452 protein-coding genes, 6 tRNA genes, 8 pseudogenes and 2 riboswitches (2 of these 468 cut by a window edge) are annotated in these 449176 nt (G+C 73.8%); of the genes and pseudogenes, 261 read left to right on the forward strand and 205 right to left on the reverse strand.

What is annotated here, in order from left to right:
* The 4 genes from rbfA to H6H00_RS16585 all read left to right on the forward strand — a co-directional run.
* Positions 1-44, forward strand: partial view of a 30S ribosome-binding factor RbfA gene (gene rbfA, locus H6H00_RS16570; protein WP_185716667.1) — the final stretch only. It extends 415 nt beyond the left edge of the window; 44 of the gene's 459 nt are visible here — the last part of the coding sequence; its start codon lies off the left edge, out of view; it ends in the stop codon at positions 42-44.
* A gap of 94 nt (positions 45-138) precedes the next feature.
* The gene (locus H6H00_RS16575) at positions 139-1137 is read left to right on the forward strand and encodes a DHH family phosphoesterase (protein WP_185716668.1); all 999 of its coding nucleotides are present in this window, start codon (positions 139-141) and stop codon (positions 1135-1137) included.
* A gap of 16 nt (positions 1138-1153) precedes the next feature.
* Positions 1154-1747, forward strand: a complete 594-nt coding sequence (locus H6H00_RS16580; RefSeq protein ID WP_379539695.1) for a class I SAM-dependent methyltransferase — start codon at positions 1154-1156, stop codon at positions 1745-1747.
* Positions 1744-3054 (forward strand): MATE family efflux transporter, encoded by a 1311-nt coding sequence (locus tag H6H00_RS16585; protein WP_304632879.1) that lies wholly within the window; start codon positions 1744-1746, stop codon positions 3052-3054. The genes H6H00_RS16580 and H6H00_RS16585 overlap by 4 nt, the downstream gene beginning before the upstream one ends.
* Positions 3055-3073: 19 nt before the next feature.
* Here H6H00_RS16585 and H6H00_RS16590 read toward each other — a convergent pair whose 3' ends face one another.
* The 4 genes from H6H00_RS16590 to H6H00_RS16605 are packed head-to-tail and all read right to left on the reverse strand — an operon-like array spanning position 3074 to position 8005.
* A complete protein-coding gene (locus H6H00_RS16590) occupies positions 3074-4822 on the reverse strand; it encodes an ABC transporter ATP-binding protein (protein WP_185716670.1) in 1749 nt (582 codons plus the stop codon).
* Complete coding sequence (locus tag H6H00_RS16595; protein ID WP_185716671.1) at positions 4819-6462, reverse strand: ABC transporter ATP-binding protein; 1644 nt, start codon at positions 6460-6462, stop codon at positions 4819-4821. Before H6H00_RS16595 ends, H6H00_RS16590 begins: the two co-directional genes overlap by 4 nt.
* 32 nt (positions 6463-6494) lie before the next feature.
* Positions 6495-6734 (reverse strand): ketohydroxyglutarate aldolase, encoded by a 240-nt coding sequence (locus H6H00_RS16600; RefSeq protein ID WP_185716672.1) that lies wholly within the window; start codon positions 6732-6734, stop codon positions 6495-6497.
* A 23-nt stretch (positions 6735-6757) separates the two neighbouring features.
* Positions 6758-8005, reverse strand: a complete 1248-nt coding sequence (locus H6H00_RS16605; protein WP_185716673.1) for a S8 family serine peptidase — start codon at positions 8003-8005, stop codon at positions 6758-6760.
* Between the two features lie 63 nt (positions 8006-8068).
* Between H6H00_RS16605 and truB the strand changes: the two genes are divergently transcribed.
* The 8 genes from truB to dapB all read left to right on the forward strand — a co-directional run bounded on the left by truB (position 8069) and on the right by dapB (position 15943).
* Positions 8069-8953 carry a tRNA pseudouridine(55) synthase TruB gene (gene truB, locus H6H00_RS16610; protein WP_185716674.1) on the forward strand — a complete coding sequence of 295 codons (885 nt, stop codon included), beginning with the start codon at positions 8069-8071 and terminating at the stop codon, positions 8951-8953.
* Between the two features lie 87 nt (positions 8954-9040).
* Entirely contained in the window at positions 9041-9964 is a 924-nt protein-coding gene (locus H6H00_RS16615; RefSeq protein WP_185716675.1) for a bifunctional riboflavin kinase/FAD synthetase, read from the forward strand.
* A gap of 50 nt (positions 9965-10014) precedes the next feature.
* Positions 10015-10533 (forward strand): XRE family transcriptional regulator, encoded by a 519-nt coding sequence (locus tag H6H00_RS16620; protein ID WP_185716676.1) that lies wholly within the window; start codon positions 10015-10017, stop codon positions 10531-10533.
* Between the two features lie 135 nt (positions 10534-10668).
* Positions 10669-10938: a 30S ribosomal protein S15 gene (rpsO, locus tag H6H00_RS16625; protein ID WP_172159733.1), complete on the forward strand. Its 270-nt coding sequence runs from the start codon at positions 10669-10671 to the stop codon at positions 10936-10938.
* Between the two features lie 186 nt (positions 10939-11124).
* Positions 11125-13362 carry a polyribonucleotide nucleotidyltransferase gene (locus H6H00_RS16630; protein WP_185716677.1) on the forward strand — a complete coding sequence of 746 codons (2238 nt, stop codon included), beginning with the start codon at positions 11125-11127 and terminating at the stop codon, positions 13360-13362.
* 44 nt (positions 13363-13406) lie between these two features.
* Positions 13407-14681 carry a M16 family metallopeptidase gene (locus H6H00_RS16635; RefSeq protein WP_344736025.1) on the forward strand — a complete coding sequence of 425 codons (1275 nt, stop codon included), beginning with the start codon at positions 13407-13409 and terminating at the stop codon, positions 14679-14681.
* Between the two features lie 39 nt (positions 14682-14720).
* A complete protein-coding gene (locus H6H00_RS16640) occupies positions 14721-15200 on the forward strand; it encodes a DUF456 domain-containing protein (RefSeq protein ID WP_221775559.1) in 480 nt (159 codons plus the stop codon).
* 5 nt (positions 15201-15205) lie between these two features.
* Positions 15206-15943 (forward strand): 4-hydroxy-tetrahydrodipicolinate reductase, encoded by a 738-nt coding sequence (dapB, locus tag H6H00_RS16645; RefSeq protein WP_185716678.1) that lies wholly within the window; start codon positions 15206-15208, stop codon positions 15941-15943.
* 82 nt (positions 15944-16025) lie between these two features.
* On the opposite strand, the gene H6H00_RS16650 is transcribed toward dapB, so the two are convergent.
* Positions 16026-16565: a GNAT family N-acetyltransferase gene (locus H6H00_RS16650; protein WP_185716679.1), complete on the reverse strand. Its 540-nt coding sequence runs from the start codon at positions 16563-16565 to the stop codon at positions 16026-16028.
* 69 nt (positions 16566-16634) lie between these two features.
* Here H6H00_RS16650 and H6H00_RS16655 point away from each other — a divergent pair, with 69 nt between their 5' ends.
* Positions 16635-17555: an EamA family transporter gene (locus H6H00_RS16655; RefSeq protein WP_185716680.1), complete on the forward strand. Its 921-nt coding sequence runs from the start codon at positions 16635-16637 to the stop codon at positions 17553-17555.
* A 47-nt stretch (positions 17556-17602) separates the two neighbouring features.
* Positions 17603-18829, forward strand: a complete 1227-nt coding sequence (locus tag H6H00_RS16660) for a winged helix-turn-helix domain-containing protein (RefSeq protein ID WP_185716681.1) — start codon at positions 17603-17605, stop codon at positions 18827-18829.
* A gap of 47 nt (positions 18830-18876) precedes the next feature.
* Here the strand turns inward: H6H00_RS16660 and H6H00_RS16665 are convergent, their stop codons facing one another.
* Together H6H00_RS16665 and H6H00_RS16670 are read right to left on the reverse strand one after the other, a co-directional pair.
* Complete coding sequence (locus H6H00_RS16665) at positions 18877-19827, reverse strand: DUF4097 family beta strand repeat-containing protein (RefSeq protein WP_185716682.1); 951 nt, start codon at positions 19825-19827, stop codon at positions 18877-18879.
* Entirely contained in the window at positions 19824-20330 is a 507-nt protein-coding gene (locus tag H6H00_RS16670; RefSeq protein WP_185716683.1) for a toxin-antitoxin system HicB family antitoxin, read from the reverse strand. The genes H6H00_RS16665 and H6H00_RS16670 overlap by 4 nt, the downstream gene beginning before the upstream one ends.
* 87 nt (positions 20331-20417) lie before the next feature.
* Here H6H00_RS16670 and thyX point away from each other — a divergent pair, with 87 nt between their 5' ends.
* The 6 genes from thyX to H6H00_RS16700 all read left to right on the forward strand — a co-directional run bounded on the left by thyX (position 20418) and on the right by H6H00_RS16700 (position 26973).
* Positions 20418-21170: an FAD-dependent thymidylate synthase gene (thyX, locus tag H6H00_RS16675; protein WP_185716684.1), complete on the forward strand. Its 753-nt coding sequence runs from the start codon at positions 20418-20420 to the stop codon at positions 21168-21170.
* 29 nt (positions 21171-21199) lie between these two features.
* Positions 21200-22153, forward strand: a complete 954-nt coding sequence (locus tag H6H00_RS16680; protein WP_185716685.1) for an endonuclease/exonuclease/phosphatase family protein — start codon at positions 21200-21202, stop codon at positions 22151-22153.
* Between the two features lie 9 nt (positions 22154-22162).
* Complete coding sequence (locus H6H00_RS16685) at positions 22163-22789, forward strand: TIGR03085 family metal-binding protein (protein ID WP_185716686.1); 627 nt, start codon at positions 22163-22165, stop codon at positions 22787-22789.
* 48 nt (positions 22790-22837) lie between these two features.
* A complete protein-coding gene (gene dapA, locus H6H00_RS16690) occupies positions 22838-23836 on the forward strand; it encodes a 4-hydroxy-tetrahydrodipicolinate synthase (protein ID WP_185716687.1) in 999 nt (332 codons plus the stop codon).
* A gap of 138 nt (positions 23837-23974) precedes the next feature.
* Positions 23975-25657 carry a ribonuclease J gene (locus H6H00_RS16695; protein WP_304633110.1) on the forward strand — a complete coding sequence of 561 codons (1683 nt, stop codon included), beginning with the start codon at positions 23975-23977 and terminating at the stop codon, positions 25655-25657.
* The gene (locus tag H6H00_RS16700; RefSeq protein WP_185716689.1) at positions 25657-26973 is read left to right on the forward strand and encodes an NAD(P)/FAD-dependent oxidoreductase; all 1317 of its coding nucleotides are present in this window, start codon (positions 25657-25659) and stop codon (positions 26971-26973) included. The genes H6H00_RS16695 and H6H00_RS16700 overlap by 1 nt, the downstream gene beginning before the upstream one ends.
* Positions 26974-27145: 172 nt before the next feature.
* Here H6H00_RS16700 and lat read toward each other — a convergent pair whose 3' ends face one another.
* Positions 27146-28450 carry an L-lysine 6-transaminase gene (gene lat, locus H6H00_RS16705; RefSeq protein ID WP_185716690.1) on the reverse strand — a complete coding sequence of 435 codons (1305 nt, stop codon included), beginning with the start codon at positions 28448-28450 and terminating at the stop codon, positions 27146-27148.
* A gap of 81 nt (positions 28451-28531) precedes the next feature.
* Between lat and H6H00_RS16710 the strand changes: the two genes are divergently transcribed.
* From H6H00_RS16710 to H6H00_RS16730, 5 genes are all read left to right on the forward strand, one after another.
* Complete coding sequence (locus tag H6H00_RS16710; RefSeq protein ID WP_185716691.1) at positions 28532-28972, forward strand: Lrp/AsnC family transcriptional regulator; 441 nt, start codon at positions 28532-28534, stop codon at positions 28970-28972.
* A 426-nt stretch (positions 28973-29398) separates the two neighbouring features.
* Positions 29399-31234 (forward strand): selenium-binding family protein, encoded by a 1836-nt coding sequence (locus H6H00_RS16715; protein WP_255425223.1) that lies wholly within the window; start codon positions 29399-29401, stop codon positions 31232-31234.
* 65 nt (positions 31235-31299) lie between these two features.
* Positions 31300-33030 carry a hypothetical protein gene (locus tag H6H00_RS16720; protein ID WP_185716692.1) on the forward strand — a complete coding sequence of 577 codons (1731 nt, stop codon included), beginning with the start codon at positions 31300-31302 and terminating at the stop codon, positions 33028-33030.
* A gap of 73 nt (positions 33031-33103) precedes the next feature.
* Entirely contained in the window at positions 33104-35626 is a 2523-nt protein-coding gene (locus tag H6H00_RS16725; protein ID WP_185716693.1) for a DNA translocase FtsK, read from the forward strand.
* A gap of 125 nt (positions 35627-35751) precedes the next feature.
* Positions 35752-36564 (forward strand): YceI family protein, encoded by an 813-nt coding sequence (locus tag H6H00_RS16730; RefSeq protein ID WP_185716694.1) that lies wholly within the window; start codon positions 35752-35754, stop codon positions 36562-36564.
* On the opposite strand, the gene H6H00_RS16735 is transcribed toward H6H00_RS16730, so the two are convergent.
* Genes H6H00_RS16735 through H6H00_RS16745 form a run of 3 tightly spaced genes read right to left on the reverse strand, consistent with a single transcriptional unit; the run spans position 36565 to position 38309 of the window.
* Positions 36565-36975, reverse strand: coding sequence for a VOC family protein (locus H6H00_RS16735; RefSeq protein WP_185716695.1), 411 nt, complete (start codon positions 36973-36975; stop codon positions 36565-36567).
* Entirely contained in the window at positions 36972-37802 is an 831-nt protein-coding gene (locus H6H00_RS16740) for a helix-turn-helix domain-containing protein (protein WP_185716696.1), read from the reverse strand. The genes H6H00_RS16735 and H6H00_RS16740 overlap by 4 nt, the downstream gene beginning before the upstream one ends.
* A gap of 9 nt (positions 37803-37811) precedes the next feature.
* Entirely contained in the window at positions 37812-38309 is a 498-nt protein-coding gene (locus tag H6H00_RS16745; protein ID WP_185716697.1) for an amino-acid N-acetyltransferase, read from the reverse strand.
* Between the two features lie 45 nt (positions 38310-38354).
* On the opposite strand from H6H00_RS16745, the gene rimO reads away from it, so the two are divergent.
* From rimO to H6H00_RS16765, 4 genes are all read left to right on the forward strand, one after another.
* Positions 38355-39779 carry a 30S ribosomal protein S12 methylthiotransferase RimO gene (rimO, locus tag H6H00_RS16750; RefSeq protein ID WP_221775560.1) on the forward strand — a complete coding sequence of 475 codons (1425 nt, stop codon included), beginning with the start codon at positions 38355-38357 and terminating at the stop codon, positions 39777-39779.
* Positions 39776-40369 carry a CDP-diacylglycerol--glycerol-3-phosphate 3-phosphatidyltransferase gene (pgsA, locus tag H6H00_RS16755; protein ID WP_185716698.1) on the forward strand — a complete coding sequence of 198 codons (594 nt, stop codon included), beginning with the start codon at positions 39776-39778 and terminating at the stop codon, positions 40367-40369. Before rimO ends, pgsA begins: the two co-directional genes overlap by 4 nt.
* Before the next feature lie 142 nt (positions 40370-40511).
* The gene (locus tag H6H00_RS16760; protein WP_185716699.1) at positions 40512-40904 is read left to right on the forward strand and encodes a helix-turn-helix domain-containing protein; all 393 of its coding nucleotides are present in this window, start codon (positions 40512-40514) and stop codon (positions 40902-40904) included.
* Positions 40905-41084: 180 nt separating this feature from the next.
* Complete coding sequence (locus H6H00_RS16765) at positions 41085-41891, forward strand: PspA/IM30 family protein (RefSeq protein ID WP_185716700.1); 807 nt, start codon at positions 41085-41087, stop codon at positions 41889-41891.
* Positions 41892-42042: 151 nt separating this feature from the next.
* Here the strand turns inward: H6H00_RS16765 and H6H00_RS16770 are convergent, their stop codons facing one another.
* Entirely contained in the window at positions 42043-42870 is an 828-nt protein-coding gene (locus H6H00_RS16770) for a DNA-formamidopyrimidine glycosylase family protein (protein WP_185716701.1), read from the reverse strand.
* Positions 42871-43008: 138 nt separating this feature from the next.
* Between H6H00_RS16770 and H6H00_RS16775 the strand changes: the two genes are divergently transcribed.
* From H6H00_RS16775 to H6H00_RS16790, 4 genes are read left to right on the forward strand one after another with little or no spacing between them, the layout of a single operon-like run.
* Positions 43009-43923 carry an ABC transporter ATP-binding protein gene (locus H6H00_RS16775; RefSeq protein WP_185716702.1) on the forward strand — a complete coding sequence of 305 codons (915 nt, stop codon included), beginning with the start codon at positions 43009-43011 and terminating at the stop codon, positions 43921-43923.
* Positions 43920-44645, forward strand: coding sequence for an ABC transporter permease (locus tag H6H00_RS16780; protein WP_185716703.1), 726 nt, complete (start codon positions 43920-43922; stop codon positions 44643-44645). The genes H6H00_RS16775 and H6H00_RS16780 overlap by 4 nt, the downstream gene beginning before the upstream one ends.
* Positions 44636-45946: a sensor histidine kinase gene (locus H6H00_RS16785; protein WP_185716704.1), complete on the forward strand. Its 1311-nt coding sequence runs from the start codon at positions 44636-44638 to the stop codon at positions 45944-45946. The genes H6H00_RS16780 and H6H00_RS16785 overlap by 10 nt, the downstream gene beginning before the upstream one ends.
* Positions 45943-46578 (forward strand): response regulator, encoded by a 636-nt coding sequence (locus H6H00_RS16790; protein WP_185716705.1) that lies wholly within the window; start codon positions 45943-45945, stop codon positions 46576-46578. The genes H6H00_RS16785 and H6H00_RS16790 overlap by 4 nt, the downstream gene beginning before the upstream one ends.
* An 8-nt stretch (positions 46579-46586) precedes the next feature.
* Here the strand turns inward: H6H00_RS16790 and H6H00_RS16795 are convergent, their stop codons facing one another.
* Positions 46587-47384 carry a GNAT family N-acetyltransferase gene (locus H6H00_RS16795; protein WP_185716706.1) on the reverse strand — a complete coding sequence of 266 codons (798 nt, stop codon included), beginning with the start codon at positions 47382-47384 and terminating at the stop codon, positions 46587-46589.
* On the opposite strand from H6H00_RS16795, the gene H6H00_RS16800 reads away from it, so the two are divergent.
* Together H6H00_RS16800 and yidC are read left to right on the forward strand one after the other, a co-directional pair.
* The gene (locus H6H00_RS16800; RefSeq protein WP_185716707.1) at positions 47383-47700 is read left to right on the forward strand and encodes a DUF6412 domain-containing protein; all 318 of its coding nucleotides are present in this window, start codon (positions 47383-47385) and stop codon (positions 47698-47700) included. The two genes, H6H00_RS16795 and H6H00_RS16800, sit on opposite strands and share 2 nt — an antisense overlap.
* A 53-nt stretch (positions 47701-47753) precedes the next feature.
* Positions 47754-48674, forward strand: a complete 921-nt coding sequence (gene yidC / locus H6H00_RS16805) for a membrane protein insertase YidC (RefSeq protein ID WP_185716708.1) — start codon at positions 47754-47756, stop codon at positions 48672-48674.
* Here yidC and H6H00_RS16810 read toward each other — a convergent pair whose 3' ends face one another.
* Together H6H00_RS16810 and H6H00_RS16815 are read right to left on the reverse strand one after the other, a co-directional pair.
* Positions 48675-49820, reverse strand: coding sequence for an SAM-dependent methyltransferase (locus H6H00_RS16810; protein WP_185716709.1), 1146 nt, complete (start codon positions 49818-49820; stop codon positions 48675-48677).
* Between the two features lie 11 nt (positions 49821-49831).
* Complete coding sequence (locus H6H00_RS16815) at positions 49832-51721, reverse strand: flavin-containing monooxygenase (RefSeq protein WP_185716710.1); 1890 nt, start codon at positions 51719-51721, stop codon at positions 49832-49834.
* Between the two features lie 111 nt (positions 51722-51832).
* Between H6H00_RS16815 and H6H00_RS16820 the strand changes: the two genes are divergently transcribed.
* The 3 genes from H6H00_RS16820 to H6H00_RS16830 all read left to right on the forward strand — a co-directional run bounded on the left by H6H00_RS16820 (position 51833) and on the right by H6H00_RS16830 (position 54664).
* A complete protein-coding gene (locus H6H00_RS16820) occupies positions 51833-52474 on the forward strand; it encodes a nitroreductase family protein (protein WP_185716711.1) in 642 nt (213 codons plus the stop codon).
* Positions 52471-53982 carry a class I adenylate-forming enzyme family protein gene (locus tag H6H00_RS16825; protein WP_185716712.1) on the forward strand — a complete coding sequence of 504 codons (1512 nt, stop codon included), beginning with the start codon at positions 52471-52473 and terminating at the stop codon, positions 53980-53982. The genes H6H00_RS16820 and H6H00_RS16825 overlap by 4 nt, the downstream gene beginning before the upstream one ends.
* Before the next feature lie 70 nt (positions 53983-54052).
* Positions 54053-54664: a TetR/AcrR family transcriptional regulator gene (locus tag H6H00_RS16830; RefSeq protein WP_255425224.1), complete on the forward strand. Its 612-nt coding sequence runs from the start codon at positions 54053-54055 to the stop codon at positions 54662-54664.
* Here H6H00_RS16830 and yidD read toward each other — a convergent pair.
* The 3 genes from yidD to H6H00_RS16845 form a co-directional block, all read right to left on the reverse strand.
* Positions 54658-55293 (reverse strand): membrane protein insertion efficiency factor YidD, encoded by a 636-nt coding sequence (gene yidD, locus H6H00_RS31885; protein ID WP_221775561.1) that lies wholly within the window; start codon positions 55291-55293, stop codon positions 54658-54660. The genes H6H00_RS16830 and yidD overlap by 7 nt on opposite strands.
* An 87-nt stretch (positions 55294-55380) precedes the next feature.
* Positions 55381-60015 (reverse strand): ATP-dependent helicase, encoded by a 4635-nt coding sequence (locus H6H00_RS16840; protein ID WP_185716713.1) that lies wholly within the window; start codon positions 60013-60015, stop codon positions 55381-55383.
* Positions 59978-60916 (reverse strand): DMT family transporter, encoded by a 939-nt coding sequence (locus H6H00_RS16845; protein ID WP_185716714.1) that lies wholly within the window; start codon positions 60914-60916, stop codon positions 59978-59980. Before H6H00_RS16845 ends, H6H00_RS16840 begins: the two co-directional genes overlap by 38 nt.
* A gap of 61 nt (positions 60917-60977) precedes the next feature.
* Here H6H00_RS16845 and H6H00_RS16850 point away from each other — a divergent pair, with 61 nt between their 5' ends.
* Positions 60978-61523, forward strand: a complete 546-nt coding sequence (locus H6H00_RS16850) for a TetR/AcrR family transcriptional regulator (RefSeq protein WP_185716715.1) — start codon at positions 60978-60980, stop codon at positions 61521-61523.
* A 55-nt stretch (positions 61524-61578) separates the two neighbouring features.
* Positions 61579-62082, forward strand: a complete 504-nt coding sequence (locus tag H6H00_RS16855) for a hemerythrin domain-containing protein (protein WP_185716716.1) — start codon at positions 61579-61581, stop codon at positions 62080-62082.
* On the opposite strand, the gene H6H00_RS32340 is transcribed toward H6H00_RS16855, so the two are convergent.
* Positions 62079-62201, reverse strand: coding sequence for a hypothetical protein (locus H6H00_RS32340; RefSeq protein WP_255425225.1), 123 nt, complete (start codon positions 62199-62201; stop codon positions 62079-62081). The two genes, H6H00_RS16855 and H6H00_RS32340, sit on opposite strands and share 4 nt — an antisense overlap.
* Before the next feature lie 10 nt (positions 62202-62211).
* A complete protein-coding gene (locus H6H00_RS16860; RefSeq protein WP_185716717.1) occupies positions 62212-63480 on the reverse strand; it encodes a CoA transferase in 1269 nt (422 codons plus the stop codon).
* A gap of 18 nt (positions 63481-63498) precedes the next feature.
* Here H6H00_RS16860 and H6H00_RS16865 point away from each other — a divergent pair, with 18 nt between their 5' ends.
* The 3 genes from H6H00_RS16865 to H6H00_RS32850 all read left to right on the forward strand — a co-directional run bounded on the left by H6H00_RS16865 (position 63499) and on the right by H6H00_RS32850 (position 66207).
* Positions 63499-63693, forward strand: coding sequence for a DUF3046 domain-containing protein (locus H6H00_RS16865; RefSeq protein WP_185716718.1), 195 nt, complete (start codon positions 63499-63501; stop codon positions 63691-63693).
* A gap of 181 nt (positions 63694-63874) precedes the next feature.
* Positions 63875-64927, forward strand: coding sequence for a recombinase RecA (gene recA / locus H6H00_RS16870; RefSeq protein WP_425566819.1), 1053 nt, complete (start codon positions 63875-63877; stop codon positions 64925-64927).
* Positions 64928-64929: 2 nt separating this feature from the next.
* Positions 64930-66207, forward strand: coding sequence for a RecX family transcriptional regulator (locus H6H00_RS32850; RefSeq protein WP_344736006.1), 1278 nt, complete (start codon positions 64930-64932; stop codon positions 66205-66207).
* Between the two features lie 10 nt (positions 66208-66217).
* Here the strand turns inward: H6H00_RS32850 and H6H00_RS16880 are convergent, their stop codons facing one another.
* Together H6H00_RS16880 and H6H00_RS16885 are read right to left on the reverse strand one after the other, a co-directional pair.
* A complete protein-coding gene (locus H6H00_RS16880) occupies positions 66218-66943 on the reverse strand; it encodes a mycothiol-dependent nitroreductase Rv2466c family protein (protein ID WP_185716719.1) in 726 nt (241 codons plus the stop codon).
* A gap of 8 nt (positions 66944-66951) precedes the next feature.
* Positions 66952-67893, reverse strand: coding sequence for a LysR family transcriptional regulator (locus tag H6H00_RS16885; RefSeq protein WP_185716720.1), 942 nt, complete (start codon positions 67891-67893; stop codon positions 66952-66954).
* 258 nt (positions 67894-68151) lie between these two features.
* Between H6H00_RS16885 and H6H00_RS16890 the strand changes: the two genes are divergently transcribed.
* From H6H00_RS16890 to H6H00_RS16920, 7 genes are all read left to right on the forward strand, one after another.
* Entirely contained in the window at positions 68152-68868 is a 717-nt protein-coding gene (locus H6H00_RS16890; protein WP_185716721.1) for a succinate dehydrogenase cytochrome b subunit, read from the forward strand.
* A gap of 2 nt (positions 68869-68870) precedes the next feature.
* On the forward strand, positions 68871-70814 hold the full coding sequence (locus tag H6H00_RS16895) for a fumarate reductase/succinate dehydrogenase flavoprotein subunit (protein ID WP_379539698.1): 1944 nt from the start codon (positions 68871-68873) through the stop codon (positions 70812-70814).
* Positions 70811-71566 (forward strand): succinate dehydrogenase/fumarate reductase iron-sulfur subunit, encoded by a 756-nt coding sequence (locus H6H00_RS16900; protein ID WP_185716722.1) that lies wholly within the window; start codon positions 70811-70813, stop codon positions 71564-71566. The genes H6H00_RS16895 and H6H00_RS16900 overlap by 4 nt, the downstream gene beginning before the upstream one ends.
* A gap of 186 nt (positions 71567-71752) precedes the next feature.
* Positions 71753-72538 (forward strand): succinate dehydrogenase subunit SdhC, encoded by a 786-nt coding sequence (gene sdhC / locus H6H00_RS16905; protein ID WP_185716723.1) that lies wholly within the window; start codon positions 71753-71755, stop codon positions 72536-72538.
* Positions 72539-72544: 6 nt separating this feature from the next.
* Complete coding sequence (locus H6H00_RS16910; protein WP_185716724.1) at positions 72545-74470, forward strand: fumarate reductase/succinate dehydrogenase flavoprotein subunit; 1926 nt, start codon at positions 72545-72547, stop codon at positions 74468-74470.
* Positions 74467-75222 carry a succinate dehydrogenase/fumarate reductase iron-sulfur subunit gene (locus H6H00_RS16915; protein ID WP_185716725.1) on the forward strand — a complete coding sequence of 252 codons (756 nt, stop codon included), beginning with the start codon at positions 74467-74469 and terminating at the stop codon, positions 75220-75222. Before H6H00_RS16910 ends, H6H00_RS16915 begins: the two co-directional genes overlap by 4 nt.
* A gap of 88 nt (positions 75223-75310) precedes the next feature.
* Positions 75311-76186, forward strand: coding sequence for a 2-dehydropantoate 2-reductase (locus H6H00_RS16920; RefSeq protein WP_185716726.1), 876 nt, complete (start codon positions 75311-75313; stop codon positions 76184-76186).
* Here H6H00_RS16920 and H6H00_RS16925 read toward each other — a convergent pair.
* Entirely contained in the window at positions 76183-76461 is a 279-nt protein-coding gene (locus H6H00_RS16925; protein WP_185716727.1) for a PspA/IM30 family protein, read from the reverse strand. The genes H6H00_RS16920 and H6H00_RS16925 overlap by 4 nt on opposite strands.
* Before the next feature lie 165 nt (positions 76462-76626).
* Here H6H00_RS16925 and H6H00_RS16930 point away from each other — a divergent pair, with 165 nt between their 5' ends.
* From H6H00_RS16930 to H6H00_RS16960, 7 genes are read left to right on the forward strand one after another with little or no spacing between them, the layout of a single operon-like run.
* On the forward strand, positions 76627-77370 hold the full coding sequence (locus tag H6H00_RS16930) for a hypothetical protein (RefSeq protein ID WP_185716728.1): 744 nt from the start codon (positions 76627-76629) through the stop codon (positions 77368-77370).
* A gap of 1 nt (position 77371) precedes the next feature.
* Positions 77372-77866 carry a hypothetical protein gene (locus H6H00_RS16935; RefSeq protein ID WP_185716729.1) on the forward strand — a complete coding sequence of 165 codons (495 nt, stop codon included), beginning with the start codon at positions 77372-77374 and terminating at the stop codon, positions 77864-77866.
* On the forward strand, positions 77863-78573 hold the full coding sequence (locus H6H00_RS16940; RefSeq protein ID WP_185716730.1) for a hypothetical protein: 711 nt from the start codon (positions 77863-77865) through the stop codon (positions 78571-78573). The genes H6H00_RS16935 and H6H00_RS16940 overlap by 4 nt, the downstream gene beginning before the upstream one ends.
* A 9-nt stretch (positions 78574-78582) precedes the next feature.
* Entirely contained in the window at positions 78583-78729 is a 147-nt protein-coding gene (locus H6H00_RS16945) for a hypothetical protein (protein WP_185716731.1), read from the forward strand.
* A gap of 54 nt (positions 78730-78783) precedes the next feature.
* Complete coding sequence (locus H6H00_RS16950; RefSeq protein ID WP_185716732.1) at positions 78784-79296, forward strand: hypothetical protein; 513 nt, start codon at positions 78784-78786, stop codon at positions 79294-79296.
* Positions 79293-79607 carry a hypothetical protein gene (locus H6H00_RS16955; RefSeq protein WP_185716733.1) on the forward strand — a complete coding sequence of 105 codons (315 nt, stop codon included), beginning with the start codon at positions 79293-79295 and terminating at the stop codon, positions 79605-79607. Before H6H00_RS16950 ends, H6H00_RS16955 begins: the two co-directional genes overlap by 4 nt.
* A gap of 10 nt (positions 79608-79617) precedes the next feature.
* On the forward strand, positions 79618-81561 hold the full coding sequence (locus H6H00_RS16960) for a S9 family peptidase (protein ID WP_185716734.1): 1944 nt from the start codon (positions 79618-79620) through the stop codon (positions 81559-81561).
* On the opposite strand, the gene H6H00_RS16965 is transcribed toward H6H00_RS16960, so the two are convergent.
* The 4 genes from H6H00_RS16965 to H6H00_RS16980 form a co-directional block, all read right to left on the reverse strand.
* Complete coding sequence (locus H6H00_RS16965) at positions 81558-82424, reverse strand: amino acid ABC transporter permease (RefSeq protein WP_185716735.1); 867 nt, start codon at positions 82422-82424, stop codon at positions 81558-81560. The two genes, H6H00_RS16960 and H6H00_RS16965, sit on opposite strands and share 4 nt — an antisense overlap.
* Before the next feature lie 70 nt (positions 82425-82494).
* The gene (locus H6H00_RS16970) at positions 82495-83145 is read right to left on the reverse strand and encodes an amino acid ABC transporter permease (RefSeq protein WP_185716736.1); all 651 of its coding nucleotides are present in this window, start codon (positions 83143-83145) and stop codon (positions 82495-82497) included.
* Between the two features lie 113 nt (positions 83146-83258).
* On the reverse strand, positions 83259-84146 hold the full coding sequence (locus tag H6H00_RS16975) for a glutamate ABC transporter substrate-binding protein (RefSeq protein ID WP_185716737.1): 888 nt from the start codon (positions 84144-84146) through the stop codon (positions 83259-83261).
* Between the two features lie 30 nt (positions 84147-84176).
* The gene (locus tag H6H00_RS16980; protein ID WP_185722507.1) at positions 84177-84905 is read right to left on the reverse strand and encodes an amino acid ABC transporter ATP-binding protein; all 729 of its coding nucleotides are present in this window, start codon (positions 84903-84905) and stop codon (positions 84177-84179) included.
* A gap of 128 nt (positions 84906-85033) precedes the next feature.
* Between H6H00_RS16980 and H6H00_RS16985 the strand changes: the two genes are divergently transcribed.
* Both H6H00_RS16985 and H6H00_RS16990 read left to right on the forward strand, forming a co-directional pair.
* Entirely contained in the window at positions 85034-85711 is a 678-nt protein-coding gene (locus H6H00_RS16985; protein ID WP_185716738.1) for a response regulator transcription factor, read from the forward strand.
* 3 nt (positions 85712-85714) lie between these two features.
* Positions 85715-87091, forward strand: a complete 1377-nt coding sequence (locus tag H6H00_RS16990) for a sensor histidine kinase (RefSeq protein ID WP_185716739.1) — start codon at positions 85715-85717, stop codon at positions 87089-87091.
* Positions 87092-87094: 3 nt separating this feature from the next.
* On the opposite strand, the gene H6H00_RS16995 is transcribed toward H6H00_RS16990, so the two are convergent.
* Positions 87095-87532, reverse strand: a complete 438-nt coding sequence (locus H6H00_RS16995) for an ABA4-like family protein (RefSeq protein ID WP_185716740.1) — start codon at positions 87530-87532, stop codon at positions 87095-87097.
* Positions 87529-88395, reverse strand: coding sequence for a hypothetical protein (locus H6H00_RS17000; RefSeq protein WP_185716741.1), 867 nt, complete (start codon positions 88393-88395; stop codon positions 87529-87531). The genes H6H00_RS16995 and H6H00_RS17000 overlap by 4 nt, the downstream gene beginning before the upstream one ends.
* 80 nt (positions 88396-88475) lie before the next feature.
* On the opposite strand from H6H00_RS17000, the gene H6H00_RS17005 reads away from it, so the two are divergent.
* Positions 88476-89189, forward strand: a complete 714-nt coding sequence (locus tag H6H00_RS17005; protein WP_185716742.1) for a TetR/AcrR family transcriptional regulator — start codon at positions 88476-88478, stop codon at positions 89187-89189.
* Here the strand turns inward: H6H00_RS17005 and H6H00_RS17010 are convergent.
* Positions 89168-90130, reverse strand: a complete 963-nt coding sequence (locus H6H00_RS17010) for a TAXI family TRAP transporter solute-binding subunit (RefSeq protein ID WP_185716743.1) — start codon at positions 90128-90130, stop codon at positions 89168-89170. The genes H6H00_RS17005 and H6H00_RS17010 overlap by 22 nt on opposite strands.
* A gap of 31 nt (positions 90131-90161) precedes the next feature.
* On the opposite strand from H6H00_RS17010, the gene miaB reads away from it, so the two are divergent.
* Both miaB and H6H00_RS17020 read left to right on the forward strand, forming a co-directional pair.
* Positions 90162-91619 carry a tRNA (N6-isopentenyl adenosine(37)-C2)-methylthiotransferase MiaB gene (gene miaB, locus H6H00_RS17015; protein WP_379539701.1) on the forward strand — a complete coding sequence of 486 codons (1458 nt, stop codon included), beginning with the start codon at positions 90162-90164 and terminating at the stop codon, positions 91617-91619.
* A complete protein-coding gene (locus H6H00_RS17020; RefSeq protein ID WP_255425226.1) occupies positions 91616-92092 on the forward strand; it encodes an Rv2732c family membrane protein in 477 nt (158 codons plus the stop codon). The genes miaB and H6H00_RS17020 overlap by 4 nt, the downstream gene beginning before the upstream one ends.
* A 77-nt stretch (positions 92093-92169) precedes the next feature.
* On the opposite strand, the gene H6H00_RS17025 is transcribed toward H6H00_RS17020, so the two are convergent.
* Positions 92170-93054: a DUF559 domain-containing protein gene (locus H6H00_RS17025; protein WP_185716745.1), complete on the reverse strand. Its 885-nt coding sequence runs from the start codon at positions 93052-93054 to the stop codon at positions 92170-92172.
* A 124-nt stretch (positions 93055-93178) separates the two neighbouring features.
* Entirely contained in the window at positions 93179-94822 is a 1644-nt protein-coding gene (locus tag H6H00_RS17030) for a DUF349 domain-containing protein (protein WP_255425227.1), read from the reverse strand.
* A 210-nt stretch (positions 94823-95032) separates the two neighbouring features.
* Here H6H00_RS17030 and H6H00_RS17035 point away from each other — a divergent pair, with 210 nt between their 5' ends.
* The 6 genes from H6H00_RS17035 (at position 95033) to H6H00_RS17060 (ending at position 100843) form a co-directional block, all read left to right on the forward strand.
* On the forward strand, positions 95033-95722 hold the full coding sequence (locus H6H00_RS17035; protein ID WP_185722510.1) for a class III extradiol ring-cleavage dioxygenase family protein: 690 nt from the start codon (positions 95033-95035) through the stop codon (positions 95720-95722).
* The gene (miaA, locus tag H6H00_RS17040; protein WP_185716746.1) at positions 95710-96591 is read left to right on the forward strand and encodes a tRNA (adenosine(37)-N6)-dimethylallyltransferase MiaA; all 882 of its coding nucleotides are present in this window, start codon (positions 95710-95712) and stop codon (positions 96589-96591) included. The genes H6H00_RS17035 and miaA overlap by 13 nt, the downstream gene beginning before the upstream one ends.
* Position 96592: 1 nt before the next feature.
* Complete coding sequence (gene dapF / locus H6H00_RS17045; RefSeq protein ID WP_185716747.1) at positions 96593-97411, forward strand: diaminopimelate epimerase; 819 nt, start codon at positions 96593-96595, stop codon at positions 97409-97411.
* Between the two features lie 33 nt (positions 97412-97444).
* The gene (gene hflX, locus H6H00_RS17050; protein ID WP_185716748.1) at positions 97445-98863 is read left to right on the forward strand and encodes a GTPase HflX; all 1419 of its coding nucleotides are present in this window, start codon (positions 97445-97447) and stop codon (positions 98861-98863) included.
* A 14-nt stretch (positions 98864-98877) separates the two neighbouring features.
* Complete coding sequence (locus tag H6H00_RS17055; protein ID WP_185716749.1) at positions 98878-99855, forward strand: SdiA-regulated/phytase-like domain-containing protein; 978 nt, start codon at positions 98878-98880, stop codon at positions 99853-99855.
* A 130-nt stretch (positions 99856-99985) separates the two neighbouring features.
* Positions 99986-100843, forward strand: a complete 858-nt coding sequence (locus H6H00_RS17060) for a universal stress protein (RefSeq protein WP_185716750.1) — start codon at positions 99986-99988, stop codon at positions 100841-100843.
* Here the strand turns inward: H6H00_RS17060 and lexA are convergent.
* A complete protein-coding gene (lexA, locus tag H6H00_RS17065) occupies positions 100821-101558 on the reverse strand; it encodes a transcriptional repressor LexA (protein ID WP_185716751.1) in 738 nt (245 codons plus the stop codon). The genes H6H00_RS17060 and lexA overlap by 23 nt on opposite strands.
* Before the next feature lie 254 nt (positions 101559-101812).
* Between lexA and H6H00_RS17070 the strand changes: the two genes are divergently transcribed.
* The 3 genes from H6H00_RS17070 to H6H00_RS17080 all read left to right on the forward strand — a co-directional run bounded on the left by H6H00_RS17070 (position 101813) and on the right by H6H00_RS17080 (position 105949).
* Positions 101813-102304 (forward strand): hypothetical protein, encoded by a 492-nt coding sequence (locus H6H00_RS17070; RefSeq protein WP_185716752.1) that lies wholly within the window; start codon positions 101813-101815, stop codon positions 102302-102304.
* A gap of 160 nt (positions 102305-102464) precedes the next feature.
* On the forward strand, positions 102465-102944 hold the full coding sequence (nrdR, locus tag H6H00_RS17075; protein WP_185716753.1) for a transcriptional regulator NrdR: 480 nt from the start codon (positions 102465-102467) through the stop codon (positions 102942-102944).
* Between the two features lie 176 nt (positions 102945-103120).
* Complete coding sequence (locus H6H00_RS17080) at positions 103121-105949, forward strand: vitamin B12-dependent ribonucleotide reductase (RefSeq protein WP_185716754.1); 2829 nt, start codon at positions 103121-103123, stop codon at positions 105947-105949.
* Between the two features lie 55 nt (positions 105950-106004).
* Here H6H00_RS17080 and H6H00_RS17085 read toward each other — a convergent pair whose 3' ends face one another.
* The gene (locus H6H00_RS17085; RefSeq protein WP_185716755.1) at positions 106005-106799 is read right to left on the reverse strand and encodes a transglutaminase-like domain-containing protein; all 795 of its coding nucleotides are present in this window, start codon (positions 106797-106799) and stop codon (positions 106005-106007) included.
* A gap of 55 nt (positions 106800-106854) precedes the next feature.
* Positions 106855-107058 carry a helix-turn-helix domain-containing protein gene (locus H6H00_RS17090; protein ID WP_185716756.1) on the reverse strand — a complete coding sequence of 68 codons (204 nt, stop codon included), beginning with the start codon at positions 107056-107058 and terminating at the stop codon, positions 106855-106857.
* Positions 107059-107263: 205 nt separating this feature from the next.
* Here H6H00_RS17090 and H6H00_RS17095 point away from each other — a divergent pair, with 205 nt between their 5' ends.
* From H6H00_RS17095 to H6H00_RS17110, 4 genes are all read left to right on the forward strand, one after another.
* Positions 107264-108295 carry an MBL fold metallo-hydrolase gene (locus H6H00_RS17095; RefSeq protein WP_185716757.1) on the forward strand — a complete coding sequence of 344 codons (1032 nt, stop codon included), beginning with the start codon at positions 107264-107266 and terminating at the stop codon, positions 108293-108295.
* Positions 108296-108360: 65 nt separating this feature from the next.
* Positions 108361-109212: a hypothetical protein gene (locus H6H00_RS17100; protein WP_185716758.1), complete on the forward strand. Its 852-nt coding sequence runs from the start codon at positions 108361-108363 to the stop codon at positions 109210-109212.
* Positions 109213-109408: 196 nt separating this feature from the next.
* Positions 109409-109897 carry a DUF3145 domain-containing protein gene (locus H6H00_RS17105; protein ID WP_185716759.1) on the forward strand — a complete coding sequence of 163 codons (489 nt, stop codon included), beginning with the start codon at positions 109409-109411 and terminating at the stop codon, positions 109895-109897.
* A 47-nt stretch (positions 109898-109944) separates the two neighbouring features.
* The gene (locus tag H6H00_RS17110; protein ID WP_185716760.1) at positions 109945-110493 is read left to right on the forward strand and encodes a hypothetical protein; all 549 of its coding nucleotides are present in this window, start codon (positions 109945-109947) and stop codon (positions 110491-110493) included.
* A gap of 21 nt (positions 110494-110514) precedes the next feature.
* Here H6H00_RS17110 and H6H00_RS17115 read toward each other — a convergent pair whose 3' ends face one another.
* From H6H00_RS17115 to H6H00_RS17140, 6 genes are all read right to left on the reverse strand, one after another.
* A complete protein-coding gene (locus H6H00_RS17115; protein WP_185716761.1) occupies positions 110515-111765 on the reverse strand; it encodes a beta-ketoacyl-[acyl-carrier-protein] synthase family protein in 1251 nt (416 codons plus the stop codon).
* The gene (locus H6H00_RS17120; RefSeq protein WP_185716762.1) at positions 111762-112004 is read right to left on the reverse strand and encodes an acyl carrier protein; all 243 of its coding nucleotides are present in this window, start codon (positions 112002-112004) and stop codon (positions 111762-111764) included. The genes H6H00_RS17115 and H6H00_RS17120 overlap by 4 nt, the downstream gene beginning before the upstream one ends.
* A 45-nt stretch (positions 112005-112049) precedes the next feature.
* Positions 112050-113054 carry a beta-ketoacyl-ACP synthase III gene (locus H6H00_RS17125; protein ID WP_185716763.1) on the reverse strand — a complete coding sequence of 335 codons (1005 nt, stop codon included), beginning with the start codon at positions 113052-113054 and terminating at the stop codon, positions 112050-112052.
* On the reverse strand, positions 113051-113959 hold the full coding sequence (locus tag H6H00_RS17130; RefSeq protein WP_185716764.1) for an ACP S-malonyltransferase: 909 nt from the start codon (positions 113957-113959) through the stop codon (positions 113051-113053). The genes H6H00_RS17125 and H6H00_RS17130 overlap by 4 nt, the downstream gene beginning before the upstream one ends.
* 102 nt (positions 113960-114061) lie before the next feature.
* Positions 114062-115276 (reverse strand): PucR family transcriptional regulator, encoded by a 1215-nt coding sequence (locus H6H00_RS17135; RefSeq protein ID WP_255425228.1) that lies wholly within the window; start codon positions 115274-115276, stop codon positions 114062-114064.
* A 30-nt stretch (positions 115277-115306) separates the two neighbouring features.
* A complete protein-coding gene (locus tag H6H00_RS17140) occupies positions 115307-116842 on the reverse strand; it encodes an AMP-binding protein (protein ID WP_185716765.1) in 1536 nt (511 codons plus the stop codon).
* A 146-nt stretch (positions 116843-116988) separates the two neighbouring features.
* On the opposite strand from H6H00_RS17140, the gene H6H00_RS17145 reads away from it, so the two are divergent.
* A complete protein-coding gene (locus H6H00_RS17145; protein ID WP_185716766.1) occupies positions 116989-117732 on the forward strand; it encodes a pirin family protein in 744 nt (247 codons plus the stop codon).
* A gap of 67 nt (positions 117733-117799) precedes the next feature.
* On the opposite strand, the gene H6H00_RS17150 is transcribed toward H6H00_RS17145, so the two are convergent.
* Together H6H00_RS17150 and aceE are read right to left on the reverse strand one after the other, a co-directional pair.
* Positions 117800-118006, reverse strand: coding sequence for a cold-shock protein (locus H6H00_RS17150; protein ID WP_141278221.1), 207 nt, complete (start codon positions 118004-118006; stop codon positions 117800-117802).
* Positions 118007-118236: 230 nt separating this feature from the next.
* A complete protein-coding gene (gene aceE, locus H6H00_RS17155) occupies positions 118237-121086 on the reverse strand; it encodes a pyruvate dehydrogenase (acetyl-transferring), homodimeric type (RefSeq protein ID WP_185716767.1) in 2850 nt (949 codons plus the stop codon).
* 118 nt (positions 121087-121204) lie between these two features.
* Between aceE and H6H00_RS17160 the strand changes: the two genes are divergently transcribed.
* The 3 genes from H6H00_RS17160 to H6H00_RS17170 all read left to right on the forward strand — a co-directional run bounded on the left by H6H00_RS17160 (position 121205) and on the right by H6H00_RS17170 (position 122272).
* A complete protein-coding gene (locus tag H6H00_RS17160) occupies positions 121205-121639 on the forward strand; it encodes a DUF3052 domain-containing protein (protein WP_185716768.1) in 435 nt (144 codons plus the stop codon).
* A gap of 69 nt (positions 121640-121708) precedes the next feature.
* Positions 121709-122167 (forward strand): peroxiredoxin, encoded by a 459-nt coding sequence (locus H6H00_RS17165; protein ID WP_185716769.1) that lies wholly within the window; start codon positions 121709-121711, stop codon positions 122165-122167.
* A 33-nt stretch (positions 122168-122200) separates the two neighbouring features.
* Positions 122201-122272 (forward strand) — tRNA-Val (locus H6H00_RS17170).
* Between the two features lie 35 nt (positions 122273-122307).
* Here the strand turns inward: H6H00_RS17170 and H6H00_RS17175 are convergent.
* Both H6H00_RS17175 and H6H00_RS17180 read right to left on the reverse strand, forming a co-directional pair.
* Positions 122308-122676, reverse strand: a complete 369-nt coding sequence (locus tag H6H00_RS17175; protein ID WP_185716770.1) for a DUF5615 family PIN-like protein — start codon at positions 122674-122676, stop codon at positions 122308-122310.
* Positions 122673-122903 carry a DUF433 domain-containing protein gene (locus tag H6H00_RS17180; protein ID WP_185716771.1) on the reverse strand — a complete coding sequence of 77 codons (231 nt, stop codon included), beginning with the start codon at positions 122901-122903 and terminating at the stop codon, positions 122673-122675. The genes H6H00_RS17175 and H6H00_RS17180 overlap by 4 nt, the downstream gene beginning before the upstream one ends.
* A gap of 146 nt (positions 122904-123049) precedes the next feature.
* Here H6H00_RS17180 and H6H00_RS17185 point away from each other — a divergent pair.
* The 3 genes and pseudogenes from H6H00_RS17185 (at position 123050) to H6H00_RS32860 (ending at position 124803) form a co-directional block, all read left to right on the forward strand.
* Positions 123050-123121: transfer RNA gene (locus H6H00_RS17185), tRNA-Ser, on the forward strand.
* Between the two features lie 328 nt (positions 123122-123449).
* Positions 123450-123758 (forward strand): annotated as a pseudogene (locus H6H00_RS32855) (protein kinase domain-containing protein); the annotation flags it as partial.
* 94 nt (positions 123759-123852) lie between these two features.
* Positions 123853-124803 (forward strand): serine/threonine-protein kinase, encoded by a 951-nt coding sequence (locus H6H00_RS32860; protein WP_369408070.1) that lies wholly within the window; start codon positions 123853-123855, stop codon positions 124801-124803.
* A 281-nt stretch (positions 124804-125084) separates the two neighbouring features.
* Here H6H00_RS32860 and H6H00_RS17200 read toward each other — a convergent pair whose 3' ends face one another.
* From H6H00_RS17200 to H6H00_RS17210, 3 genes are all read right to left on the reverse strand, one after another.
* Entirely contained in the window at positions 125085-125420 is a 336-nt protein-coding gene (locus H6H00_RS17200; RefSeq protein ID WP_185716773.1) for a DUF6958 family protein, read from the reverse strand.
* A gap of 81 nt (positions 125421-125501) precedes the next feature.
* A complete protein-coding gene (locus H6H00_RS17205) occupies positions 125502-125939 on the reverse strand; it encodes an SRPBCC family protein (protein ID WP_185716774.1) in 438 nt (145 codons plus the stop codon).
* Positions 125940-126061: 122 nt separating this feature from the next.
* Complete coding sequence (locus H6H00_RS17210; RefSeq protein ID WP_185716775.1) at positions 126062-126493, reverse strand: hypothetical protein; 432 nt, start codon at positions 126491-126493, stop codon at positions 126062-126064.
* A 153-nt stretch (positions 126494-126646) separates the two neighbouring features.
* Between H6H00_RS17210 and H6H00_RS17215 the strand changes: the two genes are divergently transcribed.
* The 3 genes from H6H00_RS17215 to H6H00_RS17225 all read left to right on the forward strand — a co-directional run bounded on the left by H6H00_RS17215 (position 126647) and on the right by H6H00_RS17225 (position 128918).
* Positions 126647-127081: an MmpS family transport accessory protein gene (locus H6H00_RS17215; protein ID WP_185716776.1), complete on the forward strand. Its 435-nt coding sequence runs from the start codon at positions 126647-126649 to the stop codon at positions 127079-127081.
* Between the two features lie 656 nt (positions 127082-127737).
* Positions 127738-128583, forward strand: coding sequence for an MmpS family transport accessory protein (locus H6H00_RS32345; protein WP_185716777.1), 846 nt, complete (start codon positions 127738-127740; stop codon positions 128581-128583).
* Positions 128580-128918, forward strand: a complete 339-nt coding sequence (locus tag H6H00_RS17225; protein ID WP_255425842.1) for an FCD domain-containing protein — start codon at positions 128580-128582, stop codon at positions 128916-128918. The genes H6H00_RS32345 and H6H00_RS17225 overlap by 4 nt, the downstream gene beginning before the upstream one ends.
* Positions 128919-128950: 32 nt before the next feature.
* Here the strand turns inward: H6H00_RS17225 and H6H00_RS17230 are convergent, their stop codons facing one another.
* Positions 128951-129607, reverse strand: coding sequence for a class I SAM-dependent methyltransferase (locus H6H00_RS17230; RefSeq protein WP_185716779.1), 657 nt, complete (start codon positions 129605-129607; stop codon positions 128951-128953).
* 206 nt (positions 129608-129813) lie between these two features.
* Between H6H00_RS17230 and H6H00_RS17235 the strand changes: the two genes are divergently transcribed.
* The 3 genes from H6H00_RS17235 to H6H00_RS32350 all read left to right on the forward strand — a co-directional run bounded on the left by H6H00_RS17235 (position 129814) and on the right by H6H00_RS32350 (position 131429).
* On the forward strand, positions 129814-130275 hold the full coding sequence (locus H6H00_RS17235) for a VOC family protein (RefSeq protein WP_185716780.1): 462 nt from the start codon (positions 129814-129816) through the stop codon (positions 130273-130275).
* Positions 130276-130398: 123 nt separating this feature from the next.
* Positions 130399-130704 (forward strand): WhiB family transcriptional regulator, encoded by a 306-nt coding sequence (locus tag H6H00_RS17240; protein ID WP_185716781.1) that lies wholly within the window; start codon positions 130399-130401, stop codon positions 130702-130704.
* The gene (locus tag H6H00_RS32350; protein WP_344735978.1) at positions 130701-131429 is read left to right on the forward strand and encodes a GAF and ANTAR domain-containing protein; all 729 of its coding nucleotides are present in this window, start codon (positions 130701-130703) and stop codon (positions 131427-131429) included. The genes H6H00_RS17240 and H6H00_RS32350 overlap by 4 nt, the downstream gene beginning before the upstream one ends.
* Before the next feature lie 128 nt (positions 131430-131557).
* Here the strand turns inward: H6H00_RS32350 and H6H00_RS17245 are convergent.
* From H6H00_RS17245 to H6H00_RS17255, 3 genes and pseudogenes are all read right to left on the reverse strand, one after another.
* Positions 131558-132457 (reverse strand): annotated as a pseudogene (locus H6H00_RS17245) (LLM class flavin-dependent oxidoreductase); the annotation flags it as partial.
* Complete coding sequence (locus H6H00_RS17250) at positions 132450-133676, reverse strand: PucR family transcriptional regulator (RefSeq protein WP_185716783.1); 1227 nt, start codon at positions 133674-133676, stop codon at positions 132450-132452. The pseudogene H6H00_RS17245 and the gene H6H00_RS17250, both read right to left, overlap by 8 nt.
* Before the next feature lie 19 nt (positions 133677-133695).
* Positions 133696-135108, reverse strand: a complete 1413-nt coding sequence (locus H6H00_RS17255; RefSeq protein WP_185716784.1) for a fatty acid desaturase — start codon at positions 135106-135108, stop codon at positions 133696-133698.
* Positions 135109-135489: 381 nt separating this feature from the next.
* Here H6H00_RS17255 and H6H00_RS17260 point away from each other — a divergent pair, with 381 nt between their 5' ends.
* A complete protein-coding gene (locus H6H00_RS17260; protein ID WP_185716785.1) occupies positions 135490-136743 on the forward strand; it encodes a cytochrome P450 in 1254 nt (417 codons plus the stop codon).
* A gap of 2 nt (positions 136744-136745) precedes the next feature.
* Positions 136746-138254 carry a hypothetical protein gene (locus H6H00_RS17265; protein ID WP_185716786.1) on the forward strand — a complete coding sequence of 503 codons (1509 nt, stop codon included), beginning with the start codon at positions 136746-136748 and terminating at the stop codon, positions 138252-138254.
* 1 nt (position 138255) lies between these two features.
* On the opposite strand, the gene H6H00_RS17270 is transcribed toward H6H00_RS17265, so the two are convergent.
* A complete protein-coding gene (locus H6H00_RS17270; RefSeq protein WP_185716787.1) occupies positions 138256-139791 on the reverse strand; it encodes a putative bifunctional diguanylate cyclase/phosphodiesterase in 1536 nt (511 codons plus the stop codon).
* Complete coding sequence (locus H6H00_RS17275; protein ID WP_185722512.1) at positions 139775-140158, reverse strand: DUF7793 family protein; 384 nt, start codon at positions 140156-140158, stop codon at positions 139775-139777. Before H6H00_RS17275 ends, H6H00_RS17270 begins: the two co-directional genes overlap by 17 nt.
* Before the next feature lie 225 nt (positions 140159-140383).
* On the opposite strand from H6H00_RS17275, the gene H6H00_RS17280 reads away from it, so the two are divergent.
* Positions 140384-144400, forward strand: a complete 4017-nt coding sequence (locus H6H00_RS17280; RefSeq protein ID WP_221775565.1) for a bifunctional nitrate reductase/sulfite reductase flavoprotein subunit alpha — start codon at positions 140384-140386, stop codon at positions 144398-144400.
* A gap of 10 nt (positions 144401-144410) precedes the next feature.
* Here the strand turns inward: H6H00_RS17280 and H6H00_RS17285 are convergent, their stop codons facing one another.
* The gene (locus H6H00_RS17285; RefSeq protein WP_185716788.1) at positions 144411-145010 is read right to left on the reverse strand and encodes a thioredoxin-like domain-containing protein; all 600 of its coding nucleotides are present in this window, start codon (positions 145008-145010) and stop codon (positions 144411-144413) included.
* Between the two features lie 52 nt (positions 145011-145062).
* Positions 145063-145788 (reverse strand): GAF and ANTAR domain-containing protein, encoded by a 726-nt coding sequence (locus H6H00_RS17290; protein WP_185716789.1) that lies wholly within the window; start codon positions 145786-145788, stop codon positions 145063-145065.
* Between the two features lie 190 nt (positions 145789-145978).
* On the opposite strand from H6H00_RS17290, the gene H6H00_RS17295 reads away from it, so the two are divergent.
* The 5 genes from H6H00_RS17295 to H6H00_RS17315 are packed head-to-tail and all read left to right on the forward strand — an operon-like array spanning position 145979 to position 149464.
* Entirely contained in the window at positions 145979-146674 is a 696-nt protein-coding gene (locus H6H00_RS17295) for a HemK2/MTQ2 family protein methyltransferase (protein WP_185716790.1), read from the forward strand.
* Positions 146664-146882, forward strand: a complete 219-nt coding sequence (locus H6H00_RS17300) for a CDGSH iron-sulfur domain-containing protein (RefSeq protein WP_185716791.1) — start codon at positions 146664-146666, stop codon at positions 146880-146882. The genes H6H00_RS17295 and H6H00_RS17300 overlap by 11 nt, the downstream gene beginning before the upstream one ends.
* Positions 146882-147904, forward strand: coding sequence for an iron-containing redox enzyme family protein (locus H6H00_RS17305; protein WP_185716792.1), 1023 nt, complete (start codon positions 146882-146884; stop codon positions 147902-147904). Before H6H00_RS17300 ends, H6H00_RS17305 begins: the two co-directional genes overlap by 1 nt.
* A 17-nt stretch (positions 147905-147921) precedes the next feature.
* The gene (locus H6H00_RS17310; RefSeq protein WP_185716793.1) at positions 147922-149118 is read left to right on the forward strand and encodes an FAD-dependent monooxygenase; all 1197 of its coding nucleotides are present in this window, start codon (positions 147922-147924) and stop codon (positions 149116-149118) included.
* A 10-nt stretch (positions 149119-149128) separates the two neighbouring features.
* Positions 149129-149464: a YnfA family protein gene (locus tag H6H00_RS17315; RefSeq protein ID WP_185716794.1), complete on the forward strand. Its 336-nt coding sequence runs from the start codon at positions 149129-149131 to the stop codon at positions 149462-149464.
* 3 nt (positions 149465-149467) lie between these two features.
* Here H6H00_RS17315 and H6H00_RS17320 read toward each other — a convergent pair whose 3' ends face one another.
* Entirely contained in the window at positions 149468-149875 is a 408-nt protein-coding gene (locus tag H6H00_RS17320) for an ATP-binding protein (RefSeq protein ID WP_185716795.1), read from the reverse strand.
* A gap of 106 nt (positions 149876-149981) precedes the next feature.
* On the opposite strand from H6H00_RS17320, the gene H6H00_RS17325 reads away from it, so the two are divergent.
* Positions 149982-150350 (forward strand): STAS domain-containing protein, encoded by a 369-nt coding sequence (locus H6H00_RS17325; RefSeq protein WP_185716796.1) that lies wholly within the window; start codon positions 149982-149984, stop codon positions 150348-150350.
* Between the two features lie 4 nt (positions 150351-150354).
* Here H6H00_RS17325 and H6H00_RS17330 read toward each other — a convergent pair whose 3' ends face one another.
* From H6H00_RS17330 to H6H00_RS17345, 4 genes are read right to left on the reverse strand one after another with little or no spacing between them, the layout of a single operon-like run.
* Positions 150355-150657, reverse strand: coding sequence for a DUF6457 domain-containing protein (locus tag H6H00_RS17330; protein ID WP_185716797.1), 303 nt, complete (start codon positions 150655-150657; stop codon positions 150355-150357).
* Complete coding sequence (locus tag H6H00_RS17335; RefSeq protein WP_185716798.1) at positions 150650-151087, reverse strand: SRPBCC family protein; 438 nt, start codon at positions 151085-151087, stop codon at positions 150650-150652. Before H6H00_RS17335 ends, H6H00_RS17330 begins: the two co-directional genes overlap by 8 nt.
* Positions 151087-151593 carry an SRPBCC family protein gene (locus tag H6H00_RS17340; RefSeq protein WP_185716799.1) on the reverse strand — a complete coding sequence of 169 codons (507 nt, stop codon included), beginning with the start codon at positions 151591-151593 and terminating at the stop codon, positions 151087-151089. The genes H6H00_RS17335 and H6H00_RS17340 overlap by 1 nt, the downstream gene beginning before the upstream one ends.
* Positions 151594-151638: 45 nt before the next feature.
* On the reverse strand, positions 151639-151908 hold the full coding sequence (locus tag H6H00_RS17345) for a hypothetical protein (RefSeq protein WP_185716800.1): 270 nt from the start codon (positions 151906-151908) through the stop codon (positions 151639-151641).
* Positions 151909-151966: 58 nt separating this feature from the next.
* Between H6H00_RS17345 and H6H00_RS17350 the strand changes: the two genes are divergently transcribed.
* Positions 151967-152257, forward strand: coding sequence for a hypothetical protein (locus tag H6H00_RS17350; RefSeq protein ID WP_185716801.1), 291 nt, complete (start codon positions 151967-151969; stop codon positions 152255-152257).
* On the opposite strand, the gene H6H00_RS17355 is transcribed toward H6H00_RS17350, so the two are convergent.
* Positions 152254-153150: a ribonuclease Z gene (locus H6H00_RS17355; protein WP_185716802.1), complete on the reverse strand. Its 897-nt coding sequence runs from the start codon at positions 153148-153150 to the stop codon at positions 152254-152256. The two genes, H6H00_RS17350 and H6H00_RS17355, sit on opposite strands and share 4 nt — an antisense overlap.
* A gap of 10 nt (positions 153151-153160) precedes the next feature.
* The gene (locus H6H00_RS17360) at positions 153161-153757 is read right to left on the reverse strand and encodes a superoxide dismutase (RefSeq protein WP_185716803.1); all 597 of its coding nucleotides are present in this window, start codon (positions 153755-153757) and stop codon (positions 153161-153163) included.
* A gap of 87 nt (positions 153758-153844) precedes the next feature.
* Here H6H00_RS17360 and H6H00_RS17365 point away from each other — a divergent pair, with 87 nt between their 5' ends.
* The 7 genes from H6H00_RS17365 to H6H00_RS17395 all read left to right on the forward strand — a co-directional run bounded on the left by H6H00_RS17365 (position 153845) and on the right by H6H00_RS17395 (position 160651).
* Entirely contained in the window at positions 153845-154444 is a 600-nt protein-coding gene (locus H6H00_RS17365) for an HAD family hydrolase (RefSeq protein WP_185716804.1), read from the forward strand.
* Positions 154445-154495: 51 nt separating this feature from the next.
* Complete coding sequence (locus H6H00_RS17370) at positions 154496-154981, forward strand: SRPBCC family protein (RefSeq protein ID WP_185716805.1); 486 nt, start codon at positions 154496-154498, stop codon at positions 154979-154981.
* A gap of 55 nt (positions 154982-155036) precedes the next feature.
* Positions 155037-155999 (forward strand): Lrp/AsnC family transcriptional regulator, encoded by a 963-nt coding sequence (locus H6H00_RS17375; RefSeq protein ID WP_185716806.1) that lies wholly within the window; start codon positions 155037-155039, stop codon positions 155997-155999.
* Positions 156000-156689: 690 nt separating this feature from the next.
* A complete protein-coding gene (locus tag H6H00_RS17380; RefSeq protein ID WP_185716807.1) occupies positions 156690-157961 on the forward strand; it encodes an HNH endonuclease signature motif containing protein in 1272 nt (423 codons plus the stop codon).
* 806 nt (positions 157962-158767) lie between these two features.
* Entirely contained in the window at positions 158768-159070 is a 303-nt protein-coding gene (locus H6H00_RS17385) for a hypothetical protein (protein ID WP_185716808.1), read from the forward strand.
* A 49-nt stretch (positions 159071-159119) separates the two neighbouring features.
* Entirely contained in the window at positions 159120-159614 is a 495-nt protein-coding gene (locus H6H00_RS17390) for an SRPBCC family protein (protein ID WP_185716809.1), read from the forward strand.
* Positions 159611-160651, forward strand: coding sequence for an LLM class flavin-dependent oxidoreductase (locus H6H00_RS17395; RefSeq protein ID WP_185716810.1), 1041 nt, complete (start codon positions 159611-159613; stop codon positions 160649-160651). Before H6H00_RS17390 ends, H6H00_RS17395 begins: the two co-directional genes overlap by 4 nt.
* A 7-nt stretch (positions 160652-160658) precedes the next feature.
* Here the strand turns inward: H6H00_RS17395 and H6H00_RS17400 are convergent, their stop codons facing one another.
* The gene (locus H6H00_RS17400) at positions 160659-161510 is read right to left on the reverse strand and encodes a DUF1990 family protein (protein WP_255425231.1); all 852 of its coding nucleotides are present in this window, start codon (positions 161508-161510) and stop codon (positions 160659-160661) included.
* 4 nt (positions 161511-161514) lie between these two features.
* Between H6H00_RS17400 and H6H00_RS17405 the strand changes: the two genes are divergently transcribed.
* Complete coding sequence (locus tag H6H00_RS17405) at positions 161515-162129, forward strand: DUF1990 family protein (RefSeq protein WP_185716812.1); 615 nt, start codon at positions 161515-161517, stop codon at positions 162127-162129.
* A gap of 14 nt (positions 162130-162143) precedes the next feature.
* Positions 162144-163070 (forward strand): SDR family NAD(P)-dependent oxidoreductase, encoded by a 927-nt coding sequence (locus H6H00_RS17410; RefSeq protein ID WP_185716813.1) that lies wholly within the window; start codon positions 162144-162146, stop codon positions 163068-163070.
* Here H6H00_RS17410 and H6H00_RS17415 read toward each other — a convergent pair.
* Both H6H00_RS17415 and H6H00_RS17420 read right to left on the reverse strand, forming a co-directional pair.
* Positions 163060-164247 (reverse strand): cytochrome P450, encoded by a 1188-nt coding sequence (locus tag H6H00_RS17415; RefSeq protein WP_185716814.1) that lies wholly within the window; start codon positions 164245-164247, stop codon positions 163060-163062. The genes H6H00_RS17410 and H6H00_RS17415 overlap by 11 nt on opposite strands.
* Positions 164248-164309: 62 nt before the next feature.
* Entirely contained in the window at positions 164310-164846 is a 537-nt protein-coding gene (locus tag H6H00_RS17420) for a TetR/AcrR family transcriptional regulator (RefSeq protein WP_185716815.1), read from the reverse strand.
* A gap of 92 nt (positions 164847-164938) precedes the next feature.
* Here H6H00_RS17420 and H6H00_RS17425 point away from each other — a divergent pair, with 92 nt between their 5' ends.
* Together H6H00_RS17425 and H6H00_RS17430 are read left to right on the forward strand one after the other, a co-directional pair.
* Positions 164939-165469, forward strand: a complete 531-nt coding sequence (locus tag H6H00_RS17425) for a DUF5709 domain-containing protein (RefSeq protein WP_185716816.1) — start codon at positions 164939-164941, stop codon at positions 165467-165469.
* Between the two features lie 108 nt (positions 165470-165577).
* Complete coding sequence (locus tag H6H00_RS17430; RefSeq protein ID WP_185716817.1) at positions 165578-165964, forward strand: DUF5313 family protein; 387 nt, start codon at positions 165578-165580, stop codon at positions 165962-165964.
* A gap of 9 nt (positions 165965-165973) precedes the next feature.
* On the opposite strand, the gene H6H00_RS17435 is transcribed toward H6H00_RS17430, so the two are convergent.
* Positions 165974-166387: an SsgA family sporulation/cell division regulator gene (locus tag H6H00_RS17435; RefSeq protein WP_185716818.1), complete on the reverse strand. Its 414-nt coding sequence runs from the start codon at positions 166385-166387 to the stop codon at positions 165974-165976.
* Between the two features lie 135 nt (positions 166388-166522).
* A complete protein-coding gene (locus tag H6H00_RS17440) occupies positions 166523-166939 on the reverse strand; it encodes a hypothetical protein (protein ID WP_185716819.1) in 417 nt (138 codons plus the stop codon).
* Positions 166940-167070: 131 nt separating this feature from the next.
* Here H6H00_RS17440 and H6H00_RS17445 point away from each other — a divergent pair, with 131 nt between their 5' ends.
* Positions 167071-168759 (forward strand): AMP-binding protein, encoded by a 1689-nt coding sequence (locus H6H00_RS17445; protein WP_185716820.1) that lies wholly within the window; start codon positions 167071-167073, stop codon positions 168757-168759.
* A 132-nt stretch (positions 168760-168891) separates the two neighbouring features.
* Positions 168892-169110, forward strand: a complete 219-nt coding sequence (locus H6H00_RS17450) for a hypothetical protein (protein WP_185716821.1) — start codon at positions 168892-168894, stop codon at positions 169108-169110.
* Here H6H00_RS17450 and H6H00_RS17455 read toward each other — a convergent pair.
* Entirely contained in the window at positions 169089-169727 is a 639-nt protein-coding gene (locus H6H00_RS17455; protein ID WP_185716822.1) for a flavin reductase family protein, read from the reverse strand. The genes H6H00_RS17450 and H6H00_RS17455 overlap by 22 nt on opposite strands.
* Positions 169728-169784: 57 nt before the next feature.
* On the opposite strand from H6H00_RS17455, the gene H6H00_RS17460 reads away from it, so the two are divergent.
* Positions 169785-170798 carry a cobalamin biosynthesis protein gene (locus H6H00_RS17460; protein WP_185716823.1) on the forward strand — a complete coding sequence of 338 codons (1014 nt, stop codon included), beginning with the start codon at positions 169785-169787 and terminating at the stop codon, positions 170796-170798.
* Here the strand turns inward: H6H00_RS17460 and H6H00_RS17465 are convergent.
* On the reverse strand, positions 170692-171492 hold the full coding sequence (locus tag H6H00_RS17465; RefSeq protein ID WP_185716824.1) for an SURF1 family cytochrome oxidase biogenesis protein: 801 nt from the start codon (positions 171490-171492) through the stop codon (positions 170692-170694). The genes H6H00_RS17460 and H6H00_RS17465 overlap by 107 nt on opposite strands.
* An 18-nt stretch (positions 171493-171510) precedes the next feature.
* Here H6H00_RS17465 and H6H00_RS17470 point away from each other — a divergent pair, with 18 nt between their 5' ends.
* The 12 genes from H6H00_RS17470 to cobA all read left to right on the forward strand — a co-directional run bounded on the left by H6H00_RS17470 (position 171511) and on the right by cobA (position 185971).
* Positions 171511-173019 carry a cobyric acid synthase gene (locus H6H00_RS17470; RefSeq protein ID WP_185716825.1) on the forward strand — a complete coding sequence of 503 codons (1509 nt, stop codon included), beginning with the start codon at positions 171511-171513 and terminating at the stop codon, positions 173017-173019.
* Positions 173016-175115, forward strand: coding sequence for a putative cobaltochelatase (locus tag H6H00_RS17475; protein ID WP_185716826.1), 2100 nt, complete (start codon positions 173016-173018; stop codon positions 175113-175115). Before H6H00_RS17470 ends, H6H00_RS17475 begins: the two co-directional genes overlap by 4 nt.
* 80 nt (positions 175116-175195) lie before the next feature.
* Positions 175196-175810 (forward strand): cob(I)yrinic acid a,c-diamide adenosyltransferase, encoded by a 615-nt coding sequence (gene cobO / locus H6H00_RS17480; protein WP_185716827.1) that lies wholly within the window; start codon positions 175196-175198, stop codon positions 175808-175810.
* Positions 175810-176781, forward strand: coding sequence for an aldo/keto reductase (locus H6H00_RS17485; protein ID WP_185716828.1), 972 nt, complete (start codon positions 175810-175812; stop codon positions 176779-176781). The genes cobO and H6H00_RS17485 overlap by 1 nt, the downstream gene beginning before the upstream one ends.
* Positions 176782-176809: 28 nt before the next feature.
* Positions 176810-178213, forward strand: a complete 1404-nt coding sequence (locus tag H6H00_RS17490) for a cobyrinic acid a,c-diamide synthase CobB (protein WP_185716829.1) — start codon at positions 176810-176812, stop codon at positions 178211-178213.
* Positions 178214-178266: 53 nt separating this feature from the next.
* Positions 178267-179253 (forward strand): patatin-like phospholipase family protein, encoded by a 987-nt coding sequence (locus H6H00_RS17495; RefSeq protein ID WP_185716830.1) that lies wholly within the window; start codon positions 178267-178269, stop codon positions 179251-179253.
* Between the two features lie 72 nt (positions 179254-179325).
* Entirely contained in the window at positions 179326-180141 is an 816-nt protein-coding gene (gene cobM, locus H6H00_RS17500) for a precorrin-4 C(11)-methyltransferase (protein WP_185716831.1), read from the forward strand.
* A gap of 112 nt (positions 180142-180253) precedes the next feature.
* Positions 180254-181411: a precorrin-6y C5,15-methyltransferase (decarboxylating) subunit CbiE gene (gene cbiE / locus H6H00_RS17505; protein ID WP_185716832.1), complete on the forward strand. Its 1158-nt coding sequence runs from the start codon at positions 180254-180256 to the stop codon at positions 181409-181411.
* Positions 181408-183069, forward strand: coding sequence for a precorrin-3B C(17)-methyltransferase (gene cobJ / locus H6H00_RS17510; protein WP_185716833.1), 1662 nt, complete (start codon positions 181408-181410; stop codon positions 183067-183069). Before cbiE ends, cobJ begins: the two co-directional genes overlap by 4 nt.
* Before the next feature lie 71 nt (positions 183070-183140).
* Positions 183141-183209, forward strand: a riboswitch (cobalamin riboswitch).
* A gap of 55 nt (positions 183210-183264) precedes the next feature.
* Entirely contained in the window at positions 183265-183837 is a 573-nt protein-coding gene (locus H6H00_RS17515; protein WP_185716834.1) for a precorrin-8X methylmutase, read from the forward strand.
* Positions 183834-184745: a sirohydrochlorin chelatase gene (locus tag H6H00_RS17520; protein ID WP_185716835.1), complete on the forward strand. Its 912-nt coding sequence runs from the start codon at positions 183834-183836 to the stop codon at positions 184743-184745. Before H6H00_RS17515 ends, H6H00_RS17520 begins: the two co-directional genes overlap by 4 nt.
* Before the next feature lie 5 nt (positions 184746-184750).
* Positions 184751-185971: a uroporphyrinogen-III C-methyltransferase gene (cobA, locus tag H6H00_RS17525; protein ID WP_379539706.1), complete on the forward strand. Its 1221-nt coding sequence runs from the start codon at positions 184751-184753 to the stop codon at positions 185969-185971.
* Here the strand turns inward: cobA and H6H00_RS17530 are convergent.
* Genes H6H00_RS17530 through H6H00_RS17545 form a run of 3 tightly spaced genes read right to left on the reverse strand, consistent with a single transcriptional unit; the run spans position 185949 to position 189672 of the window.
* Positions 185949-187664: a serine/threonine-protein kinase gene (locus H6H00_RS17530; RefSeq protein ID WP_185716836.1), complete on the reverse strand. Its 1716-nt coding sequence runs from the start codon at positions 187662-187664 to the stop codon at positions 185949-185951. The two genes, cobA and H6H00_RS17530, sit on opposite strands and share 23 nt — an antisense overlap.
* A gap of 50 nt (positions 187665-187714) precedes the next feature.
* Complete coding sequence (locus tag H6H00_RS32355; RefSeq protein ID WP_255425232.1) at positions 187715-189061, reverse strand: hypothetical protein; 1347 nt, start codon at positions 189059-189061, stop codon at positions 187715-187717.
* Positions 189058-189672, reverse strand: coding sequence for a hypothetical protein (locus tag H6H00_RS17545; RefSeq protein WP_185716839.1), 615 nt, complete (start codon positions 189670-189672; stop codon positions 189058-189060). The genes H6H00_RS32355 and H6H00_RS17545 overlap by 4 nt, the downstream gene beginning before the upstream one ends.
* A gap of 127 nt (positions 189673-189799) precedes the next feature.
* Positions 189800-189972: riboswitch (cobalamin riboswitch) on the forward strand.
* A gap of 34 nt (positions 189973-190006) precedes the next feature.
* Between H6H00_RS17545 and cobN the strand changes: the two genes are divergently transcribed.
* From cobN to cobT, 3 genes are read left to right on the forward strand one after another with little or no spacing between them, the layout of a single operon-like run.
* Positions 190007-193729, forward strand: a complete 3723-nt coding sequence (gene cobN, locus H6H00_RS17550; protein ID WP_185716840.1) for a cobaltochelatase subunit CobN — start codon at positions 190007-190009, stop codon at positions 193727-193729.
* Positions 193726-194460 (forward strand): precorrin-2 C(20)-methyltransferase, encoded by a 735-nt coding sequence (gene cobI, locus H6H00_RS31900; RefSeq protein ID WP_221775567.1) that lies wholly within the window; start codon positions 193726-193728, stop codon positions 194458-194460. The genes cobN and cobI overlap by 4 nt, the downstream gene beginning before the upstream one ends.
* Positions 194457-195512, forward strand: coding sequence for a nicotinate-nucleotide--dimethylbenzimidazole phosphoribosyltransferase (cobT, locus tag H6H00_RS31905; protein WP_221775568.1), 1056 nt, complete (start codon positions 194457-194459; stop codon positions 195510-195512). The genes cobI and cobT overlap by 4 nt, the downstream gene beginning before the upstream one ends.
* A gap of 760 nt (positions 195513-196272) precedes the next feature.
* On the opposite strand, the gene H6H00_RS17560 is transcribed toward cobT, so the two are convergent.
* The 3 genes from H6H00_RS17560 to H6H00_RS17570 form a co-directional block, all read right to left on the reverse strand.
* Positions 196273-197583, reverse strand: a complete 1311-nt coding sequence (locus H6H00_RS17560; protein ID WP_185716841.1) for a DNA polymerase IV — start codon at positions 197581-197583, stop codon at positions 196273-196275.
* Positions 197580-198239 (reverse strand): 4'-phosphopantetheinyl transferase family protein, encoded by a 660-nt coding sequence (locus H6H00_RS17565; RefSeq protein ID WP_255425233.1) that lies wholly within the window; start codon positions 198237-198239, stop codon positions 197580-197582. Before H6H00_RS17565 ends, H6H00_RS17560 begins: the two co-directional genes overlap by 4 nt.
* A gap of 62 nt (positions 198240-198301) precedes the next feature.
* On the reverse strand, positions 198302-198457 hold the full coding sequence (locus H6H00_RS17570; protein WP_185716842.1) for a hypothetical protein: 156 nt from the start codon (positions 198455-198457) through the stop codon (positions 198302-198304).
* A 193-nt stretch (positions 198458-198650) separates the two neighbouring features.
* On the opposite strand from H6H00_RS17570, the gene H6H00_RS17575 reads away from it, so the two are divergent.
* From H6H00_RS17575 to H6H00_RS17585, 3 genes are all read left to right on the forward strand, one after another.
* On the forward strand, positions 198651-199745 hold the full coding sequence (locus H6H00_RS17575) for an NAD(P)/FAD-dependent oxidoreductase (protein WP_185716843.1): 1095 nt from the start codon (positions 198651-198653) through the stop codon (positions 199743-199745).
* Between the two features lie 25 nt (positions 199746-199770).
* Complete coding sequence (locus tag H6H00_RS17580; protein WP_221775569.1) at positions 199771-200982, forward strand: cytochrome P450 family protein; 1212 nt, start codon at positions 199771-199773, stop codon at positions 200980-200982.
* 179 nt (positions 200983-201161) lie between these two features.
* The gene (locus H6H00_RS17585; protein WP_255425234.1) at positions 201162-202277 is read left to right on the forward strand and encodes a lyase family protein; all 1116 of its coding nucleotides are present in this window, start codon (positions 201162-201164) and stop codon (positions 202275-202277) included.
* Here the strand turns inward: H6H00_RS17585 and lipA are convergent, their stop codons facing one another.
* Both lipA and H6H00_RS17595 read right to left on the reverse strand, forming a co-directional pair.
* Complete coding sequence (gene lipA / locus H6H00_RS17590; protein ID WP_185716845.1) at positions 202278-203282, reverse strand: lipoyl synthase; 1005 nt, start codon at positions 203280-203282, stop codon at positions 202278-202280.
* 10 nt (positions 203283-203292) lie between these two features.
* Complete coding sequence (locus H6H00_RS17595; protein WP_185716846.1) at positions 203293-204210, reverse strand: oxidoreductase; 918 nt, start codon at positions 204208-204210, stop codon at positions 203293-203295.
* A 17-nt stretch (positions 204211-204227) separates the two neighbouring features.
* Here H6H00_RS17595 and H6H00_RS17600 point away from each other — a divergent pair, with 17 nt between their 5' ends.
* Both H6H00_RS17600 and H6H00_RS17605 read left to right on the forward strand, forming a co-directional pair.
* Entirely contained in the window at positions 204228-205160 is a 933-nt protein-coding gene (locus H6H00_RS17600; protein ID WP_185716847.1) for an LLM class F420-dependent oxidoreductase, read from the forward strand.
* Positions 205161-205355, forward strand: coding sequence for a hypothetical protein (locus tag H6H00_RS17605; RefSeq protein ID WP_185716848.1), 195 nt, complete (start codon positions 205161-205163; stop codon positions 205353-205355).
* On the opposite strand, the gene H6H00_RS17610 is transcribed toward H6H00_RS17605, so the two are convergent.
* The 8 genes from H6H00_RS17610 to lpdA form a co-directional block, all read right to left on the reverse strand.
* On the reverse strand, positions 205352-205813 hold the full coding sequence (locus H6H00_RS17610) for an ArsR/SmtB family transcription factor (protein WP_185716849.1): 462 nt from the start codon (positions 205811-205813) through the stop codon (positions 205352-205354). The two genes, H6H00_RS17605 and H6H00_RS17610, sit on opposite strands and share 4 nt — an antisense overlap.
* Positions 205814-205826: 13 nt before the next feature.
* Positions 205827-206933: a serine hydrolase gene (locus H6H00_RS17615; RefSeq protein ID WP_185716850.1), complete on the reverse strand. Its 1107-nt coding sequence runs from the start codon at positions 206931-206933 to the stop codon at positions 205827-205829.
* A 39-nt stretch (positions 206934-206972) separates the two neighbouring features.
* Entirely contained in the window at positions 206973-207713 is a 741-nt protein-coding gene (gene lipB / locus H6H00_RS17620) for a lipoyl(octanoyl) transferase LipB (RefSeq protein WP_185716851.1), read from the reverse strand.
* A gap of 29 nt (positions 207714-207742) precedes the next feature.
* Positions 207743-208699, reverse strand: a complete 957-nt coding sequence (locus tag H6H00_RS17625; protein ID WP_185716852.1) for an ABC transporter substrate-binding protein — start codon at positions 208697-208699, stop codon at positions 207743-207745.
* Between the two features lie 77 nt (positions 208700-208776).
* Positions 208777-210000, reverse strand: coding sequence for an NAD(P)/FAD-dependent oxidoreductase (locus tag H6H00_RS17630; protein ID WP_185716853.1), 1224 nt, complete (start codon positions 209998-210000; stop codon positions 208777-208779).
* Entirely contained in the window at positions 209997-210887 is an 891-nt protein-coding gene (locus H6H00_RS17635) for a TIGR01777 family oxidoreductase (protein ID WP_185716854.1), read from the reverse strand. Before H6H00_RS17635 ends, H6H00_RS17630 begins: the two co-directional genes overlap by 4 nt.
* Before the next feature lie 68 nt (positions 210888-210955).
* Positions 210956-212794 (reverse strand): 2-oxoglutarate dehydrogenase, E2 component, dihydrolipoamide succinyltransferase, encoded by a 1839-nt coding sequence (sucB, locus tag H6H00_RS17640; protein WP_185716855.1) that lies wholly within the window; start codon positions 212792-212794, stop codon positions 210956-210958.
* 42 nt (positions 212795-212836) lie between these two features.
* A complete protein-coding gene (lpdA, locus tag H6H00_RS17645) occupies positions 212837-214219 on the reverse strand; it encodes a dihydrolipoyl dehydrogenase (protein WP_185716856.1) in 1383 nt (460 codons plus the stop codon).
* Positions 214220-214367: 148 nt separating this feature from the next.
* Here lpdA and H6H00_RS17650 point away from each other — a divergent pair, with 148 nt between their 5' ends.
* Positions 214368-214709 carry an oxidoreductase gene (locus H6H00_RS17650; RefSeq protein WP_185716857.1) on the forward strand — a complete coding sequence of 114 codons (342 nt, stop codon included), beginning with the start codon at positions 214368-214370 and terminating at the stop codon, positions 214707-214709.
* A 6-nt stretch (positions 214710-214715) separates the two neighbouring features.
* Here the strand turns inward: H6H00_RS17650 and H6H00_RS17655 are convergent, their stop codons facing one another.
* Positions 214716-216191: a leucyl aminopeptidase gene (locus H6H00_RS17655; protein WP_185716858.1), complete on the reverse strand. Its 1476-nt coding sequence runs from the start codon at positions 216189-216191 to the stop codon at positions 214716-214718.
* Between the two features lie 100 nt (positions 216192-216291).
* Between H6H00_RS17655 and H6H00_RS17660 the strand changes: the two genes are divergently transcribed.
* From H6H00_RS17660 to H6H00_RS17670, 3 genes are read left to right on the forward strand one after another with little or no spacing between them, the layout of a single operon-like run.
* Positions 216292-217551: an APC family permease gene (locus H6H00_RS17660; RefSeq protein WP_221775570.1), complete on the forward strand. Its 1260-nt coding sequence runs from the start codon at positions 216292-216294 to the stop codon at positions 217549-217551.
* A 10-nt stretch (positions 217552-217561) separates the two neighbouring features.
* Positions 217562-218626, forward strand: a complete 1065-nt coding sequence (gene gcvT, locus H6H00_RS17665; RefSeq protein WP_185716859.1) for a glycine cleavage system aminomethyltransferase GcvT — start codon at positions 217562-217564, stop codon at positions 218624-218626.
* 20 nt (positions 218627-218646) lie between these two features.
* Positions 218647-219744 carry a branched-chain amino acid aminotransferase gene (locus H6H00_RS17670; RefSeq protein WP_185716860.1) on the forward strand — a complete coding sequence of 366 codons (1098 nt, stop codon included), beginning with the start codon at positions 218647-218649 and terminating at the stop codon, positions 219742-219744.
* Between the two features lie 51 nt (positions 219745-219795).
* Here H6H00_RS17670 and H6H00_RS17675 read toward each other — a convergent pair whose 3' ends face one another.
* From H6H00_RS17675 to H6H00_RS17685, 3 genes are all read right to left on the reverse strand, one after another.
* Complete coding sequence (locus tag H6H00_RS17675; protein ID WP_185716861.1) at positions 219796-220575, reverse strand: adenosylcobinamide-GDP ribazoletransferase; 780 nt, start codon at positions 220573-220575, stop codon at positions 219796-219798.
* Positions 220572-221585, reverse strand: a complete 1014-nt coding sequence (locus tag H6H00_RS17680; protein WP_185716862.1) for a nicotinate-nucleotide--dimethylbenzimidazole phosphoribosyltransferase — start codon at positions 221583-221585, stop codon at positions 220572-220574. Before H6H00_RS17680 ends, H6H00_RS17675 begins: the two co-directional genes overlap by 4 nt.
* Positions 221586-221682: 97 nt before the next feature.
* Positions 221683-222204 (reverse strand): bifunctional adenosylcobinamide kinase/adenosylcobinamide-phosphate guanylyltransferase, encoded by a 522-nt coding sequence (locus H6H00_RS17685; RefSeq protein ID WP_344735947.1) that lies wholly within the window; start codon positions 222202-222204, stop codon positions 221683-221685.
* A 17-nt stretch (positions 222205-222221) separates the two neighbouring features.
* On the opposite strand from H6H00_RS17685, the gene H6H00_RS17690 reads away from it, so the two are divergent.
* Positions 222222-222422 carry a hypothetical protein gene (locus H6H00_RS17690; RefSeq protein WP_185716864.1) on the forward strand — a complete coding sequence of 67 codons (201 nt, stop codon included), beginning with the start codon at positions 222222-222224 and terminating at the stop codon, positions 222420-222422.
* A gap of 10 nt (positions 222423-222432) precedes the next feature.
* Here H6H00_RS17690 and H6H00_RS17695 read toward each other — a convergent pair whose 3' ends face one another.
* Entirely contained in the window at positions 222433-223056 is a 624-nt protein-coding gene (locus H6H00_RS17695; RefSeq protein WP_185716865.1) for a DUF3043 domain-containing protein, read from the reverse strand.
* Between the two features lie 33 nt (positions 223057-223089).
* On the opposite strand from H6H00_RS17695, the gene H6H00_RS17700 reads away from it, so the two are divergent.
* The 4 genes from H6H00_RS17700 (at position 223090) to zwf (ending at position 227245) form a co-directional block, all read left to right on the forward strand.
* The gene (locus tag H6H00_RS17700; RefSeq protein WP_185716866.1) at positions 223090-224190 is read left to right on the forward strand and encodes a glycerate kinase family protein; all 1101 of its coding nucleotides are present in this window, start codon (positions 223090-223092) and stop codon (positions 224188-224190) included.
* Between the two features lie 79 nt (positions 224191-224269).
* Positions 224270-224644, forward strand: a complete 375-nt coding sequence (locus H6H00_RS17705) for a HesB/IscA family protein (protein WP_185716867.1) — start codon at positions 224270-224272, stop codon at positions 224642-224644.
* A 119-nt stretch (positions 224645-224763) separates the two neighbouring features.
* Positions 224764-225690: a carbohydrate kinase family protein gene (locus tag H6H00_RS17710; protein WP_221775978.1), complete on the forward strand. Its 927-nt coding sequence runs from the start codon at positions 224764-224766 to the stop codon at positions 225688-225690.
* 52 nt (positions 225691-225742) lie between these two features.
* Positions 225743-227245: a glucose-6-phosphate dehydrogenase gene (zwf, locus tag H6H00_RS17715; protein WP_185716869.1), complete on the forward strand. Its 1503-nt coding sequence runs from the start codon at positions 225743-225745 to the stop codon at positions 227243-227245.
* A gap of 3 nt (positions 227246-227248) precedes the next feature.
* Here zwf and H6H00_RS17720 read toward each other — a convergent pair whose 3' ends face one another.
* Positions 227249-227791: a dihydrofolate reductase family protein gene (locus H6H00_RS17720; protein WP_185716870.1), complete on the reverse strand. Its 543-nt coding sequence runs from the start codon at positions 227789-227791 to the stop codon at positions 227249-227251.
* A gap of 66 nt (positions 227792-227857) precedes the next feature.
* A complete protein-coding gene (gene asnB, locus H6H00_RS17725; RefSeq protein ID WP_185716871.1) occupies positions 227858-229771 on the reverse strand; it encodes an asparagine synthase (glutamine-hydrolyzing) in 1914 nt (637 codons plus the stop codon).
* Between the two features lie 137 nt (positions 229772-229908).
* On the opposite strand from asnB, the gene ctaC reads away from it, so the two are divergent.
* Both ctaC and H6H00_RS17735 read left to right on the forward strand, forming a co-directional pair.
* Entirely contained in the window at positions 229909-230865 is a 957-nt protein-coding gene (gene ctaC / locus H6H00_RS17730; protein WP_255425235.1) for an aa3-type cytochrome oxidase subunit II, read from the forward strand.
* Positions 230866-230874: 9 nt separating this feature from the next.
* On the forward strand, positions 230875-231273 hold the full coding sequence (locus H6H00_RS17735) for a cytochrome c oxidase subunit 4 (protein WP_185716873.1): 399 nt from the start codon (positions 230875-230877) through the stop codon (positions 231271-231273).
* Here H6H00_RS17735 and H6H00_RS17740 read toward each other — a convergent pair.
* From H6H00_RS17740 to H6H00_RS17760, 5 genes and pseudogenes are all read right to left on the reverse strand, one after another.
* Positions 231270-232385 (reverse strand): GNAT family N-acetyltransferase, encoded by a 1116-nt coding sequence (locus H6H00_RS17740; RefSeq protein ID WP_185716874.1) that lies wholly within the window; start codon positions 232383-232385, stop codon positions 231270-231272. The two genes, H6H00_RS17735 and H6H00_RS17740, sit on opposite strands and share 4 nt — an antisense overlap.
* 18 nt (positions 232386-232403) lie before the next feature.
* The gene (locus H6H00_RS17745; RefSeq protein ID WP_185716875.1) at positions 232404-233561 is read right to left on the reverse strand and encodes an acyl-CoA dehydrogenase family protein; all 1158 of its coding nucleotides are present in this window, start codon (positions 233559-233561) and stop codon (positions 232404-232406) included.
* A gap of 48 nt (positions 233562-233609) precedes the next feature.
* Positions 233610-234775 (reverse strand): annotated as a pseudogene (locus tag H6H00_RS17750) (CaiB/BaiF CoA transferase family protein).
* Positions 234772-235416 (reverse strand): O-methyltransferase, encoded by a 645-nt coding sequence (locus tag H6H00_RS17755; RefSeq protein ID WP_185716876.1) that lies wholly within the window; start codon positions 235414-235416, stop codon positions 234772-234774. The pseudogene H6H00_RS17750 and the gene H6H00_RS17755 overlap by 4 nt, the downstream one beginning before the upstream one ends.
* A gap of 11 nt (positions 235417-235427) precedes the next feature.
* A complete protein-coding gene (locus H6H00_RS17760) occupies positions 235428-235907 on the reverse strand; it encodes a hypothetical protein (RefSeq protein ID WP_185716877.1) in 480 nt (159 codons plus the stop codon).
* Positions 235908-235999: 92 nt separating this feature from the next.
* On the opposite strand from H6H00_RS17760, the gene H6H00_RS17765 reads away from it, so the two are divergent.
* Positions 236000-236605 (forward strand): DUF1707 SHOCT-like domain-containing protein, encoded by a 606-nt coding sequence (locus H6H00_RS17765; RefSeq protein ID WP_185716878.1) that lies wholly within the window; start codon positions 236000-236002, stop codon positions 236603-236605.
* 10 nt (positions 236606-236615) lie between these two features.
* Positions 236616-237401, forward strand: coding sequence for an enoyl-CoA hydratase/isomerase family protein (locus H6H00_RS17770; protein WP_185716879.1), 786 nt, complete (start codon positions 236616-236618; stop codon positions 237399-237401).
* An 18-nt stretch (positions 237402-237419) separates the two neighbouring features.
* On the opposite strand, the gene H6H00_RS31910 is transcribed toward H6H00_RS17770, so the two are convergent.
* Positions 237420-237803, reverse strand: a complete 384-nt coding sequence (locus H6H00_RS31910) for a PASTA domain-containing protein (RefSeq protein ID WP_221775571.1) — start codon at positions 237801-237803, stop codon at positions 237420-237422.
* A gap of 559 nt (positions 237804-238362) precedes the next feature.
* Between H6H00_RS31910 and H6H00_RS33010 the strand changes: the two are divergent.
* Positions 238363-238701 (forward strand): annotated as a pseudogene (locus tag H6H00_RS33010) (C40 family peptidase); the annotation flags it as partial.
* Positions 238702-239656: 955 nt separating this feature from the next.
* On the opposite strand, the gene H6H00_RS17785 reads toward H6H00_RS33010, so the two are convergent.
* Positions 239657-241435, reverse strand: a complete 1779-nt coding sequence (locus tag H6H00_RS17785) for an NHL domain-containing thioredoxin family protein (RefSeq protein WP_185716880.1) — start codon at positions 241433-241435, stop codon at positions 239657-239659.
* A gap of 66 nt (positions 241436-241501) precedes the next feature.
* Here H6H00_RS17785 and H6H00_RS17790 point away from each other — a divergent pair, with 66 nt between their 5' ends.
* Positions 241502-242296 (forward strand): Fpg/Nei family DNA glycosylase, encoded by a 795-nt coding sequence (locus H6H00_RS17790; protein WP_185716881.1) that lies wholly within the window; start codon positions 241502-241504, stop codon positions 242294-242296.
* Here H6H00_RS17790 and H6H00_RS17795 read toward each other — a convergent pair.
* Positions 242293-242775 (reverse strand): cupin domain-containing protein, encoded by a 483-nt coding sequence (locus H6H00_RS17795; protein ID WP_185716882.1) that lies wholly within the window; start codon positions 242773-242775, stop codon positions 242293-242295. The genes H6H00_RS17790 and H6H00_RS17795 overlap by 4 nt on opposite strands.
* A gap of 88 nt (positions 242776-242863) precedes the next feature.
* Here H6H00_RS17795 and H6H00_RS17800 point away from each other — a divergent pair, with 88 nt between their 5' ends.
* On the forward strand, positions 242864-243979 hold the full coding sequence (locus H6H00_RS17800) for a helix-turn-helix transcriptional regulator (RefSeq protein WP_221775573.1): 1116 nt from the start codon (positions 242864-242866) through the stop codon (positions 243977-243979).
* Here H6H00_RS17800 and H6H00_RS17805 read toward each other — a convergent pair.
* Positions 243966-244586, reverse strand: coding sequence for a pyridoxamine 5'-phosphate oxidase family protein (locus H6H00_RS17805; RefSeq protein ID WP_185716884.1), 621 nt, complete (start codon positions 244584-244586; stop codon positions 243966-243968). The genes H6H00_RS17800 and H6H00_RS17805 overlap by 14 nt on opposite strands.
* A 46-nt stretch (positions 244587-244632) precedes the next feature.
* On the opposite strand from H6H00_RS17805, the gene H6H00_RS17810 reads away from it, so the two are divergent.
* Positions 244633-245154 carry a TetR/AcrR family transcriptional regulator gene (locus H6H00_RS17810; protein ID WP_185716885.1) on the forward strand — a complete coding sequence of 174 codons (522 nt, stop codon included), beginning with the start codon at positions 244633-244635 and terminating at the stop codon, positions 245152-245154.
* Here H6H00_RS17810 and H6H00_RS17815 read toward each other — a convergent pair.
* Genes H6H00_RS17815 through H6H00_RS17825 form a run of 3 tightly spaced genes read right to left on the reverse strand, consistent with a single transcriptional unit; the run spans position 245144 to position 248263 of the window.
* A complete protein-coding gene (locus H6H00_RS17815) occupies positions 245144-245824 on the reverse strand; it encodes a phosphatase PAP2 family protein (RefSeq protein WP_185716886.1) in 681 nt (226 codons plus the stop codon). The genes H6H00_RS17810 and H6H00_RS17815 overlap by 11 nt on opposite strands.
* Entirely contained in the window at positions 245821-247458 is a 1638-nt protein-coding gene (pgi, locus tag H6H00_RS17820) for a glucose-6-phosphate isomerase (protein ID WP_185716887.1), read from the reverse strand. Before pgi ends, H6H00_RS17815 begins: the two co-directional genes overlap by 4 nt.
* A gap of 37 nt (positions 247459-247495) precedes the next feature.
* On the reverse strand, positions 247496-248263 hold the full coding sequence (locus H6H00_RS17825; protein WP_185716888.1) for an ROK family protein: 768 nt from the start codon (positions 248261-248263) through the stop codon (positions 247496-247498).
* A 73-nt stretch (positions 248264-248336) separates the two neighbouring features.
* Between H6H00_RS17825 and H6H00_RS17830 the strand changes: the two genes are divergently transcribed.
* Positions 248337-248726 (forward strand): hypothetical protein, encoded by a 390-nt coding sequence (locus H6H00_RS17830; protein ID WP_185716889.1) that lies wholly within the window; start codon positions 248337-248339, stop codon positions 248724-248726.
* Here the strand turns inward: H6H00_RS17830 and H6H00_RS17835 are convergent.
* Positions 248723-249934 (reverse strand): threonine synthase, encoded by a 1212-nt coding sequence (locus H6H00_RS17835; protein WP_185716890.1) that lies wholly within the window; start codon positions 249932-249934, stop codon positions 248723-248725. The two genes, H6H00_RS17830 and H6H00_RS17835, sit on opposite strands and share 4 nt — an antisense overlap.
* 336 nt (positions 249935-250270) lie before the next feature.
* Between H6H00_RS17835 and H6H00_RS17840 the strand changes: the two genes are divergently transcribed.
* The 3 genes from H6H00_RS17840 (at position 250271) to H6H00_RS17850 (ending at position 252235) form a co-directional block, all read left to right on the forward strand.
* Positions 250271-250918, forward strand: coding sequence for a DoxX family protein (locus tag H6H00_RS17840; protein ID WP_185716891.1), 648 nt, complete (start codon positions 250271-250273; stop codon positions 250916-250918).
* A 73-nt stretch (positions 250919-250991) separates the two neighbouring features.
* A complete protein-coding gene (locus tag H6H00_RS17845) occupies positions 250992-251834 on the forward strand; it encodes a HipA family kinase (RefSeq protein ID WP_255425236.1) in 843 nt (280 codons plus the stop codon).
* Entirely contained in the window at positions 251831-252235 is a 405-nt protein-coding gene (locus H6H00_RS17850) for a DUF3037 domain-containing protein (RefSeq protein WP_185716892.1), read from the forward strand. Before H6H00_RS17845 ends, H6H00_RS17850 begins: the two co-directional genes overlap by 4 nt.
* Positions 252236-252312: 77 nt before the next feature.
* On the opposite strand, the gene H6H00_RS17855 is transcribed toward H6H00_RS17850, so the two are convergent.
* On the reverse strand, positions 252313-252795 hold the full coding sequence (locus tag H6H00_RS17855) for an SRPBCC family protein (protein WP_185716893.1): 483 nt from the start codon (positions 252793-252795) through the stop codon (positions 252313-252315).
* A gap of 94 nt (positions 252796-252889) precedes the next feature.
* On the opposite strand from H6H00_RS17855, the gene H6H00_RS17860 reads away from it, so the two are divergent.
* Positions 252890-253921: a phosphotransferase family protein gene (locus H6H00_RS17860; RefSeq protein ID WP_185716894.1), complete on the forward strand. Its 1032-nt coding sequence runs from the start codon at positions 252890-252892 to the stop codon at positions 253919-253921.
* Between the two features lie 7 nt (positions 253922-253928).
* On the opposite strand, the gene H6H00_RS17865 is transcribed toward H6H00_RS17860, so the two are convergent.
* A complete protein-coding gene (locus H6H00_RS17865) occupies positions 253929-254300 on the reverse strand; it encodes a cupin domain-containing protein (protein WP_185716895.1) in 372 nt (123 codons plus the stop codon).
* A gap of 59 nt (positions 254301-254359) precedes the next feature.
* Between H6H00_RS17865 and H6H00_RS17870 the strand changes: the two genes are divergently transcribed.
* A complete protein-coding gene (locus tag H6H00_RS17870; protein WP_255425237.1) occupies positions 254360-254809 on the forward strand; it encodes a MarR family winged helix-turn-helix transcriptional regulator in 450 nt (149 codons plus the stop codon).
* Positions 254810-254819: 10 nt separating this feature from the next.
* Here H6H00_RS17870 and H6H00_RS17875 read toward each other — a convergent pair whose 3' ends face one another.
* Both H6H00_RS17875 and H6H00_RS17880 read right to left on the reverse strand, forming a co-directional pair.
* Positions 254820-255194: a PPOX class F420-dependent oxidoreductase gene (locus H6H00_RS17875; protein WP_185716896.1), complete on the reverse strand. Its 375-nt coding sequence runs from the start codon at positions 255192-255194 to the stop codon at positions 254820-254822.
* Positions 255191-256495: a cytochrome P450 gene (locus tag H6H00_RS17880; RefSeq protein ID WP_185716897.1), complete on the reverse strand. Its 1305-nt coding sequence runs from the start codon at positions 256493-256495 to the stop codon at positions 255191-255193. Before H6H00_RS17880 ends, H6H00_RS17875 begins: the two co-directional genes overlap by 4 nt.
* 92 nt (positions 256496-256587) lie before the next feature.
* Between H6H00_RS17880 and H6H00_RS17885 the strand changes: the two genes are divergently transcribed.
* A complete protein-coding gene (locus H6H00_RS17885; RefSeq protein WP_185716898.1) occupies positions 256588-257481 on the forward strand; it encodes a metallophosphoesterase family protein in 894 nt (297 codons plus the stop codon).
* 184 nt (positions 257482-257665) lie between these two features.
* On the opposite strand, the gene H6H00_RS17890 is transcribed toward H6H00_RS17885, so the two are convergent.
* Entirely contained in the window at positions 257666-257914 is a 249-nt protein-coding gene (locus tag H6H00_RS17890) for a type B 50S ribosomal protein L31 (protein ID WP_185716899.1), read from the reverse strand.
* Positions 257915-257966: 52 nt separating this feature from the next.
* Here H6H00_RS17890 and H6H00_RS17895 point away from each other — a divergent pair, with 52 nt between their 5' ends.
* Genes H6H00_RS17895 through bluB form a run of 4 tightly spaced genes read left to right on the forward strand, consistent with a single transcriptional unit; the run spans position 257967 to position 259854 of the window.
* On the forward strand, positions 257967-258350 hold the full coding sequence (locus tag H6H00_RS17895) for a hypothetical protein (RefSeq protein WP_185716900.1): 384 nt from the start codon (positions 257967-257969) through the stop codon (positions 258348-258350).
* 42 nt (positions 258351-258392) lie between these two features.
* Entirely contained in the window at positions 258393-259154 is a 762-nt protein-coding gene (locus H6H00_RS17900) for a GntR family transcriptional regulator (protein WP_185716901.1), read from the forward strand.
* A 9-nt stretch (positions 259155-259163) separates the two neighbouring features.
* Positions 259164-259292 carry a hypothetical protein gene (locus H6H00_RS32365; RefSeq protein WP_255425238.1) on the forward strand — a complete coding sequence of 43 codons (129 nt, stop codon included), beginning with the start codon at positions 259164-259166 and terminating at the stop codon, positions 259290-259292.
* Positions 259282-259854: a 5,6-dimethylbenzimidazole synthase gene (bluB, locus tag H6H00_RS17905; protein ID WP_185716902.1), complete on the forward strand. Its 573-nt coding sequence runs from the start codon at positions 259282-259284 to the stop codon at positions 259852-259854. The genes H6H00_RS32365 and bluB overlap by 11 nt, the downstream gene beginning before the upstream one ends.
* 139 nt (positions 259855-259993) lie before the next feature.
* On the opposite strand, the gene H6H00_RS17910 is transcribed toward bluB, so the two are convergent.
* Complete coding sequence (locus tag H6H00_RS17910; protein ID WP_221775575.1) at positions 259994-260491, reverse strand: MarR family winged helix-turn-helix transcriptional regulator; 498 nt, start codon at positions 260489-260491, stop codon at positions 259994-259996.
* A gap of 18 nt (positions 260492-260509) precedes the next feature.
* Between H6H00_RS17910 and H6H00_RS17915 the strand changes: the two genes are divergently transcribed.
* Together H6H00_RS17915 and H6H00_RS17920 are read left to right on the forward strand one after the other, a co-directional pair.
* Entirely contained in the window at positions 260510-261913 is a 1404-nt protein-coding gene (locus H6H00_RS17915; RefSeq protein WP_344735924.1) for an MFS transporter, read from the forward strand.
* 231 nt (positions 261914-262144) lie between these two features.
* Entirely contained in the window at positions 262145-263188 is a 1044-nt protein-coding gene (locus H6H00_RS17920) for an alcohol dehydrogenase catalytic domain-containing protein (RefSeq protein ID WP_185716905.1), read from the forward strand.
* A gap of 21 nt (positions 263189-263209) precedes the next feature.
* Here the strand turns inward: H6H00_RS17920 and H6H00_RS17925 are convergent, their stop codons facing one another.
* The 3 genes from H6H00_RS17925 to H6H00_RS17935 all read right to left on the reverse strand — a co-directional run bounded on the left by H6H00_RS17925 (position 263210) and on the right by H6H00_RS17935 (position 267359).
* The gene (locus tag H6H00_RS17925; RefSeq protein ID WP_185716906.1) at positions 263210-265069 is read right to left on the reverse strand and encodes an AAA-type ATPase lid domain-containing protein; all 1860 of its coding nucleotides are present in this window, start codon (positions 265067-265069) and stop codon (positions 263210-263212) included.
* Positions 265070-265192: 123 nt separating this feature from the next.
* Positions 265193-265678, reverse strand: coding sequence for a peroxiredoxin (locus H6H00_RS17930; RefSeq protein ID WP_185716907.1), 486 nt, complete (start codon positions 265676-265678; stop codon positions 265193-265195).
* Between the two features lie 370 nt (positions 265679-266048).
* Positions 266049-267359 (reverse strand): HNH endonuclease, encoded by a 1311-nt coding sequence (locus H6H00_RS17935; RefSeq protein WP_185716908.1) that lies wholly within the window; start codon positions 267357-267359, stop codon positions 266049-266051.
* A gap of 615 nt (positions 267360-267974) precedes the next feature.
* On the opposite strand from H6H00_RS17935, the gene H6H00_RS17940 reads away from it, so the two are divergent.
* From H6H00_RS17940 to H6H00_RS17955, 4 genes are all read left to right on the forward strand, one after another.
* Positions 267975-268757, forward strand: coding sequence for a cobalt-precorrin-6A reductase (locus H6H00_RS17940; RefSeq protein ID WP_255425239.1), 783 nt, complete (start codon positions 267975-267977; stop codon positions 268755-268757).
* Positions 268706-269467: a precorrin-6A synthase (deacetylating) gene (gene cobF / locus H6H00_RS17945; protein ID WP_185716910.1), complete on the forward strand. Its 762-nt coding sequence runs from the start codon at positions 268706-268708 to the stop codon at positions 269465-269467. The genes H6H00_RS17940 and cobF overlap by 52 nt, the downstream gene beginning before the upstream one ends.
* Positions 269468-269506: 39 nt before the next feature.
* Complete coding sequence (locus H6H00_RS17950) at positions 269507-270415, forward strand: cation diffusion facilitator family transporter (protein ID WP_185716911.1); 909 nt, start codon at positions 269507-269509, stop codon at positions 270413-270415.
* A gap of 68 nt (positions 270416-270483) precedes the next feature.
* Positions 270484-271065 carry a hypothetical protein gene (locus H6H00_RS17955; protein WP_185716912.1) on the forward strand — a complete coding sequence of 194 codons (582 nt, stop codon included), beginning with the start codon at positions 270484-270486 and terminating at the stop codon, positions 271063-271065.
* A 4-nt stretch (positions 271066-271069) separates the two neighbouring features.
* Here the strand turns inward: H6H00_RS17955 and H6H00_RS17960 are convergent, their stop codons facing one another.
* The 4 genes from H6H00_RS17960 to H6H00_RS17975 form a co-directional block, all read right to left on the reverse strand.
* The gene (locus tag H6H00_RS17960) at positions 271070-271267 is read right to left on the reverse strand and encodes a DUF1059 domain-containing protein (RefSeq protein ID WP_185716913.1); all 198 of its coding nucleotides are present in this window, start codon (positions 271265-271267) and stop codon (positions 271070-271072) included.
* 93 nt (positions 271268-271360) lie between these two features.
* Entirely contained in the window at positions 271361-271981 is a 621-nt protein-coding gene (locus H6H00_RS17965) for a GNAT family N-acetyltransferase (RefSeq protein ID WP_185716914.1), read from the reverse strand.
* Positions 271968-272639, reverse strand: a complete 672-nt coding sequence (locus tag H6H00_RS17970; RefSeq protein ID WP_185716915.1) for a response regulator transcription factor — start codon at positions 272637-272639, stop codon at positions 271968-271970. Before H6H00_RS17970 ends, H6H00_RS17965 begins: the two co-directional genes overlap by 14 nt.
* A complete protein-coding gene (locus tag H6H00_RS17975; RefSeq protein ID WP_185716916.1) occupies positions 272630-274663 on the reverse strand; it encodes a sensor histidine kinase in 2034 nt (677 codons plus the stop codon). The genes H6H00_RS17970 and H6H00_RS17975 overlap by 10 nt, the downstream gene beginning before the upstream one ends.
* Before the next feature lie 107 nt (positions 274664-274770).
* Between H6H00_RS17975 and H6H00_RS17980 the strand changes: the two genes are divergently transcribed.
* Together H6H00_RS17980 and H6H00_RS17985 are read left to right on the forward strand one after the other, a co-directional pair.
* The gene (locus H6H00_RS17980; protein ID WP_185716917.1) at positions 274771-275445 is read left to right on the forward strand and encodes a hypothetical protein; all 675 of its coding nucleotides are present in this window, start codon (positions 274771-274773) and stop codon (positions 275443-275445) included.
* On the forward strand, positions 275442-276317 hold the full coding sequence (locus tag H6H00_RS17985; RefSeq protein ID WP_185716918.1) for an SDR family oxidoreductase: 876 nt from the start codon (positions 275442-275444) through the stop codon (positions 276315-276317). Before H6H00_RS17980 ends, H6H00_RS17985 begins: the two co-directional genes overlap by 4 nt.
* Before the next feature lie 14 nt (positions 276318-276331).
* On the opposite strand, the gene H6H00_RS17990 is transcribed toward H6H00_RS17985, so the two are convergent.
* Entirely contained in the window at positions 276332-276610 is a 279-nt protein-coding gene (locus tag H6H00_RS17990; protein ID WP_185716919.1) for a GlsB/YeaQ/YmgE family stress response membrane protein, read from the reverse strand.
* 233 nt (positions 276611-276843) lie between these two features.
* Positions 276844-277026, reverse strand: a complete 183-nt coding sequence (locus H6H00_RS17995; protein ID WP_185716920.1) for a hypothetical protein — start codon at positions 277024-277026, stop codon at positions 276844-276846.
* A 9-nt stretch (positions 277027-277035) separates the two neighbouring features.
* Between H6H00_RS17995 and H6H00_RS18000 the strand changes: the two genes are divergently transcribed.
* Positions 277036-278538 carry a serine/threonine-protein kinase gene (locus H6H00_RS18000; protein WP_185716921.1) on the forward strand — a complete coding sequence of 501 codons (1503 nt, stop codon included), beginning with the start codon at positions 277036-277038 and terminating at the stop codon, positions 278536-278538.
* Between the two features lie 61 nt (positions 278539-278599).
* Here the strand turns inward: H6H00_RS18000 and H6H00_RS18005 are convergent, their stop codons facing one another.
* A complete protein-coding gene (locus H6H00_RS18005; RefSeq protein ID WP_185716922.1) occupies positions 278600-279304 on the reverse strand; it encodes a hypothetical protein in 705 nt (234 codons plus the stop codon).
* A 172-nt stretch (positions 279305-279476) separates the two neighbouring features.
* Between H6H00_RS18005 and H6H00_RS18010 the strand changes: the two genes are divergently transcribed.
* Positions 279477-280151, forward strand: a complete 675-nt coding sequence (locus H6H00_RS18010) for a response regulator transcription factor (RefSeq protein WP_185716923.1) — start codon at positions 279477-279479, stop codon at positions 280149-280151.
* Entirely contained in the window at positions 280148-282079 is a 1932-nt protein-coding gene (locus H6H00_RS18015; RefSeq protein ID WP_185716924.1) for a sensor histidine kinase, read from the forward strand. The genes H6H00_RS18010 and H6H00_RS18015 overlap by 4 nt, the downstream gene beginning before the upstream one ends.
* 469 nt (positions 282080-282548) lie before the next feature.
* On the opposite strand, the gene H6H00_RS18020 is transcribed toward H6H00_RS18015, so the two are convergent.
* The 8 genes from H6H00_RS18020 to H6H00_RS18055 form a co-directional block, all read right to left on the reverse strand.
* Positions 282549-283319, reverse strand: a complete 771-nt coding sequence (locus H6H00_RS18020) for an enoyl-CoA hydratase/isomerase family protein (protein WP_221775577.1) — start codon at positions 283317-283319, stop codon at positions 282549-282551.
* Complete coding sequence (locus H6H00_RS18025; protein WP_255425240.1) at positions 283316-284965, reverse strand: AMP-binding protein; 1650 nt, start codon at positions 284963-284965, stop codon at positions 283316-283318. Before H6H00_RS18025 ends, H6H00_RS18020 begins: the two co-directional genes overlap by 4 nt.
* Positions 284966-284991: 26 nt before the next feature.
* Positions 284992-286155 (reverse strand): ABC transporter substrate-binding protein, encoded by a 1164-nt coding sequence (locus H6H00_RS18030; RefSeq protein WP_185716926.1) that lies wholly within the window; start codon positions 286153-286155, stop codon positions 284992-284994.
* 26 nt (positions 286156-286181) lie between these two features.
* Positions 286182-286922 (reverse strand): ABC transporter ATP-binding protein, encoded by a 741-nt coding sequence (locus H6H00_RS18035; RefSeq protein WP_255425241.1) that lies wholly within the window; start codon positions 286920-286922, stop codon positions 286182-286184.
* A complete protein-coding gene (locus tag H6H00_RS18040) occupies positions 286909-287685 on the reverse strand; it encodes an ABC transporter ATP-binding protein (protein ID WP_185716927.1) in 777 nt (258 codons plus the stop codon). The genes H6H00_RS18035 and H6H00_RS18040 overlap by 14 nt, the downstream gene beginning before the upstream one ends.
* Positions 287682-288560 (reverse strand): branched-chain amino acid ABC transporter permease, encoded by an 879-nt coding sequence (locus tag H6H00_RS18045; RefSeq protein WP_185716928.1) that lies wholly within the window; start codon positions 288558-288560, stop codon positions 287682-287684. Before H6H00_RS18045 ends, H6H00_RS18040 begins: the two co-directional genes overlap by 4 nt.
* Complete coding sequence (locus H6H00_RS18050; RefSeq protein WP_185716929.1) at positions 288557-289450, reverse strand: branched-chain amino acid ABC transporter permease; 894 nt, start codon at positions 289448-289450, stop codon at positions 288557-288559. Before H6H00_RS18050 ends, H6H00_RS18045 begins: the two co-directional genes overlap by 4 nt.
* Positions 289451-289684: 234 nt before the next feature.
* A complete protein-coding gene (locus H6H00_RS18055) occupies positions 289685-290320 on the reverse strand; it encodes a TetR/AcrR family transcriptional regulator (RefSeq protein WP_185716930.1) in 636 nt (211 codons plus the stop codon).
* Positions 290321-290543: 223 nt separating this feature from the next.
* Here H6H00_RS18055 and H6H00_RS18060 point away from each other — a divergent pair.
* The 12 genes and pseudogenes from H6H00_RS18060 (at position 290544) to H6H00_RS18115 (ending at position 303319) form a co-directional block, all read left to right on the forward strand.
* Positions 290544-291541 (forward strand): annotated as a pseudogene (locus tag H6H00_RS18060) (TIGR03617 family F420-dependent LLM class oxidoreductase).
* Positions 291542-291699: 158 nt separating this feature from the next.
* Positions 291700-293493: an acyclic terpene utilization AtuA family protein gene (locus H6H00_RS18065; RefSeq protein ID WP_185716931.1), complete on the forward strand. Its 1794-nt coding sequence runs from the start codon at positions 291700-291702 to the stop codon at positions 293491-293493.
* The gene (locus H6H00_RS18070) at positions 293490-294968 is read left to right on the forward strand and encodes an acetyl-CoA carboxylase biotin carboxylase subunit (RefSeq protein ID WP_185716932.1); all 1479 of its coding nucleotides are present in this window, start codon (positions 293490-293492) and stop codon (positions 294966-294968) included. Before H6H00_RS18065 ends, H6H00_RS18070 begins: the two co-directional genes overlap by 4 nt.
* Complete coding sequence (locus H6H00_RS18075) at positions 294965-295486, forward strand: acyl-CoA carboxylase biotin carboxyl carrier protein subunit (protein WP_185716933.1); 522 nt, start codon at positions 294965-294967, stop codon at positions 295484-295486. The genes H6H00_RS18070 and H6H00_RS18075 overlap by 4 nt, the downstream gene beginning before the upstream one ends.
* Positions 295483-297081, forward strand: a complete 1599-nt coding sequence (locus tag H6H00_RS18080; RefSeq protein WP_185716934.1) for an acyl-CoA carboxylase subunit beta — start codon at positions 295483-295485, stop codon at positions 297079-297081. The genes H6H00_RS18075 and H6H00_RS18080 overlap by 4 nt, the downstream gene beginning before the upstream one ends.
* Positions 297082-297104: 23 nt before the next feature.
* Positions 297105-297878, forward strand: a complete 774-nt coding sequence (locus tag H6H00_RS18085) for an enoyl-CoA hydratase/isomerase family protein (RefSeq protein WP_185716935.1) — start codon at positions 297105-297107, stop codon at positions 297876-297878.
* Positions 297879-297880: 2 nt separating this feature from the next.
* On the forward strand, positions 297881-299485 hold the full coding sequence (locus H6H00_RS18090) for a class I adenylate-forming enzyme family protein (protein WP_185716936.1): 1605 nt from the start codon (positions 297881-297883) through the stop codon (positions 299483-299485).
* Positions 299482-300528 carry an NAD(P)H-dependent flavin oxidoreductase gene (locus tag H6H00_RS18095; protein ID WP_185716937.1) on the forward strand — a complete coding sequence of 349 codons (1047 nt, stop codon included), beginning with the start codon at positions 299482-299484 and terminating at the stop codon, positions 300526-300528. Before H6H00_RS18090 ends, H6H00_RS18095 begins: the two co-directional genes overlap by 4 nt.
* Positions 300525-301280, forward strand: coding sequence for an SDR family NAD(P)-dependent oxidoreductase (locus tag H6H00_RS18100; RefSeq protein ID WP_255425242.1), 756 nt, complete (start codon positions 300525-300527; stop codon positions 301278-301280). Before H6H00_RS18095 ends, H6H00_RS18100 begins: the two co-directional genes overlap by 4 nt.
* Before the next feature lie 46 nt (positions 301281-301326).
* Positions 301327-302220, forward strand: coding sequence for an MBL fold metallo-hydrolase (locus H6H00_RS18105; protein ID WP_185716938.1), 894 nt, complete (start codon positions 301327-301329; stop codon positions 302218-302220).
* Entirely contained in the window at positions 302213-302983 is a 771-nt protein-coding gene (locus H6H00_RS18110; protein ID WP_185716939.1) for an SDR family NAD(P)-dependent oxidoreductase, read from the forward strand. Before H6H00_RS18105 ends, H6H00_RS18110 begins: the two co-directional genes overlap by 8 nt.
* Before the next feature lie 108 nt (positions 302984-303091).
* On the forward strand, positions 303092-303319 hold the full coding sequence (locus H6H00_RS18115) for a hypothetical protein (protein WP_185716940.1): 228 nt from the start codon (positions 303092-303094) through the stop codon (positions 303317-303319).
* Between the two features lie 213 nt (positions 303320-303532).
* Here the strand turns inward: H6H00_RS18115 and H6H00_RS18120 are convergent.
* From H6H00_RS18120 to H6H00_RS18135, 4 genes are all read right to left on the reverse strand, one after another.
* Positions 303533-303607, reverse strand: a tRNA-Val gene (locus tag H6H00_RS18120).
* Between the two features lies 1 nt (position 303608).
* Positions 303609-303680 (reverse strand) — tRNA-Cys (locus tag H6H00_RS18125).
* Between the two features lie 57 nt (positions 303681-303737).
* Positions 303738-303809: transfer RNA gene (locus tag H6H00_RS18130), tRNA-Gly, on the reverse strand.
* A gap of 102 nt (positions 303810-303911) precedes the next feature.
* Positions 303912-304343, reverse strand: a complete 432-nt coding sequence (locus H6H00_RS18135; RefSeq protein WP_185716941.1) for an SsgA family sporulation/cell division regulator — start codon at positions 304341-304343, stop codon at positions 303912-303914.
* 215 nt (positions 304344-304558) lie between these two features.
* Here H6H00_RS18135 and H6H00_RS18140 point away from each other — a divergent pair, with 215 nt between their 5' ends.
* From H6H00_RS18140 to H6H00_RS18170, 7 genes are all read left to right on the forward strand, one after another.
* Positions 304559-305230, forward strand: coding sequence for an RNA polymerase sigma factor (locus H6H00_RS18140; RefSeq protein WP_255425243.1), 672 nt, complete (start codon positions 304559-304561; stop codon positions 305228-305230).
* 20 nt (positions 305231-305250) lie between these two features.
* The gene (locus H6H00_RS18145; RefSeq protein WP_185716942.1) at positions 305251-306099 is read left to right on the forward strand and encodes an anti-sigma factor; all 849 of its coding nucleotides are present in this window, start codon (positions 305251-305253) and stop codon (positions 306097-306099) included.
* Positions 306096-306506 carry a TIGR02611 family protein gene (locus H6H00_RS18150; protein ID WP_185716943.1) on the forward strand — a complete coding sequence of 137 codons (411 nt, stop codon included), beginning with the start codon at positions 306096-306098 and terminating at the stop codon, positions 306504-306506. Before H6H00_RS18145 ends, H6H00_RS18150 begins: the two co-directional genes overlap by 4 nt.
* Positions 306507-306528: 22 nt before the next feature.
* Positions 306529-306600 (forward strand) — tRNA-Val (locus tag H6H00_RS18155).
* A gap of 268 nt (positions 306601-306868) precedes the next feature.
* Positions 306869-307141: a WhiB family transcriptional regulator gene (locus tag H6H00_RS18160; RefSeq protein WP_185716944.1), complete on the forward strand. Its 273-nt coding sequence runs from the start codon at positions 306869-306871 to the stop codon at positions 307139-307141.
* Positions 307142-307235: 94 nt separating this feature from the next.
* Positions 307236-307760: a hypothetical protein gene (locus H6H00_RS18165; RefSeq protein ID WP_185716945.1), complete on the forward strand. Its 525-nt coding sequence runs from the start codon at positions 307236-307238 to the stop codon at positions 307758-307760.
* Positions 307761-307767: 7 nt separating this feature from the next.
* Positions 307768-308211, forward strand: coding sequence for a hypothetical protein (locus tag H6H00_RS18170; protein ID WP_185716946.1), 444 nt, complete (start codon positions 307768-307770; stop codon positions 308209-308211).
* A 90-nt stretch (positions 308212-308301) separates the two neighbouring features.
* On the opposite strand, the gene H6H00_RS18175 is transcribed toward H6H00_RS18170, so the two are convergent.
* Positions 308302-308922 carry a transposase gene (locus H6H00_RS18175; RefSeq protein ID WP_255425244.1) on the reverse strand — a complete coding sequence of 207 codons (621 nt, stop codon included), beginning with the start codon at positions 308920-308922 and terminating at the stop codon, positions 308302-308304.
* Between H6H00_RS18175 and istA the strand changes: the two genes are divergently transcribed.
* On the forward strand, positions 308881-310137 hold the full coding sequence (istA, locus tag H6H00_RS18180; RefSeq protein ID WP_221775579.1) for an IS21 family transposase: 1257 nt from the start codon (positions 308881-308883) through the stop codon (positions 310135-310137). The two genes, H6H00_RS18175 and istA, sit on opposite strands and share 42 nt — an antisense overlap.
* Positions 310137-310939, forward strand: a pseudogene (istB, locus tag H6H00_RS18185) (IS21-like element helper ATPase IstB). The gene istA and the pseudogene istB overlap by 1 nt, the downstream one beginning before the upstream one ends.
* 45 nt (positions 310940-310984) lie before the next feature.
* Here the strand turns inward: istB and H6H00_RS18190 are convergent.
* The 3 genes from H6H00_RS18190 to H6H00_RS18200 form a co-directional block, all read right to left on the reverse strand.
* Positions 310985-311608: an IS630 family transposase gene (locus H6H00_RS18190; RefSeq protein ID WP_344735896.1), complete on the reverse strand. Its 624-nt coding sequence runs from the start codon at positions 311606-311608 to the stop codon at positions 310985-310987.
* A gap of 288 nt (positions 311609-311896) precedes the next feature.
* Entirely contained in the window at positions 311897-313123 is a 1227-nt protein-coding gene (locus H6H00_RS18195) for a tyrosine-type recombinase/integrase (protein WP_185716948.1), read from the reverse strand.
* Complete coding sequence (locus H6H00_RS18200; RefSeq protein ID WP_221775580.1) at positions 313120-313320, reverse strand: helix-turn-helix domain-containing protein; 201 nt, start codon at positions 313318-313320, stop codon at positions 313120-313122. The genes H6H00_RS18195 and H6H00_RS18200 overlap by 4 nt, the downstream gene beginning before the upstream one ends.
* A gap of 1354 nt (positions 313321-314674) precedes the next feature.
* On the opposite strand from H6H00_RS18200, the gene H6H00_RS18205 reads away from it, so the two are divergent.
* From H6H00_RS18205 to H6H00_RS18215, 3 genes are read left to right on the forward strand one after another with little or no spacing between them, the layout of a single operon-like run.
* Entirely contained in the window at positions 314675-316147 is a 1473-nt protein-coding gene (locus tag H6H00_RS18205; protein WP_185716949.1) for a relaxase/mobilization nuclease domain-containing protein, read from the forward strand.
* Positions 316144-316791, forward strand: a complete 648-nt coding sequence (locus H6H00_RS18210; protein ID WP_185716950.1) for a hypothetical protein — start codon at positions 316144-316146, stop codon at positions 316789-316791. Before H6H00_RS18205 ends, H6H00_RS18210 begins: the two co-directional genes overlap by 4 nt.
* Positions 316788-317681: a hypothetical protein gene (locus tag H6H00_RS18215; RefSeq protein ID WP_185716951.1), complete on the forward strand. Its 894-nt coding sequence runs from the start codon at positions 316788-316790 to the stop codon at positions 317679-317681. Before H6H00_RS18210 ends, H6H00_RS18215 begins: the two co-directional genes overlap by 4 nt.
* On the opposite strand, the gene H6H00_RS18220 is transcribed toward H6H00_RS18215, so the two are convergent.
* From H6H00_RS18220 to H6H00_RS18280, 13 genes are all read right to left on the reverse strand, one after another.
* Positions 317671-318294, reverse strand: coding sequence for a prepilin peptidase (locus H6H00_RS18220; RefSeq protein ID WP_185716952.1), 624 nt, complete (start codon positions 318292-318294; stop codon positions 317671-317673). The genes H6H00_RS18215 and H6H00_RS18220 overlap by 11 nt on opposite strands.
* Before the next feature lie 11 nt (positions 318295-318305).
* Positions 318306-321434, reverse strand: a complete 3129-nt coding sequence (locus tag H6H00_RS18225; protein WP_185716953.1) for a LysM peptidoglycan-binding domain-containing protein — start codon at positions 321432-321434, stop codon at positions 318306-318308.
* Positions 321435-321439: 5 nt separating this feature from the next.
* Positions 321440-321874 carry a TadG family pilus assembly protein gene (locus H6H00_RS18230; RefSeq protein WP_185716954.1) on the reverse strand — a complete coding sequence of 145 codons (435 nt, stop codon included), beginning with the start codon at positions 321872-321874 and terminating at the stop codon, positions 321440-321442.
* Positions 321871-322302 (reverse strand): TadE/TadG family type IV pilus assembly protein, encoded by a 432-nt coding sequence (locus tag H6H00_RS18235; RefSeq protein WP_185716955.1) that lies wholly within the window; start codon positions 322300-322302, stop codon positions 321871-321873. The genes H6H00_RS18230 and H6H00_RS18235 overlap by 4 nt, the downstream gene beginning before the upstream one ends.
* The gene (locus H6H00_RS18240; protein WP_185716956.1) at positions 322299-322694 is read right to left on the reverse strand and encodes a TadE family protein; all 396 of its coding nucleotides are present in this window, start codon (positions 322692-322694) and stop codon (positions 322299-322301) included. Before H6H00_RS18240 ends, H6H00_RS18235 begins: the two co-directional genes overlap by 4 nt.
* 12 nt (positions 322695-322706) lie before the next feature.
* Positions 322707-322913 (reverse strand): hypothetical protein, encoded by a 207-nt coding sequence (locus tag H6H00_RS18245; protein WP_185716957.1) that lies wholly within the window; start codon positions 322911-322913, stop codon positions 322707-322709.
* A gap of 25 nt (positions 322914-322938) precedes the next feature.
* Complete coding sequence (locus H6H00_RS18250) at positions 322939-323838, reverse strand: hypothetical protein (protein ID WP_185716958.1); 900 nt, start codon at positions 323836-323838, stop codon at positions 322939-322941.
* On the reverse strand, positions 323835-324734 hold the full coding sequence (locus H6H00_RS18255; RefSeq protein ID WP_185716959.1) for a type II secretion system F family protein: 900 nt from the start codon (positions 324732-324734) through the stop codon (positions 323835-323837). The genes H6H00_RS18250 and H6H00_RS18255 overlap by 4 nt, the downstream gene beginning before the upstream one ends.
* Positions 324725-326077 carry a TadA family conjugal transfer-associated ATPase gene (locus tag H6H00_RS18260; RefSeq protein ID WP_185716960.1) on the reverse strand — a complete coding sequence of 451 codons (1353 nt, stop codon included), beginning with the start codon at positions 326075-326077 and terminating at the stop codon, positions 324725-324727. Before H6H00_RS18260 ends, H6H00_RS18255 begins: the two co-directional genes overlap by 10 nt.
* Positions 326078-326112: 35 nt before the next feature.
* Complete coding sequence (locus H6H00_RS18265; RefSeq protein WP_185716961.1) at positions 326113-326913, reverse strand: CpaE/TadZ family protein; 801 nt, start codon at positions 326911-326913, stop codon at positions 326113-326115.
* Positions 326914-326916: 3 nt separating this feature from the next.
* Positions 326917-327564: a hypothetical protein gene (locus tag H6H00_RS18270; RefSeq protein ID WP_185716962.1), complete on the reverse strand. Its 648-nt coding sequence runs from the start codon at positions 327562-327564 to the stop codon at positions 326917-326919.
* Positions 327561-328373: a hypothetical protein gene (locus H6H00_RS18275; protein ID WP_185716963.1), complete on the reverse strand. Its 813-nt coding sequence runs from the start codon at positions 328371-328373 to the stop codon at positions 327561-327563. Before H6H00_RS18275 ends, H6H00_RS18270 begins: the two co-directional genes overlap by 4 nt.
* A 92-nt stretch (positions 328374-328465) precedes the next feature.
* On the reverse strand, positions 328466-329068 hold the full coding sequence (locus tag H6H00_RS18280) for a hypothetical protein (RefSeq protein WP_185716964.1): 603 nt from the start codon (positions 329066-329068) through the stop codon (positions 328466-328468).
* Between the two features lie 270 nt (positions 329069-329338).
* On the opposite strand from H6H00_RS18280, the gene H6H00_RS18285 reads away from it, so the two are divergent.
* Positions 329339-329893 (forward strand): hypothetical protein, encoded by a 555-nt coding sequence (locus tag H6H00_RS18285; protein ID WP_185716965.1) that lies wholly within the window; start codon positions 329339-329341, stop codon positions 329891-329893.
* Between the two features lie 7 nt (positions 329894-329900).
* Here the strand turns inward: H6H00_RS18285 and H6H00_RS18290 are convergent, their stop codons facing one another.
* Genes H6H00_RS18290 through H6H00_RS18325 form a run of 8 tightly spaced genes read right to left on the reverse strand, consistent with a single transcriptional unit; the run spans position 329901 to position 338533 of the window.
* Positions 329901-331040 (reverse strand): VldE C-terminal domain-containing protein, encoded by a 1140-nt coding sequence (locus H6H00_RS18290; protein WP_185716966.1) that lies wholly within the window; start codon positions 331038-331040, stop codon positions 329901-329903.
* A gap of 4 nt (positions 331041-331044) precedes the next feature.
* Positions 331045-331563 carry a DUF4913 domain-containing protein gene (locus H6H00_RS18295; RefSeq protein WP_221775581.1) on the reverse strand — a complete coding sequence of 173 codons (519 nt, stop codon included), beginning with the start codon at positions 331561-331563 and terminating at the stop codon, positions 331045-331047.
* On the reverse strand, positions 331560-333413 hold the full coding sequence (locus H6H00_RS18300; protein ID WP_185716967.1) for a type IV secretory system conjugative DNA transfer family protein: 1854 nt from the start codon (positions 333411-333413) through the stop codon (positions 331560-331562). The genes H6H00_RS18295 and H6H00_RS18300 overlap by 4 nt, the downstream gene beginning before the upstream one ends.
* A complete protein-coding gene (locus tag H6H00_RS18305) occupies positions 333410-334885 on the reverse strand; it encodes a putative type IV secretion/conjugal transfer ATPase (RefSeq protein ID WP_185716968.1) in 1476 nt (491 codons plus the stop codon). The genes H6H00_RS18300 and H6H00_RS18305 overlap by 4 nt, the downstream gene beginning before the upstream one ends.
* A 29-nt stretch (positions 334886-334914) precedes the next feature.
* Positions 334915-336405, reverse strand: a complete 1491-nt coding sequence (locus tag H6H00_RS18310) for an SCO6880 family protein (protein ID WP_185716969.1) — start codon at positions 336403-336405, stop codon at positions 334915-334917.
* Entirely contained in the window at positions 336402-337574 is a 1173-nt protein-coding gene (locus H6H00_RS18315; RefSeq protein ID WP_185716970.1) for a TrbL/VirB6 family protein, read from the reverse strand. The genes H6H00_RS18310 and H6H00_RS18315 overlap by 4 nt, the downstream gene beginning before the upstream one ends.
* Entirely contained in the window at positions 337571-338224 is a 654-nt protein-coding gene (locus H6H00_RS18320; protein WP_185716971.1) for a DUF8175 domain-containg protein, read from the reverse strand. The genes H6H00_RS18315 and H6H00_RS18320 overlap by 4 nt, the downstream gene beginning before the upstream one ends.
* Before the next feature lie 12 nt (positions 338225-338236).
* Positions 338237-338533: a hypothetical protein gene (locus H6H00_RS18325; protein ID WP_185716972.1), complete on the reverse strand. Its 297-nt coding sequence runs from the start codon at positions 338531-338533 to the stop codon at positions 338237-338239.
* 212 nt (positions 338534-338745) lie between these two features.
* Between H6H00_RS18325 and H6H00_RS18330 the strand changes: the two genes are divergently transcribed.
* Positions 338746-339102, forward strand: coding sequence for a hypothetical protein (locus H6H00_RS18330; protein ID WP_185716973.1), 357 nt, complete (start codon positions 338746-338748; stop codon positions 339100-339102).
* A gap of 755 nt (positions 339103-339857) precedes the next feature.
* Here H6H00_RS18330 and H6H00_RS18335 read toward each other — a convergent pair.
* Both H6H00_RS18335 and H6H00_RS18340 read right to left on the reverse strand, forming a co-directional pair.
* Entirely contained in the window at positions 339858-340481 is a 624-nt protein-coding gene (locus tag H6H00_RS18335; protein WP_185716974.1) for a TetR/AcrR family transcriptional regulator, read from the reverse strand.
* Between the two features lie 138 nt (positions 340482-340619).
* Entirely contained in the window at positions 340620-341615 is a 996-nt protein-coding gene (locus H6H00_RS18340) for an ABC transporter ATP-binding protein (RefSeq protein ID WP_185716975.1), read from the reverse strand.
* A gap of 124 nt (positions 341616-341739) precedes the next feature.
* On the opposite strand from H6H00_RS18340, the gene H6H00_RS18345 reads away from it, so the two are divergent.
* From H6H00_RS18345 to H6H00_RS18360, 4 genes are all read left to right on the forward strand, one after another.
* A complete protein-coding gene (locus tag H6H00_RS18345) occupies positions 341740-342192 on the forward strand; it encodes a universal stress protein (protein WP_185716976.1) in 453 nt (150 codons plus the stop codon).
* Between the two features lie 138 nt (positions 342193-342330).
* Positions 342331-343830, forward strand: coding sequence for an aldehyde dehydrogenase family protein (locus tag H6H00_RS18350; RefSeq protein ID WP_185716977.1), 1500 nt, complete (start codon positions 342331-342333; stop codon positions 343828-343830).
* A 52-nt stretch (positions 343831-343882) separates the two neighbouring features.
* Complete coding sequence (locus H6H00_RS18355; RefSeq protein WP_185716978.1) at positions 343883-344293, forward strand: SCP2 sterol-binding domain-containing protein; 411 nt, start codon at positions 343883-343885, stop codon at positions 344291-344293.
* A gap of 34 nt (positions 344294-344327) precedes the next feature.
* Positions 344328-345959: a long-chain fatty acid--CoA ligase gene (locus tag H6H00_RS18360; RefSeq protein ID WP_185716979.1), complete on the forward strand. Its 1632-nt coding sequence runs from the start codon at positions 344328-344330 to the stop codon at positions 345957-345959.
* A gap of 93 nt (positions 345960-346052) precedes the next feature.
* Here the strand turns inward: H6H00_RS18360 and H6H00_RS18365 are convergent, their stop codons facing one another.
* Positions 346053-346466, reverse strand: a complete 414-nt coding sequence (locus tag H6H00_RS18365) for a hypothetical protein (RefSeq protein ID WP_185716980.1) — start codon at positions 346464-346466, stop codon at positions 346053-346055.
* 125 nt (positions 346467-346591) lie between these two features.
* Here H6H00_RS18365 and H6H00_RS18370 point away from each other — a divergent pair, with 125 nt between their 5' ends.
* From H6H00_RS18370 to H6H00_RS18435, 14 genes are all read left to right on the forward strand, one after another.
* Positions 346592-347758: a sensor histidine kinase gene (locus tag H6H00_RS18370; RefSeq protein WP_185716981.1), complete on the forward strand. Its 1167-nt coding sequence runs from the start codon at positions 346592-346594 to the stop codon at positions 347756-347758.
* A 219-nt stretch (positions 347759-347977) separates the two neighbouring features.
* Positions 347978-348829 carry an MlaE family ABC transporter permease gene (locus H6H00_RS18375; protein WP_255425245.1) on the forward strand — a complete coding sequence of 284 codons (852 nt, stop codon included), beginning with the start codon at positions 347978-347980 and terminating at the stop codon, positions 348827-348829.
* A gap of 13 nt (positions 348830-348842) precedes the next feature.
* Positions 348843-349706 (forward strand): ABC transporter permease, encoded by an 864-nt coding sequence (locus H6H00_RS18380; RefSeq protein ID WP_221775582.1) that lies wholly within the window; start codon positions 348843-348845, stop codon positions 349704-349706.
* 44 nt (positions 349707-349750) lie between these two features.
* Positions 349751-350587 carry an ABC transporter ATP-binding protein gene (locus H6H00_RS18385; protein WP_185716982.1) on the forward strand — a complete coding sequence of 279 codons (837 nt, stop codon included), beginning with the start codon at positions 349751-349753 and terminating at the stop codon, positions 350585-350587.
* A gap of 1 nt (position 350588) precedes the next feature.
* Positions 350589-351821 carry an MlaD family protein gene (locus H6H00_RS18390; protein WP_255425247.1) on the forward strand — a complete coding sequence of 411 codons (1233 nt, stop codon included), beginning with the start codon at positions 350589-350591 and terminating at the stop codon, positions 351819-351821.
* A 71-nt stretch (positions 351822-351892) separates the two neighbouring features.
* Positions 351893-353188, forward strand: coding sequence for an MlaD family protein (locus H6H00_RS18395; protein ID WP_255425248.1), 1296 nt, complete (start codon positions 351893-351895; stop codon positions 353186-353188).
* On the forward strand, positions 353185-354483 hold the full coding sequence (locus H6H00_RS18400) for an MlaD family protein (RefSeq protein WP_185716984.1): 1299 nt from the start codon (positions 353185-353187) through the stop codon (positions 354481-354483). Before H6H00_RS18395 ends, H6H00_RS18400 begins: the two co-directional genes overlap by 4 nt.
* On the forward strand, positions 354483-355796 hold the full coding sequence (locus H6H00_RS18405) for an MlaD family protein (protein ID WP_185716985.1): 1314 nt from the start codon (positions 354483-354485) through the stop codon (positions 355794-355796). Before H6H00_RS18400 ends, H6H00_RS18405 begins: the two co-directional genes overlap by 1 nt.
* Entirely contained in the window at positions 355793-357055 is a 1263-nt protein-coding gene (locus H6H00_RS18410; protein ID WP_185716986.1) for an MlaD family protein, read from the forward strand. Before H6H00_RS18405 ends, H6H00_RS18410 begins: the two co-directional genes overlap by 4 nt.
* A 9-nt stretch (positions 357056-357064) precedes the next feature.
* Positions 357065-358375 (forward strand): MlaD family protein, encoded by a 1311-nt coding sequence (locus H6H00_RS18415; protein ID WP_185722531.1) that lies wholly within the window; start codon positions 357065-357067, stop codon positions 358373-358375.
* A 174-nt stretch (positions 358376-358549) separates the two neighbouring features.
* Positions 358550-360814, forward strand: a complete 2265-nt coding sequence (locus tag H6H00_RS18420) for an MMPL family transporter (protein ID WP_255425249.1) — start codon at positions 358550-358552, stop codon at positions 360812-360814.
* Positions 360814-362265 (forward strand): peptidylprolyl isomerase, encoded by a 1452-nt coding sequence (locus H6H00_RS18425; RefSeq protein WP_255425250.1) that lies wholly within the window; start codon positions 360814-360816, stop codon positions 362263-362265. The genes H6H00_RS18420 and H6H00_RS18425 overlap by 1 nt, the downstream gene beginning before the upstream one ends.
* The gene (locus H6H00_RS18430) at positions 362262-362483 is read left to right on the forward strand and encodes a hypothetical protein (protein WP_185716988.1); all 222 of its coding nucleotides are present in this window, start codon (positions 362262-362264) and stop codon (positions 362481-362483) included. Before H6H00_RS18425 ends, H6H00_RS18430 begins: the two co-directional genes overlap by 4 nt.
* Positions 362484-362562: 79 nt before the next feature.
* Entirely contained in the window at positions 362563-363276 is a 714-nt protein-coding gene (locus H6H00_RS18435; RefSeq protein WP_185716989.1) for a response regulator transcription factor, read from the forward strand.
* A 21-nt stretch (positions 363277-363297) separates the two neighbouring features.
* Here H6H00_RS18435 and H6H00_RS18440 read toward each other — a convergent pair whose 3' ends face one another.
* Positions 363298-364557, reverse strand: a complete 1260-nt coding sequence (locus H6H00_RS18440; RefSeq protein WP_185716990.1) for a sensor histidine kinase — start codon at positions 364555-364557, stop codon at positions 363298-363300.
* Positions 364547-365002, reverse strand: a complete 456-nt coding sequence (locus H6H00_RS18445) for a hypothetical protein (protein ID WP_185716991.1) — start codon at positions 365000-365002, stop codon at positions 364547-364549. The genes H6H00_RS18440 and H6H00_RS18445 overlap by 11 nt, the downstream gene beginning before the upstream one ends.
* Positions 365003-365155: 153 nt before the next feature.
* On the opposite strand from H6H00_RS18445, the gene H6H00_RS18450 reads away from it, so the two are divergent.
* From H6H00_RS18450 to H6H00_RS18465, 4 genes are all read left to right on the forward strand, one after another.
* Positions 365156-366262, forward strand: coding sequence for an NDMA-dependent alcohol dehydrogenase (locus H6H00_RS18450; RefSeq protein WP_185716992.1), 1107 nt, complete (start codon positions 365156-365158; stop codon positions 366260-366262).
* A gap of 43 nt (positions 366263-366305) precedes the next feature.
* Positions 366306-367298, forward strand: a complete 993-nt coding sequence (locus tag H6H00_RS18455) for a R2-like ligand-binding oxidase (protein WP_185716993.1) — start codon at positions 366306-366308, stop codon at positions 367296-367298.
* Positions 367299-367366: 68 nt separating this feature from the next.
* Entirely contained in the window at positions 367367-367684 is a 318-nt protein-coding gene (gene fdxA, locus H6H00_RS18460; protein ID WP_185716994.1) for a ferredoxin, read from the forward strand.
* A 22-nt stretch (positions 367685-367706) separates the two neighbouring features.
* A complete protein-coding gene (locus H6H00_RS18465; RefSeq protein WP_185716995.1) occupies positions 367707-368699 on the forward strand; it encodes an NAD(P)/FAD-dependent oxidoreductase in 993 nt (330 codons plus the stop codon).
* A gap of 142 nt (positions 368700-368841) precedes the next feature.
* Here H6H00_RS18465 and H6H00_RS18470 read toward each other — a convergent pair whose 3' ends face one another.
* Positions 368842-369450, reverse strand: a complete 609-nt coding sequence (locus H6H00_RS18470) for a TetR/AcrR family transcriptional regulator (RefSeq protein ID WP_185716996.1) — start codon at positions 369448-369450, stop codon at positions 368842-368844.
* Between the two features lie 97 nt (positions 369451-369547).
* Between H6H00_RS18470 and H6H00_RS18475 the strand changes: the two genes are divergently transcribed.
* The 6 genes from H6H00_RS18475 (at position 369548) to H6H00_RS18500 (ending at position 376884) form a co-directional block, all read left to right on the forward strand.
* The gene (locus H6H00_RS18475) at positions 369548-370996 is read left to right on the forward strand and encodes a cytochrome P450 (protein WP_185722533.1); all 1449 of its coding nucleotides are present in this window, start codon (positions 369548-369550) and stop codon (positions 370994-370996) included.
* Complete coding sequence (locus H6H00_RS18480) at positions 370993-372237, forward strand: cytochrome P450 (RefSeq protein ID WP_221775583.1); 1245 nt, start codon at positions 370993-370995, stop codon at positions 372235-372237. Before H6H00_RS18475 ends, H6H00_RS18480 begins: the two co-directional genes overlap by 4 nt.
* Before the next feature lie 28 nt (positions 372238-372265).
* Complete coding sequence (locus H6H00_RS18485; protein ID WP_185716997.1) at positions 372266-373411, forward strand: acyl-CoA dehydrogenase family protein; 1146 nt, start codon at positions 372266-372268, stop codon at positions 373409-373411.
* A 71-nt stretch (positions 373412-373482) separates the two neighbouring features.
* Entirely contained in the window at positions 373483-374289 is an 807-nt protein-coding gene (locus H6H00_RS18490) for a PH domain-containing protein (RefSeq protein WP_185716998.1), read from the forward strand.
* A 241-nt stretch (positions 374290-374530) separates the two neighbouring features.
* Positions 374531-376090, forward strand: a complete 1560-nt coding sequence (locus tag H6H00_RS18495; RefSeq protein WP_185716999.1) for a class I adenylate-forming enzyme family protein — start codon at positions 374531-374533, stop codon at positions 376088-376090.
* 155 nt (positions 376091-376245) lie between these two features.
* Positions 376246-376884: a TetR/AcrR family transcriptional regulator gene (locus H6H00_RS18500; protein ID WP_221775584.1), complete on the forward strand. Its 639-nt coding sequence runs from the start codon at positions 376246-376248 to the stop codon at positions 376882-376884.
* Positions 376885-376918: 34 nt separating this feature from the next.
* Here the strand turns inward: H6H00_RS18500 and H6H00_RS18505 are convergent, their stop codons facing one another.
* Positions 376919-377521, reverse strand: coding sequence for a TetR/AcrR family transcriptional regulator (locus tag H6H00_RS18505; protein ID WP_185717001.1), 603 nt, complete (start codon positions 377519-377521; stop codon positions 376919-376921).
* Between the two features lie 67 nt (positions 377522-377588).
* On the opposite strand from H6H00_RS18505, the gene H6H00_RS18510 reads away from it, so the two are divergent.
* Both H6H00_RS18510 and H6H00_RS18515 read left to right on the forward strand, forming a co-directional pair.
* Positions 377589-378155: a PaaI family thioesterase gene (locus H6H00_RS18510; protein WP_185717002.1), complete on the forward strand. Its 567-nt coding sequence runs from the start codon at positions 377589-377591 to the stop codon at positions 378153-378155.
* Positions 378155-379195 (forward strand): BtrH N-terminal domain-containing protein, encoded by a 1041-nt coding sequence (locus H6H00_RS18515; protein ID WP_185717003.1) that lies wholly within the window; start codon positions 378155-378157, stop codon positions 379193-379195. Before H6H00_RS18510 ends, H6H00_RS18515 begins: the two co-directional genes overlap by 1 nt.
* 87 nt (positions 379196-379282) lie before the next feature.
* On the opposite strand, the gene H6H00_RS32870 is transcribed toward H6H00_RS18515, so the two are convergent.
* The gene (locus H6H00_RS32870) at positions 379283-379732 is read right to left on the reverse strand and encodes a transposase (RefSeq protein WP_185717004.1); all 450 of its coding nucleotides are present in this window, start codon (positions 379730-379732) and stop codon (positions 379283-379285) included.
* A gap of 551 nt (positions 379733-380283) precedes the next feature.
* Between H6H00_RS32870 and H6H00_RS18525 the strand changes: the two genes are divergently transcribed.
* Genes H6H00_RS18525 through H6H00_RS18535 form a run of 3 tightly spaced genes read left to right on the forward strand, consistent with a single transcriptional unit; the run spans position 380284 to position 383406 of the window.
* Positions 380284-382626: a molybdopterin cofactor-binding domain-containing protein gene (locus H6H00_RS18525; RefSeq protein WP_185717005.1), complete on the forward strand. Its 2343-nt coding sequence runs from the start codon at positions 380284-380286 to the stop codon at positions 382624-382626.
* 10 nt (positions 382627-382636) lie between these two features.
* The gene (locus tag H6H00_RS18530) at positions 382637-383113 is read left to right on the forward strand and encodes a (2Fe-2S)-binding protein (RefSeq protein WP_185717006.1); all 477 of its coding nucleotides are present in this window, start codon (positions 382637-382639) and stop codon (positions 383111-383113) included.
* An 11-nt stretch (positions 383114-383124) separates the two neighbouring features.
* Positions 383125-383406 carry a hypothetical protein gene (locus H6H00_RS18535; RefSeq protein ID WP_185717007.1) on the forward strand — a complete coding sequence of 94 codons (282 nt, stop codon included), beginning with the start codon at positions 383125-383127 and terminating at the stop codon, positions 383404-383406.
* 95 nt (positions 383407-383501) lie between these two features.
* Here H6H00_RS18535 and H6H00_RS18540 read toward each other — a convergent pair whose 3' ends face one another.
* Complete coding sequence (locus tag H6H00_RS18540) at positions 383502-383966, reverse strand: MarR family winged helix-turn-helix transcriptional regulator (protein ID WP_185717008.1); 465 nt, start codon at positions 383964-383966, stop codon at positions 383502-383504.
* Between the two features lie 77 nt (positions 383967-384043).
* Here H6H00_RS18540 and H6H00_RS18545 point away from each other — a divergent pair, with 77 nt between their 5' ends.
* Complete coding sequence (locus H6H00_RS18545; RefSeq protein ID WP_185717009.1) at positions 384044-388084, forward strand: efflux RND transporter permease subunit; 4041 nt, start codon at positions 384044-384046, stop codon at positions 388082-388084.
* Positions 388085-388413: 329 nt separating this feature from the next.
* Here the strand turns inward: H6H00_RS18545 and H6H00_RS18550 are convergent, their stop codons facing one another.
* From H6H00_RS18550 to H6H00_RS18560, 4 genes are read right to left on the reverse strand one after another with little or no spacing between them, the layout of a single operon-like run.
* Positions 388414-388575, reverse strand: coding sequence for a hypothetical protein (locus H6H00_RS18550; RefSeq protein ID WP_185717010.1), 162 nt, complete (start codon positions 388573-388575; stop codon positions 388414-388416).
* Positions 388576-388986, reverse strand: coding sequence for a MerR family transcriptional regulator (locus H6H00_RS31920; RefSeq protein WP_221775585.1), 411 nt, complete (start codon positions 388984-388986; stop codon positions 388576-388578).
* Positions 388970-389152 (reverse strand): MerR family transcriptional regulator, encoded by a 183-nt coding sequence (locus H6H00_RS32875; protein ID WP_221775586.1) that lies wholly within the window; start codon positions 389150-389152, stop codon positions 388970-388972. The genes H6H00_RS31920 and H6H00_RS32875 overlap by 17 nt, the downstream gene beginning before the upstream one ends.
* Positions 389149-389592 carry a DUF6114 domain-containing protein gene (locus tag H6H00_RS18560; protein WP_255425251.1) on the reverse strand — a complete coding sequence of 148 codons (444 nt, stop codon included), beginning with the start codon at positions 389590-389592 and terminating at the stop codon, positions 389149-389151. The genes H6H00_RS32875 and H6H00_RS18560 overlap by 4 nt, the downstream gene beginning before the upstream one ends.
* Before the next feature lie 164 nt (positions 389593-389756).
* Between H6H00_RS18560 and H6H00_RS32880 the strand changes: the two are divergent.
* Positions 389757-390548 (forward strand): annotated as a pseudogene (locus tag H6H00_RS32880) (BtrH N-terminal domain-containing protein); the annotation flags it as partial.
* A 111-nt stretch (positions 390549-390659) separates the two neighbouring features.
* Here H6H00_RS32880 and H6H00_RS33015 read toward each other — a convergent pair.
* From H6H00_RS33015 to H6H00_RS18595, 6 genes and pseudogenes are all read right to left on the reverse strand, one after another.
* Positions 390660-391994: pseudogene (locus H6H00_RS33015) on the reverse strand (transposase); the annotation flags it as partial.
* 84 nt (positions 391995-392078) lie between these two features.
* A complete protein-coding gene (locus tag H6H00_RS18575) occupies positions 392079-393134 on the reverse strand; it encodes a 2Fe-2S iron-sulfur cluster-binding protein (RefSeq protein WP_185717014.1) in 1056 nt (351 codons plus the stop codon).
* Positions 393135-393242: 108 nt separating this feature from the next.
* The gene (locus H6H00_RS18580) at positions 393243-394382 is read right to left on the reverse strand and encodes an alkane 1-monooxygenase (protein WP_185717015.1); all 1140 of its coding nucleotides are present in this window, start codon (positions 394380-394382) and stop codon (positions 393243-393245) included.
* Between the two features lie 131 nt (positions 394383-394513).
* Entirely contained in the window at positions 394514-394795 is a 282-nt protein-coding gene (locus H6H00_RS18585; protein ID WP_185717016.1) for a hypothetical protein, read from the reverse strand.
* Positions 394792-395082, reverse strand: coding sequence for a hypothetical protein (locus tag H6H00_RS18590; RefSeq protein WP_185717017.1), 291 nt, complete (start codon positions 395080-395082; stop codon positions 394792-394794). The genes H6H00_RS18585 and H6H00_RS18590 overlap by 4 nt, the downstream gene beginning before the upstream one ends.
* Complete coding sequence (locus H6H00_RS18595) at positions 395082-395804, reverse strand: Phenylacetic acid catabolic protein (protein ID WP_221775587.1); 723 nt, start codon at positions 395802-395804, stop codon at positions 395082-395084. Before H6H00_RS18595 ends, H6H00_RS18590 begins: the two co-directional genes overlap by 1 nt.
* 221 nt (positions 395805-396025) lie before the next feature.
* On the opposite strand from H6H00_RS18595, the gene H6H00_RS18600 reads away from it, so the two are divergent.
* Genes H6H00_RS18600 through H6H00_RS18620 form a run of 5 tightly spaced genes read left to right on the forward strand, consistent with a single transcriptional unit; the run spans position 396026 to position 399138 of the window.
* Positions 396026-396373, forward strand: a complete 348-nt coding sequence (locus tag H6H00_RS18600) for an FAS1-like dehydratase domain-containing protein (protein ID WP_221775588.1) — start codon at positions 396026-396028, stop codon at positions 396371-396373.
* Positions 396370-396723 (forward strand): MaoC/PaaZ C-terminal domain-containing protein, encoded by a 354-nt coding sequence (locus H6H00_RS18605; protein WP_185717019.1) that lies wholly within the window; start codon positions 396370-396372, stop codon positions 396721-396723. Before H6H00_RS18600 ends, H6H00_RS18605 begins: the two co-directional genes overlap by 4 nt.
* Positions 396723-397514: an enoyl-CoA hydratase/isomerase family protein gene (locus tag H6H00_RS18610; protein ID WP_185717020.1), complete on the forward strand. Its 792-nt coding sequence runs from the start codon at positions 396723-396725 to the stop codon at positions 397512-397514. The genes H6H00_RS18605 and H6H00_RS18610 overlap by 1 nt, the downstream gene beginning before the upstream one ends.
* An 8-nt stretch (positions 397515-397522) precedes the next feature.
* Positions 397523-398896 carry a phenylacetate--CoA ligase family protein gene (locus tag H6H00_RS18615; RefSeq protein ID WP_185717021.1) on the forward strand — a complete coding sequence of 458 codons (1374 nt, stop codon included), beginning with the start codon at positions 397523-397525 and terminating at the stop codon, positions 398894-398896.
* Positions 398893-399138 (forward strand): hypothetical protein, encoded by a 246-nt coding sequence (locus tag H6H00_RS18620; RefSeq protein WP_185717022.1) that lies wholly within the window; start codon positions 398893-398895, stop codon positions 399136-399138. Before H6H00_RS18615 ends, H6H00_RS18620 begins: the two co-directional genes overlap by 4 nt.
* Positions 399139-399164: 26 nt before the next feature.
* Here H6H00_RS18620 and H6H00_RS18625 read toward each other — a convergent pair whose 3' ends face one another.
* Positions 399165-399881: a FadR/GntR family transcriptional regulator gene (locus tag H6H00_RS18625; protein ID WP_185717023.1), complete on the reverse strand. Its 717-nt coding sequence runs from the start codon at positions 399879-399881 to the stop codon at positions 399165-399167.
* 151 nt (positions 399882-400032) lie between these two features.
* On the opposite strand from H6H00_RS18625, the gene H6H00_RS18630 reads away from it, so the two are divergent.
* The 7 genes from H6H00_RS18630 to H6H00_RS32375 all read left to right on the forward strand — a co-directional run bounded on the left by H6H00_RS18630 (position 400033) and on the right by H6H00_RS32375 (position 405794).
* Positions 400033-401085 (forward strand): amidohydrolase family protein, encoded by a 1053-nt coding sequence (locus H6H00_RS18630; RefSeq protein ID WP_185717024.1) that lies wholly within the window; start codon positions 400033-400035, stop codon positions 401083-401085.
* A complete protein-coding gene (locus tag H6H00_RS18635; protein ID WP_185717025.1) occupies positions 401058-402131 on the forward strand; it encodes a DODA-type extradiol aromatic ring-opening family dioxygenase in 1074 nt (357 codons plus the stop codon). The genes H6H00_RS18630 and H6H00_RS18635 overlap by 28 nt, the downstream gene beginning before the upstream one ends.
* A complete protein-coding gene (locus tag H6H00_RS18640) occupies positions 402128-402985 on the forward strand; it encodes an alpha/beta fold hydrolase (RefSeq protein ID WP_185717026.1) in 858 nt (285 codons plus the stop codon). Before H6H00_RS18635 ends, H6H00_RS18640 begins: the two co-directional genes overlap by 4 nt.
* On the forward strand, positions 402982-404265 hold the full coding sequence (locus tag H6H00_RS18645; protein ID WP_255425253.1) for an aromatic ring-hydroxylating oxygenase subunit alpha: 1284 nt from the start codon (positions 402982-402984) through the stop codon (positions 404263-404265). Before H6H00_RS18640 ends, H6H00_RS18645 begins: the two co-directional genes overlap by 4 nt.
* On the forward strand, positions 404262-404780 hold the full coding sequence (locus H6H00_RS18650; protein ID WP_185717027.1) for an aromatic-ring-hydroxylating dioxygenase subunit beta: 519 nt from the start codon (positions 404262-404264) through the stop codon (positions 404778-404780). The genes H6H00_RS18645 and H6H00_RS18650 overlap by 4 nt, the downstream gene beginning before the upstream one ends.
* Positions 404777-405553 (forward strand): SDR family NAD(P)-dependent oxidoreductase, encoded by a 777-nt coding sequence (locus H6H00_RS18655; RefSeq protein ID WP_185717028.1) that lies wholly within the window; start codon positions 404777-404779, stop codon positions 405551-405553. Before H6H00_RS18650 ends, H6H00_RS18655 begins: the two co-directional genes overlap by 4 nt.
* Before the next feature lie 118 nt (positions 405554-405671).
* Complete coding sequence (locus H6H00_RS32375; protein ID WP_255425254.1) at positions 405672-405794, forward strand: hypothetical protein; 123 nt, start codon at positions 405672-405674, stop codon at positions 405792-405794.
* Between the two features lie 18 nt (positions 405795-405812).
* Here H6H00_RS32375 and H6H00_RS18660 read toward each other — a convergent pair whose 3' ends face one another.
* From H6H00_RS18660 to H6H00_RS18670, 3 genes are read right to left on the reverse strand one after another with little or no spacing between them, the layout of a single operon-like run.
* Positions 405813-406790 (reverse strand): dihydrodipicolinate synthase family protein, encoded by a 978-nt coding sequence (locus H6H00_RS18660; protein WP_185717029.1) that lies wholly within the window; start codon positions 406788-406790, stop codon positions 405813-405815.
* 13 nt (positions 406791-406803) lie between these two features.
* Entirely contained in the window at positions 406804-407346 is a 543-nt protein-coding gene (locus H6H00_RS18665) for a 3-phenylpropionate/cinnamic acid dioxygenase subunit beta (protein ID WP_185717030.1), read from the reverse strand.
* Positions 407347-407356: 10 nt separating this feature from the next.
* Complete coding sequence (locus H6H00_RS18670; RefSeq protein ID WP_221775589.1) at positions 407357-408628, reverse strand: aromatic ring-hydroxylating oxygenase subunit alpha; 1272 nt, start codon at positions 408626-408628, stop codon at positions 407357-407359.
* A gap of 63 nt (positions 408629-408691) precedes the next feature.
* Here H6H00_RS18670 and H6H00_RS18675 point away from each other — a divergent pair, with 63 nt between their 5' ends.
* The 3 genes from H6H00_RS18675 to H6H00_RS18685 all read left to right on the forward strand — a co-directional run bounded on the left by H6H00_RS18675 (position 408692) and on the right by H6H00_RS18685 (position 411321).
* Positions 408692-409459: a DODA-type extradiol aromatic ring-opening family dioxygenase gene (locus tag H6H00_RS18675; RefSeq protein WP_185717031.1), complete on the forward strand. Its 768-nt coding sequence runs from the start codon at positions 408692-408694 to the stop codon at positions 409457-409459.
* 442 nt (positions 409460-409901) lie between these two features.
* Positions 409902-411113 carry a cytochrome P450 gene (locus H6H00_RS18680; protein WP_255425255.1) on the forward strand — a complete coding sequence of 404 codons (1212 nt, stop codon included), beginning with the start codon at positions 409902-409904 and terminating at the stop codon, positions 411111-411113.
* A gap of 13 nt (positions 411114-411126) precedes the next feature.
* On the forward strand, positions 411127-411321 hold the full coding sequence (locus H6H00_RS18685; RefSeq protein ID WP_185717033.1) for a ferredoxin: 195 nt from the start codon (positions 411127-411129) through the stop codon (positions 411319-411321).
* Positions 411322-411815: 494 nt separating this feature from the next.
* On the opposite strand, the gene H6H00_RS18690 is transcribed toward H6H00_RS18685, so the two are convergent.
* Together H6H00_RS18690 and hpaB are read right to left on the reverse strand one after the other, a co-directional pair.
* On the reverse strand, positions 411816-412349 hold the full coding sequence (locus H6H00_RS18690; protein ID WP_185717034.1) for a flavin reductase family protein: 534 nt from the start codon (positions 412347-412349) through the stop codon (positions 411816-411818).
* On the reverse strand, positions 412346-413812 hold the full coding sequence (hpaB, locus tag H6H00_RS18695; RefSeq protein WP_185717035.1) for a 4-hydroxyphenylacetate 3-monooxygenase, oxygenase component: 1467 nt from the start codon (positions 413810-413812) through the stop codon (positions 412346-412348). Before hpaB ends, H6H00_RS18690 begins: the two co-directional genes overlap by 4 nt.
* A gap of 164 nt (positions 413813-413976) precedes the next feature.
* Between hpaB and H6H00_RS18700 the strand changes: the two genes are divergently transcribed.
* Complete coding sequence (locus H6H00_RS18700) at positions 413977-415245, forward strand: LLM class flavin-dependent oxidoreductase (protein WP_185717036.1); 1269 nt, start codon at positions 413977-413979, stop codon at positions 415243-415245.
* A gap of 62 nt (positions 415246-415307) precedes the next feature.
* Here the strand turns inward: H6H00_RS18700 and H6H00_RS18705 are convergent, their stop codons facing one another.
* On the reverse strand, positions 415308-416063 hold the full coding sequence (locus H6H00_RS18705; protein ID WP_185717037.1) for a GntR family transcriptional regulator: 756 nt from the start codon (positions 416061-416063) through the stop codon (positions 415308-415310).
* Between the two features lie 135 nt (positions 416064-416198).
* Here H6H00_RS18705 and H6H00_RS18710 point away from each other — a divergent pair, with 135 nt between their 5' ends.
* Complete coding sequence (locus H6H00_RS18710) at positions 416199-417143, forward strand: 3-carboxyethylcatechol 2,3-dioxygenase (protein ID WP_185717038.1); 945 nt, start codon at positions 416199-416201, stop codon at positions 417141-417143.
* Positions 417144-417242: 99 nt separating this feature from the next.
* Complete coding sequence (locus H6H00_RS18715; protein WP_185717039.1) at positions 417243-418103, forward strand: alpha/beta fold hydrolase; 861 nt, start codon at positions 417243-417245, stop codon at positions 418101-418103.
* A gap of 5 nt (positions 418104-418108) precedes the next feature.
* Here H6H00_RS18715 and H6H00_RS18720 read toward each other — a convergent pair whose 3' ends face one another.
* From H6H00_RS18720 to H6H00_RS18815, 20 genes are all read right to left on the reverse strand, one after another.
* Positions 418109-418519 (reverse strand): Zn-ribbon domain-containing OB-fold protein, encoded by a 411-nt coding sequence (locus tag H6H00_RS18720; protein WP_185717040.1) that lies wholly within the window; start codon positions 418517-418519, stop codon positions 418109-418111.
* Positions 418519-419697 carry a thiolase family protein gene (locus tag H6H00_RS18725; protein ID WP_185717041.1) on the reverse strand — a complete coding sequence of 393 codons (1179 nt, stop codon included), beginning with the start codon at positions 419695-419697 and terminating at the stop codon, positions 418519-418521. Before H6H00_RS18725 ends, H6H00_RS18720 begins: the two co-directional genes overlap by 1 nt.
* A gap of 44 nt (positions 419698-419741) precedes the next feature.
* Complete coding sequence (locus tag H6H00_RS18730) at positions 419742-420239, reverse strand: aromatic-ring-hydroxylating dioxygenase subunit beta (RefSeq protein WP_185717042.1); 498 nt, start codon at positions 420237-420239, stop codon at positions 419742-419744.
* Positions 420236-421894, reverse strand: coding sequence for a class I adenylate-forming enzyme family protein (locus H6H00_RS18735; protein ID WP_185717043.1), 1659 nt, complete (start codon positions 421892-421894; stop codon positions 420236-420238). Before H6H00_RS18735 ends, H6H00_RS18730 begins: the two co-directional genes overlap by 4 nt.
* On the reverse strand, positions 421891-422121 hold the full coding sequence (locus H6H00_RS18740) for a hypothetical protein (protein WP_185717044.1): 231 nt from the start codon (positions 422119-422121) through the stop codon (positions 421891-421893). The genes H6H00_RS18735 and H6H00_RS18740 overlap by 4 nt, the downstream gene beginning before the upstream one ends.
* Positions 422118-423413, reverse strand: a complete 1296-nt coding sequence (locus H6H00_RS18745) for an aromatic ring-hydroxylating oxygenase subunit alpha (RefSeq protein ID WP_255425256.1) — start codon at positions 423411-423413, stop codon at positions 422118-422120. The genes H6H00_RS18740 and H6H00_RS18745 overlap by 4 nt, the downstream gene beginning before the upstream one ends.
* The gene (locus H6H00_RS18750; protein ID WP_185717045.1) at positions 423410-424324 is read right to left on the reverse strand and encodes a catechol 2,3-dioxygenase; all 915 of its coding nucleotides are present in this window, start codon (positions 424322-424324) and stop codon (positions 423410-423412) included. Before H6H00_RS18750 ends, H6H00_RS18745 begins: the two co-directional genes overlap by 4 nt.
* A 37-nt stretch (positions 424325-424361) precedes the next feature.
* Complete coding sequence (locus H6H00_RS18755; RefSeq protein WP_185717046.1) at positions 424362-424712, reverse strand: 2Fe-2S iron-sulfur cluster-binding protein; 351 nt, start codon at positions 424710-424712, stop codon at positions 424362-424364.
* Between the two features lie 98 nt (positions 424713-424810).
* Positions 424811-425584 carry an enoyl-CoA hydratase/isomerase family protein gene (locus H6H00_RS18760; protein ID WP_185717047.1) on the reverse strand — a complete coding sequence of 258 codons (774 nt, stop codon included), beginning with the start codon at positions 425582-425584 and terminating at the stop codon, positions 424811-424813.
* On the reverse strand, positions 425581-427962 hold the full coding sequence (locus H6H00_RS18765) for an acyl-CoA dehydrogenase family protein (protein ID WP_185717048.1): 2382 nt from the start codon (positions 427960-427962) through the stop codon (positions 425581-425583). Before H6H00_RS18765 ends, H6H00_RS18760 begins: the two co-directional genes overlap by 4 nt.
* Complete coding sequence (locus H6H00_RS18770; RefSeq protein ID WP_185717049.1) at positions 427953-428360, reverse strand: HTD2 family dehydratase; 408 nt, start codon at positions 428358-428360, stop codon at positions 427953-427955. The genes H6H00_RS18765 and H6H00_RS18770 overlap by 10 nt, the downstream gene beginning before the upstream one ends.
* A complete protein-coding gene (locus tag H6H00_RS18775) occupies positions 428357-428851 on the reverse strand; it encodes an FAS1-like dehydratase domain-containing protein (RefSeq protein ID WP_185717050.1) in 495 nt (164 codons plus the stop codon). The genes H6H00_RS18770 and H6H00_RS18775 overlap by 4 nt, the downstream gene beginning before the upstream one ends.
* Entirely contained in the window at positions 428848-429282 is a 435-nt protein-coding gene (locus tag H6H00_RS18780; RefSeq protein ID WP_185717051.1) for a Zn-ribbon domain-containing OB-fold protein, read from the reverse strand. Before H6H00_RS18780 ends, H6H00_RS18775 begins: the two co-directional genes overlap by 4 nt.
* Positions 429279-430421 carry a thiolase C-terminal domain-containing protein gene (locus H6H00_RS18785; protein ID WP_185717052.1) on the reverse strand — a complete coding sequence of 381 codons (1143 nt, stop codon included), beginning with the start codon at positions 430419-430421 and terminating at the stop codon, positions 429279-429281. The genes H6H00_RS18780 and H6H00_RS18785 overlap by 4 nt, the downstream gene beginning before the upstream one ends.
* Positions 430418-431422, reverse strand: coding sequence for an NAD(P)H-dependent flavin oxidoreductase (locus H6H00_RS18790; protein WP_185717053.1), 1005 nt, complete (start codon positions 431420-431422; stop codon positions 430418-430420). The genes H6H00_RS18785 and H6H00_RS18790 overlap by 4 nt, the downstream gene beginning before the upstream one ends.
* 5 nt (positions 431423-431427) lie before the next feature.
* A complete protein-coding gene (locus tag H6H00_RS18795; RefSeq protein WP_185717054.1) occupies positions 431428-433554 on the reverse strand; it encodes an acetate--CoA ligase family protein in 2127 nt (708 codons plus the stop codon).
* Positions 433551-434495 (reverse strand): HpcH/HpaI aldolase/citrate lyase family protein, encoded by a 945-nt coding sequence (locus H6H00_RS18800; protein WP_185717055.1) that lies wholly within the window; start codon positions 434493-434495, stop codon positions 433551-433553. Before H6H00_RS18800 ends, H6H00_RS18795 begins: the two co-directional genes overlap by 4 nt.
* 1 nt (position 434496) lies before the next feature.
* A complete protein-coding gene (locus tag H6H00_RS18805; protein ID WP_255425257.1) occupies positions 434497-435693 on the reverse strand; it encodes a CaiB/BaiF CoA transferase family protein in 1197 nt (398 codons plus the stop codon).
* Positions 435690-437039: an LLM class flavin-dependent oxidoreductase gene (locus H6H00_RS18810; protein ID WP_255425258.1), complete on the reverse strand. Its 1350-nt coding sequence runs from the start codon at positions 437037-437039 to the stop codon at positions 435690-435692. The genes H6H00_RS18805 and H6H00_RS18810 overlap by 4 nt, the downstream gene beginning before the upstream one ends.
* Before the next feature lie 105 nt (positions 437040-437144).
* Entirely contained in the window at positions 437145-437780 is a 636-nt protein-coding gene (locus tag H6H00_RS18815) for a TetR/AcrR family transcriptional regulator (protein ID WP_185717056.1), read from the reverse strand.
* Positions 437781-437914: 134 nt separating this feature from the next.
* On the opposite strand from H6H00_RS18815, the gene H6H00_RS18820 reads away from it, so the two are divergent.
* From H6H00_RS18820 to H6H00_RS18870, 11 genes are all read left to right on the forward strand, one after another.
* Entirely contained in the window at positions 437915-438634 is a 720-nt protein-coding gene (locus tag H6H00_RS18820) for an enoyl-CoA hydratase-related protein (RefSeq protein ID WP_379539936.1), read from the forward strand.
* Positions 438635-438648: 14 nt separating this feature from the next.
* Positions 438649-439449 (forward strand): TIGR03084 family metal-binding protein, encoded by an 801-nt coding sequence (locus H6H00_RS18825; RefSeq protein ID WP_221775590.1) that lies wholly within the window; start codon positions 438649-438651, stop codon positions 439447-439449.
* Positions 439446-441170, forward strand: a complete 1725-nt coding sequence (locus H6H00_RS18830) for an acyclic terpene utilization AtuA family protein (protein WP_185717059.1) — start codon at positions 439446-439448, stop codon at positions 441168-441170. The genes H6H00_RS18825 and H6H00_RS18830 overlap by 4 nt, the downstream gene beginning before the upstream one ends.
* Before the next feature lie 61 nt (positions 441171-441231).
* Entirely contained in the window at positions 441232-442062 is an 831-nt protein-coding gene (locus H6H00_RS18835) for an SDR family NAD(P)-dependent oxidoreductase (protein WP_185717060.1), read from the forward strand.
* A 121-nt stretch (positions 442063-442183) separates the two neighbouring features.
* Positions 442184-443095 (forward strand): alpha/beta hydrolase, encoded by a 912-nt coding sequence (locus H6H00_RS18840; RefSeq protein WP_185717061.1) that lies wholly within the window; start codon positions 442184-442186, stop codon positions 443093-443095.
* Positions 443096-443202: 107 nt separating this feature from the next.
* Positions 443203-444003, forward strand: coding sequence for an ABC transporter ATP-binding protein (locus tag H6H00_RS18845; RefSeq protein WP_185717062.1), 801 nt, complete (start codon positions 443203-443205; stop codon positions 444001-444003).
* A complete protein-coding gene (locus tag H6H00_RS18850) occupies positions 444000-444791 on the forward strand; it encodes an ABC transporter ATP-binding protein (protein ID WP_185717063.1) in 792 nt (263 codons plus the stop codon). The genes H6H00_RS18845 and H6H00_RS18850 overlap by 4 nt, the downstream gene beginning before the upstream one ends.
* Positions 444788-446635, forward strand: a complete 1848-nt coding sequence (locus H6H00_RS18855) for an AMP-dependent synthetase/ligase (RefSeq protein WP_255425259.1) — start codon at positions 444788-444790, stop codon at positions 446633-446635. The genes H6H00_RS18850 and H6H00_RS18855 overlap by 4 nt, the downstream gene beginning before the upstream one ends.
* Entirely contained in the window at positions 446632-447528 is an 897-nt protein-coding gene (locus H6H00_RS18860; protein WP_185717064.1) for a branched-chain amino acid ABC transporter permease, read from the forward strand. The genes H6H00_RS18855 and H6H00_RS18860 overlap by 4 nt, the downstream gene beginning before the upstream one ends.
* On the forward strand, positions 447528-448727 hold the full coding sequence (locus H6H00_RS18865) for a branched-chain amino acid ABC transporter permease (protein WP_185717065.1): 1200 nt from the start codon (positions 447528-447530) through the stop codon (positions 448725-448727). The genes H6H00_RS18860 and H6H00_RS18865 overlap by 1 nt, the downstream gene beginning before the upstream one ends.
* 28 nt (positions 448728-448755) lie before the next feature.
* Positions 448756-449176: the 5' portion of an ABC transporter substrate-binding protein gene (locus H6H00_RS18870; protein ID WP_185717066.1), read on the forward strand. Its footprint extends 863 nt past the window's final position; only the first 421 of its 1284 coding nucleotides appear in the window; the start codon lies at positions 448756-448758; its stop codon lies off the right edge, out of view.

Below are 449176 nucleotides of genomic sequence, written 5' to 3' on the forward strand. Positions count from 1 at the left end.
ACCGCGTCCCGCGGGAGCGTGACGAGGACGACGACGAGGACTGAGCACCACCACCCGTACGGGTGGCACGATGGGGTCGACTCGGGGGAGAACGGCTACTCTCCGTCAGAGCCTCGTCCCCATCAGGAAGGACCGCACGTGGTCGCCGACCCCGTCCGGGTGGCCGCTGCGCTGCTCACCGACGCCAGGGACGTCACGCTGCTCGCGCACGTCCAACCCGACGCCGACTCCCTGGGCAGCGCCCTCGCCCTCGGGATCGCGCTGCGGCGGCGCGGCGCCGACGTCCGGGTCTCGTTCGCGACGCCCGAGGCGGTCCCGGAGACCCTGCGCCCGCTCGACGTGCTCGGGCTCGTCGTGGCGCCGTCGGAGCTCCCGGCGCGGCCCGCGCTGCTGGTGGCCTGCGACGCGGCGGAGCCCTCGCGGCTGGGCAGCCTGCGCGGCCTGCTCGACACCGCCGGCACCACGGTGATGCTCGACCACCACGCGTCCAACCCCGGGTTCGGCGACGTGCAGATCCTCGACCCGTCCGTCGAGGCCACGGTCGTGCTCGCCCACCGGGTCCTCGGGGCCATGGGCGCCGCGCTCGACGCCGACGTCGCCCGCTGCCTCTACGCGGGCCTGGTCACCGACACCCGCGGGTTCCGCACCGCGGGCGCTGCCGCGCACCGGATGGCGGCCGAGCTGATCGACGCGGGCGTCGACGCCGAGTCGCTGGTCCGGCCGATCATGGACACCCACCCGTACGCGTGGCTGGCCGTGCTCGGGTCGGCGCTGGACCGCTGCGTGCTGGACCCGGCGGCCGCGGGCGGGCGGGGGCTGGCGTACACGACCGTCCGGGCCGCCGACGTCGCGCGCTTCCGGGTGGAGGAGGTCGACGGGGTCGTCGACGTCGTCCGCACGGCGGCGGAGGCCGAGGTCGCCGCGGTGCTCAAGCAGGTGGGGGAGCGGCGCTGGTCGGTGTCGCTGCGCTCCCACGGCTCCGTCGACGTCGCGTCGGCGGCCGGGCGGATCGGCGGCGGCGGGCACCGCGCCGCGGCCGGGGTCACGCTGGACGGCTCCGAGGAGGACGTCCTGCGCGCGCTGCGCACCGCGCTGGAGCCCGCCCTCCCGATCACCGGCGTGCCGATCGCGGGCTGACGGCTACGGTGCTGGCGTGAGTTCCGACGCCCGCCGCGCCTTCCTGTCCGCCGCCCTGCGCCGCCCCGGCACCATGGGGGCGGTCGCACCGAGCTCCGCGCGCCTCGCGGAGGTGCTGTCCTCGGTGGTGCCGCGCACCGGGGAGCCGGTCGTCGTCGAGCTGGGCCCGGGCACCGGCGCGGTGAGCGCCGTCATCGCCGAACGGCTCCCGGCCGGGGGCCGGCACCTCGCCGTGGAGCTCGACCCCGACATGGTCGCCTACCTGCGCCGCACCCGTCCGGGCCTCGAGGTCGTGCCCGGCGACGCGCGCGAGCTCGGCGCGCTGCTGGCCGAGCACGGCGTCGGCCGCGTCGACGCGGTCGTGTGCGGCCTGCCGTGGGCCCTGTTCGACGACGGCGTGCAGGCCGACGTCCTGCGCGAGGTCGGCCGGGCGATCGGCGACACCGGCGCCTTCACGACGTTCGCCTACCTGCAGGGCATGGCGATGCCCGCGGCGCAGCGGTTCCGCGCGCGGCTGCGCGGGGCGTTCGAGGAGGTGCTCGTGAGCGCGACGGTGTGGCGCAACGTGCCGCCCGCGTTCGTCTACGTGTGCCGGCGTCCCGTCGGGTGAGCGACGACCGGGTCCCGCTGCGGGAGGTCCTGCGCCTGGCCGCCCCCGCCCTGCCGGTCCTGGCCGCCGAGCCGCTGTACCTGCTCGTCGACACCGCGGTCGTCGGACGGCTGGGGGTGGTGCCGCTGGCCGGGCTGGCGATCGCCGGGGTGCTGTTCGCGCAGGTCACGAGCCAGCTGAACTTCCTGTCCTACGGCACCACCGCCCGCGCGGCGCGCCTGCACGGGGCCGGGCGGCGGACCGAGGCCGTCGCGGAGGGCGGGCAGGCGACGTGGCTCGCGCTGGCCGTCGGGCTGGTGCTGCTCGTCGTGGGGCAGCTGGTCGCGGTCCCCGTGGCGACCGCGTTCGCCGGGGACGGGGAGATCGCCGACGCCGCCGTGTCGTGGCTGCGGGTCGCGCTGTTCGGGGCCCCGCTGATCCTCGTGACGCTGGCCGGCAACGGCTGGATGCGCGGGGTGCAGGACACCGTCCGCCCGCTGCGCTACGTGCTCGCGGGCAACGGCCTGTCCGCGGTGCTGTGCCCGGTGCTCGTGCACGGCGTCGGCTGGGGGCTGCCGGGGTCGGCGGCCGCGAACGTCACCGGGCAGGCGCTCGGCGCCGGGCTGTTCCTGCTCGCCCTGCGCCGGGAGCGGGGCTTCCGCCGGCCCGACCTCGCGACGATGCGCGCCCAGCTCGTGCTCGGGCGCGACCTCATCGCCCGCAGCCTCGCGTTCCAGGCCTGCTTCCTCTCCGCCGCGGCGGTGGCCGCGCGGTTCGGGGCGGCGTCGGTCGCGGCGCACCAGATCGTGCTGCAGCTGTGGTTCTTCATGGCGCTGGTGCTCGACGCGGTCGCGATCGCGGCGCAGGCGCTGGTGGGGGCGGCGCTGGGGTCCGGGGCCGTCGCCAGGGCCCGGGCGCTCGCCGGCCAGGTCACCCGCTACGGCCTGGTGCTCGGCGTCGGGTTCGGGGTGCTGTTCGCGGCGCTGATCGGGGTGCTGCCGCCGGTGTTCACCGGCGACGCGACGGTGCTCGCGCTCGTGCCCGTCGCCTGGTGGTTCTTCGTGGCGATGCAGCCGGTCGCGGGCGTCGTCTTCGCGCTGGACGGCGTGCTGCTCGGCGCGGGGGACGCGGCGTTCCTGCGCACCTCCACCCTCGCGGCCGCGGTGCTGGGGTTCCTGCCGCTGATCTGGGCGTCGCTGGTGTTCGGCTGGGGCCTGGCCGGGATCTGGACGGGCCTGTCGCTGTTCATGCTGGTGCGGCTGGTGGCGGTCGGGCTGCGGACCCGGTCCGGGCGGTGGGCGGTGTCGGGGGCGGTGCGCCCGTCGTGACCGCCGGACGGGTGCGGGATCAGCGGGGTGCGGACCAGGCCTTCCACAGCGCCGCGTAGGGGCCACCGGCGGCCACCAGCTCGGCGTGCGGGCCGGTCTCGACGATCCGGCCCTTGTCCAGCACGACGACGCGGTCGGCTGCCGCGGCCTGGGTGAGCCGGTGCGCGATGACCACGGCGGTGCGCCCGGCCAGCGCGGCGTCGGCGGCCACCTCCAGCACGCGCGCCCCGGCGCTGCCGGCCTCCGCGGTGGCCTCGTCCAGCACCGCGACGGCCGGATCGGCCAGCACCAGCCGGGCCAGCGCGAGCTGCTGCGCCACGGTGGCGCCCAGCTCGGTGCCGCCGTCGCCGACGACCTCGTCGAGGTCCAGTGCGGCGCCGACGGTGCCGAGCACCGCGACCAGCTCGGCGTCGGTGGCCCCGGGGCGGGCCAGGCGCAGGTTGTCGGCCACCGTGCCGGCGAAGACGTGCACCTCCTGCGTGACGACGGCGACGTGGCGCCGCGGGTGCTCCAGCGCGTCGAGCGGCACGCCCCCGATCTCGACGGTGCCCGCCTGCGGGACCTGGGCCCCGGCCAGCACCGCGCCCAGCGTCGTCTTGCCCGCGCCGCTGGGCCCCACCACGGCGACCCGCTCCCCGGGCGCGATCTCCAGGTCGATCCCGTGCAGCACCTCGGGCCCGCCGTCGTAGGAGTGCCGGACGCCGGTCAGCCGCACCGAGCCGTCCCGCGGCCGCCGCGGGCTCGCCGGTGCGGGCGGCACCGGCATGTCGGTGACGCCGACGAGCCGGGCCAGGGCCGCCCCGGCCGACTGCGCCTCGTCGAGGAGGTAGAGCAGCTCGCCGATCGGGTCGAACAGGCGCAGGAAGTACAGCACCGCCGCGGTGGCCGCGCCGACGGTGACGGCGTCGGCGCGCACCAGCCAGAACCCGACGACGAGCAGCGACAGCACGCCCGTCAGCTCCGCGCCGTTGAGCACGAACCCGAACTTGGACTGCGCCCGCATCGCGCGCAGCGACGCCGTCACGGCCGCGGCGGAGTCGCCCGCGATCCGGGTGAGCAGCGGGACGCGCAGCCGGTGCGCGCGCACCGTCGCCGCCCCGCCCACGCCGGCCAGCAACGACTGCGTCCGCCGCCCCTCCGCGGCCCGCTCCGCGGCGTAGAGCGGCCCGGAGACGCGGACGTACCAGCGCGTGACGAGGATCCAGATCGGCAGCGGGACCAGCCCGGCCAGTGCGAGGCGCCAGTCGAGCAGCGCGAGCCCGACGAGCGTCAGCCCGACGTCGAGCGCGGCGATGACCAGCAGCGGGATCGCCAGCCGGACGCCCTCGGAGATGACGGAGATGTCGCCGCTCACGCGCTGCAGCAGGTCGCCGGACCCGGCGCGCTCGACGTCGGCGATGCGGACCCGCAGCGCGCGGTGCACCACGCGCTCCCGCAGCCCGGCCAGCACCAGCTCGCCGAGCCGGGCCACCAGCACGGTGCCGCCGGCCGACAGCAGGGCGCGCGCGACCAGCGCGGCGAGGATGCCGAGGGCGAACAGGTCGACCGAGCCGGTCGCCCCGCCCCCGATCACCGCGTCGACGATCGCGCCGAGCAGGGCGGGCACGGCCAGGATCGCGACCGCCGCCGCGACGAGGGTGAGCACGGTCCCGGCGATCAGCAGCCGGTGCGGGCGGATCAGCGCGGCGACCGAGCGCCGGGTGCGGGCCGCGGTCGCGATGGGGAGCAGTGCGGTGGTCCCGGGGACGGGGGTGCCGGGAGCGGTCACGACAGCACCGCCGCCCGGTAGCGCGGGTCCCCGGTCAGCTCCGCGTGGGTGCCTGCGGCGACCACCGCGCCGTCCTCGACGAGCAGCACGCGGCGGCAGCGGGCCAGCAGCGCGGGGCTGGAGGTGAGCAGCAGCGTGGTGCGCCCGGCCCGCAGCCGCGCGAGTCCGTCGGCGATGCGGTGCTCGGTGGCGGCGTCGACGGCGGTGGTCGGGTCGTGCAGCACCAGCACCGGCGCGTGCGCGGCGAGCGCCCTGGCCAGCACGAGCCGCTGGCGCTGCCCGCCGGAGAGGGTGCGGCCGCGTTCGGTGAGCTCGGCGTCGAGGCCGCCGGGGAGGGCGTCGAGGACCTCGTCGGCGCCGGCCGCGGCGAGCACGGCCGGGTCGGTGCCGGTGTTGGCGCCGACCGTGCCCTCGAACAGCGTGGCGTCGTGGCGGTCGACGAGCACCGCGCGGCGGGCCTCGTCGAGGTCGACGTCGGCGAGGTCGACGCCGTCCAGGGTGACGGGCCCGTCCAGCCCGGCCCCGCCGCCCGGGTCGCGGTCGCGGGCCAGCACGTCGAGCAGGGCCGCGGCGTCGGCAGCGGACAGGGTGACGACGCCGACGTGCTCGCCCGCGGCGACGTCGACGCCGCCCACGCGGAGGGCGCCGGCGGGGTCGGCGGGCAGGACGGCGGTCCCGGCGCGCACGGCGGGCGGGGACCCGAGCAGCGCGGCGACCCGGTGGGCGGACCCGCGCGCCCCGGCGAGCAGGGGCCCCACCTCGGTGAGCCGCTCCAGCGGCCCGATCAGGAACTGGGCGAGCCCGACGGCGGCCACCAGCTCGCCGACGCTGATCGTGCCGTCGAGGGCGAGCCGCCCGCCCAGCCACGCGACGACGACGAGGAACAGCCCGGTGATCACCCCGGTCGCCGCGGTGTAGCCGCCCTCGAAGCGCACCGCGGCGAGCCGGGCGCCCAGCGCGGTGCGGCTCGCGCGGCGGTAGGTCTCGCCCGCGGCCTCCTCCGCGCCGATGCCCTTGATCACCCGCAGCCCGGTGACGAGGTCGGTGGCCACCCCGGTCGCCGTGGCCAGCGTCTCCTGCTCGGCCTCCGCCCGTCCGACGAGCGGCCCGGCCAGCAGGCGGGACGCGACCAGCACCAGCGGTACCCCGGCCAGCACGACGAGCCCCAGCAGGAGCGAGGCGCTGACGAGCACGACCGCGCCACCGACGAGCGCGGCGAGGGCGGCGACCGCGGTGACGACCGCCGCGCTGACCAGCCCGGCCCGGTCGGCGTCGGACCCGGCCAGGCTGACCTGCTCGCCGGAGCGCCCCGGCGCGCCGCCGGCCGGGTCCAGCACGCGCCGGGTGACGTCGAGCCGGATCTCGTGCGCGCCCTGCTTCTCGGCGCGGACCGTCAGCCAGTACCCGCCGTACGCGCTGGTGGCGAGCACGAGGAACACCCCGACCACCGCGGTGGACCAGCGCAGCAGGGCCGAGACGTCGCCCGTGGACACCGCGAGGTCGATCACGATCCCGACGACGACCGGCACGGCCGCCTCGGACAGCTGGTGGCCGGCGACCAGCACCGAGGCGGCGACCAGGTCGCGGCGCTGCCCGCGGGCGGCGCCGCGGAGGACGGAGCCGGCGCTGGAGGGAGGCACGGGCTGAGGCTAGCCTGCCCAATCGTCGTCGCCTACTGGATAGGGGACCCCGGGGGCGGCAGGCGGAACGTGCGCTGCGGCTCCACCGCCGCCACGCCGAGCACGGCCCCGAGCGCGGTGCGCAGGTCGCCGGTGTCGATCGAGCCGGTGATCACCCCGATCGGGGCGAGCACCTGCTGGACGTGCATCCCGGCCGCGCGGCAGCGGTCGGCGACCTCCTCGATCCGGGCCACGTGCTCGTCGTCGACCGACACGCTGACCTGCTCGCTCACGGCGCTCTCCTCCGGTGGACGGCTCAGGCGGGCGGGGGTGCCTGCACCAGGCCGGCGCCCACGTCGTCGGACGGCAGCGGCAGCCGGGACGCGCCGCGGACCAACGCCCCCCAGAGTGCCTCACCGCGGGCCCCGGTGCGCTGGGCCCACAGCGCCGCGATGCCGGCGACGTGCGGCGTCGCCATGCTGGTGCCGGAGATCGTCGAGTAGCGCTCGGGCATCGGCCACGCCGAGTAGACGTCGACGCCGGGTGCGGCCAGGTCGACCTGCCCGCCGTCGACGCCCGAGCTGCGCGCCGAGAACGGGGCGACGGCCAGCGTGTTGTCGACCGCCCCGACCGCCATGATCGACGGGCTGTTGGCCGGGACGCCGACGAAACCGGGGTCGCCGTTCTCCCGGTCGGCGTTGTTGCCCGCGGCCGCGATGACGAGCGTGCCGGCGGCCAGTGCGCGCCGCCCGACGGCCTCGTAGACCGACGAGACCTCGTCGACGTCGGCCCCGAGCGACATCGAGATGATCTGGGCGCCGTTCTCGACCGCCCAGTTCATCCCGGCGAGGATCTCCGCGTCGGTGCCGGAGCCCGCGTCGCCGAGCACCTTGCCGGCGAGGATGCGGGCCTCGTGCGCCACGCCGTAGCGGGGGCCGGTCTCCGGGGTCAGCGCGCCGCAGGAGGTGCCGATGCAGTGCGTGCCGTGGCCGTTGGCGTCCTGCGCGGTCTCGCCCTCGACGAACGACTGCGCGAGGACGTCGCGGCCGACGAAGTCGGGGTGCTCCAGGTCGAGGCCGGTGTCGAGCACCGCGACCGTGATGCCCGCCCCGGACTCCGCGACGGTCGCGGCGTTCGTGACCTGCAGGCCCCAGGTCAGCTCGGCGGTGTCCTCCGCGACGGGCTCGGCCGCCTCCTCCACGGGGACGTCGACGGCCTGCGCGTGCAGGAACGCCGCGGCGTCGGCGAAGCCCCGCAGGTACTCCTCCGACAGCGAGCCGCGCACGTGGTAGACCCGCTCGGGCTCCGCCGCCACGATCCGCCGGTCGGCGATCATCGTGGTGACGGCGTCGGTGTCGGTGGCGTCGACGGGGACGATCGCGACGCCGAGCGCGGGGAACAGCAGCGGACCCCCGCCCGCCCCGGCCGTGGTGGACCCGGTCATCTCGGCCAGCGCGGAGCGCGCGGCGTCGGGATCGGCGTGCAGGTCGTCGGCGAGGACGAGGACCAGGCGCCCGGTCAGCTGGTCGGGCCACGTCGTGGCGCCGTCGGTGAGCAACTGCATGCCCGTGACCCTTCCGCACCCGGGCGCCGCTGTCAGTCCGGGACCTGTGCAGAATCGCCGCGTGTGACCCCTCCTCCGCCCTCCGGCCTGGTCGTCGTCGACAAGCCCGGCGGTCTGACCTCGCACGACGTCGTCGGCCGGCTGCGCCGGATCCTGCGCACCCGCAAGGTCGGGCACGCCGGCACGCTCGACCCCATGGCCACCGGCGTCCTGGTCTGCGGGATCGGGCGCGGCACCAAGCTGCTCGGCCACCTCGCGCTCGACACCAAGGCCTACACCGCGACGATCCGCCTCGGCGCGGCCACGGCCACCGACGACGCCGAGGGCGAGACGCTGTCCACCGCCGACGCCTCCGGCGTCACCGACGCGGCGGTCGCGGCCGGGATCGCCGCCCTGACCGGCGACATCTCCCAGGTGCCCAGCTCGGTCAGCGCGATCAAGGTCGACGGGCAGCGGGCGTACGCGCGGGTGCGGGCGGGGGAGGAGGTCGTGCTGGCGGCGCGCCCGGTGACGGTGTCGGCGTTCACCCTGCTCGCGCGCCGCGGCGACGACCTCGACGTGGCCGTCGAGTGCACGTCGGGCACCTACGTCCGGGCGCTGGCCCGCGACCTCGGCGCCGGGCTGGGCGTCGGCGGCCACCTCACCGCGCTGCGCCGCACGCGCGTCGGCCCGTTCGACCTCGGCCACGCCCGGACCCTGGAGCAGCTCGACGCCGACCCGACCCTGTCGCTCCCGCTCGACGACGCCGTCGCCGTCGCCTTCCCGCGCCGCGACCTGGCGGCGGCCGACGCCGAGGACGTGCGGCACGGCCGGCCGCTGCCGCCCTCCGGGCTGGCGGGGGTGCACGGCGTGTTCGCCCCGGACGGCCGGGTGCTGGCGCTGATGGCCGACCGCGGGGACGCGGCCCGGTCGGTGGTGGTGCTGGCCCCGGCGAACGAGGGCCCGTAGCGGCGGGGCGGGCCGCGTGGTCGACGGGACCGCGTGATCGACGGGGGCGGCGGGCGGGGTCGCGGCGCGGTCCGTAGGCTCCGGGACGTGGAGCGCTGGCGTGGGCTGGACGCCGTACCGACCGGCTGGGGCCGCAGCGTCGTCACCGTCGGGGTGTTCGACGGCATGCACCGCGGCCACCAGCAGCTCGTGGCGCGCGCGGTGGAGCGGGGGAGCGAGCGGGGCCTGCCCGCGGTGCTCGTGACGTTCGACCCGCACCCCGCCGAGCTGGTCCGCCCGGGCAGCCACCCGGCGAGCCTCACCACGCTGCGCCGCCGCGCCGAGCTGGCCGAGGAGCTGGGCATGGACGCGTTCTGCGTCCTCCCGTTCACCCCGGAGCTCGCCCGCACCGAACCGGCCGCGTTCGCCCACCACGTGCTGGTGGAGCGGCTGCACGCGGCCGTCGTCGTGGTCGGGCAGAACTTCCGGTTCGGCCACCACGCCGCGGGCGACGTCGCGCTGCTCACCGAGCTGGGGCAGCGCTTCGGGTTCGCCGTCGAGGGCCTCGACCTCACCGGCGACGACGGCGTCACCTTCTCCTCCACCTACGTGCGCGCCTGCATCGACGCGGGCGACGTCGAGGCCGCCGCGGCCGCGCTCGGCCGACCGCACCGCGTCGAGGGCGTGGTGGTCCACGGTGCGCGCCGGGGACGTGACCTGGGCTTCCCCACCGCGAACGTCTCCAGCGCCCCGCACACCGCGCTGCCCGCCGACGGCGTCTACGCCGGGCGGTTCGCGATCGGCGACCGCCTGCTGCCCACCGCGATCTCGGTCGGCACGAACCCCACCTTCTCCGGGCGGGTCAAGACGCTCGAGGCCTACGTGCTCGACGTCGACGAGGACTTCTACGGCCACGAGGTCGCCGTCGACATCACCCACCGGCTGCGCGGCCAGGAGACTTACACCGACGTCGACGCGCTGATCGCGCAGATGCACCGCGACGTGGCGCGCACCCGGGAACTGGTCGGCTGAGTTTCCCCGTTCGCCCACGGGGAGCGGGGCCCGGGTGCCAGCATCGGGCCATGAGCGCAGCCGAGGAGTTCGCCGACAACCGCGCGCGCCAGGCCGAGCTCTACGGCGCCCCGCTGGGCGACCGCGTCCGCGGGCTGCTCGCCGTGCTCGGCGTCTCCCAGGCCCGGCTGGCCCGCACGCTCGGGATCAGCCCGGCGATGCTGAGCCAGCTCGCGAGCGGGCGGCGGGTCAAGATCGGCAGCCCGGCCGTGCTGGCCCGGCTGCAGCTGCTCGACCACCGGTGCGCGGCGCTGCAGCCCCCGCTGGCGCCGCGGGCGGTGGAGACCCTGCTGGCCGACGTGACGCGGGCGCAGCTGCGGTGGTCGCCGGTCACCGGGCCCGCCGACGACGCGGCGCCCCCGCCCCGCCCGCCCGCGGCGGCGCCGCGGTGCCCGGGACCGGCGTCGGCCGCCGACGCCCTGCGCCGCCTCGCCGCCCCCGCCCGGCTCGCCGCCGCCGCGGCCGCGCTCGGGCCGGGGTTCCCCGAGCTGGCCGAGGTGCTGCGCCAGGCGGCGGGACGACCGGGCTGACCAGGGGTGCCCGGTTCCCGGCTGGTAACGTGGCGCGTTGGGTCCGGCTGCAGTCCGTGGCGGCCGTGACCGTCTTCCGCGCACATCACCACCGGTGCCCGGGCCGCACGGCACAGCAACGAAAGAGGACAGACCGTGGCACTCGACGCCGCACAGAAGAAGACCGTGCTCGACCAGTACGCCACCCACGAGGGTGACACCGGATCCCCCGAGGCGCAGATCGCCCTGCTGACCAAGCGGATCGTCGACCTCACCGAGCACCTCAAGATGCACAAGCACGACCACCACTCCCGTCGCGGGCTGCTGCTGCTCGTCGGCCGCCGCCGCCGGCTCATCAAGTACCTCCGCGAGGTCGACGTCGCGCGCTACCGGTCGCTCATCGAGCGCCTCGGCATCCGCCGCTGACCCCCCGGGCCGGGCCGCCCCGCGCGGCCCGGCCCGTTCAACTCCATCCCGCCACACCACCCCGGCCACGATCCGCCGGTCCTCGGTAGTGGCCCCCGGGGCAGGTGTCCCGAGGGCTTCGATCGAAGGCCGGCCAGACGAGGGATCGACGGGGCAGTGGCATCCCATCTCAGAGGAGATGCACCCTTGACCGACCCCATCGACGACTCCGTCCACGAGACGACCGCCGTCATCGACAACGGGAGCTTCGGCACCCGCACCGTCCGGTTCGAGACCGGGCGCCTCGCGCGCCAGGCCGCCGGCTCCGTCGTCGCCTACCTCGACGACGAGACCATGCTGCTCTCCGCCACCACGGCGTCGAAGCACCCCAAGGAGCACTTCGACTTCTTCCCCCTCACGGTGGACGTCGAGGAGCGCATGTACGCGATCGGCAAGATCCCCGGCTCGTTCTTCCGCCGCGAGGGTCGCCCCGGCACCGACGCGATCCTGACCTGCCGCCTGATCGACCGCCCGCTGCGCCCGTCGTTCGTCGACGGCCTGCGCAACGAGATCCAGATCGTCGTCACGGTGATGAGCCTGGACCCGCAGGACCCCTACGACGCGCTGGCGATCAACGCCGCGTCGGCGTCCACGCAGCTGTCCGGCCTGCCGTTCTCCGGCCCGATCGGCGCCGTCCGCATCGCGCTGATCGACGGCCAGTGGATCGCGTTCCCGCAGTACGAGGACCTGCAGCGCGCCGTGTTCGACATGGTCGTCGCGGGCCGCATCGTCGGTGACGACGTCGCGATCATGATGGTCGAGGCCGAGGCCACCGTCGAGACCAACACCCTGGTCGCCGGCGGTGCTCAGGCGCCGACCGAGGAGGTCGTCGCGGCCGGGCTGGAGGCGGCGAAGCCGTTCATCCGCACCCTGTGCGTGGCCCAGCAGCAGCTCGCCGACGTGGCAGCCAAGCCCACGCGCGAGTTCCCGACGTTCCCGGCCTACCAGCCCGACGTCTTCGACGCCGTCGAGGCGCAGGGCGGGGCCGACCTGGCCGCCGCGCTCACCATCGCGGGCAAGCAGGAGCGGGAGTCGAAGCTCGACGAGGTCAAGCTCGCCGTGCTCACCGCGCTGGAGACCAAGTTCGAGGGTCGCGAGAAGGAGCTCGGCGCGGCGTTCCGCTCGCTGAACAAGAAGCTCGTGCGCCAGCGCATCCTGCGCGACCAGGTCCGCATCGACGGCCGCGGCATCACCGACATCCGGCCGCTCTCGGCCGAGGTCGAGGTCATCCCGCGCGCCCACGGCTCGGCGCTGTTCGAGCGCGGCGAGACCCAGATCATGGGCGTCACCACGCTGAACATGCTGCGCATGGAGCAGCAGATCGACTCCCTCGGGCCGGAGACGCACAAGCGCTACCTGCACCACTACAACTTCCCGCCCTACTCGACCGGTGAGACCGGCCGCGTCGGGTCGCCGAAGCGCCGCGAGATCGGCCACGGCGCGCTGGCCGAGCGGGCCCTGCTGCCCGTGCTGCCCACGCGCGAGGAGTTCCCGTACGCGATCCGCCAGGTCTCCGAGGCGCTGGGCTCCAACGGCTCCACCTCGATGGGCTCGGTCTGCGCGTCGACGATGTCGCTGTACAACGCCGGCGTGCCGCTCAAGGCGCCGGTCGCGGGCATCGCGATGGGCCTGGTCACCGACACCGTCGACGGCGAGACCCGCTACGTCGCCCTCACCGACATCCTCGGTGCGGAGGACGCGTTCGGCGACATGGACTTCAAGGTCGCCGGCACGCCGGAGTTCGTCACGGCGCTGCAGCTCGACACGAAGCTCGACGGCATCCCGTCGGCCGTCCTCACCGCGGCGCTGAGCCAGGCCAAGGACGCCCGCATGACGATCCTCGAGGTCATCGGCGAGGCGATCGACCGGCCCGACGAGATGAGCCGGTTCGCGCCGCGCGTCATCGCGATCAAGATCCCGGTCGACAAGATCGGCGAGCTGATCGGCCCGAAGGGCAAGATGATCAACTCGATCACCGAGCAGACCGGTGCCGACATCTCGATCGACGACGACGGCACCGTCTACGTCGGCGCGTCCGACGGCGAGTCGGCGGACGCCGCGATCGGCATGGTCAACGCCATCGCCAACCCGCAGCTGCCGAAGATCGGCGAGCGCTTCCTGGGCACGGTCGTCAAGACCGCCGCCTTCGGCGCGTTCGTCTCGCTGGTGCCCGGCAAGGACGGCCTCGTCCACATCTCGAAGCTGGGCAACGGCAAGCGGATCAACAAGGTCGAGGACGTCGTGAACGTCGGCGACAAGATCCGCGTCGAGGTCTCCGACATCGACAACCGCGGCAAGATCAGCCTGCTGCCGGTCGTCGAGGACGCCGCCCCCGCGGGCGACGTCACGGTTCCCGCGGAGCCCGCCGAGGTCGCGTCCTCTTGACGGAGCTCTTGACGCCGGGGACGCACAGCGTCCCCGGCGTTTCCGTGTCCCACCTCGACGGCGGCCTGCGGGTCGTCTCCGAGCGGGTGCCGGGCGTCCGCTCGGTGTCGATCGGGGTCTGGATCGGCGTCGGCTCGCGCGACGAGTCGCCGACCCAGGCCGGGGCGGCGCACTACCTCGAGCACCTGCTGTTCAAGGGCACCTCGACGCGGACGGCCGCGCAGATCGCCGAGGACGTCGACGCCGTCGGCGGTGAGCTCAACGCGTTCACCGCGAAGGAGCACACCTGCTACTACGCGCAGGTCCTCGACACCGACCTGCCGCTCGCGGTCGACGTGCTCGCCGGGGTCGTCACCGACGCCGTCATGGCGCCGGCCGACGTGGAGATCGAGCGCAGCGTCGTGCTCGAGGAGATCGCGATCCGCGACGACGACCCGGAGGACCTGCTCGGCGAGCTGTTCGACGAGTCGCTGTTCGGCGCGCACCCGCTCGGGCGGCCGGTGATCGGGTCCGAGGAGTCGATCACCGGGATGGCCCGGGAGACCCTGCACGCGTTCTGGCGCGGGGAGTACACGACGCCGCGGATGGTCGTCGCGGCCGCGGGCAACCTCGACCACGGCGCGCTCGTCGCGCTCGTCGAGGAGGCGTTCGCCGCGGCCGTCGGGCGGGCGGGGTCGGCCGCGCCGGTGCCGCCGCGCGCGTCGGGCGTCGCCGTGCTGGCCCCCGGCCCGCGGCTGGTGCTGCGCGGCGAGGACACCGAGCAGGCCCACCTGATGCTCGGCGTCCCCGGGATCCCGCGGCACGACCCCCGGCGCAGCGCGCTGGGCGTGCTCAACACCGCGCTCGGCGGCGGGCCCAGCTCGCGGCTGTTCCAGCAGGTCCGGGAGCAGCGCGGGCTGGCGTACTCGGTGTACTCGGGCCTGTCGACCTACACCGACGCCGGCATCCTGTCGGTCTACGCCGGCTGCGCCCCCGACCGGCTCGACGAGGTGGCCACGGTGGTCCGCGACGTCCTCGCCGACGTCGCCGCGCACGGGCTCACCCCGGCCGAGGTGGTCCGGGCGCAGGGCAACCTGCGCGGCGGGCTGGTGCTCGGGCTGGAGGACACGCCGTCGCGGATGAACCGGCTCGGGCGCGCCGAGCTCGACCACGGCCGCCAGCGCAGCATCGCCGAGAGCCTCGACCGGATCGCGGCCGTCACCGTCGACGAGGTCACGGCGGTGGCCGCGGACCTGCTGTCGGTGCCGCTGACGGCCGGGGTGGTCGGCCCCTACGACGACGAGACCGACCTGCCCGACGCGCTGCGCTCACTCGCCTGACCCCCCGGCCTCGGGGCCGGGCCGTGGGATGCTTCCCCCGTGGACCCCGAGACCCTGATCGCGGGCGTGCTGATCGTCGTCGGCATCGCCGGGATCGTGCTGCCGGTGCTGCCCGGGCTGATCCTGGTGCTCGCCGGGATCGCGGTGTGGGCGGTGCCGCGGGGCGACGTCGTCGGCTGGACGGTGCTCGGCCTCGCCGTCGCGATCGTGGTGGCGGGCAGCGTCGCGAAGTACCTGCTCCCCGGACGGCGCCTGCGCGACTCCGGGGTGCCCGGGCGCACGATCGTCGCGGGCGGGGTGCTGGGGGTCGTCGGGTTCTTCGTGATCCCGGTCGTCGGGCTGTTCGTCGGGTTCGTGCTGGGCGTCTACCTGGCCGAGCGGGCGCGGCTGCGCGAGCACGCGCAGGCGTGGCCGTCGACGCGGGGCGCGCTCGCCGCCGTCGGCTGGAGCATCGTCATCGAGCTGCTGACCGGCCTGCTGGCCACCGGGGTGTGGATCGGCGGCCTCGTCCTAGGCTGACCCGCATGACGATCAGGGTGGGTGTCCTCGGCGCGCGCGGGCGGATGGGTGCCGAGGTGTGCCGCGCGGTGACCGCGGCCGACGGGCTGGAGCTGGTGGCGGAGGTCGACGAGGGCGACCCGCTGACGCTGCTCACCGACCACGGCGCGCAGGTGGCCGTCGACTTCACCCACCCCGGCGCGGCGCTCGACAACGTCGCCTTCTGCGTGGCGCACGACATCGCCGCCGTCGTCGGGACGAGCGGGTTCGGCGCCGAGAAGCTCGAGGCCGTCCGCGGCCTGCTCGCCGACCGCGCCGGGCACGTCCTCGTCGCCCCGAACTTCGGGGTCGGCGCGGTGCTGATGATGCGGTTCGCCGAGCAGGCGGCGCGGTTCTTCGAGTCCGTGGAGATCATCGAGCTGCACCACGAGCGCAAGGTCGACGCCCCGTCGGGCACGGCCGTGAGCACCGCGTCGCGGATCGCGCAGGCCCGCGCGGGCCTCGGCCCCGTGCCCGACGCGACCACCAGCGAGGTCGACGGGGCGCGCGGCGCCGTCGTCGACGGGGTGCACGTGCACTCGGTGCGGATGCCCGGGCTCGTCGCCCACCAGGAGGTGATCCTCGGCATGGCGGGGGAGACGCTGACGCTGCGGCACGACTCGATCGACCGCGCCGGGTTCATGCCCGGCGTCGTGCTGGCCGTCCGCGGGGTGCGCGACCACCCGGGGCTGACCGTCGGGCTGGAGAGCCTGCTCGGCCTCTAGACCGGTCCGACGACGCAGACCCCGTGGTCACCGCGCAGGGCGCCGACGGTCTGCGCGGTGACCGCGGGTCTGCGCGGTGGGGCTAGGCGAGCTTGAGGTCGAGCGAGCCCGTCAGTCGGATCTCGCGCAGCGTCCCGGCGCCGGTGTCGAGGGCCCGCACCCCGCCGTCGGGCTCCCAGCCGGCGCGGGCGTAGAACCGGCGCGACGCCTCGTCGGGCTCGGGGACCCAGGCCAGCCCGTACAGGGCCCCCGCGCCGCGCAGGTGCTCCGCGGCCGTGGCGAGCAGCCGCCCGGCGTGCCCCCGGCGCCCCCAGCGCGGCTCGACGAGCAGCGCGCCGATCTCGCCCCACGCCTGGTCGGGGGAGGCGGCGCCCTCGGGCGGCATCGCGACCGCGGCCGCCAGGAAGCCGACGGTCCAGTCGCCCTCCGTCGCGACCAGCACGTGCCCCGCGTCGGCCCCGACGGCGGCGGTCCAGGCGGCGCGGGCACCCGGGCCGCGCAGCTGGGCCAGCGCCTCGGCGGGCACGAAGGCGGCGTACGCGGCCTCCCAGGTGTCGCCCTGGATGCGCACGATCTCGGGGACGTCGGCGGGCGTGGCGGCACGGACCGCGGCGATGGCCATGCCGCATGGATACCCCACCCGCCCGATCCGGCAGGACAAGGGGTCGTTCGCCATGGCAACGTCACGCCCGTGCAGAACCGCCGTGTCGCCTGGGCCGCCCTCGGGGTGGTCTACGTCCTGTGGGGATCGACCTACCTCGCCAACCGCCTGATCATCACCGACGTGCCGCCGCTGTTCTCCGGCGGCGTGCGCTTCCTCGTCGGCGGCGGTCTCCTTGCGCTGGTCGTGGCGCTGGTGGCGGGACCGTCGGCGCTGCGGATGACGCGGCCGCAGCTGGCGACCACTGCGCTGTCCGGCGTCCTGCTCCCGGCGTGGGGCAACGGGATCGTCACGCTCGGGCAGCAGCAGGTGTCCTCCGGGCTCGCGGCCCTGCTCATCGCCGCCGTGCCGCTCTACATCGTCGTGCTGCGGGCGGTCACCGGCGACCGGCCGCGGGCGGCGACGATCGGCGGCGTGGCGGTCGGGGTCGCCGGGCTCGCGCTGCTGGTGCTGACCGGCTCGACGGGGACGGGCGGCACGGTCGGCAGCGCCTGGTGGGGGCCGTGGCTGATCCTGCTGGCCGGGCTGGGCTGGGCCACGGGCACGTTCGCGACGACGCGGCTGCCGGTGCCGCCCAACCCGTTCGCGCTGGCCGCGGTGCAGATGCTCGTCGGCGGGGCGGTGCTGCTGGCCGTCAGCCTGGGCAAGGGCGACCGGCTCGACGTCGCCGCGGTCTCGCCCGTCGCGTGGTGGGCGTGGGCGTACATGGCGGTCGTCGTCTCGCTGGGGGCGTTCAGCGCGTACGCCTACGCGCTGGCGTCGCTGCCGGTGTCGACGGTCGCGACCTACGCCTACGTCAACCCGGTCATCGCCGTGGTGCTCGGGGCGCTGGTGGTGGGGGAGCGCTACTCCGTGCTGCAGCTGGTCGGCGGGGGGATCGTGGTGCTGTCGGTGGGGCTGGTGATCGCCTCGGAGCGGTCGGCGGCGCGGCACGTGGCCCAGCCCGCCTGAGACCGGCCGTCCGGATTCCGTCGGGGTCCGGTGGCACGATCCCGGGCATGACGACGGAGACGATCGGGGCGCCGGCCGCCCGCCGGGCGGCGCTGGCCGCGCAGGGGTTCACCGACCCGGTCCCGACCGGCCCCGTCACCCGCCGCCACCTGCAGCGGGTGCTCGACCGGATCCGGCTGCTCCAGCTCGACTCGGTCAACGTGGCGGTGCGGGCGCACTACATGCCGGTGTTCAGCCGCCTCGGCCCGTACGCGCGGGGCCTGCTCGACGACGCCGCGTGGTCGCACTCGGCGCGGCGGCCCCGGCTGCTCGTCGAGTACTGGGCCCACGAGGCCAGCCTGCTCCCCGTCGCCGACTGGCCGCTGCTGCAGTCCGGGGCCAAGCGCAGCGGCTGGTGGCGGCACTACGGCGCGCTGGTGGAGGGCAACCCCGGCCTGGTCGACGACGTGCTGGCCGCGGTGAAGGAGCTGGGTCCGGTCGGGGCGGGGGAGCTGGAGGCGGCGCTGGGCGGGCGGTCGAGCCCGCGCCCGCCGGGGGCCACCTGGTGGGAGCGCTCGGACGTCAAGCGGATCTGCGAGTACCTGTTCGGCACCGGCGCGCTCACCACCGGCACCCGCCGGCACTTCCAGCGCCTCTACGACCTGCCCGAGCGCGTCCTGCCGCCCGAGGTGCTCGCGGCGGGCCCGGCCGACCCGGAGCAGTCGGCCCGCACGCTGGTGCTGCGCTCGGCGTCGGCGCTCGGGGTGGCCACCGAGCCCGAGCTGCGCGACTACTACCGCCTCGGGCCCACCACCAGCCGGCGGGCGGTGGCGGAGCTGGTCGACTCCGGCGCGCTGGCGCCGGTCCGGGTGCGCGGCTGGCCGAAGCAGGCCTACCGGCTGCCGGGCGCGCGGGTGCCGCGGCAGGTCACCGGCCGGGCCCTGCTCTGCCCGTTCGACCCCCTGATCTGGGAGCGCGACCGCACCGAGCGCGTCTTCGGCTTCCGCTACCGCATCGAGATCTACGTGCCCGAGGCGAAGCGCGAGTACGGCTACTACGTGTTCCCGTTCCTGCTCGACGGCGAGCTCGTGGCCCGGGTCGACCTCAAGGCCGACCGCGCCGCCGGGGTGCTCCGGGTGCCCGGCGCGTTCGCCGAGCCCGGCGCCGAGCGGCCCCGGGTGGTGGCCGAGCTGGCCGGGGCCCTGCGCGAGATGGCGGAGTGGCTCGAGCTCGACGCCGTGGTGGTGGGGGAGCGCGGCGACCTGGCGGGCCCCCTGGCCGCGGCCCTGCGCTGAGGCCGCGCTCCCGCCCCGGGTGACGGGCCGGGGCGGGAGCGGCGGGGTCAGGCGGCGACGGTGGCCCGGGTGACCAGGACGTCGCCGCTGCCGGTGCGGCCCTTCACCGACAGCGCACCGGCGTCGGCCGGGGCGACCGCGGCTACGTCGAGCTCGCTGACCGCCCGGCCCGAGCCCGACGACAGGTCGAGCCGGGCGTGGACGCCGCCGTGCACGCCGACCCGGAGGTCGCCGGAGCCGGTGGTGAGGTCGAGGCTGCCCGCGCGGGCGTCGCGCACGGCGACGGTGCCCGATCCGGTGCGCACGGCGAGGTCGGCGGCCACCTCCAGCACGTCGACGTCGCCGCTGCTCGCGCGCACCTCCGTGGTGCCGCGCACGGCGGCGATCCGCACGCCGCCCGAGCCGGTGCGGACGCGCCCACGCCCGGCCACCGCCCCCACCTCGACGTCGCCGGAGCCGGTCGTGACGTCGGCGTCGCCGTCGACGGGGCCGAGCTCGACCCGGCCCGACCCGGTGCGCACGGCGGCCCACCCCGCGGTGCCGCCGACCGTGACGTCACCGGACCCGGTGCGGGCCGCGAGCCGGGAGCCCGCTGGCGCGGTCACCGTGACCGCGAGCGGCACGACGCGCAGCGGCAGCTCCTGCGACGAGCGCACGACGAGCAGCCGCCCGCTCTCCGACCAGGTGATCTCCGCGGCGCGCACGGCGTCGGCGACGAGCTGGTCGGGGTCGATGCCGAACCCGGCGCCGCCGCTGCCCAGCCAGCTCATCAGCCCGCCGATGCCCTGGGCCACGGCGCCGCCCGCGTTCGGGTCGTGGCGGACCTCCACGCGCACCTCGTCGCCGGGCGCGAGGTCGACGCGGATGCGGCCGACGTCGATGGTCAGCTCCAGCTCCGCGGGCCGGTCGCACGGCCAGGACTGCTGGCGCACCGTCGGCCCGGTGGCGGGACCCTCCTCCGGGAAGTGGTCCTTGGTGAAGTCCACGAAGTCGCTCATCCCTGCACCCATCCCTGGATCCGGTGGCCGTCGCGGCCCGGGCGGGCCCCGCCGCCCTGGTTGCCGTGCAGCGCGCCCTGCACGGCCTGCGCCACCCAGGAGTTGAGCGACACCCCCTGCGAGGACGCGGCCTGCTCGGCCTGGTTCTTGATCTGCTCGACCAGCCGCAGCGTGATGCGGCTGATGTCGCCGGCGTCGGCGCCGCCGAAGCCCCCGCCCCCGAAGCCCCGGGGCCGCGGCTCGGGCTCGGGCGCCGGGTGCGTGTCGGGCGAGACGACGACGCGGACGTCGCGGCCGTCGAGCCGGACGTCGACGGTGCGGTCGCCGAGCGCCGCGGTGACCTCCGCGGCCAGGTCGGAGAGGGCGTTCATCATCGCGAGCCGCGCCGCGGGCTCGATCGCGGCGCCGAGCACGGCGGCGGTGCGCTGTGTCTGCTCGTCGCCCGCCGCGGCGGCGGACGCGAGGTCCTCGCGGAGCCGGGTGACGTACTGGCTGATGTCCATGACACCACCATGACGTCACTTCTGACGCCAGTCAAGGAATCGGTGATGTCATCGGAGGGGGTCGGGGGTCCCGGTTACGCTGCCGCCATGCCCGAGACCGTGCCGCTCACCGTCCAGCTGGTGGCCAAGACGGAGTTCACGGCCCCTCCGGACGTGCCGTGGAGCACCGACGCCGACGGGGGCCAGGCGCTCGCCGAGTTCGCCGGACGCGCCTGCTACCAGTCCTGGGGCAAGCCGAACCCGAGGACGGCCACGAACGCGGGCTACCTGGAGCACATCCTCGAGGTCGGGCACCTGTCGGTGCTCGAGCACGGGTCGGTGAGCTTCTACCTCACGGGCGTCTCGCGCAGCCTCACCCACGAGCTGATCCGGCACCGGCACTTCTCCTACAGCCAGCTCTCCCAGCGCTACGTCCCCGAGCGCGACGCGTCGATGGTCGAGCCCGAGGTCATCGCGGCCGACCCGGAGCTGCACCGGCTCTTCGCCGACGCCACCGCCGCGTCGGTGCGGGCCTACGAGGAGCTGCTGGAGGGACTGGAGAAGCGCTTCGCCGACGTCCCCAACGCCACGCTGCGCCGCAAGCAGGCCCGGCAGGCGGCGCGGGCGATCCTGCCCAACGCCACCGAGACGAAGATCGTGGTCACCGGCAACTACCGCGCCTGGCGGCACTTCATCGCGATGCGCGCCACCGAGCACGCCGACGTCGAGATCCGGGCCCTGGCCATCGAGTGCCTGCGCCAGCTGCACCGCGAGGTGCCCAACGTCTTCCGCGACTTCGAGATCGCCGCGCTCGACGACGGCACCGAGATCGCCTCCAGCCCCTTCGTGGCGGAAGGCTGAGCGGGCACCCGGCGGAACCGGTCGCGACGGTGGTCGGGCAGCGGGAGCGCACCCCCGCGGTGGGGGGCGTCGCCGTCACGGTGCTGGTCGCGGCCCTGCCCTGGGCGTGGTTCGCCCTGCGCGACGCGGGACCGGCGGCCGACGTCGTCGCCATCGCGATGCCGCTGCTGGCCGCCGCGGTCGTCGCGGTGGCCGCGGTGGCGGCGCTGGTGCCCGGCTCGCGCGTGCGGCGCCTGCGGGCCGCGCTGTTCGGGCTCTCGGCGCTGCTGGTCGCGGTCGTGGCGGTGGTGGGGCCGTGGGTGCCCGCCCCGACGGGCGCGGTCGCGGGGCGCGGCGTCAGCGTGCTGGGCGGCAACGTCGACTACCAGGACACCCCGACGCCCGCGATGATCGACCTCGGCGCCGACGTGGTGGTCGCGGCCGAGCTGGCCCCCGACACGGAGGACGACCTCGGCGAGGAGTACCCGCACACCGCCGTCGGCGGGCCGGCGCAGTCGCCGCTGGGGGTGTTCAGCCGGTACCCGGTCCGGGTCCTGGAGGACGCGGGGCCCGAGCTGCCGGGCCTGCGGGTCCTGGTCGAGGGACCCGACGGGCCGTTCGTCCTCTACGCGCTGCACATCCCGCGGCCGTGGTTCGGCAGCAGCGCGGAGGACTACGAGGTGTCGGTGTCGGAGCACTACGCGCTCGCCGCGGCCGTCGCCGGGCGCGTGCGGACCGAGACGCTGCCGGTCGTCCTCGTCGGCGACCTCAACAGCACCGACCGCGGTCGCGACTACCGGGCGCTCACCGGCGAGGTCGGGCTCTCCGACGCCGTGCTGGAGGGCTGGGGCGGGCCCACCTCGGTGGGCAAGTGGCTGCCGCTGCTCGGCCGGATCGACCACCTGCTGGTGAGCCCGGCCTGGTGCGGCGACGACGGGCGGCGCGTGGAGCTGCCCGGGTCCTCGCACCGCGGGGTCACGGCGACGGTCGGGCCGTGTGCGTAGGGTCGGGGCATGAGCCTGGCCACCGACGAGCGTGCGGCGATCTGCGACGAGTTCGAGCGGGTGGGCCCGGACCGGCCCACCCTGTGCGGTGACTGGGACACCCGCGACCTGCTGGCCCACCTCCTCGTGCGCGAGCGCAAGCCGTGGGCGGCCCCGGGCATCCTCATCGCGGCGCTCGCCCCGGTCGTCGAGCGCGCGATGGGGTCCTACGCCGACACGCCGTGGGAGCAGATGGTCGGCGAGCTGCGCGACGGCGCGCCGCTGTGGTCGCCCTACCGCGTCGGCGCCGTCGACGACCTGGCGAACGGCGGGGAGTACTTCGTCCACCACGAGGACGTGCGGCGCGGGGTGCCCGGCTGGGAGCCGCGCCCGGCCGACCCGACGCGCGACGCCCAGCTCTGGGCGCTGCTGCTGAAGATGGGCCGGATCCTGCACCGCGCGAGCCCGGTCGGCCTGGTCGTGCGGCGGGTGGGCGGGGAGCAGTACGTGCTCCGCACCGGTCCCGGCCTCGTCACGATCGTCGGCGAGCCGGCCGAGCTCGTGCTGCACGCGTTCGGCCGCGACGCCGTGCGCGTCGAGCTGGAGGGCTCGCCCGCCGACGTCGCCGCACTGGCCGGGGCCCCGCGCGGGCTCTGAGCGGCCTGCGCGGCGGGTTCGGTCGGGGCGGGGCGGTACCGTCGACCCATGACCTCCGACTCCGCGCGCACGCCGGGCCGCCCGTTCGGCCGGGTGCTCACGGCCATGGTCACGCCGTTCGACGCCGAGGGGCGCCTGGATCTCGACACCGCGCAGGAGCTGGCCACCCGCCTGGTCGACCTGGGCAACGACGGCCTGGTGATCAACGGCACGACCGGGGAGGGCCCCACCACCAGCGACGAGGAGAAGTCGCAGCTGGTGCGCGCCGTCGTCGAGGCGGTGGGTGAGCGCGCCACCGTCGTCGCCGGGGCGGGCACCTACGACACCGCGCACAGCATCCACCTCGCGCGGGCCGCGGAGGCGGCGGGCGCGCACGGGCTGCTGCTGGTCACGCCGTACTACTCGCGGCCGCCGCAGTCGGGGCTGGTGCTGCACTTCAGCGCGATCGCCGACGCCACCGGGCTGCCGGTCATGCTCTACGACATCCCGCCGCGCAGCGTCATCCCGATCGACCTGGAGACGCTGCAGCGCCTCGCCCAGCACCCGCGGATCGTCGCGGTGAAGGACGCCCGCAACGACCTGCGCGTCGGCACCGAGATCATCGCCACCACCACGCTGGCCTACTACTCCGGCGACGACCCGGTGAACCTGCCGTGGCTCTCCGTCGGCGCGGTGGGGATGGTGTCGGTCACCGGGCACGTCGTGGCCGACCGCCTGCGTGCCATGCTCGACGCGTACGAGGCCGGGCAGACCGAGCGGGCCCGCCAGCTCAACGCCTCGATGCTGCCGGTGCTGCGCGCGATGGGGCGCGTGGGCGGCGCGGTGTTCGCGAAGACGGCGATGCGCCTGCGCGGTCTCGACGTCGGCGACCCGCGGCTGCCCCTGCCGCCCGCCACCGAGGCCGAGGTGGCGGCGATCGTGTCCGACCTCGACGCCGCGGGTGTCGCGCTCGACCCGGAGGCCCGTGCGGGCCGCCGGTCCGGTGGCCACGGCGCGCTCGGCGCGCGGGCCGCCGCCGACCTCGGGGCCGAGGTCGCCTACCGCTGATGCACCACCCCTTCACTTCCTGATCTGAGGAGTTCCTTGAGCCGTCCTTCTGCACGGTCCGACCGCAACCGGTCCGACCGTCGGTCCCGCCCGCCCCGGCGGGACCAGCCCCGTCCCCCCGCGGTCGTCGAAGCCGTCCTGCCCGGCCTGCCCACGCAGCCGCCGGGCCCGCTGCCCGAGGGCGCGCTGCGCGTGCTCACCCTGGGCGGCATCGGTGAGATCGGCCGCAACATGACCGTCTTCGAGTACGACGGCCGCCTGCTCGTCGTCGACGCCGGGGTGCTGTTCCCCGACGCCGACGCCCCCGGCGTCGACCTGATCCTGCCCGACTTCCGCCCCATCCTCGACCGCCTCGGCGACATCGACGCCCTGGTGCTCACCCACGGCCACGAGGACCACATCGGCGCGGTGCCGTTCCTCCTGCGCCAGCGCCCCGACCTGCTGATCGTCGGCTCGCCGTTCACGCTCGCGCTGGTGGCGGCCAAGTGCAAGGAGCACCGCCTCACCCCGCACATGCTGGTGGTCAACGAGGGCGACCGGCTGACGCACGGCACGTTCGAGTGCGAGTACTTCGCCGTCAGCCACTCCATCCCGCAGTGCCTCGCGGTCGCGATCCGCACGCCCGCGGGCGTGATCCTGCACACCGGCGACATCAAGCTCGACCAGCGCCCGCTCGACGGCAGGCTCACCGACCTGCCCGGGTTCTCCCGCCTGGGCGACGAGGGCGTCGACCTGTTCCTGTGCGACTCCACCAACGCCGACACGCCGGGGGTCTCGCCGTCGGAGGCGTCGCTGGGCCCGAACCTGACGGCCGCGATCGGCAAGGCGCAGGGGCGGGCGTTCGTCGCCTGCTTCGCCAGCAACGTCTACCGGGTGCAGCAGATCGTCGACGGCGCGGTGGCCCACGGCAGGCGGATCTGCCTGCTCGGCCGCTCCATGCTGCGCAACATGGAGATCGCCACCGATCTCGGCCTGCTCACCGTGCCCGAGGGCACGATGGTGGCGATCGACGACGTCGACGACATCCCCGACGAGCAGATGCTGGTGGTGTGCACCGGCTCGCAGGGCGAGCCGATGGCGGCGCTGTCGCGGATCGCCCGCGGGGAGCACCGCACGTTCCAGATGCGGTCCACCGACACGGTGATCCTGTCCAGCTCGCTCATCCCGGGCAACGAGCACGCCGTGTTCGGCGTGGTCAACCGCCTGCGCCGGGCCGGCATCCAGGTGATCGACAACCGCAACTCCAACGTGCACGTCTCCGGCCACGCCTACGCCGGTGAGCTGCTGTTCCTCTACAACGCGGTGCGGCCGAGCAACGTCATGCCGGTGCACGGCGAATGGCGTCACCTGCGGGCCAACGCGGAGCTCGCGGAGCAGACCGGCGTCGCGCACGACGCGATCGCGGTCACCGAGAACGGGATCACCGTCGACCTGGTCGACGGCCGCGCGGTGATCTCCGGGCGGGTCGAGGTGGGCCGCGCCTACGTCGACGGGGTCGCCACCGGCGACATCGAGCAGCCCACGCTGGCCGACCGGCTCGTCCTCGGCGAGGGCGGATTCATCTCCATCACCGTCGCCATCGACGCCACGACCGGGCGCGCCGTCGCCCCGCCGACGCTGTCCGGGCGCGGGTTCTCCGAGGACCCGAAGGCGCTGGTGGCCGTGCTGCCGATCGTCGAGCAGGAGCTGGCGCGCACCCAGAGCGAGGGGATCGTCGACACGCACCGGGTCGCCCAGCAGGTGCGCCGGGTCGTCGGGAAGTGGGTGGGGGAGACCTACCGCCGCCGCCCGATGATCGTCCCCACGGTCATCGCCGTCTGATGAACCTGTGGTTCGAGCAGGTCGTCGGCGACGGCGACCCGCTCGTGCCGCGTCCGTCCCTCGACGGCGACACCGAGGCCGACGTCTGCGTGGTCGGCGCGGGCTACACCGGGCTGTGGACGGCGCACGCGCTGCTGCGCGCCGACCCCGCGCTGCGGGTGGTCGTCGTGGAGCGGGAGATCGCCGGGTTCGGCGCGAGCGGGCGCAACGGCGGCTGGTGCTCGGCGCTGTTCCCCGCCGGTCCCGCGGCCCTGGACCGGCGGCACGGCCCCGGTGCGGGCGTGGCGATGGGCGCGGCGATGCGGGCCACCGTCGACGCCGTCGGGGCCGCCGTCGCCGAGGAGGGCATCGCGTGCGACTGGGTGAAGGGCGGCACGGTCACCCTCGCCCGCACCGCCGCGCAGGTCACCCGGGCCCGCCGCGACGACGGCTGGATCGGGCCCGCCGAGGCGTCCGCGCTGGTCGGGGCCTCGGGCGTGCTCGGGGCCACGGTCACGCCCGACTGCGCCAGCGTGCAGCCCGCCCGGCTCGTCCGCGGTCTCGCGCGGGCCGTGGAGCGCCGGGGCGGGCGGATCGTCGAGGGCACGACGGCGCTGTCGGTCGGGCCGCGGGGCGTCGTCACCGACCGGGGCGTGGTGCGGGCCGGGGCCGTCGTGCGCGCGGCCGAGGCGTGGAACGCGGGCCTCGCGCCGCGCTCGGTCGCGCCGGTGTACTCGCTGATCGTGGCGACCCGGCCGCTGCCGGCGTCGTTCTGGGACGTCGCGGGGCTCGCCGGCGGGCAGACGTTCACCGACCACCGCCACCTCATCGTCTACGGGCAGCGCACCGCCGACGACCGGCTCGTGTTCGGCGGCCGCGGCGCCCCCTACCACTGGCGCTCGCGCATCCGCCCGGAGTTCGACACCGACGACCGGGTCTTCGCCGGGCTGCGCACCGCGGCCCGCGACCTGTTCCCGGCGCTGACCGCCGACGACTTCACCCACGCCTGGGGCGGCCCGCTGGGCATCCCGCGCGACTGGCACGCGGGCGTCGGGTACGCGGACGGGCTGGGCTGGGCCGGCGGCTACGTCGGCGACGGCGTCGGCACCTCGCACCTGGCGGGGCGCACCCTCGCCGCCCTGATCCTCGGCCGCGACGACCCGGTCACCCGCCTGCCGTGGGTCGGCCACCGGTCGCGGCGCTGGGAGCCCGAACCGCTGCGCTGGCTGCTGGTCAACGCGGGGCTGCGCCTCATGACGCTGGCCGACTCCGAGGAGCGCCTGACCCGCCGCCCGAGCGTCGTCGCCGCCGCGCTGTCCCGCGCACTGGGCCGCTGACCAAGGCGCGCCCGGCCGGGTCCACCGCGGGCGCCAGCCCCCTCCCGGTGCAGTGGGGTGGCTCTACTCCGACCAGGTTGGAGTGAAGCCACCCCACTGCACCGCGGCGCGGGGGTGGTGCGGCGCGGGGGTGGTGCGGCGCGGGGTGGTGCGGCGCGGCGTGGTGCGGCGGTCAGGCTGCCGCCGCGGCACCGGCCGTCGCCGCGACGGCCCGGCCCAGTGCCGCCACCGCGAGGTCCAGCTCCTCGACGGTGATCGTCAGGGCCGGGCGGAACCGCACCGACCGCTCGCCGCTGCCCAGCATCAGCACCCGCTCGGTGCGCCGCAGGTGCGCCAGCACGGCGTCGCGGGCGGCGGTCGTCGGCAGGTCGGCGGCGCAGAACAGCCCCCGGCCGCGGACCGACGACAGGCCCGGGACGGCGGCGAGCGCGCCGAGCAGGTGCGAGCCGAGCTCCCCGGCCCGGGCGATCAGCCCGTCGGCCTCGATGACCTCCAGGTAGCGCCGCGACCGCACCATGTCGGTGAGGTTCCCGCCCCACGTCGAGTTGATCCGGCCCGACACCGCGAACACGTTGTCGGGCACCTCGTCGACCCGCCCGCCGGCCATCACGCCGCAGACCTGCAGCTTCTTGCCGAACGCGACGACGTCCGGGGCGACGCCGAGCTGCTGGTAGGCCCACGCGGTGCCGGTCGTCCCGCCGCCGGTCTGCACCTCGTCGAGGACGAACAGGGCATCGTGCTCCACGCACAGCGCCTGCATCGCCCGGAGGAACTCCGGGCGCAGGTGGTTGTCGCCGCCCTCGCCCTGGATCGGCTCCGCGACGAAGCAGGCGATGTCGTGCGGGTGCGCCGCGAACGCCGCGCGGGCCTGCTCCAGCGCGCGCGCCTCGGCGATGCGGACGTCGCCGGGCAGGTGGGTGGCGGGCACGTCGACGCGGGGCCAGTCGAACGTCGGGAACAGCGCGGTCTTCACGGGGTCGGTGTTGGTGAGCGACATCGTGTAGCCGCTGCGCCCGTGGAAGGCGCGCGTCAGGTGCAGCACGCGCGTGCCGAGGTGCGCGGGCCGGCCGTGCGCCGCGTTGTGCCGGCGCTTCCAGTCGAAGGCGGTCTTGAGCGCGTTCTCCACCGCCGCCGCCCCGCCCTCGACGAGGAACAGGTGCGGCAGCGCGGGGTCCCCGACGACCCGGGCGAAGGTCTCGACGAACCGGGCCATCGCGACGGTGTAGACGTCGGAGTTCGACGGCTTGTTGACCGCCGCCTCCGTCAGCTCGGCGAGGAACGCGGGATCGTCGACGAGCGCGGGGTGGTTGAGGCCCAGCGGCGCGGAGGCGAAGAAGCTGAACACGTCGAGGTGGCGGGTGCCGTCGCGGGCGTCGACGATCCACGACCCCCGCGACGCGCGGGTGTCGAGGACCAGGTCGAACCCGTCGACGAGCAGGTGGCGACGCAGGGTCTCGTGGACGTCGTCGGGAGTCATGCGTCCAGTGTCTCGACGCGGCCCCGGCGGGGCACGACACCGACCGTCGGCATGCGCGGGCGAAGTGCCACGATGTGGGCCGTGCCACCGACGGATCGTCAGCCCGACGACCTGGACCGCCGCCTGCTCTCCCTGCTGGAGGCCGACGCGCGGGCGACGATGGCCGACCTCGGGCGGGCGGTCGGGCTGTCCCGCACCGCCGTGCTGGCCCGGGTCCAGCGCCTCGAGCGCGACGGCGTGCTGCGCGGCTACCACGCCGACGTAGCCCTGCCCGGCGCGGCGACCGCGCACCGCGCCCGCGTCGGCATCGTGGTCCGCACGACCGACGTCGCCGGGTACGCCGCCCGGCTCGCCGCGCTGCCCGGGTTCGCGGAGATCGAGACGGTGACGGGGGAGTACGACCTCATCGTGCTGGTCACCGTGCCGACGGCCGGGCAGCTCGACGCGCTGCTGGACCGGGTGCAGGGGTGGCGCGAGACGGTCCGGACAACCACCTGGATGGTGCTGACGCGGTACCGCTGACCGGGAACCGCAGGTCCGGACGGGGGGCACTGTCCGGACGTTTCTCAGACGGCTCTCAGCAAACGATCAGTTTCGTCTCAGCTCGAATCCCCCGAACGGCCCAGTCGGTTGACCGGGTGTGCTGATCATCGACCTCGAGGTCTTCTGGGTGACGCGTCGCCAGAACGCCTTCGACGGGCTGTGTCCGGGACAGCCCGCCCGTCGCTGACCCCGTCGACAGCACCCGATCCCGGAGTCCCGTTGCCCGTGCTCGAACCGTTCTGGACCGGCCGTCGTGCCGGCGACTTCGACGAGTGGTGTCGCCCGGCCGCGTGCTGAGGCAGGCGCCGAGCCGCTCCCGTGCCGGGCACGGGGGCGCTCGCCTGCGCGCGCGGCCGTGCCGGTCCCCGAACGCTCCCCGAACCATCCGCTCCCCAGGAGATCCGCTTGTCACCCCTGCACACCCGGCGACGGCGCCTCACCGCCGTCGCCGTCGCGCTCCCGCTGCTCGCGGGAGGCACGGCACTGGCCGGCCAGGCCACCGCCGAGTCCCCGGTCCACACCATCACCTCCGAGGTCCACGACAGCGTCGGCACGCTGTTCACCGCGACCAACCACCTCGTCGACATCCCGGGCGTCGTCCCGGTCGGCGAGGAGGGCCACGTCGGCAAGGAGTACATCGTCGTCTGGGCCGGTGACGAGAACGTCGCCGACACCTCGGGCCAGGACATCGCCGACACCCCGCTGGCCGTCGGCGCGGTCAAGGAGCTCTCCGAGCTGCCCACCGACCTCCCCGGCCAGGACTTCCTCGCCGTCATCGACGCCGACGCGGACTCGGCCACCTACGGCCAGGTCGTCAACACCGTGACGCTCGGCCCGCTGCCGGAGAACGAGCCGCACCACATGCAGTACATCCACACGGCGGGCGACAGCATCTACGCCGGTGGCCTGTTCTCCGACATCACCTACGTGTTCGACACCGACAAGCTGCCGCTGCTGGAGCTCTCGGGCGTGAGCAACCCCGTCGACACCCCCTGCGGCTCGGTCCCCGACGCCTACTGGGTGCTCGAGGACGGCACCGCCTACGGCACGTACATGGGCGGCCCGGACGTCCCCGGCCCCTGCCAGTACACCAACGGCGAGATCCGGGTCGGCAACGGCTTCGCGGGCAGCCCCGGCTCGGTCGTGCGCCTGGACCGCGAGGGCCGGACGCTGGCGGAGGTCCCGGCGGCGCTGCCGACGGCGGAGTTCCCCGAGGACTGCCACAACCTGCCGGTGCTGCCCACGGCCACCTGCGCGAACCCGCACGGCATCCAGGTCCGCGAGGACCTGGACACCATGGTCACCAGTGACTACTGCGAGCCGCGCAACATCATCCTGGACCCGGTGAAGGCGCCGGACCACAAGCTGTGCCGCCCGACCGTCCGCACCTGGGACATCACCGACCGCAACAACCCGGTGGTCCGCAACGTCACCAAGCTGCCCGACGGCCCCCGTCGTGAGACCAACCCGGCTCACGAGGAGAACCAGGCCATCATGGAGACGACGGTGACGAACCTGCCCGAGAACAAGGGCGCGTTCGCCGAGTCGATGTGCGGCGGCGCGATCTTCTACGCCCCCGACATCACCGCGCCGGAGCCGGCGTGGCGCGAGGTCTTCGACAACACCACCGCGGCGCTGTCGGTCGACCCCGACGTCATCGAGGGCGGCGGCTGCGACGGCGGCGGCTGGGTGCAGACCTCGCTCGACGACAAGTACCTCTACCACGCCGTGATCGGCCGTGGCCCGGGTGCGCAGTTCCCCGAGGACCAGGGCACCACCAAGATGATCTACACCCTGGACATCCAGGCGCTGGTCGCCGCGGGTGACTCGGTCGAGTGCACCATCGACACCATCCTCGAGGTCGCCGAGGGCGGCGAGGAGGCCGACTGCCCGGCCCTCGTCGACGTGCTCGAGGTGACCGACACGACGTCCGGCGGCCCGCACTGGGGCGCACTGGACAACTACGTGGCCAACGGCGACGGCACCTACAGCGAGACCACGGACGTCGACCGGATCGCGTACTCGAACTACTTCGTGGCGCGCACCGGCATCGACGGCAACCACCGGGTCTGCATCGCCGACGTCGAGGACGGCGTCATGACGGTCGACGAGGACTTCCGCGACGAGGCCCGCGGCGGCACCTGCGTCGACTTCAACCGGCTGCGCTGGCCGCACGGCGAGACCGGCAACGCCAAGCCGCACTCGATGATCTTCGCGGTGGCCGGTGGCGACGTCCGCTGACGGCCGCGTCACCACCCGGGGGGGCGGGCCCGACGTCCGGGCCCGCCCTCCGGGGCGCCGCTGCCGTGCTCGCGGTCCTCGGCGCTCCGTGGATCACCGGGGCGGCCTCGCCGCACCACGCCGACGGCGGTGCGGCGGTCTCCTTCCTGACCGCGCCGCTGGCCGCCACCCTCGGGGTGACCGGCCTGCTCGCCGCGGCCCTGGTGGCCGGGATCGCGCTGCTGCGCGGCCCGGCCGCGCCCACCCGGCGGGTGGCGATCGCCGCCGAGGCCGGGGCGGGCTACGCCGTCGCCGTGCTCGCACTGGGCTGGCTCGGCGGCGGGGTCGGCGCGCTGACCGCGGTGCCGCGCACGGCCGCGGTCGTCGCGGTCGCGGTGCTGCTCAGCCGCTCGTCCCGGCTCGTGACGGTGGGGGCGGGCGCCCTGCTGGCGGCGCTCGCCGCCGTCGAGACCGGGCTCGCGGTCGGCCCGGTCGCGGCGGTGTCCGTCCTGGCCGCCGTGCTCGGGCTCGGGGTGGTGGCGACCGTGGCCGGGGCCGCCGACCGGCGGGCCGAGCTGCGCCGCCGCACCCCGACCGCGGTGCTCGCCGCGGCCGTCGCGGTGGTGTCGGCGCTGGTCGGGGCCGCGCTGTCGGGTTCCCGGCTCGACGCCGCGACGCTCCGCTCGGTCAACGGGCTGGTCCTCGCGACGGGCCTGGTGCTCGTCGCCGTCGCGGCGGTGGGCTGGGTGCTCGCCCGCTCCGCGGGCGGTCGCCGGGTGCTGCCCGCGGCCGTCGGCGCGGGTGCGGCCGCGGTCGTCGTCCTGACGACGCTGGTCGCGCTGCCCGCGATCGCGCTCCCCGAGCGGGGCGCGCCGCTGCTGCGCACGGTCGCCCTCGGCGACCTCGCGGTCCCGGTCGCGGTGGTGCCGCAGCGCCCGGGCCCCAACCTCGTCTACGTCGGGGCGGTCGGGGCCACCGTCGACGGTGTCGCCACGCGCACGCGGAGCGGCTCGCCCGGCTCGTGGGCGGTCGTCGACCTCCCCGCGGGTGCCGACGAGCTGGTCGTCGGCGTCGGGTCCGACCGGGCGGCGCTGCGGCTGCAGCCGGGCACCGATCCCGCCCCGGCCGCGCTCGTCGCCGGGCTGACCGGCCCGGACGGGCCGGAGTGCCTCAGCGCGGTGCTCGGGGCCGTCGTCGGCGGTTCCGCGGGCGCCGGGGGCGTGCTCCCCGACGCCTGCCCGGACGCCGCGCTCACCGACGCCGACGCCACCGTGCTCCGCGCCACGGTGCGGTTCCTGGCCCAGCGGCAGGCCCCCGTCCTGCACGTGATCGACGACGGCTCGCCCCGGTCCACGGCGGCGGCCGCGGTCGCGGCGGCGGCGGCGGCCGAGCACGGCCTCCCGCTGACCGACGCGATCGACACCGGCGGCGCCGTCCTGGTCGTCGCCGGCTGGGAGACCGCGGGCGTGCGGCTGACCGACGAGGCGCTGGGCCTGTCGACCGTGCACGGCACCTACACCGCCCCGTGGCTCGCCACCGGGCCGGTGCTGGGCCGCCAGACCGGTGCGGTCACCGCGCTGACCTTCGACCCGCGGGCCGAGCAGGCCCAGCGCTACGTCGCCGCCCTGCGCGGCCGCGGCGTGACCGCGCTCGCCTCGCCGGCGGGCATCGCGGCCTGGGGGGCGACGGCGGAGAGCGGGCCGCGGATCTTCACCGCGGTGCAGGTCTCGGTCATGCCGGGGGACCACCGGCACGCCACCGACACGTGGCTGCCCGGCGGCACGTTCACGGCGGTGACGCCCCCGCTCCCGGTGTGACCCGGGCGGGGGTGAGCGGGCGCGGGGTGCGTCGGTCACCGGATCATGGGGCCCGGGCCGATACCGTGGACCCATGGCAGGACGGACGACGACCGGCAGCACGGCGCGAGCGTCGTCCCCCCGCAAGCCCGCGGCGCGCAAGCCGTCCGGTCGCCGCCCGGCGGCCCGCAAGCCGCCGCCGCGCCGCGACCTGCTCGACAAGGGCATCGACGCGACCGGCCGGGGCATGGCCCGCCTGGGCCGTGCCACCGGCCGGGCCGTCGGGCGCACCCGCGAGATCGACCCGGCCCACCGCCGCGACGGGCTCGGCGTCGTCCTGCTCGTGCTCGCCGTCGTCACCGCGGCGGGCGTGTGGTTCGGGGCGGGCGGTCCGGTCGGGCAGTGGCTCTCCGGCGCGATCGGCTCGGTCATCGGCCGCGGCTCGTCCCTGCTCCCGGTGATCCTGCTCGTCGCCGGCATCGTGCTGGTGGCCACCGAGCCGCAGCCCGACTCGCGCCCGCGCGTCGCCGTCGGGTCGCTGCTGCTGGCCCTGGGCGGGCTCGGCCTCGTGCACCTGGTGTCCGGCTCGCCCGTCGAGCCCGAGACCTGGGCGTCGGGGGGCGGGGCCGTCGGCTACCTCGCCGCCACCCCGCTGGCCACCGGTCTCACGGCCTGGGTCGCCGCCCCCGTGCTGGTGCTGCTCACCGGCTACGCCTTCCTCGTCCTCACCGCCACCCCCGTCCGCGCGGTGCCCGACCGCGTCCGGCGCCTGCTCGGGCGGGCCGTCGAGCCCGACGCCGACGAGGACGCCGACGCCGGGTCCGGGGAGATCGTCCCCGACCCCGTCATCGAGGCCGAGACCGCGCCGCTGCGCCGCCCGTCGCGCCGCCGCCAGGCCAAGGTCGCCGACGTCGTGCGCGACGAGCTGGGCGAGGACCCCGTCGTCATCGACGCGGAGGTCGTGCCCCCGCCCGACGAGCCGCCGATGGACGAGCCGCCGCCCCCGACGACCCGCCGCCGCCCGCCGGCCGCGATCGTCGCCACCCCGCCCGTCGTCGACGAGCCGGACGGCCCGGTGGGGGAGCAGCTGCGCCTGACCGTCCCCGACCGGGAGGGCGAGCCGCCCTACGTCCTGCCGCCCGCCGACATCCTGCCGACCGGCCCGGTCCCCAAGACCCGCAGCAGCGCCAACGACGCGATGATCGAGCGGATCACCGGCGTGCTGGAGCAGTTCTCCATCGACGCGCAGGTCACCGGCTTCACCCGCGGCCCGACCGTCACCCGCTACGAGATCGAGCTCGGACCGGCCGTCAAGGTCGAGAAGATCACCCAGCTCACCAAGAACATCTCCTACGCCGTCGCCACCGACAACGTGCGGATCCTGGCCCCGATCCCGGGCAAGTCCGCCGTCGGCATCGAGGTGCCCAACACCGACCGCGAGATGGTGCGCCTGGGCGACGTCCTGCGCTCGGGCACCGCACGCGCCGAGCAGCACCCGCTCGTCGTCGGGCTGGGCAAGGACATCGAGGGCCACTTCCTCACCGCGAACCTGGCGAAGATGCCGCACCTGCTCGTCGCGGGGTCGACGGGCTCCGGTAAGTCGAGCTTCGTCAACTCGATGCTCGTCTCGCTGCTGAGCCGGGCCACCCCGGACGAGGTCCGGATGATCCTCATCGACCCCAAGATGGTGGAGCTCACACCCTACGAGGGCATCCCGCACCTGATCACGCCCATCATCACCCAGCCGAAGAAGGCGGCCGCCGCGCTGGCCTGGCTGGTGGAGGAGATGGAGCAGCGCTACCAGGACATGCAGGTCAACAAGGTCCGCCACGTCGACGAGTTCAACCGCAAGGTGCGCTCGGGCGACATCACCGCGCCGCTGGGCAGCGAGCGCGTCTACCGGCCCTACCCCTACATCCTGTGCATCGTCGACGAGCTGGCCGACCTCATGATGACCGCGCCGCGCGACGTCGAGGACGCGGTCGTGCGGATCACCCAGAAGGCGCGCGCCGCCGGCATCCACCTGGTGCTGGCCACGCAGCGACCCTCGGTCGACGTCGTCACCGGCCTGATCAAGACGAACGTGCCGTCGCGGCTGGCGTTCGCCACGTCGTCGCTGACGGACTCGCGGGTCATCCTCGACCAGCCCGGCGCCGAGAAGCTGATCGGCATGGGCGACGCGCTGTACCTGCCCATGGGCATGAGCAAGCCCGTCCGCATGCAGGGCGCGTTCGTCGACGACGACGAGATCTCCGCGGTCGTCGCGTTCACCAAGGACCAGGCCGAGCCGACCTACACCGAGGGCGTCACCGCGCAGAAGGCCGGGGAGGCCAAGGAGGTCGACCCGGAGATCGGCGACGACCTGGACATCCTTATCCAGGCCACCGAGCTGATCGTCACCTCGCAGTTCGGGTCGACGTCGATGCTGCAGCGCAAGCTGCGCGTCGGGTTCGCGAAGGCGGGGCGGCTGATGGACCTGCTGGAGACCCGCGGGGTCGTCGGGCCGTCGGAGGGGTCGAAGGCCCGTGACGTCCTGATCAAGCCCGACGAGCTCGACGGCGTGCTGTGGTTGATGCGCGGTGGCGGCGGCGAGGAACCCGGTGAGCCGGACGAGTGACGGGGCGCCCAGCCCTTCTCACGGAGAGTGACGAACGTCGCTGATCTGTTATGTTGGGCGCCATGTTCTGGAGTAAGCGTCGACGGGGTGGACGCACGCAGCAGAGTGGTGCACGACAGGCGATCATGCCCATCCCGCTGACCGGGGGTCTGCTCTCCGGGGAGGTCCGCGACAACGAGGGCAAGCCGCTCGCGGGCGCCGAGATCTCGGTGTTCGACCGCTCCAGCAAGCGCGTCGCGCACTCCGACACCGACGCCTACGGGTTCTTCGCCCACGCCGTGCAGCCCGGCGACTACCGCATCCGCGCGGAGGCCGGCGGGTACCAGAGCCTGCACGAGCGGGCGAACGTCGAGTGGGGCACGCACAACGCGGTCGGGCAGCTCACGCTGCTGCCCGACGAGACGCTGACGACCCCGGTCCCGGGCATCTACGAGATCGACCCCGACCACTCCGCGGTCCGCTTCGTCGCCCGGCACATCGCGATGTCGCGGGTCTACGGGCAGTTCCAGAAGTTCTCCGGCCAGGTCCGCATCGCCGAGAACTTCGAGGACTCGCACGTCGAGGTCCTCGTCGACGCCGCGAGCGTGTTCACCAACGTCGAGGCCCGCGACACGCACCTGCGCTCGGCCGACTTCCTCGACGTCGAGAACTTCCCGAAGCTGCACTTCACCAGCCACCGCTTCGCCCGGGCGGGCGGCAACCGCTGGCTGATCGACGGCGAGCTGACGCTGCACGGCATGACCAGCGACGTCCAGCTCGACACCACCTACCTGGGCATGCAGGAGTGGAACGGGCTGCGCGCCGGCTGCCTGGCCACCACGCAGCTGCACCGCGAGCACTTCACCGTCAACTGGCAGCAGATGCTCGCCCGCGGGGTGCCGGTCGTCGGGTCGACGATCGAGATCACCCTCGACGTGCAGGGGATCCTGCAGCAGTAGCTACTCGTACCAGGTGCCGAAGCTCCACACGTTGCCCTCGGGGTCGCGGACGACGAACTGGCGGCTGCCGTAGTCGGTGTCCTCGATCGGACGCAGCACGGTCGCCCCGGCGGCGACGGCGCGGTCGTGCAGGGCGTCCGGGGCGGTCACCACGACGTGCACCGACGCGCCGCCGGGCGGCTGCCCGCACGGGTCGTCGGGCCGGTGGGTCCCGACCATCACGCCACCGTCGCCCCAGGTGAGCTCGGCGTGCTCGATGCCGCCGTCGTCGCCGCGGTGCACGGCCCGCTCGGTGAACCCGAACGCGTCGACGAGGAAGCGCAGCTCGGCGTCGGCGTCGCGGCAGACGAAGGTGGGCCAGACGGTGGGTACGGAGGCGGAGGTCGCGGAGGTGGGGGGTACGGAGGTCATGCCCCCGATCGTGGCCCACCGTCGCCGGGACGTCGTGGAGGAATCGGACGTTCCCCGAGCCACGACGTCGCGGTCTGCCCGGCGAGGTCGCGGAAGTCGCGGGACAGGTGCGCCTGGTCGACGTAGCCGCAGTCGGCGGCCACCGTCGCCAGCGGGTCACGGGTGAAGCGCAGCCGGTCGCCCGCCCGCTCGAACCGGATGACCCGCGCGGCGGCCTTCGGCGCCAGGCCGGTCTCGCGGCGCAGCTGGTCGGCGAGGTGGCGGCGGCTCCAGCCGACCTCGCGGGCCAGGTCGGCGATCCGCAGGGTGCCGCCGGTCTCCTGCAGGCGGTCCCAGGCGTGGCCGACCTCGGGGCGCACCCCGGCGGCGGCGTCGGCGTCGGCGAGCTCACCCAGCGCGCGGTCGAGGTGGGTGAACCGCTCCGCCCACGTGCCGGCGTCGGCCAGGCGCTCCAGCAGCGAGCCCGTGCGGCGGCCGAGCAGGGCGGCGAGGTCGACGGTGTCGCCGGCCAGCTCCCCGGCCGGCACCCCGAACAGGGCGCGCGTGCCGCGCCAGGTCAGCCGCAGCTGCAGGCCGGTCTGGGCCGCGCCGGAGGCGATCCGCGCCGGGCCGTCGTGCAGCCCCGCGACCAGCGCGTCGAACGACCCGGGCGGCCGGGCGGGATCGGCGTTGGCGAGGATCTCGACCTCGCCGTCGAGGCAGAGGATGAACGTCAGGTGCGCCGAGGGCACGCCCTGGTGCACGCCGGGCGGGCCGGCGTCGACGCGGTAGCCGGTGTACGCACCGACCCAGCGCCGCAGCCCCGGAGCGGGGTGCGCCCAGATCACCTCCGCAGGCTACAGCCGCAGCAGCATCCGGACGTTGCCCAGCGTGTTCGGCTTGACGTGCGCGAGATCGAGGAACTCGGCGACGCCGGCGTCGTAGGAGCGCAGCATCGCGGCGAACACGTCGGGCTCCACCGGCGTGCCGTCGATCTCGGCGAACCCGTGCCGGGAGAAGAACTGCTTCTCGAAGGTCAGCACGAACAGCCGCTGCAGCCCCAGCTCGCGCGCGCCCTCGATCAGGGCCCGCACCAGCGCGTGCCCGACGCCGCGGCCCAGCACCCGCGGGTGCACCGCCACCGTGCGGATCTCGCCGAGGTCCTCCCACAGCACGTGCAGCGCGCCGCAGCCGACGACCTGGCCGTCGACCTCGGCGACGAGGAACTCCGGCACCGACTCGTAGAGGGTGACGATCTCCTTCGCGAGCAGCACGCGGCCCGCGTACTCGTCGACCAGGTCCTTGATCGTGCCGACGTCGGACGTGCGCGCCCGCCTCACGTGAACGGCCGTCATGACGGGTGAGCGTAGGCGGCGCGGGCGCCGCCGTAGGCTGGGGGAGTGTCCGCCCCGCGTCGTGCCGCCCTGCTCACCCTGGGCTGTGCCCGCAACGAGGTCGACTCGGAGGAGATCGCCGGCCGGCTGACCGACAGCGGGTGGGAACTCGTCGACGCCGACGACGGCGCCGACGTGATCCTGGTCAACACCTGCGGGTTCGTCGAGCAGGCGAAGAAGGACTCCATCGACACGCTGCTGGCCGCCTCCGACGCCGCCGACGGCGCCAAGGTCGTGGCCGTCGGGTGCCTGGCCGAGCGCTACGGCAAGGAGCTGGCCGACCAGCTCCCCGAGGCCGACGCCGTGCTCGGCTTCGACGCCTACCCCGACCTGGCCGACCGCCTCGGCGACCTCCTCGGCGGGCACGCCCCCGAGCCGCACGTGCCGGTCGACCGGCGCACCCTGCTGCCGATCTCGCCGGTGGAGCGGCCCGCGGCCGCCACGCAGGTCGAGGTGCCCGGCCACGCCTGGATCCCGCGGGCCCGGCTGACCACCGGCCCGGTCGCGAACCTCAAGCTGGCCTCGGGCTGCGACCGCCGCTGCACGTTCTGCGCGATCCCGTCGTTCCGCGGCTCGTTCGTGTCCCGGCCGCCGGACGACGTCGTCGCCGAGGCGGCGTGGCTGGGGATGGAGGGCGTGCGCGAGCTGTACCTCGTCAGCGAGAACTCGACCTCCTACGGCAAGGACCTGCCCGGCGGCACGCGCGCGCTGGTCCGGCTGCTGCCGCGGCTGACGCAGGTCCCCGGGATCGACCGGGTCCGCGTCAGCTACCTGCAGCCCGCGGAGATGCGGCCCGACCTCATCGAGGTGATCGCCTCGACGCCGGGAGTGGCGCCGTACTTCGACCTGTCCTTCCAGCACGCCGCGCCCACGCTGCTGCGCCGCATGCGCCGCTTCGGCTCGCGCGCCGACTTCCTCGACCTGATCGCCCGGATCCGCGCGATCGCGCCGGAGGCGGGGATCCGCAGCAACTTCATCGTCGGCTTCCCCGGGGAGACCGACGCGGAGTTCGCCGAGCTGGAGGCGTTCCTGTCGGAGGCCCGGCTCGACGCGATCGGCATCTTCGGCTACTCCGACGAGGACGGCACCGAGGCGGTCTCGCTCGACGGCAAGGTCCCCGCCGAGGTGATCGCCGAGCGCGTCTCGCGGATCTCCTCGCTGGCCGACGAGCTGATCGACCAGCGCGCCGAGGACCGGGTCGGCACCGAGGTCGAGGTGCTCGTCGAGGTCGCCGAGGACGAGGACTTCGAGTGCACCGGCCGCGCCGCGCACCAGGCGCCCGACGTCGACGGGGAGTGCGTGTTCGAGCGGGGCTCGGGGCTCGCGGTGGGCGACCTGGTGCGGGCGGTCGTCGTCGGCACCGAGGGGGCCGACCTGGTCGTGTCGGCGCGCTCGCACGTCCCCCGCAGCACCCTGGGGAGCCGGGGGTGAGCTCCCGGCCGACGGGTCCGCCGCCGGTGCTCAACATCGCCAACGTCCTCACCGGCATCCGGCTCCTGCTCGTCCCGGTCTTCCTGGCCGCCCTGCTCACCGCCGACGGCCTGAGCGTCACCTGGCGGCTCACCGCGTTCGGCGTGTTCGCGGTCGCCTCCATCACCGACAGCCTCGACGGCGACATCGCCCGGCGCCGCGGCCTGGTCACCACGTTCGGCACGATCGCCGACCCGATCGCCGACAAGGCGCTCACCGGCTCGGCCCTGATCGGGCTGTCGGTGCTCGGGATCGTCCCCTGGTGGGTCACCGTCGTCATCATGGGCCGGGAGCTGGGCGTCACGCTGCTGCGGCTGCTGGTGCTGCGGCACGGCGTCATCCCGGCCAGCCGCGGCGGCAAGGCCAAGACCGCCCTGCAGACGCTCGCGATCGGGCTCTACCTGCTGCCGCTGACCGAGCTGCTCGGGGCGTCCACGACGGTCGACGTCGTGCGCTGGGCGGTGCTCGCGGGCGCCGTCGTGCTCACCGTCGTCACCGGCCTGGACTACGTCCTGCGCGCCGCGCGGCTGCGGTCGGCGTCCACCACCTGAGACGCGCACCCGGGCGCGTGTTCGCCGTGGGCGGACGCGACCCGGCCGGTCGGTCCGGGGCGCATCCGCGACGAACTCGGTACGGTTGACCCACGGCCGGGCCCCGGCCGCCCGTGGTCGTCGATCGGAGGATGCCGTGCTGATGCGAGAGGCGATCGGTGGCAGCCTCCGCCGGGCCCGGACGGACCGGCGGCGCACGCTGCGCGAGGTCTCCCGGCGCGCGCGGGTCAGCCTGGGGTACCTGTCCGAGGTCGAGCGCGGGCGCAAGGAACCCTCCAGCGAGCTCCTCGCCGCGATCTGCGAGGCACTCGACCTCTCGCTGTCCGACCTCCTGGGCGACGCCGCCGAGGTGCTCGCCGCCGCCGCGTTCGAGGTCGTCGGCCGCACGTCCCGGCCTGTCGGGCTGCGCCACACCGACCTGCGCATCGCCGGGGTCGACGAGCCGACCGCCCCCGCCGGGATGCCGCTGGCCCCCGTCGCGCCCGTCGCCGCGCCGATCACGCGCCCGCAGCCCGTCGCGCGCGCCGCCGCCTGACACCCCGGGCACGGTTAGTCTGGATCTCGGGGAACGCCCCGACGCCGGAGTCGGGATCTTCCCCGATATCGTCGGCGTCCGGTGGAAGCCGGGCGGTGTGCAGTGCCACGATGGGGCGCAGGAGCGCACCGGCGGCCGGATCGGACAGCGCGTACACGGCACCCGGAGGTAGCGGAAGAGATGGCCAACCCGTTCGTGAAGTCCTGGAAGTACCTCATGGCGCTGTTCTCGTCGAAGGTCGACGAGTACGCCGACCCGAAGGTCCAGATCCAGCAGGCCATCGAGGACGCCCAGCGCCAGCACCAGGCCCTGTCGCAGCAGGCGGCGGCCGTCATCGGCAACCAGCGCCAGCTGGAGATGAAGCTCAACCGCCAGCTCGGCGACATCGAGAAGCTGCAGGCCTCGGCCCGCCAGGCGCTCGTGCTCGCCGACCAGGCACGGGCCTCCGGTGACGAGGTCAAGGCCGGGCAGTACGAGCAGTCGGCGCAGGCGTTCGCCACGCAGCTCGTCACCGCGGAGCAGTCCGTGGAGGACATGAAGACGCTGCACGACCAGTCGATCCAGGCCGCGGGCCAGGCGAAGCAGGCCGTCGAGCGCAACGCGATGATGCTGCAGCAGAAGATCGCCGAGCGCACGAAGCTGCTCAGCCAGCTCGAGCAGGCGAAGATGCAGGAGCAGGCCGCGGCCTCGCTGCGGCAGATGAGCGAGCTCGCCGCCCCGGGCAACACCCCCTCGCTGGAGGAGGTCCGGGAGAAGATCGAGCGCCGCTACGCCAACGCGCTGGGTGCGGGCGAGCTGGCCCAGAACTCGGTGCAGGGCCGGATGATGGAGGTCCAGGCGTCCACGGCCGACATGGCCGGGGCGAGCCGACTGGAGCAGATCCGGGCGTCGCTGCACGGCACGCCGGTGGCCGGTGAGGTCACCGCGGCCCCGACCCCCGCCGCCACCCCCCAGCTCGACAAGCAGCAGCAGCCCGGCACCGCCTGACCCGGTCTCCCGACGGCGCCCCTCCCCGACCCGGGGAGGGGCGCCGTCGCCGTGTGTCGGTGCCCGCCCCCGCGAGTTTGCCGCCGCCGCCCGGCGAGTTTGCCGCCGCCGCCCGGCGAGTTTGCCGCCGCCGCCCGGCGGGTGGGCGGGGTCAGCGGCGGCGGGGCGGGCGGCGGGTGGGCGTCGGGGACGGGCCGGGCTGGCAGGTCGGGCACCAGTAGGCGATGCGGGCGTAGACGCTCTCGCCCTGCTCGGCCACCAGGATCCGGGTGCCGCAGCGCCTACACCGCTGCCCGCCGCGCTCGAACACCCAGTGCTGCGCGCGGCCCAGCTCCCCGGTCGTGGACTGCTCGGGGCGGTCGGCGTTGCGCAGCAGCAGCTCGCGCGACAGCGCGATGACCGCGGCCGGATCGTCGACGTCGCGGGTGAGCGTCCACGGGGAGATCCCGCGCAGGAAGCAGACCTCGGTCTTGTAGAGGTTCCCCACCCCGGCCATGACGCGCTGCTCCAGCAGCACCGAGCCGACCTCCGACGCGCCCCGGGCGGTGAACCGGCGCAGGGCCTCGGCGGCGTGGGCGTCGGACCACTCGGGGTCGAGCAGGTCGGGCCCCAGGTGCCCGACCAGCCGCGACTCGTCCGCGGTCGGGAGCAGCTCCATGTCGTGCAGGGCGAACCCGACGGCCACGCGCTCCGCGGTGGCCAGCACCGCGCGGGCCTCGTGCGCCGGCCGCTGCCAGGACATGCCGGGGCGGTAGAGGTGCCACGAGCCGTCCATCCGGAAGTGGCTGTGCAGGCTGCGCCCGTCGTCGAAGCGCGTGAACAGGTGCTTGCCCACCGACGCGACGCCGGTGACGGTGCGCCCGGCCAGGTCGTGCTCCACCAGCCGCGGGTGCCGCAGCTCCCCGCGCAGCAGCGTGCCGCCGGTGAGCGCGGCCCGCAGGCGCTTCCCGGCGAGGTAGACGGTGTCGCCCTCGGGCATCCCCCGAACCTATCCGCACCGACCCGCCGCCGCCCGCCCGGAACGGTCCCCGCGGCCGCGGCGCGTCCACCGATCGGTGGATGGGGTCCGGCTCCGTGGTCGATCCGCGCGGGCTGGGCGCGGTCGACGCTGGGCGGCATGGCCGTCATCGAGGTGCAGGGGCTGCACAAGCGCTACCGCGACCACGTCGCCGTGCACGACGTGTCCTTCTCCGTCGAGGAGGGGGAGATCTTCGGGGTGCTCGGGCCCAACGGGGCGGGGAAGACGACCGCGGTCGAGTGCGTCGCCGGGCTGCGCGTCCCGGACGGGGGGTCCGTGTCGGTGCTGGGGCTCGATCCGCAGCGCGACCGCGCCGCGCTGCACGAGGTCATCGGAGTCCAGCTCCAGGCCGGGGAGCTGCCCGACCGGCTGCGGGTGCGGGAGGCCGTGGAGCTGTTCGCGTCGTTCTACCCGGCGCCGGCCGACCCGGACGACCTCATCGACCGCTGGGGCCTGGCCGACGAGCGGCGCACCGCCTACGCGCACCTGTCCGGCGGCCAGAAGCAGCGGCTCTCGATCGTGCTCGCACTGGTCGGGAACCCGCGCGTCGCGATCCTCGACGAGCTGACGACCGGGCTCGACCCGCAGGCCCGCCGCGACACCTGGGCGGCGATCGAGCAGATCCGCGACGCCGGCGTGACGGTCGTGCTCGTCACCCACTTCATGGAGGAGGCCCGGCAGCTCTGCGACCGCCTCGCCGTGATCGACGCCGGCCGCGTGGTGGCGCTCGACACCCCGGCCGGGCTCGTGGCCGCCCTGCCCGGCGGGCAGCGGGTGCGGTTCCGCCCCTCCGCCCCCGTCGACGACGCGCTGCTCCTCGACCTGCCCGAGGTCCACGGCCTCACCCGCCGCGGCGACCGCGTCGAGGTGACGGGCGGCGGCGACCTCCTCGCCGCGGTGACCTCCACGCTGGCCGCCCACCGGATCGTCGCGGGCGACCTGCGTCTCGACCAGCCCGGCCTGGACGACGCGTTCGTCGCCCTGACCGGTGCGTCCCGGGAGGAACCGGCATGACCACCCTCGTCCGCACCGAGCTGCGGCTCTTCGCCCGCGACCCCATGAACGCCCTGTTCGGGATCCTGCTGCCGTCGGTGCTCCTGCTCGGGCTCGGCGCGGTCCCGGCGCTGCGGGAGCCGGCCGACGTCTTCGGCGGGCTGCGGTTCACCGAGTACTTCGCGCCGTCGCTGCTGGCCGTGAGCATCGCCGTGCTGGGCGTGCAGGGCTTCCCGGTCGCGCTCGCGACGTACCGGGAGAAGGGGATCCTGCGCCGCCTCGCCGTCACCCCGGTGCGCCCGGTGACGGTGCTCGTGGCCCAGCTGCTGATCAACACGGCCGCCGCGCTGCTGGGCGCGCTGCTGATCGTGGCGGTCGCCGTCGCGGTGCTCGACGTGCCCGCCCCGCGCCATCCGGTCGCGTTCGCGGTGGCGCTGCTGGTCGGCACCGCGGCCGTGTTCTCCCTCGGCCTCGTCGTGGCCGCGTTCGCCCCGCGGGCCCGGACCGCCACCACGATCGGCACCGTGCTGTTCATGCTCACCCAGTTCTTCGCCGGGGTGTACCTGCCGAAGTTCCTGCTGCCCGACGCCGTCGTGGCGATCGGGGAGTTCGTGCCGCCGGGGACCGCGACCCTGGCCGCGGCGTGGACGGGCGACGGCCCCGACCCGCTCCGGACGGCCGTGCTCGCGCTGATCGCGGTGGTGGCCACCGCCACGGCCGCTAGGTTCTTCCGGTGGGAGTGACACCGGAGCCGGAGGTCGACCTCGGTTCCCGCGTCGAGTGGGCGATCGACCGGTACGGACCGCTCGCCGGCCTGGGGATCGGCACCGCGATCACGCTGGCGACACCGGGGATGACCGGGGGCGGCGCCGGGCTGCTGGTCCCGGTCGTGGTCCTCGTGCTGGTGACCGCGGCCTGGACGCACGTGCTGGCCTTCCGCCCGACCGGCCCCGTCGACGAGCGCGGGCGGCGGCCCGTGCGGGCGTCGGACCCCCGCGTCGGCCCCGTCTACGTCGTGGTGCTCCTCGGGCTGACGGCCGCGCTGGTGCAGCTGTCGCCCTGGTTCGCGTTCCTCGCGCTGGCGGGGTACGCCCACTCCTTCGAGTACCTGCCCGGCCGCTGGCGCTACGTCGGGATCACCGCGATGGCGGTGCTGCACGCGTACTCGACGATCGGCGGCCGCTTCACCGACCTCGGTGACCCGTTCGTCGTCCTCGCCTGGGTGCTGATCACGGCGCTGATCGCGACGGTCGCGATCACCTTCACCGTGATGGGGGCGCGGACCGCCGAGCTGTCGCTGCGCCGGGCCCGCACCATCGAGGAGCTCAACGAGACCAACCGCCGCCTCGCGGAGACCCTCGACGAGAACGCGGAGCTGCACGCCCGCCTGCTCGCCCGGGCCCGCGAGGCCGGGATCTCCGACGAGCGGGCGCGGATGGCCCGGGAGATCCACGACACGATCGCCCAGGGCCTGACCGGTGTCGTCACGCAGCTGGAGGCGGCGGGCGGGGCCCGCGGCGAGACCCACGACCGGCACCTCGCGACCGCCGCCGCGCTGGCCAGGGAGAGCCTGACCGAGGCCCGCCGCTCGGTCGCCGCCCTCGCCCCCGGCCGCCTCGCCGACGCGCAGCTGCCCGACGCCGTCGCCGACACGGCGAAGGCGTGGGCGGAGACCGCGGGCGTCGACGTGCGGGTGGAGGTCACCGGGGAGCCGCGCCCGCTGCTGCCGGAGATCGAGGTCGCGCTGTTCCGCGTCGCGCAGGAGGCGCTGGCGAACGTGGGGCGGCACGCCGGGGCGACGCGGGCGGGCCTGACGCTGTCCTACATGGACGACGTGGTGGTGCTCGACGTCGTCGACGACGGCTGCGGCTTCGATCCCGCGACCGTCACCGGACCCGCCGGCGGGTCGGGGTTCGGGATGGGTGCGATGGAGCAGCGGGTGCGGCGGGTCTCGGGCACGCTGGAGATCGAGAGCGCACCGGGGGAGGGCACCGCGGTGAGCGCGAGCGTGCCGGCGATCCCGGTGCAGGAGGAGGACGCGTGATCCGGGTGCTGATCGTCGACGACCACCCCGTCGTCCGCGACGGGCTGCGCGGCGTGATCGACGGCGAGGCCGACATGACCGTGGTCGGGGAGGCCGGGCACGGGGCGGAGGCGCTGGCGCGGGTGGAGTCGGGCACGGGCGTCGACGTCGTGCTCATGGACCTGCGGATGCCGGTCATGGGCGGCGTCGAGGCGATCCGGGAGCTGCGCCGCGCGGCCCCCGACACCCGCGTCCTCGTGCTCACCACGTTCGACTCCGACCGCGACGTCCTGCCCGCCGTCGAGGCCGGGGCCACCGGCTACCTGCTCAAGGACACCCCGCGCGACGAGCTGCTGCGCGCCGTCCGCGCCGCCCACCGGGGCGAGGCGGTGATCTCGCCCGCGGTCGCCGGGCGGCTGATGGGGCAGGTCCGCGCCCCGGTCCCCGACGCCCTGAGCGCGCGCGAGCTGCAGGTGCTGGGGTTCGTCGCGGCCGGGTCGACGAACCGCGAGACGGCGCGGGCGCTGTTCATCAGCGAGGCGACGGTGAAGACCCACCTGCTGCACGTCTACGCGAAGCTCGAGGTGCGCGACCGCGCGTCCGCGGTGGCCGCGGCCTACCGGCGCGGGCTGCTGCCGACCGACCCGCGCTGACGAGCCGCTCAGTCCGGCACCGGCACCCCGACGGCCCACAGCACGCCCTCGCCCGCGGCGACGAACCCGAGCCGGGCGGCGACGGCGCGGCTCGCCCGGTTCGCCGGCGACGTCGTCCAGCTCGGGACGCGCCCGCGGGCCCGGACGTCGTGCACGAGCGCGGCGGCGCACGCCGTGGACAGGCCTTCGCCGCGGTGCGCCGGGTCGGTGACGACGCCGACGTCCTCGTAGCGCGCCCCGACGAAGAACGGGACGGCGACCGACACCACCCGCCCGTCGCGCACCACCGCCCGTGCGACGCCCGCCGCGGCGAGCCGGGCCGCCCCGCCCCAGGTCTCGTGGATCCACGCGCCGTCCGGGTGGAGCGCGGCGAGCGCCCCGGCGTCGGCCGGGCCGAGCAGCCGGGCGTCGGAGCGGGGGACGGGCACGTCGGGCGGCAGCTCGGCGAACAAGCGGCGCCACGCGGCGGATCCGCCGAGCAGCGGCGTCCACTCCGGCGCGGCGTCGACGAGGCCGGTGACGCCGCGCAGGTCGTCGGGGGTGAGGGCGTCGGGATCACCGGCGAGCGCGTGGTTGCCGCCGGGCAGCTCGACGTGCACCGCCCGCAGGCCCGGCCACCGGTCCACCCGGATCCGGCCGACGCCGGTCGCCGCGGCGTGCGCGTGGACCAGCGGCCCGGGACGCTCGGGCACGAGGAGGCTGCGGGCGTCGAACACGGTGAGCACGCGCTCACGCTCCCGGTCCGGGGGCGCGGCGGCCACCGGTTTCCGGCCGGTCACCGGCCCGGCCGGTACGGTGGGCCGCATGCGGGGTCCCTGGGCACGGGTGAGCGGGTTCGTCCTGCTCGTCTCCGCGCTGTTCGGGGCCGTGCTCGTCGACGCAGGCCTGCTCGACGCGGGCCCCGCCGAGACCGGTTCGCTGCTGATCGGGGCCGTCGGCGCGCTGCTGCTCGTCTGGGGCGTCGCCCAGACCGGACCCTCCGCCGACGTCCCCGGGCCCGCCACCGCCGCCCGCGACCGCCGCCGCGCGACCGCCCGCCGCGCCGCGCCCCGCCAGCACGACCCGGACGCCGCCGGGCACACCCGCTCCCGAGCCCCGTCGGAGACGTCACCGGCGGTGTAGCGACGCTCCCGCCGGACACGTGTCCCTCGTCCCGGCTGCCTCCGGAGTGTCCCGTGCTCGACCCGATCTACTACACCGTGTCCGCCGTCATGTGGGTGTGGCACCAGCTGTTCGCTTTCCTGCTCGGCCCGACCAGCGGCCTGGGCTGGGCGCTGTCGGTGGTGTTCCTCGTGCTCACGCTGCGCGCCGTCATGATCAGGCCGTTCCTCGCCTCGGTGCGGTCCGGCCGGGCGATGCGCGCGCTCGCCCCGCAGGTCGCGCTGCTCAAGGAGCGCCACGGCGACGACCGCGCCGCACTCGCCCGCGCCACCCAGGAGCTCCAGCGCGAGCACGGGGTGAGCGTGGTCGGCGGCTGCCTGCCCGCGCTGCTGCAGATCCCCGTGTTCATCGGCCTGCTGCACGTCCTGCACGGGTTCAACCGGCCCGGGCTGACGTTCGAGCAGAACTCGGCGATCGCCAACTACGTCTTCCCCCCCGACGACGTGCGCTCGTTCCTGCAGGCCCGGCTGTTCGGCGCGCCGCTGTCGTCGTACCTGTCCATGCCGCAGGACCTGCTCGACTCCTTCGGCGCGCACGTCGACCGCTGGGAGGTCGCGGCCGTCACCCTGCCGCTCATGGTGGTCGCGGCCGTCGCCACGCACTTCACCGCGCGCCACTCGCTCGCCCAGCAGACGAACCCGACCGGGCCCGCCGCGTCGGTGATGCGCGCGACGCCGTGGATCTTCCCGCTCGGGGCGCTGGTCGGCGGGCTGTTCTTCCCGTTCCCGGTGGCGATCCTGCTCTACTGGCTGACCAACAACGTGTGGACGCTGGTGCAGCAGCGGATCGTGTTCAGCCGGCTCGGGCCGGTCGTGCCGCTGCCGCAGGCGGTGCCGGTCCCCGCGGCCGCCGCCCCGGCCCGCATCCCCGGGTCCAAGCCGGTCAAGCCGCGCCGGCACTCCTCGGGCCACCGGCCGAGCCGCAAGCGCCGCTGATCACCAGCGCCGCAGCACGTGCAGCAGGAACTCCTCGTCGACGTGCTCGACGAGGGTCTCGAACCGGGGGTCCTCCAGCAGCACGCGGTGGGCCGCCGCCCCGTCGCGGGGGGCCTCCGCCGGCCAGCCGTCCCAGTGCACCAGCACGACGTCGCCGCCCAGCTCGACGGCCTCGGCGAGCCGGTCCACGACGGCGGCGAGGTCGTCGTCGGCGAGGTAGTAGAGGACCTCCGACAGCACGGCGAGGTCGATCCCGTCCGGGAGCGCGGCCGGGTCGGGCAGGGTGATCCGGGCGACCTCGACGTGGTCGGGCACCGCCGCGGTGGTCTGCGCGACGGCGGAGTCGGTGAAGTCCGACGCCGTGATCCGGTCGCAGCGCGCCGCCAGGTCGCCGGTCAGCGCGCCGGTGCCGCAGGCCGGCTCGGCCGCGTGCCGGTAGCGCTCCGCGGGCAGGCAGGCGAGCACCAGCGCGCGCTTGCGGCGCTCGTACCAGGCCGTGCGGGTCTCCCAGGGGTCGCCGACGCCGCGGGCGTACAGCTCGTCGAAGCGTGCGCGGGGCGCCCCGGACGAGCGCGGGTACCGGAACACGACCTCCGTGCCCGCCTCCCGGACCGCCGCCGCGCCGAGGCGGGCCCTGGCCCGGCGCTTGGCCGCGCGCGCGTCGGCGTCGAGGGGGTGGGTGTAGGCGTGCTCCCACGGCACCCCCGGGTCGTCGGTGGCCATCCGCTCCCAGGTGCCCGCCGGGTAGCCGAAGCCGAACGCGGTCACGGGCGCGGCGGCGGCCGCGGCCCGGCCGGTGGCGGCGTGGCCGGGGTGCGGGTCGCCGGTCCACGGGGCCAGGACGGTGTCGGCGTCGCGCAGCAGCGGGACCAGGGCCGCGGTGAGTCCGTCGGCGGGCGGGTCGATGCGGTGCACCGGCGCCCCGTCCAGGCCGATCGTCGCCAGTGCGTCGTCGAGCGGGTCGGGCCCCGCCCCGGTCGCGACGACGACCGCCACCTGCCCGCCCGCGTCCAGCACGGCGCGCAGCAGCCCGCCGACGGCGAGGATCCCGTCGTCCGGTCCGCTGGCGACGACGACCACGCGGCCCAGTGCGGCCGGGTCGATGGGCGGGGGAGCCGGGCGCCGGTCCGTCGGGGGGGACGTCACGGGAGAGCAAGCTACCCGGCGGGCTCGGTCACGAAGTCGTCCCAGTCCACCGCGCGCGTCATCGTCCAGTAGTCGACGATCCGCCACGGCAGCGTCGTGACCACCCGGCCCGCGGGGTTGCGGTACCAGTTCCGCATGCCGGGGTGGGTCCAGATCATCTGATCGTGGGCGGCGTCCTGGCGGGCGGCGTAGTCGGCGTGGGCCTCCGGCCGCACCTCGACGGCGCCGATGCCGTTCGCGGCCATCGTGCCCAGCGCGTCGAGGATGAACCGCATCTGGCACTCGACGACGGTGAACTGGCTGCCGCCGTGCCCCAGCGCCGTGCCGGGGCCGTTGGTGAGGAACAGGTTGGGGAACCCCGCCACGGCGACGCCGAGGTAGGCGTCGGGGTCGTCGTCGCCCCACAGGTCGCGGATCGAGACGCCGCCGCGCCCCCGCACCTCGAACGGCAGCTGCAGGTGGGCCTCGAAGCCGGTGCACAGGACGACGACGTCGGCGTCGTGCTCGGTGCCGTCGGCCGCCCGGACCCCGCCCGGGGTGAACGCGGTGACGGGCTCGGTGACCAGCTCGACGTCGTCGCGGCGCAGCGCGGCGAACCAGCCGTTGTCGAGCAGCATCCGCTTGCCGAACGGCGGGTAGTCGGGCAGGGCCTTGGCGACGAGGTCGTCGCGGCCGGCCAGCTCCGTCTCCAGGTACCGGGTGAAGAAGCGCCGGTGGGCGTCGTTCGCGGCGCTGACCGAGCGCTCCGGGTGCTCCCACCGCGGGTCGACCTGCAGCGCCGGGTGCACGCGGTCGTTGACGTTCCAGGCCAGGCGCGTGCGGTACCAGCGCCGGTAGAACGGCACGTGCTCGATCAGCAGCCGCTTCGCGGCGTCGACCTCGGCGAAGTAGACGTCATTGGGCGCGGCCCACTGCGGCGAGCGCTGGAACACCGTGACGTGCCCGGCCCGCTCCGCGATCGCCGGCACGATCTGCATCGCGCTCGCGCCGGTGCCGACGACCGCGACGCGCCTCCCGGTGACGTCGAGGTCCTCGGGCCAGCGCGCGGAGTGCACGACCGGGCCGTCGAAGGTGCCGGGGAGGTCGGGGACCTTCGGGCGGTTGAGCACGCCGATCGCGGTGATCACGGCGTCGGCGGTGATCGTCTCGCCGTCGGCCGTGGTGACCGTCCAGCGCTGGTCGCCGTAGACCGCCGAGCGCACCTCGGTGCCGAACCGGATGACCCGGCGCAGGTCGTAGCGGTCGGCGATCTCGCGCAGGTAGCCGAGCACCTCGTCGCGCTTGCCGAAGTGGGTCGTCCACTGCCGCGGCGCGAACGAGTAGGAGTACAGGTGGCTGGGGGTGTCGACCCCGGCGCCGGGGTAGCGGTTCTCCAGCCAGGTGCCGCCGACGTCGTCGTTCTTCTCCAGCACCACGTGGTCGATCCCGGCCTCGCGCAGCCGGATCGCGGCGAGCATCCCCGACACCCCGGCCCCGATGACGACCACGCGGAACGGGCGGGCCGCGACCGGGACGGGCGAGGGCGGGCGGAACCCCATGTCGAGCGCGGCCATCGGCTCGTACTCGGCCGGGACCTCCTCGCCGACGGCCAGGGCCATCAGCGCGAGCAGGGCGTCGCCGGTGGGGGCGGGCACGGCGGGCGGGCGGCCGTCGGACCAGGCCAGCACCGCGTCGACGGCCGCCGCGCACAGCTCGCGCCGCACGTCGTCGGGGAACCCGCCGTCGTCGTGGTCGTCCATGCCGCGGCTGCGGGTGGGCCGGTACGGGTCGGCGAGCCAGCGCGGGTCGCCGGTGAGCTGGTGGAGCACGGCGACGAGCGAGGGGAGGTTGGCGTGCTCCATCGCCGCGGCCAGCTCGTCCCGTCCCGGGGCGTGGCCGGGGGTCGGTTCCGTGAGCTCCATGGTCCAGCAGCCTAACGACGGTTAGGCAGTTGCGACAGCCAGCCTCTTGACTCCGTGCGTCGTCAGCTCGATCCTGCGGTGGTTGCGACTAACCATCGACAGGAGCCGGCAATGGAGCTGACCGAAGTCATGCGGACGACCGGGACCTGCCGGTACTTCCGACCCGATCCCGTGCCCGACGAGGTGCTGCACCGCGCGTTCGACGCCGCGCGCTTCGGCCCGCAGGGCGGCAACCGCCAGCCGGTCCGCTGGGTCGTCGTGCGCGAGGCGGCCACCAAGCAGGCCCTCGCCGACCTCTACCTCCCGCTGTGGAAGGCCTACTTCGACGGCATCGCCAGCGGCGAGGTCAACGTCGGGGCACTGCCCAAGACCGTGCTGGACGCCGACCACTTCGCCGAGAACCTCGCGACCGTGCCCGCGATCGTCGTCGCGTGCGCCGAGCTCGACGGCCTGCACCCGACCGACACCGGGCTCGACCGGCTCTCCGTCGTCGGCGGCGGCTCGATCTACCCGACGGTGCAGAACCTGTGCCTCGCGCTGCGCAACGAGGGCGTCGGCACCGCGTTCACGACGCTGCTGTGCATCACCGAGCCCGCCGTGCGGGAGCTGCTGTCGATCCCGGAGGGCTTCATCACCGCGGGACACATCGCGATCGGCTACCCCGAGCGGCCGTTCCCGACGAAGCTGACGCGGATGCCGGTCGAGGAGATCGTCTACGCGGAGTCGTTCGCCCGACCCCTGTTCTCCTCGTGACGCTCGCCCCGCAGCACCGCACCGCGATCGGCCGGGCCACGCTGGGCGACCAGCTCCGCCGCCACGCCCGCACCCGCGGCGACAAGGTGGCCGTCGTCGCGTACTCCCCGGAGCGGACCGAGACGACCTACGCCCAGCTCGACGACCGCGCCAACCGCTTCGCCCGGCTGCTGCTCGCGGCGTCGGTGGGGCGGGGCGACGTCGTCGCGGTGATGGCCCGCAACGGCGTCGACGTCATCGCGCTCTACTACGGCGCGCTCAAGATCGGCGCCGCGCTCACCGTCGTCAACGTGATGTTCGGGGAGCGGGAGATCGCGCGGCAGCTCACGAGCGCACGGCCCAAGGCGGTGTTCGCCGGGGCGGAGTTCACGCCGCTGCTGCCCGACGCCACCGTCCTCGGCGCCGAGCTCGACGCCGCGCTCGCCCGGCTGGAGCCGGGCGAGCCGGAGGCCGAGGTCGACGAGCACGACGTCGCGATGATCGTCTACACCAGCGGGACCGAGGCCGCGCCCAAGGGCGTGCTCATCCCGCACCGCAACTACCTGATCTCCACCGCGCCCGCCTGGAGCTGGGGCCTGCAGACCGGGCCCGAGGACACGTGGCTGTTCGTCATGCCGTTCTCGACGATCGCCGGGCTCGGCTCGATGACGACGCTGACGCTGATGGGTGCCACGCTCGTGCTGCCCGCCACCGTCGACCCGGTGTCGAGCCTGGAGATCGTCGAGCGCGAGCGGATCACCGTGATCGCCCAGACGCCCACCTTCTACCTGGCCCTGGCCGCCGTCGACGGGTTCGGGCCCGCCGCGGTCGGCAGCGTCCGCCGCGCGATGACCTACGGCGGGCAGATCGCCCCGGCCGCCGTCGCGGCGTGGTCGCAGGCCGCGCCGGACGTGCGGTGGGGCACCTACTGGGGGCAGTCGGAGCTCTCGCAGCTCGGCACGGTCGGCTGGTTCGCGACGATCGACGACATCCCCGGCGACGGCGACCCGTCCTGGATCGGGAAGCCGGTCTCGCACCTGGAGGTCCGGGTCGTCGACGCCGAGGGGAACGACGCGGAGATCGGCGAGCTGATCTGCCGCTCGCCGTCGGTGATGCTGGGCTACCACGACGACCCGGAGCGGACCGAGGCCGCGCTCGCGTCGGGCTGGCTGCACACCGGCGACATCGTCCGGATCGACGCCGAGGGCAACCTGTTCTTCCACGACCGGCTCACCGACATGATCAAGTCGGGCGGGATGAACGTCTCGTCGCAGGAGGTCGAGCGCGAGCTGCACGCCCATCCCGACGTGCTGCGCGCGGCGGTCGTCGGGCTGCCGGACCCGTACTGGTCCGAGGCCGTCACCGCCTTCGTCGTGCCGAAGCCGGGCACCGAGCCCGACCCGGCCGCCCTCATCGCGTTCTGCCGCGAGCGGCTGGCCGCGTTCAAGGCGCCGAAGGCGGTGCACCTGGTTGCGGAGCTGCCCGTCGACGTGCAGGGCAAGGTGCTCAAGCGGGAGCTGCGGCGGTGACGGCGCGGGAGCGGGCGGCCGCTCGGCCGCGGTGGGCGGGACCCGGCTCCCCGGCCGCGGCCGGGCCCGCGTGACCACCTCCCGGGCGCCGGAGGACCGGCGGGCGGCGCGGCGGGCGGAGATCGTCACCGCCGCCGCCCGGATCTTCGCCGACCAGGGCTACGCCGCGGTCGGGATGCGCGACGTCGCCGAGGCGGTCGGGATCCGCGGCGCCAGCCTCTACCACCACTTCGCGTCCAAGGAGGAGATCCTCTACGCGGTCTGCCTCAGCGTCACCGAGGAGCCGAACGCCCTCAACCTGCCCCTGCTCGACGCCCCCGGCACCCTCTCGCACCGCCTCGCCTCGCTCGTCCGCGGCCACCTGCGGCACCTGCACCGGCGCCGCGTCGAGCACCTCGTCGGGCTGCACGAGATGGCCGCGCTGAGCCCCGAGCACCGGGCGGTGATCGACGACCACCGCCGCTGGTACCAGCGGCGGGTCCGCGACTGCGTCGCCGCCGGGATGGCGGCGGGGGAGTTCGGCGTGCCCGACGCCCGGCTGGCCGCGTTCGCGATCTGCGACATGCTCAACGGCTTCTCCCACTGGTTCCACGCCGACCGCGAGCTCGCCCTCGACGACGTCGTCGAGGGCTACGTCGAGCTCGTCGTCGGCCGGTTGCTGGGGTCGCCGGACTTCTACTGACCCCTACCGGCCGCACTCCCCGACGCGCCGCACTCCCGGATGCGCCGCGCCGCCAGCACCAGCCCGCGGCGCACGCCCCGCTCCTCGACGGCGGTCAGCGCGTAGGCGCTGCAGCTCGGCGTCGACGGGCAGCGCGGGGTGAAGCGGGTGAGCCGGCGCCGGTAGAACCGGATCAGGCCGCGGACCGGTGCACCGCCGCCGACGTCGGGCAGGACCGCTGCGGCCAGCAGGAGCAGGGTGGACAGGCGGGTCAGCGCGAGCAGCGACAGGTTGCAGTCGCACCCGTCGCACCCGCCCCCGCCGGAGCGGCCCCCGCCCCCGCCGCCGCACCCCCAGCCGGGGTCGGACCCGCCGCCGGAGCGGCCGGACACCCCGGATCCGCCTCCGGACCCACCGGGTCCGCCTCCCCAGCCGTCCGATCCGCCACCGCGGCCGGAGCGACCGCCCCCGCCGCGGCCGATCGGCACGTCGATACCGGACCCGGCGTCCACGATGTCGGCGGCTCCCTCGACCGCGTCGGAGGCGTCCTCCCGGTCCTCCTGCCGCCGCTGCGCCTTACGACGCCGCTCCTCCTCCCGCTGTCGCCGTCGCCGTTCCTCGGGGGTCTCCTCGTCGGGCCCGGGCCCCATGCCGCCTCCTCGCCGCGTCTCCTGGGCGGGAGTGTGCCGCACGTCGACCGGGACGGGTCCCGGCTCCCCGCGGGCCGGCAGGGGTGGTCAGGCCCGCAGGCGCAGTCCCTTGGGCGTGACCCGGAACCCGGCCTCGGTGAGCACGTCGGCCAGCTCCGAGCCCAGCGACCCGACGCCGTCGGCCTTCTCCACCGCGAGCGAGCCGAGCCAGCCCTCGTGCACCGCCCCGGCCAGGGCCTGCGCGGCGGCCGACAGCTCGGCGTGCTCGGTGGTGAACGACAGCAGCGACTTCCCGCCCCGCTCGACGTACAGCGCGGGTGCCCCCTCCACGAGCACCACCAGTGCCCCCGCCTTGCGACCGGGGCGGTGCTTCGTCTCCCCGAGCGTGTCGGGCCAGGGCAGCGCCGCGCCGTAGGGCTGGGCCGGGTCGGCCGCGGCGAGCACCACGCGGGACAGACCGCCGTCCTCGCTGCCGGACCCGTCGGGCCGCGACATCGCCCGCAGCCGGTCGATCGCCCCGGGCACCGCGAACTGCGCCGCCCCGAGCCCCTCCACGACGTAGCCGCGCCGGGCCCGCCCGGAGTCCTCCATCGCGCGCAGCACCCGGTAGACCGCCGCGAACCCGCCGACCACCCGCTCGGTGCCCAGCGCCCCCCGGGTGAGTACGCCGTGCCGCTCCAGGAACGCCTCCGCCCGGGCGTGCGCGCGGCGGGTGGCGTCGGGTTCCCGCTCGACGCCGAGCGCCCACCGCCCGCCCACCGACGGCGGCCCGCCGCGGCTCGGCATGGTGGGCCGCCCGGCCCGCAGCTGTGCGTACCGGCCGCGCGACGCCGTGCGTCGGGTGCGGTGCGCCCCGCCCTTGCCGCCGGAGAGCCGGGCCCGCAGCGGGCCGAGGGTGTCGTTGGTGAGCAGACCGGCCCAGACGAGGTCCCAGATGGCCGCGACCACGGCGTCGTCGCCCGGGCTCGGCTCCCCGTCGTCGACGAGCGCGCGCCCGGCCCGCTCGGCCAGCTCCCGGAAGAACAGCGCGCCCCCGCCGTCGAGGGCGCCGAGCAGGGCCCGGTGCAGCGGGGCGTCGGCGACGTCGGTCTCCGGTTCGGGCAGCAGCAGGTCGGCGACGTCGGCGGGCGCGATCGCGAGCCAGCCGTCGCTCCCGGCGAGCGGTCCGCACCCGGTCCAGGTGACCTCGCCGGCCGCCGTGAGCTCGTCGAGCAGGGCCGGGGTGTAGCCGGGCAGCCGCGCGGGCAGGATCAGCGACTCCAGCGCGCTCGCCGGCAGCGGGGCCCCGGCCAGCTGCTCCACCACCCCGAGGACGTCCTCCGCGCCCGGGGCGCGGCGCATCCGGCCGCGGCGGCCGTCCTCCGCTCCCGTGCGCACGCCCTGCCACGCGGGCAGGAACCGCCCCAGCGCCCGCTGCTCCACCGGCTCGACCTCGGCGCGCAGCCGCGCGAGCGACCCGCGCCGCAGCCGCCGCAGCACCTCGGCGTCGCAGTACTCGATGCCCTCCGCGCCGGGCCGCAGCTCCCCGCGGACCACCCGGCCCGAGCCGACCAGCCGGTCGAGCACCCCGGCCACGACGGCGACGCCCAGCCCGAAGCGCGCCGCGCAGTCGGGGGCGGCGAACGGGCCGTGGGTGCGGGCGTAGCGGAGCACGAGGTCGCCCAGCGGGTCGGCGACCGGCTCGGTGAACGCCTCCGGCACCCCGACGGGCAGGGCGGCGCCGAGCGCGTCGCGCACGCGCCCGGCGTCCTCGATGGCGAGCCAGCGCTCCTCGCCGCCCATCCGCACCCGGATCGCGCGGCGCGCGGACTCGAGCCCCTGCAGCCACTCGACCGCGACCCCGCGGGCCGCGGCCTCCGCGGTGGTGAGGTCGCCGAGGAACCGCAGCAGGTCGGCCGCGCCCTCCGCGTCGCGGGCGTGGCGGTCCTCCACGAGGCGCTGCAACGAGGCCTCGACCTCGGCCAGCACCTCGGGGTCGAGCAGCTCCCGGATCGCCTCGGAGCCCAGCAGCTCCGCGAGCAGCGTGGAGTCGAGCGACAGCGCGGCGGCGCGGCGCTCGGCCAGCGGGGCGTCGGCCTCGTAGAGGAACATCCCGACGTAGCCGAACAGCAGGCTCCGGGCGAACGGCGACGGTGCCGGCGTGGCCACCTCGACGACGTGCACCTTCCGCGACTGCACGTCGGCCATCAGCGAGCGCAGCCCCGGCAGGTCGTAGACGTCCTGCACGCACTCCCGCATCGCCTCGAGCGTGACCGGGAACTGCTCGTAGCGCCCCGCCACCGCGAGGAGCTGGGCCGACTTCTGCCGCTGCTGCCACAGCGGCGCCCGCCGCTTGGGGTCGCGGCGGGGGAGCAGCAGCGACCGCGCCGCGCACTCCCGGAACCGCGACGCGTAGAGCGAGGACCCGCCCAGCTCCGCGACGACGATCTGCTCCACCTCCGCGGGGTCGAGCAGCACGTCCTCGGCGGTGGGCACGACCTCGGTGCCGGCGTCGTCGACGGCGTCGGGCAGGCGCAGCACGATCCCGTCGTCGCCGGCGGAGGCCTGGCACTCGACGCCGCGCCGCTCGCGCATCCGCGCGGTGATCGCGAGCGCCCAGGGGCCGTTGACCTGGCGGCCGAACGGCGAGTGCACGACGAGCCGCCAGTCGCCCAGCTCGTCGCGGAAGCGCTCGACGAGGATCGTGCGATCGCTCGGGACGTGCCGCGTGGCGTCGCGCTGCTCGTGCAGGTAGGCGAGCAGGTTGTCGATCGCCCAGGTGTCGAGGCCGGCCGCCGTGGCCCGTTCCCGCGCGTCGGCGTCGGGCAGGGCCGACATCTCCCGCACGAACGCCCCCACCGCGCGGCCGAGCTCCAGCGGGCGGCCGATCGACTCGCCCTTCCAGAACGGCATCCGCGCCGGGACCCCCGGGGCCGGGGTGACGATCACCCGGTCGTGCGTGATGTCCTCCACCCGCCAGCTCGACGTGCCGAGCAGGAACGTGTCGCCCACCCGGGACTCGTAGACCATCTCCTCGTCGAGCTCGCCGACCCGCGACCCGGCTCCGTCGGCCCCGCCGGGCGTCATCACGGTGAACAGCCCGCGGTCGGGGATCGTGCCGCCCGAGGTGACGGCGAGCCGCTGCGCACCCGGCCGCCCCTGCAGCGTGTCGGTGACGCGGTCCCAGGTGATCCGGGCGCGCAGCTCGCCGAACTCCTCCGAGGGGTAGCGGCCGGCCAGCATGTCGAGCACCGAGTGCAGGGCGGAGTCGGGCAGTGCGGCGAACGGGGCGGCGCGGCGGACGACCCGGCTGAGGTCGTCGAGCGCCCACGGCTCCAGCGCCACCATCGCGACGATCTGCTGCGCCAGGACGTCGAGCGGGTTGCGCGGGTAGCGCATCGACTCGATCTGCCCGGAGCTCATCCGCTCGGCGACGACCGCGCACGAGACCAGGTCGCCCCGGAACTTGGGGAAGACCACGCCGGTGGAGATCGCCCCCACCTGGTGCCCCGCCCGCCCGACGCGCTGCAGCCCCGACGCCACGCTCGGCGGCGCCTCCACCTGCACCACGAGGTCGACCGCGCCCATGTCGATGCCCAGCTCCAGGCTCGACGTGGCCACCACGCACGGCAGCAGCCCGGCCTTGAGCTCCTCCTCCACGAGCGTGCGCTGCTCGCGCGACATCGACCCGTGGTGCGCCTTCGCCACCGTCGGGGAAGCCCCGGCGCCGATCCCGGACTGCCCGACGGCCTCGGCGGGGAACGCGGCGTCCGGGCGGTCGAGATCGACCGCCTCCTCGACCTCCTCGGCCGCGAGCTCGTTGAGCCGCGACGTCAGCCGCTCGGCCAGTCGCCGGGAGTTGGAGAACACGATCGTGGACCGGTGGGCCCGCACCAGCTCCAGCAGCCGCCGCTCCACGGCGGGCCAGATCGACGGCTTCTGCGCCGTGCCCGCCGCCGACCCGATGACCTCCTCGTCGGAGCTGCCAGGCGCGGGCCGCTCGTCGAGCGCGGCCAGGTCGGGCACCGGGACCTCGACCGTCACCTGGATGGTCTTCGGGATCGCCGGCTGCACGATCTCCACCGGCCGCGCGCCCGCGAGGAACGTGGACACCTCGTCGATCGGGCGCACGGTGGCGGAGAGCCCGATGCGCTGCGCCGGCTGCGGCAGCAGCTCGTCGAGCCGCTCCAGCGACAGCGCCAGGTGCGCGCCGCGCTTGGTGCCGGCCACCGCGTGCACCTCGTCGAGGATCACGGTCTCCACGCCCTTGAGCGACTCCCGCGCCGCCGAGGTGAGGATGAGGAACAGCGACTCCGGCGTGGTGACCAGCACGTCGGGCGGGGTGCGCATGAAGGAGCGCCGCTCGTCGGCCGGGGTGTCGCCCGTGCGCATGCCGACCGTGACGTCGGGGACCGCGTGCCCCAGCCGCTGCGCGGCCTGCCGGATGCCGGTCAGCGGCGAGCGCAGGTTGCGCTGCACGTCGACCGCCAGCGCCTTGAGCGGCGAGACGTAGAGCACCCGGCACCGGTGCTTCGGCTCGTCGGGCACCGGCGAGGACGCCAACCGGTCGAGCGCCCAGAGGAACGCCGCCAGCGTCTTGCCCGAGCCCGTGGGGGCGACGACGAGCGCGTGCCGCCCGGCCTGCGCGGCGCTCCACGCCCCCTCCTGGGCCGCGGTGGGCGCGGCGAAGGCCCCCGTGAACCAGTCACGGGTGGCGGGGGAGAACCCGGCGAGCGCGGTCATGGGCACCATCATGCGCCGGGGGTCCGACAGTTTCCTGCGGACGCCCGAGCAGCACCAGCCCGACGCCGACCGCGCACGCCGCCGCGCCCGGCCACGCCAGCACCCCCGGGACCTCCCCGAACATCAGGAACGCCCACGCCGCCGTGACCGGCGGGGTGAGGTAGAGCAGCGTGCTCACGCGCAGGGCCCCGCTGCGGCGCAGCACGACCAGGTAGGACCCGTACCCGCCGAACGACGACAGGAGCACCACCCACGCGACGGCCCACCAGAACGCGGGGTCAGCGGGCGGCACGAGGTCCCCGGTGCCCGCGGCGGCCGTGACGAACAGCGCGGCCGCGACCGCCGTCTGCATCGTCAGCGACTGCAGCGGCGTCTCCGGGGCGCGCATCCGGCGCTGCAGCACCGTGCCCGCGGTGAGCGCGAGCATCCCGCCCACGGGCAGCAGGTACGCCCACCCCGGCGCGGTGCCGCCGCCCACGTCCCCCGCCACGACCCAGACGACTCCGACCAGCCCGATCGCCAGCCCCGCGCGCTGGCGCCCCGTCGTCCGCTCGCCCAGCAGCGGGCCGCCGACGACCGCGACGAGCAGCGGCTGCACCGCCGCGATCAGCGCCGCGGTCCCGGCCGGCACCCCGAGCCCGACCCCGGTCACGATCCCGCCGAGGTAGAGGACCTGCACCAGCACCCCCAGCCCGGCCTGCCGCCGCCACGCGCCGGGCGGGGTCGGGCGGCGCAGCGCCGCGGCCACCAGCCCCAGCAGCAGCGCCCCGACCACGTACCGCCAGGCCAGCAGCGTCACCGCGGGTGCGGTCCGGGTGCCCAGCTCGGCCCCGACGAAGCCCGAGCTCCACAGCACCACCAGTGCGGCCGCCGCGAGGCCGTCGACCCTTCTTCCTGTCATGGGTTCGACGTAACCACACCGGTCGGTATACTCGCAGTGTCCCCGACGGAAGGACCGCACCGTGCCCGACCCGCTCGACCCCGGACCCCCGCTCACCGCCGCGGGGGAGCGCCTCGTCGTCGCCGCGTCGGAGCTGTTCTACCGGCACGGGATCCGCGCCGTCGGCGTCGACCTCATCGCCGAGCGCGCCGGCACGACGAAGAAGACGCTCTACGACCGCTTCGGCTCGAAGGACGCCCTCGTCGCGCTGTACCTGCGCCGCCGCGCCCGCACCTGGCAGGCGTTCCTGGCCGAGCGCACCCGGGGCGACGGCTCCGTGCTCGCCGTGTTCGACGCGCTCGACGCCTGGCTCGTCTCCCAGGACCGCGGCTGCGCCTTCGTCAACGCCTACGCCGAGATCGGCGGCACCGACCATCCCGGGGTCGCCGTCGTCCGGGCGGAGAAGGAGTGGATGCGGGAGCTGTTCGCCGGACTGGTCGGCGACGCCGGACTCGGTGCGCAGCTGCACCTGCTCTACGAGGGCGCGGCCGTCATGGTCACCGCGGGCGGGCGGCCCGACGCCGTGGCGCGCGCCCGGGACGCCGCCCGGGCGCTGCTCGGGGTTTGACCGCCGCGCCGACCGGGAACAAGGCCGCGACCGAACCCGACAGGAGCCCACCACCATGCCCGACGTCATCCGCCTCATCCTCGACGACCACGAGTCCTTCCGCGCCCGCTTCGCCGAGCTGGAGAAGCTGCACGACGACGCCACCGCGGCCGCCGCGATCTGGGCGCCGCTGGCCGCCGAGCTCGAGGTGCACGCCACGGCCGAGGAGCAGTTCTTCTACCCGCAGCTCCTCAAGCGCGTCGAGGACATGGAGGACGAGACCGAGGACGCCGTCGGCGACCACGACGACATCCGCAAGGGCATCCGGCGCGCCGCGGCCGCCGAGCTCGGCAGCGACGAGTGGTGGGCCGGGATCAAGGACGCGCAGGAGGCCAACGACCACCACCTGGCCGAGGAGGAGCGCGACGACCTCGCGCCGTTCCTGGAGAAGGCCACGCTCGAGGTCCGCCACCAGGTCGGGGAGAAGTTCGCGGCGTTCAAGCGCGAGCACGCCCACGGGGCGGGGCTCGACTACTCCGACACCGGCGCGGAGGAGTACATGGAGGAGCACACCTCCTAGCGCCTGCGGTTCTGCCACCACCAGCGCAGCAGCAGCGTCAGCGACGTCAGCAGCATCATCAGCACGACGAGCTGTCCGAGCGGCGACGAGAAGCCGGTGGGATCGCCCGAATAGTCCACATCGACGAGGCTACCGCCAGCGCGGTTCGGCCGTCCCGAACGACGGGGCGGGCCCGGACCAGCGCAGCGGCTCGCCGTCGACGGAGCCGGGGGGCGCGGCGAGCGTGAGGTCCCCGACGTCCTGCAGGTGGGGGGCCGGGTCGACGTCGGCGACGTCGGCGACGGCCGACCGCGGTAGGTCCTGCAGCCACGCGGCCGTGCCGGCGAGCGAGAGCCGTACGTGCCGCGTGCCGCCCTCGCGCCGCTGCGCCGCCAGGGCGAGCAGCGTCGCGGCGGCGCCGAGGTAGCCGGTGGCGTGGTCGAGGACCTGGGCGGGCAGGGCGCCCGGGGCCTCGGCCGAGCCCTCCTCGACGGCGATCCCGCACGCCGCCTGCACCAGCGAGTCGAACCCGCGGCGCCCGCCCCACGGACCCTGCTCGCCCCACGCGGACAGCGTGACGACGACGAGCCCGGGATGGCGCTGCGCGAGGGCCTGCGGGGAGAGCCCGAAGGCGTCGAGCGCACCGGGGCGGTAGCCGGTGACCACCACGTCCGCCCCGGCCAGCAGCTCCTCGCGGCGCGCGGCGTCGTGCAGGTCGAGCAGGGCGGAGCGCTTGCCGGGCAGCGTGTCGGCGGCCTGCAGCGGGATCTCGGGGCGGTCCGGGTGGTCCAGGCGCAGGACGTCGGCGCCGTGCAGGGCCAGGGTGCGGGTGGCGACGGGGCCGGCGATGACGCGCGTCAGGTCGAGCACCCGCGGCCTGCGGGCGGGCCGGGGCGCGGCGTCGCCGACGACGTGCCGCTTGACCAGCGGCGGAGGTGCTCCGGTCTCCGCCCGCCACCGCTGCGCCGTGCGCACCGCGGCACCCACCCCGCCCGCCGCGTGCAGCGCGGTCTCGAGCTCGACGCCCGCGCGCTCGGCGATCGCCGCGGGAGCCCGCTCCTCGGTGGTGCCGAGCACCCGCAGCGCCGCCGCCCGGTGCCACGGGTAGTTCGCGTGCAGCCGCAGCCACCCGTCGGCGGTGCGGTGGAACGCGGAGAGCGGATCGAACACCGACCCCGCCGACCGCCCGCCGCGGAGCACGTACCGCTCGCTGCGCAGCGCGATCGCCAGTGCCCGCGTGTCGAGGGCGACGGGCCGGTCGGTGGCGGCCAGCAGGGACGCCCCGACGGCCGCGGTCCCGGCGGCGGTGACGGCGAACGTCGAGCGCAGCGGGGCGGGCGGGCCGGTCACGGTGAGCCGGTCGAGGTCCTCGCGCGCTCCGCCGAGCGCCGCCCAGACCCGGTGGAGCGGGGTCGTCACGGCGCTAACCTAGTGCGCGTGCGCCTGACCCAGTTCCGTGAGCTGATGGAGGGCGAGTTCGGGGCCGTGCGTGCGGCGTCGCTCGCCCACGACCACGTGTTCGCCGAGCTCGGCGACCGCACGGTGGAGCAGGCGCTGGAGTTCGGCTACGACGCTCGTGAGGTGTGGCGGGCGGTCTGCGCCGCCTACGACGTGCCGCCCGCGCGGCAGTAGGGCCGCCGCCCGGCGCGGGATCCTAGCCGCCCGGCGTGTCAGCGTCGCTATCGAACAGGTGTTCGCTAGTGTGTTGTCCACATGGCGTGGTGGCCGTCCACAGTTCCGGACCTCGCCCGCAGATCGTCGGTGGTCGGCCCTACGGTCGATATCGACACCTCAGATGTTCGACACGACCACGATGTGGAGCCCGGCGATGATCGCACCCGACCGCGAGAAGGCGCTCGAACTCGCCCTCGCCCAGATCGAGAAGAACCACGGCAAGGGCTCGGTGATGCGCCTGGGCGACGACACCCGTCCGCCGGTGGGCATCATCCCCACGGGGTCGATCGCGCTCGACGTCGCGCTCGGCGTGGGCGGCCTGCCCCGCGGCCGCGTCGTGGAGATCTACGGGCCGGAGTCCAGCGGAAAGACCACGGTCGCGCTGCACGCGGTGGCCAACGCCCAGGCCGCGGGCGGCATCGCGGCCTTCATCGACGCCGAGCACGCGCTCGACCCGGAGTACGCGAAGGCGCTGGGAGTCGACACCGACAACCTGCTCGTCTCCCAGCCCGACACGGGGGAGCAGGCGCTCGAGATCGCCGACATGCTCATCCGGTCCGGCGCGCTCGACCTCATCGTCGTCGACTCGGTGGCCGCGCTCGTGCCCCGCGCCGAGATCGAGGGCGAGATGGGCGACAGCCACGTCGGCCTGCAGGCCCGGCTGATGAGCCAGGCGCTGCGCAAGATCACCGGTGCGCTGAGCAACTCCGGCACCACGATGATCTTCATCAACCAGCTGCGCGAGAAGATCGGCGTCATGTTCGGCTCGCCGGAGACCACCACCGGTGGCAAGGCGCTCAAGTTCTACGCCTCGGTCCGGCTCGACATCCGCCGCATCGAGACGCTCAAGGACGGCTCCGACATGGTCGGCAACCGCACCCGCGTCAAGGTCGTGAAGAACAAGGTGGCCCCGCCGTTCAAGCAGGCGGAGTTCGACATCCTCTACGGCGTCGGGATCAGTCGGGAGGGTTCGCTGGTCGACGTCGGCGTCGAGCAGGGCCTCGTCCGCAAGTCCGGTGCCTGGTACACCTACGAGGGCGACCAGCTCGGGCAGGGCAAGGAGAACGCCCGCAAGTTCCTGCGCGAGAACCCCGATGTCGCCAACGAGATCGAGAAGCGCATCAAGGAGAAGCTCGGCATCGGTGCCGTGGTCGACGCCGACGTGCCCGTCCCCGCCCCCGTCGACTTCTGATCGTGGGCGGTCGGGTCGCCCGGTTCGACGCCGACGGGGACGACCCCGGTCGGTCCGACGGGCCCGGCGCGGAGTCCGCGCCGGCGTCCCAGGCCCGGCTGGACGCGGTCGGCGCCGCCGAGGAGCCGGCCGCCGCGGTCGCCACCTTCGCCGGTCTCGCGTCCGCCCCCGGCGGCAGCCCGACCGCTGCCGACCCGACCGGCGCCGATCCGGCGGCTGATCCGACCGCCGCCGACCCGGCGGGAACCGGCCCGGCACGGGCCGGCCCGGCCGGGGCCGGTCAGCACGGCAGCGGTCCGGGCACGGACGGCGCCGGGAGCGGCCCGGACGACCGGGCCCCGGACGCCGTGCCCGAGGACGCCGTGCCCGAGGACGCCGGGCTCGAGGGCACCGGGGTCGAGGGCACCGGGCGTCCGCGACCCGGTGCGGCGGCGGTGGCACGTCTCGGGGACGCGCTCGACGCCCCACCCGCCGCGCGGGTGGCCGGACTGCAGGTGCCCGAGGTCGCACCGTCCGCCGCGCCCCGCACGGCACGGTTCGGGGAGGGCGGCCGCAGCGGCTCCCCGTCCCGCCGCGGAGCACGCGGCGGCGCGGCGCGGGCGCGTCGGGAGGCCCCGGGAACCTCGGGTTCGGCGGCCCGACGGGCGCGGCGCGACCGGGCGGACGCCGCGGAGACCATCGACCCCGGGGTCCCGCCGACCGACGACGGGCCGAGCGGGGCGGCGGCGGCCGAGACGCCGCGGCGCGGCTGGGGTCCCAAGCAGATCGACCCCGACGCCGATCCGCTGGTCGCGGCCCGCGAGATCTGCCTGCGGCTGCTCACCGACCGCGCCCGCACCCGGCACGAGCTGGCGCAGGCGCTGAGGCAGCGCGGCGTTCCCGACGAGGCCGCCGAGTCGGTGCTGAGCCGCTTCGACGAGGTCGGCCTCATCGACGACGCCGCGTTCGCCGGGCAGTACGTCCGGTCCCGGCACACCTACCGCGGCCTGTCCCGGCGGGCGATCGCGATGGAGCTGCGGCGCAAGGGCGTCGACGACGAGGTGGCGGGGGAGGCGTTGGAGGAGGTCGACCCCGAGTCCGAGGAGCAGCGGGCCCGCGAGCTGGTCGACCGCAAGCTGCGCACCGTCCCCGCCGACACCCCGGAGCAGCGCACGAAGGCGGCCAACCGGCTGGTCGGGATGCTCGCCCGCAGGGGCTACGGCGGCGGCATCGCCTACCGGGTGGTGCGGGAGGCCCTCGCGGCCCACGGGGCGGAGATCGACGAGCTCGGCGAGGGCTGACCCGCGCCGGTCAGCGCTTCTGCCGGCGGCTCCCGCCGTGCCAGTCCTGCTGCACCCCGACCTCGTCGTCGGCCACACCGAGCGCCCGGAGCCGGGGCAGCTCGCGCAGGCTGCGCTTGAGCTCGGCGAACCCGGGGAAGCGGGCCAGGGCGATGACGTGGTCCCACAGCTCGGCCGCCTCGTCGGGGGCGGGCAGGCGGCTGATCACCGGGCCGAAGAACGCCACGCCGTCCGGCGGCTCGAACTGCAGGATCGGGGTGCCGACGTCCTTGCCGGTCAGGGAGAGGGCCTCGTCGGTCTCGGCCTGGATCTGCGCGTCCCAGGACGGGTCGTCGAGGGCGTCCGCGAGACCGGCGGGCAGCCCGGTGCCGGCCAGGACGGGGGCGACGAACTCCGCCGTGCCCCGGTGGCCGTGGAAGGCGGCCTCGTCCGGCACCGGGTCCCGGTCGAAGATGGCCGCGCCCAGTGCGGCGTAGAGCCGGTCGACGGCATCGGGGCCGTGCTCCGCGCGGGTGGCGGCGGCCATCCGCAGCAGGCGCAGCCCCGCGGTGTGGCCCGCCTCGTACTCGGGCGGGAAGTGGGCGTCGTAGTCGATGTGGGCGTTGAGCAGCCGCAGCGAGATGAACCGCCACTCGACGGAGTAGTCGCGGGCGGCCTGGACCTGCCGCACCCACTTGCTGGTCATCCACGCGAAGGGGCAGACGGGGTCGAAGTAGAAGTGCACGTCGGCGGCCATGGGGAGAGCTAATCAGGACGGCGCAGCACCTGCACGTCCCCGGGCAGGCCGTCGCCGGCGGAGAGCTCGGTGAGGAACGACAGCAGCGTGTCCCGGAACGCCGTCATCGCGTGCGTGGGGTCGAGGTCGGCGCGGCGGGCCAGCGCCACGGTGCGGTAGAGCGGGGGCGTGAGCACGGTCCGCCGCAGTCGCGGCCGGCCGGCGAACACCAGGTCCGGCACCACCGCGACCCCCGTCCCGGCCTCGACGAGCCGCAGGACCGCGTCCATCTCCCCGCCCTCCACGGCGAACCGCGGCGTCTCACCGGCGTCGGCGTAGGCCCGGAGCACCGACTCGCGCACGTCGTAGCCCTGCCGCGGGACGATCAGCGGGCGGCGGGCCAGCTCGTGGACGGTCAGCGACCCGCGCGGGGACGGCGCGCGCTCCGAGGCGGGGGAGGCCACCGACAGCCGCTCCCGCAGGACCGGGGTGGTGTGCAGGGCGGTGTCGACGCCGGAGCTCGGGACGATCACCAGCGCCACGTCGAGCTCGCCGCGCACGAGCGAGCGCACCAGCGGCTGCGACCCGCTCTCGACCAGCTCCAGCCGCACGTCGGGGTACTGCTCGTGGAAGACGCGCAGCACGTCGGCGAGCACGCCGATGCACAGCGACGGGGTGGCGCCGACCCGCACCCGCCCGCGCTGCAGCCCGATCAGCTCCGCGACGCCGGTGCGGGCCCGGTCGGCGTCGGCCAGCATGCGCCGGGCCAGCGGCAGCACGACCTCGCCCGCGGGGGTGAGGGCGATGCCCTCCCGCCCCCCGCGCTGCACCAGCGGCGCCCCCAGCTCGGTCTCGAGGACCCGCAGCTGCCGCGACAGCGTCGGCTGCGCGACCCCCACCGCGTCGGCGGCCCGGGTGAAGCTGCGCGAGTCGGCCAGTGCCACGAGGTAGGCGAGCTGCGTCAACGTCACGCTCCATAGCCTACGAGCATCGAGCGATCACTGCCGATACCCACACGCGCCCACTGTCCCGGCCCCGCACCGCACCGGGGTGGCTTCACTGCAACCCGGCTGCAGTGGAGCCACCCCACTGCGAGTGAAGCGGGGCACGTGAGGCGACCCTCAGTCACGCCCTGAGCTGCGCCGATGCGTCAGGTATAGCGACAGGGCACCGATCATGGCCGACCGATGCATTGGACGACCCCCACGCCCGGTGGTCACGCTGACGCCATGGTCTCCCTGGCTCAGCGCGCGAACGGTGGTGCGCCGACCCGACGTGCTCCGCGGCCGTCGTCCGTGCAGCTCAAGTACGTGATGGCCGTCTCCGGCGCGGTCATGTTCCTCTACCTCGTCGCGCACATGATCGGCAACCTGAAGATCTTCCTCGGGGCCGAGTCGCTGGACCTCTACGCGGAGTGGCTGCGCGTCGTCGGCGAGCCCGCGCTGCCGGAGCAGACCGTCCTGTGGATCGTGCGGATCGTGCTGCTGGCCGCCGTCGTCGGCCACATCGTCGCGGCGACGATGCTCGCCCGCCGCGCGTCGCGGGCCCGCCCGGTGAAGTACGCGCACAAGAGCCGGGTGGCGGGGTCCTACGCCACCCGCACGATGCGGTGGGGCGGCGTGATCGTCGCGCTGTTCATCGTCTACCACATCCTCGACCTGACGACGGGCACGCTGAACCCCAACGGCGTCTACGGCGACGTCTACGCCAACCTCGTGGCCGACTTCGCGCCGCAGCGCTGGTACGTCACCGCGTTCTACGTCCTGTCGATCCTCGCCCTGACCCTGCACCTGCGCCACGGGCTGTGGAGCGCGCTGCAGTCGCTGGGCCGCACCCGCGGCGGCAACCTCGTCGCGCTCAAGACGACGGCGAACGTCGTCGCGATCGCGCTGGCCGTCGGCTTCCTCGCCGTCCCGCTGTCGATCACCTTCGGATTGGTGTCCTGAGCATGAGCATGTACAGCGACTTCACGATCGGTGAGCCGATCGTCGACACCGCGGCCCCCGACGGGCCCATCGAGACCCGCTGGGAGCGCCGCCGGTTCGGCGTGAAGCTGGTCAACCCGGCCAACAAGCGCAAGATGAAGATCATCGTGGTGGGCACGGGCCTGGCCGGCGGTTCGGCCGCGGCGACGCTGGCCGAGGCCGGCTACCAGGTGTCGAGCTTCTGCTACCAGGACAGCCCGCGCCGCGCGCACTCGATCGCCGCGCAGGGCGGGATCAACGCCGCGAAGAACTACCGCAACGACGGCGACTCGGTGCAGCGGCTGTTCTACGACACCGTCAAGGGCGGCGACTTCCGCGCCCGCGAGTCCAACGTGCACCGCCTCGCCGAGGTCAGCGTGCAGATCATCGACCAGTGCGTGGCGCAGGGCGTGCCGTTCGCCCGCGAGTACGGCGGCCTGCTCGACAACCGCTCCTTCGGCGGCGTGCAGGTCTCCCGCACCTTCTACGCCAAGGGCCAGACGGGTCAGCAGCTCCTGCTGGGCGCCTACCAGGCCCTGGAGCGCCAGATCGACGCCGGTCGCGTCGAGATGCACACCCGCCACGAGATGCTCGAGCTCGTCGTCGTCGACGGCCGGGCCCGCGGGATCATCGTCCGGGACATGGTGACCGGCGAGATCGAGACCCACCTCGCCGACGCCGTGGTGCTGGCCAGCGGCGGCTACGGCAACGTCTTCTACCTGTCGACCAACGCCAAGGGCTGCAACGTCACCGCGACCTGGCGCGCGCACCGCAAGGGCGCGCTGTTCGCGAACCCGTGCTTCACCCAGATCCACCCGACGTGCATCCCGGTCTCCGGCGACCACCAGTCGAAGCTGACGCTGATGAGCGAGTCGCTGCGCAACGACGGCCGCATCTGGGTGCCGAAGGAGATGGGCGACACCCGCCCGCCGAAGGACATCCCCGAGGACGAGCGCGACTACTTCCTCGAGCGGCAGTACCCGGCGTTCGGCAACCTGGTGCCGCGCGACATCGCCAGCCGCGCGGCCAAGACGGTGTGCGACGCCAAGCGCGGCGTCGGCCCGTCGGGGCTGGGCGTCTACCTGGACTTCTCCGAGATCATCGAGCGGACCGGGCAGGCCGCGGTGGCCGCGAAGTACGGCAACCTCTTCGACATCTACGAGCGCATCACCGGGGAGAACCCCTACGAGGTCCCGATGCGGATCTACCCGGCGGTGCACTACACGATGGGCGGGCTGTGGGTCGACTACGACCTGCAGAGCACGATCCCCGGCATGTTCGTCGTCGGCGAGGCGAACTTCTCCGACCACGGCGCCAACCGGCTCGGCGCGTCCGCGCTGATGCAGGGCCTGGCCGACGGCTACTTCGTCCTGCCGAACACGATCGGCGACTACCTGGCCAAGAGCCACCTGGAGCCGGTCGCCGACGACGCCCCCGAGGTGGTCGAGGCACGCACGCAGGTCACCGACCGGATCGAGAAGCTCCTGTCGATCGACGGCGTGCGCACCGTCGACTCCTTCCACCGCGAGCTGGGCCACATCATGTGGGACTACTGCGGCATGGAGCGCACCGACGAGGGCCTGCGCAAGGCGCTCGACCTGATCAAGGACCTCCGTCGCGAGTTCTGGCAGTCGGTCAAGGTCCCCGGCTCGGCGGCCACGCTGAACCAGTCGCTGGAGAAGGCCGGCCGGGTGGCCGACTTCCTCGAGCTCGGCGAGCTGATGTGCCTCGACGCGCTGCACCGCACGGAGTCCTGCGGCGGCCACTTCCGCGCCGAGAGCCAGGTCGACGGCGAGGCCGAGCGCGACGACGAGAACTTCTCCTACGCCGCGGCGTGGGAGTTCACCGGTGTCGGCGAACCCCCGGTCCTGCACAAGGAGGACCTGGTCTTCGACTACGTCACCCCGAGCCAGCGGAGTTACAAGTGAAGCTCACCCTGAAGGTCTGGCGCCAGGACGCCCCCGAGGCCCCCGGGAAGATGGTGGGCTACCAGGTCGACGACGCCGACGAGGACATGTCGTTCCTGGAGCTCCTCGACGTCCTCAACGAGAAGCTGATCCTCTCGGGCGACGAGCCGGTGGCGTTCGACCACGACTGCCGCGAGGGCATCTGCGGCTCGTGCGCGATGGTGATCAACGGCGAGCCGCACGGCCCGCAGAAGGCCACCACCGCCTGCCAGCTGCACCTGCGGCACTTCCGCGACGGCGAGACGATCTTCGTGGAGCCGTGGCGGGCGGCGGCGTTCCCCGTGGTCAAGGACCTCGTCACCGACCGCAGCGCGTTCGACCGCGTCATCCAGGCCGGCGGGTTCATCAGCGCGCCGACGGGATCGGCCCCCGACGCCCACGCCACGCCCGTGCCCAAGCCCAACTCCGAGCGCGCGTTCACCGCGGCGGCCTGCATCGGCTGCGGTGCGTGCGTGGCGGCGTGCCCGAACGGGTCGGCGTCGCTGTTCCTCGGCGCGAAGATCACCCACCTCGGGGAGCTGCCGCAGGGCCAGCCCGAGCGCGACGACCGCGTCGTGCGGATGGTCGAGCAGCACGACGCCGAGGGCTTCGGCGGCTGCACCAACACCGGCGCGTGCACCGTGTCGTGCCCGAAGGAGATCCCGCTCGACGTCATCTCCCAGCTCAACCGCGACTACCTGAACGCCACGACGGGGAGCCGCCGCTCGGCCTGACCCGCCGCCGCCGACACCGGCCCGACCCCCACGGGGGCCGGGCCGCCCGTCGTGTCCCGGTGCGCCGCGCCGGATGTGACTCCCGTCTCGACCACGGGTTTTGTTCCCGACCCGTCACTGAAGTGGTGAGCGTTACGTCGTAGGCTCCGCGAAGTTTCGACCGCGGAAGACGAGGACCCCAACGACGTGTCATCCACCACAGACGCGGCAGGAGGCCGGGCGCAGATCTCGGCCAGGACGCTGCGCACCGACCGCTGGTGGCTCCCGCCACTGCTCAACTTCGCCGGGCTCGCGGCCTGGGTCGTCTACGCGACCGTCCGCGCTTTCCAGCAGGACAACTACTGGGTCGGGGAGTACGAGTACCTGACCCCGTTCTACTCGCCGTGCTTCTCGGTGGGCTGCGTCCCGGAGGCGTCGCACTTCGGGCAGTTCCTGCCGGACGTCTGGTGGCTGCCGTACGCGTCGCTGACGCTGCCGTTCCTGCTGCTGTTCCGGCTCACCTGCTACTACTACCGCAAGGCGTACTACCGCGCCTTCTGGCTGTCGCCGCCCGCGTGCGCCGTGGCCGAGCCGCACAAGAAGTACACCGGCGAGACGCGCTTCCCGCTACTCGGGCAGAACCTGCACCGCTACTTCTTCTACGCCGCCGCGATCATCTCGCTGATCAACACCTACGACGCGATCCTGTCGTTCCGCACCGGCATCGGCCTGGGCAACATCATCCTGCTGCTCAACGTGATCGCGCTGTGGGCGTACACGATCTCGTGCCACTCCTGCCGCAGCATCGTCGGCGGCCGGATCAACAACTTCTCCAAGCACCCCGCGCGCTACAAGAGCTGGGTGTTCGTCTCGAAGCTCAACGCCAAGCACATGCAGCTCGCCTGGCTCACCCTGGCGACGCTGGCCATCACGGACTTCTACGTCATGGCCCTCGCGGCCGGCTGGATCTCCGACCTGCGGATCGTGGGGTGATCTGACATGAGCGAGAACATCGAGAAGCACGACTACGACGTCATCGTCATCGGGGCCGGTGGCGCCGGGCTGCGCGCGGCCATCGAGGCCCGCGCCCAGGGCAAGCGGACCGCGATCATCTCGAAGTCGCTGTTCGGCAAGGCCCACACGGTGATGGCCGAGGGCGGCTGCGCGGCCGCCATGGGCAACGTCAACAGCAACGACAACTGGATGGTCCACTACCGCGACACCATGCGCGGCGGGAAGTTCCTCAACAACTGGCGGATGGCCGAGCTGCACGCCAAGGAGGCGCCCGACCGCGTCTGGGAGCTGGAGACCTACGGTGCGCTGTTCGACCGCACCAAGGACGGCAAGATCAGCCAGCGCAACTTCGGCGGGCACACCTACCCGCGGCTCGCGCACGTCGGCGACCGCACCGGCCTGGAGCTGATCCGCACCCTGCAGCAGAAGATCGTGTCGCTGCAGCAGGAGGACTACAAGGAGACCGGCGACTACGAGTCGAACATCCGCGTCTTCCACGAGTGCACGATCACGGAGCTGTTCAAGGCCGACGGGAAGATCGCGGGCGCGTTCGCCTACTACCGGTCGACGGGGCAGTTCGTCCGCTTCGACGCCCCGGCCGTCGTGCTGGCCACGGGCGGCGTCGGCAAGAGCTACCAGGTCACGTCGAACTCCTGGGAGTACACCGGCGACGGGCACGCGCTGGCCCTGCGCGCGGGCGCCACGCTGATCAACATGGAGTTCCTGCAGTTCCACCCGACGGGCATGGTCTGGCCGCCCTCGGTGAAGGGGATCCTGGTCACGGAGTCGGTGCGCGGCGACGGCGGCATCCTCAAGAACTCCGACGGCAAGCGGTTCATGTTCGACTACATCCCGGACGTGTTCAAGGACCAGTACGCGACGACGCCCGAGGAGGGCGACCGCTGGTACGACGACCCGGACAACAACCGGCGCCCCCCGGAGCTGCTGCCCCGCGACGAGGTCGCGCGCGCGATCAACTCCGAGGTCAAGGCCGGTCGCGGCACCCCGCACGGCGGCGTGTACCTCGACATCGCCTCGCGGCGGTCGAAGGAGGAGATCCTCAAGCGCCTCCCGTCGATGTACCACCAGTTCAAGGAGCTGGCCGACGTCGACATCACCGCGGAGCCGATGGAGGTCGGGCCGACCTGCCACTACGTCATGGGCGGTGTCGAGGTCGACCCCGACACCGGCATGTCCGTCGTGCCCGGCCTGTTCGCCGCGGGGGAGTGCTCCGGCGGCATGCACGGCTCCAACCGGCTCGGCGGCAACTCGCTGTCGGACCTGCTGGTCTTCGGCCGCCGCGCCGGCGCCGGGGCGAGCGAGTACGTCGACGGGCTGGGCGGGACGCGTCCCGCGGTGCTCACCGACGACGTCGCCGAGGCCGAGCAGCGGGCGCTCCTGCCGTTCTCCAGCGCCACGGAGGGCGGGGAGAACCCGTTCGTCGTGCACCAGGAGCTGCAGAAGACGATGAACGACCTGGTCGGCATCATCCGCAAGGCCGACGAGATGGAGCTGGCGCTCAAGGCGCTGGAGGACATCGCGACGCGCACGCGGACCGTCAGCGTGGAGGGGGCACGGGTGTTCAACCCGGGCTGGCACCTCGCGCTGGACCTGCGCAACATGCTGCTCGTGTCGCTGTGCGTCGCGAAGGCGGCGCTGGAGCGCCAGGAGAGCCGCGGCGGGCACACCCGCGACGACTACCCGGTGATGGACTCCGACTGGCGCCACGTCCTGCTGCAGCTGTCCGCGCTCGGCGAGGACAACGTCGAGCTGGTCCGCAAGGAGCAGGTCCCGATGCGGCCCGAGCTGTTCGACCTGTTCGAGCTCGACGAGCTGAAGAAGTACTACACCGGCGAGGAGCTGGGCGGCCACCGCGCTGATTCGGCGGCCGACAAGGGGGAGAAGGCATGACCCACGACCAGCACTTCCGCGTCTGGCGCGGCGACGAGGAGAAGGGCGAGCTCGTCGACTACCCGGTGGAGGTGAACGAGGGCGAGGTCGTCCTCGACATCATCCACCGCCTCCAGGCCACCCAGGCCCAGGACATGGCCGTGCGCTGGAACTGCAAGGCCGGCAAGTGCGGCTCGTGCAGCGTCGAGATCAACGGCCGCCCGCGGCTGGCGTGCATGACGCGGATGTCGACCTTCGCCGAGGACGAGGTCATCACCGTCACGCCGCTGCGGACGTTCCCGGTGATCCGCGACCTCGTCACCGACGTGTCGTTCAACTACACCAAGGCGCGCGAGATCCCGTCCTTCGCGCCGCCCGAAGGTGTCGAGCCCGGTGACTACCGGATGGCGCAGGTCGACGTCGAGCGGAGCCAGGAGTTCCGCAAGTGCATCGAGTGCTACCTGTGCCAGAACACCTGCCACGTGGTCCGCGACCACGAGGAGAACAAGGAGAACTTCGCCGGCCCGCGCTACCTCATGCGGATCGCGGAGCTCGACATGCACCCCCTCGACTCCGCCGACCGGCAGAAGGCGGCGCAGGAGGAGCACGGCCTCGGGTACTGCAACATCACCAAGTGCTGCACCGAGGTCTGCCCCGAGCACATCAAGATCACCGACAACGCGCTGATCCCGCTCAAGGAGCGCGTCGTCGACCGCAAGTACGACCCGCTGGTGTGGCTGGGCAGCAAGATCTTCAAGCGGGGCGAGTCGTAGGCCACCCGCCCCCGGGTCGTCGCACGGCCACCGTCGCGCAGTCCGACTGCGGGACGGTGGCCGTGCGGCGATCAGGGGAGGGGTGCCGGTGCGCGTAGCCGTCGTGGGGGCCGGGGCGGTCGGGTGCACGCTGGCCGTCGCCCTCGTCGAGGCGGGGCTCGACGTCGTGCTGTGCGCCCGCTCGCCGCTGGACGCCGTCACCCTCACCGACGACGACCGCGGCACCCGCACCCACCGGGTCCCCGTCGCCGTCGATCCCGCCGCCGCACGACGGGCCGACCACGTCGTGCTGGCCACGAAGATCCACCAGACGGCGTCGGTCGCGCCCTGGCTCGTCGCGCTGACCGGACCGGACTCGGTCGTCGTCGCCGCGCAGAACGGCGTCGACCACGCCGACCGCGTGCCCGGGGAGCTGCGGGACCGGGTCGCGCCCGCGCTGGTCTACGTCAACGCCGAGCGCACCGGGCCCGGGCGGGTGCGCGCCCGGCGCACCGAGCGCGAGCTGGTGCTCGCCGACGACCCGTGCGGCCGGCGCGCCGCGGAGCTGTTCGCGCTGACGTGGCTGCGCGTGGAGACCGAGCCCGACTTCCGCACCGCGGCCTGGCGCAAGCTGCTCACCAACGTGGCGGCCAACCCGATCACCGCGCTGACGATGCGCCGCGTCGAGGTGCTGCGCGAGCCCGCCGTCGCGGAGCTGGCGCTGGCCGCGCTGCGCGAGACCGCGGCGGTGGGACGGGCGGAGGGGGCGGACCTCCCCGACGGCGCGGCCGAGGAGACGCTGCGCTGGCTGCAGGGCCTGCCCGCCGGGTCGACGAGCTCGATGCTGCAGGACCGCGTCGCCGGACGCCGGCTGGAGGCCGACGGGCTCACCGGCGCGGTGGTCGGGCTGGCCGGGCGACACGGCATCGACGTGCCCGCGAGCCGGGCCCTGCTCGCCCTCACCGCCGCGGTGGCGACCGGCTAGCCCATCGAGCGGCGGATCTCGTCGAGCCTCGCCTTCGCCGCCCGCTCACGCTCGGTGAACCGTTCGTCGACGCTGCGGCCCTCCGGTGTCGCGTCGGCCAGCTCGGTCGCTCCCTGTGACGCCGCGTGCCGACCCTCGATCCGGTCACGGACGTAGTCGAAGCTCGGAACGCCGTGTTCGTCGTAATCGGGACGCGGGGCCGTGACCGGTGGAATCTCCTCGGCCGGGACGTTCTCGGCGTCGATCGGCTCCGGATGCGGGGTCGGTTCGGTCATCTCGGACCTTTCGCGGCGGCGGTGCGGGCCCCGGCCACGCTACCCCGGTGACCACCCGAACGGCGCAGCTCATGAACCCGGGCGGCCGCGTCACGTCGCCGGTCCCCCCTCGTTGGACGGGGTGGGAGCCACCCGGTTCCCGTGACGCACCTGGAGGACGCGATCGTGGCTTCGACCACCCGGGCGGTCTCACTGGTCGCCCCCTCCGGCGCCCCGGTGGACCTCGAGGTCCCGGACGCGTTCGGCGAGTTCCGGTGGTTCGGCACCACCCGCTTCTCCGGCCCGCACCTGTCCCGGCAGTTCTTCCTGGCCCCGCTCGGCCAGCACCGCGCGATCCCGACGCACGTGCTGCCCGGGGCGACGGAGCGCGTGCAGCCGATGCGCGGCTACGACGCCGTGGTCTACGAGGCGCGCGACCGCTCCGAGTCCGCGCTCGTCCTCGCGGGCCCGCACCACGAGGCCACCACCTGGTTCGGCGGCCCGGCCCCGGACCTGATGGGCGTCAGCACGATGCTCACGTCCTTCCGCTACGAGGACGGCCCGCGCGGCGCGGCGCTGACGGCGGCGTCGCCGCTGCTGGTGTCGCAGCCCGACGTCGCCCTGATCGGGCACAGCGAGGCGGCGACGCTGATCGTCCGCCGCTCCGTCGACGTGCTGCCGAGCCTGCCGGAGTGGTCGGGCCTCGCGCTGCCGGGCGGCGAGCTGTGGCGGGCCGGACGGCTGCTGGACGACCGGGCCGCCGCGCTGGCCCCCGACAGCCCGCACCGGTGGCGGTTCATCCTCGCCGGCGACAGCCTCGCGATGGACCTCGTGCTGCTCGGCCCGGAGTCCGGACGCGCGGCCACCTCGATGAGCGAGGACCAGGTCGTCGACGCGCTGGGCACCCTGACCGGACGGTGGACGGCCTGACATGACCCTGCCCCTCGCCGTCGCGCTGCTGGCCCTGCTCGTCGCGCTGTTCGCCCTGGTCGCGCTCGTCGCCGTCTACGCGCGGGTGCGCGCACTGGAGTCCGGCCGGGCCGCCGAGCTGTCCGGCTACGCCCCCGTCGTCGGCCGCCCGGCACCCGCGGCGGTCCGGCCCCGGCCGGGGGAGAGCGGAGCCCTCGTCGCGGTGGTCGACGCCGACTGCTCCCAGTGCCACGAGGTCCACGCCCTGCTCGGGGAGGTCAGCCGGCCGGGCCTGCGGTTCGCCGCGGTGGCCGACCGGGCCGGGTTCGGGGAGAGCCTCGCCGAGCTCGTCGTCGACCACGACGTCCGCGCCGAGCTGTTCGAGGGCTACTCGCCGACCGTGCTCGCCCTCGACGCCCGTGGCGTCGTGACCCACCGCCGCTTCGTCTACGCCGACACCGACGTCCGCGGCCTGCTGCTCGACCTGATCGCGGAACACGAGGTGACCCGGGCATGACACGGCTCGACGAGATCCCCACGGCGGCGCAGCCGCCCGCGGGCGCGACGCCCAGCGCGGTCGTCGCCCGGATCCGGGCGGTGCGCCCCGGGCGCCGCACGGTGCTGCGCGGGCTGATCATCGCCGCGGCCGCCGCCGCGCTGGTGCCGCTGGACTGGTACCTGGTCCGGCGCGAGGCCGCCGCGGCCCAGCCGAGCACCGAGGGCGACGACAGGTCCGAGCACCTGGGCTGCAAGCCGGAGAGCTACCGCGAGGAGGCCGACAACTGGCCCTCCACCGGCACCGCCCTGTGCTACGGCGGCTGGCGCCGCGGCGGGTTCCCCTGCTCCGACGGCTACCACCGCGAGGGCAGCTACAAGGACGGGCCCGACGCCTTCGAGTCGACGCGGGTCACCCAGAGCTGCCACGGCCGCAACGCCTGGCGCTGGAACGGCCACCGCTGCTCCGACGCCACCACCTCGGTCGTGTACGCCGACGGCACCGAGTACCGCGGGATCACGATCGCCGCCTGCCCCGTGCCGGCCGGGTCGCCCGCGAACACCCCGGAGCCGCAGGCCCCGGAGGAGCCGACGAGCGGCTCCGGCTCCGGGTCCGGGTCCGGCTCCGACGACGAGGACGGCGGTCGCAGCGAGCCCGGCGGTGGCGACGGCCGCCGCGGGGGCGGCCTGCTGGGCGGTCTCGGCGCGCGCTCGCTCGCCGGGCGCTGACCCGCGGCGATGCCCGTCCGCGCCGCCCTGCACCCCGCGACGACCGCGGTGCTGCTGCTCGGGCTGGCGCTGCTCGGCGCGTGGCTCCCCGCGGTGTTCCTGCTGGCCGCGGTGGCCGGCGCCGGGGCCGGCTTCGCCAACTCCGGCAGCACTTGAAGCCACAACTCGGCGTTCCTGCTGAGCGCGTCGGTCTGGCGCGGTTCCCCGGTCGTGCGGTACTTCGGTGCCGGCCTGCTCCTCGGTGCGGTGCTCGTGGCGTTCGTCGCGGGCGTCGTCGGCGCGATCCCGCAGGCGCTCGTGCCCGCCCCCGTGCGCTGGGGCCTGCTCGGCGTCGCCGCGCTCGCGGTGCTGCTGCGCGAGTGCGGGCTGCTGTCGTTCCGGGTGCCGGAGAACGCGCGGCTGGTGCCCGAGGACGTGCAGCACCTGCGCGAGTGGGGGGCGCTGCAGTTCGGGTTCGAGATGGGCACCGGGATGCGGACCTACTCGCCGTCGGCGCTGCCGCACCTGGTGCTGCTCGCGGTCGTGCTCGTCGTCCCGTTCCCGGCAGCGTTCGCCGTCGCGGGCGGGTTCGCGCTGGGGCGCCTCGCGATGCCGCTGCTGTCCAACGCCTGGAGCTCCGACGGCGGCTGGACCGAGGTGTGGACGGGTGCGGAGCGCTGGGTGCGCCCGCTGCTGGCCCTGACGGTGGTGGGCGCGCTGGCGGCGGTCATGCTGGCGGGGTGAGAACGGTCTCGGTCGTCGCCGTCTACGACGTGTCCTGCCCGAGCTGCTCGGAGATCGCCCGCGAGCTGCCCGAGCTGCTGCGCGTCCCCGTCACGGTGCGCACCTGTCGCGATCCGGACCTTCCCGCGTCGGTCCCGGCCGCGGTGCGCCGCTGCGCCACGCCCGCGCTGGGGACCGTCCGCCGCGACGGGACCGTGCGCTGGTGGACGGGCCTGACCGGCGCGGTGGGCGTGCTGCCCGTCGTGCGACCGGGGGCGGCGCGGGAGGCGGTGGCGCTGCTGTGGAGCGCTTTCCGCACGGCGAGACACTAGCGTTGGGGCCGTGACGACCGCTCCGTTCGGATCCTGGCCCACCCCGATCACCTCCGAGCTCGTCGTCGCCGCGGCCGTCTCGCTCGCCGAGGTCCGTGTCGACGGGGCCGAGGTGTACTGGTCGGAGGCCCGGCCCGCCGACGGCGGCCGCACCCAGCTGGTCCGCCGGGCCGCCGACGGCTCCGTCGGGGACCTGCTGCCCGCCGGGTCGAACGCCCGCACCGGGGTGCACGAGTACGGCGGCGGCGCCTGGTGGGTGCAGGACGGCGTCATCTGGTTCACCGAGTGGGCCGACCAGCGCCTGTACCGGCTGGCGGACGGCACCGCCGAGCCCCTGACCCCGGTCCCCGCGGTCGAGCGCGGCGACCGCTACGCCGACGGCGACGTCCACGGCGACGTGATCGTCTGCGTCCGGGAGCGGCACGGGGACGGTGAGCCCCGCAACGAGGTCGTCCGCCTCACCGCGCACGTGCCGACCGATGAGCCGGAGGTGCTGGTCACCGGGCCCGACTTCGTCGCCGCGCCCCGGCTGAGCCCCGACGGCACCACGCTGGCCTGGTTGCAGTGGAACCACCCGTCGATGCCGTGGGACGCCGTCGAGCTCGTCGTCCGCGATCTCGCGACGGGGGAGGAGACCGTGGTCGCGGGCGGGCCGTGGGAGTCGGTGGCGGAGCCGTCCTGGCAGCCGGACGGCTCGCTGTGGTTCGTCTCCGACCGCACCGACTGGTGGAACCTCTACCGCTGGCTGCCCGGCTCCGACATCGAGCCGATCGTGCGGATCGACGCCGAGGTCGGGGTGCCGCAGTGGCGCCTGGCCGGCTCGCGCTACGCCGTGCTCGCCGACGGCGCGGTGGTCTTCGCCCGCCGCCGCGCCGGCTCCGACGCCCTCGCCGTGCGCGGCACCGGCGGCCTGATCGCCGACCTCGACCTGCCGTTCTGCGAGGTCGGCGCCGTGCGCTCGGCGGGCGGCTCGGCCGTCGTCGTCGCCGGGACGCCGACCGCCGAGCCGGGCGTCCACCGCGTCACGCCGCCCGGCCCCGACTCCGACACCGTCGTCGTCACCCTGTGCGCCCCCCGCGACCTGGGTCTCGACCCGGCCGGCGTCGCGGTCGCCGAGCACCTGAGCTTCCCGTCCGTCGACGCCGGGGGCGAGCCGCGCACCGCGCACGCCCTCTACTACGCCCCGGCCAGCGCCACCCACACCGGCCCCGAGGGCGACGCGCCGCCGCTGCTCGTCGTCATCCACGGCGGCCCGACGGCCGCGGCGTCGTCCTCGTTCTCGGTGGCCACCCAGTACTGGACGAGCCGCGGGTTCGCCGTCGTCAGCGTCGACCACGGCGGCTCCACCGGCTACGGCCGCGCCTACCGCGAGGAGCTGCTCGGGCAGTGGGGCGTGATCGACGTCGCCGACTGCCTGGCCGTGGCCCGCCGCCTGGCCGACACCGGCCGCGCCGACCCCGCCCGCCTGCTCATCCGCGGCGGCTCGGCAGGCGGGTTCACCGTGCTCTCCGCGCTGGCCCGCCCCGGGTCGCCGTTCGCGGCGGGCGCCGACCACTTCGGCGTCGCCGACCTCGAGGCGCTGGCCCGCGACACCCACAAGTTCGAGAGCCGCTACCTCGACCGGCTCGTCGGCCCGTACCCGCAGGACCGCGAGACCTACGTCGAGCGCTCCCCGATCCACCAGCTCGCGCAGTTCTCCGCCCCGCTGATCGTGCTGCAGGGGGCGGAGGACGCGATCGTGCCGCCCGCGCAGTCGGAGATGATCGTCGACGCGCTGCGCTCCACGGGCGTCCCCGTCGCCTACCTGCTCTTCGACGGCGAGCAGCACGGCTTCCGGCGCGCGGAGAACATCCGCCGGGCGCTGGACGCCGAGCTGAGCTTCTACGCGCAGATCCTCGGCTTCGAGCTGCCCGCGGCCGAGGGCATCGAGCCGGTGGCGATCGAGAACCTCTAGACCAGCGCCCCCTCCTGGGCCGAGGGTGCGGGCGCGGCACCGGTGGGCGTCGTCGTGCTGCGCGACAGGCGCTTCTCCACGTAGGTGGCCAGCCGGCTCAGTGCGTAGTTGATGACGATGAAGATGATCGCGACGACGAAGAACATCTGCAGCGGGTTCTTGGTCGTCTGGACGATGATCTGCGCCGTCCGCAGCAGCTCCGGGTAGAGGATGATGAAGCCCAGTGCGGTGTCCTTGAGCACCACGACGAGCTGGCTGATCAGCGCCGGGAGCATCACCCGGAACGCCTGGGGGAGCTGGATCAGCCGCAGGCTCTGGCCCCGGGTCATCCCCACCGCCGCGGCGGCCTCCGCCTGGCCGCGGGGCAGCGACGCCACGCCCGCCCGGACGATCTCGGCGATGATCACCGAGTTGTACAGGGTGAGGCCGATGACGAGGTAGGCGAGGATCGGCAGGTCGATCCCGAGCGCCGGCAGGGCGCGCGCCGCGAAGAAGATCGTCACGACGACCGGCAGGCCGCGCAGCAGCTCGACCACGCCGACGACCAGCCAGCGGTACCACGGGGCGCTGACCAGCCTGGTCACGGCCAGCAGGGTGCCGACCACCAGCGAGAACACGACCGCCAGCGCCGCCGCGGCGAGCGTGGCCTGCAGGCCCAGCCCGATGCGCTGCCAGACCAGCGGGAACTCCTCGGTCGTGGGGTCGAGCAGGGGGCCCCACTTTTCCGCGGTGAACTGCTCCTGCTCGGCCAGCCGCAGGACCACCACCACGAGGACCGCCAGCACGACGGCGCCCGCGATCAGGCTGCCGATCAGGATCCGGCGCCGCGACCGCGGCCCCGGGATGTCGTAGAGGACGCTCATCGCACTCCCTCGCTTCGCGAGCTCGGCGCTTCGCGCAGGCGCTGTACCGGTGATTCGCTCGCAGGCTCGCTCATCGCGCGATCGCCACCTTCCGCTCGGCCAGGCCCAGCAGCAGGCCCGCCGGGATGGTCAGGACGAGGTAGCCCAGTGCGACCCCGATCAGCACCGGGATCACGGCGAGCCCGCCGGCCCCGGTGAGCTGCACCCCGACGGAGTACAGGTCGCCGCCGACCCCCACGGCGCCGACGATCGCGGAGTTCTTGATCATCGCGATGAGGACGTTGCCGAGCGGCGGCACCACGGTGCGGACGGCCTGGGGCAGGACGACGACGGTCAGCGTCTGGCCGAAGGTCATGCCCACCGACCGGGCGGCCTCGGCCTGGCCGGGGGCCACCGAGTTGATGCCGCTGCGGATGGCCTCGCAGACGAACGCCGAGGTGTAGAGCGCGAGGCCGGTGACCCCGAACCAGAAGAACGACCCGTTGACCCCGATCTCGGGCAGCCCGAACGCGATCGTGAACAGCACGACGCTGAGCGGGGTGTTGCGCAGCACGGTGACCCAGGCGCTGCCCACCCACTGCAGGGGCGGGGCGGGGGAGACCCGGAACCCGGCCATGATCGTGCCGAGGACGAGTGCCCCGAGCCCGGAGAGCAGGGAGATCTGCAGGGTGGTCAGCACCCCCGTCCCGTACAGCCCGAGGTTGTCGGTGACGGCGTTCACGCCGGTCCTCCTGGTTCGAGTGGGACTGTCGGAGCACGTCGGGGACGTCGACCCGGTGCTACGGGTCGACGTCCCCGACGACGTCGCTCAGATGATCGGACGCTCGGCCGCGATCAGCTGCAGGCGGCGAGCTCGGGCAGCTCGGGAGCGGGCTCCCCGGAGATCTCGCCGGCGGTGGAGTCCCACGCCGCGGCGTAGCTGCCGTCGGCGGCGGCGGCCTGCAGGGTGGAGTTGATGAACTCGCAGAACGCGACGTCGCCCTTGGTGATGCCGATGCCGTAGGGCTCGGCGGTGAAGGACTCGCCGACCAGCTTGAACGCGCCGTCGCTGTCGGCGACGAAGCCGGTCAGGATGACGTTGTCGGTGGTGACGACGTCGACCTGGTTCGTGCGCAGGGCGTCGGCGCACTTGCTGTAGACGTCGAACGTCGTCAGCTGGGCCGGGTCGATGAACTCGGCGATGTTCTTCTCGGGGGTGGACCCGGCGACGGTGCAGACCCGGGCACCGGAGGCGCGCAGCGACTCCTTGTCGGTGACCGCGGTGTAGTCGCTGCGGATCATCAGGGTCTGGCCGGCCTCGTAGTACGGGCCCGCGAAGCTGATGCGCTCCTTGCGGGCGTCGTTGATCGTGTACGTGGCGGCGACGATGTCGACGCGGTCGGTCTCGAGCACCTCCTCGCGCAGCGCGGACGGCGCCTCGGTGTAGGTGATGCCGTCCGGGCCGATGCCCAGGCCGGCCGCGATGATCTTCGCGATCTCGACGTCGAAGCCGGTCGGGGTGCCGTCCAGGCCCTGCAGCCCGAAGCCCGGCTGGTCGAACTTGGTGCCGACGCGCAGGGCGCCCGCCTCGGCCAGCCGCGCCATCGTCGTGCCCGCCTCGAAGGTGGGGGCGTCGGCGACCGGCGGGCCGGAGCTCTCGGCGGGGGCGCCGCCGCAGGCGGTCGCCGTGAGGACGACGGCCGCGACGGTGGCCGCGACCTTCGAGAGGGTGGAGAGGCGCATGGTGGGGCGGGTCCTTCCGTCGGGGCGGAGCTAGTGGGACAGGATCTTGCCGAGGAAGTCCTTGGCACGGTCCGAGGTGGGCTGGGAGAAGAACGTCTCCGGTGCGGCGTCCTCGACGATCTCGCCGTCGGACATGAACACGACGCGGTGCGCGGCGCGGCGGGCGAAGCCCATCTCGTGGGTGACCACGAGCATGGTCATGCCCTCCTTGGCCAGCGTCGTCATGACGTCGAGGACCTCGTTGACCATCTCCGGGTCGAGCGCGGAGGTGGGCTCGTCGAACAGCATGACCTTGGGCTTCATCGCCAGTGCGCGGGCGATCGCCGCGCGCTGCTGCTGGCCGCCGGAGAGCTGGGCGGGGTACTTGTCCTTCTGGTTCGCGATCCCGACGCGCTCCAGGAGCGCGAGGCCGTTCTTCTCGGCCTCGGCCTTGTTCGTCCGGCGCACCTTCAGCGGTGCGAGCGTGACGTTCTCCAGGATCGTCTTGTGCGCGAACAGGTTGAAGCTCTGGAACACCATGCCGACGTCGGCGCGCAGCCCGGCCAGCGCCTTGCCCTCGGCGGGGAGGTCGGTGCCGTCGACCTGGATGGTGCCCGAGTCGATCGGCTCCAGCCGGTTGATCGTGCGGCAGAGCGTCGACTTGCCGGAGCCGGACGGTCCGAGGACCACCACGACCTGTCCCGGCTCCACGTCGAGGTTGATGTCGCGCAGGACGTGGAGGTCGCCGAAGTGCTTGTCGACGGACGCCATGCGGATCATGGGGGTATCACTCACGGGTGCCTCCGAGCATGGCGGGACGCTAGGGCGAATCGGACACCACAGTCCAGCATCTTGAGGCACCCATAGGGTTTCGCTGCGATAACGAGATCTCGGGGAGACTGGGGCGCGTGCACATCCTGCTGGTGGAGGACGACGACCGGATCGCGGCGGCGCTGCGCCCGGCGCTGCACCGCCACGGCATGACCACGACCCGCCTCTCGCACGGCCGCGGGGCGGTCGACGCGCTCGCCGGCGTCGACGTCGTGCTGCTCGACCTGGGCCTGCCCGACGTCGACGGCGTGGACGTCTGCCGCGCGATCCGGGCCGCCAGCGAGGTGCCGGTGATCGTGGTGTCGGCGCGCGGGGAGGTCGACGACCGCATCCTCGGCCTGCACTCCGGTGCCGACGACTACCTCGTCAAGCCCTACGACATCGGCGAGCTCGTGGCGCGGGTGCACGCGGTGTACCGGCGGCGGCGGGTGGAGTCGGCGACGGAGGGCGTGGCCGACGTCGTCGAGGTCGACGGGGTGCGCGTCGACCTCACCCGGCACACGGTCGCCGTCGGGGACCGGCCGGTGACGCTCACCCGCAAGGAGTTCCAGGTGCTCGCGCTGCTGGCGAGCTCGGGCGGGGCGGTGTGCACGCGGAACCGGATCGTGGCCGAGGTGTGGGGCCGGACCTGGGCGGGGGCCAACCGCACGCTCGACGTGCACGTAGCGACGCTGCGCACCAAGCTCGGGCGGCCGGAGCTGGTGCAGACCGTCCGCGGGGTCGGGTACCGCCTCGGGCTCCCCGGGGCGGAGTGAGCGGTGGGGGCGCGGCTGCTGGTGATCATGGTCCTCGTGGTGGGGCTGCTCGCCGCGGGCCTCGGGGTGCCGCTGGCGCTGGCCAGCGCCGCGGCGTCGCAGCAGGACCTGTTCACCAACCGGCTGATCGACACCATCTACTACGCCTCGTCGGCCGAGCGCCCGCTCACCGAGGCCGACACCTCCCAGCTCGAGGCCGCGCTGCGCCGCTACGACGAGATCTACGGCGACGCCGTGCTCGTCCTCGACACCTCCGGCGACGCGGTGGTGGCCTCGCGCACCCCCGCCCCGGTCCTCGACGAGAACGGCCGCGAACGGGTCACCCTCGCGCTGGCCCGCCAGCCGTCGAAGCCGTACCCGCTGATCCTGCCGTGGGACGACCGCCCGCTGGTGCTCGCCGAGCCGGTGCTCGCCGACACCGAGGTCCGCGGGGTCGTCGTCACGATCTCCTCCACGGCGGCGGTGCGGGCCGACGAGCTGCGGACGTGGTCGCTGGTCGCGGTGGCCGCGCTGGTGGCGCTCGCGCTCGGCGTGCTCGTCGCGCTGCCGGTGGTGCGCTGGATCCTGCGCCCGGTGCGGCGCCTCGACGAGGGCACCGGGCGCGTCGCCGCAGCCGTGCTCGCCGGGGCGCGACCCGACCCGGTGTCGGACAACTCCGGCCCGCCCGAGCTGCGCCGCCTCTCCGCGTCGTTCGACCGCATGGCCGAGCAGGTGACGCAGGCCTACTCCGCGCAGCGCGCGTTCGTCGCCGACGCGAGCCACCAGCTCCGCAACCCGCTCACCGCGCTGAGCCTGCGGCTGTCCAACCTGCACGGCCGCGTCGACGCCGACGCGGCCGAGGACCACGTCGCCGCGCTCGAGGAGGCCGAGCGCCTGTCCACCCTGCTCGACGGCCTGCTGGCCCTCGCGCGCGCCGAGCGCACGGTCCCGCTGGTCCCGCTCGCGGTCGACGACGGCGTCGACGACCGGCTGGAGGCCTGGCGCCCGCTCGCCGAGCACAGCGGCCTCGAGCTCGTGCGCGACGGGCCGCGCGGGCTGCGGGCGACCGGGCCGGCGGGGGCCGTCGAGACGGTGCTCGACGCGGTGCTCGACAACGCCGTCAAGTTCACCCCGGCGGGCGGCACGGTGACGGTGCGGACGGCGGTGCGCGGCGACCACGTCGAGATCGCGGTGCGCGACACCGGCCCGGGGCTCGCCCCCGACGAGCTCGACCGCGCCACCGACCGCTTCTGGCGCAGCCCCGGCCAGATCAACACCGAGGGATCGGGGCTGGGGCTGGCGATCGCGGCCCGGACCGTCGAGCTCGGGGGAGGGCAGCTGCTGCTGGAGCTGCCGTCGGGGGGCGGGCTGCGGGTGGTGGCGCGGTTGCCGCGGGCCTGAGGTTCAGGCCGGCACCGCCGGCCGCGCCGGCGCCAGTGCCCGCACGGCCAGGTACGCGAGCAGCCCGAGCGGGGCGAGCAGGATCGTCAGCAGCAGCACCGGCGCCATGACGAGCGGGTGGACGCCGCGCTCGCGGGCGTCGAGGTGGCACCAGCGGCCGACGAACAGGTCGAACGCGATGAAGTGCGCCCAGCCCGCCGCCGCGCCGACAGGCGTCCCGAGGAGGGCGGCGACGCCCGCGAGCCGCGGGTCCGCGACGGCGGGCAGCACCGTGCCGAGCTCGGGCAGCACCGCCAGGGCGTAGACGAGCGCGGCCGGCACGACGATCAGCGGCGAGGCGACGATCCGCTGCGTCCACGACCAGGTCGGGGCCAGGATCATCAGTGCCCAGAACGGCAGCGCGAGCGGGAAGGCCAGCGCGAACAGCGTCCCCGCGCTCACGCCGGCACCCGCGCCCGGCCGGCGACCAGCGCCCCGGCGGCGCCCAGCACGACCACGGCGAGCGCGCCCAGGGTGAGCGCGTCCGGGGCGAGCAGCGGCTGCCCGCGCAGCGCCTGCCAGGTCAGCAGCAGCACCACCGCGCCGTAGGCGACCGCGGCGACGGTGACGATCCGCGTGCGCGCCGCCTCGGAGTACCGCCCGGTCGCCGCGAGCGCCGCGGCGAGCAGTGGCAGCGCCTGCAGGGCGTGCATGCCGACGAAGTGCCCGATGCGCAGGTCGCCGCCCGTCGTGCTCCAGCCGACGAGCAACAGCCCCGGGCCGCCGTCGGGGACGCCGACCGCGTGCGACCCGATCGCCGACATGACGAACCCGACCCCCATGCCGAGCAGCCCGACGACCAGCCCCAGCCGGATCGCCGTACCGGCCGCGCGGTCGCGCCCCGGCTCGCGCAGGAACCGCAATGCGATGGCGGCGGTCGCCAGCCAGAGCACCACGATCGTCACGCCCATGAGGGCGAACAGCAGGGAGTCGCCGAGGGTGTCGTCGTTGAAGTGGCTGCGCACGCCGCGCGCGGCCTGGCCGACGATGATCAGGATCTCGATCGCCCCGGCCGTCGTGATCGCCCAGCCGGCCCGCCGCAGCGCGGGCTCGCGGAGCTGGCCGAGCATCCAGGCCAGCGTGAAGGAGTACGCGGCGAGCGAGATGCTGAACTTCAGCGGTTTGAACCACAGCGGCGCGCCGAGCAGCGTGCGCTGGTCGAGCACCGCGGCGAGCAGCAGGACGGCGGTGAGCGCGGTCATGGCGATCGCGAACCCGTACAGGCCGCGGTGGCCGCGCCGGGCGTCGGAGAGGACGGCGGTCATGAGCTTCCCCTGACACTGTTAGTCTCGGTGAACGGCGTCAGTGTGCGATGCCCGACTAACACTGTCAAGGAGTTCTGAAGGTGTCAGCTGTACGGGACCGGCGGCGGGCCGAGACGGTCCGCGAGATCAAGGAGGCGGCGGTCGCGCAGCTGGCGGAGGTCGGGCCGGGCGCGCTGTCGCTGCGGGCCGTCGCGCGGGCCGTCGGGATGACCGTGCAGTCGCTCTACCACTACTTCGACAGCCGCGACGCCCTGCTCACCGCCCTGATGGACGACGCGCACCACGCGCTCGCCGATGCGGTGCAGGCCGCGGCCGACTCCTCCCGCGGCGCCCCGCCCGCCGCCCGCCGCTGGGCGGCCACGTCGGCGTTCCGGGAGTGGGCGCTCACCCACGGCGCCCAGTTCCTGCTGCTCTACGGCACGCCGGTGCCGGGCTTCGCCCCGGTCCCCGACAGCGGGACCGGCGAGGCCGCGCTGCGGCTCGCGGCGCCCTTCGTCGACGTGGTGTTCGACGGCTGGACCCCGGCCGAGCTCGCGGCGGTCCCGCTCGCACCGGGTGCGGAGGCGATCGACGGCGCCGCGCCGCCGCAGATCCCGCTGCCGGCGGGCGCGCTGGCCTACTTCCTGGAGCTGCGGGCCCGGATGCACGGGCTCGTGGTGCTGGAGCTGGTCGGGCACCTGCACCCGCTGCAGGAGGTCGCCGGTGCGCTGTACGCCGGGGCGATGCACCACATGACGGCCGAGATCGACGAGCGGCGGGCGCTCGCGGCCGGTCAGCCCCGCTCGGACCGGTAGAACTGCTCCGCCCCGGGGTGCAGCAGCACCGGCTCGGTGCCGATCGCGGCGCGCGGGTCGATCGTCAGCGCCGCCGGCCCGGCCTGCGCGAGCTGCTCCTGCTCGGCGAAGAGCACCTCGACGAGTGACCGGGCGAGGTCGTCGGGCATCGCGGCGGCGACGAGCAGCAGGTTGCGCACCAGCATGGTCGTGACCGGCGTCGTGATCCCGGGGTAGCCCCGCGCGGGGACGGTGCCCGGGGCGTAGACCGGGAACCGCCTGCGGACGGCGTCGAGCACGCCGTCCTCGGTGAGGTCCAGCAGCCGGATCGGCACGACCGCGGCCAGCTGCTCGACGGCGGGGGTCGGCAGCCCGCCGGACCAGAAGAACGCGTCGACGGAGCCCTCGGCCATCGCGTCGACGGAGTCGTCGAGGCCGAGCTGCACGCCCTGCACGTCGGAGGCCCCGAGCCCGGCGGCGTCGAGCAGGCGCCGGGCCACCACCGACACCCCCGAGTCGGCCGCCCCGACCGACACCCGCGCGCCCCGCAGCCCGGAGACCGTCGTGATCGGCGAGTCCGCGGGCACCACGACGTGCAGCACGTCGTCGTAGATCCGGGCCAGTGCGCGCGGGGCGGCCGGGTCGTCCGCGGCGATCCCGACCAGCCGTTCCGCGGCCGCGTCGACCTGGCTGAACACGACCTCCGCCGCGCCGTCGGCGAGCAGCGCCACGTTCTCCAGCGAGCCCGCGGTGGTGAGCACGACCGGGGTCCGGACCAGCCCGAGCTCGGCGCGCCACGAGCGGGCCAGCGCGCTCCCGAGGCGGTAGTACACGCCGCGGGCCGAGCCGGTGGCCAGCCGCAGCCGGGTCTGCGCGAACGGGGCGGCGCAGCCCGGCAGGGCACCCACCGCGCCCGCCGCGGCGAGCGCGGCCAGCACGGTGCGTCGTGAGACCGCCGCCATGGACGCATCCTGCCAGGCCTACCCTGTGACGGTGAGTCGCAGCTACACGGTCCGCACCTACGGGTGCCAGATGAACGTCCACGACTCCGAGCGCATGGCCGGGCTGCTCGAGGAGGCGGGGTACACCCGATCCGCCACCGACGACAGCGCCGACGTGGTCGTGTTCAACACCTGCGCGGTCCGCGAGAACGCCGACAACCGCCTCTACGGCAACCTCAGCCACCTCGCGCCGGTCAAGCGCGAGCGCCCGGGCATGCAGATCGCCGTCGGCGGGTGCCTGGCCCAGAAGGACCGCGCCGAGATCGTCCGCCGTGCGCCGTGGGTCGACGTCGTGTTCGGCACCCACAACGTGCACGCGCTGCCCGTCCTGCTGGAGCGTGCGCGGCACAACGCGGCCGCGCAGGTGGAGATCGCCGAGTCGCTGGAGGTCTTCCCGTCGACGCTGCCGGCGCGGCGCGAGTCGACCTACGCCGGCTGGGTGTCGATCTCGGTGGGCTGCAACAACACCTGCACGTTCTGCATCGTCCCGGCACTGCGCGGCACGGAGAAGGACCGGCGCCCCGGCGACGTCCTCGCCGAGGTGCAGGCGCTGGTCGCCGACGGCGTGCTCGAGGTGACGCTGCTCGGCCAGAACGTCAACGCCTACGGGGTGGAGTTCGGCGACCGGCAGGCCTTCGCGAAGCTGCTGCGCGCGTGCGGGTCGATCGACGGGCTGGAGCGCGTCCGCTTCACCTCCCCGCACCCGCGCGACTTCACCTCCGACGTCATCGCCGCGATGGCCGAGACGCCGAACGTGTGCCCGCAGCTGCACATGCCGCTGCAGTCCGGGTCCGACCGGATGCTCAGGGCGATGCGCCGCTCGTACCGCTCGTCGCGTTACCTGTCGATCATCGACGAGGTGCGCGCCTCGCTCCCGGACGCCGCGATCACCACCGACATCATCGTCGGCTTCCCCGGCGAGACCGAGGAGGACTTCCAGGCCACGCTCGACGTCGTCGCGGCCGCCCGGTTCGCCTCGGCGTTCACCTTCCAGTACTCCCAGCGCCCGGGCACGCCCGCAGCCGACCTGCCCGACCAGCTGCCCAAGGCCGTCGTCCAGGAGCGGTACATGCGGCTCGTCGCGCTGCAGGAGGAGATCTCCTGGGCGGCCAACCGCGCGCTGGAGGGCCGGGTCGTCGAGGTGCTCGTCGCGGCGGGGGAGGGCAAGAAGGACAGCGCCACCCACCGGCTGTCGGGTCGCGCGCGGGACGGGCGTCTGGTGCACTTCTCCCCGGGGGACGCCCACGTCCGCCCGGGTGACGTCGTGGAGGTCGAGATCTCCTACGGAGCGCCGCACCACCTCGTCTCGGACGCAGCCCTGCGCTCGCACCGGCGGACGCGGGCCGGCGACGCGTCCGTCGCCCCCGGGCGCGGCACCGGGTTGGGTCTGCCCGGGTTCGGCGCACCCGCGCCGCTGCCCGTCACGAGCGGATGCGGAGCGACCTCATGACCGACCAGGAGCGCATGACCGACCGGGATCGCGCGCTCGACGCGGAGATGCGGGGCATCGCCCGCACGATCGAGCGGCGCACCGACCCGGGCGGCACCGCGGTCACGGTGTCGGTCGCGGTGCTCGTCCTGCTGGCCTCGCTGGCCCTGCCGTGGACGGGCCCGGTGCTGGGCTGGCAGGTGCTCGCCGGACTCGCCCCCGACCTCGGGGTGCTGCCGCGCCTGTTCACCTTCACCTCCGTCGGGATCGGCGTCGTCGGCTCGGCCCTGGCCCTGTCGACGCGCTGGTGGGCCCTGGCCTGGGTGTGCGCGGTCGGCAGCGGGATCTCCGTCGTCACCGGGGTGTGGGCGGTGTGGTCGCGGCAGACCGTGGTGCTCGACGGCGGCACCGGCCCGCACGTCGGCCTGATCCTCGCGGTGGTCACGATGGTGGTGCTGGCGGCGTCCTGGTCGAGCATCGCCCTGCGCCGCTGACGCCCGCTGCTCCGCCCATGATCACCGTCTCGGCGCGTTCGCGGCCATCCTCGGCCGGAGATGCACCCAACTGGTGATCATGGACGCGCGGCCGCGGCGAGGGCGGCCCGGATCTCGCCCAGGACGTAGTCCGGGCGGTGCGTCAGGTCGTGCCAGGTGAAGCGGAGCAGGTCCCACCGCGCACGGACCAGCGCGTTGCCCTTGTGGCGGTCGGCCCGGAACCGGTCGACGTCCATGTGCCACGCCCACCCGTCCACCTCGACGGCGACCTGTGCGTCCGGGAACGCGACGTCGATGGTCCACGGCCCGAACGGCCGACCGCGTTCCCAGCCGGTCAGGCCGGCCGCCCGTAGGATCGCGATCAGCAGCCGTTCGGCGGCCGAGTCGGCTCGGTTGGCCGCGGCGGTGAGCAGGACACCGATCCGGGCGGCCCCGTCGGCGCCCATGTTCCGGCAGTACGCGCGGTACACGGTCGGGAACGTCACGTGCCTCTGCAGTGCACGGTCCAGGAACACCGATCCCTCCGGCACGGCGATCGCCGTCTCCAGTGCGGTCAGCGGACCGGCGGTGAAGCGCATGTACCCGATCCCGACGACGTCGGTGGGGCTCAGATCGCGCCGCCGGACCCGGACGCCGGGGTAGGGCCGCAGCCCCGACCGGCGCGGCACCGTCACCTCGGTGACCTGCGGTGGGCGGTCGAGCATGCCCGTCCACCATGCGGCCGCCGGACCGGACACGGCGCCGCGGTCGCCGGCCCACAGGGCGGCCGCACCGATCTCCGTGCGCGGCGTGATCGGGTGACCGGCGGCGAGGAAGACCCGCGGGGCGGGTCGCTGCCATCCCTCGGCCGCAACCCGTCGCCGCAGCGTGCGGCCGGGAAGACCGTGCACCGCAGCCTGTGCGGCCGTGATCAGCCCGTACTGCCGCTCCAGCAGACCGAGTACCCCGGGATTCGCCACCATGCGCAGCACGATGACGGGCCGGCACCCCTCGCCGTGGGCGTTTCGGGGAAGTCTCCCGGCCATGATCGCCAGTTCGGCGCGTTCCCGGCCGGATGTGGCCGGAAACGCGCCGGGACGGTGATCGTCAGCGGGTCTGGACGGCCTGCTCGGCCGTGGTGAGCCACTCCCGCCACTGGTCGGCCTGGCTGCGGGCCTGCTCGGCGCGGCGGGCGTCGCCGGCCGCCTCGGCCTTCTCCGCCTGGGCCTCGAACTGCGCGACGCGGTCGCGGAACTGCGCGACCCGGGCCTCGGCCTCGGGGTCGGTCCGCCGCCACTGGCGGTCGCCCGCCTCCCGCACCCTGTCCTCGACGGCCTTGAGCCGGGCCTCGAGCGGGCGGATGTCGTCACGCGGGACCTTGCCGATCTCCTCCCAGCGCTCCTGGACCAGGCGCAGGGCGTTGCGGGCGGCGGCCGGGTCCGAGGTGTCGATCTTCTCGGCCTCGGTGAGCAGCGCCTTCTTCGCCTCCGCGTTGGCGGCGAACTCGGCGTCGCGCTCGTCGAAGGTGGCGGAGCGGCGGGCGAAGAACGCGTCCTGGGCGGAGCGGAAGCGCTGCCACAGGGCGTCGTCGGTGTCCTTCTGGGCCCGCCCGGCGGCCTTCCACTCCGTCATCAGGTCGCGGAAGCGGGCGGCGGTGGGGCCCCAGTCGTCGGAACCGGAGAGCTTCTCCGCCTCGACGACCAGCTCCTCCTTGGCCGCCCGGGCGGCGCTGCGCTGACGGTCGAGGTCGGCGAAGTGCGAGCCGCGGCGGCGGTTGAACGCCTCGCGGGCCTTGGAGAAGCGCTTCCACAGCTGCTCGTCGGTCTTGCGGTCGATGCCGCGGATGGTGCGCCACTCGTCGAGGATCACGGTGAAGCGGTCGCCCGCCTGCTTCCACTGCGTGGCCTCGGCGGCGAGCACCTCGGCCTCGGCCGCGAGCTCCTCCTTGCGGGCGACGGACGCGGCGCGCTGGGCGTCGCGGGCGGAGCGGGCCGCGCTGACGCCCTGCTCGGCCAGCGCCACCACCTCGTCGAGGCGGGCGGCGAGCCCCGGCACGTCACCGACGACGGACGCCTCCTCCAGCCCGCCGCGCAGGCCACGGGCCGCGGTGAGGGTCTGCTTCGGGTCCCCACCGCCGGCCGTCAGACGGGCGGCGAGCAGCTCGACCTCGGTGAGCAGGTCGTCGAAGCGGCGGGCGAAGTGCGCCAGGCCCTCGGCGGGGGCACCGGCCTGCCACGACCCGACGACGCGCTCACCGTCGTCGGTGCGCAGGTAGATGGTGCCCTCGTCGTCGACGCGGCCCCAGCGGGACGGGTCGGCGCTCGCGGCGGTGACCGGCGACGGCTGGGCGACGGGGGCGGCGGCCGCGACCGGCTCCGCCTGCTCCGCGACGGCGGCGGGCCGGGCGGCCGGGCGGGCCGCGGCGGGCGGCGGGCCGGGACGCGGCGCCGGCCGGGGCGGCCCGGGCCGGGGGGCGGGCGCGGACGGGGCCGGCGCGACCGGGGGACTCGGCACGGCGGCTGCGGAGCCGACCTCGACGGGGGCGGCGGCCTCCGCGGCGGGGGCGGCGTCGGTCGCGGGGGCGGCGTCCGGGGGGGCGGCGTCCGGGGTGGCGGCGGGCGGCGGGCCGGGGACGACGGGGGCCGGGTCGGTCCCGGTGTCGGCGGGGGACCCCCCGTGCGGATCGGCCGCGCCCTCCCGGACCGGGGTCGTCCCGGTGGTCTGGTCCTCCGTCGTGCGCTGCTCCGACACCGTGTCCTCCTGTAGTCCGGCCCACCGCGAGCGGCGGGCGCCCCGCCGTGGCGGGGCCGTGCACAGCGGCCGGGACCGGTCGTGTGACCGGCGGCCGTCCGGCGATTCAAACAGCTCAGCGGGCGCACGGGAACCGCCCGGCCGGGCGGCGCCGCCAGCGGCCGTTCCCGGTCGACGAGGAGCCGGGCCTACGCTCGGCCCGTGCCGTCCATGGTCGTCGTGCTGCCGCAACCACCGCTGCTCGTGCCGGAGCTCGCGGGCGGCGCCGCCGCGGAGACCGCCGACCTGCGCGCCGCCTGCCGCGCCGCGGCCGCCCGGCTCGGCGCCGCGACCTCGTCGTGGGTCGCGGTCGGCTCCGACGCGGGCGGGCGGCGCACCGTCGGCCCGGACACCCGGGGCTCGTTCGTCGGGTTCGGCGCCGACGTCGTGGTGGCGCTGGACCCCGCATCGACCGCCCCGGTCGACCCCGACCTCCCGCTCCCGCTGCTGGTCGCCGGCTGGGCCGCGGCCGGGACCGGGGCACGGGTCCGCGGCGAGCTGGTCGCCCCCGACGCCCCGCCCGCGGAGTGCGCGGCGCTGGGCGCCGAGCTGGCGACGGAGCCGGTGGGGCTGCTCGTCGTCGGCGACGGCTCGGCCAAGCACACGCTGAAGGCCCCCGGCCACCTCGACGAGCGCTCCGGCCCCTTCGACGACGCCGTCGCCGCCGCCCTGCGCGACGCCGACCCCGCGGCCCTCGCGGCGCTGGACCCCGCACTCGGCGACGACCTGTGGGCGGCCGGGCGCGCCCCGTGGCAGGTGCTGGCCGCCGCCGCGGCCGGGCAGCGCTGGACGGGGGAGCTGCTCTGGTCCGGCGCCCCGTACGGCGTCGGGTACCACGTGGCGGTCTGGTGCCGCGCCTGATCGTCGTGGCCGGGCCGACCGCGACCGGCAAGTCCGCGCTGGGGCTGGCACTGGCGCAGCACCTGGGCGGCGAGATCGTCAACGCCGACGCGATGGCGCTCTACCGCGGCCTCGACATCGGCACCGCGAAGCCGACCCCCGCCGAGCGCGCGGCCGTGCCCCACCACCTCCTCGACGTCCTCGACGTCACCGAGACCGCGTCGGTCGCCGCCTACCAGCGCGACGCCCGCACGGTGATCGAGGCGCTGCTCGCGGCGGGCCGCACCCCGGTGCTGGTGGGCGGGTCGGGGCTCTACGTGCAGTCGGTCGTCGACGAGCTGGAGTTCCCCGGCACCGACCCCGCCCTGCGCGCGGAGCTGGAGACCGAGCTGGCCGCGCACGGCCCGGCCGCCCTGCACGCCCGTCTCGCCGCCGTCGACCCGGCCGCGGCCGACGTCGTGCTCCCCGGCAACGGGCGCCGGATCGTGCGGGCGCTGGAGGTCGTCGCGCTCACCGGGAAGCCGTTCCCGGCGCGGCTGCCCGACTCCGCCGTCCCGCGCTACGACGCGGTGCTGCTCGGCATCGACCGCCCCACCGACGAGCTCGACGTCCGCGTGGCCCGCCGGGTCGCCCGCATGTTCGCCGCCGGGATCGTCGAGGAGACCCGGTCGCTGGAGGGCCTGCGCGACGGGCTCACCGCGTCGCGCGCGCTGGGCTACCAGCAGATCCTCGCCGGCGGGGAGATGACGACCGCGGCCGCCGACACCGTCCGCGCGACGCGCCGGTTCGTCCGCCGCCAGCGCTCGTGGTTCCGGCGCGACCGGCGGGTGCGGTGGCTCGACGGCGCCGCACCCGATCTCCTCGGGCGCGCACTGGCGCTATCGTCGTGACGTGCAGTTCAGCAAGGGTCACGGCACCGAGAACGACTTCGTGGTGCTCCCCGACCCCGACGGTGCCCTCGACCTGACACCCGCCCGTGTCGCCGCGCTGTGCGACCGGCGTCGCGGCCTGGGGGCCGACGGCGTGCTCCGCGTCGTCCGCTGGGCCGCGCTCGGTGACGGGCCCCCGCCCGAGCCGGGCGTCGAGTGGTTCATGGACTACCGCAACGCCGACGGCAGCCTGGCCGAGATGTGCGGCAACGGCGTCCGCGTCTACGCCCGCTACCTCGCCCACCGCGGCTGGCTCGCCGACGGCGCCGACCTGGCGCTGGGCACCCGCGGTGGCGTCCGCACCGTGCGCCTCGACGGCGCCGAGGTGTCGGTCGACATGGGGCGGGCGGCCGTCGGGGAGGCCAGCACCGCGAGCGTCGACGGGGTGGCGTTCGCGGGCGTCGCGGTCGACGTCGGCAACCCGCACCTGGCCTGCGTCACCGACGTCGCGATCGACCAGCTCGACCTCACCCGCCCGCCCGGCCACGACCCGTCGCTGTTCCCGCACGGGGTGAACGTCGAGTTCGTGACGCCGATCGAGGACGACGAGGTCGCGATGCGGGTGCACGAGCGCGGCGTCGGGGAGACCCGATCCTGCGGCACCGGAACGGTCGCCGCCGTGGTGGCCGCGCTGCGCCACGCCGGGCGCGACACCGGCACCGTCGGCGTCTCGACGCCCGGCGGCCGGCTGCGCGTCACCGTCACCGACTCCACGACGGTCCTGCACGGGCCCGCAGTGCTGGTCGCGCACGGTGACCTCGACGGGGAATCCCTCGGCTAGAACCGGCGTTGTCGTGGGAGCATGACTCACACGATGACTGAACCCGTCCTGTCCCGCCCCGGCACGACCGGCGACTACGAGCTCGAGGAACGCTCCTCGCTCCGCCGCGTCGTCGGGTTGTCCACCGAGCTCACCGACATCACCGAGGTCGAGTACCGCAAGCTCCGCCTGGAGCGCGTGGTGCTCGTCGGGGTGTGGACGGAGGGCACCTCCGAGCAGGCCCGCGGCTCCATGGAGGAGCTCGCCCGCCTCGCCGAGACCGCAGGCTCCCAGGTGATGGACGCGCTGATCCAGCGGCGCCCGAAGCCCGACCCGGCCACCTACATCGGCTCCGGCAAGGTCGAGGAGCTGCAGCAGGTCGTGCAGTCCACCGGCGCCGACACCGTCATCTGCGACGGCGAGCTCTCGCCCGGTCAGCTGCGGCAGCTGGAGGACAAGCTCAAGGTCAAGGTGGTCGACCGCACCGCGCTGATCCTCGACATCTTCGCCCAGCACGCCCGCAGCCGGGACGGCAAGGCGCAGGTCGAGCTGGCCCAGCTGTCCTACCTGCTCCCGCGCCTGCGCGGCTGGGGCGAGGCGCTGTCGCGGCAGGTCGGTGGCCGCGCCGCGGGCGGCGTCGGCATCGGCGGCCGCGGCCCCGGTGAGACGAAGATCGAGCTCGACCGCCGGCGCATCCGCGACCGCATGTCCAAGCTGCGCCGCGAGATCGGGGCGATGAAGCAGATCCGCGAGACCCAGCGCGGGTCGCGCCGGCGCAACGAGATCCCGGGCGTCGCGATCGTCGGCTACACCAACGCCGGCAAGTCGAGCCTGCTCAACGCGCTCACCGGCGCGGGCGTGCTCGTCGAGGACGCGCTGTTCGCCACCCTCGATCCGACGACCCGGCGGACGTCCACCGGCGACGGCCGCACCTACACCCTCACCGACACCGTCGGCTTCGTGCGGCACCTGCCGCACCAGCTGGTCGAGGCGTTCCGGTCCACGCTGGAGGAGACGGCGGGGGCCGACCTGCTCGTGCACGTCGTCGACGCCTCCGACGCGCTGCCCGAGGACCAGATCAAGGCGGTCCGCCAGGTGCTGGTCGAGATCGGGGAGGAGCAGCAGGGGCGGATGCCCCACGAGCTGCTCGTCGTCAACAAGACCGACGCGGCGGGCGACCTGCAGCTCGCCCGGCTGCGCCACCTGCTGCCCGACGCGGTGTTCGTCTCCGCGAAGCGCGGCGACGGCATCGACAAGCTCCAGGCCCGCATCGCGGAGCTGCTGCCGCGGCCCGAGGTCGACGTGGAGCTGCTGATGCCCTACGTCGAGGGGTCGCTGGTGGCGCGCGTGCACGCCGAGGGCGAGGTGCTGGCGGAGGAGCACACGCCCGAGGGCACGCGGATGCACGCGCGGGTCGGCGCCGAGCTCGCCACCGCCGTGCTGCCGTACGTGCTGGTGGAGGGCTCGAGCTGATCCGGCTGCTCCTGGTGGCGGCCCTCGCGGTCGCCGCCCCGCCCGCGCCCGAGGTCCGCTGCACGGTCACCGACGACCGGCTCGCGGAGCTGTCGGGGATGGTCGTCGCCGACGGCGGGGTGTGGGCGGTGTCCGACGGCGGCCGCAGCGTGCAGGTGCACCGCATCGACCCCGGGGGACCGGGTGAGAGCTGCGAGATCGCCGACACCCGCACCGCCGACGTCGACCCGTTCGACGCCGAGGACCTCGCGCTCGGGCCCGACGGCGAGTTCTGGGTGGCCGACACCGGCGACAACGACCGTTCCCGGGAGACCGTCGCCGCCATCGTGCTGCCCGTGCGCGGGGAGGCGCGGCTGCACCGCTTCACCTACCCCGACGGCCCGCACGACGCCGAGGCGATGCTCGTCGACGCCGCCGGGATCCCGTACGTGATCACCAAGGACGTCGGGACGCCCGCCGGGGTGTACCGGCCGGCGGAGGCGCCGCAGGGCCGCGGGCCGTTCCCGCTGGAGCGGGTGGCGCAGCTGTCGCTGCCGGTCTCCGACACGCAGGGCGGGCCGATCGGGGGAGTCGGGTCGCGCACCGTCACCGGCGCCGCGATGTCGGCCGACGGGCGGGTCGTCGCGCTGCGCACCTACACCGACGCCTGGCTGTTCCCCGTCGTCGACGGCGACGTCGCGGCGGCCCTGCAGGGCGAGCCGGCCCGCGTGCCGCTGGCCGGCGAGCCGCAGGGGGAGGCGGTCGCGTTCGAGGCCGACGGCACGCTGCTGTCGGCCTCGGAGACCCGCGGCGGGGTGCCGGGGGAGCTGCGCGCGGTGCCCGGGGCCGCCGCGCTGGCCGCGCAGCCGTTCACCCCGCCCGCCGGCACCCCCGCGCAGCCCGCGGCCGAGCCGGCACCCGAGTGGCTGCCCGCCCTGATCGGCGGCGGGGTGACCGTCGGACTGCTGGTGCTGCTCGCCGCGGCGCTGTCCTGGCGGGCGCGGCGCCGCTGAGCCGGTGGCGACGCCGGTACCCGCGTGCGCGCCGCACGTCCCGGTCCTCGGCGATCGCGGGCGACGTTTCCCCGGCGTAACCGGCGCGGCCCCCCGCGCGGTTACGGTGATCACGGTCGAAGGAGGCGCGGTGCCGATCGTCACCGGTTACGAGGACACGCCGGGCGGGCACGACGCGCTCGTCCTGGGTGCGCAGCTGACCCGGCTCACCGGGCTGAGCGCCGTGGTGGCCACGGTCTACCCCGTCGACGCGCGCGGGCTCGCCGTCGTCGCGCGCGACCCGCGCTGGCGGGAGAAGGCGCGCCGCGTCGCCGCGGGCCGGTTCTCGCGGGCGCGCGAGCTCATCGGCGACGGCTGGGGCGCCGACGAGCCGGAGTTCGTGGCGCTCACGCCCGGCTCGGTGGCCGACGTGCTCGCCGACCACGCCGACGACGTGGGGGCCGCCGTCCTCGTGGTGGGCTCGACCGGGCACGGGCTGCTGGGCCGCCTCGCCCCCGGCCGCACGGTGCAGCGGCTCCTGCCGCTGGCGCGCTGCCCGGTGGCGATCGCGCCGCGCGGCTACCGGCACCTCGGCACCGGGACCATGACCACGGTGACCGTGGCCTACGACGGCAGCGCCGAGGCCGACCGGGCCGTGGCGGTGGCCGTGCACCTCGCGGGCCGGACCGGGGCCGCGGTGCGGGTCGTCACCGTCGCCGAGGACGCCGACGGCGTGCCGGCGGCGCAGGCGCTCGCCCACAAGGGAATCGCGTCGCTGCCGGTCGAGGTCGACGCCATCAGCGACGTCGTGGTCGGCCCGGTGGCGGCCACCCTGGCCGCCCTGCCGGACCGCACGGACCTGCTCGTGGTGGGCTCGCGCGGCTACCGCTTCATGCAGCGGCTGCTGCTGGGCGGGGTGGCGGGGGTGCTCGTGCGCACCGCCCGCTACCCCGTGATCGTGGTGCCCGCCGCGGCGGGCGACGCCGTCAGAGGCGCCGCAGGACCGTGACCACCCGGCCGAGCACGGTGGCGTCGTCGCCGGGGATCGGGTCGTAGGCCGCGTTGGCCGGCATCAGCCACACGTGCCCGTCGCGCCGGGTGAACGTCTTGACCGTGGCCTCGCCGTCGATCATCGCCGCGACGATCTCCCCGTTCTCGGCGACCGGCTGCTGGCGCACGACCACCCAGTCGCCGTCGGTGATGGCCGCCTCGACCATCGAGTCGCCCCGCACCTTGAGCAGGAACAGGGTGCCCTCGCCGACGATCTCGCGCGGCAGCGGGAACACGCTCTCCACCGCCTGCTCGGCGAGGATCGGCCCACCGGCGGCGATCGTGCCCAGCAGCGGGACGAACGCGGGGGTGGGCCGCTCGACGACGCCGGAGTCCGACGGCGCCGCGTCGGGCTGCTCGTCGGGCGGGCGGACGTCGACCGCGCGGGTGCGGTTGGGGTCGCGCCGCAGGTAGCCCTTGCGCTCGAGCGTGCGCAGCTGGTGGTGCACCGACGAGGTGGAGGTGAGCCCGACGGCGTCGCCGATCTCGCGGACGCTCGGCGGGTAGCCGTGGCGCTCCACCCAGTCGCGGATGACCTCCAGCACCTTGCGCTGCCGGGGAGTGAGACCGACGGGGGCGCTCGCGGGGTCGGGGAACGTGCTCACCTGGGCGGTCGGCCCGGGGCGCACCCCCTCGTCGTCGCCACCCGTCGGGCCGGGCTCGTCCCGTGCCATGTGCTCGCGCCTCCTCGTCGGTACTGCTCGTTCGGTGCCGTGCGGTCCGTGCGGACCGGACACGTGTCGTGGGCCCGACCGTAGCCCCGATTCCGGTTCTCGCCAAACACATGTTCGAACGACACGCCCCGTTCTCTCGATTCTGTCGGTGGTCGGTGGTACACATCGCTCGACGATCGTTCGAACATGCGTTCCCGTTCGAACGGTGCGAGCAGTTCGAACGGTCAGCGGGTCCGAGCGAAGGGTGGAGTCCGGTGCACGATCAGATCGAGGACGGAATGCGGTTCGGCGGCACGGCCCTGCGCCGGACGGTGCCGGACCGGGCGCAGGTGCCGGACCGGGCGCAGGTGCCGGACCGGGGGCGGGCGCACCCCGCCCGGGTGCTGCCGCGGCGCGGGCGGGCCCCCGGGCCGCGGCCGGTGCGGCCCGTGCAGCCGCCGCGTGCGGTGCGGCCGGTGCAGCCGCCCCGTCCGGACGGCGACCGGGCGGGGGAGCGGGGGCAGCGCGGCGGGCGCGTCCTGCTGCGCTCGGTCCCGGTGCTGCCCCCGCGGGTGCTGCGCCGCCGCCGGGTGGCCGCCGCCATCGGCACGGCCCTGCTCACCGCCGCGGTCGTCGTGCTGCTGGGGCTGCTCGCCGACGTGGCCGCCGCGGCCCGGCACTCCGCCGCCGCGCCGGAGGTGACGAGCACCTCGCTCACACCGGTGGTGGCATCGCCCGTGCAGGTGGCGGGCGTGCTCGGGGGCTGACGCTTCGCGCCCGGCCCGCCGCCGGCCCGCGCCCGCGTGCCCGTTCGGACGACGCGGCGCCACCGATAGGGCCTCCCGGCTTTCAGTGCCCCTACATGTTGTGGTTACATGGGTGTCGTTAGCCCAGGGATGGGGTTCCGTTCGTCGGAGGGGGTTGTCCGTGCGCTGCCCGTTCTGCCGTCACTCCGACTGCCGGGTCATCGATTCCCGCGAGGTCGACGACGGGGTCGCCACCCGCCGCCGGCGCTCCTGCGCCTCCTGCGGGCGCCGGTTCACCACCGTCGAGGAGGCGGTGCTGGCCGTCGTCAAGCGCAGCGGGGTCACGGAGCCCTTCAGCCGCGACAAGGTCGTCAGCGGGGTCCGTCGGGCCTGCCAGGGCCGGCCCGTCGACGAGGACGCGCTGGCGCAGCTGGCGCACCGCGTCGAGGAGGCCGTCCGCGCGGGCGGCACCGCCGAGATCCCCAGCCACGAGGTCGGCCTCGCGATCCTCGGGCCGCTCCGCGAGCTCGACGAGGTGGCCTACCTCCGGTTCGCGAGCGTCTACCGCTCCTTCTCCTCCATCGAGGACTTCGAGAAGGAGATCGCCGACCTGCGCGACACGCCGGCGCGCGACACACCCGCCCGCGCCGCGCCCAGCTGACCCGTCCCACCGATCGTCGGCCCGACCCGGCCGCCCGACGCACCGCCGCGCCGGCACCGCACTCCGCGCCGTTGAACCGGACGTCGCGCACTCCCGTCATCACCGCCAACACTCGTACGCGGCGCGCACCGCAGGACCGATCCCGGTCCGTCGTGCGCGCAGGAGAGGGAACACCCATGACCGAGACCGTCGGCACCACGTCCGGACGCGGGAAGAAGGCACCCCGGGCCTCCCGGCCCGCTGGCCTCACGATCGAGCGGATCCACACCACCGCCGGCGTGCACCCCTACGACGAGGTCACCTGGGAGCGCCGCGACGTCGTCATGACCAACTGGCGCGACGGCACGATCAACTTCGAGCAGCGCGGTGTCGAGTTCCCCAGCAGCTGGTCGGTCAACGCCACCAACATCGTCACCAGCAAGTACTTCCGCGGGGCCGTCGGGGCGGTGGAGCGCGAGTCGAGCCTGCGCCAGCTCATCGACCGCGTGGTCGGGGTGTACCACCGCTCCGGCCTGGAGAACGGCTACTTCGCCACCGACGACGACGCCGAGGTGTTCGCCCACGAGCTCACCTGGATGCTGCTGCACCAGGTGTTCAGCTTCAACTCCCCGGTCTGGTTCAACGTCGGCACGACCTCGCCGCAGCAGGTCAGCGCGTGCTTCATCCTCGCCGTCGACGACACGATGGAGTCGATCCTCAACTGGTACCGCGAGGAGGGCCTGATCTTCAAGGGCGGCTCCGGCGCGGGCCTGAACCTCTCGCGCATCCGCAGCTCGAAGGAGCTGCTGTCCTCGGGCGGCACCGCCTCCGGGCCGGTCTCGTTCATGCGGGGCGCCGACGCCAGCGCGGGCACCATCAAGTCCGGCGGGGCCACCCGGCGCGCGGCGAAGATGGTCGTCCTCGACGTCGACCACCCCGACATCGAGGAGTTCGTCGAGACCAAGGCCAAGGAGGAGGCCAAGGTCCGCGTGCTGCGCGACGCCGGCTTCGACATGGACCTCGGCGGGGCCGACATCACCTCGGTGCAGTACCAGAACGCCAACAACTCCGTCCGGGTCACCGACGAGTTCATGCGCGCCGTCGAGGCGGGCACCGATTTCGGGCTCCGCGCGCGGATGACCGGCGAGGTCATCGAATCCGTCGACGCGAAGAAGCTGTTCCGCGGAATCGCCGAGGCCGCGTGGGCCTGCGCCGATCCCGGAATCCAGTACGACGGCACCATCAACGACTGGCACACCACCCCGGAATCGGGCCGGATCTCCGCGTCCAACCCGTGTTCGGAGTACATGCACCTCGACAACTCGAGCTGCAACCTCGCGTCGCTGAACCTGCTCACGTTCCTCGGTGACGACGGCCAGTTCGACGCCGCCCGCTTCCAGAAGTCGGTCGAGCTCATCATCACCGCGATGGACATCTCCATCTGCTTCGCCGACTTCCCGACCGACCCGATCGGCGAGACCACCCGCGCCTTCCGCCAGCTCGGCATCGGCTACGCCAACCTCGGTGCGCTGCTGATGGCCACCGGCCACGCCTACGACTCCGAGGGCGGCCGGTCGCTGGCCGCGGCCATCACCTCGCTGATGACCGGCGCGTCCTACAAGCGCTCCGCCGAGCTCGCCGGTGTCGTCGGCCCCTACGAGGGCTACGCCCGCAACGCGAGCGCCCACCAGCGCGTCATGCGCAAGCACGCCGCCGCCAACGACGACGTCCGCACGTTCCCGGCGAGCTCCGGCATCCACAAGCTGGCCACCATCGCCTGGAAGGACTGCCTGGCCACCGGCGAGCGCAACGGCTGGCGCAACGCCCAGGCCTCGGTGCTCGCCCCCACCGGCACCATCGGCCTGATGATGGACTGCGACACCACCGGCATCGAGCCGGACCTCGCGCTGGTCAAGTTCAAGAAGCTGGTCGGCGGCGGGTCGATGCAGATCGTCAACCAGACCGTGCCGCGCGCGCTCACCAAGCTCGGCTACCAGCCGGAGCAGGCCGAGGCCATCGTCGAGTACGTCGGCGAGCACGGCCACGTCGTCAACGCCCCCGGCCTGCACCCCGAGCACTACGAGGTGTTCGACTGCGCGATGGGCGAGCGGGTCATCGCCGCGATGGGCCACGTCCGGATGATGGCCGCGGTGCAGCCGTTCCTCTCCGGCGCGATCTCCAAGACGGTCAACATGCCGGAGACGGCCACGGTCGAGGACGTCGAGCGGGTCTACCTGGAGGGCTGGAAGCTCGGCCTCAAGGCGCTCGCGATCTACCGCGACAACTGCAAGGTCGGCCAGCCGCTGTCGGCGGGCAAGTCGGCCAAGAGCTCGGGCGGGGGGGAGAAGGAGACCGTCACCGTCGTCGAGCAGCGGCCGATACGGCGCCGCCTGCCCAAGAAGCGCCCCAGCGAGACCGTCTCGTTCACCGTCGGCGGCGCGGAGGGCTACCTCACCGCCGGGTCCTACCCCGACGACGGCCTCGGCGAGATCTTCGTCAAGCTCGGCAAGCAGGGCTCCACGCTGTCGGGCGTGATGGACGCGTTCTCGATGTCGATCTCGGTGGGCCTGCAGTACGGGATCCCGCTGGAGTTCTACGTCTCGAAGTTCTCCAACCTGCGCTTCGAGCCGGCGGGCATGACCGACGACCCGGACGTCCGCATCGCCACCAGCGTGCTCGACTACCTGTTCCGCCGCCTCGCGCTCGACCACCTGCCCTACGAGAAGCGCGCGCAGCTCGGCATCTTCTCCGCCGACGAGCGCACCGCGCAGGTGGCCGACCAGTACGGCGAGACCGTCGACGTCGAGGGCCTGCGCCAGGGCGTGGAGACCGAGCACACCGGCCCCGTGACCCCGGCCGGCGCCTCGAAGGCCCCGGTCGAGGTGGGCAGCTCCACCGAGCTGCTGGAGCTGCGGATGGGCAAGGCCGCCGACGCGCCGCTGTGCATGACCTGCGGCACGAAGATGCGCCCCGCCGGTTCCTGCTACCTGTGCGAGGGCTGCGGCAGCACCAGCGGCTGCAGCTGACCCCCCCGCTCCGGAGCCGTGGTGCCGCTGGAGGGCACCACGGCTCCGCCGGGCGTCAGGTGAGGGTGACCACCGCGGACCCGTCGTCGTTGGGCAGCTCGTCGACGACGGCCAGCACGTTCACCGACAGCAGGTTCGCGATGCCGTGGTGCACCGACAGGAACGCGGTGTCGGAGGCGTCGCGGCCGGTCCCGATCCGCAGCATCGACGGCCGCGGGGCCAGCCCGGTGGCGTCGACGACCCGCCAGGAGCCGTCGACCCACGCCTCGACGACCGCGTGGAAGTCCATCGGGTCCAGCCCCGGCGCGTAGACGGCGACCAGCCGCGCGGGCACGTCACGCGCGCGCAGCAGGGCCACGACCAGGTGCGCGTAGTCGCGGCAGACGCCCTCGCCGAGCAGGAGCGTGTCGATCGCGTCGTCGGTGGGCTTGCTCGACCCGCTGAGGTAGAACAGGCGCCCCCACACGAAGTCGCGGACGGCGGAGACGAGCTCGCCGGTGTCGTCGATGCCGTCGAACTCGCCGCCCGCGATCGAGAGCAGCCGGTCCGACGGGCAGTAGCGGCTGGGCCGGCGGTAGGCGAGCAGGTCGAGCTCGGTGGTCTCCGGCGCGGGCAGCGGCCCCTCGACGGTGGCCGCGTACTCCAGCACCGTGCGCCCCACCTGCGCGTCGACGACGTGCAGGCGGCCGTCGTGCGGGGCCGCGACCTCGCGCCACGGCACCGCCTCGCCGTCGCGGGTGATCGACAGCTTCTCGTCGGCCGACGCGGACGCGACGGCCACCTGGAAGGCGAGGAGAGCGGGCTCGGTGACGTCCAGCTCGAGGAACGCGGTTACCTGACGACGGTGCACGCGGCGATCGTCGCAGCCGTCGATGACAGCCGCGTGTCCGCACCGCCGTCGGGGGTCAGCCCGCCTCGTACCGGGCTTCGCGGATCAGCTCCTCCACCGCGCTGCGCTGCACGCGGAACGACCTCCCGAACCGCACCGCCGGGAGCTCCCCGCTGTGCACGAGGCGGTACACCGTCATCTTCGAGACCCGCATCCGGTCCGCCACCTCGGCCACGGTGAGGAACGGTGCGCCGATCATCTCCGGCACTTCTGCAGCCATCCTGCCCACGCCTCTCGTCCCGCCCCGGGGGGCGCTGTTCACCGTGGGTGGGACAGTACGGGAGCAGGCCTCACCCTCCGGGGTACTCCGACCGGCACGAACAGGTGAGGATCACGCCCGTTCCGTCCGGTTCGCCACGCGGGGTGGCAGCGCCAGGGTGGTACTCGGCCCGGACGGGTGCGTGTGCAGCGCATAGGGTCGGGCGGTGATCCTCGACGACGACCCCGACGGCGACTGGACCAGCGGCGGCCCCTACCGCTGCGCCCCCGACGTCTACCGCATCCCGCTGCCCCTGCCGCAGGACGGCCTGCGGGCGGTGAACGTCTACGCGATCCCCGACGGCGACGGCTGGACGCTGATCGACTCGGGCTGGGCGCTGGCCGAGTCGCGCGAGCTGCTGACCGCGGCACTGGGCCGGCTCGGGGCCGGGCTCGGCGACGTCCGCCGGTTCCTCGTCACCCACATCCACCGCGACCACTACACGCAGGCCATCGCGCTGCGCCAGGAGTTCGGGGCGCACGTCGCGCTCGGGCGGGGGGAGGAGAGCGGGCTCGCGGAGATCCACAGGTCCGGTCGCGACCCGTTCGAGGCCCACCGGTCGCGGCTGCTGCGCGCCGGGGCCGACGCGCTGGCGGCCACGATCGAGGCGACCCGGCCGGAGCCGGGCGACCTGTCGGTCTGGGAGCCGCCGGACGAGTGGATCGAGGACGGCGCCGAGATCGCGGTGGGGGACACGCAGGTCCTTACCGCCGTCGAGACGCCCGGGCACACCCGCGGCCACCTCGTCTTCGCCGACGACGCCGCCGGGCTGCTGTTCGCCGGCGACCACGTCCTGCCGCGCATCACCCCGTCGATCGGCTTCGAGCCGAACCCGACGCCGAGCCCGCTGGCCGACTTCCTGACCTCCCTGCAGCTCATCCGCTCCCGCAAGGACGCCTCGCTGCTGCCGGCGCACGGGCCGATCGGGATGCGCGTGCACGAGCGGGTCGACGCCCTGCTCGAGCACCACGGCGACCGGCTCGACGCCACCCTCGCCGCGGTGCGCGAGGGCCGGTCGACCGCGCAGTCCGTCGCGGAGGCGCTGCCCTGGACGCGGCACCGCAGGCGCCTGCCCGAGATGGACACCTTCAACGCGATGCTCGCCGTCCTGGAGACCCAGGCGCACCTCGACGTGCTCGCCGAACGGGGTGCTGTGACGATCACGTTGCAGTCCGGAGTCGCTCACTACACATCGTGATAACGATTCACTCCGTGTAGGCGTCAGGACGGGTCGTTGCGCCGACCGGTCGTACGCTCCGCGTCGTGTCCGTACCCGGAACGGGGCGTCTGAGCCTCGCGCTCGTGGCCTTCGCCGTCGGCGTGTCCGGCGTCGTGCTGGCCACCGAGGGGGTCACGTTCGGGGGCCCGGCGCCGACCGTCGCGCTCGCGCCCGTCGTGTCGACCGGGTGCGCGGCCGCCGGGCCCTACGTCGTGCCGGAGCGGGGGAGCGTCGGGCTGCCGCCGTCGCTGCGGCTGTGCGCGGGCGGCCCGCTCACGGTGACGACGCCCGGGACGGTGCTCGACGGCATGGACCTGCGCGGCGGGGTCGTCGTCGACGCCGCGGACGTGGTGGTCCGCCGCAGCCGGATCACCGGCGACGGCACGCAGCCCTACGGGATCGTGACGACCGCGGCGGGCTCGGTGCGCATCGAGGACACGACGCTCACCGGCCGGTTCACCGAGGCCGCCGTCGGCGGGGACCGGTGGACGGCCGAGCGGATCGAGATCGTCGGCGTCGCCGGGGACGGGGCGCACGCCGGGCGGGGGAGCCGGCTGCGCGCGAGCGTGCTGTCGCGCTTCGCGCCCGGCCAGGGCGTCGACGGGCTGACGGTGACGGGGTCCGACGTCGTCGTGGAGCACTCCACCGTCCGGATGGGCGACGGGCACGGCAGCGCGGTCCGGATCGCCCCCGACGGCGCCGGGGGACCGGTCGTCGTGCGCTCCAACGTGCTCGGCGGCGGCGGGTACACCGTGCACCAGGACGGCGGCCCCGGCGACGACGTGCACGTCGTCGACAACCGCTTCGCGCGCGACGCGGCACGGGCCCCGCTGCGGCTCCCGGCGAGCGCCGAGGCGGCCGGCAACACCTACGTCGACGGGGTCCCCGTCCGCTGAGCGACGGACCGGCGGCGCACTGCGCGGCGACACGCCCGGCTGTCCTGCAGTGGTGGCGGCGGCGGCCCGGAACGGGCAGACTCGCGCCCAACATCACCGAGCCCGGGCCAGGTACCCGGACAAACGAGACGCAGCAGGCGCGCCACGACGCGAGGACGTAGGGGAAGACGATCCTCGTCGACGTTGGAGGTCTGCAGTGAATGCACGCGGCGTGGTCTTCGTCCACTCGTCGCCGACTGCGGTCTGCCCGCACGTCGAGTGGGCGATCTCTGGCGTGCTCGCGACCAAGGTGTCGCTGCACTGGACACCCCAGCCGGCGGTGCACGGTCAGCTCCGTGCCGAGTGCACCTGGAGCGGCCCCGCCGGCAGCGGCGGCGCGATCGCCGGTGCCCTGCGGGCCTGGTCGATGCTCCGCTTCGAGGTGACCGAGGAGCCCACCCCCGGCGTCGACGGCGAGCGGTTCTGCCACGTCCCCAACCTCGGCCTGTGGAGCGGGCGGACGAGCGCCAACGGCGACATCGTCGTGGCGGAGGACCAGCTGCGGACCCTGCTCGCGAGCTCCACGAACGGCCAGATCCCCTCGCGGCTGCACGACCTGCTCGGCTCGGCGTGGGACGAGGCGCTGGAGCCCTTCCGGCTCGCCGGCGACGGCGCCCCGGTCACCTGGCTGCACCAGGTCGGCTAGGGGTTCCCGCGTCGGGGCCGTCGCGGCCGCTGCGGCAGGATGGCCGCGTGCGGATCAGGGGCGGGACGGTGGTGGGGGCGCTGCTCGGCGTCCTGTTCGTCGCCGGGCTCCTGGTCGCGTGGTCCGGGGCCGGGCAGGCCGTGTCGGCGGTGCCGCCGCTGCGCGCCGCACCCGCCGTGCCGCCGTCCGGCGTGGGCTCGGCGGAGGTGCTGCTCTCGGCCGACGCGCTGGCGCACCCGGCGCACGAGCTGGTCCGCGCCCAGCTCCAGCGCCACTACGACGCGATCAACGCCAAGGACTACGCGGAGTGGGTCGCCACCGTCGTGCCCGAGCGCAGCGAGGCGCTGCCGGAGGAGGCCTGGCGGGAGGCCTACGACTCCTCGCAGGACGGCACGATCCGGATCGACCGCATCGACGACCTGGAGGGCGCCCGCGTACTGGTCCGCGTCCGGTTCGTCAGCATCCAGGACGTCGAGGACGCCCCGCCGGACGTCCCGGCGCGCCGGATCTGCTGGCGCAGTTCGCTGCCGATGAGCGGCGAACCGCCGCTCATCGAGCAGACCGGGGCGGGCAGCTCGATCGCCAGCCCCTGCTGAGCGGGTGCCCCCGCGCAGCCGCTACCGCACGAACGTGAGCGCCACGTTGTGCCCGCCGAAGCCGAACGAGTCGTTGACCGCGGCGGTGATGTCGAGCTTGCGGGGCTCGCCCGCCACCACGTCCAGCTCCACACCCGGGTCGAGGTCGTCGAGGTTGAGGGTGCCGGGGACGATCCCCTCCTTGATCGAGAGCAGCGTGACGATGCCCTCGACCGCGCCCGCCGCACCGACCAGGTGACCCAGGGCCGACTTCGGCGCGGTGAGCACCGGGTGGTCGCCCAGCGCCTTGCGCACCGCGCGGGTCTCGCCCACGTCGCCGGCCACCGTGGAGGTGGCGTGGCAGTTGACGTGCGTGACGTCGGCCGCGGACACGCCGGCCTTCTCGATCGACCTCGTGATCGCGCGCGCCTGTCCCGTGCCCTCGGGATCCGGGCCGGTGATGTGGTGGGCGTCGGAGGTGATGCCGAAGCCGGCCAGCTTCCCGTGCACCGTGGCGCCGCGGGCCGCCGCGAACTCGGCGCGCTCCAGGACCATGATGCCCGCGCCCTCGCCGAGCACGAAGCCGTCGCGGTGCGTGTCGAACGGGCGCGACGCCCGCGTGGGGTCGTCGTTGCGCTGGCTCAGCGTGCGGGCCTGCACGAACCCGGCGACGGTGATGCCGGTGATGCAGGCCTCCGCGCCACCGGCGACCACGACGTCGACCTCGCCCGCCTGCAGCAGGCGCATGGCCCAGGCCATCGCCTCCGCACCGGACGCGCACGCCGAGACCGGCGCGTGCACCCCGCCCTTCGCGCCGAGCTCCAGGCCGACCCAGGCCGCGGGCCCGTTCGGCATGAGCATCGGCACGGTGAGGGGGGAGACCTTGCGCAGGCCCGGGCCCTCCAGGAGGTCGTCCTGGTCGAGCAGGGTGACCGCGCCGCCGATGCCGGTGCCGATGACGACGGCGAGCCGCTCGGGCTCGACCTCCGGTGCCCCGGCGTGCGCCCACGCCTCCTTCGCCGCGACCAGCGCGACCTGCTCGCACCGGTCGAGCCGGCGCAGCTGCACGCGCGGGATGACCTCGGAGGGCTCGACGGCCAGCGGCGCGGCGATCTTCACCGGCAGGTCGTGACGGGTGACCCACTCGTGCTCGTCGTCGTCGATGCGCCGCACGCCGGACTTCCCCGCGAGCAGCGCCTCCCAGGTGGAGGTGACGTCGCCACCGAGGGGGGTCGTCGCACCGAGACCGGTGACGACGACCTCCACGGGGGACGACGAGGAGGTGCTCGTCACTGGTTCTTCGCGATGTAGTCCACCGCGTCACCGACCGTCTTCAGCTCGGCCAGCTGGTCGTCCGGGATCTTGACGCCGAACTTGTCCTCGGCCTGGACGGCGATCTCGACCATCGACAGCGAGTCGATGTCGAGGTCGTCCACGAAGGACTTGTCGGCGGAGACCTCGGAGGTGTCGATGCCGGCGACCTCCTCGACGATCTCGGCGAGGCCGGCGAGGATCTCGGTGCTGTCTGCCACGTGAACTCCTTCTGGGGGTGGTGGGAAAACTGGGGCCCTGATGGCTCAGGGGAACCGGACGACCTGGCCGGCGAAGGACAGGCCCGCGCCGAAGCCTACGAGCAGCACGGTGTCGCCGGAGCGGACCCGCCCGTCGGCGCGCATGTGGTCCAGGGCGAGCGGGACGGACGCGGACGAGGTGTTGCCCGAGTGCACGATGTCGTCGGCCACCCGCATGTCCTCGCGGGCGCCCTGCTTGCGCAGCTTCTTGGCCACGGCCTCGACGATCCGCAGGTTGGCCTGGTGCGGCACGAACACGTCGATGTCGGCGGGGGTGAGCCCGGCCAGCTCGATCGCGCGCAGCGCGACGGGGGCGACCTGCGTGGTGGCCCAGCGGAACACCGCCTGGCCCTCCTGGTGCAGCGCACCGCCCGCGCGGGAGCCGTGGCCGTCGAGGATGCGGATGGCCTGGTTCATCTCCCCGGCGCTGCCCCACGCGACGGGCCCGACGCCCACCGCGGCGGCGTCGGCGGCCGCGCCGATCACCGCCGCGCCCGCGCCGTCGGCGAAGATGATCGCCGTGGAGCGGTCGGTCCAGTCCAGCCAGTCCGACAGCTTCTCCGCGCCGATGATCAGCACGTTGCGCGCGGTGCCGCCGCGGACCATGTCGGCGGCCATGCCGAGGCCGTAGCAGAACCCGGCGCAGGCCGCGTTGAGGTCGAAGGCGGCGGGGGCGCGGATGCCGATGCGCTCGGCGGTCTGGGCCGCGGCGTTGGGGATGAAGTTGGGCATCGTGCAGGTGGCGACCAGCACGCCGTCGATCTCCGACGGGTCGAGGCCGGAGTCCTTCACCGCGCGCGCCCCGGCGTCGGAGGCCATGTCGACCAGCGAGACGCCCTCGGCGGCGACGCGGCGGGACCGGATGCCGACGCGCTCGCGGATCCACTGGTCGTTGGTGTCGATGCGCTGCGCGAGCTCGTCGTTGGTGATGACGACCTCGGGCTGGTGGCTGCCCAGGCCCAGCAGGCGGGCGCCGGCGACCGGCTCGGCGAGGCGCAGTACCGGTGTCATCGATCGGCTCCGATCAGCTCGTGCGCCGCGTCGAGGTCCCCGGGGGTCTTGAGCGCGAGCGTGGTGGTGCCCTTCAGCGCGCGCTTCACGAGTCCGGTCAGCGCCCCCGCCGGCGGCAGCTCGGCCGTGGCGGTGACGCCGAGCTCGCGCAGCGCGTCCATGCAGGCGTCCCACCGTACGGGGCGGGTGACCTGGTCCACCAGGCGGCGCAGCGCCTCGGCGCCGTCGCCGACCACGGCCCCGTCCGCATTGGACAGCAGGGGGCGGGTCGGGTCGCTCGTCGCGAGGCCCGCGGCGTGGGTGCGCAGGGCCTCCTGGGCCGGGGCCATGAAGCGGGTGTGGAACGCGCCGGCGACCGGGAGGGCCTTCACCCTGGCCCGCTCGGGCGGGTCCTCGGCGAGCGCGGACAGCGCGGCCAGCGGGCCCGCGGCCACGACCTGGCCCGCGCCGTTGATGTTGGCGGGGTCCAGCCCCAGCTCGGCCAGGCGGGCGAGCACGGCGTCGGGGTCGCCGCCGAGGACGGCGCTCATGCCGGTCGGCTCCAGCGCGCACGCCGCGGCCATCTCCCGGCCGCGCACCGCGGCGAGGGCGACGGCGGCGTCGGGGGTGATGACCCCGGCGATCGCGAGCGCGGCCAGCTCGCCGACCGAGTGGCCGGCGACGGGTGTGTCGGGCGGCAGGTCGAGGCGGGCGGCGGCGAGCAGTGCGGCCGCGACGACCAGCGGCTGCGTCACCGCGGTGTCCTTGATCTCGTCGGCCTCGGCGACGGTGCCCAGGCGCACCAGGTCGAGCCCGGCGACGTCGGACCACGCGGCCAGCTGCTTCTCGGCGTCGGGGTCGGCCAGCCAGGGGGAGAGCATGCCGGGGGTCTGGGATCCCTGTCCGGGAGCGAGCAGTGCGATCACAGCACGGACCCAACACGTCGCGGGCCCGCCGCGGGCATGCCGCCGGGCACGAACTCTGCGGCGCCGTTGTGTGGGGAACCCACAAACCCGCGCCAGCCGACCTCACCGGAGTCCATCGCCGACCTGCCGTTCGTTGTAGGGATTCCGCAGCTCATCGGCGTCCAACCTGGCCGCAACGAGCGCCGTCCGCAACACCTGTGCGTCGCGCGGTTCCGTCGGGACGCGGCCGGTGAGTTCGCTCACCCGGCGCAGCCGGTACCGGACGGTGTTGGGATGGACGAACAGCGCGCGGGCGCACGACTCGAGCGCCCCGCCGCCGTCCAGGTACGCCGTCAGGGTGTCCAGCAGCGCGCCGCCCGCGGCGTGCAGCGGAGCGAGGAGGGCGGCCAGGGCGCGGTGGGCCGCGGCGTCGCCGCACAGCGCCCGCTCGGGCAGCAGGTCGTCGGCGTCGACCGGGCGCGGGGCGTCGGGGCGCCCGGGGGCGGCGCGCAGGCCGGCGAGGGCCTCCCGGGCGCTGGTGTGCGCGGACCGCAGGTCGGGCACCGGCGGGCCGAGGACGACCGGGCCCGGGCCGAAGTCGTCGACGAGGCGTCCCAGCCCCCGCACGCCCGGTCCGCGCGACGGGCCGGAGGGCTCGGAGAGCAGCACGATCAGCCGCTGCCCCTGCACCCCGACGAGCACAGAGCGACCGGACCGGTGGGCGTGGCGGCGCAGCTCCCCGAGCGCCTCCTCGGGGGCCTCGACCGGCGTCGATCCGACGACGACGAGCACTGCGGCCGCCGGGTCGAAGCCGAGCGCGGCGGCGCGGGAGACCATCGCGTCGTCGGCCTCCCCGCGCACGACGGCGTCGACGACGAGGGCCTCCAGCCGGGCGTCCCACGCGCCGCGGGTCTCGGCCGCGTTCGCGTAGACCGTGGCCGCCGCGATCGCGATCTCCCGGCCGAACCGCAGTACCCCCTCGACGAGCACGCGGCGCTCGTCGTCGTCGGCGGCGAGCGGGGGCAGGTGCTGCTCGAACACGTCGGTCGCCACCCGCACCAGCTCCACGGTCTGGCGCAGCGACAGCCGCCGGGCCAGGTCGCGGGGCGCGATCCGGAACGCCTCCGCGGTGAGCCGGATGCTCTCGCCGGGGCGGGTCAGCCAGGCCGCGAAGTTGCCGACCCCGGTCTGGGTGACGAGCAGGACGCCCGCCCGCTGCTCGGCGGGCAGGCGCTCGAACCAGTCGAGCCGCTGGTGCATCGCGGCCAGGCAGTCGGCGGCCAGCTCGCCCGAGGCGCGCTCCAGGCGGCGCACGGTCGCGGCGGACACCGGGCTCACCGGGGCACGCTACCTCCCGGCCCGCCCCGCTCAGTTCACCTGGCGCTCGCGGCCGTCCCAGTAGGCCGCGCGCAGCTTGAACTTCTGCACCTTGCCCGTGGCGGTGCGGTCCAGCTCGTCGCGGAACTCCACCGAGGTCGGGGCCTTGTAGCGGGCCAGCCGGGACTTGCAGTGCTCGATCAGCTCGGCCTCGGTCGCCGCCGCACCGGGCGCGAGCACCACCAGCGCCTTGATCGTCTCGCCCCACTTCTCGTCGGGGACGCCGATGACCGCGACCTCCGCGACGGCGGGGTGGTGCGCGAGGGTGTCCTCGACCTCGATGGAGGAGACGTTCTCCCCGCCGGTGATGATCACGTCCTTGCGCCGGTCGCTGATCGCGAGGTAGCCGTCGTCGTCGATCCGGCCGCCGTCACCGGTGTGGAACCACCCGTCGCGCAGCGTCTCGGCGGTCTCCTCCGGCTTGCCGTGGTAGCGCTTGAGCACCACGTTGGACCGCGCGAGCACCTCGCCGTCCGGGGCGAGGCCGATCGTGACGCCCAGCGCCGGGGCGCCCGCCCGGCCCAGCTTCGCGGCCCGCTGCTGCGGGTCGAGGTCGTCCCACTCGGCCCGTCGACGGTTGACGGTCAGCAGCGGCGAGGTCTCGGTCAGGCCGTAGATCTGCAGGAACTCCCAGCCGAGCTCGGTCTCGACGCGGGCGATGGTGGCCGTCGGCGGCGGGGCGCCCGCGACGACGATCCGCACCCGCCCGCGGCCGGGGATCTCGCCGTCCCAGTCGGCGGCGGCGGTCAGCACCGCGTTCACCACGGCCGGTGCGGCGCACAGGATCGTGACGCCGTGCTCGTCGACCCGGCGCAGGATCTCCGCGCCGTCGACCTGGCGGAGCACGACGTGCCGGGCGCCGACGCCGCTCATCGCGAACGGCATGCCCCAGCCGTTGGCGTGGAACATCGGCAGGGTGTGCAGGTAGACGTCGCGGTCGCCGGCGCCCACGTGCATCGCGAACGTCACCGCGTTCACCCAGATGTTGCGGTGGGTCAGCTCGACGCCCTTGGGCCGCGCGGTCGTGCCGCTGGTGTAGTTGAGGGTGGCCGTCGCCTCCTCGTCGGGCTCCCACGGTGCGGGGTCGGCGCCGAACGCGAGCATCTCGCGGTCGCCGTCCTCGCCCAGGACGATCGTGCGGGCGCACGGGACGTCCCCGAGGCGCTCGGCCACCTCGGGGTCGAGCAGCAGGACGCTCGCCCCGGAGTCCTCGACGATGTAGGAGATCTCCTCGGTGGAGAGCCGGAAGTTGACCGGCACCAGCACCCGGCCGTGCCCGGCGACCCCGAAGAAGGAGGTGAGCAGGCGGGCGCTGTTGTGCGACACGATCGCGACCCGCTCGCCGAAGCCGACGCCCATCCCGTCGAGGGCGGCGGCCTGCGCGCGGGCCAGCTCGCCGATGCGGGCATAGGTCAGGTCGGTCCACGGCGCGGCGGGCTGCACCGGCTCGTCGACGAATCCGATCCGGTCGCCGTAGACGGTGACGGCGCGGTCGAGGAAGTGCCGGATCTCGAACGGCACGTGCATGGGGGATCCTCCTGGGAATGTCCCGGCGGGGGACCGGGTGTCGACGACCGTGGTCGACTCCCCGGTGCGGCGCAAGGGGTCTCCCCGGACCAGGGAATGCCCGACGGGTCCAGGTCGTTGACACGGCAACTACTCAGGAGGTCGACATGTCGCTCACCCCGTCCGTGGACGTCCGCCGCTCCGGCGACCGGTTCGCCACCCGGATCGACTGGCTGGACTCGAAGCACAGCTTCTCCTTCGGCCCGCACTACGACCCGGACAACACCCACTTCGGCGTGCTGATGGTGAGCAACGACGACGTGGTGCGCGCGGGGAGCGGCTTCGACACGCACCCGCACCGCGACATGGAGATCGTCACCTGGGTCCTCGACGGGTCGCTGGTGCACCAGGACTCCACGGGCCACAACGGGCTGATCCACCCCGGGCTGGCGCAGCGGATGAGCGCGGGCACGGGGATCCTGCACTCGGAGAAGAACGACGCGGCCGGCGCCACGCAGGACGTGCACTTCGTCCAGATGTGGGTGGTGCCCGACGAGTCCGGGGTGGCCCCCGGCTACGAGCAGCTCGACATCACCCCGGAGCTGGACGGGGGCGGCCTCGTCGTCGTGGCCTCGGGCATGCCGGAGCACGCGGCCGACCGGGCGATCACGATCAGCCAGAAGCACGCGGCGCTCTACGCGGCGCGACCCCCGGCGGGATCGGTCGTCACCCTCCCCACGTCACCGCTGGCCCACCTGTTCGTGGCGCGCGGAGCGGTGGAGCTGGAGGGCGTCGGTGTCCTGCACACGGGCGACACGGCCCGGATCACCGCGTCGGACGGCCGGCGGCTGACGGCCGGGCCCGACGGGGCCGAGGTGCTCGTGTGGGAGATGCACGCGACCCTCGGCTGACGCCGGGGTCGTCACGCCGGACGGAGCGAACCGTCCGGCGTGACGCCGTGCGGGATGTGGTGTCTGCTCAGGCGAGCGGCTCGACCTTGGTGGCCTGCGGCCCCTTCTGGCCCTGCTCGATGTCGAACGACACGCGCTGGCCCTCGTCGAGGCTCTTGTAGCCGTTGGTCTGGATTGCCGAGTAGTGCACGAACACGTCCGCGCCACCACCGTCAGGAGCGAGGAAGCCGTAGCCCTTCTCGCTGTTGAACCACTTGACGGTGCCCTCTGCCATTCTTGCTCTCCTCGTACCTTCAGCCGGGGCACTCGCCCCCGGCGTCGCGCCGCCAGGAGGCTGTGAGTCCGCCACCCGGTCGGGACCCCGTTCGCGATCACGCGAGGTCGGCGTCGGGCGGAGCGTATCGCGAGAATCGCTCCCTGCCGAGACCCAATGACCAGTGCGTTCGAGCGGATCTCGGCCCGAGGGGCGGGGCGGGCGGCGCTGCGCCCGCCCCGCGTGCTAGGTCAGGCCACGCCGCTGTCGCTGGTCTGCGGCCCGGCGGCCTGGGGGTCGTCGATCCGGTACTTCGCCGCCGCCTCGGCCGCGGTGGCCCCGTCGAAGGAGCCCTCCGCGGCGAGTGACTGCAGCGCCGCGACCACGATCGACTCCGCGTCGACGTTGAAGTGGCGCCGCACGGCCGGGCGGGTGTCGGACAGGCCGAACCCGTCGGTGCCCAGCGTCGTGAACCGGGCCGGGACCCACTGGCGGATGAGGTCGGGGACCGCCCGCATCCAGTCCGAGACCGCCACCACGGGCGCGTCGCCGGGCAGGGCCTCGCTGACGAACGCGGTGCGGCGCTCGCCGTCGCCGTGCAGCAGGTTGTGCTGCTCGGTCTCGACGCCGTCGCGGCGCAGCTCGCCCCACGACGTCACCGAGTACACCTCGGCCCCGACGCCCCACTGCTCGGCGAGCATGTCGCGCGCCTGCAGCGCCCACGGCACCGCGACCCCGGACGCGAGCAGCCGGACCTGCGGCCCGTCCTCCCGGTTCGTCGTCGCGATGCGGTGGATGCCGCGCAGCAGACCGTCGACGTCGAGGTCGGCGGGCTCGGCCGGCTGCACGTACGGCTCGTTGTAGACCGTCAGGTAGTAGATGACGTTCTCGCCGCCCAGGGTGTCCGGGTCGTCGGTGGCGCCCTCGCCGTACATGCGCCGCAGGCCGTCCTTGACGATGTGCGCGACCTCGTAGGAGAACGCGGGGTCGTAGGCCAGCACGGCCGGGTTCGTCGCCGCGAGCAGCAGCGAGTGCCCGTCGTTGTGCTGCAGGCCCTCGCCGGTGAGCGTGGTGCGCCCGGCGGTGGCCCCGACCAGGAACCCGCGGGCCATCTGGTCGGCGGCGGCCCAGATCGAGTCGCCGGTGCGCTGGAAGCCGAACATCGAGTAGAAGACGTACACCGGGATCATCGGCTGCCCGTGCGTGGCGTACGACGTGCCGACCGCGGTGAACGAGCCCACCGAGCCCGCCTCGTTGATGCCCTCGTGCAGCAGCTGGCCCTGCTCGGACTCGCGGTAGGCGAGCATGAGCTCCGCGTCGACCGAGGTGTACTGCTGGCCGTTCGGGTTGTAGATCTTCTGCGTCGGGAACATGGAGTCCATCCCGAACGTGCGCGCCTCGTCGGGGATGATCGGCACGAAGCGGCCGCCGATGTCCTTGTCCTTGATCAGCTCGCGCAGCAGCCGGACGAACGCCATCGTCGTGGCGACCTCCTGCTTGCCCGACCCCTTCCGGACGAAGTCGTAGACCTTGTCCCCGGGCAGGACGAGCGGCTTCGCGGTGACGCGGCGGCTCGGCAGCGGTCCGCCGAGGTGGCGGCGACGCTCCCGCATGTACTGCAGCGCCTCGTCGTCCTCGCCGGGGTGGTAGTACGGCGGCAGGTACGGGTCGGCCTCGAGCTGCTTGTCGGTGATCGGGATCCGCTGGGAGTCGCGGAACTCCTTGAGGTCGGCGAGGCTCAGCTTCTTCATCTGGTGCGTGGCGTTGCGGCCGGCGAAGTGCGAGCCCAGGCCGTAGCCCTTGATCGTCTTCGCCAGGATGACGGTGGGCTGGCCGTGGTGCTCCAGTGCCGCCGCGTAGGCCGCGTGCACCTTGCGGTAGTCGTGCCCGCCGCGCTTGAGGTTCCACACCTGGGCGTCGGACATCGGCTCGACCAGCGCCTTCGTCCGCGGGTCGCGGCCGAAGAAGTGGTCGCGGACGTACGCGCCGTCGTTGGCCTTGTAGGTCTGGAAGTCGCCGTCGGGCGTGGTGTTCATCAGGTTGATCAGCGCGCCGTCGCGGTCGGCGTGCAGCAGGGCGTCCCACTCCCGGCCCCACACGACCTTGATGACGTTCCAGCCGGCGCCGCGGAAGAACGACTCCAGCTCCTGGATGATCTTGCCGTTGCCGCGGACCGGGCCGTCGAGGCGCTGCAGGTTGCAGTTGACGACGAACGTGAGGTTGTCGAGACCCTCCGTCGCCGCGATCTGCAGCTGGCCGCGCGACTCGGGCTCGTCCATCTCGCCGTCGCCGAGGAACGCCCACACGTGCTGGTCGGTGGTGTCGGTGAACCCGCGGTCGCCCAGGTAGCGGTTGTACCGGGCCTGCATGATCGCGTTCATCGGGCCCAGGCCCATCGAGACCGTGGGGAACTCCCAGAAGTCCGGCATGAGGCGCGGGTGCGGGTAGGACGGGAGGCCGTGGCCGGGCCCGCCGTGGCTGAGCTCCTGGCGGAAGCCGTCGAGCCGGTCCTCGGTGAGCCGCCCCTCCAGGTACGCGCGCGCGTAGACGCCGGGGGAGGCGTGGCCCTGGATGTAGACCTGGTCGCCCCCGCCCGGGTGGTCCTTGCCGCGGAAGAAGTGGTTGAAGCCGACCTCGTACAGCGTCGCCGAGGACGCGTAGGACGAGATGTGCCCCCCGACCCCGATCCCCGGGCGCTGCGCGCGGTGCACCGTCATGGCGGCGTTCCAGCGGATCCAGCGGCGGAACTGGCGCTCCGCCTCCTCGTCGCCGGGGAACCACGGCTCACGGTCGGTGGGGATGGTGTTGACGTAGTCGGTGCTGGTCAGCGACGGCACGCCGACGTGCCGCTCGCGGGCCCGCTGGAGCATCCGCAACATCAGGTAACGCGCGCGCTGCTGCCCGGCCGCGTCGAGCACCGCGTCGAAGGAGTCCAGCCACTCGGCGGTCTCCTCCGGGTCGATGTCGGGCAGGTGGGCGGCGAGGCCGTCGCGAATGATGTTGACGCGCGGTGCTCCACCGGTGGTCTGGCCGGTCAAGGGATCTCCCTGCGTGGCTCTGCTGGATGGGTCTCGGGCTGTGGGGTCTCGGACTCGGTGCATCTCGGGGTCATCCCCTATCGTGCCCTCCGACGTAGGATCTCGTAACGAGTGGTTGCGGGTCGACGAGTCAGGTGTCCGGATATCGCATCCGGATCCAGAGGAAGAGGGGTACACAGGCGTGGTCGCCGCGGAAGATGCCGGACGCCAGTCCGACATCGCGGGAAAGCTCGGCGTGGAGCCGGGCATGGTCGTCCAGGAGATCGGGTGGGACACCGACGTCGACGAGGCGGTGCGCGACGCCGTCGAGGAGAGAGCCGGTGACGACCTGCTCGACGAGGACGCCGTCGACGTCGTCGACCTCGTCCTGATGTGGTGGCGGGAAGGGGACGGGGACCTCGTCGACGCGCTCGTCGACGCCGGCGGGCCGCTCGCGGAGAGCGGCGTGATCTGGGTGCTCACCCCCCGGACCGGCCGCCCCGGGCACGTCGAGCCGAGCGAGATCGCCGAGGCCGCCCCCACGGCGGGCCTGTCGCAGACGTCCAACGTCAGCGTGGGCGACACGTGGGCCGGCGCCCGGCTGGTCGCGCCGAAGGCGGCCAAGTCCCGCCGCTGAGCCCGCCGCCCCCCGCCGCACCGTCGTCGCGTCCGCCACGGCGGATCTCAGACCTGGAGAGGCACGCACATGGCGCCCGAGGTGGGAACCGAAGCACCCGACTTCACCCTGAAGGACCAGAACAAGCAGGAGTTCACGCTCTCGTCGTTCCGCGGCGCGAAGAACGTCCTGGTCGTGTTCTACCCGTTCGCGTTCTCCGGCGTCTGCACGGGTGAGCTCACCGCGGTCCGGGAGGACCTGGCGTCCTTCCAGAACGACGACGTGCAGATCCTCGCGGTCTCCGTCGACCACTCGTTCGCGCTCAAGGCGTGGGCCGACGCGGAGGGCTACGAGTTCCCCCTGCTCGCCGACTTCTGGCCGCACGGCGAGGTGGCGCGGGCCTACGGGGTGTTCAACGATTCCGCGGGCTTCGCCCTGCGCGGTACCTTCCTCGTCGACAAGACCGGTGTGGTGCGGTTCGCCGAGGTCAACGGTCCCGGCGAGGCGCGTGACCAGGACGCGTGGCGCAAGGCCCTCGCGGCCGTGTAGGACCCGCGCCGGGGCCCCGGGTCCCGGTACGGCGGGCGCGTAGCTCAGCGGAAGAGCTCTCGGTTTACACCCGAGCGGTCGCAGGTTCGAACCCTGCCGCGCCCACTGGTTGACCTGCGGTTTGGGCCTTCGCGAGATGCTCAACCGATGGGTAGCGGGCGAACTCGCAGGGAGTCGTCTCCGATGACGATGATGGATCCGCTGCGCAGTTCGTCGTCGACCTGGGGCAGGTTGGCCAGGAGCAGTGCCGCGAGCTGGTCGACTCTGCGCCCTGCCACGCGCCGGACCAGGACCACGGACGGCCCGGTCGCGTGTGACGCGGCAAGCAGGGTGCCGAAATCGGTGTCGGCGCTGACGAGTACGCGGCTGTCGTCGAGTGCGGCGCGCATGACGTCCGGGTCACTCGCGGCGTGCAGGCCCAGTGACCGGAGATGGACGACGTCCCAACCGCCCGGTGTGAGGAGGCCGACGAGCCGCGGCGAGAGATTGTTGTCGAGCAGCAGTCTCACGCCGGGGTGCGGAGCGGCAGCCGGCGCTCGCGGACTGTCTCCGCGGCGTAGTGGAGGGCTTCGGCGACGTCGGCGGGGGACAGGTCGGGCAGGTCGGTGCAGATCTCCTCGACGGTCATCCCGTCGGCGATCATGGAGACGACGGTGGCGACCGGGATGCGGAGTCCGCGGATGGTGGGGGCTCCGCCCATGAGGTCGGGGTCCACGGTGATCCGGTCGAACGGCATGGAGCCATGCTACGGCGGGAGGAGCCGTGTGAGGCGGCCTCCGGCCGCGAGGAGTACGCGTGACACGGTTCGTGACACGAAACGACGGTGTCCGGTGGGATCCGTGGGTTCTCCGGGGCTGATCGTGTTGCTGTAGGTGCTGGTCGGGGCGGTGGTGTACGTCGTCGGCTCGCTTTACACCCGAGCGGTCGCAGGTTCGAACCCTGCCGCGCCCACCACTGTGACCAGCACGTTCGCCCATCGAGTTGATCTTTGCGGTCGGCGGGACCCGAGGTGCCCGGTCATCCCGCCGGGGTCCGCAGGCCGTCGCCCAGGCCGAGGCGGCGCGGGTGCGTCTGGTCGACCAGCTCGACGAAACGGCGGGATCCGCGGGCGAACGCGACGGTGGACCCGCTGCTCGACCGCTGGAAGCTCTCGACGTCGGCTGATCCCGGCGCGTGACCGGGCCGGTCGACCCGGCGCGGACGGCGAGGGGATCTCGTGTCGCCGTCGTTACCCGGGGGTGGCGTGAGGTGGGCACGAACGGGGAATGCGGTGTGGGTGACGATGACGAGCCCTCCGGGTGCGGACCGGGCGGACGGTCTCCTGGGTGGGCGCTATGCGCTGGGTGAGGTCCTCGGGGTCGGGTCGTCGGCGGTGGTCCGTCGTGCCGAGGACGTGCGCACGGGGCGGTTCGTCGCGGTCAAGCTGTTCTCGGTCGGGGGCTCGCCGGTGGAGCACCGCAGGCGTCGCCGCGAGGTCGAGGCCCTGACGCGGTTGCGGCACCCGGGTCTGGTCCGCCTGCTCGACGGTGATCCCACCGGTGCGTGCCCGTTCGTCGTCACCGAGTTGGTCGAGGGGCCGACGCTCGCGCAGGCGCTGGTCGAGGGGGCGTGGGGGGCGGAGCGGGTCCGGCGGGTGGGGGGCGGTGGTGGCGGCGGCTCTCGCGGTGGTGCACGTGGGCGGGTTCGTGCATCGGGACGTCAAGCCGGCGAACATCCTGCTCGATGGCGTGGGTCGGCCCTGGTTGGCCGATTTCGGCGTCGCTTGGGCGGTGGACGGGGCGACGGCGACGACGGCGGGTGCGGTGGTCGGGACGGCGGCGTACATGTCGCCCGAGCAGGTGGCCGGTCTGGAGGTGGGTCCGGCTACTGATGTCTACGCGTTGGGGCTGGTGTTGATCGAGGCGTTGACGGGTCGACGGGAGTATCCGGGATCGGCGGTGGAGTCGGCTGTGGCTCGTCTGAGCCGGTCGCCCCGGGTCCCGGGCGGGTTGCCGGTGGTGCTGGCGTCGGCCATCGGGGCGATGACCCGGACCGATCCGGCGCAGCGCCCCGGAGCGGCCGAGGTGGCGACGCTGCTGTCGGACACGGCGGTCTCGACGGTCGGGCTGCGGGCGCCTGCTCTCCGGGCCGGGAACTCCCGCTCGCGACGTGGCCTGCTCGCCGCGGCGACCTGCGTACTCGGGCCGCTGCTGATCCTCGGCGCGGCCGGGTCGAACGGGGTCACCACGGTACCGACCCCGCCGGCCGCCGGGTCGGCGGCGCCCGCTGAGGCGGCCGTGCCGCCGACCGGGCCCGCGGCGCCGAGCGGAACCGGGGTGGGCCGGCAGGATGCGGCCGCGCCGATCACCGCCCCGTCGGCCTCGGGAGCCGGGCCGAGTGGGATCGCCGTCGCCCCGGCCGCTCCCGGCACCGTCGCTCCTGCGGAGCCGTCCCTCGATCCGGTCTCCGTCGACGCCCCGACCGGCCGCTCGGTCGACGACGCCGATGGCCCCCGTGCCGCGGCCGGAGCGGACGAGGGGGACGACCGGTCCGCCGAGGAGGTGGCCCCACGCGGGAACGGTGGTGGTGTCGGCGGCGGCCGCGGAAGGGACCGCGAGGTCGGACCGCCCGCACACGCGGGGAACAACGGGAGATGACCGGTACGTCGACCGCGAGACGGACGGAGCCGCACTCCCCGCGCCGGCACGACGAGCCGACCGTCACCGGGCCGTGCGGCGGACTCCGCCGCGCGGTCCGGTGACGAGCCCCAGCGCCGTGATACGCCCGTTCCCGCGGCCTGGGCGTCGTCCGAAACGGGGAGGGACCGGCCTGCGGACGCGGGCATCTCGGCGGGGGAGCCGCCGTCAGGGATGCAGGGAGGACCTTGGTCCATCCGTCGTCGCGCTCGTCGACGTGGCCGTACCTTCCGGTGCCTCGCTCACGGCGGGGCTCCGGGGGCGTCGTCGGTGTCGTGGTGGAGGTGTCTGGGAATGCCTTGCGGACTGCTGCGGGGGATGCGGTCGATCTCGCAGCGGGCTTCGAGGTCGACCTTGGTGAAGGTGCAGTGGTTGCGGGTCCGGCCGCCCGGGAACAGGGGGTGGGTGGCGTACCGCTGCCGGGCGGCGTCGACGACGTCGCGCAGTGCGATCGTGCCGTCCTCGCCCGCGTACTCGTCGATCATGTGGAGGATGTGGGTGCGCATCAGTGCGTACTGCTGTTCGTCCATGGTCCAGCCGTCGAGGCCGTCGGGACGGGTCGCGCTGAAGATCTGCACGCGTCCTCGTTCGCGGGCGAGGGCGTCGGCGTGCCAGGCCCGTTCGGGGACGGGGCCGCTGTGCGGGTCGCGCTCCACCGGTCAGCCCGTCTGCGCGGGCTCGTTCTCGACGTGTGCCTCCAGCAGTTCGAGGTCCTCGACGCGCAGACGGCGGACGCGGCGTCCGAGCAGGAGCTCGGCGAACTGGCGGGCGCCGGGTGGGAGCGGGTCGGTGGCGCGGAAGTCCAGGTGGACCCGGGTGCGGGTGTCGTCGAGGGCCTCGAGGCGGAAGTCGATCTCGGGGGCCGTCTCCCGTCCGCGCGGGCCCTTGTTCCGCAGCCGGTACTCGATCCGGTCCGGTTCGATGCGGGTGAGGCGTTGGCGGCCCTGCTCGACCCCGGCGGAGTCGCGGAACACGATCGCTGAGCCGACCGAGCGTCCGTCACCGTCCACGGCGCAGCTGTAGCCGGTGGCCTTCGGCCAGGCCGACCAGGTCATCAGCTGGTGCTCGTCGGCGATCGCGGCCCGCACCTGCGCCACGGACCGCTGAGCAGGCGCGCCGACGCACCGTGCCCGGTAACCCGACGCCGGTGACGTCGACGAGGAGCTGCTCGATGGCCGTGCCGTCGTCGGCGGTGGCCCGGTCCCGGCCGGCAGCGACGTCACCGGACGGGGACTCCGGCCGTGCCGTCGTCGACGCGGCCGGGCAGCGGTCGGGGCCGCCGACACCTCCCGACGACATCGGGCGGCTCGGCGGGGCGAACGACGTGCGGGGAATGGCTAGGGTGGTCGGCGGGGTCGGGAGGGGTGTTGCAGTGTCCGGTGATCTCGATCGGCTGCGTGAGGCTGCGGCTCGTGGTGATCGTGATGCGGAGGACCAGCTGGTCGAGCTGGCAGCGGAACGTGCCGACCTGGACGAGCTGCGCCGACTCGCCGACTCCGGCAGCAGCGACGCGGTCGACGTACTGGTCGAGCTGGCGGGGGAGCGGGGGGACGTGGTCGAACTGGGCCGTCTCGCGGATGCAGGGAGCAGCGACGCTCGGGACGTCCTCCTCGAGCTGGCGGGAGAGGACTCCGCCGAGTAGGCGCGGCACGCCGGCCGGGCCGCTCGTCCCGTCCGGTCGAGCTCCCGGGGCGGGTCGTGCACCCGCGCGGCGGAACATCCTTGGTCGTGGGGATCGTCGCTGGCATCATGTGCGGGCCGCGGGTCGGGGAGCGGCGCTCCGTCCCACCTGCCGAGGAGTCCGATGCACCCCGTCCGCCTTGCTGCCGCCGTCCTCGCCACCGTCCTCGTGGCGTCGGCTGCCGCCTGTGTGAACCGACTGCCTCCGACGGCCGGCTCACCGACCGCGCCGCCGACCACCTCGACCGCAGCGTCCGCCGGGCCGGCGACTCCGTCGCCCCCCTCGGCGACGGAGGCCGACGCGTCCGTCACCTACGAGGCGACCGGCAGCGGCACGGCGATCACCGTCGACTACTCGCCCGACGCCGACGGCGCGTCGGATCGCATCGAGAGCGTGCCGCTGCCCTTCACGAAGGAGGTTCCGGTCGTCGGGAGCCCGACCCTGTTCGAGATCGTGATCGTCGGCGGCGACAACGTCGGCTGCCGGATCGTCCTCGACGGGCAGGTGGTCGCGCAGGAACCGGCGGGCGGTTCGGCGCACTGCATCTACCAGCCCTGACCGATCTCCCGGCCACGACCACGATCCGCGGCGACGACAGGACGACGTCGCGTCCACGCCCGCGAGCCGCCCCCGGATGCCGCGCCGGGTCCGTGCTCCATCGGGCGGCATCCCGTCACCGGGGTCCGGCCCGGTCGTTGAACGGCAGGACAACGGATGGGGGCGTCGTGCCAGGACCGACATGGGACCGGAAGGCGGGTCGCTGGGTGCTCGGCGACGAGCCGGCGCCGGAGCGGGGTGCCGCGGCCCGACCGCCCGCGGCCCGACCGTCCGACGCCCGGCCTGCCGAGGCACGGCCCTCCGGGGTCCCGGTCCGCCGGCCCGCCGCCGTGCCGCCGCCGGGCGCCACCGGCCGCCACGGTGCCGCGCGGCCGGCGGACGGGGGGACCGACCAGGGACCGCGGCGCGGGCCCCGGCGGGCGCCGGAGCCCGCCGGAGCGGACGCGACCGCGGCGCGCCCGGGGAGCCGCCGTCCGGCCGACGCGGCCCCGCCCGTCGGCGGCCGCGGTCCGCACGGCGAGCGTCGTGCCGGCGACGGCGCAGCACCCGCCCGCCCCGCACCCGCCCGGCCCGCCCCCCGACGGCCGCGCGCCCGACGGCCGCGCGCCCGAGGGCCGTGCCCCCCGCGCGCCGCGCCGTCGACCGGCCCGAACCCGGTGACCGGCCCGAACGCGGCGACCGGCCCCCGGCCGCACCCGGCGACGGCTCGGCCGGACGGCGGGCCCGGGTCGCCGGACCCGACCGGCGCGAGGCCCCCGGCCCGGCCGGACGGCCGCCGGGACACGGCCGACCGGCCCGACCGGCCCGAGGCTCCGGCCCGGCCGGGCGGTCGGCGCCTGCCGGACGCCCCGCGACGCGCCCGCGGCCACGCCGACCCCGAGGGGTCCGCCCCGGACCGCGGGACGGCCCGGGCCCTCGCGGCCGCCGGGTCCGCGCCCGGCGCGGCTCCCGGTACCGACGGTCCCGACGACACCGCCGGGGACCGCCCGGCCCGCGATCCCGGACGCCGCCGGACGGCGCGGGGCACGGTCCCCGCGGCCCCGTGGTGGAGGCGGCGCTGGGTCATCGGCGCCGCCGCGGCCGTCGTCGTCGCCGTGCCGATCGCCCTGGTCGTCGTCGGTGGCGCGGACGACGTGCCCGAGCCCGCGCAGACCGGGGGCACGGTCGCGTTCGGGACGCCGGACGCCGCCAGCCTGTCGGGGGTCTCGCCGACCGCCGACCCCGCCGCCGCAGCGCAGCCCGCCGCCGCCGAGGTCACGCTGGAGGTGACCGGATCCGGGTCGGTGGGTGCGCTCACCTACAGCCGGGGGACGTCGGTCGCCCAGCTCTCCGGCGCGGAGCTGCCCTGGGAGAAGACCTTCCCGGCGGGCGACGGGCCCGCCGAGTACTCGGTCGCCGCCGCCGGCGCCTCGGGCGAGATCTCCTGCCGGATCGTCGCCGACGGCGTCGTCCTCGCGGAGCAGACCGACGGCTCGGCCGTCTTCTGCGGCGCCCGCGGCTGACCGGGAGCGGACCCGCCGGCCGCCCGGGACGCGAGTTCCATCGCCTCACGACCGAGGGTGCGCCGATGCTGGACGGCGCCATCTGCGCACTCGGCGACCGCTCCGAGCGCTTCCTGCGGATGGCCCAGTTCAGCACGCCGATGGCGTCCTCGCGCTGGGACGCCGACCACGGGACGCTGGTCGAGGCGTTCCGGTCCGGCGACCACGACCTCGCGGTGCGCACCATCGCCCAGCACCTGGCCCGCACCGCCTTCACGGCACTGGCCGACATCGCGCCGTGCGAGGACGCCACGGCCACGCGCGCCGCGCTCCGGCTCCTCGTGGCCGACGGCTGAGGCTGCTCACCGCCCCCGGTCCGACCGCTCCGTCAGCGCAGCCTGCGGGCCCGCAGGACGACGTCCTCGGCGTGGTGGGCCCCGGCGCCGCCCTCCGGGGCGACGCGGGGGCGCTGCTCGTCGACCTCGATCTCCCAGTCGTCGTCGAGCAGGGCGGCGACCATCGAGGGCCAGACGTAGTCGGCCGGGTCGAACTCGCCCGTGTCGGCCCCGTGGGTCTCGATCCCCGCGTGGTGCACGACCAGCAGGACGCCGCCGGGGGCCACGGCGGCGAGCAGCGCGCGCTCGGCCGCGCCGTCGGGGGTGCGGAGCAGGGCCGGGTACTGCGCCGAGACCAGGTCGAACGACGCCGGAGGCAGGTCCGCCTCGGCGAGCCCGGCGTGCACCCACTCGACGGTGACCCCGGCGTCGCGCGCGTGCCCGGCCGCCCGCTCCAGCGCCACCCCGGAGACCTCCAGCGCCGTGACGTCCCAGCCGGCGCGCGCGAGCCAGACGGCGTCGGCGCCCTCGCCGCAGCCGACGTCGAGGACCCGGCCGACCGCGAGCCCCGCGAGCTCGGCGACGAGCGCCCCGTTGGGCCGCCCGCTCCACAGCTGCTCCCGGTCGGCGTAGCGGCGGTCCCACTCCGACCGGACGGCGGGGTCCCCGCGGTAGGCGTCGAGGGGCGGGGGAGCGGCCGCGTCGGTCATCGGTCCACCCTCGACCGTCGCGGCCCGGCGCGCAACGCCCGTTGCCGTTCCGGCAAGCCGTCCGCTGCGCCCGCGCCGGATCGACGACGGCCTCGGGTTCACCGTGCCCACTGAGCTCGGGGGCGTGCGGCTGGTGCCGCAGGTGGCGCGGACCGTCGGCGGGTGACCGGCCCGGTCCTGTCGGGGGTGCTCGCTACGGTCGGCCGATGAGCAGGGACATCCAGATCACCTTCGACGCCCGCGACCCGCGCGCGCTGTCGACCTTCTGGCGGGACGCGCTGGGCTACGTGCATCCCGCCCCACCCGGTGTCGAGCTGCCCGAGGGGGCCGACGCGCTGGCCGCGTGGGACGAGTTCCTCGAACGGGTCGGCGTACCGGAGGAGCGGCGCAACTCCAGCTCGGCCGTCGAGGACCCGGACGGGCGCGGGCCGCGGCTGTTCTTCCAGCAGGTCCCGGAGGACAAGGTCGCGAAGAACCGCCTGCACCTCGACGTCCGCGCGGCGCCCGGGCTGCAGGGCGACGAGCGGATGGCGGCCCTGGAGGCCGAGTGCGCGCGGCTCGTCGCGCTCGGGGCGGCCCGGGTGCGGCGCGACGAGCCCGCGCCGCCCCTGAGCGCCGGGTTCATCGTGATGACCGACCCCGAGGGCAACGAGTTCTGCCTGGACTGAACCCGCGGCGCAGGACCGACACCCGAGGCGCGGTGTCGGCCGTCCCGCGCGGCAGGGGGTACCGTCGATGCTGTTGCCCCGGACCCCCGGCGACGGCCCCCGTCGTCGAGTGGAGAGGCCGACATGGCCGACGTCCGCAGGCTCCCCGCACCGGTCACCGAGGTGTGGGACTGGCAGATGCGCGGCTCCTGCCGCGGCATGGACAGCGAGCTGTTCTTCCATCCCGACCGCGAGCGCGGTCCCGCACGGGCCGCCCGAGAGCGGCAGGCCAAGTGGGTGTGCCGGGGGTGCCCCGTCCTCGACCTGTGCCGCGAGCACGCGCTGGCGGTGCAGGAGCCCTACGGGGTGTGGGGCGGGCTGACCGCCGCCGAGCGCGACGAGCAGATCCGCGGCGACGTCGACCGGTCCGCCCTCGGCCGGCGTGGGTGACGCCGGGGGCGGCGACGCGCGCGCTGCTGGCCATCGACCGGTGCGGGACCGACGCGGCGCTCGCGGAGCGCATCTGCCGTGCGTGCATGGCCGGCCTCGACGTCGACGGTGCGGTCCTGTCCCTGCTGACCACGACCGGGTCCCGGACGACGCTGTGGGCCTCCGACGCCACGGCGGAGCTGATCGAGGAGCTGCAGTTCACGCTGAACGAGGGCGCGTGCATGGAGGCGGCGGCCACCGGCCGTCCGGTGCTGGTCCCGGACCTGCACCACGGCACCGAGACCGCGCGCTGGCCGGTGTTCGCCGCCGCGGTGGCCGAGCAGACGATGGTGAGCGCGCTGTTCGCGCTGCCGCTGCAGTGGGGCGCCGTCAACCTCGGCGTCCTGGACCTCTACCGGATCGACCCGGGCGGCCTCGACGCCGCGCAGTACCGTGACGCGCTCGGCGCCGCCGACCTGGCGGCGCTGATGATGCTCGGGCAGCGCACCGATCCCGGAACCTCCGGCGGGGCCGACCCGGCCGGGGGCGGCTGGCTGACCGAGGCCTCGGACCACCGGGCGGAGGTCCATCAGGCCACCGGGATGGTGCTCGCTCAGCTCGGGGTCGGCTCCGTGGAGGCTCTGGCGCGGATGCGCGCCCACGCGTTCGTCGAGCAGCGGCTGCTCGTCGACGTCGCCCGCGACGTCGTGGCGCGACGGCGGCGGTTCACCGAGGAGATGAGGTAGCACCGGTCACGGCCGACGGGCCCGTCCCGTGGACCAGGTGGTCGAGGGCCGGCAGGGCGTGCTCGACGGTCGCGGCGGCGGCAGCGGCGCTGCGCCGCGACGGTTCCGCGGCGTCGGAGCCGGGGTGACCAGCCCAGCGCCGGGCCGAGCCGGGTGGCCATGTCGGTGAGGATCTGCACGTGGTCGGCGTGCTCGAAGCCGAAGGGCAGCGCGAAGACCACCTCGTCGACGGCGCGGAAGCCGGCGTGGGCGATCAGCGTCTCGGCGATCTGGGCGGAGGAGCCCAGCACGTCGGGGGCGAAGAGCATGTTCGCCGGGCCCCGCGGCCGGGCCGTGCGCGGGGTGCGGGCCTCGACGTAGGCGGCGTACCTCGCCCGCTGCTCGGCCGTGGCGGTGTCGGTGGGGATGACGACCAGTCCCTGCGAGACCCGCGCCCGGTCCCCGGCGGGGTGCGCGGCGCGGAACGTCGCGATCTGGGCGGCCTGCAGCGCGGCGAAGTCGGTGTCGTCCGGGGTGGGGGCCTTGAGCACGCTGCTGGTCAGCAGCGACAGGCCCTGCTCGCCCGCCCACCGCGCCGAGCCGGGGCTCGCGGCGCCGAACCAGATCCGGTCGGCCGGCCCGGGGGAGTGCGGCTGCACGCGGTCGGAGAACTCCTCGATGCCCACCGTGCCGGAGAACGGGCTGGCGACCTCGCCGCGGATCAGCGCGACCAGCCGCGTCACGCGCTCGTAGGTGAGGTCCTCGGCGAGGCGCAGCGGGTTCTCCCGGCCCAGCGGCGTGACGGCGGTGCCCAGCTCGATGCGGCTCGTGCGCCGGGTCGCCGCGGCCATCACCGCGACGGGGGAGGAGATGCCGTACTGCAGGTGGCGGTGGCGCAGCCAGGCCCCGTCGAAGCCGAGCCGTTCGCCGAGCTCGATGACCTCGAGCGTGCTCTCGTGGCCGGCGCGGGGGTCGGCCCCGTCGAACGAGCCGACGGTGAGGAAGCCGAGCGTGCGCAGGGGGAGCGGCACGCCCACCGGCCTAGGCATCCGGGGCCGGGCGGAGCACCGTGGAACCGAGCACCCGGCACGCGAGCAGGGCCACCTCCACGTCGATCCGGCCCTCGGTCAGCGGGCGGCCGCGCACCTGCTCGGCGCGGCGGACGCGGTACTGGATCGTGTTGCGGTGCACGTGCAGCTCCGCGGCCGCGGCGGCGAGGCTGCCGCCGGTCGACAGGTAGACCCACAGGGTCTCGCGCAGCCGGGCGGCGGGCTCGTCGTCGTCGGCCAGGCCGCCCAGCGCGGCCCGCACCCAGGGCGCCGCGGAGGTGGGGTCGAGGGCGAGCAGCGCCAGCGGGCCGAGCAGCTCCGGGGTGGTGAGCCGCGGGCCGCGGCCCGCGGCGGCGGCGGCGACCTGCTGGCCCTGCCGCGCCTGCCGGTGCGAGCTGCGGAAACCCGCCGGGCCGGGGGCCGGGTCGCCGAGCGCGGCGAAGGTGCCGGGGGCGCCGAGCAGCACCTCGGTCACCGCGTCGGCCCGGATCGCCGACGCCGGGAACCACCCCCACAGCGTCGACGCGTCGGGGGCCACCACCAGCGGCGGCCGGACGCAGCCCAGCGCCGCGGCGATCCCCGGCACCAGGCGCTCGAGGCGGGGGTCGTCGACCTCCGGCCCGCACCACAGCACGGCGGCGACGTGGCCGGGCGCGAGGTCGTAGCCGGGGGCGGTGTCGGTGTCGGCCGGCCGGGAGGCGAGCAGGGCGGTGACCGTCGCGAGCCGGGCGGTGTTGCGCTGCCGGACCCAGCCGTCGCGCTCGGTCTGGTAGGCGGCGACGACCTCCTCGGACACCGCGTCGACGATGCTGAAGGTGACCGACGCCAGGTCCCGCGCCGCCGCCGCGACCTCGCGGGCCTCGGCGCTCGTCGCCGCGATGAGGTCGATGAGCTCGCGCTGGAACGCGGCCTGGCCCAGCCGGTAGGCGCGCAGCATCACCGAGATCGGGATGTTGCGCTGGGCCAGGTGCCGCGCGAGGTCGAGCCCGACGTCCGGGGCGCGGACCCCGGACACCGGCGCCCCCGAGCCCAGCACCTGCAGCCCCGCCCGGATCGTGTCCTGCACCGTGCCCGCCAGCACCGCGCGCAGGCGGGGGTCCCCGGCCAGCTCCGGCAGCGCGGCCGCGATCTCCTCGAGCACCCCCGCCACCAGCGCGGTGGAGTCGGCCAGCAGCCGCTGCGCCAGGTGGCCGAGGGTGTCCGACGCCGAGGGGGGCACGGGGCGGAATGTACGGCGGTCACGCGTCCGGGCGCGCCAGCGGCACGAAGTCGACCTTGTCGCGGACCCCGCAGTCGGGGCAGGTCCAGTCGTCGGGCACGTCCGCCCAGGACGTCCCGGCCGCGAGGCCCTCCGGCTCGTTGCCCTGCGCCACGACGTAGGTGTGGCCGCAGCCGGGGCAGCGGGCCGCCGCGACGTCGTCGCCGACGACGGGGGCCGCGGTGTCCGGGCCCGCGTCGACGGTGTCCGCGCCGGGCACCGGGTAGCGGGCCAGCAGCTCCGCCTCCCGCCCCGGCTGGAGGTTGGCGCGCCGCAGGTCCCCGTCGTAGTGCGCGACGACCAGCGGGTCCATCACCCGGCGGAACAGCGGCGGGACCACCGCGAGCGCCATCATCCCCGTGTAGCCGGTGGGCAGGACCGGGCTCTCCGGGAAGTCGCGCAGCGTCTGGAAGCGCCGGGTCGGGTTGGCGTGGTGGTCGCTGTGCCGCTGCAGGTGGTAGAGCAGCACGTTGGTGGCGATGTTGTTGGAGTTCCACGAGTGCGCCGGGGTGACGCGCTCGAAGCGGCGGCGGTCCGGCGCCCCGACCTGCTGCCGCAGCATCCCGTAGTGCTCCATGTAGTTGACCAGCTCCAGCAGCGTGAAGCCGAACACGGCCTGGATCACCAGGTACGGCAGGATCCCGGTCCCGAACGCGAGGACCAGCGCGCCCCACAGCACGACCGACATCAGCCAGGCGTTGAGCACGTCGTTGCGCAGCCGGTACGGGTGCTGGTCGCGGCGGGCGAACCGCTTGCGCTCCACCCGCCACGCGCTGCGCAGCGAGCCGACGACGGTGCGCGGCCAGAACGCGTAGAAGCTCTCACCCATCCGGCTCGACGCGGGGTCGTCCGGGGTCGCGACGCGGACGTGGTGCCCGCGGTTGTGCTCGACGTAGAAGTGGCCGTAGAAGCACTGCGCGAGCGCGATCCGGGCCAGCCAGCGCTCGACGGACTCCTTCTTGTGCCCGAGCTCGTGCGCGGTGTTGATGCCGATGCCGGCCACGGCGCCGAGGGTGAGCGCGAGCCCGACGTCGCCCGCCACACCCGCGTCGCGGGTCGCGATGAACCACATCCCCAGCACCAGCCCGACGTACTGCAGCGGCAGGAACGCGTAGGTGATCCAGCGGTAGTAGCGGTCCTCCTCCAGCGCCTGCATCACCTCCTCGGGCGGGTTGGAGTGGTCGCGCCCGGCCACCAGGTCGATCAGCGGCACGACCACGAGCACGACGAACGGGCCGAGCCACAGCGCGGCCGCCAGCCCCGTCCCCGCGTACAGGGCCATCGCCAGGAAGGGCAGCAGCGGGACGACCAGGCCGAGCGTCCAGAGGTGGCGCTTGTGGTCGCGCCAGGTGTCCTGGCCGTCGACCGGCCGTTCCAGTGCGTAGGTCCTCATGGCGGTCCTCCCCGGTGAGCCGTGCCGTCCCGCCGGGACGCTACGAGCGCAGCGCCCCCGCCCCATCGGGCTGCGGGACGAACCGCGGGCGCCGGTTTGGTCTCCAGCACGAACCCGGCGACGACGTCCACGGCGCCCGGTGCGGTGGACGTGATCGTCCGCGGACGCGGCGTCGATCGGCGGATAGCGCCCGCCCGTTCCGCCACCCGCGTGTCCCTGCTCCGCCGCGCGGCAGCGCCGTTCGTGCGAGGGCGTCCGTCGTCCGGGTTGCCCGGTGCGTCCGTCCGGGGGCTTCGACGTCGACCATCTGCATTCTGCGTAGTCGGTTGACTACAGTGAGATATCGAGTGAGTGACGCGAGCCCCTCGATGATCAGCAGGAGTGACCACGTCCATGCCGTCCCAGATCATTCCCGGCAGCCGTTTCGACCTCCTCCAGCCCGACCTCTACCTCGACCCGCACGCGCTGCTGCACACGATGCGCGAGCAGGAACCGGTGTACTTCGTCCCGGAGCTCGACTCCTGGATCCTCACCCGCTACGACGACGTCGGGGCCGCGCTGCGCGACCCCCGCTTCCACGCCGTGGAGGAGCACAAGAAGGTCGAGGCGCTGGCCGCGGACGCCCAGCGCGAGCTGGCCCCGCTGCGCCGGATCTTCACCGCGTGGGGCGGGCGCGACGACCCCGCGGCGCACGAGGTGTTCCTGCGGGCGGTGAAGAAGTACTTCACCCCGCGCCGCGTGCTCGACCAGCTGCCGGTGATCGAACGGGTGATGGACGAGCTGCTCGGCGCCGCACTGGCCCGGGGGCCGGTGGTCGACCTGGTGAACGACGTCGCGCACCCGCTGGCGATGTCGGTGGTGTGCGAGCTGCTCGGCATCCCGCGCGGCGACGTCGACACGGACCTGATGCTGCGGGCCTCCCAGTCGATCTCCGAGCTGCTCGAGCTGGGGGAGCCCGACCAGCTGGTCCGGTCGCAGGCCGGGATGCTGGAGATGGGCGAGTTCCTGGCCCCGCACGTCGACACCGCGCGCCGCGGCGCGGGGTCCGGGCTGCTCGACGTCATGGCCGGGCCGGGCACGACCCTGAGCTACAGCGACGCCGAGGTCGTCTCGCAGGGGATCATGTTCACCGTCGTCGGCTACCACACCACGGCGAACCTGCTGGCCAACGGCATCCAGCTGCTGTTCGACCACCCCGGGGAGCGGGCCCGGCTGCAGGCCGACCTGTCCCGGATCCCCGCGGCGTTCGACGAGATGATGCGGTTCCACGGGCCGGTCTCGACGATCCGCCGCATGGTCCTGGAGGACGTGCCGCTGCGCGGGCGGGTGATCCACCGCGGCGACACCGTGATGCTCGCGCTGCTCGCCGCCAACCGCGACCCCGCGGTGTTCGCCGACCCGGACGTGTTCGACATCGGCCGCCCGAACGCGCACCGCCACGTCGGGTTCACCGTGGGGCCCTACAGCTGCATGGGCCAGGCGCTGGCCCGGCTGGAGGGCGAGGTGTTCTTCCGGACGGTGCTCACCCGCTGCCCGGACCTGGCCCCGGCCGACCCGGCCCCGGACTGGACCGTGTTCCGGCCGCTCGGCCGGGAGCTGCGCACCCTGCGCGTGCACCCCGGCGGACGGGCGTAGCGGTGGAGCGGGTACTCGCCGCCATCGCCGAACGCCGCGCCGGGATCGACGCCCATCCGCTCTACCGCTGGATGGGCGGTGACGAGGCCCCGCTCGAGGAGCGGTTCGTCTTCGCGCCGCTGTTCGCCAACTTCATCCTCGGCTTCCGGGACATGAACCGCTGGTTCATGCGCTACCCGCGGCCGCGCGACGCCTACGAGGAGGCCATCAACCGGCACACCGAGGAGGACGAGACCCACTCCGCGCTGTTCCTGGAGGACTGGGCCGAGCTCGGCCTCGACGAGCACCTGGGCTGGGGCGTCGAGGACACCGTCGCCTGGTACTACGCGGCGCCGGAGACCGAGGTGTTCCGGCGCTACGCGATGCGGATCCAGCAGATGTGCGTCGAGACGACCGACCCGCTGGTCCGCTACGGGTTCCTGGAAGCCATCGAGACCTGCGGGCACGTGTTCTTCGGGCACACCGCTCCGCTGGCCGCGGAGCTCGCGGCCCGCACCGGCACCGCGCTGCGCTACTTCGGGCCCTACCACCTGGACCGGGAGACCGGCGGCCTGATCGACGCCGAGGACCTGTTCGAGTCGGCCGTGCTGACCGACGCGCAGTGCGCGGAGTCGCTGCGGCTGGTGCACGAGGTCTTCGACATGTTCACCGACAAGAACGACCACCTGCTCGCCTACGCCCGGCGGGTCACCACGAGCCGCACCGTGCCGAGCCCGGCGGCGGACCTCCGCCGCCGGGCCACCACGGTGGCGGCTCCCGCCCCGGCTCCCGCCCCGGCTCCCGCCCCGGACCCCGTCCCGTCCGAGGGGCACCGCCCCGTCGCCGACCGGCTCGCCGAGCGGATGGCCGAGCTGCGCGACCACCCGTTCCCGGCCTGGATCTCCGGCGGCGGCGGGTCCGCCGCCGACCGGCTGACGGCGTTCCTGCCCCTGTGGATCCCGGACATCATGGGCTACGCCGACCTGATGACCTACGCGCTCACCTACCCGGACGCGGCGACGGCGCCGCAGCGGGCGCTCAACCGCCGGGTGCGCCTGCTCGCCTCGCACCACCGCCTGTTCGCCCGCGACGCCGCGGCCCTGGACCTCGACGGCCGGCTGGCGCTGACCGCGGGGGAGACGCTGCGCCTGCTCGGGTACGCCCCGCGCACCGACCTGCAGCGCCGCAGCGCGGCCGCGTTCGTCACGGCCGCCTACCGGCACCGGAGCCCGGTGGTGCGGCACTGGCTGGTGGAGGCGCTGCAGGGCAGCGGGGAGGCGTTCTTCCACCACGGCGGCCTGCTCGCCGGGGAGCTGGAGGCCCGCGACGGGATCCGGCTCGACTACCTCGCCGACCGCCACCGCCTCGCCCACCCGCGGCTCCCGCCCGACCCGGAGGCCGACGCGGTCGTGTTCACCCGGCTCCCGGTGACGGCGGCGGAGCGCGACGGCGCGATCCGGGTCGTCGACACCGTCTTCGACCGGCTGCGCGAGCAGTTCGACCAGTCGCTGCGCCTGGTCGGGGCGGCCTGACTCAGGTCTCCGACAGCGCGGCCGAGAACCCGAGCAGGGGCGTCATCTCCGGGCCGGGCAGCGCCGGGCCCCACAGGAAGCCCTGGCCGAAGCGGCAGCCGAGGGCGCGCAGCTGCTCGGCCTGCTCGACGGTCTCGATCCCCTCGGCGACGGCCTCCAGCCCGAAGGCGTCGACGATCGCCAGTATCGCCGCGGCGACCCGGTGCTGCTGCGGGTCGGAGTCGAGCCCGGTGATCAGGGAGCGGTCGATCTTGACGATGTCGAGGAACATCCGGCGCAGGTAGCCGACCGAGGAGTAGCCGGTCCCGAAGTCGTCGATGGCGACGCCGACCCCGGCGACCCGCAGCTGGTCGAGCGCCGCGATGGTCTCGGCGTCCTCGCCCATCAGCTGGGACTCGGTGACCTCCAGCGTCAGGTCCGTGGCCGGGACCCCGTGCTCGGCGAGGCACCGCAGGACCCCGTCGGCGAACAGCGGCGTGCGCAGCTCCGCGGGCGAGACGTTGACGTGCAGCGAGAACCCGGCCGCCCGCGGCGACGTGGCCCGCCACCGCGCGAGCTGCCGCACCGAGGTCCGCAGCACCCAGCGGTCCAGCGCCGTGATCAGGCCGGTGTCCTCGGCGACGCCGATGAAGTGGGCGGGGGCGAGCAGCCCGCGCTGCGGGTGCTCCCAGCGGACCAGCGCCTCGACCCCGGTCGTGTAGCCCGAGACCAGGTCGACGATGGGCTGGTAGTGCACGACGAGCTGCCCGTCCGCGATCGCGTGGCGCAGGTCCTCGGCCATGCGCACCCGCGACAGCGCCGCCGCGTGCATCCCGGGCTCGAAGATCTGGACCGAGCCCCTGGCGCCGTTCTTCGCCGCGTACATCGCGGTGTCGGCGTCGCGCAGCAGGGTGTCGGCGTCCTGGCCGCGCACCGCGAAGCACACGCCGATGCTCGCGCTCACCCAGCACGAGCGCTCCCCGGCCTGGACGGGCGCCTGCAGCGACGCCCGGATCCGCTCGGCCATCGACAGGACCTGCTCGGGGGTGGCGTCCAGGACGACGAGGGCGAACTCGTCGCCGCCGAGGCGGGCGACGGTGTCGGCGTCGCGGACGACCTGCCGCAGCCGGTGGCCGATCTCGATGAGCAGCAGGTCGCCGACGCTGTGGCCGAAGCTGTCGTTGACCGCCTTGAACCCGTCGAGGTCCAGCAGCAGCACGGCGGGCGGGGCGGCGCCGCGGTCGGCGCGGGCCATCGCCCGGCCGATCCGGTCGCCGAGCAGCGTCCGGTTCGCGAGCCCGGTCAGCGGGTCGTAGAGCGCGAGCCGCTCCAGCTGCTGCTGGGCCTGCTCCAGCTGCAGGGTCCGCTCTGTGACGCGGGCCTCGAGGTCGCGGTTGAGCGCCTGCAGCTCCTCGGCCAGCATGTTGACCCCGACGATCACCGCGTCGATCTCGTCCGAGGCGGGGGACGGCGTCATCCGGGCCCCCCGGTCGCCCGCCGCCAGCTCGAGGACCAGCTCCACCAGCTGGTCGAGCCGGCCGTCAGGCGGGGTCGCCATCGTGCAGCCACGCCACCGCGGCCGTCTCGGAGGTGAAGAACCGGGTCGGCACGGGCACCGAGCTCACGCCCATGGCGAAGTTGGCGAGGACGCGGTCGACCGGGGATCGCCCGAGCAGCGCGATCCGCGACGCCGAGCACCGCCGCCGGAAGGTCATCCGCGCGTCCCGCGACAGCGTCGCGGTGCCCCGCATGTCCACGAGCAGCGGCCGCTCGCGGTCGGCGTTGGTCATGTCGACGAGCCCCATCGCCTGCTGCGCGAGCCGTCCGGTGATCTGCAGGCCCTCGGCCCAGCTGAGCCGGACGATGCCCGACGGGTCGACCCGCACCGTCATCACGTGACCCGGATCCGCGGTGCCGCTCACCATCTCGGTCACGGTGCGGACCCCCCTCGGGTGTCGTACGGGTGCGCGGACGGGCGTCGCGACTCCCTCTGGCCATCGGGCCTGACCCCGAGGACGTTATCCGGCCGACGACGGCATCACCTGTTCGAGCCGTGCTCACGGCCGGTCCGGGCCGCCGTGAGGACCTCCTCACCGGGCGGCGCCGGCGTTCGTCACGTGCCGGCAACACGCGCTTCCTACGGTGCACCGGTGACCGACCCGGAACCGGACAGCGTCAGATCGGTCTGCTCCTACTGCGGCGTCGGGTGCGGGATGGTGCTGCAGATCGGCCGCGACGCCGCCGGGGTGCGGCGCGTCGAGCGGGTCACCGGCGACCGGGAGCACCCCGCCAACCGCGGCCGGCTGTGCACCAAGGGCGCCACCCTCGCCGAGACGGTCGACGTGCCCGGACGGCTGCGCACCGCGCTCGTCCGCCCCGCCCGCGGCGCGGAGCCCGAGCCCACCCCCGTCGACGACGCGATCGCCACCACCGCGCGGCGGCTGCGCGCGGTCCTCGACGAGCACGGCCCCGACGCGCTGGCCCTCTACGTCTCGGGCCAGATGACGCTGGAGGCCCAGTACCTGGCCACCAAGCTGGCCAAGGGGTTCTGGCGGACCACCTGGATCGAGTCGAACTCGCGGCTGTGCATGGCCAGCGCGGGCGCCGGCTACGCGCAGTCGCTCGGCTCCGACGGCCCGCCCGGCTCCTACGACGACCTCGACCACGCCGACGTCTTCCTCGTCACCGGCGCCAACATGGCCGACTGCCACCCGGTCCTGTTCCTGCGCCTGATGGACCGGGTCCGGGCGGGCGCGAAGCTGATCGTCGTCGACCCGCGGCGCACGGCGACCGCCGCCAAGGCCGACCTGTTCCTGCAGATCCGGCCGGGCACCGACCTCGCCCTGCTCAACGGCCTGCTGCACCTGATCGTCGAGAACGGGCACGTCGACGCCGGGTTCGTCGCCTCCTGCACCGACGGGTGGGAGGCGATGGGGGAGCTCCTCGCCGACTACCCGCCGTCGACGGTCGCGCGGATCACCGGCCTCGCCGAGGACGACCTGCGCACCGCGGCCCGCTGGATCGGCGAGGCCGGCGAGTGGATGAGCTGCTGGACGATGGGGCTCAACCAGAGCACCCACGGCGTGTGGAACACCAACGCGCTGTGCAACCTGCACCTGGCGACCGGGGCGATCTGCCGCCCGGGGTCGGGCCCGTTCTCGCTGACCGGGCAGCCGAACGCCATGGGCGGGCGCGAGATGGGCTACATGGGGCCGGGGCTGCCGGGGCAGCGCTCGGTGCGCGTGGACGCCGACCGCGCGTTCGTCGAGGACGCCTGGTCGCTGCCGCCCGGCACGCTGCGCGGCGACGTCGGCACCGGCACCGTCGACATGTTCGGGCGCATGGCGGCCGGGGAGATCCGGGCCTGCTGGGTGATCTGCACGAACCCGGTCGCGTCGGTCGCGAACCGGGGCTCCGTGGTCGCCGGGCTGCAGGCCGCGGAGTTCGTCGTCACGCAGGACGCCTACGCCGACACCGAGACCAACGCCCACGCCGACGTCGTGCTGCCCGCGGCGACGTGGGCCGAGGTCGACGGCGTGATGGTCAACTCGGAGCGGTCGCTCACCCTGCTGCGCCGGGCCGTCGACGCGCCGGGGGAGGCGCTGCCGGACTGGGCGCTGATCGCCCGGGTGGCCTGCGCGATGGGCTACGCCGACGCGTTCACCTACGCCGACGCCGAGGAGGTGTTCGAGGAGATCCGCCGCTTCGCGAACCCGGCCACCGGCTACGACGTCAGCGGCGTCACCCACGAGCGGCTGCGGGCCTCCCCGGTCCAGTGGCCCGCGGGTCCCGGGTCGGCCGACCGGAACCCGATCCGCTACCTCGGCACGGGACCGCGCCCGCGGTTCGCCACCCCGTCCGGCCGGGCCGCGTTCCTGCCCCGCCCGCACCTACCGCCCGCCGAGCTCCCCGACGACGACTTCCCGTTCGTGCTCAACACCGGCCGCGTGCAGCACCAGTGGCACACCCGGACCAGGACCGGCCGGGTCGCCGCGCTGAACCGGCTGGACCCCGGCCCGTTCGTCGAGATCCACCCCGACGACGCCCGCGGGCTCGGCGTCGCGGACGGCGACGCGGTGGCGCTGGAGTCGCGGCGCGGGCGCGCGGTGCTGCCCGCGGTGGTCACCGACCGGGTGCGGCCGGGCGGCTGCTTCGCCCCGTTCCACTGGAACGACCTGTTCGGCGCGGACCTGGCCGTCAACGCCGTCACGAACGACGCGGTCGACCCGGTGTCGCTGCAGCCGGAGTTCAAGGCGTGCGCGGTGTCGCTGGTGCGGGTCGGACCGGCACCCGCCCGGCCCGACACCGCCGCCGGCCCGACGGCCGACCTGGTGGCCGCGCTGGGGCTGGCCGACGAGCGGGCGCCGGAGCTCACCGCGTCCGAGCGCCGGTACCTGGCGGGGTTCCTCGCCGGGGTGGGCCCCGCGCCCGCCTCCGTCCCGGTGCTGCCGCGCGGCGCCCCCCTCGGCCCCGGCACGGCGCTGTGGGTCGACGGGCTGCTCGCCGGGACGTTCTCCCGCGCCCCCGCCCCCGCCCCGGCCCCCGCCCCGGACACCGACGCCGGGCGTCCGCTGCTGGTGCTGTGGGCGTCGCAGACGGGCCACGCGGAGGGGGTCGCGGCGGTCGTCGCGGACCGGCTGACCGCGGCCGGGCTCGCGCCGCGGGTGCGGAGCATGGGCGGGTGCGGCCCCGACGACGTGCCCGCGCACGCCGACCTGCTGATCGTCAGCTCCACGTTCGGCGACGGCGACGCCCCCGACGTCGGCGCGGCGTTCTGGGCGGCGCTCGCCGATCCCGCCCGTGCCCCGTTCGACGACGTCCGGTTCGCCGTGCTGGCCCTCGGCGACTCCGGCTACAGCGACTTCTGCGGCCACGGCCGCCGCCTCGACACCCGCCTGGGCGAGCTCGGCGGCACCCGGCTGCTGCCGCGCGTCGACTGCGAGCCCGACGACGACCCGGCCGCGTCGTGGCCCGATCGGGTCCACGCCGCGCTCACCGGCGGGGCCTGCGCCCCGGCCACCGACGCGGCCCCGCCCGTCGCCCCCGCCCGTCGCCGGACCCCCGCCGCCGAGCCGTCCCGGCTCACCGGCAACCGCCTGCTCAGCCTGCCCGGCTCGGCGAAGGAGGTCCGCCGCTTCGGCATCGACATCGGCGACGCGCCCTACGAGGTCGGCGACGCGCTGAGCGTGCGCCCCGCCAACCACCCCGAGCTCGTGGCGGAGTGGCTCGCGCTGACCGGCCTGCCCGCCGACGCCCCCGTCGACCTCGGCGGGGAGGTGGGGGAGACGCCGTTCGGCGAGGCGCTGCGCCGCCACCTCGACATCACCCGGATCACCACCGGCCTGCTCGGCTTCGTCGCCGACCGCGCCGCCGACCGCGAGCTCAAGGACCTCACCCGGCAGGGCAACCGCGTCGAGCTCGCGAAGTGGAGCTGGGACCGGCACGCCGCCGACGTCGTCGCCGAGTACCCGGTGCGGGCCGGCGCGCAGGAGTGGGCCGACGTCCTCGGGCGGCTCGCCCCGCGGCTGTACTCGATCTCCTCGAGCCCGCTGTCGAGCCCGCGCGAGGTCGGCCTGACGGTCTCGGTGGTGCGCTTCGCCAGCCGCCGCGGCGCGGCGCGGCGCGGGGTGTGCTCGACGTTCCTCGCCGACACCCCCGGCGAGCACGCGGTCCCGGCGTCGGTCCGGCCGTCACCGGGGTTCCGGCCGCCGGCCGACCCGTCGACGCCGATGGTCATGGTGGGTCCCGGGACCGGCGTCGCGCCGTTCGTCGGCTTCCTGGAGGAGCGCCGCGCCCGCGGCCACACCGGGCGGAACTGGCTGTTCTTCGGCGAGCAGCGCCGGGCCACCGACTTCTACTACCGCGACGAGATCGAGGGCCACCGCGCCGACGGCAGCCTGCACCGGCTCGACCTCGCGTTCTCCCGCGACCAGCGTGCGAAGGTCTACGTGCAGGACCGCATGCGCGAGCACGGCGCCCGGCTGTGGAGCTGGCTGCAGGACGGCGCCCACCTCTACGTCTGCGGCGACGCGTCGCGGATGGCGAAGGACGTCGACCGGGCGCTGCGCGACGTCGTGGCCGCCCACGGCGGGCTCGACGAGGAGCGCGCCGGCGCCTACGTCGAGCAGCTGGCCGCGGAGCGGCGCTACGTGCGCGACGTCTACTGACCGCAGGTCGTCAGGGGGCGCAGCCGGTGGCGGTGCCGGGCGCGGTGGCGGGGTTGGCGGCCAGTGCCCGGATGAACTGCTCGAAGCGCGGGTCGTCGGGGGAGTCCAGGGCCAGGCGGTGGTTCCAGGCCTGCAGCGAGATCGGGGCGTCGAGCCCGGGGTAGGGCGACATCAGCAGGTCGTCGCCGTCGGTCACCCGGTTCGCGGCGAGCGCCTGCACCGTCCCCGGCGCGGTGCGGGCGGGGTCGTAGGTGATCCACACCGCGCCGCGCTCCATGGCCCCGAGCGCCTCGGCGTCGGGGATCGGGTCGGGATGAGCGACGCCGTCGCAGGCCGCGGCCGTCGGCCCGACCGCGCCGCTCACCGGCGGATCGCCCGGGCCCGGCCCGATCACGATCCCGGGGATCCCGGTGGACGGGTCGGGCTGCTCCGCGGACGGGGTGAACGACGCCAGCTCGCGCTCGGCGTCGGACGGGATCAGGGTGCCCACCGCGACCGACCCGAACGACACCGCGGCCAGCACCAGGATCAGCGGCCCGCCGTAGCGCGACCACCCGCTCGCGGGCGGGTCGTCCTCCGGGGAACGGGGCGGATCGCTCGGTCGGGACACCGGACCAGGTTCCCACGCCCCCGGTCCCGGCCGGCCGGGGTGACCCGGTCGGTCAGGCCGGGCCGGGCAGCACGCCGGTGGCGACCAGCTGCTCGGCCACCACGACGAGCTTGCGGTTCACCGACTGGGACGCCGCCGAGAGCCGGGCGAAGGCCGCCTCAGCGGTGATCCGGTGCCGCTCCATGAGGATCCCCTTGGCCTGGCCGATGACGTCGCGGCGGTCCAGCGCCGCCCGCAGCTGCGCCGTGCGCTGGCTCTCCGCCATCGCGAGCACCGCCTGCGTCGCGAGGACCCGCGCCACCAGCTCCGCGCGCTGGTCGAACGCGCCCGCGGAGGTGGCGTAGAGGCTCAGGGCCCCGAGGCAGCGGTCGTCGATCTGCAGGGGCAGGCACAGCATGCTCTCCACGCCCAGGCCGCGGGCGCCGCCGCGGAACTCGGGCCAGCGGTGGTCGGCCGCCATGTCCTCGATGTGCACGACCACCTGCTTGCGCGCCGCCGTCAGGCACGGGCCGTGGCCGAGGTGCCGCTGCAGCTCGTCGAGCTCCAGGGGGATCGACCCGGCCGTCGCCATCGGGGTGAGGTGCCGGTCGGTGTCGGCGACGATGATGCCGGCGCAGGTCGTTCCGGGGACCGTCGCCACGGCGACGTCGGTGATCGCGCCGAGGGTGCTCGACACGTCGGCGTGCTCCACGCGCAGACCTCGGGCGATGTGGTCCGCGACCGACCAGATCTCGTCCTGGTCCTGCGGGGGAGCAAGCATGTCCGGGGATGTGCTCATGGGACTCCTCGTCGCGGCTGACGGTGTGGGGTACCCGCTCGCGGACCCCCTCATGCGCGGCCTGCGGAGGGGGTCGACCTGTCCTATGGTCGACGCCGGGCCGCTGCCTCAGTGGGCCCTCCGGTGCAGACAGGCGCCTCCCGCACGTCCTCAGTGGAGCCGTCATGTCCCGATCACGAGTGTGTCCCCGATGACCGACCAGCTGCCGCGGCTGCGCCGGCGCCCCGACGTCCTGCTGTTCCGCCCGCCCGGCGTGTACCGCGCGCAGAGCGACTCGGCGGTGCTGGCCGAGGCGATCCGGCGCGGCGGCTACGCGCTGGGCCGCCACGTCCTCGACGTCGGCACCGGCTCCGGCGCGCTCGCGCTGGCCTCGGCCCGGGCCGGCGCCGCGTCGGTCACCGCCGTCGACCTGTCGCTGCGGTCGGTCCTGGCGACGTGGGTGAACTGCCACCTGCACGGGGCGCGGGTCTCGGTGCGCCGCGGCGACCTGTTCGCCCCGGTGTCCGGGCGGCGGTTCGACCTGATCGTCGCGAACCCGCCGTACGTGCCCGCGGAGACCGACGTGCTGCCCCGGCATACGCGGGCGCGGTGCTGGGACGGCGGCGTCGACGGCCGGATCGTCGTGGACCGGATCTGCGCGGGTGCGGGGGAGCGGCTCACCCGCGGCGGGGTGCTGCTGATGGTGCACTCCGCGGTGTGCGGCGCGGAGGCGACGATCGACCGGCTCACCGACGCCGGGATGAGCGCGTCGGTGGTCATGCGGGCGTCGATCCCGTACGGCCCGGTGATGCGGGAGCGCGCCGCGATGATGGAGCGCCGCGGCCTGACCGGGCCGGGCGAGGACGTGGAGGAGCTGGTCGTGGTGGAGGGTCGTCGTGCCGGGTGAGCCCGGGGAGGTCACCCGGCGCGAGGTCGTCCTGACCGAGGAGGGCCCGGTGCTCGTCGCCGGCCCGGTCGAGGTCGTCCTGCCGGACGGCAGGCGGGTCACCTCCGACCGGCCCGTCACCGCGCTGTGCCTGTGCCGCCGCAGCCGCCGCTACCCGATCTGCGACACCAGCCACCGCACCCGCACCCGCACGAGAGAGGACGCCTGATGCTCAGCGCGACCGCACCCCCGGCCGTCACCTCCCCGCCGCTGCCCGCCCCCCGCGGCCCGGTCTCCGCCGCCGTGCTCGACGCGCTGCGCGGCGGGCCGGCCCCCGCGGTCGACGTCACCGGCGCCGACCCCTACGGCGACGACGTCCAGCTCGCCCTGCACTGCTGCTACGAGCTGCACTACCGCGGCTTCGACGGCGTCGACGACGACCTGGAGTGGGACCCCGCGCTGCTCGCCCTGCGCGGTGACCTGGAGCGGCTGTTCCTCGGTGCGCTGCGGGCCGACCTCGAGCCCGGCGACGACGTGGCGGCCGAGGTCGACGCGCTGCTCGTGGAGCCGGTGGGCCCCGACGTCGTCGGCGTCTCGCACCACCTGCGTCGCGACGGCGAGCTGTGGCAGCTGCGCGAGTACGTGGCGCACCGCTCGGTCTACCACCTCAAGGAGGCCGACCCGCAGGCCTGGGTCATCCCGCGGCTGTCCGGCCCGGCGAAGGCCGCGCTGGTCACCGTCGAGCACGACGAGTACGGCGGCGGCGACCCCGACCGCATGCACGCCCGCCTGTTCGCCGACATGATGCGCGAGGTCGGCCTGGACGACGCCTACGGCCACTACGTCGACGCGGTGCCCGCCGAGACCCTCGCCGAGGTCAACCTCATGTCGATGTGCGGGCTGCGGCGCAGCCTGCGCGGCGCGCTTGTCGGGCAGTTCGCCGCGGTCGAGCTGACCTCGTCCCCCGGCTCCGAGCGGCTGGTCCGGGCCATGCGCCGGCTCGGCTGCGGCCCGGCGGCGATCGCGTTCTACGACGAGCACGTCGAGGCCGACGCGGTGCACGAGCAGATCATCCGGCGCGGGGTGCTGGGCCCGATGCTCGCCGCGGAGCCGGCACTGGCCGCCGACGTCGTGTTCGGCATCCGGGCCTTCCTGCTCCTGGGCGACCGGCTCTCCGCCCGCCTGCTCGACGCGTGGTCGCGCGGGGAGTCGAGCCTGCGGCGCCCGCTAGACGAGCGCCCCGCCGGGTAGGCGACGAGGATCGGGGGATGGCCACCCCCACCGTCCTGGTCTCCGGGGCGAGCATCGCCGGGCCGACCGTCGCGTACTGGCTGCACCGGCACGGCTGGGCGACCACCGTCGTCGAGCGGTTCGACGGGCTGCGCGAGGGCGGGCAGAACATCGACGTCCGGGGCGCGGCCCGCGAGGTCCTGCGCCGGATGGGCCTGGAGGACGCCGTCCGCGGCGCGGGCACCGGCGAGCTCGGTCTGGAGTTCGTCGACGGGGCGGGGCGGACGCTGGCGGCGTTCCCGGCGGGGGAGTCCGACACCGGCGGGGCCACCGCCGAGCTGGAGATCCTGCGCGGCGAGCTGTCCCGGCTGGTGCACGAGCGCACCACCGCCGACACCGAGTACCTGTTCGGCGACCGGATCGTCGCCCTCGACGAGCGGCCCGACGGCGTCACCGTCATCTTCGCGCACGGCCCGGCCCGAACCTTCGACGTCGTGGTGGTCGCCGAGGGGCTGACGTCGCGGACCCGGGCCATGGTGATGCCCGACGCCGGGATCGACGACCTCGGTCTCTACACCGCGTACCTGACGATCCCGCGCACCGCCGACGACACGCGCTGGTGGCGCTGGTACACCGCCCCCGGCGGCCGCACCGTCAACCTGCGGCCCGACAACCTCGGCACCACGCGGGCGTCGGTGAGCTTCCTGTCCGACGTCCGCGGGCTGGAGGACCTCGACCGCGCCGACCAGGTCCGGCTGCTGCGCCGCCACTTCGCCGACGCGGGTTGGGAGACCCCGCGCGTGCTCGCCGCGCTCGGGGACACCGCGTTCTACTTCGACACCGTCGGGCAGATGCGGCTGCCGACGTGGAACCGCGGGCGCGTCGTCCTCGTCGGCGACGCCGCGTACTGCGCGTCGCCGGTCAGCGGCATGAGCACCAGCCTCGCGCTCGTCGGCGCCTACGTGCTGGCCGGTGAGCTGGGCGCCGCCGGGGGCGACCACCGCGCGGCCTTCGCCCGCTACGAGTCGACCATGCGGCCCTACGTCGCACAGGCGCAGGACCTGCCGCCCGGCACCCCGCGGCTCGCGCACCCCCGCACCCGTGCCGGGGTCGCGGCCCTGCGCACGGCGGTCCGGGTGGCCGGCAGCCCCGTCGGGAAGCGGGTCGCCGGGCTCGCGGGCGGCCTGTTCTCCCCGCCCGCCGACCGGATCGCCCTGCCCGCCTACGCGGGCTAGCCTTCCGCGCGTGCTGATCGCCCGGTCCGTCGGCCTGTTCGTGGTCGCCGCCCTGTTCGAGATCGGCGGGGCCTGGCTGGTCTGGCAGGGCGTGCGCGAGCACCGGGGGTGGGTCTGGATCGGCGCCGGGGTGATCGCGCTCGGCGCCTACGGGTTCGTCGCCACCCTGCAGCCCGACGCCCAGTTCGGCCGGATACTGGCCGCCTACGGGGGCGTGTTCGTGGCCGGGTCGCTGCTGTGGGGAGTGGTCGCCGACGGCTACCGGCCCGACCGCTACGACGTCGTCGGCGCGCTGGTCTGCCTGGCCGGGGTCGCGGTGATCATGTACGCGCCCCGGGCGGGCTGAGGCTCACCCGCCGGGACGCCAGCAGCGGAGCAGGACGGTGGTGCCGTCGTCGTCGTGGTGCAGCGTCACCGTGTCGGTGAGCGCCCGCATCATCGCGATGCCGCGGCCGCGGAACCGCGGGTCGGCGGGCGGGTCGCGCCAGCGGCCGCGGTCGGTGACGGTGACCTCGACGCAGACCCGGTCGTCGTCGTCGACCTCACGGGCGAGCAGGACGATCGCGTCGGGTGCGGTGGTGGGCTCGGCGTAGGCGTGGTCGATGCAGTTCGCGACGGCCTCGCTCGCGGCGAAGACGAGGTCCTGGGCCACGTCCTCGGGCCACGGGAGCGGGGCCAGCCAGGCGCCCAGCGCGGCACGGGCGGCGGCGGCGGAGGTGGGCTCGGCGGGCAGCAGCTGCCGCAACGGTTCGCCCATGGGGAGCCAGTGCCCGTTCGCGGCCGCGCCTGAACATCGACCGTCGCGCGCGGTCGGGGAACGGGCCCTAGAGTGCGGAGTCGCGGAACGACGGTGGAGGACTCACGTGGCTCAGAACGGCGGTCCGGCCTCGACGGTCGCCGTGCGCGTCGTGGAGCACGCGGCCGGGGTGCGCGGGATCGTCGTGACCGGCGAGCTCGACGCGGCGGAGGCCGCCGACGTCGAGGCCGCAGCGGTCGGACTGCTCACCGGCGGCACCAGCGCGGTCGTGGTCGACCTGGGCGGCGTGCGGTACTTCGGTTCACGCGGCCTCACCGCCCTGCTGCGCGTGCAGCAGGCGGCGGTGCGGTCGGGGGTGGGGCTGCGCGTGGTCACCGGGGAGGGGAACCGCCCGGTGATCCGGCCGCTGACGATCACCGGGCTCGACCGCGAGCTCGCCGTGTACCCGACGCTCGCGGCCGCCCTCGGCCCCTAGCGGATCAGGCCCGCCGGGACTGGTCGTTCGGGGCCTCGGCCCGGTCGGTGTCGGCGTCGTAGCTGCGCGCCAGCGCGGTGAGCTTCTCGGTGAAGTCGTGCGCGGCGACCGCCGGGTCGGCGGCGCGACCGGCGGCCAGGCCGAGCAGGAACACGGTGGACGCTGCTGCGGAGCCGTCGACGTTGTCGCGGACGAGCGCGTCGAGCTCGGCGGCCGCGTCGAGGCCCTGCACGCCCTCGGCCGCGTCCTCCAGGCCGAGTTCGGTGCGGGCCGCGGTGAGCCATTCGGCGGTGCGGGTGTCAGACACGGGGTGCTCCCAGTTCGCGTTGGATTCCGTCGACGGTCTGGTTGCCGAGCTTCTCGAACTCGAGCTGCATCAGCGGACTGCCGAGCTTGGCGACGCCGTGCAGGACCACGGTGGCGTCGTAGGTGATCTCGGACCCCTCCGGCGCCGGACGCACGGTGATGACGTCGGTCGCGGTGGCGGTCTTGTTCTCCCCGACCAGCTCGAGGCCCTCGCCGTCGAGCCGGGTCAGGCGGTAGTCGAGCTCGGTGGTGGACCCGAGGATCTTCGAGGTGTTGTGCCAGGTGGCACCCACCTGCACCGGGCCGGCGTCGGTGCGGACGCAGGTCTGCGTGCCCGGGTCCCACGCCTCGGCGTGCGCGAAGTCGGCGAGGTACTCGATCGCCTTCGCGGGCTCGGTGGTGACGGTGAAGGTGCGGACGACGTGGACCATCAGGCGGTTCCGCCGATGTCGGTCGAGGGGGCCTTCGGGGTGACCGACTGCGGGGCCGCGTCGACGTCCCCGCGCCAGCTGCCGCCGGTGCCGCCCGCCTCGATGAACTCCTTGAAGTTCTCCATGTCGCCCTTGACGCGGCGCTGCACGATGCCCAGCGCGTCGCCGACCTTCTCGACGACGCCCTCGGGCTCGTGGTCGAGCTGCAGCGTGACGCGGGTGGTCGCGTCGTCGAGGCGGTGGAAGGTGACCACACCGGCCTGGTGCGTGCCGTTCTCGGTCGTCCACGCGATGCGCTCGTCGGGGTGCTGCTCGGTGATCTCGGCGTCGAACTCGCGCTCGACCCCGGCGATCCGCGTGACCCAGTGGGTCCGGGTGTCGGTGAGCTGGTCGATGCGCTCGACGCCGTCCATGAAGCGCGGGAACGACTCGAACTGGGTCCACTGGTCGTAGGCGGTGCGGACCGGGACCGCAGCGTCGATGCTGTGCGTGACGTTGGTGCTCATGACACCCGGATGCCCGGGCCGCAATCGCGTCAAACGCTGCTCAACTCACACACGTCGGAGGGGTTCGACGTAGCTCCCGTCGACGAACAGCTCCGACTCCTGGGAGAGCCCGCCCAGGTCCGGGCTGACCTTGAGCCGCAGCGAGTGGTCACCGACCGGGAACGTCTCCTCGGCCGTGAAGGTCCACTTCCGGTCCTCCTCGATGACCTTCCCGTCGAGCGTCACGGTCCACTTCCCCATGAGCGTGACGTCGAGGTTGAGCTCGTGCGGCGTGCCGTCGAGCTCGAAGCGCCAGCTGTTGTTCGCATCACCCATGCCCACGGATCCTGGCCGAGGATCCCCGTTCCCGCACGGCGGGCCCTACGGTGGCCGCATGGCCGGGACGGGATGGGTGCGACCGTGGGTGCAGCTGGTCGAGATCTCGTGGTCGGCGCCGGTGGTGATCGCGTACCGGACCGTCGGGATGGTGGCCGGCGGGTGGCCGCCGAGCCCGGGGGCGCGCCGCGAGTACCGGCGGATGGTGCAGGAGAAGGTCGAGGGCTTCGCCCAGGCCGCCGTGGTGGCCGTGACGACCCCGCCCAGGGACACCGCGCGGCTCGTGGGTGACGTCCTCGCGCCCGTCCACCGGCGGGTGGTGGCCAACCGCCGCCGCCTCGCCCGCTAGCGGCGCGGCGGGACCGGCACGCGCTGCAGGTCCCGCGCCACGACGATCTCCCCGCCGAACGCCGCCGCGGCCTCCTCGCCGAACCGGTCGGGGTCGGGGTAGCGCTGGGAGAAGTGGGTGAGCACCAGCGTGCCGACCCCGGCGCGGGCGGCGACGGCCCCGGCCTGGCCCGCGGTGAGGTGGCCGTAGGCGTGGGCCAGGTCGGCGTCGGCGTCGAGGAAGGTCGACTCGATCACCAGCAGGTCGACGCCTGCGGCGAGCGCGTGCACGCCGTCGCAGAGCCGGGTGTCCATGACGAACGCCGCCTTCTGGCCGGGCCGCGGCTCGCTCACCTGGTCGAGGGTGACGCCGTGCATCGACCCCGTGCGCTGCAGCTCCCGGACCGCGGGCCCGCGGATGCCGGCGGCGGCGAGGCGGTCGGGCAGCATGCGGCGCCCGTCGGGCTCGACGACGCGGTAGCCGTAGGACTCGATCCCGTGGTCGAGCCGGCGCACCTCGACGTGCGGGTCGTCGGCGACCGGCCCGTCGGCGGTGATCGGGTGCTCGTGCAGGTCGAGGACGTCGTGGAACGGGGTGGCGTGGCGCAGGCGGTCGAACCACTCCTGGCCGGACGCCGGGTAGTGGGCGTGCACGGGGCGCGCGACGCGGTCGAGCGAGAGGCGCTGGACCACCCCGGGCAGGCCCAGGCAGTGGTCGCCGTGGAAGTGCGTCAGGCAGATGCGGGTGATCGCGGAGGCGGCGACCCCGGCCAGCAGCATCTGCCGCTGGGTGCCCTCGCCCGGGTCGAACAGCAGGCCGTGGGCGTCCCAGCGCAGGAGGTAGCCGTTGTGGTTGCGGTGCCGTGTCGGCGCCTGGCTCGCGGTGCCCAGCACCACGAGCTCCCGCGCCGACACGGCGGTCACACTAGCGCGCTGCGGCGAACCGCTCCGCGGCGTCGGCCCAGTTCACGACGTTCCACCAGGCCTTCACGTAGTCCGGCTTCACGTTCTTGTACTGCAGGTAGAACGCGTGCTCCCACATGTCGAGCATGACGATCGGCACGACGCCGACCGGCACGTTCGCCTGCTGGTCCCACAGCTGCAGGATGTGCAGGCGCTGCCCGAGCGGGTCGTAGGCCAGCACGCCCCAGCCCGACCCCTGGATGGTGGTCGAGGCGGCGGTGAACTGGGCCTGGAAGGCGTCGAACGAGCCGAAGGTCTCGTCGATCGCGGCGGCCAGCTCGCCGGTGGGCTTCCCGCCGCCGTCGGGGGAGAGGTTCTTCCAGAACAGCGAGTGGTTGACGTGCCCGCCGAGGTTGAACGCGAGGGCCTTCTCCAGGCCCACGATCGCGCCGAACTCGCCGCTCTCGCGGGCGGCGGCCAGCTTCTCGAGGGTGTCGTTGAGGCCGTTGACGTAGGTCTGGTGGTGCTTGGAGTGGTGCAGCTCCATGATCTCGCCCGCGATGTGGGGATCCAGCGCGCCGTAGTCGTAGGGGAGGTCGGGAAGCGTGTACTCGGCCACGGGGTAGCTCCTTCGATCGTTTCTCTGGTGCCGCCATCTTGCAGTAGCCACCCGATCTCCGCCGGGTGCACCGGCTAGCGTGCGAGAGTGATCACCGCGGTGGTGTGGGACATGGACGGCACGCTGCTCGACTCGATCGACGCCATCGCCGCGGCCTTCGCGGCCGCGGCCGGGCGCGGGCCGATCCCGCCCGCCGAGGTGGAGCGGCTGTTCCGGCTGCCGACGCCGGAGGCGATCCTCGCCGACCTGACCGGGCGCCCGACCGGCGTCGACGCCTTCTACCGCGCGCTCGCCGCCGAGGCCGCGCACGTCCGGCCGTACCCGGGGATCCGCGTGGCGCTCACCGCGCTCACCGTGCCGACGGGGGTGTTCACCGGGTCGAACGCGGTCGCCACCGACATCCTGCTGCGCGCGACCGGCCTGCGGGACCTGTTCGGCACCGTCGTCGCCGGCGACGACGTCGACCGGCGCAAACCCGACCCCGCCGGGCTGGAGCTGGCGTGCCGGCGGCTCGGCGTGCCCGCCGGATCGGCGCTGTACGTGGGCGACTCGGCGACCGACCTGGAGACCGCGCGGCGCGCCGGGGCGTCGCCGGTCGCGGCGGCGTGGGGGCACAACCACCGGCCCGGCGACGGCGACGCTGTCGTCTGCGCCCGTCCCGGCGACGTCCTCGCGCTGCTGGCGTGACGACCGCCGCCCCCGGTCGCGCCGCGCGCGTCCGGTGCGCACACTTCCCGGATGAGCCGCTTCTCCGCGACCACCGAGTCGGAGGCCGTCGTGGCCGCCGAGCGATCCCGGATCTGGGCGGTCCTGACCGATCCCGTCCTGCTGCCGCAGCTGACGCCGCTGCTGAAGAAGATCGAGACCGACGGCGACCACTGGCGGTGGCACCTCGTCGGGCTCTCGGTGCTGGGCGTCGGGATCAGCCCGGTGTTCACCGAGGAGATGACCTTCGACGCCGGTGACGGCGACGGCCACCGCATCGACTACACCCACGCCCCGCCGCCCGGATCGCGCGAGAGCACCGGGGCCGAGGGCTGGTACGTCCTCACCGACGAGCCCGGCGGGACGCGGCTCGCGATCAGCCTCGGCCTGAGCGTCGAGCTGCCGCTCCCGCGGCTGGCGGCCCCGGCCGTCACCGCGGTGATGAAGGAGACGATGCAGCGGATGGGGGATCGGTTCTCGGCCAACCTGCTCCGTCATCTCGGGGTCCCGGCCCGGTAGGTTGACGGGGACGTGTACGGACTCCGACACGCAGGTGTCGGAAGCGAGGTGCGCGGTGGCCGGGCCCCTCGCCGTGCTCGACCGGCGCATCGTCGGGGCGCTGCAGGTCGACGGCCGCGCGCCGTGGGAGCGGATCGCCGCCGCGCTCGGTGAGCCGGAGGGCACCGTCGCCCGGCACGGGCTGGCCCTGCTGGCCGACGGCGGCGTGCAGGTCATCGGGGTGCCCGCCCCGGAGGCGGGCACGGTCGTGCACCTGCGCTGCGGCCCGGGCCAGGAGCGGGTGGCGGCGCTGGCCCTCGCGCGGCGCCGCGACACCCGCTGGGCCCACCTGCTGGCCGGACCGGCCGGCGGGGTCGCCGAGATCGGCTGCCCGCCCGAGCGACTGGCCCGGCTCGTCGGGGACGAACTGCCCCGGCTGCCCGGTCTCGTCGACGCCACGGCGGACACGGTGCTGCGCTACGTCCGCACCGAGGACGAGTGGCGCCCCGGCCTGCTCGCGCCCGAGGAGTGCGAGGCCCTCACCGAGCACCTGCCCCCGCCGGGCGACGCGCCGTTCGGGGAGACCAAGGAGCTCGGCCCCACCGACCGCATGCTCCTCACCGCCCTGCAGTTCGACGCCCGTCGCGGCGACGACGAGCTCGCCGAGGTCACCGGGCTCTCCCGCAGCGCGGTGCCCCGGCGGGTCGACCGCCTGCGCCGCGACGGCCGGCTCCGGATCCGCGTCGTCGTCGACCCCGCCCGGCTCGGTTTCGGCCTGCGCGCGGTGGTGCGGGCGTCGGCGGCGCCGCGGGACGTGGCCGCCGTCGCGGCCGGGCTGCGGCGGGAGCCGTGGGTGCTGCGGGCGTGCCGGACGACCGGCGACCGGCCGCTGCTCGCCGAGGTCGCGGTGCCCGGGGTCGACGCGCTGCACGACCTCACCACAGACGCCCCGTGGCTCGACCGCGTCACGGCCCTGGACACGGCGGTGGTGGTGGGGACGGTGAAGGACGGCGGCCTCTTCGCCCCGCCCCCCGACTGACCCCCACCCCCCGCCCCGCGAGTTTGCGGCCGCCCCCGGCGAGTTTGCGGCCGCCCCCGGCGAGTTTGCGGATGGAGCGCGGCGAGTTTGCCGCTGCCGCCGGGCGAGTTGGCGGCTGTCGCTTAGCGAGTTCGCCGATCATCCTCGGTGGGTTGGCCACTCGTGCTCGGCGTGTTCATCGCTGTTGCCAGGCGACCCGTGCCTGTCGCTGGACGAGGCTGCCGTTCCTGGCGTTGGCCGCTGCTACGTGGCGCGTCGGTCGCTGTCGTCCGGCGCGTTCACGGCTGGCGTTCGATGAGTGGTGGGTCGGGTGCGGGTCGATCCTCATCTGTGCGTTTCCCGTTGCCGGCTGCCGGTCCGGCGTGGTCCGGTCTACTGCGGGCCAGGACGCCAGCCGGCCTCGCACGGGTCGATCCGGGCGGTGGGGTTGCGGTTCGGGACCACGGGGCGTCTCTCCCGACCCGGCCGAGCGTCCGGGAGCGGGTCGGGCACGTCGGTCGGGGACGGCCGCCCGCCCCACCACGTCATCCGGTACTTCACCCCAGACGACCCACGCCCGACCGACACCAGCGCACTACGCCGAAGAAGGCCGGACAGCCCACCATCCGAAGCGCCCAGTCATGCGCCGAACGGTCCCTGGGCTGCGACAATTCCCTTCGACTCGAACGTGTGTTCTAGTAGAATCAGGCCATGGCCGGCGACACCCTCCGAGACGCGCACCAGCACCTCGCTGCCGCACTCGACGACCTCGACGCCGCCACCACCCACGCCTCCGAGAACGACCTCATCTCCCTGCTGACCCTCTGCGAGGGCCTCACCCGGCGGGTCGAGGCGATCTCCAGTGCCGCTGTGGCCGTTCTCGACGACCGGGGCACGTTCCTGTCCCGTGGCTATCCGAACACCGCTGCTGCGGTGTCAGACCTACTGTCCTGGGACCACCGCCACGCCCGGTCCTTCACCGCCGCCGCCACCGACGTCCACGCCCGCACCACCCTCAGCGGGGAACAGCTCCCCGCGCGGATGCCCGCCACCGCCGCCGCGTTCGACGCAGGAGTGATCGGGTGGCGGCACGTCGAGGTGATCCACCGTGTGCTGGGCACCCGGGCTGCCGAACGGCTCACCACATCAGCGTGGACCGGCGCAGAGGCACAGCTCGCCGACTACGCCCAGCAGGCCAAGCCCGGACAACTGCTCAGCTTCGGCACCCTGCTGATCGACCGGTTGGATCAGGACGGGCCCGAACCCGACGACGCCCCGCCCCCGGTGAACGAGCTGCGCCTGGTCCGGCACCGCGGCGGCGCCGGTGGGTCGATCAAGGGCCGGTTCGAAGACCCCATGCTCTACGACGCCATCGCCGCCGTGATCGACGCGAAGGCCAGGCCGTTGACCGCCGACGACGACCGGACCGCCCCGCAACGGCAGGCCGAAGCGCTGGCCGACGTGTGCGGGTACGTCCTCGACCACGGCGACGACCTCCCCGAGACCGGCGGCCGCCGCCCCCACCTCACCGTGATCATCCGGTTGGAGGACCTGGAACAGCGAGCCCGGGGCGCCATGCTGGAGTTCGGCGGCACCATCACCCCCGCCACCCTCCGGACGCTGGCCTGCGACGCCGGAGTCGTCCCCATCGTCATGAACGGCGACAGCCAACCCCTCGACGTGGGACGCGAGAAGCGCACCATCCCCGACGGGCTCCGCAAAGCCATCACCGTCAGAGACCGCGGCTGCGCGCACCCCGGATGCGACCGACCACCCTCCTGGTGCGACGTCCACCACGTCGACCACTGGGGACGAGAAGGACCCACGGAGCTCAACAACCTGGTCATGCTGTGCAAAGCCCACCACCGCCAGATCCACCACTCGGACTGGACCGTCCGGATCCGCGACGGGCTACCGGAGTTCCTCCCACCCCGATGGATCGACCCCACCCAGAAGCCCCGCCGGAAGATCCTCGTCCTCTGATCGTCTGCTCGGCGAGCGCCCGTGCGCCCCTCCGTCCTGGCCGCGTCGTGCGGTGAGGCGCGGCTGTCTGCGGCGGTGCCGCCGATGGGAGCCTCGGACCACGGGCTGCGGCGAGGTCGGCCTTCCGGCACCGACCGCTCACCGGCGGGCGCCGTCACCTCGCTGCGCATCTGTCCCTGACGGACCGGTGGATCGTGGCCGCCGTCGGCGCGACCGATCAGGTGCCGGAACTGCGGCGGCGTGCCGAGTCGGCCGACTGCTGAGTCCGGCGCGGTGGCGTCTCTGAGATCGCCCCGGCTACGTCCGAACGAGCGGGTCGCCTCGCCGACGGCAGTGGAGCCGCCTGTCGGGCAGCAGTCCGCCGGGGCGGCGGCCACGGGGCGGCCGTCCGCCGAGGGGCGACCACCAGGCTCCGACCACCAGCCGCCGACCACCAGGCGGCGACCACCAGGCGGCGACCACCAGGCGGCGACCACCAGGCGGCGGTCACCGGGGCACGGCCATCGGAGCGCCGGTCAGGGTGCGCGGTCGCCGGGGCGCGGTCGCCGGGCCGCGACTGCCGGGCCGCGACTGCCGGGCCGCGACTGCCGGGCCGCGACTGCCGGGCCGCGACTGCCGGGTCCCGGCCTCCGGGCATCGGCCACCAGGAGGTGGCCACGGGTGCCCGCAACCGGGGCGGCGCGATCCCATCCGCGGGCTGTGGCCACCGCGCGATGGGAGCAGGGGGAGGCAGGGCCGGACCGCCCACGACGGTGCGAACCGACCAGCGGTGGGCATCGGCGGCGCGACAGGGCACGATCGGCGACATGTACGTGAACCTCGCGGCCGACGGCGCGGTCGTCGCCGACGCCGACGACTGCACCCGCCTGCACCTCGCCACCGCCCTGGACGGGGCGGCGCTGCGGGCCGCCCTGCGCGACACCGGCACCGGGCAGGTCGCGCCGGACGGGGCGGTGTGGCTCGACGTCGCCGTGCTCCGCTCCCGGGCACAGCTCGTCGCCATGGCGGAGGACTGGCCGCAGCGCTGGGACGGCATGATCGGCTACGCCGAGAAGGCCGGCTGGCTCTCGGTCGACGGGCGGACGGTGCAGGTGCACGTCGAGCGCTGATGGCCTAGGTTCCTCCGCGATACCCAACTCAGCTCACAGGGGAGAGCGGATGAGGTACGCGGACGGGCCGGTCGTGGAGGGCAGCGTGCACGTCGCCGCCCCGCCGGAGCGGGTGTGGGAGCTGGTCAGCGACATCCACCTGATCGCGTCCCTGAGCGGCGAGGTGCGGTCCGTCGAGTGGCTCGACGGGGACGGCGCCGCCACCGTCGGCCGGGCGTTCCGCGGAACCAGCTTCCACCGCGCCGTCGGCGAGTGGTCGACGACGTCGCGGATCGTGTCCTGCGAGGAGCCACGGGCGTTCGGCTGGGACGTCGAGGACCCGCAGAACCCGTCGGCGAGCTGGCGCTTCGAGCTCACCCCGCGCGACGGCGGCACCGACCTGCGCCAGTGGGCCCGGCTCGGACCGGGGCCGTCCTTCCTCTGCGTCGCCATCGAGCGGATGCCGGAGAAGGAGGAGCGCATCGTCGCCGGACGGCTGCGCGAGTGGCAGGCCGGGATCGAGGCGAACCTGGCGGCGATCAAGGAGCGGGCCGAGAACCCGTGAGGACGGCGACGACGATCGAGGCGTCCGGGGGCGACTGGCGCGAGACCGTCGACTTCGTGGTGGAGGCCGAGCGGATCGGCCTGGACGTGTGCTGGGTCGCCGAGGCGTGGGGCTCCGACGCGCCCTCGGCGCTGGGCTACCTCGCCGCGCGCACCTCGCGGATCGGCCTGGGGTCCGGCGTCATGCAGGTCGGCACGCGCAGCCCGGTGCTGCTCGCGCAGACCGCTCTGACGCTGGCCGACATGTCCGGCGGCCGGTTCGCCCTCGGCCTCGGCAGCTCCGGGCCGCAGGTGATCGAGGGGCTGCACGGCGTGCCGTTCGCCCATCCGCTGGGCCGCACCCGCGAGACCGTCGAGGTGATCCGGTCGGTGTTCGCGGGGGAGCGGGTGGCCCACGACGGGCGGCACGTCCGGATCCCGCTGCCCGACGGCGACGGGCGGCCGATGCGCACCTCGACGACGCCGAACCCGGACATCCCGGTCTACCTCGCCACGCTCTCGCCGCGGATGCTGGCGCTGACCGGGGAGGTCGCCGACGGCTGGCTGGGCACGAGCTTCGTGCCCGAGGGCGCCGCGGCCTACCTCGACCCGCTCCGGGCCGGGGCGGCGACGGCCGGGCGGAGCCTGGCCGACCTCGACGTGTGCCAGGGCGCCGAGGTCGCGTTCGCCGCCGACGAGGACGAGCTGGCGACGATGGTGGCCGCCCGGAAGCCGGGCCTCGCGTTCAGCCTGGGCGGGATGGGCACGGCGTCGTCGAACTTCTACTTCGACGCCTACCGCCGCCAGGGGTGGGGGGAGCGCGCCGACCGCGTCCGCGCGCTGTGGCTGGCCGGTGACCGGACGGCCGCGGCCGACGCCGTCGACGACGACATGGTGCTCGGCACGACCCTCCTCGGCACCGACGACGGGGTGCGCGAGCGGCTCGCGGCCTGGCGCGACGCGGGTGTCACGACCGTCCGGCTGTACCCGGCCGGCGACTCCCTCGACGCGCGGCTGGAGACCCTCGGCCGGGCGGTCGACCTGGTGAAGGCGCTCTGACGGGGGCTCAGCGGCCGGGATGCACCACGTGGATCTCGGCCCAGCCCGCGCGGTCCGGCGGGGCGCCGGTCGGGACGCGGACCAGGCCGTCGGCGTCCGGGCCGGGCTCGCCGGGCGGGTGCGGGAGGCGGTCCTTCAGCCGCTCCAGCGCCGCGCGGTAGAACCGCAGCTGGGTGTGCCGGCCGAAGAACCCGAACCCGACGCGGAACAGCGGGTTGCGGATCTGCGACTGCCGCGAGTACGCGTCGATGCGGAACTCGACGCGCCCCGTCGTCAGGTCCTTGGCGATCTCGTAGGTCAGCCGTCCCTGCTCCAGGTGCCCGTCCAGGGTCTGGTACGCCCAGCCCACGACGCGCTCGGGGCCGTCCGGGCCCTCGCGCAGCTCGTCGAGCTCGGCGGTGATCCGCACGCCCATGTGGAACCGGAACATCGCGAAGCGGCCCTGCAGCAGCATGTCGCGGCCCACGACGTCGGCCGGGTACCGGTACACCGCGCGCAGCAGCGACGGGTCGGTGAACTCGTAGCCGTTGACCAGCGCGTCGGCCGCGGCGACCAGCCCGTCGGGCTCCGGCTCGCCGGGTGCCTCGTGACCGAGCTCGACCGTCCACCGGTCCTGGTGCCAGCCGTCGGTGACGTGCGGGGGAGCGAGCGCCTCGTCGTAGTTGACGGACCGGCCGCCCAGGTCGTCGACGATCGCGGCCAGGTCGGGGGCGTTCAGCGCGGGGCTCCGGTAAGGATCACGGCGAACGGGTACCCGTCCGATCGTGCCTCTACTCCGCCTCGACCACCTGGTCCGCTGGCCGCTCGGGATCCTGCGCGTGCTCGCGTACCGCGTCCCCGGCGTCGGGACCCCGCTCACCCGCATGGAGAGCCCCGGTGACGCCGGCGACCTGCCCTCGGCCGTGCCGCCCGGGCTGCGCCACGACGTCCAGTACGTCGCCGACGGGGTGGGGTCGCTGCTGCACCGGCGCTACTCCGTCGTGGTCGACGGCGCCGACCGCGGCCCGGAGGTGGTGATGGCCGAGCTGTCCCGCGACCCCAACTGCGCCGTCCCGGACGCCGCGGTGTTCCAGCGCAGCAGCGGCCGCGACGGCCCCCTGTGCGTCGGCGACGAGTTCCTCATCCGGATGCCGGCCCCCTGGGACGGGCCGGTCCGCGTGATCGACGTGACGCCGCTGTCGTTCCGGTTCGCCACCCTGGACGACCACCTCGAGGCGGGGCAGATCGAGTTCCGCTGCGGGACCCGCCCCGACGGCGCCCTGACGTTCGAGATCGAGTCCTGGGCCCGGCCCGGGGACGCCCTCGCCCACATCCTCTACAACCGGTTGCCGCTGGCGAAGGAGATCCAGCTGACGGTGTGGGCCCGCACCTGCTCCGCGGTGGCCGAGATCGTCGGCGGCACGGTGCGCGGCGGCGTGTCGGTGGTCACCCGGGTGGTCGACGGACCGACGCTCGACGCGCTCCCCGCGGGGGTCTAGGGGAGGCTGGCCGCGTGCTCGCCTCCGTGCTCGACACCGTCCTGGACCGCACCGTCGCCCCCGGCTACTCCCGGCTCGGCTACCTGGCCCGCTCGGCGGGCTGGTCGGGCCCGCAGGCCGACCCGCAGCCCGGGGTGCTGGCCGGGAAGGTCGCGCTGGTGACCGGCGGCGGTGGCGGGCTGGGGCTGGCGACCGTTGCCGGGCTCGCGCGCCTCGGCGCCACCGTGCACCTGGTCGTCCGCGACGAGGGCCGGGGTGCGGCGGCGCGCGCCCGGGTGCAGGGCGCGGTGCCCGCCGCGGACCTGCGCGTCACCCGCTGCGACGTCTCCGACCTCGACGACGTCCGCCGCGCGGCCGCCGGGCTCGCCGAGGCGGGGCCGGACGTGCTCGTGCACAACGCCGGGGTGCTCCCACCGCGGCGGACCGAGACCCCGCAGGGCCACGAGCTGTGCCTGGCCACGCACGTCCTCGGCCCGCACCTGCTCACCCGCCTGCTCTCCGACGCCCTCGCCGGGCGGGCCGGGCGGGTCCTGTGGATCTCCTCGGGCGGGATGTACGCCCAGAAGCTGACGTTCGACGAGCCCGTCCCGTACAACGGCACCACCGCCTACGCGCGCACGAAGCGGATGCAGGTCGTGCTGTCCGGGCTGTGGGCGGCCCGGGGGCTCGACTCGCACGCCGTGCACCCGGGCTGGGCCGACACGCCCGGGCTCGCCAGCTCGCTGCCCGGCTTCGGTCGGCTGATCGGGCCGCTGCTGCGCACCGCCGAGCAGGGCGCCGACACCGCCGTCTGGCTCGCGGCGGCGCGGTCGTCGGACGTCGGCACCGGGCGGTTCTGGCACGACCGGCGCCCGCGCCCGGAGCACTACGTGCCCTGGACGCGGGAGACCCCCGCCGAGCGCGACGCCCTGTGGTCCCGCGTGGAGGCGCTCACCAGCTGAGCAGCAGCTCCTTCGGCCCGCGGACGAGCGCGCCGGTGCGCCACGGCACGTCGGCGGGATCGACGGCGAGGTGCAGGTCCGGGAACGCGGTCAGCAGCGAGCCGACGGCCTCCTGCAGCTCCATCCGCGCCAGCTGCGCGCCCAGGCAGTGGTGCAGCCCGTGCCCGAACGCGACGTGGCGGTTCTCCGCGCGGTCCAGGATCAGCTGGTCGGGGCGCTCGAACGCCTCCGGGTCGCGGTTGGCCGCGGCCACCGACACGACCACCGCGTCCCCCGCGGCGACCCGGCCCCCGGCGAGCTCGACGTCCTCGGTCGCGATGCGCGGGAACCCCGCGGACGCCCCGAGCGGCAGGAAGCGCAGCAGCTCCTCCACCCCGCGTGCGACGGCCTCGGGCCCGCCGCGCAGCGACTCGCCCCGGTCCGGCCGCGTGAGCAGGGCGAACACCATGTTGCCGATCATGTTCATGGTCGTCTCGTGCCCGGCGACGAGGATGCCGACGCCGAGCCCGACCAGCTCGCGCTCGCTCAGCGCGTCCCCCTCGTCGCGGGCGTCGACCAGCGCGCCGAGCAGGTCGTCGGTCGGCTCCGCGCGGCGCTGCGCGACGAGCCCGGCCATGTAGGCGAGCAATGCGTCGCGGGCCGTCCCGCGCTCCTGCGGGGTCATCGCGGTCGTCGAGAGCGCGGCGTCGGCGCCGGCGCGGAAGACGTCGCGGTCTCGCACCGGCACCCCGAGCAGCTCGCAGATGATCGTGACGGGCAGCGGGACCGACAGGTGCGCGACGAGGTCGGCGGGCGGCCCCCCGGCGCGCATGCCGTCGAGCAGCTCGGCGGTGAGCGCGGCGGCCCGCGGGCGCAGGTCCTCGACGCGGCGCACGGTGAACGCCCTGGCCACGAGCTTGCGCAGGCGCGTGTGCTCGGGCGCGTCCATGTTGAGGATCGACGCCGACTCGTGGTCGATCTCCGGCCGCACGCGCGGCACGTCGGCGCCGACGGTCGCCGCGCGGCTGAACCGCGGGTCGGCCAGCACGGTGCGCACGTCGTCGAGGCGGGTGGCCAGCCAGGCCTCGCCGCCGTAGGGCAGCGCGACGCGGGCGAGGGGCTCCTCGCGGCGCAGCTCGGCGTAGCGCGGATCGAAGGTCAGCCCGTCGGGCTCGGCGAACGGGTAGGTCGTGGTCATCTCGCACCCCCGGATGTGAGCGGTCGCTTACTTGCCGACGCTAACTATCGGAGGGGCGACGGTCAACCGCGGAGCAGCGCGCGGGCCCCCCGCAGGACGTGCGCGACGACGACCCCGTCGACGGTCCCGATCTCGGGCCGGGCCTGACCGAGCCCGAGCAGCCAGGAGAGCAGCAGGGTCGCGCGCAGGTCGGCGTCGACCGGGTCGTCGGTCTCGGCGAGCGCGGCGAACGCCGACCGGTACGCGGCCCCCAGCTCGGCGCGGACGGCCTCGCCCGCCCGGCCCCCCGAGGACAGGACGGCGAAGAACATCGCGGAGCCGGCGGCGTCGTCGAACATCGTGGTGAGCATCCGCTCCAGCAGCGTCTCCGGCGGTCCCTCGGACAGCGGGGCGAGCGCCTGCTCGCTCACCGCCTCGGCGAACAGCGCCTCCTTGTTGCCGAAGTAGCGGAACAGCAGCGCCTGGTTCACCCCGGCCCGGTCGGCGACCCCGCGCACGGTGGTGCCGTCGTAGCCGCGCTCGGCGAACAGCGCACGCGCGGCGGCCAGCAGGGCGGCGCGGGTGGCGGCGGAGTCGCGGGGGCGCGGGGCGGTCGTCATCGGCCGGCCTCCTGTCGTCCGCGGCGTCGGGACCGGATCAGACCACACCGCGGTCCGCGTGTGGCGCGCGGTTCCCCGGGGTACGCCCGACCATGCCCGACTTCGACGACCAGTCCGCCGCGCCCGACCTCGGCGCCGCCGTGCAGCTCGACAACGCCGAGACCCTCGACGGCGCCGCGGGTGGCCCGGACGCCCTCGACGCGGGCTACATCCCGCCGGACCGCCCCTACGCCCTCGACGAGGACGCCCACGAGACCCTCGACGAGCGCCTCGCCGCGGAGGAGCCCGAGCAGGCCCCGGCCACCGACGCCGACCGCTCCGGTCGGCTGACCGCCACCGACGGCGACGACGGGGAGGCCACCGACGTCGGCGTCGACGGCGGTGCGGCGTCCGCGGAGGAGGCGGCCGTGCACGACGTCGACGGCGACACCCGCGTCGACGGCGAGCCGTCCGTCGCCGACGACCCCTCGCTCGTCGACCCCGAGGTGGACGCCGAGATCGCGGAGGCCGACGCCGACCGGCGCGGGGCCCGCGACGCCGCGGCCGCGATCGACAACACCGTGGGCGGGTCCGCCGCCGCGGCGTCGGGCCGGACGGACGCGGGACCGCTCACCGGGCTGTGAGCTGCGGGACTGTGAGCTGCGGGATGTGACGAGCTGCGGGATGTGACGTGCCGGACTGTGACGCGACCGTCGCACGCAGCAGCGGTGTGGGGGAGGACCATGGGCACCATGACGTTGCACCGGCCCGGCCTGCTGTGGTGGCTCTGGTACGCCCTGGGCGGCGGGCTGCCCGCGCGCTACCGCGACTGGGTGCTGCACGACGTCTCGACGGGGACGTGGGCGCTGCGGCAGATGCTGCGCTCGGTGGTGCAGCTGGTGCCCTTCGGCGTCCTGCTGGTGCTGCTGGTGCCCGGGGAGCTGTGGGTCCGGCTGGTCGCCGTCCTCGGCGGGTCACTGGTGGGGCTGATGTACGCGGCCTCGTTCGTCCACCTGACGACCGAGCACCGGTCGGTCAAGGCGGGCTGGGCGCCCGGCCAGGCCGAGGCGGAGCGGGAACGGCGCACGGCGCCCTCGCGGGACGCGGCGGCCCGGCGCTACGCCGAGCGGTACCGCTGACGGCGCTGGCTACTCGGCGCCCGCGGTGAGCTTGGCGATCTCCACGTCCAGGTCCATCCGGCCGCCCTCGTCACCGAACGCGACCAGCTCGGCCGAGGCGTCGACGAAGTGCCGGAGCAGGTCGCGGTCGACCTCCAGGACGGCCCGGCCGTCGGTGGAGCGGATCTCGATCTCGACGATGTCGTAGCCCTGCACGGTCTGCGGGCTCATGCGGATGTCGCCCTCGCCGACGGCGGAGTCGAGTCCCTCGAGGACCAGGTCGCGCCCGACCAGCCACTCGACCCAGCGGTCCGACCTGGTCCGGACGGCGAGCGTGACGGCGAACGGGTCCGCGGCGTCGTAGCTCCAGCGCGTCACGACCGGCGCGGGCTGGCCGTGGAGGACGGTGAACATGTCCTGCGAGACCGTGGTGTTGGCGTCCATGGTGGCCCCCTGAGGTCCGGATGCCCGCCGCTGCTGCGACGGTGTCATGGAGGAGATCGCCGCCCGGGGCGCCGGCGCTTCACTTCCGGCCGCTGTTCACCCGAACAAGTGAGGCGCTCGCCGTGCGTGACCCCGTCAGGCGGGGGAGTCGGCGGTGACGACCCAGATGCCGCCGGTCCCGGTCCGGCCGGGCTGCGCGACGGTCAGGACGTGCCGGACGTTCCCCGGGCCGGTGATCTCCACGGAGTCGCCGGTCGCCGTCGCCGTCACGGTGTCCCAGCCGTAGGCCGCGGCGGCGTAGGACCGGGCGAGCTCGGCGGGGTCGAGCAGCCACGGCTGCGCCCCGTCGTCGGCGGCCTGCTGCAGCCCCGCGGACTCCGCGGCGCTGCGACCGGGCCACGGCAGCTCGACGGCGGCGTCGGTCCCGGCGGCCGCGTCGGCGGAGGACGCGGCGGGCGGGGCGGGCGCGGGGGCGGCGGGTGCGGGGGAGCCGCAGCCGGCCAGCAGGGCGCAGGCGGCCACCGACACGCCCAGGATGCTGCGGAGGGTCACGGCCGCGACCGTAGCCCGGCGCCGGGCCCGTCGGGCGGCGTCGCCGCGGCACGTCCGGGTGGGTCTGCCGGTGCCTTCTCTGGATCACTAGTGTTCGCCGCAGCAGAGCAGCTACTTCGCGAGGTGAACAGATGACCGGCTCGGCAGAGGCCTTCTACGCGGCGCGCACGTTCCTGCAGGAACACCGCACCGACTACGACACGGCCTACCGCGACTTCGCCTGGCCCGAGATCGACGAGTTCAACTTCGCGCTCGACCACATCGACGCCGTCGCCGCCGACCCGCAGCGCGGGGCGCAGCGGGCGCTGTGGATCGTCGAGGGCGACGGCTCGGAGGCGCACTGGACCTTCGCCGAGCTCGCGGAGCGCTCGAACCGGGTCGCCAACTGGCTGCGCGGCCACGGCGTCGCGCGCGGGGACCGGATCATCCTCATGCTCGGCAACCAGGTCGAGCTGTGGGAGACGATGCTCGCCGCGATGAAGCTGGGCGCGGTCGTCATCCCGGCGACGACGCTGCTCACCGCATCCGACCTGCGCGACCGCCTCGACCGCGGGGCCGCGCGGCACGTCGTCGTGGGCGGCGCCGACGCGGCCAAGTTCGACGACGTCGAGGGCGACTACACGAAGATCGCCGTGCGCGACGCGCCGCAGGGCTGGCTCGACTACGCCGACACCGCGTCCGCGGACGCCGAGTTCACCCCGGACGGGATCACGAAGGGCAGCGACACGCTGCTGCTCTACTTCACCTCCGGCACCACCGCGAAGCCCAAGCTCGTCGAGCACACGCACGCCAGCTACCCCGTGGGCCACCTGTCGACGATGTACTGGATCGGGCTGGAGCCCGGCGACGTCCACCTCAACATCTCCTCGCCGGGCTGGGCCAAGCACGCGTGGAGCAACGTCTTCGCGCCGTGGATCGCCGAGTCCTGCGTGCTCGTCATGAACTACGCGAAGTTCGACGCGGCGTCGGTGCTGGCCGTGCTCGACCGCTGCGGCGTCGACAGCTTCTGCGCCCCGCCCACGGTGTGGCGCATGCTCATCCAGGCCGACCTGTCCGGCCTGCAGAACCCGCCGCAGAAGGTCGTCGGCGCGGGCGAGCCGCTCAACCCCGAGGTCATCGAGCAGATCGAGAAGGCCTGGGGCGTGCGGATCCGCGACGGGTTCGGGCAGACGGAGTCGACCGTGCAGATCGGCAACCCGCCCGGCCAGACCGTCAAGCCCGGGTCGATGGGCCGCCCGATCCCCGGCTACCCGATCGTCCTGGTCGACCCGGCCACCGGCGAGGCCGGTGTCGAGGAGGGCGAGATCTGCATCGACCTCGCGCAGCGCCCGCTCGGGCTGATGGTCGGCTACGCCGGTGACCCGGAGCGCAACGCCGAGGCGATGGCGAACGGGTACTACCACACCGGCGACGTCGGGTCCCGCGACGCCGACGGCTACATCACCTACGTCGGACGCGCCGACGACGTGTTCAAGGCGTCGGACTACCGCATCTCGCCGTTCGAGCTGGAGAGCGTGCTCATCGAGCACCCCGCGGTGGCGGAGGCGGCGATCGTGCCGTCGCCCGACTCCGTCCGCCTCGCCGTCCCGAAGGCCTACGTGGTGCTCGCGGCGGGCTACGAGCCCACCGAGGAGACCGCGCGCGACATCCTGCAGTTCGCCCGCGAGCACCTCGCGCCGTACAAGCGGATCCGGCGCCTGGAGTTCTTCGACCTGCCCAAGACGATCTCCGGGAAGATCCGGCGCGTGGAGCTGCGCGGGCGCGAGGGGGAGCTGCACGCGCAGGACGGCGCGACCCCGCCCGGAGAGTTCACCCTCTAGTACGGCGGCTCGTCGCGCGTCAGCGCATCGGGCACGACAAGATGGCGGACGAGCCTTCGGTGAACCGGATCCCCGGTCACCGTCGAAGGCTCGTCGCCGTCGCTGCCGGATGCCTGTGGGGGGTTCGTGGACATGATCGGGAAGTCCGGCCTGGCCGGGGAGATGTCCGCGATGCCGCAGGTCTGGCGCAGGCTGCTGGCCGCGCACGTGCCCGACCGGCTCGGGCGCTGCACGTCGTGCCGGCACTCGAGCGGGTCGGGGGAGAAGTGGCCGTGCAACCTGCACCGCGTCGCCGCGGAGGCCGAGCGCCTCTACGACCTGCGGCTCGGTCAGGCGGTCGGCGGGGAGTAGTGCCCCGGCCAGCGCTCGAACGGGATCCGGGTGATCTCCTTGAGCTCCCCGATCGTCGACCACTCGTCGCGGCCGAGGCGGGCCAGCGGCTGCAGCCCGGCGATCGTGGGCAGCCCGCCGTCGTGCGGGTCGCCGTCGAAGACGTCGGTGCTGATCGAGGCGTGCACGACGCGGCCGATCACGACGGTCGAGTCGCCGAGGGTCAGCGCCTGCTCGAGGCGGCACTCCAGCGCCACGGGTGACTCGGCGACCCGCGGCGGCGCCACCTTCTCGCTCGGCGCGGCCGTCAGGCCGACCTCGGCGAACTCGCTGACGCCCGAGGGGAAGTCGGTGCCGGTCGCGTTGACCTGCTCGAACAGCGGGTCGGTCGCCAGGCAGACGACGAACTCGCCGGTCTCGCGGGCGTTGGTCAGCGAGTCCTTCACCCCGACGCTGGTGAACTGCACCATCGGCGGATCGACGCAGGACACGGTGAAGAACGAGTGCGGGGCCAGGTTGTCGACGCCGTCGGCCGACCGGGTGCTGACCCAGGCGATCGGGCGGGGCACCACCACGGACGTCAGCAGGCGGTAGAAGGGGCCGGCGCCCAGCTCGGTCGGGTCCAGGTCGGTGCGCATGACGCGATCATCCCCCGGGCGCCGCGCCGCCGCCCGGCCCGCCGTAGGTTCGCGGACGTGAGATCGCGCGCAACGGGGCTGCTGCTGGGCGCCCTCGCCGACGCCGTGCTCGGCGACCCGCGACGCGGTCACCCCGTCGCCGCCTTCGGCGCGGTCGCCGCCGCCCTGGAACGGCGGGTGCACGCCGATCGCCGCCTGGCCGGGGCCGGGTACACCGCGGTGCTGGTGGGGGGAGCGGTGGGTCTGGGGATCGCCGCGGAGGCGGCCGGGCGCGGCCGTCCGGTGCTCGGGGCGGGGCTCACCGCGCTGGCGACCTGGACGGTGCTCGGCGGGTCGTCGCTGGCCGGCCACGGGGCGGCGCTGGCGGGGGAGCTGGACGCGGGCGACCTCACGGCGGCGCGGCGGCGGGTGCCGTCGCTGTGCGGGCGCGACCCGGAGTCGCTCGACGCCGCCGGGATGGCCAGGGCCGGGGTGGAGTCCCTGGCGGAGAACACCTCCGACGCCGTGGTGGCCCCGCTGTTCTGGGGGGCGGTCGCCGGGGTGCCGGGGCTGCTCGGCTACCGCGCGGTGAACACCCTGGACGCGATGGTCGGGTACCGGTCGTCGCGGTACCGGCGGTTCGGGTGGGCCTCGGCGCGGCTCGACGACGTCGCCAACCTCGTCCCGGCGCGGGTGTGCGCGGCGCTGTTCGCGGTGCTGGCCCCGGCGGTCGGGGGCTCGCCGTCGGTCGCGCTGGCCGCGTGGCGCCGCGACGCGGGCGGGCACCCGTCCCCGAACGCCGGCCCGGTGGAGGCGGCCGCGGCCGGGGCGCTGGGCGTCGGGCTCGGGGGGCGGACGGTGTACGCGCACGGGGTGGAGGAGCGGCCCCGCCTGGGCTCCGGGCCGCCCCCGGCCCCGGCCGACCTGCACCGCGCCGCCCGGCTGTCCCGGCTGGTGGGGGCCGCGGCGGCGGTGCTGGCGGCACTCAGCGGGGCAGGGGCGCCTCGTCGTCGGCGTCGTCGCCGGCCAGGGCGCGGCGCAGGGCGGTGCGGTCGGGCTTCCCGCGGCGCTGCAGCAGCTCGAGGCGGATGAAGTAGCCCAGGGCCAGCAGGGCGATCACGCCGAAGGTGATCCACTGCAGGGCGTAGGACAGGTTCGTGAACGGCGCGCCGCCGCTGGTCGGCAGGACCGGCAGGGGGTCGAGCACCCCGGGCTGGTCGGGAGCGAGCTGCAGCCAGCCGGGTTCGAGCGCGAGCCCGGTGGCGGTGGCGAGCAGGCGGGAGTCGGCCACGTAGAGCTGCGCGAACCCGGCCTCGTCCAGCACGCGGCCCTGCGGGTCGGTCTGGTCGACGCGCAGCCGGGCGGTGAGCGTGACCTCGCCCGCCGGGGGTGCGGGGACGTCCGGGGTGACCGAGCCGCTGGAGGTCTCGACGGTGCCGCGGTCGACCGTGAGCAGCCGCCCGTCGGACGTGCGGAACGGCGTCAGCACCTCGACGGCCGGGCGCCCGTCGACGACGCGCAGGCGCACGAGGCCCTGCGCCTCGGGGAGGTAGGTGCCCGTGACCTCGACCTGTCGCCACTCGACGTCGGGGGTGACACCGTCGGAGGTCAGCTCGGCGAGCGGGACCGGCGCGGTCGCGGTCGCGGTGTCGATGGCCTGCTGCTGCGCCTCGCGCTGCGCCTCGCGGCCAAACTGCCACGGCGCGAGGAACGTGTAGCAGGCGACGACGAAGGCGAGCACCGTGGCGATGAGCGCCAGCCAGCCCGGACGCAGGAGGAACCGCACGCCCTTACGGTAGTCGTCGTGCGCGGAGGACTGCTGGTGGCCGGGACGACCTCGGATGCGGGCAAGAGCGCGCTGGTCGCGGGGATCTGCCGGATGCTGGCGCGCCGCGGGGTGCGGGTGGCGCCGTTCAAGGCCCAGAACATGAGCAACAACTCCGTCGTGACGCCCGACGGCGGCGAGATCGGCCGGGCGCAGGCGATGCAGGCGCACGCGTGCGGGCTGGCCCCGAGCACCGCGTTCAACCCGGTCCTGCTCAAGCCGGGCAGCGACTCGTCGTCGCAGGTGGTGGTGCTGGGTCGCGTGGACGGCACGGTGAGCGCGCGGTCGTACTACGAGCGGAAGTCGGCGCTGCTGGAGGTGGTCGTCGACACCCTGGCCGACCTGCGGACGCAGTACGACGTGGTGGTCTGCGAGGGCGCCGGCTCGCCCGCGGAGATCAACCTGCGCCGCTCCGACATCGCCAACATGGGGCTCGCGCAGGCCGCCGACCTGCCGGTCGTCGTCGTCGGCGACATCGACCGCGGCGGCGTGCTCGCCCACCTGTTCGGCACCCTCGCCGTCCTCGACGCCGCCGACCAGGCCCGCATCGCCGGATTCGTGATCAACAAGTTCCGCGGCGACCCCGGGCTGCTCGCCCCCGGCCTCGACCAGCTCCGCGCGCTCACCGGGCGTCCGACGTTCGGGGTCGTGCCGTGGGCCGACGGGCTCTGGCTCGACGCCGAGGACTCGCTGTCGGTCGTCTCCGACGGCGTGCTCGGCCGCCCCGCGCCGCCGCACGGGGCGGCGTGGCTGCGCGTCGCGGTCGTCCGGTTCCCGCGGATCTCCAACGCGACCGACGCCGAGGCGCTGGCCTGCGAGCCGGGCGTCGCCGTCCGGTACGTCACGGAGGCCTCGCGCCTGGCCGACGCCGACCTCGTCGTGCTGCCCGGCTCGAAGGCGACGGTGTCCGACCTGGCCTGGCTGCGGCGGACGGGCCTCGCCGACGCCGTGCTCGCCCACGCCCGCGCGGGGCGTCCGGTCCTGGGGGTCTGCGGCGGCTACCAGATGCTCGGACGGCGGATCGCCGACCCGCACGGGGTCGAGTCCGGCGACGCCGAGGGGCTGGGGCTGCTCGACCTGGAGATCGAGTTCGACGTCGACAAGCACCTCGACAACCCCGTGGGCACGGCCTGGGGCGAGCCGGTGCGGGGGTACGAGATCCACCACGGGCGCGTGGTGCGCTCCGGCGATCCCGGCCTGATCGACTCGTCGGAGGGCTCAGACGCGGGCGCCGTGTGGGGCACCCACTGGCACGGCCTGCTGGAGAACGACGGGTTCCGGCGGCGGCTGCTGGAGCGGGTCGGGCGGGCGGGGTTCGTCGCGGCCCCCGACACCTGCTTCGCCGACGAGCGCGAGCGCCAGCTCGACCTGCTCGGCGACCTCGTCGAGCAGCACCTCGACATCGGCTCACTTGAACATGTGATCAGTCACGGTGCGGCGCGGGACCTGCCGGTCGTGACCTCCGGTCTGGCAGTGTCCCCGTCGTGAGCACTCCCGGTTTCCCGTTCTCCGCCGTCGTCGGGCACGACGACCTCCGCCTCGCGCTGCTGCTCAACGCGGTGCACCCGGGCGTCGGCGGGGTGCTCGTGCGCGGGGAGAAGGGCACCGCGAAGTCGACGGCCGTGCGCGCGCTGGCCGCGCTGCTGCCCGCGCTCGACGTCGTGCCGGGCTGCCGCTTCGGCTGCGACCCCGCCGCGCCCGACCCGGGCTGCCCGGACGGCCCGCACGCCGCGACGGTCGGCGAGACGCGGCCGGCCCGGCTCGTCGAGCTGCCGGTGGGGGCCACCGACGACCGCCTCGTCGGATCGCTGGACCTGGAGCGCGCGCTGTCCGAGGGCGTCCGGGCCTACCAGCCGGGGCTGCTGGCCGACGCGCACCGCGGCGTGCTCTACGTCGACGAGGTCAACCTCCTGCACGACCACCTCGTCGACCTCCTGCTCGACGCCGCCGCGATGGGCCGCGCGCACGTCGAGCGCGACGGGGTGTCGGTGTCGCACGCGGCGCGGTTCCTGCTGGTCGGGACGATGAACCCGGAGGAGGGCGAGCTGCGCCCGCAGCTGCTCGACCGGTTCGGGCTGGCCGTCGAGGTGCGGGCGGCGCGAGACGTCGCCACGCGCGTCGAGGTGGTGCGGCGGCGGATCGCGTTCGACGACGACCCGGCCGGCTTCTCCGCGGCGTGGCGGGCCGCCGACGCCGAGGTCGCCGCACGGATCGTGGCGGCGCGGGCGCGGGTGGGCGCGGTGGCGCTGCCCGACGCCGAGCTGCGCCGGATCGCGTCGGTGTGCGCGGCGTTCGACGTCGACGGGATGCGCGCCGACCTGGTCATCGCCCGGGCCGCGGTCGCCCACGCGGCGTGGCGCGGCGCCGACGCGGTGGCGGAGGAGGACGTGCGCGTCGCCGCCCGGCTGGCCCTGCCGCACCGGCGCCGCCGCGACCCGTTCGACGAGCCCGGGATGGACGAGGGCGCCCTCGACGACGCGCTGCGCGACGCGGCGGAGCAGGAGGGCCCCGATCCCGACGGTGACGGCCCGGACGGTGACGGCCCCGGCGGGGACGGCCCCTCGGGAGGACCCGACGACGCAGGCCCCGGCGGCCCGGACGGCGGCGGAGACCACGCCCCGGACCGGGCGGACGGGGCTGCCGACCCGGCCGGGTCACCCGCGCCGGACGAGCCGCAGCCCCAGGAGGAGACCCAGGACGAGCCGCAGGCCGCGCCCGCGGGCCGGGCGGACGGGCCGTCCGGACGGGAGGGGACGCCGGCCCCGGCCCCCACCGACACGTTCCGGGCGCGCCGCCTCGAGGTCCCCGGCCTCGGCGAGGGCGCCCCGGGCCGCCGCTCCCGGGCCCGCACCGACGCCGGACGGGTCGTCCGCGCCGTCGCCACCACCCCGCGCCGGGCCGCCGACGTGCACCTGCCCGCCTCGATCACCGCGGCCGCCCCGCACCAGCGCTCCCGCGGCCGCACCGGCCCGGCCCTCGTGCTGCGCCACGGCGACCTGCACAGCGGCGAGCGCGAGGGACGGGAGGGCAACCTCGTGCTGTTCGCCGTCGACGCCTCGGGGTCGATGGCCGCGCGGGCGCGGATGTCGGCGGTGTCGGGTGCGGTGCTGTCGCTGCTGCGCGACGCCTACCAGCGCCGCGACAAGGTCGGGCTGGTCACCTTCCGCGCGGACGGGGCCGAGCTCGTGCTGCCGCCGACGTCGAGCGTCCCGGCGGCGCAGGCCCGCATGGCGTCGATGCGCACGGGCGGGCGCACCCCGCTGGCCGACGGCCTGCTGCGCGCCCGCGAGGTCCTGCGCGTCGAACGGCTGCGCGACCCCCGCCGCCGCGCGCTGCTCGTGCTGCTCACCGACGGTCGGGCGACGGTCGGGCGGTCCGGCGAGCCGGTGTCGGACGCCTGCCGGGCCGCCGCGCTGCTCGCCGCCGACGGGGTCGCGACCGTCGTCGTCGACTGCGAGTCCGGGCCGGTCCGGCTCGGACTGGCGGCGCGGATCGCCGCGGCGGCGGGCGGGGAGATCGTGAGCATCGGGGCGCTGTCGGCCGACGGCGTCACCGGGGTCGTCCGCGCCGCGCGGGCGGCCTGACAGGGCCGAACGGCCTCGTGCGCGGATACGGTTGCCCTGGCGAGCCCTTCCGCGCACGGGCCCGACGAAGGAGGGCGGCCATGCCGCAGGGACAGGTCGAGACCGTGCCCGACGACGGGCTCACGACGCGCCAGCGCCGCAACCGGCCGCTCGTCGTCGTCCACACGGGGACGATGAAGGGCAAGTCGACGGCCGCGTTCGGGCTGGCGCTGCGCGGGTGGGCGCAGGGCTGGTCGATCGGGGTGTTCCAGTTCGTGAAGTCGGCGAAGTGGAAGGTCGGCGAGGAGGCCGCGTTCCGGGCGCTCGGCCGCGTGCACGCCGAGACCGGCGAGGGCGGGCCCGTCGAGTGGCACAAGATGGGCGAGGGCTGGTCCTGGGCGCGCAAGCCCGGCACCGAGTCCGACCACGCCGCCGAGGCGCTGGAGGGGTGGCGCGAGATCCGGCGCCGGATCGAGGCGCAGGCGCACGACGTGTACGTCCTCGACGAGTTCACCTACCCGATGAAGTGGGGATGGGTCGACGTCGCCGAGGTCGTCGAGGTGCTGAACGCGCGCGAGGGCCGCCAGCACGTGATCATCACCGGACGGGACGCCGCGCCGGAGCTGATCGCCGCGGCCGACCTCGTCATGGAGACGTCCAAGATCAAGCATCCGATGGACGCCGGCCAGAAGGGCCAGCGGGGAATCGAGTGGTGATGGAACAGGTCAGGTTGGGTGGCACCGGTCTGCGGGTCTCGCGGATCTGCCTGGGGATGATGAGCTACGGCACGCCGGACTGGCGGGACTGGGTGCTCGACCTCGACGCCTCACGCCCGCTCGTGCGCGCCGCCGTCGACGCGGGGATCACGTTCTTCGACACCGCCGACATGTACTCGCTCGGGGCGAGCGAGGAGGTGACCGGCACGCTGCTGCGCGAGTTCTTCGCCCGCCGTGACGACTACGTGCTCGCCACCAAGGTCTTCAACCCGATGAGCGACGGGCCCAACGACCGCGGCCTGTCGCGCAAGCACGTCCTGGCCAGCATCGACGCGTCGCTGACGCGGCTGGGCACCGACCACGTCGACCTCTACCAGATCCACCGCTGGGACCCGGAGACGCCGATCGAGGAGACGATGGAGGCGCTGCACGACGTCGTGCGCGCGGGGAAGGCCCGCTACATCGGGGCGTCGAGCATGTACGCCTGGCAGTTCGCCAAGGCGCAGCACACCGCCGACCTCGCCGGCGGGACGCGGTTCGTCTCCATGCAGGACCACTACAACCTCCTCTACCGCGAGGAGGAGCGGGAGATGCACCCGCAGTGCCTCGACCAGGGCGTCGGGGTCATCCCGTGGAGCCCGCTGGCCCGCGGGCGCCTGACCCGGCTGCCCGAGCAGCACACCACCGTCCGCGCCGGGAGCGACCCGATCGCCGACCGGATGTACGGCGAGGCCGACGACACGGTGGTGCGCGCCGTCGCCGAGGTCGCGACGGCCCGCGGCCTGCCGATGGCGCAGGTGGCGCTGGCCTGGATGCTGCACAAGGAGGCGGTCACCGCGCCGATCATCGGGGCGACGAAGCCGGGCCACATCGAGGACGCGGTCGCGGCGGTCGACGTGCAGCTCTCCGAGGAGGAGATCGCGGCGCTGGAGGCCCCGTACGTGCCGCACCCGGTGCTGGGGCACACGTGAGCGTCGGGGCGTTCCGCTCCCGGCGACCGTGACGGCCCGGGCGCTGGTCGTCGGGGCGCCGTCGTCCGGGTCCGGGAAGACCACCGTCGCCACCGGCCTGATGGCCGCGCTGCGCCGCCGGGGGACGGTGGTGGCCCCGTTCAAGGTGGGGCCGGACTACATCGACCCCGGCTACCACACCCTCGCCGCGGGGCGCCCCGGCCGGAACCTCGATCCCGTCCTCGTCGGACCCGACCGGGTCCTCCCGCTCGCCCGGCACGGCGCGGCGGGGGCGGGGATCGCCGTGGTCGAGGGCGTGATGGGCCTGTTCGACGGCCGGCTGGCCGACGGGGAGGGGTCGACCGCGCAGGTCGCGGGCCTGCTGGACGCGCCGGTGGTGCTGGTCGTCGACGTGCGGGGGCAGTCGCGCAGCCTCGCCGCGGTGCTGCACGGGTTCCGGTCGTTCGACCCGGCCGTGCGCGTGGCCGGCGTGGTGCTCAACCGCGTCGGGAGCCCGCGCCACGAGGACGTGCTGCGCGCGGCCGCCGACGAGGTGGGGCTGCCGGTGCTCGGGGCGCTGCCCCGGCGCGACGCGCTCGCGGTCCCGTCCCGGCACCTCGGGCTGGTCACCGCCGCGGAGCACGGGTCCGCGGCGCTCGCCGCCGTCGACGCGATGGCGGAGCTGGTGGCCGCGCACGTCGACCTGGACGCGGTGGTGGCGCTGGCCGCGCCGCTGCCGTCCGGGCCGGTGTGGGACCCGGCCCGCGAGGTGGCGGGCGAGGACGGACGACTCGCCGGGCGCGATCGGCAGACTCGCCGAGCCGCACCGGAGAACTCGCCGGAGGGCGGTCGGCCGGTGGTGGGGGTGTTCGGGGGAGCGGCGTTCACGTTCGGGTACGCCGAGCACGTCGAGCTGCTGGCGGCCGCGGGGGCCGAGGTCGTCGTCGTCGACCCGGTGCGCGACGGGCGGCTGCCGGACGGGACGGCCGCGCTCGTCGTGCCCGGGGGGTTCCCCGAGGAGCACGCCGCCGCGCTGAGCGCGAACGCCCCGCTGCGGGCGGCGGTGCGGCAGCTCGCTGCCGCCGGGGCCCCGGTGCACGCGGAGTGCGCCGGGCTGCTCTACCTCTGCGCCGCCCTCGACGGGTCCCCGATGTGCGGCGTCCTGCCCGCCGACGCCGCAATGACGCCGCGGCTGACCCTGGGCTACCGCGACGCCGTCGCGCTGTCGGCGTCGTCGCTGTTCGCGGCCGGGGCGCGGGTGAGCGGGCACGAGTTCCACCGCTGCGCCGTCACCCCGCGCGCCGGGACGGCCCCGGCCTGGGCCTGGCGGGGGGCCGATCCCGAGGGCTGGGTGAGCGGCGGGGTCCACGCCTCGTTCCTGCACACGCACCCCGCCGGGCACCCGGACGCCGTCGCCGCGTTCGTCCGCGGCGCGTCGCTCGCCAGGAGGTGACGCACGTCTCGTCGCGGGGTTACCCTTCGGTAGGGCTCGACGAGGAGGTCGCCATGCGCAGGTCACGTCGTCGCACGGTCGGACTGGTGCTCGGCGCCGGGGGCATCCTCGGCTCCGCCTGGACGACCGGGATGCTCGCCGCGCTGGCCCCGCGCCTGGACCGGTCCCTCGGCGACCTGGACCTCGTCGTGGGCACGAGCGCCGGCAGCATCCTGGGTGCCGCCCTGCGCTGCGGGATGACCGTCGACGAGCTGCTCGCCCACCAGCACGGCGACCACGTCGCCGACGCGGTGCCCGACGCCGCCGTCCTCGAGCGCGAGTCCGGCGACGGCCTCCCGCCGATCCCGCGGCCGTGGATCGGCTCGCCCCGGCTGCTCGCCACCGCGCTGACCCGTCCGGGCACGGTCGACCCGGTCGTCGCCGCGTCCGGGCTGCTCCCGGCGGGGCGGGGGCGGATGGGGTCGCTGATCGGGATGGTCGCGGGCCTGCAGACCCGCGCGGGCGTCACCACCGACGGCTGGGTGCCCGGGCCGCCGCTGTGGATCGCCGCCGTCGACTACGACTCCGGCCAGCGCGTCGTGTTCGGCCGCGATGGCGCGCCGCCGTCGACGGTCGGGGAGGCCGTGCTCGCGTCGTGCTCGATCCCGGGGTGGTTCACCCCGCAGGTGATCGACGGGCGCCGCTACGTCGATGGGGCGGTGTCGTCGAGCACGTCGGTCGCGCTGCTGGCCCGGCCGGGCGCCCCCGCGCTCGACGAGGTCTACGTGCTCGCCCCGATGGCGAGCCACGTCGCCGACCGCCCGCGCGACCCCCTCGCCGTGGCCGAGCGCGCGATGCGCCGGGTGCTCACCCGCTGGCTCGACGCTGAGGTCGCCGAGCTGCGGGCGACCGGTGCGCAGGTCACGGTGCTCACCCCGGGCCCGGCCGACCTGGCCGCGATGGGCGGCAACCTGATGAACCCCCGCCGTCGCGACCGGGTGCTGGAGACCTCGCTGGAGACCTCGGTGGCGGCCCTGTCGGCCCCGGCCTCGGCCGCCTGACCCCTCCGTCTGTGCGCCGGCTCATGCCCCCGAGCGGCTCGATCGGCCCGACGGTGGGTGACACTGTCCGGCGTGAAGCAGGGAAGTGTGTCCTTCGTCGGAGCCGGGCCCGGGGCGGCCGACCTCATCACGCTGCGCGGGGCGCGGCGGATCGCCGAGGCCGACGTCGTGGTCTGGGCGGCGTCGCTGGTGATGGAGGAGTGCGTCGTCGAGCACGCGCGCGCCGACGCCGAGCTCGTCGACTCCTCCCAGATCGCCCACGAGGACGTCCTCGCCCTCTACCGCCGCGCCGCCGCCGAGGGGCTCGCCGTCGCGCGGGTGCACTCCGGTGACCCGTCGCTGTGGGGCGCGGTGCAGGAGCAGTACGACGCGGCCGTCGAGATCGGGCTCGCCGTCGAGATCGTGCCCGGCGTCTCGGCGTTCGGGGCCGCCGCCGCCGCGGCGGGGCGGGAGCTGACGATCCCGGAGGTCGCGCAGTCGGTCGTGCTGTGCCGGCTCGAGGGCGGCAAGACCCCGATGCCCGAGCGCGAGAAGCTGCGCGAGTTCGCCCGGCACGGCACCACGATGGCGATCTTCCTGTCCGCGGCCCGGACCTCGCAGATGGTCGACGAGCTGCGCGCGGGCGGCTACCCCGACGACACCCCGGTCGTCGTCGCCTACCGCACCACCTGGCCCGACGAGCAGACCATCCGCTGCCGCCTCGACGAGGTCGAGGGCGTGTGCAAGGAGCGCAAGCTCTGGCGCCAGACGCTGTTCCTGGTCGGGGCGGCGCTCGGGGCGAAGGGGACGCGCAGCCACCTCTACCACGCGGGCCACTTCCACACCTTCCGCAAGCCCGACGCGGAGGCCCGGCGCGCGCTGCGCGCCGCCCGATCCGCGACCCCGTGACCCCTGTCCTCGCGGGTCGCCGGTGCTCGGTCGCCGAGTCGCCGGCGCCCCGTCCGTGCCGGTGCGGCGGCCGGGGCCCGGACACCGGCGCGCGTGGTCGGGGTGGTGCCGCGTGCTGACCGTCGTCGGGATCGACGGGGGCCCGCTGCCACCCGGGGCGGTCGAGGCGCTGGCCGGCGCGGAGGTCGTCACCGGCGCCGCCCGCTACCTGCACCTCGCCCCCGCCTCGGCCGAGCGGGTCGAGATGGGGCCGGTCGACGCCGCGCTCGCGGCGCTCGCCGGGCGCCGCGCCGTCGTGCTGGCCAGCGGCGACCCGGGCTTCTTCGGGATCGTCCGGCTGCTCCGGGCGCGGGGGTTCGCCCCGGCCGTGCTGCCGGCGTGCTCGGCGGTGCAGCGGGCGTTCGCGCGCATCGGGCGGCCGTGGGACGACGTCGCGGTGGTCAGCGCGCACGGCCGCGCGCTCGGGCCCGCGGTCAACCTCTGCCGCGCCCATCCGGCCGTCGCCGTGCTCACCGCACCCGGTGCCGGGCCCGCCGAGATCGGGGCGGCCCTGCACGGCTGGGACCGCACGCTCGTCGTCGCCGAGGACCTGGACGGGCCCGCCGAGCAGGTCACGACCGTGACCCCGCAGCAGGCCGCCTCCCGCAGCTGGCGCGACCCGAACGTCGTGCTCTGCCTGCGCGACCCCTCCGCTGTGCCCGAGGTGGGCTGGCGGGCCGGGGGCGCCCCGGCTGCCGGGTGGGCGCTGCCCGAGTCCGCGTTCGAGCACCGCGCCGGGATGATCACCAAGGCCGAGGTGCGGGCGCTCGCGCTGGCCCGGCTCGCCCCGGCCCCGGGCCGGCTGATCTGGGACGTCGGGTCCGGCTCCGGCGCCGTCGCCGTCGAGTGCGCCCGGCTCGGGGCCGCGGTGGTCGCGGTCGAGCGCCGCGCCGACGACGTCGAGCGCATCCGCGCCAACGCCGCCGCCCACGGCGTCGACGTGCGGGTGGTGCAGGGGGAGGCCCCGGCCGCGCTCGCGGACCTCCCGCGCCCCGACGCCGTGTTCGTCGGCGGGGGCGGGCCCGACGTGGTGGCGGCGGTCGCCGGGGCGCCGCGCGTCGTCGTCGCCCTCGCCGCGCTGGACCGGCTGGCCCCCACCCGGCACGCCCTGCGCGACCACCGCGTCGAGGGCGTCCAGCTCGCCGCGTCCCGGCTCGCCGACCTGCCCGACGGCACCGTCCGCCTCGCCGCCACCAACCCGATAATCCTGCTCTGGGGAGAGACCACATGATCGCGCTGTTCGCCGTCACCGACGCCGGGCGCCGGGCCGCCGCCGAGGTGGCGCCCGTGCTCGGGGCCGAGGTCCGGGCGCTCGACGAGCTGGCGGGGCTGTGGCCGGACCTCGACGGCGCCGTGTTCTTCCTCGCCACCGGCGCGACCGTCCGGCTCGTCGCGCCCCTGCTCGCCGACAAGCGCACCGACCCCGGCGTGGTCTGCGTCGACGAGGCCCGCCGGTTCGCGGTCGCGCTGTGCGGCGGCCACGAGGGCGGGGCCAACGCGCTCGCCGCCCGGGTCGCGACCGTGCTCGGCGCCGAGCCGGTGGTCACCACCGCCTCCGACGCCGCCGGCTCCACCGGCCTCGACGAGCTCGCCGCGGTCCTCGACGCCGAGATCGACGGCGACGCGGCCGCCGCGGGCACCGCCCTGCTCGACGGCACCGCGCTCGTCGAGAACCCGCTGGGCTTCCCGCTGCCCCCGCTCCCGCCCCTGCGCGGCGAGCCCCGGCACACCATCACGATCAGCGACCGCGCCGCCCCCGGCGCCGCCCCGGCGTGGACGGTGCTGGTGCCGAAGACGCTGGTCGTCGGCGTCGGGAGCGCCCGCGGGGTCACCCCGGACGCGGTCGCCGCGACGCTGCGCCGCGTCGAGACCGAGTTCGGGTTCGACCTGCGGGCCGTGCGGGCGGTCGCGTCGGTCGACCTCAAGGCCGACGAGGCCGGCATCCTCGCCGCGATCGCGCCGCACACCCTGCACACCTACGCCGCGGGCGTGCTGGCCGGCGTCGAGGTGCCCAACCCCAGCGAGGTCGTGCGGGCCGAGGTGGGCACGGCGAGCGTCGCCGAGGCCGCGGCGCTGCACCACGCAGGCCCGGGCGCCGAGCTCGTCGTCGAGAAGATCAAGGGCGACAACGTGACCGTCGCCGTCGCCCGGGTGCGCCCGCGCGGGCGGCTGGCGATCGTCGGCCTCGGTCCGGGCGCGGCCGACCTGCGGGTGCCGCGTGCCGACGCCGAGCTGCGGCGGGCCTCGATCGTGGTGGGGCTCGACCAGTACGTCGACCAGGTGCGCCACCTGCTGCGCCCCGGCACCGAGCTGCGCGTCAGCGGTCTGGGCGAGGAGGAGCAGCGCGCCGCCGACGCCGTCGCGCTGGCCGCGAAGGGGCACGCGGTCGCCCTGATCGGCTCCGGCGACGCCGGGATCTACGCCATGGCCAGCCCCGCGCTGGAGGGGGCCGGGGCCGACATCGACGTCGTCGGGGTGCCGGGGGTGACCGCGGCGCTGTCGTCGTCGGCGCTGCTCGGGGCCCCGCTCGGGCACGACCACGTGCTCATCTCGCTGTCGGACCTGCACACCCCGTGGCCCGTCATCGAGCAGCGCGTGGCCGCTGCGGCGGCCGCCGACCTCGTCACCGTGTTCTACAACCCGCGCAGCCGCGACCGGCACTGGCAGCTCGGCGCCGCGATCGACGCGTTCCGGACGCACCGCCCGCCGCAGACGCCGGTGGGGGCGGTGCGGCAGTCCGGGCGCGCCGGGCAGCGGGTGTGGACCGCGCCGCTGGCCGAGTTCGACCCGGCGGAGGTGGACATGCTCACGACGGTGGTCGTCGGGTCGAGCACCACCCGGATGGTGGCGGGGCGGATGGTCACCCCGCGCGGCTACCGCTGGAGCTGACCGGTCTGTCGGCCCCCTCACGGTCCACCGCCGCCCCGCGCCGCCCGGGTTAGGGTGTCGGCGAGACTGCGCGGGAACCCGGTGCCACTCCGGGGCGGTCCCGCCACTGTGACCCCTGACCGAGGGGGAGCCAGACCCCGCGCGTCGCCACCACCACCGCCGCACCGGGCGAGGAACACCCGGGGAGGAGCAGCCGTGCGCACCGTGCACCCCATCGAGACCGAGTCCTACGCCATCCTGCGCACCCGGCTCGACACCGCCGATCTCCCGCCGCTCACCCGCGCGGTCGTCGAGCGGATCGTGCACACCACCGCCGACCCCACCTGGGCCGGCGACCTGGTCTGCGACGAGGACGCCCTGCGCGCCGGCCGCGCCGCCCTGCTGGCGGGCGCACCGCTGATCACGGACGTGCGGATGGTCGCCGTCGGGATCACCGCCCGCCCGTCGACGGTCGCGCTCGACCTCGCCCCCGTCGCCGACGCGGGGCTGACGCGCTCGGCCACCGGCATCCGCGCCGCCGCCGCGCTGCACCCCGAGGGCGCGGTCTGGGCGATCGGCAACGCCCCCACCGCGCTCGACGAGCTGCTGCGCACCGGCGTGCGGAGCCCGCTGGTGATCGGGCTGCCGGTCGGGTTCGTGGGCTCGGTCGCGGCGAAGGCCGCCCTGCGCTCCGCCGGGTGGCCGGCGGTCTCGAACCGTTCCGAACGAGGTGGGGCCGCCGCCGCGGCCGCCGCCGTCAACGCGCTGCTCTACACGGAGGACCGATGAACCCGCCCCTGATGCTCGCCGGCCACGGCACGGTCGACGCCGCGGGGGTGGCGGAGTTCGTCGCCTTCACCGAGCGCCTGCGCACCCTGCTCGCCGCCGAGGGCGTCGACGTCGACGGCGGGTTCATCGAGCTCTCGCAGCCCACCGTGCACGAGGCGTGGTCGCGGCTCACCGAGCGCGGTCACACCCACCGCGCCGCCGTGCCGATGGTCCTGGTCGGCGCCGGGCACGCGAAGGGCGACATCCCCGCCGCGCTGGAGCGCGAGGTGCGCCGCGAGCCCGGCACCAGCTACGCCTTCGGCCGCCCGCTCGGCCCGCACCCGGTGCTGCTGGAGATCCTGGCGACGCGGATCGCCGAGGTCGCGCCCGCCGGGGGCACCGCGGTGCTGCTGGTCGGGCGCGGGTCCACCGACCCGGACGCGAACGCCGAGGTCGCGAAGGTCGCGCGGCTGCTGCAGGAGGGTCGCGACTACGACTTCGTCGAGCCCGCGTTCGTCTCCCTCGCGAAGCCCGACGTCGCCTCCGGCCTCGCGCGCTGCCGGGCGCTGGGCGCGACCCGCGTCGTCGTCGCCCCGTACTTCCTGTTCGACGGGGTGCTGCCGCGCCGCGTCGTCGACCAGGCCGCCGCGTTCGCCGCCGACCACCCGGACGTCGACGTCCGCAGCGCCGGGTACCTGGGCGACACCGCGGAGCTCGCCGGGCTCGTCGTCGAGCGCTACCGCGAGGCGCTGCACGGTGACATCCGGATGAACTGCGACACCTGCGCCTACCGGGTGCTGCTGCCCGGTTTCGAGGACAAGCTCGGCGCCCCGCAGACCCCGCACCACCACCCCGACGACCCCTCGACGGGCCACGGGCACGGCCACGGCCACGCGCACGGACACGCCGCCCCGGTGGCGGGAGAGTGATCGACGTGGACCCCTACCTCGCCGGGCTGGTGCTCGCCGGGCGCCGCGTCGTCGTGGTGGGCGGGGGCACGGTCGCGCAGCGCCGGATCGCCGGCCTGCTGACGGCCGGGGCCGACGTCCTCGTCGTCGCCCCCGACGTCACCCCGGCGGTGGAGGGCATGGCGACGGCACGCGAGCTGACCTGGGAGGCCCGGCCCTACCGCGACGGCGACCTCGACGGCGCCTGGTACGTCGTGAGCTGCACCGACAGCACCGAGGTCAACGCCGCCGTGGCCGCGGAGGCCGAACGGCGCCGCGTGTTCTGCGTCCGCGCCGACGACGCGACCGGCGGCACCGCCGTCACCCCGGCCGTCGGGCACCACGACGGGATCACCGTCGGCGTGCTCGCCGGGCGCCGCCCGCGCCGCTCCGCCGCCGTGCGCACCGCGCTGGTCGAGGCGCTGGCGACCGGGCTCGTCGACGACACCGCCGAGCCCGTCACGCCGGGCGTCGCGCTGGTCGGCGGGGGCCCGGGGGACCCGGAGCTGATCACCGTCCGGGGGCGGCGGCTGCTCACGCGCGCCGACGTCGTCGTCACCGACCGGCTCGGTCCCCGCGACCTGCTCGACCACCTCGACCCGCACGTCGAGGTCGTCGACGCGTCGAAGATCCCCTACGGCCGCGCGATGAACCAGGCGCGGATCAACGAGCTGCTCATCGAGCACGCGCGGGCGGGGAAGTTCGTGGTGCGGCTCAAGGGCGGCGACCCCTACGTCTTCGGCCGCGGCTTCGAGGAGGCGCTCGCGTGCGCCGAGGCCGGGGTTCCCGTCACCGTCGTCCCCGGCGTGACCAGCGCGTTCGCCGCGCCCGCCGTCGCCGACGTGCCGGTGTCGCACCGCGGGGTGGCGCACGAGATCGTGGTGGTGTCCGGGCACGTCGCGCCCGACGACCCGCGCTCGCTCGTCGACTGGCCCGCGCTCGGGCGGCTGCGCGGCACCGTCGTGCTGCTCATGGCCGTCGAGCGGATCGGCGCGTTCGCCACCGCGCTGATCGACGGCGGCCGCCCCGCCGACACCCCCGTCGCGGTCGTGCAGGACGGCACCATGCGCATCCAGCGCTCGGTCCGCGCCACGCTCGCCACCGTCGCCGACGTCGTGCGCGAGGAGGGCATCAACCCGCCCGCGGTCGTGGTGGTCGGGCCGGTGGCCGGGCTGGCCGAGCGGGTCACGGGCACGCCCGCGAGGTGAGCGTCTCGCTGCTGCGGATCAGCCGGTCCGGCCCGGTCAGCAGGTAGGACTGCTCCCACTCGGTGCACGCCTGGTCGCCGCCCGGGCCGTCGGCGGGGGCCTGGCGGCTGGTGAAGGTCATGACGACCGTGCCGTCGGGGCGCACCGAGGTGATCCGGGCGTCGCTGATCGTGCGGGGGCGCTGGATCTCCAACCAGGCGGCCAGTCCGTTCTCCGCGGTCCGGGAGTCGGCGCTGAACAGCGCGAACGTGTCCGCGTAGCGCCCGTCGTTGATCGAGGAGACGTACGCGTCCAGCGTCGCGAGCGCCGCGGGGACCCCGGCGCCGCTGACGCCCGGCGCGACGACGACCGACCCCGCGGGCGGCGCGGTCGGGCCGGCCGAGGCCGGGGTGGACGACGCCGGGACCGGGCCCGTCGACGGGGTGACCGGCCCGGCGGTCCCGCCCGACAGCAGGACGGCCCCGACGCCGACCGCCGCGACCAGCACCACCGCGACGACCCCGACCAGCAGGGCGCGGCGCGACCGGCCCGGGGGTGCCGGGGTCCGTCCCGCCTGCGGCGGGGGAGCGGCTCCGGACCAGGGCTCCCGCGCCGGTGGACGTCCCGCCGACGGCCACGGTGGGGCCGGGGTCCACGGCGCCGCCGCGGGCCACGGGGCGGCCGGAGCCGGCTGTCCTGCCGGAGGCCACTGCTCGGCCGGAGGCCACTGCCCCGCCGGAGGCCACTGCGCCGTGGACGGGGACTGCGCCGCGGACGGGGGCCGGGCCGTCGAGGGGGACGGGACGGCCGGGGGTTCCAGGGCGAGGCTGGTGGGGGCCGCCGCCTCCTGCGCCGCCGTCGCCGCCCCGTCGACGACGGCCCGGGTGACCGGCCGCCCGGTGGCGCGCTGCGCGTCCTGCAGCGCCGCGACGGCGTCGGCGGCGCCGGCGTACCGCTGCTCGGGCTCCTTGGCCATCAGCCGCTCGACGACCCGGCACACCGGGTCCGGGACCCCGCGGTCGCGCAGGTCCGGCACCGGTTCGCGGACGATCCGCGCGAGCATCACCAGCAGCTCCTCCGGGGTGTCGCGGCCGAACGCCGACGAGCCGGTGAGCAGCGTGAACAGGGTGGCGCCGAAGCCGTACAGGTCGGTGCGGACGGTGCTGGTGCCCTCGGCCAGGCGCTCGGGCGCGGCGTAGGCGGGGCTGACGCGGATGCCGCCGGAGGTCTCGGCGATGCCGGGGAGGCGGGCGATGCCGAAGTCGGCGAGCTTCGGCTCGCCGTAGCGGGAGACGAGGACGTTCGCCGGTTTCAGGTCCAGGTGCAGGATGCCGTGGCGGTGCGCGGTCTCCAGCGCGCCGCCGAGCAGGACGCCGATCTCCAGGACCTCCGGCCACGGCAGCGCGGGCCGGTCGGCGAGGGACCCGCCGGACATGAGGTCCATGACGATGTAGGGCTGCCCGCGGTCGGTCGTGCCGCCGCGGTGGACGGTGACGATGTGCGGGTGCCCGGACAGCGTGCCCATCGCCTGGCACTCGCGGGCGAACGCGCGGCGCACGGAGTCGTCGTCGAGGCGCTCGCGCAGGACCTTCACCGCGACCGTGCGCCCGAACTCCGGCTCCTGCACCGCGTAGACCGAGCCGAACCCGCCGCGGCCCAGCTCCCGCGCGCCGGTGAGGCCGGGGATCCCCAGGTCGACGGGCGCGGGCTCCACGGGCGCAGTCTAGGTGCGCCCGCGGAGCCCGGTATCCGTACGAGTACCGACTACAGCGACAGCAGCCGGTCGAAGAAGCTGCGGTAGCGGCGCAGGGCCAGGCGCAGGTCCTCGGTGGAGGTGTCGTCGGTGTCGAGCCCGTGCTCCAGCCCGCTGCGCTGCTCGCGGAACAGGCGCTCCAGCTCGTCGAGCACCTCGCCGACCAGCGCGTCGGCCTGGCGGACGGCCTGGCGCGGCTCGTCGACGAACGCGCCCTTCACCGCGTCCCAGCGCGACCCGTACTCCTGGGCCCGCTGCTGCGGGAACAGCCGCTCGCGGCCGCTCGCGTCGTCGCCCATGCCGGAACCGGCCTGGTGGGGCGCGGTGCCGTGGGCGGCGGAGCCGATCGTGCCCGCCGCGGCTCCGGCCGCTCCGGCCGCCCCGGCGGCGGTACCGGCCCGGCCGGGGTCGGTGGTCGCCCGTCCGGCGCGGTCACCGTCGTGGTCGTCGCGGACCGCGCCGGCACCGGCCTGGTCGACCGGCCCCCGGTGAGCCTGGTCGGGGTGGACCTGGTCGGGGTGGGCCGGCGCCGAGTGGGCGGGTGCGGCGTGGGTCGGTGCGGCGTGGGTCGGGGCGGAGTGGGCGGGGCCGGCGTGGGCCGGTTCGCCCTGCGTCCGGTCGTCGAACGCCCTGGCGCCCTGGGCCTGGTCGCCCTGGGCCTGGCCGCCCTGGGCCTGGCCGCCCTGGGCCTGGCCGCCCTGGACCTGCCCGCCCGGGACCTGGCCGGCGCCCGGGGTCCCGGCGGCCGGGCCGCCGGGGTGTCCGGGAGCGCCGCCCGCCGCGCCCGCGTCGTCCCGGTCGAGGCGCTCGTGCCGGTCACCGGTGGGGTGCCGGTCGTCGGTGGGGCGACCCGCGCCGCCGTCGTCCGTCCGGTGCCCGCCCGCCGCACCGGCGACACCGGCGGCCGCGGCCGTCCCGGCCACCGCGGTGGCACCCGGCCCGGAGCCGTCGCGGACCTGCTCGGTGTGCGCGTCGGCGGGGTGGGTGCCCATCGGCGTCGTCGGGGCCGCCGGCCGGCCCTCGGGCGCGCCGAACCGGTCGCCGGGGATGCCGGAACCCTGCGGCGGCGGGCCGTCGGCGGGCCCCTGGGCCGGGACGCCCGGCCGGCCGGGCGCACCGGCGTCGGGGGCGTACCCCGGACCCTGGCCGGGAGCAGGCTGGGTGCCGGGGGCGGGGTGGGTGCCGGGGACGGGCTGGGTACCGGGGACGGGCTGGGTCAGGCCGTCGGAACCGGCGGGAGCCCGGCCCGCGTCCTGGCGCTCGTCGGCGCGGGGCTCGTCGTTGCGGCCCAGCAGGTCGTCGATGACGCCGCGGACGCCGCCGCGGGGCCGCTCGTCGGGGCGGTCGGGGGTGCTCATCGGGTCTGCTCCTCGGTGGTCGGGGCCTGGTGCCGGCCGTTGCTGTTCGGGTCGCCGTGGCGGCCGGACCGGGTGTCGTGACCCAGCAGGGCCTCCACCAGCGACCGGTAGGAGGTGACGGCGTGGCGCTGCTGCTCGGTGTCGACGCCGCCGCGCTCGGTGGCGTCGCGGACGGCGCGGGCCTCGCGGTAGTGCGCGACGACCTCGGGGTGCTCGACGGAGATGTCCTCGGCGCGGCGCTCGAAGTCGTCGACCGGGTAGCCGCGGGTGCGCATGATCTCCACGACGAGCCCGTCGGCCTGACGCAGCGAGTGCACCGGGTCGTCGACGAACCCGCGCTGGATCTCGATCCAGGCCACGTCGAACCGGTCGCGCTCCTCGGGCCGCAGGTCGCGGACGTCGAGCGAGGCGTGGCGCTTCTCCCGCTCGACGAGGCGGGCCTCGGCCTCGCGGGGGTCGCCGGTCTCGGCGAGGGTGCGGTCGTACTCGGACCCGTAGCGCTCCTGGAGGCGCTCGGACCGCTTCCGACGGGACAGCAGGACGCCGGCGACGCCGAGGGCGATCACGAGGACCACGACGACGACGATCAGGACGATCACGGTGGGTTCCACCGGACACCTCTCTGTGTGGCGGACGACACACTCGATCGAGTGAACCGTTTCCGGAGGGTGCCCGAAGGTCGGTCGTCGCTAAACCCCGCCGGTGCGGCACCTCTCGTTGACCCCCGCCCGTGCCGTGTGGTCCTGTGTGTCCGACGGCAGTGGAGGAAGTCGGTGCGAGTCCGACGCGGTCCCGCCACTGTCACCGGGGAGCGGCCGCCCAGCCGTCGTGACCACTGCCGAGAGGCGGGAAGGTCGGGCGCGTCGCGTCGATCCGGGAGCCAGGAGACTCGCTGCCGTCATCACCCCGAGTCGAGGGCGCGGACCCTCGGAGGAGGAGCCGAAGATGGCGCCCGTCGTCCTGCTGCTGTCCACCGCCGACACCGAACTGCTGGCCGCGCGGGCGGCGTCCGATTCCCCGGGGAGTGCGCTCTACCGCACCGCGAACCCCGCCCGGGTCGAGCCGGAGGGCCTGCCGGCGCTGCTCGACGGCGTCGACGTCGTCGTGCTCCGCCTGCTCGGCGGTCGCCGGGCCTGGCCGCTCGGCGTCGACGCGCTCGTCGCCTCGGGCCGGCCGGTCGTGCTGCTGGGCGGGGAGGCCGCCCCCGACGCCGAGCTGATGGCCGCCTCCACCGTGCCCGCGGGCGTGTCGTCGGAGGCGCTGGCCTACCTCGCCGCGGGCGGCACCGCGAACCTGCGCGAGCTGCACCGCTTCCTCTCCGACACCGTCCTGTTCACCGGCGAGGGCTTCGCCGCCCCGGAGGCGACGCCGGAGTTCGGCGTCCTCGGCGACCGCGAGCGGGACCCGGCGCGGCCGACCGTGGGCGTCGTGTTCTACCGGGCGCACGCGCTGAGCGGCAACACCGCGTTCGTCGAGACCCTGTGCGACGCGATCGAGGCGCGCGGCGCCAACGCCCTCCCGGTGTTCTGCGCGTCGCTGCGCCGGGCCGACACCGAGCTGATGGCGCTGCTCTCCGGCGTCGACGCGCTGGTCACGACGGTGCTCGCGGCGGGAGGGACCGTCGCGTCGGCGGCGTCGGCCGGGGGTGAGGAGGACGCCTGGGACGCCGGCGCCCTCGCCACGCTCGACGTGCCCGTGCTGCAGGGCCTGTCGCTGACGACCTCGCGCGCCGTGTGGGCGGACTCCGACGCCGCGCTGTCGCCGATGGACGCCGCCATGCAGGTGGCCATCCCCGAGTTCGACGGCCGGATCGTCACCGTGCCGTTCTCGTTCAAGGAGACCGCGGCCGGCGACGACCTGCCCGTCTACCGCGCCGACCCCGAGCGCGCCGCGCGCCTGGCCGGGCTCGCCGTGCGCCACGCCTCGCTGCGCCGCACACCGGTGGCCGAGCGGAAGCTCGCCGTCGTGCTGTCGTCGTACCCGACCAAGCACTCGCGCGTCGGCAACGCGGTGGGGCTCGACACCCCGGCGTCCGCCGTGGTCCTGCTCACCGCCCTGCGCGACGCCGGGTACACCGTCGGCGAGTTCCCGCAGGACTCCGACGAGCTGATCCACACCCTCATCGCCGCGGGCGGGCACGACGTGGAGTGGCTGACCGAGGAGCAGCTCTCGGCCGCGCCCGCGCGGGTGCACCTGGCCGACTACCGGGAGTGGTTCGCCGCCCTGCCGACGGCGCTCACCGACGGGATCGTCGAGCACTGGGGCGAGGCGCCCGGCTCGCTCTACGTCGACGGCGACGACATCGTGCTGGCCTCGCTCACCTTCGGCAACGTCCTGTTGATGATCCAGCCGCCGCGCGGGTTCGGGGAGAACCCGATCGCGATCTACCACGACCCGGACCTGCCGCCGTCGCACCACTACCTCGCCGCGTACCGCTGGCTGGAGAGCGAGTTCGGCGCCGACGCCGTGGTGCACCTGGGCAAGCACGGCACGCTGGAGTGGCTGCCGGGCAAGGGGCTCGGGCTGTCCGCGGAGTGCGCCCCCGACGCCGTGCTGGGCGAGCTGCCGCTGGTGTACCCGTTCATCGTCAACGACCCGGGTGAGGGCACGCAGGCCAAGCGCCGCGGGCACGCCGTCGTCGTCGACCACCTGGTGCCGCCGATGGCCCGCGCCGACACCTACGGCGAGATGGCGAAGCTGGAGCAGCTGCTCGACGAGTACGCGACCGTCCAGGCGATGGACCCGGCCAAGACGCCCGCGCTGCGGGCCCGGATCTGGGAGGTCGTCCAGGCCGCGCAGCTGCACCACGACCTGCACGTCGACGCCGCCCCGGGCGAGGACGACTTCGACGACTTCGTGCTGCACATCGACGGCTACCTGTGCGAGGTCAAGGACGTCCAGATCCGCGACGGCCTGCACGTCCTCGGCGGGGTGCCGGAGGGGGAGGCCCAGGTCAACCTGGTGCTGAGCATCCTGCGGGCGACCCAGGTGTGGGGCGGCAAGCGCGCGCTGCCCGGGCTGCGGGCGGCGCTGGCGGCGTGGGCGGGGCTGGACGAGCAGCAGCTGCTGGCGAACCCCGGCGCCCCCTTGCAGCAAGGCCACCTTCACGCAACGTCGTTGCACGAAGGTGGCCTTGCTGCGATGCCGGAGGTTCCCGCCGACCGCATCGCGCGGCTCGTCACCGTCGCTCCGGGCCCCGCCCGCACCGGGGCCGACCTCGTCGACGTGCTCGAGGGCGTCGCCCGGGCACTGGTCACCGGCGTGCAGGAGCGGGGCTGGTCCGGCGGTGCGTCCGTGTGCGCAGAGCTGCTGGGGGAGCCCGTCCCCGACGTCGTCGCCGTGCTGGAGTTCGGCTGTGCCGAGGTCGTGCCGCGGCTGGACCGCACCACCGACGAGGTCTCCGGTGTGCTCCACGCCCTCGACGGCGGCTACGTCCCGGCCGGGCCCTCCGGGTCCCCGACGCGCGGGCTGGTCAACGTGCTCCCGACCGGCCGCAACTTCTACTCCGTCGACCCGAAGGCCATCCCGTCGCGCAGCGCGTGGGAGATCGGCACGATGCTCGCCGACTCCCTGATCGCGCGGCACCTCGCCGACACCGGCGAGTACCCGCGCAGCGTCGGCCTGACGGTATGGGGCACCTCCGCCATGCGCACCCAGGGCGACGACCTCGCCGAGATCCTCGCCCTGATCGGCGCCCGGCCGGTCTGGGACGAGGCCTCGCGCCGCGTCACCGGGTTCGAGATCGTGCCGCGCGCGGAGCTGGGGCGGCCCCGGATCGACGTCATCGTCCGGATCTCCGGCTTCTTCCGCGACGCGTTCCCGCACGTCATCACGCTGCTCGACGACGCGTTCGCCGCCGTCGCGGAGCTGGACGAGCCCGACAACCACCTGCGCGAGCACGTCGAGACCGACGTCGCCGCGCACGGCGACCGCCGCCGCGCCACCGCCCGCATCTTCGGCTCCAAGCCCGGCGCCTACGGGGCGGGCCTGCTCCCGCTGATCGACGCCCGCAACTGGCGCAGCGACGCCGACCTCGCCGAGGTCTACGCCGTGTGGGGCGGCTACGCCTACGGCCGCGGCCTCGACGGGCGCGAGGCCCGCGCGGACATGGAGCAGTCGTTCCGGCGCATCTCCGTGGCGGCGAAGAACCAGGACACCCGCGAGCACGACATCGTCGACTCCGACGACTACTTCCAGTACCACGGCGGCATGGTCGCGACGGTCCGCGCGCTGACCGGCCGCACGCCCGCCGCGTACGTCGGCGACTCGGCGGTGACCGACGCGGTGAAGACGCGCACGCTGGCCGAGGAGACGAAGCGGGTGTTCCGGGCGCGCGTGGTGAACCCGAAGTGGATCACCGCGATGCAGCGGCACGGCTACAAGGGCGCGTTCGAGCTGGCCGCCACCGTCGACTACCTCTTCGGCTACGACGCCACCGCAGGCGTCGTCGACGACTGGATGTACACCCAGCTCGCCGAGAGCTACGTGTTCGACGGGACCAACCGCGCGTTCATGGAGAAGTCCAACCCCTGGGCGCTGCGCGGGATCACCGAGCGCCTGCTGGAGGCGGCCGACCGCGGCATGTGGGCCAAGCCCGACGACGCCGTGCTCGACCGGCTCAGGCAGACCTACCTCGAGCTCGAGGGCGACCTGGAGGGTCAGGGATGAGCACGCTGGTGGGAGTGGGCGTCGGCCCCGGCGACCCCGACCTGGTCACGGTCAAGGCGGCGAACCTGCTGGCCAAGGCCGACGTGGTGTTCGTGCCGGTCGCCGACTCGGGCGAGACCGGCCGCGCCGAGCAGACCGTGCTGTTCTACGCCGAGGCGTGGCGGATCGAGCGCGTGGTGTTCGCGCTGCACGACCGCGAGCACACCGCGCGCCGCGAACGCGCGTGGGACGCCGCCGCCGCGCAGGTGGCGCGCTGGTTCGACGCCAACCCGGGCGGCACCGCGGCGTTCGCGACCATCGGCGACCCGTGCGTCTACTCGACCTTCACCTACCTCGCCGCCACCGTCCGCGAGCTGGTCGGCGAGCTGGCGGTCGAGCTCATCCCCGGCATCACCGCCATGCAGGACCTCGCCGCGCGCAGCGGCACCCCGCTCGTCGAGGGGAGGGAGGCGCTGTCGCTGTTCCCGATGACGGCGGGGGCCGACCGGTTCCGCGAGGCGCTGAACCGCGGCGACTCCGTCGTCGCCTACAAGTTCGGGCGCAGGCTCCCGGAGACCCTCGCGGTCCTGCGCGAGACCGGCCGGCTCGACGGCGCGGTGTACGGCGCCGGCCTCGGCCTGGCCGACGAGGACGTGCGCCCGGCGGCCGACCTCGACCCGGACGCCCCCGGCCCCTACCTCTCGACGCTCATCGTGCCCCCCGCCCGCACCGGCCGCGGAGGCGCGCTGTGAGCCTCCTGGAGGACACCCTCGCCGCGATCGTCGCGCCGGACGCCGCCGCGCGCGCCGCCGCCGCCGACCGACTCGACCGGATGACCAAGCCCCCCGGCTCGCTCGGGCGCATCGAGGACCTCGCGGTCACGCTGTCCGGCATCGCCGGGACCTGCCCGCCGCCGCTGCCCGACCCGGCCGTCGTCGTGGTCTGCGCCGGCGACCACGGCGTCCACGCGCAGGGCGTCACGCCGTGGCCGCAGGAGGTCACCGGGCAGATGGTCGCCAACTTCGCGGCGGGCGGGGCCGTCGTCAACGCGTTCGCGCGGGCGGCGGACGTGCAGGTCCGGGTGCTCGACGTCGGGGTGGCCACCCCGCTGCCCGACCTCGACGGCGTGCTCGCCCGCCGCGTCGCCGACGGCACCGCCGACCTCGCCGTCGGCCCGGCCCTGACGCGCGAGCAGGTCGTCGCCGCGGTCGAGGCCGGGATCGCCGCCGTCCCGGACCGCGGCTGCGTCCTCACCGGTGACATGGGCATCGCCAACACCACCGCCGCCGCGCTGCTGATCTGCGCCTTCACCGGCGCCGACCCCGAGCGGGCGACGGGCCGCGGCACCGGCATCGACGACGCCACCCTCGCCCGCAAGACCGCCGTCGTCCGCGACGCGCTCGCGCGGCACCGCCCCGACCCGGCCGACCCGGTCGGGGTCCTCGCCGCGTTCGGCGGGCTGGAGCACGCCGCGATCGCCGGGCTCGTCCTCGGCGCCGCGGCGCGGCGGATCCCGGTGCTGCTCGACGGCGTCAGCGCGGGCGCCGCGGCCCTCGTCGCGGCCGCGCTCGCCCCGCAGGCCGTGGCGTACTGCGTCGCCGGGCACCGCTCCGCCGAGCCGGGCCACCGCCTCGCGCTCGGCCACCTCGGCCTCGACCCGCTGCTCGACCTGGGCCTGCGCCTGGGCGAGGGCACGGGCGCGGTGCTGGCGCTGCCCCTGCTGCGGGCGGCGGTCCGGGCCCTGCACGACGTCGCCACCTTCGGCGACGCCGGGGTCACCGACGCGGCGCACGAGCAGGTGTAACGCGGCGGGTACGGGGGGACGAGTACGTCCCCGGGTCGGGGAGCCCCGGGTGACGAGGGGGACCGATGACGCGACGGCCCGCCGAGCCGGTGCGGGTGACCCCGGACGCCACCTGGTTCCGCCCGTCCGACGGCGGCGCGGGGGCCCTGCTGCGGCTCGCCGACGGGGTGCCGGCGGAGGCGGTCCGCCGGATCCGGGACGCCGGCGTGGGCGGGCTGCTGCCGATCGGCAACGTCGTGGTCCGCGAGGGCGCGGTGTGGCTGCGCACGCCGCAGCCCCCGGGACCGACGCTGGGCGACCTCATGACCAGGGCGGGCCTGGTCACCGAGGACGCGGTGGCGGTGCTGGGCACCGTCGCGCGGGTCGTCCGCGCGCTGCACGCGCGGGGGCTGTGCCACGGCCGGATCGCGGACGACGCCGTACTGCTCGACCCGGCGGGCGCGCCGCTGCTGGTGCTGCTCCGGCCCGGGCCCGCCGATCCCGCGCGCGACGCGCACCACCTGGCCGCCCTCGCCCGGGTGCTCGCGGGCACCTGGTGCGACGCCGGGGGCGCCGCGCTGCTGCACCGGTTCGCCGGGGAGGTGGTGCGCGACGGCCTGGACGCCGCGCTGCCGGTCCTGCCGCGGGCCGCGCCCCCCGGCCCCGTCCGGCGCGCACTGGCCCGCGAGTGGTGCTTGAGCGCCGCCCGGTCGCGCGCACCGTCCTCGTCGTCCGCGCACGCCCGGGTGCGTGCGCGGCGAGCCGGTGCGGCGGCGCCCGTTCAGGCCAGGCTGCCGAGCGGATCGGTGCGGGTCAGGGCCGGGTCGGCGGCGGGGAAGGTGCGGGCGCGGCCGGGCCCCGTCGAGCGTGTCTCGAACCGCACGGTGACGCGCCCGTGCCCGGCGCCCTGCACCCAGCCGTGGCCGTGCTCGTCGTGCCGGACGTCGTCGCCGGGGCGCCAGGGCCGGTCCGCCTCCACCGGCGTCTCCTCCGGGGCGGCGTCCTCGACGGTCTCCGGCACCGCCCGCGGCGGCTCGAACAGCGCGGGCGGCGGGTCGTCGCCCAGCCCGGCCAGCGACACCCCGATCAGCCGGACGCCGCCCTCGGGCACCGCGGTCCGCGCGAGCTTCTGGGCGGTCGCGGTGAGCGCGCCCAGGTCGGTGCTCCCGACGGCGGCGGTCTCCGAGCGGGTGTGGGTCGTGAAGTCGGCGCTGCGCACCTTGACCGTGACCGTCCGCGCCGCCCGCCCCGACGCCACGAGCCTGCGGTGCGCCGACTCGGTGATCCGCGCGACGGCCTCGTGCACCGCCCGCATCGCGGTGAGGTCGGCGTCGAAGGTCGTCTCCGCGCTCACCTGCTTCGCCGCCCCGCGCGGGGCGACCGGCCGCTCGTCGACGCCGCGGGCGAGGCGGTGCAGCTCCGTGCCGACCGCGGTGCCGAGCAGCCCGGTCAGCTCGCGCAGGTCCATCGCGGCGAGCGCGCCGACGGTGCGGATGCCCAGCCGGTGCAGGCCCGTCTCGGCCACCGGCCCGACGCCGGACAGCGCGCGCACCGGCAGCGGCGCCAGCACCTCCGCCTGCTCCTCGGGCGTCACGACGCGGTACCCGTCCGGCTTCGCCAGCTCCGAGGCGATCTTGGCCAGCTGCTTGCCCGACCCGGCCCCGACCGACGCCGGCAGCCCGGTCGCCGCGCGCACCGCGGTGCGCAGGTCGACCGCGAACCGCTCGACGACGTCCGGCCCGGCCCCGACGAGCGCGGGCGGCTCCAGGTACGCCTCGTCGACCGACACCGGCTCCAGCACCGGCGCCGCCTCCGCGAGCACGCCCATGACCTGCTCGGACAGCGCCTGGTAGAGCACGAACCGCGGCGGGACCGTCACCGCGTGCGGGCAGCGGCGCCGGGCCTGGCCCATCGGCATCGCCGAGCGCACGCCGAACACGCGCGACTCGTAGCTCGCCCCGGCCACCACCGACCGCGGGCCCAGGCCGCCGACCAGCACCGGTCGCCCGGCCAGGGTGGGGCGGGTGAGCTGCTCGGCGGAGGCGAAGAAGGCGTCCATGTCGAGGTGCAGGACCCAGCGGCCGGCGCTCATGGGCGGGTGCGCAGCAGGGCGTCCCCGTCCGCCTCGACGACGTCGGGCGCCGCGGGCCCGGGACCGGCGAGCGCGGCCGGGTGCCCGGGGGCGGGGGAGAGGTCGTGCAGCCACACCCGCCGCCCGGCCCAGCGCACCCCGCCGTCCGGGGTGAGGGTGATCTCCGACATCGGCGTCGACAGGCCCTCGCCGGTCGACTTGAGGAGCGCCTCCTTGCGCGTCCAGAGCCGGAAGAACTCGGCCTCGTCGGCGACGGTCTCGTCGGGCGAGCAGGCGTGCGCGGTCATCCCGGCGAGGTCGGGGAGCGGGCGGGCCTGCTCGACGTCGAGGCCGACGGGCCCGTCGTGCACGGCCAGCCCGACCAGGTCACCGGCGTGGGTCATCGAGAACCCCGGGCCGTCGTGCGCGAGGCGGGGCTTGCCGTGCTGCTCACCGCAGCGGCAGGTGCGGTCGAAGGTCAGCGCGGCGGGGTCGGCGTCGAGCCGGGCGGCGAGCACGAGCCGGGTCAGCGCGTGCGCGGCGAGGTAGCGGGCGGCGTCGAGATCGCGGCGGAAGCGGCCGATCCGTGCGCGCTCGTGCGCGTCGAGGAGGTCGAGGAGCCCGGGTGCGTCCCCGGGGGCGAGCGGTGCCGCCCACCAGACCGTGCAGGTACCCACACGGCAGATGGTAGGCGCCGCCGGTCCCGTGGACGCGGGACCGGCGGCGCGGCGGGACCGGGTCAGGCCGAGCGGCGGATCGGCGCGACCCGGCGGCCCTGGGCGGGCCGGGCGGGTGCCGCCGGGCCGCGGTAGCGGGCGGCCGGGGGCACGGGTTCGGTGCGCTTCCCGCGGCGGGCGGCGCGGTTCTGCGGCGGGTTCGGGTCCGGTTCACGCATGCGGATCTCCTGAGGGCGGCACGGGGCCGGGCGGCGACGGCCGGACCGGCCGGTGGACGGGGACGGGCGGCGGGGACCGGAGGGGTCGACCGGCCGCGGGGCCGCAGCTCGCGGCGGGCGTCTCAGTTGCGCATGCCGGGGACGGTAGCCGCGCGGCGCGCGGGCCCGCCACCGGATTCCTAGAGTGGGTCCCGTGGTGGACGTCGTGGTGGTCGGGGGCGGCATCGCCGGGGTGTCGGTGGCCTACGAGCTGGCGGCCGACCGGTCCGTGCTCCTGCTGGAGGCCGAGACCGCACTGGGCAGGCACTCCACCGCCCGCTCGGCCGCGGTCTACGTGCCCGGGCACGGCGTCGGGGCGGTGCGCGCGCTGATCGAGCGCAGCGGTCCGCGGTTCGCCGCGCTCGCCGACGAGCTGGGCACGCCGCCGCTGCTCACCCCCCGTCCCGTGCTGTGGGTCGGCTGCGACGACGAGGGCGCGGCGGCGCTGGCCGGGGTCCTCGCCGAGCGCGCGGGCGAGCCGGACGCCCCCGTCGCGATCGACGCGGACGGGGCCGGCCGGCTGTGCCCCACCCTCGCGCCCGGTGTCGTCCGCGCGGCCGCGCTCACCGCGGGCGCGGCCGACATCGACACCGACGCCCTGCACCAGGGCTACGTCCGCGGCCTGCGGGCCCGCGGCGGGGCCGTCCGCCCCGGCGCCCCGGTCACCGCGATCACCCGGGACGGCTCGGGCTGGCGGGTCGAGGCGGCCGGTGACGCGGTGCGGGCGGGTGCGGTGGTGAACGCCGCGGGCGCGTGGGCCGACGAGGTCGCCGCGCTCGCCGGCGTCCCCCGGACCGGGCTCACGCCGCTGCGGCGCACCATCGCGGTGGTGCGCGTGCCCGACCCGTCGCGGCTGAGCCGCCCCATGGTGATCGACGCCGCGGAGCGGTTCTACTTCAGGTCCGACGGGCCCGACCTGCTCGTCTCCCGCGCCGACGAGACCCCCGCCCCGCCCGGCGACGCCCGCCCCGACGATGTCGACGTCGCGCTGGCCGTGGAGCGCGTCGAGGCCGTCACCGGGCTGGGGCTGCGCTCGGTCCGGACGAGCTGGGCCGGGCTGCGCTCGTTCGTGCCCGACCGGCGCCCGGTGGTCGGCGCGTGGCCGGAGCACCCGGGGTTCTGGTTCGTCGCGGGGCAGGGCGGGTCGGGCATCGAGTCCGCGCCCGCGCTGTCGGCGCTGGCCGCGTCGGTCGTCCGCGGGGCGCCCGCTCCGGCCGGGCTGGCGCCGTCCCGACTTCACGTAAGCTAGCGCTTACATCGCCGATGGGAGCTCCGTGACCGCAACGCACGACGATCTGGCACCGCACGACACCGCCCTGTTCGAGGGCGCCTTCTGGACCGACCCGTACCCGGCGTACGAGGCGCAGCGGGCCGGGTCGCCGGTCCGCCAGGTGCAGCAGCCCGACGGCCCGGTCTGGATGATGTTCGACCACGCCGACGTCCGCGCCGCCCTCACCGACCCGCGGCTGAGCAAGGACTGGCGCTACACGCTGCCCGCCGACGCGCGCGAGGGCCAGCCGGCCACGCCGATCCCGATGATGATCCTCATGGACCCGCCGGAGCACACCCGGCTGCGCAAGCTGGTCTCCCGCGCGTTCACGGTCCGCCGGATGGAGGAGCTGCGCCCGCGCGTCGCCGAGTTCGCGAACCGGCTGATCGACGACCTGCCCGCCTCCGGTCCCGTCGACCTCATGTCGTCCTACGCCTTCCTGCTGCCGGTCTTCGTGATCTGCGAGCTGCTCGGCGTGCCGGCCGAGGACCGCGACGACTTCGCCGCCTGGTCGAACGTCATGGTCGACGAGTCCACGCAGGACGAGTCGATGGCCGCGGCGGGCAAGCTGCACGGCTACCTGTCGACCCTGATCGACGCCAAGCGCGAGAACCCGGACGACGCCCTGATCAGCGGCCTGATCGCGGTCGCCGACGACGGGGACGTGCTCTCCCAGGAGGAGCTCGTCGCGATGGCGATGCTGCTGCTCATCGCCGGGCACGAGACCACCGTCAACCTCATCGGCAACGGCGTGCTCGCCCTGCTCACCCACCCCGAGCAGCGCGCGCTCCTGGCGGAGCGGCCCGATCTCATCGCGTCCGCCGTCGAGGAGTTCCTGCGCTGGGACTCCCCGGTGCACAGCGCCCCGGTGCGGTTCGCGGCCGAGGACGTCGAGTACTCGGGGGTGACGATCCCGGCCGGGTCGGTCGTGTCGCTCTCGCTGGCCTCGGCCAACCGCGACGACAAGCGCCTGCCCGACGCCGCCGAGCTGCGGATCGACCGCGACGCGAGCGGCCACACCGCCTTCGGTCACGGTCTGCACCACTGCCTGGGCGCGCAGCTGGCGCGGATCGAGGCGCAGGAGGCGATCGGCCTGCTGCTCACCCGCCGCCCCGAGCTGGCCCTGGCCGTCGACCCGGCGGAGCTGGTCCACCGCCGCAGCACCCTGATCCGCGGCCTCCGCACCCTCCCGGTGGAGCCCGGCGCCCCGGCCTGACCCCCACCCACGCCCCGGCCGACCGCCCCCGCCGGCCCGGGGCGAGCGGCCCGTCCGCCCGGTCCCACCGGGTGGGCGGGCCGCTCGGGCATCCGGCCCCCGCCCGAGACGGGCGCATGGGCCGTTCGCACAATGTGGTCGTGCGGGCGGGCCGTCCGCACGTCGGCCGGGAGGTGCGCGTGGCACGCGGAGCGTTGTTCGACCCGCTGTTCGGGGGCGACCGGGTCGGCGCCCGGCTCGACGACGCCGCCTGGGTGGCCGCGCTCGTCGCCGTCGAGGTGGCGCTGGCGCAGGCCGCCGCGGCGCACGGGGTGATCCCGGCCGCGCACGCCGAGGCGATCGCGGCGGCGGACCTCGATCTCGACCCGACGGCGCTCGGCCTCGCCTCGGTCGAGGGCGGCAACCCGGTGATCCCGCTGGTGCGGGCGCTGCGCGCGGCGGTCGGGCCCGAGGTGGGACTGTCGGTGCACCCGGGCGCCACCAGCCAGGACGTCATGGACACCGCCGCGGTGCTGCTCACCGGCTGGGCGGGGGAGGTCCTGCTCGACGACCTGCGTGCCGCCGCCGACGCCGCCGCCGGGCTCGCCGCCGCCCACCGCGGCACCCCGACGATGGCCCGGACCCTGGGGCAGCAGGCCCTGCCGACGACGTTCGGGCTCGTGGCCGCGGGCTGGTGCGCCGGGCTCGACCGCGCCCGCGCCCGGCTCGGGTCGGTCCTCGGGGCGCTGCCGGTGCAGCTCGGGGGGCCGGCGGGCACGCTCGACGGCCTGCCGCTGCCCGTCGTCGCCGACCTGGCCGCGCGGCTGGGCCTGGCCGACCCCGGCGCCCCGTGGCACACCGAGCGCACCCGGATCGGTGAGCTGGCCGCCGCGCTCGGCGTCGCGGCCGGGGCCTGCGCGAAGCCCGCCACCGACGTCGTGCTGCTCGCGGGCACGGAGCTCGGCGAGGTGAGCGAGGCCGCGCCGGGGGACTCGTCGTCGATGCCGCACAAGCGCAACCCGATCGCCGCCGTCACCGCCCGCGCCTCGGCGCGCCGCGCCCCCGGCCTCGTCGCGGTGCTGCTCGCGGCGATGGACGGGGAGCACCAGCGGGCGGCCGGGGCGTGGCACAGCGAGTGGGAGACCCTCGCCGACCTCCTGCGCGCGACCGGCGGCGCCGCGGCCCGCCTGCGCGTCAGCCTGGAGGGGCTGGCCGTGCACCCGGACCGGATGGCCGCGTCGCTGCCCGCTGACCCGTCCACGGGCCGCGCGGCGGAGCTGGTCGACGCGCTCCTGGCGGCCCGCCCCCGGCCGTGATCAGCGGCGGGCGAGCAGGCTGCTGGCCTCCTGGGCCGCGGCCCCCTCGGACTCCAGGTGGGCCAGGGCGGGGCTGAGCTCCTCGCCGCGGTGGCGCACGGTCTGGGCGTAGAGCCGCCCGGCCCGGTAGGACGAGCGCACCAGCGGCCCGGCCATGACCCCGGCGAAGCCCATCTCCTGCGCGGCCTGCGAGTGCTCGACGAACTCCTCGGGCTTGACCCAGCGCTCCACGGGGTGGTGCCGGGCCGAGGGCCGCAGGTACTGGGTGATGGTGATGATCTCGCAGCCCGCCTCGTGCAGGTCGCGCAGCGCGGACACGACCTCCTCGGGGGTCTCGCCCATGCCCAGGATCAGGTTCGACTTGGTGACCAGGCCCGCCGCACGGGCCTTGGTGATGACCTCGAGCGAGCGGTCGTAGCGGAACGCCGGGCGGATCCGCTTGAAGATCCGCGGCACCGTCTCCAGGTTGTGCGCGAGCACCTCGGGGCGGGTGGCGAACACCTCGTCGAGCTGGGCGTCGATCGAGTTGAAGTCCGGGATCAGCAGCTCCACCCCGGTGCCGGGGTTGAGCTCGTGGATGAGCCGGACGGTCTCGGCGTAGAGCCACGCGCCGCCGTCGGGCTGGTCGTCGCGGGCGACGCCGGTGACGGTGGAGTACCGCAGGCCCATCTGCTGCACGGACTCGGCGACGCGGCGGGGCTCGTCGCGGTCGAGGTCGGCGGGGCGGCCGGTGTCGATCTGGCAGAAGTCGCAGCGCCGGGTGCACTGCTCGCCGCCGATGAGGAAGGTGGCCTCGCGGTCCTCCCAGCACTCGTAGATGTTGGGGCAGCCGGCCTCCTCGCACACGGTGTGCAGGCCACCGGAGCGCACCAGGGCCTTGAGCTCGGTGTACTGCGGGCCGGTCTTCGCCTTCGTCCGGATCCAGGCGGGCTTGCGCTCGATGGGGGTCTCGCTGTTGCGGACCTCCAGGCGCAGGAGCTTGCGACCTTCGGGTGCGATCGTCACGCCCCCCAGGCTACGCCGGGTCGGGATCCACGCCCGTCTCGGCGGCGGTGACGTCCCACAGCCGGGCGGCCAGGTCGGCGTCGCGCGCCCGCGCCGAGCGCCGGGCCGGGGCGGGCCGCCCGCGCGTCTCGCCGAGCCCGCCCGGGCCGACGTAGTCACCCCCGACGACCTGCGGCGACGTCGCCGCGTGGAGCTGCGGCAGGATCCCGCGCCCCACCCGCTGCGTCGTGAGCAGGTTGACCACCCGCGCGAGCGGCAGCAGCAGACGGGCCCCGCTGCGGGCGCGCACCGACGACGACAGCAGCGCGGTGTCGGTCAGGCCGGGGTGCGCGGCGACGGAGATCACGTCGTCGCCGCGGCGGCGCAGCCGCCGGTCGAGCTCGGCGGCGAACAGCAGGTTCGCGAGCTTGCTCTGGCTGTAGGCCTGCGATCCGGTGTAGGCGCGCCGCGCGAAGTGCAGGTCGTCGACGTCGAGGCCCGGCCCGCGGTGCGCGAGGCTCGACAGCGTCACCACCCGGGCGCCGCCCGCCCGCCGCAGCGCCGGCATCAGCAGCCAGGTCAGGGCCGCGTGACCGAGGTGGTTGGTGCCGATCTGGGTCTCGAACCCGTCGACGGTGATCCCCGGCGGCAGCCCCATCACCCCGGCGTTGTTCATGAGCACGTGCAGGGCGTCGCCGGTGCGCTCCCGGACGTCGGCGGCGGCGCGGCGCACCGAGTCGAGGTCGGCGAGGTCCAGGGTGACCAGCTCACCGCCCGGCACCTGCGCCAGCGCCGCCCGGCCGCGTCCGGCGTCGCGGGCCCCCAGCAGCACCCGCGCGCCCGCCCGGGCCAGCGCGGCCGCCGAGGCGAGCCCGAGCCCGGAGGTGGCGCCGGTCACCAGCACCGTGCGCCCGGTCTGGTCCGGTACGTCCGACGTCGTCCCGTCCATGTCCCTATCCTCGACGAGTGGACTTCCGGATCTTCACCGAGCCCCAGCAGGGCGCCGACTACGACGACCTGCTCCGAGTCGCCCAGGCCGCCGAGGCCGCGGGCTACGACGCCTTCTTCCGCTCCGACCACTACCTCGCGATGGGCGACGCCTCCGGCGAACCCGGCCCCACCGACGCCTGGCTGACGCTCGCCGCCCTCGCCCGCGAGACGTCCCGGATCCGGCTCGGCACGCTCGTGTCGTCGGCGACGTTCCGGCTGCCCGGCCCGCTCGCGGTGTCCGTCGCGCAGGTCGACCGGATGTCGCGCGGACGCGTGGAGCTGGGCCTGGGCTCGGGCTGGTTCGACGCCGAGCACGCCGCGTACGGCATCCCCTTCCCGCCGCTGGGGGAGCGGTTCGACCGCCTCGCCGAGCAGCTGGAGATCATCACCGGGCTGTGGGGCACGCCGCCCGGCGAGCGCTACTCCTTCGACGGCGCGCACTACACCGTCACCGACTCCCCGGCGCTGCCCCAGCCGGTGCAGCAGCCGCGCCCGCCGATCGTCATCGGGGGCCGCGGGAAGAAGCGCACGCCGGAGCTGGCCGCGCGGTTCGCGGACGAGTTCAACGTGCCCTTCTCCGACGTCGACGCCGCGGCGGGGCAGTTCGAGCGCGTCGACGCCGCGTGCCGCGCGGTCGGCCGCGACCCCGCGGAGCTCGTGCGCTCCGTCGCGCAGGTCGTCTGCGTCGGCCGCGACGACGCCGAGATCGCCCGCCGCGCGCTCGCACTGGGCCGCGAGGTCGACGAGCTGCGCGCCAACGGGCTCGCCGGCACCCCCGGCGAGGTCGTCGACCGCATCGGCACCTGGCGGGAGAAGGCCGGCGTCACCCGGCTGTACCTGCAGCTCATGGACCTCGGTGACCTCGACCAGATCGACCTCATCGCCTCTGACGTCGTCGGGGCGCTCTAGGTGCTGCGCTGGAACCCGACCCTGATCCGCGCGACGGCCGCCGCCGCGGTCGCCGCGCTCGTGCTCACCACGGTGGTCGGGGCGTTCCAGCTGCCCGGTCTGGCGGTGGTGTCGATCGTCGTGGTGGGCGTCGGCGTCGCGGTCGCCGCGGTGCTGGTGTCGGCGCGGGGCCGCCGGGAGCAGCGCAGGGACTAGCGCAGCTGCCCCGCGACGTCGGCCGCCGCCGTGAGCAGCACGAGCGCGGGCACGACGACCCGCGGGGCCACCCGGTAGGTCCCGCGGCCGTCCTGCTCGACCAGTCCGGTGTGCGTCAGCGAGCGGAGGTGGTGGTAGAGCTGCCCCGTCGACGCGAGGCCGGCCGCCTCCTGCAGCTCGGCGGTGCCGCTCGGGCCGCCGGCCAGCAGGGCCCGCACGATGCCGGCCCGCGCGGGATGGCCCAGCGCGGCGAGCACCGCCAGCCGCGGCTCGTCGTCGAGGCCCAGCGCGCTGCCGGCGTCGTACTCGATCGTCCACCGGACGTCGCCGTGCAGGTGGACGTCGCCGGAGTAGCGCACGACCCCGGCCCCGCCGCCCGCGACCGGGGCACCCGCACCCTCCAGCGCCGCCACCCGTCGCTCCAGGTCGGTGAGGCGCGCGTCGACGGGATCGGTCACCGCACCAGGATCCTCACCCCGCGACCGCCGCCGCCAGCCGGTCCCGCACCGCGTCGTCGACGAGCACCCGCTGGCCCAGCAGCAGCGCACCGGAGGCCTCGATCTCCTGGTGGGCCTGCTGCGGCAGCCCGGACAGGGCCAGCACCGAGACCCCGACGGTGCCGTCGTCGCGGCGGATCGTGGCGGCGTAGCTGAGGACGCCGGGCAGGCTGCCGCCCTTCTGGCCGAGCCCGAGCACCCCGGGCGGGAGGCGGTCGGCGACGGCCCGCTCCAGGTGCCTCCTGGCGATGCCGGAGGCCAGCGGGCCCAGCGCGTCGGTGGCGACGGCGCGGTGCAGCGCCGCGAGCTGCGTCGCGGTGCCCGCCCACGCCCCGTCCCAGAGCCCGACGACCGCGTTCCAGGTGTCCTCGGGCACCGGTGCGGCCACCCCGTCCCCGCCCCCGCCTCCGGGCAGCGGGCCGCCGCTGTAGACCGCGCCCAGCGCGCGGGCGGCCGGGTCCCCGTCGGCGTAGGCCCGCCCCAGCTCCGCCGCGCGGCTGCGCCGGTCGCCGCCCGCGTCGGGCTGCAGCACCCACAGCGCCTCCCCGACGATGTGCGGCACGTCGAGCCCGTCCCAGCCGCCCGCCCCCGCCGCGGCGGTCAGCGCGTCCGGGCCGAGCGTGGCGAGGACGAGGTCGGCCGCGGCGTTGTCGCTGTAGTCGATCATCGAGGCGACGACGTCGTCCCAGGTGACGGTGTCGGGGGTGCCGAGGGCCGCGAGGGCCCGCGGGTGGGCGTCGGCGTCGGAACCGGGGAGGTACCAGCGCTCCCATCCGGCGACGGCGACGGGGCCCGCGGGGTCGATCCGGCCCGCCTCGACGGCCAGCGCGTAGGCCGCCAGGTGCGTCACCTTCACCGACGACGCGATCGGCCGCGGCCGGTCGGCGAGGTGGGCGAACGCGGCGCCGCGGCCGTCGTCGACGAGGACCGAGGCGTGGTCCGGGTGCGCGGCGATCCAGTCGACCAGCGCCTCGGGCCCGTCGACCGGTCCGGCCGCCGGGGCCGGCGCGGGGGAGCCGCAGGCGGCGGCCACGGCCAGCAGGGCGGTGCCGCCGAGCAGGCGGCGTCGGGTGAGTGTCATGGTTCCTCCGTAATTCCGGAATTACGGAGAAGTCTAGGTCTACTGCAGCGAGGGGTGCAGCCGCAGGTCGAGACCGGCCGGTGCGGCGGCCCGCGCCACCGGGTGCTCGGCGACGGCGAGCCGCCCGTCGAGGGCGTCGAGGACGGCCGCGGTGACGTCGTCGATCACGTCGTCGACGCGCACCGGGCGGCCCAGCTCGCCGGACAGGGAGCTCACTCCGGCGTCGGTGATGCCGCAGGGCACGATGCGGTCGAACGCGGTGAGGTCGGGATCGCAGTTGAGCGAGAACCCGTGCAGCGTGACGCCGCCCTGCACGCGCACCCCGATCGCCGCGACCTTGCGCTCCGGGCGCCGGTCGTCGGCCGGCAGCCAGACGCCGCTGCGCCCGTCGATCCGCCCGGCCGCGGTGACCCCCAGCCCGTGCACGACGTGGATCAGGGCCTCCTCCAGCCTGCGGACGAAGTCGACGACGTCCAGCGGCTCGGCCAGCCCGGTGATCGGGTAGCCGACGAGCTGGCCGGGGCCGTGCCAGGTGATGCGCCCGCCGCGGTCGACGTCGACGACGGGGGTGCCGTCGACGGGCCGGTCCTGCGGCTGCGTGCGCTTGCCCGCGGTGTAGACCGAGTGGTGCTCGAGCAGCATGAGCACGTCGTCGCCGCCCTCGCGCCGGGCCGCGGCGTTCGCCCGCTGCACGTCCCACGCGGCGAGGTAGTCGACCAGGCCGAGCCGGTCGACGCGGACGGGGTCGGTGCTGCGCCGGCAGCTTATGCGGTGGACCACGCCTGCACGGTACGCCGGGGCGGACCGGGTCAGAGCTCCAGCACCGGGGCGAGCGCGTCGAGCAGGACCGGGACGGTCGGCGGGGTGACCGGGAACCCCGCGGCGTTCTGCTGCGCGGTCAGCACGACGCAGCGGCCCTGCGCGATGACCGGGATCGCCGAGAACACCGGGTCGGCGAGCAGAGCGGCCTGCAGCTCGTCACCCGCGTGGCCGATGATCACCACGTCGACGTCGAGGCGTGCGGAGGCGAGCTCCAGCGACACGTCCTCGTAGCCGTCGACGGCGGTGGGGGAGTCCGCCACCCGCACGTTCAGCTCGGCCAGGAAGTTGGGCAGCTCGGCGCCGGGCACGCGGAAGTTGACGGTCCCGTCGTCCTGGTAGCTCAGCAGCACCGCGGCGGTGACCGGGGTGGCGCGCCGGGCCGCGGTGATCTGCGCGTCCACCTCGCCGATCACCCGCCGCGCCGTGTCCGGCGCGCCGAAGACCTCGCCGAGGAGCGTGACGGTGGCCCGCAGGTCGGTCTCCGGCAGCTGGACGAGCGGCGCGACGGCGCGGGCGGGCTCCCAGTAGTCGCCGAGGTCGCCGTTGGCCAGGATGAGGTCCGGTTCGAGCGCCGCGATCGCCTCGACCGGCACCCCGTCGGCGATGCCGAAGGCGGGCCCGCCCGCGAGCTGCTCGGCGATCCAGGGGTACTCCTCCGGGGTCGCCTCGCCGCCGTAGCCGACGATCTCGTACTCCGCGGTCAGGAAGGGCGCCAGGAACGGGACGACGCGGTTGCCGTTCATCACGACGATCCGGCGCGGGGCCCGGTCCAGCACCACCGGCCCGTCGTCGGGGGTGGTGACGGTGCGCGGGAAGCCGGGCTCGACGGGACCCGTCGCCGGAGCCGGGGCGCAGGCGGTGACCAGGCCGGCCGCGCCCAGCAGGCCGAGGAACCGGCGGCGGGTGGCGTCGTCGACCGGGCGGGGCAGGAGTGCGAGCGGCACGGGGGCTCCTCGGGTGGGACCGGATCCGGTGGAGTGAACCAAGCACCTGTTCCGGCAACCACTCGTCGCAGGCCCGCTCAGACCCCCAGGTGCGCCAGCACCGCCTGCGCCGCGCGCCGGCCGCTGACCAGCGCCCCCTGCGTCGACGGGGTGTCGCGGTGGTCGCCCGCCACGAACAGGCCGTCGCCGAGCGCGACGTCGCGCCGCACCGGGTGGCCCGGGCGGAACGCCGGAAGGGCGGCGCGGACGTCCGCGGTGTGCAGGTGCTCCCACCCGCCGGCCGGTCGGCCGTAGATCCGGGCCAGCTCGCGGCGGACCTCCGGCTCCGGCTGCGGGGCGCCGAGCACGGTCGAGGAGATCAGCGACCGGCGGTCGGGGGAGTAGCCGGGGGCGGCGCGGGTGAGCACCACGGTGTTGGCGACGGGGCCGCGCGTGGCGTCGAGGTGCAGGACCGGCAGCTCGGCGGGCGGGGTGTCCGTGACGTGGTAGTAGGTGGTGAGCGCGTGCATCGGCGCGACGTCGAGGCCGGGGAGCAGGGTCCCCGCGGTGACCGGGTCGGTCGCGACGAGCACCGCCCGCGCCGTCAGCTCGCCGTCGGCGGTGTGCACGACACCGGGCCGCACGGTCGTGACGCGCCGCCCCAGCCGGAGCACGCCGTCGGGCAGCCCCGCGGCGAGCTGCGCGGGCAGCGCACCCATGCCCTCGGCGGGCACCGCGACCGTGCCGAGCGCGAAGCTGCGCCACACCAGCCGCACGTAGCCCGCCGAGGTCTCCAGCGCCGACTCCCCGAGCACACCGGACAGGAACGGCCGCAGGAACCGCTCCACGACCGGCCCGTCCAGACCCGCGGCCGCGAGGTCCTGCGCGGCCGACCGGTCGATCATCCCGGCCGTGCGCGACGGCGGGGCGGCCAGCACGCGGGCGGTCCAGGCGACCAGCTTCGCCTTGTCGGCGACGCCGAACAGCCCGTCGACGGCCGTCGCGACCGCCTGCGACGGGCGCCGCGCGGGGTTGGTGAACCGGTGCAGCCTGCCCCCGGCGCCGCGGATCGCCGCACCCGGCTCGAACGCGCGCAGGTCGAGCGCGGGCAGGTTCGCGGCGGCCCGCAGCGCCGGGTAGGAGGTGTTGAGCACCTGGAACCCGCGGTCGCAGCGGAACCCGTCGACGACGTCGGTGGCCATCCGGCCGCCGGGCCGGTCGGCGGCGTCGAGGACCACGACGTCGAGCCCGCGGTGGGTGAGCAGCTGCGCGGCGCGCAACCCCGCGAGCCCGGCGCCGACGACGAGGACGTCGGGGGTCACGAGCCGACGGCGGCGGAGAGCGCCTCGCCGATCGCCTGGTGCCGGAACTGGTACCCGGCGGCCTGCAGCCGGGCGGGCACGACGCGCTGCCCGTAGAGCAGCATCTCCTCGCCCATCGACCCGCCGACGGTCCGGATCAGGAACGCCGGGACGGGGATCGACGTGGGCCGGCCGACGGCGGCGGCCAGCGCCTTCGTCAGCTCCGCGTTGGTGACGGGCGTGGGCCCGACGAGGTTCACCGGGCCGCTGATCGACGGCGTCTCCAGCGCGAACCGGATCCCGCCCACCTCGTCGTCGAGCGACACCCAGGGCATGTACTGCGTGCCCGGGCCGAGCCGCCCGCCCAGGAACGCCTTGAACAGCGGCCGCAGCAGGCCGAGCAGCCCACCGGCGGGGGACAGCACGAGACCGGTGCGGAGCAGGACCACCCGGGCCCCGGCCTCCTGCGCCTTCGCCGTGGCGGCCTCCCACTCGGCGCACACCTCGGCGAGGAACCCGGCGCCGTGCGGAGCGGTCTCGTCGACCGCGCGACCCGCCGTGTCGCCGTAGAAGCCGGTGGCGGACCCGGACAGGAACGCGGGCACCCCGTGCTCGGCGACGGCGGCGGCCAGCACCTCCGTGGGCACCAGCCGGCTGTCGCGCACCTCCTGCTTGCGCGCACCGGTCCACGGGCGGTCGGCGATCCCGACACCGCCCAGGTTGATCACCGCGTCGACGCCGTCGAAGGTGCCGTCGTCGATGCGCCCGGCCGGGGGGTCCCACCCCCGCTCGTCGGGGGCGGCCGGCGGCCTGCGGACGAGCCGCAGGACGTCGTGCCCCGCCTCCCGCAGGTGGGAGACCAGAGCTGTTCCGATCAGACCGGACGAACCGGCGATGACGACGCGCACGCGGTGAATACTCGCGGAACGGCGAAGGGCGCGCGACCCGGGGTCGCGCGCCCTCCGTGCGGCCGGGGCTAGAGGCCGAGATCGGCCTCGAACGCGCCCTCCTCGAGCCGGGCCTTGATCGCCGAGACGAACCGGCCGGCGTCGGCGCCGTCGACCAGGCGGTGGTCGTAGGTCAGCGGCAGGTAGCAGACGGAACGGACCGCGATGACGTCGTCGCCGTCGGCGCCCGTCACCACCATCGGCTGCTTGGTGATCACGCCGGTGCCCAGGATGGCGACCTGGGGCTGGTTGATGATCGGTGTGTCGAACAGCGCACCGGCGCTGCCGATGTTGGTGATGGTGAACGTGCCGCCGGACAGCTCGTCGGGGCCGATCTTGCTGTCGCGCGTGCGGGCCGCGACGTCGGCGATCTTGCGGGCGATCCCGGCGATGTTGAGGTCCTCGGCGTTCTTGATGACCGGGACGAGGAGGCCGCGGGGGGTGTCGACCGCGACCGCGAGGTGCACGTTCGCGTGGTACGTCACCTCCTTGGTCTCGTCGTTGATCGACGCGTTGACCTGCGGGAACGCCTTGAGCGCCTCGACGACCGCCTTCGCGAAGAACGGCAGGAAGGTGAGCTTGACGCCCTCGCGGCGCTCGAACTCCGCCTTCGCCCGCGTGCGGAGCTTCGCGATGCGGGTCATGTCGACCTGCTGGACCGTCGTGAGCTGCGCGGAGACCGCCAGCGACTCGGTCATCCGCTGCGCGATCACCTGGCGCAGGCGCGGCATCTTCACCGTGGTGCCGGGCTCCGGGGCGCCCTTGGCCGGCTTGGCGACGGCCTGCGGCGCGGCCGGGGCCGACCCGCCCGCTCCACCCGAGGACGCCGGGGCCGCGGCGGGCTCGGGTGCGGGCTCCGGCTCGGGGGCGGCCGACTCCGCCGCGGCGAGCACGTCCTGCTTGCGGATGCGCCCGCCGACCCCGGACCCGGTGACCGTCGAGAGGTCGACGCCGTGCTCGGTGGCCAGCTTGCGGACCAGCGGCGTGACGTACGGGGCGCCGGTGGGGGCGTCGCCGCCGCCGGAGGAACCGTTCGACTCGGGCCGCGACGGCTGCTCGGAGGCGACGTCCTCGCGCTCGGCCGCCTCCTGCGCCTTCGGGGCCTCCGCGGGGGCCTTCTCCTGCGCCTTCGGGGCGGGCTCCGCCTTCTCCGCCGGCTCGGCCTGCTTCGGCTCCGGCTTCTTCTCCGGCTCCGGGGCGGGCTTCTCCTCGGCCTCCGCGGGAGCGGCGGACCCGTCGCCGATGACGGCGAGCTGCCCGCCGACCTCGACGGTCTCGTCCTCGCCCGCGGTGATCTCCAGCAGCGTGCCGGCGACGGGGGACGGGATCTCGGTGTCGACCTTGTCGGTGGAGACCTCGAGCAGCGGCTCGTCGACCTCGACGGAGTCGCCGACCTCCTTGAGCCAGCGCGTCACGGTGCCCTCGGTGACGCTCTCGCCCAGCTCGGGCATGGTGATCGCGGTGCCGGAGCCGGTGGACTCCGTGGCGGCCTTCGGGGCCTCCTCCGGCTCCTCCTGCTCGGTGGAGGGCTCCTCGGCGGGGGCCTCCTCCTGGGCGGGCTCCTCCTCGGCCGCGGGCTCCGCGGGGGCGTCACCGGAGTCACCGCCGGAGTCGCCGCCGCCGGACTCCTCGCCGTCGCCGATGACGGCGAGCTCGCCGCCGACCTCGACGGTCTCGTCCTCCCCGGCGACGATGCGCTGCAGCACACCGGCGGCGGGAGAGGGGATCTCGGTGTCGACCTTGTCGGTGGAGACCTCGAGCAACGGCTCGTCGACCTCGACCCGGTCACCCTCCTGCTTGAGCCAGCGGGTGACGGTGCCCTCGGTGACGCTCTCACCGAGCGCGGGCATCTGGACGGAGAACGCCATGGCTCTCGGGGCTCCTTACTTCTACGCGGATCGGGGGAGCGGTCAGGAGTGGCTGTGCAGGGGCTTGCCGGCCAGCGCCAGGAACGCCTCGCCGAACGCCTCGTTCTGGGTGGGGTGGGCGTGGATCAGGGCGGCGACGTCCTCGGCCTGGGCGTCCCAGTTGTAGACCAGCTGGGCCTCGCCGATGAGCTCGCCGACGCGGGCGCCGACCATGTGGATGCCGACGACCGGCCCCTCGGTGCCCTTGGCGCCGGTCTTGATCAGCTTGATCGCGCCCTGCGTCTGCAGGATCTGCGACTTGCCGTTGCCGGCCAGGTCGTAGGTGAGCGTCTCGATCTCGCCGTACTTCTCCTTGGCCTGCGTCTCGGTGAGGCCGACGGAGGCGACCTCCGGCTCGCAGTAGGTGACGCGCGGGATGCCGGCCTCGTCGAGCACCGGCGGGTTGAGCCCGGCCAGGTCCTCGGCGAGGAAGATGCCCTGGGCGAAGCCGCGGTGCGCGAGCTGCAGGCCGGGGACGATGTCGCCGAGCGCGTAGACGTTCTCGAGGTTGGTGCGCAGCCGCTCGTCGGTGAGGACGAAGCCGCGCTCCATCGTGACGCCCGCCTCCTCGTACCCGGCGTTGGCGGTGTTGGGGCCGCGGCCGATGGCGACGAGCAGCAGGTCGGCCTCGATCTCCTCGCCGGACTCCAGCGACACCGTGACGGCGTCGTCGGTCTGCTTGGCGCCGGTGAACTTCACGCCGGTCTTGAAGGTGATCTTGCGCTTGCGGAACGCGCGCTCCAGGGCCTTGGACGCGAACTCGTCCTCGTTGGGCACCAGGTGCGGCAGCGCCTCGACGATCGTGACGTCGGCGCCGAAGCTCTTGAAGACGCTGGCGAACTCGACGCCGATGACGCCGCCGCCGAGCACCACGACCCGCTTCGGGGCCTCGTCGAGGTGGATCGCCTCGTAGGAGGTGACGATGCGGCCGCCGATGTCGAGGCCGGGCAGCGACTTCGCGTAGCTGCCGGTGGCGAGCACCACCTTCTTCCCGACGTACCGGTCGTCGCCGACGACGACGGCGTTCGGGCCCTCGAACCGGCCCGTTCCGTCGACCAGGGTGATCTTGCGGGACTTCACCAGCCCCTGCAGCCCCTTGTAGAGCTTGGCGATCACGCCGTCCTTGTAGGAGTTGACGCCCGCCATGTCGATGCCGTCGAACGTGCTCCGCACGCCGATGCGCTCGCCCTCGCGGGCGGAGTCGGCCACCTCGGCCGCGTGCAGCAGTGCCTTGGTCGGGATGCAGCCGTAGTGCAGGCAGGTGCCGCCGAGCTTGTCCTTCTCGATCAGCACGACCGACATCCCCAGCTCCGCAGCGCGCAGCGCGCAGGCGTAACCACCCGATCCGCCGCCGAGGATCACCAGGTCCGCGTTGTGCTCGGGCACGTGAGAACTCCCTATCGAGATCAGCCGTCGCGGCATGTCACGCCGCCTGCGGCCATCCTGTCATCCGGCGCGCCGTCGTGTGAGCCCTGGTCGGGTCGGGAGAGAATCCGTGCCCCTGCGCGTTGGGGATCGCAGGAGGTGGTCGGAGATGGGCCTGCTGGACAGGTTGCGGGGACGGCGCGCGGGCACCACGCGCACCGGGCGGCGCGAGGACGAGGAGCACCTGCGGGAGTGGTTCGCCGCGCACGAGGGCGTCGAGGGGTTCGTCGAGCCGCGCACCGCGGTCACCGAGACCACGATGCTGCTCGTCGACGCCGACGGGGCGTGGACGCGGCGCCGCGTCACCGGCCCGGACGCGGCCCGCAGGCTGGCGAGGTCGCTGAAGATGCCGGTGTACGACACGCAGCTGATGGGCTACCCGCAGCGCATGCGCGACCACGACGCCCGCGAGAAGATCCTCCGCGAACGGGCCCGCCGCGACGGCCCGTGACCCCGGTCAGCCGTTCTCGGCGATGTCGGTGAGCAGGGCCCACAGGGTGCGGACGGGGACGCCGGTGCCGCCCTTCGCGGTGTAGCCGTACGGGCCGCCGGTGTGGAAGCTCGGGCCGGCGATGTCGATGTGGGCCCACGGCAGGCCGTCGGGCACGAACTCCGACAGGAACACCCCGGCCACGAGCATGCCGCCCCAGCGGGTGCCGGAGACGTTGGCGAGGTCGGCCACGCGGGAGTCGAGGTCGGCGCGCAGGTGCTCGGGCAGCGGCATGGCCCACCCGCCCTCGCCCGTGGCCTGCGCGTGGGCGGCGATGCGGTCGCGCAGCTCCTCGGTGCCCATGACGCCCGCGGTGCGGGTGCCGAGCGCCACCATCTGCGCGCCGGTCAGGGTGGAGGTCTCGATGAGGTAGTCGGGCTCGTCCTCGGCGGCGCGGACGATCGCGTCGGCCAGGATCAGCCGGCCCTCGGCGTCGGTGTTGAGCACCTCGACGGTCTTCCCGCCGTACATGGTCAGCACGTCACCGGGCCGGTAGGCGGTGTCGGACGGCATGTTCTCGGCCATCGGGACGGTCGCGGTGACGGCGACCGGCAGCCCGAGGCGCGCGGCGAGCACGGTCGTCGCGATGACGGCGGCGGCCCCGCTCATGTCCGAGGTCATCTGGTCCATGTTCGCGGCCGGCTTGATCGAGATGCCGCCGGTGTCGAACGTGATGCCCTTGCCGACGAGCGCGACCTTCTTGCGCGGGGCGTCGCCGCCCGCCCAGGTCAGCCGCACGAGCCGGGGCTTGCGCGCCGAGCCCTGCCCGACGCCGGACACGCCGCCGAACCCGCCCTCGACGAGCGCGACGTCGTCGAGCACCTCGACCTCGACGCCCGCGGCCTCCGCCAGCTCCCGCGCCCGGGCGGCGAACGACTCCGGGTACAGCGCGTTGGGCGGGGTGTTGATGAGGTCGCGGGCGGTGGTGACGGCGGTGGCCACCGCGGTGGCGACGCGCAGGGCGTCGGCCGCGTCGGCGTCGGAGGACAGGACGTCGACCCGCCCCACCGGCTCCGTGCCGCCGCCGTTGCCGCGGAACTCGGTGAACGCGTACGCCCCGAGCAGCGTGCCCTCCGCGGCCGCGGCGAGGTCGATGCGGCCCAGCGTCGACAGGGCGTGACCGGTGCCGGCGAGCGCGCGGGCCGCCGCCCCCGAGGCGCGGCGCACGGCGTCGGGTCCGGGGTCGCCCGTCCCGAGCCCGACGGCCACCAGCAGCGGCGCGGTGATCGCCCCGCGGGTGGGGATCCGCACGACCTCCTCGAGCTTGCCGGTGGCGCCCGCCACCGCGAGCAGCTCGGCGAGCGCGCCGTCGAAGGCGGTGTCGATCTCGACGGCGCCGTCCGCGAGGGCCAGGTCCCCCTCGGTGGCGGACAGGCCGATCACGACGGCGTCGACGGTGGCGGCGGCGGGGTCGCCGCTGCCGAGCTGCAGTTCGGTGGGCACGGTGCTCCTCTCGACGGACTCCTCGGGTGAGACCGGTTCGAGATGCTAATGACACCGCCGCGGTCGTCCGACCGGCAGGGGCGGATGACAGGGTGTCGCGGTGCCAGAGAGCGTGCAGAGACGGCTGGGGACACCGGATGCGGTGGTCCTCGGTCTCGCGGCGATGCTCGGGACGGGGGTGTTCGCCGTCTGGGGACCCGCGGCGGCCGCGGCGGGTCCCTGGCTGCTGGTGGCGGTCGTCCTGGCCGCGGCGGTGGCGACCTGCAACGCCGGGTCCACCGCCGACCTCGCCGTCGCGCACCCGGAGAGCGGCGGCGGCTACGTCTACGGCCGCGAGCGGCTCGCGCCAGGGGCCGGGCGGCTCGCCGGCGTCGCGTTCCTGGCGGGCAAGACGTCCTCGGCCGCCGCGGCGGCGGGGGTGTTCGGCAGCTACGTGCTGCCCTCGCAGCCCGTGGCGGCCGCGGTCGTCGTCATCGTGGCGGTCACCGCGCTGAACACCTCGGGGATCCGCTGGACGGCCCGCGGCGCGTACGCGCTGGTCGGCGGCACGCTGGCGGTGCTCGCGCTGGTGGTCGTCAGCGGGCTGCTCGGGGCGGGCGACGACGTCACCGCGGCCGCCGTGCCGACCGGGGAGATCCCGCAGCAGGTGGCCGGTGGCCCGCTGGGCGCGTTCACCGCGGCCGGGCTGATCTTCTTCGCGTTCGCCGGGTACGCCCGCATCGCGACGCTCGCCGAGGAGGTCCGCGACCCCGCGCGCACCCTGCGCCGCGCCGTCGAGGTGGCGCTCGCGATCGCGCTCGTGACGTACCTGCTGGTCGGGATCGCGCTGATCGTCGGGCTCGGGATCGACCGCCTCGCCACCGAGACCTCCCCGCTCGTGACGCTCGTCGACACCGGGCCGTCGCCGTCGCTGGGCGTGCTCGTCCGCGTCGGGGCGGCCGTCGCGGCGGGGTCGGCGCTGCTGTCGGTGCTGGTCGGCGTCAGCCGCACGGCGCTGGCGATGGCCCGGCGCACCGAGCTGCCGGGTGCGCTGGCCGTCATCGGCCGCACGGGCACCCCGTGGCGGGCCGACGTCGCGGGCGGCCTCGTCGCGATCGGGATCGCGCTCGTCGCCGGGCCGGCCGCGGCCATCGCGCTGTCGGCCTGCTCGGTCCTCGTCTACTACGCCGTGATCAACCTCGCGGCCCTGCGGCTGACCCGCGACGAGCGCCGCTGGCCGATGTGGACGTCCTGGGCCGGGTTCGTGCTGTGCCTGGCCCTCGCCGCGCTGCTGCCCTTCCCGCAGGTGGCGATCACGGTGCTGGTGCTGGTGATCGGGTGGACCCTCTGCACGATGCTGGGCGGCGACCGCGCCCGGTAGCGTCCCGGGCGTGGACGATCTCCTCACCAGCCCGCTGCACGACCGCCACCTCGCACTCGGGGCCACCCTCGGGGCGTTCGGCGGGTGGTCGATGCCGCTGTCCTACCCCGACGGCACGGTCGCCGAGCACACCGCCGTGCGCGAGGGCGTCGGCGTGTTCGACGTCAGCCACCTCGGCAAGCTCGCCATCACCGGCCCCGGCGCGGCCGAGCTGGTGAACCGCACCTTCACCGCCGACCTCGGGAAGATCGCCCCCGGCCAGGCGCAGTACACGCTGTGCTGCACCGACGGCGGCGGCGTGGTCGACGACGTCATCGTCTACCTGGTCGGCCCCGACGAGGTGCTCGCCGTCCCCAACGCCGCCAACGCCGCCGCGGTCGCGGAGATCCTGCGCGCCGACGCCCCCGCGGGCGTCACCGTCACCGACCGGCACCGCGACCTCGCGGTGCTCGCCGTGCAGGGTCCCCGGGTCGCCGACGTGCTCCCCGACGTGCCCGAGCTGGACTACATGGCGTTCGCCGACGTCGACGGCATGCGGGTGTGCCGCACCGGTTACACCGGCGAACGGGGCTACGAGCTGCTCGTCCCCGCCGCCGACGCTCCCGCCGTGTGGGACCGGATCGTCGCCGCGGGGGCCCGGCCGGCGGGTCTCGCCGCCCGCGACACGCTGCGCACCGAGATGGGCTACCCGCTGCACGGCCAGGACCTCTCCGTCGACATCTCGCCGGTGCAGGCGGGCAGCGGCTGGGCCGTCGGCTGGGCGAAGGAGGCGTTCCGGGGCAAGGACGCGCTCGCCGCGGAGAAGGCGGCCGGGCCCGTCCGGCGGCTGCGCGGCCTGCGCGCCACCGGCCGCGGCGTGCCCCGCGCGGGGATGGACGTGCTGGCCGGGGGAGCCCGGGTCGGCGTCACCACCTCCGGCACGTTCTCGCCCACCCTGAAGTGCGGGATCGCGCTCGCCCTGATCGACTCCGCGTCGGGGGTGGGCCTCGACGACACCGTCTCGGTCGACGTCCGCGGGCGGGCGCTGGAGTGCCTCGTCGTGAAGCCGCCGTTCGTCGCGTCACACGTGCGCTGACTCTTGCTACCGTCACGGCCATGACCGCGTTCTCCCGCACCCCCCACCCGTCACCGGTGCCGGAGGACCGGCGTGCCGAGATCCTCGCCGACCCCGGTTTCGGCCGGTACTTCACCGACCACATGGTGACGATCCCGTGGACCGCCGAGCAGGGCTGGCACAGCCCGTCGGTCGTGCCCTACGGACCGCTGCTGCTCGACCCGGCCTCGATGGTGCTGCACTACGGCCAGGAGATCTTCGAGGGGCTCAAGGCCTACCAGCAGCCCGACGGCTCCGTCGCCTCGTTCCGCCCCGACGCCAACGCGGCCCGCTTCCGCGCGTCCGCGGGGCGCCTCGCGATGGCCGAGCTGCCCGACGAGCTGTTCCTCGCCTCGCTCACCGAGCTGCTCACCGTCGACCGGGCGTGGGTGCCGCCCGCGGGCGGCGAGGAGTCGGTGTACCTGCGGCCGTTCATGCTCGCCACCGAGGTCGGGCTCGGGGTCCGGCCGTCGGCGGAGTACCTCTACGTGCTCATCGCCTCGCCCGCGGGCGCGTACTTCCCGGGCGGGGTCCAGCCCGTCGACGTGTGGCTGTGCACCGACTTCACCCGCGCCGCGGTGGGCGGCACCGGCACCGCGAAGTGCGGCGGCAACTACGCCGCGTCGCTGCTGCCGCAGGCCCAGGCCACCGCGCACGGCTGCGCGCAGGTCGCCTACCTCGACGCCGCCGAGCACCGGTGGGTCGAGGAGATGGGCGGGATGAACCTGTTCTACGTGTTCGGGTCGGGCGACTCGGTGGAGGTCGTCACGCCCGAGCTGAGCGGCTCCATCCTCCCGGGCATCACCCGGGACTCGCTGCTGCTGCTGGCCAAGGAGCTCGGCTGCGAGGTCACCGAGCGCCGGATCTCCGCGGAGGAGTGGCTCACCGGCTGCGCCTCCGGGGCCATCAGCGAGGTCTTCGCGTGCGGCACGGCGGCGGTGATCACGCCGGTCGGGAAGGTCAAGCACAACGAGGGCGAGGTCGTCGTCGGGGGCGGGGAGCCCGGCCCGGTCACGATGAGGCTGCGCGACCTGCTCACGAAGATCCAGCGGGGCACGGCGCCCGACACGCACAGCTGGATGCACACGCTGGTGAAGTGAAGCCCGTGCGCGGAAACGGCGGCGGGAGCAGCCGTTCCCGCGCACGAGGAATCAGGGGCCGCTGACCAGCACGACCAGCGCCGCGGTCGTCGCCAGCTCGGTCGCCGCGCCCAGCACGTCGCCCGTCATGCCGCCGAACCGGCGGGCGGTGTGCCACGACAGCAGCGCCACCAGCACCGCGCCCAGTGCCACCGCCACCACCCCGCGGACGCCGGCCAGGGCGGAGCCGGCGACGGCCAGTGCCAGCCACCACAGCACCGGGACCCACGCGGGCTGCGAGCCGGCGACCGTCGCGCCCAGGCCACCGGGCCGCGCGGCCGGGATGCCGCGCCGGCACACCCAGCCGAACCCGGCGCGCCCCGCGGCGGCGGCCAGTGCCGTGCTGCCGACGAGCGCGAGCGCCGGCCACGGCCCACCGCCGGGTCCGATCGCCGCGTCGAGCCACGGGTGCGCGGCCAGCGCCGCCGCCTGCACCCCGACCGCGACGACCAGCGCCACCACCCCGAACGGGCCCGCCCCGCCGTCGCGCATCACGGCCAGCGCGCGCTCCGGGGGGCCGTAGCAGCCGAGGCCGTCGGCGGTGTCGGCCAGCCCGTCGAGGTGCATGCCGCGGGTGGCCAGGCCGAGGAACCCGACGGCGAGCAGCCCGGCGACGAGCGGGGCCACGCCCAGCGCGGTCAGCCCGAGCAGCACCCCGCCCGCCGCGGCCCCGAGCAGCCCGCCCACGACGGGGGCCCAGCGGATCGCCCCGGCCGCGGTGCGGGCGTCGGGGGCCCCGGTGCGGACCGGCAGGACCGTCAGCCAGCTCAGCGCGAGGGCGAGGGCCCTCACGCCAGGTCGACGAGCGTGGCGGTCTCGGCCAGCACCCGGGCGGCCATCTGCAGCAGCGGGAGGACGGCGACGGCACCCGTGCCGTCACCGGTGCGCAGGCCGAGGTCGAGCACCGGGTCGAGGCTCAGGTGCGACAGGGCGAGCGCCATCGCGGGCTCGGGCGAGCGCTGCGCGGCCAGCCACCACGCGCGGGCGCCGGGCGCCAGCTCGTCGGCGACCATCGCGGCCGCGCCCACGACCAGCCCGTCGACGAGCACCGGCGTCCGGCGCACCGCGGCCTGCACGAGGATCCCGGTGAGCGCGGCCAGGTCGGCGCCTCCCGCGGTGCGCAGCAGCGCGAGCGGGTCGCGGACGTGCGGCTTGGCCCGGCGCAGCGCGTCGCGGACGGCGGCGGCCTTGCGCATCCAGCTCTGGTCGTCGATGCCGCTGCCCCGGCCGATCACGGCCACCGGCTCGGTGCCGGACAGCGCGCTGACCAGCGTCGAGGCCGACGTCGTGGCGCCCACGCCGAGCGAGGCGGGGATGAGCAGGTCGGCCCCGCCGTCCACCTCCTCGTCGACGACGGCGCGCCCCGCGGCGAACGCCTGCTCGGCCTCCTCCGCGGTGAGCGCGTCCTCGCGGTCGATGCGGCCGGAGCCGCGGCGGACGTGGTGCGGGTCGGACGAGTCGTGGTCGAGACCGACGTCGAGGACGCGGATCGACGCCCCGCTCACCGGCGCGAGCACCGAGACCGGCGCGGTGTGCTCGCGCACCGACCGCACCTGGTCGAGGGTCGCGGACGCGGCGTCGCGGGAGACCCCGGCCGCGGCGATCCCGTGGTCGGCGGCGACGACGACCACGCGCGGCCGCCCGGGCGGCAGCGGCGGGCACGCGCCCTGCGCGGCGGCGAGCCAGCAGCCCAGCTCGGCGAGGCGGCCCAGACCGCCCAACGGGACGGCGAGCTCGGCGTGCCGGGCCACCGCGGCCCGGTGGAACTCGGCGTCGGGCGGGGTGATCGCGGGGATGTCCACGGAGACTTCCTACTGGTCGCCCCCGACGGGCCGCGGGGCGGGGCGGTGATCGCGCCGACCCGGGCGGGCGGCGGCCGAGAGCCCGACCCCGGACGGGTCACTTGAGCCGCAGCACCAGACCGGCCACGAGCAGCACGACCTCGTCGGCCACCGCGGCCAGCGCGGCGTTCAGGGCGCCGAGCTCGTCGCGGAAGACCCGGCCCGACCGGGTGGCGGGCACGACCCCCAGCCCGGCCTCGGCCGACACCAGCACCACCCGGCCCGGGGCCGCGGCCACGGCGTCGACCAGCTCGGCCACCCGCACCCCGACCTGCGCCGGGACCGTCGGGGCGTCCCAGGCGCCCGCGTCGTCCAGGACGCCGGTGACCCAGGTGGCGAGGTCGTCGACCAGCAGGGGGCCGCCGCCCGCCCGGACGAGCGCGGCGACGTCGGGGGACTCCACGGTCTCCCACGCGGCGGGGCGGCGGGCGCGGTGGGCGTCGAGGCGGGCGTCCCACTCGGCGTCGCCGGGCCGCCGTGCGGCGGTGGCGAGGTAGCGGACCGGCGCGTCGGCGGGCAGCAGGTCCTCCGCGTACCCGGACTTGCCCGACCGCGTGCCGCCGAGCACCAGCGTGATCACCGGTGCACGATAGGCCCGTGGCATTCCGGTGGAGGTACCTGGACGCGCAGGCGTCACCCGTCGACGGTCCCGACGAGCGGTTCGACGACCAGGCGGAGGCCGAGTCGTGGTTCTCCGACGTCTGGCCCGAGCTGCGGTCCGCCGGCGTCGACGCCGTGGTCCTGCTCGACGGCGACGACGAGGTCTACGGCCCGATGAGCCTGCAGGACGGCACCTGAGCCGGGCCGGTCAGGGGTTCGCGCCCCGCTCGACGCGCGGCTTCGGGATGCGCAGGCGGCGCAGCTGGGAGGCGCGGGTGAAGGCGTACCAGCCCGTGCCGAGGCCGCCGATCTTCGCGTCCGGGAACTTCGCGCGCGCCTTCTTGGTGATCGACGCCCCGAGGAAGATGCCCTCGATGATCATCGTGGTGAGCGCGATGAGGCTGAACAGGCTGAGGTAGGACTGCACCTGCGGGATCGGGATCAGCAGGGAGAGCACCACGACGATCGCCAGCGGCATGAACAGGCCCATGAGGTGCGGCCGGGAGTCGACGAGGTCGCGCACGTAGGCCTTGACCGGCCCGCGGTCGCGCGGCATGAGGAACTTCTCGTCGCCGGCGGCCATCCGCTCGCGGCGCTCGGCGGCCTCCGCGCGCCGGACCGACTTGTCGGGCCGGTTGGCCCGCGCGAGCTTCGCCGCCTCGCGCTGGGTGCGCGGCGGGGGCGGGGCCGGGCCGCGGCGCTTCGTCTCGGCCTCGCGCCGCTTGGGCGTGGGGCGCCCCTTGCCGCCGACGCGGACCGTCTCGGGCCCGGTCGTGGACGCGCCTGCGGTCGGGTCGTCGGAGTCGGCGGGCTTCGAGCGGAGGAACCTCACACCTCCAGACTACGGCCCACTAGGCTCGCCGTCGTGCAGGTGGTGGTGGCTCCCGACTCCTTCGGCGGCACGCTGAGCGCCACCGCGGCCGCGGAGGCCGTCGCGTCCGGGTGGCGCCGCGCCGCGCCGCACGACCGGCTCACCCTGCTCCCGCTCGCCGACGGCGGCACCGGGTTCGTCGACGTCCTGCACACCGCCCGCGGCGGCACCTGGCACGCGCGCACCGTCACCGGCCCGCTCGGCGGGCCCGTCGACGCCCGCTGGCTGGAGCTCGACGGCGTCGCCTACGTCGAGTCGGCCGCGGCGTGCGGGCTGCACCTGGTGACCGACCGGACCCCCGCCACCGCCCGCCGCGCGAGCACCCGCGGCGTCGGGGAGCTGATCGCCGACGCCCGGGACGCCGGGATGGCCGAGGTCGTCGTGGGGCTCGGTGGGTCGGCCACCACCGACGGCGGCGCGGGGATGCTGGCCGCGCTGGGCGCCGTCGCCGTCGACGCGGCGGGGGAGCCGCTGCCCGACGGAGCCCCGGACGGCGCCGTGCGGCTTTCCGCCGCCCCCGACCTGCGCGGCGTGCGGCTCGTCGCGGCCGCCGACGTCGACAACCCGTTGCTCGGCCCGCACGGCGCCGCGGCGGTCTTCGGGCCGCAGAAGGGCGCCGACGACGCCACCGTCGCCGACCTCGACGCCGTGCTGGCCGCGTTCGCCCCCCTCCTGCCGCGCGACGTCCGCGACGAGCCGGGGGCCGGCGCCGCGGGCGGTCTCGGGGCGGCCCTGCTGGCCCTCGGCGCCCGGCGGGTGTCCGGGGCGGGGCTCGTGCGCGACCTGGTCGGCCTCGACGCCGCACTGGACGCCGCCGACCTCGCCGTCACCGGGGAGGGCAGCTTCGACTGGCAGTCGCTGCGCGGCAAGCTCGTCACCACCGTGGCCCGTGGGGCCGCGGACCGGGGGATCCCGTGCCTGGTGCTGGCCGGGCAGGTGTCGGTGGGGCGCCGCGAGGCCGGGGCCGCCGGCGTCGACTCCGCGTACTCCGTGGCCGAGGACGCGGGCGGCGTCGAGGCGTCGCTGGCCGACCCGGCCGGGACGCTGGCCGCGCTGGCGGAACGGGTCGCCCGGCAGTGGAGCCGGGGCCGGTGATCGCCGTCACCGCACGGAAGATCCCGCCGAGTGGGCCTACACTGGAATGCGCACCGCATCGTTCGTTGTTGGGAGAGCCATGACCGTCGAGAACACCGTCACGACCGACACGGCCGTCGAGACCGAGACGCACGGCGTCGAGCTCAGCGACGCCGCCGCGCTCAAGGCCCGCCTCCTGCTCGAACAGGAGGGCCGGGACGACATGCACCTGCGCATCGCCGTCCAGCCCGGGGGTTGCGCGGGCCTGCGCTACCAGCTCTTCTTCGACGACCGTTCCCTCGACGGCGACCTGTTCCGCGACTACAACGGCCTCAAGGTCGGGGTCGACCGGATGAGTGCGCCGTACCTGCAGGGCGCGGTCATCGACTTCGTCGACACCATCGAGAAGCAGGGTTTCACGATCGACAACCCGAACGCGGGCGGATCCTGCGCCTGCGGCGACTCGTTCAACTGAGTCCTGCGCCACCCGGGACCCCGGTTGCCGTGCGCGACCGGGGTCTCGTGCGTCCGGGCGAGGTAGGGTCCCCTCCCGTGCCCATCGCCGTGACCGGATCCATCGCCACCGACCACCTCATGCACTTCCCGGGGCGGTTCGCCGACCAGATGGTCGTCGACCAGCTCGACCGGATGTCGCTGAGCTTCCTGGTCGACGAGCTCGTCATCAAGAAGGGCGGCTCGGCGGGCAACATCGCCTTCGGGCTCGGCGTGCTCGGCCAGTCGCCGCTGCTCGTCGGGGCGGTCGGGGCCGACTTCGCGGAGTACCGCACCTGGCTCGAGGACCACGGCGTCGACTGCTCGGCGATCCTGGTCTGCGACGACGTGCACACCGCGCGCTTCGTCTGCACCACCGACGACGACATGCGCCAGATCGGGTCGTTCTACACCGGTGCGATGGCCCGCTCCGGCCAGATCCACCTCGCCGACTTCGCCGACCGCGCCGACCTCGTCCTGATCGGGGCGAGCGACCCGGGCGCGATGGTGCAGCTCACCGGCGAGTGCCGCGAGGCGGGCGTGCCGTTCGCCGCCGACGTCTCCCAGCAGGTCGCCCGGATGGACGGCGACGGCATCCGGCAGCTCGTCGAGGGCGCCCGTTACCTGATGACCAACGACTACGAGTGGGAGCTGCTCCAGCAGAAGACCGGCTGGACCGAGTCCCAGGTCGCCGAGCGCGTCGACATCCGGATCACCACGCTCGGCGAGCACGGCGTGCAGATCTCCGGCCGCGAGGTCGGTGAGCTGAAGGTGGGCGTCGTGCCCGAGACCGGCAAGGTCGACCCCACCGGCGTCGGCGACGCGTTCCGCGCCGGCTTCCTCGCCGCCACCGCGGGCGGGCTGTCGCTGGAGCGCGCGGCCCAGCTCGGCTCGCTGATCGCCGTGCAGGTGCTCGAGCACGACGGCGGCCAGGAGTGGCCGTGGGACCGCGCGCACGGCCTGGAGCGCCTGCGCGACGCCTACGGCCCCGACGCCGCCGCCGACATCGACGCGGTGCTGCCCCGATAACCGTCTCGGCGGCGTAACCGCAGGGGCGCCGACGGCTGGCAGGATGCGCCGCATGTCGGATCACCGTCCCCAGACGATCGCCTACCCCGCGACCGGCGCGCGGCCCTACGGGCCCGGGTCGGAGCTGATCGCGCCCCACGTCGTCGTGCTGTTCGGCGCGACGGGGGACCTCGCGCGCCGCAAGCTGCTGCCCGGCCTCACGCACCTCGCGGCGTCGGCGCTCGCCCCGTCGATCCGGGTGGTCGGGTCGTCGCTGGAGGAGATGAGCGACGACGCGTTCCGCGCGTTCGCCCGTGAGGCCGTCTTCGAGTTCGGCACCCACAAGCCCACCCCGGAGCAATGGGACGCCTTCGCGGCCAACCTGCGCTACGTGTCGGTGACGGCGGGCCCCGAGGCGCTGGCCGAGGCCGTCGCGGGGGCGGAGTCCGAGCTCGACGAGGGCTCGCTGCGCCTGCACTACCTGTCCGTGCCGCCGAGGGCGGCGCTGGACGTCATCACGATGCTCGACCAGGCGAAGCTGGTGGAGCGCTCGCGCGTGGTGATGGAGAAGCCGTTCGGCACCGACCTGGCCAGCGCGGTCCGGCTCAACGACGAGGTGCACGAGACGTTCGCCGAGGCCCAGATCTTCCGCATCGACCACTTCCTGGGCAAGGAGGCGGCGCAGAACATCCTCGCGCTGCGCTTCGCCAACGGGCTGTTCGAGCCGATCTGGAACCGCAACTTCATCGACCACGTCCAGATCGACGTCCCCGAGACCCTCGGTCTCGACGAGCGCGCCAACTTCTACGAGTCGACGGGCGCCTACAAGGACATGGTGGTCACCCACCTGTTCCAGGTGCTGGCGTTCGTCGCGATGGAGCCGCCCACCGCCCTGGAACCGCGGCCGATCAGCGAGGAGAAGAACAAGGTCTTCCGCTCGCTGCTGCCGATCCAGCCCCGTGACGTCGTGCGCGGGCAGTTCACCGGCTACCGCGAGCTGCCCGGCGTCGCCCGGGACTCCGACACCGAGACCTTCATCGCGCTGCGCGCCCAGCTCGACAACTGGCGCTGGGCGGGCGTGCCGTTCTACCTGCGCACCGGCAAGAGGATGGCGCAGGGCCAGCGGATCATCTCGATCGCGTTCAAGGAGGCGCCGCGGACGATGTTCCCGCCGAACTCCGGGGTGGGTGCCGCCGGGCCCGACCACCTGACGTTCGACCTGGCCGACGAGTCGAAGGTCTCGCTGTCCTACTACGGCAAGCGGCCCGGGCCCGGGATGAAGCTCGACAAGCTCTCCATGCAGTTCTCCTCCCAGGAGGGGGAGCACTCCGGCGACACGCTGGAGGCCTACGAGCGCCTGATCCTCGACGCCATGCGCGGCGACCACACGCTGTTCACCACCGCGGACGGCATCGAGAGCCTCTGGGAGCGCTCGCAGCCGATGCTCGACGACCCGCCGCCGGTCAAGCCGTACGGGGAGGGCAGCTGGGGGCCGAACGCGATCCACCAGCTGATCACCCCGCACGCCTGGCGGCTGCCGTTCGAGCGCGTGTGGCGGGAGAAGCTCAGGTCCTGAGCCTCAGCGGGTGGCGGGCGTGTGCACGACGTGCACGGTGCCGTTCTTCAGCGGGGTGACCGACGCGACCGGCAGCGGGAACGGCTCGGCGTCCGCGGGGAACAGCCTGCGGCGCCCGCCGCCGACCACCACGGGGTGCACGATCAGGTGCAGCTCGTCGAGCAGGCCCTCGGCGATCAGCGAGTGGATCAGCGTGACGCTGCCGCTCATCCCCAGGTCGGGCCCGTCGCCCGCCTTGACCTCGCGCAGCCGGTCGGCCCAGTCGGCGCCGAGCACCGTCGCGTTGCCCCACTCCGCCGACTCCAGCGTGGTGGACACGACGAACTTCGGCGGGGCGGCCATCTGGTCGGCGAACTCCTCGCCCGCGAGCGGCGCGAAGTGCTCCGCGAAGCCGGCGTAGGTGACCCGGCCGAGCAGCATCCGCGGCTGCATGAGCTCGCCGACGACGGCGCCGACCTCGTCGTCGAAGTAGGGGAAGTGCCAGTCCTGCGGGTCGGAGACGACGCCGTCGACCGAGGTGAAGAGTCCGGCGATGATCCTGCTCATGGTGTCCTCCGTGCTGCTGCGTGGATGTCGCAGTGCAGACGACGCGGCCCGGCCGGACTCATCGGTCTAGAGCCGGACCGGGTGCACCGGCGCGGCGATCGCGGGCCGGATCCGCTCCTCCACGAAGATCCCGTGCCAGATCAGGAACACCAGCAGCGTCCAGATGCGGCGGCTGTGGTCGATCGGGCCGGCGCGGTGGGCGTCGAGCATGCGGCGCACGGCGGGCAGGTCGACGAGGTGGTCGGCCTGCGAGTCGCGGACGATCTCGCACGCCCACTCGTACATCTCCTCGCGCAGCCAGTGCCGGATCGGCACCGGGAACCCGAGCTTGCGGCGGTGCAGCACGTGCGGCGGCACGATCCCGTCGAGGGCGCGGCGCAGCGCGTACTTCGTGGTGCCGCCGCCGAGCTTCTCCGCGCGCGGCAGCCGGCGCGCCACCCCGAACACCTCGGGGTCGAGGAACGGCACCCGCAGCTCCAGCGAGTTGGCCATCGTCATCTTGTCGGCCTTGACGAGGATGTCGCCGCGCAGCCAGGTGAACAGGTCGACGTGCTGCATCCGCGCGACGGCGTCCCAGTGCCGTGACGCGAGGTAGTGGCCCTCGGTGATGTCGGTGTGCGAGCGGCGGGGGTCGTAGCGGCGCAGCACGCCCGCGAGCTGGTCGTCGCGGAAGATGCGCGCGTTGCCGTAGTAGCGCTCCTCCAGCGGGATCGCGCCGCGGCGCAGCAGGTCCTTGCCGCGCATGCCCTCCGGCAGCCGGACCGAGGTGCGGCCCAGCAGGCGCCGCAGCGCGCCGGGCACCCGCTCGAACGCGGCCAGGGAGACGGGCTCGTGGTAGATCGTGTAGCCGCCGAACAGCTCGTCGGCGCCCTCCCCGGACAGCACGACCTTGACGTGCTCGCGGGCCTCCCGGGCGATGAACCACAGCGGCACCAGCGCGGGGTCGGCGACGGGGTCGTCGAGGTACCAGACGATGGCCGGCAGGGCGTCCATCATCTCCTCGGCCGCGACGGTGCGGACGACGTGCCGCACGCCGATCGACGCCGCCGTCTCCGCCGCGACGTCGACCTCGGAGTAGCCGGGCCGCTCGAAGCCCGCCGTGAACGTGATGAGGTCGGGGTTGTGCTCCTTGGCCAGCACGGCGATGGCGGTGGAGTCGATGCCGCCGGAGAGGAACGCGCCGACCGTGACGTCGGCCCGCATGTGCGCGGCCACCGAGCCGCGCAGGGCCTCGGCGATGCGCGCGTGCAGGGCGGGCCCGGTGGGGCCGTCGCCGGTGAGGACGGGGGTGAAGTAGCGCTCGTGCTCCACCTCCCCGCCGGGGCGGACCGTGACGTGCGTCCCCGACTCCACCCGGCGCACCGAGCGGTGCAGGGTGGCGGGCTCGGGCACGTACTGCAGCGTCAGGTAGTGCTGCAGCGCGGCCGGGTCGATGTCGGCGGCGACGGGGACCTCGAGGCCGAGCGTCGGGGCCAGCTCCAGCAGGCTCTTCTTCTCGCTGGCGAACGCGACGCCGGCCGGGCCGGAGGCGACGAACAGCGGCTTGATGCCGAACGGGTCGCGCGCCCCGAACAGCACCCGCTCCTGGCTGTCCCAGATGAGGAACGCGAACATGCCGCGCAGCCGGCGCACGGCGTCGGGGCCCCAGTGGTGGTACGCGGCCACGACGGCCTCGGTGTCGCCGTCGGTGGCGAACCGCGCCCCGTGCTGGGCCGCGAGCTCCGCCCGCAGCTCGAGGTAGTTGTAGACCTCGCCGTTGAAGACGATCGTGTACCGGCCGTCCGCGTACTGCAGCGGCTGGTGCGAGTGGTCGATGTCGATGATCGCGAGCCGGTTGAAGCCGAAGGCGACGTCGGCGTCGTGCCAGGTGCCGCTCTCGTCGGGGCCGCGGTGCCGGGCACACGCCATGGCATCGCCCACCGCGCTCACCCGGTCGGGGGCATCGGCACCGGAGGTCAGGAGTCCGAGCAGTCCGCACACAACGCGTCAGTATGCCCACGCCCGGTCGCGCCGCTGCGGCGACGCACCCGACAGGCGCGCGGGGACTTTGCTCGGCTAGTCTCTACGCGCGGTCGAAAGACGATGGAGCACCGAGCAAAAAGGGGAGGCGGCGAGCAGTGGGCCGAGCACACCACGGAGCGCACCCGGGCCGGGCGCGGGCGGTCAAGCTCGCCGTCCTGGCTGCGCTGATCGTGCCGCTGACCACCGGATGTTCGGTGCAGGACGTGATCCGCTTCGGGTGGCCGGGCGGCGTCACGCCGCAGGCCGAGGCCATGCGCGAGCTGTGGACCTGGTCGGCCATCGCGGCACTCGTGGTCGGGGCCGTCACCTGGGGCGCGATGTTCTGGGCGGTGGCGTTCCACCGCAAGAAGAAGGACGACGACGACACCCCGCCGCGCCAGACGCAGTACAACCTGCCCGTCGAGATCGCGTTCACCGTGATCCCGACGATCATCGTGGCGGTGCTGTTCGGCTTCACCGTCAGCGTGCAGAACTACGTCGACACCGACAACCCGAACCCGGACCTCGCGGTCGACATCCGCGGGTTCCAGTGGAACTGGGAGTTCACCTACCCCGACGCGCAGGGCCCCGACGGCGAGCCCGTCAGCACCCTGGGCGACAGCGCGACGATCCCGCTGCTGGTGCTGCCGACCGAGTCGAGCATCCAGTTCACGCAGGCCTCGAGCGACGTCATCCACAGCTTCTTCGTGCCGGAGTTCCTCTTCAAGCGCGACGTCTTCCCGCTGCCGGAGAAGAACAACCAGGACAACGTCTGGCAGATCGACCAGATCGACCGCCAGGGCACCTTCGTCGGCCGCTGCGCCGAGCTGTGCGGGACGTACCACTCGCAGATGAACTTCGAGGTCCGCGCCCTGCCGCTGGACCTGTTCAACCGCTGGCTCGACCTGCGCGGCCAGGTCAACCCGGCCACCGGCGCGGGCTACACCGCGGGTGAGGCGCTGGCCGAGCTCGGCTGCGGCGTCGACTGCGAGCCCGCCGCCACGAAGACCGTTCCGTACAACACCGATCGAGCCGCGCGCGAGCCGTCCGGCACGATCGCCGCCGGGAACTGAGGTCCGGACATGAAGGTCGAGTCGCGACTCTTCGAGATCGTCACCGTCACCGTCTTCATCCTGGGCATCGTGTACGCGGTGCTGGCGCAGGAGCCGGTCGGCGTCGCCGGGCTGTTCCTCACCGGCGGTCTGACGCTGATCATCGGCACCTACTTCCGGTTCGTCTCGCGGCGGCTGGAGGAGCGTCCGGAGGACAACCCCGAGGCCGAGGTGTCCGACGGCGCCGGTGACGTCGGCTTCTTCTCCCCGGGCAGCTACTGGCCCATCACGGTCGCCGCGTGCGCCGCGCTGGTCGGGATCTCGCTGGCGTTCTTCTACATCTGGGCGCTGGTCATCGCCGGTGTCATGCTGCTGATGGCCGTCGGCGGGCTGGTCTTCGAGTACCACATCCGGCCCGAGGCCCACTAGCCGTCGGTCGCCAGCCGGTCGTACCAGGCGACGTCGGTGATCGTGCCGTCGCCGAGCACGCGGTCCCCGCGGTGCCGGCCGACCAGCACGAAGCCGGCCCGCTCCGCGACGTGCCGGCCGGCGTCGTCGGTCCAGGCGACCCCGAGCCGCAGCCGGCGCCGGCCCAGCCCGCCGTCGGCGACGGGCCGGAAGGCGTGCTCGACGGCGAGCCGGACGGCCGCGGAGACCACTCCGCGGCCGCGGGCCGCGGGATGCGCCCGGTAGCCGACCTCCCCGCCGGCGGGGTCCGGGCCCGCGGACATGGCGAGGATCCCCACGTCGGCGAGCAGGCGGTCGTCGACCCCGTCGGTGACGGCCCAGGTGACGCCGGTGCCGAGCGACTCGGCGAGCCGCGCGTCCCGCACGAACGCCCGCGCCTGCGCCTCGGTGCCGGCGCGGGGGAGCGTGGTGGGGTACCGGCGGCTGCGGGGGTCCGAGCAGGCCTCGACGATGCGCGGCACGTCGGCGTCGGTGTGGGCGCGCAGCCGCACCCCGGCCCCCTCCAGCACCGGCACCGGCCACCAGGTGGTGCGCGGGTGCGGGTCGTCGCCGGGGCGCAGGGAGGCGAACCAGCCGTCGCGCAGGCCCCCGCGGTGCGGGACGGACAGCGGCCGCTCGCCGTGGAAGGTGAACCCGCACGCGTGGGCGACCCGCCACGACGCGAGGTGCCCCGCGTGGGCCCACCAGTGCACGACCGGCAGCCCCTGCCCGAACGCCCACGCGGTGCCCAGGCGCACCGCGCGGGTCATCGTGCCGCGCCCGCGGGCCCAGGGGGCGAGCACGTAGCCGATCTCCGGGACGTGCTCCCCGCCGTGGCGGACGTCCAGGTTCCCGGCGAACCGGCCGCCCGCCTCGATCGCCCACCGGTACGCCGTGCCGTCGCGCCAGGTCGCGGCGACGGAGGCGATCCGCTGCTCGGCGTCGGCGCGGCCGTAGTGCTCCGGGATCGTCGTCCAGCGCGTCGACTCGCTGTCGGTGGCCGTCGCGACCATGTCGTCGACGTCGGCGAGCCGCGGCGCCCGCAGCACGACGACGCCGTCGGTCAGGACGGGTGCATCGGCCGTGGCGGCCATGATCGCGGTCGGGGCGGGTCAGGCGCGGGCGGCCTTGCCCAGCGCCTGCCGGGCGATGATCACCTGCTGGATCTGGCTGGTGCCCTCGTAGATCCGGAACAGCCGCGCGTCGCGGTAGAAGCGCTCGACCGGGACCCCGCGGATGTACCCGGCGCCGCCGTGCACCTGCACCGCACGGTCGGCCACCCGCCCGACCATCTCCGAGCAGAAGTACTTCGCCGCCGACGGCCCCTGCACCCGGTCGGTGCCGGCGTCGTAGGCGCGGGCGACGTCGAGGATCAGCGCGCGGCCCGCGTAGTGGTCGGTGACGGAGTCGGCGATCAGCCCCTGGATCAGCTGGAACGACGCGATCGGCTTGCCGCCCTGCTCGCGGGTCTTCGCGAACTCCACCGACTCGTGCACCAGGCGCCCCGCCATCCCGACGCACAGCGCCGCGATGTGCGCGCGGCCGTGGGCGAGGCACTTCGCGGCGGTCTGGAACCCGACGTCGAGCCCGTCCTCCCCGCCGACGAGCGCCTCGGCGGGGACCCGGACGTCGTCGAGGTGCACGTCGGAGGTCCAGGTGCCCATCTGGCCCATCTTGTGGTCGCGCGGGCCGCAGGTCAGGCCGGGGGTGCCGGCGGGGACGAGGAACGTGGAGATCCCGCGGTTGCCGACGGCGTCGGGGTTGGTCCGGGCGAACACCATGATGACGTCGGCGACGATCGCGTTGGTGATGTAGCGCTTGGAGCCGTTGAGCACCCAGTCGGAGCCGTCGCGGCGCGCGGTGGTGGCGAGCGTCGACGGGTCGGAGCCGGCGTCGGCCTCGGTGAGCCCGAACGACGCCGTGACCTCGCCGGAGGCCAGCCGCGGCAGCCACGACGCCTTCTGCTCCTCCGTGCCGCCCTGGATCAGCACCTGCCCGGCGATGCCGTTGTTGGTGCCGAACGCCGAGCGCAGCGCGGGGGTGGTCCAGCCCAGCTCGAACGCGAGCTGCACCTCCTCGTGCATGGTCAGGCCGAGCCCGCCGTAGGACTCCGGGATCGCGAACCCGTAGAGGCCCATGTCCTTGCAGGCGGCGATGACCGACCCGGGGATCTCGTCCTCGGCGTCGATCTGCTCCTCGATCGGCACCACCTCGTTGCGCACGAAGGTGCGCACGGCGGCGAGCACATCGGCCAGGTCACCAGCGTCCATGGCGGCAACCTACCCGCCGGTACCGCCGCCCGCCCTCGGACGACGCCGTCAGACGACGCCGTCGGCGCGCAGTGCGGCGATGTCGGCGTCGGTGACGCCGAGCTCGCGCAGCACCGCGTCGGTGTGCTCGCCCAGGGCCGGCACGGGGTCGAGGCGCCCGCCGAGCGGGGGCAGCAGGGCCGGGACCGGCCCGCCGGGGGTGTCGACCTCGCCCCAGCGGCCGCGCGCGGCGAGGTGCGGGTGGGCCAGGACGTCGGAGGTCGTGTTGTAGCGGGAGTTGCCGATGCCCGCGGCGTCGGCGGCGGACTGGATCGCGGCCAGGTCGGTGCGGGCGCACCAGGCGGCGACGAGGGCGTCGAGCTCCGCGCGGTGCTCGACGCGGCGCCCTGCGGTGGCGTACCGCGGGTCCTCGGCGAGGTCCGGGCGGCCGAGGAGGTCGCGGGCGAGGCGGCGCCACTCGGCGTCGTTGGTGGTGCCCAGGACGACGGTGTGGCCGTCGGCGGTCCCGAACGCCCGTACGGGACGACGGCGGGGGAGCCCATCCCGCGCGGCTGCTGCTCGACGCCGGTGTGGCGGGTGTAGGTCAGCGAGTAGCCCATCAGCTCGGTCATGACGTCGAGCATCGCGACGTGCTCGGAGCCGCCGGGCCCGCCCGTCCGACGCCGGAACAGGCCGCCCAGCACGGCGATGGCGGCGTAGAGGCCGCTGGAGGTGTCGGCGACCGGGGGCCCGGCCTTGGCGGGCGCACCCTCGGTCCCGGTCGTCGAGCACGCCCCGGACTCGGCCTGCACCAGCAGGTCGTAGGCGCGTTTGTCCGACAGCGGGCCGCCCGGCCCGTACCCGGAGATCTCCACGGCGACCAGGTGCGGGTGCCGCCGCGCGAGCTGGTCGGGCCCGACGCCGAGCCGGTCGGTCGCCCCGGGGGCGAGGTTGGAGACCAGCGCGTCGGCGCGGTCGAGCAGGCGGTGCAGCAGGTCGAGGCCGCGGGGGTCCTTGAGGTCGAGGGTGACCGACTCCTTGCCCCGGTTGACCCAGACGAAGTGCGCGGCCGACCCGCGGGCGACGTCGTCGTAGTGGCGGGCGAAGTCGCCGCCGCGCGGGTTCTCGACCTTGACCACCCGGGCACCGAGGTCGCCGAGCGTCCGGCTGGCCAGCGGCGCGGACACCGCCTGCTCCAGCGCGACGACGGTGACACCGGTCAGCGGCCCGGTCACCGGACCACGGCCAGTGCGAACCCGTCGTGGCCCTTGCTGCCCACGGTCTGGATCACGGTGGCGTCGACGCGCTCCTCGGCGGCGAGCGCCCGCGCGAACCGCCGGGTGCCGACGACCGCGGCGTCGGTGCTCGCCTCCTCGACGACCCGCCCGCCGCGCACCACGTTGTCGACGACGATCACCCCGCCGGGCCGCGAGAGCCGCAGCGCGTGCGCGAAGTACTCGGCGTTGGAGGCCTTGTCGGCGTCGACGAACGCCAGGTCGAACGGGCCGGTGAGCCCGGCGAGCGTGTCGACGGCCGGCCCGACCCGGACGTCGACGGTGTCGGCGAGCCCGGCGCGCGCGATGTTGGCCGCGGCCACCCGCGCGTGGTGCGGGTCGATCTCGCAGGTCACGACGCTGCCCTCCGGCTGCACCGCGCGGGCCAGCCAGATCGTGGAGTAGCCGCCGAGCGTGCCGACCTCCAGGATCCGCCGCGCCCCGATCGCGCGGGCCAGCAGGTGCAGCATCTTGCCCTGGGCGGGCGACACGTCGATCGCCGGCAGCCCGGCCTCGGCGTTGGCCTCCAGCGCCGCGTCGAGGGCGGGGTCCTCGTCGAGCAGCAGCCCGGTGTAGTAGTCGTCCACGTCGCGCCAGGTCACGGTCCGCGACCCTACGCGGCCTTCTCCCCGGTCGGGGTGACCGCGAACCAGATGCCGTCGGCGCCGTTCCGACCGGCGTCGGTGAGGCCGCCGGTGTCGTCGACATGGTGGTAGAGCGGCCAGCCGGCGAGCGTCAGCTGGTCGTCGCCGTCGGGCCGGGCCAGGCGCCCGACCAGCTCCTCGTCGACGCCGAGCAGCTCCGGCTCGGCCCCGTCGGCGACGGTCAGCGGGACCCAGGTCCGGGTGCACTCGCCGGTGCAGGTCGACGTCGGCGGGTCCGCGGAGTCGGCGTCGGAGCGGTAGAGGAGGTGGCCGTCGGTGTCGGTGGCGACGACGCCGAGCGGGCCGCTCTGCACGGCGTAGAGGCCGACGCCCCCGGCGTGACCGGAGTGGCCCGCGGGGGGCGCGGCGGGGGCGGGCGCGGCACCGCAGGCCGTCAGCGCGAGCAGCCCGGCTGCCGCGAGGACACGGGACAGGTGTGGGGGGAGCACGACCGGCATCCTGCCCCCGGCCCCGCCCCGCGGGCCCCGGGGTGCCGCGCTTGCTCCGAACGGACGAGGGCGGGACTGGGTACCCTGCTGGGGTGGCCGCACCCCAGGAACCGGAGGACCTCCGGGCATCGGACCAGGACCGCCACCGCGTCGCCGAGCACCTGCACGCGGCCGCCGCCGAGGGCCGGATCACCCTCGACGAGCTGGGCGAACGCCTCGAGGTCCTCTACGCCGCGCGCACCTACGGCGAGCTGGTGCCGCTGACCCGCGACCTGCCGGTCGAGGTCGTCGGGCGGCCGGTGGAGCGGGCGGCGCCCGCCGGCAGCGCGGGCCCGGCCGTCTCGGTCGCGATCATGAGCGGCTGCGAGCGCAAGGGTGAGTGGGTCGTCCCCGCGCGGCACACCGCGGTCGCGCTGATGGGCGGCGTGGAGCTGGACCTGCGGCACGCCCGGTTCGCCGGGGACGACATCACGATCACGGCGGTCGCGATCATGGGCGGCATCGACATCACGGTGCCCGACCACCTGGACGTCGAGGTCGACGGGTTCGGGCTGATGGGCGGGTTCGCCGGGCACGCCATCGGGGCCCGGTCGGGCGGGCCCCGCGTGCGGATCGTCGGCCTCGCGCTGATGGGCGGCGTGGACGTCAAGCGGGCGAAGCCGGAGATCGACGGCGGCGGCAAGGAGCTGACCACCTAGGGTCGGGTGCGTGGACTACGACCGCTTCCCCGCCCTGCGAGTCGAGCGGCCCGAGGAGTCGATCCTGGAGATCGTGCTCGACGGCCCCAACCTCAACGCCGTCGGCGCCGACGCGCACGCGCAGCTCGCCGACATCTGGCCCGCGATCGACCGCGACGAGTCCGTCCGCGTCGTGGTGATCCGCGGGGCCGGCCGCGGCTTCTCCGCGGGAGGGTCGTTCGACCTGATCGAGTCGATGGTCGACGACCCGGCGGTCCGCACCCGCGTCATGCGTGAGGCCCGCGACCTCGTCTACAACGTGATCAACTGCTCGAAGCCGATCGTGTCGGCGATCCACGGCCCCGCCGTCGGGGCCGGGCTGGCGGTCGCGATGCTCGCCGACATCTCCGTCGCCGGGCGCACCGCGAAGATCGTCGACGGGCACACGCGGCTCGGCGTCGCGGCCGGCGACCACGCCGTCATCAACTGGCCGCTGCTGTGCGGCATGGCCAAGGCCAAGTACTACCTGCTCACCTGCGACGTCCTCACCGGCGAGGAGGCGGAGCGGATCGGCCTGGTCTCCGTCTGCGTCGACGACGACCAGGTGCACGACAAGGCGATGGAGGTGGCCCGGAAGCTCGCCGCCGGGTCCCCGAGCGCGGTGCAGTTCACCAAGCAGGCGCTGAACAACTGGTACCGGGCCGCAGGCCCGTCCTTCGACGCGTCGCTGGCCCTGGAGTTCTACGGCTTCGGGCTCGACGACGTGCGCGAGGGCGTGGCGGCCCACCGGGAGAAGCGGGCGCCCCGGTTCGGCTGAGCCGCAGGCACCTGAGGCTCAGCAGGCCTCCTCCAGCTTCACCGCCGCGAAGTCGATCCTCGAGTCGGCGGTGATCGTCTCGCCGGGCGCGATGTTCTGGGCGCAGACGGTCCAGTTGGCGTCGAGCACCTGGTTGCGCCCGGCGCCGGTGGCGTCGGTGGACGTGGTGACCGCGATGCCGAAGTCGGTGAGGGACTGGACGGCGTTCTGGGCGTCCTGCAGGTTCGCGCCGACGAGATCGGGCATGACCCAGGCCGTGGCGGCGGGCGCCGACTCGACCGGAGCGGCGGTGACGGCCGGGGCCGCGGAGGGGGGCGGCGCGGCCGGGGCGGGTGCGGGGGAGCCGCAGGCGGCCGCGGCGGCCAAGAGCAGGGCGAGGACGGGGAGCGATCGGGGAGTCACGCACCGTCTCCGTCGGCCGGGCCGGCCCCGTTACACCGCCATGATCGCCAGGAGTGGTCGACGGGTGCCGTCCGTGACACCCCTGCACCACTTCCGGTGATCATGGCGGTGGGGTTCGCCCCGGCCCGCGTCGTGGACGGCGGCGCCGTGCTCGTCTCCGCGCTGCCGCGGCCCTCTCCCGCTGCGCCGGCGCGAGGGTCTCGGGCCGCACCGTCCGGCGACGACCACCGCCGGGTCGAGGCCGCTGTCACCTGGTCGGGTACCCGAGTCGTCACCGTCCGTGTGATGTGGCGGGTGGGGGTCTCGGAGGAGGCTCTGCGGTGTGTCGATCCCGCCCGCATCCCGTGACCGTCGGTACCGCGGGCGGCACCGCCGCCGGCAGGCTCCGCCGCTCCCGCTGGTGCGTGCGGCGCTCGGGGCGCTCGTGCTGGCCGCGATCGTCGCCGGGCTGCCGGCGGCCGTGCCGCCCGGGATCGTGCCGGGGGCGGTGCCGCTGGTCGTGGCCCCGGCCGCGGACCGGGTGGAGGAGATCGCCGCCGTGGCGGTCGACGCGGCGCTCGCCCAGCTCGGGCTGCCCTACGAGTGGGGCGGCGACGGCCCGGCCGCGGGCGACACCGGCTTCGACTGCTCCGGCCTCACCCACCACGCCTACGCCGTCGCCGGCATCGGGCTGCCCCGCACGGCCCACACCCAGTACTACGCGGGCCCCGGAGTGCCGCCCGACGCGCCGCTGCAGCCCGGTGACCTGGTGTTCTACGGCGTCCCCGAGCGCGTCTACCACGTGGGGCTCTACCTGGGCGACGGGACGATGGTCAACGCGCCGTCGAAGGGGCGGCCGGTGCAGGTCGCCCGCTACCGCTACCCCGGCGACGAGTACCTGGGCGCCACCCGCCCCGCCGCGCTCGGCGACCCCGCGCTGATCCCGCCGCGGCCCGCTCCGGCACCGGCGCCGATCCCGGTGCCCGAGGTGTTCGAGGCGCCCCGAGCCGCACTGCCCGACGGGCTGCGCGACCGGCTGCCTGCCGGGGATCCCGGACCGGTCCTCGCGGCGCTCGACTCCGCACCCGGGGCGGAGGTCCCGGCCCCGTCCGTCGGCGGCGGGACCCCGGCCGGGGCCCTCCTCGACGACCCGGCCGCCCGGCCGGCGGATGCCGTCGCGACGCTGCTCGGGGAGGTCACCGCGGTGGCCGCGCCGGTCGCGGGCGTCCCCACCTCGTCGACGGGCCGCGTCCGCGCCGGCGTCGATCCGGCCCTGCCCGTCGATCCGGTCGCGCCCGGCGCCGTCGCACCCGTCGACCCGACCCTGCCCGTCGACCCGGCCGCATCCGTCGGTCCAGCGGCACCCGGGGGTCCGGCCGCGGCCGCCGGTCCTGCTGCCGATCCGGCGGCACCCGTCGCCCCGGCCGCGGCCGCCCGCCCCGCAACGGCACCCGGCGGTCCGGCCGCGGCCGCCGGCCCGGCCGCACCCGGCGGCCCGCCGCCACCCGCCGCCGCACCCCGCACCGAGCCCGACACCGTCGTCGCCACCCGCGACCACCGCGTCGAGCTGGGGCCGGTCGCCCCCGGCCCGGACGGCCTCCCGTCGGGGGTCGGCCGGGTGGGGACCCTGCTGCGGGTGCCCGCGGAGCTGGTGGCCGCGCTGGAGGTCGGCGACACCGTCGAGGTCACGGCGGACGGCGTCACCGAGGACCGCCTCGTCGTGGAGATCGGGACGGGGGTCGACGCGGACGAGGTCGCGGGTTCCGGCGCCCCGACGACCCTGCTCGCCCCGTCGGAGGACGGCTGGACCCTGGTCCGCCTCGCCTGAGCGCACTCCGGAGCCGTAGTGCTGCCGGGAGGCCCCGGATCCGGCACTACGGCTCCGGAGTGCCGGGGTGCGCGGTGCTGCGGAGGGGGAGGGTGAGCGTCGTCGGCGCCCCGTCCACCAGGCGCAGGGGGATGCCCCAGTCCTGCTGGTAGCGGTGGCAGGCGGCGAACACGCCGTCGCCGTCGTCGCAGGCCGCGGCGGCCACGCTGACCTGCAGGACCCCCTCGCCGTCGGCGGCCAGCACCAGCTCGCGGGTCAGCCCGGGCGAGGTGCCGCCGCCGGAGACGAGCAGGTCCGGCGGGGAGGCGGCGACCGTCAGCGAGGTCGGGTCGCCGAAGCGGGCGTCGAGGTGCTGGCCGGTGGGCGGGACGAAGTCGACGTGCAGCGTCAGTGCGCCGGGGGACAGGTCGGTCCGGGCCCGCCGGACGCGGTGCGCACCGGCGTCGACGCGGGTGCTCGCCGGGATCGGCACCCGCACCAGCCGGTGCGCGGCGGACTCGACGACCACGAGCGCGTCGCCGTCGACCAGGACGTCGGACGGTTCGCGCAGGTCACGGGCCAGCGTGGAGACGGTGCGGGTCGCGGGGTCGTAGCGGCGCAGGGCGCCGTTGTAGGTGTCGGCGATCGCGATCGACCCGTCGGGCAGCACCGCCACCCCGAGCGGGTGCTGCAGCAGCGCCTGGTCGGCGTCGCCGTCGCGGTGGCCGAAGTCGAACAGCCCGAGTCCGACGGCCGTGCTCACCTCCGCACCGACCGAGGGGGAGGCGACGAGGGACCGCAGCGCCGAGGTCTCGGAGTCGGCGATCCACAGCGTGCCGTCGGGCGAGACCGCGAGCCCGGACGGCTGGGCGAAGAAGGCGTCCGACGGCGGGCCGTCGCGCAGGCCCTCGTTCGTCGTCCCGGCGAGGACGCGCGCGACCCCGGTCGCGGGGTCGACGGTCCAGAGCTGGTGCGGCCCCGCCATCGCGACGACGACCCGCCCGTCCCACCACGCGAGGTCCCACGGCGTCGACAGCTCCCCGGAGGTGTCCCCGACCTCGACCCGCGTGCGCAGCTGCGACCCGGTGCCGGCGACGGTGGACACGGTCCCGTCGGCCAGGTCGACGCGGCGGACCGCGTGGTTCACCGAGTCGGCGACGAGCACGTCGCCGTCGGGGAGCAGGAGCAGCCCCTGCGGCTCGGAGAACGGCGCGCCCCGCTCCCCGGACCCGATCCGCCGCCGCTCGGTGACGAGGTCGGGCTCGAGCTCGACGAGCTGGTGGTGGGCGGTGTCGGAGACGAGGAACGACCCTCCCGGCAGCGCGATCACCTTGCCCGGGAACCGCAGCGCGGTCTCCGGCTCGGGCGGCGCGACGTAGGGTCCGTCGCCGCGGCGCAGCACGTCGGCGTGGGTCGCCACCAGCTCGTCGAGCAGCACCCCGAGGCCGTGCGCGTGCCCCTCCCCGGCCATCTGCGCGACGACGTACCCCGCCGGGTCGATCACGACGAGCGTCGGCCAGGCGCGGGCGGCGTAGGCGTCCCACATGCCCAGCTCGGGGTCGTCGAGCACCGGGTGCGTGACGCCGTAGCGCTCCACCGCGGCCTCGACGGCGTCCGGGTCGGCCTCGTGCACGAACTTCGGCGAGTGCACCCCGACGACCACGAGCACGTCGGCGAAGCGCTCCTCCAGCTCGCGCAGCTCGTCGAGGACGTGCAGGCAGTTGACGCAGCAGAACGTCCAGAAGTCGAGCAGGACGATCTTGCCGCGCAGGTCGGCCAGGGTGACGTCGGCGCCGCCGGTGTTCAGCCAGCGCCGCCCGCGCAGCTCGGGCGCGCGTACCCGCATGCGATCCACACGGGCCCCAACCCGCCTCGCCGCGCGACTGTTCCCGCCGCGCGCCAGGATGGGGCCGTGCCCGAACTGCCCGAGGTCGAGCTGGCCCGCACGGTCCTGCGCGACGCCCTGCACCGCGAGATCGCCTCGATCGACGACAACGACGACTGGGTCTGCCGCCCGCACCCGCCCGGCCAGATCGCCGCCGCGCTGGTCGGCGGGGAGCTCACCGCGGCGCACCGGCGGGGCAAGACGATGTGGTGCGAGACGTCGGTGCGCGGTGACGCGGGCCCCGAGCTGGGCATCCACCTGGGGATGGGCGGGCAGATCGTCGTCGACGGGAAGGTCGGGCCGACCGGCCCCGAGCACCGCAACCCGGGCGCCCGCAAGCCCGAGTGGGACCGCTTCACCGTGAACTTCGCCGACGGCGGCTCGCTGCGGCTGTTCGACAAGCGCCGCCTGGGCCGCGTCCGCCTCGACCCGGACCACGAGGCGCTGGGCCCCGACGCCGAGGTGATCACCCGCGACGAGTTCCGCACGCGGGTCGGGCGCGGGCACTCCGCGGTCAAGGCGCGACTGCTCGACCAGACCGTCCTCGCCGGCGTCGGCAACCTGCTCGCCGACGAGACGCTGTGGCAGGCGTCGATCTCCCCGGCGACGCCCGCCGACGAGCTGCGCCCGAAGGACCTCGACCGCCTCTACGACAGCCTGGAGTCGTCGTTGAAGGCGGCCATCGCGCACGGCGGCGTGCACACCGGTGAGGTCGTCCCGTACCGCAACGCCGACGCCGCGTGCCCGCGCTGCGGCTCGCACATGCTGCACGGCACCGTCGGCGGCCGCTCCACGTGGTGGTGCGCGAAGGAGCAGCGCTAGAACGTCAGCCCGTGCCGCTCCAGCACCGGGCCGGTGGCCGGGAAGTCCAGGTCGCAGCCGTATCGGGCGGCCATCTCCGCCAGCTCCTCCGGGGAGGGCGCCGCGGTGAGCGTCGCGAACGACCGGAACAGCTCCTCGAACCCGGCGGGTGAGATCAGCTCCAGCACGGTCGCCGGCTCGTCGCCGGCGTTCCAGAACGTGTGCCACTGGCCGCGGGGCTTGAACAGCAGGTCACCGGGTTCGGCGACCAGCTCCTCGCCGTCGAGCACCGCGCCGATCCGGCCGGTCAGCACGTAGGTGTACTCGTCCTCGTCGCGGTGGCGGTGCATCGGTGCCGCGAGTGCGCGGGGCTCGAACAGGTGCTGGACCAGCGCGAACCGGCCGTCGGTGTCCTTGCCGTCGATCATGAAACGGTCCCGCACACCACCGAGGGCGGAGAGGTCCCCGTCGTGCGGTCCGAGAACGCGAGCTGCTGTCATGGCGCCGACGCTAGGACGGCAGGCGCGGCGGTCCCATACCGGAAAGGTGGTATCCCGCGGGCGGCCCGTCCGGCGTAGGTTCCCGGGCGTGCCCGACCTGGAGCGCGCCGCCGACCGCATCGCGCGGATCACGGCTGCGCCGCACGACCTGGTGACGTTGTGGCGGGAGACCACCGACGTCCTCACCGCCGCCGTGCCGTTCTACCGGACGCCCTGCTGGTACACCCTCGATCCCGCGTCGCTGCTCATGACCAGCCACTTCCACGACGGCATGCCCGAGTTCCCGGCGGAGTGGCTGCACGCGGAGTACCTCTCCGACGACGTGCACCACCTCGTCGACGTCACCCGCTCGCCGGCCGGCATCTCCACGCTGCACGAGGTGACCGGAGGCGACCCCAGTGCAAGCCCCCGCTGGCGGGCGAACATGGAGATGGGCGGCGACCAGGAGCTGATCCTCGGGCTGCGGACCCGCACCGGTGAGGTCTGGGGGGCGCTGGGGCTCTACCGCGAACCCGGCGAGCCGCTGTTCGACGGGCGGGAGAAGCAGTTCCTGACGGCGGTGGCGCCGCGCCTCGCGGAGGGGGCGCGTCGTGCGTTGCTCGTCGGGGAGGCGGCCGACCCGGAGGGGCCGGAGTCACCCGGCCTGGTGATCCTCGACGAGCGGTTCGACGTGCACTCGGCCACGCCGGGCGTCGACCGGTGGCTCGCCGAGCTCCCCGACGGCGACGCCGACGCCGGGCGCCTGCCCACCGCGCTGCTGACGGTGGCCGCGCGGGCGGCGAGCGGGGACGGTGGGGTCGCCGTGGCGCGGGTGCGCTCCCGCGGCGGGACGTGGATGGTGCTGCACGGCGCTCCGCTGGTCTCGACGGGCGAACGGCGGGTCGCGGTGATCATCGAGCCGGCCCATCCGGCGCGGATCCTGCCGCTGCTCATGGCGGCCTACGGCCTCACCGAGCGGGAGCGCGACGTCACCCGGGCGGTCCTGCAGGGCGGGTCGACCGCGCAGATCGCCGACGAGCTGGTGCTCTCCACGCACACCGTGCAGCAGCACCTGAAGTCGGTGTTCGACAAGACCGGGGTCCGCAGTCGCCGCGACCTCGTGGCGACGGTGTTCTTCACCCACTACGAGCCGCGGTTCCGCGACAACGAGGACCGCGTCGTGCGCCACCGGCCGGTGCGGGGCGGGCCGGTCAGGCGCCCCTGAGCCGCGCGTTCTCGGCCTCCAGCTCGGCGATCCGCTCCCGCATCGGCGCCAGCGCGTCGGCCAGCTCCGCCTCCGACCAGCGCGGGGTGATGTGCTGCGGGCAGTTCTGCTGCACGCCCTCCACGTGGATGAGCACGACCCGCTCCGGCCGCCCGTCGGCGGCGACGTCGGACAGGCGCTCGGTGAGGGCCGGGTCGGCGTCGAGCGCGACGAGCTCGGCGCGGCCGAGCAGCTTGAGCCGCCGCTGGTGGGCGTGGTCCATGGCGAACACGGCGACGCGGTCGTCGTGGCGCAGGTTGCCGGTGGAGACGTACTGCCGGTTGCCGCGGACGTCGACGAAGCCGAGCGTGTGCTCGTCGAGGACGTGCAGGAAGCCGGGCGGGCCGCCGCGGTGCTGGACGTAGGGCCAGCCGGTGGACCCGACCGTCGCCAGGTAGACGCCGTCGCGCTCGGCGAGGAACGCGGCCTCGGCGGGCCCGAGGGCGTCGGGCCCGGCCGTGTCGGATCCATCAGGGGGGAGCATCCGGGCCATCGCCGCGGCGCTGCCCTGCTCGGCCTGCACCTCGCGGACCGGATCGGTGAACGTCAGCTGGGCGTATCGGCTCATGGCGCAGACGGTACCGATCGGTTCCGTTCTGCGCTAGGGTCGGTCCGTGCCCACCGCCGCCCGTGACCGACTGATCGCCGCCGCCGAGCGCCTCTTCTACGCCGAGGGCGTCCGGGCGGTGGGGGTGGAGCGGCTGCTCGCCGAGTCCGGGGTCGGGCGGGCGTCGTTCTACCGGCACTTCCCCGGCAAGGACGACCTGGTCGTCACGGTGCTGGGGGAGCGGCTGGCGCGCTGGCGCGCCGACCTCGCGGCCGCCGTCGACGCACGCGGCGGCGGGGTGCCCGCGGTGTTCGAGGCCCTCGCCGAGCAGCTCGCGGAGCCCGGCTTCCGCGGCTGTGCCGCGATCAACGCGATGGTCGAGGCGGCCGACCGCGACAGCGCGGCGCACCGCGTCGCGGCCGACCACAAGGCGCAGCTGGCCGCCTACCTGGGCGGGCTGGCCGGGGACGCGGAGCTCGGCGAGCAGCTGCTGATCCTGGTCGACGGCGCGATCGTCACGGCGCTGCGCGACCCCACCGGCGACCCCGCGCGGCGGGCGGCGGCGATCGCGGCGCTCCTCATGCGGTGACCGCGGCGCGGCGGCGCCACCAGCTCCACGTCGCCGCACACCCGGCCAGCCAGGCCGCGCCGAGCAGCCAGCCGATGAGCACGTCGCTGAACCAGTGCACGCCCAGGTAGATCCGCGTCGCCCCGACCGCGCCGACCCACAGCCCGGCCGCGACGACCATCGCCACCCGCGCCGCGGTGCCCCGCCCGGCCCAGAACAGCACGACCAGCGACCCGATCACGACCATCGACATCGTCGCGTGCCCGGACGGCAGCGACTCGTTGGTCTCCCGCACCACCTGCGTGAGCGCCGGGGGCCGCGGCCGGTCGACGAGGATCTTGATCCCGCGGAACAGCAGCACCGCCCCCGCCATCGTCGCGACGACGAACACCGCGTCGGCCCGCCGCCCGCGGGCCCAGCACCAGATCCCGGTCAGGGTGGCGAGCACGCCCATCGCGAACGTGTTGCCGATCGTCGTGACCGCGACGGCGACGTCGGTGAGCCCGCCCGTCCGCGACTCGACGGCCTCGCCGAGGAAGCGGGCGTCGAGCCGGCCCGCGCCGGCGGTGTCGAGCGCCGCCCACATCGCCGCGCCCGCCGCGAGGAGCAGCAGTACCGCGAGCAGGACGGCGCGCCCGGGCCGCGTCGGGTTCGGTTCGTGAGGGCCGTCCAGGCCCGCGGGATGGCTCACCGCCCGCGCCACTCCCGGTAGCGCCCGACGAGGGCGGCGGTGGAGGAGTCGAGCCCGGAGAGGTCGGGCGACGGCTCGGTCAGCGTCGGGCCGAGCTGCTTGGCCATGACCTTCCCCAGCTCCACGCCCCACTGGTCGAAGGAGTCGATGCCCCAGACCGTGCCCTCGACGAACGTCACGTGCTCGTAGAACGCGATGAGCTGCCCGAGCACCGACGGCGTGAGCTTGCGCGCCAGGATCGTGGAGCTGGGCCGGTTGCCGGGCATCACCTTGTGCGGCACCAGCTCGGCCGGGGTGCCCTCCGCGGCGATCTCCTCGGCGGTCTTGCCGAACGCGAGCGCCGAGGACTGGGCGAACAGGTTGGCCATGAACAGGTCGTGCATGTCGGTGTCGTCGTCGACGGGGAGGACGTGGTTCGGCTCGGCGAACCCGATGAAGTCGGCCGGGACGAGCCGCGTCCCCTGGTGGATGAGCTGGTAGAACGCGTGCTGGCCGTTGGTGCCCGGCTCGCCCCAGAAGATCTCGCCGGTGGCCGTCGTGACCGGGGTGCCGTCGCCGCGGACGGACTTGCCGTTGCTCTCCATCGTCAGCTGCTGCAGGTAGGCGGGGAGCCGGTGCAGGTACTGGCTGTAGGGGAGCACCGCGTGGGTCTCGGTGCCGAAGAAGTTGACGTACCAGACGTTGAGCAGCCCGGCGATGACCGGCAGGTTCTGCTCGAGCGGGGCGTCGCGGAAGTGCCGGTCCATCGCGTGCATCCCGGCCAGGAACTCGGCGAACTGCTCCTTCCCGATCGCGATCATCAGCGACAGCCCGATCGCGGAGTCGAGCGAGTAGCGCCCGCCCACCCAGTCCCAGAAGCCGAACATGTTGGCCTCGTCGATGCCGAAGGCCGTCGCCTCCTTCGCGTTCGTCGAGACGGCGACGAAGTGCTTCGCGACGTCCGCGTCGTCGCCGAGCCCGGCGAGCAGCCAGGCCCGGGCGACGCGCGCGTTGGTCAGCGTCTCCAGCGTCGTGAACGTCTTGGAGGACACGACGAACAGCGTGCTGGCGGGGTCGAGGTCGCGGGTGGCCTCGGCGACGTCGGTGGGGTCGATGTTGGACACGAACCGCAGCTCGATGTCGCGCTGCGCGTACGCCTTGAGAGCCTCGTACGCCATCACCGGGCCGAGGTCCGAGCCCCCGATGCCGATGTTGACGACGGCGCGGATCCGCTCGCCGGTGTGGCCGACCCACTCGCCGGAGCGGACCGAGTCGGTGAACTCGCCCATCCGGTCGAGGACGGCGTGCACGTCGTCGATGACGTCCTGGCCGTCGACGGCGAGCGCGGTGGCCCGGGGCGCGCGCAGCGCGGTGTGCAGGACCGCGCGGTCCTCGCTGGTGTTGATGTGCTCGCCCGCGAACATCGCGTCGGTGCGCTCGGGGAGGCAGGCGGCCCGCGCCAGCGCCGTCAGCAGCGGCAGCGTGTCGCGGGTGACGCGGTTCTTGGACCAGTCGAGGACGAGGTCGGCGCCGGTCGTGGTGAGCGCGGCGGCCCGCTCCGGATCGGCGTCGAACAGCTCGCGCAGGTGCAGGCCGGCGACGGCGGCGTGGTGCTCGGTGAGGGCGGCCCACTCGGGGGTAGCGGCGATGTCCACGTCGCCATCCTGCCGTCAACCGGGCCGTCTCGTGCGGTCAGGGCACGGCGGGTGCTGGGGCGTCGCCGACGTCGGCGGTGCGCTCCCACAGCGCGATCCCGCCGAGCAGCCCGGAGATGTTGGGCACGATCGTGCGGTTCGGGCCGAGGGTGTCGGGGTCGAGCTTCTTCGCGTTGCCGCCGCCGATGTAGACGTGGTCGGGCAGGACCATCGCCTCGAGGGCCTCCAGCGCGTCGAGCACGCGGGCGCGCCACACGTGCTTGCCGACCTCCTCGCGCTGGTTGTCCCCGCACGCCACCTCGATCGACAGCCCCTCGCCGAACCGGCCGTGCGAGAGCTCCATGTGCGGCAGCAGCACCCCGTCGAAGAAGATCGCGCAGCCGACTCCGGTGCCGAGCGTGATCACCAGCTCCAGGCCCTGCCCGGAGACGACGGCCGAGCCCTGCACGTCGGCGTCGTTGGCCACCCGCACCGGGCGCCCGAACCGCTCCCGCAGCGCGGCCTCCAGCTCGAAGCCGTGCCACAGCGCGACCAGCTCGGGATCGGGGTCCCGCCCGGGCCCGCGCCGGGAGAACGCGGGCACCTCGCGCACGCGGCCGCGGCGGATGGCGCCGGGGAACCCGACGGAGACGCGGTCGTAGGCGGGCTGCGTGGCGGCGAGCGCGTCGAGCTCGTCGAGCAGCACCGGCGGCGTGCACGGGTAGGGGGTCTCGCGGCGGATGCGCTCGGAGGTCATCTCGCCCGCGGGGTCCAGCACCGTGGCCTTGAGGCCGGATCCGCCGATGTCGATGGCAAGGGTGAGCATGGGTGCGAACGCTACAGGCAGGGGTGGTGCCAGCACCCTCCCCGCGTCGCCTCCGGGGCGGTGGAATGTCCCCATGACCTCACTCGTGACCCCCGCCTGGTGGATGGCCGGCGGCCTGCGCAACGTCCCCGGAGTCCTCGCCGCCGGTGAGGGACGGCTCGCGTTCGTCACCGACGACGGGCCGGTGTTCACCGTGCCGCTGGGGGAGGTGACCGACGTCCGCTGGCCGTGGCACTGGTTCGGCGGCGGCTGCCGCCTCTCCGTCGGCGGTCAGCGCTACAACATCACGTTCGTCCGGCCCAACGGGGCGCCGCCGGTCCGGGCGTCCCTGGTGGAGGCGACGCAGTCGCTCGCCGTCGTGCTGTCCCTCGGTGCGGTGCCCGCCCACTCCCTGGCCGGCCTATTCGACGTCCGCAGCGGGCGGAAGGCGGGCGCGGCGTGGAAGGAGGTCCTGCCCCGCTAGATGCGTGCGCCCTTCGGCAGCGTCGGGACGTCGACCGGCACCGTGTCGGGGTAGATCAGCCCGCTGCCGGTGTTGAGGACCACCACGTCCTCGGTGCCGTCGAGCCAGCCGGACTCCCGCAGCCGACCCACCGCCGCCACGCACGCCGCGCCCTCCGGGCAGATCCAGGTGCCCTCGTCGCGGGCCAGCGCCCCCTGGGCCGCGAGCAGCTCGTCGTCGGTGACCGCGATCGCGGTGCCCCCGCTGCTGCGCACGGCGTCGAGCACGAGGAAGTCGCCGAGCGCCTTGGGCACGGTGATGCCGAAGGCGACGGTGTGCGGGTCGGCCGGGGCGGTGCTCGCGTCGAGGCCGGCGTGGAAGGCGTCGACGATCGGGGCGCAGCCCGTCGCCTGGACGGCGACCAGCCGGGGGAGCGGGCCGGAGATCCAGCCGAGCTCCCGCATCTCGAGCAGCGCCTTGTGGATCGCGATGATCCCGACGCCGCCGCCGGTCGGGTAGAGGATCACGTCGGGGCAGCGCCAGCCGAGCTGCTCGACGATCTCGTAGCCCATCGTCTTCTTGCCCTCCAGCCGGTAGGGCTCGCGCAGCGTCGAGGTGTCCTGGAAGCCGGGGCGCCGGGTCACGGCGTCGGCGACGATCGCGCCGGCGTCGCCGATCAGGCCGTCGACGAGGTGCAGCTCCGCCCCCGCGACGACGCACTCGCGCCGGGTGATGACGGGCGCGTCGACGGGCATGGCGATCAGCGCGTCGATCCCGGCCCGCGCGGCGTAGCAGGCCCACGCGGCACCGGCGTTGCCGTTCGTGGGCATCGCGATCCCGGTGACGCCCAGCTCCACGGCCCGCGAGACGCCGACCGCGGCCCCGCGCGCCTTGAACGCCCCGGTCGGGACGAGCCCCTCGTCCTTCATCCGCAGCCCGGGGACGCCGAGCCGGGCGCCGTGGCGCGGGAGGTCGAGCAGCGGGGTCATGCCCTCGCCGAGGGTGACGACGTGCCGTTCGTCGCGGACGGGGAGCAGCTCGTGGTAGCGCCACAGGTCGGGGGCCCGCGAGGCGATCTCCGCCGGCGTGACCAGCGACGACGCCCGTTCCAGGTCGTAGCGCGCGAGGAGCGGCGCGCCCAGCGGCGAGGTGCCCTGGACGACGTCGGCGTCGTGGCGGGAGGCGTCGCGGGAGCAGTCGAGGTGGCTGAGCGTCGAGTACGGGGACACCCCGGCAGCGTGCCCTACGCCCGGCGTCGACGGTGCGTGACCGGCCCGGCGTCGCCGCGGTGCCCGGACGGCCGTGCGCGCTGCTCCGTGTGGGTGGCGCGGGACCGGCCCGGCGTTCACGGTGTGTCGTGCATCACGGCGAACGGCCGGTCACGTGGGGCAACCGGTCGATGGACGTACGGTCACCCGCTGGTGGCACTGAGCCGACTGCTCGTCGCGTCAGGGCGAATGGTCGTCGCCCGATCCCCTGACTGGGTGTGTCCGACCGTCTCCATCGGGTTAGCGTCCCTCACCGAACGAGACAAGTTGATCACCGAGGGTTCCGGAGGCTCCCCCATGAACCGTCCCCTTCCTGCGCCGTACCGCGACGTCGCACTCCTGGTCGCCCGTGTCCTGCTGGGAGTCGTGATGTTCGCCCACGGCTACCAGAAGATGGTCATCAACGGGATCGGCCGCACCACCGAGGGCTTCGAGAGCCTCAGCATCCCGCTCGCGATCGTCTCGGCGTCGTTCGTGACGGTGGTCGAGTTCGCGGGCAGCGCCCTGCTGATCCTGGGCGCGCTCACGCCGTTCGTCAGCGCCGGCAACCTGGTGATCATGGGCGGTGCCGCGGTGTTCGTGCACGCCAAGAACGGCATCTTCGTGGCCGACGGCGGGTGGGAGCTCGTCGGCGTCATCGGCGCCGGGTTCCTCATGCTCGCGGCCTGCGGCCCGGGCCGCTTCAGCGTCGACCACCTGATCGACAAGCGTCGCCACCAGGACCGCGAGGACCTGGCCCGGGCGCAGTCGGCGTGGCCGCGCGGCTCCGCCCCCGTGGAGGCGCCCGTGCCGTTCGCCTCCGCCTACGCCCCGGCCGCCCGCCGCGCCGAGGCCGCGCCCGCGGACCTGTGGACCCCGCCCGGCGGGCTCACCGCCGACGCCCCGCTGCCGCGGCGCAGCGCCCGGGTCCACGCCGCCCCGACGGACGCGCGCACCGCGCGCTGACCCGTCGCCCCTCCGGGCCCCGGCGCTGCGGCGCGGGGCCCGGACGGCCGTGCGGCCCCGGTAGGTTCGTGCCGTGGGGAACCCGCTGCACGTGACGGCCCTGCGGCACGTGACGGCCCTGCGGTACGTCACCCCGCTCCGCGAGGGCGGCTCGCTGCCGGGGCTGATGGAGGCCGACGACCTCGGCACCTACGTCGTGAAGTTCCACGGGGCGGGGCAGGGGCCGAAGGTGCTGGTGGCCGAGGTCGTCGCCGGGGAGCTGGCCCGCGGCCTCGGGTTGCCGGTGCCCGAGCTCGTCACCGTCGAGCTGGACCCGGCGCTCGGCGCGACCGAGCCCGACCAGGAGGTCCAGGAGCTGCTGCGGGCGAGCCCCGGGCTCAACCTCGGCATGGACTTCCTGCCCGGCGCGCTCGACCTCGACCCCGCCGCGTTCGTCGTCGACCCCGGGTTCGCCGGGCGCGTGCTGTGGTTCGACGCGCTGATCGGCAACGTCGACCGGTCCTGGCGCAACGCGAACACGCTGTTCTGGCACGGCGGGCCCTACCTGATCGACCACGGGGCCTCGCTGACGTTCCACCACTCCTGGGCGGGCGCGGAGTCCTGGGTGCGGCGGCCCTACGCGGCGGCCGACCACGTCCTGCTCGGCGCGGCGCCCGACCTCGACGCGGCCGACGCGGCGCTCGCCCCGCTGGTCACCGACGCGCTGCTCGCGCGGGCGGCGGGGGCGGTGCCGGCGCGGTGGCTCGAGGGCGGGCCCGGGCCGGAGGCCTACGTCGCGCAGCTGCGGGCCCGGCTCGACGCCCGCGACGCGTGGCTGCCCGGGGTGCGGGAGGCCGTCGCGCAGCGCGTCGACCGGCCGGTGACCCGCGCCGCGAACCCGCCCGAGTGGCTCACCCGGCGGCGGGGCGGGGCATGAGGCACCCGTTCGAGTACGCGCTGCTGCGGGTGGTGCCGCGGATCGAGCGCGGGGAGGCGATCAACGCCGGCGTGCTGCTGTACTGCCGCGCGCTCGACCACCTCGGCGCCGCGGTCCACCTCGACCCCGCCCGGCTCGCCGCGCTCGACCCGGCGGCCGACGCCGCCGCGATCTCCCGGTCGCTGGACGCGGTGGCGGCCCTGTGCGCGGAGGTCGACACGGAGGCCGCGCGCTACGCGGGGCCGGCGGGGGAGGAGGACCGGGGCCGCCGGTTCCGCCGCCTCACCGCCCCGCGCAGCACGGTCGTGCAGGCCGGGCCGGTGCACACCGGCCTGACCGCCGACCCGGCGGCCGACCTCACCCGCCTGCTGCACCTGCTGGTCCACCCGCCCCGCCCCTGACCCGGCGAGTTCGCCGCTCCCGCCCGGCGAGTTCGCCGATCCCGCCCGGCGAGTTCGCTGTCGGCGCCCGCCGTCGCTCAGCGGGCGGCGTCGCCCAGCCGTGCGATGCTGGCCGCCATCTGCTCCTCGGACACGCGCGGGTACAGGGCCAGGGCGCCCTCGTCGGTCACGCCGCTCCAGTCGTAGGTGTGGGTGACGCGGGTGCCGCCGTCGGAGGTGGGTTCGAGCTCCCAGGCGTAGGTGTGGCCGCTGGGGTCCAGCTCGCCGATGACGTGGGCGAGCGAGCCGGGCGGGTGGATCGACGGCGCCCAGGCGATGCGGCGGCCGGGCTCGAAGTCGGTGACCTCGCTGCGCATCGCGTAGTCGCCGATGCCGTCCTGGTTCATCCGCATGACGAACTCGTCGCCGACCGCGGTGACCGGCCCACCGGACTCGAGCCCGCGCAGCATGCCCGCACCGTCGAGCTCGGTGTGCCGGGCCGGGTCCGCGAGCAGGGCGAACGCCTTGTCCGGTGGCGCGTCGATCGTGCTGCTGACCTGCAGGCTGCGGTCCTCGCTCATGGGTCCTCCATCGACGGTGATGTGGTCGCGTGCGGGTGAATCCACCCACGCGCCGCGGTGGCCGTCAACCGGACCCGTGCACTTGGATGGGCCCATGACGATCGACGCCGTGCCGGCCGCCCCGCTCGCCGAGTGGTTCCGGGGCGCGGTTCCCGGGGTGGCCGACGGCCCGCTCACCGTCACCCGGATCTCGGGCGGGCACTCGAACCTGACCTACCGCATCACCGACGCCGCCGGTGCCGCGTGGGCGCTGCGCCGCCCGCCGACCGGCATGGTGCTGGCCACGGCGCACGACATGGGCCGCGAGTGGCGCTTCCTCGTCGCGCTCGCCGACACGCCCGTCCCGGTGGCGGAGCCCGTCGCGCTGTGCCGCGACCCCGACGTGATCGGGGCCGAGTTCTACGTCATGGGCTTCGTCGACGGCGACGTGCTCGGCGACGAGGCGTCCGGCCACCGCCTCGCCCCCGACGCCCGGTACGCCGCCGGGATCGACGCGATCGACGTGCTCGCCGCGCTGCACGCCGTCGACCCCGACGAGGTCGGCCTGTCGGACCTGCGCCGCCCCGGCAGCTACCTCGACCGCCAGCTCCGCCGCTGGCACCGGCAGGTGCACGCGTCGGACGTGCCCGACCTCGGCGTCATCGACGCCGCGCACGACCGGCTCGCGAAGCGCGCCGCGGAGCTGCCGCCGTCGGACGTGCGGATCGCGCACGGCGACTTCCGGCTGGGGAACCTCGCGGTCGGGCCGGACGGCGCGGTCCGCGCGGTGTTCGACTGGGAGCTCGCGACCCTGGGCGATCCGCTCGCCGACCTCGGCTGGATCATCGCCTCGTGGGGGCGTCCGGGGGACCGGGTGCCGGCCACGCTCGCGGGCCCGAGCCTGGTCGAGGGCTGGCCCGAGCGCGACGAGCTGGTGGCCCGCTACGCGGAGCGCTCCGGTCGCGACGTCGCCGACCTGGACTTCTACGTCGCCTTCGCCCGCTGGCGCTCGTCGTGCATCGGGGCCGGGGTGTACAGCCGCTACGCCGGGGGCGCGATGGGCGTGGCCGAGGACGCCGAGGTGCTCGCGGCCCGGCTCGAGGCGTTCCACACCCAGGCGCAGGCGGCCCACGACGCGCTGGGCTGAGGGGCGGTCAGGCGATCCACGGCGGCAGGACCGGCTCGCCGTCGACCGGCGTGGCCCGCGCCCCGGCCGGGGCGGCGACCACCGCCCGGAACGGCTCGACGGCGTGGATGCGGCGCGGCACGCCCGCGGGCAGGACGAGCGCGTCGCCGGGTCCGAGGTCGTGGTCGGTGCCGTCGACCCGCGCGGTGGCGCGGCCGTCGAGGACGGTCCAGACCTGCTCGACGTCGAACGCGTGCTCCGGGCCGGCCGCGCCGGGCGTCATCTCGACGCTCCACACCGCGAGGCGCGTGGTGGCGCCCTGGGTGGGGGAGGCGTGGGTGGTCATCGTGGCGTTCGGGGTGGTGGTGCGGCGGGCGTCGGCGTGGCGGACGAGGGGCACGGCACTCTCTCCTATGATGGACAACATGGTTGTCGAGATAGTGAACCTGGTTGTCCATCGTGTCAACTGACCTGCCGCTGCTGCTCCTGCAGGGCTTCCGCGTCCTCATCGACGGCCTGCACGCCGAGCTCGCCCGCCAGGGGCACCCCGACGTCCGCCCGGTGCACGGGTTCGTGCTGCAGGCCGTCGCCGACGGGTGCCCGGCCGTCGAGCTGGGGAGGCGGCTCGGGGTCACCAAGCAGGCGGCGGCCAAGCACGTCGAGGCGCTGGAGGGGCTGGGCTACCTGCGTCGCGACCCGGACCCCCGCGACGCCCGCGCCCGGATCGTCCGGCGCACCGAGCGCGGCGAGGACTGCCTGCGCCGCTCCGCCGGCATCCTCGGCGACCTCCGCGCCGGCTGGGCCGCGGCCCTGGGCCCGGACCGCGTCGACGACCTGGAGCGCGACCTGCGGACGGTCACCGCGGACGCCCCGCCGCGCGTCGACGTGCCGGGGTGGCTCGGGCCCTGAGCGGGGGCGGTCAGGTCAGGGTGATCGACAGGGCGGCCGGGCCCGCGCCGCGGCGGGCGGTGACGGTCGTGAGGATCCGGCCGAGCAGGCCGTACTTGCGTCGCACCGCGTCGCGGACCGTGCGCAGGCCGGTCTCGTCGAGCACGCGGGCGGTGCCCGGGACCGCGGGGCCGCCGACGTTCCCGCGGCGGTCGCACACCGCCAGCGTCACCTCGCCGGAGCGGCGGGCGCGCTTGACCTTCCCCGTGCCCTCCATCGTCCAGACGCCGATCGCGCCGCCGTCGAGCGGGACGACCCAGACGGGCGTCGGCACGCCGGTCCCGTCGCGGCGGAACGTCGTGAGCTGCACGAACTTCGCGTCGGCCAGCGACGTCGGGGCGGTCATGCGTCGACGGTAGCGGGGGTGAGCCGCACCGGCATCGCGTCGAAGCCGCGCAGCACGCGGGTGGGCCTGCGGTGCGGCGGCCCGGCGGGGGTGAGTCCGGGGAAACGGTCGAACAGCGCCCGCAGCCCGACCTCGCCCTCCATCTTCGCCAGGCCGGCGCCCAGGCAGTAGTGGACGCCGCTGGAGAACGCGATGTGGTCGCCCGCGTTGGGGCGCGTGACGTCGAACGCGGCGGGGTCGGTGAAGACCGCCGGGTCGTGGTTGGCCCCGCCGAGCATGATCACGACGACCTGTCCGGCGCGCAGCGGCTCGCCCGCGACGGTGGTGTCGCGCAGCGCGATCCGCCCGGTGCGCTGCACGGGGGAGTCCAGGCGCAGCACCTCGTCGACCGCCCGCGGCCACAGCGACGGGTCGGCCTGCAGCCGGGCGAGCTGGTCGGGGTGCGAGGTCAGCAGTGCGGCGCCGTTGCCGATCAGGTTGACGGTGGTCTCGAAGCCCGCGGCGAGCAGCAGCATCGCGATGGAGGTCAGCTCGTCGTCGGAGAGCTTGCCCTCCTCGGCGTGCGCGTGCACGAGGGCGGACAGGATGTTGTCGCCGGGATGGCGGCGCAGGTGCGCGAAGTGGCCCCGCATCCAGTCGGCGAGCGCGTTCAGGTCGCTCTCCGAGCGCCGGAACTCCGACCACCGCAGCCCGGCGTCGAGCGACAGCGCCCCGCCCGCGCCCCACTCCAGGAACTGCCGCCGCATCTCCACCGGCGCCCCCAGCATCTCCGCGATGACGGTGGCGGGCAGGAGAGCGGCGTAGTCGTCGATCAGGTCGGCCCGCGGGCCGTGCATCCCGTCGAGCAGCCCGGTGGCGATCTCCTCGGTCCGCGTGCGCAGTGCGGCGACCGCCTTCGCGCTGAACGCCCTGGTCACGAGCTTGCGGTAGCGGGTGTGGTCGGGGGCGTCCACCGACAGCATCGACGGCGGCGTGACCGGCCCGAGCGGTCCCCGGCCGCCGGCCGCCACCAGCGCGCGCAGCGCGGCCGGGGCGCGGCCGCTCGGCCCGCCGACGACGCCGCAGTCCGGGCTGCGCAGGATCGCGGTGGCGACGTCGTGGTGGGCGGTGTTGAGCACGATGCCGTTGTCGACCAGGCGTCCGCGCCCGCGCAGCTCGTCGTAGTGGCCGAACGGGTCGGCGATGACGGCCTCGTCGACCATCAGCCGGGCGGTCGGGTCACCGGCCTTCACCCGGCGCTCGACGGCGCGCCGGATCATGCCGTGCCGCAGTCCCCAGCGGATCGCCTGACGGACCACCATGTCGACCTCCCAGAACCTACCGTCGGTAACCCCGCCCGAACCTACCGGCGGTAACCACGGTCGCGCCACCGTCGCGTGGTAGGAGTTGCCCGGTGAAGCTGTGGGCGGTCAGCGATCTGCACGTGCGCCATCCCGACAACCGGGCGATCGCCGAGGACCTCCGTCCGGAGTCCGCCGACGACTGGCTGATCGTGGCCGGCGACGTCGCCGAGCAGGTCGACGACGTCGTGCGCACGCTCGCGCTGCTGCGCAGCCGGTGGGCGCGGGTGCTCTGGGTGCCCGGCAACCACGAGCTGTGGACGCGCACCAAGGACCCCGTGCCGCTGCGCGGCGTGGCCCGCTACGAGCGGCTGGTCGCGGAGTGCCGCGCGCTGGGCGTCGACACCCCGGAGGACGAGTTCCCCGTGTGGACCGGGCCGGGCGGGCCGGTCGTCGTCGCGCCGCTGTTCCTGCTGTTCGACTACTCCTTCCTCCCCGACGGCGCGACGACGTCGGAGGACGGCCTGGCGATCGCGCGCTCGGCCGGGGTGGTCTGCACCGACGAGTTCCTGCTGTTCCCCGACCCGTACCCGGACCGCGCGGCCTGGTGCGCCGCGCGCGTGGAGCAGACGCGCCGCCGCCTCGACGCGCTGGACCCGGCGCTGCCGACGGTGCTGGTCAACCACTGGCCGATGACCCGGCTCCCCACGCTGGTGCTGCGCCACCCCGAGTTCGCGCTGTGGTGCGGCACCACCGCCACCGCCGACTGGCACGTGCGCTACCGCGCGCGGGCGGTGGTCTACGGGCACCTGCACATCCCGCGCGTCACGGTCGAGGACGGCGTCCGGTTCGTGGAGGCGTCGCTGGGCTACCCGCGGGAGTGGAAGGCGCGGGCCGAGCGGCGAGGGCGGGCCGAACCGGTGCCGCGCCAGGTCCTGCCGGTACCCGCGAGCCTCCCGGATCCCGGAACCACCACCACGTCAGCACCCAGGCCAGCGGCCCCGTGACGACGAGGATCGCGATCGCCAGCCAGCCCGTCTCGTAGACGAAGCCGGTGGCGACCCAGCCCGCGATCCACAGCGCCATGAGCGCCGTGCGCCGGCGGATCAGCCGGCGGTGGACGACCGTCAGCGGCTCCCGCATGTCGGTGACGACCACCGCCCGGCTCCGGCGCACGACGCCAGTGTCCCCCTAGCGGCGCTTCCCGTAGCGCCGGTTGAACTTCTCGACCTGGCCCGCGGCGTCGAGGACGCGCGCGCCGCCGGTCCAGAACGGGTGCGAGTAGGCGGTGACGTCGATCGTGACCAGGGGGTAGGTGCGGCCGTCGGTCCAGACCACGGTCTCCCGCGAGGTGGCGGTGGACCGGGTCAGGAACCGGTCGCCGGTGGACTGGTCCTGGTAGACGACGGGGCCGTAGGCGGGGTGGATGTCCGGTCGCACGGCGAGCTCCTCAGTAGTTGACAACGATTCTCGTGTGCATCAACGTAGCGGCATGGCCTCGTGTTCCGGGTTCACGGCCCTGTCCTGCGTCTCGGCCCGCTGCGGGGCGGGCGATCCGGCGACGGTCGGGGCGGAGGTCGTCGCGGAGCTGCGGGCGGTGGTGCGCGCCAGCACCGACGGGGTGCTGGTCGGCACGGGGTGCGTCCTGGGTGCCGGGTGCGCGGCGCGCCCGGTCGCGCCGGTGGTCGTCGTCCAGCCCTGCGACGACCAGCGCAGGCCGACGTCGTGCGCGGTGCTCGTCGGCCCGCTGCGCACGAGCGCCGACGTCGCGGCGCTCGGGGCGTGGCTGCGGGCCGGGGACCTCGACCCCCGCCTGCTCCCGGTGCACCTGCTCGACCAGGCGCGCCGGGCCGGGTTCCGGCGCGCCCGACCGTGACCGGTGGGGGACGCCCGGGGGCGGGCGTGATGGGATGGCGGCATGACCGGAGCGCGTGCACTCGACCGCGCCCGCCCGGAGCCGCTGTGGGCCCAGCTCCTCACCGACCTGCGCCGACGCCTCGAGGCGGGCGAGTTCGCCGACGCCTTCCCCGGCGAGCTGGGCCTCGTGGGCGAGTACGGCGTGAGCCGGCACACCGTGCGCGAGGCGCTGCGCCGGCTCCGCGACGAGGGCACGGTCGTGGCCGGGCGGGGGCGCACGCCGCGGCTGGCCGAGCCGACCGAGATCCGCCAGCCGCTCGGCGCCCTTTACAGCCTGTTCTCCTCCGTCGAGGCGGCCGGGCTGAGCCAGCGCAGCGTCGTGCGGACCCTGGAGGTGCGGGCCGACGGGGTGATCGCGGCGCGGCTGCGGCTGGAGGAGTCGACGCCGCTGGTGTACCTGGAGCGGCTGCGGATGGCGGGGACCTCCCCGCTCGCCGTCGACCGCGTCTGGCTCCCGGAGCGCATCGCCGCCCCCCTGCTCGACGTGGACCTCACCCACACCGCGCTCTACACCGAGCTGGCGCAGTCCTGCGGGGTCACGCTCACCGGCGGCCGCGAGGACATCCGGGCGGTGATCCCGACGCCCGCCGAGCGCGACCTTCTCGCCGTCGGCCCGGACGTCGCCGCGTTCGCGATCGAGCGCCTCGGGCTCGTCGGGACGGAGGCGGTGGAGTGGCGGCACACGCTGGTGCGCGGAGACCGGTTCACCGTCACGGCCGACTTCTCCGCCCGCGGCGGGTACCGCCTCGGCCTCACCCGCTGACCGTCGCGCGTGACCGTCCCGCTGTCCCTGCAGCACACCGCGGCCCCGGCCGGCCTGCGCCGGGTGCTGGTCGTGCTGTGCGCGACACTGGGCAGCGTGCCCCGTACCGCCGGTGACATCGCCCGTGATGTCCCCTGACCTGTACGACGTCATCGCCCGCCGGCGTGACGTCCGCACCGAGTTCGTCGGCGGCCCGCTGGACGAGGACGTCCTGTGGCGGGTGCTCGGCGCCGCCCACCGCGCCCCGAGCGTCGGGTTGACCCAGCCGTGGGACTTCGTGGTGGTGCAGGACCGCGCCGTGCGCACCCGGTTCGCCGCGCACGTCGAGCAGCAGCGCCGGGCGTTCGCCGCCGGGCTCGACGCCGAGCGGGCCCGGCGGTTCGGCCCGATCGCGGTGCAGGGGATCCTCGACGCGGCCGCCGGGATCGTCGTCACCTCCGATCCGGAGCGCGGCGGCCCGCAGGTCCTCGGCGCGGCGACGATCCCGGACACCCTCCTGTACTCGACGTGCCTGGCGGTGCAGAACCTCTGGCTGGCCGCGACGGCGGAGGGCTGGGGCGTCGGGTGGGTGTCGTTCTACCGCGAGCCGTTCCTGCGCGGGCTGCTCGGCATCCCGGCGCCGCTGCGGCCGGTGGCGTGGCTGTGCGTGGGGCCGGTGAGCCACCTGGAGGAGGTCCCCGACCTGGAGCGGCACGCGTAGCGGGAGCGGCGGCCGCTCGCCGACGCGGTGCACCGGGAGCGGTACGCGGCGCCACCACCGTGATCGCCGCCGCTCGCACCCCGCCACCTCGGTCGTCGGGACGGCCCGGCCGGGGGCCGCGGCGTGCGGCCCGCACCGGTCAGCGGCCGGCGGTCGATCCCGCGGCGGACGGGGCCGCGCTCCGGTCCGGCCGCGGCCACGGCTGCGCCTGGCGGGCCTCGATGTCCTCGTTGAGGCGGCGCAGGACGTCGCGGAGCTGGGCGCGGTCGTGGTCGGACCAGTCCTCGAGGACCCGCCCGATCCCGCCGCGGTAGGCCGCGCGGTCGGCCGCGAGCCGCCGCCGGCCTGCCCCGGTGGGGCGCAGCAGGTGGGCCGGGCCGCCGTCGGGGTCGGGGATCCGCTCGACCAGCCCGGCGCGACGCATCGCCCCGACCTGGCGGGTGACGGTGGAGATCTCCAGCGTCAGCGCGTCGGCGATGCCGCGGGCGGTGAGCGGGCCGCCCGCCTCGAGCCGGCTCAGCACGACGTAGGCCGAGCGGTCGAGGGCGCCCGGCACCTTCGTGTGGACGGGGGACAGGTGATGGCGCCCGATGAGCATCAGCTCGCGCTCGATCGCGCCCAGCGGATCGTCGGTCACCATGTGTACGGTACACAAGTGAAGCCTCGTTCCCCCCGGCTGGTCGTCGCGGCCCTGTGCTCGGGCGGGATGCTCGCGTCGTTCATGCAGACGCTGGTGATCCCGCTCGTCCCGAGCCTGCCCCGGCTGCTCGACGCCTCCCCGGCCGACGCGTCGTGGGTCGTCACGATCACCCTGCTGGTCGCCGCCGTGATGATGCCGGTCACCGGCCGCCTCGGTGACCTCTACGGCAAGCGCCGCGTGATCCTGGCCTGCTTCGCCACGCTGATCGTCGGCTCGGTGGTGGTGGCCGCGGGCAGCGCGCTGATCCCGGCGATCATCGGGCGCGGGCTGCAGGGCGCCGCCATGGGCATCATCCCGCTCGGGATCAGCATGATGCGCGACGTCCTGCCGGCCGAGCGCGTGGGCTCGGCGATCGCGCTGATGAGCGCCACGCTCGGCGTCGGCGGGGCGATCGGGCTCCCGGTGTCGGCGATCGTCGCCGAGAACGCGACCTGGCAGGCGCTGTTCTGGCTCTCCGCCGCGCTCGGCGCGGTGTGCCTGGCGGCCGTCGCCGTGATCGTGCCCGAGTCGCCGGTCCGCGCGCCCGGCCGCTTCGACGTCGTCGGCGCGATCGGGCTGGGGATCGGGCTGGTCAGCCTGCTGCTCGGGGTCGTGAAGGGCGCGACATGGGGCTGGGGGAGCCCGCTGACGGTGGGCGTGTTCGCCACCGGGGTCGTCGTGCTGCTGGTCTGGGGCCGGGTGCAGCTGCGCGTCCGCGACCCGCTCGTCGACCTGCGGGTGTCGGGGCGGCGCCCGGTGCTGCTGACCAACCTCGCCTCGATCGTCGCCGGGTTCGCGATGTTCGGCACGTCGCTGGTGTTCCCGCAGCTGCTCCAGGCGCCCGCGGAGACCGGCTACGGCCTGGGTCTGACGATGCTGCAGGCCGGACTGGTGATGGCCCCTGGCGGGCTGATGATGATGGTGATGTCGCCCGTCTCGGCCCGGCTCACGGCGGTGCGCGGGCCGCGCACCACGCTGATGACCGGACTGGCCGTGATCGCCGCGGGCTACCTCGCGACGACGTTCCTCACCGGCTCGGTGCTCGCGATCCTGCTCGCGACGGTGATCATCAGCAGCGGCGTCGGCATCTCCTACGCCGCGATGCCCGCGCTGATCATGGGGGCGGTCCCGGTCGAGCAGTCCGCGGCGGGCAACGGCCTCAACTCGCTGATGCGCTCGGTCGGCACGGCCACCTCCAGCGCGGTGACCGGCGTGGTGCTGGCCGGGTTCACGATCAGCGCGGCCGGCTCGGTGTTCCCGTCGGAGGCCGGGATCATGGTGGCGCTGCTCATCTCCGCGGGGGCGTCGCTGGCCGGCCTGGTCGTCACCGTGTTCATCCCGAAGCCCGTGCGCGCTCCGGAACCGGTGCCGGTCGGCTGAGTCCCGGGCCGCCGGGGCCGTGATCCGGCCCCGGGGTGGCGGGAGCCGCGACGGGTGCGGCAGGCTGCACGTGCGCGGGGTCGCCGCCCGCCGGGGCGGTGTCCCGGACCCGGGACAGCCGGCCCCGGCACCGGCCGGGACGGCCGGGCGATGGTCCGATCCTGGGACAGTGCCGCGTGAGCCGGGCCACTTACGGTCGACCGGATCGGTCGTCGACCCACGGAGGTTCGCATGAAGGCACTCGTCTACCACGGTCCCGGCAACAAGGCCTGGGAGGACGTCCCGGACGCCGTCGTCCAGGACCCCACCGACGTGGTGGTCCGGGTGGACACCACGACGATCTGCGGCACCGACCTGCACATCCTGCAGGGCGACGTCGCCGCCGTGACCGACGGGCGCATCCTCGGCCACGAGGCGGTCGGCACCGTCACCGCGATCGGCGACGCGGTGAAGGGCTTCTCCGTCGGCGACCGCGTGCTGGTCCCGGCGATCACCAAGTGCGGGCGCTGCGAGTACTGCCAGCGCGGCATGCCGTCGCACTGCCAGACCGTCGGCGGCATCGGGTGGATCTTCGGCCACCTCATCGACGGCACGCAGGCCGAGCTCGTCCGCGTGCCCTACGCCGACACCTCGCTCTACCTCGTGCCCGACTCGGTCACCAACGAGCAGGCGATCTTCCTCGCCGACTCGCTGCCCACCGGCTACGAGGTCGGCGTGCTCGCGGGGAACGTCCGGCCCGGTGACACCGTCGCCGTCGTCGGCGCGGGGGCCGTCGGCCTGTCCGCGATCCTCACGACGGGCCTGTGGGGCGCGTCGAAGGTGATCGCGGTCGACTCCAACAAGTTCCGGCTGGAGAAGGCGCTCGAGTTCGGCGCGACCGACGCCGTCGAGGTCGGGCCGGGCACCGTCGCCGACGTCATCGCGCTCACCGACGGCCTCGGCGTCGACGTCTCGATCGAGGCGGTCGGCTACCCGGAGACGCTGCTGACGGCGGCGTCGCTGGTGCGGCCGGGCGGGGTGATCGCCAACATCGGCGTGCACGGCACCCCGGTGGAGCTGCCGATGCAGGACATGTGGATCCAGAACGTCACGATCACGATGGGGCTGGTCGACACCGTCTCGATCCCGACGCTGCTGAAGATGGTGGGCAGCGGGCGGATCCCGGCGGAGAAGATGGGCACCCACTCGTTCACCTTCGACCAGATGGACGAGGCCTACGACGTGTTCAAGAACGCCGCGGCCAACTCCGCCCTCAAGGTGATCATCACCCCGTAGCCGGGTGCGACGCGTTCGGCGTCAGGCGATGTAGCTGATGCCGAACGCGTCGATCTTGCGGTAGAGCGAGGACCGGGCGATGCCCAGCATCGCCGCGGCCCGGTACCGGTTGCCGTTGCACTCGTAGAGCGCCTGGATCACCGCGTCGCACTGCGCGGCCTCCAGCATCGACATCTTCCGGCTGCGGCCCTGGAAGCACAGCTGCGGCAGGTCGCGGGCCTGGATCTCCCCGACGGGCTTGCGCGCCACCACGTAGCGCAGCACGTCCTCCAGCTCGCTGACGTTGCCCGGCCAGGCGTAGCCCTCCAGCACCCGGACGACCTGCAGGCTCAGCCGCAGCGCCCGCCGCCCGGACAGCCGCCGCAGCACCGCCAGCGCGATCTCGCCGATCTCGTCGGCCCGGTAGCGCAGCGCCGGCACGCGCGTGACCTCGTGGAAGTGGCGCAGCAGCAGGCCGTACGGGCGGGTCGCGTCGACGGCGGGGGTGTCGACGCAGCCGACGACCAGCGGCGCCTCCGGCAGCGCGACGAGCGGGCGCAGCGCCTCGTCGAGCCGCCGCGCCCCGACCGGGGTGAGCAGGTTCATCGCGCGCAGCAGCACCAGGCAGGGGCGGCCGTCGGCGGAGCGGGCCAGGTCCGGCTCGGGGACGTCGCCGTCGCCCGCGTACGCCTCGCCGTCGACGGTGACGACCCGCCCCGTCGGGTACGCCGCCCGGAACTGCTCGACGAGCAGCGTGCGCTTGCCGACGCCCGGCTCGCCGATGAGCAGGTGGTTGCGGCCCTGCCGGATGCTCGCGACGACCTCCTGGCGCGCCCGCAGGTACGGCGAGAGCAGCTCGCGGTTGGCCCGGATGCGGGCCTGCGCGTGGTCGTGACGGGTGGTGTGCAGGTCCTGCGCGTAGTCGCGCCGGGTGGTCGGCGCCACGTGCGACCCCTGGCGGCGCACGCTCTCCGGCGGCCGGGGCGCCGCGAGCTCGCCCGCGGGGGAGCCGGTCAGCACGCAGCCCACCGACGTCCCGGCCAGGTGCACCGGGCGCACCCCGATCTCCGCGCACCGCCCCGACGGCAGGTCGACGTGCTGGGTGGTGAAGTCGGCGAGCACCAGGCTGGCCAGCAGCAGGTCGCTGAGCACCCGCTGGTCGCCGGACGGGAGCCGGCGCGCGGCCCCGTTGGTGACGACGTAGTCGCCGTCGGTGGCCAGCACCCAGGACCCGCCCGCGGCGTGCTCGGCGGTGAAGCGGTCGAGGATCGCGCGCGTCACCCGGTGCGGCTCGCCCGCCATCGCCTCGGTGACGCGGTCGGCGAGCATCCGGGCCAGCGGGAGCGCGAGCGCCGTGCGCTCGGTGTCGTGGGACAGGACCGTCAGCGCACCCGCCGTGCCTCCGGTGCGCGGGTCGGTGACGACGGCCGCGGCCTCGGCCAGGCAGGTGAGCTGCGTGTGGAAGTGCTCGACCCCGTCGAGGGCGGTGTCGGCCTGGTCGTGCAGCGCGATCGAGGCCGCCGTGGTGCCCACGGCCCGCTCGCCGTAGCCGTAGCCGGGCACCAGCAGCACCGCGTCGAGCAGCCGGGCCAGCGCGCGGTCGCAGTCGCGGCGGGCGCGCACCACCCCGGCCGGGTCGAGCAGCACGACCGAGCAGCCCGCCCCGGGGTGGCCGGTGGTGAACGCGTCGAGGACGTCGTCGGCGCAGGTGACGAGCCGGGAGACGTCGCGGTGGTGGCCGAGGAAGTGCGCGGTGATCCGCTCGGGGTCGACGGCGTGGGCGCGCGAGCGCTCCCAGGACGCGGCGACGGCCGGGGCGACCAGATCGGGGCCGGGGACGCGGGTGCTGCCGGCGACGAAGGCCCGTCGCGCCGCCTCCACCTCGACCGCCCGCGTCGCCACCGGTCGAGCATAGGTGCGCACCGGTGCACCGGACGTCGCGTGATGAGACTCCACCCCCGTTGCCGCACGGCCACCTCCCCGCAGCGGGACGGCGTGGAGGTGGCCGTGCGGCGATCGGGCGACTCAGAGCTTCTCGAGCACCGACTCCACCGAGCTGCCGGTCACCTCGGTGGGCACGGGCTCGACGAACAGGTCGCTGACGACGCCGTCGCGCAGGATCGCGGCGTAGCGCTGCGAGCGGGTGCCGAGGCCGAAGCCGGTGCCGTCGAGCTCCAGGCCGGCGGCGGTGGCGAACTCCGCGTTGCCGTCACCGAGCATGAGGACCTTGCCGTCGTTGCCGACCGACTCGCCCCACGCGCCGAGCACGAAGGCGTCGTTGACGGCGATGCAGGCGACGGTGTCGACGCCCTTGGCCCGCAGCTCGTCGGCCCGCAGGACGTAGCCGGGGAGGTGGTGGTCGGAGCAGGCCGGCGTGAACGCTCCGGGCACGGCGAACAGCACGACCGTGCCGGTGCCCAGCGCGTCCGTGCTGCTGACCGGGGCGGGGCCGTCGGGGGTCATGGTCATGAGGGTCGCGTCGGGAATGCGGTCGCCGCTGGACAGCGTCACTGGTCCTCCTGAGGTCGGGTTTCGCCGATCATCATGTCCGCACCGGGCCCCGGTTGCCCAGTCGAGGTGCCTGCTCCGTCGGGGTCGCCCGCCCGCCGCTGCCGGGTCGCTCACGGTGTGGAGCGGGTGGCGGGTGCGCCGTCCCGCTCCAGGGCCGCGGCGATTGCGCGGGGCGGTTGCGCGGGGCGGCGGGCTCGCGTGGCGGACCTCCGGTGCGGGCGCGCCGCGCACATCCGGTGGCGGGGCCGGGACCCGGCCCGGTCGTCGAGGCCCGGCGGTGGCTCGTCGTCGGGCCGGGTGGACGGCGGTCGTGCGTCGGCGCCGGGCCGCAACGCCGGAGGTTCCGGATCCGCGACGGAGGTCGTCCTCGTCAAGGAGCCGGCTGGGGTCGGCGGCGTGCCCGGACCGTCCGGTCGTGCCCGCCCGCGCTCGTCCACCCGGCGTGACGTCGTGTCCGTGAACGCCACCGGGCGGCGTCGGTGCTCCTGCGCACCTCCGATCGACGAGGTCTCCCGGGACAGATCCGGGAGAGGTGCTCCGCACCGGTGGGCGTCGTCGTCGTGACCACTCCGTCGGCGATCTCGACGGTCCATCCCGCGGTTTCCCGGACGTGGTTGTGGAATGCGCACAATCCGCGTCCATTGGTGAACTCGGTGCGGCCACCGTCTTTCCAGCGGCGGATGTGGTCGATGTGGCGGATCGGGGCGTCGCAGTACGGTTCACGGCAGCGATGCCCGTCCCGGGCCCGGATCAACGCGGCCAACCGCCCGGTGAACAGGCGGCTGCGGGAGTCCCCGCCGATCACCACTCCGTCGCGGGTGATCAGCCGTCGCCAGGTCCTCCGGCCACCGCCGGTGGTGAGGAGCTCGACCGGGACGGGGCCGTGGCCGGCGATCTGCGCGGGCAGCGGGCTGTCCGGATCGATCAGAGCCTCGACCGGGACCAGCACCTGGATCTCGATGTTCACGTCCCGGGCGGTGGCCTGTCCGGTGAGGCGTTCGACGAGGGTGTCGGCCAGGATCTGACCGCGCCCCCGGGTGACCGGTTCGGGCCGCACCGCCACCTCGTTCACCGCGGCGGCGAGGGCGGCGTAGCAGGCCACGGCCTCCTCGACGGGCAGGTGGGCGGTCAGATCGGCCATCCCGTCGGCGGCGGGGCGGACCGACACCCGGCGGCCGGTGCGGGCGGCCCGGCAGCGGGCGGTGAACTTCTCCGGGGCGACCTGGGCGGCGAGGGACCGGGTGAGGTCGTGGATCCGGCGCACGCCGAGGGCCTCGACCCGGCGATCGGCCAGCTCCTGATCGACCTCGGCCCGCTCGGCGGGTGAGAGGTGCGCGGTGGCCGCGACGATGGTCGCGGTCTGGTACTCGCTGAGCCGTCCGGCGGCGAAGAGTTCCCGGACCCGCGTGTGCCCGGCGTGCAGGTCCCGCGCGATCCGGACCCGGCGTCGACCTTCGGTGGGCGACACCCGGCAGGCCAACCCGACCTGGGCGGCGATGCTGCGTTCCAGTGCCTCTGGGTCGACGTCACCGGCCGCGGTCTGCGATTCGGCGTGTGCAATCGCGAATGCCAGAACGGCCTCGGACTGTTCGGCGGCGATGGCCGCTTTCCGTTCTTCGAGCAGCGCGATCCGTTCGACGAGCGCCGCCTCGGTCGGCGGTTCAGAACGGGCGGTGGACATATCTGCATACTACCAAGAAACGTCGGATCATGCGAACATGTGTTCGACTGAGGATCTGCACGGATCACGTGTCCACAGCCGGTAGGGAGTCGGCCGGTGGCGCAGATCGCGTGCCGATCCAGCAGGGTCCGCCCCGCTCCGCGATCAGGGGTGTGTCGGTGACCGGGCCGGCACAGTCCTCCGGTCCCCCCAGCGAACTCGGCGCGGGCTCGGACGTCTCCCGGCGAGTTGTCCGCGGCGCGAGCGAGTGACGGCGGCTCCCGTGCAGGGCAGCTCACGGCTCCGCATTCGCGACCTGCAGTTCCGGGCCTTCGTGCCCGCGGCTCGGCGGCCCCAACGCTCTCTGTCCCGGCCCGGTGGCCCCGCCCCGGCCCCTGGGCCCGGCGACCCCGCCTCCGCGACCCCGCCTCCGCGACCCCGCCTCCGCGACCCCGCCTCCGCGACCCGCCCCCGACCCCGATACGAGCCCGCCGGATGTGCGCCTCCGGTCCGCCGGGTGAGCCTCTACCGCCTGCCGCACGATCACCCCCACGCGACGGCCGCCAGCACCCCGCGCGCCGCCGAGGCGGCGCCGCCCCCGCTGCGCCCCCCGGCGGGAGCGGCGAGGATGGGGCCGTGGACCGCACCGTGCTCGTCCTCGGCGGCACGGCCGAGGCGCGCCGGCTGGCCTCCGGGCTGGTCGGCGAGCCGGGGGTGCATGTCGTCACGTCGCTGGCCGGGCGGGTCCGGCAGCCGCTGCTCCCGGAGGGGGAGGTCCGGGTCGGCGGGTTCGGCGGGCCCGACGCCCTCGCGGCCTGGCTGGGGGAGCACGGGGTCGTCGCCGTCGTCGACGCCACCCATCCGTTCGCGGCGCGGATCAGCGCGAACGCGGCCGCGGCGACGGCCGCGGCCGGGGTGCCGCTGGTCGTGCTGCGCCGACCCGGATGGGTGCCGGAGCCGGGGTGGACCGTCGTCGGCTCGCTCGACGCGGCCGCGGCCGCGCTCCCGGGCCTGGGGGAGCGGGTGTTCCTGACGACCGGCCGCGGCGGGCTCGCCGCGTTCGCCGACTCGGACCTGTGGTTCCTCGTCCGCTCGATCGACGCGCCCACCCCGCCCGCGCCGCGCCGGATGGAGACGGTGCTCGCCCGCGGCCCGTTCACCGTCGCCGACGAGCGCGACCTGCTGCGCGCCCACGCGATCGACGTGCTCGTCACCAAGGACAGCGGCGGGCCCGCGGCCAAGCTGGAGGCCGCCCGCGCGGAGGGGGTGCCGGTGCTCGTGGTCGCCCGCCCGCCCGTCCCGGCCGAGGTCGAGGTGGTCGAGACCGTGGCCGGGGCCCGGAGCTGGGTGCGGGATACCGTCGCCCGGTGCGCACCGTCTACGTCATCGGCATCGGCGCGGGCGATCCCGAGCACCTGACCCTGGCCGCCGTCTCCGCGATGAACCGCGTCGACGTGTTCTTCACGATCGACAAGGGCGAGGCGAAGTCCGATCTCGCGGGCCTGCGGGCGGAGCTGCTGGAGCGCCACGTCGCCCGTCCGCACCGGGTCGTGGTCGCCCCGGACCCGCCCCGGGACCGGCGGGCGGCCGCGTACACCGACGCGGTCGTCGACTGGCAGGGCCGCCGCGAGGCCGTCTACGCGGAGATGATCGAGGCCGAGCTGCCCGGTGACGGCGTCGGCGGCTTCCTCGTCTGGGGCGACCCCGCGCTCTACGACGGCACGCTGCGCATCCTGGAGGCCATCGCGGAGCGCACCCCGCTGGAGATCGTGTCGGTCCCCGGGATCAGCAGCGTGCAGGTGCTCGCGGCCCGGCACCGGCTGATCCTCAACCGCGTCGGCTCGCCGTTCCTGGTGACGACGGGGCGTCGGCTCGCCGCCGGGGGCATGCCCGCCGACGTCGACGACGTGGTGGTCATGCTCGACAGCGGCAACGCGTTCGCCGCCCTGCCCGACCGCGACCTCGACATCTACTGGGGCGCCTACCTCGGCACCTCCGACGAGGTGCTCGTCCGCGGCGACCTGCACGCGGTGCGGGACCGGATCGTCGCCCTGTTCGCGGAGCACCGCGCCCGCAAGGGCTGGATCATGGACACCTACCTGCTGCGCCGCCGCCTCCCCGCGGGGTGACGTAGACATGCACGGATGCGCATGAGTACCGTGTCGGCCATGGGTCACGGGCACGGTCACGGGCACTCCGCCGACACCGACCGCCGGCGTCTGGCGATCGCCCTCGCGATCACGCTGCTCACCGCCGTCGTCGGGGCGGTCGGGGCCGTCATCGTCGGGTCGCTCGCCCTGCTCGCCGATCTCGGGCACCTGCTCACCGACGCCGGGGCGCTCGCCGCCGCGTTCGTCGCCTCGATCCTCGCCCAGCGCCCCGCCAACGCCCGGCGGACGTTCGGGCTCGGGCGGGTCGAGGTGCTGGTGGCGGGGATCAACGCCATCACGCTGGTGGCCGTCGTCGTCTGGGTGGCGGTGGAGGGCGTCGGGCGGCTCGTCGAACCCGCCGACGTGCCGGGCCTGCCGCTGCTGGTCGTCGGCGCGCTCGGGCTGGTCGGCAACCTCGTCTCGCTGGTCGTGCTCGCCGGGGGCGACCGCCGCAACATGAACATGCGCGGCGCGATGCTGCACGTGCTCGGCGACGCGCTCGGCTCCGTCGGCGTGCTCGCCGCCGCCGTCGTGCTGCTGCTCACCGGCTGGCCCTACGCCGACACCGTGGCCTCGCTGTTCATCGTCGCGCTGATCCTGCCGCGCACGGTCGGGCTGCTCCGCGAGGTCGGGCACGTCCTGCTGGAGGGTGCGCCGCGCGGGATCGACACCGCCGAGGTCCACGACGCGCTGCTCGACGTCCCCGGCGTCCGGGACGTGCACGAGCTGCACGTCTGGTCGATCAACGACCGGCGGCCGTCGGTGTCGGCGCACCTGGTCGTCGACGAGGCCGTCCACGTCCGCTGCGGCGAGGCGTCGGTGCTCGACTGCGCGGCGGGCGTGCTGCGCGAGCGCTTCGGCCTCGACCACAGCACGCTGCAGATCGAGCAGGACGACCACGTCGACCACGAGGACCACTGCCACTGACCCGACGGTCGGTGGACGCGCGCGGTGCGGTCGGCGACACTTCCCGCAGCCGAGCGTCGTGGAGGAGCATGCGCGTCCCGGTCCACGACCCCGCGCAGCCGGGCGGACCCGAGCTGGGCAGGCGCGAGCTGGCGCGGGTGCTCCTGCTCGCCGTCGCCGCGGTGGCCGCCACGGCGTGCGACGACGGGCCGGGCGGCGGCGTCGCGGGCCTGGACGCGCTGGCGGCGGAGGTCGTCGCCGACACCCCCGACCTCGCCGCGCTGCTGGCCCGGCTGCGTCCGGATCCCGCGGACGTCGCCGAGGTCTTCGCGGCCGACACGGTCGTCGCGGCCGTCCGGCACTACGACGGCTACTGGCTGCACCCGCGCGTGGTCCCGCCGACCCGCACCCAGACCGCGCACCGCGTGACCTCGGTCGGCGTCGAGGAGCTCGCCGCCGGCACGGGCGCGGCGGCGACCTTCCCCAGCGGCTACCGCGACGTCGCCCCGCACCTGCGGCCCGGGCTCGTCCTGCACCGGATCACCTTCACCGAGCCCGGCGCCGCGTCCGGCATCGACGTCGACGCGCTGGTCCTCGTGCGCGGGCGCTGGCGGCTGTTCCCGACGCCGTGGTTCGTCCTGCTCGTCGACGACCCCGGGCACCGGCACTGACCGGTCAGGCCATCGCGGTCTCGACCGGCTTGAGTCCACCACGGATGCCCTCGCGGAGTTCGGGGGAGTCCGCGTGGCCGTGCTTGCTCGTGGCGTGCAGCACCGCGGCGTCCAGCAGGTCGTCGACGTCGTCCCCGGCGATCGCGAGCGTGCAGTTGCTGTCGCTGGGCACGTCCCTGCAGTCGATCATCATGCGAGCCATGGGGGTTCCTCCTGGTCAGAGGTCTGAATGTGAGGCGACTCACACTACGCCGGGTCGCAACCGCCGGACGGCCCACGCGGCACTGCGTCGGGATCACCCAGCCGGACTCCGCGAACCATCGTCGCGGCCCGTGGCGGTCAGGCTGCGGCGGAGTCGTCGCTCGTGCAGCTCGACACCGCCGGGTCCGCGGTCGACCTGGGTCCGGCCGGTGTCGATCCAGCCGTGGCGGTGGTAGAAGCGCAATGCGCGTTCGTTGGTCGCGAGGACCCACAGGCCGGCGTGGGTGCAGCCGCCCGACCGGAGGCGGTCGAGGGCGGCGGCGTGCAGCCGGGTCCCGAGACCCCGGCTCCAGAGGTCGGGGTCGAGGTAGAGCGCGTAGAGGTCGCCGACGGTGGGGTCGCCGCGGTCGGCCGGCACGAGGGGCGGCCCGGTCGCCGCGACGCCGACGACGACGGGTCCGATCGTCGCGACGACGGTCCGGGTGCGTGGTGGGCCGGTCAGGATCTCCGACCAGAGCCGTTCCCGGTCGGGGACGGACAGGTCGGCGAGGACGTCGTCGGGGAGCTGGCCGCGGTAGGCGACGCGCCAGGAGCGCACGATGACGGTGGCGACGGCGTGGGCGTCGGCCGGTGTCGCGTCCCGGAGCTCGGCCGTGTCGGCGCTCCCGGGGAGAGGGCGCGCCGACCCGCGACCCGTGCCGTCACCGTCGGACATCGCGGGACGGGGTCTGGCCGCGCAGGAACCGCAGCACCGCCAGCACCCGCCGGTGCGAGCGCTCGTCGGCGTCGAGGTCGAGCTTGGTGAAGATGCTGCGGACGTGCCCCTCGACGGTCTTGGCGCTCAGGTGCAGGTCCGCGCAGAGGCCGGCGTTGGTGAGGCCCTGCGCCATGAGGGCGAGCACCTCGCGCTCGCGTGCGCTGAGCCGGTCGAGCGGGTCGTCGCGGCGGCGCCGGGCGACCAGCCGACCCACGAGCTCGGAGTCGAGGACGACGTCACCGCCGGCCACGCGCCGTACGTCGGCGGCGAACGCGGTGAGGTCGAACACCCGGTCCTTGAGCAGGTAGCCCACACCCCCGTCGAAGTCGGTCATGAGCCGCAGCGCGTGATGGACCTCCACGTGCTGGGACAGCAGCATCAGTCCGACGGACGGCGCGAACGCGCGGATCTCGGCGGCGGCGTCGATGCCCTCGGCGGCGAACCCGGGCGGCATCCGCAGGTCGATCACGGCGACGTCGGGAGGCTCGTACCGGACGAGGTCGACGAGTGACGGTGCGTCGCCGGCCTGGCCGACCACCTCGAAGCCGGAGTCGGTGAGTATCCGCGCCAGCCCCTCGCGCAGGAGCACGGCGTCGTCGGCGAGGACTACCCGCACGTCAGCTCCGCCCGGACCGTGGTCCCCCCGCCGGGTGGGCTCACGACCTGCAGCCGCGCGCCGAGGGCGGAGAGCCGGTCGGCGAGCCCGTGCAGACCGCCACCGGGTTCGAGCTCGGCGCCTCCGGCCCCGTCGTCGCTCACCTCGACGGTGAGGCGGTCTCCGTCGAGCGACACGTCGACGTCGACGACGCTCGCGCCGGCGTGGCGGGCCGCGTTGGTCAGCGCCTCGCTGACCAGGAAGTAGGCGGTGGCCTCGACCTCGGGGGGTGGTCTCCGGTCGAGATCGACGTGGAGCCGGACGAGGACCGGTGACCGGTCGACGAGGTTGGCCAGGGCGGCGTCGAGCCCGTCCAGGGTGAGCACCGCCGGGTGCAGCCCGCGTGCCGTGTCGCGCAGCTCGGCGGTCGCGTCCAGCAGCTGCCGGCGGGCGTGCTCGGCCTCCCGCACCAGGTCGGGACAGCCCGTCGCCGCTGCGCGCTCGACCATCGCTCCGAGCGCCATGCCGAGCGACACCAGCCGCTGCTGGACCCCGTCGTGGAGGTTGCGCTCGATCCGACGCCGCGCCGAGTCCTCGGCCGTGACGATCCGGCGGGCCGCCGCCTGCAGCTCGGAGGCCTGGCGGGCGACCTGCTCGAGGCGGGCCCGGTGGTCGATGACGAGCCCGGTCTGCGCGACCAGGTCGCCCAGGAGCCGGTCCTCGGCCGGTGTCAGCGGCACACCCGGCGTCGTGGTCAGCACGAGCGCCCCCTGCACGACGCCGTCGTGGCGGACCGGTCGCACCAGCTCGCGGCGGCTCCCGAGCTCGGCGAGCGAGCGCGGACCCACGGGTGGCCGTGCGGGCCACGCGGCGACCGCCTGCATGCGCTCCGCGTCACCGACCCACACCACGACCTCGGAGGCGCCGACGCCGCCCCCGATCGTGGCGGCGAGGCCCACCAGCAGCCCCTCGTCGTTGCGGGACAGCTGGGCGGAGAGCCGCGAGAGCGTCTCGTACGGCGTGACCCGCCGGCCGTAGACGAGCCGATCGGCCAGGGCCTGGGCGCGTCGTCGAACGGGCTCGAACGCGACCGCCACCGCCGCCGTCGCGACGAGGGCCAGCACCCGGTCCGACACCGGGACCAGCGCACCCGCCCCGACCACCACGCCGACGTAGCCGACGGAGATCAGCAGCACCATCGCGCCGCCGACGAGGGTCTTGTTGATCACCGGGTCGATGTCGTAGAGCCGGTACCGGACGATCGCCACCCCCGCCGCGAGCGGCACCAGCGGGAGCGTGAGCAACCCGGGCAGCGGCGTGCCCCATGCGAGGTCCCCGGTGACCAGGACCAGCACCGACACGGTCACGGCGAACACGAACCAGCGCAGCTGACGGGCCTCGTCGCCGTCGGCCCGGCGCAGCCGGACGACGACCGCCGCGGCCCACAGGACCTGGAACCCCACGTAGCAGGTGAGCATCAGCGGCGCGGCGACGGTCCGGGCGGCGTCCGCACCGCCGATGTCGAACGGGAAGGTGAGGCCGCCGCGGCGCCAGTCGTCCTCGATCGGCCACAGGGCCGACGCGAACGCGACCAGGATCGCCAGCCCGACCATGGCGAAGGACGCGGCCCGCCACCGCCGCGACAGGTGCCGCCCGGTCGGGAACACCATCACCGCGACGCCGGCGGCCGCCATCACCAGCGGCACCAGCCAGATCGACACCCACGCCAGCCACGCACCTCCGGGCAGCGCGGGGCTGTGCAGTCCGGCCTGGCGGCCGAAGAACATGAGCGCGGACGCCACCCCGAGCCCGACGAAGAGCAGCCCCACGCGGTGCGCGGGCCGCGCGCGGAGCACGTAGAGCCCGACACCGGCGAAGGTGAGCGCGAGCAACGCGTTGTGCAGGTTGCCGACGTGGAAGTCCAGCGTCGCGCCGTACGCGACCAGCCCGAGCACGAGCAGGCCCAGGCTGCCGACCGCAGCCTCCCGCGCGAGCGGGGGCACGTCGTCGTACCCCGCCCGGTCGGCGGCGAGGGCCGGGTTCATGTCGAGATGGTGGCACGGACCGGGCCTCGGTTGACCAGGGCTGACCCTGGAAACGGTCCCGGGTCCGCACGCATGTGCGGTGAGCGGGTTCGGCGGAGCGTGGGCGCATGACCACTTCCCCTCAGTCCCGCACCACCGCTCCGACCACCCCACCCCTCCACCGCACCGGGTACGTGCTGCTGATCGCCGGCGGCACCGCGTTCTTCGCCGGGGGCCCGCTGCACCCCGCGGGCAGCGACGGGGGCGACAAGACCGAGCAGCTGCACTCGATGCTCGTCGACGCCGCGTGGTACCCCGCCCACCTCGTCTCGCTGCTGGGCTTCGTCTGCGTCGCCGCCGGCCTGCTCGCGCTGCGGCGCGACCCGACGCTCCGGGAGCGCCTCGGCAGGCTGCTGCCGGTCAGCGCGGTGGTCGCCGTCGTCGCCGCGCTCGGCGCCGTGGTCCACCTCTTCGCCGCCACCCAGGCCGCCGAACTCGAGCGCGGTGTCACGACGCCGCTGGTCGGCGCCTTCATGGGGGTCGAGACCGTCGTCAACCCCGCATGGGGCCTGATGATCGCCGCACTGGCCGTCGTCGGGGGCCTCACCCGCTCACTCGGCAACCGGATCGTCCTCGCCCTCGGCCTGATCGGCGGCCTCGCGTTCGCCGTCGCCACCGCCACGATCGCCGTCGTCGACACCTTCGACCCGCTGTTCCCCGTCGCGGGCCTGGCCGGTGTCTGGCTGGTCGCCACCGGGGTCGTCGGCCTCTCCCGCAGGTCGCAGCAGGAGGCCTCGTCATGAGCGCTCGGACCGTCCTCGTCACCGGCGCCGGCCGCGGCATCGGCCGAGCCATCGCCCTCCACCTGGCCCGCTCGGGGTGGCGGGTGTTCGGCGGCGTCCGCACCGACGTCGCCGCCGAGGAGCTGACCGCGGAGTCCGACCTGATCACGCCGGTCGAGCTCGACGTCACCGTCCCCGGGCACCTGGTCGCGCTCGACCGTGCGCTCCCCGAGCGGCTCGACGCCCTGGTCAACAACGCGGGTGCCGCGGTCGCCGGCCCGATCGAGACGTTGTCCTCCGCCGACATGCACCGCCAGTTCGACGTGAACCTGATCGGGCCGCTCGCGCTGACCCGGGCGTTGCTGCCCCGGCTGCGGGAGGCCCGAGGCCGCGTGGTCTTCATCTCCTCGATCAACGGCAGGGTGTCGTTCCCGTTCACCGGGATCTACAACGCCTCGAAGTACGCGACCGAGGCCGTGGCCGACTGCCTGCGGGTCGAGCTGCGTCCCTTCGGCGTCCAGGTCGGTCTCGTCGAGCCGGGAGTCATCGACACCGAACCGTGGCATCGGATGGACCAGCTGATCGACGAGCTCGAGGCCGACCTCGACGGCCCCCACCGGGCGCTCTACGCGCCGCACTTCGCCGGCGAGCGCCGGCTGATCGGAAAGATCCGCAAGAACGCCAAGCCGCCCCAGCGGGTCGCCGTCGCCGTGGAACGGCAGCTGACCCGGCGACGGATGCGACCGCGCGCCCTGGTGGGCGCAGACGCCCGGTTCATCCTCGGGATGAAGGCGCTGCTGCCGAGCCGCGGACTCGACGCGGTGTGGGCTCAGGGCATCGGTGTCCGAGCCGGGACCGAGGAGTCCACCCTCGGTCCCGGAAGGGACGCATGATCTCGCCGGTGGACTCAGCGAGCGACGCCGCGCCGGCCGTAGGTGCCGGAGACGATGGCGACACCGATGACCGCGAGGACGAGCTGGACGATGAGCTCGATCCAGTCGATGCCGTTGGTCGCTGTCGGCAGGCCGAGGGCGCGGGCCAGGAAGGTCCCGAGGAGTGCGGCGACGATTCCCACCACGATGGTCAGCCAGATCGGGATGTTCTGCTTACCCGGAAGAATGAGCCGCGCCAGAACGCCGATGATCGCGCCGATGACGATCGCAGTGATGATGCCGGTGACGGTCATGATGATTCTTTCCTCTACCTGATGAGACCTCTGCTCGCTGCAGGGCATGCAGAGTGTGGAGCTTCACCCGGTCGAACGCACGACGAGGAGTCGGGCGTGTATCGGATCGTGATGTGGCGCCCGCTCCGCACGGATCTTCCATTCTGGTGGCCGAGGGAATGATTTCTGGTTAGGCTGCCCTGGCCTGCTCGTTCCTGTGCCACAGGAGCCCGCGGGTACCGGGTCAGCGCCCGTCATGGACGTCTGCCGTCGGCGGATGCGCTGGCAGCGAGCTGGCAGACGACCTCGGCGGCAGCGGCGACGTGTGCCCGCTGAGCGTCGGTGGCCGCACAGGTGCCGTTGTCGATACCGTCGACCAGCGCCCGCAGCATCCTCAGCACGTCGACGAGTTCATCGTTGTTCCACGAGTCGGTCATGAACCCAGAGTGCTGCCGTCCCGGCCCGCGCGGCGCCGTCCGAATGCCGATCGCGATGGTCCGAACAGGTGCATCCTGCGCAACGGAAATCACGTGGGCCACCGCGAACGGTGGCGTGACGACTCCCGGTGCGCGGTCGCGCCGGCATCAGGCAGGTGCGGGCGGCACAGGGCGGGGATCTCGGGCGTGATGACGGTGCAAACGGGGAATGCGGTGTGGGTGACGACGACGAGATCCCCGGGGGCGGACGGTCTCCTGGGTGGGCGCTATGCGCTGGGTGAGGTCCTCGGGATCGGGTCGTCGGCGGTGGTCCGTCGTGCCGAGGACGTGCGCACGGGGCGGTTCGTCGCGGTCAAGCTGTTCTCGGCCGGGGGCTCGCTGGTGGAGCACCGCAGGCGTCGCCGCGAGGTCGAGGCCCTGACGCGGTTGCGGCACCCGGGTCTGGTCCGCCTGCTCGACGGTGATCCCACCGGTGCGTGCCCGTTCGTCGTCACCGAGTTGGTCGAGGGGCCGACGCTCGCGCAGGCGCTGGTCGAGGGGGCGTGGGGGGCGGAGCGGGTCCGGCGGGTGGGTGCGGTGGTGGCGGCGGCTCTCGCGGTGGTGCACGTGGGCGGGTTCGTGCATCGGGACGTCAAGCCGGCGAACATCCTGCTCGATGGCGGGGGTCGGCCCCGGTTGGCCGATTTCGGCGTCGCTTGGGCGGTGGACGGGGCGACGGCGACGACGGCGGGTGCGGTGGTCGGGACGGCGGCGTACATGTCGCCCGAGCAGGTGGCCGGTCTGGAGGTGGGTCCGGCTACTGATGTCTACGCGTTGGGGCTGGTGTTGATCGAGGCGTTGACGGGTCGACGGGAGTATCCGGGATCGGCGGTGGAGTCGGCTGTGGCTCGTCTGAGCCGGTCGCCCCGGGTCCCGGGCGGGTTGCCGGTGGTGCTGGCGTCGGCCATCGGGGCGATGACCCGGACCGATCCGGCGCAGCGCCCCGGAGCGGCTGAGGTGGCGACGCTGCTGTCGGACACGGCGGCGTCGACCGGCGGTCCGGGCGCGTCTGCTCCCCGCTCCCGCTCGCGTCGTGGACTGTTGGCCGCGACGGCCTGCGTGCTCGCGCTCGGGGTGGCAGGGGCGGACGGGACCTCGGCGCCGAGCCCCCCGGTCGCCGAAGGGTCGGCGCCGACCGAGGCGGCCATTCCGCCGGTGACGTCCATGGCTCCGACCGGCCCTGCGACGGGCCGCCAGGACGAGGCGGCGCCGGTCGCCCGCTCCGTGCCCGAGGGAACGGGGCCGACCGAGGCCACCGTCGTCCCGGCTGTCGGCGGTGCGGAACGCTCTCCCGATCAGGTCCCCACCGACGACCCGACGGCCCGCCCGGTCGAGGACGCCGACGACGGCAGCGCCGGCGCGGACGCCCCGTCCGAGGAGGAGGCGGGCCGGCCGGGGAACGGTGGTGGCCCGGGTGGGAACGGCCGGGGCAGGGACCACGTGGCCGGCCCGCCCGGACGCGCCGACGACTAGGGGGAGGCCGGCGTCGCCAGGTCGGCGGGTTGCGTCGCGAGGTGGGCACGGCGTTGCCGCATCACCTCGCGACGCGCGGGAAGGCAGGCAGCTCCCACTCGTCGTCGGGGGTGCGCAGCACCCGGATCGCGAGCGCGCCCATGCCCAGCGCGGTCAGCCCCCACGCCACGAGGTCGAGCAGGGGCATCCCGAGGACGACGGACACCACGTGCAGCGGCTGCGACGCGATCATCAGCGTGGCGACGGGCGTGGTGAGCAGCCGCGCCCGCCGGGCCGCCACGCCGAGCAGCACGGTGCCGACGACGTGCCCGAGGACGAAGACCAGCAGGGCGATCGTCGGGGGGACGAGCGTGTCGGCCGCAGCGACCAGGTCCTCGGCCTGTGCGGCGGTGAGACCGGCCGCGGGAGCGATCGCGTAGACGGTGTCGACGAACCCGAGGGTGTACATCGCGAGGTAGCCGGGCACGAGGAAGGCGGCGGTCCACAGCGCCAGGGTGGGCACGTAGCGGCGGAGCAGGTGCAGCGCGGTGTACGCGCCCGGGAGCAGCGTGAACGTGGCGACGAGTCCGAGCCACAGCACCAGCGTCATCGTCGACGGTGCGGCGAGGGCGGCGGCGGCGTCGGGCGGGTAGACCGATCGGATCACCGCGACGGCGGCGGGTCCGACCGGCATCAGCACGGCGCCGACGACGCGGCGCAGGGTGCGGCGGTCGCGCACGGGCGCCGGGCCGGGACGGACGGGTGGGGCCTGCGGGTCGGTGGACATGGCGACTCCTGGTGGGGACGGGGCCTGCGATCGGATCCAGCGTCGCGGGGGAGGGGCTCCGGGCGCCCGGGGTGCGCGCCCCGGCGGGACCCGCGCGACCGGGAGGAGTTCCCGGGTGCACCCGGGACCGCGCCCCTACCCGGTACCGGGTGCGGTGCCGGACAATCGTCGGATGCCGCGGGCCGCCGGACAGGGTGAGATCAGGGTGCTCGTCGCCGATGACCACCCCATCGTGCGCGGCGGGCTGATCGCCCTGCTGGACACGCTCCCGGGTCTGGTCGTGGTGGGCGAGGCCGGAACCGGTCGGGACGCCGTGGCGCTGGCCCGGCGGCACCGGCCCGACGTCGTGGTGATGGACCTGCGGATGCCCGATCTCGACGGGGTCGCCGCGACGCGCGCGATCCGCGCCGAGCTGCCGGACACGGCGGTGCTGGTGCTGACCATGTTCGACGAGGACGCGCTGGTGGCCGCGGCGCTGGCGGCGGGGGCGCGGGGCTATCTGCTCAAGGGCGCGGAGTCCGCCGAGATCGACCGGGCCGTGCGGGCGGTCGCCGGGGGAGTGGCGATCTTCAGCCCGACGGTGGCCGACCAGGTGCTGCACCGGGCGGGCACGCCGCCGAGCACGGTGCTCGCGGGGCTGACGCCGCGGGAGCGGGAGGTGCTCGACCTGGTCGCCCGTGGGCTGGGCAACGCCACGATCGCCGGCCGGCTGGGGCTGTCGCCCAAGACGGTCGGCAACCACGTGTCGGCCCTGTTCGGCAAGCTCGGTGTGGCCACCCGCGCGGAGGCGGTGGTCCGGGCCCGCGAGGCGGGGCTCGGCACGGGACCGGTGGAGCCGGCGCGATGACCGACGGGGCGGCTCCCGGGCGCACCACCGCGCTCGCGCTGGCCTCGCTCGGCGTGCTGCTGGTCGCCCTGCTCGTCGCCGTCGCCGCCGTCGGGATGGGCCGGGGGCACCCGATCGAGCCCTACGTGGTCACGAACCTGGTCGTCGGTGGGGGCTACCTCGCACCGGCGGCGGTGATCGCGCGGCACCGGCCCCGCTCGTCGCTGGTGCCGCTGCTGGCGGTGGGCGGGGTGGGCCACCTGCTGTCCGGGGTGGGTCTCGCCGGCGTCCGGCCCGCCCTCGACGCCGGGCTGCCCGGGCTGTCCGACGGGCTGGGCGTGCTGGCCGGGGTGGGCTGGCTGTTCGGGCTGGGACCGCTGTTCCAGCTCCTGCTCGTGCTGTACCCGGACGGGCGGCTGCCGTCACGGCGCTGGCGCTGGTACCCGTGGGCCGCGGTCGGGCTGCTGGTCGTGTCGGTCGGGGCGCAGCTCGTCGACCCGGACGGGGTGCTGGCCACCGGCGGCCTCGCCCCGGCCGACCTGGCCCTCACGGCGGTCGCGGTCGGCGCGCTCGTGGGCCGGTACCGCCGCGGGGACGAGGCGGTCCGTGGCCAGGTGCTCTGGCTGCTGCTCGCGGTGCTGGTCCTGGTCGCGGTCAACCTCGAACGCGCGGTGTCCGGCACCGGTCCCGAGTTCGGGCTGCTCGCGTTCGCGTGCGTGCCGGTGGCGATGGCGATCGGGATCCTGCGCCACAACCTGCTCGACATCCGGGTCGTGGTGGCCCGCACGGTGCTCTACGGCGCGCTCGTCGCGGCGCTCCTCGGGGTGTACGCGGTGGTCGCCGCGGCGACGACGTGGCTGTTCCCGGTGGACCGGGCCGGGTGGGGGCCGGTGGCGGCCGTGCTCGTCGTCGCGTTCGCCCTCGGTCCGCTGCGCGACGTGCTGCGCCGCGGCGTCACCCGGGCGTTCTACGGCAGGCGGGCCGACCCGGCGGTCGCCGCGGAGCTGGTCGGTCGCCGGCTCGGGGACGCCGCGGGCCTCGGGGACGTCCTGGAGCAGGCCCGGTCCACGCTGCGGCTGCCCGGTCTCGAGGTGCGCGACCCGGCCGGTGAGGTGCTCGCGACGGCGCCGCCCCGGGAGGCGACCGGCCCGCCGCACATCCGGACCGGGTACGCCGAGATCGCGTTGACCAGCCGCGGGGAGCAGGTGGGGACCCTCGGGATCACCCTGCGGACCGGGGAGTTCTCCCTGCACCGCGACGACAGCGCGGCGCTCTCGGTGCTCGCGGGCCCGATCGCGCTGCTGCTGCGGGAGTCCGCCCTCGCCGAGGCGCTGCGCACCTCCCGGGCGGGCGTCGTGCGGGCCAGGGAGAGCGAGCGGGCCCTGCTGCACCGGGATCTGCACGACGGGCTCGGCCCCACCCTCACCGACGCCGCGTTCCGCGCCGACGCGGCGGCGAACCTGGTGCACCGGGACCCGGACGCCGCTGTCGCGCTGCTCGCCGACGTGCGCGCCGGCGTCCGCGGAGCGCTCGACGAGGTGCGCCGGGTCGTCTACGGCCTGCGCCCGCTCGCGCTGGAGGAGCGGGGCCTGCTCGGCGCGGTGCGGGAACGGGCGGCGAGCGCCCATCCCCTGCCGACCACCGTCGACGCACCTGGTCCGCTGCCCGGCCTCACCCCGGCCGTGGAGCTCGCCGCCTACCGCATCGCCATGGAGGGCATCGCCAACGCCCAACGACACTCGCGCGGTGCTCGGGTGCGGGTCCGGTTGGAGCACCGCCCGGACGTCCTGATCGTCGCCGTCGAGGACGACGGGGGAGCCCCGGCCGGCTACCGGACCGGTGTCGGCCTGCGGTCGGTCGCGGAGCGCGCCGAGGAGCTCGGCGGCAGCGCGGAGGTCGTCGCCGACGACACGACGTGGCTGCTGACCGCCCGGCTACCCCTGCGATGAGCCCCCGGTAGCCCCGCTCGCTGCAGGCCGGAAGCGGTGTCGTCGCGGTGGACCACGTCGAGCCGGCAACCGATCCGCCTCTCGCCCGGCGCAACCACGACCAGTCATCGAGGAGGGCGCGACGGCGACGAACCGCGTCGTCCCGGGCCGGCGTCGAGACAGTTGCCCAGACCCACCCAGAACGCCGAGAAGGCCTGGTCAGGATCCCCAGCTGGGGCGCTGACCAGGCCTCAGGTGTCATGCAGGTCCGTCGACCTCGCCACTGGTACATGCGCGCAGCTCAGAGGGCTTTCGGGTCCTGGTTCGTCCCGGGAGGTCCAGCCGGATCCGAGCCCGTGGTCACTCAGTGAGTCACTCAGTCGTCGATCTTCGCGAACACCGTCGACCGGGGGGTGTGTCTGCTGTCGAACCGTGGTCGATGCGTGGTTGCGCCCTGATGGAGGACGTCTCGGCAGGTGTGCGCAGCGGGTCAGTGGAACCGCGGAGGTCTGCGCTCGAGGAACGCGGTCGTGCCCTCGTGGAACTCGGTCGTGCCGTAGAAGCCGGTGAGGGCCTCGAACCCCTGGCGCACCGACGGCAGGGCGAGGTCGGCGGCGCTGTCGACCGACGCCTTCGTCAGACGCATGGCCTGCGGGCTGTGGCCCAGCAGGGTGGTGCACCACTGCGCGACGACGGCGTCGAGCTCGTCGTCGGGCACGGCGGCGTTGATCCAGCCCATGTCGGCGGCCTCGGTGGCGGTGTAGTGCCGGCCGAGCAGCAGGATCTCCTTGGCCCGGCGGTCACCGACGAGGCGGGGGAGCAGCTGGGTGCCGTACCAGATCGGGGAGCTGCCCAGGCGGCTGTCGGTGTGGGCGAACCGGGCGGACTCGGCGGCGACGGCGAGGTCGCACATGATGTTGAGCTCGTTGCCGCCGCCGACGCACCACCCGCGGATCTTGGCGATCACCGGCTTGCCGGTGCCGCGGATCGCCTCGGCCAGCCGGATCAGCACCCGCGCCATCCGCCGACCCTCGGCGGGGTCGAACGCGTCCTCCATCGCCACGTCGCCGCCGGTGGAGAACGCCTTGTCCCCGGTTCCGGTGAGGACCACGACCCCGGCGGCGGGGTCGGCGTCGGCGCGGTCGAAGGCGTCGATCAGCTCGCGCATGGTCTGCTCGCGGAACGCGTTGTGCACGGCGGGCCGGTCGAGGGTGATCGTCGCGACGCCGTCGGCCACGGCGTAGAGCACGTCCGGCGTCACGATCCGGCCAGCTCGGCGCGCAGGCGGTACTTGAGCACCTTGCCGCCCACCGTGGCGGGCAGGTCGTCGACCACGACGATGCGCTTCGGTGTCTCGTACCCGGCGAGTCGCTCCCGGCAGAACGCGATCACCTCCTGCTCGTCGAGCGAACCGGTCGGCACGACGACCCCGACGACGGCCTCGCCCCACCGCTCGTCCGGCACCCCGACGACGGCCGCTCGGCCGACTGCCGGGTGCTGGACCAGCACCGACTCGACCCGGATGCTGGAGACGTTCTCGCCGCCAGACTTCACGACGTCCTTGTAGCGGTCGACCATGATCCGCAGGCCGTCCTCGCCGTAGGTGCACATGTCGCCGCTGTGGAACCAGCCGTCGCGGAACGCGTCCCGGGTGGCGGTCTCGTCGCGGTAGTAGCCCGAGGTCATGGCCGGGGACCGGTACACGGCCTCGCCGGCCTCGCCGGGGCGGTCGTGCAGCGAGCGCCCCTCGGCGTCGACGACGGTGGACCCGAGCAGCGGGGTCGGCACACCCACGTAGTTCGTGGCGGGCGCGGTGCGGGCGTGCAGCTCGGGACGCCGGGTGGGCCACCAGCGGTGGCACGCGATGGCCTCGGTCTGCCCGAAGATCGCGACGAAGTGCAGGGTTCCGCCGCAGAGCTCGGTGAGTGACGTGGAGAGCGCCGGGTCCATCGCCGCCCAGCCGTAGACGACGACCGCGAGGCTGCTCAGGTCGACGCCGTCGGGGTCGGCGGTCGCCGCCCGCGCGACGTCGCCGAGGAACTGCGGCGAGCCGCCCCACAGGCAGGTGGCGCGCTCCTGGGTCACGGTCGCGGCCACCGCCGCCCCGGATGGCCTGCGGCCGAGCAGCACCGTTCCGCCGGAGAGGAACACCGACAGGACGAACGCGTGGTCGCCGATGTGGAACACCACCGGCAGGTACGTGCACAGCCGCAGGTCGGACTCCACGTCGAGGCCGCGGCTGTAGGACAGCGCGTGGCTCGACGCCGCGGCGTAGGAGTAGCTGTGGGAGATCATCACCGCTTTGGGCAGGGACGTGGTGCCCGAGGTCGGCAGGATCTCCCAGATGTCGTCGCCGTGGATGCGCACGTCGGGCTCGGTGTCGGCGACGCCGGAGATCCAGTCGTGGAAGTCGACGGCCCCCTCCGGCGGCGCGACGGTGCCCCGCACCGCCGCGGCCGGCTCCACACCGGCCGCGACGAACGGGGCACCGCGATCGACCCACCGGTCGGCGTCGACCACCGCGACCCGGGCCTCGACGTGGCGGAGCATGTGCTCGACCATGTCGTCGGCCATCATCGTGTTGATCGGCACCGCGACCAGGCCCGCCTTGGCGATGCCGATCTTGGTGAGGTAGGCCTCGACCGAGTTCTCGCAGAGCATCGCGACCCGGTCACCCCGGGCCAGGCCGCGGGCCAGCAGCGCGTTGGCCACGCGGTTGGCGATGCGGTCGGCCTGGCGGTAGGTGACGCGGGCGTAGCGCGGGTCGGCCACCGCGTCCGGGGTGGCGACGATCGCGTCCTCGTCCGGCAGGCTCCAGGCCAGCCGTTCCAGGATGTCCCCGACCGCCGTCCGGTCCCAGCGGTTGTCGTTGCGCCGCCCGACCAGGTTCTCGACGTCGATGCCCACATTCACTCCTCGGTCGTCGGCAGCGGTCAGCTGGTCAGCAGGGTCTCCTGGCCGCCCTCCCAGCGGACCATGACGCCGTCGACGCGTGCGTCGCGCTCCTCGAAGCGGACCGGGCCGGCCGCGCCGTCGAACCCGGCGGTGGAGACGTCGAGCAGGGCCTGGTGCAGCGTCTCCCGGTCGAACGAGGTGGCCGTGTTCAGCGCCTCGATCACCATGGAGGCGCCGTCGTAGCCGGATGCCGCGAAGGTGTCGGGGGCGTCGCCGAACCGGGCGGTGTACGCGTCGACGAACGCCTTGCCGGTCTCCGACGCCGTGGCGGGGGAGAAGTCGATCGGGTAGACGACGCCGTCTGCCTCGGCGCCGAGCGCCTCCAGCGCCTGGGTGCCGATGCCGGGCTGGGCGGCGATGATCCCGGGGAAGTCCGCGCGCCGCAGCTGTGTGACCACCGAGGTGTTCTGCTGGCTGAGCACCAGCATGAGCACGGCGTCGGGCTGGGAGGCGAGCACGCCGGTCATCTCCGCGGAGAGGTCGGTGGCCTGGACGGACACCCCGGAGCTGCTGACGATCTCGTACCCGTCGCGCTGGGCCGCCTCCGGGTAGAAGGACTCGGCGAGGTTCTTCAGGGTGCCGTTGTCGCTGTTGTAGATGATCGCGACGCGCTTGACGCCCTGCTCCTTGAAGTAGGTGCTCTGGATCTGGTGGTAGGTCGCCTGGGGGGCGGTGACCCGGAAGATCTGGTCGCCGGCGTCGACGACGCCCGGGCTGCCGGAGTAGATGGTGACGAGCGGCAGCCCCGCGCGCTGCGCGATCGGGGCGACGGCCGGTGCGACGTTGCTGCCGGTCCCGAAGACGGCGATCGGCGCGTCGGAGCCCGCGACCTCGGTCATCACACCGGCGCCGACGCGGGGGTCGCTCTGCGAGTCGTGCATCCGGGTGGCGAGGGTGACGCCCTCGACGTCACCGTTCGCGTTGGCCTCGTCGATCCGCAGGTCCCAGCCCTGGCGGACGGCACCGGTGAACGTCTGGGCGACGCCGGTCTGGTCGAGGACGAAGTCGATCGTGAACTCCGCGGGTCGGCCGGCGGCCCCCGCGGCGGCCTGCTCGCCGCCGCCGCAGCCCGCGAGCAGCACTGCGGTGGTGGCGATCAGTGCGGCGGCGGCCGGCCGCCCGCCTCGGAACGCTCGGATCATGGTCGGTCTCCTCGTCGAGATGGGGATCAGGCGGGTTCGGGGGTGGTGGGTGTGGTCTCGACGCCCAGGAAGGCGCGCAGCACCAGCGGGTCGTCGCGGACCTGGTCGGCCGGGCCGGACAGGGTGATCTCGCCCTGTTCGAGCACGTAGGCGGTGTGGGCCAGGTCGAGGGCCGCGGCGGCGTTCTGCTCGACCATGAGGACTGACATCCCGCGCGCCGCGATCTCCCGGATCGCGTCGACAACCCGGTCGACGACGATCGGGGCGAGCCCCATCGACGGCTCGTCCAGCATCATCGCGACGGGGTCGGCCATCAGTGCCCTGCCGAAGGCGAGCATCTGCTGCTCGCCGCCGCTGAGCAGCCCACCCGGCCGGTCGGCCAGTGCGGTGAGCTCGGGGAACAGGTCGGCGACCTGCGCGGCGAGCTCGGCCCGCCGGGCCCGGGAGCGCACCGGGTAGGCGCCCAGCTCCAGGTTCTCGCGGACGGTGAGCGGGGCGATGATCCGCCGTCCCTCCGCGACCTGGACGAGGCCGGCCCGCGCGACGACGTGCGGGCGGCGGTTCGTGATGGGTGTTCCGCGGAACGTGACCGTGCCCGCCGCGGCCGGCACGACACCGCTCAGGGCGTTCAGCGTGGAGCTCTTGCCCGCGCCGTTCGCCCCGAGCAGGACGGCGACCTCGCCCTCCTGCACGTCGACGTCGATGCCGTGCACCGCGGTGAGCTGGCCGTAGCGCACGACCAGACCGCGCACCTCAAGCAGCGCCACGGGACCTCCCCAGGTAGGCCTCCTGCACCTCGGGCCCGGCCGCGGTCTCCCGGGGCGGTCCCTCGGCGATGAGGCGGCCGAAGTTCATGACGAACAGGTGGTCGCAGATGCCGAGCAGGGTGCGCAGATCGTGCTCGACGACGAACAGCGTCAGGCCCTCGTCGCCCAGGCGGCGGATCACCCCGGCCACCTCGGCCCGCTCGCCCCGGCTCATCCCCGCCAGCGGCTCGTCGAGCAGCAGCAGCGTCGGTCGTGCGGCCAGTGCCCTGGCGATCTCGATCCGGCGCCGCGTGCCGTAGGAGAGCTCGTCCGGGGCGCGGTCGGCCAGGTGCGCGATCTCCAGGCGCTCCAGGGCCTCGTCCGCGGACCGCGCGGCGGCGGTCGCGGCGCGGCGGCGGGCCGCCCGGCCGAAGACGTCGCGTCCGGCTGCCGCGTCCGGGGTCAGCCCGTCGGCGCCCAGCAGCACGTTCTCCCGCACCGTGAGGGTGGGGATGAGCTTGATCGACTGGAAGGTGCGGGCGATCCCGGCCCGGCTGACGACGTGCGCGGGTGACCCGGTGAGGTCGGCGCCGTCGAGCTCGAGGCGGCCGCCGGTGAGGGGCTGCACCCCGGAGACCGCGTTCACCAGCGTGGTCTTGCCCGACCCGTTGGGCCCGACGACACCGTGCACCTTCCCGGGGCTCACCGTCAGGGAGATGCCGTCGACGGCCTTCACCCCGCCGAACCACACACGCAGGTCGTGGACGTCGAGCCGGCCGGTCATGACGGCACCTCCTCGGGGACGGGCTGCGTCGCCTCGGCCGGACGCCGGGCTCGCCGCACCCGGCTCGTGACGGCCCGGACGAGCCCCACCGCCCCGTCCGGCGCGTAGATCACGAGGACGACGACGATCGCGGCCTGCAGCGCCGGCCGGTAGGAACCGGCGAACGCGAACACCTCGGGCAGCGATGCCACGACGGCCGCGCCGATCACCGGGCCGTACCAGGCGGCGGTGCCGCCGATGACGATCATCGTGAGCGCGTCGACGATGAGGGAGAACGAGATCTGGTCCGGGGTGAAGACGCTGAACAGCAGGGCGCTGCAGGCCCCGGACAGCCCGCCGAGCGCGGCACTGAGCACCAGCGCGGCGCGCCGGTTGCGCACCACGGGGATGCCGAGGCTGCCGGCGAGCTGGTCGTCGAGGCGCAGGACCTCGAGCATCCGCCCGGAGCGGCCCCGCTCCAGCAGCGCGACGCCCAGCGCGCAGATCGCGGTGATCGCGAGCAGCGCCGGCGTGGTGATGCCGACCGGGATGCCGAGCAGCCCGAGCGCGCCTCCGGTGACGGACTCCCACTCCAGCGCCAGCACCTGCACGAGCAGCACGAACGCGAACGTGGCCATGGCCAGGTAGAGGCTGTGCAGGCGACCGAGCACCAGTGCCAGCACCAGACCGAGGACCGCGGCCTGCGCGACGGCGGCGAGCACCGCGAGCGGCACCGGCACGTCGTTGATCGCGAGGGCACCGGCGGTGTAGGCGCCCGTGCCGTAACAGGCCACGCCGGTGACGGAGAACGCCCCGGCCCGGACGGCGACGTGGATGCTGAACGCCAGCAGAGCCAGCACCAGAGCGTTCTGCACGAGGGGCTCGTAGGTGCTCATGCGCGCTGCCAGGCGGTGCGGGCGAACAGTCCCTGCGGCCGGAGCAGCAGCAGGAGCAGGATCACGGCGAAGACCACGGCGTCGCGCGCCCCGGAGCCGAGCAGCACGACGGTGGCGACCTCGGCGGCGGCGATGAGGAACGCCCCGGCGATGGCGCCGTACACGCTCCCGACCCCACCGATGATGATGACCGCGAACGCCTTGAGCAGGAGCGAGTCGGTCATGCTCGCCTCGACGGACCCGATGTAGAGGGCCAGCAGGAGTCCGCCCGCCCCGGCCAGTGCCCCCGCGATGGCCATGGTCGTGAGCGCGAGGCGGTCGGTGGAGATGCCGAGCAGGCCGCAGGTCTGCCGGTCGTAGGCCAGCGCGCGCAGCGCCCGGCCCTGCCGGGTGCGCGTGACGAACAGGGCCAGCGCCACGCCGATCGCGAGGGACAGGCCCACGATGAGCAGCTGCAGATTGGAGACCGTGGTCCCGAACAGGGGGTAGATCTCGATCGCGAACGAGCGCGGGTCGATCACCCGGACCCGCCCGCCGGTGATGTCGGTGGCGAGCGCGTGCAGCACGGCGCCCGCGGCGATGCTGCCGATGAGGATGGCGAGGGCCGCACTGTCCTCCGAACGGGCCCGGGCCCGGATCGGCCGGAACACCAGCGTCTCCAGTGCCAACCCCAGCACCGCCCCGACGGCCATGCACACCGGCAGGAGGACCGCGATCGGCAGCACGGCTCCGCCCGTGGTGAGCAGGTAGCCGGTCAGGGCCGCCGCGACGAGCACGTTGCCGTGCGCGAGGTTGAGGACGTTGAGCACGCCCCAGGACAGGGTCAGACCGAGCCCGAACAGCAGGTAGACCCCACCGAGGGTGATCGCGTCCCGCACGTAGTCGAGCACAGGCGTCCTTCCACGACGAAGGGGCGGCCCGCCGATCGACGGCGGGCGGTGCACATGCGCCGACGGAGCGGACCGTCCAGCGCTGCAGTTGCTAACCATTCACTAGCGTGGTGAAGCTAGCGGACGGTGCAAGTGGTGTAAAGCACAAGACCGACTCCGCAACCGAGGCGATCCGGGGACGCTCCGTCGGTACGGGCCGGGATGCCGGTCGCACCGACCGCGCCCGGACGCAGGTCAGCCGGTCGCGCTCGGGCTCTCGTCGGTGGAGTGCTGGATGCGGGGACCGGCCACGTCGACGCCCAGTGCGCGCTCCGCCGCGGTCGAGAGGAAGACGGCCAGCTCCGACTCCGCGATCTCGATGCGGTAGCGCAGGCAGGAGTGGATGACCGAGATGGCCGCGTGCACCCGGATCTTGGCCTCGGCGGCGCTGAGTTCCGGTCGGACATCGGTCAGGACGTCCTGCCAGAGATCGATGTAGTGCCGCTGCTTCCACCTCAGGCGGCGGAGGTCCTGCTCCGGCACGTTGCGGGATTCCTGCAGGTAGACCTGGCACAGACGGCGCTCGGTGAGCGTGAAGCGCACCTGGCCGTCGACGAGGGAGGCCAGCGTGGCGCGCGGGTCACCGGAGGAGCGCAGTGCGCCCTCGGCGTCGACGACCAGACGGTCGACGACCCGGTCGAACATCTCGACGAGGATGGCGGACTTGCTGGGGAAGTGCCGGTAGATGCCGGACCCGACGATGCCGGCGGCCGCTCCGATGTCGGTCAGGTTCACGCCGAGGAACCCGTGCTGCGCGATCAGGTCCGCCGCCGCGCCGAGTATGCGTTCCCTGCGCTCGGGGTCCCGGATCCGCCCACCCGCCTTCGGCACCGTCCTGTCCCCTCCCCGTCCCGCAACCCCCGTCGGAGCTCGAGTGGTGTCGCCCCGGTTCGTCAGCGTAGCCGTGGTCGCCCGCTCACCCGGTGCAGCCGCTGCGAGGTGCGCATCCCCGGTGCCGCAGGCGCGTTCACCTGCGCCGCCCTTGTGCTGACCACGGGACCCTGGCTAGCTTGCCCGACCAAGTCAACACCCGATCACCGGAGTCCGACCCTCGATGCGCCTCGACACCGTGCTCGACCCCGAGTCCGCAGCCGGCGCAGCGGCAGAGATCGAACGTGCCGGGTACGGCTGCGCGTGGGTCACCGAGACCGTCCGCGACCCGTTCCTGGTGCTCGCGCTGGCGGCGGGCGAGACCCGCGAGGTCCGTCTGGGCACCGGGGTGGCGATCGCCTTCGCCCGCAGTCCCATGACACTCGCCCAGTCCGCCCACGACCTGCAGAGGATCAGCGGAGGCGGTTGCTGCTGGGTCTGGGGTCGCAGGTCCGCCCCCATGTGACCCGGCGGTTCGGCATGCCGTGGTCGCGTCCGGCCGACCGCATGCGCGAGTACGTGCTGGCGCTGCGCGCGATCTGGGCGTGCTGGAACGACGGTGCCGAGCTCGACTTCCGAGGCGAGTTCTTCTCCCACACCTTGATGACCCCGTTCTTCGATCCGGGCCCGAACGGCTTCGGGCCACCCGCGGTGCTGCTCGCCGGGGTGGGGCAGCGCATGACCGAGACGGCCGGCGAGGTCGCCGACGGCTTCCTCTGCGGCCCGTTGACCAGCGTCGACTCGCTGCGGACGCACACGCTGCCCGCCGTGGCGCGGGGGCGAGCCCGCTCCGGGATCCGCGACTTCACCGTGTCCGGGATGCCGCTCGTCGTCACCGGTGCCGACGCGGCGGCCACCGCCCGGGTCGCCCGGGCCACCCGCGACCGCCTCGCCTTCTACGCCTCCACTCCCGCGTACCGCCCCGTGCTCGAGGTGCACGGCTGGGGCGAGCTGCACGACCGTCTGCACGTGCTGTCGTGCGCGGGCCGCTGGCAGGACATGGGCGACCTGATCGACGACGAGGTGCTCCACACGTTCGCCGTCGTCGCAGGGCCCGATGACGTGGCGTCGGCACTGCAGGATCGATGGGCCGGGCTGGCGGACGGGCTCACCGTCCACTGCGCGGACGACCCCGGACCCGGGGTGTGGTCGGCGATCGCGGCCGGGACGGCGCGCGCCTGACGCCTCGGCCAGGCGTCGGGCCGGACCTTTACACGGGATCCGAGCACCGCTACCGTCCGCCTAGTCAACGAATGTTCACTAAGCTCGTCGTCCGCGACGGGCCGGACGTTCCGCTCGACCGCGGGCCGGCCGCCGGGCCACCCGTCGGGAGGAGATCGATGAAGGACGACGTGCGCATCGGATGCTTCGCCGCGTTCTGGGGTGACACCACGGCCGCGATCCACGACATCCTCGACGGTGCCGAGGTCGACTACCTGGTCGCCGACTACCTCTCCGAGATCACGATGGCGCTGCTCGCCCGAGCGCGCGCCAAGGATGCCGACGGAGGTTTCATCGCGGACTTCGTGGCCACGGTCGCCCCGGTCCTGCCGCAGATCGCCGAGCGGGGCATCAAGGTCGTCACCAACGCCGGTGCGCTGAACCCGGCCGCCGCCGCGAAGGCGATGCGTGCGGCGGTCGCCGAGGCGGGGGTGCGCCTGACGGTCGCGGCCGTCGAGGGCGACGACCTGATGCCGCGACTCGCCGAGATCCGTGCCGGGTCGCCGACGGACATGTTCACGGGGGAGCCGCTCCCCGCGCAGCCGGGTTCGCTCAACGCCTACCTCGGTGCCCGCCCGGTCGCCGCGGCCCTCGCCGCCGGCGCGGACATCGTCATCGCGGGGCGATGCGTGGACGCCGCGGTCGTCCTGGGCCCCCTGATGCACGAGTTCGGCTGGAAGGACGACGAGTACGACCTGCTGGCGGCCGGCACGCTCGTCGGGCACATCCTCGAGTGCGGGCCCCAGGCCACAGGTGGCAACTCGACGGACTGGGCGTCGGTGCCGGGCTGGGAGCGGATGGGCTACCCGGTGGCGCAGTGCCGGCCCGACGGGACCGCTGTGATCAGCAAGCCGCGGGGCACGGGAGGGCTCGTCACACCGGCGACGGTGGGGGAGCAGGTCCTCTACGAGATCGGGGACCCCGGTGCGTACCTGATGGCCGACGTCGTCTGCGACTGGCGCGACGTCGTGCTCACCCAGGACGGACAGGACCGCGTCCGCGTCGTGGGCGCCCGCGGGTCCGCGCCCACCACGACCTACAAGGTGACCGCGACGAGCGTGGACGGGTACCGCGCCCTGACCACCGCGATGTTCGCCGGTGCCGGCGCAGCGGGTAAGGCGCGTCGGATGGCGGAGGCGCTGGTCACCCGCACCCAGCGGCTGATCGCCGACTCCGGGTTCGAGCCGCTGACCGAGTCGTCGATCGAGGTCGTCGGGGCCGGGGACGTGATGGGCCGGGAGCGCGACGACGCCGCGACCGAGGCCGTCGTGAAGATCGGCGTGCGGCACCCCGCCCGGGCGGCTCTGGAGATCTTCTCGGTCGAGTTCGTCTCCTTCGCCCTCGTCGCCCAGGGCATGACCGGGGTGTTCGCCGGGCGGCCGCGCGTCGCGCCGTCGATCGCGGTGCACCACCTGCTCGTGGACAAGGCCGGGACACCGGTCCGGGTCCTGCTCGGCGACCCCGATGCGGGCGGGCGGGCCTTCGACGTCGAGATCGCGCACGGCGATCCGGGTGCAGCGACCGGTACCCCCCAGCTGGCGGACGAGGACACCACGCCGACGGGTACCTCAGTCCCGCTCGGCGCCATCGCCTACGGCCGCAGCGGGGACAAGGGCGACCTCGCCAACATCGGGTTGCTCGCCCGGCGGCCCGAGTTCGCGTCGGTCGTCCGCGACCAGGTCACCGCCGCCCGGGTCGCCGAGCACTTCGCGCACCTGGAGCCCGACGGGGTGCGACGGTGGGCCGTCCCGGGGCTCGACGGGATCAACATCGTCCTCGACGGGGTGCTGGGCGGCACCGGCGGAACGTCGACGCTGCGCTACGACCCGCAGGGCAAGTCGTACGCCGCGATGCTCCTGACGATGCCGGTCGTCGTCCCGACCGAGTGGACGCGGGACGGGGTGATCGCATGAGCCTGCCGGGCAAGGTCCTGGTCGCCAACCGCGGGGAGATCGCGGTGCGGATCATGCGCACTCTGCGTGAACTGGGGATCCGCAGCGTGGCGGTGCACCACGCCGTCGACGCCGGGAGCCGCTTCGTGCGCGACGCCGACGAGGCCGTCGAGCTGTTCGGACCGACCCCCGTCGCCGCCTACCTCGACGCGGCGGCCGTGGTCGCCGCCTGCGAGGCGTCGGGTGCCGAGGCGGTGCACCCCGGCTACGGCTTCCTGTCCGAGCGCGCCGCCTTCGCCGAGGCCGTCGAGGCCGCCGGGGTCACGTTCGTCGGACCGCCGCCCGATGCCATCCGGGCCATGGGCGACAAGATCGAGTCCAAGCGGCTCGCGACCATCGCGGGGGTACCCACGCTCCCCGGTTCGGAGGGCGCCCTGTCCGACGTGGACGACGCGCTGACCGAGGCGGCGCGGATCGGCTACCCGGTGCTGCTCAAGGCCAGCGCCGGTGGCGGGGGCAAGGGCATGCGGATCGCCCGGACCCCCGAGCAGTGCCGGGAGGCGTTCTCCCAGTCCAGCGCCGAGGCGGTCGCGAGCTTCGGCGACGGCAGGCTGTTCGTCGAGCGCTACGTCGACCGGCCCCGGCACATCGAGATCCAGGTGCTGGCGGACTCGCACGGCAATGTCGTGCACCTCGGCGAGCGCGAGTGCTCCATCCAGCGCCGCTACCAGAAGGTGGTGGAGGAGGCGCCCTCGCCGTTCGTCGACGACCGCATGCGCGAGGAGTTCGGCAGCGCCGCCGTCGCGCTGGCCCGCAAGGTCGGCTACACCTCGGCCGGCACGGTGGAGATGGTGGTCGACAGGGGAGGCAACGGCTACTTCCTCGAGATGAACACCCGGCTGCAGGTGGAGCACCCGGTGACCGAGCTGGTCACCGGGGTCGACATCGTCGCCGAGCAGCTGCGCGTCGCCTCCGGGGAGAAGCTGTCGTTCACGCAGGACGACGTGCGGTTCACCGGGAGTGCGATCGAGTGCCGGGTCTACGCCGAGGACGCCTACCACGGCTTCATCCCCGCCGTCGGTCCGCTGCGACTGGTCCGCTTCCCGTCGGGCCCGGGGGTGCGGGTCGACCACGGGGTGCGTCAGGGCGACGAGGTGACCTCGGCGTTCGATCCGATGATCGCCAAGGTCGTCGGGTACGGCGCGACGCGCGCCGAGGCGATCACGAACACCTCCCGGGCCCTGCGCGAGACCGTGCTGCTGGGCACCATCACGAACACGGCGTTCCTCGCCGACGTCGTCGAGCACCCGGCCTTCGCCGCGGGTGAGACGCACACGAGCTTCCTCGACGAACATCCCGGCCTGACCGAGCCGGTCAGGGCCGACGCCGACGCCGAGCGGCTGCTCGTCGCGGCGGCGGCGCTGCACAGCCCGCGTTTCGACACGCGTCACGACGTGCCTGCCGCGCACGCGTCCGCCGGGGAGTGGCGACCATGAGCCTGCTCGTCGCCCTCGACGGGGCGGAACCGCGCGAGGTCCGGATGACCCGCAGCGGCGAGACCGCCACGCTGTGGATCGACGGCGTCTCCTGCGCGGCCCGCGTCGGGTCCGGCAACGGGGCCGTCCAGCTGACCGTCGAGGGGAGGACCGAGAGCGTCTGGGTGGTGACCGAGCGCGACCAGGTCCACGTGCACGCCTTCGGGCGGTCCTGGACCCTCGAGGTCACCGACCCGGTGGAGCGGTCCCTGCGAGCCGTACAGGGGTCCGACGCCGCGACCGCTCCCATGCCGGGGGTCCTGGTGTCCCTGTCGGTGCAGCCGGGCGACGACGTCGTGGCCGGTCAGCAGCTCGCGGTCATCGAGAGCATGAAGCTGCACAGCGAGATCACCGCGTGGCGGGACGGCCGCGTCGCCCGGGTCATGGTCGAGGTCGGCGACAGCTTCGGCCAGGGCGCGCCCCTGGTCGCGCTCGAACCCCTGGAGAACGACGACGATCCGGAAGGGGGCCCGGCATGAGGCGCATCGTCTCGCAGGTCGACACGAGCTCGGACGTCTACCGCACCAACCGCGAGCACAACCTGGGGCTGGCGAAGCAGCTGCAGGACGCGCTGTACGTGGCCCGCGAGCAACGTCCGCAGCGGGCACTGGACCGCCTCGCGGAGCAGAACAAGCTGACCGTCCGGGTGCGCCTGCGGCTGCTGCTGGACCCGGGCACGCCGTTCCTGGAGCTCTCTCCGCTGGCCGCCTCGCAGGCCTACGGCGGCGACGCCCCGCAGGGGCTGATCGTGACCGGGATCGGGATCGTCAACGGCCGTGAGGTGATGGTGGTCGCGGGGGACAGCTCGCTCAAGGGCGGTTCCTGGTACCCGCTGTCCACGAAGAAGATCATCCGTGCACTGGACATCGCCAGGGAGAACCGCCTGCCGGTCGTGCACCTGATCGACTCGGGCGGCGCCTACCTGCCCCTGCAGGACGAGCTGTACGCACTCGGCGGCTACACCTTCCACAACCAGTGCCTGCTGTCGGGCCTGGGGATCCCCCAGGTCGCCGTCGTGCTGGGGCACTGCACGGCGGGCGGGGCGTACATGCCCACCCTGTGCGACCAGACGATCATGGTCCGGGGCAGCGGATACGTGTTCCTCGGCGGCCCACCCCTGGTCAAGGCGGCCACCGGGGAGGAGGTCTCCGCGGAGGAGCTGGGCGGGGCGGACATGCACACCTCGGTCTCCGGCGTGGCGGACTACGCGGTGGACACCGAGGAGGAGGCCATCGCGCTGGCGCGCGAGGTCGTGGGGACCTGGGCCAAGCCCGACAAGGCGCGCGCGGACATCCGCACGCCGGAGGATCCGTTCTACGACCCGGAGGAGCTGTACGGGATCATCCCGGACGACATCAAGAAGCAGTTCGACATGCGCGAGGTGATCGCCCGCGTCGTCGACGGCAGCATGTTCCTCGAGTTCAAGCCCGACTACGGGGACACCCTCGTCACCGGCTGGGCCCACATCTGGGGCATCAAGGTCGGGATCCTCGGCAACAACGGCGTGCTGTTCAGCGAGGCGGCCAACAAGGCGACGCAGTTCATGCAGCTCTGCGACCGGGACGGCGTCCCGCTGTTGTTCCTGCACAACGTCACCGGCTTCATGGTGGGCCGGGAGTACGAGCGCCGCGGCATCACCAAGGACGGCGCCAAGATGCTGATGGTGCAGGCGAACGTCACCGTCCCGAAGATCTCGTTGCTGGTGAACGCCTCGCAGGGAGCGGGGAACTACGCGATGGCCGGCCGTGCCTGGAGTCCGCGGTTCCTCTTCTCCTGGCCCAACTCCCGCTCCGCCACGATGGGCGCGGACCAGGCCGTCAAGACCCTGACCCAGGTACGCGTCGCGAGCCTGAAACGGCAGGGACGCGAGCCCGCCCCCGACGAGCTGGCCGCGATCCAGAGCGAGGTCGGCGAGTACTTCGACCGCACCTCCAGCCCGTTCCACCTCACCTCGGAGATCCGGGACGACGGGCTCATCGACCCGACCGACACGCGCAACACGCTCGGCATGGCGCTGTCCGCATCGCTGTGCGCGCCGATCGTCCGGACGCCCGGTGGCGTCCTCCGCATCTAGACCTCTCGACGGGAGTCAGCCCCATGTCCGACGGCACCGAAGCCGTTCTCTACGAGGTCCGCGAACAGGTCGCCTGGATCACGATCAACCGGCCCGAGGCCCGCAACGCCCTGAACGAGGCGGCACGCGACGGCATCCGCGCGGCGTTCGTGCGGTTCAACGCCGACGACGACGCGGCCGTCGCCGTCCTGACCGGCGCCGGCGACAAGGCGTTCTGCGCAGGGGGCGACCTCAAGGAGATGGCCGACACCTCGCTGCGCATCCCGCCGCGGGACTTCATGGTCTACCTGGGGCGCACGCTCAAGGTCGACAAGCCGGTGATCGCCGCCGTCAACGGTGTCGCCTACGCGGGCGGGTTCCTGCTCGCCCAGCAGGTCGACCTGGTCGTCGCCGCCGAGCACGCGAGGTTCGCGATCACCGAGTCCAAGGTCGGCCGCGGGTCGCCGTGGGCCGCCCCGCTGTCCTGGCTGATGCCGCCGCGGGTGGCGATGGAGCTGCTGATGACCGGCGACCCCATCAGCGCGCAGCGCGCCTACGAGCTCGGCCTCGTCAACAAGGTCGTCCCGGCCGCGGACCTGGTCGTCGAGACCCAGAAGCTCGCCGCCACCATCGCCGCCAACGCCCCGCTGTCGGTGCGGGCGGCCAAGGCGCTGGTGTACGCGTCGGCCGAGATGGGCTGGACCGCGGCGCTGGACACCGGTGACCGGATCTACGAGAAGGTCTACCTCAGCGAGGACGGCCAGGAGGGCCCGGCCGCGTTCACGGAGAAGCGCGCACCGGTCTGGAAGGGCCGCTGACGATGAACCTCGCCTGGTGGTTGGAACGCAGTTGCTGGGAGTACCCGGACAAGCACGTCGTCGTGGATGCGGACGGCACCGCCGTCACCTACCGCGAGCTGCGGGCGCTGTCGAACCGCATCGGCAACGTCCTCGCCGCCCACGGGGTGAGAGAGGACGACGTGGTGGTCTCGGCGATGCCCGACCACCACCTGCACGTCGCCACGTTCTATGCGGCCCTGAAACTGGGCGCCGCCTTCAGCGGACTCAACTACAGGCTGAACCCGGCGAAACCGCTCGGCGACGCGCGCCACTGCCGGGCGAAGGTGGCGATCGTCGCGCCGGAGCACGTCGAGCTGGGGCGCCGGCTCGCCGCCGAGTCGGGTGTCGGGACGGTACTGGTCACGACCGGCTCCGAGCACGGCCTGCCCGTCCTGGACGAGCTGCTCGCGGACGCGTCGGACGAGCTGCGGATCACGCCGCGCAACGCCGACGACGTCGCGGCGATCAACTTCACCTCGGGCACGTCGGGCACGTCCAAGGGCGTGACGTTCACCCACGGGACCCTGGGCAACTCGGCCTGGGGTGCGGTCTTCCTGGGCGGGATCACCAGCAGCGCGCGCAACCTGTCGCTGGTGGGGATGTACCACAGCGGCGGCATCCACGACTCGGTCCGGATGGTCATGGCCGGCGGCACCATCCTGTGGAGCAACGGCTGGGACGTCGACCGCGTCATCGGGATCCTCGTCGACCAGCGGCCCAACTGGGCGTACTGGATCATCCCGACGATGGCGCGGGACCTCATGCGCCACCCCCGCTGGCCCGAGGTCGACCTGACCGGTTTCCGCACCTACGTCGCCGGCGAACCGGTGCCCGCCGACGTGCGCGACGCCCTGCTGGGCAAGGGCGCGCAGGTCGGCAACATGTACGGCCTGACCGAAGCGATGCCGGTGTGCGTGCTCGGCCCCTCGCTCTACTACGGCGACGAGACGACCGTGCCGGCCGGCTCCTCGGGCCGGCCGAGCAAGGGCTTCGTCACGGCGGTGCTCAAGGACCCGTTCACCGGGCAGACGATCGAGGGCGACGACGTCGAGGGCGAGGTGTGCATCTCCGGAGACGTCGTGACGCCCGGGTACTTCGGCGATCCCGAACGCACCGCCGAGGCGTTCGACGACGAGGGCTTCCTGCACACCCGCGACCGCGCCTACCGCGACGCGGGAGGCTGGTGGTTCATCCGCGGCCGGGTCGACGACATCATCAACTCCGGCGGCGAGAAGCTGTCGCTGCTCGAGGTCGACGAGGTGCTGCGGGCCCACCCGGACGTCGTCGACGCGGGCTGCGTCGGCGTCGCGCACGAGCGGTTCGGTGAGGTGCCCGCGGCGTTCGTGCAGATCAGCGGGGGACTGAGCGAGAAGTCGGTGCGCGACCTGCTCGACGCGCACTGCATCGCCGCGCTCGAGCGCTGGAAGCGCCCCCGCCTCTACGTCCTCGTCGACGAGGTGCCGCGGACCCCGGCGAAGCGGAGCAAGATGGCCGCAGCGATGCGCGAGCGCATCGAGGGGCTGACGGTCGCCGACGCCGACGGCGTCACGACCCTCGGTGCGCTGCGGCGAGGAGCCACGGCATGAGCCGCACCCTCTCCAGCCGGTTCGCCGACCTCGTCGGCATCCGCTACCCGGTCGTGCAGGAGGGGCTCGGGCCGTACAAGACGGTCCGCCTCGCCGCGGCGGTGTCGAACGCGGGCGGGCTCGGCACCGTGAGCATCCCCGGGATCTCCGAAGAGCCCACCACGGGTGCCGCGATCCTGCGTGGCTACATCGAGGAGACCTGCGGGCTCACCGACAGGCCCTTCGCCGTCAACGTGCCGGTCGGCCGGGCGGAGAACGGCGAGGTGCTGCCCTTCAGCGCCGCCTACGTCGGCGCCGTCGTCGACGCGGTGCGCGACCCGGAGATCGCCCGACGGCTCCGCGTGATCACCACGTCGGCGGGCGCGCCCGCGGTCGTGCGGGACCTCGTCGCCGGCAGCGGCCTGATCCACGCCCACAAGGTCGGCGGCACCCGGCAGGCCGTGCGGGCGCAGGAGGACGGCGTCGACGTGATCGTCGCGTCCGGGTTCGAGGCGGGCGGGCACACCCACGCCCGTCCCGTGCACACGTTCGTGCTGGGCCCCAACGTCGTCGCCGCCGTCGACCTCCCGGTGGTCCTCGCCGGTGGGATCCACGACGGCGCGACGATGGCCGCCGCGCTCGCACTGGGAGCCGACGCCGTCGCGCTGGGCACCCGGTTCGTGGCCAGCCACGACAACACCGACTGGCACCCGGCCTTCGCCCAGCGGATCATCGACGCGGGCGAGGGCGACGACATCACCTTCTCCGCCGTCTACGGGCCGTCACGCGCGTTGCGGAGCAAGGGCGTCGACGATCTGGCGGAGATCGTCGCGGCCGGCACCATGGACCACGTCGAGCTGACGGCGTGGAAGGACGACCGCCTGATCCGCGCGCAGCGCGACGGCCTGGTCGACGACGGGATCCTCCCCGCGGGCAACGTGAGCAGCGCGATCACCGGCCTCATCCACGTCGCCGAGTTCGTGCCGGGCATGGTCCGCGACGCGATCGAGGCACTCGAGGCACTGGGGCGACGTGTCGTGCCCGACCCCCGGGCGGCGTCGTGAGCACCGGGCCCGCCCCGGCCGGGGTCCTGCACCCGGAGGTGCTGCGGGGGCAGGTCGCCGTCGTGACCGGTGCCGCCAAGGGCATCGGGGCAGCGGTCGCCCTGGAACTGGCCCGGGCCGGTGCCGAACTGGTGCTCTACGACCTCGCCGAACCCGGTGCGACTGCGGACGCCGTGCGCGCGCTGGGCGGCGAGGCATCGGCCGCGGTGCTCGACGTGACCGACCGGGACACCGTCGGGCAGGCGCTCGGCGCGCTCCCGCGGATCGACGTGCTGGTGACCTCGGCCGGGGTGTACGGCGAGCCGATCCCCATCGTCGACATGGCCGACGCCGAGATGGACCGCGTCCTCGGGGTGAACGTCAAGGGCGCGCTCTGGACGATCCGGGCCGCTCTGCCCGCCCTGCGCCGCGACGGGGGCGGCCGGGTCGTCTGCCTCGGTTCGGCGGCGGGGGAGGTCGGGGGTGTCGCGTCCGGTCCGCAGTACGTCGCGAGCAAGGGGGCGGTGCACGCGATGGTCAAGTGGCTGGCCCGCACGGAGGCGGTCAACGGGGTCGCGGCCAACGCCGTCGCCCCCGGGGCCGTCGACACCGACATGATCGCGGGCAAGGGGTACGACGGCGGCTACTGCCCGCTGGGCCGGCTCGGCACTCCGCAGGACGTCGCCGCGGTGGTGGCGTTCCTCTGCACCCCGGGCGCGGGCTACATGACCGGCACGGTCGTCGACGTCAACGGCGGCTTCCACATGGGGTGACGGCGCCGTGCCGTCCCCGGTTCACCACCAGTGAAGGAGCGCGACGATGCGCATCGGCGACATCGAGATCACCCCGTTGATCGACGGGGAGGCGGTCGTGCCCGGCACGGCCTTCTACCCCAACCTGAAGGAGTCCGACTGGGAGCCCTACGACGACCTGCTCGAGCCGGTCTTCCACCAGTGCCTGCACCTCAACACCCTCGGCGGGTACCTGGTCCGGGCCGGCGACCGGGTGATCGTGGTCGACGGGGGCTCCGGCCCCATGCCCAAGTTCCCCTTCGCCGGTGGCGGGTTCCGTGCGGCGTTCGCGTCGACCGGTCTGAAGCGCGCCGACGTCACCGACGTGGTCTTCACCCACCTGCACTTCGACCACATCGGCTGGGCCAGCGTCGACGGGAGGCCGACCTTCCCCGACGCGACCTACCACGTCGACCGGCGTGACTGGGACTGGTTCCTCGGACCCGACTTCTCCTTCTCCGATGCCGACGTCGAGAAGAGCATCGAGAAGCTGGAGCTCTCGGCCTCCTTCTGCTACCCGGAGAACGACGCGCCGGCGCACCGGCTGAAGCCGATCGTGAACCAGATCGAGTTCTTCGACGGCTCCGACGAGGTCGAGCTGCTGCCCGGCGTGGTCGCGCTCGACGGGAGCGGGCACACGCCCGGGCAGGTCGTGCTCGAGCTGCGCTCGGCGGGGGAGAAGGGCCTCATGGTGGGCGACCTGGTGCACGCCGAGCCCGAGTTCCTCCAGGACAACGAGCTCGGGTCGTGGAACTTCATCAGCCACACCGACCACGACCGCGCCAACGCCGCGGTCGACCACTACCGCAAGCGCCTCTGGGACGAGAAGCTCCCGGTCGCCGGCGGGCACTTCTCCGGGCTGCGCTGGGGCCGGGTCGGCCAGGACGGCGGCAAGCGGGTCTGGGAGGACATCAGTGGCTGAGCCGACGGGCCGGCTCGCCGGCAAGGTGGCCATCGTGACGGGCGGTGCGTCCCCCGGCGGCCTGGGGTTCGCCACCGCCCGCCTGTTCGCCGCGGAGGGCGCCGCGATCCTCCTGACCGACGTCGCCCCCGAGGTGAAGGAGCGGGCCGGGGAGTTCCCGGCGGGTGCGCGCGTGGAGACGGCGCAGCAGAACGTGTCGTCGGAGGAGGAGTGGATCGCCACCTTCGAGGCGGCCCGCTCGGCGTTCGGCGCGGTCGACATCCTGGTCAACAACGCGGGGATCACCCGCCGCGACCCGATCGACCAGATGAGCTTCGAGACCTACCGCGCGGTCGTCGACACGAACCTCACCGGTGCGTGGCTGGGGTGCAAGCACGCCGTGATCGAGATGAAGCGCAGCGGTCGCGGCGGCGCGATCGTGAACATCGCCTCGATCTCCGGCGTGGTCGGGATGCGGTACAGCTCGCCCTACGGGTCGAGCAAGGGCGGGATCCGGAGCCTCACGAAGGTCGTCGCCCTGGAGACCGCGCGCGACGGCATCCGCTGCAACGCGGTGTGCCCCGGCATCATCGGCACCGACATCGTCGCGCCGGTCGAGGCGAAGAACCCGGAGGCGTTCAAGGTCCTCCTCGACGGCATCCCGATGGGCCAGGTCGGGGAGCCGAACGACATCGCCCAGGCCGCGCTCTACCTGGCCTCGGACGACGCCCGGTACGTGACCGGCGCCGAGATCGTCGTCGACGGCGGCTACACCGCCCAGTAGGAACCGCGCCGTCGTGGCAGAGGTATCGCTGCGGCGGCGCGGCGCGTGGGCGGACGGTTCACGGGCAGCGAGGCGTGCCCGGAGCGATGCCTCGGACCCGACGGCAGCGTGGTCGAGCACGTGCGCCCGCGGGTGATCGCGAGCTGGGACGGGCGGGACGCGGCGTGGCAGCCGGCGCAGTCCGGTCCGGGTGGGTTCGATCTGGAGTCGGGCCCGATGATCCGGGCGCTGCGCGCCCCGGCGATCGCCGCCGGTCTCGCCGAGTCCGATGACCAGGGCAAGCGCGGTGACGTGTGGCACTGCTCCGCGCGGTCGCCGCCGCGGATCGGGTGCTGACCGACGCCGAGTGGGCGCAGGTTGCGCGGGACTTCCGGCGGGTCGACGGTCACCGAGTCCGTGCATCGCAAGCAACTGCGGCCCGTCATCGACGACGGATCCACCGCGATGAACCGCGTCTTCCCGCGTCGAGGAGTCAGGTCCTCAGAGGTCCCCAGAACGCCAAGAAGGCCTGGTCAGGATCCCCAGCTGGGGCGCTGACCAGGCCTTACGTGGTGGGCGATACAAGGATTGAACTTGTGACCTCTTCCGTGTCAAGGAAGCGCTCTCCCACTGAGCTAATCGCCCGAGGCGGTGGCGGGAATCGAACCCGCGTACAGGGCTTTGCAGGCCCTTGCCTAAGCCACTCGGCCACACCGCCAGATCCATGGAGCTGGGACCTGATCCTGGAGGTCCGAGCGGACCCGAGGTTCCTCCGAGCGGACGACGGGATTCGAACCCGCGACCCTCACCTTGGCAAGGTGATGCGCTACCACTGCGCTACGTCCGCATGTCGCGGTTGTTCACCGCGTTGTGAGTAAACCTTAGCGCAGGCTTCCGGGGGGTTCCACACCCACCCCCTCGTTGCCGGCGAAGGCCCTCCGACCTGCGATCAGTCGCGCGCGGGGTCGTTGTGGAGGAGCTCCGAGAGGGCCGACTCGAAGTCGAGCCAGGAGTACTCGCGCCCGGGGGGCACCGCGTCGAAGGTCCGGTGCAGGAACTCCCCGAGCGTCTGGGCGCACGTGGTGAACACCGCGTGCCCGGACGGGGAGGAGAGCTCCAGCTGCACCCGGTTCGGGTCGTGGGCGACGGGGCGCACCCGGACGTCCCCGCTGCCGGACGGCGTGATGAGCCCGTCGTGCAGCAGGTCCCGGGCGAACACCCAGTCGACCGCGCTACCGTGACCGGTGCGGAACGACGCCTGGACGGCGAAGGGATCGCGGCTGTGGTAAGTCAGATCGACCTTGACGCGCACCGCAGGGGCGTCATCGGTGATCAGCTCGAACACCGCCGGTGAGCAGATGACCGTGTGCTCGTCGCGCATCGTGCGTCCTCTTTCGTGGTCCCGCGTGGCTCGTCAGAGGGAAAAACGACCGTGTCGCCAAGATGTGACGGGTCGAGGGACAGAGTCCGCCCGGATGCCGGTACGTCCTCACTCCTACGGGCCAATGGTGACGCTCCGCAGGGGACGGAGATGCGCTCGGTGGCCCCGCTGGCACTAATCTGAACCGATCGCTGCGCCGCAGCGAAGAAGCAGACGTGAGGATCCCGCTGGTGGCCGAAGTCGCCGATGCACCGGGCCCGGCCGGGAGGCGGTCGCGCTCCGCGTCGGCCCGCGCCCACGACCCGGCCGATGAACTGCTCGTCCGACGCATCGTCGACGGTGATCAGACCGCCCTCGGCGCGCTCTACGACCGCTACGGCCGGCCTGCCTACTCGCTGGCCCGCCGCATCTGCGCCGACGACGGCATCGCCGAGGACGTCGTGCAGGAGGTCTTCCTGGCCTTCTGGCGCGACCCGCGGCGCTTCGACCCCGAGCGCGGGGCCTTCGGGACCTGGCTCCTGACGCTGGTGCACCACAAGTCCGTCGACGCCGTGCGCCGCGAGAGCTCGATCCGCCGGCGCACCGTGCCGGCCGCCGAGGACGGCGACGAGTGGTCGGCCCCGCCCGGACCCGGAGCCGACCAGGCCGCGCTCGGCAAGGTCGTCGCTGGTCAAGTGCGCGACGCGCTCGGCCGTCTCCCGGCCGAGCAGCGCCAGGCGCTCGCGCTCGCCTACTACGGGGGCTACACGCAGCGTGAGGTCGCGGCCCTGACCGGCGTGCCGCTCGGCACCGTCAAGTCCCGCATGTTCACCGGCGTGCAGCGGTTGCGGAGCGTGCTCGGCCCGTTGCTCGGTGAGTTCGCCACCGACTTCGGTGGTGCCCGATGACGACTCCACAGGACTGTCCGTTGACCCAGCAGGCGGTCGGGTGGGCGCTGCACGCCCTGGAGCCCGACGAGGAGATGGCGGTGCTGCTGCACCTGCCGCACTGTGCCGCGTGCCGCACCGCGGTGACCGAGGCCGAGGAGGTCCTCTCCGCGCTCGGGGGCGTCGTCGCGGCCGCGGATCCGCCGCCCGCCCTGCGCGACCGCCTGATGTCCGCGGTCGCCTCCACCGAGCAGCGCCCCGTCCTGCAGCCCCGGAACGACCAGCCCCAGGACGAGGAGCCCCGACCGGTCCCCGTGCCCGCACCGGCGTTCCCGGCCGACGGCCGCCGCCACCGCCTCGACGAGGAGGACCGGTCCGGCCACCGTCGCCCGTCCTGGCTGAGCAGCCGCGGCCGGCAGCTCGTCGCGGCGGCGCTGGTCGTCGTCGCCGCCGTGTCCGTCGGCGGCCTCGCGGTGCGCGCGAACCAGCTGGAGCAGCAGCGCGACGCGGAGTCGGCCCAGGCGCAGGGCCTGTCCGAGTTCATCTCCCGGCTCGACCAGCCCGGCGCCCGGCACGCGCTGCTCGCCTCGGCCGACGACTCCACCGTCGCGGCCGTCCTGCTGGCGGCGGGGGAGCGGCAGGTCTACACGCTGGGCCTCGCGGCCAACTCCGACGACCACACCTACGTGCTGTGGGGCATCCGGCCCGACGCCGCCGCCCCCGTGCCGCTCGGCACGTTCGACGTCGACGCGGCCGACCAGGGCCTGCGGACGGTAGGCTCGGCGGGCGAGGCGGAGGACTTCACGCAGTACGCGATCTCGCTCGAACCCGGTCGCGTCGCACCCGCCTCGCCGACCGTGGTCGTCGCGAGCGGGCAGGTGGATGTGTGAGCAGTACCGAGAAGTCGGGGACGCCCGGTCTCCGCGCCCGGATCGACGAGAACCCCGCGCTGCGCACGACGTACCGCGTCGGCGTGGGCGTCGTCGGCACGATCGTCCTGGCGCTCGGGATCATCGCGATCCCGTACCCGGGCCCCGGCTGGCTCATCGTCTTCGCCGGCCTCGCGATCCTCGCCAGCGAGTTCGCCTGGGCGAAGCGGGTGCTGCGCTACGCGCGCGGCAAGTACGACGCATGGACGGAGTGGCTGGGCCGCCAGTCCGTCGTCGTCCGCATGACCGTCCTGGCCGGCACCGGCCTGATTGTGCTCGCCACGCTCTACCTGCTCAACGCCCTGTACCTGGTGGCCGGCTGGGTGGGGCTCGGAGGATGGACCTGGCTGCAGAGCCCGTTCTTCTGACGTGTAGAGTTCTGCACGGCTCGGGCGATTAGCTCAGGGGGAGAGCGCTTCGTTCACACCGAAGAGGTCACTGGTTCGATCCCAGTATCGCCCACGCAGGTCAGAGGCTCGGTTCGAGATCTTCGAACCGGGCCTTTGCCGTCGTACAGCTACGAAGTACAGCTACGACAGGCAGGGGAGTTGCTGGCCGCCGCGCCGATTCTCATCCGCGCAGCCGAGTTTCGGCACGCTGTCGGCCAGCGCGATGCGCGGCGACGGGCGGTCGGAGGGGGGTCCTCCCGCCCCGGGCATCTCGCGTTACCTGAGCGCGGGGGCCTCGGGTGGACTACGCGCGGTGCGTGCCACGGGCAGGAGGCCGAGGCGTGGATCATGGACGGCATCTGGTCGGCGGGCAGCACGGTGGACGCGCCCGCCGCGTCGAGCGTGCCCGTGGGGTCTGCGCGGACTGCCCGGTCACCGTGGAGTGCCTGACCGATGCCGAGCTCACCGCGGACGGGTGGGCGGTGCGGGCAGGGACCACGCCGGCCCAGCGGGCGCACCTCGTCCGGGCCGCCCGGGTCCCCGGCGCAAGGCGTCGTGATGTCGTGATCAATGGCGCCGAGCGCAACGACCACGCCTGGCCCAGGCCGAGATGATCGCGGCCCTGGAGCTCGGTGACACCGACCCGTTCGTCCGCGCCGCGCAGCGGCGCCTGCCGGAACTGTCGGGGCCGCGGAGGAGGATCGGGGCGTGACCACGATCCGCCCCACGGGCATCCCCTCGGCCGAGGCGTTCGGCCACGCCAGCGTCATGCACGTGATCCGTACGGAGGGCATCCCGTCCGCCGAGGCGTTCGGCCACGCGACGATCGTCCAGGCGGTCGCCGAGGCCGTGCACCCGCCGGGCGTGACCCGCGCGGACTACGTCGATCTCCTGGACGTCCTCCGCGGGATCCGCCTGGACGCGGCCCACGAGCGCGCCGCGCGGCGGATGGAGGCCCAGGCGCCGATGTTCGCGCGGCTGATCCCGTACATCGGCAGTCCCGAGGGCCTGGCGTTCGTGATCACGGTGGTGATCGCGCTCCTGGCGCTCATCCCGCCCGTGGTCGACATGGTGGCGCCGGACGACCCGCCGAGCGTGGTTGTGGAGGTGGACGCGCCGAGCACCGAGGACGTGGAGCGGATCGTGGAGGAACGGCTTCAGGAGCTCACCGAGTCCGGCGCGGCGCTACCCAGCCCGGCACCCGAGATCGGGGAGGTTGGTGGCCGTGGTTGAGCATCGCGTGGAGATCGTGGACGTCGTCGCGGTGGTCGACTCGGTGACCGTGTCGACGGTGCGCGCGGTCGCCGAGGCCGTCCACCCGCCGGGCGTCACGCGGGCGGACCTGGAGGCTGTGGTGGCCCTGCTGCTCGATGGCTTACGCGAGTCCGCTTCCGCCGAGCGGATCGCGCGGCGGGTGGAGGACCAGGCACCGATGTTCGTCCAACTCGGTCGGTTCCTGCGCACGCCCAACGGCGTGTTCGTGGTGCTCGGCGTCCTGCTCACACTGGCTGCGTTCGTCCGCGACGTGGCCGCCGACGCCGCGCCGGAGGCGCCGCCGAGCGTGATCGTGGAGGTGGAGGGCCCGAGCTCGGCCGACGTGGAGCGGATCGTGGAGGAACGACTCCGGGAGCTCACCGAGTCCGGCGGCTCCCTGCCGGGCGCCGGGGACGGCGCGCCCGAGTAGGCCCGAGACGCCGAACGGCCCGGCTCCTCGGGGTGAGGGACCGGGCCGAGCGTCGTTCTACGTCCTGGCGTGGACGTTCCTAGTGCCTCGTCAGGCAACGTTCGGTAGGTAGTCGGGTCTGCGGATCTTGGACTCGGGCGCGAAGCGTCGCTTTGGTGGGGCGTGGCGGTTGGCCCAGCGGACGTAGCCGGCGATCGCGGCTTCCTGTGCGGTGTGGGACGGGTAGTCGCTGCCGTCGAGGGTGAAGTAGCGCAGCGCGGTGAACTCCGACTCGATCCAGTTCAGCCAGGAGGCGTAGGTCGGGGTGAGCACCAGCTCGACTTCGTGCTCGGCGCACCAGTCGGCGACCTCGGCCTTGCGATGCGGGGAGAAGTTGTCGCAGACGATGTAGAGCCGTCCGGTCGGGAACCGGGCCGAAGCTGGCGGAGGAAGGCGAGGAACTCTTGCCAGCGCTTGCGGTCTCGTAGCCGGTAGAACAGTTGGCCCGAGGCCAGGTCGAGTCCGGCGAGCATGTGCCGGACTCCTCCGTAGCGGTTGTAGGTCGCCCGCAACCTTGCCGGGCTCCGGCTGGGGAACCAGCCGCGGCCCGGCCGGGGCTGTGTCGACGACGCCTGAAAGCTGACCCCCTGGCGACGGGTGAATGTTGACCCCCTCCCGATGATCAGGAGGGTGTTGAGCGTGGAGGACTGGGCGGAGATCCGTCGGCTGCATCGGGCCGAGGGGATGCCGATCAAGGCGATCGCGCGGGTGCTGGGGTGTTCGAAGAACACTGTGAAGAGCGCCTTGGTTAGCGAGGAGCCGCCGCGGTATCGGCGTGTGCCGCGGGGCTCGGTGGTCGACGCGGTGGAGCCGCGGATCCGGGAACTGTTGGTGTCCTGGCCGGAGATGCCGGCGACGGTGATCGCGGAACGGATCGGCTGGAGCCGCTCGTTGACCGTGCTCAAGGACCGGGTGAGGGAGCTGCGCCCGATCTATCTGCCGCCTGATCCCGCGTCGCGGACCGCCTATGAGCCGGGCGAGATCGCGCAGTGCGACTTCTGGTTCCCCGACATCGAGTTGCCGGTCGGGTTCGGTCAGACGCGCTCCGCGGTCAGGTTGCCGGTGCTGGTGATGGTCTGCGGTTACTCCCGTTGGCTCTCGGCGGTGCTGGTGCCCTCGAGAGCGGCACAGGACCTGTTCGCCGGCTGGTGGCAGCTGATCGGCGGGCTCGGCGCGGTGCCACGGACCTTGGTCTGGGACGGCGAGGCCGCGGTCGGACGCCGCCGCGGCAAGGTCACCGTGCTCACCGAGGACACCCATGCGTTCCGCGGAACACTCGGGGCGAAGGTCCACATCTGCGCTCCGGCCGACCCGGAGGCCAAGGGTGTGGTGGAGCGGGCGAACGGCTATCTCGAGACCTCGTTCCTGCCCGGACGCACCTTCGACTCCCCGGCGGACTTCAACACCCAGCTCGCCGAGTGGCTGATGCTGGCCAACGGACGGGTCAAACGGGTCCTCCGATGCGCCCCGACCGCCCGGGTCGACGCGGACCGGGCCGCGATGCTGGCGTTGCCGCCGATCGCCCCGGCGACGGGTTGGCGATCATCGCTGCGGCTGCCGCGGGATCACTACGTCCGGTTCGACGCCAATGACTACTCGGTCGATCCCGGCGCCATCGGCCGCCGGATCGAGGTCGTCGCCGGTCTCGACCGGGTTCAGGTGCTCTGCGACGGCCGCCTGGTTGCTGATCATCCACGGTGCTGGGCGCGGCACCAGAGCGTCCACGACCCTGCCCATGTCGCTGCGGCCCGCGTCCTGCGCGACCGGCACGCCACCCGGCCACGAACCGTCGACACCGATGTCGAGCTGCGCTGCCTGTCCGATTACGACACCGCGCTGGGCCTCGACAGCAGTGTCGGCGACCTCGACGACGGGCGGGTGGCGTGATGGCGGGCAAGGCGACCGGCTCGCTGCCCGGGCGGGACCTGACCGGTGAGATCGCATTCCTGACCCGCGCGCTGAAGGCCCCGACTCTGCGGGAGTCGGTGCCGCGCCTGGCCGAACGGGCCCGCAGTGAGAACTGGTCGCACGAGGAGTTCCTGGCCGCTTGCCTGCAGCGCGAGGTCGCCGCCCGGGACTCCCATGGCGGTGAGGGCCGGATCCGGGCTGCCCGGTTCCCCCCCGGAAGTCATTGGAGGAGTTCGACTTCGACCACGCCCGCGCGCTGAAGCGGGACACCATCGCGCATCTGGGGACGTTGGACTTCGTCACCGCACGAGACAACGTGGTGTTCCTCGGACCGCCCGGGACCGGGAAAACCCACCTCGCGATCGGTCTGGCGATCCGGGCCTGTAAGGCCGGGCACCGGGTCCTGTTCGCCACCGCCAGCGAGTGGGTCGCCCGCCTCGCCGAGGCCCACCACGCCGGCCGCCTGCAGACCGAGCTCGTCCGGCTGGGCCGGTTCCCGCTGCTGGTCATCGACGAGGTCGGCTACATCCCCTTCGAGGCCGAAGCGGCGAACCTGTTCTTCCAACTTGTCTCCGGACGCTACGAACGGGCCAGCCTGATCGTCACCAGCAACAAGCCCTTCGGACGCTGGGGCGAGGTGTTCGGCGACGACGTCGTCGCCGCGGCGATGATCGACCGCCTGGTCCACCACGCCGAGGTCATCTCCCTCAAGGGCGACAGCTACCGGCTCAAGGACCGCAACCTCGGCCGCGTCCCCGCGGCCACCACCGACGAACCATGAACCACCGAGGGGGTCAACTTTCAACCGTCGCTGAGGGGTCAGTTTTCAGCCGTCGTTGACAGGCTGCAGGTTCAGCGGCCCGAACTCGTCCACGCAGATTACCCGGCCGCTGTCAGGGATCTGTCCGTCGGCGCAGCGGTCGTAGAGGTCGAGGATCCGCGCCATCTTCTCGCTGAACTGCGGGTCCCGGCTGGCCCTCCAGGTCTTGGTGGCCTGCCAGCGGACCCCGGCCGCGCGCAGGACCTGGCGGACGGTCTCGACGCTGACCACGACCCGGTGGGTCTTGGCGAGGTGTTCGACCAGCTTGGTCAGGCTCCATGTGGTGAACGGGCGCCCGGCCTGCTGTGGTGGAGTGCGGGCGACCCGGCAGATCAGCTCGCGGACGTGGTGACCGAACTTAGGAGGTCGGCCCCCGCTCCATTTTGGGTCCAGCGCCGCGAAACCCTGGGCGTTGAACGCGTGGATCACCTCCCGCGCGTACTGCGCCTTGGCCGCGAACATCGCCGCCGCCTCGGCCGCGCTGCGGCCCTGTACCGATGCGAGCACGATCCCTGCCCGACGCAGCCTGACCCGGTCTCGCGCGGTCCTGGTGATCTTCACTAGACGCTCGGCCTCGTCCGGGGTCAGCTCCCGGACGAAGACCTCGAGCTGTCGCGGCACGCCCACCACCTCCGGCGGACAGCCTCCTGCCGCGGCCGGGGCTGATCAAGCCGACCCGGTTACGTCCCCGACCTTCCTGGACGAGGCACTAGCTACCGGCGATCAGGCCGACCAGGCGGACGATCTCCCGCCGGGCCGCGCCATGTCGACTGCCCCGAGCGCGTCCACCCGCCGGACGTGCTCGGTCCGCTCGGCCCACCCCAGCACGGCGGCCAGGTCCAGCCAGCACTCGCGCGACGTTCCGATATCGCGTCGTCTGGCAATGCACTGACTGGTCTGTCGTTGTCGCGAGCTCCCTTATTGGTCGAGGCTGGCGCCAAGCCGCTTCAAGGCCTCCTTCGTCGCCTCTGGCGATGCCAATGTGTAGATCTCCATGGTCAGCGCGAACTGCGCGTGCCGGAGGATTTGCATGGCCACGCGGGGGTGGACGTCGAGGTCTGCGAGCAGCGTGCCACAGCTGCGGCGCCCGTCATGCACGGTGATCTTGCGGACATCGGCCTTTCTGCACCGTGCATCCCAGGAACGGTTGAAGTTGCGCGGCTCTATCGGCGTGCCGAAGCGGGTCGTGAAGACCAGGTCGTTCCCCCGCCATGCAGAGCCAGCCGCATCGCGGGCACCTTGCTGCGCGCCGCAGCGCAGGCGGAGGGCGGCCACGCAGATGTCGGGGAGGGGGAGTGCGGCGTCGGATCCCTCTGTCTTCGTCTCGCGGTGCAGCAGCTGCCGGCTGACCCGCTGGAGTTGAAGAGTGATCTTGACGGCGTACTGATCGATGTCGATGGCCGCCCAGGTGAGCCCGAGCACTTCGCCCTTTCGCAATCCGAGCACGAGGATGAGGACGTAGGCCGCGTAGAGCGGATCGTCATCGGCACGGGCAGACTCGAGGAATCGTCGTGCCTCGTCGCTCGTCCAAGCCTGACGTCGGTTTGATCGGCTGCGAACCTTGGGCAGCTTGACCGCGGCGGCGACGTTGCGGCTGATGAGTTCCTCGGTCACGGCCTGGCCGAGCGCGGATCGAAGACATCCGCGAATGTCGGAGAGGGTTCGTGGGGAGATCGTCGTCTGACAGCAGCGACTGACGGCGCAGCAACGTTGCTTGTCAGGAGGGCGACGGACGTCCTTTTCCTGGACGCAGCACTGGCACGCCCGAGCGGTTCCGTTGATCCAGGTCTGGACATCGCGCACCTGCAGGCGGTCGAGCCGTTTCGCCCCCAGCCCAGGTTCGATGTACAGCCGGACGATCGTCTCGTAGGTCTGGTAGGTCAACGGCGCGAGGTTGGGACGCACGACCTCGTCGAGCCAGTAGTGCAGGTGCTCGCCGAGCGTAGGAACGCGGTTCGCGACCGGACCGGCCTTGGCGCGTTGCTGGAGGACGATCCACTTGTCGTGCACCTGCTCCCGGGTCTTGCCGTAGACCCACTTCTTCTGCCTCCTGCCTGCCGGTGTCCGAACCCAGGAGTATGCGGCGAACCCGTTGCGATAGGCGAAGATCGATCCCTCGCCGTTGGCGCGGGCCCGTCCAGTCATGCTTCGTACTCCTGAACTCGTCTCGAAACGTACTCGTCCACCCATTCGGGGAGGATCCGTCGGTATCTGCCGTCCTTGAGTGACCGGAGTTCACCGCTGGCGATGAGTGACTTCGTCTTGTACAGGCCGAAGCCGAGCATCTCCGCGACCTGTGCGGTCGTGTACCACTTCGGGGGCAAGGTGGTCTGGATTGTCATTGCCGACTCCTGTGCCGTCGATGTAGCGGCTCAGGTATCGGTCGCTACGCGCTGCCGAGGGTTGGCAGGCGTAGCGGTCTGCATCGTTCCCCCTCCTGGCCAGAGATCCAGATGCCGATACATCCGTGCGCTATTTGCACATCCATCACGACAATGCCCCTAGAGCAGCGCAGGCTACGAAACCTTGATGAGGCCGGCGGACAATCACCACGTCATTGGTTTCGCCGTGGATGCCGGTGAAGCACGGCCGATTCCGGCCGGGTCTGTTTGTCCGACCCTCGATGGGTGGGGAGTTCGTAAGCTGAGCGAAGATAGAACCGGCCCCTGACCTCGTCGTTCGTGACGCTGTTCCCCCTGGCGGAGCAAGATATGCGCTAAGTAGACCTTCGGTCTACTCATGCGCGGTGTCGGTGGCCGGAACCGGGGGGTTCCGGCCACTTCTGTCCACAGCGAACACCGCGGTCAGGACTTATCCACAGGTCCTCGACTGCGGCTCCGCGCCTCTGCCGCCCTTGCTGCAATCGATTGGTTGAGGCGGGCGGGCGGGCGGGAGGGTTCGGGTTGTGGCAATCGGGTTTTGGATTGTGGCGTCGCGGTACGGGCCGCGTCGCGGGGTGTTGCTCGATGCCCCCGGATGAGGAGTTCGACCCGCTCGCGGTGGCATGGTTGCGCGATGCGCGGGATCGGCTTTTCCATGCGGTGCCGGTCGATCAGCTGCCGCCGCGTCGTGATCCGCCCGGTCCCGTCGCGCTCTGTGGGCAGCTGGTGCTGCTGACCTCGCTCCTTGACGATCCGGCGGGTACGGCATGCAGGCCCTGCCGGCGGAGGATCTCTCTGCCCTGAGCCGGCAGCGCGACTTCGGTGCGGTGGTTGGCGCTGGGGAACCGCAGGGCACGGCTGCGGACGCCTCGGCGGGCAGCCTCGCTCGGGTGAGCAGCGCCAACCGTCCTGGGCCAGGGCAGCGTCGACGTCGCCCGCCGGTCGACGCTCCCCGGCGGCACGAGGTACGGGTGCGTCTGAGTCCCACCGAAGCTGATGTTGTCGGCGCGGCCGCGCGGCGTGAGGGGTTGTCGGTCGGTGCTTGGGTCGGGCAGCTCGCCGTGGGGCGCGCGCAGGGCGAGGCGGACCCGGTGCCAGTGACGTGGCAGGAGCTCGTCGTCGAGCTGGTCCGGTTCCGCGCCGATGTCCGCCGGGCCGTGGACGTGATCGAGCAGGTCACGGCAGGCCCACAGAGGACGAGTGCCGCGGACCTGGCTGGTGAGCTTCTGGGTCGGGTCGACGCTGCGACGGCAGCAGCCCTCGCAGCCGGCACGGGGGGCCGGCGTGCGGGAGCCCGCGGCGGGCGCCAGGGCCGGTGATCACGAAGGTCGTTCACGGCTGGCGGCCGGCCGGTTTGCTGGCCTACCTGCTGGGCCCGGGCACGTCCGAGGTGCATCGTTCACCGCGGGTCATCGCGAGCTGGGACGGCCTCGACGCGGGCTGGCAGCCGGAGCGGACGGGACCCTCCGAGTACGACCTGCAGCTCGGCCCGCTGGTGGATGCGCTGCACGCGCCGGCGATCGCGGCGGGCCTACCGACCCGCGCGCCGCAGAACGGGTCGAAGCGCGGGTACGTGTGGCACTGCTCGGCCCGGCTGGCCGCGTCGGACCGCACCCTGGATGACGGGCAGTGGGCGGACATCGCTCGGGAACTGCTTGATGGTGCGGGCATCGCCGAGCGCGGCGATCCGGGTGGGCCGCGGTGGGTGACGATCCGGCACGCGGAGGACCACATCCACATCGCGGCCGTCCTGGTGCGCCAGGACACCGGCCGTCGGTTCTGGCCGCATCACGACTACCCGAAGCTGCGTGCGACCGCGCGGGCCATCGAGCAGCGTCTCGGCCTGACCTTCACCGCCGTGGCAGACGACACGGCGGCCCGGCGGCCGGGTCGGGGCGAGCTCGAGAAGGCGGCACGGCAGGGGCGCGGTCCGGCGAGACCGGAGCTGCGCCGCGCCGCGCACGAGGCGGCCATCCGGGCGGGCGGGCCGGAGGAGTTCGTCGAGGAGCTGCGGGCGATGGGCTATCGGGCGGAGCTGCGGCGAGGTCCGTCGGGTGACGCGCTGGGCTACCGGATTGGGAGGGCGGGTGACGTTACGGCGGCGGGCCAGCAGGTCTTCTTCAGCGGCAGCAAGCTCGCCCCGGACTTGTCGTTGCCGCAGCTGTGCCGCCGCTGGGCCCAGAACGCGGACCGGCCCGGTCCGGCTGAACGACCGTCGTCCGCGGAGGCCGAGGACGTCGTCGTCCGCGCCCGTGTGGCCGTCGGTGCGCCGGACCCGCGAGAAGGTGTCGACGGCATCGTCCATGCCACCGGCGACGTGCTGACCGCGCTTGCCGCGAACGACCGGGGTCACAAGCAGGGCTGGTCGGACGCCGCAGAACGGTACGAGCGAGCCTCGCGGGCGCCGGGTGGGCGGGTTCCCGACGTCGGCCCCGTGGGGACGGAACTGAGGATGCTCGCACGGCGACTGCTCGCCGTCCGCGGCTTCCGCGGGAAGGACGCGGCCGGCTCGGTGGCCCTGGCGATCGCTGTGGCCGGGCTCCTGCACGAGATCGCGGCCTGGCAACGCGAACGGGACCGCGCGCATCAGGCCGCCGCGGCCGACGCCGCGGGCGCCCGCCTGCAGGCCCGCCACCTGGCGCGGCGCGATCCCCACCTTGGCTCGAGAGGGGCACCGGGGAGCGGGAGGGAACGCGCCGGATTCCCGCGGGAGCCAGGCTCGGCCACACAGGTGGTGCCGGAGAGCGAGGCGAGGATGACGCGACGATCAACAGGCCCGCGGCCGTGACGCGCGGCAGTGACCAGGCCGTACTGGCGATCGTGCGGCTGGTCGGAGCCCAGGACACGGCCGTCACCGTGCAGCATCCGGGCACGGACGAGGCGGCCGTGGCGGTGCGGATCGGCCGGACCCTGCTGTATCTGCATCAGGAGACGACGGCGGAGCACTTCCTCAACGTATGGCTGGAGAGCCACGAAGCGGCCAAGGCGCTGCCGGTCAATGCCGACCGCAGGAGCATCCGGGGCTTGCGGGGGATGCCCGAACCGGGTGTCGTCGTCAACGCCATCGGCCGTCCGGCGTCCAGCGTGACCATCGTCGGAGAGGGGGAGCAGACGAATCGCTCGTATCTGCGGGTCCAGCTCGGTCGTGTCGCGTTCGAGGTACGGGACCATGGCGCCTTCCACAGCTGTACCAACGCGTTCCGCGATGCCTACAACCTCGCTCGGCACGTCTTCGTGCCGCCGGGCTCCGAGCGGGTGCTGCGGGGTGCCGTCGACATCGCGTCGGACGCCTTCTTCCCGGCGCTGGTCAAGCGGGATCTGCGGGCGACGCCGTCGCGGCTGCGGCCTAATGCATCCGGTGCGGCGGCTCAGCCGCCGGCTCCGGCGTCGGTGTCGCGTCTCCGGCCGCCGACGTCGGGGATGGCGCCATGAGCACCGACTACCCGCTGCTCGCGGTTCCCGGTTACGAGCTGTACCAGCTCGCGCACGTCGCCACGTTCATCGCTGACGGGCTGGTCCGGCACCGGCGTGCTGCCGTGGCGCGGGACCGCCCGGGTCGGCGACGGGCGGCGCGCGACGTGGACGCAGGGCGGGTGGCCCTCGCCAACGCCACCGGCGATCCATCCGCAGCGGCCGGGCCGTTGCCGCGTCCGCTCGACAACGACACCTATCGCGCTGCGCGTGGGTTGCTGGCCGGGCAGATGAAGCGTGAGGCGATGGTCGTGTCGATGTCCAGCCTCGGCCGCGACAGCTGGGCGGTCGTCGGGTTCGTTCCCGGGCTCGGTCCCGTCGGCGCCGAGCTGGCGAACCACGACCTGGCCGGAGCGTTGCGGGAGCACATCCTCACTCGGCCTGCTCGGGAGCTCGTCGGGTGGAGCGTGACCGATCGGCCGCTGCGACTGGGCCAGGACCGGTGGGGCACCGCAGATGAGGCCGCTGCCGTGGCCGACCTCGATCCCCGACGCGCGCAGCACCAGGCGGTCGCGCGGAATCTGCGGGGTGTGTCGAGCGAGGTCGACGGGGTGATCGCCGAGAGGTTCGCCGGCGTCGACCTCGATGCATCGTCCGCTTCCCCGGCACCGCCGCCTCAACGGGCCGCGTCCTCGCCGACCCCCGGCGAGGAGGCGACACGGCAGCCGTTCCGAGCCGCGTCCCGCGCACTTGCAGTCGAGGCCGACGACGACGCCGTCGAACTCCTCAATCAGCAGAATGATGCGTCCGGCGCCCGCGCAGCACTCGGCGACGTGCCCGGCCGTTCCCCGCGCCCCGCCCAACCGTCGAGCCACCGAGCTGCGCCCGGTCGCGGCGCGATCAGGCCGTGACCAGCACCGCCATCAGAGTTCCGGTGACCATCGCGGGGCCGTACGGCACGATCACGGCCCGACCTGAACGGACCGCGAGCAGGCCCGCGGTCGCCAGGATGAGTAATGCCCAGGCGAGCAGGCCGAGGTACACGGTGAACCAGCCGCTCCAGGCCAGGCACGCGGTCAGGCTCGGTGCGAGTTTGACGTCGCCCCAGCCCACCGCCCGGTCGCTCAGCCCCTTCCCGATGATCGCGAGGAGGAGACCGGTGAGAAAGCCGTACATCGCCCGTGTGCCGTTGGCGTGCCCGCCGACGACAGCCAAAGTGGTCGCCATGGCGACGACGGCCGCGAGGCAGCCGGTGAGAACGTCGGGGAGCCTGCGCTCACGGGCGTCGACGAGCGCCGCAGCACCGGCCAGGATCAGTAGGGGGAGCAGCCCGACCGCGTGGGCGGTGTCGAGCCGTGCGCCCGCTGCGGCACCGACGCCTCCGAGCGTCGCGGCCAGCGCGAGGCGAACCGGCGTCGTGGTCACGGCTTTGCGATGCGCCGTCGCCGCTGCGAGGCGCACCAGCAGGGGTGTGAGCGCGGCCGCGCCGACGGCGCAGCTGGCCGTCACGAGGATCGCCGCCACCGGGTCGGTCCTCAGCTGGTCGGGACGCGGAGGCCGTGCGGGAACAACGCGTCGAACACGGCGAAGCTCTCGGGTGGAAGGTCCTCGCCGACCTCGAACCCTCGCTCGGCGAGGAGCAGCTCGGCGTGTTCGCGCATCTCGGCGAGATCGCCCGCTGCGTGGGCGATGCGCATCAGGTCGGTGAACGGGCGGTCAAAGGTGCGGTCCGGGTCGACCCGTTGGGCCGTCTCGGCCGCGAACCGGGCGCGCGCGATGTCACCGTCGTCGAGTGCGAGGTCGACCAGCTCGTGAGCGGTGTCGATGATGAAGCCGGGGATGAGGTGCTCGTGGCGCTGGTCGGGGTTGTGCAACCAGCCGTATCCCCGCTGCCGCGGGGGGTGGAGGACCGGGCCGCGGACGAGCCTCAGGGCGTTCTCGTAGTCGTCCGTCGCGTCGGCTCGTCGACCGGCGGCAACGCGGGCCTGCGCGCGTTTGCGCAGGCGCCGGAACAGGTCCCAGTCCATGAGGTGCCCCGTGATCCGGTATCGGTCACCGCCGGCGGGTGAGATGCTCGGGATGTGGTCGACCGGTGGGTCGACGCTGCGGTCCTTGCCGGCCCACTGCCGCGCCTCCGCAACGGCGCGCCGGATCGTCGGGGGCCGCACGGTGCTCCCTTCCGGCCAGAGATCGGTTGTGATCTTGTCCCGGTCGACGCCCGCCGGGTGCAGCGCCAGGTAAACCACGACCTCGACATACCAGCTGTGCCGCTTCTCGGGCAGGGGACCGGCAGCGGCGAAGGCCGGTTCGCCGAGGATCGAGACGAGCGGGCGCGCTGACGGTCCCTCCTCGCGCCACAGCGCGACGTCATCGTCCAACTCCGGGTCCTGCTTCTCCACCAGGAGCAACCGCCGGTGGGCAGCTGGGTCAGACTGTTGATCAGCATCCTCCGCAAGGAGCGGTTGGCGAGCCGGGGATTCATCCGAATCGTCGATTTCGATCACGAGCGGATCGGCCTCTGGGGAATCCGTGTCAGGCTGCAGGGACCCGTCGCTGCGCATGCTGTCGGCCCAGGGCTGAGGCTGGGGCGCGGACGGTACCGGCACGTCGTGCTCCAGCGCGGTGCCGATGACCGAGAGCAGCCCGAGGGCGATGTCGGCGGGCATCTGCTCGGCGCGCAACGTTCCCGTGTCCAGCCGCGGTATCCGCATCGTGCCGCCGGAGTCGATGTGCACCTGTTCCCCGGGAAGCGTTGTCGATGCTCCGGCGGTGATGACGGCGGCCGAGGTTCGTGCACCGGATGCGAGCTCCCGGCACAGCTCGGCGAGCGTCTGCAGTTGCGTCTCGTCGGGCTCGGCCACAAGCAGGACACTGACGACCCAGGAGTCGCTGAGCTGGTCCCGGACCCGCATGTCCACCACGGAGCCGCCGTCGACCCTCGCCAGGTGCTCCTGCGTCGCCGACATCGCCGCTCGCAGACGACCGGCCGCGGTCCGGACGTCCTCGACCTGCTCGACCCGGTTCGGGGGGAGGTCTGTCAGGCCGGCCTCCAGTCCGACGATCATGACCGAGGTGTCATCGGCCCAACGGCACGTGCCGAGCTCGACCGCCATGTTCCTGACCAGGTCGATCGTCCTGGTCCGATCGCCGACGAGGTGGAGCGCACCTGCTCGCTCGGCGTCGACCAGCAGGGTCGCGCCGTCCTCACCGGTGCCGAGGGAGACGAGAGCGGGGAACGGGTTCGCGACACCGACGGCCTCCTGCTCCGTGATCGGCAAGGCCGCCTCCGCATCGACGTGCCACACCGATCCGTCGTCCTCCGCGACGAACGGCGGGACCGCGTCCCGTGGCTCGGTGAGCACGAGATCAATACCCGTCGGTGCGAGCCAGACGGCCTCCAACGACGGCAGCCCGTGCAAGCCGGGCGTGACGGTGAGGGATCTCAGCACGGTGTCCAGGAACCGCGTCCCGGCGGTCTGCGCTGCGGTGACTGTGGCGGACTCGAGCCGGGAATGGTCCAGATCCGGCAGGGCGATCTGGCGGCCGGTGCGGCGCCAGCGCGTCTGACGACGCCGGTACGCGACGATTCCGGTGACGATCCCGCTGGCCGCCAGCCCGGAGACGACGAGCGCTGCTGGAACTGCGAACGACGTCTCTGCGGTGTCGGTGCCGCCGGTCGGGTTACTCGGCGGGGTCGGTGCCGATGTCTCGGGCAGCGGGATCGACGTCAGCGGATCCCCGGTCGGGACAGGGAGCTCGGGTGTCGGTGTCGAGGTGGTGAGGGGTGGCGGCTCGGGACCGGTGCCGTCGACAGGCGGCGGGATGTCGTCCATCGGTTGATCGACGGGTCCGTCGATGGTGGGGACGGAGAGGAGCCAGCCGGGTCGGATCACGTCGGGGTCGTCCAGATAACCGCCGTCCGGCTGCCGGACACCGACGTTGACCTCGTAGAGGTCCGGGTACCGACCCGGGTCGCCGAGGTGCTGGTCTGCGAGACCGGTGAGGCTGTCCCCGACCTCGACGCGCACCCGTACCTCGGAAGGGTCCGGTTCGGCTGGCAGGCGCAGCTCCCACCCGACATGCAGAACCGATCCGTCGCTCAGCCGGCCGCCGTCAGCCTGGAGATGTCCGTCGTTGAGATCGAAGATCTCGCGCCACCGCAGCGGATCGCCCAGGACGCGGGCTGCGATGTCCCACAACGTGTCACGAGCCTGCACGACGTGAACGGGTCCCGCCGGTGACTCCGCTGACGCAGCGGCAGCGGGAAGGAAGGATGTGCTCACCGTGACGGGAGCCGTGGTGGATGCGGTCGCCGGTGTGGCGGCCATGGTGAGGACCCAGCCGATGAGCAAAGCGGCGAGCGTGCGGGTCGTCCGGAACCCGAACCGATCAGGACGGTGCATCGGCAGCGAGCGAACCTGGGCCGCAGTCTCGACCAGTATCGAGTAGGCGAGCTGCAGCCAGACGATCCAGCCGACGAGCACGAGCAGCCCGAGCAGCAGGCTGCCGTCATCGGGTCGGGTGAGTGCCACGACGACGTCGTCCACGGTCGGTAGTCGGTCGGGGAGGAACGGCGACCCGAGCGACCACAGAGCGGCCGGGACTCCCGCGACCAGCCCGGCCAGGGTGACGAGCGCGATCAGCCCGCGCACCAGCCGCAACATGATCATCACCCACCAGCCGGCCCGGGCTGCGACGGCACGACATCGGCCTCGGCCGAGCCCGTCGCCGAGATCTCGTCCACACCCACCAGCCCGAGAAGCACAGTGGGTTGCCGGAGGACGACCTCTACCCGGATCCGGTCCGGGGCCACCAGGAACACCTCGCCGGTCACGCCAGCGGCCTCCAGGTACTCCTGGGCCGCTGCGCGTGCGTTGTTCGGGTCCAGCGCCGCCTCGCCGCGCTGGACCGCAGCCAGGTCGACGACCTGACCGCCCGCGCGTGCGGCTTCCTCGGCCGTGGCGTCGGCAGTGGCGATCTGCTGGGCCTTGCGGGCTCCGTCGATCGCCAGTCCGCTGACCGCGATCAGCGCCAGCATCGCGATGGCCATCGGTGCGCTGACCGATCCGCCGCCGCGGTCCCGTTCGTCCTCGGTCCGGGTCATCGCTGTCGTTCCCGGAATTGGTCTATCGGGCTGGTGAACGACGCTTCAAGATCGTGAAATCCAGGCGCGCCCGGCACAGCGAGGTCTGACCACCGCACCTGGCACGCGACGTCGGCTCGTACGACGCCCGGCTCGCCGAGTGGTCGGCTCAACTGGCTGGTGTCGATCGTGACGGCGAGCTGCGCCAACGTCAGACCCTGGGATGCCACAGCGGATTCGGCCGCCATCTGGCCCTGCACCTGCGCCTGGGCCGCATCGCGCTCGATGGAGGCGATGCGCGCGGCCGCGCGGGCAGCCTGGTCACAGGCCGACTCGGCAGCGACCAGACGTCCGACGGCGATGACGAAACCGATGAGCAGACCCATCAACGTGGCCAGCAACGCGGCCTCGACCGATGGCCCGCCTCCCCGTTCCCCTCGCGCGATCATGGCGTGACCTGCTCGATCGCGCCCGTCGCCTGCTTGTCGACGTGCAGCTCCATACCGGGAACGACTGCGAGCACGGTCCCGCTGACGCTCACCTGCAGCGTTCCACCGTCGTCGCTGATCACCGCCTCCACCGTCGGTGCGCCGAGGGTGGTGCCCGCGGCGCGGGAGAGGAAGTCCTCGGCGCTGAGGCGGGCCTGCTCCGCGGATCCGACGCCGTAGTAGCGGCCCGACCGCAGCCCGTCCTCGGCTGCGGTGAGTGCGAGCTGGCCGGCCAGGTACAGCAGCGCGGTCTGGACGACGGCCAGGATGAATGTGATCATGGCTATCCACAGGATCGCCATCTGCACGCTGGTGGATCCGCCCCGTTCCCCGGTGTCTGTCGGCGTCGTCATGGCGACTCCGCATCATTCGCCGAGGGCGCCGAGCTTCTGAGCGATGAACGCCCCGACGCCGGCGGCGATAGCGCCCGCCACGATGGCGCCGCCGGAGATGTGGAAGCCCTCGTCGGTGTTGCGTCCCCCGCCGCGTTCGTCGACCGGGCCCAGTCGGGCGCCCAGGCGTCCGATCAGATCCATCACCAGCAGGGTCAGGGTCAAACGGATCTTCTCCATCGGTTCCTCCTCTTGTTCGATGTCGTCACGAGCTCAGCAACGTGGCCGCAGCCGGGAACAGCACCCACGCCGCGATCAGGAAGACCTGGATCGCGCCAGGTGTGCTCATCTGGCCGGTCGCCCGGTTCGCGGCCGTGTGGGCGTCGGCGATGAGTTCGTCGTTGAGGCTTTCGGCCCGGGCGAGCAAGGTGTCGATCACGGCGCCGCCGTCGTGTCCCGCCGTCTCCGCGATCGTGGAAAGGTCTTCGAGCTCGCTGACGTCGATCTGGGTACCGAATCGACGCAGGCCCTCCCACGGCATCAGGCCGGCGCGTTCGGCCAGCTCGAGTTCACGGCCGATACGACGCATCGGCTCGCTGTCGTCGAGCAGTTGGGGTGGGAGGCCGAGCGCGGTGGCGATGCCCGCCCCGCCGCGGCGCAGCAGGCTCACCTGCTGGAGGTAGGCGACGAGGACGTAGCGCAGCTCTTCTCGGACATCGTCGGCCCGATCTCGGGTGCGGCGCCCGTAGCTCGTCCAACCGACGACGGCGCCGACCACGCAGAACCCGGTCGGCACGACGACGGGAAGGCTCGCATCCAGCACCAGCAGAACAACGGCGAGCGCCGGTCCGATCCCTGCGTACGCCAGCGCGGTCCCGAGCCGTCCGATCAGGTGGCGGTCCCGGTCGAGCTGGAGGACCTCCAGATCACGTTCGCCGACCGACCCGGGCAGGCGCCGTGCAACGTCGACGAGGACGCGGAACACCGCCGCGCGCGTCCCAGGTGCTCCGCTTGCTTCGGTGGCCGGCCGGGGATGGCGTTCATCGAGCATCGCCAACGCGTCCGAGAGGACCGGATGCCATCTCGTCAGCCCGGCCAGGATGACCGCCAACCCTGCGCCGATGAGTGCGCCGGCACCGATAGTGGCCAGGAGCAGCGCGTTCATCGGCTCGCCCCGAACCACCGGGGAGCCGAAGATCCCACTGCGAGCCTGCGCATCCAGATCAGCAGCGCGAAGGTGCCGGCCAGCAGGGTGGCCATGATGAGCTGCCCGAGCGGGCTCCCGTACGGAGCAGCGAAACCGGGAACCAGGGCCAGCATCGCGAGCACCCCGCCCTGGATGAGGAGCAGCATCCGGATGGATTGGCGCGCTTCGGCGCGTTCCGCCTCGATGTCGCGACGGGCGCGCACGTCCCGGGACACGCCGTCGGCGAGTTGGCGCAGGACGCGAGCCACGCCGCTGCTCTGCTGGTGCAGCGCCAGTCCGAGCGCGGCCGCGACCGAGTCACCGACCGGGTCGTCGATGCCGTCGGCGAACTCCCGGACCGCGTCCAGCGGAGTGCCGTGCCCGGATCGGAGCCGTTCGGCCAGCTGTCGCACCGGGCCCGCTATCTGCGGCGGAGCGTGATCGGAAGTGAGGGTGATCGCTTGTGCAAGCCCGATCGCTCCGCCGCCCGTCAACGTGTCGGCCATCCGGCGGCACCACGTGGACAAGGCGTCGATCCGGCCGATCTGCTCCTGGGCCGCGCGGGCCGAACCGAGCAACCACGGCGACCAGGCCCCGATGCCGGCCAATGCGGCCCCGGCGGCCGGCCAGCCAGTGATCATCCACACCAGCAGGCCCGCGACTATCCACCCGGCGATCCGCCAGCGGTGTTGCCTCCGCTCCGTTCCCGGGATGTGTGTTGCCCGCAGCAGTGTCCACAGCGGGTTCGGCCGACGGCGCACTCGCGACCCGGCTGCGGGACGGTCGGGGCCCGGGCCGGCGATCATGACCGTCAAGCCGGCCACGACAAGCGCTCCGGATGCCGCCACCAGCCAGGTCATCGGACTCAGTTCCATGGCGTCCTCCTCACGTGAACCGGCGACGTCCCGCGGTGCTCGCCGGTGAGAAACCCGATGTCGATGCCGGCTTCGTGGAAGGGCCACCGAATCTGCGGGGCCATCCGGAAGACCGCGCGCGGGTCGCCGGACTCCGGGTCCTCGGCGAAGATGCGGTTCATGGCGACCTTGCCGTTCTCGTTCACGTCGGTGACCTCGGCGATCTCGGCGACGAACCGGCGGCGTCCCTCGGATCCGGGATGCGCGGTGTGGCGCATGTGCACGACGTAGTCGATGCCCTGCGCAGCGAGGCGGGTCACGAAGGTGTCCGACCAGCCCTGGCCGGCCGCCTTGAGCGCGGCGGTGACAAGACGTTCGATGGCGTCGGCCGCGGACCCGGCATGCAGCGTGCACATCGACCCGGGCATCCCGGCGTTCATCGCCTCCAGCATCGGCAGCGCCTCGGCGCCACGGACCTCTCCGACGATGACCCGGGTGACGGACATGCGAAGGGTCTGGTGCAGGAGTTCGGACAGCGTGATCTCCCCGGCCCGTTGCCCGGTTGCGGCGTCGATCTCGGTGGATCCGGGACGGGTCTCCAACGCCACCAGCAACGGTGATGCGCCGGGCAGCCGGTGCAGGGCCAGTTCGTACTCGGTCTCCAACGTGGCGATGCGTTCTCCGGCCGGGATCTCCTTTGCGAGCGCGCGCACCAGGGTGGTCTTGCCGCAGGCGGGTGCTCCGGTCACGAGCAGGCTGCACCGGGCTCCCACGAGCGCGGCCAGGAACCGTGCGGCGTGCTCGGTGAGCGTGCCGAGCCGGACCAGATCGGAGAGCCCGACGTCGAGCAGGCGGTGACGGCGGATGGTCACGACCGGGTGCGGCACGACGTCGCGCATCGCTGCGAGTCGCGACCCGTCGGGCAGCTGGAGGTTCAGGCACGGCTGCGCCGGAGAGAACGCCCGTTCCGACGCGCCGTGGTGTGCCGCGATGAACTGCAACTGCTGGATGAGATCGTCGTCGGAATCCGCAATCGGTTCCGCGGCACGTCGCAGCGATCCGTCCGCCATGCGCAGCATCGGCCGGTCGGCGCCGACGATGTGGATGTCCTCGACGTCGTGGAGGTCGAGGAGCTGCTGCAGCCGCCCGAGACCCCAGACGGTGTTCTCCACCGCGCGCAGGACGGCGACCTCGGTGAACCGGTCGAGCTGCGGCTCTCCGTCGGTCATCCGTCGCCGCGACTCGACCGCCAGCTCGTCCTCGACCCAGGACCGCAGAAGCTCGCGCTGATCAGTGGCCCTGAGGCCGTCCCGGCGAGCATCGGAACCCAGACGGTGCAGCACCGCCGTCCGGATCGTGTTCACGAGCCGCCGGTCGGCGACGGCCGTCGCACCCTCCCTCATCGCAGCACCCTGCCGTTGAGCCCGGCGCCCGGCCGCGACGATGCCGCGCCGCGGCACTCCGTCGCCCGCTCGGCCAGCGCTCTGGCGAGGACACCGGCCGCGCGCTGCAGTCGGGACCGCTGAAAGCCACGGCCGGTGGGTGCTCCGTCGCTCCACACGCTCGCGGCCACCGGGTCACGCGGCAGCGTCCCGGCAACCTCGGTCTGGCAACCGCCGGCGATCTCCTCGGCGGTGTAGGGCATGTCGGGGCCGATGATCACCAGCGTGACCGGACCGTGCCCGTGGTTCGCCTCACCGGCTGTTCCCAGCTCACGACGAATGAGCGGCAGCGTCCGCGCGGCGGCGCGCACAACCCGTAGCGACGAGCCGGCAACCAGGACGACGAGGTCACTGCGGCGCAGCACCGCCGACACCGAATGGTCGAGAACGAATCGGCCGCAGTCGGCCAGGATGTCCGCCCCGGGCACATCGACCAAATGGCTCCCGACCAGGTCCCACGGGACGTTCGCCGCCTGGCCCGGGGCCCCGAAGCCGGCGAGCACCGGCGGGCTGTGCGGAGCGGGCCGAACGACGTGCCGGCCTATCGCCGCGTGCAGGCTCTCGTTGCGAGCCTCGACGAGCAGTTCGACGATCCCGTGCCGCGCGGGATGCCTGCCTCCGCCCAGCCCGGCCAGGGTGTCGCCACCCTGCGGATCGAGGTCCACGGCGATTGCGGCACGTGGCCATCGCGCGGCGAGCGCGAGCACCGAGGTGGTGACGCCCGGACTGCCCTTGGCAGAGAGGAAGGAGATCAGCATCGGTCACCGCCGCTCGACCAGGACGAGCACGGCTCGTCCCGCCTCGGCCAGTCGGGCAACGCGAGGTGCGTCGACATCGGACACCAGGAGATCGACGGTCCGCCGGCTACCCACGTCGATCGGGCCGGTGCGCAGGACGCTCGCGTCGACCCCCGACCCGCTGCTCTCGCCGGCGTCGACGACCAGTACCTGATCCCGCGGTGCCAGCGGCGTGACCGGAACCTGGCCCGGCTCCACGGCCACTCCCACGATCGCCTGCCCCGGGCCCGGCAGACGATCCGCGGTCACGGCGTCGCGGGTCATGATCTGGCCGGGCAGCAGATCGGTCACCGCATACCGGCCGACGATCTCGTCGGAGCGCTCCCATTCGACGAGGGCCAGCTCCGACCCGGTCGGCAGCAGGATCTGGCGGAGATCCTGCTCGGTGACCTGTTGGCCGAACGGGACGGTCCGGGCTATGCCGATCGCGGGCACCCGGTCCCCGATCTGCTGGAACACGACCACACTGCCCACCGCCCCCAGCACCGTCATCAACGCACCGATCGATAACCGTCGCGCCCGGCCTCGGCGCCGAATGTCCGTCGGCGTTCCGTTCGTGATCGGCGATCCGCTCGCTGTGGTGCTGCCACGCGTCGCGATCCCTGTCGTCACGATCCACCTCCGGAAACGAGAACCTGAATCTCGCCGACCGACACGCTGGTGTCGGCGGAAACCCGTACCGTCTGCTGCCCGGAGACCGGCGCGCCGCCGGAGATCCCGACCCAGCCGACCTGCCAGACGATCGTTGCCACGATCGGCCAGCGCCCCGATCCACCGGTCCGTTCGGGCAGCGACCGCAGCTCGTAGACATAGCCGCAGTCGGGCGACGGCCCGGCCTGACCCGTCCACGGCGTCCCGGGCCCCTCGCAGACCACCCTTTCGCCGGACGGACCCAACTCCCATTCCACCGCCGCCAGGCGACCGGTGGCCGTGACCTCGGCGTTGCCGACGGCGGCCGTCGCGCTCCGAGGGCCGGTCAGGTCCTGGTCGCGCTCGATCCACAACCAGACCGGCACGCCGACGAATCCGTTGTCACCGGTGGACAGCCTGATCACCGGGCCGCTCAGCTCCAGCTCGTTGATCGCGAGCTGGGCAGGGATCGCCGGATCGACTGCGAGCGGTGCCGGAGCGTTGGGGTCCGCCCCCTCGGCCAGCAGCGCCAGGAGCTCATCGCTGCGATCGGGACCCGCCACGAAACCTGTCGGACCGCCGTTCTCGCCGATCAACGGTTGAAGCGACGGCCGGCGGGGAGCGGGCTCTTCAGGGACGTCTTGTTGCGTGGGACGCCCGCTCGGCGGGTTGCCTCGACTCGGGCCGTCACCGCCGTTCTCGTCCTGATCCGGACCAGTGTCGTCGGCCTCGGCGGGCCCGCCCGGCCGTCCGGGGTCGATCGCCTCGACCAGGCATCGCCCGCTGCTCACCACCACCTCGCACGGCGGTGGTTGGGCGTAGGCGGCGCCGGCGGTGGCCAGCGGGAGCAGCGCTGTGGCCAGAGTCAGACAACCCGCTCGTCTCAACATGGCTGATCCAGCGAGGGCGCGGTCGTCTCGACGAGCCACGTGCCGGAGGCGTCGCGCACGACTTCGGCCCGGTACTGATAGCGCGGGGTCTGGCTGGCCTGATCGTCGAGCACCGCGCCGTCCGCGTCGGCGACCAGCGTCGACCCACTGATGTCGATGCAGTCGAGCACCGCGACGCGATCGGGCTGCGGGGCGAGCGCGGGATCGGGACGCGCGTCGTGGGTGATCGCTCCCTCGACATGCGCCGGGACGCTCGCGTAGTTCCGTACCTCGATGACGACGTCGGTCAACGCCTGCCCACGGGCCACCATGCTCAACTCCGCCTCCCAGTCCTGCGCCGTCGGTGCTGCGAACGCCAGCTCGCTCACCCGCCAGAACTCCCCGTATGCGGCAATTCCCGCGGCGGACGGTGCGATCTCGTGCGTGGACGTGACGGTCGGCATTTGCGGCTCCGGCGGTGCGGGAGCGGTTCCCGAGCATGCTGACAACAGCGACGCACCTGCCACGGCAGCCAGAGCGTGCTGCCGGGCGCGAGCGAGACGCCGACGCCGGGTCGATTCGGCAGGCCGATCGTGCACGTAGCTGATCATCGCCATGGCCGTTCCCCTTCCGTTCCCTGCCGTTCCCCGACGATGCTGTACCGGTCCGGCCCGCGTCATGAGCTGACGGGGAACGGAGTACCAGGTGGCGTCAGCGGGCGAGGGCGAATCGCGACAGGTCCCCCGAATGGAGCACAGGAGGGAACGGCTCCTCACCCCGATGCCCTTCGGCAAGCCGCGCCGAGGATCTGTCCACATGTGTGCAGACGGTCAACAACGACGGCGATGGCTGTTGCGTCGGAGCGCTCAGAATCGGAACGTCAGCGCATGGCTCTCCTCCGACTCGCGCTCGCCGCGCTCGCGTTCCTGGTTCTCGCGTCTGGCTGCGCCGGTCCGGCGGCGCAGAGGGATCTGGTGCGGACGCTTGCCGAGACGGGATGTAATGGCGTGCCGGCGGTCGGCTACCAGCAGGTGGGGAGCCGAATCGTCCTGTCGGTCAGCGTCCAGGAGTGCGTCTCTGCGCATCCTCGGCGAATCGGCGAACTGTTGGGACACGGCGAGGCGGCCCGAGCCATGGGACGGGCGATCTGGTCGTCGCCGACGTACCGGTTCGACTCGGTCATGGTGACCGTGTATCGAACTGCCGACGAGCCGCACCGAACCCGGCCTCAGTCCGTCCTCGTCGAGCGGGAGCAGCTGGCCGCAGACTTCGGTCCGCGGAACGTCGCGCTCGACACTCCGCGCCCGTTCGACGACGGCGGACGCACTGCGTGGAGCTACATCCCGCTCTTCGCCGCTGTCGGCGGGGTACTCCTGCTCGCCGGGATGGTGCGTGCGATTCGCGCTGGCCGTGTTCTACCGATACTGATCATTCGTCGGTGATCAAGGGCTACAGCTCGAACGAGGCGTGGAGGTGGTCGTAGTGCCCGCCCGTCGCGTCGTCGGCGTCGTAGATTCCGCCGCCGGTGTAGGGGCGGCCCCAGCCGTCGGTGTCGGCGGTGTCGGGCGACCAGAAGCGGCCCTGCCAGATCAGGTACTTCACGTTGAGGGCGGCGGCGTGGGTGCGGAGCCAGGTGGCCAGGCGCCAGCCGTTCTGGAGTTCCTGGCCCTCGGGGAAGCGACCGGCGGTGTCGGGGAAGTAGTCGCAGGCTTGGCCGCGGGGGTGGTCGCTGTCGGGGTTCCAGGCGTGTTCGTCCCAGCAGCCTGCCGAGCGGATCGGGGCTCCGGGGCCGGGTTGGCCGAAGACGCGGACGATCTCGTCGTGGGCGTGTCGGGTGGCGGGGGTGAGGCAGCGCCCGCCGGTGGGGTCGTCGGCAGTGCACAGGGCGCTGACGCCGTCGAAGGGTGTCGGTACGGGGAGGTCGTCCACGGACACCGGGCCCGGTTCGGCGCTGTACTGCGCGGCGAGGGTGTGGACCCGGTCGAGATAGTTCGCTACGAGGTCGGCGCAGGTGCGGTCGCATCCGGCCTCGCCCGCGGTGGGGACGCCGGTGGCTGAGTCGGTCACCCGGCTGCAGCCGGCGATGTGGCAGACGAGCATCCCGTCCAGCGCGGACGTCGGCTTGCCGGTGGCCTGCAGGTGCGTGGCGGCGGCCTTGAGGTTCGCGCATACGAACGGGATCGCGAGCTCCAGGTGCCGTCGGGCGTCGAGGACGTCGGCGTCGGCGGGTGGTGGTGAGGTCTCCCATGGCCTCCCACCAGCGGTGGTCCAGTTGGCTTCGTTGAGCTGGTAGAGCCCGGCAGCGCCGCCGTTGCGGTCGCTGCTGTACGCGGTCGGGTCCCAGCTGCTCTCGGCTGTGATCTCGGCGATGACCCACAGTGGCGGCAGCTCCGGGCAGGTGGCCGTGGTGATGGCCGTGATGTGGGGGAGTAGCTCCTGGGCCAGGGGTGGGACCTTCGTCGCGTCGACGCCGCCGGTCGCAGTCTCGGCGGCGACGGCGGTGAGGCCGCCGAGCAGCGCGACGATGAGCACGATCGGCGCTGTGATCGCGGCGAGTCCAGCGGCACCGGCACCGGCGGCGCGGTTCACGTCGCTACCTGTCGGGCGACGCGGTCGGGAGCGTGGGCAGCGGGACGTGCTCGGTGAGCGTTCGAAAGCGCTCGTTGTGCGAGCAGTCGGCGAACGGGCCGAGCGGTGAGAGCAGCTCGCGCAGGCACGGGTCGAGATGGTCGCGGATCCACACCGACATCCCGACCCCTGCCTCGGGCGCGAGCTGCGTCCACGCGCGCCGCAATGCCTCGAAGCGGAACACCGCTTCCGGGTGCTCCCACCACCGCGGGCACCACTTGATCTCGCCGCGCAGGGGCCGGGCGATGACCGCGGCGACGTGCCGATGAACCCAGCCGATCAGCCTGTCGGCGTCGATCCCCGTGTCCTCATCAGCAACGTCGTCTTGGGAGATGTCGTCGTCCTGCTCGGTAATCAGCTCGGCTCGACCGTTGATGACACCGTCGAGGAGTTCGCTCTGGTGGGCGCGCCAGCCCTCGAGGACGCCGATGCGGGCCTGCAGCTCGATCAACAGTCGGCTCGCCGCGGTCGGGTCGTCGGTCACGACGCCTCGCCTCCCCGGGTCGATGTCCCGGCGCTGGTCGTGAACGGGTTGTCCAGCCCGAGCGCTTCCTGTGCGGCGGCCCGGAGTTCGGCGAGGGCGACCGTTGAGTAGGTGCGGATGTCGACGGCGTCGTCTTCCTGGTACCAGGGCTGCAGCTCGCCCAGCCCGGCTCGCCGTCCGGTCGCAAGCAGCACGGCCTGGGAGCGGGGCAGGGCGCGCAGGACCGACACCGGCAGGACGGGTTCGCGGGTCGTCGAGTACTGCCGGCTGGGGCCGCGTGACCGGTCGTAGCTGGTGGACATCTTCTCGACATCGTGGTCACCGACGAGCCCGGAAAGTCGGCGCAGGAACTCGTGGTCATCGACACCGGCTCCGACGAGCTTGACGGTGGCTGCAGACCAGAGCGCGTCCATGCCCTGGTTGCCCCAGACCCCGACGCCCTGCTGGTAGCTCTGCAGCATCGTGATCACCTGGATCCCCCGGGAGCCGAAGTGGCTGTAGAGCTGGGGGAGGGTCTTGATCGGGCAGATGTTCGCCGCCTCGTCGAGCACGGCGACGACGGGTGGGTCGAGCCGCCCGCCGCGGGCCTGCGCAGACAGCTCGGCGACCTCCAGGATGCGGTCGACGAGAGCGGCGACGACCGGTGCCGCGGTGCCGGCACCCTCCTTCGACAGCAGGTGCATTGTCACCGGCCCAATAGGGGCCTCGGCCAGCAGTTGCCAGGGGTCGAGTTCAAGGAGGCGCTGCGGGTCTCTGGGTGGTGTCCGCCAGGTCTCCGGTGGGGTGATCCAGCGCAGGATCCGCTCGGAGGTGAGGGCTTTGGTCGCCGTGCGGGCGGTCTGGAAGATGCCTTTGGTGGTGACGTCGGCGCCGGCCAGGCTCGCTTCCAGGTCGGCGGCTTCCAGCCCGGCGCCGGCGTTGTCCAGCGCGGTGATGGCGTCGCGGCGTCCGTACTGCAACCAGAGCAGAACGTCGCGCAGGGTCCCGCCGGACAGCGCAGCGGCCAGCAGCGTCCCGACGAGGACCTGCTCGCCTGCCGCGTGGAAGAAGGGGTCGCGCCGGGTGCCGCCGATGGTGCCCATGAAGTGCTCGGCCAGCCGGCTGGCCGCCTCGTAGCGGTGCGCGTCCGGTGCCTCGCGGACTGACCGAAGAGGGTCCCACCACCACCGCTGTTCGGCGTGCGCGATCTGCTGCGGGTCGAACGTCCACACGGCGCCGACCTGGCCTCGGAGGCCGGAGGTCAGCGCCCAGAGGTCGGCCTTGTTCGACGTCGCGACGACCAGCCCGGGGGCCGAGAGCACCGCGGGGACCGCGACGGCGCTGGTCTTGTTGGACCGCGGCCCCATGATGACCAGCGCGACGTCCTCCCAGGACATCCACACGTCGCGTCCGGCGATGCGCACCATGCGGATGCCCCGCTCGGCCGCGGGCACGTCGCCACGCTGGTCGAGCGACGGGCGGAGGTGCCGCGCGCGCCGAGCCGACCCGCGGCCGCTGAGATCGCCGAGGTCGCGGCGGCGCAGCAGCGCACGGCGCGGGTCGCCGAGGCGCCCACCGCGGGTGGCCAGAACGACAGCTCCGGCGACGGCAGCGAGCTCGACGCCGACGAGAGCGGCCAGGGCCGTGACGAACGTGGTCGTCGACGCGGCGGGTGAGAGGGCGACGTCGATGCCGTCACGGGCCACCCGTAGGGGCAGGTCGAACGACAGGGCGGGCACCGGCCCCGGACCCGCGGAGACCGCCGCGGCCACCCAGACGTCCAAGGCGGCGATCCCGGCGGTCGCGATGGCGCCCAGGAGGAGCAGCGGCGCGGCGGCGTCGCGCATGATCGACGAGCTCGGGTTGCTCATGGCCGGTGCCCGGCCGGGGGAGCGGACGTGGCGGGGCGCCGGAAGGCGCCGTCGGTGTCGTAGAGCACTTGCTCGGTGGGAGTGAGGGTGAGCGCGACCGGCAGTCCCATGCGCTCACCGGACTTGATCAGATACTTGCCCCGGCCGGGGTGCAGACGTCCCGAGTGCCAGGTCGGCGGGGCCGCCCAGGACGTGATGAGGGAGGCCTCCCCGTCGGTCAGCGAGGTGATGCGGCGCAGCCCGTCGAGTTCCTTGTCGGCCATGCCGCCCAGCAACAGGATCCCGTTGCGCGACGCCATGCCGCGGGCTTTGGCGCGGTCGGCCTCGGTGGGCAGGGCTTCCAGGTCGTCGAGGGAGTGGGTGACCTGGAACGACACGACGCCGCGGTGCCGGTTGAGCCGGGTGATCCGGTCGGAGCGCTCGACCAGACCGGGCGCGACTCGCAGGGCGCGCCACAGCTCGTCCTGGACCTGGACGACGTTGCGGCGCAGTCCGAGCGCGTGGGTGGCGTCGATGAGGCTCGCCGACCAGGCCCAGGAACAGAGCATCGCCGCCGCGACCACATCGTCGTTGTCATCATCGAGGGCGGAGATGTCGAGCGACAGTGCGACCGTGTGCGGGTCGGCGACGACGCTGGACGGGCGGTCGAAGATCCCCCGGATCGCGCCCTCGCAGAGCAGGCCGAGCGTGTTCGTGAGCTCGCGGGTCGCGCGCCGGTAATCGGCGTCGTCGCTGCTGGCCGCGATCCGCTGCAGCGGGCCGACGCCGGTGGCCAGGACGTCGAGAACGTCGGGGATCACCGGCTCCGAGCAGCCCCGGCCGTCGACTGCGGTGTCGAGAGCTGCGCCGAGCAGCCGACGTTCGGTGACGTCGACGTCTCCGCGGCGGACGATGGTGATCAGAGCCTCGAGCAGCGACAGCCGGCGTGCCCTGATCGTTTCGTGGAGCCGTTCGCGCACGGCTCCGCTCGACCGGTCGCGGGCGGCGGACAGTGGGCCGGCGTCGAGGGGGTTGAGCGCGTGCAGGCCTCGCCCGATGCGCCAGACCGAGCCGCCCAGCGCCGTGATCAGTGGGGTGTACTCGCCCTTGATGTCTCCCGGGATGACGGCGGTCATGCCGTAGCCGACCAGTCCGGTGATCATGCGTTTGGTGATGGAGCTCTTGCCGATGCCCGGCTGGCCCTGGACCCAGACGCCGGTGTTGGACACCAGCCCCGTCCGTAGCCACTCGGCGGGATCGAGCCCGACCGGCTCCGCGGTGTGCATGTGGCGCCCGATCGGCACGCCGTGCACCGACGCCCCGGAGGACACGGCGAACGGGAACAGCCCGCAGAGCTGGCTGGTGGTGGCGGCGTAGCGGACACCCGCCTCGACATGCGCCGCGCGGCCGCCGCCCCGTACCGGCCATCCCCAGCGGCGGGGGACAGGCCGGTCGCGGAAGCTCAGTGCGGGATCAACGTGGGTGTTCTGCATGGGAGTCTCCTCAGCCTCGGACATGGCGTTCAGCGCCGTGTGCGGTTGCGAGCTGTTTCGGCTGGGTTGATGCCGACGCCGAGGGCGGCGGCGAAGCCCGCCGCCTGCGCGCCGCGCAGGCGGCGGAGCCGGAGCTTGGACTGCCCGGCGCGCTGCTCGAGATCGGCGACCGCCGCGGGAAGGTCGTCGGGGTCGGTGACCGTCGTGGTGAGGTACACGGTGAACCGGCCGACCCCGGCGCCCTCGGCCTCTTCGCGGGCCGACTGGAGGGCGCGGTCGCGGTCGTCGCGTTCGCGCTGGGTCTCGTCACGGCGGGTCCGGGCGGCCCAGGCGCGGCGGATCTGTCCGGAGGTGACCTCGGCCTCGACCTTGGCGGCGGCCTGGTCGGCGGGGTAGGGCTCGTAGAGCCAGGTCACGCGCCGCGGGTACGGGCCCGGGGTCAGGAGCGAGGCGAGGACGCGGGGGGCGACAGCTTGGCGGGGCGCCTCGCGCAACGCCCAGGACACCGAGATGCCCGAGTCGTGGCGGTAGGTGTCCCAGCTCTCCAGTGCGGCCACCGGCCCGGCCTCCGACCAGGCGAGCAGCGCGGCGCGGTCGTCGAGGCGGGTGATCTCGGATCGAGCGGTCGGATCGAACGCGACCCGGATGCGCCCGGTCAGCCAGCTCGTCGTCGCCCGGCCCAGCACGGCGACACCGCAGGCGCCGAGCCCGGTCTCGATGCCGGGCAGCCACCGGCCGACGTCGACCACGGCCGCGAACAGGTCCATGGGTCGGGGGTTGGCGCGGTTCGGGTCGAACACGACAGACAGGCGGGCATCGACCTCGGCCGCCGTCGTCGGCGTGATCGCCACGAGCTCGTCGAGCACCGTTCGCGACAGCGCGGGTGCCCGCGGGTCGAGCGCGGCCGCGACGTGGTCACGCATGGTGGTGCCACCGCTGGGCGCTGTGTCCACGGTGACCGCGACGTGCTGGACGAGCGGCTGGTAGCCGAGGTCGGCGAGGAACACGCCCCAGGACGCGACCCACAGGTCGGTCTGCGCCGCATCGGCGAGGTCGAGACCGATGGGGGAACAGCGCAGGATCGCGGTGAGCGTCCCCGAGTTGCGGTCCCACAGCAGCGCGTGCCGCCCGCCGCGCCCGTCGTCGACATCGAGGGGGACCAGCGGGGCGAGGACACCGGGCAGGTCGTATGCGCGTGGGTGATCGGTGAGGACCCCTGCCGACAGCTCGGTCCACCCGCCGGCGCGGGCCCGGCTGAACCGGAACCGTCGCGTCAGGGCCTCTGCTGCGGTGACGCCGCCGACGCGGACCACGACCGCGCCGATGACGACGGCGCCGATCCCGGCCAGTGGCAGCGCGGCACGAGGCACCGTCGAGATCGCCAGAACGGGTGCGAGGACGGCGAGGAACACCGCGACCGTCGCTGAGGTCGACAGTGACCCGATTCCCCAGCCGCGTTCGGGGCGCCAGTTGCCGTAGAGCCGCGGACCCTCCGTGCGCCCGTCGGAGTGGGCGGTCATGACGGCCCGCCCGATTCCGGGGAGCCCGACGTCATGCCTGTTCCGACCGTCTTGGTGACTTGGGCCGCGAGGACTACAGCACCGGCTACGGAGCCGGCCGCCGCGCCGGCTGCGGCCCCGGTTCCCCCGGAGGCGGCACTCGGGGCGGCGCCTGCCGGTGGTGGAGCGCCGGGTCCGGCCGAGCCGGGCCCGGCAGCGCCGGGTCCGGCCGAGCCGGGCCCGGACGCGTCCAGGTCCGCGGCCCGCTGTACGGCGGGTGTGCGTCCGGATCCCTGGGCGAGGGCGATCGCGCCCGCGGCGCCGATGAACCCGGAGCCGCCCCCGCCCGAGCCGGCGATCTGTGTCCCGGACCAGGAGAAGAACTTCAGCATGATCGGCATCGCGATGACGGCGAGGAGGAGCACCATGATCCCGGCGATCTGGGTGGAGACGTCGCCCGGCGCGTTGGAGTTCGGAGAGGACAGGTAGGAGAACCCGATGTAGTAGATGAACGCCGCGGCCGGCTTGTAGAGGACCATCGCAAGCAGCCAGACGATGAGCTTGTCGAGCCAGCCCCGCGTCGACTTCGTCAGCGACCCGGACGCGGCCAGCGGGAGCATCGCGGCGAGCACGAGCAGCCCGGCCTGGCGCATCGCCATCAACAGCCACTGGACCAGCGACAGGATCGCGGCGAGGACCGCCACGATCAACGTGACGAACATGTTGTCACCGGGCGCGGTCAGAGCGTCGACCATGAACAACGCGAAGTTGTTCGCGGCGTCGGCCAGCAGTTGTACGGCCAGCGCGTCACCGGCCTGCAGAGCCAGGTGCAGCGTGGTGAGCCCGAGCGCGGACACCACAGCGAAGCGAAACAGCCCGGAGGCGACCATGATCAGCGGCTCGGCCTTGCGGGACAGGATCAGCCGGATCGCCTGGACCAGCACCGAGCCGACCAGGACCGCGCCGACCACCCAACTCGTCGCGCCCTGCGCGGCGATGACCGCGGAGTCGCGGGGATCGACGCTGTCGGTGGTCGCCCACCACGTCGAGGTGGAGACGACCAGGTCCGCCGCGCCCTGGGCGACGGTGGCGACCAGCCCATCAAGGACGCCCCCGACGGCCTGGCCCGCCTTGCAGCCGAGGTCGAACGTCCCGCACTCCTCCTGCGCCTGGGCCAGGACCGTGATCACGGCAGGGCCCCGAGCAGGACGTAGCCGGTGGTGTCCAGGTGCAGGGACGGACGCGGTGTCGGGACGCGAAGTCGCCAGTCCCCGTCGTCCCACCGAAGCGTCAGGTCGACTCGGGCCAGGCCACCGGCGTTACGGGCCTGCTCGGTATCGGCGAGCAGCGACACCACGACATAGTCGCCACGCGGATCACCGGCGATGATCCGGTAGTGCATCGACCGCGCGGCCGTCGCGGGTCCCGCCGCCGCCGAATCCGACGCCGGCAACTCGCCGCGTAGGCGCGCGAGCATGCTGGCCGGGTCACCCCAGGCCTGCTCCACGAGAGTCGCCTCATAGACCCCTGGCCCGGCAGCCGAGCTGACGCGCGGTGCGAGGTTGCTGGCCGCGAGTGCAGCGCCGAGCTCGTCATGGGTGAACCCCGCGGCGCGACCGTCTGCGACAAGTGCCGGGCCGTGGCGTTGGGATACGGCGGCAACCCCACCCGGAACCTGGATCAGGCCCACCACATCCGGTGGCGCGACCACCTCGGCCTGGTCGGTCGGTGCGGACAGCGCCAGGCCGAGCACCAGCAAGGAGGTCGTCAGGCCGGCCGCGGCGAGAGCGTGACGTCGACGGCGGGATCGGCGGTCGTCGGTAGCAAGCGCGAGGCTCATCGTCGCGTCCGCCTATACCTGGAACGCGCCGACGATGACGGCCGCGACGGAGGCCAATGCGAGCCCGCCCAGGATCCACGCTGATCCCACGAGCCCTTCGTAGGCGGTCGCGGAGCGGTTCCGACGCCCGATGATGATCATTACTGCGCAGACCAGGAGGCCGAGCACGCCGGAGAACAGGACTCCCCATTTCAGCCAGCCCAGGATCTGGTTGGCGAAGTCGCCGAGTCCGGGCGGCACGGTGGCATCGGGATTCGGCGGTGCGACGGCCAGCCAGACGGCGGTCCGACTGAGTAGGTTGATCTTCACGGGGAGGGTTCCCTTCGGCTGGATGACACGTGGCGTGGCGTCGTACGGCCGGCTGCTGTCGCCGTCGGCCGGGGGCCTGCGTGGAGTGCGGCCGTCAGTTCCCCGATGGCGCGGGCGTATCCGCGCGCGGCGCGGGGCATCTCGTTCATCGGTCGACCGAAGATCTGGCGGACGGCGTCGAGCGGTGTCGCGGATGCGCGCCAGAACCCAACGTGTGGCAGCAACACCACTGCGGCGGCGTGCGGCTCCAGGAGGCGCAGCCGTGCGAGGAGGGCGCGCGTCGGGCGCGCCCCGTCGACGGCTGTGACCGCGAGGACCGGTCGACGCCCAACCCCGCCGATCAGCTGCGCCGCGCGTCCAGCCCGGATCACGGAGTCGGCGGTGGTCCGGCAGACCAGGACGTCGACAGCGCGCCCAATGAAGACCCCACGGTCCGTGCCGCCCAACGCGACGGCGACCGTCGTCGTCCCCACGCCACCGCCGACCCCGGCCACGGTGGGGCCGTCGGATCGGTGGACGCGACGTGGCAGATGGTCGGGCATCGGATCCCCTGGATCGGCATGAGCTGACGATCAACAGGGTGCGATCACGTCGCGTCCGCGTCGTTCCCCGATGCGTCGGCCACTCCGGGGAACCGCTGGGCACGGCTATCGGCACCACGCACCACTTCGTGGACTCTGGCGCGGGCCGCGTGCAGGGCGCGACCTATGAAATGGGAAGGGAGCAGAGCGGCGGAGCGGCAGTGTGAGTACCGAGGACCGCAGCAAAGTGTCCGTCGGTGTCGATCGAGTCGCTGAGCTCATGCCATTGGCAATGGGTGGGGTTCGAGTCCGAGGACCGAGTTGAACCATAACCCCACCGTCTCGCACGCTGCTGACCTGCGGCTTTAGTGAACCCGTCGCTACCTGACTTCTTCGTCCCGAAGCAATGCTGACCGGAGCCCTGCCTGGTGGTTCGTGCCGCTCAGCGCCTTGCCGACTCCGGCGCCGTCCCACTACAGGGCCGAGTGGTGTACTCGTAGTGGTTGGCCCCTCAGTCGGGCCCTCACAGCGCGTGGGCCGGGCCGGTCGAGCTCATCCGACCCCTACCCGGGTCGTGATCCGTGAACAACGGGCACCTCACGGCGAGGGGGCGTGCGTCCAACTGCTTCGCGCCCCAGACCACGATCGTCAGCGCTGCCGTGGTCGAACTGCTTCGCGGCGAGGATGCGGTCGGCCGGGCCCGCAGCGTGGAGGTCAGGGGTTACGCGGCCGTCGCGCTGCTTGCCGACGCCGAGCGGTCGGCCGGGCAGATCGGCTTCGACGTCGAGGCGCTGGCCCAACTCTCACACGAGAGTACGGATCAGCAGCCGCTTCCAGCGCGCCAGCAACGGCTCTGTGGTCGGATCTCGGTCGTGCAGTGCGTAGGTGAGCCCCACGCCGCGCATGCTGGTGAAGGCCAGGTCGCGCACCTCGGCGAAATCAGGGTGGCTCGACAGGACCGGTCCGTACATCGCGTCCACGACGGTCTCGATCGTGCGCAGCAGCCTGCTCTCGGCGTGGAAGAGTGCCATGCGGAGTTCCGGCTCGGTACGTGCTGCCGTCCACAACTCCATTGCTGCCCAGAAGTAGGGCTGGCGGAACGTCTCCCACAATAGGTCGGTGGCATGTTCGATGCGCTCGGCACCGCTGGCGCGTCCATGCGGAGAGTGGGCGATCCAGTCATCCATCTCCGTCAGACGCTCTCGTGCCAGATGCTGAGCGGCCGCGATCAACAGCTCCTCGCGGGAGGGGAAGTGGTGCAGCAAGCGACCGCGTGTCACACCGGCGCGGGCCTGGATCGTGACGGTGGTGGTACGGCGGTAGCCGTCGCTGACCAAGCCCTCGATCGCTGCGTCGAGGATGAGGGAACGGCTGTCGGCGGTGCGTTGTCTTTGCGTACGCGGCAGACGTCGTTCTGGTGCGGCCACGACGAGACGATAGCCGACGGTGTGCGAGAGACGGGTCGGGTGCGGAGCTGGGACCGCACGCCCTGACTTGGGCGAACCCCTAGTCCTGATCACGCTGCGTCGTAGATCCGCATCGCAGAGGGCCGGTTGGCGGACCGACTACGGACCGAGCGGCCCCCCCGTCGCGCGCATCGCGAGCACGAAGGCGAGGATGGTGGCGAAAGCGATCAGCGCCATGATGACGAGTTGCGGGTCGGAGGTCAGCTCCCGTGACCGGCCTCCCCGCCGTTCGATCTCCGGCATCGGCGGTCCCATCCAGTCCAGCACGTGGAACCGCCGGTCGAACTCCTCGGCGTCGTCGACCCCGGCCAGGAGTTCGCGGGTGGGACCGTTCGCCACGATCCGCCCGTTTGCCAGGACCGCGAGCCGGCCGTCGAGGGCCTTCGCCAGCTCGATGTCGTGGGTGGTGATGAGCATCGTGGCGCCGCTGCGCCGTTGGCTGGTCAGGATGGCCTGGACGGTGCGCGCCGTGGTGGGGGCGTCCAGGCCGAGGTCGACGTCGTCGAGGACGATCAGTGGCCTGCCTCCCACCATCGCGGCGCCCAGGGCGACCCGTCGCCGCATGCGGGCCGAGATCTGTTCGGGTAGCTGGTCGGCGACCGCTTCGAGGCCCAGTGTCTGCAGCCACCAGACCGTGGTCGCGTGGATCGACTCCTCGTCCACGTTCTGCAGGTGCAGCGGCAGGGCGAGGTTCTCGCGCACCGTCTGCGACCCGAACACGGACGGTTCGAACAGGGTGGCCCCGCCCAACAGCACCCCCATCTGAGCGCGCAGCGCCTTCAACGACTTCGGGTCGAGATCCCACACCGATCGTCCGCCGACCAGGACCCGCCCGGTGTCGGGCGGGACCAAACCGACCAGATGGCGGACCAACGTGGTCTTGCCCCCTCCGGAGGGACCCATCAGTACGGTGATCTGACCGGCTGGTATCTCCGCGCGCAACCTCTGGTGGACGACCTCGCCACCGAGCGAGGTCGAGATGTCGTCGAACCGGATGTCGGGTGCTGCGCTGTCGGGCACGAGATGACCTCCGATGGCTTGCATGGCCCACCGACCCCTACGGGCGTTGGGCCGAGTGGGCGCATCCTGCCCCACCCCGTATGGCGCAGTCGAACGATCCATGTCCCCGGGGAATCGACCGTCCAGGTCATACAGTGACGGGATGTAGCCTCCGCGCACGGACGGTCACCAGACCGTCCGACCACTTCGGGAGGTACACATGTCCGCCTATCGATCGATCGTCGTCGGCACGGACGGCTCCGCCACCGCCCTGCGCGCGGTGCAGCGCGCGGCGCAGGTCGCACGGGACGCGCAGGCCCGCCTGGTGATCGTGTCGGCCTACACGCCCGCGAGTCGCGAGGACGTCGAGGACGCCGAGGAGGCTCTGGGTGACGAGTCGTTCCTCGTCCGCGGATCGACGCCGGCGGAGGAGAACCTGCGCGTGGCCGCGGCCGCGGCGACGGAGCTGGGCGTCGAGGAGATCCTCACCCAGGCGGTGGACGGCGCCCCGGTCGACGTCCTGCGCAAGGCGGTCCTCGACCATGACGCGGACCTCCTGGTCGTGGGGAACCGCGGACTGAACACGCTCAGCGGTCGGCTCCTGGGATCGGTCCCGTCGACCGCGGCCCGCACCGCCGGCGCGGACGTCCTCATCGTGCACACGACGAGCTGAGGGGTTCGCGGCCGAGCCGGTGACATCGGCCCGCCCGGGCCATCGATGGCCCGCGGCGCCCGTCCACGTCACCGTCCGCTTCGTGCACACTCCGTTGCGTTGTAGTCCCGGTCACAGTGCAGTGAGGAGAACCCGACGATGACTTCTGCGGTGTCCGAGGCGATCGACGGCGTCCGTGACGTCCTCTCCCGGGCGGGCGAGAGCATCATCGTCGCGGGCAAGCCGGCCCCGGCCGCAGACGGTCGCCTCATCGAGACCTGCGACCCGGCCACCGGAGAGGTCATCGCATCCATCGCCGCGGGAAGCGCGACCGATGTGGACCGTGCCGTCGCCGCGGCGACCCGGGCCATGGGGCCGTGGGGCGACCTCAGCGCCGCGGCTCGGGCCCGGGTGCTCTACGACATCGCGTCGCTGATCGAGGCACACGCCGAGGAGCTGGCAACCCTCGAGACCCTCGACAACGGCAAGCCACTCACCGAGTCGATGTTCCTCGATGTGGGCATCGCCGCCGAGGTGTGGCGGTACTACGCGGGCTGGTGCACGAAGATCGGTGGGCAGACGCTGCCGGTGTCACCGCCGGTCGGCACCTCTTTCGCCTACACGCGCCGCGAGCCGCTCGGCGTCGTCGGGCTGATCGTGCCGTGGAACTTCCCGCTGCTCATCGCGTCCTGGAAGATGGCTCCCGCGCTGGCGGCCGGCAACACCGTGGTGCTCAAGCCCTCGGAGATGACCTCGCTCAGCGCGCTGAGGCTGGTGGAGCTGGCGAACGAGGCCGGCATTCCCCCCGGCGTGGTCAACCTGGTCACCGGCTACGGTCACGAAGCCGGGCAGGCCCTGATCGAGCACCGGGGCGTCGCGAAGATCTCCTTCACCGGCTCGACCGCGACCGGACAGAAGATCGTCACAGCAAGTGCGGCGAGCCTCAAGAAGCTCACCCTCGAGCTGGGGGGCAAGTCCGCCAACATCGTGTTCCCGGATGCGGATCTGCAGGGCGCCGCCCAGGGCGCGCTCACCGGGATCTTCCTCAATCAGGGCCAGGTGTGCTGCGCCGGTTCACGGCTGTACGTGCACCGCAGTGTGCATGACGAGTTGCTCGGTGAGCTCGAGTCCGCTGCGCGGGAGATCCAGCTCGGGCACGGCCTCGCCGACGGGACCGAGATGGGCCCGCTGATCTCGGCAGCCCAGCGCGAGCGGGTGGAGGGCTACCTGCGCTCCGGCGCCGAGCAGGGAGCCACCCTCGTGTGCGGCGGGCAGCGACCCGAGGGCGACCTCGCGACCGGCAACTTCCTGACCCCCGCGATCTTCAGCGACGTCCGGGACGACATGCGCATCTCCCGTGAGGAGATCTTCGGCCCGGTTCTGTCAGTGCTGCCCTTCGACGACGAGGCCGAGGTGGTCCGCCGGGCCAACGACAGCGAGTTCGGCCTCGCCGCCGGGCTGTGGACCTCGGACGTCACCCGGGCACACCGGGTCGCCCACCAGCTGCAGGCGGGCACGGTGTGGATCAACCAGTACAACATGCTCGACCCGGCGGCCCCGTTCGGCGGCTACAAGGCATCGGGCTACGGCCGCGACCTCGGCGAGGAGTCGCTGCTCGGCTTCACCCAGACCAAGTCGGTGTGGGTCAGCCTCGACTGAGGTCGACCCACATCGCCGACGCACACCGTTCCATCACAGGAGGAGAAAGCACATGGGCGTGTTCACCGACGAGTCCGAGGTCTACACCTACCTCGGCGGCATCTTCGAGCTGGCGACCAAGAAGGACGGGCTGTCCGACAAGCTCGCCGGGTCCGGGGTGGTCCTGCGGATCCACTACACCGACCCCGACTCGACCATCACGGTCGACATGCCGAACAAGGAGGTCGAGACCGGCGGTGGCAGCACCAAGGAGCCCAACGTCGAGCTGTTCATGACCGCCGACACCGGCAACCGGTTCTGGCTCGGCAAGGTCAACCTCTCGGTGGCGATGGCACGCGGCACGGTGCGCGCCAAGGGCCCGGTGCCGAAGCTGCTCAAGCTGATCCCCACGGCCAAGGAGCTCTTCCCGGAGTACGAGAAGATGCTCACCGAAGCCGGTCGCGACGACCTCGTCAACGCTTGATCACCCGCGTACCCGTCGAGATCGGAGTGCCACCGTGCTGAGCACGATGCAGAACATGCCTCTCACCGTCGGATCCGTGCTGCGGCACGCGTCCACCGTGCACGGTGGACGCGAGACGATCACCGCCGTCACGCCGGGATCGACCCGGCGGACCAGCTACGCCGAGCTCGGCGAGCGGGCGGCGCGGCTGGCGAACGCGCTGCGCGGGTTCGGTGTCACCGGTGACCAGCGGGTGGCCACGTTCCAGTGGAGCAACCAGGAGCATCTCGACGGGTACGCGGCCATCCCCTCGATGGGCGCGGTGCTGCACACGCTCAACCTGAGGCTGCCCCCACACCAGCTGTCCTACATCGCCAACCACGCCGAGGACGGCGTGCTGATCGTCGACGACACGCTGGTCCCGCTGCTGGCCCGCGCGCTGCCCGACATGACGACGGTGCACACGGTGCTGGTCACCGGCGGCGGAGACCTCGCGCGGTTGGAGGGCCACGGCAAGCAGGTGCTGCGCTACGACGAGGTCCTCGCGGCGCAGTCCCCGGTGTTCGACTGGCCCGAGGTGGACGAGAACTCGGCTGCCGCGATGTGCTACACCTCGGGCACCACCGGCAACCCGAAGGGAGTCGTGTACAGCCACCGCTCCATGTGGCTGCACTCCCAGGCGGCGTGCACCACCAACGCGCTGGGCGTCGGCTACGACGACACGATCCTGGCGATCGTCCCGATGTTCCACGCCAACGCCTGGGGCCTGCCGTACGCCGCGATGATGGCCGGCGCCCAACTGCTGCTGCCGGGCCCGTTCCTGCAGGCCGCGCCGCTGGTGGCGATGATCGAGTCGGAGCGGCCCACGATGTCGGGTGCGGTGCCGACGATCTGGAACGACATCCTCAACCACGTCCGGGCGAACCCGGGACATGACCTCAGTTCGCTCAAGTTCGTGGCGTGCGGCGGCTCCGCGGTGCCGCGCTCGCTGATGCAGGCCTTCGACGAGCTCGGGGTCCGGATCGTGCAGGCCTGGGGCATGACCGAGACCTCACCGCTGGCCTCGGTCGCGCTCCCGCCCGCCACCGCGACCCCCGAGGAGGCGATGCAGCTGCGCGGTACGCAGGGCCGCGTCGTCGCCGGGGTCGAGGCGCGCATCGTCGACGACGAGGGCACGCCGCTGCCGCACGACGGCAAGTCGGTGGGGGAGCTCGAGGTCCGAGGGCCCTGGGTCACCGCCTCCTACTACGGGGACGAGGACCCGGAGAAGTTCCACGAGGGCTGGCTGCGCACCGGCGATGTCGGGCTGATCGATCCGGGCCAGTTCATCACCCTGACCGACCGGGCCAAGGACGTGATCAAGTCCGGCGGCGAGTGGATCTCGTCGGTCGAACTGGAGAACGAGCTGATCGGCCATCCGGACGTCATGACGGCTGCAGTGATCGCGGTGCCGGACGAGAAGTGGCAGGAACGCCCACTGGCCGCGGTCGTACGACGACCCGGGTCGACCGTCACGCCCGCCGAGCTGAACGAATTTCTCTCCGACAAGGTCGCGAAATGGTGGCTTCCAGAGCGATGGAGCTTCATCGACGAGGTGCCGCTGACCGGAACCGGGAAGTACGACAAGAAGGTGCTCCGTAAGCGCTACAGCGACGGGGAGCTTTCCGTGGAGAACATTTCCGGCTGAACTGCTGTCGGCCTTGTGCCGACACGATTCTGGCCCCGAGTCGAACAGGGCTCGGGGGCAGAATCGTGCGTCGACCTCGTTCCGCGCCCTGGATCAGCGGGCCCGCTCGCGGCGGCGGCCGGCCAGGTGTCCGGCGACCGCTCCGACGACCACGGCGGCCCCGGCCGCGGAGACGATCTGCGCGAGGTCGAGACCGCCCCCGGCGGGCGGGAACCAGAAGATCAGCGGGAGTACGAGCAGGAAGCTGCCGAGTGCTGCGCAGGCTCCGTGCACAGGGGTGAGTTCCGCATCGCCCACCTGGCTGCCCGCCGCGGCGAAGGCGACCACCGAGACCAGCAGCAGCCAGAACTGGCCCACCACCGGCAGGTAGGCCTGGGCGATCGGGGTCATCAGCCCGCCGAGGAGCAGGACCGACAGACCCGTGGACGCCGCTCTGACGGCCGTCGCTACGTCCACGAGGACGGGGGCTGGACCTCGCGCCGACGCGCCGCCTGCTGAGTTGCTCATCACAGGAAGTCTACAGTGGGTGGTCCCCAGTTCCCGCCGGGCCGGCCACCGGACGGCACCACGGTTCGGAGGAACAGATGGCTCCTCGCCACCCGACCGACGAGCAGGCGCCACCCGATCCGGCCGTGAGCGTCGACCGTGTCGAGCTCGCCCGGCTGTTCCTGTCGGCGACCGAACCGACCGAGGTCCTCGACGCTGTGGCCCGGGCGGTGTGCGCGCGGACCGCGTTCCGACGGTCGGTGATCATGGCTGTCGACCCGGTCCGGGGGGTGGTGCATGGTCGTGCGGGCTTCGGCGTCGACCCCACGAAGGTCGCCGCCTGCGGCGGACCGGTGGGGGACTACCGGGTGATCTCGAAGCTGAGCGGTTCGGCTGTGCCCCTGGTGGTACTCGCCTCCGACGTGGCCGACATGGTGCCTGGACAGTGTCTGCGGCTCTTCGAGGTGCACGGCCCGATCGCCGTCCAGCTGCTGTGCAGCGACCGGCTGGGGCTGCTCGGGGTCGTATTCTGCGATCACGGCACGACGTCGGACTTCCGGCCGAGTGCGGCGGACCTCGCGACGCTCACCGAGCTGTCCGAGGTCGCTGCCTTGGCGTTCCAGCAGGCGCTGCTGCTCCGACGATCGGTCTCGTTGCAGGAGCTGCGCGAGCGGTCCAGGATCGCCGCCGCGCTGCACGACGGGGTCACCCAGCAGCTGTTCGCCGCCACTCTGGAGGTCGAGGAGCTTCGCGCAGGCGGGGCACTGGACGAGCAGGCGACCGTCGGTCTGGAGCGGCTGGCGGACCGTCTCGGTACCGCCTTGCAGCAACTGCGGGTGGCGTTGGTCGAGATCGCCAGCGGGGGAGTGCCCTACGACCGCGGGACGCAGGAAGGCGACCAGGCGGTGGCGACCAGGATCCGCAGCGTGCTCGCCCGGGTCGGGGCCGGTGGCGGGCCGACCCCGGACCTGGACGTGACCGGCGAAGGGCCAGAGCCCGACGCCGTGTCGGCGGACCTGCTCGTCCGGGCGGTGCGGGAGGGTGCGGCGAACGCCGGGCACCACGGGCACGCCACCCAGATCGCGGTGCACCTGCGCCGGGGCGGATCGTGGTGGACCGTGGAGATCGACGATGACGGTTCGGGCGATGCCGTCGATGTTCGGCGGGTTCTGAGCGGGCACAAGAACAACTCGTTCGGCCTTCCGAGTCTGGCGAAGGAATGCGCGCGGGTCGGTGGACGGATCTGGGTGAGTGACGCGCCGCGCCTACACGGCCTGCGACTCGGCGTGGCCGTTCCCTTGAACGCCCGCTGACGGGGGTCGACCGGTCGACCCCCCGATCGGGGGGACTTCATTCCCCCCGGTTGTCGGCGTATCCCCCCCATTCCTCAGCCGTTAGCCAGATAACACGATCGTAAGCTGCATCACGCGGGCGATTTCATCGCACACGTCTGACGGTTGCCACTGTCGACTGCTGCTGCCCTGACGCCGCTCGATGTGACCCAGCTGTGATCGACCAGGAAGGAACCGACCGTGAGTTCGCCGACAGCAGTCCCGATTCCCAAGGACTCGACCAGACGTCTACCCAGGGTGTCCAAACCGCTCAAGGGTCTCGAGGGGCCGCTGGTCCAGGCCGGCGAGATGACGCGGCTCATGTTCCAGGTCCTCTGGATGGCGGTGCGCCACCCGATCGGGTATTGGTCCGAGGTCAAGGACCAGATGTTCGACATCCTGAAGCTCTGCTGGATCCCGATGGCGGTGTCCACAACCGCGTTCGGCCTGGGTGCGCCGGGCCTTCAGGGCGGCAACATCTTCAACCTCTTCGGGATCCCCGAGCGACTCGGATCCTTCTTCGTCATGGCGAGTGTCCGGGAGTTCGCTCCCTGGGTGAACGCCATGGTCGTCGCCGGCGTGGTGGGTACGGCGATCACCGCCGACCTCGGTGCTCGGCGCATCCGCGAGGAGATCGACGCCATGGAGGTCCTCGGCGTCGACCCGATCCGCACCCTCGTGCTGCCGCGGGTGATCGCGCTGTTCATCATGACCGGCCTGCTCGACCTGGTGGCCATCCTGTTCGGCCTGCTCGGTGGCTACATCGCGGCGGTACCCATCCTCGGTGCCAACCCGGCTGCCTTCGCCGACAGCCTCTTCGCCAACCTCTCCGCCACCGACGTGTGGGGCAGCGTGGTCAAGACCGCGCTGTTCGGCCTGATCATCGGCGTCGTCTGCTGCTACAAGGGCCTCAAGGCGAGCGGCGGTCCGATCGGTGTCGGCAGCGCGGTCAACCAGGCGGTCGTCATCGCGTTCGCAGCGATCTGGATCTTCAACATGGTGTTCACGACGATCCTGCTCGGTCTGAACCCCGACATCCAGGTCTACAAGTAGAGGAGCGCATGACATGACCAGCATGATGGATCGTCCCGGTCCCGTCGGCCCGCCTCCCGGTCCTCCGAAGAAGCTCGGCCCGAAAATCACGTTCGGTGAGCAGAAGGTCAAGGAGGCCTTCACCACCGGTGGGCAGATCGCCAAGTTCTCCGGCCGGATCATCCGGGACCTGCCCGACGTGCGGCACTACGCCTCCGAGGTCTTCCGGCAGTCCGGCATCCTCATCCTCTCCAGCGGCCTGATCATCTGGCTGATGATGTTCGTCATCGGCTACCAGTGCGGTCTGGAGGCGAACTACACCCTCAAGCAGATCGGCGCCCCGCTCTACTCGGGCATCTTCTCCGCCTGGTGCGCGATCCGGGAGATGGGTCCCTACATGTGGGGCTACATCCTGGCGGCGAAGGTCGGTTGCGGCCTGGTCGCGGAGCTCGGGTCGATGCGGATCTCCGACGAGATCGACGCCATGGAGGTGATGGGGGTCCGCTCGCGGAGCTACCTCGTGGGCACTCGCATCATCGCCACCTGGATCGCGATGCCGTTCCTCTACGTCGTCGGCCTCGGCATCATGTACATCGCCGAGTACCTGACCGTCGTCATCCAGCTCGGCGGGGTGTCGGCCGGTGGCTACTCGTTCATCTTCTGGCTCTACCAGAACCCTCTCGACTTCGTCTACTCGCTGTCGAAAGTCATGGCGATGGGCACAGTGATCATCTTCGTCGGCTGCTACTACGGCTACAACGCCAGCGGTGGCCCGGTCGGCGTGGGACGAAACACCGCGAAGTCGATGATGCTCAACATGGTTCTGATCCATGTCGTCGGCGTTCTCGGCACCCAGCTGTTCTGGGGTCTGTCCGCGAACGCACCGATCGCCAACTAGTCCATCACGTCGGGGCGCTGTCGCCCCATCCCCGGAGGTCTCCGATGTCCCCCCGAGCCGAACCAGTCGGTGTCCACCCGCCAGCAGGCCGTCACGGCCAGCGCGGGCGGGACGTCGGTGCCGCCGGGCCGGCGCCCATGTCGGTGCGCAACCTGCACAAGGCCTTCGGGTCCTTCAAGATCCTCCGGGGCCTCGACCTGGAGTTCCACGACAACGCGATCACGACGATCCTCGGGCCGTCCGGTACCGGGAAGAGCGTCCTGATCAAGCACCTGGTCGGGCTCCTGGAGCCCGACCAGGGCGAGGTCGTGATCTTCGGCCAGGACATGTGGCGGATCACCGAGCGCGAGCGCTACGAGCTGCGCAAGCGCTTCGGCGTGCTGTTCCAGGACGGCGCCCTGTTCGGGTCGATGAACATGTACGACAACACGGCCTTCCCGCTGCGCAAGCACACCGACATGTCCGAGAGCGACATCCGGGAGATTGTGATGTCGAACCTGGTGGAGGTGGGCCTGGAGGCGGCGGTCGGGAAGTTCCCGAGCGAGGTCTCCGGTGGGATGCGCAAGCGCGCCGGCTTCGCCCGCGCACTGGTGATGAACCCCGACATCGTGCTCTTCGACGAGCCGGACTCCGGTCTCGACCCGGTCCGCACCAGCCTGCTCTGCGACCTGATCCTGAAGATCCACGCGGAGCACGGCGGTTGCTACATGATCGTGACCCACGACATCAGATCGGCGAAGAAGGTCAGTGACTACGTCGGCCTGATCTGGCAGGGCAACGTCGTGCACTACGGCGACGCGGCCGGTGCGTTCTCCTCCGAGGACCCGTTCGTCCGCCAGTTCCTCGCTGGCGAGTCCGCCGGACCCCTGGGGATGGACTGACGTGCAGCGGATCCTCACCGCGATGGTGGCCGCAGTACTCGTACTGGCCACCACCGCAGCCGGAGTCATGTCGTTCAACGGCCCCTACCGGGTCACGGTCATGCTCGACAATGCGGCCAACCTTATCGAGGGCAGCCTGATCAAGGTCAACGGCTTCGACGCCGGGACCATCGAGTCGTTGGACGTGGTGGACGGTCGGGCCCAGCTCTCGCTCGTGCTTGATCGAGAGTACGCCCCGCTGCACGACGGCGCCACCGCAGCCATCGTCTGGAAGGCCCTGCTCGGCGAGCGGTTGGTCAACCTGACCGACGGGCCGGTGGGTAACGCGGAGATCCCCTCCGGCGGGATGCTGATGGGCGAGCAGCCCTCCCCGGTCGAGCTCGACACCGTGCTGGCCGCTCTCGACCCGCCGACCCGGGCGACGCTCAACTCGCTGACCCGAAACCTGGACGAGACGCTGAGCGGCAGCGAGGCCGATCTCAACGCCACGTTGCGCACCGCGGGCCCGGCGATCGGAGCCCTCGGTGACGTGTTGCGCGGCCTCGGAACCGACGGTGAGGCCGTGCGCCAGCTGGTCACCCGGCTCAACGAGACGATGACGATCCTGGCTCGCCGTGATGGCGACGTGTCCCGTGTGGTCGACCAACTCGGTGGCGCGGTCGACCAGATCGTGGCGCAGCGCGAGGCGCTCGGCGAGAGCCTCCGGGAGCTGCCTCCCACGCTCCGGCAGGCCCGCACCACGCTGGACAGCGTGCCCGGCACGGTCGAGGAGGTGACACCGCTGCTCGGAGCCCTCGCACCGGCCACCGCGCGGCTCCCCGGTGTCGCCGCCGACCTGCGGCCCCTGCTCAGCGATCTCCGACCGGCCATCGCCGATCTCCGGCCGACCCTCGACTCCGCGTCGGAGCTGCTGCAGTTCACCCCCGGTCTGCTCGACAGCGGCACCGCGACGGTGCCCGCCATCGAGGAGACCGTCGCCGGGATCACGCCGGCCCTGGCCTTCCTGCGGCCGTACACGCCCGAGCTGGCCGGCTTCCTGACCAACTGGAACTCGGCGAACGCCAACTTCGACCGCAACGGTCACTACGCGCGCATCTACGTCACAGCGGGCGCGGAGAACGTGAACGTCAACCCGGGCGTGCTGCCTCCGGGTACGACCAAGAACCTGGCGCCGCTGCCCGGTGAGCTGGTCGGCCAGCCCTGGACGGACGCTTTCGGAGAGGGAATGCGATGAAGTTCTCGACTCCCCGCGCACTCGCGGTGGGACTTGTCGCCGCGATCGGGGCCACCGGTGCGATGAGTGGCATGGCCACGGAGAACCCGTCGGCCCGGGGCATGATCGTGGTGGCCGAGTTCGACTCGGCCGGCCCGCTGCTCACGCGCAACGAGGTCAAGGTCGACGGTGTGGTGATCGGCGAGGTGCAGGACACGATCATCGACGGCGACCACGCCGACGTGGTGCTCGACCTCGACCCCTCGGCGCTGCCGCTCTACCGGGACGCGACGGCCACCATCCGGCCGATCAGCCTCCTCGGCGAGCGATACGTGGACCTCGAGCGGGGCACACCCGGTACGGCCGAGATGGCCGCCGGGGACGTCATCCCGCGCCACCGGACCGGTACGAACGTCGACCTCGACGAGATCCTCAACACCGTCGACGAACCGACCGGCGAGTCGCTGGCCTTCCTGGTCACCACGCTCGGTGACGGGCTGCGCGACAACGGTGGCAACGTCGATGCCGCGCTGCAGGCGCTGGCCCCGGCGCTGCGCGACACGGAGGGGCTGACGTCCGTCCTGGAGGACCAGAACGTCCTGCTCGGTTCCCTGGTCGACCAGGTCGAGCCGGTGGCCGGGGCGTTGGCCGCCGACGGGGGCGCGTCGCTGGACCAGCTGGTGGCCTCCGCCGACCGGCTGCTGGCGGCGAGCACTCGTCAACAGGAGGCACTCGACCAGACCCTGGCCGAGCTGCCTGGGGCGCTGCGCTCCGCGCGGACCACCCTGGACGAGCTCGCCGGCACCGCCGAGCAGACGACCCCGACGCTGCGCTCGCTGCGCCCGGTCACCGATGACCTCACGGAGATCTCCGGCGAGCTGCGGACCTTCGCCGACTCGCTCGACCCGGCGCTGGCCCAGGCCGACCCGGTGCTGCAGGAGGCCCGCAAGCTCCTGGAGGAGGCCCAGCCGGTCGCGGCCGACCTGCGCACGGCCTCACCCGACCTGCGCACGGCCTCGTCCTCGGCCCGCCCACTGGTCGAGGACCTCACCGCCAACCTCGACAACGTCCTGAACTTCGTCCGCTACTGGGCACTGACCACCAACGGCTACGACGGGATCTCGCACTACTTCCGGGCGCACATCATCGTCAACCAGGACACGGTGACGAACTTCCTGCCGCAGGCCCTGCCCGTCCCGCCGCTGTTCGGCACCCCGCCGCTGATCGGTGGTGAGCAGCCCGGCAGCGACGTACCCGGCACGTCGACCAGCCCCCCGGCCGGTGGCTCGTTGCTGGAAGCGCCCGGCCCGGACGACGACGGTGCCACCGGACTGACCCCTGAACAGGAGAGTGGCATGCTCGGCTCGCTACTGGGAGGCGGCTCGTGAGACTCCTCCAGAAGGCCTTCAACTCCCGCGGTTCGGCCCTGTTCATCGGTATCACGGTCGTGGTCCTGTTCGTCGCCTCCGTGGTGTTCGCATTCTCGGCGCAGTACGGGATCCCCGGCGCGACCGTGACGATGGTCCGGGCCTCGTTCGACGACGTCGGCGCCCTGCGCCGCGGTGACGACGTCCGGATCGCCAGCGCCCGGGTCGGCACGGTCGACTCCATCGAGTACTCCGAGGCACTGGGCGCGGTCGCCGTGCTGAAGCTGGACGGGGACCGCCCTATCTACCGCGACTCCAGCGCGGCGACCGCATCGGTCGGCGCCCGGTCGGCACTGGGCCAGAAGTTCGTCGACCTCGATCCCGGCAGCGAGAGCGCCGGGCCGCTCGGCGAGGACGAGGTCATCCCCAAGCGCGTCACCCGCGGCGCGCAGGAGGTCAGTGACCTGTTCAACGTGTTCGACCAGCCGACCCGCACGGCACTGGGATCGACGCTGCGCGAGCTCGGCGGCGGCCTCGCCGGCCGATCCGACGACCTGGCCGACGCCTTCCGCACCTCCCCCGACCTGCTTCCCGACCTGGGCACGGTGTCCCGGTCGTTGAGTACCGACGACGGCGCCGACCTGGTCGGCCTGCTGCGGTCGGCCGAGACCCTCGCCGGCCGCTTCGAGGGCCGCGAACAGGAAATCGCCTCCCTCATGACGAACCTCAGCACCACGCTCGACGCCGTCGCTGTGGACGACGCCGCGCCGTTCGAGCAGATCCTGCAGAAGGCTCCGGGAACCCTGCGGGACGTGCGTTCCGCGCTGGACACACTCAACGGCCCGCTCGCGGACACCCGGGTGGCGGTCACCGACCTGCGGCCGGGCGCGGAGGCGCTCGGCCTGGCCACCCCGGATGTGCGGGGCGTGCTGCGTGAAGGCGTCGGACCGCTCGACCGGGTGCCGGGCGTCGCCGACGTGGCGGAGCCTGCGCTGGGAGACCTGACCGCCCTGATGTCCGACGCCCGGCCGCTGACCCCCAGGCTGGTGCAGACGCTGCGGGAGGCCGCGCCACTGCTGGCCGATGCCGCTCCGTTCTCCCCGGAGATCTCGCAGTTCTTCACCAACGCGACGAGCGCGCTCAACGACGGTGACGCGGCGGGCCACTGGCTGCGCTTCTTCCCGATCGTGTCGGCGGAATCGGTGTCCGGTGTGCTGCCGGTCGAGGACCCGACGGTCGCCCGCAACGGGGACCCGGAGCCCGGTGAGCTCGAGACCGACCGCCAGCCGCTCCCGCTGCTGGGGGGCCGGAACTGATGACCGCCACCACGTTCCGCAGCCGCCGGACGCTGTCGCCTGCCGGTATCGGCATCCTGGTCACCATCGTCCTGCTTCTTCTGGGTGTGGCGCTGTTCAGCAAGGCGCAGATCCTCACCTGGCTCAGCCCCGGTGACACGATCCGGGCGAACTTCAGCCAGGACTACCGGATGCGCGCCTACCAGACCCCGGTCAAGATCGCCGGGGTGCCGGTCGGCGTGGTCACCGGGGTCGAGCGCGCGGACGACGGCTCAGCGCTGGTCGAGATGAAGCTCGACCCGGGGGAGAAGGATAAACTCGGCTCCGCTCCGAGCGCCGAGATCCGCGCCACCACCCTGCTCGGCGGCAACTACTACCTGGAGCTCTCTCCCGGCGGCGACCGGGGCGAGCTGCAGGGCGACATCCCGATCGACCGCACCGAGGTACCGGTCGAACTGGACCGGGTGGCGGCGGCACTGCAGCCGGATGCCCTCCTCGGGCTGCAGCGCAGCACCGGCTACCTCGACGACACCCTGTCCCAGGGTGGGTCAGAGGCACTGCAGGATCTCGCGCGGACCGCCCCCGACACCCTCGGTCCGGCCGGCGGGGTGCTGCAGGCCGTGCGCGGCACCCGGCCGGAGGTCGATCTGACCGAGCTCGTTCAGGGACTGGAGTCCGCGTCGCGCGCGCTGTCGGAGAACAACGGCCAGCTCGACGACGTCGTCACCGGGTTGGAGGCGCTCTCCGGCGTGCTCGACCGGCGTGGCGGTGACATCGCCGCGTCCCTGCGCAACACGCCCGAGACGCTGCGCATCGCCAACGCCGGCCTGCGCGACCTCGACGGGACACTGGCCGAGCTGCGGGACACGGCGGGACCGGCGCTACCGGTCGTGGAGGAGCTCGACGAGCTGCTCGAAACGGCCGAGCCCGTCCTGGAGGAGGCCCGACCGGTGGTCGCCGACCTGCGCGGCCTGCTCGTGGACGCCCGCCCGCTGGTCGACGATCTCGTCCCGGCCACGCAGGACCTCACCACCGTGCTGGACAACCTGGAGGGCCCCGTGCTCGACCGGGTGAACGGCCCGGTGCTGGACACCATCAACTCCGGCTTCGACGGGACCGGCCCCTACGAGGGCGGTGGCGGCGACAACCCGTTCTACACCGAGCTGGCCTACATGGTCACCAACCTCGACAGCGCCTCGGCCCTCACCGACGAGAACGGTGCGGTCATCGGCTTCAACCCCGGGGTCAACGGCGGCAGCATCGCTGGGCTGCCCGGCGTCAGCGTCGAGCAGCTGTTCGCCAACCTCGCCCAGTTCCAGGAGATCCAGCGATGAGCACCACGCGCCGCTCACAGGGGCGGCTCGCCCGGATGTGGTCCCACGCACGCAGCGAACCGGGTCTGTTCCGCAACATCGTGATCATGGCCGCGCTGATCGTGCTCGGCCTAGGGGTTGGCGGCTACATCCTGAGCCAGCAGCGGTTCAACCCGCCGTGGCAGAACGACCTGGTCTTTGAAGCCACGTTCGAGGCCACGCCGGCGATCAGTCCCGGCAACGGGCAGGAGGTGCGGATCGCCGGCGTGGCTGTCGGCGACATCCGCGAGGCGCGGGTGTCCGACGACGGTGACGCGGTGCTCACCCTCGCGGTGTCGGCCGACTACCCGGTCTTCGACAACGCGCGGGTCGTCCTGCGACCCAAGAGCCCGCTCAACGAGATGTACGTCGAGGTCAGCCCGGGAGGCCCGCCCGGCGTCCCGCTGGAGGACGGCGCGGTGCTGCCCGTCGGGCAGTCCTCGGAGCCGGTGCAGATCGACGAGGTGACCGGCTACCTGGACGACAACGCCCGCTATGCCCTCACCTCCCTGCTGTCGGAGTCCGACACGGCGCTGGTCAACGCGCCCGCCACGCTGCCCGACGGGTTGCGCGGCGCGGACGCGGTGCTCACCGATCTGCAGCCGGTGGTGGCCGAGCTGGACGCGCGCCGAGACAAGATCGCCCGGCTGGTCACCGCGCTGAGCCAGATCTCCTCGGCGTTGGGCCGCGACGACGAGCGGATCTCACGCCTGGCCGCGAGCCTACAGACGACCCTGACCACCGTGGCCGGGCAGAGTGAGCCGTTGGACGACGCGCTCGCCCAGCTGCCGGACCTCGACGCCCAGCTGCGTGCGGCGACGCAGGGCGTGAGCGAGCTGGCCGGTGAGCTCGATCCTGCGCTGGTCAACCTCCGGGAGGCCACCGAGGTGCTGCCCGGGGCGCTCTCCCGCACGAACGACTCCGTCGAGCGGCTGGACACGACTCTGGACACCCTCACCCCGGTGATCGCGGCGGCCCGACCGGTGGTCGGTGACCTGCGGCCCGTGGTGGGCGACCTGAACGCCAGCCTGGACGACCTGGTGCCCATCTCCGAGCGGCTGGAACCGGTCACCGCGGGCCTGGTCCCGTACCTGACCGACCTACAGGCCTTCGTCTACAACACGAACTCGGTGACCAGCCTGCGCGACGCCAACCGGGGGATCCTGCGCGGCCTGCTGCAGGTGTCGCCGACCACGCTCCCGCTTCCGCTCCAGGGTCTCGCGACCCCGACCCCGCGATAGGTGCCGGACATGCGCATACCTCTGTTCATGGTGCCGATCCTGCGGACCCTCGTCGTCGCGGCATTCGTGGGTCTCTCGGCATTCATCTTCGGATTCCTCTGGCTCAACTCCGGCGGCACCATCCCCGGCATCTCGCAGGCCGGCTACCGCGTGTCGCTGGCGATGGACGACGTGGACAACCTGGTGCCGCAGTCCGACGTCCGGCAGGCCGGTGTCGTGATCGGCCGGGTGCAGACCGTCGAGGTGGAGGACGGCTCCGCGGTCGTCACCCTGGACCTCGACGACGGCGCCGGGCCGCTGCACGAGGGCGTCACGGTGACGATCCGCAACAAGACGCTGGTGGAGGAGTCCTATGCCGACGTCGCCGACGGCTCCGGCGCGGAGATCGCCAGGGACTCGATCCTGCCGCGCAGCGCCGCCCGGTCGAGCGTCCAGCTCGACGACGTGCTGACCAGCCTCGACCAGCCCACCCGGGACGCGCTGGGCCGTACCATCCGATCCGCGGCGGTGGTCACCGACGGGTCCCGCGAGGACATCGCCGACGCCGTGGCCGGGCTCGGCGCGCTGGGTCGTGAGGGCGGCAGCGCCCTCGACGCGCTGGCTGCCCAGTCGCAGGACCTCGTCGAGGTCACCGGCAACACGACCGCCCTGTTGCAGGCGCTCGACACCGGGCAGGGCCGGATCACCGGCCTGGTCCGCGACACCGACCGGATCACCCAGGTGGTGACCGACAACCGGACCGATCTCGAGGCCGTGCTGCGTGAGCTGCCGGGCGTGCTGGACACCGCGCAGAACGCCAGCGGCAGTCTGAAGACGCTCGCCGGCTCGCTGGCCCCGGTGGCGGCGAACCTGGAGGCCGCCGCGCCGGACCTGTCCGCTGCGCTGGCCGAACTGCCGGCGACATCGGCGGACCTCCGGGGTCTGCTGCCCTCGCTCGACACCACTCTCGAACGAGCCCCGGACACCCTGAGCCGGGTGGGCGGCTTCACCGACGTGACCCGGGATCTCATCCCGACGTTGCAGGTCAACCTGTCGGACCTGAACCCGGCTCTGGCCTACCTGCGCCCCTACGGCAAGGACACGGCGCTGTGGTTCGCCGGGCTGTCCCAGACCCTCGGAGTGTCGGCTGACGGGAACGGGACGGCGCTGCGCGCCTTCGTCGTCGTCAACGAGAAGTCGGTGAACCAGCCGCTGAACACCCAGTTCGGTCCGCTGGAGAAGTACAACCCGTACCCCGAGGCGGGCGGCAACTCCGACCCGCAGCGGTCCTTCGAAGGTGAGTACCCGCGGGTCGAGCGGGACCCCGTCCCGGAGAACTGACGGGAAAGACCCACCGACGATGGCCCGGGCACCCCCGGGCCATCGTCATCTGTGTGACGAGGAGGATGGCGCGATGACGGTGACGAGGCCGGCAGGGTGACAGGGCAAGGCGAGCAGGAGCCCGGAGGCGGCGCGACCGGCCGTCGCGGGTCGGGGCCATCGCTTCCTCGGCGGGTGGTGCGGATCGGATGGCGCCGGTGGGTGGCCGGGCTGCTGGTGGTGGGCCTGGTCGGCGCGGTGTTGCTGGGCCTGCTGAGACTCCGCGTCGACACCGGCGTGAACTCCGTCGTCGTGCCCGACGACCCCGCCGCCGTCGCGCTCACCGAGGTCGGGTCGTCGTTCGGCGGTGACCCCGTCGTGGTGCTGCTGGAGTCCGCACAGCCGCGGCAGCTGCTCTCCGGCGACGCGTTGCCCGCCCTGCTCAAGTTGGAGGGGCAGCTGGCCCGCACCCCGGACGTGGCCGCGGTCTACGGCCCGGCCACGGTGCTCAACCAGGTGGCCGGCCGGGCGCAGGAGCTACTCGCCGAGCTGTCGGGCTACCGCGACGGGGTGCGTGCGGCCGCGGCCGAGCGGGTCACCGCCGAGGGCGGGACCGACGCAGCGGCCCAGGCCGCCGCGGCGGCCGCCGTGGCCGAGTTCGACCAGCGCTACGGGACGCTCATCGTGCAGGGGCTGCCCGGCGGACTGCCCACGCTGCGCAACGACGAGTTCGTCAACTCGGTGATCTTCGGCGACGGCGGCGAGCCGCGCCCGCAGTGGAGATTCGTGGTGCCGGAGGCCTCAGCGGTCGCGGTGCTCGTCAGGCCCCGCCAGAATCTGGATCAGGCTGGCGTGGAACGACTGGTCGCCGACGTCCGGGGCGCGGTCACGGCGTCGGGCCTGGACACCGAGCGGGTCACCGTGTCCGGGGTCCCGGCCGTCGCGGCCGCACTGGGCGACCGGGTCCGCACCGAGGTCCCCTTGCTCGGGGGCATCGCCCTACTGGCGGTCGGGGCCTGGTTCCTCGCCGTACGCTGGACAGAGCGGCGACACCGGGTGCTGCCGCTGGCGGCCACCGCGGTGGGCACCGTGATCACCCTGGGGATCTTCGGCTGGGTCGACCGCCCGCTGTCGTTGGGGGTCATCGCCTTCCTGCCGGTACTGATCGGCGTCGGAAGCGACTTCACCACCTACCTCACCACCGGTGCGTCGCGCCGACTGGTGCTGGTCGTCGGAGCGGCCACGGCCGCGAGCTTCGGAGCCCTGGCGGTCAGCCCGATCCCGACCGTGCGTGATCTCGGGGTCACGCTCGCCGTGGGCATCTCCGTCGCCGTAATCACCGGCGTGGCGGTGACCTGGCGGCGGTCGGTCCCCGCCGCGGCGGAGCCGGAACCGGCGCACACGCCGGCGCCGCGGGGCTCAATGCGGACCCGGATCGTCGCCGGAGCCGCCGCCGTGGTGCTCGCCGGGGCGGGCTGGTTCGCACTCGCCGATCTGCCCTTGCGCGCGGACCTGCAGAGTTTCGCCGGAGGCCTGTCCGTCGTCGACGACGCCGAGCACGTCGAGGACCTGCTCGGGTCGAGCGGGGAGTTCACGATCCTGCTGTCCGGCGGTGGAGCGGCGACCCCGGAGGCCCTGGAGTGGATGCGTGCCGCCGAGGAGGCGGTGATCACCGTCGAGGGGGACCGGCTGCGGCCGATCATCTCGCCGCCTGGCCTGCTGGGCTTTCTCGGCGAGACACCGACCGACGGCCAGCTCACCTCGGCGCTGCGGCTACTGCCGCGTTACCTGACCGGTAGCGTGATCAACTCGGATCGCTCGCTCGCAGTCATCACCTTCGGAACCCGGCTCGACGATGCGGAGCAGTTGCTGGACCTGCGGGAGTCCGTGCGTTCGGTGCTCCCGCCGCCTCCAGCGGGCATGCAGGTCGAGCTGACCGGCCTGCCGATGGTGGCCGTGGGGTCCTACGAGACGATCTCCGCGGACCGGTACCTGGCGAACGTGCTGGGAATCGTCGTCGCCGGGCTGGTCCTCGCGCTCGGTCTGCGAAAGCGCTCCGACGCTGCGCTCGCCGTGATCGCAGCCGCGCTGGCGACCGGATGGGGCCTGGCGGCGGTATGGGTCGCCGGAATCGGGCTGACACCGGTCACGATCGCGATCGGGTCGCTCACCGCGGCCGTCGGCTGCGAGTTCACGGTGCTGGCCGCGGAGGCGGCGCGGCGCAACGACCGATCGCTGCACCGCGCGGTGCTGCTCGCGGCCGCCGCGTCGGCCACCGGCTACGCCGTCCTGATGTTCTCCAAGTTGTCGGTGGTGGCCCAGTTCGGGCTGCTGCTCGCGGTGTCGGTGGGTGTCGCGATGGGTTCGGCGGTGTTCGTCGTATGGCTGGCCCGCATCTCGGGGCCGGCCGAGCCGTTGAACACCGTGGACCGTGACCGCCGTCTCGTGGGAGTGAAGTGATGAGCCAGCAGGGCGCGGAAGACGTCGACGTCACAGGAGTGCGGACACCGGATGCGGACGCCACGCCGGAGTCACCGGCGGCCGAGGGGAACAGCTCATCAGGCTCGCCCGAGGTGGCGGGCGAGGGCGGGCCGGCACCGGATGGCGGCGACGACGCCGAACCGGCGCCGGGCGGTACCGCAGACGGTGACGATCCCGCCCTCGACGCCGGCGAGTCCGATGGCGCCGAGCCGCCCGCCCGCACGGGGAGCGCCGGCCCCGGCGAGGCGGAGGACAGCGAGTCTGCGGAGGACAGCGAGTCTGCGGAGGACAGCGAGTCTGCGGAGGACAGCGAGTCTGCGGAGGACAGCGAGTCTGCGGAGGACAGCGAGTCTGCGGACCGCACGGGGACCGGGCCGCATCGGCGCGGGCTCCGGCTGCCCACCACATGGGCCGGTCGCGCGGTCGCCGCTGCCGTGGTCCTGGCTCTCGTGGCCGCCGGTGCGAGCGCGGTGTGGTGGCAGGCTTCCGCGTTGCCCGCCGATGCCGCATACCGGCTCGACGGCCGCACCGTCACCGTCGAACAGCTCGACGAGCGGATCGTCGCGCTCCAGGCGCTCTACGGAGTGCAGGCCCCCGAGGACCCCGCGGCCGCGGACGGTTTCCGGCGGGACGTGGCCAAGTCGGTCGTGCTCAGCGACATCCTCGACCGCGAGGCACTGGCGCGTGGGCTGATCGTCGCCGACAAGCAGGTCGCCGACACTCGCGACCGCTACATCGAGGAACAGTTCGGCCCCGGCGGCCGGGACGCGTTCGTGCGGGCGCTGGGCAACGTCGGCACCTCGGAGCAGGCGGTACTCGACGAGATCCGGCGGCAGATGACGGTCGGGCTGCTGATGCAGGACGTCGTCGGCCCGATCACCGTGACCGACGAGGAGTTGCGCGCCGCCTACGCCGAGCGGCAGAACACCCTCGGCACCCCCGAACGACGGACGCTGCGCAACATCGTCGTGGAGTCCGAGGAGCAGGCCCGCGCCGCCGCCGACGAGATCCGCGGTGGAGTCGCGTTCGAGCAGGTGGCCGCCGACCGCAGCCGGGACGAGAGCACTCGTGGCGCAGGCGGGCTGCTGGGCGACCTCGCGCGAGACGAGCTGGAGGGGCCGGTGGGCGACGCGGCGTTCGCGGTGGCGCCCGGCGAGCTGTACGGGCCGGTGCAGGGCCAGTTCGGGTGGAACGTCGGGCGGGTGGATGCGCTGACCCCCTTCGTCCCCGCCTCCTTCGAGCAGGTCGCCGACGGGCTGCGGCAGGCCCTGGAGATCGAGCGCAGCCTGGCGATCTGGCAGGACTGGATCGCCCAGCAGGTGCGGGACGCCGACGTGGTCTACGCCGACGACTTCCGCCCGGCCGATCCCGACGCCGCGCCGACGTTCGGGTCGCCGACGCCCGCCGACGGCACGGAGGTGCCACGGTGAGTGTTGTGATCGTCAACCTGGTGGGGACGGTGGTGCTGGGGGCCGCCGTGCTCCTGGTCGGGGTGTGGGGGCGGCGCAACGCCGCGAGCCTGCTGCCGCTGACGTTGACCACCGAGGACCGCCGGCGCAGGGTTGTCGTGTACCGCCGAGGGGCGCTGGCCTGCCAGGTCGCCGGGGTACTCCTGATCTCCGTCGGTGTCATCTCCACCCTGTTGTGAGCGAACCGTGCGTGACGCGCGGGCGAACACCCACCGAGCCGTCTGCCGCGGCCGTCGGACGGCCCGAAGGGAGACGGCGGTGATCAGACCGGCGCAGCGCCAGGCGACGGACCCCGCCCGGATGTATTTCGAGGAGGGTCGGCTCACCGCGGTACTGGTCGATGACCACGAACTCGTGTTGGAGGGGCTGCAGCGGGCGCTCGCCCGGGACGCCATCGATGTCGTCGGCGCTTTTCTCGACGGGGACGGCGCACTGGAGTTCCTGGCCGGTGAGATGGCCGCGCACACCCGGCTCGACCTGGTCGTCGTCGATCTCCGGCTGGGCGGTCGCTCCGGGATCGGTCTGGTCGAGGACGTGATCCGGCTGCGTCCGGACGTCCGGATCGCGATGCTGACCAGTTTCGAGGACCGGGTCGCGGCGGTGGCCGCGGTGCAGGCCGGCGCGAAGGGCTTCTTCCTCAAGGACTCCTCGTGCGGCGAGCTGTCCGCGGGGCTGCGGCGGGTCGCCGAGGGACATCTCGTGATCGACTCGCGACTGGCCCAGGCGGTCCTCGGCGGCGACCCGAACTTCCGGTTCACCGAGCACGAGCTCTCGATCGTGGCGCTGGTCGCCGACGGCATGACCAACCGGCAGATCGGGGAGGAAATGCACCTGTCGTCCTACACGGTCAAGGAGTACCTCTCGCGGGTGATGCGCAAGCTCGGCACGGCGACCCGCGCGGAGACCGTGGTGCGGGCGGTCCGCGAGGGTCTGCTGCCCGAGAAGTACCCGGGACAGAACTGGGAGGACTGAACCGGCGGCGGCCGCGTGTCACTATCCCCGCACGGGCAGGACGAGCCGAGCGATAAGTCCGCCCCCAGAACGTGCGGACAGGGTCAGCGTCCCGCCCATCGACGTCGTCAGCTCGCTGACGATCCACAACCCCAGACCCGCGGTTCCCCGCCTGTCTCCGAGACTCACGTACTTCTGCGTGACCTGGCCGAGCTGATCAGCCGAGAGGCCGGGCCCACGGTCGCGGATCTCCACGACCAGGTCGTCGCGATCCCGGGCGAGGTACACCTCAACCGGTTGGCTCCCGCTGTACCGGGCGGCGTTCCCGGCCAGGTTGCCGATCACGCGGTGCAGCCGCTGCGGGTCGCACCTCACCATGGCGTCGGGGGGGCGGACGACGATCGAGCGGCGTTCCTCGGTCAGGCCCGCGCCGGCGAGAGCGGTCACGGCGAGATCCTGCAGGCGGACGGACCGCTCACGGGCCCTGCCGACCGCCCCACCCCCGGTCAAGGCCACCTCAGCCAGCCCGTCGAGCATGTCCTGCAGGTGCTCGGCGGTCGCGGCGATCAGGTCCAGCGTCGGATCGGGTCCCGGCCGGGTGGCGGCCCGGGCGAGCGCGGTGAGCGAGGACACCGGCGCGCGGAACTCGTGCAGGATCACGCGCAGCCCGTCGAGCCGCGCCTGCTGGGAGTCGAGCAGCCTGCTGCGCAGGTCGCGTTCCTCGGCCAGTGCCTGGTGCTCGGCGATCACCTCGGCGCGGGATTCGGCCACCACGCGGTACTGCCGGTCGAGTCGCCGCACGAACACCCCGGTCAGGGTGGCCACCGCCGCCAGGTAGAAGGTCCACCACAGTCCCGCCGAGACCTGTGTGGCGAACGTCGTCGTGGCCGGGCTGCCGACGACGCAGGCTCCGGTGTACGCGCCGCCCACGAGCAGCGCGAACAGCTCGCCTCGCCGGCTCTCGGTGCGCAGGCTGTTGGCGATGACCACGAGGGGGAGCACCGCGACCGCGAGGCTCACCGCACCGCCGGTCAACGCGGTGGCGAGCAGCGCGAGAACGGCGTCGGTACCCGAGACCACGATCGGCCTCGGTCCGCTCCCGCGGGCCAGCCGGGCGGCGGCGAGCAGCAGCGCGTAGACCGCGGCGACGGCGACCACGGCGAACACGGCGACCAGCGGCGCGCGCACCGCCGGATCGGTCTGCACGGCCAGCACTGCCAGGGTCGCCACCACGCCGATGCGGACCGCGATGACGATCAGGTCGTCCGGGCGGGATCGGGCGGTGTCGCGGTCAGCGAGCATCCGGCACGGCGAGGAAGCGGTGCGAACTCGGCAGAACCGTCGCGAACGCGCCGAGCGTCACCAGGACGAACGCGGCAACGGCATGCCAGGTCCCGCCCACGGCGAAGACCACTGCGACGAACAGCCCGAGCCCGACGAGGACGAACCGGGCCCATCCGCGACCGGACAGCAGGGCAGCGGTCAGCACCACCGTCGACACCGCGGCCAGGATCGCGATCACCGCGGTCGAGGCGACTGCGGGCGGACCACTCACGGCGTCGGGACCCAGCTGCGTGGCGACCCGGTCGGCCTCCGAGTCGACGCTGTTCGCGGCGAGTGAGTCGGCTGCGGCGTAGAGCTCGACGAGTGCGAGTCCGATCCACGCCACAGCGGCGGACCAGAGGGCTCCGGGGATCCGCATGGCGCCCCGGGAGCGGTGCGGGACGGGCCCGCTGGACGATGACATGGCGAAGATCGTAGCGGCCCGCGCGGTTCGTGCGCTGCCGTCGACGCCGCTCGCGGTGGCCCCCTCGGGCCAGCGTTGGCGCGGCCGGCCCGGTGACGCACCGGAAGATCGTTGTGACTATGTGCACAGCATCTCGATGGTGAGGAGTAGTCAATGAAGACCAAGGCAGCAGTGCTCTGGGGCTTGGGCCAGAAGTGGGAGGTCGAGGAGATCGACCTCGATCCGCCCGGTCCCGGCGAGGTCCTGGTCAAGCTGACCGCGAGCGGCCTGTGCCACTCCGACGAGCACCTCGTGACCGGTGACCTCCCGTTCCCGCTGCCCGTGGTGGGCGGGCACGAAGGAGCGGGCACGGTAGTCGAGCTGGGGGCCGGAGTCGAGGACCTGGACGTCGACGACTCGGTCGTCCTGACGTTCCTGCCGTCCTGCGGACGATGCTCGTACTGCGCCCGCGGCATGACGAACCTGTGCGACCTCGGCGGCGCCGTCATGATGGGCCCGCAGCTCGACGGCGGCTACCGCTTCCACGCCCGCGGCGAGGACATCGGCCAGATGTGCCTGCTCGGCACGTTCTCCGAGTACACCGTCGTGCCGGTCGCCTCCATCGTGAAGGTGGACCAGGGCACGTCGCTGGACAAGGCCGCGCTGATCGGGTGCGGCGTCACCACCGGCTACGGCAGCGCGGTGCGCTCGGCCGAGGTACGGGCGGGCGACACGGTCGTCGTGCTCGGGGCCGGCGGCATCGGCATGAACGCCATCCAGGGTGCGCGCATCGCGGGTGCCCGGTACATCGTCGCGGTCGACCCGGTGGAGTACAAGCGCCAGCGGGCCGTCGAGTTCGGTGCCACGCACGTCGCCGAGTCCGCCGACTCCGCGTGGGAGATCGTGAGCGGCCTCACCCGCGGTCAGCTCGCCGACGCCTGCATCGTGACGACCGGTGTCGCCGAAGGAGCGGAGACCGGCGCGGCGCTGGCCCTCGTGGGCAAGCGCGGCCGGGTGGTCATCACCGCGATCGGGCACCCGGAGGAGTCGACGATCACCGCGTCGCTGCTGGAGATGACCCTCTACGAGAAGACGATCAAGGGTGCGCTCTACGGGTCGTCCAACGCCCAGCACGACATCCCCCGGCTGCTGGAGCTCTACAACACCGGCCAGCTCAAGCTCGACGAGCTGATCACGCGCGAGTACCGCCTGGAGGAGATCAACCAGGGCTACGACGACATGCGCGCGGGGCTCAACATCCGCGGCCTCATCCGCTACTGACCGCACCCGAACCGACACACCGCCACGACGAAGGAGACCGGACATGGCCATCGACCGGATCATCGAGCACACCAAGCGCAACGGCTGGGGCAGCCTGTCCCACGACGGTCTCCGCATGGAGTCGTTCTCGATGCGCCTGTTCCGCAAGGGCAACAAGAAGTTCTGGAACCCCGAGGACATCGACTTCTCGCAGGACAAAGCCGACTTCGAGGCGATGACCGAGGACGAGCAGCGGATGACGCTGGTCCTGGCCTCGCAGTTCATGGCCGGTGAGGAGTCCGTGACCCAGGACATGCAGCCCTTCGCACACGCGATGGCAGCCGAGGGCCGGCTCGCCGACGAGGCGTACATCACGCAGTTCGTCTTCGAGGAGGCCAAGCACATGCAGGCCTTCCGGCTGTGGTTCGACGCGATCGGGCAGAGCGCCGACCTGCACAGCCACGTCGAGTACAGCACGGCCTACGACACGATCTTCAAGCAGGAACTGCCGAAGTCGATGTACGCCCTGATGACGGACCCGACCCCGGCCAACCAGGTCCGGGCCTCGGTCACCTACAACCACGTCGTCGAGGGCACCCTGGCGCTCACCGGCTACTACGCCTGGGCGAAGGTGTGTGCGAGCCGGGACATCCTGCCCGGGATGCAACGGCTGGTGAAGCTCATCGGCGACGACGAGCGTCGCCACATGGCCTGGGGCACCTTCACCTGCCGTCGCCATGTCGCGGCCGACGACAAGAACTGGGATGTGGTCGACGAGCGCATGCAGGAGCTCCTGCCGCCCGCCCTGCAGCTCATCGTCGCCCTGTTCGACCAGTTCGAGCTGGAAGGCAAGACGACCCCGTTCGGCATCTCCATCGACGAGATGAGCGACTACGCGCTGGACAAGGTGAACCGGCGGATGGAGTCCATCGAGAGCGCGCGCGGCCGCGACGTCTACGAGATCGACGAGGACTACTCGCCGATGGAGATGGAAGACCACTTCGGCGACGCGGACGAGCGCGAGATCACGGCCGCGCTGGTCGGCGCGAACGTCTGACGACGTCGGCGCCGGGCGCAGTCCACGCGGCGCGCCCGGCGCCGTCCCCCTACCCCCGAGGAGTTCCCGTGGCATTCGTGATCGGCCCGTCGTGCGTCGACGTCATGGACAAGTCGTGCATCGAGGAGTGTCCGGTCGACTGCATCTACGAGGGTGGCCGGATGCTCTACATCCACCCCACGGAATGCATCGACTGCGCTGCCTGCGAACCGGTGTGCCCGGTCGAGGCGATCGTCCCGGCCCAGAAGGTCACGGCGGAGTGGAAGCCCTTCCAGGAGTCCGCGAAGGCGATGTTCGACGAGGTGGGATCGCCCGGCGGCTCCTCCAACGTCGATGTGCTGACCGACACCAGCTTCGTCGCCGGATTCGAGAAGGACGAGGACTGAGGTCCGCGAAGGAGCCACCACCATGCCCGACGACATCGACGTCGACCTGCTGTTGATCGGGGCCGGCCCGGCCGGCCTGTACGGCGCCTACTACGCGGGCTTCCGGGGGCTTCGCACCGCGGTACTCGACGCCCAGCCGCAGCTCGGTGGCCAGGTCAGCGCGATCTACCCCGAGAAGAACATCTACGACATCGCGGGCCTGCCCGCCGTCCAGGGACAGCAGCTGGTCGACGGCCTCGCGAGCCAGGCCGCGCAGTTCGACCCGACCTACGTGCTGGGCGAGCAGGCGGTGGAGCTGGAGCGCTCCGGGCAGCGGTGGACGGTCCGCACGGCCACCGGACGGCGGATCCGCGCCGGGGCGATCGTGATCACCAGCGGGGTGGGCACCGTGACCCCGCGGCCGCTGCCGTGCTCGGCGGAGGGCTTCCTCGACCGCGGGCTGCGCTACTTCGTGCCCCAGCTCGACGTGCTCGACGGCAAGGACGTGGTGGTCGTGGGCGGCGGCGACTCGGCGGTGGACTGGGCACTCGCGGCGTTGCCGCGCGCCACCTCCGTCACCCTGGTGCACCGCCGCACGCAGTTCCGCGCACACGAGCACTCCGTGCAGCTGCTCCGGGACAGCTCCTGCCGGTTGATCCTCGACGCCACGGTGAACGCGGTGCGGGGCAACGGCGCCGTCGACGGGATCGAGGTCCAGGCCAAGGGCGGGGAGCCGGAGGTGATCCGGGCCCAGGTAGTCGTCGCGGCACTGGGCTTCCTGATGAACCTCGGGCCGATCAAGGACTGGGGACTGGAGCTGGAGGGCCGGTCGATCAGAGTCGACACCAGCATGCGCACCAACCTGCCCGGCGTCTATGCAGCAGGCGACGTCACCACCTATCCCGGCAAGGTCAAGTTGATCGCGGTCGGGTTCGGCGAGGTGGCCACCGCGGTCAACAACGCCGCGGTCGATCTCGACCCCGACGCCTCGCTCGCTCCAGGTCACTCCAGCGACGCGGTCCCCGCGGCGGTCTGACGGGCAGGTCATACGTCCCGGCCAACCATGGCCGGGGGACGGGACGGATCCACCCTGCCCCACGCACAGCGGTCGCGCTCCGTGTCGCGGGCCCGCTCTCGCCCGGGGCACTGAGCAGGCGGAGCTGGCAGGTCGGCTTCGGTTACGTGGCCGCGGAGGGCTCCGGTTGATCCTGGCCGAGGAAGCGGGTCACCACGGTCGCGATCTGCTCGGCCACCGCCGAAGCGTCGTGCAGCGGGGACACGACGTGGCTGATGGCGAGCCGGGTGGCCACCTCGGACGCGGTGGCGACGTCGCGCGGGTCGAGGTCGGGCCAGCGTCGCAGCAGGAAGGTGCTCGCCCGGTCACGCGCCGCCTGCACGATCGGCTCGCTCTGCGTGGTGAGCAGGGGGAGGAGCTCCTCACTGCCGCGGCCGGTGAGGATGGCGCGAAGCAGGGGGTCGTCGCTCGCTCGCCGGACCGTCATCCGCACGGCCGCGACCCAGGCCGTGTAGAGGTCCCGCTCGCCGCCCAGGGCCGCCTCCACGCTGTCGAGGAACTGTTCGGTCAGCCGGAGGACCAGGGCGGCGGCCAGCCCTTGTTTGCTGGAGAACTCGTTGTAGAGCGTCTGCCTGCTGATCCCGACCCGGTCGGCGACGTCCTGCAGCCGTAGGCCCCGCCACCCACCGGTGACGAGGAGGCGGGCGGCGACGTCGAGGGCCTCGTCGCGCATGAGTCGGTGGGTCCGCTCGGCGAGGGAACGGGTGACCATGGATCCAGTTTCGACGCTAGAGCCCGCTACGTCAATCTATTGGACACGTTGGCATTCTGCGTCTACCGTCGTGGTACTCACTCGTTCGGAGGTACTCATGGTCCCGCAGATGGTCCGGGCGGCTCGCGAGCGGCTGTCCACGGTGTTGCTGGCGCCGTTGCCGGCTTCCGTCGATGCCGCAGTGCTGCGCGGTGCGGCCCGAGGTCGCGCGGTCGATCTCGCGACCGCGCCGCCCGGCTTGGCGGCCGTTCCCGGTGACCAGGGACTGCCGGTGCTCGGGCGCACGCTCGAGTACATCCGGTACGGCAGTGACTTCACCCGTGCCCGGCACGCCCATTACGGGCCGGTGTCCTGGGCCGGATTCCTGGGCGAGCGCGTGGTGATGGCCGCCGGCCCCGACGCCACCCGTGCGGTGCTGACCAACGCGGACAAGGCCTACTCGCAGGACGGGTGGCGCTACCTGATCGACCGGTTCTTCGGGCGTGGACTGATGCTGCTCGACTTCGACGAGCACCGCGCGCACCGCCGCGTCATGCAGCAGGCCTTCACCGCCGACCGGCTCGCCGGCTACGTCGACCAGACGATTCCGTGCGCCCGCGACACCGTTCCGACCTGGCCCACCGACCGGCCGGTCCGGATCTACCCCGAGCTCAAGCGCCTGACCCTCGACGTCGCGACCAGGGTCTTCATGGACGAGCGCACGGGGCCGGAGACCGAGCGGATCAACCGGGCGTTCGTCGACTGCGTACGCGCGGCGAGCGCTCTGGTGAAGTGGGACGTGCCCGGCACCCGCTGGCGCGCGGGGTTGCGTGGCCGGGCGGTCCTGGAGACCTACTTCGCGGAGAACCTGCCGGGCAAGCGCGCGCAACCGGGGCACGATCTGTTCTCGGCGTTGTGCCAGGCCCGTACACCGGACGGGGAGGCATTCAGCGACACCGACGTCATCAACCACATGATCTTCCTGATGATGGCGGCGCACGACACCTCCACCATCACCAGCGCTGCCGCGGCCTACTACCTCGCGGCGAACCCGCAGTGGCAGGAACGGGCGCGCGAGGAGTCACTCGCCCTGGGTGACGCGCCCCTGGACATGGCCGCCCTGCGCACCTTGCGCACGCTCGATCTGGTGGTCAAGGAGTCGCTGCGGCTCGTCGCCCCCGTCCCGGTCGTCATGCGCCGCACGGTCACCGACACCGCCCTGCTGGGCCACCACATCCCCAGGGGCACGCTGGTACTGGTCGCCGGAGCGGTGAACCACTTCGACCCCGGCTGCTGGACCGACCCCGACACCTTCGACCCGGACAGGTTCGCCGAGCCCCGCCACGAGGACAGGTCGCATCGCGACGCCTGGATCCCGTTCGGGGGTGGCGTGCACAAGTGCATCGGGATGGCGTTCGGGACCCTGGAGGTCACCGCGATCCTGCACGAGATGCTGCGGACGTATCGGTGGAGCGTCGAGCCCGGGTACCGACCCCGCTGGGACAACACCTCGCTGCCCGTCCCGGCCGACGGGCTCCCGGTGCGCCTGACCCGGCTCGCCGCGTGATCGCACAGGGGCTCGCGGGGGCCGACCCGGACGCGGAGCGGACGCTGGTGGAGGTGCTGCTCACCGACCACGGGGCCCCCGGCCCGTACGCCGGGTACCGGCGCCTGCGCGAACGGGCACCGCGGCTGCGGACCGCCGCCGGTCTGCTCGTGCTCAGCGGGTACCGCGACTGCGAGGCGGCGCTGCGCAACCGGGCGCTGGGCAAGATGGACGAGTCGCTGGGCTTCCAACTCGCCGCCGTGCCCGAAGACCTGCGTCGAGAGGCTCTGCGCCGGTTCCGCCGCACCATGCTGTTCCGCAACCCGCCCGACCACACCCGGCTGCGGCGGCTGGTGTCGTCGGTGTTCACCCCCCGGCACGTCGAGGCGCTGCGCCCGGCGGTGGTGCGGCGGATCGACGCGCTGCTCGACGGGTTCGCCGGGCGTGACGTCGTCGACGTCGTCACCGAGCTGGCCCTGCCGTTGCCGGTCGGGGTGATCGGCGACCTGCTGGGTGTCCCGGACGTCGACCTCGCGGTCGCCGCGCCGTGGGTGCGGCACCTGGTCGCCCCGCTGGAGCCCAGCGCCGACATCGCTGCGGTGCAGGCCGCGGTCCGCGCCGAGGATCAGCTCGCCGCCTACGTCGCCGACCTGCTGGCCGAGAAGCGGCGCTGCCCGGGCGACGACCTGCTCAGCCGGCTCGCCACCGCGCGCGGCGAGGACCAGCTCGACGACGACGAGTGCGTCGGAACCGCGATCCTGCTGTTCGCGGCGGGCTTCGAGACCACGACCAACCTGATCGGCAACGGCCTGACGGCGTTGCTCGGGGCACCGGCGCAGGCCGCCCTGCTGCGTGAGCGTCCCGGCCTGGCCGGGTCCGCCGTGGAGGAGATGCTGCGGTTCGACGCCCCGGTGCAGACCGACGGCCGGACGGCACTGGTCGACACTTCGGTCGCGGACATCGAGGTCGCGGCAGGCCAGGTCGTCCTGATGCTGCTCGGCGCCGGCAACCGTGACCCGGCGGTCTACACCGATCCGGAATCCCTGCACATCACCCGCCGTCAGGCCGCGCCCCTCTCGTTCGGCGGCGGCCTGCACTTCTGCCTGGGTGCACCGCTGGCCCGCTTGGAGGCGGTCGAGCTGTTCCCCCGCCTGTTGGCCCGGTTCCCCGAGCTGGCCGCCGCCGGCACCGGGACCTGGCGTCCCGGCCTGTCGTTCCGCGGCCTCGCCCGCCTTCCCGTCGCGCCGGGCCGTCCGGCCTGACGTCCGATCCAGACCCTCCGGAGGAACCATGAGTGCCACCCGATCCCCGTGGATGAACACCGACCTCGACGACTTCCGCGACATGGCCCGCACGTTCTGCGAGAAGGAGCTGGCTCCCCACCAGGACCGCTGGATGGAGCAGAAGCAGGTCGACCGGGAGTTGTGGAACAAGGCGGGGGAGGTCGGCCTGCTGTGCCTGTCGATTCCCGAGGAGTACGGCGGCGGCGGCGGCAACTTCGCGCACGAGGCCGTGCTGATCGAGGAGCAGGCCGCCTGCGGGGACAGCTGCTGGGGAGTGGCCCTGCACAACGCGATCGTGGCGCACTACGTGCTCGCCTACGGGACCGAGGAGCAGAAGCTGGGCTGGCTTCCGAAGCTGGCCAGTGGGGAGTGGGTCGGCGCCATCGCGATGACCGAGCCCGGCACCGGATCCGATCTCCAGAACGTGCAGACGAAGGCGGCCCGTGAGGGCGACGACTACGTGGTGAACGGCGCGAAGACGTTCATCACCAACGGTGGCCAGGCCGACGTGGTCCTCGTGGTGGCCAAGACCGACCCCGCGGCGGGTGCGCAGGGGATCTCGTTGCTCGTCGTGGAGGCCGAGCGCGCGGGCTTCCGCCGCGGGCGGATCCTGGACAAGGTCGGGCTCAAGGGCCAGGACACCGCCGAGCTGTTCTTCGACGACGTCCGCGTCCCGGTCGGGAACCTGCTGGGCGGTACCGAGGGCCAGGGCTTCGTCCAGCTGATGCAGCAGCTTCCCCAGGAGCGGCTGCTGATCGGGATCACCTCGGTGGCCGCGATGGAGATGGCCGTGCGGGAGACCGTTCGCTACACCAAGGATCGCTCGGCGTTCGGCCGTGAGATCTTCTCGTTCCAGAACACCCGATTCACCCTGGCGGAGGCGGCGACGGAGGCCCGGGTGTGCCGGGTGTTCCTCGACGACTGCATCACCAAGCACCTCGCCGGGGAGCTCGACATCCCGACGGTCGCGATGCTCAAGTGGTGGACCAGTGAGCGTGCGATGCGGGTGATCGACGAGTGCGTGCAGCTGCACGGTGGCTACGGCTACATGAGCGAGTACCGGATCGCCCGTGCGTGGACCGACCAGCGGGTGCAGAAGATCTACGGCGGGACCAACGAGATCATGAAGGAGATCATCTCGCGAACGCTCTGACGAGGCCGGACCGATCCGGCACCCGCCCCTGGGTCCGGTACGGTGTCGGCGTCCGAGTGCGGGAGGCGCTGATGTCCGAGGCCGTTGCCGAGGTCTGCTGGCCAGCGGAGTGGCCGAAGCGGTCGATGACCGGACTCGTCCTGCGCTCGGGATTCGTCCTCGGATTCGGTGCGCTGCTGCTCTGGACGGGTGTGGTGAGCATCGGTCGCGACGACGTCGGGTCCGTGATCGGGTCGGTGCTCGTGCTCGCCGGGGTGGCGCTCGTCGGCAATGCGGTGATCGGGATCGTCGCCGCCGCCGCGCACCGTCCGCGGCGGCTGACCGTGGTCCGCGGGCGCTCCGAGCGTTTCGACGAGGACGGGGTCGCCGTACCCGGCGCCCGTGGCGTCGCGGTCGCCTCGGCCGTGGTGGCGGGAGCGGTCGCGCTGACCGCCGCGGCTCTGCTCCTGGCGCCCGGCCCGGCGTGGATCGTGTCGTGCGTCGGGTTGCTCGGCGCCGCCTGGCCGGTCGCGGCCGCGGTCCGCCGGTTGCGCGGGGCCGAGGCGCTGGTCGTCGTGCCGGCCGGGATCGAGTACCGCTCGCCGTCCGGGTCGGTGGCCGTGGACTGGGACACCGTCGTGTCCATCGTGGCCCGATCACCGTACCGCGGGCGTCTGATAGGGGTCGTGACGACCGGATCCGCCATGCGCCGACGTGGGACGGACGGGCCGTGGTCGGCCGAGGAGGTCCCGGCCTGGAGTGGCGGGCTGCCGCTACCGGTCGACCGGCTCGATGCCGACCCGTTGCTGGTTCTCGACCTGCTGAGCCGTGCGCACGCCGATCCGGCACTACGTGCCCGGCTCGGGTCGGAGGCCGGCCCGATGTCCGCCGTGCGCTGAACGCCGTCGGCGTGCGCTCCCCGCGCACGGCCGAACTGCCGATCTGGGCGACGGGCGGTGGCGCATCGCTGACGTGCTGAGCCGATACCGACCGAGTTCGTCGTCGTGCGGGTCAATGCTGCCGACCGGCCCGTTGACGAGCCTGGGGCACCTCCGTACGGTCGGGATGCCGACGCTGGCGGGCTAGCGAGGTGGGACGCGCGCAACACAGGGGCCGGGGCGGAACGGGGTGGGTACACCGATGACCGCAGCCGGGCTCGGTGTGGGGTCGCAGAGCTTCTCGGTGACGGTCGGCGAGCTGGTCGCCGAGCAGGCGCGCAGCGCCCCCGACCAGGTGGCGCTCGAGGAGGCCGGGCGGACCTGGTCCTACCGCGAGCTCGACGACCGGGTCGCGCGGCTGGCCGGGGTGCTGCTGACGTACGGCGTGCGGCACGGGGACCGGGTCGCGGTGCTCGCGGAGAACCGCCACGAGTACCTCGAGCTGGAACTGGCCGCCGGGCGGCTGGGAGCGATCACGGCCTGCCTCAACTGGCGGCTGCTGCCGGCCGAACTGGAGCACTGCATCCGGCTGGTCGAGCCGTCGTTGGTCGTGGTCTCACCCCGGTTCCGGCCCGCACTGGCCGTTGTGGCGCACGGCGTGCGCCACGTCGTGCTGCTCGGCGACGAGCTCGACGGCCTGCTGGCCGCCGCCGGGCCGGTCGCGCCGGGCGCTGCCGGGCGCGTCGACCCCGAGGACGGGCTCACCATCCTCTACACCAGCGGTACGACCGGGCCGCCCAAGGGAGCCCTGATCAGCCACCGCGCGATGATCGCCCGCGCGGGGCTGTTCGCGACGGTCACCGGCGCGACCTGCGAGGACGCCTTCGTGGCCTGGGCGCCGATGTTCCACATGGCGTCCACCGACCAGAGCCTGATCACCCTGATGCTCGGCGGGCGGGTCGTGGTCTGCGACGGGCTGGACCTCGACGCGATCACGGCCGCGCTGGAACACCACCGGCTCAGCTGGCTGGTCGCGATGCCGGGGATGATCGAGCAGTTGCTGGGTGCCCTGACCGGCGAGGACGGGGCGCGCCCGGTGCGTGGGGTCCGGCTGGTCGGGGCGATGGCCGATCTGGTGCCGCGCCGGCAGATCGCGGCACTGACCGCACTGCTGGACTGCCCTTACGCCAACACGTTCGGCTCGACCGAGTGCGGGCTCGCGCCGGCGTCCGCGAACCGGATCGGCGTCGGTGCGGCCCCCGCGACGCTTCCGAAGCGCCAGAGCCCCCTGGGCATGGTCCGGCTGGTGGACGCGGACGACCGGGACGTCCCCGACGGCGCGCCGGGGGAGCTGGCTTTCCGCGGTCCGACGTTGTTCAGCGGGTACTGGTCGGCCCCGCAGGTCAACGCCGAGGACTTCCGGGGCGGCTGGTTCCACACCGGAGACTGCTTCGTCCGCCAGGCCGACGGCGCGCTCGACTTCGTCGACCGGGTCAAGTACATGATCAAGTCAGGTGGGGAGAACATCTACCCCGCCGAGATCGAGCGGCATCTGCTCGCCGACGAGCGGGTCGCCGACGCCGTGGTCGTGCGCCGCGCCGACGAGCGCTGGGGCGAGGTGCCGGTTGCGGTCGTGGCGCGGGCCGACGGTGCCGACCCCTCCGCGGAGGATCTGCTCGGACGGCTGCGCGGGCTGATCGCCGCTTACAAGATCCCCCGAGCCGTCCACTTCGTCGACGAGGCCGACCTGCCGCGCAGCACCACGGGCAAGATCCAGCGCCACGAGGTGGAGCGGCGGCTCTCGGCGGCCGGACCGGCCTGAGCCCGGTACGGAGCGCCCGGGGGAGAGGCGCCGTCACGCCGCACTAGACTGGATCGTGACCGGCTACTCGGCGGACGGAGGGGCGAGCGATGGCGGCAGCGGCCGATCGCGACACCGACCCTGCTGTGCCGCGGCGCCGCCCGGGCCGTCCCCGGTTGACCGAACCGTCGCCGGAGTACCGCAGACGTCTCGAGGAGATCATCGATACCGCCACCGTGGTCTTCCACGAACGCGGATTCGACGCCGGCTCGCTCGACGACGTGGCGGCCGTGCTCGGGTTGAGCAAGGCCAGCCTGTACCACTACGTACGCAGCAAGGCCCAGCTGCTCTACCTGATCTTCGATCGGGCGATCACCCTGTCACTGCACCGTCTGGACGCGATGTCCGGCATCCCTGATCCTCGGGAACGGCTGGCCGCGCTCATCGCTCACCAGGTGCGGATGGTCTCCGAGGAGCCGAGCCTGTTCGCCGTGTTCTTCGACCAGCGTCCGCGACTGGACGACAGCTTCGACGCCGACATCCGGCGCAAGGAGCGGGCCTACGTGCGGCGTATCGCGGAGGTCGTCGAGGCCGCGACCGTGGCGGACGGCCCGACCCGGCTGGACGCCAGGCACGCCGCCCACGCGCTGCTGGGCATGACTAGTTGGGTCTACAAGTGGATGGACCCCGTGCGGGATACACCGGAGGACGTCGCCCGTACGATGATCGGTCTGGTGCTCGGGCCGGGCGTGCCGGCCCCGGAGAGCCGGTTCCCTCTGGACCCGACGCGGTCGGGTCTCGCGGCGTCGGGCTGACGCCGCACGGACCCGGGAGAGCGCCGCATCCGGTTCACCCGGTCGAGAGGACCTCCCGGAGGTAGGGCCCGACCAGTTCGGCGATCTCGCCGGCCACGGTGTCCACGTCGCGGTCGGGCAGCACCACGTGGCTGACCAGCAGCCGGGCCAGCGCGTCGGCGGCCACTGCCACCCGGCGCGGGTCCGCCGCAGGCCGGCGTCGCAGGACGTGGCCGGTGAGGGCCGCGGTGGCTCGGTCGATGATCGGGGCCGAGTCGGTGGTGACCAGGTCGAGCAGGCCGCTCTCCGCTCCGGTGAGCAGGCAGGTGACCATGGGGTCGTCCCGGGCCGCGTTCAGCACGAACCGGCAGCACGTGCGGACCGCCTCCTGCTCGTCGCCGCCCGTTCCCGCGAGGACGGCGGACAGCGCACCGAGGAGCCGGTCGGTACGTCGGAGCACGACCGCGCGGACCAGCGCAGGCTTCGAGCCGAACTCCGCGTAGAGGGTCTGCCGGCTGATGCCCACCGCGACCGCCACGTCGCCCATCCGCAGCGACCCCCAGTCGGATCGGCCGGCGACCTCGGCAGCGGCGTCGATCACGGCCTCGCGCAGCAGGTGGCGCGTGACACCCGGGAACCGATGCTGTCGCTGTGCCATGATGGCAGCCTGACAGATGGTGGCATGCTGTCAAGAAGACGGACACACGGCAACGAAGGGTCCACCGATGACGGAGCTCCCTCCGCGTCCAGCAGACGCGGTACTGCTCGACCCGCACGGGGACCGCTGCTTCGGCTGCGGCCCGGACAACCCGGCCGGGGTCGCGCTGCAGGTCTACCGCGTCGGCGACGAGGTGCTGGCCGACGTGTGCTTCGAGCCGAAGCATGCCGGTGCCCACGGTGTCGTGCACGGGGGAGTGCTGGCGTCGGCCTGCGACGACCTGGTGGCGTTCCTGCTCTACGTGCTGCACCAGCCGGCCGTCACCCGCAGCCTGCAGGTGGAGTACCTCGCACCGGTGCCGGTGGGGGAGCCGCACCGGCTGGTGGGCAGGCTCGTGAGTCGGGACGGCCGCCGGTTGACGATGGCGGCCGAGGGGCGCGCCGCCGACGGCGTGGTGCGGTTCACCGCGCACGCCGTGTTCGTCACGGTGGATCTCGCGCATTTCGAACGGTTCGGCTCGGTCGACGGGGCGGACGCGGTCTCCAGGTTCCGCGCCGCACGACCCGACACGACGATGTCGGACACGAGCCCGCCCGGCCCGTCGGTGCTCGACACGATGGCACGGGGTGCCTGATGGGCGGCTCGATGGTCGCCGGGTACCCGCACCGGATCGGCGGGCACTGCGGGTCCGGGGCGCTGCGTGACCTGCTCGAATGGGCGGGCCTGAGCTATGCCGACGAGCCGATGGGCGAGGGGGCGGTGTTCGGGCTGGGCGGCAGCCTGAGCTTCAGCTATCTGCGTGGCCCCGGCCTCGGGACCCCGTTCTACCTCGTCGGGCGGGGCCCTTCGTTGACCGAGCAGTTCAGTGCGAACCTCGGCATCGCCGAGGAGATGCGCTGCACCGACGATCCGGTGCTGGGCTGGGAGTGGGTGCGCGACGAGCTCGATGCGGGCCGCCCGGTCCTGTGCTGGGCCGAGATGGCCGAGCTGCCCTATCTGCGGGTGAAGATGCGGATGAGCCGCCACGACATCGTCGTCATCGGCTACGACGACGACGCGGGCACGGTCGTCGTGGTGGACAACGACCGCGCGGAGTCGCAGACGATCGGCCGCGACGACCTGGCGCGGGCCCGCTCGGCCGTTGGCTTCCCGATGCCCACCCGGCACACCTGCTTCCGGCTCGGCTTCCCCGACGCGCTCCCGGACCTGCGGATGGCGGTGGCGAGGGCGTGTGCGGAGGCGGTGCACGGGATGTCCGACCCGGTCCCGTCGATGGGTCCGACGGCCGCCGTCGGGGCCGCCGGGGTCGCGGCGTTCGTGGCCGATCTCGATCTCTGGGCCGAGCAGTTCCCGGGGGCTGCGCTGGATCGTGCGCTGTTCAGCCTGCAGGTGTTCGTGGAGAAGGCGGGTACCGGCGGCGGGTTGTTCCGGCGGTTGCAGGCGGATTTCCTGGCCGATGTCGGCGGCTGGCTCGGCGATCCGGTGGTGCTCGAGGCGGCCCAGGTGTACCGGCGGCTCGCCGAGACGTGGTCGCAGACCGCGGCGGCGGCGGTCGGGCCGGCCCCGGCCGTCGATCGCCTCGCGGGCGTGCGCCGCACCGCGGCCGCCCTGCCCGCCCTGGAGTGTGAGGGCGTCGACAGGCTGGCTGCGCTGGCACAGCGGCTGGCGCCCTGACCAGCACTCCCCGGGGCCAGCCCTGGCGCGGGCTCCCTCGTCCAGGGCACGCCACCGCCTCGGGAGGACGGCGCGAACTCGATGCCGTCACCGCGGGCGGGCTCGTCGACAGCCACACTCGGGTCGGTGCCGCCCGCCTCCATCGCCAAGAGTGCGGCTCGGAACTCGGTCACCAGTCGCCGGTGCGGGAGAGGCGCCGTGACATGTCGGCGCCGCGAAGGCTCTGGGAGCCGATGATCGCAGCGGTCGGGGCGGGGTCGCGGCCCTCGTGTAAGCGGACCAGGTCGCGCAAGGCGCCGTGGATGGGGAGCCAGGCCTCGTATTGACGCAGAGGGAGTAGAGGCCGTAGACGGTCTTGGCGGGCAGGAAGTCGTGCGGGAGCGCCGCCGAGGCGATCCCGCCGACCACCAGGTAGAAGATCGCGTCCAGGACCAAGCGGCAGGGGTGTCTCTCCGGCGGCCCGCCCTTGCCGCGGGTGTTGCCCGGGGCGGGTAGTAGCGGCTCGACGACCCGAGACTGCGCGTCGGTCGGCGACAAGGTCGGGTAGAACCCGCAGGCCGCGGGCCTTGTCCCGGTCCTGGTCGGGGCCGTCCCGTTCGGGTGGGCGGAGCATCACGGAGCCCATCAACAGGCCGACGGCTGCGAGTCCACAGACGCTCTCTCAGATGTGCGGGCCGCCGCCCCCGTCGTGTCGCGCAGCTCCCGGTGAGGACGTCTGCGCTGATCCCCCTGTCGGTCCAGGTGACGGGCGCGCCAGGCTGCCGTTACGACCGCAGGTGAGCGACGGGTCGGTGGCGGTTGTGAGAGGAACCGCCGGTTCGCGGTATCGGCAGGCCCGGCGCCTCAGCGTGGAAGACCCGGGTCCTCGTGCAGGTGCTCGGCGACGGAGAGCTGCGGCTCGTAGGGCAACTGCGCCGTGTCGACAGCGGGGCGAACCTTCCGGTCCGGTTAATCGTTAGCTCCGTGGAAAGTGCTTGTGCCTCGGGTCGCCGTACCCAGGACCAGGACAGTGCCCGCTCACCGCTCACCGCCCGGCTTCCACCGGGCCGGGCTCCAGCCCGTCGTCTGCCAGGAAGAGGACCTCCCGGATGGCCCACCACCGCACTGCCGCTACACCGCGACCTGCCCGCCCGCGTGTCGACGTCAGCCGACGGAAGTTCCTCGGTTTCGTCATCGCTGCCCCGACGCTGGTGGTGGCCGCGGAGATGGGGCGCCAGTCGCTCGGGCTGGGCCCGACCGCAGTCGCGAGCCCGCTCGTGTCGCCCCCGCAGGTCCCGGAGGCCTACGATCTGCTCGATCTCCTGCGCGAGACATCCCGCGCGACGGCGAATCTGATCCGTATCACGGTCAACCGCGACAGCACGGTCTCTTTCGAACTCCCCCGCTCGGACAACGGGCAGGGCATCATCACCTCCACTCAGATGATCATCGCGGAGGAGATGGGCCTCGATCCCGACCAGGTGATCGTCACCCTCGCCGATGCCCGCCCGGAGCTGCTGTTCAACCAGATCACCGCCGGGTCGAGCACCACCTTCACCACCTACACCCCGATCCGGGTGGCGGCCGCGATCGCCAACAAGCGGCTGCTCGACGCGGCAGCGGCCCAGCTGGAGCAGGAGGTCAGCCTGCTGACCAGCCGGGCGGGCCTGATCACCAGCACCGTCGGGGCGGTGATCCCGATCGGTGACCTGGCCGAGGTCGCGGGCACCGACGTGACGGAGGAGGTGGAGGTCCTCCTCAAGCCGCGCGAGGAGTTCACGGTCGTCGGGAGGCCGCGCAACAAGTCCGACCAGGTCGCGATGGTGACCGGGGCGAAAAAGTTCGTCACCGACCTGGCCATTCCCGACGCGCTGCCGACCATGGTCTGCCGGGCACCCACGCTCAACGGCACACCGGACGGCGTGGACAACATCGACGAGGTCCGGCGGATGCCGGGCGTCACCGACGTCGAGGTGGTCGGCACGGGCATCGCGGTCCGTGCGCTGACCTTCGGCCAGTGCATCGACGCGATCCAGGTGCTGCGGGCCCGGTGGGGCTCCGGGACCGCCGAGGGCGCCAACGACGACTCGGTGCTCGCCGAGATCAAGGCGGCCGAGCTGCCGCTCGTCGTCCCGGCCGGGGTGGTCGGCGAGAGCCTGGAGAGCGAGCACACGTTCTACTTCCGCAGCGGCGCGTCCCTGGAGACCAACTCCGCCATCGCCGACGTGCGCGACGGGAGGGCCGAGATCTGGGGCCCGGCGAAGAACCCCATCGCCGCGCAGGCCGAGATCGCCAAAGTGATCGGCCTGCCGACGAGCGCGGTCACCTTCCACGTCATCGAGGGCGGTGGCTCGTTCGGCCGCAAGCTGTTCTTCGACGCCGCGCTCGAGGCCGCCGAGATCTCGCAGAAGATGGGCAAGCCCGTCAAGCTGATGTGGCACCGCGCCGACGACTCGCGCGTCGGGCGCGTGCATCCGCTGTGCACCTCGCGGGTGCGCGCCGTTGTCGCCGGGGACACGGTGGTCAGCTTCGAGCAGCGTCACGCCAGCGTAGCGACCGAGACCAACCCGGGTCTCGGCGAGCCGCTGACCGCGGCGGTGTTCAGACTGCCGGCCGCGAATTACACGCTGTCCCAGTCCATCTTCGAGCTGACGCAGGTGACGCACTACAACTTCGGGGTGAGCACCCGGTTGCTCAACGAGGTCGACCTGCGGTTCAACACGCAGTCCACCCGCAACATCTACTCCCCCGACGTCACCGCCGCCCGCGAGCTCATGGTCGACCAGATCGCCGAGCAGATGGGCAAGGACCCCTACGAGTTCCGCCGGGAGTTCCTCAAGTCCGACCGGGCGCGCGGCGTGCTCGACAAGGTCGCCGAGGAGGGCGACTGGGGGAAGTCGATGCCGGAGGGCACCGCCCAGGGGATCGGCTTCCACTTCGAGTACAAGGGCGTGTCGGCCTGCCTCGTCGAGATCGACTGCCGCCCGGAGACGGTGAACCGGCCGATCCGCGAGGGCATCACCGGCCCGCGCGTCACCAAGGTGACCTTCGCGATCGACCCCGGCCTGGCCATCAACCCGCGCGGTATCGAGGCCCAGATGATGGGCGGCATCAACGACGCCATCGCCAACATCCTCACGGCCAGCCTCCACCTGACCGACGGGTACTTCGTCGAGGCGAGCTGGGACAACTACTTCTACACCCGGCAGTGGAACACCCCGATCGAGATGGACATCCACATCGTCGACTCCGGGTTCCCCGAGCCCGGCGGCATCGGCGAGGCCGGCGTGGCCTCCACCGGCGCCGCGGTGGCCAACGCCTACCGGCGGGCCACCGGCATCACCCCGGAGTACTTCCCGATCAACCACAAGGACCCGTTCCCGTACGAGCCCAAGCCGGTCGTGCCGCCCGTCCCGCAGTCGCCGACCGACGGCCTGCAGTTCACCTTCTGAGGAGCGAGACATGCCTACACAGACCTTCAACCTCAACGGCGACTCCGTCACCGTCGAGACCGAGGACGACGTCCGCCTGCTCTGGGTGATCCGCGACCTGCTCGGCGTCACCGGCCCGAAGTACGGCTGCGGCATCAACGTGTGCAAGGCCTGCACCAGCCACATCAACGGCAAGGCCTTCAACCCCTGCTCGGTCACGGTCGGTGACATCGACGCCGACGACGAGATCACCACGATCGAGGGCCTCGCCGACACCGTCGACAGCGACCTGCACCCGATGCAGGAGGCCTGGATCGAGAAGGACGTCGCGCAGTGCGGCTACTGCCAGCCCGGTCAGATCATGGCCGCGGTGGCGAAGGTCCGGCAGTGCGCGGAGGAGGGTCGCAAGCTCGACGACTCGGCGATCGAGGAGATCCGCAACATCTGCCGGTGCGGCACCTACAACCGGATCCGCGAGGCGATCTACGCCGGCGCGGAGAACATGTGAGGAGATCGAATATGAGGGCTCGCAAACAGTTCGTCGTCGCCGCGATCGTCGGCGCCACCGTCGTCGGCGGGGGTGGAGTTGCCATGGCCGGCGTCTCCACCCCTGACGACCTGGGTCAGGGCGTCAACGCCGTCACCACCCTCGTCGAGGATCTGTTGGCCCAGGTGGTCGACGCCGTCGACGCGCCGAGGCCGGAGGGCGCAGACGGTCTGGAGACCGAGCTGCCCGACGTGGACCCCCGCTTCGTCGAAGGCCCGCTCGGCGGCCTGATCAACAATGGTCCGCTGAGGTAGGACGCGGCGCACGCAGATGGCCTGCCTGTCCGGTGGATCCGCCACGCTGCTGGACGCCCCCCGACGCCGTGGCCCTGCGGCTCGGGAGGCGTGGGTCACGGCTGGCTGCGTCGCCGCGGTGAGTCGTCCTGGGCAAGCTCCCGCAGCGCGGCCAGTCCCCGTTCGAGCCCGCGCAGGGCATCGACGTCGATGCGCATGAGCAACCGCCGGCGCCGCTTCTGGCCGGCCGCGGCGATCTGTTCGATGAGGGCGAGGCCCTCGGGGGTGAGGCCCGCGAGCCGGACCCGGCGATCACCGGCGTTCTCGATGCGGTGCACCAGCTTGCGCCCGACCAGCCGATCCACGATGCCGGTGACGGTGGGCAGGGCCACACCGAGGGCGTGGGCGAGATCGCCCTGCGGGAGGGGGCCGTCCGTGTCGAGCAGCAGCAGTACGCGGAGCTGTTGCATGGTCAGGCCACTGTCGAACAGCGGGTCCGGCCCGGCCCGGGTGATCGCACGCCGCAGGACGGCCTCGTGCCGATCGATGGATGCGAGCAGCTCCAACCGTTCGCCGTCCATGATCTGCCCCTCAGTGGCTCAGCGAAATCTCAGCTTCCGATGAAGCTTCGCCCAGCACGTAGTATTCACTGGTCCTCATGACCTGGCTCGCGCGTCTCAGCGTAACCAACCGTGCCGTCGTCGGACTGGTCACGGTGCTCGTCCTGGCGTTCGGCGTGTTCGCGGCCACCTCGCTTCGCCAGGAGCTGCTGCCCTCGCTCGAGCTGCCGGTGCTCACCGTGGTGACCCCATATCCCGGCGCATCACCCGAGTCCGTGGAGCGGCAGGTCACCGACCCGATCGAGACGGCTGTCGACGGCGTCGACGGCCTGATCGGTTCCTCGTCGACGTCTACCGGCAGCAGTTCTGTGATCACCCTGGAGTTCACTTACGGTACCGATATCGACGAGTCCGCCACCGCGGTGGAGCGCGCGGTGGTGGGCATCGCGCTACCCGATGGCGTGACACCGACGGTCAGCGCGATCACCACCGACGCGATCCCGGTGCTGCAGCTCGCGGCATCGTCCGCGCTGGCCGACGACCAGCTCGCGGCGGTGCTGCGCGACGAGGTCCGCCCGCTGCTCGGCGGGCTCGACGGCGTCGGCCAGGTGATGTTGTCGGGCATTGCGGACCCCCGTGTCACGATCGACCTCGACGCCGCGGCCGCGGCCGACCGCGGCGTGTCGCCCGCGTCGATCTCCGAGGTGCTCCAGACCAACGGCGTGCGGGTGCCCGCCGGTGAGTTGACCCCCGACACCGAACCGACGGCGGTCGAGGTCGGCACTCCGATCACGACCGTCGAGCAGCTGAGCGAGCTGTTCGTCGTCCCGGCGGCACCGGGTGCTGCCCCGGTGCGCCTGGGCGACGTCGCCGTCGTCACCGCCGAGCCCGCGCCGGCCACCGGGTACACCCGCACCAACGGTGTGGCGAGCATCGGGATCGGCATCACGAAACTCCCCGATGCCAACACGATCGCGGTGTCCGAGGAAGTCACCGAGGCGCTCGGAGAGGTCGCCGACCTGCTCGGGGGAGCTGCGCAGGACGCCGAGGTCACGGTGGTGTTCGACCAGGCGCCGTTCATCGAGCAGTCGGTCGAGGACCTCACCACCGAGGGTCTGCTGGGCCTGCTGTTCGCCGTGCTGGTAATCCTGGGCTTCCTGCTCTCGGTGCGTGCCACCGTCGTGACAGCGGTGTCGATCCCGCTGTCGGTGCTGCTGGCGCTGATCGTGCTCTACCTCGGCGGCAACACGCTCAACATCCTCACCCTCGGCGCGCTCACCGTCGCCGTCGGGCGCGTCGTCGACGACTCGATCGTCGTCATCGAGAACATCAAGCGCCACATCGGCTACGGCGGCCCGCGGCGCCCGGCGATCCTCACCGCGATCCGTGAGGTGGCCGGCGCGATCACCGCCTCGACGGTCACCACCGTCGCGGTGTTCGCCCCGATCGCCTTCGTCGGCGGTCAGGTCGGCGAACTGTTCCGACCGTTCGCGGTGACCGTCACCGCCGCGCTGCTCGCGTCGCTGATCGTCTCGCTGACGGTGGTGCCCGTGCTGGCGTCGGTGTTCCTGCGCAGCCCGTCCCCACCGGCCCACGCGGAGAGCCGCATCACCGAGGAGCCCACCGCGTTGCAGCGTGGCTACCTGCCGGTGCTCAACGGGGCGCTCGCTCGCCCGGCACTCTCGCTCGCGCTCGCCGTCGCGATCCTGGGTGGGACCGTCGCCCTGGTGCCGCTGCTGGAGACCAACTTCCTGGGCGACTCGGGGGGCGACACCCTCACCGTGACCCAGGAGCTCGATCCCGGCACCGGGCTGCCCCGGGCCGACGCCGCCGCGCGGCAGGTGGAAGACGTCCTCGCCGGCACCGACGACGTCGAGACCTACCAGGTCACGGTCGGCTCCCCGGCCGGTGGCGCCGTGCTGCTCGGCCCACCCGGGGACTTCGAGAGCACGGCGACCCGGTTCTCGGTGACCCTCGCCGAGGATGCCGACGTCGACGCGGTGGCCGCCGACCTGCGCGAGGCGTTCGGTGACCTGACCGACGCGGGTACGTTGACGGTCACCGCCGGGCAGGGCGGATTCGGCACCGACGAGCTCGCCGTCGACGTCCGCGCCCAGGACCCCGAGGCCCTGGCCGAGGCCGCCGCCACGGTGCAGCGGGCCGTCGAGGCCATCCCGGGCGCGAGCGACGTGCGCAACAACCTCTCCGCCGAGCAGACCACGGTGGACGTGGCCGTGGATCGGCGGCTGGCCGCCGAACAGGGGCTCACCGAGGTGGCGGTGGGCCAGGCCGTGGCCACGGCGCTGCGCGGCTCCACCGTCGGCACGGTGACGATCGACGGGGTCGAGCAGGACGTCGTGCTGCGCACCGGTGACGTCCCGGCCGACCTGGCCGCGTTGCGGGCGCTGCCGCTGGGCGCGGTGACCCTCGCCGACGTCGCCACGATCACCGACAAGGCCACGGTGCCGACGATCGTGCGGGCCGACGGCGAACGCAGCGCACAGATCACCGCCCGCCCCGACGCAGACGACCTCGGCACCGTCACCTCCGACCTGCGGGCCGAGCTCGACGAACTCGACCTCCCGGCCGGCGTGACGGCGGAGATCGGTGGGATCAGCGCCGACCAGGAGGATGCGTTCATCCAGCTCGGGCTCGCATTGCTGGCCGCGATCGCCGTGGTCTACCTCGTCATGGTCGTGACGTTCCGCAGCCTGCTGCAGCCCCTGCTGCTGCTCATCGCGATCCCGTTCGCGGCAACCGGGGCGCTCGGCCTGCTGCTGATCACCGGCATACCGCTGGGGGTGCCCGCGCTGATCGGCATGCTGCTGCTCGTCGGGATCGTGGTCACCAACGCGATCGTCCTGATCGATCTGGTCAACCAGTACCGGCGCGACGGACGTCCGGTGCGCGAGGCCCTGGTCGAAGGCTCGCTGCAGCGGCTGCGCCCGATCCTGATGACGGCGGTGGCCACGGTGTTCGCCCTGTTGCCACTGGCGTTGGGTTTCACCGGCGGCGGTGGCGGGTTCATCGCCCAGCCGCTCGCGGTGGTCGTGATAGGCGGCCTGGTCACCTCCACGCTGCTCACCCTCGTCCTGGTGCCGGTGCTCTATCTGCTCGTCGAGCGCCGCGGGGACGGTCGGTCGGCGGCGGAGGACACCGCGGACCAGCGATCCGCGGACCGTGGGCCGGCTGGCGAGTGGCAGACACCAGCGGGGCGGGAGCCTCTTGCCGCAGCGGCGCTGGGCACCGGAGCCGGGGCGACCGCGGGCGCCGCGATGCCGGCGAGCACGGCTATGGTCGCCGAGGGGTTCGCTGCAACGCCCGAGCCGAGGACCTTCGAAGCTGCCCCGGCCGGCCCGGCGCTCTACGGACAGCTCACCGATCGCGACGGGAACCCGCTGGCCGCCGCCGCGGTCGCCGTGTTCGACGGCACGGGTAGCCAGGTCGTCGCCACCTGCTCGGACAGTCGGGGTGGCTACCGCGTCGACCTGTCGGCGGCAGGGGAGTACCTGCTCGTCGGGCAGTCCGGCGGCCGTGAGCCCGCGACCGAGTGGGTCGTGGTCACCGACGACGCCGTCCGTCGCGACCTGGCCGTCGACGGCCCGGCCTGTGTGACCGGCCGGATCCGGTCCGCCACCGCAACGGGGGTGCCCGCGCTGGTCACCGTCGTCGACCTCGCCGGGCAGCGGGTCGCCGGCGGGCGGGCCGACACCGACGGGCGCTACCTGCTCACGCAGGTCCCCGCCGGGGAGCACCGGCTCCTCGCAGCACCCGCCACCGGACCCTCGGCCTCGACGCTGATCCGGGTGCCGCAGACCGGCACCGTCCGCCAGGACATCGACCTCGCCCCGGCCGGCGAGGTGACCGGCACGGTCCGCTCGCGACAGGGCACGCCGATCGGCGGTGCCGTGGCCACCGTCATCGATGCCGACGGCACGATGGTGGCGACCGGTCGCACCGCCGCCGACGGGTCGTTCCGGCTGTCAGGGCTGCCCGAGGGCACCTACACCGTCACAGCCAGCAACGGCCTTCCCGCCACAGGCACCGTCGAGGTGCGCCACGACGGGCCGGTCAGCACGAGCCTGGAGCTCGGGGATCCGGTCATCCCGAGCGAGGCGGAGAACGGTCACGTCACCTGATACCCGGGAGAACAGCATGCCCATGCCCATGACCTATCGCGTACTGCTCGGTCACCGTCCCCCATCAGCCTCGGCCCGCCGGTCGGAGCGGCAGCGCGCACCCCAGCTGCTCGTCGATCAGCACCTCGGTGACCTACACGACGAGCAGCGACACCACCGGCCCACCGCCAGCCCCGCACGGCGTGGACGCGTACGCATCGATCAGCAGCACCCCGTAGACGATGGTGCTGGCTGAGCTCGTCCTGTCCTGTCTGGCGCCGCCACGTCGGTGGTGACCGTCGAGCCGGCGGAGGGCGCCAGAACCTCGCCGAGGTGCTGAGCCGGTGGAGTCACAGGACGTCGTGGCCGCGGCCCGGGTGCGCCGCGACCCCGCTGATGTAGTCGCCGATCGCGCCGCCGCTGTGCCGCTCCAGCGCCTGGTCGAACGAGGCGTCGACCGCCGCGCCGATGGCCGGTCTCGCTCGACCGATGGCGGCGGTGAGCTGGGGCACTCACTCCCGCTGGGGACACCCGGGCACGTGTCCGGCCAGCACGGCATCGGCGAGCCCGCCGATGAGCCGTACGGCCAGCGTGTCCACCGACGATCCGAGCTGCTCGCCCATGGCGAGCACTGCGTCGACCGGGAGGCCCGACGAGACCAGCTCGCGCAGGGAGTTGAGCAGCCGCGGGCTCGGCACCTTGTACCGGCCCGCATCCTGTCGTTCGATCACGCCGATGTCGTGGAGCCGGGTGATGGCGGCGTCGAGGCCGGCCGGACCGGCGAACGGGCTCAGATCCGCCGGGCTGGTCGTGGTCGAGATCTCGTCGCTCCAGAAGCCGGTGACCACCTGCTCGAGACCGGGGACCGCGGTGAGGTCCCGCCCCTGATCCCATGCGGCGATGAGCTCACCGATGTTCTGCACGGTGTGTCCCCGCTCGAGCAGGCGGCCGACGAGCCGGAGCCGGGCCGACCCGGCCGACCCGGCGCGGAGGTGGGAGCAGGCCACGGTCCTGGTACGCGCGGATGTTGCGCACGGTCGTGCCTGCCGTGTGCGCGAGCTCGTCGATGCGGTACTCGCGGCCGTTCATCCGGCGCCCCGCCGGGTGGGCGGTCCGGCTTCCGAGGGTGGCCGGTCGTCGGTGCCGTACCACGCGAAGCCGAGAGACCCCCCGAGGACGCCGAGCAGCTTCCCCGCCAGGAAGCCGCTGATGTTGGTGGTCACCAGCGAGGTCAACGACACGAGGATCACCGCCACCCCGGTGAACTCCCGGTGGCCCGGTGCGAACCAGAGGAACGCGGCGAGCGCGCAGAGCGCGGAGCCGAAGAGGAACCCGGACGCCCCGGCCAATCCGGGCAGCAGCAGCACCGTCACCCGCCCGCCCGGTAGGAAGAGGATCACCAGGCCGGCCGCGGCGGTCAGGATCACCGCCGCCAGCGGGTGCGGGCGCCACCACCGGCGCCACCGGCCCGCTTCAGCGCCCCGGTCGTGCCGACGTCGTGCCGCAGCTGATCGAGACGTCAGAGGCATTCCGGCTGGTCCTGGCCCACCTGTCGGCGCAACCCCCGACAGGGAGAGCTGGTTGACCGTCACCCATGGGGCCGTCGCGCTGATGTCCAGCGCGAGACCGCCCGCGGTGACCGGCACGTCACCGGTAGAGGTTCGGGCTGGGTGGCAGCCTGAGCTTCAGCTATCTGCGTGGCCCCGGCCTCGGGACCCCGTTCTACCTCGTCGGGCGGGGCCCTTCGTTGACCGAGCAGTTCAGTGCGAACCTCGGCATCGCCGAGGAGATGCGCTGCACCGACGATCCGGTGCTGGGCTGGGAGTGGGTGCGCGACGAGCTCGATGCGGGCCGCCCGGTCCTGTGCTGGGCCGAGATGGCCGAGCTGCCCTATCTGCGGGTGAAGATGCGGATGAGCCGCCACGACATCGTCGTCATCGGCTACGACGACGACGCGGGCACGGTCGTCGTGGTGGACAACGACCGCGCGGAGTCGCAGACGATCGGCCGCGACGACCTGGCGCGGGCCCGCTCGGCCGTTGGCTTCCCGATGCCCACCCGGCACACCTGCTTCCGGCTCGGCTTCCCCGACGCGCTCCCGGACCTGCGGATGGCGGTGGCGAGGGCGTGTGCGGAGGCGGTGCACGGGATGTCCGACCCGGTCCCGTCGATGGGTCCGACGGCCGCCGTCGGGGCCGCCGGGGTCGCGGCGTTCGTGGCCGATCTCGATCTCTGGGCCGAGCAGTTCCCGGGGGCTGCGCTGGATCGTGCGCTGTTCAGCCTGCAGGTGTTCGTGGAGAAGGCGGGTACCGGCGGCGGGTTGTTCCGGCGGTTGCAGGCGGATTTCCTGGCCGATGTCGGCGGCTGGCTCGGCGATCCGGTGGTGCTCGAGGCGGCCCAGGTGTACCGGCGGCTCGCCGAGACGTGGTCGCAGACCGCGGCGGCGGCGGTCGGGCCGGCCCCGGCGGTCGACCGCCTCCTCGCCGCGGTGCGCCGCATCGCGGCCGCGCTGCCCGCCCTGGAACTCGACGGGGTGCGGAAGCTGGCCGCGGTGGGACAGCGGCCGGGCCCTGACTGCTCGGTAGCCGCAGCAACCGTTGAACTTTGGCGTGCTGATCTTGTAGTTGATGGTGTTCGGCGGGTGGGTGTTCTGTCGCAGTGTGGTCCATGCCGGGTGTTGGGTCATCCGGGCGAGTTGGACGGTGACGAGGTCGCGTAGCCCGTTGATCGACCATCGGCTTCCGCCGATGTCGGTGCGGGCGTTGAGTTCGCGCATGACTCTTTCCAGCACGCCGCTGCCCAGTCCGGGGCCGCCGAGCCGGGCGAGGTCACGTCGCACCGCAGGCTGTAGGCAGGTGAACACCTGGTCGCGTGCGCCGAGGAGCAGCTCGGTCGCCGCGTGGTGGTGCGCGCCGGCGATCGAGGCACTGAATGCGTCGTAGGTCTGTAGGGCCTGCGAGTGGGTGTGGTGTTCACGGGCGGTGCGGCGCAACAACTCGGCCAGCTCGGCCCGCTTGGCGTTCGCCCAGGGGTGCGGGGCCTTGTCGGCGTAGAGCGCCCACCGCAGCGCCCGGGGCAGGTGCCACCAGCAGCGCTGGATCGGGGTGTCGGGCCAGGTGGTCTCGGCCAGCCGGGTGATCGCGGGCTCGCCGTCGACCACGACGATGACCGGGGCGTCCAGGGCGGCCAGTTGCTCGCGCATCGCCGCCCAGGGCTGATCGACGGTGACACCGAGCAGGACGGTGTGGGCGCGTCGTCGTCGGGTGGGCCCGGGTCGCGCGGTCAGGCCCAACGCGATGTTGCAGGCGATCCCCAACCGCCGCGGCCCGGCGCGCATCCCGGTGCCGTCCAGGATGACCACCGCGGCGGGGGCTGGGCTGTCGATCAGCTCGGCCACGCCGATCCCGTCCAGCAGTGGTGCCACGTCGGCCACTGCGTGATGAGCGCGTCCGGTCGAGGCCGGCGCTCCGAACGATCGGGCGACCTGCGCGGCGCGGGCGAAGGACATCTGGCCGGCCAACTCGGCCAGGTCCACAGCGAGCCGGTCGGTGCGGCGGCGGCCGGACAGACCCAGCATCAGCAGCAACGGTGCAAAGACCCGGCCGCAGGCCCGGCAGCCGACGTTCGCCAGGTGCAGACGCACCACTCCGACCGCGATGTCGATCCGCCGCGGCCGTGATCGTTTGCCCTTGCGAGCGAAGTCCTGCATCACCCCGCACCCGGGACAGGCGAGCGGCGCCGGAAGATCACGCACCGGAAGCCAACGCGGCCCACAGACCCGGTCGATCAACCGGTCCTGAGCCTGTTCGAGCGCGGCAGCCAGGGCCGCCGCGGGAACATCGTCGCGCATCGCCACCGCCCATGTCTCGAGCTGGGACCAGGTCAACGATCCATCGAGCTCCGGTAGCTCGGTGCTCGACAGTAGCCACAGCCACGGTGATTCCTCACGACGAAGGGCACCCACCCTTCACCGCAAGATCACGAAAGTTCAACGCTGCCGGACGCTACCGACTGCTCACCCCTGTCGCTGGGTCTTCTTGTCCAGGAACCGGTCGGCGTGGAAGAAGTTCCCCTCGGGGCGCAGCGCGCGCAGCTGCTGCTCCACCGCGTCGACCATCGCCGGTGGGCCGCACACGTAGGCGTCGCAGGAGGTGAGCAGCTCGGTGGGGAGCCCGGCGAGGACGTCGGTGACCATACCGCGGGCGCCCGACCAGCCCGAGTCGGGCGCTTCCTCCGACAGCGCGGGCACGAAGGTGTAGGACGTCCCCCAGGAGCCGGCCAGCGCCGCGGACTCCTCCAGGCAGTAGAGGTCGCGGGTGCTGCGGGCCCCGAACACGAACACGAAGTCGCGCCGGACGTCGTCGTCGCGGGCGGCCTCCAGGATCGACTTGATCGGGGCCAGACCGCTGCCTCCGGCCACGCACAGCACGGGCACGGCGGACGGCCGCAGCCACAGGTTGCCGAACGGGCCGACGACGCCGAGCCGGGTGCCGGTCCGGTCCTCGGCGAAGAGCCATTCGGTGAATTCGCCCCCGGGGGTCCGGCGGACGAAGAAGGTGAACTCGTCCTTGGGGCGGTCGGCGGCCCCCGTGGCGAAGGAGTAGCTGCGCGGACCTGACAGACCGTCGACGGTCAGTTCGGCGTACTGGCCCGCCGAGTACTCGAAGGGCTCGTCCACCCGGACGGTGACCTCCAGGATGTCGTGGGTGAGCCCACGCTTGCCGACCATCTCCCCGTCGGTGTGCACCAACGGATGGTCGGGCATGTCGGCGAGATCGGCGACGTCGAGCTCGACGGCCCCGCGGGCCAGCGACTGGCAGGGGAGGATGTAGCGGTCCTTGAGCTCCTGGGACGACAGCGCGATTGCCGCGTCGGTGATCTCCCGGACCTTGCCGCTGATCAGCCGGGACTTGCAGGTGCCGCAGGTGCCCACGGTGCAGCTGTGCGGGAACGGGATCCCGGCGGCGAGCGCCTCGTTCAGGATCGAGTCCTTGCCGGTGGCCGGGAAGGATCTGCCCGACGGCAGGATGGTCACCGAGGTCGGTGTCCGGTCGCGTGTGAAGAACCTCATCACTGCCCTGTCTTCCTGGGTGAGTACCGACGACGCGGTGGGCGCCGACACGGTGGGCGCCGACACGGTGGGCGCCGACACGGTGGGTGCCGACGCCCACGGCCGGACCTACGCCATCCCCGACGGCTCCGGGTCGGCCTTGTCGCCGACACCGGCGCCGACCCACTCGGGCCAGCCGATCCGCCGATTCTCGACCATCGCCATGCGCTGCTCGTCGGGGGAGGCGAACCTCGTGTCCCAGTCCTGCAGCCGCGGCTTGGCGATGTAGCTGGTCCACACCGGCGGCACCAGGGCGCAGACGAAGCAGAGAAAGGCGCTGGGCATCTGCGCACCGTCGGTGCGCGGCTCGAGCTCGTAGAAGCGGTGCTTGCTGTCGAAGTGGTGCTCGATGTGGTTGGTGATCTCGACACCGAGCGGCCGGATGATCGTCCCGAGGTGGTTCCAGGCGTGGTGCAGCTTGATGGGCGAGCCGGGCACCCGGACCATGCCGTAGTGCTGGAGGTAGTTGAAGCCCTCCACCAGCAGCTTGGAGAAGACCATCGTCGCGACGGCGACCAGCAGCCCGGCCCAGCCGGCGAAGTAGAGCACGGTCGCGCACAGGGCGGTCAGCAGCAGGATCTCGACGTACACGGCGTTGCGCGGGTGGAAGATCGTCATGTCGCGCTTGCGCAGGGACCGGACGCTCGTGACCACGCCGTCCTTCCAGGCGCCGTAGGAGGCCTGCCAGACGAAGGCGTAGATGGTCTGGCCGCGCCGCGGCGTGTCGCTGTCGATCGGGGTGCACAGGTCGAGGTGATGGGTGAGCTTGTGGCCCACGTCGCGGTTCGGGTCGAGATAGACGGTGTTGTAGATCTTCGACACGGCGACGGGGAACCAGTGTCGGCGGTGCATGAGTTCGTGGGAGATGGGCAGGTTGGGTACCGCTCCGATCCACCCGACCGACAGCGCCATCCCGACGACCTGCCAGCCGCTCATCGCGCCGGGGGTGCCCGAGGTCCACTCGGTGAGTCGGCCGATGAACAGCGCCCACAGCCCGACCAGCAACGGGAGGTGGAGATAGAGGGGGATCTCGGCCAGGACCGGCCGGGAGAGCCTGCGGACCCCGTGGTCGGCCGGCAGCAGGATGTCGAGGGCCATCAGGACCGGGAAGGTGGCGATGCCGAGCCACGCCCACGACCCGCCGAGCCACAGCCCGGCGATCGCCGCGCCGACGACCGCCGTGACGATGTAGTAGCGAAATGCACCCATGATGACGTCGATTCCTCACGCTCGAGTCGACCCGCGACGGCTCCGCGGATGGCGACGTTGCCTGCTTGCTTGTTGCGGTGCTGTGTCGTGCTGCCCCTGCCGGTCATGTGCCCTGCTGGTCGTGCCGTCGCTCAGGTCGCTGCGGGTACGTCGCCCGTCGTCTCGCGCACGCTGTCCATCACATGCACGATCAGCCGGTATGCCGCCGCCGCGTCCTGAAGGGGGGCCGCGGCCATCCCGTCGAGGTGGGGCAGGGCCCGGGCGGCGTAGGCGTCCGTATGCAGGATGGGGACCAGTTCGGCCTCGGTCAGCAGTAGGTCCACGGTGGGGAAGTCGCCGCTGATCCGCCCGTCGGTCCAGGTGACGTGCACCAGGCTGCCGTTGCGGGAGCCCTTGACGGTGAAGGTGCTCATCGCTGCACGCCGACGGCCTGCCACACCTGCAGCAGCGCCTCCTCGTCACCGAGGTCGGTGTCCCAGCCGTAGGGCTTGGCGAAGGTGAACGTCTGCGGTTCCGGGTAGGTCGCGTCGCTGGTGTCATACATGGTGACCGAGACCGACCGTTCGCCGACGGCCACGAAGAAGAACTCCCGGTAGTCCGACAGCGCCACCTCGAACAGCGCCACCTTCGGGTCCGGCCGGACCACCTGGACCCGCCACCCGCTGGACCCGCGGGCGAGCAGCGGGTCGGTGGCGGTCATCAGAGGAACCGCCGGTTTGCGGCGTCCGCGGGCACCGAGATGCCCAGCGCCTCGACCATCGGCCGGGTGTCGGCGACGTACTGCTGGCGCAGGTCCTCGTTGTTCTTGGTGCGCAGGCCCCAGCGGACGTAGGCGTCGGAGAAGTTCGAGTCCGACCGGCCGAACATGTCCAGCGCGGCCGGCCACCAGATCTTGATCTTCTCGTTCGCCTCGTCGAGACCCTCGGGCGTGGAGCAGATGCGCTTGAGGTTGCTCATGCCGAACGTGGCGTGGAAGACCTCGTCCTTGTGCAGGCGCTCGGCGACGGAGAGCAGCGGCTCGTAGGGCACGCCCTCCCACGTCTCGCCGATGTAGCAGCCGACCCGGTCACCGAGGCCGTTGAAGTAGGCCAGGTCGCAGAACGAGTCGATCGGCAGGTGGAACAGGTACTGCTTGATCGGGGCGTCGATCGGGCCGACCCCGAGCCCCTCCAGGATCCGGGCGGTGATCACCCCGTGCTCGACCTCCTGGGCCATCAGCTTGGCGAAGGTCGTCTTCAGGCGCTCGGTCGGGCACAGCGTCATGCACCTGTTCCACAGCTTCCCGAGCAACTCCGTGTAGTGCGGGTTGGTCGAGTTCTCCAGGTGGTGGCTGAGCATGCGGACGAGGAGTTCGTGGAACTCCGCGGGCATCTCCGGATCGCCCTCCCGGTAGACCCGGCGTGGCACCTCGGTGATCGTCACGGGTACTCCCTTCGTCGACGTGTGACGCGTACCATATGCGCCGCGGCAGAGTTTCGTCAACCGACGGGTCGGATGAATTATTCAGTGGGCACTCTTGACGTGACCGTGCCCGGTCCTCCATTCTCCCGACCAGCGGGTTGGGCGAACTCCAGCCCCCCGGCGACGCGGAGGTCGACGTGGACGAAGGCGCGAAAGGGCGCACCCTGGCAGAGGCGGATCTCGTGGTCACGCCCGAGCTGCTGGCCCGCCTGGCGGGCGCACTCGGAACGGACAGCGGGCCGCAGACCGCCGGCCTCGTGCCGTCGTTCGCCGCGACGGTCGGCGGGGAGTCCACGGTCGTGGACGGGCTCGGGCTGGACCTGTCGCGGGCGCTGCTGGGCGGGCTCGGCTACGAGTGGGAGCGACCGTTCGTGCCGGGCGAGACCGTGCGCGTCCGGGTCACCGTCGAGGACGTGTTCGCCAAGGGCGCCAACCAGTTCGGGGTGGTGGTCGCCGAGTACACCGACGGCGACGGCGCGGTCGTGCAGCGCCAGTCGATCACGTTCGTCGAGAGGGCGGCCACGTCGTGAACATCGTCGAAGCGACCTGCACCCCGGTCAGCCGGGTGCAGATCTCCCGGTACGCCGGGGCCGTCAACGACTACAACCCGGTGCACGTCGACGAGGAGTTCGCCAAGGCCGCCGGCCTGCCCTCGGTGATCGCGCACGGCCCGCTGACCGTCGCGTTGGCGCTGGACGCCGTCGTCGCGCAGCTCGGCCCGGACGCGCTGCGCTCGGCCACGGCGCGGCTCTCGGCCCCGGTGTTCCCGGGCGACGAGCTGACCGTCGTCCCCACCGACAAGGGGATCGAGGTCCGCAAGGCCGACGGGACGGTCGTGGCCACGGTGGCGCTCACGCTGGCCGCCGCGGACGGTGCCTGATGGGCTACGAGCACCTCATGACCGAGGAGCGCGCCGGCGGTGTCCGCGTGCTGACGCTCAACCGCCCGGACCGGCTCAACGCGTGGAACTCCCGGATGCGCTCGGAGATGCGCGACGCCGTCGAGGACGCCGCCGGTGACCCGCAGGTCCGGGTGCTGGTGCTGACCGGGGCCGGTCGCGGGTTCTCCGCGGGCGAGGACGTCAGCGAGATGGGCGACCTCACGGCGATGGGCACGCGCGGGTTCCGCGCACTGGCCCGCGGCATCCACGACGTCTTCGACACCGTCGAGGCCATGGAGGTGCCGGTCATCGCGGCGGTGGAGGGGGTCGCCGCGGGCGGCGGCTTCGAGCTCGCCCTGTCCTGCGACTTCCGGGTGGCCGGCGAGAGCGCCCGGTTCGTCATGCCCGAGGCCAAGGTCGGGCTGATCCCCGGCTCGGGCGGCTGCTCGCGGCTGGTCCGGCACGTCGGGCTGGGGCGGGCGAAGGAGCTGGTGATGCTCGGCGGCACGCTGCGCGCGCCGCGAGCACTGGATCTGGGGCTGGCCACCGAGGTGGTAGCCGACGGCGGCGCGCTAGAGGCCGCCGTCGCCATGGCCGGTCGGCTCGCCACGATGGCGCCGCTGGCGCTGGGGATGGCCAAGCTCGTGCTCAACACCTGCACCGATGTCGACGCCGAGACCGGGCGCCGGCTGGAGCGGCTGGGGCAGAGCGTGCTCAAGACCACCGAGGACCACCGGGAGGGCGCGCTGGCGTTCCTCGAGAAGCGCCCGCCGCAGTGGCAGGGCCGGTAGGAGGAGTCGTGACCACAGTGGAGAAGTCCCGGCTCTGGAACGCGCCGACCCAGACCGCCCCGCGCGAGACGCTCGACGCGTTGCACCTCGAACGCATCCGCCACCTCGTCGGCTGGGCCTACGAGAACTCGCCGCTGCACCGGCGCATCTACGACGCGGCCGGGGTCAAGCCCGCCGATATCCGCACCTGGGACGACTACCATCACAAGTTGCCCTTCACCGACAAACCGCATTACGTGGCCGACCAGGAGGCCAGTGCCGACGGGTTCGGCGGCATCGCCCGCGGGCCGGAGACGTGGCAGCAGTACTTCCACACCACCGGCACCACCGGCCGGTTCCTCAACGAGGCCTTCACCCACTACGAGCTGCACAAGGCGGGGTCGCAGTACTGCTACGGCTTGTGGGACCACGGGATCCGGCCGTCGGACTCGATGTACTTCTGCTTCGACTTCGGCATGTGGATCGGGCTCTGGAGCTTCTACTGGGGCGCCCGCAACCTCGGGCTGACGATCATCTCCGGTGGCGGGGTCAGCGGCGTGGAACGCGTCCGGCAGATCATGGAGCGGCGCCCCACCATCGTCTGCGGCACGCCCACCTACCTGCTGCACCTCGCCGAGGTGGCCAGGCGCGAGGGCCTCGACGTCCGCGACGCCGGGGTGCGCATGCTCGCCGGTGGCGGCGAGGCCGGCTTCTCCATCCCCGCCACCCGCGACCAGCTGAAGCAGGCGTGGGGGGCCGAGCAGGTCTACGACGCCTACGGCGTGGGCGAGGCCCTGTTCATCGGCCAGTCCTGCAACGAGTGGGGCGGCGGGGTGCACGTGATCGAGGACGTCTGCCACTCCTATGCCGTCGACCCGGCGTCCGGCGAGCCGGTCACGTCGTCGGACGCGGTCGGCGAGCACGTGCTGACCAGCTACACGCATTTCGCGCAGCCGTTCATCAAGTACCGCACGCACGATCTCGTCCGCATCGACGACGCACCCGACCACGGCTGCGGCTGGACGTGGAAGCACATGCCCGGCACGGTGCTCGGCCGCGCCGACTTCATGGTCACCATCCGCGGGGTCAACGTCTATCCGACGGCGGTGGAGAACCTGATCGGCGAGGTGGCGGGCCTGTCCAACCACTACGAGCTGCACATCAGCCGCGTCGACGGGATGGACCGCATGCTCGTCAAGGTGGAGGCCGCGGCGCCCGGGGCCGACGGTGCGGAGCTCGGCGGACGCCTCGGCGGGTACCTCCGGGAGAACCTGGGCGTCCGGTTGGAGACCGAGATCCTCGAGGCGGGCGCGCTGCCGCGCTACGAGCTGAAGACCAGGCGGATCTTCGACAGCCGCTCGGCCGACGAGCGGCCCGTCGTGACGTTGGGAGAGAAGCTGTGACGACCGTACAGATCCCGGTGCAGGCGTCCCCGCCGGTGCTCGGGGGCCTGCCCGACCTGCAGCGCGAGCGGCTCGCCGCGCTGCGGGCGGGCCTGCTGTCCGAGCAGTCCGAAGCGGTCAGCCCGGCCGTCGGGCGGGCGCTGGAGATGGCCGACGCGTACCTGTTCCTCGCCCTGGGCTACCTGGGGCACACCGACGAGCTGTTTCCGGGGGAGTCGGCTCCGGAGGCGCCGCCGCCGTGACACCGACCCGCGCCGGCGTGGACCGCTCAGGGGCCGGGGGAGCGGGCGGGGTCGTCCTCGCGTACGAGGTCGCGGTGGTGCAGTCGCAGGGCCTTGTCCAGGGCCTCGCCGTCGCGGTGGCGCACCGCGGAGACGATCTCCCGGTGCACGTCGATGTTGTGCCGGAGCAGGTCGTCGGTGCCCTCGACCAGCACCGCCCGCACGAGTCCGGCGTCGATCAACGTCACGATCGCCTCGTGCACGTCGGCGAGCACGGCGAGCCGGGACGCCCGCGCCAGCACCCGGTGCAGGCGCAGGTTGGCCGCGAGATAGCCCGCCGCGTCGGGGGCGCGCTCCATCTCGTCGAGCGCCCAGTCCATGTCGCGCAGGTCCTCGGGGGTGGCGCGGTCCAGGGCCACCCGGGTCAGCAGGTCCTCGAGATGGGAGCGGGTCTCGAACAGCTCCAGCGGATCACGGCCGGTGCCGGAGAACCACAGGTCCAGCCCGCCCAGCCGGACGTGTGGCGGCAGCGAGGCGACGAACACCCCGCCGCCAGGCCCGGTGCGGACCTCGACGAGCCCGCGGTCGCGCAGGATCCGCAGCGACTCGTTCATCACCGTCGGGCTGACCTCGTAGTGCGCCATCAGGTCGGTGCGCCGGCCCAGCGTGCTGCCGACCGGGGTGCGTTCGGCGAGCAGGGTCTGCTCGATGCGGCCGGCGACGTCCTGCGCGCGGGACCTCCGAGGTCCGGGGGGAGCGGGCATGGTGCTCCTTCGTGTATGCACAAAGAGAGGCCTGATCGCCGACGATCACGGATCTCGCATATTCAACCACGCTTCTTCTTGAATCGTGCATACATGAAGGCTAGGTTCGTGTCGCCAGACCGTGCAACGACGTACGTGTGGAGGTGTCCCGATGAGGTCCGTCCCGGCCCTGCCCGCCGGCACGATCGACGTCCACACGCACGCGATCGCGCCCACCCTTCCCGACCTGTCCGGCCACCCCGGTCGGTGGCCGTCGACGGAGCTCACCGGCGAGACCACCGCCCGCATCCTGCTGGCCGGGCACCCGTACCGGGATATCGACGACCGGTGTTGGTCGGCGCAACGCCGCCTGACCGACATGGACGCCGAGGGCGTGGCCGCGCAACTGGTCTCGCCGATCCCCGTGACGCTGTGTCACGGGGAGCCCGTCGACGGGGCCGTCGTGCTGGCCGCCGCCCAGAACGAGTTCTTCGCGGAGCTGGTCGGGCGGGGCGGCGGGCGGCTGTTCGGCCTGGGTGCCGTCCCGCTCCAGGACCCGGCCCGGGCCACCACCGAGCTGGTGCGCTGTGTCCGCGAGCTGGGGTTCCTCGGGGTGGAGATCGGCACCCGGGTCGGTGACGCCGAGCTGGCCGACCCGTGCTTCGACGAGTTCTTCGACACCGCTGCCGAGCTGGGTGCCTTCGTGCTGGTGCACCCGGTCGACCAGACGCTCGACCCGCGGCTCGCCGGCCTGGGCATCGGGTTCGGCATGGGCATGCCGGGCGAGACCGCCGTCGCGGCGGCGGCCCTGCTGACCGGCCGGGAGCGGCGGCCCGGGATGCGGCTGTGCCTGGCCCACGCCGGTGGGGCACTGCCGGCGGTGCTGCCCCGGCTCGACCGCGGGGAGCTGCTCGCGGGACGCGCGGGCGAGCGCCCACCCACGGTGCGCGCCCGGGACATGTGGTGCGACTCGCTGACCTACGACGCCGACAGCCTGCGGCTGGCGGTCACCCGGTTCGGTCCCGGGCACGTCGTGCTGGGCACCGACTACCCGTTCGCCGCCCGGGAGGCCCCGGCCGGGGCCGTCCTCGACGGCCTCGACGACGACCTGCGCAGATCCATCGGTCGTGACAACGCATTGGACATGATCGTCGCCCTCCACCCGGAGAGCCCGGTCCACGACAAGGGAGGCCCCTCGTGGGCGAGATCCTCGGCCTCGGCCTGACCCACTACCCGCCGCTCGCGGTCACCGACGAGCACATGGCCGACATCCTGCGGCTCACGCTCTCCGACCCGGACATCCCGGCGGAGCAGAAGGACCCGGCGAACTGGCCGGAGCGGATGCGCGCCGACTGGGGCGACGACGGCGGCACCGCGGCCGCGGCCCGGCACCGCGCCGAGCTGGTCGCCGGGATGGCGAGGTGCCGCGAGGCCCTCGACGCGTTCGAGCCCGACGTCGTCCTGGTCTGGGGGGACGACCAGTACGAGACCTTCCGCGAGGAGGTCGTGCCGTCGTTCTGCCTGATGGCCTACGAGGACATGGAGATCCGGCCGCTCGAGCCCGCCGGGTCGCGCGGGGTGCCCAACCCGTGGGGCCGACCGGCCGACATGCCGATGCTGATGCGCGGCGCCCCCGACATCGGCCGGGAGGTCGCGGCGCACCTGCTCGACGCCGGGTTCGACATCGCCTACTCCTACCGCAAGCCCGACGGCGTGCCGTTCCCGCACGCGATGGCCAACACCCAGCTCTACCTGGACTACGACCACGCGGGCACCGAGTTCCCCTACCCCGTGCTGCCGATGGCGGTGAACTGCTACGGCCGGCACGTGATAGCCCGCAAGGGCGGCATCGCGAAGTTCGCCGACATCGCCGCCGAGCGGCTGGACCCGCCCGGGCCCACCCCGGCGCGCTGCTACGCCCTCGGCGCGGCACTGGCGTCGGCGTTGCGCGACGGGCCGCACCGGGTGGCGCTGGTCGCGTCGTCGAGCTGGTCGCACGCCTTCCTCGTCGACGACAACTGGCACCTGCGCCCGGACACGGCCTCGGACCGCGCCCTGTACGAGTCGCTGGCCGCGGGCGACTACGAGGCCTGGCTCAAGACCAGCGCCGACGACATCGTGCGGTCCGGCCAGCAGGAGATGCTGCTGTGGTTCTGCCTGGCCGGGGCGATGGCGGAGCTGGGCCACAAGCCCACCTGGTCGACGTTCGTCGAGACCGAGGTCCTCAACTCCAACAAGTGCTTCGCCGTCTTCGAGGGGAACAAGGCATGACCACCACCGTCGCGGCCACCGAGCTGGCCGAGAAGTTCGTCGACGTCGGCGGGATCCGCACCCGGTACCTGGAGGCCGGGTCCGGGACGCGGACCGTCGTGCTGCTGCACGGGTCCGGCCCGGGGGTGAGCGCCTGGGCGAACTGGCGTCTCACCATGCCGGCGCTGGCCCGGGACTACCGGGTGCTGGCCCCGGAGATGGTGGGCTACGGCGCCAGCCGCGGGCCCGCCGACATCCGGTACGGCGTGGCCACCTGGCTCGACCACATGATCGGCTTCCTGGACGCCCTCGACGTGCCGCGCGCGTCGTTCGTCGGCAACTCGATGGGCGGGCTGATCACGCTGCACATCGCGATCACCCAGCCGCAGCGGATCGACCGGATGGTGCTGATGGGTGCGCCCGGGGTCGGGATGCGGCCCACCGAGGGCCTCGCCGCGGTGCGCAACTACGAGCCGTCCCCGGAGAACATGCGCGAGCTGCTCACCACGCACTTCGCCTACGACCCGTCGATCATCGGTGACGACCTGGTGCAGGCCCGGTACGAGGCCAGCATCGAGGGCGACGCGCACGAGATCTACCGGATGATGTTCTTCGACCCCCGGCACTCGGGCAACGACCTGGCCCTGGAGGCGGACGCCGTGCGTACCATCACGGCGCCCACGCTGCTGGTGCACGGCATGCACGACAAGGTCATCCCGGTGGACGTCAGCTGGACGATGGCCGGGCTCATCCCCGACGCCGACCTGCACGTCTTCGCCCGCTGCGGGCACTGGACCCAGATCGAGCGGGCGGACGAGTTCTCCCGCCTCGTCGCCGGCTTCCTCGGCGACCCCGCAACCGAAGGAGAGTCGTGACCGTCACCGATTCCGCCCCACCCGCCGTCGGCACCGGCGGCGGGCTCGTCGAGGAGGAGGAGCACCGGTTCCGGGTGCACCGCTCCAGCATGACCTCGCCGGAGATCCACGCCCTGGAACTCGAGCGGGTCTTCGCCCACAGCTGGCTCTACGTCGGGCACGAGTCCGAGGTGACCGAGCCCGGTGACTACGTCCGGCGGCCGGTCGGCGGACGGCCTCTGTTCATGGTGCGGGCGGCCAAGTCCCGCGAGATCCGGGTGTTCCACAACACCTGCAGCCACCGCGGTGCCGTGGTGTGCCGGAAGGACTCCGGCAACGCCAAGGTCTTCCAGTGCTTCTACCACGCCTGGTCCTTCGACACCGAGGGCAACCTCGTCGGGGTGCCGGGCCGGGACGCCTACGGCGAGGGGCTCGACTTCTCCGAGCTCGGCCTGCGCCCGGTCGCCCGGATGGCGAACTACCGCGGTTTCGTCTTCGCCAGCTACGACCCGGACATCGTCGAGCTCGACGAGTACCTGGCCGGGGCGAAGGAGTACCTCGACCTCGCGGCCGACGGCCTCGGCAGCGCGGAGATCATCTCCGGCACCAACCAGTACGCGATCGACGCCAACTGGAAGCTGCTGGTGGAGAACAGCATCGACGGCTACCACGCGGTGCCGACGCACGACACCTACTTCAAGTACCTCGTCGCCCTCGGCACCGATCTCTCGACCGGTGTGGACGGGGTCGGCCGGTCGCTCGGCAACGGGCACGCCGTGATCGACTACCGCGCCCCGTGGGGCCGGCCGGTGGCGAAGTGGGAGCCGATGTTCGGCGAGGACGCCCGCGAGGAGATCGCGCGGCTGCGCGCCGACCTCGTGGAGCGCTTCGGCGAGGAGCGGGCCGCGCGGATGGCCGAGACCAACCGGAACCTGTTCATCTACCCCAACCTGATCATCAACGACATCATGGCCGTCACGGTCCGGACGTTCATGCCGGTGTCGGCCGACCGGATGGAGGTCACGGCCTGGGAGCTCGCGCCGGACGACGAGATGCCGCAGCTGCGGCAGCGGCGCCTGGACAGCTTCCTCACCTTCCTCGGCCCGGGCGGCTTCGCCACACCGGATGACATCGAGGCGCTGGAGTCCTGCCAGCAGGGCTTCCGCAGCGGAGGCATCGAGTGGAACGACATCTCCCGCGGAATGGCGCGCGACCCGCACGCCGACGACGAGGAGCAGATGCGGGCCTTCTGGCGCCGCTGGCACGAACAGGTGTCCGGTCGGGACGGGGCCGGTCGATGACCGCCGACGCCGTGCTCGCCGCGCCGGGCAGGCTCGCCGGGATCGGGCGGGCCGAGGTCGAGGAGTTCCTCTACCGCGAGGCGGCCCTGCTCGACGACTGGAACCTCGACGAGTGGATCACGTTGTTCACCGAGGACGCCCGCTACTACGTGCCGTGCAACGACGCGCCGCAGGGCGATGCGGCCCGTGACCTGATGCTGATCGACGACACGATGTTCCGGCTCCGGGCCAGGGTCGAGCGCCTCAACAGCCGCAAGGCGCACCGCGAGTACCCGCACTCCAACACCAGCCACCAGATCGCCAACGTCCGGCTCGGCGAGGTCGAGGGCGACGAGCTCACCGTCCGCGCCGAGTTCTCGGTCTGGCGGTTCCGCGCGGAGCGGGCCATGTGCTATGTCGGTCGCTACACCTACCGGCTGCGCGCCGTGGACGGCGGGCTGCGGATCGTGATGAAGCACTGCATGCTGTCCAACACCACCCTGCGTCAGGTCTCCGACGTGGCGATCATCCTGTGACCGGCCCGCTGACCGGGCGGACGGCCGTCGTCACTGGGGGCGCCACCGGTATCGGGTTCGGGATCGCCCGGCGCCTGCTCGCCGACGGGGCCCGCGTGCTCATCGGTGGGCGCAGCGACGCGGAGGCGAAGGGCGGGGCCGAGGCGCTGCGCGCCGACGGGTTCGAGGTGGCGGTCTTCGCCGGCGACCTCTCCGTGGCCGGGGAGGCACAGCGGTTGCTGGAGTCCGCCGTCGGCGCGCTCGGCGGGGTCGACATCCTCGTCAACAACGCCGGCGGCGGGGTGATCCGCCCGACGCTGGAACACACCGAGGAGACGCTGCGGGCCACGATCGACAACAACCTGTGGACGACCCTGCGCGCCACCCTGGCGATCCTGCCGCACATGGTGGCGCGGGGCGGGGGCCGGATCGTCAACATCGGTGCCGAGTCGGTCCGCAACGGGCTGACCGACCACGCCGTCTACAACGCGGCCAAGGGCGGCGTGCACGCGATCGCCACCGGGCTGGCCCGCGAGTTCGCGGCCTCCGGGATCACCGTCAACGTGGTGGCGCCGTCCTACACGACCACCCCGGAGAACGCCGCGGCCCTCGCGGCGGGGAAGGTTCCCGAGCGGTTCCGGGTGGTGCTCGCCGATGCCGTCGCGCTGATCCCGGCGGGCCGGCCGGCCGAGGTCGACGAGGTCGCCGCCGCGGTCGCCTACCTGGCCGCGCCCGAGGCCGGGTTCGTCACCGGCCAGGTGATCAGCGTCAACGGCGGCAGCAGCATGGGCTGACCCGTCGGGGGTCCGACCGAGACCGACGGCGTCAGCTGCTCCACGCCGGCCCGACCTGGGACGACGACCCCGGACTGGCCGCACGGGGAACTCGACCTGCCCCGGCGAGATGGTGCGCTTGCCGTGGCTGTCCGACCAGGCGCGGCGCGACATCCTGGGCCTGAACTCGGCGCGGGCGTCCGACCTCGAGGTGCCGGCCGGGACGAGCGGCGGGGACGGAAGGACCGGCCGCGAGGGGTGATGTGCCCGCGGCCGGAACTCAGCCGACGGTGACCCGGTACCGCGCCTCCAGAGCGGCGAGCAGCCTGCCCGACTCCCGCGCCCCCTCGGCGAAGTCCTCGGGGCAGCGGGCGTAGGGCGGCCGGGCCGGGCCGGCGACCATGTAGCCAGCCTCGTTGATCCTGATCTTCTCCAGCTGCACGTTGTACGTGGAGAACAGCGCGAAGTCCCCGCGCGGGAAGAACGTTCGCCCGGCCGCCCGCATCTCCTCGCTGATCTGCCGGGCGACCTCGGCGTCGCCCGCCGCGATGGCGGCCGCCAGCGCCACCCCGGCGCCGGGGCCGCACGAGGCCGCGCCGCTCCAGCAGGCGCGGACCTGGTCGGGCGCCCACCGCCAGGTGTAGTACCAGTCGCGCTCGACGGGCAGCAACCGCACCCGGCCCGCGAGGGCGTCGAGGTCGGCGAGGAAGCTCCCGGCCAGTCCCGGGTACTTCGCCGCGACGACCTGCGGGATCTCGGCGAGCCGCGCGTAGGTGCGGGGGCCGATCTTGCCCTTGAACGCTTCCGGGTTGTCGTAGACGATGATCGCCAGCTCCGGGACGGCCTCGGCCACCGCCCGGTAGAAGCCGACGGTGGCGTCCTCGTCGCACGCCGACCACATGGGCCGGCCCAGCAGCAGGCCGTCGGCGCCGATGTCGCGCAGCGTGCGGGCACGGGCGATGGTGTCGCGCGTGTTGAGCGTGGTGGCGCCCACGAACACCGGGACGCGGGACGCGGCGGTCTCCACGACCGTGCCGGCGAACGCGCGGTGCTCGTCCCAGGTGAGCGTGGCGCACTCGCCGAAGGTGCCGTTGGTGAGCACCGCGTGCACGCCGTCGGAGATGAGGGCCTCGACCGCCCGGGCGGTCTCGGCGTGGTCGACGGTGTCGGCCACGGCCGGGTCCTCCGCCTCGGGCACCGCCGGCGTCGGCATGATCGCCAGCAGCCCGGTGATGTCGTCCTTCGTGAGTCGCGTCATCGCGGGGTGCCTTTCAGTACATCGTGCTGAGGTTGAGCGTGCCGAGCACCGACTGGTCGAGCACCACCGTGCGGCGGGCCAGCCGCCAGCCGAGGCCGACCCGGCGCAGCAGGTCCTCGCGTCGCCCGGTGAGCTGGTCGAGCGCCGGGTCGGAGCCGCGGGTGCGGGTGAAGAGCAGGTTGCTCAGCACGCGCATCTCGCGCGGGTCCGCGGTCGCCAGTACCTGGATGTTGGTGACGAAGTGACGGGTACGTGACGGCGGGTCCTCCGCCCACGCCGACCGCGTGCCCAGCCTCGCCAGCCGCGAGGTGAGGGTGGTCAGGTTCTCCTCGAAGTACGATGAGTCGTCGCGGGTGTCGCTGCCGTCGCGCTTCTCGCGGGTGACGCGCACGGGCATCCGGTAGCTGATGTCCTCGGTGACCAGGGTGAGCCAGTCGGCGAAGCGACCCTCGTCGAGGATCTGCGCCTCGGTGTAGAGGAACTGCGTGATCTGCAGGGTGGTCGCCACGTCCACGTCCAGGTCGGAGGCGGCCGCCGTCGGGGTGTCGGTCGTCATCGTCTCGCCCTCAGTCCTTCACCATGAGCTTGTTCCACTGCTCGTAGAACCCGCGTTGCACGGCCTCCAGGTAGCAGGTGGGGTACGCCGTGCCGGGCCCGGGCCAGGCCGGGTCCACCTCGACCCGGCCCAGCCCCATGACGTAGTTCATGACGTTGTTGTAGTTCATGTTCTTGTCCCGGGCCATGAGCCCATTGCTGGCGTCGGTGATCCGCGTCCAGATCTCGGTGTCGTCCTGTTCCAGCGTCCCGGCCGGCCCGAAGGTGTTGACGTAGCGCTTGTAGGACTCCTCCTTGAACTCCTCCGGGGCGTCGCGGTCGGTGAGGAACCACGACCAGATCTCGACGGTGTCGGGGCCGACCGGGCGCCACTGGCGCAACGTCAGGAAGTTCGTCAGGTGCGCGTGGCCGCCGGTGCCGTGCATCGGGCTGAGGAACGACAGGTTCGGGAAGCAGGTGCCGTCGATCACGGCGGTTCCGCGGAAGACCTCGAGCTGCTCCGGGGTCAGGTTGCGCTCGAACTCCGGCCAGAGCTGCTCGGGCTGGCCCTGGAACGGCGGGATGGGCGGCGCGACCGGGGAGGGGGTGATGACGTTGAGACCGTGGCCGTCGTTCATCACGACCTGGTGGCCGTAGCTGGCGAACATCGGATCCTTCGGCGAGAGCCCCAGCTCGACGGTGGACCGGTGGGTCATGGCGGTGTGGTAGGCGTCGCCGCCGAAGTTCTCCGCGCCGATTTTCCAGTTGGCCTTGACGACCCAGCGGAAGGGGGCGCCGCGGACCTCCATCTTGTTGTCGCTGCGGCCGACGAGGATGTCGAGGTACCAGGCCAGGTCACCCAGGTACTCGCGCAGCGGCACGACGTCGCGGTCGAGGCTCGCGAAGACCAGCCCGTGGTAGGTCTCCACGCGGGGGATCGTCCGCAGCTTCCACTCGTCGCGGTTCATCTCCTCCCCGTAGACCCGGTCGCCGGCGACGATCCCGGTGAGCTCGCCCCTGAGGTTGTAGGTCCAGCCGTGGTACGGGCAGGTGAACGAGCCCTTGTTGCCGGAGTCGGCGGTGCACAGCACGGTGCCGCGGTGCATGCAGGAGTTGAGGTAGGCGCGGATCTCGCCGCCGCGGTCGCGCACCAGCAGCACCGGATCGTGGACGTACCAGCGGGTGACGTAGTCGCCCGGCTCGGGGATCTCCGACTCGTGGCCCAGGTAGTACCAGGTTCGGGCGAAGACGCGTTCCACCTCCGCCCGGTAGACGTCCGGGTCGGTCAGTATCCACTGCGGCACCGTCCCGACCGACAGCTTCTGCTGCAGGTCGAGGCCGGCCCCGGTTACCGCCGGGCCGTCGCGGTGACCAGGGAGTTCGTCGCCGAGTTCGACCCCGAGCTGGTGGTGGTGTTCGCACCCGACCACATGAACATGCTCAGCCGCGTACGGGCCCCGTTCACCGCGGTCCTGTCGGGCCGCACCCTCGCGGAGTTCGGCATCCCGGAGTTCCCGCTGGGTGTGCGCGGCGCCGTCGCCGCCGAGCTGTGCCGCCGCCTCGTCGAGCGTGACGTCGACGTGGCCGTCGCCGAGGACGTGCAGGTCGACCACGGGATGGGCCTGACCCTGGTACAGCTGTTCGACGACCCCGCGGCGGTGCCGCTGCTCCCGGTCGTCGTCAACGCGATCGGGTTCCCGCTCCCGCCCGTGCGCCGGGCCCTCGCTTTCGGTACCGCGGTCGGGGAGGTGCTGGCGGACCTGCCGGAGCGGGTCCTGTTCGTCGGGACCGGCGGCCTGTCGCACCACCCGCCCTTCCCGCCCGCGGCGCCCGGTGCCGTGCGGCTGACGCCCGAGCAGCGCAAGGACCACCTGGCCACGGCCGCCGGGTACATCGACCCGGAATGGGATCGTGAGCTGCTGAGCCACGTCGAGCAGGGCGACCCCAGCTGGCTCGCCGGGCTCACCCAGGCCGAGCTCGACACGCGGGGCTGCGGCGCCAACGAGGTGCGGGTGTGGGCCGCGGCGTGGGCGGCCTGCGGCTCGCCACCCGCGTCGACGACCGACTACGAGCCCGTCCCGGAGTGGATCACCGGGATGGGGGTGGCCTACGGCCGCGCGCGGGCAGTGGTCTGACCGGCGTGGCGTCGTCGTCCTCGGCCCGGGCAGCACGGGTCGGGATGCGTGATCGGTGCGAGCCTGGCCGGGGTGGGACGACGATCGTGGTCGCGAAGTCGTCCGCAGGCACGCGGGATCTCCAGGTCCGTTGAGGTGAGCTTCTTCCGAGCCACCCGGCCACTCGCTCTCGGGTACGTCCCGTCGTACGCGCCTTCTGACCAGCTCGTTCACCAGGACGGCGACGGTGAACTGGACACAACCTGCGGTTCTGTCTGGACAGAACCGCAGGTTGTGTCCATCCTGGGTGGAACGCGGATGTCGACGTGGAGACGGCCGTGATCAAGGCTCGAACGAAGTGGGAGTAGTCATGACTCAGAGCGTGACCAGTACTGCCAGTGGAAACCCGGACCGTCCCTACGTCGATGTCGATCTGTCGTCGAGAGCGTTCTGGTCCGGGGACATGGTCGAACGGGACAAGAACTTCGCCGTGTTGCGCGAGCGCGACACGATCACCTGGCACCCGCCCTTCGAGGACCAGCTCCTCGACGACCCGGACGACCACGGCTTCTGGGCGATCACCTCCTACGACGACCTGATCGAGGTGACCAAGCGGCACGAGGACTTCCTGTCCGGCCCGGGGATCCTGATGGAGAGCCTGCCCGCCGACTTCGTCGAGGCCGGCCAGTCGATCATCGGCATGGACCCGCCCCGGCACACGCAGCTCCGCAGGCTGGTGGCCTCGGCGTTCACGCCCAAGCAGATGCGCCGGATCGACGACATGATCCGCCGCAACGCCACCGGCGCCGTCGACAACCTGCTGGCCAAGGCCGAGGCAGGCGGCGGGCAGACCGACTTCGTCGCCGAGTGTGCCGAGCTGCTGCCGATGAACAACATCGCCGACATGATCGGCGTACCCGACGCCGACCGGAAGGAGGCCATGCTGCAGCTGAAGATCGCCACCTCGTGGGACGACCCGGAAGTCGCGGGCGACACCAAGGAGAAGGTCCTGATGGCGATGTTCGGCGCGCTGACCTACACGCACGGGCTCGCCAACCGCCTCGCTGCCGAGCGCCGGGAGAACCCGACCGGTGACCTGCTCTCCGGGCTGGCCAACGCCGAGGTCGACGGCCAGCGACTCACCGACCACGAGATCGGCGCCTTCTACGTGCTGCTGACGATCGCGGGCAACGACACGACGCGCCAGTCGATCGCACACGGCCTCAAGGCGCTCACCGACAACCCGGACCAGCGGGCGTGGCTGCTCGAGGATCTCGAGGGTCGGATGCCCGCGGCGGTGGAGGAGTTCGTCCGGTGGGCCACCCCGATCGTCACCTTCCGCCGCACCGCATCGCGTGACCTGGAGTTCCGCGGGCAGCAGATCACCAAGGGCGACAAGGTCGTCATGTTCTACTCCTCCGCGAACCGCGACGAGCGGCGCATCGAGCGGGCCGACCAGCTCGACCTCTCGCGCAAGCCCAACCCGCACATCACCTTCGGCGGCGGCGGCATCCACCACTGCCTGGGCAACCAGCTCGCCCGCACCCAGGTCCGGTCGCTGATGACCGAGCTGCTCAGCCGGGCGCCGCAGATCACCTCGGGCCCGGCGGAGTACACCCCCAGCAACTTCTTCAACATCGTCAAGCGGTTGCCCTGCACCCCGAACCCGGCATGACGGAGGGACCCACGTGAAGATCAGCGTCGACATGACGAGGTGCACCGGGCACGGCTTCTGCGAGGCGCTGGCCGAGGACGTGTTCGAGGTGCGGTCCGACGGCGTGACGCACCTGCTCGACGACGATCCGGCGGAGAGCCATCGCGAGGCCGTCCAGGAGGCGGTGGACACGTGCCCGACGAGGGCGCTGAGCCTGCTGGAGGGCTGACGCCGGGCACCTCTTGCATTCCCGCGCTAAAGAGGATGATGATGACAAGGAATGTGGTCGCACCGTGGCGACCGCCGGGGGAGGGGTACCGACCATGAGCGCAGTCGTGGTGGCCCACCAGCGCCGACGTCGCCGAGGGCGGCCGCATCGTGGTGGACGTGGACGTGGACGTGGACGTGGACGGTGTCGAGGTCGGCATCTTCCGTCTCGGCGGCGACCTGTACGCGTGGTCGAACCGGTGCGCCCACGTCGGCGGCCCCGTCTGCCAGGTCAAGATCATGAGCCGCGTCGTCGAGCATCTGGACGGGGAGCGCCGCAGCCTCGGGGACCACTTCTCCGACGAGGTGCACGTCGTCTGCCCGACGCAACATCCTGGGCCTGAACTCGGCGCGGGTGTTCAACCTCGAGGTGCCGGCCACGATGAGCGGTGGGGCCGGACGGACCGGCGAGGGGTGACCTGCTCGCCCGGCTGCCGCAGGGGGACGACAGCCGGCTCACCAGGGGGCGGAGAGCAGCCACTCGTGCGCGGCGGCGCGCTCCCGGCTCGGGACGGGGAGGTCGAGGAACGCGCCCCGGGCGTAGAGCAACGGGTCGCCCGGGTGCACCGCCAGCGCGTCGACCCGGCCGATGACGATCACGTGATCGCCGCCGTCGCGCATGTCGTGCACGGCGCAGTCCAGGTGGGCGATCGCGCCCCGCAGGTGGGGGCCGTGGTGACCGGGGGCGTGCGCGACGCCGGCGAACCGGTCCCCAGGCCGGGCGAAGTCGCGGGCCACCGCAGCCTGGTCCGACGCCAGGATGCTGACGCCGAAACCGGGGGCCGCGGCCAGGGCCCGGTGCATCGACCGTTCGCGGCCCAGGCAGGCGAGCACCAGGGGCGGGTCGAGCGAGAGCGAGCAGAACGCGCTCACCGTGGCGCCGACCGGCCCGTCGGCGGTGGTCGTCGTGATCACGGTGACGCCGGTGGCGAACCGGCCGAGCGCGCGGCGGAAGCGATCGGGGTCCACCACCTCGGTCGCCGGTGTCACGGCGCCGGGGTGTCCGGGTCGCCCGCCAGTGCGAGGGCGCGGTCGACGAGGCGGAAGCACTCGGACTTGTCGTAGGACAGGTAGTTCGTGGCCAGCAGCCGCACCGGGTCGCCCGCGTAGTAGCGCTCGTACTGCGCGGCCCGCTGGCCGAACGCGTCGCCGCACAGGTCCCAGGCGAGCTTGTAGAGCCGGATCCGGTCGACCGCGGACAGGTCCGCGCCGCGGTAGTAGCGGGCGATGTCGTCGGCGACGGGGGAGGTGAAGTCCTCGACCGAGGGCATCATCAGCAGGCCGCCCGCGCCGAGGGTCTGCAGCACCTCGACCAGCTTGGGGTACTGCGTGGCCAGCAGCACGCGCAGCGTCTGCAGTGCGTCGAACCGGGGTCGGACGGTGCCGGCGTCGGTGGTCTCGTACTCGGCCTCGGACGCGACGATCAGGGCGTGCGCCTGCTCGACGGCGGCGATGCACTCACCGAGCTTCTGCTGCACGTGCAGGAACCCGTCGATCTTCACCGACTGGCTGAGCTTCATGGCCAGCCCGGTGATGAACTGGAGCTTGACCAGGCCGCGGACGCCGGTCTGGTGCGCGGTGTGCTGGCGCAGGTTCGTCGCGGAGTAGAGCGCGTTGGCCAGCCCCACATCGCCGTGCAGGAAGACGCGGTCCCACGGCACGAGCACGTCGTCGAACACGACGAGGCAGTCGGCCTCCTCGAAGTGCGAGGACAGCGGGTGGTCGAAGGGGTGCCGGGTGCCGTCGTCGAACGGGGTGCGGGAGATCAGCCGCAGGCCGGGGGCGTCGATCGGCACGGCGAAGCACGCGGCGTGCTTCTCGTCCCCGGGACGCAGGCCGGGCAGGCTGTAGACGAGCAGCTCGTCGGCCATCGGGGCGAGCGTCGCGAGCATCCGGGCGCCCCGGACGACCAGGCCCTCCTCGGACGTCGACACCACGCCCATGTGCAGGAACTGCTCCTGCTGCTCCGATGACCCCTTCGAGCGGTCGACCTGCGGGGTGATCAACGCGTGGGTGAGGAACAGGTCGTGGTCCCGGACGTGCTCGTGGTAGCGCCGGATGTTGTCCGCGAAGCGTGGCCCGAGCTCGGCGAACACGCCGGGTGACTCGGCGAAGGCCATCAGCGTGGTGTTGAGGAAGTCGGGTGAGCGTCCCATCAGACCGAGGGTGGGTTCGGCCCAGGCGCGGAACGCCTCGCGCCGCGCGCGCAGGTCCGCGGGCGTGCGGCAGGGGAGGAACGCGCGGCCGACCCGCGAGCCGTCCGGACCCTCCCCGGTGAGCACCGGGGCGAGCTCGGGATCGTGCTGCAGGTCGTAGAGCCCGGCGATCTGCTCGATCGGCCGGCGCAGCGCGGGATGCGTGGTGACGTCCTCGACGCGCTTGCCCCGGAGCCACACCTCCCGGGGGTGTTTCTGCAGGTTCTCGACGTACTGCGCACCGGTGCGTACGGGCATCGTCGCCCCTCTCGCGGGAACTGGAATGCTAGCGTGCCCGACGACCGTAGCTGGCGCCCTGTCGCGGGGCAAGGCGGCCTTGACAACGACCTGCGCCGGCGAGTTGCATGCAAGCATGCTAGGAGGCCAATGGGGGCCTCGCAGGCGTCGAAAGGTGTCCGAGAATGCGGTTGGCATCGTTCCTGCTGCCCAGTGCGGCGGCGACCCCGGAGCAGTTCAGGCAGGGCTACGCCGGGGCGAACCCGAACTTCTACCAGCGGGCGCTGTTCGAGAACGGCGCCGTGCTGCGCCAGCTCGACGACCTCGGCTTCGATTTCGCGGCGTTCTCCGAGCACCACTTCCATCTCGAGGGCCTCGAGATGTCGAACAACCCGATCCTGCTCGGTGCCTGGGCGGCTGGGTTGACCACGCGGTTGCGCATCGCGCAGATGGCCACCGTGCTCCCGGCCCGCAATCCCGTGCTGGTCGCCGAGGACCTCGCGATGCTCGACCACTTCAGCGGCGGCCGGATGATCGCCGGCTTCGCCCGCGGCTACCAGAGCCGGCACGTCACGACCGTCGGGCAGAAGAACGGCGCCGTCGCGACCTATGCGACCGACCCGCAGTACGCCGAGCACGACGCCCAGAACCGCGAGCTCTTCGAGGAGGCCTACCAGGTCGTGCGCGGGCTGTGGGAGAACCGCGAGTTCTCCTTCCACGGCACGCACTGGCAGGTGCCGCCGCGCGGGATCACGTGGGACCACCCGGGGACGCGGGAGATGGCACCGGCCACGGTGGGCGCCGACGGCACCGTCCAGAAGATCGGGATCGCGCCCAACACGCTGCAGGACCCGTCGACCATCGAGCTGGTGGTGCCGTTCACGCTCAGCCCCAACACCATCCGGTGGGCGGCGCGCGAGGGCGGCTGGCCGATCATCTTCAGCCCGATCGAGGAGACGGTCAAGATGTGCCTCGACGCCTACCACGAGGAGGCGAAGCTGCGGGATCCGGCGATCGGCTGGGGGCGCAACGTCGGGCACTTCCGCGAGGTCGTGGTGGCCGACACCGACGAGGAGGCCTTCGCCATCGGCCGGGACGCGCTGGGGTTCATCTGGCCGACCTGGCACGACCACTTCGGGTTCAACGAGGCCCTGCGCCGCCCGGGCGAGGAAGGGCCGGTGCCCAACGACTACCGCGCCATGGTCGACCGCGGGTTCTCGATCACCGGCTCGGTCGACACCGTGGCCCGCAACCTGGAGAAGGCCGTCGAGGCGTTCGGCATCGAGCTGCTCGTGCTGTGGATGGGGATCGGTCCCGCGCCGCTGGACAAGATGCTGCGCAGCAACGAGCTGCTGGTGGAGCAGGTCCTGCCGAAGATCGGCATCAAGCTCGACCGCTTCGAGCCGACCCTGCGTCCCGAGTTCGACACCGCGAAGTGGACCGCCGCTGTCTGAGACGGGCCCGCGGGCCCGCGGGCGGCGAGGTGTCGGGGACGCGGGGCGGACATCGCCGCGCGTCAGGCTCCGGCCGCGTCCCCGACGTCGTCGGGGGACCGCGTGCCCGTCGCCCAGATGATCTCCAGGGTGCCGACGATGTGGGCCTCGGTCTCCTTGCGGGCCGCGGCGCCGTCGCGCTCGCCGAGCGCGGCGAGGATCTGCTCGTGGTCGGCATGGCGCAGGTCGAGCGCCGACGACAGCGGGGCGAGCGCCCCGTGGGTGTTGATCAGGAAGTCGCTGAGGTCCCACATCCGCCGGCTGGTGACGGCCATGACGGGGGACGCGGCCATCTCGTGCACCACACCGTGGAAGGTGCGGTTGTGGGTGCGGTAGCCGCGGCTGCGTTCGGCTGGGTCGGTGACCGCGCGCAGGTCGCCGATCCGGCTCTCGGCCTGGGCGAGCCGGGTGAGCTGGGCGTCGGTGCGCCGGCTCGCGGCGATCTCGGCGATGGTTCCCTCCATGGCGCCGAAGAGCCTGAAGAAGTCGTCGACCTCCCGCTGCGGATAGCTGCACACCTGGCATCCGACCTGCGGGATGATCTCGACGAGGCCCTCGCCGGAGAGCCGCCTCAGCGCCTCCATGACCGGCTGCTTGCTCACCCCGAACTCGGTCCGCAGGGCCTCGACCTGAAGCCGTTGGCCCGCGTGGAAGACGCCGTCGAGCAGCTGGTCCTTGATCTGGGCGTACACCAGCGATCCGAGGCCCTGCGCGCTCGGTCGCCGGCCGGGGCCGGTGACCGGCCGGGGCCGGCCCCTCCCGCCACCGCTGATGGTCATCGTCCCAGCCTATCCGGGGCCGTGGTCCGGTGCGCCCGGACGCGGCGGCGTCGCGCCCCCGCGAGATCCTTGTCCTCCTCGGCCGGCGGGGCCTACGATCTGTTGACACGCTAGAATGCTAGCCGGGAGTCACCGATGACGCTGTCCCTGTGCACGACGTCGCACACCCCGCTGATGGGCCGGGCCGACCCGGGCGCCGGTGTCCGGGAACGGGTCGAGGCCGCCTTCGACCAGGCGCGTGCCACCATCCGCGACGCCGATCCGGAGCTCGTGATCCTGTTCGCGCCGGACCACTACAACGGCTTCTTCTACGAGGTCATGCCGCCGTTCTGCATCGCGGCCGCCGCCGAGTCGGTCGGTGACTACGGCCTGCCCGCCGGGCCGCTGCCGGTCGACGCCGCTGCCGCCCGCCGGATCGCCGCTGCCGTCCTCGCCGACGGCATCGACGTGGCGGTGTCCGAACGCATGCAGGTCGACCACGGGTTCACCCAGCCGCTGCACCTGCTCTTCGGCGCGATCGACGCCGTCCCGGTCGTGCCGGTGTTCGTCAACTGTGTGGCCGAGCCGCTGGGCCCGGTGACGCGGGCGCGCCTGCTGGGTGCCGCGGTCGGGCGCGCCGCGCAGGCCCTCGGCAGACGCGTGCTGATCATGGGCTCCGGTGGTCTGTCGCACGATCCGCCGGTTCCCCGGATCCAGGACGCGCCGCCCGAGATCGCCGAGCGGCTGATAGCCGGGCGCAACCCGGCGCCCGAGGTGCGCGCGGCCAGGGAGTCCGGGGTGGTGCGGGCCGTCGCCGCCTTCGCCGCCGGCGACTCGCACCTGCTGCCGCTCAACCCCGGGTGGGACGCCGATCTGATGGCACTGCTCGCCGGTGGCGACCTGGAGAGCATCGACGCCCGGCCGAACGACTGGTTCGCCGCGAACGGCGGGCACTCCGCGCACGAGGTGCGCACCTGGATCGCCGCCTACGCCGCGCTCGGTGCCGCCGGCCGCTATCGGGTCGACACCTCCTTCTACGAGGCGATCCCGGAATGGATCGCCGGATTCGGGCTCACCACGGCCCGCACGCTCCCCGTCTAGCCACCCACCCGGAGAAGAGGCCGCCATGGAACCCGACCCCCGGCGCAGCGCACTGTGCCACCGCGACGACGCCGCGCCGCGGACGCCGGCGGACGCGACATGAGCCGCCCGTCGATCTGGTCGGCGCTCGCGGGCCTCGCGTTCACCGTCGGCTACGTGCAGGTCGGCGAGTGGCGGACCCGGGTGCTGGAGGCGGGCGCGGGCGAGCCGCTGGTGCTCATGCACGGCACCGGCGGCCACATCGAGGCCTACGCGCACAATCTGGTGCCCCTCGCGCAGCACTTCCGCGTGATCGCCTACGAGTACCCCGGGCACGGGTGGACCACCCACGCCACCCGCGACCTGGAGCTGCCCGACTACGTCGCGCATCTGGACGGGCTGCTCGACGCGCTGGGCGTCGGGCGCGCCCACCTGTCGGGGGAGTCGCTCGGCGGCTGGCTGGCGCTCAAGTACGCGGCCGCCCATCCGGGGCGCGTCGGCCGGGTGCTGCTCAACACCCCGGGCGGCACGATGGCCACCCCCGAGGTGATGGAGCGGATCCGCAGCCTGTCGCAGGCCGCTGCCGACGACCCCAGCCACGAGCGGATCAGGGCCCGCCTGGAGTGGCTGATGGCCGACCCGTCCTCGGTCACCGAGGAGCTGATCGACATCCGCCGGACGATCTACGCCCGTCCCGGGTTCGCCGGGTCCATGCGGCACCTGCTGTGCCTGCAGGACCCCGAGGTCCGCGCCCGCAACCTGGTCACCGACTCCGAGCTGGCCGCCGTCGCCGGGCCCGCGATGGTCGTGTGGACCAGCGACGACCCGTCCGGCCCGGCCGCCGCCGGGATGGCGATGGCCGAGAAGATGCCGGACGCCCGGTTCGAGGTGATCAAGGACGCGGGCCACTGGCCGCAGTGGGAGCAGCACGAGGTCTTCAACGCGCTCGCGCTGGACTTCCTGACCGGGAAGCGCGACTGAGGAGCTCAGCCCACCGGGCGGAACTGCGGTACCTGCCCGCCCCCGCCCCGCGCCTCGAAGGTGAGCTCCACCCGCTGCCCGACCGCGACCGCGCCAGGGTCAGGCACGTCCACGAGGTTGGTCATCAGCTGGGGCCCGCCGTCGAGGGCGACGATCGCCACCACGTAGGGCTGGTCGTCGCGGTAGGCCTCGTAGGCGGCCTGGTGCACGACCGAGAACGTGACGACCTCACCGGTGGTGGCCGGGGGGCGCCAGCCCATCTCGGAGCCGCCGCAGCGCGGGCAGCGCGGCCGTGGCGGGAACACCCAGTCCGCGCACGGCTCGCACCACGGTGCGGACAGCTCACCGCGGGCCGCCGCGGCCCAGTAGAGCGCCGACAGTGCGGTGGGTTCGGGGGCGGGCTTCGCGGGGGCCATCAGGACTCCGCCCGGTCGCCGAGGATCAGCGTGGCGTGCTCGGAGAGCATCCCGCCGTGGGTGTGCACGAGCGCCGTGGACGTCCTCGGGGCCTGGCGGTCCCCGGCACGCCCCATCACCTGCAGCGCGCCCTCGACGACCATGCTCATCCCGGACGCGTCCCCGGTGTGCCCGAACGACATCAACCCTCCGTACGTGTTGACCGGCAGCGACCCTCCGGGCGCGGTGGCGCCGCTGCGGTAGAGCTCGGGAGCCTTGCCCCGCCCGGCGAGACCGCATTCCTCCAGGTACATCAGCGGGTTCGAGGAGAAGGAGTCGTAGAGCTGGGCGACGTCGATCTCCGAGGGGGCCAGTCCGGACATCGCGAAGGCCTGCCGGGCCGCGTCCGTCGCGCCGCCGGTGTCGAAGGTCGACCGCATGCTGACCGCACCCTCCATGTGCACCTCCCCGTAGCCCAGCAGGTAGGCGGGGCGCTCGTTGACCGCGCGTGCCCGCTCCCCGCTGGTGACCAACAGTGCGGCACCTCCCTCCAGCGGCACCGAGCAGTCGTAGAGGTGGAACGGGCTCGCGATCATCCGCGAGCCCAGCACGTCGGCGACGGTCAGCGGGCCCTTGTCGCGCATGAACGCGTCCGGGTGCAGCAGCGCCCACTGCCGCTGGGCCACCGCCACCGCGGCCAGGTCCTCCCCGGTGGCGCCGGTCTCGGCCATCCAGCGCTGCGCGAACAGCGCGTAGAGCACCGGGATGTAGGTGCCGTAGGGGTACTCGAACTCCGGATGGCTGACGAACTTGGCGATCTTCTCACCGCTGGCCGCGCCCACCTTGGGGAACTTGCCGGCGGAGATGCACAGCACGGCGTCCGCGCGCCCGGCCGCGATGGCCTCGGCGGCGCGGGCGACCATCAGCGCGTAGCCCGCGCCACCGGCGTACATCGTCTGGGAGAACCGGGGCCGGATGCCCAGCTCGTCGGCGACCTTCTCGTGCACCGCGACGTCCGCGCCGCCCTCGGTGAGCACCCCGGTCGGTGCGGCCAGCACGCCGTCGATGTCACCGGGGCGGACGTCCCACTGGTCGAGGAACGCGGAGATCACCGCGGAGTGCAGGGCGAGCTCGTCGAGCTCGGGATAGCGGCCGGGCCGGATCTCGGTGACGGCCGCCAGGGCCGGGTCGTTGCGCACGTGCTCCCTCTCGGGTCGGGGTGGCTGATCGTCGGGGCTGGTCTTCAGAGCAGGAACGCCATCGACGGGACGGCTCCGGTGCGGTCCACGAGCAGCACCTTCTTGCGGGTCATCCGCAGCCCGCCGTCACCGGCCGGGTCCACCAGGTCGAACTCGAGCCGCCCGGCCCAGACGTGCGTGCGGTCCATCCGGAACTCGTGCAGCGCGAACGCGGCGTGCACGGTGACGGCTCCCGGCCCGGCGTGCTCGCGCTCGACACCGGAGACGATGCGCACCGTCCGGGAGAACGGCACCTGCGAGTAGCGCTCACCGGTCAGCAGCTGCCGCACCCGGGTGTTCATCCGGCGGCCGTTGTCGTAGACGTAGGAGATGACGCCGGTCCCGTCGTGGTCGTCCCCGGCGGGGACCCAGTACAGGACGTCGCGGTCGTCCGCCCACAGCCCGAGCCAGTCGTCGTAGCGGCGCTCGTCGAGCAGCCGGGCCTCCCGGTAGACGAACGCCTGCGCCGCGTCCGGTGAGACGTCGAGCACCGAGCCGGTCATCGCGTTCCCACCGCGGCGGTGCGGTGCCAGGGAAGGCGTTCGGGATGCTCCGCCAGGTCGGCGATGATGGTCGGCTTGAGCACCTTGCCGGTGACTCCGCGGGGCAGCGCGTCGACGACCGCGACGTGCTTGGGCACCTGGAACGCGCCGAGCCGCTCCCGGCAGAAGGTCAGCAGCCCGGCCGGGTCCGGGGTGGCGCCCCGTCGGGCCTCGACGATCGCGACCACGGCCTCGCCCCACTCCTCGTGCGCGGCGCCGACCACCGCGACGTCGGCCACGTCGGGGTGCTGGGCCAGCACGTTCTCCACCACGCTCGGGTACACGTTCATCCCACCTGTAATGATCATGAAGTTCTTGCGGTCGGTGAGGTAGAGGTAACCCTCGTCGTCCATCCGGCCGATGTCGTGGGTGCGGATCCACTCACCGTCCAGTAGCCCGGCGGTGAGCTCGGGAAGCCGGTGGTAGCCCAGGCAGTTCATCGGGGACCGCAGCCGGACCTCACCGCTCTCACCGCGGGCCACCTCGCGGCCGTCGTCGTCGGTCACCGCGACGTCGACCCAGGGTCCGGGCCGGCCGCAGGACGTCAGCAGGCCCGGCTCGCCCCCGAGCCCGCGCAGGTGGTCGGCGTGGGTGAGCACGGTGACCCAGCCGCCCGAGCACTCGGTGATGCCGTAGATCTGCACCAGCGCCGTGGCGGGCAGCGCGGCGTGCACCCGGTGCAGCAGCGCCGGGGGAGCGGGCGAGGAGCCGTAGACCAGGGTCCGGAAGCTCGACAGGTCGTGGCTCCCACCGTCACCGTGGTCGAGCTCGTCGAGCACGCGGCGGATCATCACCGGGGCCAGCACCGTGCCGGTGACCCGGTGCCGCCCCACGGTGTGCAGGAAGTGCGCGGCGTCGAAGCCGCCCGGCCCGCCGGGCAGCACCACCGTCATCCCGTTCACCAGCCCGAGCAACGCGAGCAGGCTGGCGATCCAGGCCAGCGAGGTGGCCTGGAACCACACGTCGTCCGGACCCAGGCCGGTCATCAGGACGGTGTGCACCAGCACCGCGGCGACCGCGGCCTGGCTCACCAGCACACCCTTCGGCATGCCGGTGGTGCCGGAGGTGTAGCTGATCAGCGCCAGGTCGCCGGGGCGCGGCGCGGGCAGGTCCAGCGCCGGGCCGGCGGACAGCTCGCCGAAGGAGGCGTCGAAGTCCGCGAGGCGCGGCGCGGCCGGGTCCCCAGGGGTCAGGGAGACCAGCAGCCGGCCCTCCGCGCGCAACGCGCGCTCCTCGCCGCCGAGCAGGTCCGCCAGCGCGGCCTCGACCACCACCATCCGGGCGTCGCAGTCGCGCACGACGTGCAGCACCTCCCGGGCGGCGAAACGGGCGTTGATCCCGACCCGGACCGCGCCCAGGCGCAGGCAGGCCAGGTAGTGCACGAACACCTCGAGCCGGTCACGCGCCAGCATCCCGACCGCGTCGCCCGGCGCGACGCCCAGCGCAGCCATCCCCGACGCGAGCGCGCCGACCTGCGCGTCGAGCTCGGCCCAGGTCAGCGAGCGGCCGTCCTCGCGCACGGCGGTCTTGTGCGGGGCCCGGCGGGCCCACCCGGCCAGCAGTTCCCCGGCCAGCACCGGCCCGGCGGCCCCCGCCGGGCCCGTCGCGCCGGTCACCGGCGGCCCGGTCCGTCGGCGGCACGTTCGGTGCGGGCGATGATCCGGTCCGGGTCGCTGAACCGGGCCAGCTCCGCCGGATCGGTCCACACCAGCGCCTCGAGCTGCATCGGGTCGAGGTACACCGCCGCGCCACCGCGCAGCAGGTCGCGGATCCGCAGCCGGGCGCCGTGGCCGGTCTCGTCGAGCTCCACCTCGACGGCGGCGAACTCGTTGGACAGCATCACCGGCCCGACCCCCCGCCGGTCATCAGGCGCAGGTAGTTGCGCCAGAACGCGCGGTGGCTGGTGTCGTCGGTGGCGTTGGAGACCTCGACGCCGTCGGGCAGGGTCTGCTCCCGGTGCAGCCCGCGGCTGCGCAGCAGCCACTCCGGTTGCCGCGCGGCCATCCCGCGGAAGTTGCGCTCGTACATCGCGCTGTCGTCGGCGATCACCATGCCGGCCGGGCCGATCGACCCACCGGTCAGCTGGAAGGCGCGCCGGTTGAGCTGCTCGGCGCCCTTCCAGCGGATCGGGGCCTGGTGCTGGATCGTGCCGCCGGCCGCGAGCGGCTCGATGACCAGGATGAACAGCTCGGCGATGAACAGGTTGGGGAAGATCATCGTGTGCGGCGGGCCGTCGACGAGCAGCTCGTCGGCGTGGTCGCGGCCGTGCCGCTGCGCGAGCGCCGCGGCGTAGTCGGACAGCTTCTCCTCGGCGCTGGCACCGAGCCAGAGGTACTTGCGCCCGACCTTGCGGAACTGCGGGCGCCAGTCCATGTCGGTGTGCCCGTTGCCGAGGTAGCGGGTCTGCGACAGCGCCTTCTCGCTGGTGACGTCGGCGTCGGCGACCAGTGACCAGTTGCCCATCATGGTCAGCGACCGGTGCACGAAGTTGCCGTGGTAGGCGTCGATCTCGTTCTCGAACGCGATCTTCCAGTTGGTCTCGGTGCGGTGGTGCAGCCAGCCCGCGGTCAGCTCCACCTCGCCCTCGGGGGACAGCTCGCAGAGCCGGTCGATGGTCTCCCGGGCCGGCCCGAGGAACTCCGCCAGCGTCGGGACGTCGGCGGCGACGCTGGCGAACAGGAAGCCGCGGTAGTCCTGCGCGTGCGCCGGGCGGGCCAGGCCGTGGTCGGCGCGGGCGAAGTCGGGCCCGTAGCCCGGCCGGAACGGCACCCCGACGAGCTCGCCGTCGTTGCGGAAGGTCCACCCGTGGTACGGGCAGCGGAACGACGAGGAGTTGCCCGTCCGGTCGTGGCAGAGCAGGTTCGCCAGGTGGCTGCACCGGTTGAACAGGACGTGCACCTCGCCGTCGGCGCCGCGGCTCACGATCACCGGCTGGGTGCCGATGGTCTTGAGGACGTAGTCGCCGGGCTGCGGGACCTCGCTGGTGTGGGCGACGTACACCCACCCGGAGTGGAAGATCCGGTCCATCTCGTCGGCGAAGACCTGCGGGTCGGTGTAGAGCCGGGAGTGCACGCGGTCGGTCCGGACCAGCTCCGCGTACGGGACGCCGGTGGCGGCGTCGGTGGCGGCGCTCACGTGAGCGCCGACACGAAGGTGTCCTTGACCTCCCGGCCGATGTAGAAGATCCCTTGCGCGAGCTTGTCCGCCGTCCAGGTGATGGTCGGGAAGTCGGGGTAGACCAGGTAGCCGCCGGAGAACACCTCGTTGCGGTTCCCGGCCGGGTCGAAGAAGTAGATCGTCTGGCCGCGGGTGATGCCGTGCCGGGTCGGGCCGGCGTCCACCGGTACGTCGTCCATCGAGAACAGGTCGCCGGCGTGCCGGATGGCGTTCCAGTCCTCGAGCAGGTACGCGAAGTGGTGCAGCTTGCCGTTGGGGCCCTGCAGGAACGCGATGTCGTGCGGGGTGTTGGAGCACGACATCCAGGAACCGATCAGCGCGCCGTCGTCGCTCTGGTCGGTGACCAGGCGCTCCACGGCGCGGAAGTCGAGCACCTCGGCGAAGTAGCGCTCCAGCGTCACCGGGTCCTCCGCGGTGATGGCGGCGTGGTCGATCCGCGGGACGCCCACGCCGACGAGGTGCCGGGGGAACGGGGCCGGGTTCAGCGCGCCCACCTCCGTGCCCACGCACTCGGTGTCGGAGTAGAGCTCCATGACGTGCTCGCTCGGCATCACGATGCGGACCCCGTCGCCGACGGCCAGGTTGTCCCCGGCACTCATCCGCTCGGTGATGCAGCCGAACGCCTGGGCCCGCTTCTCGTAGACGTCGAGGTCCTCGGAGCGGGCGACCTTATAGCCCAGCTTGGCCAGCCCGACCCCACCGGGCTCGACGACCACGGAGTGGTGGTCCCACTCGTCCCAGGCCTTGAAGTACAGCTTGCCGTCCTGCTCGGCGGTCAGCCGCATCCCGAGGGTGTCGCCGTAGTGCGACTTGGCCTCCTCGACGTCGGTGACCCGCAGATGTACGTACCCCAGTCGCATGACGGCCATGTCCGTGCTCCTCGTTGCCTCGTGGTGGTGGTGGAGATCAGGTGGTGTCGGGCCCGCCGCGGGCCCGCCGGGCCGCCGCGGCGTGCAGGAACGGCAGGACGACCTTCAGACGCTCGTCGCGCAGCCGGACCACCACGTCACCGCGCGGCACGGCGCGGCAGGTCAGGCAGGTCCCGTCGCGGCGCTCCTGGTCGGTGAGGACGGTGGCGGCCACGACGGCCGGGTAGTCGACCGCACCCTCGATGAGGTCGACCTTGCACAGCGCGCAGCCGCCGCGGCGGCAGCCGACGCGGTAGCCGTATCCGGAGCGGAACAGCGCCGCCAGCACCGTCTCGCCGGCCCGGGCGGTGACCCGGACCCCGTCGGGCTGGACCTCGATGTCCGCCACGTCCACTCCCGTCCGGCGAGTTCGTTCGACCTATCAGTCAGGAGAATTACACTCGATTCGGGGCCGGTCAAGAGCCGGCCGGTCCCGGGCGACGGCGCTCAGCGACCCGGGAACCGGGGGGCCCGCTTCTCCTGGAACGCCGTGATCCCCTCGAGATGGTCGGCGGAGCCCATCGCGAGGGTCTGGTGGGCGATCTCCAGCTCGAGGTAGCTCTCCAGGTCGCCGCTGACCGACCGGTGGGCCAGCGCCTTGCCCAGGCCGAACGCCCGGGTCGGGCCCTCGGCGAAGCGGTGCGCCATGGCCATCGCCGCCGCCAGCAGCTCGTCGGGCGGGTGGATCTCCCGCACCAGGCCGAGCCGCTGCGCCTGGGTCGCGTCGAGCGTCTCGGCGAACAGGAACATCTCCTTGGCGCGGTGCAGGCCGACCATCCTCGACAGCAGCCACAGACCGCCGCCGTCGGGCACCAGCCCGACGTTGGCGAAGCTGGCGATCATGCGCGATCCCGTCGCGGCGAGCCGCACGTCCCCGGTGAGGGTGATCGAGAAGCCGACCCCCGCCGCCACCCCGTTGACGGCCACGATCAGGGGTTTCTCGATGGCCAGCAGCGCGAGGGTGGCGGCGTTCGCGCTGCGCATCCAGGTGCGGGCGGCGCCCGGGTCGGGACGCGCGCTCATCGCCGCGATGTCGCCGCCCGCGCAGAAGGCCCGCCCGGCGCCGGTGAGCACCACCGCCCGCACCGCGGGGTCGGCCTGCACCTGCGCGGCCCGGTCCGCGAGCTCGCTGCGCATCGCGTGGTCGAGTGCGTTGAGCTTCTCGGGCTTGTTCAGGGTCAGGACGGCGACCGCGCCGTCGCGGTCGAGGGTGACGCTCATCGAACGTCCACCGGTAGCGAGGAGGGACCGTTATCGGGGTGCATGGTGCCTCCGTCGGAGCGCTGAGGTGGATCGACCGGGCGGTCGAGGGCGTCGAGACCGAGGGTGCTCGGCCGGTCGGCCCGGTAGCGACGGGCGAGGACCGCCAGGTGCTCGGCCGCCGTCCCGGCGGACAGCGCGACGGCGGTCGCGCGGCGCGAGTACAGGTACAGGTCGGACTCCGTCACGTAGCCGATGGCGCCGTGCAGCTGGTGGGCGAGCCTACTGATCGCGGTCGCGGCACGCCCGGCCCGGGATTTTGCCGCCGCGACCGACCTCCGCGTCGGACGTCCGGCGCCGAGGTCGGCGAGGGCGGCGTCGACCAGCAGCCGCGCGCACTCCAGCGCCGAGCCCATGTCGGCGACGTGGTGGGCGACGGCCTGGAAGGTGCCGATCGGGCGGCCGAACTGCTCGCGCCCGCCGACGTGGGCGACCGTCCGCTCCAGCAGTTCCTCGGCGAGGCCGACCAGCTCGACGGCGGCCAGCAGCGCGCACACGTCGGCGACGCCGTCGGCCCGGTCCGGGCGCAGGGGCGCCGAGACGTCCGCGGTCCGCAGGGCCACCGCGGTGCAGACGACGGTGCCGAGCGACTCGCCGGAGATCGACCGCAGCGGCACCACGGTGAGCCCGTCGGCCGCGGTGTCAACGATGACCAGCCGGGGCGCGCCGGCGTCGTCGGCGGCGAGTGCCACCACGACGGCACCTGGCGTGGCGTCCTCCAGCCGGTGCAGGTCGCCGTCGAGCCGGTACCCCGCGCCGTCCGGGCGCAGAGCCAGCCGGCCCGGCGGCGCGGCGACGGTGGCGGCGCCGGTCGCGAGCCGGGGCAGCCACCGCCGCTGCTGCTCGGCCGAGCCGGCTCCGGTCAGGGCCAGCGCCGCCGCGGCCGTGCAGCGCAGGGTGCTGGGCAGCGCGGCCCGCGCGGCTTCCGCGAGCACGACGGCGAGGTCCGCCGGCGCGGCCCCGGCGCCGCCGTACGCCTCGGGGACGGCCAGCGCCGGCCAGCCCTGCCGGCACACCGCGGTCCACAGCTCGGCGCGGTGACCGGCGTCGTCGCGGGCCAGGCGGCGGCGGTCGACGTGGTCGCGCAGGAAGGCCGCCGCGGACCCGCGCAGCGCCCGGTGTTCCGGGCTCTCGCCGGTCCGGGGCCTGGCCCGCCCGACCGCGGCCGGCGCGGACCGCGCCGAGGTGGGCAGGCCGTAGCGGCGCTGCGCGACCATCGTGCGCTGCACCTCGTTGGTGCCGCCGCCGAAGCGCAGGTAGGGAGCTCGCCGGTAGGTCAGCTCGGCGAACCCGTCGAGCGGCGATCCGGGCTCGCCCAGTGCCAGCCGGGAGCGCTCTCCGCACATCTCCAGTGCGGCGTCGGAGAGCTCGGCCACCAGCTCGGTGGCGGCGACCTTGAGCATCGCGGCGTCGGCGTCGGACAGCCGGCCGGCGTCGATCTCGCGCAGCGTGCGCAGCGCGAGCAGGCGCACCGCGCGCACCCGGGTCTCCAGCTCGGCGAGCCGGACCGCGGTGGCCCCGTCCGGCCCGGCGCCGCGGCTCAGCTCGGCGGTGAGCCCGTCGAACAGGCGGCGCAGCACCCCAACCCCGGCGATGCCGACCCGTTCGAGGGCGAGCGCGGTGGTGACGTAGGTCCAGCCCTGCCCGGCCTCGCCGATCAGGTGGTCGGCGGGCACCCGGACCCCGGTGAAGGTGACCTCGTTGGTGCGCAGCCCGCCCCAGGTGGGCAGCGCCCGGACCGCGATGCCCGGCGAGTCGAGCGGGACGGCGATGATGCTGATCCCGCGGTGCCGCGGTGCGTCGGGGTCGGTACGGCAGGCCAGCCACTCGTGGGTTGCGTGGTGGGCCCCGGTGTTCCACAGCTTGTGGCCGTCGATCACCCAGTCGTCGCCGTCGCGGACCGCGCGGCAGCGCAGGTTCGCGAGGTCGGTGCCCGCGACGTCCTCGCTGTAGCCCAGCGCGAACTCGGTCTCACCGGAGACGATCCCCGGCAGCCAGCGGCGGCGCTGCTCGTCGGTGCCGATGCGGGCGATCGTCGGGCCGATCGACACCGTCGTCATCAGGTCCGGGTGCGGAGTGCCGAGGTAGTCGCACGCCTCGAAGAACAGGAACTGCTCGACCGCGGTGCGGCCCTGGCCGCCGTACTCGGCCGGCACCCCGATCCCGAACCAGCCCCGCGCGACCATCGTCTCCAGTATTCCGCGGACGGCCGGGTGCCGGTCGGCGACGGCGGTCTCCCGCCAGTCGGGCAGCGCGGCCCGCAGCTCGGGGGTCAGGTGCTCCAGCAGGACGTCGCGCACCTCGCGCTGCCAGGCGTCCTCGGCGGGGGTCAGGTCCATCCGAGCTCGACCGTTCCCTCGCCGGTGGTGGTGGTGCGCCCGTCGGCGGTGGCCAGCCAGACCTCGCAGCGGACCGTCCGGCCGTCGGTACCGACCTCGAGCACCCGCCCGTGGGCGAGCAGCTCCTCGTCGACGTAGGCCGACGCCCGGTTGCGGTAGCGGAGTTCGACCAGCCGGCCCGGCCGGGCCCACCCGGTGAGCAGCTGTTCGAGGTAGGTGCCCTGCAGCGGCCCCGGCACCACGACCGCGGGATGGCCGGCGACGTCGCGGGTGTAGTCGGCGTCGTAGTGGATGCGGTGGGAGTTCCACAGCACGGCCGAGTACTGGAACAGCTCGACGGCGTCGGGCCGGTGGCCGACCGGCCCGAGCGGGTCGCCGACCAGGGGGTGGTCGCTCATCGCAGGATCCGGGAGTAGTCCTCCACCACGACCTCCTCGCCGAGCTGGTTGGTGAGCCGGTGCCGCAGTCCCATGAGCACGAACGGGCCCGACGAGCCGGACTTCTCGGTCAGCCCGGTGATCGTCTTCTCCAGGGTGATCCGGTCGCCGGCGTGGATCCGGCCGGGGAACCGGGCCCGGGTCTCCCCTGCCATCACCTGGGTCACGGCCATCGGGGGGAGGTCGGCGTCGGGGGTGCCGTCCTCGGCGAGTGCGGTGCGCGGCCGGATCAGCGCCGCCGAGATGCGCACGGCCACGTAGAACCCCGGCGGGGCCACGATCGTGCGGTACCCGGCGGCGTGGGCGGCAGCCTCGTCGAAGTGCTCGGGCGCGGTCTCACCGACGGCGTGGCAGTACTTCGCGATGTCGGTGGCGCTCACCTGCACCGTCACCGGCGGGTCGCTGCGTCCGATCCAGGCCCGCGCCTCGTCGGTGACCAGCCCGCCGGTCACCGGGAACCGCTCCCGGCGGGCTGCCAGACCGGCAGCGCGATGCCCGGGGCGACCGGCTCGAACGCCACCTCCAGCGGCATGTCGATCTCCAGCTGCCCCGGTGGCACGCCGCGCAATCGGCCGAGCATCCGGGCCGGCGCGTCGTCGAGCTCGACCGCACCGACCGCGAACGGCAGCGCATCGGCGTAGGCCGCGATCGTGGTGTGGTGCACGACCGTCCACGTGAACAACGAGCCGGTGCCCGCGACGGGCAGCCAGCGCAGCTCGGCCGGACCGCACCCCCCGCAGGTGTCGCGCGGCGGCCACTGCACCCGGTCGCACGCGGCGCACCGCTGCACCACGAGCGAGCCGCGGGCGGCGGCGGCCCAGTACCCGCCCAGCACCGGGTCGTCCGGGTCGGGCAGCGGTGGTGTGGCCCGCTGCGCGCTCACCGGGTCAGCACCGCGATCGCGCCGTCGCCCATGTCGCCCCATCCGGTCACCGCGACCACCTCCGCCCCGGGGACCTGGCGGTCCCCGCCGTCGCCGCGCAGCTGCACGACCGCCTCCACCACGTGGTTCATCCCGGCGATGTGCCCGTCGGAGAGCAGCCCGCCGTGCGGGTTGACCGGGAGCCGCCCGCCGAGCGCGATGCCGCCGTCGGCCACGAACGGGCCGCCGTCGCCGCGGGCGCAGAACCCGGCCTCCTCCAACTGCTGGATCACCTCGAAGGTGAAGCAGTCGTAGATCATCGCCGCGTCCACGTCCGACGGGGTCACCCCGGCCATCGCGAACGCGCGCGGTGCCGCCCTGGTCAGCCCGACGGTGAAGAAGTCGCGGCGGTTGACCAGGTCGTCGGGCGAGTCCGGGTGGCCCTCGGCCAGCCCGGCCAGGTGTACCGGGCGGTGGCGCAGGTCGCGCGCCCGGTCCGCGGCCACCACCAGCACCGCACCGGCACCGTCGGTCTCCTGGCAGCAGTCGAGCAGCAGGTAGGGCTCGGCGATCGGCCGGCTGCTGCGGTACTGCTCCATCGTCATCGGCCGCCCGTGCATCTGCGCGTGCGGGTTCAGCTGGGCGTGCGCGCGCATGGCCAGCGCGACGGCGCCCAGGTGCTCGCGGGTGGTGCCGAACTCGTGCATGTGCCGGCGGGCGATCATCGAGTACCACTGCGCGGGCGTGCTGAACCCGTGCGGGTGCTCCAGCTGGCGGCGGTAGCGCTGGCCGGGCAGCAGCACCCCGATCCGCTGCTCGACCCGCGACCCCGAGCGGCCGTTGCGCGCGACGAACACGAGCACGCAGCGGGCCGCGCCGCTGGCCACGGCCAGTGCGGCGAGCCGCAGCCCGGCGACCGTGCTGGCCCCGCCCAGGTGCGGCACCGCCGTGAACGTCACGTCGGGCAGCCCGAGGCCCGCGATCAGGTCCTCGGCCGAGGGCCCGAACGGGAACGGCACGATGCCGTCCACCGCCGAGGTGGGCAGGCCGGCGTCGGCGCACGCCGCCCTGGCGGCCTCCACGGCGAGGCGCTCGGCACTGCGGCCGCTGGCCCGGGAGAACTCGGTCAGCCCGATCCCGGCCACGCACGTCCCGGTCACGGCGCCACCCGCTCGGTGAGCCCGCACAGCGCCCGCTCGGCCCCGCCCACCAGGTCGGCCAGCACCGCCGCGGCGCCGTCCACCCGGTCCACCAGTGCCGTGGACTGGCCGAGCGGGATCGGTGAGCCGACGACGTCACCGTCGCGCAGCCCCTTCAGGACCAGACCCTGCCGGTTGATCTCGACCGCCTGCTCCGGGAAGGGTTTGATCTCCCGGGTCGCCCAGTGGGCGGTGAAGTCGTTGGTGGCCAGGCGGCAGGTCTTCCCGGACAGCGCCCGCGAGATCACGGTCTGGTCCTCGGTGCGCGCCACCGCCTCCTTGCGGACGTCGTCGTGCACGGCGGCCTCGTGGGTGGCCAGGAACCGGGTGCCGACCCAGACGCCGTCGGCGCCGAGCGCCAGCGCGGCGGCGACACCGGCCCCGGTGGCGATCCCGCCCGCGGCGACCACCGGGATGTCGACCTCCCGGACCACGGCGGGGACCAGCACCGACAGCGCGACGGCGCCGGTGTGCCCGCCCGCCTCGGTACCGGTGGCGATGACCGCGTCCGCGCCGAGCTGCTGCGCGCGTGCGGCGTGCCGGGCGGTGCCCACCAGCGTCATCACCCTGATGCCGTGCTCGTGCGCCTCGTCGGCCGCACCGGCGGGCAACTTCATCGCGTAGACGATCAGCGGCACCCGCCTGCGGTAGACGATCTCGAGCAATTCCGCGCGCAGCGCCGGGTCGACCGCGTGCGAGGTGCCCTCGCCGGGCCCGGCGGAGCGCTCGCCGAGATCCGGGAACAGGAAGTCGACCCCGAACGGGGCCGAGGTCGCCGCCTGCACGAGCGCGATCTCCTCGTCCAGCTCAGCCGGGCTCATCCGCGACGCCCCGATGCACCCGACGCCGCCGGCGTCCGACACCGCGGCGGCGAGCCGCCCACCTGCCACCACCCCCATCCCGGCCTGCATGATCGGGTAGCGCACCCCGAGCAGATCGGTGATACCGGTCCTCCACGCCATCGCTGCTACCTCCTCCGCTCGTGGTCGAGTGCGACCAGGCCGTCGACGACGGACACCCCGTGCCCGTCCGGGTGCACCAGCACCGGATTGAGATCGATCTCCTCGACGCCGGGCAGCCCGCAGGCCACCAGCCGCGAGAGCCGGGCGACCAGGGCGCACAGGGCGCCGATGTCGGCGCCGTGGAGCAGTCGGATCAGCCGGGTGCCGTCGAGCAGGCGTCGGACGGCCTCGGGGGTCGCCGGGGGCAGCACGATCGTGACGTCGTCGACGAGCTCGGCGAGCACCCCGCCGGGTCCGACGGCCAGCACCCGCCCGTACACCGGGTCGGTGGCCACCCCGACGATCACCTCGACGCCCGGCGGTGCCATCCGCTCGACCAGCACGCCCTGCACCTGCGCGGCGCCGACCGCGGCGACCCCGGCGGCGTACACCTGACGCGTGGCGGCCCGCAGGGCTGCCGCGTCGGCCACGCCCACCAGCACGCCGCCGACCGCGCTCTTGTGGGCGAGGTCGCGCGCCAGCACCTTCACCGCCAGCGGGAACCCGAGCCCGGGGTCGTCACCCGCGGCGGCCTGGGTGGGGGTCAATACCCGCCGCGCCGGCAGGCCGGTGATGCCGGCCAGCTCGAGCAGGGTCTTGGCGGCGTCCTCGTCGAGCATCCGGTGGCGCTGGGAGTCGAGGAACCGGGTGAGCGCGGGCGGGGGAGGCTCGGGCGGGGGCACCTCGGCCGGTGGGTGCGGCCCGGCGGCCGCGGCCAGTGCGGCCAGCGGCCGGATGCACTCCTCGATGCCGCCGAAGACGGCGACCCCGCCCGCGTGCAGGATCTCGGCCACCTCGGCGGAGGCACCCAGCCAGATCACCGAGCAGCGCTTCCCGAGCAGCGCCGCCTCCGCGACGATCCGCCGGGCCAGTCCGGGCCCGAACGAGCCGCCGCCGCCCATGAACACGACCACCTCGTCGACGCCCTCGTCCTCGGCCACCACCCGCAGGCACCGGTCGAACGGCGAGTCCGGGTCGATCAGCACGGTGGCGGTGACGTCGACCGGGTTGGCCGGGCTCGCCCACGCCGGCAGCAGCTCACCGAGCCGCGCGGTGGTGTCCGGCCGCAGCGGCGGGACCGTCAGACCCCACCGGTCGCACGCGTCGCTGACCAGCACGCCGCCGCCGCCGGAGCCGGTCAGCACCCCGATCCGGCGCCCGCCCCGCGGCGGCCCGGCCACCACGGCCCGGCAGGCGGTGACCAGGTCCTCGGGGGTGGCCACGCCGACGACGCCGTAACGGCGCAGCACGGCGTCGCTGACCCGGGCCGACCCGGCCAGCGCGCCGGTGTGCGACCGGGCCGCGGCTTGTCCGCGCTCGGAGTCGCCCGCGCGCAGCAGCACCACCGGGACCCCGCGGTCCCGGGCCGCGGCGAAGAAGGCGGTGAGGCCGGCGCCGTCGCGGACCCCCTCCAGGTAGAGCGCGACCGCCCGGACCCGCGGGTCGTCGAGCACCGCGACGGCCAGCTGCGCGGCATCGAGGACCGCCTCGTTGCCGGTGCTGATCATGAGCGCGAGGCCGAACCCGCGGGCGTGCGCCATCGCGGCGACGTAGCTGCCGATGGCGCCGCTCTGGGTGATCAGGGCGACCGGACCGTCCGGGAGCTCGGCGTCGCCGTCGACCAGCGAGGCGAAGGTGCAGTAGGAGCGGGATCCGAAGTCGATGACGCCCAGCGAGTTGGGGCCGACCACGGCGAGCCCGCGCTCGCGCGCGAGCGCGGTCAGCGCCCGCTCGCGCGCGGCCCCGGCGTCGTCGAGTTCGGCGAACCCGGAGCTGAACACGAGGAACGTCCGCGCGCCGCGGTCGGCTGCCGCGGCGACGGTGTCCAGCACCGCCTCGGCCCGCACGGCGACCACCGTCAGGTCCGGCACCTCGGGCAGGGCCGCGGCGTCGGGCAGGCAGGCGACGCCCGCGACGGCGGCGTGCCGCGGGTTGACCGGGTGCAGCCGTGGCGGCGGGTCGCGGCGCAGCAGGCTGCGCAGCGCCCGGGTGGCCGGCCGGGCCGGGTCCGGGGACGCGCCGAACAGCGCGACCGACTCCGGCCGCAGCAGGCAGCGCAGCAGCTCGGGCCCGGTGGGCGCGTCCGCGGTCACCGGGCCACCGCCCGGGGGGCCGTGGCCCGCTCGGCCACCGCCCGCGCCCTGGCCAGCACCGCCTGCGACAGCGTGACGTGGGCCGCGTCCACCAGGACGCCGCCGATGCCGACGGCCCCGAGACCGCGGGCCTCGCCGTCGCGGTAGGCGGCGATGTCGCGCTCGGCCCGCGCCACCTCATCCGCGGTCGGGGCGTAGACCTCGTTGGCGATCGGGACCTGCGACGGGTGGATCGCCCACTTCCCGGTGTAGCCCAGCAGCCCGGCGCGGCGGGCCTGCACGGTGTAGCCGGCCGCGTCCCGGTAGTCGGGGTAGGGCGCGTCGACCGCGACCAGCCCGCCGATCCGGGCCGCGGCGAGCACCTTGCACCGGGCGTAGTGCCAGAAGTCGCCGGGGTAGTCCCCGAGCGGGGCGAAGTTCGTGTCCACCCTGGCCCCCACCGACACCGAGAAGTCCCCGGCCCCGAAGATCAGCGCGTCGAGCCGGGGGCTGGCCACCGCGATCTCCTCGACGGCGGCCAGCGCGGCGACGTCCTCGATCAGCACCTCCAGGCGCACCGGCCTGGTCCGGCCCAGCTGCGCCTCCAGCTGGGTCAGCAGGACGTCGAACCACCAGACGTCGCGGGCCGAGGTGACCTTGGGCAGGATCAGGGTGTCCAGCGCGTCCACCGCGCCGGTCAGCACCTCGACCACGTCGCCGTGCGCCCACGGCGTGTGCAGCCCGTTCACCCGCACCGCCCGCACGGTCGAGCCCCAGTCCCGGCCGGTCAGCGCGGCCACGGCGCCCGCCCTGGCCTCGACCTTGCGGGCCGGGGCGACGGCGTCCTCCAGGTCGAGGAACACCAGGTCGGCACCGCTGGCCGCGGCCCGGTCGAACATCCGGTCGCTGGTGGCCGGGGTGGCCAGCTCGGAGCGCCGCAGCAGCGGGGCGGCCGGGGCCATCTCAGATCACGCCCTTTCCGCGCAGCTGCGCGATCTCCGCGGCGGTCAGCCCGAGCAGCCCGCCGTACACCTCGTCGTTGTGCGCGCCCAGCGCCGGCCCGAGATGGTCGACGCGGCCGCGGGCCGCGGAAAAGCGCGGCACCGGCGCCTGCACCCGGACCGGCCCGAGCCGGTCGTGCGGGACCGACATGAACACCCCCCTGGCCCTCATCTGCTCGTCGGCCACCAGGTCGGACACGTCGTACACCGGAGCGGCGGCCACCTCGGCGCGCTCGAACACCGCCATCGCGTCGTCGAGGTCGTGCCGTGCGACCCACTCGGCGACGGCGGCGTCGACCTCACCTGCCCGGGCCAGCCGCCGTTGCGGGTCGGCGAAGTCCGCCTGGTCGGTCAGGTCGGTGCGGCCGATCGCGGAGAACACGCGGAGGGCGACGGTGGGGGAGCTGCCCGACATGGCCAGCCACCGCCCGTCGCGGGTGCGGTAGGTGTTGCGCGGCGCGCTGATGTCCCAGCGGTTACCTGCCCGGGCGGCGACCACACCGAGCTGGTCGAAGGCCAGCAGCGACTGCTCCAGCAGCCGGGCCAGCGGGTCCACCAGGTTGACGTCGACGAGCTGGCCGCCGCCGCCGTGCACGTCGCGGTGGTACAGCGCCATCAGCACGGCGTAGGCCGCGTTGAGCGAGGCGACGCCGTCGGCCAGCATGAACGGCGGCAGCGTCGGCGGTCCGGTGGCCTCGCCGACCGTGTGCGCGAAACCGCTCATCGCCTCGCCGAGGGTGCCGAAGCCGGGACGCTCGCTCTTCGGGCCGGTCAGCCCGAAGCCGGTGACGTGCAGCATTACCAGGCCCTCGTTGACCGAGCGCAGCGCCGGGTAGTCCAGACCCCATCCGCGCAGCGTGGCCGGGCGGGTGTTGGCCACCACCACGTCGGCGGTGGCGGCCAGCCGTCGGGCCAGCTGTTGCCCCTCGGTGGTCCGCAAGTCTAGCGTGACCGACTTCTTGTTCCGGCCGATGCTGGTCCATACCAGCCCGACGCCGTCGACCTGGTGGCCCCAGCCGCGGATCGGATCGCCGCCGCGCGGGTCCTCCACCTTGACCACCTCGGCGCCGAATTCGCCGAGGTAGGTGGCGGCGAGCGGTCCGGCGGCCAGCGTGGCCAGCTCGAGCACCCGGATCCCGCCCAGCATCGCGGAGCTCACGCGAGGCGCTCCGGGCGCGGCAGGCCCAGGTGCTCGCGCAGCGTGGTACCGGTGTAGCGCTCGCGGAACAGGCCGCGGCGGCGCAGCGTCGGGACCACCAGGCGGACGAACTCCTCGAACGCGCCGGGCAGGTGCGTGGCGGCGACCACGAACCCGTCGCACGCCCCGCCGGTGAACCAGTCGCCCATCTGCTCGGCGACCTGGTCCCCGGTCCCGACGAACCGCGGCCCCTGCAGCAGGGTGGCCCGGTGCGCGGCCAGCGTGCGCAGGGTCAGCGTGCCCGGCCCGACGTGCCGTCGCACGCCCTGCACCAGGCCGCGCACCCCGGTGACGGACTCGATCAGCTCGTCGGTGATCTCCTCGTCGAGCCCGTGGCCGGCGAAGTCGTGGTTGGTCACCTCCGAGAGCAGCGTCAGCGACGCCATCGGGTGCACCAGCCGCTCCAGCAGCATGTGTTCCTTCTCCTTGGCATGGGCCTCGCTCTCCCCGACCACCGGGTAGGCCATCGGGAGCACCCGCACCAGGTCGGTGTCGCGGCCGATCGCGGCGATGCGTTCCTTCTGGTCGCGGTATTGCTCCGCGGCGACCTCCCGGCTGGGATCGCCGGTGAAGATGAGGTCGGCCCAGCGGGCGGCGAAGTCGCGCCCGCGCCCGGACTGACCCGCCTGGATGATCGGCGGGCGGCCCTGCGGGGTGCGGGGCACGGTGAGCGGTCCGCGCACCCGGAAGTGCTCGCCGCGGTGCCGCAGCTCGTGCACCCGGTCCGGGTCGGCGAAGATCCCGGCGTCGCGATCGAGCACCAGCGCGTCGTCCTCCCAGCTGTCCCACAGCCGGGCGACGACCTCGACGAACTCCTCGGCGCGGTCGTAGCGCGCGTCGTGGTCGAGGTGGGTCTCGGTCCCGAAGTTCTGCGCCTCGGTGTCGTTGACCGAGGTCACCACGTTCCACGCGACCCGGCCCGCCGACAGGTGGTCGAGCGTGGCGAACGTCCTGGCCACGTGGTAAGGCGGGTAGTAGGTCGTGGAGTACGTCGCACCCAGCCCGATGGAGCGGGTGGACGCCGCGAGTGCGCCCAGCACCGCGGTGAGGTCCAGCTTCACCGGTCGCGCGCCGTAGCGCACCGCGTCCGCGCAGGAGTCTCCGTAGATCGACGGCATGGCCAGCCGGTCGTCGAAGAACACCAGGTCGAACGTGCCGTCCTCGAGGGTGGCGGCGATCCGCTGGTAGTAGCGCAGGTCCAGGAAGTCCGCCGCGCCGCCGGGATAGCGCCACGATCCGGCGTAGACCGTGCTGTTGGAGGCCTGCATGAACGCGACCAGTGCCATCTGGCGAGCGGTTGCTCCCATCGACGATCCTCTCGACCCAGGCAGTCCAGCACGGCGGCCGGTGTCGCGGGTGCCTCGCTTCGCGACAGTCCGCCCGCGGCCGGCCCGCACCCGCTCCGCCGGGATTCACGAGATAGTGAGGTCCAGTTCACTCTCGGCACCGCTGCGGGGGAGCACGCCCAGACACGCGTGGGCGGTCACGTCGAGCAGTTCTGCGAGCCGCTGCTCGGTCAGCCCGCTGCGGTAGAACAGCGTTGCCTGCACCGCGCCGATGGCGGCGTGCACGAGCAGCCGCAGCTCGCCGTCGCCGAGGTCGGGCCGCAGCGGCCCGAGCACACCCACCCACTCCTCGATGTAGTGGCGCTGCTCGCGGCGCAGCCGTCTGCGGTCGGCGTCGGGCAGGCTGTGCACCTCGCGGTGGTAGACGGCGAGGATGTCCCGGTCGTGGAGGGCGACCCGGATGTGGTCGCGGACCAGCAGAGACAGCGCGACGTGGTCGTCGTCGCACCGGGCGACGATCGTGGCGGCCCGGTTCTGCAGCCGCTGCATCGCCTGGTCGAGCAGGGCGACGAGAAGGTCGTTCTTGCTGGCGAAGTGTCGGTAGACCCCCGAGCCGACGATGCCCGCCTCAGCGCCGATCTCGTCCATGGCCACGGCGTGAAAGCCGCGCCGGGACACGAGGTCGGCGGCGGCGGCCAGGATGCGACGGCGACGGTCCGGATCTCGTCGCCGAACGCCGTCGGCCGATGTCCCATTCGCCATCTGGTCATCATGGCAGGTGAGACGGTACGGTCGCGAGTGAAGCGTTCCTCACTAATGTGGGGTTGGAACGATCAGGATGGGGACCGGTGAGCGAGGAAGCGATCACGTACGAGGTCGATGACGGTGTGGCCTGGGTGACCATCAACCGACCCGACGCCCGCAACGCGCTCAACGCGGCGGCCCGCGAAGGCCTGTTCGCCGCGACGCACCGGTTCAACGCCGACGACTCGGCCAAGGTCATGGTGTTGACCGGGGCAGGCGACCGGGCGTTCTGCGCCGGGGGCGACCTCAAGGAGATGTCCGAGACGGCGCTCACCGTCCCGCCGCCCGACTTCGCCCCCCAGTTCGGCCGCAACATCGACGTCATCAAGCCGACGATCGCCGCGGTGAACGGTGTCGCGTTCGCGGGTGGCTTCCTCCTGGCCCAGCAGTGCGACCTCGTCGTGGCCGCCGAGCACGCCACGTTCGCCGTCAGCGAGGTCAAGGTGGGCCGTGGGTCCCCGTGGGCGGCACCCTTGTCGTGGCTGCTGCCGCCGCGGCTGGCGCTGCAGATCCTGCTGACCGGCGATCCGATCTCCGCGGAGCGCGCACGCGAGGTCGGCATGGTCAACGAGGTGGTCCCCGCGGCCGAGCTCCGGGCCCGGACGCAGGAACTCGCCGTGCGGATCGCCTCGAACGCCCCGTTGTCGGTGCTCGCGGCCAAGCGCACCGCGTACCTGTCGGCCGAGTACCCGCTCGCCCGGGCCTACGAGCTGGCCGAGGACATCTGGGAGCCGGTCTACCTCAGCGCGGACGCCCAGGAGGGCCCCACCGCGTTCCGTGAGAAGCGCACACCGGTTTGGAAGGGGCGGTAGCCGTGGCCGTGTCCATGGAGTCCGTTATCGCCGACATCGAGGCGGAGACGGCCGATCTGCGAGAGCTGCTCACCGGCCTGCCGGAGGGTCCCGACGGCTGGGACGCCCCGACGCCCGCTGCGGGCTGGGCCGTCCGGGACCAGATCAGCCACCTGGCCTTCTTCGACGACGTGGCCGTCCGTTCGGCCACCGACCCGGACGGCTTCACCGCCGAGGTGCTGCCCCAGCTGGCCGACGGGACGATCGCGCCGGACACCATCGCCGAGCGGTACCGGGCGATGCCGGGCGCGGAGCTGCTGGCCTGGTTCGACGGTGCGCGGGCCGCGCTGGTCACCGCGTTCGCCGGGATCGACCCCTCGGTGCGGGTGCCGTGGTTCGGCCTGCCGATGAGCGCGGCGTCGTCGTTGACGGCGCGGATCATGGAGACCTGGGCGCACGGCCAGGACGTGGCCGACGGGCTGGGCCGCGAGCGCGTCCCGTCGTCCCGGCTGCGGCACGTGGCCCACATCGGGGTCGGGGCGCGGGCGTTCAGCTACCTGGCCAACGGCCGCGAGGTGCCCACCGATCCGGTCCGGGTGGAGCTCACCGCACCCGACGGCAGCCGGTGGACCTGGGGGGCCGAGGGGGCGCCCGACCGGGTCACCGGTCCCGCGCTCGACTTCTGCCTGCTGGTCACCCAGCGCCGCCACCGCGACGACACCGCGCTGCTCGCCGAGGGCCCGCTGGCCGACGAGTGGCTCTCGATCGCGCAGGCGTTCGCCGGGCCACCCGGCGGGGGCCGCAAGCCGGGCCAGTTCGCGGGGGGTGCGGAATGAGGCCCCCGGTCTGCATCGGCAACTGCTCGGGCTTCTACGGCGACCGGATCTCCGCGGCGCGGGAGATGGTCGAGGGTGGCCCGATCGACGTGCTCTGCGGGGACTACCTCGCCGAGCTGACCATGCTGATCCTGGCCAAGGCCCAGGCGAAGGACCCGGCGGGCGGCTACGCCCGCACCTTCCTCACGCAGATGGAGCAGGTGCTGGGCACCTGTGCCGACCGTGGGATCAAGGTGGTCGCCAACGCCGGCGGGCTCAACCCGGCCGGGCTGGCCGCCGCCCTGCGCGAGATGGCGCAGCGGCTCGGGGTGCCGGTCCGGGTGGCCCACGTCGAGGGTGACGACCTGCGCGGCGACCTCGCCGCGATCACCCCGCCGGTCGGGGAGGCCAAGCCGGTCTCGGCCAACGCCTACCTGGGCGGCTGGGGCATCGCCGAGGCGCTCGGCGCCGGGGCCGACGTGGTGGTCACCGGACGGGTCACCGACGCCTCCCTGGTCGTCGGGCCGGCCGCCTGGTGGCACGGGTGGGCGCGCACCGACTGGGACCGCCTCGCCGGAGCCGTCGCGGCCGGCCACGTGATCGAGTGCGGCCCCCAGGCGACCGGCGGCAACTACGCGTTCCTCGACGAGGTGACCGACCGCCGCTACCCGGGCTTCCCGATCGCCGAGGTGGCCGCCGACGGCTCGTCGGTGATCACCAAGCACGACGGCACCGGCGGGCTGGTGTCGGTGGGCACCGTGACCGCGCAGCTGCTCTACGAGATCGCCGAACCGGCCTACCTGGGCCCGGACGTGGTGGCGCACTTCGACACGATCGCGTTGCGCCAGCAGGCCGAGCACCGGGTGGAGATCAGCGGGGTGACCGGGAGCCCGCCGCCGGAGACGCTGAAGGTGGCGCTCAACGACGTCGGCGGGTTCCGCAACACGATGACGATGGTGCTCACCGGGCTCGACGTCGAGGCCAAGGCGGCCTTCGCCGAGCAGCAGCTGTTCGACGTGCTGGGCGGCCGCGACCGCTTCGCCGAGGTCGACGTGCGGCTGCTGCGCTTCGACAGTACCGATGCGCCCACCAACGAGCAGGCCACCGCCCACCTGCGGGTCACGGTGAAGGACTCCGACCCGCGCAAGGTCGGACGGGCGTTCTCCAGCGGGATCATGGAGGTCGCGCTGGCCGGCTACGCCGGCTTCCACACGACCACCCCGCCGACGTCGGAGTCGGCCTACGGGGTCTACCGGCCCGCGGCCGTTCCTCGGTCGTCGGTGACCCAGCTGCTCGTCCTGCCCGACGGCGAGCAGCGGGTGATCGCGGATCCGCCCACCGCGCCGGCTGCGGCCGGTGCGGCCGAGCCCGCCGCGGAGCCCCCGGCACCCGCCGGGCCCACCCGCCGCGCCCCGCTGGGCGCCGTGCTCGGTGCCCGCTCGGGCGACAAGGGCGGCAACGCCAACGTCGGCCTGTGGGCGCGCGACGACGCCGGGTACGCGTGGGCGCGTGCGCACCTGACCGTCGAGCGGCTCCGCGGGCTGCTCGGCCCGGAGGCGTCCGACCTGCGGATCGAGCGGTTCGAGCTGCCGAACATCCGGGCGCTCAACGTCGTCGTGCACGGCCTGCTCGGCGAGGGCGTGGCGTCCTCCACCCGTCCCGACGCGCAGGCGAAGGGACTGGGGGAGTACCTGCGGTCCCGTCTGGTCGACGTGCCCGACTCGCTGCTGACGGGGATCTGACCGCACTACCGACGCCGACCGGGCATGGCGCCGCCGTGCCCCGACCGAGAGGTGGAACCACGTGGGTACGTTGGACGGCAAGGTCGCTCTAGTGTCCGGGTCCGGGCGCGGGATCGGGCGCGCGATCGCCGAGAAGCTGGCCGGGGAGGGTGCCAGGGTCGTGGTGAACGACCTGGACGCCGATCCGGCGAAGGAGGTCGTGGCGGCGATCGAGGCGGCCGGTGGCGTCGCGGTCACCTGTGCCGGGAGCGTCACCGAGGACGGCTTCGCGGAGCGGTTCGTCGCCACCGCGGTCGACGAGTTCGGCGGGGTCGACATCATCGTCAACAACGCCGGCTACACCTGGGACTCGGTCGTGCAGAAGATGAGCGACGACCAGTGGGACGCCATCCTCGATGTGCATCTCAAGGCGCCGTTCCGGATCCTGCGAGCCGCCCAGCCGGTGATCAGCGCCGCGGTCAAGCAGGCCAGGGCGGCCGGTGCCGAGGTGCCGTGCCGGAAGGTCGTCAACATCTCGTCGATCGCGGGTACGGGCGGCAACGCCGGTCAGGCCAACTACTCCGCGGGCAAGGCCGGGGTGATCGGGCTGACCAAGGCGCTGTCCAAGGAATGGGGCCGCTACAACGTGACGGTCAACGCGGTGGCCTTCGGCCTGATCCGCACCCGGCTCACCGAGGTGCCGGCCGGGGGCGACGGCAAGATCGACATCGCGGGTCGCCAGCTCGCGGTCGGGGTGAACCCGGAGCTGCTCGACACGATGGAACGGGGCATCCCGCTGGGCCGGGCGGGCACACCGGCCGACGCCGCGGGTGCGGTCTACCTGCTCTGCATCCCCGAGTCCGACTACGTCAGCGGCCAGGTCGTCATCTGCGGTGGGGGATTCACCGCCTGACGGTGCGGCCGTCCGGACCGCGCGTCACGGTCCGTATCGACCCGCATGTCCCGTTCCGGGACACCCATTCGTGTGACGTCGACCATATGGTGCGCTCCGACCTCAGGGAACGGAGCCACCGATGGCGAGTGCCGAGTCCACGTACCTCACCGACCTCTACGCCGACTGGTCGGCGCGGATGGCGGCCGATCCCGAGATGGGTCTGCCGGCGCTGCGTGACCTGTTCGAGGAGTGGCACCTGCCCACGGTCGAGCCGGAGGGTGTGACCTACGCCGAGGTCACCGCCGGCGGCGTGCCGGCGCTGTGGTGCCGGCCGGTCGACGCCGCCGCCGACCGGGTGCTGCTCTACACCCACGGGGGCGGCTTCGTGGTCGGCTCCCGGCACAGCCACCGCAAGCTGGCAGGTCACCTGGCCCGCGCCATCGGCTGCCACGCGCTGGTCGTTGACTACCGGCGGGCCCCCGAGCACCCCTTCCCCGCCCAGCTCGACGACTGCGTGAGCGCCTACCGCTGGCTGCTCGCCGAAGGCATCGCGCCCGGTCACATCGCCACCTGCGGTGACTCGGCCGGCGGCAACCTCGCGATCAGCGTCGCGCTGCGGCTGCGCGCGGACGGGGACCCGCTCCCCGCCGCCCTCGTCCCGATGTCGCCGTGGCTCGACATGGAGCACAAGGGCGAGACGCTCGACACGAACGCCGGGTCCGACGCGCTGGTCCAACGGCCCATCCTGACGGCGATGTCGACCATGTTCCTCGGGCCGGACGGCTCGGCGGTCGACCCGCTGGCCAACCCGCTGCTGGCCGATCCCGCCGGGCTCCCCCCGATGTTCATCAACGCCGGTGGGGCGGAGACGCTGCTCGACAACGCGGTGCGCTTCGGGGAGAGCGCCCGCCGGGCGGGTGTCGACGTGACCGTCGACGTCGTTCCCGGGATGCAGCACGTGTTCCCGTTCCTGGCCGGTCGCGCCCCCGAGGCGGACCGCGCCGTCGCCGACATCGCGCAGTGGGTCCGGCCCCTGCTCGGCCTGGCCTGACCCGCCCGTCCCCGCGGCCGGGCGACGGTCGGCGACCAGGCTGCCGCGGCCGGATCGCCCCGTCCGTCCGACGCCCACCCCGCGCGCTGATCGATCCAGGAGACCGGATGCCGGACATCGTACTGTCGGTACGCAACCTCGAAGTGGTCTACAACGACGTCGCCTTGGTGCTGCGCGGGATCAGCCTGGACGTGCCGTCGGGCGCCGTCGTGGCGTTGCTCGGCGCCAACGGAGCAGGCAAGACGACCCTGCTCCGGGCGGTCACCGGCCTGCTGCCCACGCATCGCGGGCGCATCACGAAGGGCACCGTCGCCCTCGACGGGCAGCCGATCACCGGCCTGGACGCCGCCGCGGTGGTGCGGCGCGGCATGTCGCAGGTGATGGAGGGCCGTCGGATCTTCGCCGAGCTCAGCGTGGAGGACAACCTGCGGGCCGGCGCCTACACGCGCCGCTCGCGCGTCGAGGTGGCGGCGAACCACGCCCGGGTGATGGACCTGTTCCCGGTGCTCGCCGCGCGCCGGCGGTCGACGGCGGGCTACCTCTCCGGTGGTGAGCAGCAGATGTTGGCGATCGGGCGGGCGTTGATGGCCTCGCCGAAGGTGCTGCTGCTCGACGAGCCGTCGCTGGGGCTCGCGCCGAAGGTGGTGGAGCAGGTGCGCGACATCCTCGTCACGATCAACGCGGCCGGCACCAGCGTCCTGCTCGTCGAGCAGAACGCGATGATGGCGCTGTCCATCGCCACCACCGGGTACGTGCTGGAGACCGGGAAGGTGGTGCGCGACGGCCCGGCGAGCGAGCTCCTCGCAGACGAGGACATCCGTGAGTTCTACCTCGGCTCGACGTCGGACGAGCGCGGCTCGTTCGCCGATGTGAAGAGCTACCGGCGGCGGAAGCGGTGGAGCGCATGACCGGGGTCGGGTCCGACGCGCCGGAGCCGCTGCTCACCGTCGACGGGCTGACGCTGCGGTTCGGCGGCGTGCACGCCCTCGACGGCGTCAGCTTCACCGTCGGCTCCGGCGAACTGTTCGCCGTGATCGGGCCGAACGGCGCCGGTAAGACGTCGATCTTCAACTGCATCAACGGCGTCTACCGGCCGCAGCAGGGCAGCATCACCCTGGACGGTGCGCGGCTGGACGGGAGCCGTCCCACGGCGATCGCGAACCGCGGGGTCGCTCGCACCTTCCAGAACATCGGTTTGTTCCCGGCGGTCAGCCTCGTGGACAACCTCATGCTCGGCCGCCACCACCTCATGCGGTCGGGATTCCTCAGCGGGATGTTGTGGTGGGGCCGCGCCCGGCGCGAGGAGCTGGAGGGGCGCGCCGCGGTCGAGCGGGTGATCGAGCTCCTCGAGCTCGAGCCGTTCCGGCACCAGCCGGCCGGCCTGCTGCCCTACGGGGTGGCCAAACGGGCCGAGCTCGCCCGGGCGCTGGCGATGGAGCCCAGGCTGGTGCTGCTCGACGAGCCGGTGGCGGGGATGAACCACGAGGAGACCGAGGACATGGCCCGCTACATCGTCGAGGTCCGCCGTGAACTGGGGCTGGCGATGATCCTCGTCGAGCACGACATGCGCCTGGTGATGGACCTCGCGGACCGGGTGCTGGCACTCGACTTCGGCCGGGTGATCGCCACCGGGACCCCGGCGCAGGTCCAGCGCAACCCCGCGGTCGTCGAGGCATATCTGGGAGGAGCCGCGTGAGCACCGTGGAGAAGGCCGGGAACCCGCAGATCGGCACGGCGGCGCACGGGGCCGACCCGCCGCGCACCCTGCCCGCGCTGCTGCTGCGGCACGCCGTGACGCGGCCGGAGGCGGTGGCACTGCGGCACAAGGTGCGCGGCCGCTGGGTCGAGACGACCTGGTCCGGCTACGCCCGGCGGGTCGCGGCCGTCGCCGCGAGCCTGCGGGCCCTCGGTGTCGGGCCGGGTGACCGGGTCGCCGTGCACGCGGAGAACCGGCCGGAATGGGTGATCGCCGACCTGGCGGCCCAGGGCATCGGCGCGCAGACGGTCGGCATCTACCCGACCTCGCCCGCGAAGGAGGTGGAGTACCTGCTGCAGCACTCCGGCGCGTCCGTGCTGGTGGCCGAGGACGAGGAGCAGCTGGACAAGGCGCTCGAGGTGCGGGCCGGGCTACCGCGTCTGGAGCACCTGGTCGTGATCGACCCGACCGGCCTGCGGGACATGACCGGGATCCAGACCTTCGACGAACTCGAGTCGTCGGACGGCGACGTGGCGGCCTACGCGGCATCGGTCGAGGCGCTCGACCCGCGGAGCACCGCGGTCATCGTCTACACCTCGGGCACGACCGGTCCGCCGAAGGGTTCGATGATCTCCCACCACAACCTGATGGTGTCCGGCGAGGCCTTCAACGACTGGTTCGGCACCGGGCCGCGCGACGAGATCCTGTCCTACCTGCCGCTGTGTCACATCGCCGAGCGGCTGATGTCGGTGGTCCTGGCGCTGATGTCGGGATGCGTGGTCAACTTCGGTGAGGGCGGGCCGACGTTCGCCACCGACCTGCGCGACGTCCAGCCGACCGTCTTCCTCGGGGTCCCCCGGGTCTGGGAGAAGATGTTGGCGAGCGTCGAGGTCCGGATGGGCGACGCGACCCGGCTGAAGCGGACGGTCTACCGCATCGCGTCGGCCCGGTCGCGGGCGATCGCGCGGCGGCGGATGGACGGCGCGGTGACCCCCTGGGACCGGGTCGTGGCCGGCCTGTGTGACGTGCTCGTGCTCGCCGCGCTGCGCAACAAGCTGGGGCTGGCCCGGGTGCGGGTCGCCATGTCGGGTGCGGCTCCGGTCGCCCCGCAGGTGCTGGAGTTCTTCTGGTCCATCGGTGTCCCGGTGCGCGAGGGATACGGCCAGACCGAGTGCAGCGGCCCGTGCACGCTCACCCCGATGGACGACGTGCGGCTGGGCACCGTCGGCGTCGCGCTGCCGGGGGTGGAACTGCGGATCGCCGAGGACGGCGAGGTGCTGATCCGCTGGGAGGGTGTGTTCCGGGGCTACCTCGACGACCCCGACGCCACCGCGGCCGCCGTCGACCCCGACGGCTGGCTGCACACCGGCGACGTCGGCGAGCTCGACGGGGACGGTCACCTGAAGATCACCGACCGGAAGAAGGACATCATCATCACCGCCGGCGGCAAGAACATCTCGCCGAGTGAGATCGAGAACCGGCTGAAGGTGTCGCAGCACATCCGCGAGGCGGTCGTGATCGGCGACGGTCGCAAGTACCTCGTCGCGTTGATCGGCATCGAGGGGGACACCGTCGGGGACTGGGCGAGCCGCCGGGGCATCGCCTACACGACCTATGCCGACCTGTCCGGCAAGCCGGAGGTGGTCGAGCTGGTCCAGGGTGTGGTGAACGAGGTCAACACCGAGTTCGCGCAGGTAGAGACGATCAAGAAGTTCCGGCTGATGACCAAGGAGCTCGACCACGAGGACGGCGAGCTGACCGCGACGCAGAAGGTGAAGCGCGTCTCGCTCGCCCGCATCCTCGCCGCGGACATCGAGGCCATGTACGCCGGAGGTGCGTCGTGACCGGCCTGCTGCAGAACCTGTTCGCCGGGTTCTCGCTCGGCGCCACCTACGCCCTGATCGCCCTCGGGTTCGTGATCATCTACAAGGCGACCGGCGTGATCAACTTCGCGCAGGGGGGGTTGCTCGCCCTCGGCGCCTACCTGGGTTACGCCTTCACCGACAGCGTCGGCGTGGGGTTCGCCGTGGCGATCGTGCTCGCCTGCGTCAGCACCGCGCTGTTCGGGGCCGCGTTCCAGCGCGTCGTGCTCACCCGGATGGTCGGGCAGCCGCCGTTCGCCGTCGTCATGATCACCATCGGCCTGCTGTTCGTGATCGACCCGCTGATCACCGCCATCTGGGGTTTCGACCAGTTGCTGCTGACCAACCCGTGGAACGTGCTCAGCCTGGACGCGGGCGGGGTCGTGTTCGGCCTCCGTGACCTGTGGACCATCGGCATCACCGCGGCGGTCGTCACCGCGTTCTTCCTGTTCTTCCGCTTCTCGCGGCTGGGCGTGGCGATGCGGGCGACCGCGTTCGACCCGGAGGCGGCCATCGCGCACGGCATCAGCGCCCGGCGGGTCTTCGCGGCGTCCTGGGCGATCTCCGCGGCGCTCGCCGCGCTGGCCGGGATCACCCTGGCCGCCGGGCCGGGCGGGCTCTCCCCGTCGATCGGGGCGATCGCGCTGACCGCGTTCCCGGCCATGATCGTCGGCGGTCTGGACTCGCCGGCGGGAGCCGTACTGGGCGGGTTGGTGATCGGCCTGGCCGAGTCGCTCACCCGGGGCTACCAGGACCTGTTCTTCGCCTGGGCCGGTCCGAACGTCTCGTCGATCGTCCCCTACGTGATCATGATCGTGATCCTGCTGGTGCGTCCCTACGGCCTGTTCGGTACACCCGAGATCCGGAGGATCTGATGGCCAGCCCCCCGGAGACCGCGCCCGCGTCGGACCGGTCCGCGACACCCCCCACGCCGGCCCGCCTCCCGGTGCCCTCGGCCGCGAGGGCCGCCGAACGGGGAGGGCGCCCACACCGCAGGCTCTCCCGCAGCTACGCCCAGGACCTGCGGCTGTTCCACACGCGGGGCTCGAAGGTCGGACTCGCGCTGCTGCTCACCGGCTACCTGGTGTTCCCCACGGTGGTGCAGGACGACTTCTGGCTGTCGGTGCTGATCTACTCGGGGGTGACCGCCATCGGGGCGACCGGCCTCAACCTGCTCACCGGGTTCTGCGGCCAGGTCTCGCTCGGGCACGCCTTCTTCGTCGGTGCCGGCGCGTACTGCGCCGCGGTGTTCGGCGGTGACCTCGGGCTGCCGCTGCCGTTGTGGCTGCTCGGCGCGGCCGTCGTCGGGGCGATCGTCGGTGCGCTGGTCGGCCCGTTCGCGCTGCGGCTGCGCGGGCTCTACCTGGCCATCGTCACGCTCGGCCTGGTCTTCGTCGGCGCCCACCTCTGGCGCAACCTGACCCCGTTGACCGGAGGCAACTTCGGCACCTCGATCACGGCGGACGTCTCCATCGGTCCGTTCGACCTCGACGACCTGTCGTTGTTCGGTGAGCAGTTCTCGCGCAACCAGGGCTGGTTCTGGCTGGTCTGGGGCCTGGTGCTGGTGACGACGTTGCTGACCAGGAACCTCATGCGGACCAGGGCCGGCCGGGCGATGCAGGCGGTGCGCGACCGGGACGTGGCGGCCGAGGTGATCGGGGTGTCCGCCGGACGCTACAAGATCGGCACGTTCGCGGTGTCGAGCGCCATCGCCGCCGTCGCCGGGTCGCTCTTCGGGGCCTACCAGCAGTTCATCAGCCCCGAGGAATGGGGTCTGATCCTGTCGGTCCAGTACATCGCCGTGATCATCGTCGGCGGGATGGGGACCGTCATGGGACCGATCCTGGGCGCCCTGTTCGTCGGGGCCCTCCCGGCGCTGATCGACCGGTACTCCGACGTGATCCCCGGGGTGTCCGACGGTGTCGGCAGCGACGGCTTCATCAGCGTCTCCGCGCTCAACCAGGCCGTGTTCGGCCTGCTCATCGTGGTCTTCCTGGTCGTGGAGCCGCGGGGGCTGGCCGGGATCTGGTTGCGGGTCAAGGCGTACTTCACGTCCTGGCCCTTCTCCTACTGATCTGTGCTCCGCCGACAAGGAGGTTCGCATGTGGTACCGACGATCACGGGTGATCGCGACGGTGAGCGTCGTCGCGCTCGCCGCGCTGGCCGGATGTGGTGGCGCGGGGGGTGACGCGGCCGACGGGGGGGAGACGGTGGCCGGCCAGCCGGCCGTCACCGCCGGCTTCGACGGGACGACGATCCGGCTGGGCGCGATCTCGACGCTGACCGGGCCGGTGGCGGTGGCCGGAACGCCGTTGACCGCGGGGAACCAGGTGTGGTTCGACCACATCAACGCGACCGGCGGTATCGCGGGCAGGTATCCCGTCGAGCTCGTGGTGGAGGACAACCAGTACAAGCCCGACGTCACCGTCCAGCAGTACCAGAAGATCAAGAACGACGTCGTGGCGTTCACCCAGATCCTCGGCACCCCGTCGGTGCTGGCGGTCCTGCCGCAGCTCGCGGCGG

It is taken from the genome of Pseudonocardia petroleophila (assembly GCF_014235185.1).
In the GTDB taxonomy this organism is placed as follows: Bacteria; Actinomycetota; Actinomycetes; order Mycobacteriales; family Pseudonocardiaceae; genus Pseudonocardia; species Pseudonocardia petroleophila.

What these genes read in the sequence shown, in the direction of transcription:
- H6H00_RS16605 (WP_185716673.1), bottom strand. Translation starts at nt 8,005, where the DNA reads ATGCAGTTGCTCACCGACGGCGCCACGACGTGGCCCGACCAGCTGACC.
- H6H00_RS16620 (WP_185716676.1), top strand. Translation starts at nt 10,015, where the DNA reads ATGAGCGCAGCCGAGGAGTTCGCCGACAACCGCGCGCGCCAGGCCGAG.
- dapB (WP_185716678.1), top strand. Translation starts at nt 15,206, where the DNA reads ATGACGATCAGGGTGGGTGTCCTCGGCGCGCGCGGGCGGATGGGTGCC.
- H6H00_RS16650 (WP_185716679.1), bottom strand. Translation starts at nt 16,565, where the DNA reads ATGGCCATCGCCGCGGTCCGTGCCGCCACGCCCGCCGACGTCCCCGAG.
- H6H00_RS16660 (WP_185716681.1), top strand. Translation starts at nt 17,603, where the DNA reads ATGACGACGGAGACGATCGGGGCGCCGGCCGCCCGCCGGGCGGCGCTG.
- H6H00_RS16665 (WP_185716682.1), bottom strand. Translation starts at nt 19,827, where the DNA reads ATGAGCGACTTCGTGGACTTCACCAAGGACCACTTCCCGGAGGAGGGT.
- H6H00_RS16670 (WP_185716683.1), bottom strand. Translation starts at nt 20,330, where the DNA reads ATGGACATCAGCCAGTACGTCACCCGGCTCCGCGAGGACCTCGCGTCC.
- thyX (WP_185716684.1), top strand. Translation starts at nt 20,418, where the DNA reads ATGCCCGAGACCGTGCCGCTCACCGTCCAGCTGGTGGCCAAGACGGAG.
- H6H00_RS16685 (WP_185716686.1), top strand. Translation starts at nt 22,163, where the DNA reads ATGAGCCTGGCCACCGACGAGCGTGCGGCGATCTGCGACGAGTTCGAG.
- dapA (WP_185716687.1), top strand. Translation starts at nt 22,838, where the DNA reads ATGACCTCCGACTCCGCGCGCACGCCGGGCCGCCCGTTCGGCCGGGTG.
- H6H00_RS16700 (WP_185716689.1), top strand. Translation starts at nt 25,657, where the DNA reads ATGAACCTGTGGTTCGAGCAGGTCGTCGGCGACGGCGACCCGCTCGTG.
- lat (WP_185716690.1), bottom strand. Translation starts at nt 28,450, where the DNA reads ATGACTCCCGACGACGTCCACGAGACCCTGCGTCGCCACCTGCTCGTC.
- H6H00_RS16725 (WP_185716693.1), top strand. Translation starts at nt 33,104, where the DNA reads ATGGCAGGACGGACGACGACCGGCAGCACGGCGCGAGCGTCGTCCCCC.
- H6H00_RS16730 (WP_185716694.1), top strand. Translation starts at nt 35,752, where the DNA reads ATGCCCATCCCGCTGACCGGGGGTCTGCTCTCCGGGGAGGTCCGCGAC.
- H6H00_RS16735 (WP_185716695.1), bottom strand. Translation starts at nt 36,975, where the DNA reads ATGACCTCCGTACCCCCCACCTCCGCGACCTCCGCCTCCGTACCCACC.
- H6H00_RS16745 (WP_185716697.1), bottom strand. Translation starts at nt 38,309, where the DNA reads ATGACGGCCGTTCACGTGAGGCGGGCGCGCACGTCCGACGTCGGCACG.
- H6H00_RS16760 (WP_185716699.1), top strand. Translation starts at nt 40,512, where the DNA reads ATGCGAGAGGCGATCGGTGGCAGCCTCCGCCGGGCCCGGACGGACCGG.
- H6H00_RS16765 (WP_185716700.1), top strand. Translation starts at nt 41,085, where the DNA reads ATGGCCAACCCGTTCGTGAAGTCCTGGAAGTACCTCATGGCGCTGTTC.
- H6H00_RS16770 (WP_185716701.1), bottom strand. Translation starts at nt 42,870, where the DNA reads ATGCCCGAGGGCGACACCGTCTACCTCGCCGGGAAGCGCCTGCGGGCC.
- H6H00_RS16775 (WP_185716702.1), top strand. Translation starts at nt 43,009, where the DNA reads ATGGCCGTCATCGAGGTGCAGGGGCTGCACAAGCGCTACCGCGACCAC.
- H6H00_RS16780 (WP_185716703.1), top strand. Translation starts at nt 43,920, where the DNA reads ATGACCACCCTCGTCCGCACCGAGCTGCGGCTCTTCGCCCGCGACCCC.
- H6H00_RS16800 (WP_185716707.1), top strand. Translation starts at nt 47,383, where the DNA reads ATGCGGGGTCCCTGGGCACGGGTGAGCGGGTTCGTCCTGCTCGTCTCC.
- H6H00_RS16795 (WP_185716706.1), bottom strand. Translation starts at nt 47,384, where the DNA reads ATGCGGCCCACCGTACCGGCCGGGCCGGTGACCGGCCGGAAACCGGTG.
- H6H00_RS16815 (WP_185716710.1), bottom strand. Translation starts at nt 51,721, where the DNA reads ATGGAGCTCACGGAACCGACCCCCGGCCACGCCCCGGGACGGGACGAG.
- H6H00_RS16820 (WP_185716711.1), top strand. Translation starts at nt 51,833, where the DNA reads ATGGAGCTGACCGAAGTCATGCGGACGACCGGGACCTGCCGGTACTTC.
- yidD (WP_221775561.1), bottom strand. Translation starts at nt 55,293, where the DNA reads ATGGGGCCCGGGCCCGACGAGGAGACCCCCGAGGAACGGCGACGGCGA.
- H6H00_RS16840 (WP_185716713.1), bottom strand. Translation starts at nt 60,015, where the DNA reads ATGACCGCGCTCGCCGGGTTCTCCCCCGCCACCCGTGACTGGTTCACG.
- H6H00_RS16845 (WP_185716714.1), bottom strand. Translation starts at nt 60,916, where the DNA reads ATGACAGGAAGAAGGGTCGACGGCCTCGCGGCGGCCGCACTGGTGGTG.
- H6H00_RS16855 (WP_185716716.1), top strand. Translation starts at nt 61,579, where the DNA reads ATGCCCGACGTCATCCGCCTCATCCTCGACGACCACGAGTCCTTCCGC.
- recA (WP_425566819.1), top strand. Translation starts at nt 63,875, where the DNA reads ATGTGGAGCCCGGCGATGATCGCACCCGACCGCGAGAAGGCGCTCGAA.
- H6H00_RS16880 (WP_185716719.1), bottom strand. Translation starts at nt 66,943, where the DNA reads ATGGCCGCCGACGTGCACTTCTACTTCGACCCCGTCTGCCCCTTCGCG.
- H6H00_RS16890 (WP_185716721.1), top strand. Translation starts at nt 68,152, where the DNA reads ATGGTCTCCCTGGCTCAGCGCGCGAACGGTGGTGCGCCGACCCGACGT.
- H6H00_RS16895 (WP_379539698.1), top strand. Translation starts at nt 68,871, where the DNA reads ATGAGCATGTACAGCGACTTCACGATCGGTGAGCCGATCGTCGACACC.
- H6H00_RS16910 (WP_185716724.1), top strand. Translation starts at nt 72,545, where the DNA reads ATGAGCGAGAACATCGAGAAGCACGACTACGACGTCATCGTCATCGGG.
- H6H00_RS16915 (WP_185716725.1), top strand. Translation starts at nt 74,467, where the DNA reads ATGACCCACGACCAGCACTTCCGCGTCTGGCGCGGCGACGAGGAGAAG.
- H6H00_RS16925 (WP_185716727.1), bottom strand. Translation starts at nt 76,461, where the DNA reads ATGACCGAACCGACCCCGCATCCGGAGCCGATCGACGCCGAGAACGTC.
- H6H00_RS16935 (WP_185716729.1), top strand. Translation starts at nt 77,372, where the DNA reads ATGACCCTGCCCCTCGCCGTCGCGCTGCTGGCCCTGCTCGTCGCGCTG.
- H6H00_RS16940 (WP_185716730.1), top strand. Translation starts at nt 77,863, where the DNA reads ATGACACGGCTCGACGAGATCCCCACGGCGGCGCAGCCGCCCGCGGGC.
- H6H00_RS16945 (WP_185716731.1), top strand. Translation starts at nt 78,583, where the DNA reads ATGCCCGTCCGCGCCGCCCTGCACCCCGCGACGACCGCGGTGCTGCTG.
- H6H00_RS16965 (WP_185716735.1), bottom strand. Translation starts at nt 82,424, where the DNA reads ATGAGCGTCCTCTACGACATCCCGGGGCCGCGGTCGCGGCGCCGGATC.
- H6H00_RS16975 (WP_185716737.1), bottom strand. Translation starts at nt 84,146, where the DNA reads ATGCGCCTCTCCACCCTCTCGAAGGTCGCGGCCACCGTCGCGGCCGTC.
- H6H00_RS16980 (WP_185722507.1), bottom strand. Translation starts at nt 84,905, where the DNA reads ATGATCCGCATGGCGTCCGTCGACAAGCACTTCGGCGACCTCCACGTC.
- H6H00_RS17000 (WP_185716741.1), bottom strand. Translation starts at nt 88,395, where the DNA reads ATGACCGCCGTCCTCTCCGACGCCCGGCGCGGCCACCGCGGCCTGTAC.
- H6H00_RS17010 (WP_185716743.1), bottom strand. Translation starts at nt 90,130, where the DNA reads ATGGCGGCGGTCTCACGACGCACCGTGCTGGCCGCGCTCGCCGCGGCG.
- H6H00_RS17020 (WP_255425226.1), top strand. Translation starts at nt 91,616, where the DNA reads ATGACCGACCAGGAGCGCATGACCGACCGGGATCGCGCGCTCGACGCG.
- H6H00_RS17025 (WP_185716745.1), bottom strand. Translation starts at nt 93,054, where the DNA reads ATGGTGGCGAATCCCGGGGTACTCGGTCTGCTGGAGCGGCAGTACGGG.
- H6H00_RS17035 (WP_185722510.1), top strand. Translation starts at nt 95,033, where the DNA reads ATGGTCGTCGTGCTGCCGCAACCACCGCTGCTCGTGCCGGAGCTCGCG.
- hflX (WP_185716748.1), top strand. Translation starts at nt 97,445, where the DNA reads ATGACTGAACCCGTCCTGTCCCGCCCCGGCACGACCGGCGACTACGAG.
- lexA (WP_185716751.1), bottom strand. Translation starts at nt 101,558, where the DNA reads ATGGCACGGGACGAGCCCGGCCCGACGGGTGGCGACGACGAGGGGGTG.
- H6H00_RS17080 (WP_185716754.1), top strand. Translation starts at nt 103,121, where the DNA reads ATGACCGAGACCGTCGGCACCACGTCCGGACGCGGGAAGAAGGCACCC.
- H6H00_RS17090 (WP_185716756.1), bottom strand. Translation starts at nt 107,058, where the DNA reads ATGGCTGCAGAAGTGCCGGAGATGATCGGCGCACCGTTCCTCACCGTG.
- H6H00_RS17125 (WP_185716763.1), bottom strand. Translation starts at nt 113,054, where the DNA reads ATGACACCGGTACTGCGCCTCGCCGAGCCGGTCGCCGGCGCCCGCCTG.
- H6H00_RS17140 (WP_185716765.1), bottom strand. Translation starts at nt 116,842, where the DNA reads ATGCACGTGCCGTTCGAGATCCGGCACTTCCTCGACCGCGCCGTCACC.
- H6H00_RS17145 (WP_185716766.1), top strand. Translation starts at nt 116,989, where the DNA reads ATGTCGCTCACCCCGTCCGTGGACGTCCGCCGCTCCGGCGACCGGTTC.
- H6H00_RS17150 (WP_141278221.1), bottom strand. Translation starts at nt 118,006, where the DNA reads ATGGCAGAGGGCACCGTCAAGTGGTTCAACAGCGAGAAGGGCTACGGC.
- aceE (WP_185716767.1), bottom strand. Translation starts at nt 121,086, where the DNA reads ATGCACCGAGTCCGAGACCCCACAGCCCGAGACCCATCCAGCAGAGCC.
- H6H00_RS17165 (WP_185716769.1), top strand. Translation starts at nt 121,709, where the DNA reads ATGGCGCCCGAGGTGGGAACCGAAGCACCCGACTTCACCCTGAAGGAC.
- H6H00_RS17180 (WP_185716771.1), bottom strand. Translation starts at nt 122,903, where the DNA reads ATGCCGTTCGACCGGATCACCGTGGACCCCGACCTCATGGGCGGAGCC.
- H6H00_RS17215 (WP_185716776.1), top strand. Translation starts at nt 126,647, where the DNA reads ATGCACCCCGTCCGCCTTGCTGCCGCCGTCCTCGCCACCGTCCTCGTG.
- H6H00_RS17230 (WP_185716779.1), bottom strand. Translation starts at nt 129,607, where the DNA reads ATGACCGACGCGGCCGCTCCCCCGCCCCTCGACGCCTACCGCGGGGAC.
- H6H00_RS17235 (WP_185716780.1), top strand. Translation starts at nt 129,814, where the DNA reads ATGAGCAGGGACATCCAGATCACCTTCGACGCCCGCGACCCGCGCGCG.
- H6H00_RS17240 (WP_185716781.1), top strand. Translation starts at nt 130,399, where the DNA reads ATGGCCGACGTCCGCAGGCTCCCCGCACCGGTCACCGAGGTGTGGGAC.
- H6H00_RS17255 (WP_185716784.1), bottom strand. Translation starts at nt 135,108, where the DNA reads ATGAGGACCTACGCACTGGAACGGCCGGTCGACGGCCAGGACACCTGG.
- H6H00_RS17270 (WP_185716787.1), bottom strand. Translation starts at nt 139,791, where the DNA reads ATGGCGACCCCGCCTGACGGCCGGCTCGACCAGCTGGTGGAGCTGGTC.
- H6H00_RS17275 (WP_185722512.1), bottom strand. Translation starts at nt 140,158, where the DNA reads ATGGTGAGCGGCACCGCGGATCCGGGTCACGTGATGACGGTGCGGGTC.
- H6H00_RS17290 (WP_185716789.1), bottom strand. Translation starts at nt 145,788, where the DNA reads ATGAGCACATCCCCGGACATGCTTGCTCCCCCGCAGGACCAGGACGAG.
- H6H00_RS17295 (WP_185716790.1), top strand. Translation starts at nt 145,979, where the DNA reads ATGACCGACCAGCTGCCGCGGCTGCGCCGGCGCCCCGACGTCCTGCTG.
- H6H00_RS17305 (WP_185716792.1), top strand. Translation starts at nt 146,882, where the DNA reads ATGCTCAGCGCGACCGCACCCCCGGCCGTCACCTCCCCGCCGCTGCCC.
- H6H00_RS17310 (WP_185716793.1), top strand. Translation starts at nt 147,922, where the DNA reads ATGGCCACCCCCACCGTCCTGGTCTCCGGGGCGAGCATCGCCGGGCCG.
- H6H00_RS17320 (WP_185716795.1), bottom strand. Translation starts at nt 149,875, where the DNA reads ATGGGCGAACCGTTGCGGCAGCTGCTGCCCGCCGAGCCCACCTCCGCC.
- H6H00_RS17335 (WP_185716798.1), bottom strand. Translation starts at nt 151,087, where the DNA reads ATGGTCCACGTCGTCCGCACCTTCACCGTCACCACCGAGCCCGCGAAG.
- H6H00_RS17340 (WP_185716799.1), bottom strand. Translation starts at nt 151,593, where the DNA reads ATGAGCACCAACGTCACGCACAGCATCGACGCTGCGGTCCCGGTCCGC.
- H6H00_RS17345 (WP_185716800.1), bottom strand. Translation starts at nt 151,908, where the DNA reads ATGGGTGATGCGAACAACAGCTGGCGCTTCGAGCTCGACGGCACGCCG.
- H6H00_RS17350 (WP_185716801.1), top strand. Translation starts at nt 151,967, where the DNA reads ATGGCCGGGACGGGATGGGTGCGACCGTGGGTGCAGCTGGTCGAGATC.
- H6H00_RS17370 (WP_185716805.1), top strand. Translation starts at nt 154,496, where the DNA reads ATGAGCCGCTTCTCCGCGACCACCGAGTCGGAGGCCGTCGTGGCCGCC.
- H6H00_RS17380 (WP_185716807.1), top strand. Translation starts at nt 156,690, where the DNA reads ATGGCCGGCGACACCCTCCGAGACGCGCACCAGCACCTCGCTGCCGCA.
- H6H00_RS17385 (WP_185716808.1), top strand. Translation starts at nt 158,768, where the DNA reads ATGTACGTGAACCTCGCGGCCGACGGCGCGGTCGTCGCCGACGCCGAC.
- H6H00_RS17390 (WP_185716809.1), top strand. Translation starts at nt 159,120, where the DNA reads ATGAGGTACGCGGACGGGCCGGTCGTGGAGGGCAGCGTGCACGTCGCC.
- H6H00_RS17405 (WP_185716812.1), top strand. Translation starts at nt 161,515, where the DNA reads ATGGAGAGCCCCGGTGACGCCGGCGACCTGCCCTCGGCCGTGCCGCCC.
- H6H00_RS17415 (WP_185716814.1), bottom strand. Translation starts at nt 164,247, where the DNA reads ATGACCACGACCTACCCGTTCGCCGAGCCCGACGGGCTGACCTTCGAT.
- H6H00_RS17420 (WP_185716815.1), bottom strand. Translation starts at nt 164,846, where the DNA reads ATGACGACCGCCCCGCGCCCCCGCGACTCCGCCGCCACCCGCGCCGCC.
- H6H00_RS17425 (WP_185716816.1), top strand. Translation starts at nt 164,939, where the DNA reads ATGCCCGACTTCGACGACCAGTCCGCCGCGCCCGACCTCGGCGCCGCC.
- H6H00_RS17430 (WP_185716817.1), top strand. Translation starts at nt 165,578, where the DNA reads ATGACGTTGCACCGGCCCGGCCTGCTGTGGTGGCTCTGGTACGCCCTG.
- H6H00_RS17435 (WP_185716818.1), bottom strand. Translation starts at nt 166,387, where the DNA reads ATGGACGCCAACACCACGGTCTCGCAGGACATGTTCACCGTCCTCCAC.
- H6H00_RS17445 (WP_185716820.1), top strand. Translation starts at nt 167,071, where the DNA reads ATGACCGGCTCGGCAGAGGCCTTCTACGCGGCGCGCACGTTCCTGCAG.
- H6H00_RS17450 (WP_185716821.1), top strand. Translation starts at nt 168,892, where the DNA reads ATGATCGGGAAGTCCGGCCTGGCCGGGGAGATGTCCGCGATGCCGCAG.
- H6H00_RS17455 (WP_185716822.1), bottom strand. Translation starts at nt 169,727, where the DNA reads ATGCGCACCGACCTGGACCCGACCGAGCTGGGCGCCGGCCCCTTCTAC.
- cobO (WP_185716827.1), top strand. Translation starts at nt 175,196, where the DNA reads ATGCCGCAGGGACAGGTCGAGACCGTGCCCGACGACGGGCTCACGACG.
- H6H00_RS17485 (WP_185716828.1), top strand. Translation starts at nt 175,810, where the DNA reads ATGGAACAGGTCAGGTTGGGTGGCACCGGTCTGCGGGTCTCGCGGATC.
- H6H00_RS17495 (WP_185716830.1), top strand. Translation starts at nt 178,267, where the DNA reads ATGCGCAGGTCACGTCGTCGCACGGTCGGACTGGTGCTCGGCGCCGGG.
- cobJ (WP_185716833.1), top strand. Translation starts at nt 181,408, where the DNA reads ATGATCGCGCTGTTCGCCGTCACCGACGCCGGGCGCCGGGCCGCCGCC.
- H6H00_RS17520 (WP_185716835.1), top strand. Translation starts at nt 183,834, where the DNA reads ATGAACCCGCCCCTGATGCTCGCCGGCCACGGCACGGTCGACGCCGCG.
- H6H00_RS32355 (WP_255425232.1), bottom strand. Translation starts at nt 189,061, where the DNA reads ATGAGCACCCCCGACCGCCCCGACGAGCGGCCCCGCGGCGGCGTCCGC.
- cobN (WP_185716840.1), top strand. Translation starts at nt 190,007, where the DNA reads ATGGCGCCCGTCGTCCTGCTGCTGTCCACCGCCGACACCGAACTGCTG.
- cobI (WP_221775567.1), top strand. Translation starts at nt 193,726, where the DNA reads ATGAGCACGCTGGTGGGAGTGGGCGTCGGCCCCGGCGACCCCGACCTG.
- H6H00_RS17560 (WP_185716841.1), bottom strand. Translation starts at nt 197,583, where the DNA reads ATGAGCGCCGGCCGCTGGGTCCTGCACCTCGACATGGACGCCTTCTTC.
- H6H00_RS17570 (WP_185716842.1), bottom strand. Translation starts at nt 198,457, where the DNA reads ATGCGTGAACCGGACCCGAACCCGCCGCAGAACCGCGCCGCCCGCCGC.
- H6H00_RS17595 (WP_185716846.1), bottom strand. Translation starts at nt 204,210, where the DNA reads ATGGACGGGACGACGTCGGACGTACCGGACCAGACCGGGCGCACGGTG.
- H6H00_RS17615 (WP_185716850.1), bottom strand. Translation starts at nt 206,933, where the DNA reads ATGACACTCACCCGACGCCGCCTGCTCGGCGGCACCGCCCTGCTGGCC.
- sucB (WP_185716855.1), bottom strand. Translation starts at nt 212,794, where the DNA reads ATGGCGTTCTCCGTCCAGATGCCCGCGCTCGGTGAGAGCGTCACCGAG.
- H6H00_RS17650 (WP_185716857.1), top strand. Translation starts at nt 214,368, where the DNA reads ATGGGCCTGCTGGACAGGTTGCGGGGACGGCGCGCGGGCACCACGCGC.
- H6H00_RS17670 (WP_185716860.1), top strand. Translation starts at nt 218,647, where the DNA reads ATGACCGCGTTCTCCCGCACCCCCCACCCGTCACCGGTGCCGGAGGAC.
- H6H00_RS17705 (WP_185716867.1), top strand. Translation starts at nt 224,270, where the DNA reads ATGACCGTCGAGAACACCGTCACGACCGACACGGCCGTCGAGACCGAG.
- H6H00_RS17710 (WP_221775978.1), top strand. Translation starts at nt 224,764, where the DNA reads ATGCACTTCCCGGGGCGGTTCGCCGACCAGATGGTCGTCGACCAGCTC.
- zwf (WP_185716869.1), top strand. Translation starts at nt 225,743, where the DNA reads ATGTCGGATCACCGTCCCCAGACGATCGCCTACCCCGCGACCGGCGCG.
- H6H00_RS17720 (WP_185716870.1), bottom strand. Translation starts at nt 227,791, where the DNA reads ATGAGCAGGATCATCGCCGGACTCTTCACCTCGGTCGACGGCGTCGTC.
- H6H00_RS17735 (WP_185716873.1), top strand. Translation starts at nt 230,875, where the DNA reads ATGAAGGTCGAGTCGCGACTCTTCGAGATCGTCACCGTCACCGTCTTC.
- H6H00_RS17740 (WP_185716874.1), bottom strand. Translation starts at nt 232,385, where the DNA reads ATGGCCGCCACGGCCGATGCACCCGTCCTGACCGACGGCGTCGTCGTG.
- H6H00_RS17745 (WP_185716875.1), bottom strand. Translation starts at nt 233,561, where the DNA reads ATGGACGCTGGTGACCTGGCCGATGTGCTCGCCGCCGTGCGCACCTTC.
- H6H00_RS17785 (WP_185716880.1), bottom strand. Translation starts at nt 241,435, where the DNA reads ATGCGGGTACGCGCGCCCGAGCTGCGCGGGCGGCGCTGGCTGAACACC.
- H6H00_RS17795 (WP_185716882.1), bottom strand. Translation starts at nt 242,775, where the DNA reads ATGACAGCAGCTCGCGTTCTCGGACCGCACGACGGGGACCTCTCCGCC.
- H6H00_RS17805 (WP_185716884.1), bottom strand. Translation starts at nt 244,586, where the DNA reads ATGAGCCGATACGCCCAGCTGACGTTCACCGATCCGGTCCGCGAGGTG.
- H6H00_RS17825 (WP_185716888.1), bottom strand. Translation starts at nt 248,263, where the DNA reads ATGCTCACCCTTGCCATCGACATCGGCGGATCCGGCCTCAAGGCCACG.
- H6H00_RS17830 (WP_185716889.1), top strand. Translation starts at nt 248,337, where the DNA reads ATGACCTCACTCGTGACCCCCGCCTGGTGGATGGCCGGCGGCCTGCGC.
- H6H00_RS17840 (WP_185716891.1), top strand. Translation starts at nt 250,271, where the DNA reads ATGAACCGTCCCCTTCCTGCGCCGTACCGCGACGTCGCACTCCTGGTC.
- H6H00_RS17850 (WP_185716892.1), top strand. Translation starts at nt 251,831, where the DNA reads ATGAGGCACCCGTTCGAGTACGCGCTGCTGCGGGTGGTGCCGCGGATC.
- H6H00_RS17855 (WP_185716893.1), bottom strand. Translation starts at nt 252,795, where the DNA reads ATGAGCGAGGACCGCAGCCTGCAGGTCAGCAGCACGATCGACGCGCCA.
- H6H00_RS17860 (WP_185716894.1), top strand. Translation starts at nt 252,890, where the DNA reads ATGACGATCGACGCCGTGCCGGCCGCCCCGCTCGCCGAGTGGTTCCGG.
- H6H00_RS17875 (WP_185716896.1), bottom strand. Translation starts at nt 255,194, where the DNA reads ATGACCGCCCCGACGTCGCTGGCCGACGCGAAGTTCGTGCAGCTCACG.
- H6H00_RS17880 (WP_185716897.1), bottom strand. Translation starts at nt 256,495, where the DNA reads ATGGTGGTCCGTCAGGCGATCCGCTGGGGACTGCGGCACGGCATGATC.
- H6H00_RS17895 (WP_185716900.1), top strand. Translation starts at nt 257,967, where the DNA reads ATGGCCTCGTGTTCCGGGTTCACGGCCCTGTCCTGCGTCTCGGCCCGC.
- H6H00_RS17900 (WP_185716901.1), top strand. Translation starts at nt 258,393, where the DNA reads ATGACCGGAGCGCGTGCACTCGACCGCGCCCGCCCGGAGCCGCTGTGG.
- bluB (WP_185716902.1), top strand. Translation starts at nt 259,282, where the DNA reads ATGTCCCCTGACCTGTACGACGTCATCGCCCGCCGGCGTGACGTCCGC.
- H6H00_RS17920 (WP_185716905.1), top strand. Translation starts at nt 262,145, where the DNA reads ATGAAGGCACTCGTCTACCACGGTCCCGGCAACAAGGCCTGGGAGGAC.
- H6H00_RS17935 (WP_185716908.1), bottom strand. Translation starts at nt 267,359, where the DNA reads ATGTCCACCGCCCGTTCTGAACCGCCGACCGAGGCGGCGCTCGTCGAA.
- H6H00_RS17950 (WP_185716911.1), top strand. Translation starts at nt 269,507, where the DNA reads ATGGGTCACGGGCACGGTCACGGGCACTCCGCCGACACCGACCGCCGG.
- H6H00_RS17955 (WP_185716912.1), top strand. Translation starts at nt 270,484, where the DNA reads ATGCGCGTCCCGGTCCACGACCCCGCGCAGCCGGGCGGACCCGAGCTG.
- H6H00_RS17960 (WP_185716913.1), bottom strand. Translation starts at nt 271,267, where the DNA reads ATGGCTCGCATGATGATCGACTGCAGGGACGTGCCCAGCGACAGCAAC.
- H6H00_RS17965 (WP_185716914.1), bottom strand. Translation starts at nt 271,981, where the DNA reads ATGTCCGACGGTGACGGCACGGGTCGCGGGTCGGCGCGCCCTCTCCCC.
- H6H00_RS17975 (WP_185716916.1), bottom strand. Translation starts at nt 274,663, where the DNA reads ATGAACCCGGCCCTCGCCGCCGACCGGGCGGGGTACGACGACGTGCCC.
- H6H00_RS17980 (WP_185716917.1), top strand. Translation starts at nt 274,771, where the DNA reads ATGACCACTTCCCCTCAGTCCCGCACCACCGCTCCGACCACCCCACCC.
- H6H00_RS17985 (WP_185716918.1), top strand. Translation starts at nt 275,442, where the DNA reads ATGAGCGCTCGGACCGTCCTCGTCACCGGCGCCGGCCGCGGCATCGGC.
- H6H00_RS17990 (WP_185716919.1), bottom strand. Translation starts at nt 276,610, where the DNA reads ATGACCGTCACCGGCATCATCACTGCGATCGTCATCGGCGCGATCATC.
- H6H00_RS17995 (WP_185716920.1), bottom strand. Translation starts at nt 277,026, where the DNA reads ATGACCGACTCGTGGAACAACGATGAACTCGTCGACGTGCTGAGGATG.
- H6H00_RS18005 (WP_185716922.1), bottom strand. Translation starts at nt 279,304, where the DNA reads ATGTCCACCGACCCGCAGGCCCCACCCGTCCGTCCCGGCCCGGCGCCC.
- H6H00_RS18010 (WP_185716923.1), top strand. Translation starts at nt 279,477, where the DNA reads ATGCCGCGGGCCGCCGGACAGGGTGAGATCAGGGTGCTCGTCGCCGAT.
- H6H00_RS18015 (WP_185716924.1), top strand. Translation starts at nt 280,148, where the DNA reads ATGACCGACGGGGCGGCTCCCGGGCGCACCACCGCGCTCGCGCTGGCC.
- H6H00_RS18030 (WP_185716926.1), bottom strand. Translation starts at nt 286,155, where the DNA reads ATGATCCGAGCGTTCCGAGGCGGGCGGCCGGCCGCCGCCGCACTGATC.
- H6H00_RS18040 (WP_185716927.1), bottom strand. Translation starts at nt 287,685, where the DNA reads ATGACCGGCCGGCTCGACGTCCACGACCTGCGTGTGTGGTTCGGCGGG.
- H6H00_RS18045 (WP_185716928.1), bottom strand. Translation starts at nt 288,560, where the DNA reads ATGAGCACCTACGAGCCCCTCGTGCAGAACGCTCTGGTGCTGGCTCTG.
- H6H00_RS18065 (WP_185716931.1), top strand. Translation starts at nt 291,700, where the DNA reads ATGAAGGACGACGTGCGCATCGGATGCTTCGCCGCGTTCTGGGGTGAC.
- H6H00_RS18070 (WP_185716932.1), top strand. Translation starts at nt 293,490, where the DNA reads ATGAGCCTGCCGGGCAAGGTCCTGGTCGCCAACCGCGGGGAGATCGCG.
- H6H00_RS18075 (WP_185716933.1), top strand. Translation starts at nt 294,965, where the DNA reads ATGAGCCTGCTCGTCGCCCTCGACGGGGCGGAACCGCGCGAGGTCCGG.
- H6H00_RS18080 (WP_185716934.1), top strand. Translation starts at nt 295,483, where the DNA reads ATGAGGCGCATCGTCTCGCAGGTCGACACGAGCTCGGACGTCTACCGC.
- H6H00_RS18085 (WP_185716935.1), top strand. Translation starts at nt 297,105, where the DNA reads ATGTCCGACGGCACCGAAGCCGTTCTCTACGAGGTCCGCGAACAGGTC.
- H6H00_RS18090 (WP_185716936.1), top strand. Translation starts at nt 297,881, where the DNA reads ATGAACCTCGCCTGGTGGTTGGAACGCAGTTGCTGGGAGTACCCGGAC.
- H6H00_RS18095 (WP_185716937.1), top strand. Translation starts at nt 299,482, where the DNA reads ATGAGCCGCACCCTCTCCAGCCGGTTCGCCGACCTCGTCGGCATCCGC.
- H6H00_RS18105 (WP_185716938.1), top strand. Translation starts at nt 301,327, where the DNA reads ATGCGCATCGGCGACATCGAGATCACCCCGTTGATCGACGGGGAGGCG.
- H6H00_RS18135 (WP_185716941.1), bottom strand. Translation starts at nt 304,343, where the DNA reads ATGCGCGACGAGCACACGGTCATCTGCTCACCGGCGGTGTTCGAGCTG.
- H6H00_RS18175 (WP_255425244.1), bottom strand. Translation starts at nt 308,922, where the DNA reads ATGCAGCCGACGGATCTCCGCCCAGTCCTCCACGCTCAACACCCTCCT.
- H6H00_RS18195 (WP_185716948.1), bottom strand. Translation starts at nt 313,123, where the DNA reads ATGACTGGACGGGCCCGCGCCAACGGCGAGGGATCGATCTTCGCCTAT.
- H6H00_RS18200 (WP_221775580.1), bottom strand. Translation starts at nt 313,320, where the DNA reads ATGACAATCCAGACCACCTTGCCCCCGAAGTGGTACACGACCGCACAG.
- H6H00_RS18215 (WP_185716951.1), top strand. Translation starts at nt 316,788, where the DNA reads ATGAGCACCGACTACCCGCTGCTCGCGGTTCCCGGTTACGAGCTGTAC.
- H6H00_RS18225 (WP_185716953.1), bottom strand. Translation starts at nt 321,434, where the DNA reads ATGTTGCGGCTGGTGCGCGGGCTGATCGCGCTCGTCACCCTGGCCGGG.
- H6H00_RS18230 (WP_185716954.1), bottom strand. Translation starts at nt 321,874, where the DNA reads ATGACCCGGACCGAGGACGAACGGGACCGCGGCGGCGGATCGGTCAGC.
- H6H00_RS18235 (WP_185716955.1), bottom strand. Translation starts at nt 322,302, where the DNA reads ATGATCGCGCGAGGGGAACGGGGAGGCGGGCCATCGGTCGAGGCCGCG.
- H6H00_RS18240 (WP_185716956.1), bottom strand. Translation starts at nt 322,694, where the DNA reads ATGACGACGCCGACAGACACCGGGGAACGGGGCGGATCCACCAGCGTG.
- H6H00_RS18245 (WP_185716957.1), bottom strand. Translation starts at nt 322,913, where the DNA reads ATGGAGAAGATCCGTTTGACCCTGACCCTGCTGGTGATGGATCTGATC.
- H6H00_RS18250 (WP_185716958.1), bottom strand. Translation starts at nt 323,838, where the DNA reads ATGAACGCGCTGCTCCTGGCCACTATCGGTGCCGGCGCACTCATCGGC.
- H6H00_RS18255 (WP_185716959.1), bottom strand. Translation starts at nt 324,734, where the DNA reads ATGGAACTGAGTCCGATGACCTGGCTGGTGGCGGCATCCGGAGCGCTT.
- H6H00_RS18265 (WP_185716961.1), bottom strand. Translation starts at nt 326,913, where the DNA reads ATGCTGATCTCCTTCCTCTCTGCCAAGGGCAGTCCGGGCGTCACCACC.
- H6H00_RS18280 (WP_185716964.1), bottom strand. Translation starts at nt 329,068, where the DNA reads ATGGCGATGATCAGCTACGTGCACGATCGGCCTGCCGAATCGACCCGG.
- H6H00_RS18285 (WP_185716965.1), top strand. Translation starts at nt 329,339, where the DNA reads ATGGCTCTCCTCCGACTCGCGCTCGCCGCGCTCGCGTTCCTGGTTCTC.
- H6H00_RS18300 (WP_185716967.1), bottom strand. Translation starts at nt 333,413, where the DNA reads ATGAGCAACCCGAGCTCGTCGATCATGCGCGACGCCGCCGCGCCGCTG.
- H6H00_RS18305 (WP_185716968.1), bottom strand. Translation starts at nt 334,885, where the DNA reads ATGCAGAACACCCACGTTGATCCCGCACTGAGCTTCCGCGACCGGCCT.
- H6H00_RS18310 (WP_185716969.1), bottom strand. Translation starts at nt 336,405, where the DNA reads ATGACCGCCCACTCCGACGGGCGCACGGAGGGTCCGCGGCTCTACGGC.
- H6H00_RS18320 (WP_185716971.1), bottom strand. Translation starts at nt 338,224, where the DNA reads ATGAGCCTCGCGCTTGCTACCGACGACCGCCGATCCCGCCGTCGACGT.
- H6H00_RS18345 (WP_185716976.1), top strand. Translation starts at nt 341,740, where the DNA reads ATGTCCGCCTATCGATCGATCGTCGTCGGCACGGACGGCTCCGCCACC.
- H6H00_RS18350 (WP_185716977.1), top strand. Translation starts at nt 342,331, where the DNA reads ATGACTTCTGCGGTGTCCGAGGCGATCGACGGCGTCCGTGACGTCCTC.
- H6H00_RS18355 (WP_185716978.1), top strand. Translation starts at nt 343,883, where the DNA reads ATGGGCGTGTTCACCGACGAGTCCGAGGTCTACACCTACCTCGGCGGC.
- H6H00_RS18365 (WP_185716980.1), bottom strand. Translation starts at nt 346,466, where the DNA reads ATGAGCAACTCAGCAGGCGGCGCGTCGGCGCGAGGTCCAGCCCCCGTC.
- H6H00_RS18380 (WP_221775582.1), top strand. Translation starts at nt 348,843, where the DNA reads ATGACCAGCATGATGGATCGTCCCGGTCCCGTCGGCCCGCCTCCCGGT.
- H6H00_RS18385 (WP_185716982.1), top strand. Translation starts at nt 349,751, where the DNA reads ATGTCCCCCCGAGCCGAACCAGTCGGTGTCCACCCGCCAGCAGGCCGT.
- H6H00_RS18395 (WP_255425248.1), top strand. Translation starts at nt 351,893, where the DNA reads ATGGCCACGGAGAACCCGTCGGCCCGGGGCATGATCGTGGTGGCCGAG.
- H6H00_RS18405 (WP_185716985.1), top strand. Translation starts at nt 354,483, where the DNA reads ATGACCGCCACCACGTTCCGCAGCCGCCGGACGCTGTCGCCTGCCGGT.
- H6H00_RS18410 (WP_185716986.1), top strand. Translation starts at nt 355,793, where the DNA reads ATGAGCACCACGCGCCGCTCACAGGGGCGGCTCGCCCGGATGTGGTCC.
- H6H00_RS18415 (WP_185722531.1), top strand. Translation starts at nt 357,065, where the DNA reads ATGCGCATACCTCTGTTCATGGTGCCGATCCTGCGGACCCTCGTCGTC.
- H6H00_RS18425 (WP_255425250.1), top strand. Translation starts at nt 360,814, where the DNA reads ATGAGCCAGCAGGGCGCGGAAGACGTCGACGTCACAGGAGTGCGGACA.
- H6H00_RS18440 (WP_185716990.1), bottom strand. Translation starts at nt 364,557, where the DNA reads ATGCTCGCTGACCGCGACACCGCCCGATCCCGCCCGGACGACCTGATC.
- H6H00_RS18445 (WP_185716991.1), bottom strand. Translation starts at nt 365,002, where the DNA reads ATGTCATCGTCCAGCGGGCCCGTCCCGCACCGCTCCCGGGGCGCCATG.
- H6H00_RS18450 (WP_185716992.1), top strand. Translation starts at nt 365,156, where the DNA reads ATGAAGACCAAGGCAGCAGTGCTCTGGGGCTTGGGCCAGAAGTGGGAG.
- H6H00_RS18455 (WP_185716993.1), top strand. Translation starts at nt 366,306, where the DNA reads ATGGCCATCGACCGGATCATCGAGCACACCAAGCGCAACGGCTGGGGC.
- H6H00_RS18465 (WP_185716995.1), top strand. Translation starts at nt 367,707, where the DNA reads ATGCCCGACGACATCGACGTCGACCTGCTGTTGATCGGGGCCGGCCCG.
- H6H00_RS18470 (WP_185716996.1), bottom strand. Translation starts at nt 369,450, where the DNA reads ATGGTCACCCGTTCCCTCGCCGAGCGGACCCACCGACTCATGCGCGAC.
- H6H00_RS18475 (WP_185722533.1), top strand. Translation starts at nt 369,548, where the DNA reads ATGGTCCCGCAGATGGTCCGGGCGGCTCGCGAGCGGCTGTCCACGGTG.
- H6H00_RS18485 (WP_185716997.1), top strand. Translation starts at nt 372,266, where the DNA reads ATGAGTGCCACCCGATCCCCGTGGATGAACACCGACCTCGACGACTTC.
- H6H00_RS18490 (WP_185716998.1), top strand. Translation starts at nt 373,483, where the DNA reads ATGTCCGAGGCCGTTGCCGAGGTCTGCTGGCCAGCGGAGTGGCCGAAG.
- H6H00_RS18495 (WP_185716999.1), top strand. Translation starts at nt 374,531, where the DNA reads ATGACCGCAGCCGGGCTCGGTGTGGGGTCGCAGAGCTTCTCGGTGACG.
- H6H00_RS18505 (WP_185717001.1), bottom strand. Translation starts at nt 377,521, where the DNA reads ATGGCACAGCGACAGCATCGGTTCCCGGGTGTCACGCGCCACCTGCTG.
- H6H00_RS18510 (WP_185717002.1), top strand. Translation starts at nt 377,589, where the DNA reads ATGACGGAGCTCCCTCCGCGTCCAGCAGACGCGGTACTGCTCGACCCG.
- H6H00_RS18515 (WP_185717003.1), top strand. Translation starts at nt 378,155, where the DNA reads ATGGGCGGCTCGATGGTCGCCGGGTACCCGCACCGGATCGGCGGGCAC.
- H6H00_RS18525 (WP_185717005.1), top strand. Translation starts at nt 380,284, where the DNA reads ATGGCCCACCACCGCACTGCCGCTACACCGCGACCTGCCCGCCCGCGT.
- H6H00_RS18530 (WP_185717006.1), top strand. Translation starts at nt 382,637, where the DNA reads ATGCCTACACAGACCTTCAACCTCAACGGCGACTCCGTCACCGTCGAG.
- H6H00_RS18535 (WP_185717007.1), top strand. Translation starts at nt 383,125, where the DNA reads ATGAGGGCTCGCAAACAGTTCGTCGTCGCCGCGATCGTCGGCGCCACC.
- H6H00_RS18540 (WP_185717008.1), bottom strand. Translation starts at nt 383,966, where the DNA reads ATGGACGGCGAACGGTTGGAGCTGCTCGCATCCATCGATCGGCACGAG.
- H6H00_RS18545 (WP_185717009.1), top strand. Translation starts at nt 384,044, where the DNA reads ATGACCTGGCTCGCGCGTCTCAGCGTAACCAACCGTGCCGTCGTCGGA.
- H6H00_RS32875 (WP_221775586.1), bottom strand. Translation starts at nt 389,152, where the DNA reads ATGAACGGCCGCGAGTACCGCATCGACGAGCTCGCGCACACGGCAGGC.
- H6H00_RS18560 (WP_255425251.1), bottom strand. Translation starts at nt 389,592, where the DNA reads ATGCCTCTGACGTCTCGATCAGCTGCGGCACGACGTCGGCACGACCGG.
- H6H00_RS18575 (WP_185717014.1), bottom strand. Translation starts at nt 393,134, where the DNA reads ATGAGGTTCTTCACACGCGACCGGACACCGACCTCGGTGACCATCCTG.
- H6H00_RS18580 (WP_185717015.1), bottom strand. Translation starts at nt 394,382, where the DNA reads ATGGGTGCATTTCGCTACTACATCGTCACGGCGGTCGTCGGCGCGGCG.
- H6H00_RS18585 (WP_185717016.1), bottom strand. Translation starts at nt 394,795, where the DNA reads ATGAGCACCTTCACCGTCAAGGGCTCCCGCAACGGCAGCCTGGTGCAC.
- H6H00_RS18590 (WP_185717017.1), bottom strand. Translation starts at nt 395,082, where the DNA reads ATGACCGCCACCGACCCGCTGCTCGCCCGCGGGTCCAGCGGGTGGCGG.
- H6H00_RS18610 (WP_185717020.1), top strand. Translation starts at nt 396,723, where the DNA reads ATGGGCTACGAGCACCTCATGACCGAGGAGCGCGCCGGCGGTGTCCGC.
- H6H00_RS18625 (WP_185717023.1), bottom strand. Translation starts at nt 399,881, where the DNA reads ATGCCCGCTCCCCCCGGACCTCGGAGGTCCCGCGCGCAGGACGTCGCC.
- H6H00_RS18630 (WP_185717024.1), top strand. Translation starts at nt 400,033, where the DNA reads ATGAGGTCCGTCCCGGCCCTGCCCGCCGGCACGATCGACGTCCACACG.
- H6H00_RS18640 (WP_185717026.1), top strand. Translation starts at nt 402,128, where the DNA reads ATGACCACCACCGTCGCGGCCACCGAGCTGGCCGAGAAGTTCGTCGAC.
- H6H00_RS18650 (WP_185717027.1), top strand. Translation starts at nt 404,262, where the DNA reads ATGACCGCCGACGCCGTGCTCGCCGCGCCGGGCAGGCTCGCCGGGATC.
- H6H00_RS18660 (WP_185717029.1), bottom strand. Translation starts at nt 406,790, where the DNA reads ATGACGCGACTCACGAAGGACGACATCACCGGGCTGCTGGCGATCATG.
- H6H00_RS18665 (WP_185717030.1), bottom strand. Translation starts at nt 407,346, where the DNA reads ATGACGACCGACACCCCGACGGCGGCCGCCTCCGACCTGGACGTGGAC.
- H6H00_RS18680 (WP_255425255.1), top strand. Translation starts at nt 409,902, where the DNA reads ATGGTCGAACGGGACAAGAACTTCGCCGTGTTGCGCGAGCGCGACACG.
- hpaB (WP_185717035.1), bottom strand. Translation starts at nt 413,812, where the DNA reads ATGCCCGTACGCACCGGTGCGCAGTACGTCGAGAACCTGCAGAAACAC.
- H6H00_RS18700 (WP_185717036.1), top strand. Translation starts at nt 413,977, where the DNA reads ATGCGGTTGGCATCGTTCCTGCTGCCCAGTGCGGCGGCGACCCCGGAG.
- H6H00_RS18705 (WP_185717037.1), bottom strand. Translation starts at nt 416,063, where the DNA reads ATGACCATCAGCGGTGGCGGGAGGGGCCGGCCCCGGCCGGTCACCGGC.
- H6H00_RS18710 (WP_185717038.1), top strand. Translation starts at nt 416,199, where the DNA reads ATGACGCTGTCCCTGTGCACGACGTCGCACACCCCGCTGATGGGCCGG.
- H6H00_RS18715 (WP_185717039.1), top strand. Translation starts at nt 417,243, where the DNA reads ATGAGCCGCCCGTCGATCTGGTCGGCGCTCGCGGGCCTCGCGTTCACC.
- H6H00_RS18720 (WP_185717040.1), bottom strand. Translation starts at nt 418,519, where the DNA reads ATGGCCCCCGCGAAGCCCGCCCCCGAACCCACCGCACTGTCGGCGCTC.
- H6H00_RS18730 (WP_185717042.1), bottom strand. Translation starts at nt 420,239, where the DNA reads ATGACCGGCTCGGTGCTCGACGTCTCACCGGACGCGGCGCAGGCGTTC.
- H6H00_RS18750 (WP_185717045.1), bottom strand. Translation starts at nt 424,324, where the DNA reads ATGGCCGTCATGCGACTGGGGTACGTACATCTGCGGGTCACCGACGTC.
- H6H00_RS18760 (WP_185717047.1), bottom strand. Translation starts at nt 425,584, where the DNA reads ATGAGCGTCACCCTCGACCGCGACGGCGCGGTCGCCGTCCTGACCCTG.
- H6H00_RS18765 (WP_185717048.1), bottom strand. Translation starts at nt 427,962, where the DNA reads ATGGACCTGACCCCCGCCGAGGACGCCTGGCAGCGCGAGGTGCGCGAC.
- H6H00_RS18770 (WP_185717049.1), bottom strand. Translation starts at nt 428,360, where the DNA reads ATGAGCGACCACCCCCTGGTCGGCGACCCGCTCGGGCCGGTCGGCCAC.
- H6H00_RS18790 (WP_185717053.1), bottom strand. Translation starts at nt 431,422, where the DNA reads ATGGCGTGGAGGACCGGTATCACCGATCTGCTCGGGGTGCGCTACCCG.
- H6H00_RS18800 (WP_185717055.1), bottom strand. Translation starts at nt 434,495, where the DNA reads ATGGCCCCGGCCGCCCCGCTGCTGCGGCGCTCCGAGCTGGCCACCCCG.
- H6H00_RS18810 (WP_255425258.1), bottom strand. Translation starts at nt 437,039, where the DNA reads ATGGGAGCAACCGCTCGCCAGATGGCACTGGTCGCGTTCATGCAGGCC.
- H6H00_RS18815 (WP_185717056.1), bottom strand. Translation starts at nt 437,780, where the DNA reads ATGGCGAATGGGACATCGGCCGACGGCGTTCGGCGACGAGATCCGGAC.
- H6H00_RS18825 (WP_221775590.1), top strand. Translation starts at nt 438,649, where the DNA reads ATGGAGTCCGTTATCGCCGACATCGAGGCGGAGACGGCCGATCTGCGA.
- H6H00_RS18830 (WP_185717059.1), top strand. Translation starts at nt 439,446, where the DNA reads ATGAGGCCCCCGGTCTGCATCGGCAACTGCTCGGGCTTCTACGGCGAC.
- H6H00_RS18840 (WP_185717061.1), top strand. Translation starts at nt 442,184, where the DNA reads ATGGCGAGTGCCGAGTCCACGTACCTCACCGACCTCTACGCCGACTGG.
- H6H00_RS18845 (WP_185717062.1), top strand. Translation starts at nt 443,203, where the DNA reads ATGCCGGACATCGTACTGTCGGTACGCAACCTCGAAGTGGTCTACAAC.
- H6H00_RS18850 (WP_185717063.1), top strand. Translation starts at nt 444,000, where the DNA reads ATGACCGGGGTCGGGTCCGACGCGCCGGAGCCGCTGCTCACCGTCGAC.
- H6H00_RS18865 (WP_185717065.1), top strand. Translation starts at nt 447,528, where the DNA reads ATGGCCAGCCCCCCGGAGACCGCGCCCGCGTCGGACCGGTCCGCGACA.